The organism is Hufsiella ginkgonis, from assembly GCF_009834915.1.
Classification (GTDB): domain Bacteria; phylum Bacteroidota; class Bacteroidia; order Sphingobacteriales; family Sphingobacteriaceae; genus Hufsiella; species Hufsiella ginkgonis.
The window spans coordinates 229309-690681 of the sequence record NZ_WVHS01000003.1; the positions used below are offsets into that span (position 1 = coordinate 229309).

At 50.8% G+C, this 461373-nt stretch carries 364 protein-coding genes, 7 tRNA genes, 6 pseudogenes and 1 riboswitch (2 of these 378 cut by a window edge); of the genes and pseudogenes, 202 read left to right on the plus strand and 175 right to left on the minus strand.

What is annotated here, in order from left to right:
* On the plus strand, positions 1–375 hold the 3' end of the coding sequence (locus GS398_RS13430) for a phosphotransferase enzyme family protein (protein ID WP_160907317.1). 666 nt of this gene lie to the left of the window's left edge; the window shows 375 of its 1041 coding nt (coding positions 667–1041); its start codon lies off the left edge, out of view; it ends in the stop codon at positions 373–375.
* Here GS398_RS13430 and GS398_RS13435 read toward each other — a convergent pair.
* Positions 370–1719, minus strand: a complete 1350-nt coding sequence (locus GS398_RS13435; protein WP_160907318.1) for a Gfo/Idh/MocA family protein — start codon at positions 1717–1719, stop codon at positions 370–372. The genes GS398_RS13430 and GS398_RS13435 overlap by 6 nt on opposite strands.
* A gap of 114 nt (positions 1720–1833) precedes the next feature.
* Between GS398_RS13435 and GS398_RS13440 the strand changes: the two genes are divergently transcribed.
* Positions 1834–2586, plus strand: a complete 753-nt coding sequence (locus tag GS398_RS13440) for a sulfite exporter TauE/SafE family protein (RefSeq protein WP_160907319.1) — start codon at positions 1834–1836, stop codon at positions 2584–2586.
* On the opposite strand, the gene GS398_RS13445 is transcribed toward GS398_RS13440, so the two are convergent.
* Both GS398_RS13445 and GS398_RS13450 read right to left on the minus strand, forming a co-directional pair.
* A complete protein-coding gene (locus tag GS398_RS13445; RefSeq protein ID WP_369410262.1) occupies positions 2579–3001 on the minus strand; it encodes a c-type cytochrome in 423 nt (140 codons plus the stop codon). The two genes, GS398_RS13440 and GS398_RS13445, sit on opposite strands and share 8 nt — an antisense overlap.
* Positions 2998–3642, minus strand: coding sequence for an SCO family protein (locus tag GS398_RS13450; protein ID WP_160907320.1), 645 nt, complete (start codon positions 3640–3642; stop codon positions 2998–3000). Before GS398_RS13450 ends, GS398_RS13445 begins: the two co-directional genes overlap by 4 nt.
* Positions 3643–3677: 35 nt before the next feature.
* Between GS398_RS13450 and GS398_RS13455 the strand changes: the two genes are divergently transcribed.
* Complete coding sequence (locus tag GS398_RS13455) at positions 3678–4331, plus strand: class I SAM-dependent methyltransferase (RefSeq protein ID WP_160907321.1); 654 nt, start codon at positions 3678–3680, stop codon at positions 4329–4331.
* Here GS398_RS13455 and GS398_RS13460 read toward each other — a convergent pair whose 3' ends face one another.
* On the minus strand, positions 4332–5450 hold the full coding sequence (locus GS398_RS13460; protein ID WP_160907322.1) for a trans-sulfuration enzyme family protein: 1119 nt from the start codon (positions 5448–5450) through the stop codon (positions 4332–4334).
* 44 nt (positions 5451–5494) lie between these two features.
* Between GS398_RS13460 and GS398_RS13465 the strand changes: the two genes are divergently transcribed.
* The 4 genes from GS398_RS13465 (at position 5495) to GS398_RS13480 (ending at position 8469) form a co-directional block, all read left to right on the plus strand.
* On the plus strand, positions 5495–5791 hold the full coding sequence (locus tag GS398_RS13465) for a hypothetical protein (protein ID WP_160907323.1): 297 nt from the start codon (positions 5495–5497) through the stop codon (positions 5789–5791).
* 119 nt (positions 5792–5910) lie between these two features.
* Positions 5911–7104 (plus strand): aminofutalosine synthase MqnE, encoded by a 1194-nt coding sequence (gene mqnE / locus GS398_RS13470; protein ID WP_160907324.1) that lies wholly within the window; start codon positions 5911–5913, stop codon positions 7102–7104.
* A 15-nt stretch (positions 7105–7119) separates the two neighbouring features.
* Complete coding sequence (locus GS398_RS13475) at positions 7120–7737, plus strand: histidine phosphatase family protein (RefSeq protein ID WP_160907325.1); 618 nt, start codon at positions 7120–7122, stop codon at positions 7735–7737.
* 6 nt (positions 7738–7743) lie between these two features.
* Entirely contained in the window at positions 7744–8469 is a 726-nt protein-coding gene (locus GS398_RS13480) for a menaquinone biosynthetic enzyme MqnA/MqnD family protein (protein WP_160907326.1), read from the plus strand.
* 3 nt (positions 8470–8472) lie between these two features.
* Here GS398_RS13480 and GS398_RS13485 read toward each other — a convergent pair whose 3' ends face one another.
* From GS398_RS13485 to GS398_RS13505, 5 genes are all read right to left on the minus strand, one after another.
* On the minus strand, positions 8473–10203 hold the full coding sequence (locus GS398_RS13485) for a hypothetical protein (protein ID WP_160907327.1): 1731 nt from the start codon (positions 10201–10203) through the stop codon (positions 8473–8475).
* A 5-nt stretch (positions 10204–10208) separates the two neighbouring features.
* Positions 10209–11153, minus strand: coding sequence for a FecR family protein (locus GS398_RS13490; RefSeq protein WP_160907328.1), 945 nt, complete (start codon positions 11151–11153; stop codon positions 10209–10211).
* A 10-nt stretch (positions 11154–11163) separates the two neighbouring features.
* Complete coding sequence (locus GS398_RS13495; protein WP_160907329.1) at positions 11164–11733, minus strand: RNA polymerase sigma-70 factor; 570 nt, start codon at positions 11731–11733, stop codon at positions 11164–11166.
* Between the two features lie 66 nt (positions 11734–11799).
* Entirely contained in the window at positions 11800–12450 is a 651-nt protein-coding gene (locus tag GS398_RS13500) for a GIN domain-containing protein (protein ID WP_160907330.1), read from the minus strand.
* A 63-nt stretch (positions 12451–12513) separates the two neighbouring features.
* Positions 12514–13674, minus strand: a complete 1161-nt coding sequence (locus GS398_RS13505; protein WP_160907331.1) for a hypothetical protein — start codon at positions 13672–13674, stop codon at positions 12514–12516.
* Between the two features lie 108 nt (positions 13675–13782).
* Here GS398_RS13505 and GS398_RS13510 point away from each other — a divergent pair, with 108 nt between their 5' ends.
* The 3 genes from GS398_RS13510 to GS398_RS13520 all read left to right on the plus strand — a co-directional run bounded on the left by GS398_RS13510 (position 13783) and on the right by GS398_RS13520 (position 17894).
* A complete protein-coding gene (locus tag GS398_RS13510) occupies positions 13783–15642 on the plus strand; it encodes a M1 family metallopeptidase (RefSeq protein WP_160907332.1) in 1860 nt (619 codons plus the stop codon).
* Positions 15643–15786: 144 nt separating this feature from the next.
* Complete coding sequence (locus GS398_RS13515; protein ID WP_160907333.1) at positions 15787–16152, plus strand: BlaI/MecI/CopY family transcriptional regulator; 366 nt, start codon at positions 15787–15789, stop codon at positions 16150–16152.
* A 2-nt stretch (positions 16153–16154) separates the two neighbouring features.
* Positions 16155–17894 carry a M56 family metallopeptidase gene (locus tag GS398_RS13520; RefSeq protein WP_160907334.1) on the plus strand — a complete coding sequence of 580 codons (1740 nt, stop codon included), beginning with the start codon at positions 16155–16157 and terminating at the stop codon, positions 17892–17894.
* 79 nt (positions 17895–17973) lie between these two features.
* Here GS398_RS13520 and queG read toward each other — a convergent pair whose 3' ends face one another.
* A complete protein-coding gene (gene queG / locus GS398_RS13525; protein ID WP_160907335.1) occupies positions 17974–18918 on the minus strand; it encodes a tRNA epoxyqueuosine(34) reductase QueG in 945 nt (314 codons plus the stop codon).
* Positions 18919–18985: 67 nt separating this feature from the next.
* Between queG and GS398_RS13530 the strand changes: the two genes are divergently transcribed.
* The 3 genes from GS398_RS13530 (at position 18986) to GS398_RS13540 (ending at position 22811) form a co-directional block, all read left to right on the plus strand.
* On the plus strand, positions 18986–20824 hold the full coding sequence (locus GS398_RS13530; protein WP_160907336.1) for an outer membrane protein assembly factor BamB family protein: 1839 nt from the start codon (positions 18986–18988) through the stop codon (positions 20822–20824).
* Between the two features lie 31 nt (positions 20825–20855).
* On the plus strand, positions 20856–21242 hold the full coding sequence (locus GS398_RS13535; protein ID WP_160907337.1) for a response regulator: 387 nt from the start codon (positions 20856–20858) through the stop codon (positions 21240–21242).
* A gap of 219 nt (positions 21243–21461) precedes the next feature.
* The gene (locus GS398_RS13540) at positions 21462–22811 is read left to right on the plus strand and encodes a DUF6089 family protein (RefSeq protein WP_160907338.1); all 1350 of its coding nucleotides are present in this window, start codon (positions 21462–21464) and stop codon (positions 22809–22811) included.
* A gap of 111 nt (positions 22812–22922) precedes the next feature.
* Here the strand turns inward: GS398_RS13540 and ruvB are convergent, their stop codons facing one another.
* The 6 genes from ruvB to GS398_RS13570 form a co-directional block, all read right to left on the minus strand.
* Positions 22923–23942, minus strand: coding sequence for a Holliday junction branch migration DNA helicase RuvB (gene ruvB / locus GS398_RS13545; RefSeq protein ID WP_160907339.1), 1020 nt, complete (start codon positions 23940–23942; stop codon positions 22923–22925).
* A 41-nt stretch (positions 23943–23983) separates the two neighbouring features.
* On the minus strand, positions 23984–24772 hold the full coding sequence (locus GS398_RS13550) for a polyprenol monophosphomannose synthase (protein ID WP_160907340.1): 789 nt from the start codon (positions 24770–24772) through the stop codon (positions 23984–23986).
* A complete protein-coding gene (locus GS398_RS13555; RefSeq protein ID WP_160907341.1) occupies positions 24751–26292 on the minus strand; it encodes a peptide MFS transporter in 1542 nt (513 codons plus the stop codon). Before GS398_RS13555 ends, GS398_RS13550 begins: the two co-directional genes overlap by 22 nt.
* 12 nt (positions 26293–26304) lie before the next feature.
* Positions 26305–27678, minus strand: a complete 1374-nt coding sequence (locus GS398_RS13560; protein ID WP_160907342.1) for a peptide MFS transporter — start codon at positions 27676–27678, stop codon at positions 26305–26307.
* 115 nt (positions 27679–27793) lie between these two features.
* Positions 27794–28219: a hypothetical protein gene (locus tag GS398_RS13565; RefSeq protein ID WP_160907343.1), complete on the minus strand. Its 426-nt coding sequence runs from the start codon at positions 28217–28219 to the stop codon at positions 27794–27796.
* Between the two features lie 17 nt (positions 28220–28236).
* Positions 28237–28923 carry an ABC transporter ATP-binding protein gene (locus GS398_RS13570; RefSeq protein WP_160907344.1) on the minus strand — a complete coding sequence of 229 codons (687 nt, stop codon included), beginning with the start codon at positions 28921–28923 and terminating at the stop codon, positions 28237–28239.
* 160 nt (positions 28924–29083) lie between these two features.
* Between GS398_RS13570 and sucC the strand changes: the two genes are divergently transcribed.
* Positions 29084–30274 (plus strand): ADP-forming succinate--CoA ligase subunit beta, encoded by a 1191-nt coding sequence (gene sucC / locus GS398_RS13575; protein ID WP_160907345.1) that lies wholly within the window; start codon positions 29084–29086, stop codon positions 30272–30274.
* 110 nt (positions 30275–30384) lie between these two features.
* On the opposite strand, the gene smc is transcribed toward sucC, so the two are convergent.
* On the minus strand, positions 30385–33924 hold the full coding sequence (gene smc / locus GS398_RS13580) for a chromosome segregation protein SMC (RefSeq protein ID WP_160907346.1): 3540 nt from the start codon (positions 33922–33924) through the stop codon (positions 30385–30387).
* Between the two features lie 152 nt (positions 33925–34076).
* Here smc and GS398_RS13585 point away from each other — a divergent pair, with 152 nt between their 5' ends.
* From GS398_RS13585 to GS398_RS13595, 3 genes are all read left to right on the plus strand, one after another.
* Positions 34077–34778, plus strand: coding sequence for a CoA transferase subunit A (locus GS398_RS13585; protein ID WP_160907347.1), 702 nt, complete (start codon positions 34077–34079; stop codon positions 34776–34778).
* 94 nt (positions 34779–34872) lie between these two features.
* A complete protein-coding gene (locus GS398_RS13590) occupies positions 34873–35526 on the plus strand; it encodes a 3-oxoacid CoA-transferase subunit B (RefSeq protein ID WP_160907348.1) in 654 nt (217 codons plus the stop codon).
* Between the two features lie 183 nt (positions 35527–35709).
* A complete protein-coding gene (locus GS398_RS13595; RefSeq protein WP_160907349.1) occupies positions 35710–36504 on the plus strand; it encodes an FkbM family methyltransferase in 795 nt (264 codons plus the stop codon).
* An 81-nt stretch (positions 36505–36585) separates the two neighbouring features.
* Here the strand turns inward: GS398_RS13595 and GS398_RS13600 are convergent, their stop codons facing one another.
* Positions 36586–37035, minus strand: a complete 450-nt coding sequence (locus GS398_RS13600) for a c-type cytochrome (RefSeq protein WP_160907350.1) — start codon at positions 37033–37035, stop codon at positions 36586–36588.
* A 145-nt stretch (positions 37036–37180) separates the two neighbouring features.
* On the opposite strand from GS398_RS13600, the gene GS398_RS13605 reads away from it, so the two are divergent.
* From GS398_RS13605 to GS398_RS13615, 3 genes are read left to right on the plus strand one after another with little or no spacing between them, the layout of a single operon-like run.
* Positions 37181–42718 carry a choice-of-anchor I family protein gene (locus GS398_RS13605; protein WP_160907351.1) on the plus strand — a complete coding sequence of 1846 codons (5538 nt, stop codon included), beginning with the start codon at positions 37181–37183 and terminating at the stop codon, positions 42716–42718.
* A 19-nt stretch (positions 42719–42737) separates the two neighbouring features.
* On the plus strand, positions 42738–43634 hold the full coding sequence (locus tag GS398_RS13610; protein WP_160907352.1) for a PorP/SprF family type IX secretion system membrane protein: 897 nt from the start codon (positions 42738–42740) through the stop codon (positions 43632–43634).
* Between the two features lie 2 nt (positions 43635–43636).
* Entirely contained in the window at positions 43637–44488 is an 852-nt protein-coding gene (locus GS398_RS13615; RefSeq protein ID WP_160907353.1) for a metallophosphoesterase family protein, read from the plus strand.
* A gap of 59 nt (positions 44489–44547) precedes the next feature.
* On the opposite strand, the gene GS398_RS22280 is transcribed toward GS398_RS13615, so the two are convergent.
* From GS398_RS22280 to GS398_RS13630, 4 genes are read right to left on the minus strand one after another with little or no spacing between them, the layout of a single operon-like run.
* Entirely contained in the window at positions 44548–44703 is a 156-nt protein-coding gene (locus GS398_RS22280; RefSeq protein WP_202406063.1) for a FeoB-associated Cys-rich membrane protein, read from the minus strand.
* A 22-nt stretch (positions 44704–44725) separates the two neighbouring features.
* Positions 44726–45874 (minus strand): glycosyltransferase family 4 protein, encoded by a 1149-nt coding sequence (locus GS398_RS13620; RefSeq protein ID WP_160907354.1) that lies wholly within the window; start codon positions 45872–45874, stop codon positions 44726–44728.
* Positions 45874–46791, minus strand: a complete 918-nt coding sequence (locus GS398_RS13625) for a lysylphosphatidylglycerol synthase transmembrane domain-containing protein (protein ID WP_160907355.1) — start codon at positions 46789–46791, stop codon at positions 45874–45876. The genes GS398_RS13620 and GS398_RS13625 overlap by 1 nt, the downstream gene beginning before the upstream one ends.
* Before the next feature lie 4 nt (positions 46792–46795).
* The gene (locus GS398_RS13630; protein WP_160907356.1) at positions 46796–47962 is read right to left on the minus strand and encodes a glycosyltransferase; all 1167 of its coding nucleotides are present in this window, start codon (positions 47960–47962) and stop codon (positions 46796–46798) included.
* 397 nt (positions 47963–48359) lie between these two features.
* On the opposite strand from GS398_RS13630, the gene GS398_RS13635 reads away from it, so the two are divergent.
* Both GS398_RS13635 and GS398_RS13640 read left to right on the plus strand, forming a co-directional pair.
* Positions 48360–51386, plus strand: coding sequence for a SusC/RagA family TonB-linked outer membrane protein (locus GS398_RS13635; RefSeq protein ID WP_160907357.1), 3027 nt, complete (start codon positions 48360–48362; stop codon positions 51384–51386).
* An 18-nt stretch (positions 51387–51404) separates the two neighbouring features.
* Positions 51405–53066, plus strand: a complete 1662-nt coding sequence (locus GS398_RS13640) for a RagB/SusD family nutrient uptake outer membrane protein (RefSeq protein ID WP_160907358.1) — start codon at positions 51405–51407, stop codon at positions 53064–53066.
* A 246-nt stretch (positions 53067–53312) separates the two neighbouring features.
* Here the strand turns inward: GS398_RS13640 and GS398_RS13645 are convergent, their stop codons facing one another.
* Complete coding sequence (locus tag GS398_RS13645) at positions 53313–56063, minus strand: PQQ-dependent sugar dehydrogenase (RefSeq protein WP_160907359.1); 2751 nt, start codon at positions 56061–56063, stop codon at positions 53313–53315.
* A gap of 177 nt (positions 56064–56240) precedes the next feature.
* On the opposite strand from GS398_RS13645, the gene GS398_RS13650 reads away from it, so the two are divergent.
* The 13 genes from GS398_RS13650 (at position 56241) to GS398_RS13710 (ending at position 79464) form a co-directional block, all read left to right on the plus strand.
* The gene (locus GS398_RS13650) at positions 56241–57761 is read left to right on the plus strand and encodes a Gfo/Idh/MocA family protein (RefSeq protein WP_160907360.1); all 1521 of its coding nucleotides are present in this window, start codon (positions 56241–56243) and stop codon (positions 57759–57761) included.
* A 78-nt stretch (positions 57762–57839) separates the two neighbouring features.
* A complete protein-coding gene (locus GS398_RS13655; RefSeq protein WP_160907361.1) occupies positions 57840–60464 on the plus strand; it encodes a beta-galactosidase in 2625 nt (874 codons plus the stop codon).
* Between the two features lie 122 nt (positions 60465–60586).
* Positions 60587–60994: a DUF2147 domain-containing protein gene (locus GS398_RS13660; protein ID WP_160907362.1), complete on the plus strand. Its 408-nt coding sequence runs from the start codon at positions 60587–60589 to the stop codon at positions 60992–60994.
* 70 nt (positions 60995–61064) lie between these two features.
* Entirely contained in the window at positions 61065–61412 is a 348-nt protein-coding gene (locus tag GS398_RS13665) for a hypothetical protein (RefSeq protein ID WP_160907363.1), read from the plus strand.
* A gap of 540 nt (positions 61413–61952) precedes the next feature.
* Positions 61953–65246: a SusC/RagA family TonB-linked outer membrane protein gene (locus GS398_RS13670; protein ID WP_237488190.1), complete on the plus strand. Its 3294-nt coding sequence runs from the start codon at positions 61953–61955 to the stop codon at positions 65244–65246.
* Positions 65247–65456: 210 nt separating this feature from the next.
* Positions 65457–67232 (plus strand): RagB/SusD family nutrient uptake outer membrane protein, encoded by a 1776-nt coding sequence (locus tag GS398_RS13675; RefSeq protein WP_160907364.1) that lies wholly within the window; start codon positions 65457–65459, stop codon positions 67230–67232.
* 113 nt (positions 67233–67345) lie between these two features.
* On the plus strand, positions 67346–68185 hold the full coding sequence (locus GS398_RS13680; protein ID WP_160907365.1) for an endonuclease/exonuclease/phosphatase family protein: 840 nt from the start codon (positions 67346–67348) through the stop codon (positions 68183–68185).
* Between the two features lie 134 nt (positions 68186–68319).
* Positions 68320–69717, plus strand: a complete 1398-nt coding sequence (locus GS398_RS13685; protein ID WP_160907366.1) for an alpha-L-fucosidase — start codon at positions 68320–68322, stop codon at positions 69715–69717.
* Between the two features lie 101 nt (positions 69718–69818).
* The gene (locus tag GS398_RS13690) at positions 69819–71159 is read left to right on the plus strand and encodes a TolB family protein (protein WP_202406064.1); all 1341 of its coding nucleotides are present in this window, start codon (positions 69819–69821) and stop codon (positions 71157–71159) included.
* A 303-nt stretch (positions 71160–71462) separates the two neighbouring features.
* Positions 71463–74645: a SusC/RagA family TonB-linked outer membrane protein gene (locus GS398_RS13695; RefSeq protein WP_237488191.1), complete on the plus strand. Its 3183-nt coding sequence runs from the start codon at positions 71463–71465 to the stop codon at positions 74643–74645.
* Positions 74646–74665: 20 nt separating this feature from the next.
* The gene (locus tag GS398_RS13700; protein ID WP_160907367.1) at positions 74666–76570 is read left to right on the plus strand and encodes a RagB/SusD family nutrient uptake outer membrane protein; all 1905 of its coding nucleotides are present in this window, start codon (positions 74666–74668) and stop codon (positions 76568–76570) included.
* A gap of 21 nt (positions 76571–76591) precedes the next feature.
* Complete coding sequence (locus GS398_RS13705) at positions 76592–77308, plus strand: DUF3823 domain-containing protein (RefSeq protein ID WP_160907368.1); 717 nt, start codon at positions 76592–76594, stop codon at positions 77306–77308.
* 77 nt (positions 77309–77385) lie between these two features.
* On the plus strand, positions 77386–79464 hold the full coding sequence (locus GS398_RS13710; protein ID WP_160907369.1) for a CehA/McbA family metallohydrolase domain-containing protein: 2079 nt from the start codon (positions 77386–77388) through the stop codon (positions 79462–79464).
* Positions 79465–79490: 26 nt separating this feature from the next.
* On the opposite strand, the gene GS398_RS13715 is transcribed toward GS398_RS13710, so the two are convergent.
* Complete coding sequence (locus GS398_RS13715; RefSeq protein WP_160907370.1) at positions 79491–80375, minus strand: AraC family transcriptional regulator; 885 nt, start codon at positions 80373–80375, stop codon at positions 79491–79493.
* Between the two features lie 312 nt (positions 80376–80687).
* Here GS398_RS13715 and GS398_RS13720 point away from each other — a divergent pair, with 312 nt between their 5' ends.
* The 10 genes and pseudogenes from GS398_RS13720 to GS398_RS13760 all read left to right on the plus strand — a co-directional run bounded on the left by GS398_RS13720 (position 80688) and on the right by GS398_RS13760 (position 91472).
* Complete coding sequence (locus tag GS398_RS13720) at positions 80688–84314, plus strand: PVC-type heme-binding CxxCH protein (protein ID WP_160907371.1); 3627 nt, start codon at positions 80688–80690, stop codon at positions 84312–84314.
* Between the two features lie 29 nt (positions 84315–84343).
* A complete protein-coding gene (locus tag GS398_RS13725; RefSeq protein ID WP_160907372.1) occupies positions 84344–85099 on the plus strand; it encodes a ThuA domain-containing protein in 756 nt (251 codons plus the stop codon).
* The gene (locus tag GS398_RS13730; RefSeq protein WP_202406065.1) at positions 85081–86079 is read left to right on the plus strand and encodes a glycoside hydrolase family 43 protein; all 999 of its coding nucleotides are present in this window, start codon (positions 85081–85083) and stop codon (positions 86077–86079) included. Before GS398_RS13725 ends, GS398_RS13730 begins: the two co-directional genes overlap by 19 nt.
* A 23-nt stretch (positions 86080–86102) precedes the next feature.
* Positions 86103–87215: a Gfo/Idh/MocA family protein gene (locus GS398_RS13735; protein ID WP_160907373.1), complete on the plus strand. Its 1113-nt coding sequence runs from the start codon at positions 86103–86105 to the stop codon at positions 87213–87215.
* Complete coding sequence (locus GS398_RS13740) at positions 87216–88070, plus strand: sugar phosphate isomerase/epimerase family protein (RefSeq protein ID WP_202406066.1); 855 nt, start codon at positions 87216–87218, stop codon at positions 88068–88070.
* Positions 88071–88093: 23 nt separating this feature from the next.
* On the plus strand, positions 88094–89656 hold the full coding sequence (locus GS398_RS13745; RefSeq protein WP_202406067.1) for an MFS transporter: 1563 nt from the start codon (positions 88094–88096) through the stop codon (positions 89654–89656).
* Positions 89657–89690: 34 nt separating this feature from the next.
* On the plus strand, positions 89691–90047 hold the full coding sequence (locus tag GS398_RS13750; RefSeq protein WP_160907374.1) for a PQQ-dependent sugar dehydrogenase: 357 nt from the start codon (positions 89691–89693) through the stop codon (positions 90045–90047).
* 20 nt (positions 90048–90067) lie between these two features.
* Positions 90068–90295 (plus strand): annotated as a pseudogene (locus tag GS398_RS22835) (PQQ-dependent sugar dehydrogenase); the annotation flags it as partial.
* The gene (locus GS398_RS22475) at positions 90271–90516 is read left to right on the plus strand and encodes a c-type cytochrome (protein WP_237488192.1); all 246 of its coding nucleotides are present in this window, start codon (positions 90271–90273) and stop codon (positions 90514–90516) included. The pseudogene GS398_RS22835 and the gene GS398_RS22475, both read left to right, overlap by 25 nt.
* Positions 90517–90782: 266 nt before the next feature.
* Positions 90783–91472, plus strand: coding sequence for an SDR family NAD(P)-dependent oxidoreductase (locus tag GS398_RS13760; protein WP_160907375.1), 690 nt, complete (start codon positions 90783–90785; stop codon positions 91470–91472).
* A 1-nt stretch (position 91473) separates the two neighbouring features.
* Here GS398_RS13760 and GS398_RS13765 read toward each other — a convergent pair whose 3' ends face one another.
* The 4 genes from GS398_RS13765 to GS398_RS13780 all read right to left on the minus strand — a co-directional run bounded on the left by GS398_RS13765 (position 91474) and on the right by GS398_RS13780 (position 95852).
* Positions 91474–92085, minus strand: coding sequence for a TetR/AcrR family transcriptional regulator (locus GS398_RS13765; protein WP_160907376.1), 612 nt, complete (start codon positions 92083–92085; stop codon positions 91474–91476).
* A 186-nt stretch (positions 92086–92271) separates the two neighbouring features.
* Entirely contained in the window at positions 92272–93498 is a 1227-nt protein-coding gene (fucP, locus tag GS398_RS13770; RefSeq protein WP_160907377.1) for an L-fucose:H+ symporter permease, read from the minus strand.
* A gap of 24 nt (positions 93499–93522) precedes the next feature.
* Entirely contained in the window at positions 93523–94728 is a 1206-nt protein-coding gene (locus tag GS398_RS13775) for a glycoside hydrolase family 88 protein (protein WP_369410263.1), read from the minus strand.
* Between the two features lie 125 nt (positions 94729–94853).
* A complete protein-coding gene (locus GS398_RS13780; RefSeq protein WP_160907378.1) occupies positions 94854–95852 on the minus strand; it encodes a glycoside hydrolase family 43 protein in 999 nt (332 codons plus the stop codon).
* A 155-nt stretch (positions 95853–96007) separates the two neighbouring features.
* Here GS398_RS13780 and GS398_RS13785 point away from each other — a divergent pair, with 155 nt between their 5' ends.
* The 4 genes from GS398_RS13785 (at position 96008) to GS398_RS13800 (ending at position 102800) form a co-directional block, all read left to right on the plus strand.
* Complete coding sequence (locus GS398_RS13785) at positions 96008–96892, plus strand: ROK family protein (RefSeq protein WP_160907379.1); 885 nt, start codon at positions 96008–96010, stop codon at positions 96890–96892.
* A 32-nt stretch (positions 96893–96924) separates the two neighbouring features.
* Positions 96925–100992 (plus strand): two-component regulator propeller domain-containing protein, encoded by a 4068-nt coding sequence (locus GS398_RS13790; RefSeq protein ID WP_160907380.1) that lies wholly within the window; start codon positions 96925–96927, stop codon positions 100990–100992.
* A 179-nt stretch (positions 100993–101171) separates the two neighbouring features.
* Positions 101172–101762 (plus strand): RNA polymerase sigma factor, encoded by a 591-nt coding sequence (locus GS398_RS13795; protein WP_160907381.1) that lies wholly within the window; start codon positions 101172–101174, stop codon positions 101760–101762.
* A 21-nt stretch (positions 101763–101783) separates the two neighbouring features.
* Positions 101784–102800, plus strand: a complete 1017-nt coding sequence (locus GS398_RS13800) for a LacI family DNA-binding transcriptional regulator (RefSeq protein ID WP_160907382.1) — start codon at positions 101784–101786, stop codon at positions 102798–102800.
* Between the two features lie 8 nt (positions 102801–102808).
* Here GS398_RS13800 and GS398_RS13805 read toward each other — a convergent pair whose 3' ends face one another.
* A complete protein-coding gene (locus GS398_RS13805) occupies positions 102809–104329 on the minus strand; it encodes a glycosyl hydrolase family 28 protein (protein WP_160907383.1) in 1521 nt (506 codons plus the stop codon).
* 197 nt (positions 104330–104526) lie between these two features.
* Between GS398_RS13805 and GS398_RS13810 the strand changes: the two genes are divergently transcribed.
* From GS398_RS13810 to GS398_RS13855, 10 genes are all read left to right on the plus strand, one after another.
* Positions 104527–106422: a glycoside hydrolase family 97 protein gene (locus tag GS398_RS13810; protein WP_160907384.1), complete on the plus strand. Its 1896-nt coding sequence runs from the start codon at positions 104527–104529 to the stop codon at positions 106420–106422.
* 177 nt (positions 106423–106599) lie between these two features.
* Positions 106600–108255, plus strand: a complete 1656-nt coding sequence (locus tag GS398_RS13815) for an RICIN domain-containing protein (RefSeq protein WP_160907385.1) — start codon at positions 106600–106602, stop codon at positions 108253–108255.
* Between the two features lie 78 nt (positions 108256–108333).
* A complete protein-coding gene (locus tag GS398_RS13820) occupies positions 108334–109350 on the plus strand; it encodes a family 43 glycosylhydrolase (protein ID WP_160907386.1) in 1017 nt (338 codons plus the stop codon).
* Between the two features lie 11 nt (positions 109351–109361).
* Positions 109362–111374, plus strand: coding sequence for an alginate lyase family protein (locus GS398_RS13825; protein WP_160907387.1), 2013 nt, complete (start codon positions 109362–109364; stop codon positions 111372–111374).
* A 330-nt stretch (positions 111375–111704) separates the two neighbouring features.
* Positions 111705–114836: a SusC/RagA family TonB-linked outer membrane protein gene (locus GS398_RS13830; RefSeq protein ID WP_160907388.1), complete on the plus strand. Its 3132-nt coding sequence runs from the start codon at positions 111705–111707 to the stop codon at positions 114834–114836.
* Positions 114837–114847: 11 nt separating this feature from the next.
* Positions 114848–116608 (plus strand): RagB/SusD family nutrient uptake outer membrane protein, encoded by a 1761-nt coding sequence (locus GS398_RS13835; RefSeq protein WP_160907389.1) that lies wholly within the window; start codon positions 114848–114850, stop codon positions 116606–116608.
* A 30-nt stretch (positions 116609–116638) separates the two neighbouring features.
* Positions 116639–119728 (plus strand): SusC/RagA family TonB-linked outer membrane protein, encoded by a 3090-nt coding sequence (locus tag GS398_RS13840; protein WP_160907390.1) that lies wholly within the window; start codon positions 116639–116641, stop codon positions 119726–119728.
* A 17-nt stretch (positions 119729–119745) separates the two neighbouring features.
* On the plus strand, positions 119746–121548 hold the full coding sequence (locus tag GS398_RS13845) for a RagB/SusD family nutrient uptake outer membrane protein (RefSeq protein WP_160907391.1): 1803 nt from the start codon (positions 119746–119748) through the stop codon (positions 121546–121548).
* Between the two features lie 19 nt (positions 121549–121567).
* Entirely contained in the window at positions 121568–122062 is a 495-nt protein-coding gene (locus GS398_RS13850) for a CHRD domain-containing protein (RefSeq protein ID WP_160907392.1), read from the plus strand.
* Positions 122063–122356: 294 nt separating this feature from the next.
* Positions 122357–124498: a GH92 family glycosyl hydrolase gene (locus tag GS398_RS13855; RefSeq protein WP_237488193.1), complete on the plus strand. Its 2142-nt coding sequence runs from the start codon at positions 122357–122359 to the stop codon at positions 124496–124498.
* A gap of 59 nt (positions 124499–124557) precedes the next feature.
* Here the strand turns inward: GS398_RS13855 and GS398_RS13860 are convergent, their stop codons facing one another.
* Entirely contained in the window at positions 124558–125568 is a 1011-nt protein-coding gene (locus GS398_RS13860) for a LacI family DNA-binding transcriptional regulator (RefSeq protein ID WP_202406068.1), read from the minus strand.
* A gap of 179 nt (positions 125569–125747) precedes the next feature.
* On the opposite strand from GS398_RS13860, the gene GS398_RS13865 reads away from it, so the two are divergent.
* The 4 genes from GS398_RS13865 to GS398_RS13880 all read left to right on the plus strand — a co-directional run bounded on the left by GS398_RS13865 (position 125748) and on the right by GS398_RS13880 (position 132776).
* Entirely contained in the window at positions 125748–126626 is an 879-nt protein-coding gene (locus GS398_RS13865; protein ID WP_160907395.1) for an inositol oxygenase family protein, read from the plus strand.
* A gap of 171 nt (positions 126627–126797) precedes the next feature.
* Entirely contained in the window at positions 126798–129797 is a 3000-nt protein-coding gene (locus GS398_RS13870) for a SusC/RagA family TonB-linked outer membrane protein (protein ID WP_237488194.1), read from the plus strand.
* A 20-nt stretch (positions 129798–129817) separates the two neighbouring features.
* Positions 129818–131416 (plus strand): RagB/SusD family nutrient uptake outer membrane protein, encoded by a 1599-nt coding sequence (locus tag GS398_RS13875; protein ID WP_202406069.1) that lies wholly within the window; start codon positions 129818–129820, stop codon positions 131414–131416.
* A 169-nt stretch (positions 131417–131585) separates the two neighbouring features.
* Positions 131586–132776: a winged helix-turn-helix domain-containing protein gene (locus GS398_RS13880; RefSeq protein ID WP_160907396.1), complete on the plus strand. Its 1191-nt coding sequence runs from the start codon at positions 131586–131588 to the stop codon at positions 132774–132776.
* A 68-nt stretch (positions 132777–132844) separates the two neighbouring features.
* Here GS398_RS13880 and GS398_RS13885 read toward each other — a convergent pair whose 3' ends face one another.
* A complete protein-coding gene (locus tag GS398_RS13885) occupies positions 132845–133312 on the minus strand; it encodes a DUF5362 family protein (protein WP_160907397.1) in 468 nt (155 codons plus the stop codon).
* 232 nt (positions 133313–133544) lie between these two features.
* Between GS398_RS13885 and ychF the strand changes: the two genes are divergently transcribed.
* From ychF to GS398_RS13905, 4 genes are all read left to right on the plus strand, one after another.
* Entirely contained in the window at positions 133545–134645 is a 1101-nt protein-coding gene (gene ychF / locus GS398_RS13890; RefSeq protein ID WP_160907398.1) for a redox-regulated ATPase YchF, read from the plus strand.
* A 76-nt stretch (positions 134646–134721) separates the two neighbouring features.
* Positions 134722–134793: transfer RNA gene (locus GS398_RS13895), tRNA-Arg, on the plus strand.
* 600 nt (positions 134794–135393) lie between these two features.
* The gene (locus GS398_RS13900; protein ID WP_160907399.1) at positions 135394–136224 is read left to right on the plus strand and encodes a hypothetical protein; all 831 of its coding nucleotides are present in this window, start codon (positions 135394–135396) and stop codon (positions 136222–136224) included.
* 14 nt (positions 136225–136238) lie between these two features.
* Complete coding sequence (locus GS398_RS13905) at positions 136239–138692, plus strand: bifunctional YncE family protein/alkaline phosphatase family protein (protein WP_160907400.1); 2454 nt, start codon at positions 136239–136241, stop codon at positions 138690–138692.
* Between the two features lie 172 nt (positions 138693–138864).
* On the opposite strand, the gene GS398_RS13910 is transcribed toward GS398_RS13905, so the two are convergent.
* The 3 genes from GS398_RS13910 to GS398_RS13920 are packed head-to-tail and all read right to left on the minus strand — an operon-like array spanning position 138865 to position 141326.
* Positions 138865–139536, minus strand: coding sequence for a fibrobacter succinogenes major paralogous domain-containing protein (locus GS398_RS13910; protein WP_160907401.1), 672 nt, complete (start codon positions 139534–139536; stop codon positions 138865–138867).
* A gap of 16 nt (positions 139537–139552) precedes the next feature.
* Positions 139553–140200, minus strand: a complete 648-nt coding sequence (locus tag GS398_RS13915; RefSeq protein WP_160907402.1) for a hypothetical protein — start codon at positions 140198–140200, stop codon at positions 139553–139555.
* Between the two features lie 22 nt (positions 140201–140222).
* Positions 140223–141326 (minus strand): hypothetical protein, encoded by a 1104-nt coding sequence (locus GS398_RS13920; RefSeq protein ID WP_160907403.1) that lies wholly within the window; start codon positions 141324–141326, stop codon positions 140223–140225.
* Positions 141327–141715: 389 nt separating this feature from the next.
* Between GS398_RS13920 and GS398_RS13925 the strand changes: the two genes are divergently transcribed.
* The gene (locus tag GS398_RS13925; RefSeq protein ID WP_202406070.1) at positions 141716–141982 is read left to right on the plus strand and encodes a DUF3072 domain-containing protein; all 267 of its coding nucleotides are present in this window, start codon (positions 141716–141718) and stop codon (positions 141980–141982) included.
* Positions 141983–142000: 18 nt separating this feature from the next.
* Here the strand turns inward: GS398_RS13925 and GS398_RS13930 are convergent, their stop codons facing one another.
* The 3 genes from GS398_RS13930 to GS398_RS13940 form a co-directional block, all read right to left on the minus strand.
* Entirely contained in the window at positions 142001–144424 is a 2424-nt protein-coding gene (locus tag GS398_RS13930) for a TonB-dependent receptor (RefSeq protein ID WP_160907404.1), read from the minus strand.
* Positions 144425–144580: 156 nt separating this feature from the next.
* Positions 144581–144916: a DUF3276 family protein gene (locus GS398_RS13935; protein ID WP_160907405.1), complete on the minus strand. Its 336-nt coding sequence runs from the start codon at positions 144914–144916 to the stop codon at positions 144581–144583.
* 110 nt (positions 144917–145026) lie between these two features.
* A complete protein-coding gene (locus GS398_RS13940; RefSeq protein ID WP_160907406.1) occupies positions 145027–146826 on the minus strand; it encodes an ABC transporter ATP-binding protein in 1800 nt (599 codons plus the stop codon).
* A gap of 44 nt (positions 146827–146870) precedes the next feature.
* On the opposite strand from GS398_RS13940, the gene GS398_RS13945 reads away from it, so the two are divergent.
* The 5 genes from GS398_RS13945 (at position 146871) to GS398_RS13965 (ending at position 152201) form a co-directional block, all read left to right on the plus strand.
* Positions 146871–147971 (plus strand): Glu/Leu/Phe/Val family dehydrogenase, encoded by a 1101-nt coding sequence (locus GS398_RS13945; RefSeq protein WP_160907407.1) that lies wholly within the window; start codon positions 146871–146873, stop codon positions 147969–147971.
* Between the two features lie 24 nt (positions 147972–147995).
* Entirely contained in the window at positions 147996–148943 is a 948-nt protein-coding gene (nusB, locus tag GS398_RS13950) for a transcription antitermination factor NusB (protein WP_160907408.1), read from the plus strand.
* An 8-nt stretch (positions 148944–148951) separates the two neighbouring features.
* A complete protein-coding gene (locus GS398_RS13955; protein WP_160907409.1) occupies positions 148952–149416 on the plus strand; it encodes a DUF1573 domain-containing protein in 465 nt (154 codons plus the stop codon).
* 18 nt (positions 149417–149434) lie between these two features.
* Positions 149435–149722, plus strand: coding sequence for a preprotein translocase subunit YajC (yajC, locus tag GS398_RS13960; protein ID WP_160907410.1), 288 nt, complete (start codon positions 149435–149437; stop codon positions 149720–149722).
* A 112-nt stretch (positions 149723–149834) separates the two neighbouring features.
* Positions 149835–152201, plus strand: a complete 2367-nt coding sequence (locus tag GS398_RS13965; protein WP_160907411.1) for an endonuclease MutS2 — start codon at positions 149835–149837, stop codon at positions 152199–152201.
* 17 nt (positions 152202–152218) lie between these two features.
* On the opposite strand, the gene GS398_RS13970 is transcribed toward GS398_RS13965, so the two are convergent.
* The 9 genes from GS398_RS13970 to GS398_RS14010 all read right to left on the minus strand — a co-directional run bounded on the left by GS398_RS13970 (position 152219) and on the right by GS398_RS14010 (position 162943).
* Complete coding sequence (locus GS398_RS13970; RefSeq protein ID WP_160907412.1) at positions 152219–153007, minus strand: PhzF family phenazine biosynthesis protein; 789 nt, start codon at positions 153005–153007, stop codon at positions 152219–152221.
* 49 nt (positions 153008–153056) lie between these two features.
* A complete protein-coding gene (locus GS398_RS13975) occupies positions 153057–153707 on the minus strand; it encodes an ATP-binding cassette domain-containing protein (protein WP_160907413.1) in 651 nt (216 codons plus the stop codon).
* Entirely contained in the window at positions 153700–154002 is a 303-nt protein-coding gene (locus GS398_RS13980) for a hypothetical protein (RefSeq protein WP_160907414.1), read from the minus strand. The genes GS398_RS13975 and GS398_RS13980 overlap by 8 nt, the downstream gene beginning before the upstream one ends.
* Entirely contained in the window at positions 153989–155464 is a 1476-nt protein-coding gene (locus GS398_RS13985) for a hypothetical protein (RefSeq protein ID WP_160907415.1), read from the minus strand. Before GS398_RS13985 ends, GS398_RS13980 begins: the two co-directional genes overlap by 14 nt.
* A 90-nt stretch (positions 155465–155554) precedes the next feature.
* Entirely contained in the window at positions 155555–156415 is an 861-nt protein-coding gene (locus GS398_RS13990) for a sigma-70 family RNA polymerase sigma factor (protein ID WP_160907416.1), read from the minus strand.
* A 282-nt stretch (positions 156416–156697) separates the two neighbouring features.
* Positions 156698–159889, minus strand: coding sequence for an efflux RND transporter permease subunit (locus GS398_RS13995; protein ID WP_160907417.1), 3192 nt, complete (start codon positions 159887–159889; stop codon positions 156698–156700).
* Between the two features lie 10 nt (positions 159890–159899).
* Positions 159900–161000 (minus strand): efflux RND transporter periplasmic adaptor subunit, encoded by a 1101-nt coding sequence (locus GS398_RS14000; RefSeq protein WP_160907418.1) that lies wholly within the window; start codon positions 160998–161000, stop codon positions 159900–159902.
* 10 nt (positions 161001–161010) lie between these two features.
* Positions 161011–162333 (minus strand): TolC family protein, encoded by a 1323-nt coding sequence (locus GS398_RS14005; protein WP_160907419.1) that lies wholly within the window; start codon positions 162331–162333, stop codon positions 161011–161013.
* Position 162334: 1 nt separating this feature from the next.
* On the minus strand, positions 162335–162943 hold the full coding sequence (locus tag GS398_RS14010; RefSeq protein ID WP_160907420.1) for a TetR/AcrR family transcriptional regulator: 609 nt from the start codon (positions 162941–162943) through the stop codon (positions 162335–162337).
* Between the two features lie 87 nt (positions 162944–163030).
* Between GS398_RS14010 and GS398_RS14015 the strand changes: the two genes are divergently transcribed.
* The 3 genes from GS398_RS14015 (at position 163031) to GS398_RS14025 (ending at position 165859) form a co-directional block, all read left to right on the plus strand.
* Positions 163031–163660, plus strand: coding sequence for a DUF2975 domain-containing protein (locus GS398_RS14015; RefSeq protein ID WP_160907421.1), 630 nt, complete (start codon positions 163031–163033; stop codon positions 163658–163660).
* Positions 163661–163773: 113 nt separating this feature from the next.
* A complete protein-coding gene (accC, locus tag GS398_RS14020) occupies positions 163774–165267 on the plus strand; it encodes an acetyl-CoA carboxylase biotin carboxylase subunit (protein ID WP_160907422.1) in 1494 nt (497 codons plus the stop codon).
* A 4-nt stretch (positions 165268–165271) separates the two neighbouring features.
* Complete coding sequence (locus GS398_RS14025) at positions 165272–165859, plus strand: riboflavin synthase (RefSeq protein WP_160907423.1); 588 nt, start codon at positions 165272–165274, stop codon at positions 165857–165859.
* Here GS398_RS14025 and GS398_RS14030 read toward each other — a convergent pair.
* The gene (locus GS398_RS14030; protein WP_160907424.1) at positions 165842–167020 is read right to left on the minus strand and encodes a tetratricopeptide repeat protein; all 1179 of its coding nucleotides are present in this window, start codon (positions 167018–167020) and stop codon (positions 165842–165844) included. The two genes, GS398_RS14025 and GS398_RS14030, sit on opposite strands and share 18 nt — an antisense overlap.
* 99 nt (positions 167021–167119) lie before the next feature.
* Here GS398_RS14030 and lspA point away from each other — a divergent pair, with 99 nt between their 5' ends.
* Both lspA and GS398_RS14040 read left to right on the plus strand, forming a co-directional pair.
* Positions 167120–167644 (plus strand): signal peptidase II, encoded by a 525-nt coding sequence (lspA, locus tag GS398_RS14035; RefSeq protein WP_160907425.1) that lies wholly within the window; start codon positions 167120–167122, stop codon positions 167642–167644.
* Positions 167645–167884: 240 nt separating this feature from the next.
* Complete coding sequence (locus tag GS398_RS14040) at positions 167885–169165, plus strand: YeiH family protein (RefSeq protein ID WP_160907426.1); 1281 nt, start codon at positions 167885–167887, stop codon at positions 169163–169165.
* Between the two features lie 42 nt (positions 169166–169207).
* Here GS398_RS14040 and GS398_RS14045 read toward each other — a convergent pair whose 3' ends face one another.
* The 3 genes from GS398_RS14045 to GS398_RS14055 all read right to left on the minus strand — a co-directional run bounded on the left by GS398_RS14045 (position 169208) and on the right by GS398_RS14055 (position 172156).
* On the minus strand, positions 169208–169897 hold the full coding sequence (locus GS398_RS14045; protein ID WP_160907427.1) for a helix-turn-helix transcriptional regulator: 690 nt from the start codon (positions 169895–169897) through the stop codon (positions 169208–169210).
* 21 nt (positions 169898–169918) lie between these two features.
* A complete protein-coding gene (locus tag GS398_RS14050) occupies positions 169919–171595 on the minus strand; it encodes a T9SS type B sorting domain-containing protein (protein ID WP_160907428.1) in 1677 nt (558 codons plus the stop codon).
* A gap of 96 nt (positions 171596–171691) precedes the next feature.
* Positions 171692–172156 carry a sensor histidine kinase gene (locus GS398_RS14055; protein ID WP_160907429.1) on the minus strand — a complete coding sequence of 155 codons (465 nt, stop codon included), beginning with the start codon at positions 172154–172156 and terminating at the stop codon, positions 171692–171694.
* A gap of 141 nt (positions 172157–172297) precedes the next feature.
* Here GS398_RS14055 and GS398_RS14060 point away from each other — a divergent pair, with 141 nt between their 5' ends.
* The 3 genes from GS398_RS14060 to GS398_RS14070 all read left to right on the plus strand — a co-directional run bounded on the left by GS398_RS14060 (position 172298) and on the right by GS398_RS14070 (position 175643).
* Positions 172298–173368, plus strand: coding sequence for a fatty acid desaturase family protein (locus GS398_RS14060; RefSeq protein WP_160907430.1), 1071 nt, complete (start codon positions 172298–172300; stop codon positions 173366–173368).
* 89 nt (positions 173369–173457) lie between these two features.
* Complete coding sequence (locus tag GS398_RS14065) at positions 173458–174567, plus strand: carbohydrate-binding family 9-like protein (RefSeq protein ID WP_160907431.1); 1110 nt, start codon at positions 173458–173460, stop codon at positions 174565–174567.
* Positions 174564–175643: a family 10 glycosylhydrolase gene (locus GS398_RS14070; RefSeq protein WP_160907432.1), complete on the plus strand. Its 1080-nt coding sequence runs from the start codon at positions 174564–174566 to the stop codon at positions 175641–175643. The genes GS398_RS14065 and GS398_RS14070 overlap by 4 nt, the downstream gene beginning before the upstream one ends.
* On the opposite strand, the gene GS398_RS14075 is transcribed toward GS398_RS14070, so the two are convergent.
* Genes GS398_RS14075 through GS398_RS14085 form a run of 3 tightly spaced genes read right to left on the minus strand, consistent with a single transcriptional unit; the run spans position 175644 to position 177890 of the window.
* Positions 175644–176486, minus strand: a complete 843-nt coding sequence (locus GS398_RS14075; protein ID WP_160907433.1) for a ThuA domain-containing protein — start codon at positions 176484–176486, stop codon at positions 175644–175646.
* The gene (locus tag GS398_RS14080) at positions 176470–176919 is read right to left on the minus strand and encodes a hypothetical protein (protein ID WP_160907434.1); all 450 of its coding nucleotides are present in this window, start codon (positions 176917–176919) and stop codon (positions 176470–176472) included. Before GS398_RS14080 ends, GS398_RS14075 begins: the two co-directional genes overlap by 17 nt.
* The gene (locus GS398_RS14085) at positions 176916–177890 is read right to left on the minus strand and encodes a glycosyl hydrolase family 18 protein (protein WP_160907435.1); all 975 of its coding nucleotides are present in this window, start codon (positions 177888–177890) and stop codon (positions 176916–176918) included. The genes GS398_RS14080 and GS398_RS14085 overlap by 4 nt, the downstream gene beginning before the upstream one ends.
* 213 nt (positions 177891–178103) lie before the next feature.
* Here GS398_RS14085 and GS398_RS14090 point away from each other — a divergent pair, with 213 nt between their 5' ends.
* Positions 178104–181016 (plus strand): triple tyrosine motif-containing protein, encoded by a 2913-nt coding sequence (locus GS398_RS14090; RefSeq protein ID WP_160907436.1) that lies wholly within the window; start codon positions 178104–178106, stop codon positions 181014–181016.
* On the opposite strand, the gene GS398_RS14095 is transcribed toward GS398_RS14090, so the two are convergent.
* From GS398_RS14095 to GS398_RS14205, 23 genes are all read right to left on the minus strand, one after another.
* Positions 180984–181502 (minus strand): hypothetical protein, encoded by a 519-nt coding sequence (locus tag GS398_RS14095; RefSeq protein ID WP_160907437.1) that lies wholly within the window; start codon positions 181500–181502, stop codon positions 180984–180986. The two genes, GS398_RS14090 and GS398_RS14095, sit on opposite strands and share 33 nt — an antisense overlap.
* A gap of 22 nt (positions 181503–181524) precedes the next feature.
* Complete coding sequence (locus tag GS398_RS14100) at positions 181525–182262, minus strand: 6-phosphogluconolactonase (protein ID WP_160907438.1); 738 nt, start codon at positions 182260–182262, stop codon at positions 181525–181527.
* A gap of 100 nt (positions 182263–182362) precedes the next feature.
* On the minus strand, positions 182363–182629 hold the full coding sequence (locus tag GS398_RS14105) for an HPr family phosphocarrier protein (RefSeq protein ID WP_160907439.1): 267 nt from the start codon (positions 182627–182629) through the stop codon (positions 182363–182365).
* Entirely contained in the window at positions 182626–184344 is a 1719-nt protein-coding gene (ptsP, locus tag GS398_RS14110) for a phosphoenolpyruvate--protein phosphotransferase (RefSeq protein WP_160907440.1), read from the minus strand. Before ptsP ends, GS398_RS14105 begins: the two co-directional genes overlap by 4 nt.
* Entirely contained in the window at positions 184344–185924 is a 1581-nt protein-coding gene (locus GS398_RS14115) for a PTS system mannose/fructose/sorbose family transporter subunit IID (RefSeq protein ID WP_160907441.1), read from the minus strand. The genes ptsP and GS398_RS14115 overlap by 1 nt, the downstream gene beginning before the upstream one ends.
* 13 nt (positions 185925–185937) lie before the next feature.
* A complete protein-coding gene (locus GS398_RS14120; protein WP_160907442.1) occupies positions 185938–186408 on the minus strand; it encodes a PTS sugar transporter subunit IIB in 471 nt (156 codons plus the stop codon).
* Entirely contained in the window at positions 186401–186823 is a 423-nt protein-coding gene (locus GS398_RS14125; protein ID WP_160907443.1) for a PTS sugar transporter subunit IIA, read from the minus strand. The genes GS398_RS14120 and GS398_RS14125 overlap by 8 nt, the downstream gene beginning before the upstream one ends.
* Positions 186820–188865, minus strand: a complete 2046-nt coding sequence (locus tag GS398_RS14130) for a copper amine oxidase (RefSeq protein WP_160907444.1) — start codon at positions 188863–188865, stop codon at positions 186820–186822. The genes GS398_RS14125 and GS398_RS14130 overlap by 4 nt, the downstream gene beginning before the upstream one ends.
* Before the next feature lie 12 nt (positions 188866–188877).
* Complete coding sequence (locus GS398_RS14135) at positions 188878–189090, minus strand: hypothetical protein (protein WP_160907445.1); 213 nt, start codon at positions 189088–189090, stop codon at positions 188878–188880.
* Between the two features lie 11 nt (positions 189091–189101).
* Positions 189102–190925 carry a glycoside hydrolase family 9 protein gene (locus GS398_RS14140; protein ID WP_160907446.1) on the minus strand — a complete coding sequence of 608 codons (1824 nt, stop codon included), beginning with the start codon at positions 190923–190925 and terminating at the stop codon, positions 189102–189104.
* The gene (locus tag GS398_RS14145) at positions 190922–192043 is read right to left on the minus strand and encodes an acyltransferase family protein (protein ID WP_160907447.1); all 1122 of its coding nucleotides are present in this window, start codon (positions 192041–192043) and stop codon (positions 190922–190924) included. The genes GS398_RS14140 and GS398_RS14145 overlap by 4 nt, the downstream gene beginning before the upstream one ends.
* A gap of 1 nt (position 192044) precedes the next feature.
* Positions 192045–192845 carry a ThuA domain-containing protein gene (locus tag GS398_RS14150; RefSeq protein ID WP_160907448.1) on the minus strand — a complete coding sequence of 267 codons (801 nt, stop codon included), beginning with the start codon at positions 192843–192845 and terminating at the stop codon, positions 192045–192047.
* On the minus strand, positions 192827–195445 hold the full coding sequence (locus GS398_RS14155; RefSeq protein ID WP_160907449.1) for a family 20 glycosylhydrolase: 2619 nt from the start codon (positions 195443–195445) through the stop codon (positions 192827–192829). The genes GS398_RS14150 and GS398_RS14155 overlap by 19 nt, the downstream gene beginning before the upstream one ends.
* A gap of 46 nt (positions 195446–195491) precedes the next feature.
* Positions 195492–196607 (minus strand): glycoside hydrolase family 18 protein, encoded by a 1116-nt coding sequence (locus GS398_RS14160; RefSeq protein WP_160907450.1) that lies wholly within the window; start codon positions 196605–196607, stop codon positions 195492–195494.
* A complete protein-coding gene (locus GS398_RS14165; protein WP_160907451.1) occupies positions 196604–197776 on the minus strand; it encodes a DUF5009 domain-containing protein in 1173 nt (390 codons plus the stop codon). Before GS398_RS14165 ends, GS398_RS14160 begins: the two co-directional genes overlap by 4 nt.
* Positions 197777–197922: 146 nt before the next feature.
* A complete protein-coding gene (locus GS398_RS14170) occupies positions 197923–199695 on the minus strand; it encodes a glycoside hydrolase family 9 protein (protein ID WP_160907452.1) in 1773 nt (590 codons plus the stop codon).
* Between the two features lie 174 nt (positions 199696–199869).
* Entirely contained in the window at positions 199870–201177 is a 1308-nt protein-coding gene (locus GS398_RS14175; RefSeq protein WP_160907453.1) for a DUF4998 domain-containing protein, read from the minus strand.
* Between the two features lie 21 nt (positions 201178–201198).
* Positions 201199–202425 (minus strand): DUF5000 domain-containing lipoprotein, encoded by a 1227-nt coding sequence (locus tag GS398_RS14180; protein ID WP_160907454.1) that lies wholly within the window; start codon positions 202423–202425, stop codon positions 201199–201201.
* 17 nt (positions 202426–202442) lie between these two features.
* The gene (locus GS398_RS14185) at positions 202443–204359 is read right to left on the minus strand and encodes a RagB/SusD family nutrient uptake outer membrane protein (protein WP_160907455.1); all 1917 of its coding nucleotides are present in this window, start codon (positions 204357–204359) and stop codon (positions 202443–202445) included.
* Between the two features lie 19 nt (positions 204360–204378).
* A complete protein-coding gene (locus GS398_RS14190; protein WP_202406071.1) occupies positions 204379–207618 on the minus strand; it encodes a SusC/RagA family TonB-linked outer membrane protein in 3240 nt (1079 codons plus the stop codon).
* Positions 207619–207908: 290 nt separating this feature from the next.
* Positions 207909–208769: a sigma-70 family RNA polymerase sigma factor gene (locus tag GS398_RS14195; RefSeq protein ID WP_160907456.1), complete on the minus strand. Its 861-nt coding sequence runs from the start codon at positions 208767–208769 to the stop codon at positions 207909–207911.
* A gap of 239 nt (positions 208770–209008) precedes the next feature.
* Entirely contained in the window at positions 209009–209968 is a 960-nt protein-coding gene (locus GS398_RS14200; protein ID WP_160907457.1) for a D-2-hydroxyacid dehydrogenase, read from the minus strand.
* 55 nt (positions 209969–210023) lie between these two features.
* Complete coding sequence (locus tag GS398_RS14205; protein ID WP_160907458.1) at positions 210024–210167, minus strand: hypothetical protein; 144 nt, start codon at positions 210165–210167, stop codon at positions 210024–210026.
* 206 nt (positions 210168–210373) lie between these two features.
* On the opposite strand from GS398_RS14205, the gene GS398_RS14210 reads away from it, so the two are divergent.
* A tRNA-Pro gene (locus GS398_RS14210) sits at positions 210374–210447 on the plus strand.
* Positions 210448–210781: 334 nt separating this feature from the next.
* Positions 210782–211207 carry a nuclear transport factor 2 family protein gene (locus GS398_RS14215; protein WP_160907459.1) on the plus strand — a complete coding sequence of 142 codons (426 nt, stop codon included), beginning with the start codon at positions 210782–210784 and terminating at the stop codon, positions 211205–211207.
* A gap of 193 nt (positions 211208–211400) precedes the next feature.
* Here GS398_RS14215 and GS398_RS14220 read toward each other — a convergent pair whose 3' ends face one another.
* Positions 211401–212249, minus strand: coding sequence for an alpha/beta hydrolase family protein (locus tag GS398_RS14220; RefSeq protein WP_160907460.1), 849 nt, complete (start codon positions 212247–212249; stop codon positions 211401–211403).
* 55 nt (positions 212250–212304) lie between these two features.
* Between GS398_RS14220 and GS398_RS14225 the strand changes: the two genes are divergently transcribed.
* From GS398_RS14225 to GS398_RS22845, 4 genes are all read left to right on the plus strand, one after another.
* On the plus strand, positions 212305–212550 hold the full coding sequence (locus tag GS398_RS14225) for a hypothetical protein (RefSeq protein ID WP_160907461.1): 246 nt from the start codon (positions 212305–212307) through the stop codon (positions 212548–212550).
* A gap of 183 nt (positions 212551–212733) precedes the next feature.
* A complete protein-coding gene (locus tag GS398_RS14230; RefSeq protein WP_160907462.1) occupies positions 212734–213363 on the plus strand; it encodes a bacteriocin fulvocin C-related protein in 630 nt (209 codons plus the stop codon).
* Between the two features lie 68 nt (positions 213364–213431).
* Positions 213432–213755: a DUF1573 domain-containing protein gene (locus GS398_RS22840; protein ID WP_160907463.1), complete on the plus strand. Its 324-nt coding sequence runs from the start codon at positions 213432–213434 to the stop codon at positions 213753–213755.
* Between the two features lie 69 nt (positions 213756–213824).
* On the plus strand, positions 213825–214616 hold the full coding sequence (locus GS398_RS22845) for a TlpA family protein disulfide reductase (protein WP_369410269.1): 792 nt from the start codon (positions 213825–213827) through the stop codon (positions 214614–214616).
* 281 nt (positions 214617–214897) lie between these two features.
* On the opposite strand, the gene GS398_RS14245 is transcribed toward GS398_RS22845, so the two are convergent.
* The 3 genes from GS398_RS14245 to GS398_RS14255 are packed head-to-tail and all read right to left on the minus strand — an operon-like array spanning position 214898 to position 221399.
* Complete coding sequence (locus tag GS398_RS14245) at positions 214898–216439, minus strand: DUF5689 domain-containing protein (RefSeq protein ID WP_160907465.1); 1542 nt, start codon at positions 216437–216439, stop codon at positions 214898–214900.
* A 20-nt stretch (positions 216440–216459) separates the two neighbouring features.
* Positions 216460–218013 (minus strand): SusD/RagB family nutrient-binding outer membrane lipoprotein, encoded by a 1554-nt coding sequence (locus GS398_RS14250; protein ID WP_160907466.1) that lies wholly within the window; start codon positions 218011–218013, stop codon positions 216460–216462.
* A 56-nt stretch (positions 218014–218069) separates the two neighbouring features.
* On the minus strand, positions 218070–221399 hold the full coding sequence (locus GS398_RS14255; RefSeq protein WP_160907467.1) for a SusC/RagA family TonB-linked outer membrane protein: 3330 nt from the start codon (positions 221397–221399) through the stop codon (positions 218070–218072).
* Positions 221400–221838: 439 nt separating this feature from the next.
* Here GS398_RS14255 and GS398_RS14260 point away from each other — a divergent pair, with 439 nt between their 5' ends.
* The 7 genes from GS398_RS14260 to pstB all read left to right on the plus strand — a co-directional run bounded on the left by GS398_RS14260 (position 221839) and on the right by pstB (position 226313).
* Complete coding sequence (locus GS398_RS14260; RefSeq protein ID WP_160907468.1) at positions 221839–222225, plus strand: hypothetical protein; 387 nt, start codon at positions 221839–221841, stop codon at positions 222223–222225.
* Positions 222226–222512: 287 nt separating this feature from the next.
* Positions 222513–222707, plus strand: coding sequence for a DUF1016 N-terminal domain-containing protein (locus GS398_RS22850; protein WP_369410270.1), 195 nt, complete (start codon positions 222513–222515; stop codon positions 222705–222707).
* 87 nt (positions 222708–222794) lie between these two features.
* Positions 222795–222968 carry a hypothetical protein gene (locus GS398_RS14270; RefSeq protein ID WP_160907470.1) on the plus strand — a complete coding sequence of 58 codons (174 nt, stop codon included), beginning with the start codon at positions 222795–222797 and terminating at the stop codon, positions 222966–222968.
* Positions 222969–222984: 16 nt separating this feature from the next.
* Entirely contained in the window at positions 222985–223836 is an 852-nt protein-coding gene (locus GS398_RS14275; RefSeq protein ID WP_160907471.1) for a substrate-binding domain-containing protein, read from the plus strand.
* Positions 223833–224717 (plus strand): phosphate ABC transporter permease subunit PstC, encoded by an 885-nt coding sequence (gene pstC / locus GS398_RS14280; protein ID WP_160907472.1) that lies wholly within the window; start codon positions 223833–223835, stop codon positions 224715–224717. Before GS398_RS14275 ends, pstC begins: the two co-directional genes overlap by 4 nt.
* Positions 224714–225559 (plus strand): phosphate ABC transporter permease PstA, encoded by an 846-nt coding sequence (gene pstA, locus GS398_RS14285; protein ID WP_160907473.1) that lies wholly within the window; start codon positions 224714–224716, stop codon positions 225557–225559. The genes pstC and pstA overlap by 4 nt, the downstream gene beginning before the upstream one ends.
* A complete protein-coding gene (gene pstB, locus GS398_RS14290; RefSeq protein WP_160907474.1) occupies positions 225552–226313 on the plus strand; it encodes a phosphate ABC transporter ATP-binding protein PstB in 762 nt (253 codons plus the stop codon). The genes pstA and pstB overlap by 8 nt, the downstream gene beginning before the upstream one ends.
* Here pstB and GS398_RS22285 read toward each other — a convergent pair whose 3' ends face one another.
* The 3 genes from GS398_RS22285 to GS398_RS14300 form a co-directional block, all read right to left on the minus strand.
* Entirely contained in the window at positions 226314–226472 is a 159-nt protein-coding gene (locus GS398_RS22285; protein ID WP_202406072.1) for a hypothetical protein, read from the minus strand.
* 639 nt (positions 226473–227111) lie between these two features.
* The gene (locus tag GS398_RS14295) at positions 227112–228098 is read right to left on the minus strand and encodes an aldo/keto reductase (protein WP_160907475.1); all 987 of its coding nucleotides are present in this window, start codon (positions 228096–228098) and stop codon (positions 227112–227114) included.
* A gap of 88 nt (positions 228099–228186) precedes the next feature.
* Positions 228187–228780 (minus strand): hypothetical protein, encoded by a 594-nt coding sequence (locus tag GS398_RS14300; RefSeq protein WP_202406073.1) that lies wholly within the window; start codon positions 228778–228780, stop codon positions 228187–228189.
* Between the two features lie 148 nt (positions 228781–228928).
* Here GS398_RS14300 and GS398_RS14305 point away from each other — a divergent pair, with 148 nt between their 5' ends.
* Entirely contained in the window at positions 228929–230221 is a 1293-nt protein-coding gene (locus GS398_RS14305; RefSeq protein WP_160907476.1) for a hypothetical protein, read from the plus strand.
* Between the two features lie 140 nt (positions 230222–230361).
* Here the strand turns inward: GS398_RS14305 and GS398_RS14310 are convergent, their stop codons facing one another.
* Positions 230362–230772: a VOC family protein gene (locus GS398_RS14310; protein WP_237488198.1), complete on the minus strand. Its 411-nt coding sequence runs from the start codon at positions 230770–230772 to the stop codon at positions 230362–230364.
* Positions 230773–230964: 192 nt separating this feature from the next.
* On the opposite strand from GS398_RS14310, the gene GS398_RS14315 reads away from it, so the two are divergent.
* The 4 genes from GS398_RS14315 to GS398_RS14330 all read left to right on the plus strand — a co-directional run bounded on the left by GS398_RS14315 (position 230965) and on the right by GS398_RS14330 (position 234750).
* Complete coding sequence (locus GS398_RS14315; RefSeq protein ID WP_160907477.1) at positions 230965–231360, plus strand: BlaI/MecI/CopY family transcriptional regulator; 396 nt, start codon at positions 230965–230967, stop codon at positions 231358–231360.
* A 38-nt stretch (positions 231361–231398) separates the two neighbouring features.
* Positions 231399–232835: a M56 family metallopeptidase gene (locus GS398_RS14320; protein WP_237488222.1), complete on the plus strand. Its 1437-nt coding sequence runs from the start codon at positions 231399–231401 to the stop codon at positions 232833–232835.
* A gap of 124 nt (positions 232836–232959) precedes the next feature.
* On the plus strand, positions 232960–234159 hold the full coding sequence (locus GS398_RS14325; RefSeq protein WP_160907479.1) for a thioredoxin family protein: 1200 nt from the start codon (positions 232960–232962) through the stop codon (positions 234157–234159).
* Between the two features lie 132 nt (positions 234160–234291).
* Complete coding sequence (locus GS398_RS14330; RefSeq protein ID WP_160907480.1) at positions 234292–234750, plus strand: hypothetical protein; 459 nt, start codon at positions 234292–234294, stop codon at positions 234748–234750.
* Positions 234751–234841: 91 nt separating this feature from the next.
* On the opposite strand, the gene GS398_RS14335 is transcribed toward GS398_RS14330, so the two are convergent.
* From GS398_RS14335 to GS398_RS14350, 4 genes are all read right to left on the minus strand, one after another.
* The gene (locus GS398_RS14335) at positions 234842–235345 is read right to left on the minus strand and encodes an SRPBCC family protein (protein ID WP_160907481.1); all 504 of its coding nucleotides are present in this window, start codon (positions 235343–235345) and stop codon (positions 234842–234844) included.
* The gene (locus tag GS398_RS14340; RefSeq protein ID WP_160907482.1) at positions 235342–235662 is read right to left on the minus strand and encodes an ArsR/SmtB family transcription factor; all 321 of its coding nucleotides are present in this window, start codon (positions 235660–235662) and stop codon (positions 235342–235344) included. The genes GS398_RS14335 and GS398_RS14340 overlap by 4 nt, the downstream gene beginning before the upstream one ends.
* A 365-nt stretch (positions 235663–236027) precedes the next feature.
* Positions 236028–236585: a YciE/YciF ferroxidase family protein gene (locus GS398_RS14345; RefSeq protein WP_160907483.1), complete on the minus strand. Its 558-nt coding sequence runs from the start codon at positions 236583–236585 to the stop codon at positions 236028–236030.
* A gap of 174 nt (positions 236586–236759) precedes the next feature.
* Positions 236760–239288 (minus strand): PAS domain S-box protein, encoded by a 2529-nt coding sequence (locus GS398_RS14350; RefSeq protein ID WP_160907484.1) that lies wholly within the window; start codon positions 239286–239288, stop codon positions 236760–236762.
* Positions 239289–239387: 99 nt separating this feature from the next.
* Here GS398_RS14350 and GS398_RS14355 point away from each other — a divergent pair, with 99 nt between their 5' ends.
* The 3 genes from GS398_RS14355 to GS398_RS14365 all read left to right on the plus strand — a co-directional run bounded on the left by GS398_RS14355 (position 239388) and on the right by GS398_RS14365 (position 241255).
* Positions 239388–239999 carry an alpha-ketoglutarate-dependent dioxygenase AlkB family protein gene (locus GS398_RS14355; RefSeq protein ID WP_160907485.1) on the plus strand — a complete coding sequence of 204 codons (612 nt, stop codon included), beginning with the start codon at positions 239388–239390 and terminating at the stop codon, positions 239997–239999.
* 168 nt (positions 240000–240167) lie between these two features.
* A complete protein-coding gene (locus GS398_RS14360) occupies positions 240168–240659 on the plus strand; it encodes an RNA polymerase sigma factor (protein ID WP_160907486.1) in 492 nt (163 codons plus the stop codon).
* 2 nt (positions 240660–240661) lie between these two features.
* Entirely contained in the window at positions 240662–241255 is a 594-nt protein-coding gene (locus GS398_RS14365; RefSeq protein ID WP_160907487.1) for a hypothetical protein, read from the plus strand.
* 97 nt (positions 241256–241352) lie between these two features.
* On the opposite strand, the gene GS398_RS14370 is transcribed toward GS398_RS14365, so the two are convergent.
* Both GS398_RS14370 and GS398_RS14375 read right to left on the minus strand, forming a co-directional pair.
* Entirely contained in the window at positions 241353–241652 is a 300-nt protein-coding gene (locus tag GS398_RS14370; RefSeq protein ID WP_160907488.1) for a chaperone modulator CbpM, read from the minus strand.
* 10 nt (positions 241653–241662) lie between these two features.
* Positions 241663–242565: a DnaJ C-terminal domain-containing protein gene (locus tag GS398_RS14375; protein ID WP_160907879.1), complete on the minus strand. Its 903-nt coding sequence runs from the start codon at positions 242563–242565 to the stop codon at positions 241663–241665.
* A 146-nt stretch (positions 242566–242711) separates the two neighbouring features.
* Between GS398_RS14375 and GS398_RS14380 the strand changes: the two genes are divergently transcribed.
* The 4 genes from GS398_RS14380 (at position 242712) to GS398_RS14395 (ending at position 247502) form a co-directional block, all read left to right on the plus strand.
* Positions 242712–242785: transfer RNA gene (locus GS398_RS14380), tRNA-Pro, on the plus strand.
* A 777-nt stretch (positions 242786–243562) separates the two neighbouring features.
* Complete coding sequence (locus tag GS398_RS14385; protein WP_160907489.1) at positions 243563–245788, plus strand: hypothetical protein; 2226 nt, start codon at positions 243563–243565, stop codon at positions 245786–245788.
* A 45-nt stretch (positions 245789–245833) separates the two neighbouring features.
* Positions 245834–246574 carry a hypothetical protein gene (locus tag GS398_RS14390; RefSeq protein WP_160907490.1) on the plus strand — a complete coding sequence of 247 codons (741 nt, stop codon included), beginning with the start codon at positions 245834–245836 and terminating at the stop codon, positions 246572–246574.
* Entirely contained in the window at positions 246564–247502 is a 939-nt protein-coding gene (locus GS398_RS14395) for an SIR2 family protein (RefSeq protein WP_160907491.1), read from the plus strand. Before GS398_RS14390 ends, GS398_RS14395 begins: the two co-directional genes overlap by 11 nt.
* Positions 247503–248324: 822 nt before the next feature.
* Here the strand turns inward: GS398_RS14395 and GS398_RS14400 are convergent.
* Genes GS398_RS14400 through GS398_RS14410 form a run of 3 tightly spaced genes read right to left on the minus strand, consistent with a single transcriptional unit; the run spans position 248325 to position 251343 of the window.
* The gene (locus GS398_RS14400) at positions 248325–249773 is read right to left on the minus strand and encodes a hypothetical protein (protein WP_160907492.1); all 1449 of its coding nucleotides are present in this window, start codon (positions 249771–249773) and stop codon (positions 248325–248327) included.
* A 21-nt stretch (positions 249774–249794) separates the two neighbouring features.
* Entirely contained in the window at positions 249795–250499 is a 705-nt protein-coding gene (locus GS398_RS14405) for a caspase family protein (RefSeq protein ID WP_160907493.1), read from the minus strand.
* 13 nt (positions 250500–250512) lie between these two features.
* Complete coding sequence (locus GS398_RS14410; RefSeq protein ID WP_160907494.1) at positions 250513–251343, minus strand: hypothetical protein; 831 nt, start codon at positions 251341–251343, stop codon at positions 250513–250515.
* 959 nt (positions 251344–252302) lie between these two features.
* Between GS398_RS14410 and GS398_RS14415 the strand changes: the two genes are divergently transcribed.
* The 5 genes from GS398_RS14415 to GS398_RS14435 all read left to right on the plus strand — a co-directional run bounded on the left by GS398_RS14415 (position 252303) and on the right by GS398_RS14435 (position 257431).
* Entirely contained in the window at positions 252303–253577 is a 1275-nt protein-coding gene (locus GS398_RS14415; RefSeq protein WP_160907495.1) for a PAS domain-containing HWE histidine kinase family protein, read from the plus strand.
* 251 nt (positions 253578–253828) lie between these two features.
* Positions 253829–254158 (plus strand): ArsR/SmtB family transcription factor, encoded by a 330-nt coding sequence (locus tag GS398_RS14420; RefSeq protein ID WP_160907496.1) that lies wholly within the window; start codon positions 253829–253831, stop codon positions 254156–254158.
* Between the two features lie 34 nt (positions 254159–254192).
* The gene (locus GS398_RS14425) at positions 254193–254753 is read left to right on the plus strand and encodes a DUF6428 family protein (RefSeq protein ID WP_160907497.1); all 561 of its coding nucleotides are present in this window, start codon (positions 254193–254195) and stop codon (positions 254751–254753) included.
* A 375-nt stretch (positions 254754–255128) separates the two neighbouring features.
* Positions 255129–255929 carry an AraC family transcriptional regulator gene (locus GS398_RS14430; protein ID WP_160907498.1) on the plus strand — a complete coding sequence of 267 codons (801 nt, stop codon included), beginning with the start codon at positions 255129–255131 and terminating at the stop codon, positions 255927–255929.
* Between the two features lie 65 nt (positions 255930–255994).
* Positions 255995–257431, plus strand: a complete 1437-nt coding sequence (locus GS398_RS14435; RefSeq protein ID WP_160907499.1) for an alpha/beta fold hydrolase — start codon at positions 255995–255997, stop codon at positions 257429–257431.
* Between the two features lie 60 nt (positions 257432–257491).
* Here GS398_RS14435 and GS398_RS14440 read toward each other — a convergent pair whose 3' ends face one another.
* The gene (locus tag GS398_RS14440; protein WP_160907500.1) at positions 257492–258913 is read right to left on the minus strand and encodes an MAC/perforin domain-containing protein; all 1422 of its coding nucleotides are present in this window, start codon (positions 258911–258913) and stop codon (positions 257492–257494) included.
* Positions 258914–259348: 435 nt separating this feature from the next.
* Between GS398_RS14440 and GS398_RS14445 the strand changes: the two genes are divergently transcribed.
* From GS398_RS14445 to GS398_RS14460, 4 genes are all read left to right on the plus strand, one after another.
* Positions 259349–265000 (plus strand): HAMP domain-containing protein, encoded by a 5652-nt coding sequence (locus GS398_RS14445; protein ID WP_160907501.1) that lies wholly within the window; start codon positions 259349–259351, stop codon positions 264998–265000.
* Positions 265001–265003: 3 nt separating this feature from the next.
* The gene (locus GS398_RS14450) at positions 265004–266230 is read left to right on the plus strand and encodes a hybrid sensor histidine kinase/response regulator (protein ID WP_160907502.1); all 1227 of its coding nucleotides are present in this window, start codon (positions 265004–265006) and stop codon (positions 266228–266230) included.
* 148 nt (positions 266231–266378) lie between these two features.
* Entirely contained in the window at positions 266379–267674 is a 1296-nt protein-coding gene (locus tag GS398_RS14455; protein WP_160907503.1) for a glycoside hydrolase family 28 protein, read from the plus strand.
* Positions 267671–269443 carry a hypothetical protein gene (locus tag GS398_RS14460; protein ID WP_160907504.1) on the plus strand — a complete coding sequence of 591 codons (1773 nt, stop codon included), beginning with the start codon at positions 267671–267673 and terminating at the stop codon, positions 269441–269443. The genes GS398_RS14455 and GS398_RS14460 overlap by 4 nt, the downstream gene beginning before the upstream one ends.
* A gap of 49 nt (positions 269444–269492) precedes the next feature.
* Here the strand turns inward: GS398_RS14460 and GS398_RS14465 are convergent, their stop codons facing one another.
* Positions 269493–270146, minus strand: a complete 654-nt coding sequence (locus tag GS398_RS14465) for a phosphoribosylanthranilate isomerase (RefSeq protein WP_160907505.1) — start codon at positions 270144–270146, stop codon at positions 269493–269495.
* Positions 270147–270286: 140 nt separating this feature from the next.
* Positions 270287–270387, plus strand: a riboswitch (SAM riboswitch).
* A gap of 78 nt (positions 270388–270465) precedes the next feature.
* On the opposite strand from GS398_RS14465, the gene GS398_RS14470 reads away from it, so the two are divergent.
* Complete coding sequence (locus GS398_RS14470; RefSeq protein ID WP_160907506.1) at positions 270466–271611, plus strand: cysteine desulfurase family protein; 1146 nt, start codon at positions 270466–270468, stop codon at positions 271609–271611.
* Between the two features lie 42 nt (positions 271612–271653).
* On the opposite strand, the gene GS398_RS14475 is transcribed toward GS398_RS14470, so the two are convergent.
* A complete protein-coding gene (locus GS398_RS14475) occupies positions 271654–272217 on the minus strand; it encodes an RNA polymerase sigma factor (RefSeq protein ID WP_237488199.1) in 564 nt (187 codons plus the stop codon).
* 119 nt (positions 272218–272336) lie between these two features.
* Between GS398_RS14475 and GS398_RS14480 the strand changes: the two genes are divergently transcribed.
* The 4 genes from GS398_RS14480 to GS398_RS14495 all read left to right on the plus strand — a co-directional run bounded on the left by GS398_RS14480 (position 272337) and on the right by GS398_RS14495 (position 277249).
* Positions 272337–272753, plus strand: a complete 417-nt coding sequence (locus GS398_RS14480; protein ID WP_160907507.1) for a DUF1700 domain-containing protein — start codon at positions 272337–272339, stop codon at positions 272751–272753.
* Between the two features lie 80 nt (positions 272754–272833).
* The gene (locus tag GS398_RS14485; protein ID WP_160907508.1) at positions 272834–274255 is read left to right on the plus strand and encodes a glycoside hydrolase family 125 protein; all 1422 of its coding nucleotides are present in this window, start codon (positions 272834–272836) and stop codon (positions 274253–274255) included.
* Positions 274256–274401: 146 nt separating this feature from the next.
* Positions 274402–275316 carry a sugar phosphate isomerase/epimerase family protein gene (locus tag GS398_RS14490; protein WP_160907509.1) on the plus strand — a complete coding sequence of 305 codons (915 nt, stop codon included), beginning with the start codon at positions 274402–274404 and terminating at the stop codon, positions 275314–275316.
* Between the two features lie 13 nt (positions 275317–275329).
* Positions 275330–277249, plus strand: coding sequence for a rhamnogalacturonan lyase (locus tag GS398_RS14495; protein ID WP_160907510.1), 1920 nt, complete (start codon positions 275330–275332; stop codon positions 277247–277249).
* A 93-nt stretch (positions 277250–277342) separates the two neighbouring features.
* Here the strand turns inward: GS398_RS14495 and GS398_RS22680 are convergent, their stop codons facing one another.
* From GS398_RS22680 to GS398_RS14525, 6 genes are all read right to left on the minus strand, one after another.
* The gene (locus GS398_RS22680; protein ID WP_202406074.1) at positions 277343–277474 is read right to left on the minus strand and encodes a hypothetical protein; all 132 of its coding nucleotides are present in this window, start codon (positions 277472–277474) and stop codon (positions 277343–277345) included.
* 151 nt (positions 277475–277625) lie between these two features.
* Positions 277626–278003, minus strand: coding sequence for a VOC family protein (locus GS398_RS14505; protein ID WP_160907511.1), 378 nt, complete (start codon positions 278001–278003; stop codon positions 277626–277628).
* Between the two features lie 16 nt (positions 278004–278019).
* Complete coding sequence (locus GS398_RS14510; protein ID WP_160907512.1) at positions 278020–278586, minus strand: DUF4256 domain-containing protein; 567 nt, start codon at positions 278584–278586, stop codon at positions 278020–278022.
* Between the two features lie 32 nt (positions 278587–278618).
* Entirely contained in the window at positions 278619–279197 is a 579-nt protein-coding gene (locus GS398_RS14515) for a YdeI/OmpD-associated family protein (RefSeq protein ID WP_160907513.1), read from the minus strand.
* Positions 279198–279295: 98 nt separating this feature from the next.
* Complete coding sequence (locus GS398_RS14520) at positions 279296–279766, minus strand: SRPBCC domain-containing protein (RefSeq protein ID WP_237488200.1); 471 nt, start codon at positions 279764–279766, stop codon at positions 279296–279298.
* 8 nt (positions 279767–279774) lie between these two features.
* Positions 279775–280095: an ArsR/SmtB family transcription factor gene (locus tag GS398_RS14525; protein ID WP_160907514.1), complete on the minus strand. Its 321-nt coding sequence runs from the start codon at positions 280093–280095 to the stop codon at positions 279775–279777.
* A gap of 205 nt (positions 280096–280300) precedes the next feature.
* Between GS398_RS14525 and katG the strand changes: the two genes are divergently transcribed.
* The 13 genes from katG to GS398_RS14585 all read left to right on the plus strand — a co-directional run bounded on the left by katG (position 280301) and on the right by GS398_RS14585 (position 292808).
* A complete protein-coding gene (katG, locus tag GS398_RS14530; RefSeq protein WP_160907515.1) occupies positions 280301–282571 on the plus strand; it encodes a catalase/peroxidase HPI in 2271 nt (756 codons plus the stop codon).
* 597 nt (positions 282572–283168) lie between these two features.
* A complete protein-coding gene (locus GS398_RS14535; RefSeq protein ID WP_160907516.1) occupies positions 283169–283558 on the plus strand; it encodes a TraR/DksA family transcriptional regulator in 390 nt (129 codons plus the stop codon).
* Between the two features lie 56 nt (positions 283559–283614).
* Positions 283615–283755 (plus strand): hypothetical protein, encoded by a 141-nt coding sequence (locus GS398_RS14540; protein ID WP_160907517.1) that lies wholly within the window; start codon positions 283615–283617, stop codon positions 283753–283755.
* Positions 283756–283803: 48 nt separating this feature from the next.
* Positions 283804–284310 (plus strand): DinB family protein, encoded by a 507-nt coding sequence (locus GS398_RS14545; protein ID WP_160907518.1) that lies wholly within the window; start codon positions 283804–283806, stop codon positions 284308–284310.
* A 493-nt stretch (positions 284311–284803) separates the two neighbouring features.
* Positions 284804–286561 carry an FAD-binding protein gene (locus tag GS398_RS14550; RefSeq protein ID WP_202406075.1) on the plus strand — a complete coding sequence of 586 codons (1758 nt, stop codon included), beginning with the start codon at positions 284804–284806 and terminating at the stop codon, positions 286559–286561.
* Entirely contained in the window at positions 286554–287414 is an 861-nt protein-coding gene (locus GS398_RS22290; protein WP_202406076.1) for a methyltransferase domain-containing protein, read from the plus strand. The genes GS398_RS14550 and GS398_RS22290 overlap by 8 nt, the downstream gene beginning before the upstream one ends.
* A gap of 2 nt (positions 287415–287416) precedes the next feature.
* A complete protein-coding gene (locus GS398_RS14555; protein WP_160907519.1) occupies positions 287417–288511 on the plus strand; it encodes a hypothetical protein in 1095 nt (364 codons plus the stop codon).
* A gap of 800 nt (positions 288512–289311) precedes the next feature.
* Positions 289312–289488: a hypothetical protein gene (locus GS398_RS14560; protein WP_160907520.1), complete on the plus strand. Its 177-nt coding sequence runs from the start codon at positions 289312–289314 to the stop codon at positions 289486–289488.
* A 2-nt stretch (positions 289489–289490) separates the two neighbouring features.
* On the plus strand, positions 289491–289709 hold the full coding sequence (locus GS398_RS14565) for a hypothetical protein (RefSeq protein ID WP_160907521.1): 219 nt from the start codon (positions 289491–289493) through the stop codon (positions 289707–289709).
* Between the two features lie 220 nt (positions 289710–289929).
* Positions 289930–290109, plus strand: coding sequence for a putative toxin-antitoxin system toxin component, PIN family (locus GS398_RS22855; RefSeq protein ID WP_369410271.1), 180 nt, complete (start codon positions 289930–289932; stop codon positions 290107–290109).
* A 1032-nt stretch (positions 290110–291141) separates the two neighbouring features.
* On the plus strand, positions 291142–291405 hold the full coding sequence (locus tag GS398_RS22685) for a transposase (protein ID WP_255494212.1): 264 nt from the start codon (positions 291142–291144) through the stop codon (positions 291403–291405).
* Positions 291386–291526 (plus strand): transposase, encoded by a 141-nt coding sequence (locus GS398_RS22690; protein ID WP_369410272.1) that lies wholly within the window; start codon positions 291386–291388, stop codon positions 291524–291526. Before GS398_RS22685 ends, GS398_RS22690 begins: the two co-directional genes overlap by 20 nt.
* A 535-nt stretch (positions 291527–292061) precedes the next feature.
* Complete coding sequence (locus tag GS398_RS14585; RefSeq protein WP_160907522.1) at positions 292062–292808, plus strand: hypothetical protein; 747 nt, start codon at positions 292062–292064, stop codon at positions 292806–292808.
* Here GS398_RS14585 and GS398_RS22860 read toward each other — a convergent pair.
* On the minus strand, positions 292803–294182 hold the full coding sequence (locus GS398_RS22860; protein ID WP_160907523.1) for an SIR2 family protein: 1380 nt from the start codon (positions 294180–294182) through the stop codon (positions 292803–292805). The two genes, GS398_RS14585 and GS398_RS22860, sit on opposite strands and share 6 nt — an antisense overlap.
* 179 nt (positions 294183–294361) lie before the next feature.
* Between GS398_RS22860 and GS398_RS14595 the strand changes: the two genes are divergently transcribed.
* The 7 genes from GS398_RS14595 to GS398_RS14625 all read left to right on the plus strand — a co-directional run bounded on the left by GS398_RS14595 (position 294362) and on the right by GS398_RS14625 (position 298109).
* Positions 294362–294628, plus strand: a complete 267-nt coding sequence (locus tag GS398_RS14595; protein WP_160907524.1) for a helix-turn-helix domain-containing protein — start codon at positions 294362–294364, stop codon at positions 294626–294628.
* Entirely contained in the window at positions 294615–294905 is a 291-nt protein-coding gene (locus GS398_RS14600) for a hypothetical protein (protein WP_160907525.1), read from the plus strand. The genes GS398_RS14595 and GS398_RS14600 overlap by 14 nt, the downstream gene beginning before the upstream one ends.
* A gap of 184 nt (positions 294906–295089) precedes the next feature.
* Complete coding sequence (locus GS398_RS14605) at positions 295090–295482, plus strand: MobC family plasmid mobilization relaxosome protein (protein ID WP_160907526.1); 393 nt, start codon at positions 295090–295092, stop codon at positions 295480–295482.
* Positions 295457–296407 carry a relaxase/mobilization nuclease domain-containing protein gene (locus GS398_RS14610; RefSeq protein WP_160907527.1) on the plus strand — a complete coding sequence of 317 codons (951 nt, stop codon included), beginning with the start codon at positions 295457–295459 and terminating at the stop codon, positions 296405–296407. Before GS398_RS14605 ends, GS398_RS14610 begins: the two co-directional genes overlap by 26 nt.
* Complete coding sequence (locus GS398_RS14615; protein ID WP_160907528.1) at positions 296404–296958, plus strand: hypothetical protein; 555 nt, start codon at positions 296404–296406, stop codon at positions 296956–296958. Before GS398_RS14610 ends, GS398_RS14615 begins: the two co-directional genes overlap by 4 nt.
* A 105-nt stretch (positions 296959–297063) precedes the next feature.
* Positions 297064–297354, plus strand: coding sequence for a DUF6922 domain-containing protein (locus GS398_RS14620; protein WP_160907529.1), 291 nt, complete (start codon positions 297064–297066; stop codon positions 297352–297354).
* Entirely contained in the window at positions 297351–298109 is a 759-nt protein-coding gene (locus GS398_RS14625; protein WP_160907530.1) for a nucleotidyl transferase AbiEii/AbiGii toxin family protein, read from the plus strand. Before GS398_RS14620 ends, GS398_RS14625 begins: the two co-directional genes overlap by 4 nt.
* Before the next feature lie 27 nt (positions 298110–298136).
* Here GS398_RS14625 and GS398_RS14630 read toward each other — a convergent pair whose 3' ends face one another.
* The 3 genes from GS398_RS14630 to GS398_RS14640 form a co-directional block, all read right to left on the minus strand.
* Positions 298137–300290 carry a KAP family P-loop NTPase fold protein gene (locus GS398_RS14630; protein WP_160907531.1) on the minus strand — a complete coding sequence of 718 codons (2154 nt, stop codon included), beginning with the start codon at positions 300288–300290 and terminating at the stop codon, positions 298137–298139.
* Positions 300291–300462: 172 nt separating this feature from the next.
* A complete protein-coding gene (locus tag GS398_RS14635) occupies positions 300463–300756 on the minus strand; it encodes a nucleotidyltransferase family protein (RefSeq protein ID WP_160907532.1) in 294 nt (97 codons plus the stop codon).
* A 2-nt stretch (positions 300757–300758) separates the two neighbouring features.
* Positions 300759–301154, minus strand: coding sequence for a helix-turn-helix transcriptional regulator (locus tag GS398_RS14640; RefSeq protein ID WP_160907533.1), 396 nt, complete (start codon positions 301152–301154; stop codon positions 300759–300761).
* A gap of 120 nt (positions 301155–301274) precedes the next feature.
* On the opposite strand from GS398_RS14640, the gene GS398_RS22300 reads away from it, so the two are divergent.
* Together GS398_RS22300 and GS398_RS14650 are read left to right on the plus strand one after the other, a co-directional pair.
* Complete coding sequence (locus GS398_RS22300; RefSeq protein WP_202406077.1) at positions 301275–302705, plus strand: HEPN domain-containing protein; 1431 nt, start codon at positions 301275–301277, stop codon at positions 302703–302705.
* 91 nt (positions 302706–302796) lie between these two features.
* Entirely contained in the window at positions 302797–303009 is a 213-nt protein-coding gene (locus GS398_RS14650) for a DUF2281 domain-containing protein (protein WP_160907534.1), read from the plus strand.
* 395 nt (positions 303010–303404) lie between these two features.
* Here GS398_RS14650 and GS398_RS14655 read toward each other — a convergent pair whose 3' ends face one another.
* From GS398_RS14655 to GS398_RS14670, 4 genes and pseudogenes are all read right to left on the minus strand, one after another.
* Entirely contained in the window at positions 303405–303848 is a 444-nt protein-coding gene (locus tag GS398_RS14655; RefSeq protein ID WP_160907535.1) for a helix-turn-helix domain-containing protein, read from the minus strand.
* Positions 303849–303856: 8 nt separating this feature from the next.
* Positions 303857–304186, minus strand: coding sequence for a type II toxin-antitoxin system HigB family toxin (locus GS398_RS14660; protein WP_160907536.1), 330 nt, complete (start codon positions 304184–304186; stop codon positions 303857–303859).
* A 65-nt stretch (positions 304187–304251) separates the two neighbouring features.
* Positions 304252–304526, minus strand: a pseudogene (locus GS398_RS14665) (tyrosine-type recombinase/integrase); the annotation flags it as partial.
* Between the two features lie 220 nt (positions 304527–304746).
* A complete protein-coding gene (locus GS398_RS14670) occupies positions 304747–305220 on the minus strand; it encodes a transposase (protein ID WP_255494213.1) in 474 nt (157 codons plus the stop codon).
* A 213-nt stretch (positions 305221–305433) separates the two neighbouring features.
* On the opposite strand from GS398_RS14670, the pseudogene GS398_RS14675 reads away from it, so the two are divergent.
* A pseudogene (locus GS398_RS14675) lies at positions 305434–305634 on the plus strand (transposase); the annotation flags it as partial.
* 63 nt (positions 305635–305697) lie between these two features.
* Here the strand turns inward: GS398_RS14675 and GS398_RS14680 are convergent.
* Both GS398_RS14680 and GS398_RS22695 read right to left on the minus strand, forming a co-directional pair.
* Positions 305698–308745, minus strand: coding sequence for an nSTAND1 domain-containing NTPase (locus GS398_RS14680; protein ID WP_160907538.1), 3048 nt, complete (start codon positions 308743–308745; stop codon positions 305698–305700).
* Between the two features lie 79 nt (positions 308746–308824).
* Positions 308825–308965: pseudogene (locus GS398_RS22695) on the minus strand (recombinase family protein); the annotation flags it as partial.
* A 109-nt stretch (positions 308966–309074) separates the two neighbouring features.
* Here GS398_RS22695 and GS398_RS22865 point away from each other — a divergent pair.
* Positions 309075–309248 (plus strand): PIN domain-containing protein, encoded by a 174-nt coding sequence (locus GS398_RS22865; protein WP_202406078.1) that lies wholly within the window; start codon positions 309075–309077, stop codon positions 309246–309248.
* A 270-nt stretch (positions 309249–309518) separates the two neighbouring features.
* Here the strand turns inward: GS398_RS22865 and GS398_RS14695 are convergent, their stop codons facing one another.
* The 5 genes and pseudogenes from GS398_RS14695 to GS398_RS22515 form a co-directional block, all read right to left on the minus strand.
* Positions 309519–310760: a site-specific integrase gene (locus tag GS398_RS14695; RefSeq protein ID WP_160907540.1), complete on the minus strand. Its 1242-nt coding sequence runs from the start codon at positions 310758–310760 to the stop codon at positions 309519–309521.
* A 249-nt stretch (positions 310761–311009) separates the two neighbouring features.
* A tRNA-Lys gene (locus GS398_RS14700) sits at positions 311010–311082 on the minus strand.
* Positions 311083–311381: 299 nt separating this feature from the next.
* Positions 311382–311465: pseudogene (locus tag GS398_RS22940) on the minus strand (peptide chain release factor family protein); the annotation flags it as partial.
* Between the two features lie 206 nt (positions 311466–311671).
* Positions 311672–312255, minus strand: a pseudogene (locus tag GS398_RS22870) (RtcB family protein).
* Entirely contained in the window at positions 312252–312635 is a 384-nt protein-coding gene (locus GS398_RS22515; RefSeq protein WP_237488204.1) for a hypothetical protein, read from the minus strand. Before GS398_RS22515 ends, GS398_RS22870 begins: the two are co-directional and overlap by 4 nt.
* Positions 312636–312881: 246 nt before the next feature.
* Here GS398_RS22515 and GS398_RS14715 point away from each other — a divergent pair.
* Positions 312882–312971 (plus strand) — tRNA-Ser (locus tag GS398_RS14715).
* An 82-nt stretch (positions 312972–313053) separates the two neighbouring features.
* On the plus strand, positions 313054–314076 hold the full coding sequence (locus GS398_RS14720) for an LLM class flavin-dependent oxidoreductase (protein ID WP_160907542.1): 1023 nt from the start codon (positions 313054–313056) through the stop codon (positions 314074–314076).
* Positions 314077–314468: 392 nt separating this feature from the next.
* On the opposite strand, the gene GS398_RS14725 is transcribed toward GS398_RS14720, so the two are convergent.
* The 5 genes from GS398_RS14725 to GS398_RS14745 all read right to left on the minus strand — a co-directional run bounded on the left by GS398_RS14725 (position 314469) and on the right by GS398_RS14745 (position 323766).
* A complete protein-coding gene (locus tag GS398_RS14725; protein ID WP_202406080.1) occupies positions 314469–315854 on the minus strand; it encodes a glycosyl hydrolase family 18 protein in 1386 nt (461 codons plus the stop codon).
* A 226-nt stretch (positions 315855–316080) separates the two neighbouring features.
* Positions 316081–317163: a phytase gene (locus GS398_RS14730; protein WP_237488205.1), complete on the minus strand. Its 1083-nt coding sequence runs from the start codon at positions 317161–317163 to the stop codon at positions 316081–316083.
* Between the two features lie 294 nt (positions 317164–317457).
* Positions 317458–319047: an Ig-like domain-containing protein gene (locus tag GS398_RS14735; RefSeq protein WP_160907543.1), complete on the minus strand. Its 1590-nt coding sequence runs from the start codon at positions 319045–319047 to the stop codon at positions 317458–317460.
* Positions 319048–319087: 40 nt separating this feature from the next.
* Positions 319088–321883 (minus strand): TonB-dependent receptor, encoded by a 2796-nt coding sequence (locus GS398_RS14740; protein ID WP_160907544.1) that lies wholly within the window; start codon positions 321881–321883, stop codon positions 319088–319090.
* Positions 321884–322113: 230 nt separating this feature from the next.
* Complete coding sequence (locus tag GS398_RS14745; RefSeq protein WP_160907545.1) at positions 322114–323766, minus strand: tetratricopeptide repeat protein; 1653 nt, start codon at positions 323764–323766, stop codon at positions 322114–322116.
* Positions 323767–324086: 320 nt separating this feature from the next.
* Between GS398_RS14745 and GS398_RS14750 the strand changes: the two genes are divergently transcribed.
* Positions 324087–324173, plus strand: a tRNA-Ser gene (locus GS398_RS14750).
* Positions 324174–324379: 206 nt separating this feature from the next.
* Here GS398_RS14750 and GS398_RS14755 read toward each other — a convergent pair.
* Entirely contained in the window at positions 324380–325195 is an 816-nt protein-coding gene (locus GS398_RS14755) for a peptidoglycan-binding domain-containing protein (RefSeq protein WP_160907546.1), read from the minus strand.
* 698 nt (positions 325196–325893) lie between these two features.
* On the opposite strand from GS398_RS14755, the gene GS398_RS14760 reads away from it, so the two are divergent.
* Complete coding sequence (locus GS398_RS14760) at positions 325894–328098, plus strand: alpha-galactosidase (RefSeq protein WP_160907547.1); 2205 nt, start codon at positions 325894–325896, stop codon at positions 328096–328098.
* Between the two features lie 88 nt (positions 328099–328186).
* On the plus strand, positions 328187–329047 hold the full coding sequence (gene bla, locus GS398_RS14765) for a subclass B3 metallo-beta-lactamase (RefSeq protein WP_439649225.1): 861 nt from the start codon (positions 328187–328189) through the stop codon (positions 329045–329047).
* 160 nt (positions 329048–329207) lie between these two features.
* Here the strand turns inward: bla and GS398_RS14770 are convergent, their stop codons facing one another.
* The 5 genes from GS398_RS14770 to GS398_RS14790 are packed head-to-tail and all read right to left on the minus strand — an operon-like array spanning position 329208 to position 332739.
* Positions 329208–329441, minus strand: coding sequence for a vWA domain-containing protein (locus tag GS398_RS14770; RefSeq protein WP_160907549.1), 234 nt, complete (start codon positions 329439–329441; stop codon positions 329208–329210).
* A gap of 14 nt (positions 329442–329455) precedes the next feature.
* Positions 329456–330463, minus strand: coding sequence for a YihY/virulence factor BrkB family protein (locus GS398_RS14775; RefSeq protein ID WP_160907550.1), 1008 nt, complete (start codon positions 330461–330463; stop codon positions 329456–329458).
* A gap of 6 nt (positions 330464–330469) precedes the next feature.
* Complete coding sequence (locus GS398_RS14780) at positions 330470–330877, minus strand: acyl-CoA thioesterase (protein WP_160907551.1); 408 nt, start codon at positions 330875–330877, stop codon at positions 330470–330472.
* A complete protein-coding gene (mltG, locus tag GS398_RS14785; protein WP_160907552.1) occupies positions 330877–331932 on the minus strand; it encodes an endolytic transglycosylase MltG in 1056 nt (351 codons plus the stop codon). Before mltG ends, GS398_RS14780 begins: the two co-directional genes overlap by 1 nt.
* Positions 331933–331974: 42 nt before the next feature.
* A complete protein-coding gene (locus GS398_RS14790) occupies positions 331975–332739 on the minus strand; it encodes a PASTA domain-containing protein (protein ID WP_160907553.1) in 765 nt (254 codons plus the stop codon).
* Between the two features lie 89 nt (positions 332740–332828).
* Here GS398_RS14790 and GS398_RS14795 point away from each other — a divergent pair, with 89 nt between their 5' ends.
* The 7 genes from GS398_RS14795 (at position 332829) to GS398_RS14825 (ending at position 338708) form a co-directional block, all read left to right on the plus strand.
* Positions 332829–333833, plus strand: a complete 1005-nt coding sequence (locus tag GS398_RS14795; protein WP_160907554.1) for a D-alanine--D-alanine ligase — start codon at positions 332829–332831, stop codon at positions 333831–333833.
* Positions 333834–333892: 59 nt separating this feature from the next.
* A complete protein-coding gene (locus tag GS398_RS14800; RefSeq protein WP_160907555.1) occupies positions 333893–334378 on the plus strand; it encodes a hypothetical protein in 486 nt (161 codons plus the stop codon).
* A gap of 52 nt (positions 334379–334430) precedes the next feature.
* Entirely contained in the window at positions 334431–334916 is a 486-nt protein-coding gene (locus GS398_RS14805; protein ID WP_160907556.1) for a hypothetical protein, read from the plus strand.
* A 53-nt stretch (positions 334917–334969) separates the two neighbouring features.
* A tRNA-Lys gene (locus tag GS398_RS14810) sits at positions 334970–335045 on the plus strand.
* Between the two features lie 452 nt (positions 335046–335497).
* Positions 335498–336043: an alpha/beta hydrolase gene (locus GS398_RS14815; RefSeq protein ID WP_160907557.1), complete on the plus strand. Its 546-nt coding sequence runs from the start codon at positions 335498–335500 to the stop codon at positions 336041–336043.
* Positions 336044–336155: 112 nt separating this feature from the next.
* Positions 336156–336545: a Dabb family protein gene (locus GS398_RS14820; protein WP_160907558.1), complete on the plus strand. Its 390-nt coding sequence runs from the start codon at positions 336156–336158 to the stop codon at positions 336543–336545.
* An 81-nt stretch (positions 336546–336626) separates the two neighbouring features.
* Positions 336627–338708 carry a S9 family peptidase gene (locus tag GS398_RS14825; protein ID WP_160907559.1) on the plus strand — a complete coding sequence of 694 codons (2082 nt, stop codon included), beginning with the start codon at positions 336627–336629 and terminating at the stop codon, positions 338706–338708.
* A gap of 92 nt (positions 338709–338800) precedes the next feature.
* Here GS398_RS14825 and GS398_RS14830 read toward each other — a convergent pair whose 3' ends face one another.
* The 3 genes from GS398_RS14830 to GS398_RS14840 form a co-directional block, all read right to left on the minus strand.
* Entirely contained in the window at positions 338801–340048 is a 1248-nt protein-coding gene (locus GS398_RS14830) for a serine hydrolase domain-containing protein (protein WP_160907560.1), read from the minus strand.
* A gap of 4 nt (positions 340049–340052) precedes the next feature.
* Positions 340053–341669: a peptidase dimerization domain-containing protein gene (locus tag GS398_RS14835; RefSeq protein ID WP_160907561.1), complete on the minus strand. Its 1617-nt coding sequence runs from the start codon at positions 341667–341669 to the stop codon at positions 340053–340055.
* Between the two features lie 206 nt (positions 341670–341875).
* The gene (locus tag GS398_RS14840; protein ID WP_160907562.1) at positions 341876–342253 is read right to left on the minus strand and encodes a hypothetical protein; all 378 of its coding nucleotides are present in this window, start codon (positions 342251–342253) and stop codon (positions 341876–341878) included.
* Positions 342254–342325: 72 nt separating this feature from the next.
* Here GS398_RS14840 and GS398_RS14845 point away from each other — a divergent pair, with 72 nt between their 5' ends.
* The 6 genes from GS398_RS14845 (at position 342326) to GS398_RS14870 (ending at position 354963) form a co-directional block, all read left to right on the plus strand.
* On the plus strand, positions 342326–342565 hold the full coding sequence (locus tag GS398_RS14845) for a hypothetical protein (protein ID WP_160907563.1): 240 nt from the start codon (positions 342326–342328) through the stop codon (positions 342563–342565).
* A gap of 192 nt (positions 342566–342757) precedes the next feature.
* Positions 342758–343498 carry an ImuA family protein gene (locus tag GS398_RS14850; protein WP_160907564.1) on the plus strand — a complete coding sequence of 247 codons (741 nt, stop codon included), beginning with the start codon at positions 342758–342760 and terminating at the stop codon, positions 343496–343498.
* 1 nt (position 343499) lies between these two features.
* Positions 343500–345005 (plus strand): Y-family DNA polymerase, encoded by a 1506-nt coding sequence (locus GS398_RS14855; protein WP_160907565.1) that lies wholly within the window; start codon positions 343500–343502, stop codon positions 345003–345005.
* The gene (locus GS398_RS14860; RefSeq protein ID WP_369410264.1) at positions 344989–348195 is read left to right on the plus strand and encodes an error-prone DNA polymerase; all 3207 of its coding nucleotides are present in this window, start codon (positions 344989–344991) and stop codon (positions 348193–348195) included. The genes GS398_RS14855 and GS398_RS14860 overlap by 17 nt, the downstream gene beginning before the upstream one ends.
* 91 nt (positions 348196–348286) lie before the next feature.
* Positions 348287–349489 (plus strand): M48 family metalloprotease, encoded by a 1203-nt coding sequence (locus GS398_RS14865; protein ID WP_160907566.1) that lies wholly within the window; start codon positions 348287–348289, stop codon positions 349487–349489.
* 2 nt (positions 349490–349491) lie between these two features.
* Positions 349492–354963, plus strand: coding sequence for an AAA domain-containing protein (locus GS398_RS14870; RefSeq protein WP_160907567.1), 5472 nt, complete (start codon positions 349492–349494; stop codon positions 354961–354963).
* 19 nt (positions 354964–354982) lie between these two features.
* Here GS398_RS14870 and xth read toward each other — a convergent pair whose 3' ends face one another.
* From xth to GS398_RS14890, 4 genes are all read right to left on the minus strand, one after another.
* Positions 354983–355756: an exodeoxyribonuclease III gene (gene xth, locus GS398_RS14875; protein WP_160907568.1), complete on the minus strand. Its 774-nt coding sequence runs from the start codon at positions 355754–355756 to the stop codon at positions 354983–354985.
* Between the two features lie 100 nt (positions 355757–355856).
* Complete coding sequence (locus GS398_RS14880) at positions 355857–356546, minus strand: basic secretory protein-like protein (RefSeq protein ID WP_160907569.1); 690 nt, start codon at positions 356544–356546, stop codon at positions 355857–355859.
* A 157-nt stretch (positions 356547–356703) separates the two neighbouring features.
* The gene (locus tag GS398_RS14885; RefSeq protein ID WP_160907570.1) at positions 356704–358968 is read right to left on the minus strand and encodes a GH92 family glycosyl hydrolase; all 2265 of its coding nucleotides are present in this window, start codon (positions 358966–358968) and stop codon (positions 356704–356706) included.
* A gap of 15 nt (positions 358969–358983) precedes the next feature.
* Positions 358984–360960: a beta-L-arabinofuranosidase domain-containing protein gene (locus GS398_RS14890; protein ID WP_160907571.1), complete on the minus strand. Its 1977-nt coding sequence runs from the start codon at positions 360958–360960 to the stop codon at positions 358984–358986.
* 519 nt (positions 360961–361479) lie between these two features.
* Between GS398_RS14890 and GS398_RS14895 the strand changes: the two genes are divergently transcribed.
* Together GS398_RS14895 and GS398_RS14900 are read left to right on the plus strand one after the other, a co-directional pair.
* Positions 361480–364203 carry a carboxypeptidase-like regulatory domain-containing protein gene (locus GS398_RS14895; RefSeq protein WP_160907572.1) on the plus strand — a complete coding sequence of 908 codons (2724 nt, stop codon included), beginning with the start codon at positions 361480–361482 and terminating at the stop codon, positions 364201–364203.
* A complete protein-coding gene (locus tag GS398_RS14900; RefSeq protein ID WP_160907573.1) occupies positions 364203–364706 on the plus strand; it encodes a cupin domain-containing protein in 504 nt (167 codons plus the stop codon). The genes GS398_RS14895 and GS398_RS14900 overlap by 1 nt, the downstream gene beginning before the upstream one ends.
* On the opposite strand, the gene GS398_RS14905 is transcribed toward GS398_RS14900, so the two are convergent.
* Together GS398_RS14905 and GS398_RS14910 are read right to left on the minus strand one after the other, a co-directional pair.
* Complete coding sequence (locus GS398_RS14905; RefSeq protein WP_160907574.1) at positions 364703–365662, minus strand: EamA family transporter; 960 nt, start codon at positions 365660–365662, stop codon at positions 364703–364705. The two genes, GS398_RS14900 and GS398_RS14905, sit on opposite strands and share 4 nt — an antisense overlap.
* Before the next feature lie 10 nt (positions 365663–365672).
* Entirely contained in the window at positions 365673–367298 is a 1626-nt protein-coding gene (locus GS398_RS14910) for an ABC-F family ATP-binding cassette domain-containing protein (protein ID WP_160907889.1), read from the minus strand.
* A gap of 74 nt (positions 367299–367372) precedes the next feature.
* On the opposite strand from GS398_RS14910, the gene GS398_RS14915 reads away from it, so the two are divergent.
* Genes GS398_RS14915 through GS398_RS14930 form a run of 4 tightly spaced genes read left to right on the plus strand, consistent with a single transcriptional unit; the run spans position 367373 to position 370336 of the window.
* Positions 367373–367921: a HEAT-like fold family protein gene (locus tag GS398_RS14915; RefSeq protein ID WP_160907575.1), complete on the plus strand. Its 549-nt coding sequence runs from the start codon at positions 367373–367375 to the stop codon at positions 367919–367921.
* Between the two features lie 3 nt (positions 367922–367924).
* The gene (locus GS398_RS14920) at positions 367925–368374 is read left to right on the plus strand and encodes a 3-oxoacyl-ACP synthase (protein ID WP_160907576.1); all 450 of its coding nucleotides are present in this window, start codon (positions 367925–367927) and stop codon (positions 368372–368374) included.
* A gap of 38 nt (positions 368375–368412) precedes the next feature.
* The gene (locus GS398_RS14925; protein WP_160907577.1) at positions 368413–369357 is read left to right on the plus strand and encodes an SPFH domain-containing protein; all 945 of its coding nucleotides are present in this window, start codon (positions 368413–368415) and stop codon (positions 369355–369357) included.
* A 19-nt stretch (positions 369358–369376) separates the two neighbouring features.
* Positions 369377–370336, plus strand: coding sequence for a YncE family protein (locus GS398_RS14930; RefSeq protein WP_237488225.1), 960 nt, complete (start codon positions 369377–369379; stop codon positions 370334–370336).
* A gap of 218 nt (positions 370337–370554) precedes the next feature.
* Here GS398_RS14930 and GS398_RS14935 read toward each other — a convergent pair whose 3' ends face one another.
* Together GS398_RS14935 and GS398_RS14940 are read right to left on the minus strand one after the other, a co-directional pair.
* Positions 370555–371424, minus strand: a complete 870-nt coding sequence (locus GS398_RS14935) for a polysaccharide deacetylase family protein (RefSeq protein ID WP_160907579.1) — start codon at positions 371422–371424, stop codon at positions 370555–370557.
* A 32-nt stretch (positions 371425–371456) separates the two neighbouring features.
* Entirely contained in the window at positions 371457–373715 is a 2259-nt protein-coding gene (locus GS398_RS14940; RefSeq protein ID WP_160907580.1) for a Tex family protein, read from the minus strand.
* 132 nt (positions 373716–373847) lie between these two features.
* On the opposite strand from GS398_RS14940, the gene GS398_RS14945 reads away from it, so the two are divergent.
* On the plus strand, positions 373848–374219 hold the full coding sequence (locus tag GS398_RS14945; RefSeq protein ID WP_160907581.1) for a hypothetical protein: 372 nt from the start codon (positions 373848–373850) through the stop codon (positions 374217–374219).
* Between the two features lie 72 nt (positions 374220–374291).
* Positions 374292–375206, plus strand: a complete 915-nt coding sequence (locus tag GS398_RS14950) for an alpha/beta hydrolase (protein ID WP_160907582.1) — start codon at positions 374292–374294, stop codon at positions 375204–375206.
* Here the strand turns inward: GS398_RS14950 and GS398_RS14955 are convergent, their stop codons facing one another.
* From GS398_RS14955 to GS398_RS14970, 4 genes are read right to left on the minus strand one after another with little or no spacing between them, the layout of a single operon-like run.
* Positions 375207–376031 carry an EamA/RhaT family transporter gene (locus GS398_RS14955; protein ID WP_237488206.1) on the minus strand — a complete coding sequence of 275 codons (825 nt, stop codon included), beginning with the start codon at positions 376029–376031 and terminating at the stop codon, positions 375207–375209. It abuts the gene before it with no gap.
* Between the two features lie 44 nt (positions 376032–376075).
* On the minus strand, positions 376076–377131 hold the full coding sequence (ribD, locus tag GS398_RS14960) for a bifunctional diaminohydroxyphosphoribosylaminopyrimidine deaminase/5-amino-6-(5-phosphoribosylamino)uracil reductase RibD (protein ID WP_202406081.1): 1056 nt from the start codon (positions 377129–377131) through the stop codon (positions 376076–376078).
* 27 nt (positions 377132–377158) lie between these two features.
* Positions 377159–378073 (minus strand): citrulline utilization hydrolase CtlX, encoded by a 915-nt coding sequence (ctlX, locus tag GS398_RS14965; protein ID WP_237488207.1) that lies wholly within the window; start codon positions 378071–378073, stop codon positions 377159–377161.
* Positions 378070–379506: an arginine deiminase family protein gene (locus GS398_RS14970; protein ID WP_160907584.1), complete on the minus strand. Its 1437-nt coding sequence runs from the start codon at positions 379504–379506 to the stop codon at positions 378070–378072. The genes ctlX and GS398_RS14970 overlap by 4 nt, the downstream gene beginning before the upstream one ends.
* Before the next feature lie 49 nt (positions 379507–379555).
* Between GS398_RS14970 and argS the strand changes: the two genes are divergently transcribed.
* A complete protein-coding gene (gene argS, locus GS398_RS14975) occupies positions 379556–381610 on the plus strand; it encodes an arginine--tRNA ligase (protein WP_160907585.1) in 2055 nt (684 codons plus the stop codon).
* A gap of 23 nt (positions 381611–381633) precedes the next feature.
* Here argS and GS398_RS14980 read toward each other — a convergent pair whose 3' ends face one another.
* The 4 genes from GS398_RS14980 to GS398_RS14995 form a co-directional block, all read right to left on the minus strand.
* Positions 381634–382332 carry an AcvB/VirJ family lysyl-phosphatidylglycerol hydrolase gene (locus GS398_RS14980; RefSeq protein ID WP_160907586.1) on the minus strand — a complete coding sequence of 233 codons (699 nt, stop codon included), beginning with the start codon at positions 382330–382332 and terminating at the stop codon, positions 381634–381636.
* Between the two features lie 11 nt (positions 382333–382343).
* Positions 382344–384935, minus strand: a complete 2592-nt coding sequence (locus GS398_RS14985; RefSeq protein WP_160907587.1) for a phosphatidylglycerol lysyltransferase domain-containing protein — start codon at positions 384933–384935, stop codon at positions 382344–382346.
* Between the two features lie 132 nt (positions 384936–385067).
* Entirely contained in the window at positions 385068–385847 is a 780-nt protein-coding gene (locus GS398_RS14990) for a nitrilase family protein (RefSeq protein ID WP_160907588.1), read from the minus strand.
* A gap of 110 nt (positions 385848–385957) precedes the next feature.
* Entirely contained in the window at positions 385958–387103 is a 1146-nt protein-coding gene (locus GS398_RS14995) for a methionine aminotransferase (protein WP_160907589.1), read from the minus strand.
* A gap of 51 nt (positions 387104–387154) precedes the next feature.
* Between GS398_RS14995 and GS398_RS15000 the strand changes: the two genes are divergently transcribed.
* The 4 genes from GS398_RS15000 to GS398_RS15015 are packed head-to-tail and all read left to right on the plus strand — an operon-like array spanning position 387155 to position 391143.
* On the plus strand, positions 387155–388129 hold the full coding sequence (locus GS398_RS15000) for an ABC transporter substrate-binding protein (RefSeq protein WP_160907590.1): 975 nt from the start codon (positions 387155–387157) through the stop codon (positions 388127–388129).
* Positions 388130–388139: 10 nt separating this feature from the next.
* Positions 388140–389009 (plus strand): ABC transporter permease, encoded by an 870-nt coding sequence (locus tag GS398_RS15005; protein WP_160907591.1) that lies wholly within the window; start codon positions 388140–388142, stop codon positions 389007–389009.
* Positions 389006–389755 (plus strand): ABC transporter ATP-binding protein, encoded by a 750-nt coding sequence (locus GS398_RS15010; RefSeq protein ID WP_160907592.1) that lies wholly within the window; start codon positions 389006–389008, stop codon positions 389753–389755. Before GS398_RS15005 ends, GS398_RS15010 begins: the two co-directional genes overlap by 4 nt.
* 38 nt (positions 389756–389793) lie before the next feature.
* Positions 389794–391143 (plus strand): sensor histidine kinase, encoded by a 1350-nt coding sequence (locus GS398_RS15015; protein WP_160907593.1) that lies wholly within the window; start codon positions 389794–389796, stop codon positions 391141–391143.
* Here GS398_RS15015 and GS398_RS15020 read toward each other — a convergent pair.
* Together GS398_RS15020 and GS398_RS15025 are read right to left on the minus strand one after the other, a co-directional pair.
* Positions 391099–391695 (minus strand): hypothetical protein, encoded by a 597-nt coding sequence (locus GS398_RS15020; protein WP_160907594.1) that lies wholly within the window; start codon positions 391693–391695, stop codon positions 391099–391101. The two genes, GS398_RS15015 and GS398_RS15020, sit on opposite strands and share 45 nt — an antisense overlap.
* A gap of 5 nt (positions 391696–391700) precedes the next feature.
* Positions 391701–393659, minus strand: coding sequence for an SPFH domain-containing protein (locus GS398_RS15025; protein ID WP_160907595.1), 1959 nt, complete (start codon positions 393657–393659; stop codon positions 391701–391703).
* A gap of 140 nt (positions 393660–393799) precedes the next feature.
* On the opposite strand from GS398_RS15025, the gene GS398_RS15030 reads away from it, so the two are divergent.
* The 4 genes from GS398_RS15030 to mnmE are packed head-to-tail and all read left to right on the plus strand — an operon-like array spanning position 393800 to position 398237.
* A complete protein-coding gene (locus tag GS398_RS15030) occupies positions 393800–394939 on the plus strand; it encodes a cystathionine gamma-synthase (protein ID WP_160907596.1) in 1140 nt (379 codons plus the stop codon).
* 51 nt (positions 394940–394990) lie between these two features.
* Complete coding sequence (locus GS398_RS15035; RefSeq protein ID WP_160907597.1) at positions 394991–395950, plus strand: TIGR02757 family protein; 960 nt, start codon at positions 394991–394993, stop codon at positions 395948–395950.
* Complete coding sequence (locus GS398_RS15040) at positions 395947–396846, plus strand: hypothetical protein (protein WP_160907598.1); 900 nt, start codon at positions 395947–395949, stop codon at positions 396844–396846. Before GS398_RS15035 ends, GS398_RS15040 begins: the two co-directional genes overlap by 4 nt.
* Before the next feature lie 17 nt (positions 396847–396863).
* Positions 396864–398237, plus strand: coding sequence for a tRNA uridine-5-carboxymethylaminomethyl(34) synthesis GTPase MnmE (gene mnmE / locus GS398_RS15045; RefSeq protein ID WP_160907599.1), 1374 nt, complete (start codon positions 396864–396866; stop codon positions 398235–398237).
* Between the two features lie 216 nt (positions 398238–398453).
* On the opposite strand, the gene GS398_RS15050 is transcribed toward mnmE, so the two are convergent.
* Both GS398_RS15050 and GS398_RS15055 read right to left on the minus strand, forming a co-directional pair.
* On the minus strand, positions 398454–398597 hold the full coding sequence (locus GS398_RS15050; RefSeq protein WP_160907600.1) for a hypothetical protein: 144 nt from the start codon (positions 398595–398597) through the stop codon (positions 398454–398456).
* Positions 398598–398805: 208 nt separating this feature from the next.
* Positions 398806–399156 (minus strand): winged helix-turn-helix transcriptional regulator, encoded by a 351-nt coding sequence (locus GS398_RS15055; RefSeq protein ID WP_160907601.1) that lies wholly within the window; start codon positions 399154–399156, stop codon positions 398806–398808.
* A gap of 94 nt (positions 399157–399250) precedes the next feature.
* Here GS398_RS15055 and GS398_RS15060 point away from each other — a divergent pair, with 94 nt between their 5' ends.
* Together GS398_RS15060 and GS398_RS15065 are read left to right on the plus strand one after the other, a co-directional pair.
* Positions 399251–399994 carry an SDR family oxidoreductase gene (locus GS398_RS15060; RefSeq protein ID WP_160907602.1) on the plus strand — a complete coding sequence of 248 codons (744 nt, stop codon included), beginning with the start codon at positions 399251–399253 and terminating at the stop codon, positions 399992–399994.
* Between the two features lie 17 nt (positions 399995–400011).
* The gene (locus tag GS398_RS15065) at positions 400012–400401 is read left to right on the plus strand and encodes a DoxX family protein (RefSeq protein ID WP_160907603.1); all 390 of its coding nucleotides are present in this window, start codon (positions 400012–400014) and stop codon (positions 400399–400401) included.
* A 330-nt stretch (positions 400402–400731) separates the two neighbouring features.
* Here GS398_RS15065 and GS398_RS15070 read toward each other — a convergent pair whose 3' ends face one another.
* The 7 genes from GS398_RS15070 to GS398_RS15100 form a co-directional block, all read right to left on the minus strand.
* Positions 400732–401682, minus strand: coding sequence for a manganese catalase family protein (locus GS398_RS15070; protein ID WP_160907604.1), 951 nt, complete (start codon positions 401680–401682; stop codon positions 400732–400734).
* A 266-nt stretch (positions 401683–401948) separates the two neighbouring features.
* Positions 401949–402596, minus strand: a complete 648-nt coding sequence (locus tag GS398_RS15075; protein WP_160907605.1) for a response regulator transcription factor — start codon at positions 402594–402596, stop codon at positions 401949–401951.
* A 70-nt stretch (positions 402597–402666) separates the two neighbouring features.
* Positions 402667–403677 carry a chemotaxis protein CheB gene (locus tag GS398_RS15080; protein ID WP_160907606.1) on the minus strand — a complete coding sequence of 337 codons (1011 nt, stop codon included), beginning with the start codon at positions 403675–403677 and terminating at the stop codon, positions 402667–402669.
* 108 nt (positions 403678–403785) lie between these two features.
* Complete coding sequence (locus GS398_RS15085; protein ID WP_160907607.1) at positions 403786–404835, minus strand: sensor histidine kinase; 1050 nt, start codon at positions 404833–404835, stop codon at positions 403786–403788.
* A gap of 627 nt (positions 404836–405462) precedes the next feature.
* Positions 405463–405675: a hypothetical protein gene (locus tag GS398_RS15090; protein WP_160907608.1), complete on the minus strand. Its 213-nt coding sequence runs from the start codon at positions 405673–405675 to the stop codon at positions 405463–405465.
* A gap of 62 nt (positions 405676–405737) precedes the next feature.
* Entirely contained in the window at positions 405738–406223 is a 486-nt protein-coding gene (locus GS398_RS15095; RefSeq protein WP_160907609.1) for a hypothetical protein, read from the minus strand.
* A 10-nt stretch (positions 406224–406233) separates the two neighbouring features.
* Entirely contained in the window at positions 406234–407379 is a 1146-nt protein-coding gene (locus tag GS398_RS15100) for a zinc-dependent alcohol dehydrogenase (protein ID WP_237488208.1), read from the minus strand.
* A gap of 314 nt (positions 407380–407693) precedes the next feature.
* Here GS398_RS15100 and GS398_RS15105 point away from each other — a divergent pair, with 314 nt between their 5' ends.
* Together GS398_RS15105 and GS398_RS15110 are read left to right on the plus strand one after the other, a co-directional pair.
* Positions 407694–408695: an alpha/beta fold hydrolase gene (locus GS398_RS15105; protein ID WP_160907611.1), complete on the plus strand. Its 1002-nt coding sequence runs from the start codon at positions 407694–407696 to the stop codon at positions 408693–408695.
* Positions 408696–409039: 344 nt separating this feature from the next.
* On the plus strand, positions 409040–412225 hold the full coding sequence (locus GS398_RS15110) for a chemotaxis protein CheB (protein WP_160907612.1): 3186 nt from the start codon (positions 409040–409042) through the stop codon (positions 412223–412225).
* A 131-nt stretch (positions 412226–412356) separates the two neighbouring features.
* Here GS398_RS15110 and GS398_RS15115 read toward each other — a convergent pair whose 3' ends face one another.
* Positions 412357–412590 carry a hypothetical protein gene (locus tag GS398_RS15115; protein ID WP_160907613.1) on the minus strand — a complete coding sequence of 78 codons (234 nt, stop codon included), beginning with the start codon at positions 412588–412590 and terminating at the stop codon, positions 412357–412359.
* Positions 412591–412889: 299 nt separating this feature from the next.
* Here GS398_RS15115 and GS398_RS22875 point away from each other — a divergent pair, with 299 nt between their 5' ends.
* The 3 genes from GS398_RS22875 to GS398_RS15130 all read left to right on the plus strand — a co-directional run bounded on the left by GS398_RS22875 (position 412890) and on the right by GS398_RS15130 (position 415856).
* Positions 412890–413033, plus strand: coding sequence for a 30S ribosomal protein THX (locus tag GS398_RS22875; RefSeq protein WP_160907614.1), 144 nt, complete (start codon positions 412890–412892; stop codon positions 413031–413033).
* A 480-nt stretch (positions 413034–413513) separates the two neighbouring features.
* Positions 413514–414038, plus strand: coding sequence for a helix-turn-helix domain-containing protein (locus GS398_RS15125; protein WP_160907615.1), 525 nt, complete (start codon positions 413514–413516; stop codon positions 414036–414038).
* 78 nt (positions 414039–414116) lie between these two features.
* Positions 414117–415856 carry a serine hydrolase domain-containing protein gene (locus GS398_RS15130; protein ID WP_160907616.1) on the plus strand — a complete coding sequence of 580 codons (1740 nt, stop codon included), beginning with the start codon at positions 414117–414119 and terminating at the stop codon, positions 415854–415856.
* 24 nt (positions 415857–415880) lie between these two features.
* On the opposite strand, the gene GS398_RS15135 is transcribed toward GS398_RS15130, so the two are convergent.
* Together GS398_RS15135 and GS398_RS15140 are read right to left on the minus strand one after the other, a co-directional pair.
* Positions 415881–416504 carry a response regulator transcription factor gene (locus GS398_RS15135; RefSeq protein WP_160907617.1) on the minus strand — a complete coding sequence of 208 codons (624 nt, stop codon included), beginning with the start codon at positions 416502–416504 and terminating at the stop codon, positions 415881–415883.
* Positions 416505–416506: 2 nt separating this feature from the next.
* Positions 416507–417790, minus strand: coding sequence for a sensor histidine kinase (locus GS398_RS15140; RefSeq protein ID WP_160907618.1), 1284 nt, complete (start codon positions 417788–417790; stop codon positions 416507–416509).
* 181 nt (positions 417791–417971) lie between these two features.
* Here GS398_RS15140 and GS398_RS15145 point away from each other — a divergent pair, with 181 nt between their 5' ends.
* A complete protein-coding gene (locus tag GS398_RS15145; protein WP_160907619.1) occupies positions 417972–419267 on the plus strand; it encodes a carboxypeptidase-like regulatory domain-containing protein in 1296 nt (431 codons plus the stop codon).
* Positions 419268–419293: 26 nt separating this feature from the next.
* Here the strand turns inward: GS398_RS15145 and GS398_RS15150 are convergent, their stop codons facing one another.
* Entirely contained in the window at positions 419294–420913 is a 1620-nt protein-coding gene (locus GS398_RS15150; RefSeq protein ID WP_160907620.1) for a sensor histidine kinase, read from the minus strand.
* Between the two features lie 346 nt (positions 420914–421259).
* Positions 421260–421769, minus strand: coding sequence for a hypothetical protein (locus GS398_RS15155; protein ID WP_160907621.1), 510 nt, complete (start codon positions 421767–421769; stop codon positions 421260–421262).
* Between the two features lie 670 nt (positions 421770–422439).
* Here GS398_RS15155 and GS398_RS15160 point away from each other — a divergent pair.
* Positions 422440–423801 carry a L,D-transpeptidase gene (locus tag GS398_RS15160; RefSeq protein ID WP_160907622.1) on the plus strand — a complete coding sequence of 454 codons (1362 nt, stop codon included), beginning with the start codon at positions 422440–422442 and terminating at the stop codon, positions 423799–423801.
* Positions 423802–423879: 78 nt separating this feature from the next.
* On the opposite strand, the gene GS398_RS22880 is transcribed toward GS398_RS15160, so the two are convergent.
* From GS398_RS22880 to GS398_RS15180, 4 genes are all read right to left on the minus strand, one after another.
* Positions 423880–427566 carry a two-component regulator propeller domain-containing protein gene (locus GS398_RS22880; protein WP_160907623.1) on the minus strand — a complete coding sequence of 1229 codons (3687 nt, stop codon included), beginning with the start codon at positions 427564–427566 and terminating at the stop codon, positions 423880–423882.
* A 92-nt stretch (positions 427567–427658) separates the two neighbouring features.
* On the minus strand, positions 427659–431303 hold the full coding sequence (locus GS398_RS15170; RefSeq protein WP_160907624.1) for an ABC transporter permease/M1 family aminopeptidase: 3645 nt from the start codon (positions 431301–431303) through the stop codon (positions 427659–427661).
* A gap of 21 nt (positions 431304–431324) precedes the next feature.
* Complete coding sequence (locus GS398_RS15175; RefSeq protein ID WP_160907625.1) at positions 431325–432212, minus strand: ABC transporter ATP-binding protein; 888 nt, start codon at positions 432210–432212, stop codon at positions 431325–431327.
* Positions 432213–432698: 486 nt separating this feature from the next.
* On the minus strand, positions 432699–433448 hold the full coding sequence (locus GS398_RS15180) for a LytR/AlgR family response regulator transcription factor (protein WP_160907626.1): 750 nt from the start codon (positions 433446–433448) through the stop codon (positions 432699–432701).
* Positions 433449–434225: 777 nt separating this feature from the next.
* Between GS398_RS15180 and GS398_RS15185 the strand changes: the two genes are divergently transcribed.
* Positions 434226–437303 carry a sensor histidine kinase gene (locus tag GS398_RS15185; protein ID WP_160907627.1) on the plus strand — a complete coding sequence of 1026 codons (3078 nt, stop codon included), beginning with the start codon at positions 434226–434228 and terminating at the stop codon, positions 437301–437303.
* A gap of 37 nt (positions 437304–437340) precedes the next feature.
* Positions 437341–441327: a T9SS type B sorting domain-containing protein gene (locus GS398_RS15190; protein ID WP_160907628.1), complete on the plus strand. Its 3987-nt coding sequence runs from the start codon at positions 437341–437343 to the stop codon at positions 441325–441327.
* A gap of 97 nt (positions 441328–441424) precedes the next feature.
* Here the strand turns inward: GS398_RS15190 and GS398_RS15195 are convergent, their stop codons facing one another.
* The 4 genes from GS398_RS15195 to GS398_RS15210 all read right to left on the minus strand — a co-directional run bounded on the left by GS398_RS15195 (position 441425) and on the right by GS398_RS15210 (position 445887).
* A complete protein-coding gene (locus GS398_RS15195) occupies positions 441425–442027 on the minus strand; it encodes a DUF4142 domain-containing protein (protein WP_160907629.1) in 603 nt (200 codons plus the stop codon).
* A gap of 226 nt (positions 442028–442253) precedes the next feature.
* Positions 442254–443702: a sensor histidine kinase gene (locus tag GS398_RS15200; protein ID WP_160907630.1), complete on the minus strand. Its 1449-nt coding sequence runs from the start codon at positions 443700–443702 to the stop codon at positions 442254–442256.
* 195 nt (positions 443703–443897) lie between these two features.
* Entirely contained in the window at positions 443898–444299 is a 402-nt protein-coding gene (locus GS398_RS15205; RefSeq protein WP_160907631.1) for a response regulator, read from the minus strand.
* Between the two features lie 37 nt (positions 444300–444336).
* Positions 444337–445887, minus strand: a complete 1551-nt coding sequence (locus GS398_RS15210) for a sensor histidine kinase (protein ID WP_160907632.1) — start codon at positions 445885–445887, stop codon at positions 444337–444339.
* 703 nt (positions 445888–446590) lie between these two features.
* Here GS398_RS15210 and GS398_RS22525 point away from each other — a divergent pair.
* The gene (locus GS398_RS22525; protein WP_160907633.1) at positions 446591–448489 is read left to right on the plus strand and encodes an ATP-binding protein; all 1899 of its coding nucleotides are present in this window, start codon (positions 446591–446593) and stop codon (positions 448487–448489) included.
* A gap of 96 nt (positions 448490–448585) precedes the next feature.
* Here GS398_RS22525 and GS398_RS15220 read toward each other — a convergent pair whose 3' ends face one another.
* Positions 448586–449026, minus strand: coding sequence for an Hsp20/alpha crystallin family protein (locus tag GS398_RS15220; RefSeq protein WP_160907634.1), 441 nt, complete (start codon positions 449024–449026; stop codon positions 448586–448588).
* Between the two features lie 350 nt (positions 449027–449376).
* On the opposite strand from GS398_RS15220, the gene GS398_RS22530 reads away from it, so the two are divergent.
* From GS398_RS22530 to GS398_RS15235, 3 genes are all read left to right on the plus strand, one after another.
* Positions 449377–451512 (plus strand): ATP-binding protein, encoded by a 2136-nt coding sequence (locus GS398_RS22530; RefSeq protein WP_237488209.1) that lies wholly within the window; start codon positions 449377–449379, stop codon positions 451510–451512.
* Positions 451513–451810: 298 nt separating this feature from the next.
* The gene (locus tag GS398_RS15230) at positions 451811–452365 is read left to right on the plus strand and encodes a YciE/YciF ferroxidase family protein (protein ID WP_160907635.1); all 555 of its coding nucleotides are present in this window, start codon (positions 451811–451813) and stop codon (positions 452363–452365) included.
* Between the two features lie 68 nt (positions 452366–452433).
* Positions 452434–453105 carry a DUF6766 family protein gene (locus tag GS398_RS15235; protein WP_160907636.1) on the plus strand — a complete coding sequence of 224 codons (672 nt, stop codon included), beginning with the start codon at positions 452434–452436 and terminating at the stop codon, positions 453103–453105.
* A 22-nt stretch (positions 453106–453127) separates the two neighbouring features.
* Here GS398_RS15235 and GS398_RS15240 read toward each other — a convergent pair whose 3' ends face one another.
* On the minus strand, positions 453128–454126 hold the full coding sequence (locus tag GS398_RS15240; protein ID WP_160907637.1) for an SDR family oxidoreductase: 999 nt from the start codon (positions 454124–454126) through the stop codon (positions 453128–453130).
* Between the two features lie 275 nt (positions 454127–454401).
* On the opposite strand from GS398_RS15240, the gene GS398_RS15245 reads away from it, so the two are divergent.
* Positions 454402–456363 carry a sensor histidine kinase gene (locus GS398_RS15245; protein ID WP_160907638.1) on the plus strand — a complete coding sequence of 654 codons (1962 nt, stop codon included), beginning with the start codon at positions 454402–454404 and terminating at the stop codon, positions 456361–456363.
* 33 nt (positions 456364–456396) lie between these two features.
* Positions 456397–456756 carry a response regulator gene (locus GS398_RS15250; RefSeq protein ID WP_160907639.1) on the plus strand — a complete coding sequence of 120 codons (360 nt, stop codon included), beginning with the start codon at positions 456397–456399 and terminating at the stop codon, positions 456754–456756.
* 22 nt (positions 456757–456778) lie between these two features.
* On the opposite strand, the gene GS398_RS15255 is transcribed toward GS398_RS15250, so the two are convergent.
* Complete coding sequence (locus tag GS398_RS15255; RefSeq protein ID WP_160907640.1) at positions 456779–457177, minus strand: hypothetical protein; 399 nt, start codon at positions 457175–457177, stop codon at positions 456779–456781.
* A 156-nt stretch (positions 457178–457333) separates the two neighbouring features.
* On the minus strand, positions 457334–458863 hold the full coding sequence (locus GS398_RS15260; protein WP_160907641.1) for a DEAD/DEAH box helicase: 1530 nt from the start codon (positions 458861–458863) through the stop codon (positions 457334–457336).
* Positions 458864–459051: 188 nt separating this feature from the next.
* Between GS398_RS15260 and GS398_RS15265 the strand changes: the two genes are divergently transcribed.
* The 5 genes from GS398_RS15265 to GS398_RS15285 all read left to right on the plus strand — a co-directional run.
* Positions 459052–459684: an OmpA family protein gene (locus GS398_RS15265; RefSeq protein WP_160907642.1), complete on the plus strand. Its 633-nt coding sequence runs from the start codon at positions 459052–459054 to the stop codon at positions 459682–459684.
* Between the two features lie 6 nt (positions 459685–459690).
* The gene (locus tag GS398_RS15270; protein WP_160907643.1) at positions 459691–460323 is read left to right on the plus strand and encodes a PRC-barrel domain-containing protein; all 633 of its coding nucleotides are present in this window, start codon (positions 459691–459693) and stop codon (positions 460321–460323) included.
* 16 nt (positions 460324–460339) lie between these two features.
* Positions 460340–460720: a lipocalin family protein gene (locus tag GS398_RS15275; protein ID WP_160907644.1), complete on the plus strand. Its 381-nt coding sequence runs from the start codon at positions 460340–460342 to the stop codon at positions 460718–460720.
* 4 nt (positions 460721–460724) lie between these two features.
* Positions 460725–461174, plus strand: a complete 450-nt coding sequence (locus tag GS398_RS15280) for an SH3 domain-containing protein (RefSeq protein ID WP_160907645.1) — start codon at positions 460725–460727, stop codon at positions 461172–461174.
* 186 nt (positions 461175–461360) lie between these two features.
* A protein-coding gene (locus GS398_RS15285) for a YihY/virulence factor BrkB family protein (protein ID WP_160907646.1) crosses the window boundary here: on the plus strand, positions 461361–461373 show its beginning. 965 nt of this gene lie beyond the right edge of the window; 13 of the gene's 978 nt are visible here — the first part of the coding sequence; it begins with the start codon at positions 461361–461363; its stop codon lies beyond the right edge, outside the window.

Sequence of the window (461373 nt, forward strand, 5' to 3'; positions counted from 1 at the left end):
GTGATAGACCTGGACACCGTAATGCCGGGCTATTTTATCAGTGATGTGGGCGACATGATGCGCACTTATCTTTCCCCCGCAAACGAGGAGGAGCAAGACCTCGATAAGATCGAAGTGCGGACAGACTTCCTCCGGGCCATTGCCGATGGCTATCTTTCGGAAATGGGCGGAGCGCTTACCGAAGCGGAACAAAAACTGTTCTTTTACTCGGGCGAGTTTATGATTTACATGCAGGCATTGCGGTTTTTAACCGACCACCTGAACGGCGATACCTACTACGGCGCACGATATCCCGGGCATAACTTTATGCGTGCGAAGAACCAGTTCGTTTTGTTGGCCAGGTACCTTGAAGCTGCAAAAAGCCTTGCGTTATAACCCGTTATCGTCCAGGGCAAATACATTCTTCCTGGTTTTCCAGCTTCCCCTGGTGAAGTCGGGGAATTTCATCGTCTTGTTGCCTTTCTTCAGCGATTCCGTGGATAACGGCATAATCACGCTCATGGTTACCGAATCGTAAACGTCGATCGGGGTTTGCTTTTTCTGCTTAACCGCTTCGATAAACCCGTTGAAAACAAACCAGTCCATGCCGCCATGGCCTGCCCCGAGCGCTTCTTTTTCGTATTTTTTCCACAGGGGATGATCATATTTGTCGAACCATTCCTGTGCAGGATCCCAAACGTCGTTTTTCTTCGACTTCTTTTCAATGTAAACGGATTTATTCACATCCATCCAGATCCCCTGCGTGCCCTGCACACGGAAGCCGAGCGAGTAGGGACGCGGGAGATGCGTATCATGACTAAGCATGACTGTTTCCCCGTTTGCGCAATTGATCAGCGTGTTCGTTACATCTCCGTTCCTGTATTTTATTTTTGCGTTGGGATGGCCGGGTGATTGTTCTTCTACATATTGCGCCAGTCCCCGTGCTTTTGAGCTGAATGAGACCAGGTTGGTGAAGCTGTTCCCTTTGTTAATATCGAGGTATTGGATCAAAGGTCCCGCGCCATGGGTGGGGTAAATATCGCCATCCACATCGATGTTGAACTGTGTGCGCCATTGGGCCTCGCTTAAGGCATTTGGGCCGTATTCTACGCCGCCGCCATAATATTGTTTGCCATTGTTAAAAAGCACCTGCCTGAGGTTATGCTGGTAGCCGCCCTCTGCGTGCACGAGTTCGCCAAACAGGCCCTGGCGGACCATGTTCAGTGCCGCCATCACATCACGGCGGTAGCAAACATTTTCGAGGGTCATATAAGGCACGCCTGTTTTTTCATAGGTTTTCACCAGGTTCCAGTGCTCATCAACGGTTAAACCGGCAATTACTTCACATCCCACGTATTTGCCGGCGTGCATGGCGTCGACGGACTGCTGGTAATGAAACTGCCAGGGGGTGGCAATAATCACGGCGTCGATATCCGGCCGGTCGAGCAGCTTTTTGTAAGCGTCGGTACTCCCGGTATATTCTGCGGGAGCCGGTTTACCTTTCTTTTTGAATATTTCACGGCAAAGCTTAAGCGAGCTCTCCTGGGTATCGCACACGGCTACGATCTCTGTATCATCGCGAAGTATACCTTCATTTACGTGATCGAGACCGCGGGCGCCGACCCCGATATAGCCGAGTCGTACCTTGTTAGCGGCGCCTGCGAGCAGGCTTCCGGTTGGGAGGATCGAAAACGCCGCAGAAGCAAGCGCCGTGTTTTTTACGAATTCTCTTCTTTCCATATTGTAATGATCGTTGTGCTTATGCCGGCCGGTTTTAGGCTTGTTATTCGCGCTAAATCTAATAAATATTTGACCAGGGACGACTTGTTCGGGCTATTTCATAGATTTGGACCAGTGATTACGCTCTTCTCCTTTACGCTTACTTATACTGACATAGCCGTTATCCTGCTGGTCGCCCTGCTTACCGGGATGTCTAAAACCGGCGTACATGGTGCGGGAATGATCACGGCGCCCTTAATGGCCTCCGTTTTTGGCGGGCAACAATCCAGCGGGATCGTGTTGCCGCTGCTCATCTTCGCAGATATTTTCGGTATTGCATACTATCACCGGCATGCGGCATGGCAATACCTGCGCATACTTTTTCCATGGGCGGCACTTGGCGTGGCGCTCGGTACGTTTGTGGGCGCCCGGATAGACGACCAGTTGTTTAAGATGATCATGGCGGTGACCATCATTTCGAGTATCTCCATTATGACCTGGCTTGAACGGGTGAAACGTGAGAAAATACCCGATAACCGGTTGTTTGCCGGTGGAATGGGGCTCGCCGGCGGATTTACCTCCATGGTAGGCAACCTGGCCGGATCGGTGATGGCCGTTTATTTGCTGTCGATGCGTTTACCAAAGAACGTTTACATTGGTACCACCGCCTGGTTTTTTGCTTTTATTAACCTGTTTAAGGTCCCTTTTCACGTTTTCGCCTGGCACACCATCCGTTGGAACACCGTAATGCTCGATTTGCTCACCATCCCCGTGATCCTGCTGGGCGCCTGGTTGGGGATCGTCATCGTAAAAAGCTTGTCGGAAAAGGTTTATCGCTGGTTTATTATCGGCATGACGGTAGTGGCTGCCGTGATGATGCTTACCTGACGCCGACACAGGCGCCCACACGCTTAGTTTCGTAGATGCCTTGCTTGTTGCCAAACGAATTAGTTACATAAGTAAGCACCGCCGCAATATCAATATCGGCTAATTTATTATTACCTGGCATCTCGCCATCGAACGGTTTGCCGCCTACAATCATTTTACCTTTCACGCCGTCCCTCACTAAGCATGGCAGTGAACCGCTCCGTTCTTTCATGAAAACGGTATCTGTTAAAGGGGGGATCAGCGCGCCCAGGCCGGAACCGTCGGCATTGTGACAGTTCTGGCAATGCTGCTCATACAACTGCTTGCCATTGGCATAATACCAGGCGTAATTCAGCTGTGAGCTATCCTGGCAGGAAGAGTACACCGCGGTCATTGAAACCGCTGCAAATAGTGTAATTACAAGGTTGCGCTTCACTTCCCGTCTTCCTCGTTAAGCAGCACGCCCATGTCTTCGATCAATTGTGCCACCTGTTTGGTATCAGTACCGTCGTATGCCCCGCGAAGACGTTTTTGCTTGTCTACGAGCACAAACCAGCCCTGGTGAATAAACCCGCCGGGTGCGGACGCTTCTTTGCCAACGGCGACGAGGTAGCTTTTTTCGGCGATGGTATATACGGAATCGTGGGAGCCATGCACAAATTCCCATTGGTCGCCCGTTATACCGAGCTTTGTAGCATAGGTTTTTAATACCGACGGCTGGTCGTGGATCGCATCAATGGTATGGGAAAGAAGCTTTACCGAGGCATTTCCTTTATATTTTTCGTACACCTTAAGCATGTTGCGGTGCATAACCGGGCAAATGCTGGGGCATCGTGTAAAAAAGAAATCGGCTACGTAAATCTTCCCGTTAAAGGCCTGTTCGGTAACCCTCACACTGTCCTGGTTAAGAAAGCTGAAAGCGGGAACGGCCTGGTAAATGGTATCGATCACTGTTTTCCCATCTACCACCTTTTCTACCGGCTCGCGGTTGCCCAGTATGGGAAGCTTCCTTTCTTGTTTCGTGCATGACACGGTAATTATTAACAGGAGCAAATATAAAACGGATCTTTGTGCCATATGGGAAGGATAATGGCAAAGATAAATCGAATCTGATGGGAACCAATGAACGGATTAATAATTATGATACGCCGGCCTGGTTTTACGACCCCTTATCCGCCCTTGTTTTTTGGGGAGCGCAAAGGCGGGCGCAAAATGCGTTTATTCACCTGGTCCCGCCAGGCTCGAAGGTGTTGATCGCCGGGGGAGGCACGGGGAAAATATTGGAGGAACTGGTCAGGATTCACCCCGGAACGCTGTCCGTCACCTATGTGGAAAAGTCGGGGAAAATGCTCAGCAAGGCCAGGAAACGGGACCATGGAGATCACCAGGTGCAGTTCGTACACGCCGGCATCGAAGATTTTGCCCCAACGGAACCATTCGACTGCCTCTTTACGGCGTTCCTGTTCGATAATTTTACAGGCGGCAATGCGCGGGCGATCTTCTCCCACCTCGATGGGATGCTTAACCAAGGCGGATGCTGGCTCTATACCGATTTCCGGATCAATCGGGCTTCACCTGTTTTCCACAAATTGTTACTGAAAATGATGTATGTGCTTTTCAGGTGGTTATGCCGGGTAGAAGCGACCTGGTTGCCGGATATGAACTTCCTTTTTAGCGAAGCAGGTTACCGGCAACAGGGAGAAAAGAAGTTCTATGGCGCGTTTATCGTCGCCCGCCTGCTGGTGAAGCCCGCAGGAAAAAATTAACTACGCGTCCAGCGCCTGTGCAAGATCAGCGATCAGGTCTTCGATGTTTTCCAGCCCTACAGAGACCCGTAATAAATTATGCGGCGTTTTGGTGGCCGGTCCTTCTACCGAGAAGCGATGTTCAATGAGGCTTTCAACACCTCCTAAACTGGTAGCCTGCAGGAAAACCTTTACCGAGTTTGCCACTTTATGAGCGGCTTCCGCATCTCCCTTCACCAGGAAAGAAAGCATGCCGCCAAATCCGCACATTTGCGATGCGGCTACCTCATGCAAGGCGTGGCCGGCAAGCCCGGGGTAATAAACCTGTTCAACTTTGGGATGCCTCAGCAGGTAAGCCGCCAGTTTCGAAGCGTTCTCATAGTGCCCGCGCATCCGGTAGGGAAGCGTTTTAATGCCTCTTACTGTCATATAACAATCAAACGGTGACGGTACGGCGCCCGATAGTTCCTGCACCGTGCGGATCTTCGCCCATTGGTCGTTCTTTTCTTTCGTAACCAGGATACCGCCGAGCACGTCGCTATGTCCGCCGAGGTACTTCGTGCCGGAGTGCATCACCAGGTCGGCGCCCAACGCCAACGGCCGCTGGAAAACAGGGGTGGCGAACGTGTTATCTACACCAACCAGGCAACTGTGTTCGCGGGCAATGTCTGCGATCGCCCGGATATCGGTGATCTTGAGCAATGGATTAGAAGGCGTTTCGATCCAGATGAGTTTTGTTTCGGGACGAATCGCTTTCCGCACGTTTGCCGGGTCGGAAAGGTCGAGAAAATCTACCGCCAGGATTCCCCGGTACACCTCCAGCAGCAATTTTTTTAATCCATGGTACATGTCGTCGGGTGCGATCACATGCGCCCCGCTGCCAAGCGACTGGAAAACTGCGCCGCCCGCTGCGTTGCCCGATGAAAATGCAAGGGCATCATCGCCGCCTTCCAGCTGTGTAAGCACCCGCTCGAGTGATGCCCGGTTCGGATTTGAGGCACGGGTATATACGTGGCCGCCGGGGTAACTGCCGTCTTCACCACGTTCAAAAGTCGTGGAAAGGGTGATGGGCTGGATGACGGCACGTGTGGCGGCGTCGACCTGGTTGCCGGAGTGGATAGCGATGGTTTCAAGTTTCATATCACGAAGTACTAAGTGTTCAAAAGTAAGATTTAACGAAATGCTTGGAAGAGGAAAATAAATTTATCCGGTTTGTAGCATTCATTTTACCCCGGCGTACTGGTAGTAGCTGGACCGAAACCGGCAGCGATATCGGCTCACACAAGGAGGGTCATGAAGCGCTTACGCCCGACCAGGTGTATCGCAAGGCGAAAAAGCGGTGGATGAAAATGAGCGTCGAAGAAAACGAGATCTGTTTCGAAGCAAAAAATGATGGAATGATCTCTGCTGCGGGTACTTTCCCGGGAATTGCACGGACGATCGCTTCACCGGCATCTCACCGGCTATATAAAAGCTGGTAAGCCTTAACCACCGGAACGATATCCGGTTTCCGGGTCCCAAAGCGGCGGATATCTTACAACCGGATGATCGTTGAGTCCCCATATTATCGTACTTTTGTGCAGCAATCAGGAAAATATAGATGGACGCTGTACCTAGCCTCACCGTTTTGCTTGATGACCCAACCCTTCCGGGCGAACTAAGATCGATAGCCGCAAAAGTTCAGGATCACCAGCGTATTACTTTCGACGAAGGAGTTTACCTCTACAAACACGCCAGCCCCGGGTACCTCGGCGTGCTGGCCAACCACATCCGCGAAGCCCGGCATGGGCACAATACCTATTTTAACCGCAACTTTCACATCGAGCCCACCAATCTTTGCGTGTATGATTGTAAGTTCTGTTCGTATTCCAGGCTGATCAAACAGCGGCAGGAGGGATGGGAATACACCATGGAAGAGATGCTGGACATCGTACGGAAATATGACGACCAGCCCGTTACCGAAGTGCATATTGTGGGTGGCGTACTGCCGCAGTACGACGTGCAGTTTTATTCGGAACTGTTTACCCGTATCCATGAGCACCGCCCCGGGCTGCACGTGAAGGCCCTTACGCCGGTGGAATACCATTACATCTTTAAAAAAGCGAAGATCGATTACGCCACCGGGATGAAGCTGATGAAGGAAGCCGGGCTCGATTCTATCCCAGGCGGAGGCGCAGAGATCTTCGATCCGGAGATACGCGACCAGATCGCTAAAGATAAATGTACGGCAGACCAGTGGCTGGCCATCCACGAGGAGTGGCATAAGCTGGGCATGCGCTCTAACGCGACGATGTTATATGGTCATATAGAAGCCTATCATCACCGCGTAGATCATATGGAGCGGCTGCGGCAGCTCCAGGACCGTACGCATGGCTTCCAGACGTTTATCCCCCTCAAGTTCAGGAACCAGGATAACCAGATGTCGCATATCCCGGAAGTTTCGGTGGTGGAAGATCTGCGTAACTACGCGATCGCTCGTATTTACCTCGATAATTTCGACCATATTAAGGCTTATTGGGCCATGATCAGCCGTTCTACCGCACAGCTTTCGCTGAACTTCGGTGTAGACGACATTGATGGTACGCTCGATGATACCACGAAGATCTATTCCATGGCCGGCGCCGAAGAGCAGCACCCCGGTATGAGCACGCGCGAATTGGTGGAGCTCATTAAACAAGTGGGACGCCGGCCGGTGGAACGGGATACGCTTTACAATGTGGTAACCGACTTTGCAGACTTTACCTTTCCAGACGCAGAACAACCAAAGTTTTATAAATTGCCCGTCTTAAACTAACAGGTGGCAGACAAAATGATATACCTTATCCGTCATGGTGAAACGGACCTGAATAAACGCGGCATTGTACAGGGCCGCGGAATGAATACCGACCTTAATGAAACCGGTCGTGAGCAGGCCGCCGCCTTTTACAGGGCCTACCGTTACGTTCCTTTTGATAAGATCTATACTTCGAGCCTCAAGCGTACCCACCAAACTGTACAGCGGTTTATCGACGATGGTATCCCCTGGGTACAGTATCCGGGCCTCGATGAGCTTGCCTGGGGCGTTTTCGAAGGGCAGGAAAGTACCGAAAGCACACGGGATGCCTTCCATGGCATCCTGCAAAGCTGGAGTAAAGGCGATCTTCACATTAAGTTCGACCAGGGCGAAAGCCCGCTGGAAGTAAAAGAGCGCCAGCTTGAAGTACTCGAAAAGATCATCGAAACCGATGACGATCAAACCATTCTCATTTGTATGCACGGCCGGGCCATGCGCCTGTTCCTTTGCCTCCTGCTCGACCTGCCCCTGTACAAAATGGATACCTTTCCGCACCAGAACACCACCCTTTACCGGCTCGAATACCAGGACGGAAGGTTCACCATCATTGATTTTAACAATACGGACCACCTCAAGTACGTGCTCCCCAGCTAACAACTAGTGAACAAGATCAGGATCTCAGCAGTTTCCTATACCAACACCCGGCCCTTTGTTTATGGCCTTATGCACTCAGAAATACCGCAAAAAACGGAGCTCACGCTCGATGTGCCTGCGGAATGCGCCCGCAAATTGATCCGGGATGAGGCGGATATCGGGCTCGTTCCCGTGGCGGCGCTGCTGCATATCCCGGGTTATCAGATCGTTGCGGACTATTGCATCGGGGCGGAAGGGCCGGTGAACTCCGTATTTCTCTTCAGTCATAAACCCGTTAGCGAGGTGCGTACGGTTTGTGCCGACAGCCAGTCGCGTACCTCTAACAACCTTGCCAAAGTGCTGCTAAAACACCATTGGAAAGTAACCCCGGAGTTTGTTACCGACCAGGACCAGGACGCGGACGCATTCGTGTTAATAGGTGACCGTACTTTCGGCAAAAAAGACCAATACCCCTTTGCATACGATCTCGCGGAAGAATGGATCAGCTTTACCGGTCTGCCCTTCGTATTCGCCGTTTGGGCTTCCAATAAGCCCATCCCGCAAGAGTTTTCCGATGAACTGAACGCTGCGCTCGCTTATGGCCTCGATCACCGCAGGGAAGTGCTGGCCGAACTGCAGCCCCGCAATGATTTCGACCTCACCGACTACCTGATGAACAGGATCAGTTTTGGGCTTGATGAAAGGAAAAGGGAAGCGTTGGAGTTGTTTTTAAAGTACGTAGCTAACGGCTGACGGCTATAAAAAAGTTATCCCCGCGTTCCAGCCGAACCACCCTGTCGTATAATTCGAAAACGAGCGATACTTTCCGGGTACGATATCACTTTTGTAACCGGGAGCCGATCGTACCACCGGATCCGAATAGTATACGGAATAAGCTGGTCCTGCGAAAATGCTGACCAGCTTATGTAATTTAAACTGGACATTGGTTTTAAAGCGGCTGAGGACGTTGGTGCTTTCCCAGTTACCGAGGTAGATGAACTGGGAGGATATCTCCGCGGCCACCGACAGCTTGTCGGAAAACAACACATCATGCCCCAGCCCGAAGCCGCCGGAGTAGATCAGCTCCTTATCAGAGAAGTTTTTCCCGCCGATGAGTATCGTGTACAGGTTGGCATTGCCGGTTTTAACCGCGATGTTAAAGTTCATGGTCTCGTTGGCAGAGATACTTACCTTATGATAACCCCTTCGGACCAGGTTGAGCAACCCGATGCTATAGCCAGAGGAACTATCGGCCACATTCAGCAAACCGACCTGCATTCCGTGCATCTCCCTGGCATAGTTAAAGAGACCGGCTATCTGCGCGCCCCGAAGCTTCTTGCCGGTAATATTTCCCAGGCCCGCTACCTGTATGCCATTGGTGCTGCGCGCTACCACGTTTACCAGCCCGGTGATGCCGGTGCCGTTAAGGTCCTTAAAAACCAGGTTCGCCACTCCCGAAACCTGTACGCCTTCGGCATTTCCGTGTACCTCGTTAAGCACACCGGCTACCTGCACCGCCCGGATGCTGTCGAAAACCGAATTAAGTACGCCGGCCACCTGCACGCCCTTTACTGAACCGCCCGTCATGTTAATCACGCCGGCTACCTGCACCTTTTCTACGTCATGCTTATTTACGTTAAAGATGCCCGCCACCTCTAAGCCGTTCACGCCTGCGGTATACCCGCCAAGCACGTTTAACGACGCCTTGTTTACGATCTGCGAGCTGAACAGGCCATGCGAGCTCAATCCCGGAAGGAACGACGCCTGGAAGGGGGTGGTAGCAAAAAAATCGGGGATGTTCAGGGCCTGGACCCGCTGCCGCGAAGAAACCAGCCAGCCGCCGAAAGTACGTCCCGTACGCCTGAACGCGGTGTTGATCCCCTGCCATACCGGGTTATCTGCGCCTTCGGGCAGGATATCGATGCTCGAAAGAAAGCGCATACTGGTGTCGCGATAGTTCTCTTTGCTGGCGGTAAGTACCACCGATGAGTAATCGCCTTTAAAACGCAGCCGGAAGTATCCGTTTTCATCACTAAGCGCGGCATGCAGGAGGTTGCGTTCGTAAACGCTGGCTTCCTTTACTTTTTCGCTGCTCTGCTCGTCGACTATGAACCCGCTGATCACGTATTCCCTGTTACCGGAAATGATCTCCTCCGGGCGGATGGAAAACCTGCGTACCATAACACGCAACACAATGTATTTCTCACTTTCGCGGTACTCTGCGCGCCCGTTTAGCAGGCGGTTAAGCGCTTCCCGGACGGTGATATTCTCCGCCTTAAGCGATACCAGGCTATCTGCAGGAATGCCGCTGCCGTACGAGAAATAGAAGTTATTCTTTTTGCTGATGATGTTGAGCACATCTTCCAGCCGCTGCTGGCTTACATTCAGGGTGACGTTCGACGCAAGGAGCGAGGCCCGGTTAACCGCTTGCCCGAATAATTGCAGCGACAGGAAAAGTGCCAGGAAAAGTGTAACGGATCTTCTCATGCGTGCTATTTAAGGATGATCTCATCGCCTTCTTTTACCACGGTGAGCTTAAGCGTTAAAGCCAGGATCTCGAGGATATGGTCCAGGTTTTCGTCGTTTAAGGTAGTAGTGATCTCTAACGCGGCCTTTTCCGGGTCCGCGACCCGGATCCGGGCATCGTAGTTTTCATTCAGCACTTCTACTATGCGGGATAGCGGGGTGTTATGCGCTATAAATACCCGGCTCCGGTAAAACTGGTAAAGCTGGTCGGGGTTCTTCTGCGCCGCCAGGTTTATGCCTTTACCGGCCAGCGCGCGTTCGCCGGCATGAAGCAGCACTTCATTATCGCCGTTGCGTACTTTTACGATCCCCGTTTCTACGATCACTTCGGTTTGATCGTTGCGGTACTTCACATTAAAAGAAGTACCCACCACGGTGACGGTGGTATTGCCCGACGCGATCACGAAAGGCTTTTTCCTGTCGGGTGCCACCTTGAAAAAAACTTCACCTTTATTCAGTTTGATGTTTCGCCTGTTGCCGCTGAAGCGTGTCTGGTAGGAAAGTGACGCATTTTTGTTAAGGGTGATCTCCGATCCATCCGGCAAGATCTCCGTCCGTACCGTGGCGGCGGATTCGATGGTGGTATAACCTGGCCGAAGCAGTATGTATGCCGACCAGGCTCCCAGCGCCAGCAGCAGCGCCGCCGCGGCTTTCAGGAACTTACCGGGGAACATCCGAACGCGCGGCCGCTGCACATCCAACTGACCGGCGTTTTCTTTAAACTTGTTCCAGGCGGCATCTTCGTCTACCGTACTCGTTACGGCCAATTGTTTGCTTACGTTCCAGATCAGTTCCATCTGTGAAAAATAGCGTTGGTTGGCGGCTCCGGCGGCCAGCCATTCGGTTACCTCGCTATCCTCCCGGGCGTTGGTCTCTTTTAGCAGGAATTTGATCAGCAGCTCGTCTTTCATCGTTCCTCCGTTATTTAAATAGCCTGTCAATAATCAATGCGATCAGCGGCAGAAAATCTGCCAGCTTAAGGCGCATCAGCCGGAGCGCTTTTCCCATCTGGTTTTCCACCGTTTTGACGGAGATGCCCAGGAAATCAGCAATTTCGCGGTATTTGAGCTCCTCGAAACGGCTCAACTGGAAAATGGTCCTGCACTGTTCCGGGAGCTCGTTCAGCGCTTCACTGATCTTTTGCTGCAGCTCGCTGGCTTCCAGCTTCCCGGACGCTTCTTCGGCCTCGTTTTTCATGCTGTATTGGGTATGGTCCTCAAATCTCGCCCGTACTTTTTCGTGCTTCAGGTGATTCAGGCTATCGTTATAAACGCATTTATAGAGATAGGCGCGGATCGGTCCCTGTACGTTCACATGGCGCCTCTTTTCCCAAAGCCTCAGGAACAACTGTTGTACGATTTCTTCGGCGATAATGGCGTCACGCACAATTACCTGCGCATAGGCATGCAAGGCTTTAAAGTTTGAACGGAAAAGTTGCTCAAATTGCACCTCGTCGGTTAAAGACGGCTCCGGGGGAAATGATAGTGTCACGGTTGTACAGGTTCAAATATAGTATTAGTAGTAATATCAGGGTGAGTAGAGAATGGAAAGCTCCATTTACATCTTCACCACTTTCCCCGATCCGCTGATCTCCGAATCGATCACCGGGCTGCCGGAGTAGTATACTTTGCCGCTTCCGCTGATGCGTACTTTCAGGTTGTTTTGTACGCTAAGCCTGGCGCTTCCGCTGCCGGAGATGTGTGCTTCAGACCTTTTTGCATTGATTTTCTGCAGGTTGGCGCTGCCTGACCCCGAGATGTCGGCATATACGGCATCACATTCAAAGGTATCGTCCACATAGATATCGCCCGAGCCGCTGATCCTTGTTTCCAGCTGTTGCTGTGCGGGGAAAGCGCCGTTCACCCAGATCTTCCCGCTTCCGCTGATGTCGACGTTTTTCAGCAGGGGCATGGTTACATAGACCTCGATATCATCGTGCACCACATTTACGCGCTCGTATGCCAGGTGAAGCGTGCTTCCGGTTATGGTAGATTTAAAGCGGGGAATAAGATTGCCTGAGCCGCGCAGCTCAACTTTGTAAAGCGTACCGTAGGTGATGTGGACCGGCGTCGACCCGCTGCTGCGGACACCGGTAAAAGTGCCCGGCGTGCGCATTTCCGTAACTATATTGCCGTCGGCTTCCAGCCGGTCCTTAGAGCAGGAGGCGATTAGTAATGCTAAAAATAAAAGGGGTGATATCGTTTTCATAATTGTTTTCCTTGTATGACTTGGTGATTAAATGACTGAATTGTAGAGTAATTAGTTACGTGTTTAGAAAATAATGTTGAGGCCTGCGGTATAACCGATGTAAAACCCCTGGAAATTATGGCTCCACCGGTTGGTCCAGCTATCGATGTAGTGGTCAGACAGTTTACGGCCTTCTTCGGTGTTGCTGTTCACATAGTGAAGCGCGGGGCCGCCGATCAGCTCGAGGTGGTCGCCGAATTTCAGCGCGGGCATCATGCGGAGCGAGGAGTTGAACGTTTCTCCGTGCCGGAAATCTTCGAGCAGCATGGATGAGGCCTCGATGTTAAGCCTGAAGAAGTTCGACTCAAAGAAATGAGCGCCGAAACCGGCTTCGAAAGCGTATTTTTCTTCTTCGTTATTAAAGTTGTAGCCGCCGCCCAGTATGCCGTACATCATTTTCCCGCCCGAGCGGAAGGTTACCAGCGCGGTTTGGTTTTCGTCGATAGTAAAGGCGATGCTTTTTTCGCCGTTCTTAATAAGGTTTAGGATGCCTACCGGGCAGTCACTGCTGTCGGCTACGTTGATAAAGCCGGAAAACTGTGCGCCTTTTACCTTTTTAGCCACGTTAATAAAGCCCGCGAACTGCGACCCTGCCACATTTCTGGCTGTATTTACAAACCCGGCGAATTGGGAACCTGTAATATCCTGCCGCGCCGCGTTAGCAAACCCGGCAAACTGCGACCCGGTTACTTTTACAGCGGTATTAATAAACCCGGCAAATTGCAGTCCTTCCGCGTTTCCGGCCACGTTGGCAAATCCCGCGAACTGCGCGCCTTTAATATCGGCACACTTGTTGAGAAATCCCGCGAACTGTCCTCCGTTTACATTACCTGAAGCGACGTTGGTGAACCCGGCGAACTGGAACCCCCGGCCTTCGGCATAAGTATTGGCGAAGCCTGCGAACGCCATCCCGTCGGCCTTGCCGCCAATGTGGTTGGAGAAGCCTGCGAACTGCAGCCCTTTGGCATCGTGATGTACCACGTTAGAAAGACCAGCGAAAACAAGGCCCTGTTCTCCGGCCGAAACGCCGCCGATGAGGTTAAGCGAAAAGTGGTTGGTGTCTAACGGTGCATGGCTGCCGTTTGAGCTAACCGGGTAGATAACTCCAACATTTACTTTGGTGGTGCTTGTCTGCGCGAAACTGTTAAGCGAAGCAAGTATCAATGCGTATTTAATGATCTTCATTTTTTTCTGTATTTAGAAATGAGACAACCTCGTGAGAACTTACCCCTATGCCTGCATTGATTTTTTTTTAAATAATTACATTTGATGTTTACACGTAATTTAAACCGCATGTTAACCAGGAAGATCGTACTGTCAGGATTGCTCGCTCTTTTTGCCGGAAGCTCGGTGGGGCAAAGCGCCTTGCCCATAGCGACGAACGTTGAAAAGGCTTTTAAAAAGAACACACGCTCGTGGTCGGGTAAACCCGGGGCATCGTACTGGCAGAATACGGCCGACTATTCCCTGAAGGTGAAATTCAACCCCGAAACACGCGAACTGTCAGGCACGGCGCTTATTAACTATGTGAACAACAGCCCCGACACGCTGCGGCAGCTCGTATTTAAGCTTTACCCGAACCTGTACCAGAAAGGGGCGCCGAGAGCTTCACGGATCGCACCAGAGGATATTAACGATGGCATGAAAATTGAAAAGCTGACGGTGAACGATAACGTCATCTCACGCCTGCGCCCGCAGAACACCAACATGACGGTGATCATCCCGCCGCTCGCCGGCAAAAAGAGCGCAAAGATCTCGGTTACTTATTCCTATATATTAAATAAAGGCTCGCATAACCGTACCGGGCAGGTAGATCCGGGTGCGTTCTTTATCGCGTATTTCTTCCCGCGCGTAGCGGTGTACGACGATATCGACGGCTGGAACATGAACCCCTATCGCGGGTCGGAAGAGTTTTATAACGATTTCTGCAATTTCGAGGCAGAGATCACCCTCCCGGAAAAATATGCGGCCTGGGCCACCGGCGACCTCACCAATGCCGCCGGGGTATTTACCCCGGCCATCGTCAAACGGATCGCCGCCGCCGAAAAGTCGGATGAGGTGATCGATGTGATCGATTCCGCAGATCTTAAAAGCAACCAGGTGACCACCGCCGGAGAACATACCTGGAAGTTCAGCGCCAAAAACGTAACTGATTTTGCCTTCGCCATCAGCAATCACTACCTGTGGAAATCGAAGAGCCTGGTAGTAGATCCCGCAACCGGCCGCCGCACCCGCGTAGACGCGGTATTTAACCCGGCACATAAGGATTATTATGAAGTGATCGGCTTCGCTGATAAAACAGTGCAGCTCATGAGTTATACCTTCCCCAAATGGCCCTTCCCGTATGCACACGAAACGGTATTTGACGGGCTCGACCAAATGGAGTACCCGATGATGGTGAATGACAATCCCGTACAGGACCGCACGGATGCCATCACCCTTACCGATCACGAGATATTTCACACCATGTTCCCCTTTTACATGGGCATAAACGAAACTAAATACGGGTGGATGGACGAAGGCTGGGCCACCATCGGCGAATGGCTCATATCACCCATGATCGATAAGTCGATCGTGGACGAATACGGGATGTCTGCCTATTCCGGGTCGGCAGGGACAGAAGCCGACCTCCCGATCATGACATTAACTACCCAGCAGGTTGGGGCCGGCTCATTCACCAATATCTACCCGAAACCCGCAATGGGCTATCTGTATGTGAAAGATCTGCTTGGCGACGAGCTGTTTACCAGGGCCCTGCATTACTACATCAGCCAGTGGAACGGGAAACACCCCATCCCGTACGATTTCTTTAACTGCATGAATGCCGGCTCCGGCAAAAACCTCGATTGGTTCTGGAAACGCTGGTTTTTTGACAGTGGTGTGCCCAACCTCGGCATCGCCAGCGTAAAACAAGCGGCAGGCCAATGCAACGTGGTAGTGGCGGCCATAGGCACAAAACCGGTACCGGTAGACCTGTCGGTTTTTTACGCAGACGGGTCGTCGGAAAAGTTCCATCGCAGCATCGCCGTGTGGGAGACTGGCAGCAAGGCCGTCACCGTTTCTTTTAAAGCCACTAAACAAGTAGAAAAGGTGGTGCTGGGAAGTACGTATGTGCCGGATACCGATAAGAAGAATAATATGTGGACGAGGTAAGTAGGCCTGATCCCGGTTATCAATCCTGTTTCGGCCGCCTGTCTGAAAACCCGCAACTGCAAAAAAGTGAAAATAAATTTGGATGTATCTACGATTGTTTCGTAGTTTTACGAAAATATCATAATCCTCGTCCGAAACGCAGCCATGGAAAAACTCACCCAGCAGGAAGAAGAAGCGATGCAAGCCATCTGGAAACTCAACGGCGGCTTCATCAAGGAGTTTCTCGACGCCATGCCAGATCCGCAGCCTCCGTACACTACATTGGCATCTACGGTGAAGAATCTCGCAAAGAAAGGCTTTCTCAGCAGCGAGAAAATGGCGAACTCCTTCCGCTATGCGCCTTCCATCAAGGCAGAGGAATACAAGAAGCGTTTTATGAACGGGTTTGTGGAAGATTATTTCAGGAGCTCATATAAAGACCTGGTCGCTTTCTTTGCAGAGGAGAAGAAGATCAGTGCAGGCGAGCTGAAAGATATTATCAGGCTGATCGAAAACCCGGAAAGGAGATAATTATGCCGGCACTGTTCATCTATTTACTGAAGGTAAACATCGTATTGGTACTGTTTTACCTGGCTTACCGGTTCATCCTCCGGCCGCTTACGTTCTATATGCTCAGCCGGATCTTCCTGGTAACGGGTATCCTGTTCTCTACTCTTTACCCGCTGGCGGACCTTTCCTGGTTTGTCCGCGAAAACAAAGCGCTTACGCCCCGCCTGATCGTATTTATTCCCGATTGGCAACGGCATTTGCCGGTGATCACATCGCCTGCGGCGGACGCTGCCCCGGTCATCAGCTATTGGTTTATACTCCAGGTGATCTTTTGGCTTGGGGTGGCGTTTATGACCGTCAGGCTGGTAATGCAGCTGGTATCGATGTACCGTGTTCACCTCGATTCGGAACCGGTGATGTGGAGACAGTTCCGCTTCCGCAAGGTAAACGACCCGGTAAGCCCGTTCTCCTTTCTCCGGACTATTTACCTGAATACGGACCAGCTGCAGGATTCGGAACTGGAGCAGGTGCTGGTGCACGAACGGGTACATGTGCGCGAATGGCATACGGCCGATGTGCTGCTGGCCGAGCTGAGCGTGATCTTCTACTGGTTTAACCCGGGCGTATGGCTCATGAAACGTGCCATCAGGGAAAACCTGGAATTTATTACAGATTACCGCGTGATCCGGAGCGGTACTGAACCGCGTACTTATCAGTATAGTTTGCTCCGGATCGGGACTATGCAGCAGGTATCGCCTTTAGCTAGTCATTTTAATCTACTAACCCTTAAAAAAAGAATCATCATGATGAACAAGAAAAGATCTTCGCCGGTACAGGCCGTAAAATACCTGGTGATGCTGCCGCTTGTGGTGGCGCTGGCACTTGTTTTTACCATCAGCAAAGCGCAGTTTGCCGGTAAGCTTACAAATCCCCATAAAGTGATGCGCAGCCTTGAACCAGTAAAGGCCGCAGAAAACCACGTAAGGAGCGTTACCAGTATACCTCGCGTAACAAAAACCGGTGCTGCCGTAGAAAAACCGGCAGGGCCGACCGATGCTGTCACCGTAATGAAATTGCCGGTTGAAGAAAATGCCGCTACACTGTCGGCAGATACCCTGATCCGTTACATGGTTGACGGCAAATGGGTAACCAGCGATGAGTTTAAGGTGATCGTCCCCGCTACGATAGCAACCGTACGGGTGATCGATACCAAAGACGCGCCGTTGGTGTTTGGTGATGACCCGGCACACGCGGGTCCAGTGTTTTTCGTGGTTACTAAAACAAATCCCAACCAGGAAGCAGTAGCGCGGTATCTCGAAAAGGCCCGGGCGAATGACCAGGAGGTAATATCAGTTAAAGGTTATGGTACCCGCTCACGAGGCCTTACCGAGCCAGTCCAGGGTGTGAATATTACCGGTCAGCAGGTCCGGGATCCCAACCACGAAGTAGTGGTAACAGGTTATGGGATCCGCAGCCGGGGTTCGGCCGGATCTCTCCGTACTAACACGGTGCCGGGGCAAGAGATATCTGCGGTATCCCGCAACCCGGGGGAGGGCGGTGCTGCACGCGTCCTTGAATCCAAGCGTGTTAGCGGCATGCGATATAACGGCCAGCTGGACGGCGCCAGTTTCGTGATCGATGGCGTGCCCGCTACGCAGGAGCAGGTACGCAATCTCGACGTTAATAAGATCCAAGCGGTAAACGTGCGGAAAGACACGGGAAAAGATGGTGGGAAGGTCTTTATCATCATCACCAGGAAATAGACTTTTTTTTGTTTCGTGCGCTAATCCCCGCAGGAGGTTCCTGCCTTAACCCCGGCTGTGCATCCGGGGTTTATGCGTTTCAGGATTCCGTTCCCGGGCCTAGGAACCGGATGTTGCGGGTAAGCCCGGCAAATTTGGTCCTTTTCACAGGGGAATGCCGGAAAACCCTGGCGAATACTTCCTCGGTGATCTCTTCCCATTCATGTTTTTTCATGTTCAGGAGGTCGGCAGGCGGTTCAAATGCCCGTTCTGTATGGAGTACCGAAAACCGGTTCCACGGGCATACGTCCTGGCACACATCGCAACCGAACATCCAGTTATCCATCTTGTCTTTAAACTCGCCAGGAATGGCATTTTTAAGCTCAATAGTAAGATAGGAAATACAACGGCTGCCGTCAACCACGTACGGTGCAACGATGGCCTCGGTAGGGCAGGCGTCGATACAGCGGGTACAGGTGCCGCAATGGTCTTTACCCGGGTCTATATCGGCATCGAGCGCCAGGTCGGTGATCAGCTCCGCGATAAAAAAGAAGGAGCCTGCTTTGGGGTTGATCAGGTTCGCATTTTTACCCACCCAGCCGATTCCCGACATTTTTGCCCACGCCTTGTCGAGCACCGGCGCAGAGTCTACGAAGGCGCGGCCATCTACCTCGCCGATGTGCCCGCGAATAAAATCCATCAACTGTGCCAGTTTTGACTTTATCACGTGGTGGTAATCATGCCCGTAAGCATATTTCGAGATCCTGGGAGCTTCCGGGTCCGCTTGCTTTTCGTCACTGTAATAATTCAGGGCCAGGGAGATCACCGATTTCGCGCCGTCCACCAGCAGGGTAGGGTCGAGGCGTTTATCGAAATGGTTTTCCATGTACTTCATTTCACCGTGCATGCCTTGTTTGAGCCAGTTTTCCAGTCGCGGCGCCTCTTTTTCAAGAAAACCGGCTTTAGATATGCCGCAAAACAGGAACCCGAGCCGGGCGGCTTCGGCCTTGATCATTTCGGTATGGCGGGACTGCAGGAGATTCATGCAGGTACAAATATAAGAAACTCTGTCTCCCTGTCGTTTCATGATAAAATCGCACCTTTAGGTTACCATGAGCTTACGCCTGCTATGTTTCGTTTTTGCGCTCGCCCTGTCCTGGCGGGTTTCTGCGCAGCCCTTCAAATTCGCGTTGGTGAGCGATACCCACATCGGCTCGGATAACGCCATCGAAGACCTGGAACGTACCGTCGCCGACCTGAATGCGCAGCCCGGCCTGGCGTTCGTGCTCTTTTCGGGCGACATTACTGAAATGGGCACTAACGAGGAGCTTAAAATAGCCCGCGGGCTGATCGGCAAACTGGCCATTCCCTGGTATATCGTTCCAGGGAACCACGATACCGGTTGGTCGGAGTCTGGCGGCGCAGGCTTTATCCGCGAGTTCGGGTATGACAAGTTCGTATTCGAGTACCAGGGATTCAAGTTCATCGGTTGCGCCTCGGGGCCCTATGTGCGGATGTCTGACGGGCATATCCCGCGCGATGCGGTGATCTGGATGGACAGTATCCTGGCCAAAACGCCGCGCAGCCAGCCACTCGTGTTTGTAAATCATTATCCGCTGGATAACGGCCTGGACAACTGGTACGAAATAACCGACCGGTTAAAGCGGTTTAACACACAGTTCGCTTTATGCGGGCATGGACACAGCAACAACGCACTTGATTTTGAGGGGATCCCAGGTGTCATGGGCCGCTCGAATCTCCGCGCTAAGGCGGCTTTCGGAGGCTATACCCTGGCTGAAGTACGTACAGATTCAGTGCTTTTTTTTGAACGTACGCCCGGGGTGAAAACCTCCGCGTCCTGGCGTACCGTAAAGGCCGGCGCCGCCGTTTTCGATACCACGAAGATCTATCCCAGGCCATCCTTCGCAATCAATACGAAAACGCCGGTCATCGCCCCGTTGTGGACCTGGCACTCAAACGCCAACGTGGTGTCTACACCGGCATACGGTAAGGGCAGGGTGATCTTCGGCAACGCCGGCGGACTGGTGGAAGCTATTTCGGCCGCGACGGGTAAACGCGTGTGGTCATTTAAAACCGGCGGCGGGATATTTTCTTCGCCGGCCATGGCGGGTAACAGGACCGTGGCAGGTTCCGCCGACGGCTATGTATATTGTTTTAATTCGTCGACGGGCGGGATGCTGTGGGCACAAAAAACAGGCTCGTCTGTGCTGGGATCGCCCCTGATCGACAAAAAGATAGTCTACATCGGCGGGAGCGATCATACCTTCCGGGCGCTCGACCTGGTTACCGGCAAGCCGCTTTGGGAATATAACCAGCTGGAAGGTCCCGTGGTAAGCACGCCGCTGTTATGGAAAAACGCCGTGATATTCGGCGCCTGGGATAAGTACCTGTATGCGCTCGATAAAAGAACGGGCGCCTTAATGTGGAAATGGTCTAACTGTTCGGCAAACCGGATGTACTCGCCCGCAATGTGTATTCCGCAGGCCGTGGGGAACGTGGTTTATATCGTGGCGCCCGATCGCTTTATCACTGCCATCGACTTCGTCACCGGCAAAACGCTGTGGCGAACCAAAGAAGGCGGGGTGAGAGAATCCATCGGCCTTTCGGCTGATAAGAAACTGGTATATGCCAAAACGATGAACGACGAGATCGTGGCTTACCAGGTAAGGGCAGACAGCGCCGTACTTGCCTGGAAACTGAACTGCGGGTTTGGTTACGAGCATGCACCTTCCATGCTTATCGAACGCAATGGCGCCGTTTATTTTGGCACCCGCAAAGGGGAGGTCTACAGCGCCGATCCTAAGAAGAGGAAGGTAAACTGGGTGTACAAGATCGACAATTCGATGGTGAACACCGTTAACGTTACGCCGAAAAATAGACTGCTGGCCGCCACCATGGATGGTCAGGTAATTTTCCTTCAAATCCGCTAAACAATCTGCTGCGGATGGAGTTAACCAAATAATGAAACGTGTATTGGTTTGTGATGATGATATCACCATTTCTGAGGTAGTTGCGCTGGTACTTGCGGATTCGGACTGGGAAGTATATACTTTGCACGATTGTAACAACATGATCGATAAGATCAGGGACACCAAGCCTTCCGTGATCTTTATGGACAACAAGATCCCCAATGATGGAGGCATCGTAGCTACACAAAGTATTAAGCGGCACCCCTCGTACCAGCAAATCCCGGTGATATATTTTACTTCGGATAATGACATCGATGAGCTGGCCAAAAAGGCCGGTGCAGACTATGTGCTTCAAAAGCCGTTTATGATCACCCAGCTGGAAGCAGTGGTGAACCTCGCCTTCAAGTCCTGGAAAGAAAACCGCCTTCCCGGGCAATAATGTTCACCCGAAAGTGTATGCAATTTGCTGCATAAGTTGTGTGAAATAACATCAATTTAAGTTTTCCTTTATTTGATTAACTGAGAAGAGCCGTATGTCACGGCTGCAATTCAAGCTGTTAACGTATTGCCGCACATATTGGCAGGATTTTTACATAGTTGCTGGCAGTTCTGGTATTCCGCCGCACGGCGATACCGGAGTTTATGAAAAAAGAACTATATGAAAACAAATTTTCTAAAGAAGACAGCAATGATCGGCGGATTGTTGCTATCCGTAAATCAATTATCAGCACAGGAAACATCATCCTCTTCTGACGGGCTTAAACCTTTTTCTCCTGTAAGCAGTTACCGGACATGGTCATTCGGGATCCATGGCGGCGCATTAAATCCCGAGCTCGTACTGGGCGGCTCGGATTTCCGGGGAATAAATACCAATATAGGCTACGGAGCGTATATTAAGAAGCAGGTACTTCACGGGTTCGGGTTCCGTGCCGACTTCCTGCGCGGCGCTTTCGAAGGCACCAACAGCAACAACGGTGCGTATTCAGGTTTCAAGACCGACCTCAACTGGTCGGGATCACTCAACGTAGACCTGACGCTCGCCAACGTGAACTTCCTGCATGGCAAAAGCGCCATCATGCCTTACGTAAGCGCGGGTGCAGGTTACATGTCGTACGATCCTACATTAACCACCAAAACCGGTACCACCATTAAATACGGCAACGTAAACAACTTTTTCATTCCCCTGGGCGCAGGCCTGAAATTTGGACTGGGTAAAGGCGTAAACCTCGACCTGGGTTACCAGGCTAATTTTATGGATGGCGACGACCTGGACGGCTTTAAGTCAGACGATATCGACAAATTCGGGTATGCCCACGCTGGTTTAGAGTTTGCTTTAGGTGCTAGTTCCAAACCCCAGCTTGCCAGGAGCAACCCGGTAAAGGTAATGTACGACGATTACGTAGCACAGAATCAATTGCTTAAAAACGACCTCGCCGCACAGAGAAGCGCTACGGAAGCTGCCCTTGCCGCTCAGAAAACAGCTATGCAGCAGCAGTTGGCCGAATTACAGGCACAGTTGAAAGCCGCTTTGGCCGATTCCGATGGCGACGGAGTGATCGACAAACTTGACAAATGTCCAAATACGCCTGCAGGTGTAAAAGTAGATGGTTCCGGATGCCCGCTGCCTGAAGCTAAAAACGTAACCACGATCATCACCGAAGAAGATCGCCGCGTAGTAAAAGAAGCCATCACCAACCTCGAGTTTGATTTCGGAAAAGCCACTATCCGCGCAAAATCATTCCCGAGCCTCGATCGTGTAGCTGCGCTGCTGGTTCAAAAGAACTTTAGCCTGAAGCTTGCAGGTCATACTGATAACGTAGGTAGCGATGCCGCCAACCTCAAACTGTCTAAAGACCGCGCAGAATCAGTAAAAGCATACCTGGTAAGCAAAGGCGCCAATTCATCACGCGTAGAAGCGGTAGGTTACGGCGAAAGTCAACCCATTGCTACCAACGCTACTGAAACCGGAAGACAGCAGAACAGGAGAGTAGAATTTACGCTGTATTAAAAGCTAAGCAAAAAAACAAAAAGGGAGAATCGTTGATAAAACGGTTCTCCCTTTTTGTTTCCTCCCCCCGCCATGCGGCCTCAGGCCGGAGGAGGACGAGACAGAATTCAGCTAAAACAGCGTTCCTCCCCCCGTCTTCAGCCTACCCAGATGCCTGTACGCGATCTCCGTACATTCCCTGCCTCTCGATGTCCGCATCAGGTAGCCCTCCTGGATCAGGAACGGTTCATACACTTCCTCGATAGTACCTTCATCTTCGCCTACCGCGGTAGCAATGGTTTTTAACCCCACCGGGCCGCCTTTAAATTTATCGATGATGGTGACCAGGATCTTATTGTCCATCTCGTCGAGGCCATGTTCATCGACATTCAGCGCATTGAGCGCGAATTTAGCAATACCGGTGTCGATGGTGCCGGTACCTTTAATCTGGGCGAAATCGCGGGTACGCCGTAACAGCGCATTGGCGATACGCGGAGTGCCACGGCTTCTGCGCGCTATTTCATAGGCGGCCTCATCGCTGATAGGCGTGCGAAGGATGGCCGATGAGCGGAGCACGATGGTGGTTAACAATTTGGCGTCATAGTACTCCAGGCGGGAATTGATCCCGAAACGTGCGCGTAGAGGAGCGGTTAGCAAGCCTGAACGTGTGGTGGCGCCGATCAGCGTAAAAGGGTTCAGCGATAATTGCACGGAACGGGCATTGGGACCTGTTTCGAGCATGATGTCGATCTTGAAATCTTCCATCGCCGAGTAAAGATATTCCTCCACCAGCGGGCTTAGCCGATGGATCTCGTCGATAAACAGTACGTCGCCCGCCTCCAGGTTAGTTAATAAGCCTGCAAGATCACCGGGTTTATCCAGCACAGGGCCGGAAGTGATCTTAATATTTACCCCCATTTCATTGGCGATGATATTAGACAGGGTCGTTTTCCCCAATCCCGGGGGGCCGTGAAGCAGTACATGGTCCAGCGCTTCTCCTCTAAGCTTTGCCGCCTGCACAAATATGCGAAGGTTCTCCAGGATCTTGAATTGCCCGGTAAAATCCTCGAAAACCTGGGGGCGCAGTACCTTTTCAATCTCACGCTCAGCGTTCGAAAGCCGCTCAGGCTGCGGATCGAGATGTTCGTTCATAGGGGGGCTAATATACGAAATGAGATGAAGGTTCTCCAGCTTCAAACCTGCTCGTACCTCCTGAACCAGCTCCATACTTTCATCTGGATCACGCCCAGGAAGGCTTCCCGGAAGATCCTTGTGCTCATCTTGGAGGTACCTTCGGTACGGTCGGTGAAGATGATGGGGACTTCTACTACCTTGAAGCCGTGCTTAATGGCGGTAAATTTCATTTCGATCTGGAAAGCGTAGCCTACAAATTTGATCTTGTCGAGGTTGATGGTTTCGAGCACGCGCCTGCGGTAGCATTTGAAGCCCGCCGTGGCATCGCGGATATCGATCCGCGTAACGATCCGCACATACATCGACGCGAAGTACGACATCAGCACCCGGTTCATCGGCCAGTTCACCACGTTCACACCTTTAATATAACGGGACCCGATCGCCACGTCAGCACCGTCTTTACAAGCATGGTACAACTTTAAAAGATCTTCCGGGTTATGCGAAAAATCGGCATCCATTTCGAAGACGTATTCATAAGGTCTCGCCAACGCCCACCGGAATCCGTGGATGTAAGCGGTCCCTAAGCCAGATTTTCCTTTGCGTTCTTCAATGTGCAGCCGGTCCGGGAACCCGGATTGAAGGCTTTTTACGATGAGGCCTGTGCCGTCCGGCGATCCGTCGTCTATCACCAATATATGAAAAGGATGGGGCAGGGAGAATACCTTACGAATGATGCGTTCGATATTTTCCTTTTCATTATAGGTCGGGATCAGAACAATACTGTCTGCTAGCACTTCAATGTTTTTTAAGAGAGCGAAGATAGGCTTTAATGGATTCCGTTCATCCATTTATTTAACTTCGGAACGAACAGCAACAGGATCAGCGCCGCAGCCCAAACCACGCCTACACCCCAAACCAGGTAGGTTGAAACCGATTGTGTGAGCATCTGCTGCGTAGTTAACGAAGCCGTACCGCCTTCCGAAGTAAGCGCCCCGATCACGCCCGCCATCTTATTGCCAAGGGCGATAGAAAGATACCAGGCGCCCATTACAAACGCTACGATCTTGCCGGGTGAAAGCTTGGTGATCATCGACAGCCCTACCGGGGACAAAGAAAGCTCCCCGGTGGTGTTAAACAGGTATAACAGCGCGACGAACGCGATGGGTATAAGCCCGCCCGGACTTGCGAAGAATTTCCCCCCGATCACGATCATTAAGAAACCCAGGCCAACCTGGAAAAGGCCGAGCACGAACTTCATGGGTGTGGAGGGTTCAGATTTTGCCTTGTTGAGTTTTAGCCAGATCCATGAAAATACCGGCGCGAACACCATAATATAGAACGGGTTGAAGCTTTGGAACAGCGAGGCCGGGATCTCGCTTCCGTTCACCACACGATCTACATTTCGTTCTGTAAATAGCGTAAGCGAGCCGCCCACTTGCTCGAAAAGCATCCAGAATACGGCGTGAAAGAAGAACAACACCACGATAACCGCAAGCCGCTGGCCTTGCACCTTATCTTCGGAAGTAAATGCCTCGTAAAGAAGATAACCGATGATAAGCGCGGCGGTTGCGACGAGCACGGTCGACATAACACTGCTCATGCTTAGCAGGAACATACTGAAGGGGATCATCAGCAACGTGGCGCCCGCGATAAAAAAGTTTGGATTTATGCCAAGGATCTTTTTTTCGGGCGCAGGCGGATTGCCCGTATCGCCAAAAACCTTAAAGCTTAAAATAAAAATAAGCACACCGATCGCCATACCTATGCCGGCCAGGCCGAAACCGTAATGCCAGTCGATCCGCTGTCCCACATAGCCGCAGGTGAGAGTGGAAAGAAACGCGCCGATATTTACCCCCATATAATAAATGGTGAATGCGCCGTCCTTTCGGGGATCGTTCTTTTCGTAAAAGGTGCCCAGGTAGCTGGCGAGATTAGGCTTAAAGTAGCCATTGCCTGCGATAATGAGCGAGAGCGACAAAAAGAAAAGGGACTCGCTTCCTTTTATGGCCAGGCAGAAATGTCCGAGCATCATAAGCACTCCACCAATGACTACCGATTTCTTATACCCAAAAAATTTATCAGCGATCATTCCGCCAAGCACCGGGAAAAGATAAGCCATAGCGGTATACGAACCATAGATGCCGAGCGCCCGTGTATCCGCCATCTTGTCGCCCAGGAAGAGGACGTTCACCATGTACAGCGTGAGCAGCGCACGCATTCCATAATAGCTGAACCGTTCCCACATCTCCGTAAAAAAAAGCAGGAACAACGCTTTCGGGTGCGTTTTACGGTTGGTGATAATTACAACAGGGATCCAGAGCGCCACGAAGGCCCAGCCCAGGATAAGGGTCCATTTTGCGACATCCATCAAACAGGGAGGCTAAACGGGTTTTATTTCGATCTGGTCAGTATTGGCCATGGGCGGCTGTTCTTTCAAGAGATCTTCGGCGCCATGAGAAAGTTTCTTTAATTGCTTCAGGAACAAGATCACCAGCCCGGCGAAAATGGTACAGAAGATAGTGATCCCGAAGAAGATCTCCTTTTCACCCTGCTTTTCGGACCAGATCCCCACCCAGCTGGCTAAGTAATTGCCTAAGCCGGTAGCGGCAAAATAGAGACCCATCATAATGGAAGCATATTTTGGCGGAGCCAGCTTGGTTACATATGAAAGTGCAACCGGGGAAGCGCAAAGCTCGCCGGTAGTGTGAAATAAGTAAGCCAACACCAGCCAATACATGGCAGAGGAGCCGTTCGCTGCATATTGCATAGAAGCTTGTCCCATGAAAATAAACCCGGCACCCATAATAAAGATCCCGAGCGCCATTTTTAAAATGGCCGACGATTCCCTGCCCTTCATTTTCCAGTTGTACCAGAAGGCGGCGATCGGAACTCCCAGCATCATAATGAAGAACGAGTTAACCGATTGAAACCAGGAAGCGGGTACCGTCCAGCCCAGCAACGAACGGTCTGTTTTTTCGGAAGCATACAGGTTCATCAGGCCGCCAGCCTGTTCAAACGCGCCCCAGAATACAATGATCATTAAAAATGCCAGCAGCATTACCATGATGCGGTCGCGGTCAATGGCAGTCAGCGGTTTATCCTGTTCCGCTTTTTCAGCGGCAGACAACGATTTGATAGATTCGCCGAATCCCGCCAGATATTGTTTGCTGAACCAGAAGGTGATCAGGCCGAGTACCATGCCGATGCCAGCCAATCCGAAGCCGTAATGCCAGCCATAGGTCTCGCCAAAATATCCCACTAACAAAGGCCCGAGGAACCCGCCTACGTTGATACCGATATAAAAAATACTGAATCCTTTATCGCGCCGTTCATCCCCCTTGGGATACAGGCTGCCTACCATCGAAGAGATGTTGGGTTTCAGGCAGCCTACACCGGCAATAATGAAAGCGATGCCCGTATAAAAAGCGGCCGGGGCTTGTATCGCCAACACCGAATGGCCGATCACTAACAGCACGCCTCCCAGAAAGACCGCTTTTTTCTGCCCTAACAATTTATCCGCAAGAATTCCCCCGGGAATGGATGATAAGTATACCAGGAATGTGTAGAGGCCATAGATCTGTTTGGCATCGCTATGCGATAAACCGAATCCCGGGTTCACTTCATCCGCTTTAGCCACCAGGAACAGGATCAGGATCGCCCTCATCCCATAATAGCTGAACCGTTCCCACATCTCTGTGAAGAAAAGCACATATAATGCAACGGGATGTCCGAATAACTCTTTTTGTTTGTTCATGTATTCTTAAGAAAATTTAATGCGATTATCAGCACAAAATAAGCGGAATAATTGAAAAACGGTTATCCCGGTAAATTTAATATGCTCTGGCGCGGTAAATGTAAGGGAGAATTTGTTAATCGGCGGTAAATACCGAATAATCGCCCGTTGAGGCATCTTGTACAAAAAGTCCGTTTTCCCTGATTTGAATATCGTTTCCGGGTACAGGTCCCGCTAAAAGCCGCATTTGTAAAATTTCTGTGGAGGGCACAAAAACATGTATGCCGAACTCCAGGAATAGCTGCTTCCCTTCCGCCAGCGGCGTCAGCTCATCGCGCCTTAGCGCATATACTTCCGTGATGCCGAGGTCCAGGCAAAGGTCCAGGAGATCGTGAATGAACGTATTGCTTTTCCCGCCGGGGATCCGGATGAATTTCCCGGCAGGAAAAGCCGGCAGGGGAAACCCCTCGTGGTCTCCGAAAATAACTTTTTCACGGGTTTGCAGCAACCGTTCAACCCTAAACGCTGCTGCACCAGTCCCCGAAGTCACCAGTATCGCCATTTATTCCTGATTACCCGTTATGCATTCTTTATTCCCCCCGTTGTTCCTCCCATCCCCGAAATAAGCCCGTCCTTCATCACGATCTTCCTGTCGGCCAGGTCTGCCAGGTCCTCGTTGTGTGTTACGATAATAAAGGTCTGGTTAAACTCGTTCCGCAGGTCTACAAATAAATTATGCAGGGATTGTGCGTTGTTTGAGTCGAGGTTCCCTGAAGGCTCATCGGCAAGCACCACCAGCGGATTGTTCACCAGGGCGCGCGCCACGGCGATGCGTTGTTGTTCCCCGCCGGATAATTCTGCCGGCTTATGATGGGCGCGGTGGTCCATGCCCAGCATTTTAAGCAGTTCCGTGGCCCGGATGGCGGCTTCTTTCTGACTTTTCCTGGCGATATACGCCGGGATGCAGACGTTTTCCAGGGCGGTAAACTCAGGCAGCAGGTGGTGAAACTGGAAAATAAACCCGATATGCTGGTTACGGAAAGCGCTTAATTGCCGCGCAGAGAGCTTCCCGGTATTTATCCCGTTAATGCTCACTGCGCCGGAGCCGGGCCGGTCAAGTGTGCCGATAATATGCAGCAGGGTGCTTTTACCGGCCCCGGAGGCACCCACGATGGTTACGATCTCGCCCTTCGCCACTTCGAGATCAACGCCTTTGAGGATTTCGAGCTTGCCGTAGGATTTGTGGATACCGGTTGCGGATAACATGGGGCGAAGATATTAACTTTTAACATAGTTAGCGGGGGAAGGTTTGAGGGTAGAGGTGCGGGATTGAAAGCATAACCAGTGCGCCAAACCTCAAACTTCCAACCTGCAACCTTTCGTATTTCAATCCAAAGTGGTAGTTTTACACACAAAATTCTAAGCGATGAACATTCACGAATACCAGGGTAAAGCTATTTTAAAGAGTTTCGGGGTCCGGATCCAGGAAGGGATCGTTGCGGATACACCGGAGCAGGCGGTTGAAGCGGCAAAAAAATTAAAGGAAGATTACGACTCGTCATGGGTGGTGATCAAGGCGCAGATCCATGCAGGCGGACGCGGAAAAGGCGGAGGCGTAAAACTGGCAAAGAACCTGGATGAAGTGAAGGAACGCGCTGAGCAGATCATCGGGATGCAGCTGATCACGCCGCAAACCGGTGCCGAAGGTAAAAAAGTAAATAAAGTGCTCGTGGCACAGGATGTTTACTACCCCGGTGAAAGCGAAACCAAAGAATTTTATATGAGCGTGCTGATGGACCGCGCGGCGGGGCGCAACATCGTGATGTATTCTACCGAAGGCGGTATGGACATTGAGGAAGTGGCTGAACATACACCACATCTCATCTTTAAAGAAGAAATTGATCCTAAAGTAGGGTTACAGGGATTCCAGGCACGCAAGATCGCGTTTAACCTCGGCCTTTCCGGCGATGCGTTCAAAGATATGACCAGGTTCGTAGCTGCGCTGTACAAAGCCTACGAAGCCACCGATTCTTCGATGTTCGAGATCAACCCGGTTCTTAAAACCTCCGATAACAAGATCCTGGCGGTAGACGCCAAGGTAAACCTGGACGATAACGGTTTGTTCCGTCACCCGGATTATGCCGCCTTACGCGATACTTCCGAGGAAGATCCGACCGAAGTAGAAGCCAGCTTGTCAAACCTGAACTACGTGAAGCTCGACGGTAACGTAGGCTGTATGGTGAACGGCGCCGGCCTGGCGATGGCTACCATGGACATCATCAAGATCGCCGGTGGCGAGCCTGCCAACTTCCTCGACGTAGGTGGTACAGCAAACGCGCAAACCGTTAAAGCGGCATTCAACATCATCCTCAAAGATCCGAACGTGAAAGCGATCCTGATCAATATATTCGGCGGTATCGTTCGTTGCGACCGTGTTGCCCAGGGGGTGATCGACGCTTACAATGAAATCGGAAATATTCCCGTTCCCATCATCGTTCGCCTGCAGGGCACCAATGCCGAAGAAGCGAAGAAACTGATCGACGAATCCGGCTTACAGGTGTATTCTGCAATCTTGCTGAAAGATGCGGCCGAACTGGTTAAGAAGGTATTGGCGTAATACGTTTTACGTCCGGCGTTCCTGCAAGGCGCCCTGATAAAAAAAGCGATTTGATCACCCGAATCGCTTTTTTTATGCAGTTACATTAGCAAGTTTCGCAGGAACGTAACTTATGCTACCTCCCTCATATCCACCGCCACTACCCTCGAAATTCCCTGTTCTACCATCGTTACCCCATAAATGATGTCCGTGCTCGCAATCGTGCGCTTATTATGTGATACGATAATAAATTGGGAACGGTCGGAGAACTTGCGGATAATGTTGTTGAACTTGTCGATGTTGGTATCGTCGAGCGGGGCATCCACCTCGTCAAAGATACAGAAGGGGGCAGGTTTGAGCAGGTAAAGCGAGAAGAGGAGTGCCGTAGCCGTTAACGTTTTTTCACCGCCCGAAAGCTGGTTGATAGATAAAGGGCGTTTGCCTTTTGGACGGGCCAAGATCTCGATGTCAGATTCCAGCGGGTTCCCGGCGTCGGAGAGCACGAGGTCGCAGCTGTCTTCTTCGTTAAACAGTGAACGGAATACGATGATGAAGTTATCGCGCACCTCGGTAAATGCCTGCATAAACTTTCCGCGGGCGGTATCGTCTATTTCTTTGATGGTTTGCAGCAGCGACGCCCTGGCATCGAGCAGGTCATTTTTCTGGGCGGTGATAAACGTGTACCGGTCGTTCATTTCGCGGTAAGCTTCCATGGCCATCGGGTTTACGGCGCCGAACTCGTTCAGCTGCCGCTTCATACGGTCTGTTTTCCCGACCAGGTCGTCCTCGTTCTCGTTTTCCGGAACGGGGCTGTCGATCAGGTCGTTTATGTCGATCCCGAACTCTACCGAAAGGCGTTCGCGAAGCGCATGTAATTCCAGCTTTAGCTGTAATTTCTTGTCCTTCAGCTCCGTGGCCAGCACGTCGGCCTGTTCTTTTTTGCGGCGTAACGCCGTAACCTTTTCCTCCGTTTCCGTGATGATGGCTCGTGAGGCATAATACGTTCGCTCTGCTTCGGTCACACCGTTTTCCAGTTCTTCCTTTTGCACGTACATGGCCAGTAAGTCTTCGTCAGAATCATCGGCGTCTTTCAAGATATCGATTATGCTTACCTGTGTTTTTTCGAGCTCCGCGGTATTCGTGGCTATGCGCGCGCCGTAAGTTTGCTGCTGTACTTCACGGTATTCCAGGTCCTTGCCGATCCCTGATACTTTATTCTGCTGCTGGTGGAACCGGATATTGTCCTGGTTGTAGTCGGTCGCTTTGGCCGATACCAGGTCGGCCAACTCCGCATAGTTCTCCTGCAGCACCTGTACGCCGGCAGCTTTTTCGCGGATCTTTTCCTTCAGTTCCGTTAGCTTCGGTTCAGAAACCGTGATCTCTTCCGTTACCGATGTGATCTTTCTTTCAATATCCTGCTGCCGGTTCTGGCTGTTCTGTATAAACGCGGCGTATTGTTCCTGCTTGGTTTGGACGGTAAGCAGCTCGTTGTTCAGCCGGTTCAGGTCTTGTTGTTCCTGCTGGATCTGCTGTTTCCTGGTGGAGCCCCGGAGCATTAGCACCCGTTCGGCGGCAATTTCGAGCGAGTTTTTCAGGTCGGTCACCGTGCGTTCATGCGTCCGGATCTCTTTAGCCAGGTTCTCCAGGTTTTTGGCACGGCCGATCCGCTTTCCTTCAAACAGCCCTACCGATCCGCCCGACATGGTTTGCCTGCTTTTGGAGAATTTCCCGGATTTACCGAGGACCGCCACCTGGTCCTGCGGGAGGGCGGTGAACAGGTCCTCCTCCCGGTCGTTTTCAAGCAGGAAGACGTGTTTTAGCAGCAGCTCGCAGAGCGGACGGTATTTCTGTTCTACATCGATCACCGACATCGCCGGGACAGTCCCTTGCGGCTCCGGGAACCCGTTTTGCGTGGGATTTACCTTTACAGCCTCAAGTATAAAGAAATTAGCACGGCCTCGTGCCGAGTCGCTTAACAGCCGGATAGCTTGAACGGCTTCCGTTTGTGTCTCTACCACGTAGTGGTTCATCACGGGCTCGAGAAAGTTCTCGATCGCAATGCGGTATTCTTCCCGGCAAAAAAGTACGTCCGAAAACAACGGCGCCTGTTTTGCCCAGCCGGTATGTTTTTTCAGGAAGCGGATCGATTCGGGGAACCCCTCCAGGTTATCCACCATCGACTTCGTGAGGTTATATTCGTTCTGCCTGGCGTCAAGCTTGCGGCTTTCTTTGCTGTGTTCTTCCTTCTGTTCGGCGATGAGGTCCTGGGTTTCGGTGATCTGCCGCTGCAGCTCTTCTTCGGCCTGTTTGCCGGCTTCCAGTTTTTCCACGCGGTCGCCGATGATCTCCTGCAGGCCGCTGATCGCTTTATTAAAATCGTTCAGCTCTGTTTCTTTCGATTCGGTATCCACCGTCGTTCTCCTGCTTTCCTGGTAGAGCGCGTCCTTCTGGATGTTCAGGACCGCGAGTTCTTTCTCAAGCTTATAGATGGCGTTTTGCAGCTCGTTATGCTCCCGCGTGCCCTGGTCGGTTTTGGCGCGTGCGGATTGTTGCTGCACGCGAAGCTCATCCAGCTCTGTTTTCGCCACCGCGAGTTTCGTTCCCATAGATTCGAGCAGCGCGCCCTCGCTGGCCGATTCTTCATTCAGCCGCTTTACCGAGTACAGCACGTGGTTCAGCTGGTTGCGGTCGGTAGTAAGCTCTTCTGTGAGGCGGTTCTCTTTTTCGCGCAGGAAGCGCAGCTGCTCGTTCTTGATCTTTTTCTCGCTTTCATAAGCCCTGATCTTCGAAACGAACTCGTTGGTGGCTTTCTGCTGTGCCGACAGGTTTTTTTCCAGCGTTAGGCTCTCCAGTTTCTGTTTTTGAAGAAGCGCATCCAGTTGATCGGTTGCTGTAAGCAGGGCGGTTTTATCGTCAGACTGCTGCTGTTCCTGCAGCTCCAGTGTTTCCAGCAGCGTGCGGAAACCCGTAATGCGGAAAGAGGCGAGCATGACGCTCAATTCCTTATATTGTTCCTTCACCCTGAGATAGCGTTCTGCGCGTTTAGCCTGGGCTTCCAGTGTCTTCAGGTTCTTCCCGATCTCGAATAGCAGGTCGTCTACGCGGCTCAGGTCAGCCTCGGTATCTTTCAGCTTGGTAAAGGTCTGTTTCTTCCGGAGCTTGTATTTCGAGATCCCGGAAGCTTCCTCGAACAGCATGCGCCGGGAATTTTCCTTGTTGGCGATGATCTCGTCGATCATCTTCAGCTCGATGATCGAGTAAGAGTCTGACCCGATCCCGGTATCCAGGAAAAGGTCGGTAATGTCTTTTAACCGGCATTGTACATCGTTGAGGCGGTACTCGCTTTCGCCGCTGCGGTAAAGCTTGCGGGTGATGGTTACCTGCGAAAACTCGGTAGGGAGTACATTTTTCGTGTTGTCGAACGAGAGCGAAACTTCGGCAAGGTTGGCCGGCTTACGATTTTTGGTGCCGTTGAAAATGATGTTCTCCATTTTCTCGGAACGCAGCATCCGGGTGCTCTGTTCCCCCAAAACCCAGCGGATGGAGTCGACCACGTTGGACTTGCCGCATCCATTTGGCCCGACAATGGCCGTTACGCCTTCGTTGAAGTTAATGGTGATCTTGTCCCCAAAGCTTTTAAAGCCCTTAATTTCCAGTTTTGTTAACTGCATACCCGCGTGTTGGTCCGATAGGTGTTTAGAGGGTTCAATGTCCGATTTTAAAGGTAAATCTGCAAACTAAATATCAATGGGCCCGTTAATTGTACGCGGAATATGGTTCGCCGGGAGAAACCTTTAATTTTGTCCCACCAATTATTTTAACTATGATTAACAAAGTAGTGGCCGGAGCCGAAGCAGCCATCCACGACATTCCCCACGGAGCCACGCTGATGTTGGGCGGCTTCGGTTTATGCGGGATCCCCGAGAACTGCATCACCGCCCTGGTAAATAAAGGCGTTAGCCAGCTGACCTGTATTTCTAATAACGCGGGTGTCGACGATTTCGGCATCGGCCTGATGCTTCATAAACACCAGGTAAAAAAAATGATCTCCTCGTATGTGGGCGAAAACGCCGAATTCGAGCGTCAGCTGCTAAGCGGCGAGCTGGAGGTGGAACTGGTCCCCCAGGGCACCCTGGCTACCCGCTGTATGGCCGCCGGATATGGCATGCCCGCCATCTTTACCCCGGCCGGTGTAGGTACCGAAGTAGCTGAAGGAAAGGAGATACGCGTGTTTAATGGAAAAGAATACCTGGTGGAGCACGCTTTCGAGGCCGATTTTGCATTAGTAAAAGCCTGGAAAGGCGATACCGCAGGCAACCTCGTTTATCGCCTCACCGCGCGTAACTTTAACCCCGTAATGGCTATGGCCGGCAAGATCACCATCGCCGAAGTGGAAGAGCTGGTGCCAGAAGGGGCGCTGGACCCCGATCATATACACACACCGGGCATCTACGTGCACCGGATCTTCCAGGGAGAAGGATATGAGAAGAGAATAGAGCAGAGAACGGTTAGGAATAGCTGGTAGCTGACAGCTTGTTCTGAATAGTCATGACCGCCCGCCTTAACCAGCCATAGCTCATCAATTATCGGCCAACCTCACAAGTTAAACATTACTCCACATGTTAGATAAACACGGTATCGCCCAACGCATCGCGAAAGAAATAAAGAACGGTTACTATGTGAATCTCGGTATCGGCATCCCCACGCTAGTGGCTAATTACATCCCCGAAGGGTTGGATGTGGTGCTGCAATCGGAGAATGGCCTGCTGGGCATGGGGCCCTTCCCCCTGGCGGGGGAGGAGGACGCAGACCTCATCAATGCCGGTAAACAAACGATCACCACGCTTCCCGGCTCGGCGGTATTCGATTCGGCGATGAGCTTTGGGATGATCCGCTCCCAAAAAGTAGACCTCACCATCCTTGGCGCCATGGAGGTTTCAGAGAACGGCGATATCGCGAACTGGAAGATCCCCGGTAAAATGGTAAAGGGCATGGGCGGAGCGATGGACCTGGTGGCCTCAGCCAAGAATATTATCGTGGCCATGCAGCACGTAAATAAGGCGGGAGAAAGTAAGCTGCTCACTTCGTGCTCGTTGCCGCTTACCGGCGTTAACTGTGTCCGCAAGATCGTTACGGAGCTGGCCGTGCTGGATGTACTTCCCCAAGGCGGGTTCCTCCTACTGGAACGGGCTCCCGGGGTAACAGTCGACGAAATAAAACGGGCTACCGCCGGAAAACTGGTGATAGCGGGCGATGTGCCTGAAATGCGTTAACGCCACAAAACGGGCAATCTGTTGCCTGAAATTCCCTTTTCATCCCCCGTTTTCGCGAAAGATCTTTCCCCGGAACGGTAAATCTGAAGGAGGCATGGTTTTTGTCCCGGTTGGGGCAAAATGCTATATAGCTGATTAAGATTTATACTTATAATTGCGAATTAACCCTCTCACTTTTGTTTTATGCTACGATCCTGGAAGCTCCAATGGCTCATTAACGAGTTTATTACCTTTCCCAATTACAAGAAACACTTTATCGAGTTAAACTCCTCCTGGAGGTATTGGTGGCTCCTGCTAACAAAGTTGGTGAATAAGGTAAACCCTGCGCCGGCGCTGCTCAGTTTAAAAAAAGGTGGTAAGTTTTATGTACACGATTTCATGACGCTGTACATTTACACAGAGATATTTGTAGACAAGTGTTACGAACTGGGCATGAAGCTCGAAGAGGACGGTACGATCATAGACGTCGGCGGCAATATCGGCCTCTTCACCCTGTGGATGAAACAGCAGTATCCCGATATGACCGTTTATTCGTTCGAACCGTTTAAACAGAACTATGATCAGCTGGTAAGCAACCTGCTGCTGAGTAAGGTGAAACATGTAAACCCGATCATGCGTGGTGTGGGCGGACATACCCGCATCGAGAAATTATACCTTAACCCCAAGAACCTCGGCGGACACAGCATCTACAAGCAGGATGATAACAATGAGTCGGTGGATATCGACATCGTTTCGCTCGACGAAGTACTCGCGGCGCTCGGCCCAAAAACCTGCTCGTTGCTCAAACTGGATTGCGAAGGCGCTGAATACGAGATAATTAAAAGCATGACAGCCGAAACGGCCAAAAAAATAAAACGCATCATCTTCGAGCCAAGCGAAAAACTGTATAACCCCGCCGAGCTGATCAGTCACCTCGTAAAAATTGGCTATACCATGAAAAGAAGTACGGATAACTATATCGCTGCGTACGAAGATTAAGAGAATACTTTCCTTATTTTGATTTTGCAGGAGCTTTGCGTTATACGTACGGCTCCTGTTCTGTTTACCGGCAGTTGATCACTATTTCGCCGCGCGGATCGTCTTTACTTCCAGCGGTGATACCGCCGGCGCCTTGTTCCCGAAATTGTTGCGTACATAGGTAAGTACATCCGCTATTTCGGTATCGCTAAGGTGTGCTACAGCGGGCATAGGGTTCGAGTACTGCTGTTCCTCGATCTCGATGCGCTCATTAAACCCTTTCAGCAGGATATTTACGAGCCGTGTTTTATCCCCCAGCACATATTCTGTTTTTATAAGCGGCGGGTTGAGGTTCATCACCCCTCCGCCGTCGGCCATGTGGCAGGGCAGGCAAACGCTGGTATAAACCACTTTCCCGCGAACGATCGACGCGGCCATTCCCCCGGTTTTTGCCGGAAGCGGCTTCTTCCGGGCAACAGGCTTTTTTACCTGCGCCTGTAAGCTAAATGAGAAGGCTGCAATGACGGCAGAAAGGGCAAGGATTTTCTTCATGAACGGTTTTTGGATACCGCAAAGGTAGGTAAAACTTAACAATCATTTTATTTCATGGTAATACGATGCGGGTACTTTCGGCGTTGCCGGAACCCCTCGCTGTGTTGCGGTATGCCTTTACCAAAAACCTCAGTAACACTATTACATGAAGAAAACACTACTCTTTTTATGCTTGCAATGCTTATTGGCCTTCGCAGCCGGTGCACAAACGTTGCTGCACTACTGGAACTTTAACAATTCGGCCACCGAAGCTTCATTGTTAACGCCCAACGTATCGTTGGTTAGCGGCGGCAGTATTACCCATTTGGCTGGCACCAATGCCGGTTTTACCAGCGCCATTATGATCACCAGCAACACCACCGGGCAGGGGTTCGAAACTACCAATCCCAATGCCCGCAACGGTGATGCCGCAGGCGCCCACATCCGCTTCAATAACCCGATAGGCGGCAAACTGGTGTTTGCCGTGCCAACTACCGGTTACCGCGACGTCATCGTAAAATACGCCACCCGTCGTTCCGGTTCAGGACCTTACAACCAGGTGGTAGATTACTCGCTGGACGGTACCACCTATACCAATCTGACCACCATTATGCCTGTGGACGGTAACCCGACACTTCAAACGCTGGATTTCACCGCCATCGCGGGAGCGAATAACAATCCCAACTTTAAGATCAGGATCGGTTTTACGCAAGGCGGCGGCGGCTTGGAAGGAAACAACCGCTTCGATAACTTTTCGCTGGAAGGCTCACCCGTTCCGGTAAATACCCTGCTGCACTACTGGAACTTTAACAATTCGGCCACCGAAGCCTCATTGCTAACGCCCAACGTATCGTTGGTTAGCGGCGGTAGTATTACCCATTTGGCTGGCACCAACGCCGGTTTTACCAGCGCCATTATGATCACCAGCAACACCACCGGGCAGGGGTTCGAAACTACCAATCCCAATGCCCGCAACGGTGATGCCGCAGGCGCCCACATCCGCTTCAATAACCCAATAGGCGGCAAACTGGTGTTTGCCGTGCCAACTACCGGCTACCGCGACGTCATCGTAAAATACGCCACCCGTCGTTCCGGTTCAGGACCTTACAACCAGGTGGTAGATTACTCGCTGGACGGTACCACCTATACCAATCTGACCACCATTATGCCTGTGGACGGTAACCCGACACTTCAAACGCTGGATTTCACCGCCATCGCGGGAGCGAATAACAATCCCAACTTTAAGATCAGGATCGGTTTTACGCAAGGCGGCGGCGGCTTGGAAGGAAACAACCGCTTCGATAACTTTAGCGTAGAAGGTTCTGGAGCCGGCAGCGCCGACCTGGTGCCGCCTGCGATTACGTTCTCCCCGGAGAATAACGCGGTGAACGTGGCCACGAACGTTCAGCCGACCCTTACGTTTAACGAAGATGTCCGGGCGATTGATAACAGCGCCTTCACCAACACCTCCGTTGACCAGGCGATCGATTTCCGACTAAACGATGCGGCCGGCACGCCGGTACCTTTTGATGCCACCATTTCGGGCAAAGTGATTACCGTAGTGCCCGCGGCTGCCCTTGCCGGAAACCAAAAATATTACCTGGCACTGAAAGCCAACATGGTAGAGGACAACGCAAACAACGCGATCGCCGCTGTTCAGCCGACCGTTTTTACCACGCTCGCCGTACAAACCATATTCCAGCCCGGTGACATCGTGCCGGTAGCTTACCGCATGAATGCATCCGACATGGGCGATGAGATAGCCTTGCTCACGCTCGTGAATATCCTCCCGGGAACGCTCATCAACGTAACGGATGCCAAGTACACCGACCTCGTGCCGGCACAAGGCCCCGGCGGCCTGGTGTGGACGGCACCCGCAGCAGGTGTGGCGGCGGGTACCGTGATCAGGATCCAGAACGACGCCTCGACCACCAATATAGGTACGCTTAGCGGCGCTCCTTTCGGGTTAAGCTCGAGCGGCGACCAGGCGATCGTTTATACAGGTGCCGCAACCGCTCCTGCTTATGTTACGGCCTTAAGCTCCAACGCCTGGGTGACCGCCAACACAAGCTATAGCGGCAGCAACTCGAAATTGCCCGCTGCACTGGTCGACGGACAATCGTCGGTAAACCTGAGCGCTGCACTAGGTAATACCGGCGGTAATACGGTAAACGCATATTATAATGGTACACAAACCGGTACTATCGCACAGTTAAAAGCTGCTATCTTGAACCCGGCGAATTGGACGGGTACGGCGTCCGGCACCCCCGGACAAACCTGGCCTGCGTTCAACTTCCCGGGCCCGCCTGCAGTGGTGAGTGCCAAAGTGCTCTCCCAAATCACCATTCAGCTGGCATTTAATAAAGACCTCGATCCCATAAGCGCCGCCAACCTGGCTAACTTCACCGGTGTCGCCGGCCTGGCCAGCGTAGCCCGTACCAGCAATGGCGCCGTTGCCGATACGCTGATACTGACCTATACCACGCCGTTTACAGCTGGTACTAACTATTCGCTCGCGGTGAACGGGATAAAAGACACCGAAAACCGGGCGATGTTCAGCGCATTTAATTTCCCGTTCAGCTATATCACCCGGGTAGGTTTCCAGGATAAATTCTTATCAGTAAAAGAAGATGCCGGCAGCGTGCAGGTGAAATTATTGCTCGAAAACCCGGCAGCCGCTTCGGTTAAACTGGTGCTTAAACCGGCGCCTTTTAGCAATACCAGCGCAGGGGATGTCACATTTACCACGCAAACCCTCACTTTTACGGGCAGCAGCACAGGTGTTCAAACCATCAATATCCCGGTGGTGAACGATGCCCTGGCAGAAACCGATGAATACTTTGTGCTAAGTCTCGAAGATCTTTCGGGCTTGTCGCTCAGCGGGAAACAGTACCTCACCGTGTACATCCGCGATGACGACCGCCAGGCGCCCCAGGCTACCGGCGAGATCAAGCTTAATTATGTAAGCAGTTTTAAACCCAATACCACTGCCGGCAGCACCACCGAGATCGTGGTGCACGATGCGGCCAGCCAGCGTCTCTTTATGACCAGCGCTATCCAGGACCGCCTCGATATCGCAGATTTCTCAAACCCGGCCGCCATCACCCTGGTAAGATCTATCGATATGGCGCCTTATGGCGGAATTACCAGCGTGGCCGTAAAAAACGGCGTGGTGGCCGTGGCCAGTCCGGCACCCAACGAACAGGACAATGGCTCGGTCGTGTTCTTTAACATCAATGGTGATTTTCAGAAAAAAGTAACGGTGGGGGCGCTTCCTGACATGATCACTTTCTCCCCGGATGGCAAGAAGATCATGACCGCCAATGAAGGCCAGCCGAACGACGCTTATACGGTAGATCCCGAAGGCTCGATAAGCGTGATCGACATCTCCGGCGGATTGGGCTCCGTTGACCAGTCGAAAGTAACGACGCTTTCCTTTGCCCCGTTTAATGCGCAGGAAGCCGCATTGCGGGCCGCCGGCGTTCGCAAAACCAAATCGACCAGCACCCTGGCCCAGGACTTTGAGCCTGAATACATCACCATATCGCCCGACTCTAAAAAAGCTTGGGTCACCATACAGGAAAACAACGCTATTGGCGAGATCAACCTGGAAACAAATACCATCACCGCGGTATGGCCGCTTGGCCGGAAGGATTTTAATACCGGCACCTTCGGCTTCGATGCCTCGGATAACAGCGGTGTGATCCATATTTCCTCGTACCCGGTTAAATCGTTCTTTATGCCCGACGGGATCGCCAACTTCTCTGTGAATGGAAAAACCTACCTGGTGTCGGCTAACGAAGGCGACGAAAAAGAATATGGCGGTTTGAATGAGCGGACCACCGTAGGCGCTGCCGCACTGGATCCTACCGTTTTCCCCAACGCCGCGGTGCTGAAAGAAGAGCACAACCTCGGCCGCCTGCGCATCACTAACCTGAACGGTGACACGGACGGCGACGGCGACTTCGATGAACTGGTAATGAACGGCGCCCGTTCTTTCTCTATATGGGACGCCGATACCAAAACGTTGGTGTACGACAGTAAGGATGAGTTCGAACTGTTTATCTCCAGACATCCCGAGCTGGCTATTTTTAACGCGGATAATGAAGGGAACGCAATCAAATCGCGCAGCCGCGCAAAAGGCCCCGAAGCAGAAGGCGTAACCGTTGCCGCCATCAACGGCGCTACGTATGCCTTTGTAACGCTGGAAAGGGTAGGAGGCGTGATGGTGTATAATATTACCGATCCGGCCAATGCCAAACTGGTAGATTATAAGAACAACCGCTCGCTTACCACACTGGCCGGCGATTTAGGCCCTGAAGGCGTCATTTATATCCGCAAGGAAGACAGCCCGGATGGAAAAGCTTATATCGCCATTGCCAACGAGATCAGCGGTAACGTATCTGTATTCAGCATTATTGAACAGGACCAGGCGGTTACGTTTGCTGCGCTGCCTGCTAAAACGTTTGGCGATGCGGTATTCACACCGGTTGCCACATCTGCCGCCGGGACGATACCAACCTATACATCAGCCAATCCCGCGGTAGCGGTGATAGAGAACGGCGCCATCCGCATCACCGGTGCCGGAACTGCAGAGATCACGGCATCGTTTCCCGCCGGCGGGGGATACCGGGCTACTACGGCCACCCAGGCGCTTACCGTAGCAAAAAAACAATTAACCATAACTGCCGAAGACAAATCGCGCGTGTTTGGCGAAGCCAACCCGGCATTCACCGTAACATTTACCGGTTTTGTAAACGGCAACACCAGCGCGGTGTTAACCACTCAGCCTGCGGCTACTACAACCGCTGCGGCAGGTTCGGCAGTAGGAACCTATGCCATTACCCCTGCGGGCGCGGCCGCCGCTAACTACACGTTCACTTATACCAATGGCACGTTAACGGTAACTCCTGCTGTGCGTACGCTTACCTTCGGGGCGATTGCCGCCAAAACATTCGGCGATGCCGATTTTGCACCGGGTGCGGTGGCCAGCACGGCCGATGGAGTGAGCTATTCGAGCTCAAACACCAACGTAGCCACGATCGTAAACGGGCAGATCCATATTACAGGTGCTGGAACGTCGACCATTACCGCCGGCGTTACCGTTAATGCCAATTACACCACCGCGCCAACGGCCACGCAAGTGCTTACCGTAAATAAAGCCGCACAGACCATTTCGTTCAGCGCGGTGCCGGTACTTACACGGGGAGCGGCGGCCGCCACGCTTCAGGTAACCGCAAGCTCCGGCCTGGCAGTGGAACTGGCAACCAGCAATGCGCTTACGGGCGCCCTTACCGCTAAATTATTTACGCCGCTTCGCATCGGTACCACCGTGATCACCGCCACCCAGCCGGGTAACGCCAATTACCTTCCTGCCACTGCGGTTACACAAACCGTTACCGTGATTGGCGCGGGTGGCGAGCTGGTGCGTATCCACGGCGCTTTATCGCCCGATGGCGACAATATTAACGATTTCCTCATGATCGAGGGCGCCCAGAACTTCCCCGATAACCGGGTAATCATCCTCAACAAAGCGGGGATAAAGGTGTTCGATATCGCCAATTATGATAATACCTTGAAAGTGTTCACCGGGAGGGGCAATAATAATGACCTGCTTCCTGCCGGCACCTACTATTGCCTGTTGGTATACAAGGACAACGGGGAGCAAAAACGGGTAACCAATTATTTCGTGATCAGGTATTAACAGTTTAATTAAAATGTCCATGAAACTTAACATAAGATCTGCCTATTTCCTGGTTGTAAGCCTGTTTGCGGCTGCGCCCGTCCTCGCACAGCAGGGATACAACTATAACCAATACATGAACAACCTGACGCCGCTAAACCCCGCATATGCGGCCATTGGCGAGTCCGGTACCGCCAGCGCTCTCGCCCGTAAGCAATGGGTGGGCATCGAGGGGTCGCCGTCGACCGTGTTTTTTACCGGCAGCTTATGGCTGCCGTCGATTAAAAGCAGTGCCGGGCTGATCGTAGCAAACGAAGAAGCCGGGATCGAAAAACAGTTCGAGGCGCAGGCGTTCTTTGCTAAATCGGTAAGTCTCGCGGAAAATACCAGTCTGTCGGTTTCCGTAAACGCGGGACTGCGCAGGTTTAACGCCAATTACAATGAACTGGATTCCGGCGACCCCAAGTTCAGGGAAAATACCACCGAAACTTCCGGGTTAACCGGGATCGGCCTGCTGCTTCACGGGAGCAGGTTTTACGCGGGCCTGTCAGTACCCCGCATCAGCCTGAAAAAAGGAAACGACCTTCAGCTGCTTAAGCCCGGCTATTACGCAATGGGCGGATACCTGCTGGATGCCGGAACGACCCTGAAGCTAAAACCGGCCATATTGTTCTCGTATGTGGCTAACCTGCCGCTTCGCACGGATGTGTCTGTAACCGCCTATTTAAAGGAGCAGCTCGGCTTCGGGGTGAACTACGGCAGCAACCGCGAGATGGCAGGGATCCTGTCTTATATCTTCAGGAACAACATCGGGATAGGCTATAGCTACCAATTTAGCGCAGGGGCCGAAAACCTCGGGCAAGGTACCAATTCCACCCAGGAGGTATCGTTAAACTATCGTTTCGGCGGAACTAAGAAAGGTTTTTCTTTACTTTGAGTATGAATAGTCGTCGCAGGTTTCTTAAAACAGGACTTACCGGGCTGGCGGGAGTTACCCTCCTGCCACCCGTGGATTCGTTTGCCGGTCCCGCAGGGTCAGTGGCCCCATCGGCCGCAGGGAAGTTTAAGCTTCGCTTTGCGCTGGCGTCCGACGGGCATTACGGGCAACCGGGGATCGATTCGGACGGTTTTTACAATGACCTGGTCAAGTGGCTCACCAGGGAGCACCGCGACAATCACCTCGACCTGGTGATCATTAACGGCGACCTGGTGCATGATCGTCCAGACCTGCTGCCTAAAGTAAAGAGCACGTTCCTCGACAAGCTCCCGGTGCCTTACCACACCCTCCCAGGTAACCATGATTTTGCCGATGCGGCGCTCTGGAAGCGGGTGTTTGGATACGAGGATAACTATATGTTCGAGTTTGGCGACATAGGTTTCGTACTGGCCAATACCGCCAACACCAGGGGCGAATATGTTTGCCCCAACCCGGTATTCCTGAAGGAAGCTTTTGAGAAAATGAAAAGTAAGAAGATCGTGTTCACGGTGCTGCACATTGCGCCGCACCGCTGGACGCCGGAAGAGGAATCGATCTTCTTAGAATGCCCAGAAGTGCTGGAGATCTTGCATGCCTACCCGAACATCAAGGCCGTGTTTCACGGGCACGATCATTCCCTCGACGGTGTGCGCTATACCAATAAGCTGCCGCACCTGTTCGACTCGCACTTCGGCGGGAACTGGGGCACCGACTACAAAGGCTATCGCATTGTAGAAGTCACCGCAGAAAACCAGGTGGTTACCTACCAGGTAAATGCCAGTATGAACCCCAGGCTCAACAGCACCAGGCTGTAAACCCGCCGTCACGCCGGGCTTACGGTATCTTTCGTCAGGCTGAGCTTGCCGAAGCCCCCTTACAAATTCGGCCCGTCTTCATGCTTTTCCGGCTTCAGCTCCGACCGGGTAAGGCCGGTGGTAAATTCCTTTTCGTCTTTTTTATTCCTGCGAATGAGGAACGCGATGAGGACGATTATCGCTGCGAGTACGAGTCCGATGATGGTGTAGTTCATAATTTACTGGTTGCCGGGTGATTTATATGCGGGAAAAAGCTTCGAGATATTCCTTCGTCATTTTCTCCCAGCTGAATTGCCGGCGTGTAAAGGCGATACGTGACGCGGCGCCGGGCAGGGTATCAGAAGGGTTATTCAGCGCCCTGATCCACGAATCCGCATCCCCGGGAGGCAGTAGCAGGCCATTTTCACCATCGCTGATAGCGTCTGGAATGCCTCCGCTTGCCGAAGCAAGTACGCGGGCGCCGCAGATACTGGCTTCGAGGCAAACCAGGCCGAAACCTTCCATATCGCCGCTTACCTCGATATTGGGCATTACAAACGCATCAGCCACGCTTAAGAGGTTACCAATTACTTCCCTGGATAGTTTACCGGTGCGGAACACGCGGTGGCGGTAGGGGCGTTTGGCCAGCAATTGCTGCAGGGGTCGCTCGTCGCTGGGGAGTGCCAGCATAAGCTCGAAAGGTTTCCTGGCAAACGCGGGCAGCCGCCGGAAAATACGGCCTCCAATATGCTCCTGGTTGGGAATGGGACCGATAAGCAGCAGCATGAAGGCGGGATCCAGCTGTGGTAAAACGTTTTTGATGAACCAGGAGAAGCCTTTTCGCTTCACGGGTCGTCCCATAGCAACCAGGAGACGACGTCCGCCGGTATCAATGCCAAACCGGTTTTGCAAGAGGCGGTCTGCCTGTTCCCGGGTGATGCTCCGGGGCGCCTGTTCATCCACGCCATTGTTGATCACAAGCAGGTTCCCGGGCGGAATGCCAAGCCTGGTGCAGGCCCGGGCAGTGGCCTGGCTTACAGGGATCACGAGATCCAATCGTTTTAGCCCATGGAAAACGAACCGGCGGTACAGCAGGTTTGGGTACACCACGTCCAGGCCATGTACGGTGGCGGTACGCTTAAGATGAGCGTAGCCGGTGTGAAAAAGGCTGACGGAGGCCACCAGGGCATCGTTAAAATGGATCACCGTAATGCCCGGGTTCGCTTTGCAGAGCTGACGGATTCGCCGGTTGAGGGACAGAAAAAATTGTAAGCGGTTTTCGCCGGCGCCGAGCAGCAGCGTATGTACGCGCGCAAGCTTTTTCATGCCGTTGATCAGCTCGAAACTCTGGTTTTCCATTCCGCCGATGGCGGGAGGATATTTATGACTAACGAATAATATTTCCACTATACTTCCTGCTGCGGTATTTTGCGCCCGTTATACAATACAAAATAGAGTACGACCCCGAAAACGATCCATGTCAGCTGCCGGGCCCTGCGTAAAATGGATGCAGTGACCCATAGCCCGGCGCCGGGCAGGCCGATGGCGGAGAGCATCACCTTGTTGCCATACTCCTCGATACCGAGCTGCCCGGGTATAAACGTACCGGCTACCTTAAAAAATACGACGCCCATATCCGCGGCAAGCGCATCGGTCATGGTGACGGGGTGGCCGAGGAACCGGAGAATGAAGTAAAATTCTAATCCGCCCACCACCCAGTGCAGCGCAGCAAAAAAGCAGGCATACAATAGCTTTTTGCGGCTGTTTTTAAAGAGCTGCATAAACTCGGGGCTCTTGCCGGCGAGATAGCGAAGCCCGAACCAGCCAGCGGCCAGCACCAGCGGCACTACGGGACTGTAAAGCAGCAGCTTACCCGGCGGGATGGTGATGCCCGGTTCCTTCGCCAGGAAGAACGCGAGCGCAATTCCCGCTACGAGCAATTGGGTGATCACCATGATCACCCTTGCCATTACGATGGAGGCCGTGGCTGATTTTGCGGCGATGCCATGATCCTTAAGCAGCAACACCTTCACCGCTTCACCGCCCACCATACCGGCAGGATTGAGCAGCGCGGCGGTTTCGCCGATATGGCGTACAAAAAACAGGCGGGTAGCAGATATTTCGCCAGACTTGTCGCCAAGGCAATATTTCCAGCTGATGGTGCCCAGGAAATAGGCGGCAAACGTGGTAAGCAGCAGCGCGCTAAAACGATAACCTACGAGTGATAACGAGGCGCCAACGCTCTGAAAATCGGTATGGCGGAGAAAAACGGCGAGAAGCACGAGCATGCCTGCAAGAACGACCGGTTTAACGTATTTTGCCATGCAGTTAAACTACCGCCAGCCTGGTGCTTCGTACCAGCCCGGCCAGGTCGTCAAAATAGGTTTCAGCAAGTTTATCCCAGTCCAGCAACCGGCTGTCTGCCAGCCCCTCCCGCGAGAACTGGTCGTGCAGCAGCTGGTTTTCCAGTAACAGGCGGATCTTTTCCACGTAGTCATATTCGTCATACGGCCTGCACTTAAAGCCGTTGACGCCCTGGCGGATAAAGTCGGAAGAGCCACCGCCGTCCGCGATCACGCAGGGAAGACCGGAGGCCATTGCCTCGGCTATTACGTTCCCGTAGGTTTCGGACACGGAGGGGAAGAGAAACACCGATGCGCTGGCATAGAGTACCGAAAGTGTTTCGTGACCTGCCATGCCGACAAAAAAGGCTTTTTTCATGCGGAACTGGCATGCTTTGCGCGCGATGCCGTCGCCGGCGATCAGGATATTTACATCGGGCAGCACGGCCTGCAACAGGTCGTAGATGCGGAACAACGTTTCGAGATTTTTCTCCCACACCAGCCTGCTGGCGAAAAACACCACCGGGCGGTCGTTGCCCGTGATCCGTTCGATCACCCGCGGGTCTCTTTTAAGGGGGGAGAACAGGCCCGTATCGATGCCGCGTTGCCAGCGCTTCATCCGCCATGCGTCGATCCCCATTTCTTCCAGCTCTGTTTGAATGCTTCCCGACGGAACGTAAACCGTATCGCATTGATTATAGAACCACCGCTGGGTACCTGCGATCATCTTTCTCGCCTTGTGCACCAGGAAAGGGGTGTGGCTCAGGTAATAATCCATGTACGAAATAAAGTGGGTATGGTAGATGGTGAGCACCGGGAGCTGGTAGAGTTTCGCAAACTTAACAGCAAAACCGCCGAGCAGGGAAGGGGTGGCGATGTGTATAACGTCCGGGCGGAATTCGAGCAAGCGGTCTGTCATACTTTTTTTGGCCAGGGCGGGCAAAGCCATCGAATACGTAGTAGCGGGCAGCCTCACCACCGGCAGCCTGCAGCAGGTGAAACCTGCTAACTGGTCGGGGCCTTTGCCGCAAAAGAACAGGAATTCGAACCTGGCGGGATCTATCCGTCCGATCAACTGGAACATGGTGCGGGCTGCCCCATCAAGATCTTGGATTAGGATTTCGGCAAAAAACGCAACCCGTATTTTTTTCATCTGCTGCAAGTGTGGGCAGGGGACAATACCCCGATGGTGCAATATACAGGTCGTGTATTTCCGGAGTATTAGCGGGAAGTAAAGGAATTATGAGGGTATACGATTATGCTAAAACGGTAAAGCCTATAGATTGTATATACATATCGAAAAGTGATTTGTAACATAAATGATACAAGTGGGTTTCACCATTTTCACCATGTAAGAGCGCATTCTTTTTATTTATTTTAGGCCGCGAAAGCAACGGAATGATAAATTCTGCTTATTTTGCTAAAACGAATTAACCAACACACAATAAACAATTACACTTGCAGCTGCCTGGTATCGCCGGGCCCATGAATTCGGGTTTTATTTGCTAAAACTATATACAGAACAATTAACCACCTAACAAACTGTGCGTATGAAAATTAATTTATTTAAGATTTCAGGATTAGCAGTACTCTGTGCGATCCAGTCCCAGGCCTATGCTACGGGCCTTGGGGTGCTGGGGAGTGAATCCGGAACGAACCATTTTAAAATGGCGTTGAAAAGAAAGCCAATTACCGGTACTGTCCGGGATGAAGCGGGGGCTGCGTTACCCGGGGTGAACGTAAAGGTAAAGGGAACGACCAAAGTGGCCGTTACCGATGCTTCCGGTAAGTTCACCATCGATGCGAACGAGGGCGACGTGCTCGAGTTCAGTTTTATCGGGTATACACTTAAAACAGCGGCAGTACGGGGCGATGCGGCCATCAGCCTGTCTATGGAGCCTGCTGCCAGCGAGCTTAACGAGATCAAGGTAGTAGCGGTAGGTTACGGTAACCTCGCGCAAAGAGAAGTTACTTCTGCCGTAGCAGTGGTAGACAGTGCGCAATTCCGGCAAAGCGGCTCGAGAAACCCGCTTGACCTTTTGATCGGTAAGGTTGCCGGTCTGCAGATCTCCCGTACGGGCGGTACCAACCCGAACTCGGGCGTCAGCGTTCAGCTGCGTGGCGTAACCTCGCTGTCTGGTACGACTACCCCGCTGTTTATCGTTGACGGTATCCCCGGCGGTAACCTGGACCTTCTTCAGCAGGACGATATCGAATCGTTCTCCGTGCTGAAAGATGGTTCTGGCGCGGCGATCTACGGAACGCGTGCGAATGCGGGCGTGATCATCATCACCACCAAAAAAGGTAAAAGTGGTGACCCCCGTTTCGATTATAACTCGTATGTGAGGACCGAGAAGCTCTATCAGCGGCCGGATTTCATGACTGCCGAAGAATTCGTAGATAAGATCAAAAACTTCGGGTATGCAACTCCCGGAGCTGATTTTGGCGGTCGTTTTGACCACTACAAAGATTTCATCGGCGGCGGCAACGTAAGCCATAACCACAACTTCGCGGTTTCCGGCGGGGCTAGTAAAACCAGCTTCAGGGCGTCGTTAAACTACCGCGATCTCCAGGGTTACCTGCGCGAAAACGATCGTAAAGAATATGGCCTGCGCTTAAGCCTTACTACCCGCGGCTTCCAGGACCGTCTTTCCGGGCAGTTCAATATCGGTTCCAACTACAACAGGGCTAACCTGCTCGGCGGTTCGGGCGGTATCGAGAACGTACTGACTAAGAACCCGACGGAATCGCATTACAATCCCGACGGATCTTTCTTCGTGCCGGTGATCTCCAGCCCGACCAACGAGCTTGCCCGCCTGAAACAGGAAACCAACAATCGTAACCAGCTGACCAACTCTGCGGATGCGAAGTTCGACCTGAAGCTCATCGAGGGCATGACGCTGTCGGCATTTGGTGCAGTAGTTCGTAACGCTTACGTGAACAGCGAATACCGCTTGCGTGCCAGCCAGAACTCCGTACAGAACACAACCGTTCCAAACGGCGGTTATGCTGCGCGTGGCACAGTGCTCGATCAGAACTTTAACTTCGAGCCTACGCTGAACTATACGAAAGCCGTAGGTGCTAATCACAGGTTGACCGGTCTGGCTGGTTATTCGTTCCGCTACGAGGTTTCGGAAAACTTTAGCGCCAACAACCGTGGTTATATTAATGACCTGTTCCGCGACAACAACATGGGCAGTGTTCCGATCACTACCAACAACACAGGTATCTCCAGCGGTAAATCGGATAATACGCTGGTTGCTTACTTTGGCCGTGTGAATTACGCGTGGAACGATAAAGTGTTCCTAACCGCTTCAGTTCGTCGCGAGGGATCTTCACGTTTCGGTGCCAATAATAAATACGCCACCTTCCCTGCGGCATCGGCTGCCTGGAATATTTCCGACGAAAGCTTTATGAGCAACGTTAAATTCGTCAACAACCTGAAACTTCGCGTAGGTTATGGTGAAACGGGTAACTCGGGCTTTGAGAACTATGCTTCACTGGTATTGCTAGGAACAGGTAATATTTACCGGTACCCCGACGGATCGTTCAACCAGACTTATGGTCCGACCCGTAACCCGAACCCGAACCTGAAATGGGAGCGTAAACAGGAAACCAACATTGGTGCCGACTTTTCTCTCTTTAACAGCAGGCTGAGCGGCTCCCTGGATGTATACAAACGCTTAACGAAGGATCTGCTCGATACTTATACGTCTCCGCAGCCGCCGTTCATCGTGTCTTCTATTTATACCAACGTAGGAACGATCTCCGCAAAAGGTGTCGAGCTTGCGCTGAACTTTAAAGCGGTGAATAAAGGCAGTTTCAGGTATGATATCGATTTCACCGGGAACACCACGAAAAACGTCCTTGACTCGTATTCGAACGACGAGTACAAACGTGATATGAGGACCTTCGGCGGTATCGGTGGTTTCGGTGCTCTTGGCGATGCGATCCGTACCTACGAAGGCCGGAGAATAGGTGAATTCTGGGGCAAGAAATTTGCAGGATTCGACGCCGCAGGCAAATGGCTGTTCTACAACCGTGCCGGGGAAAAGGTTCCGAATGCCTCAATAAACAACTCGGTATTTCGTGATCAAACCGATCTCCAGGTTATCGGGAACGCCATTCCGAAGTACTACCTGTCAATGGGGCATAACTTCACTTATAAAGGATTCGACCTGCGTGCATTCTTCCGCAGCCAGCTGGATTACCAGATCCTTAATACCCTTGCCATCTCGTACGGCAACAGGAATGGTGTTTCATCAAATCTCCTCAGAAGTGCATTCACCAAGTATCTCGAAATTAAGGATACGTACATGTACTCCGATTATTACGTGGAAGAAGGCAGCTTCCTGAAACTGGACGAAGCAACCCTGGGATATACCTTTAAGCTGAAAACTAAGTATGTGCGTAACCTGCGTACTTATGTTACAGGTCAGAACTTATTCCTGATCACCGGGTATACCGGTAACGATCCTGACATCATTTCTACTACTGGCTTAGGCCCTGGTATCGATACACGCAGTCCTTACCCGATCACCCGCCAGTTCCTGTTTGGTGTAAATTTTGGATTCTAACATTATTAGTCAATAGACATGAAGCATATTAAAAAAATAATCGCCCTTTCCCTGACCGCAGTTTTTACTGCGATCGGCAGCGGCTGTTCAGACCTGAAAGAGAACATTTACAGTCAACTGGTCGCTGATAATTTTTATAACAACAAAACGGAAGTACTCTCCGCAGTTTTGAGACCCTATACGCATGCCAACGCCTGGGTAACTTCCTCCGGGCAGCATGGATGGTGGCGTACGAGTGAGCTGACGACCGACCAATTGGCGTGGCCTACCAAAGGACGTCACGGCGAAGACGGCGGCCAGTGGAAACGCCTGCACTACCACACCTGGACAGTAGACGACGGGATGCTTAACACCGCCTGGACGCTGATGTATTGGGGTATGTCGCTTTGTACCGATGCGATCGAGAACCTCGAAAAAAGGCCGGTCACTTCCATGGGTATAACCGAAACTGAAAAAGCCGCTTACGTGGCAGAGTTGAAGTTGCTCCGCGCATTCCACTACATCAAGCTGATGGATATGTTCGGGAACATTCCAATCGTTACCCAGATCGGTATCCCTGCTAAACCGGAAACCCGTCCGCGTGCGGAGGTCTTTGCATTCATCGAGAAAGAGATCAAGGATAACCTCGCTGCAGCGCCGAAACATTCGCAGCAGATGGTGGGCCGCATGTCGCAGGCTGGCGGTTATGCCATGCTGGTAGAGCTTTACCTGAACGCACAGGTATGGACTGGTACTGCCCGTTGGGATGATTGTATCGCTGCCGCGAATGCGCTGATAAACAACACCGCTGGCGGCCAGAATGGCGCGATGGCGCTCGACCCGGATATTTTTGCCCAGTTCAATACGACTAACAACAATTCCAAAGAAGGAATTTTTTCAATCGCGTACGAATTCCAGCTGGCAAACAGCCAGCCATCGTGGACCGGTGACTTCTTCCACTTCCAGCAGGGTATTATCGAAGGGCACGGCCGTAACGGTAACGACGGTATCGTGGTTGTTCCCGGTAACTGGACTAAATACGAGGACGCCGACCTTCGCAAACGCGGATGGTTCCATGAAGGACCGATGGTACGTTTCGATAACGGCCAGCCGGCTCTCGCTTCAGGTGGTAACGAGTACAGCGGTCAGCAGATTGTTTTTGTAGACAATATTCGTAAGAATAAGGTCGGTTCTACCCTTTCAAACATGAGCGAAGGTGAAGAAAACAGCGGTGTTCGTTTCTTTAAGTATAAGTTAGGTAACCAGCTTGCGGGTGTGCGCAATGGAAACCCGGTGGCGGCACTGGCTACATACAATAACACGGACTGGAACGTATACCGCCTTACTTGGGTATATTTTGCAAAGGCAGAAGCGCTGATGCGTAAAAATAACAATGTGGCTACCGCAGAAGCCGTACAGCTGATTAATGATTGCAAAAAACGCGCATTCAGCACGGCCGACTTCGCGACCCGTCAGTATACAGTAGCAAGTTTAACTATGGATGAGCTGCTTGAAGAGCGTGGCCGCGAATTCATCTTCGAAGGTTTTAGAAGAAGCGACCTGATCCGTTTCGGTAAGTTCCACACGGCTTCCTGGTGGGATCATACGCCAACTAATAAGGCAGATCTTCAGTTATTCCCGGTACCGCAAGTACAGCGTACACTGAACGAGAACCTGAAACAAAATCCTGGATACCTATAGGTTGATAGGTTGTTGATTTGGTAATGGAAAGGCCGTCCCCAAAAGGGCGGTCTTTTTTGTTTGTGACCCTCTCTTGCCGGTGCCCGGGATCAGCCCGAAAACCCTGGCTCACCATGTGAAGCACGAACAACCCCCGAGAGCACCTGTTTGAAGTTAAATCGGCCAGAACCGATCTGCCAAAATAAAAAGAGACCGTCCGCGAAAAGGACGGTCTCTTTTTATTTTGGCAGGTTTAACAGCTACGGTTTATTTTTTCTCATCATTAAACTTTACGCTGATCAGGGAGAACAACGGATCTGACGCTTTTGCCGCAGCATTTTTGAACACAAAATAAAGGTCATGTTTACCTGTAGTGTCTTTCACGTCAGCTTTTAGCGGCGGCGCGTTAATGGCGCGCGGCTCGTCTTCTACCGAAGGAACTTCCGCCTGCCCGATTAATGCACCATCGGGCGAATCGAGCCGGATCTCCACCTTGCCGCCGGGGTTCTTTTCGCGTACGCTGGTGCTGATGCGCAGCTCTACCTGCTTAATGCCGGTGAGGTCGAGCTTTTTGTAACCGATATAGCCGTTTGTATTCGGGATCACGTTCACGATACCGTCCTGGCCATTTACCTTCACGATGGCCCCTTTCATGATCTCGGCGGCGCCGCCGCTCACCAGCGGGTTACGCAGCACGATAGTAGATTCGGAAGTTTGTTTCGGGATGGTTTTATTGCCGTGATCAGTATATGCGGCGCGGATCACGAAAGTGCCGTTACCCGGGTCGCCTTCAGGCGTTTTGGTTACATAAGTACCTTTCACCGGGAGGGTATTGATCGTTTTATCGGTAATGCTAAGAATGTATTTTACGATGGTATGTGCATCTGCGTCGGAGATAGACGGATGTGCAGGCATACTGATCAGGTTCTGCCATACTCCCATGCCGCCTGCGCGTACCTTGCTTACCAGGTGGGCCGGCGCTTTATCGTCGCCTTTATATTTTTTGGCGATATCGGTAAACGAAGGCCCGATATTCTTGGCATCGTCAAGGTGGCAGTTCTTACAATCCGATTTCGCCATCAGGGCGCGTGCCACGGCAAAACGGGTGTTGGCGTCTACGCTGCGCTGGCCCTGGATGATCTCGGCATAGTCAAACCCTTCGGAGGCGTAATCCATGCTGATGGCCACCTGGTCGGCGCTTATCGTGCCGGCCGCCAGGCTTCCGTCTTCCTGGTCGTTAACCAAAACGGAGTACCCCAGGGGCTTGTTGTTAAAGAAAAAGGTAGCGTTACCGTTCAGCTCGATGTTTACCGACGGGGCGGCGTTACCGGCAATGATGGCCAGCGATTTCGTGTTCGAAGCACCTTTGGGATCGGTAACCGTCAGGCTGGCGGTGTACACCCCGGGTTTGGTAAGCGTAATAGCCGGGTTGGCCGTAGTAAACAGTAACGGAACACCGCCCGGGGTATTCACTTTCCAGCGATATTTAAGCAGGTCGCCGTCGGCATCTTTTGTGCCTGCAGAAGAGAGGGCAACTTTTAAAGGTACGGTACCGCCGCTTTTATCCGCCGAAACGGCGATGGCAGGTTTGCGGTTACCGGCGTTGTATTCGATGCGTACCAGTTTCGCGCTTGCGCTGGCGCCAAACCATACGCTGCCGTATTCCAGTACGTAAAGGTCGCCGCTGGGGCCGAACTTCATGTCGATCGGCTCTACGGGGCGGTAGGAAGGGAGGAAGCGCTCCATCGACAGGTAGTCGCCATTCGGTTTCATGGCAATGGACATGATCCAGCCGCGTGCAAGATCGGTAGCGATCCATTTGCCTTCGTAGTAGGCCGGCCACGGGCGTTTTGCCAGCGGGAAATCGGCGCGGTGATAGATAGGACCGCCGGTAGCGCTGCGGCTTCCGCTTCCTACCAGCGGAAATTCTTCTGAAGCGGCATACGGGTAATAAATAAACGGGGGAGCCACCGGGGGAAGCTCCTTTAGCCCGGTGTTGTTTACCGAGGTATTGGTTGGCTTTTTGGGATCTTTTTTATCGAGCAGCTCGCCGCCTACATAATCGAAGATCGGGAACGCCGCATTGGGCCCCACAAAATAAGGCCAGCCGAAGAAACCCGGTTTACGTGCCTGGTTCAGCTCGTCGTAGCCACGCGGACCTATCTCGGTATCTTCGTTGGCATCAGAACCGATATCGCCCCAATAGAGAAAACCGGTTTTACTGTCGATAGATGGCCGCCAGGGATTACGGTGCCCCATGGTGTAGATCTCCGGGCGGGTGTTCTTTGTACCCGGGGGGAACAGGTTTCCTGCGGGGATCAGGTACGTGCCGTCGGCCTTCGGTTTAATCCGGAGGATCTTTCCCAGCAGGCTGTTGGTGTTGGCGGTACCGCGCTGGTCGTCCCAGTTTACACGGTTGGGGCGTTCGTCTGTCGACGAAGACAGGGACGTCCCCGTATTGTTGCCTACCGTTAAATAGAGATTGCCTTTGGCGTCCCACGTCATGCCGCCTCCGGTATGGCAGCAGGTTTCGCGCTGCGTAGCAAATTGCAGCACGATTTTCTCCGAGCCGGGTACCAGCCGTTCGTCGGCAAACACCCAGCGCGTGAGCTGGAACCTGCTTTCGGTAGGGTGCGAGTAAAAGGTGTACACCCAATGGTTCACGGCGAAGTTAGGATCTACGGTGAGCCCGAGCAGGCCTTCTTCCGCTTCGCTTACTACGCCTTTGGCGCTGGTGTATTTCATATTCACGGGGATCTGCGCAATCGTCGAAGTCATCTTAGTGATTGGGTCATAGAGCTTTACGGCGCCTTTGCGTTCGCTGATGAGTACGCGCCCGTCCTTTAGTACTTCAAAGGTGTTGGGTTCGTCGAGGTCGCCGGGCTGGGTAAGCGCCACGGCGGTGAAACGGCTTTCGTCCGGTTTCTTCGGGACGTCGGCAACGAAGGAGTAGAAAATTCCCCCGGTCACCAGTAGGCTAAGGCCAGCAACCCGGGCAATTGATCGATTACTATGCATATGTTTATCAAATATTTATTACACAAAAATTTTACCTAGTCTCTTTTAATTATTGGAAAAAATCCATTTAAACTTTCTAATTTAGTCGTAGCTAAAACGATTGAGGCAAATATATAATAACCAAACGTAAATCAGCCCGGCACTAGCGGGCACCACACTTGATTAACTAAAATAATAATGAAGGGTAAAGACCAAACAGAAAAACTCGACATCTCCCGGAGAGATTTTGTAAAGAACGGAGCCGTAGCTGCGGCTGCGTTCACCATTGTGCCCCGCCATGTACTTGGCAAGGGCTTTAGAGCGCCAAGCGACACTTTATACATCGCATCTGTGGGTGTGGGCGGTAAAGGCGAAAGCGACATCAACGGTTTTATGGGCAGCGGAAAAGCAAAAATGGCTTTCCTTTGCGATGTTGACCAGTCAAGGGGAAAAAGAACGTTCGAGAAATATCCCGAAGCAAAACGCTATGTGGATTGGAGAGAAATGTTCGACAAGGAGCACAAAAATTTCGATGCGGTATCGGTGTCTACACCAGACCATACCCACGCGGTGGTAGGCTCTGCTTCCATCACCCTGGGTAAACATACCTGGATCCAGAAACCCCTGGCACACGACGTATTCGAAGCACGTTTGCTTGCCAAACTCGCTAAGAAGCACAAAGTTATTACCCAGATGGGTAACCAGGGCTCTTCGAACGACGGCGTGCGCCAGATGAGAGAGTGGTTCGATGCAGGCATTATCGGCGATGTACAGGAAGTATATTGCTGGACCAACCGCCCGGTATGGCCGCAAGGCAACAATATGAAATGGCCCTCTAAGCCTGGTACGGCTCCTGCCGACCTGAACTGGGACCTCTGGCAGGGTACCGCACCTGCAAAACCTTTCCCGGCAATGGCTGCAGAAGGCGGTATCGACCTCGTTCCGTTTAACTGGAGAGGCTGGTGGGATTATGGTACAGGCGTATTGGGCGACATGGGTGCGCACATTCTCGAGGCGCCTATGAGCGTACTTAACCTCGGTTATGTGAGCAGCGTGCAAACCAGCGTAAGCGGTGGCGGATCACTCGAAACCGGTCCTGCATCTAACTACACCATCATGACCTTCCCTAAAACAGATAAGACCAAAGGCCCGGTTCGTGTACACTGGATGGACGGTGGTATGATCCCTCCTCGTCCGGAGGAACTTGACCCGGCCGAAGCATTCGGCAGCGGCGATGGTGGCATGCTCTTTATCGGCAGCAAAGGCAAAATGACTGCCGGTTGCTATTCGGCGAGAGCGCGCCTGCTCCCGGTATCTAGAATGGACGAGGTGAACGTACCTGAAAAGTTCGCGCGTGTTACCAACGGTGCCGACGGCCACTACGCACAGTGGGTACAGGCCTGCCTGGACGGTTATGGAAAAGGTGTGGTGAGCTCTCCGTTCGAGAAAGCTGCCCTCTTAACCGAAGCTATGCTGATGTGTAACCTCGCCATCCGTGGTGTGAACGTACCAAAAGCAGCTGTTGCGGCACCTCCTGCAACTGCCGGAACCGGTGCGGCAACCCCGGGTGCAGGTATGCGCCAGCGCGGCCCGCAATTCCCTGCCCGTTACATTAACCTGAACTGGGATGCGGCGAACATGAAGGTAACCAACGTTGACGAAGTGAACCAGTTCGTTAAACGCGAGTACCGTGCGCCATGGAAACCAAGCGGCGTTTAATTCAGACTCAACAATCCCCCAATAACTACAGGAGGAGGCCCAAAAGCTTGCCTCCTGTTTTTGTTTAGATTTGTGCCCATGAAGCTGATCGTACCTGTAAAGAACAGTTTGGTTTTATTGCTGCTGGCGTTTTTTCTCAGAAGCTATGCGCAGCAAACGATGCCTGTTGCGCGTAACGACCATATTTTCCCCGCTTCCGCGGCAGCGAAACCGTTTATCGACTATGATAGCCGTGGTTTCCTGGTAAACGGGAAACGTATGTTCGTGGTATCGGCCGGGATGGAGTATGCCCGCGTGCCGCATGAGCTGTGGGAAGACCGGTTGGTGAAACTAAAGCGAGCCGGGTTTAACACCGTGGAAATGTATACGTTCTGGAATTTTCATGAACCGAAGGAAGGCTGGTTCGACTTTTCGGGCGACCAGGACCTCGATGCCTACCTGCGGCTGATCAAAAAGCTCGGCATGTATGCCATCGTGCGGGTAGGCCCGTACTATTGCGGCGAATGGAACTTTGGCGGGTACCCTGTCTGGCTTAAGTTTAAGCCCGGGTTGCGTGTGCGCGAAGACAACCCGCAATTCCTGGCCGCGGTCGGTAAGTTCTTTGACAAGCTGATCCCTATCGTCTCGGCTAACCAGGTGCACAAGGGCGGTGCGGTGATCATGGTGCAATTGGAAAACGAGCACCCCGAGAGCTGGGGCAACATCGTGCCAAACGGCTATTTCAAATACCTGGCCGATAAAACCGTATCGCTTGGCCTCGAGGTCCCTTATTTCTTTAGCGGCTTGCATCCGGGTAACGACCCGGCAGGCAACCTTAAAAGCCTCGACGATGCCAAACGTCCCAATCCATGGTTCTCCACGGAATACTGGGGGGTGTGGTTTTTTAACTATGGCGCACAGCCGCAGGATTCTACGATCTATGACCGGCGCACCTGGAAGATCATCGCCCATGGCGGAAATGGCTACAATGTGTATATGGCGCACGGGGGAAGTAATTTCGGGTACAATAACGACCGCGACATGGCTGCCTCGTATGACTACGGCGCGGCTATCGGCCAAACGGGCGATCTGCGGCCAATTTATTACGGCTTTAAACGTGCCGCCTGGTTTGCCCGCAGCTTCCAGGAGATCCTGGCGAATAGTAAAGATGGCGGGAACAGCTACCGGTGGATGGTGCGTGACACCTCGATCAAGATCAATGCGCGGATAAGCCCGGCGGGAAACATCGCTTTTGCAGATAACCCGAAAGCCCGCGCTGCGCTGGTGCGTATCGTTCCGCCAAAGACGCTGAAACCGGCGCTTCCGGTTACGGTGAGGCTTGCGCCGGGCGAGATCATGCCGGTGGTCAACCAGTTCCAGGCGGCGCCCGGGATCAGCCTGGAATGGAACGCTTCCCGAATATTTGGTATCGTTACCAGGGATAAAACCACCACGATGATTACTTATGGCGATCCGGGTTCAACGGCCTCGTTATACTTTAAAATTACGGGCGCCGCCGGCCCAATTACGGTAACGAAAAATTTTAAGCAGCTAGGGTCTGGCATCATTGCCTTCTCGGCACCGGTTGCGGCGCCGGCGCCGGCCTCGTATGTGTTGGCGGCCGGGGACCGGCAGCTGCAGGTGCTGGTACTTAGCAAGGCGCACGCACAACGATGCTGGATCGTGGAGGACGAAACCGGCCGCGGAAACAGCGATATCGTGGTGGGTTCTTCTGTGGTTACTTATGCGGGCTATCGGCCGGCAAAACGCGCGTATGGCCCCGGTGCCGCCGGTCCTGATCAACAGGTCATTGTTACTGAGGTTCCATTGGGCAAGAAGCTTAAATCGCCAGCCTGGATCTTTAAACCGGGCGCCTTAAAATTGAATCCTGTTGAAGCGGTAGGGGATACGCCCGTCGGTCTGCCCGTGTTGTCCTCCTGGGAAATGAAAAGCGCTTCGGTCCCTGCCCTGGTTACTTTTGATGATAAAAACTGGAAACAAAGTAAGCCGCCGTTGCAGATGGGTGCTGATGGCGATATTACCGCGAACGCCTGGTATCGTACACAGCTCAAGGTAGCCGAAACCGGCGATTATATTCTACGGTTTAAAAATATTCGTGAGCGGGCCTCGGTGTTTCTGAACGGAACGCGGATCGACTCCGGCGAGATGGAGAACAAGGCGGTGCAGATGCGCCTGGAGTCGGGCAAAACAAACACGTTGTCGGTTTTCGCGTCGCATAACGGGCGTAATAAGCTGCTCTTTTACCGGGGCGTGCTGGATACGATAGACGCGAAAGGCATCAGCGGCGAAGTCACGTTGACCAAAGCCGTTAAAGGTGCGTCGTCTGTGGCGGTTGAAAACTGGAAGATGAAAGGCGGCGCAGGAACGGATACCCTCGGCGGATGGTCGCCGTTTAAGCTGGTTGCAGACCGGGGGCCGGTTTTTTACCGGTCGGCATTCAATCTTGCAGCGTCTCCGGGTTACGGCACGACCTGGCGGGTGATCACCACCAGCCTTGGCCACGGCTCGGTTTGGGTGAACGGGCATCATTTGGGGCGATACCCCGAGAAGATCAAGATCAATGGATTGTATATCCCTGAGCCCTGGTTGAGGGAGGGACGAAATGAAATCGTGATATTTGATGAAGATGGAACGTCACCGCTAAAGGTTTCTATCCGGGCGGAAACGGCTGCCGGTCGCGAAACAGTTATTTTTACCATGTAATACTTTTGTTTTAAAGGTCGCCTTTTATACGAATCATGAAACATTTCCGTTAAAATTGAATAATTTCGTGATCGAACTGTACACAGAAAAACTAAATAGCTAAGAAAAAACAAATTATTAAAATGAAAAAAATCGCATTATCATTTGCCCTGGTCCTTTTTACTGCCGTAATGAGCTTTGCCGCCGGTATTGACGGCGCCTGGAAGGGTTTGGTGGAAGGACAGTACAAAATTACAGCCGATCTTAAAACAGAGGGCGGAAAAGTATCAGGCGTATTGGCCCTGACAGACCCCAACCCGAAGTCAGAGAATCCCGACGATGCGGGCTACACACCGTTTGTCGCCGCACAGATGGGCAAAAACACCATTACAGAAGGTAAGGCGGAAGGCGAAAAGGTCACCTTTACTACCTTGTTCAATGAAAAGCCGATCGTTTATACTGGTACCCTCACCGGCGATAAACTGGTGTTAACCACCACGTACAACAACTCGCCGATCAAGATCACTCTTACCCGGGTGGTGGCTAAGTAATTTTTAATAACGAACAGGAAAGGGTTAGCAGTAATGCGAGCCCTTTTTTTAGTAAATAACAAATATTTTTATGATGAAGAAGGTATTGCTGCTGGCTTGTGTGTGTTTGATCTTTAGTGTGTGTTATGCTGCTTCGACGGTAAACGGCCGCTGGGCGGGAACCGTTGGCGGACAGTTCGACGTATCAGTGAACATTAAAGAAGTGAAGGGGAAAGTGTCGGGCACGGTAACCTCCCAGATCGGCGACGCGCCGCTTACCGGCGGGGTGATCACCGGGAATAACATTACCTTTAAGGAAATGTCGTACAACGGTATTTCGCTCTCTTATGTAAAGGGAAAGATCGTTGGCGATAAGATGGATATCACCGTCGGGTTCCAGGGGCAGGACATGAAAGGGACGTTGAAGAGGGTGAAGTAGCTATCTCCCGGCCTGCCGGTCAGTAACGCAAAAGCGCAAACGTTTTTGTACAAAGGGCGCAAAGAGGTAACAGTCTTTGCGCCCTTTGTGCGAATTTCCGTTGCGCTCTTTGCGTTTCTTTTTTTATAAACATTACGTTAATATTCGCCGCTGTACATAACCTCTTTATAACATTCCCTTGTTGTAATCATAGCAACACATTAACATCCGCTTAAAGCCGTCCCGGTACTTTTGCCTGCAAATAAACAAGCAGGCTATGGAACTTCGATCAACCAAGATACAGGCGCTCTCCCGCCGTTTTCTGCTCCCTCCCGGGTTAACTGCCAATGCCGCAGCCATAGGTGATCTTGATAAAATTCGGAACAAATTAGATACGATTTGATACACTGAATGATTGACGATCAGATTGCCATTAAATTGTTACAACTAACCAAACCAATCTAACTGGATGAAAGAAAAAACCACCTTTTTCTTTCGTGGAATTCTACGGCCCAAAAATATCCGGAGGGCCGGTTTTAAACTCTTTAACCTAATAACATCATGAGAAAAAATCTACTGAAATGGCAAGACCATGGTTCGTATCACCCGGACATGGCAGCTCGCAAACTGTCCCAAAGAATGGCGCGCGTAATAGCATGCGTACTGTTTCTCGTATTCATTTCTGCGAGCGTATTTGCACAAACCAACGTAAGCGGGATAGTGACCGATGAGAAAAACCAGCCTCTTCCCGGCGTTACGGTTACATTAAAAAGCACGCCGCCCCGCAGCACCAGTACGGATGCGTCAGGTAAATATACCATGACCGCGGTGGGCGACAAAGACGTCCTGGTATTTTCCTTCGTGGGATATACGCCGCGGGAGATATCGCCAGGTAAACAAGCCACACTTAATGTTGCCCTCGAGCCTGATGCAAAGGCGTTAAGCGAAGTGGTGGTAGTAGGTTACGGCGTACAGAAGAAAGCCAACCTGACAGGTGCGGTTGACCAGGTAACGGCTGCATCGCTGCAAAACCGGCCCATTCCCAACCTTAGCCAGGGACTGCAGGGTGTAATGCCCAACCTGAACATCAAAATGATGGACGGCAGGCCCACCCAGGCGCCCGCTTACAATATCAGGGGAACTACTTCGATCGGCCAGGGCGGAAGCGCATTGGTGCTGATCGATGGCTTTGAAGGCGATCCCAGTCTGCTGAACCCTAATGACATCGAAAGCGTTTCCATGCTGAAGGACGCCGCGTCGGCTGCGATCTACGGGGCAAGGGGGGCGTTTGGCGTGGTACTTATCAGCACCAAGAAAGCAAAAAAAGGCGCAACCAGCATCGACTACTCTACCAACCTATCGCTGAAACAACCCATGCAGGTGCCTGATTTCGTAACCGATGGTTATCTCTGGTCGAAGATGTTCGCTGAAGCTTTCGTGAATGGCGACGGCGCGTTTCCGCAGAATGTGAATAAAACACAGAAATTCTCCCAGGCGTATCTCGACGAGTTCAGGAAAAGAGCAGAGTCGGGGCAGCCGTACAACGAGATCGACGTAAACCCGGCCACCGGCGAATACACTTATTACGGAAGCACCGACTGGTACGGTCATCTCTACAAAAAGAGCAATGGCGCGGCAGAGAACAACCTCTCTGTCAGCGGAAGCAATGAAAAAACGTCGTTCCTGGTATCCGGTCGCTTTCTTACCCAGGACGGGCTGTTCCGGTATAATTCTGACGATTACGATATGCAGAATATCCGTGCAAGAGGCTCCATCAATGTGTTTAAGTGGCTAAGCATCGAAAACAACGCGGATTATTCGGTGATGAACTACCATACCCCTCTCAACGTGGGTGAAGGCGGCGGGATCTGGAGAAACATCGCCGATGAAGGCCACCCTACCGTACCGCTGCTGAACCCGGACGGGTCGCTCACCTTTAGCTCGGTATATACTGTAGGCGATTATTACTACGGCAAGAACGGCATCGATAGCAAAAAGAAGGTGTTCAGGAACATCACCGGGCTGAGGTCTAATTTCTTTGGCAACAAGTTCCGGGTAAATGCCGATTTTACGTTCCGTAACACCAACAATGACGCGGAGCAAAAACGCGTTCAGGTGCCTTACAGCACCAACAAAGGTGTAACTGCTTTCGTGGGTACCACTACCAACGACCTATTATTCGATCAGCGGGAAACACAATACCTGGCCACCAATATTTACGGAGAATACGAAAATACCTTCGCTTCTGACCATTACGTAAAATTAATGGCCGGTTATAACTACGAAGAGTCTACTTATAACCGCATTGCCACCCAGCGGAACGGGATCATCTTTGAAGATGCTACCGACCTGAACCTGGTGCTCGGACAGGCCATCACCACCGGCGGAGGCTATGAGAAATGGGCTATTTTGGGCGGCTTCTCCCGGCTGAACTATTCTTTTAAAGACCGCTACCTGCTGGAGGTGAACGCACGCTACGACGGCTCTTCTAAATTCCCGGCAGACCAGCGTTACGGTTTCTTCCCGTCGGTTTCTGCCGGTTGGAGGATTAACCAGGAGCCTTTCTGGAAAGTGTCGCCGGAATTGGTTTCCGACCTGAAACTAAGGGCCTCTTACGGATCACTGGGTAACGGGAACATCAACTCGTACGTTTACCAGGAGATCTTTAACATCAGCCAGTCTGGCGTGATCCTGGGTGGTGTTCGTCCGCAAACCACCGGTCAGCCCGCGGTACTTCCTAACGGGATCACCTGGGAAACTTCTACCACTACCAACTTTGGCCTCGACCTGTCGATGCTGAACAGCCGCCTCACCTTTACGGGAGATGCGTACGTGCGCAATACCACCGACATGTTTACCGTGGGCTTATCTGCCCCTGCCGTGTTCGGCGCTTCGGTGCCAAAAGGAAACTATGCCGACTTGCGCACTAGGGGCTGGGAGCTTTCACTTTCGTGGAGAGACAGGATCGGCAAATCGGGCAAACCATTCAACTACAACGTTAGGGCGACCCTGGCCGACAACAAATCGAAGATCACCCGTTACAACAACCCGGATAAGCTGCTGAGCGACTATTATGTCGGGCAAACGATCGGTGAGATATGGGGTTATGAAACGGAAGGTTTCTTTATCGACCAGAAAGATATCGATAGCCATGCCAAACAAAGCCCGCAGATGAGGGCATCGCCGACCAACATCTGGTTCCCTGGCGATATCAAGCTGAAGGACCTGAACAACGACGGGTTTATCAACACAGGTACCAACACGGTAAGCAACCCCGGCGACCGCCGCATCATCGGCAGCTCCGCTCCGCGGTACATGTACGGCGTTAACCTGGGCGCCGACTGGAACAGCTTCTTTTTCTCGACCTTCTTTCAGGGGGTGGCCAAACAACAGTGGTACCCAAGTACCGAAACGGAAATGTTCTGGGGACAGTATAACAGACCTTATAACAATATCCCAACCTTCCACGTCGGGAATATGTGGACGCCTGACAATACCGATGCCTACTTTCCAAGGACCATGTCGCGTGCCGCTTCCAGCAATACCAACAGGGAGCTGGGCGTGGCACAAACCAAGTACCTGCAAAACGTGGCCTATTTGCGCCTGAAGAACGTCCAGGTAGGTTATACGCTGCCTAACCGCCTGATCTCGAAGATCAGAGCACGTTCTGCGAAAGTTTTCTTTTCAGGAGAGAACCTGTACACTTACTCACCGTTGTATAAGATCGTAAAAACCATCGACGTGGAGAATGCGGTACCAGCCGACCAGGTATTTAACGCGAACAGCACCAACGGCGACGGTTACAACTACCCGCTGCTTAAAAGCTTCTCGCTGGGTATAAACATCGGGTTCTAACCAATCCCGGAAGAAAGCGGGGAGGCTTTGTTACGGGATCCTCCTCCGCCTTGGGCACCTCCGCAAAAGGAGAACAAGCCAGGTTTACAATTTGAAAAGGAACAATTTTAAGGTTGCACAAACTTATCTCCCTTTGGAGGGAGTCCCGAAGGGGAGGGATGATAAAGGCATCCGGTACAGGATAGATTCATCAACACAAAAAAAATTCACATGAAAACATATTATTGGTTCATCGCCCTTTGCTGCATGGCCTTTACGGCCTGCGAAACGCTCGACCAGGAACCGCAGTCATCTGCCTCCAAATCGGCTGTGTTTGGCAGCGAAACGGGCCTCAAGCTATACACAAATACATTTTATAACATGGGTTTCCTGCCCAGGAACTCGACCGCGCAGGATGCGATGTCGGACTACCTCGCGGTTAAATCTGTAGAGACCTTCCTTCAGCCCAATGCATACGCCGCCAACTTAAGCTCGGGGTGGTCATGGGGAGACCTGCGCAACATCAACTATTTTATCGAAAACTGTAACGATCCGAAGGTGGCCGCTTCCGTGCGGAACAATTACCTGGGTATTGCACGGTATTTCAGGGCCTATTTTTACATGGATAAGATCAAGCGTTTCGGTGACGTGCCATGGATCGGTAAACCGCTCGATATCAATGATCCTGCCCTGTATGCCGGCCGCGATAAACGCGAGCTGGTGATGGACTCGGTGCTGGCCGATATCAATTTTGCCTGCGCGAACATTACTGCGACCAATGATGCCACACGCAGCACCGTCACCAGGTACGTGGCTTATGCCTACAAAGCACGCCTTTGCCTGTTCGAAGGTACGTTCCGGAAATATCATACCGAGCTGAACCTGGTTTCGACCGCCCCTAAATGGCTTAATGAAGCTGCTGATGCCGCCAGGTTCGTGATGGACAACGGCGGGTATTCTATCAACACCGCCGGCGGTGCCGGAAGCTCCTATCGCCAGGTGTTTACAAGCACTGCCCCCGTTGCCAGTGAAGTGCTGCAGGCAGCCATCAGCGACCTGACCTTAAACGTATTGAACGAAGCAAACTGGTGGTGGACCAGCGGTACGTATGGCGCTAAAGCGAGCTTTACCCGCACGTTCATTAACACGTACCTGAAACTGGACGGCACGCCGTTCACCAACGATCCTAATTATAAGACCATCTTATTTAAAGACGAAGTAAAGAACCGCGACCTCCGTTTAAAGCAAACCATTCGTTTGGGAGATTACAAGCGCATCAGCAGCGGTACGCCGGTCGCCGCGCCGCCGGTTTTCTCGTATACGTTTACCGGTTACCAGCCGATCAAATGGACGCTCGACGATATGTACTACGATGCCGGGGCGCTGAACATCAACTCCATTGCGCTGTTTCGCTATGCGGAAGTGCTCCTGAACTTTGCGGAAGCGAAAGCTGAATTGGGCACCCTCACCGATGCAGATTGGGCAAAAACCATTGGCGTGCTTCGTGCAAGAGGAGGCATTACCGGGGGATTGTCGGCGAAACCAACCGTGGCCGATCCATACCTGGTAACCAATTACTTCCCGGGTATTACCGATCCCACTATTCTCGAGGTCCGTCGCGAGCGCGGTATCGAACTGAGCCTCGAAGGCCTTCGTTATGCCGACCTGATGAGGTGGAAACGCGGCCCGCTGATGGAACAGGAATGGAACGGATTTTACGTGCCCGCGCTGGTTACCCCGATGGACCTGAACGAAGACGGCGTACTGGACGTAGCTTTTTACCAGGGTACGCGCCCAACGCCGGCTGTTGCCGGTGTTACCTATGTGGATGTTTCTGCGACCGTCGGCGGAAAAACAAACTCGCAGCTGCTTAAAAACGGCACTTCGGGCGAGCTTACCTGGATGAACGAGATCCCGCGTAAATGGGACGATAAAATGTATTATTACCCGATCCCGCAGCTTGACCTGCAAAGAAATCCTAAACTTGGACAAAATCCGGGATGGTAGTTAACGCTTAAGGTTGAAGCAGAAGGTTAAAGCTGGTTGCTTTTTTCAAATTATGCCGAAAATTCATAACGGGCTTTTATCTTCGGCTTTAACCTTTACCAAACGATCATATAATGAAAAGAAATCCGATAATACTCGCAATCCTGCTTTTAATAGCAGCAACGATAACCACCAAAGCGCAAACCTTTAACGTGGCGACCTTTAATATTCGTTACGACAACAAAAGCGACAGCGGCAACCTGTGGGTACAGCGTGCCCCGGTAGTGGCTAACCTCATCCGTTTTCACGATTTTGATGTATTCGGGATCCAGGAAGGGCTGAAGAACCAGATCGACGATATCAGCAAAGCCCTGCCGGAATACACACGCTACGGCAAGGGCCGCGACGACGGTAAAGATGCCGGCGAGCATTCGTCCGTTTATTTTAAAACCGGCAAATACAAAATGCTGAAAAGCGGCGATTTCTGGTTGTCGCAAACCCCGGATGTACCGGGCCTGGGTTGGGACGCCAGATGCTGTAACCGCATCTGCTCCTGGGTACAGCTGCAGGACGTGAAAAGCAAAAAGAAGTTCTACTTTTTCAATGTGCACTTTGATCACCAGGGCGTAGTAGCCCGTAAAGAAAGCGGCAAGCTGATGGTGCAGAAGATCAAAGAGATCGCAGGCAGCGAACCGGCGCTTTTTACCGGCGACCTGAATGGCGGACGGGATAGCGAGTGGTACTTAACCATCGCCCGCTCGGGCATATTAAAAGATACCCATGAGGGTGTAAACCATCCTTATGAGAACAACTCTTCGATGAACGGTTTCCGTACACCACGCGGAACGGGCGTGATAGATCATATATTTATGACGAAACAGTTCACGGTAAACAGGTGGGGGATCCTTACCGATAGTTATTTCGGAAAATTCCCGTCAGATCATTTCCCGGTGATGGCGGAAGTTACGTTGTAGGGGGATAGCCGAAAGCTTAAAGCGGAAAGTCATGTTTTTCGCCGCCAATTATGATGGGTGGCGATAGTCTTTCTGCTTTAAGCTTTCGGCTTTTAACCCTTTAACAATTATCTTTAGCTAAAAATCACCCCGCTATGCTGAAATATACCCGGTCCCTATTGTTATTCGCATGGGCTTTAAGCCCGGTGCTCCTGTTTGCGCAAGCCACTCCCGCCCGGAAACTCAAAAAGCTCCAGCAGCAATTTGTAGACGACCGTTTCGGCATGTTCATCCATTTTAACATTCCAACCTATATGGACGCCGATTGGGCCGACCCGGAAGCGCAGGCGAGCCTGTTTAACCCGGGTAAACTGGATTGCGACCAATGGGCGAAAGCGGCGAAATCAGCGAATATGACCTATGGATGTATCACCACCAAGCACCATAGCGGGTATTGTATCTGGAATACCAAAAGCACCCCGTACAACGTGATGAACAGCCCGTTAAAGAAAGACGTGGTGAAGGAATTCGCCGACGCCTTCAGGGCCAACGGGCTAAAAGTATGGCTCTATTATTCGATACTGGATACGCACCATAAGCTGCGCCCCAACCAGATCACGCCGAAGCATATCGATATGGTAAAGACCCAGATCACCGAGCTGCTAACCAGATACGGGAAAGTAGAGGCATTGGTGATCGATGGGTGGGACGCTCCCTGGTCGCGGATATCCTACGATGAGATCCCCTTTGATGAGATCTACCGCCTCGTGAAGTCGTTACAGCCGGATTGCCTCATCATGGACCTTAACGGCGCCAAGTACCCCGCGGAGGCGCTCTATTATACCGACATTAAGACCTACGAGATGGGTGCCGGGCAGCGGATGGGTAAAGAACGCAACCTGATGCCTTCGCTGGCATGCCTGCCGCTGCAAAGCTCCTGGTTCTGGAAAACGGATTTCCCGGCTGCCGCGGTTAAAGAGCCTGCCCGGCTGGTGAATGAAACGCTGATCCCGCTGAACAACGCCAAATGCAACTTTATCCTGAACGTAGCGCCTAACCGCGATGGTTTGTTCGACGACAATGCCCTGGCTGCCCTCAGGGAGATTGGCCGGATCTGGAAAAACGAAGGCCCGGTTGAAGCGCTGGGCGATATGGACGCACCCATTATCTCTTCCAACCTCGCCAAAGGCAAACCGGCAAACTCGAGCTGGAGCGACGATATGAATATTATGGACTTTGCCAACGATGATAACTTTCGCACGGCATGGCGTTCAAACCCTACCGTTAAAGAGCCGTGGCTGGAGATCGATTTTAAGTCTGCCAAAACATTTAACGCCGTCGTGATCGCCGAGCCAAAAGCAAATATCACCAAATACCTGCTCGAAGTGTTTTCTAACGGCGCCTGGAAACCCATCGAAGCCGGTACCAACCCGGGCCGCGTAAAAGTGCACCGGTTTAAACCGGTTACAGGCACAAAAGTGCGCGTAAAGATCGAAGCATATGCCAGCCAGCCTGCAATTGCGGAGTTCGAGGTGTATGATGAGGGGAAATAGGGATGCTTTTGATATCCCCCCATTTCCCCACATGACGGTACAGGACGGGACATAACGTTTTATTCGTGAATTTTACCCTTAAACTAACCCGTCCTTCTCTCATGAATCACCGCCTTGCCACCGCTATTTCAGCCATCACGTTGTTGTGCGGCCTCACCGCCGGCGCACAGATCGGTCGTCGCTTTCCCTCAGAGCGCAAAGTGGTAAAAGACCCGGTAACGGGGACCATGCTTACCTTCCTTACGAGCACACCAAACGGTGATTCGAAGATCTACCAGACCCACAACCAGTGGACTTCCGACGGGCAGTGGCTCATTTTTCGTTCCGGCCGTGTAAACGGCGAGGCCATGGCCGTGCACGAACAAACCGGCGAGCTGGTACAGGTTACCGAAGGGGGCTATACGGGAATGCTCAACATCGCCCGCAAAACCATGAAGCTCTATTTTATGCGCAATGCCGCCAGCTTGCCCAAAGGTTCGCTGCAGATCGTGGAGGTAGACCTCGCGAAACTTTTTGCAGACAGTAAGTCGGGCAATCTTAAACCGGCACCGGTTTATCAGCGTGTTTGCGGTGTAACGCCACCCGGGCTTGGCGCGGGAGGCGACATGGCGCTGGATGGCGACGAAACCCGCGCCTATTTCCGCATAGGAAAAGAAGAGGCTGCGCGTCACCTGGCTGCCGGGACCAGGATCGAAGCCGCTTTCGGGCCGCGTAAAATGGGCGCCGGTCCTTCGGGCATCGGCGTGATGGACATCCGCACCGGCGAGATCAAACACGTGGTTGCCGTACCGTTCCAGGTAGGTCATATCCAAACCAACCCCTGGATGGCCGGCGAGATCGTTTTTTGCTGGGAAACAGGAGGCAAATCGCCCCAGCGCACCTGGATCGTAAATGCCGATGGCAGCGGTTTACGACCTTTATACCCGGAGGCTGACTATGAATGGGTGACCCACGAGGCCGTGATCACCAGGGACGAAGTGGCCTTCGCCATTATGGGGCACCGCAAGATCCCCGGAACGGCGGGAGCCGCCCCCGACGGAACAGCGGTTAGCGGGGCAAATCCCGGCCAGGAAGCCGCCTGGGGGTCATCCGGTACCCGCGAGAAACCAACCGGCCTGGCCATTGTGAACATCCGCACCCGCGAGATGAAGATTGCCGGGCAAACACCTTCCGGCAGCGGACTATGGCACGTAAGCGGCTCGCCGGACGGCCGGTTCGCCACAGGCGATGATTTCGCCCGTAACCTGTACTTGATCGATCGCCGTTCCGGCGAGATGATGCTCCTCACTACCGGCCATAAACCTACCGCGGCCGATCATATCCATCCCACCTTTAGTCCTGATGGCACGAAAATCCAGATCCAATCGGCCATGCTTTCCGCGGACAACCGTTCCATGAACATTTGTGTGGTTCCGGTGCCCGCAGCGTGGCTCAAACGCTAGCTTCCGGTAAATTGTTTTAGCCGGCTTTCTTCACTTCAAAAAAAATCTGAAGATTTTACCGTAATATTTTCGTTGCTTTCTAATGTTGTCAATATTTCTGAAAATATGGGCAGATTGTGATACATTTTGACACAAATTGGATAAGATAAAGGATATTTTGCGCTGGAAATACCGCTACTATTGTTCTGCTAATCCAAATTAAACTAAGTCAAATGAAAGAAAAAAGCCACTTTTTCTTCGCGGGAATGCTATTGCCCAAACGTTTCCAGGGACAATTTCAAAACATTTTAAACTAACCAAATTATGAGAAAAAATTTACTGCAATGGCAGGGCCATGGTTCGCGCCATTCGAACCACATGTCTAACACACTGCTTCAAAAACAACCGTTTACGATGCTGTGTATCATGTTTCTCGTGTTACTTACTACCGCTGTATTTGCCCAAACAAATGTGAAAGGGGTAGTAACGGACGAGAAAGGGGAAGCATTAATTGGGGTGAGTGTAAAGATTAAGGGTGCTACCGGCGGCGTGAGCACCAACGTGAATGGCGAATTCGCCATCAGCGTACCGGAGAACGGTGTGCTGACTTTTTCGTACGTGGGCTTTACCACGCAGGAAGTTACCATATCCGGCAGGACAACGGTCAACGTGAAGTTAGCGGCGGTTACCTCCAACCTGGAAGAGGTGGTGGTAACCGGGTATGGTTCGCGTAAAAAAGAAACGATTACCGGTGCGGTAGCGAGCGTTACCGCCAAGGATATCGACCGTGCGCATGGCGGCGGTACCGCCAGTACCATGCTCGCGGGCAAGCTGCCCGGAGTCACTTTTCGCCAATCTGAAGGTCGTCCCGGATCAAGCGCCAGTATCCAGATCCGCAATATGGGCACACCACTTTTTATCATCGACGGTGTGCAGTCTGACCAGGGCCAGTTTAATAACATTTCACCTTCAGATATCGACCAGATCTCCGTACTGAAAGACGGCGCGGCGGCTATCTACGGCGTGCGTGCAGCCAACGGGGTGGTGTTGGTTACCACCAAAAAAGGCTCGGGCGCAACCCGTATCAATATCGATGGCTACCAGGGTTACCAGAACTTCTTCAGGTTCCCGGGTGCGTTAAGGAACGCTTATGACTGGCAACGCTATAAAGCGGAGGCAGAAGTGAACCTGAACGGCACCACCCCTATGACCCAGGCCGAACTGGACAAATGGAAGGCGGGCACTGACCCGAATTACCGCAGTTTCGACTGGCAGGAATTTATAGTAGATGATCATAAAAATGCGCCGCAGAACCAGGTCAACCTGAGTTTCACCGGGGGAGAAGACAAAGTAAACTACTATGTAGCTGCGAGTAATTTTCACCAGGGATTTAACCTCGGGAACGAATTCCGCTTTGACCGTGCTAACCTGCAGTCGAACATTAATGCCAAAGTGAGTAACCGTTTCTCCATCGGTATCGCATTGAACGGCCGTGTGGAAAAAAGAGGTAACCCGGGCGTACCGGGTGGTGACGACTATGACCTGCCACGCCGTGCAGTTCTGCGTAACACGCCGCTCGAACGCCCTTATGCGAATGACAACCCGGCCTACCTGAACAAGATCGGGAACACCCAGACCAACTACGCCTTCCTGAATGAAAAGATCTCGGGCGTGTATCGTGATCAATGGCGCGTGCTACAGACCACCCTGAACGCCGAGTATCAAATTCCCGGCCTTAAAGGGTTATCTGTCAAAGGATTGTATTCGTATTATGTTGCGGATAACCTTTATAATAACTTCGAATACACCTATAAGGCCTATACTTACAACGCGGTAACCAATAATTACGACGTTACGGGCGGCAGCTCCAATCCGTTCCGCGAGCGCACACAGCAAAAAGTATACAATACCACCCTGCAAGGCCAGCTAAACTACAACAACACCTTTGGCAAACATACGATAGGTGCTACATTCGTAACCGAACGCCTTACTGTACAGAACCTTCGTAACCGTATTCACTCGATCCCGGTATCAAACAACCTGCCGCTGATCTACTTTTCAAATTCCGATTTATACGAAGACAGCGATGTTGAACAGGCCCGTTTAGGTTATGTAGGGCGTGTAAACTATAGCTTCGGAAATAAGTATTACTTTGAAGCAGCCGGGCGCCGCGACGCATCTTACCTGTTCGAGCCAGGCAGCCGCGTGGGTTATTTCCCTACCTTCTCCGCAGGCTGGAGGATCACCCAGGAAAATTTCATGAAAAAACTGACTGAAAACTCAACCATCCTGAGCGATTTAAAAATACGCGGTTCTTACGGGATACTAGGCGACGACAGCGGCGTATCGGCTTACCTCTACCTTCCGGGATATAACTATGGGCCCGGACAGGGGATTTCGATCCTCGAGGGGCAGACGATCACTACCGCCCGGGATAAAGGAAAAACTGATAACCGGATCACCTGGTCGAAAAGTAAGATCACCGACGTAGGTTTCGACCTCAGTCTCTTTAACAGCAGTCTCGCCATTTCCGGGGATTATTTTTACCGGAAACGTACCGGCCTCCTGGCGGCCAAAAACGAGGTGATCCTGCCGGCCGAGGTAGGTTATTCGCTGCCTAACGCGAACATCAACCAGGATGCGCAATACGGTACGGAAGGCTCTATCAACTTTAATAGTAAGGCCGGTAAAGTTACTTACAACATCGGGCTCAACGCTTCCTATACGCGCTCTAAGTTCATCCAGTCATACAACCCGTTGTTTTTCAACTCATGGGACCGCTATCGTAACTCGAGCGAGGGACGTTACTCCCGCATCGACTGGGGTTACGAGGTACTGGGGCAATTCCAGTCGCAGGAACAGATCAACAACTACCCGGTAAATATAGACGGGCGTTCGAACAGGAGCCTTCTCCCGGGCGACCTGATCTACAAAGACCAGAACAGCGATGGAAAGATCGATGGATATGATCAGCGCCCGATCGGCTACGGTAACAGCCAGCCAAATATTAACATGGGCTTTACGCTCGGAGCGGCCTACAAAAATTTCGATTTCAACGCCGACTTTTCCGGTGGCGCAGGATACACCTGGTTCCAGAACGCGCAGGTACGCTGGGCGTTTGCCGATGGCGGCAACCTGAACACGATCTTCGAAGACCGCTGGCACCGCGAAAACCTGTTCGATGTGAACAGTCCCTGGGTTGCCGGCAAATATCCCCCGCTCCGGTTTAACCAAAGCACGCTGAGCAGCTACAACAGCAACTCGACCATGTGGGTTCATAACGCGAAGTTCTTTCGCGCGAGGTCTATAGAGCTGGGCTATTCGATGTCGCCTAGCCTGCTTTCGAAAGTGAAAGTGCGGAAAGCGCGCATTTTCGCAAACGTGTATAACCTGTTCTCGATCGATAACCTGGCGGAATATAGCGTAGACCCGGAAACATCGAATGATAACGGGTTGCAGGCGCCGCAAACGCGTGTATTGAACTTCGGCCTCAACCTATCGTTTTAACTGGCAATTTTAGAAAGAACATGAAGAAGATATATATATTAACACTGGCCGCGTTACTCTTTAGCGGTTCGTGTAAGAATGACGATAAATTCCTGACGATCGAGCCAACCACGATCCTTTCGAATGATGTCGTGTTCTCAGACCCCATTCTCGTTACCGCAGTATTGGGTAACTTATATAACAGGATCGTCGATTTTACCGGGCTGGACAACGACTGGCGGAGCTTTGTCGATTTCAGCGAAGCATTCCCCTCCGAAAACGCCCAATATGGCATCGTTCAGCGTACCGGCTGGGCATTTAGCGAGTGGCAAACCTGGGATTATACCTATATCCGCGAGTTGAACCTTTTTATCGAGCGTGTAAATGCGGCTGCTGCCCTTACCGCGGCCGATAAAAAACAGTTTGTTGCGGAAGCCCGTTTCCTTCGCGCCCATTATTACTTCGAGCTGGTAAAACGTATGGGAGGGGTTCCTATCGTGACTACTACACTGGAGTATGATTTTTCCGGGAGCGTTGCTAACCTGCAAAAACCACGTAACAAAGAATCGGAAGTGTATGATTTCGTGATCGCCGAATGCGAGGCGATCAAAGGTTCCCTGGCCGCAACTTCTAACCAAAAAACCCGGGCCTCCGCAGGCGCGGCGCTTGCCATGGAGTGCCGCGCCGCCCTCTATGCCGCATCGATCGCTAAATATGGAGTAAATACGCCTACCGTAACGCTCGCCGGCAACGAAGTGGGAATTCCTTCCAGTATGGCGAATGCCTACTACACCACATCTTTGAAAGCCGCCAGGGAGATCATCAGCGGAAGCGCAGGTACCTATAAACTATACCAGGCATTGCCGAACCTTTCAGACAACTTTGCGCAACTCTTTCTAGACAAGAGCAACGGCAACCAGGAAGTGATCTTTGTAGAAGATTTCAAGGTAGGATCGGGGAGAACGCACAACTTTACCGTGAACGATCAGCCGTTTTCGCAATCGGAAGAAGGACAGGACGCAGGGCGTTTAAATCCATCCCTGAACCTGGTACAGGCTTACGAAAAGCTCGATAACACATTTGCCCCGATAGCGACAAAGGACGGCAGCGGTGCCTTTGTTTATTATACCGATCCGCTGGATGCATTTGCCGGGCGCGACGCCCGTTTGGCAGGTACCGTGCTGCTTCCAAATACCTTCTTTAAAAGTAAAAAGCTGGATATCTGGGCAGGTTATCAGCTCGCTAACGGAACCGTGCTCACTTCAGGAAATGCCTCCGATCAGAAACCGCTGCCAGGTACCACCACCCCGGTGCAGGTCGTAGGCGACGACGGCCCTGTTAACGGGCTTGAGTTTCGTACACAAACCGGGTTCTATATCCGTAAGTACCTCGACCCGACAGAAGGTTCAGGTCGCCGCGGACGGCAAAGTGATGTATGGTTCGTCCGTTACCGTTTTGGGGAAGTATTGCTAAACGCTGCCGAAGCCTCCATGGAACTGGGCGATTACGTCGCTGCCTCTGCTTACATCAACCAGGTACGCTCACGTGCGGGTCTTACTACGCCGATCACCCTTACGGCTGCAAACGGGTTCGACCGCATCGTTCACGAACGACGCGTAGAGCTGGTGTTTGAAGGACATACCTTGTTCGATATGAAACGCTGGCGCCTGGCGCACCAGGTTTGGGACGGAACACGGATCGCTACCGTAGCCGACCTGACCAGCAACCTGGCCGCAGCAAACAAACGCAACACCAATCCGTGGGGACTATGGCCATACAAGTATTATGATCCGGGCAATCCGAATAACGGAAAGTGGATTTTTAAAGAAACGATCCCGTCGAACGCGACCGGGGCGAGCCGGTTCCAGTTGGGTAACTATTATTCCCAGATCACCGATGCCGTGCTCGGCGCTAATCCGAAGATCATCAGACAACCAAACCAGTAAGTAACCAGCTATTTTTTAGTCATGAAGATAAAATTCTTTCATATCGCACCGGCAGTCTTGCTAATACTGGCGGCTGCATGCAAAAAAGATAATTACGATGCGCCAACGTCGACACTTCGCGGAGCGCTGCTTTACAAAGGCGACTCTATTGGCGTCGAGTACAACCAGGTGCCGTTTAACGTGTTTCAGCCTGGTTACGGGAAATCGGGTGGGGCTATTACCGGAACCTTCGCACCCGACGGTACCTATTCTATCCTGGTGTTCGACGGGAATTACCAGTTTACGATGCCTAAAAACCAGGGCCCGTTCCTATGGAAAGAACTGACCGCAAGCGCCAGGGATACCCTGAAAGTCGGCTTGCAAGGCAGCCAGACGGTTAATATCGAAGTAACTCCTTATTACATGGTGCGTAACCAGCAATTGACGGTAAGCGGTGGCAAAGTGGTGGCCGCTTTCGATATCGAGAAGGTGATCACCGATGCGGCGCTCGCTAAAAATATCCAGACCGTCGTCTTGTACATCAACAAGACCAAATTCGTTTCGGGCGCCAGCAACGACAATATTGCGTCGGCTTCCGTTGCGGGCACTGCACTGCCTGCCGACCTCAAGAATATCAGCCTGAACGTAACTATCCCGGCCATTTCGCCCACCCAAAACTATGTGTTTGCACGCGTGGGCGTAAGGATCACCGGGGTAGAAGACATGATCTTCTCGCCGTTGAAAAAGCTCACTTTTTAAGGATCCTCCCGCTTCCGCTCTCCCGCCGGACCGGTCCGCAAGGACGGTTTGGCGGGAGATTTTTTACTTTAGACATTATGAAAAGACTACTTATCGTTGCCCTGCTTCTTACTGCCGCAAGCATCCGGGCCCAGGTCCCCGTCGACCTCAAAGGTTTTGGGAAGAATGGAGCAACTGTCGCCGTCAGCAAAAAAACGTTAACCATAAGCTGGCCCGCCGGGAAAAGCCGTTTGGCGAAGATGGTGCTCGACCTCGATAACGCCAATCCTTTGTTTAGCAGCATCCAGTTGGGAAACGCGGGTGCCTTAAAAGAAATTACCGCCGGGCTCGATCCTGCCTTTATCCTTACCGTGGGCAAAAGAACGCTGAGCCCTTCCAGCGGCGGCTGGGACGTTTTCTTCGATCGTGTGCCACGCAGCCCGTACCAGTCGTACAACGTGGACTTCGATAAACGTAACGCCAGCGTGGTAACGGAAGGCTCGCGTACCGTGGTCCGCGTGTCGGAAGTAAGTGCGGCCACCTTTAGCGGTGCGCTCGAGATCACCCTGTATAACGGAAGCCCCCTGTTTAACGTGGCGGCGGTGATGTCCACCGAAAGGGATTCGACGGCGATCCTGTATGATGCAGGCCTGGTAAGCAAGAAGAAGGTCTGGGATAATATCGCCTGGTCTGACGTAAATAAGAACATGCAGGGTGTAAAACCTTCGCGCACCGACGAAAGCGTAAACCTGGAAGTGAAATACCGTACCGTGATCGGTGAAAATGCCACCGGCAGCCTGGCGCTGTTCCCGGCTCCCCACCAGTATTTTTACCCGCTGGATGAGGCTTTTAACCTGAAGTTCACCTGGTACGGAAGCAATTATATGAAGATGATCCCAGGTTTCGGGATCGGGATCCGGCAGGATCCACTGGGCGATAAGCGCTATGTTCCATGGTTTAACGCACCGCCGAAAACACAGCAGCGTCTCAATTTCTTCTGCCTGCTGGGCCCCGGTAAAGCGGCCCCCGTACTGGAGGAAGTGAAACAGTTTACGCATGGCGATTCGTATGCGCCCCTGCCGGGATACAAAACTATGGCGACGCATTTTCATAACGAGTTCACCATGAACGTGGCACTGTCCGGAAAGCCGGTACCGGAAAAACCGGAGTTCGTAGACGTATTAAAAAAAACCGGGCTCAACATTGTGAAGCTTGCCGAGTTTCACGGGCCTGGCCATCCAAAAGGGCCCGACACATCGCGGTTAAAGGAGCTGAAAGCCTTATTCGACCAGACCAAGCGTCTTTCTGATAAAGATTTTCTCCTGCTTCCCGGCGAGGAGGCCAACAACTTTTATGGCGGCCACTGGCTGGCATTCTTTCCAAAGCCCGTATATTGGGTAATGTCGAGGAAGCCGGAGCAACCGTTCGTATCTAACGATCCCATCTACGGAAGGGTGTACCACGTAGGAGACAAAGCCGAAATGCTGAAGCTCCTTGAAACAGAAAACGGCCTGGCGTGGACGGCTCATGCGCGTACCAAAGCTTCTACCGGCTTCCCGGACACGTATAAAGAGGAAGCGTTCTTTAAATCCGGCACTTTTTTGGGCGCTGCCTGGAAAGCCATCCCGGCCGACCTTTCGATCCCGACGCTCAGCAAACGTGTGCTGAACCTGATGGACGACATGGCCAACTGGGGATTGAAAAAACACGTGATCTGCGAGGCGGATATTTTTACCATTACCAACCAGAACGAGATGTACGCGCATTTAAACGTGAATTATCTCCAGATGGATAAACTGCCAACCTACGCCGGCGGCTGGCAACCGGTGCTGGACGTGATCAGCAAAGGTAAATTCTTTGTGTCGACCGGGGAGGTGCTCATCCCGGCTTTCTCCGTCGACGGAAAAGGAGCAGGCGAAACCCTGAAACTCGGCGCCACCGGTAATGTGAACATTAACATGCAGCTCAGCTGGACATTCCCGATGAACTTTATCGAGATCGTATCCGGCGATGGCGCTAAAGTATACCGCAACCGCGTGAACCTGAATAAAACCCAGGCCTTCGGCAAACAAACCTATAACCTGCCGGTAAATCTCTCCGGTAAAAAATGGGTGCGGGTGGAAGCGTGGGACGCCGCGGCAAACGGGGCGTTTACGCAGATGGTTTGGGTAGAGTAGGTGGGGTTGGGCGTAAACGTCCGACCTCAATACGGTTCCAACTGTGCCTTCATGTATTCGTTCTTGTAATGCAGGGGCTGTTTTCCCATCACTTTTTTAAATTGTTTGTGAAAGTTCGATGGCGACTGGAAGCCGCATTCGCAGCCGATAAGGTTAATGTTCATCTTATCTTCTTTAAGCAGCTTGCAGGCGTACTCCACGCGGATCTCCTTCAAAAAGTCGGAATATGATTTGTTTACCCGCGATTTAAAATACCGGCAAAAAGAAGTACGCGTCATGTTCGCCACCGCGGCCACGTCTTCGAGCACGATCTTTTGCCGGAAATTTTTCATGATATAGCCGTAAACCTTGTTCATACGGTCGGTTTCGGCCTCTGTGTTAAGCGAATCGGAGTGGTTGTGCGTAACGGCATGGCAATCGTTAGAATTGGCAAGCACGTCGAGAAGCTTTAGCAACTGCACGATGCTGTCGACCCCGCTCATGGTAAGCAGTTCTTTCATCATCTTGCTAATGATAGCGTGCGTTTCGCCCGTGATCTCCAGGCCGCGCTCAGATTTATGGAACAGGCGGGTGATGGTTTCCAGCTCTTCCTTCTGGTGGGTAAGCTCGCCGAGAAAGTCGTGGTGAAAATACATCACGATCACCGTGGTGCTGAGGTTGTTCTTTTTTTCGAAATAAGCGTGATCGTTCCGCCAGACATGCGGCAGGTTAGGCCCCGTAAGCACCATATCGCCCGGGCCGAACGACTTCACACTGTCACCGATAAAACGCGTCCCTTCGCCTTTGGTAACATAGGATAGCTGGTACTCGGGGTGCAGGTGGAAGGTGGGATCGAAATGCGGTTCGTTCAGCTCCCTTATCACAAACGTCTTGGAGTCGGGGATGACGGATTTCTGGATGATATTTTTCATCGTTATGGTTGGTTAGTAGTAACAGGATTGAGGATTGAGAATGGAAAATAGGGAATAGAGAATAGAGAATAGGGAATAGGGGAGCGGCCTATTTTCTATTCCCTATTCTCTATTTTCCATTCTCTCTTTCTCCCCCCCATATCCCAATATTCGTTTCCACTATAAAAACTCATTACTTTCTAATGTTGTCACAAATTAAGGAAATATTTCATAATTGTGGTACAATTTGACACAAATTGGATAATATGTAGCATTTTTTAGTGTAGAATAACCGCTACTATTGTTGTGCTGACCCAGTATAAACTTAACAAAATGAAAAGGATTATTTACGTCTTCTTTATAGGAATCTTATTGCTCGACAGCTGCGCCAATAAGACGCGGACGACCAGCAGCAGCCCGGCAAAAGCCGACGCCGCCAACCTCCCGGCACCCCGGAGGGCCGAGATCCTGTTCCTTGGAAATACTTCGAAACACCACGATTCCGGTAAATATGCTCCCTGGCTGGCCATCGAGCTGTTTAAATCGGGCATTAACGTAACTTATACCACCGAGCTGAACGACCTGAACCCTGCTAACCTGGCTAAATACGACGGCCTGGTGATTTACGCCAACCACGATGTGATCTCGCCCTCGCAGGAAAGCGCTTTAAAAGATTTCGTGGAAGGTGGTAAGGGGCTCATCCCGTTACATTCGGCATCGGGGTGTTTCAAAAACTCGGAATGGTACATAAAAGCCGTCGGCGGGCAGTTCCTCTCGCACAAAATGGGGCCGTTTACTGCGACCATTACGAATAAAAACCACCCGGTTACCCGTGATCTTACCGAGTTCCAGACCACCGACGAAACGTACGTTCACCAGAAACTTAACCCTGACATGACCGTGCTGATGGAGCGCATGGAAGACGGCAAACGCGAGCCCTATACCTGGGTACGCAACCAGGGGAAAGGGCGCGTGTTTTATACCGCTTACGGTCATGACGACGTGACCTGGAAAAAACTCGGCTTCTTAAAACTCGTAAGCAATGGGGTGCTGTGGGCCATCGGCGACCAGGTGCGCGACCAGGTAGAACGCCTCAAGGTCCCCAACGTAAGCATTTACGCGGATACCATCGCAGACTTCACTGCCCGTCACCTCGTACCCAAAGTACAGCCGGCGTTAACACCCGAAGAATCGATCAAGCTGATCCAGGTACCACCCGATTTCGAGATCAGGCTTTTCGCGGCAGAGCCGGACATTACCAACCCGATCGCGATGTCGTGGGATGAGCGCGGCCGTTTATGGATCGTTGAATCGGTGGATTACCCGAACACTTTCCTGGAAACAGACGGCGCGGCCAACGACCGCATTAAGATCTGCGAAGACACCAACGGGGATGGCAAGGCCGACAAGTTTACCATCTTTGCCGATAAACTGAACATTCCTACGAGTATGGTTTTCGCCAATGGTGGCGTGATTGTGTCTATGGCTCCCTACTTCGTTTTCCTGAAGGATACCAATGGTGATGACAAAGCCGATATCCGTGAAAATATCCTTACCGGATGGGAAAAAGCCGACACCCATTTTGGTCCCTCGAACCTCCAGTACGGTTTTAACAATAAGATATGGGGAGTAGTGGGCTCTTCTTTTACCGGCACTGCCAAGGAAGACGGCAAACCGATCAATTTCCGCGGAGGCGTATATAACGTGAACGTGGATGGTACCGGCCTCGATTTCCTGGGTAACACCTCCAATAATACCTGGGGACTCGGTTTCTCGGAAGATAATAACGTATTTATTTCTACCGCCAATAATACTCATGCCGCTTATTACAGCATGCACCGCAAATTTATGCAGCGTGGTTTTTCGGGTACTACGGTGTTACCCGTTCAAAAGATCGACGGGCACTATGACGCACATGCCATGACGCCAAACCTCCGGCAGGTGGATGTGGTGGGCGGGTTTACGGCCGCCGCCGGAAGCCACCTTTACACGGCACGTAATTTTCCGCGCGAGTATTGGAACCGCATCTCGCTGGTGTGCGAGCCAACCATGAGGTTGCTTCACCGCGCCGTTATCGAACCTGATGGCGCCGGTTTTACCGAAAAGGACGGCTGGAACCTGCTCGCCAGTAACGACGAGTGGGTGGGGCCCGTACAGGCTGAAGTAGGTCCTGACGGTGCGGTATGGGTTTCAGACTGGTACAACTTTATCATCCAGCACAACGTATTCGTGGAGCGGCAGGCGCCTTCGCTGATGGTACTTCCGTTCACGGAGCAGCCAAGGGGACAGGGAAATGCTTTCAGCAGCCCGCTGAGGGACATCGATTACGGCCGTATTTACCGCATCGTGTACAAAAAAGGCAAGTCATACACCGCGCCAAAATTGTCAAAGAACGATATCCCCGGCCTGGTAAGTGCGCTTAACAACGATAACATGTTCTGGCGCATGACGGCCCAGCGGTTACTGGTAGAAGCTAAAGACCTTTCGGCGGTTACGGGGTTGATAAACATCATAGGCAATCAAAGCGTAGATTCCATCGGTCTCAACAGCCCGGCGGTACACGCGTTGTGGACCTTGCACGGCCTGGGAGCGCTTAACGGCGCCAACGCCGCGGCACTGCAGGCTGCCACTGCCGCGCTGGCGCATCCCGCCGCCGGCGTGCGTAAAGCTGCTGCCGAAGTATTGCCCAAAACACAAACCACGGAAGACATTTTCCTCAGGAATGGCTTGTTAAACGATCCCAACCTGAATACCCGTCTTTCCGTATTCCTCGCCGTCGCAGAAATGCCGGCTTCCGAAGCGATGGGCAGAAAACTGTACGAGGCCAGCTTAAAACCCGAAAACGGGAAAGACGAATGGCTTTCGCGGGCCCTGTTTGCCGCCTCTATAGCGCATAGCGAAGGCTTTATGGCCGCGGCGCCAAAACCGCAGGGCGACAATGTAGTGTCATCGGATGTGATGTCGTTAAGCGAGCGTATCGCTAAAGCGCTCACCAACGAAGTGTACGACCTGGGGGGAAGAAACCTGGTAATGTCGCCCAACGTGGCCAGAAAGGAGTTTACCATCAAAGCCAATATTAACAGAAGAGGTCCGGACCCCGTCCAGGGCGTGATCGCAGCACAGGGCGGTATCCTGGGCGGGTACGGCATCTACATCCAGGACGGGAAACTGTTCATGACCGTAAAACAGGATGGACGTAGCTATACCGCCGCCACCTCTGCCCCGTTGCCTGATCGGTTTGCGCTGGCCGCCAGCTTTGCCGGCAACGGGCAAATGACCGTGTTGATCGACGGTAAAGAAGCCGCTTCCGCGAAAGCGCCGTCACTGTTCACGCAACCGCTGGTGCAACCGCTGCGTACCACGGCAGACCTCGACGACGACAACCGGATGGGCCCTTACACCGGGCAGTTCCGCCTGAGGGGCGACATGCAGCGCGCAACCATCGAGCTTAAAAAGCCTGTGGCCGCCGTGGTAACGCCGCCGCAAACAGCGCCGAAGAAAACGTCGCCGGCAAAAACCAAAACCCCAGCAAAACCGGCGGCCGGGACAGCGGTAACCAAGCCTGCCGCTGCGGCCACCGGGCCCGCCACCGTCACCATCCGCGTAGTGAAGGAGATGATGCAGTACGATAAAAAACTGTTTACCGTAAAGGCGGGGCAAAAAGTAACCATCAACTTCGAAAACCCAGACGGCATGCAGCATAACATGGTGATCATTAAACCCGGTACCTTACCTAAACTGGGAGCGGCGGCGGATGCCATGCTCACCGACCCCAAAGCCTCGGCCAAGAGCTATATCCCGTCTATCCCTGAGGTGTTGTTCTCCATTAAACTGCTCGATCCGGGCGACGATTTCCAGCTAACTTTTACCGTTCCGGCTACACCTGGCGATTACCCGTTTGTGTGTACTTTTCCCGGTCACTGGCGGGGCATGAACGGAATTATGCGGGTAGTTAAATAAATAACCAGATCATACCAAATCATCATAAAATGAAACGAAATCATTCATCTTATCCCTCATTACGGATCGGCAGGCTGCTTATCCTGGGGCTGCTCGCCATGTTCGCTTCTTCATGCGCGGTTAAATCGCCGGGCGCAAAGGGAAGTAAAGCTACGCGGGTGCTGCTGGTAGGCGGCGGCTCCTCGCATAACTTCGATCTCTGGTATAAAGGCGCCGATGCAACCACGCTGCGGCAGGCCGGCTACCTGGTTACTTATACCGCCAATACAGATTCTATCGCCGAGTACCTGAAAAGTACCGATGTGCTATACCTAAGCAACAACCAGGCGATTAAGAGCCAGGCTTCGCGCCAGGCGATTCTCGATCACATAGCGGCTGGCAAGGGATTGTTGCTTGCGCACGCCGCACTCTGGTATAACTGGAAAGATTGGCCCGAGTACAACAAGCAGATCGCCGCCGGCGGTTCTAACGGCCATGACCGGTACGGTAGTTTCGACGTGAATTTTACCAACACCACGCACCCGGTTACCCAGGGGCAGGCGGCAAAGCTTACCTTAAAAGACGAACGCTACTATTATATCCCCGATCCGGCAGGCCCGGGCATTGAAGTGCTGGCGAGTAACAGCGTGGCCGGTTCCGAAAAAACGTTCCCGTCCATCTTCGTGGTTAAAAACGATAAGGCAAGGATCGTGGGAATCGCGCTGGGGCACGATGCCGAGTCGCACAACATTCCTCAATACCAGGCTATCCTTCGTAATGCGGTGAAATGGGTTTCGAAAAAATGAGAGGCGTCCTGTTTTTCCTGTTCCTGGCCGGCGGGGTAAGCATGGCCGCATTTGCACAATCCGCCAGTCCGGCGATAGAAAAGCAGGACACGCTTTTCCTGGCAGATCCAACCATTTTCGCCGACAAAGGCACGTACTACCTGTACGGTACCGGCAGTAATAACGGGTTCCAGGTGTATACATCTGCCGATCTTAAAACATGGAGCGCTCCCGCAGGCAAGCGGAACGGGTTTGCATTGCTGAAAGGCGAGAGTTATGGCACCCGTGGTTTTTGGGCTCCCCAGATCTTTAAATACCGCAACCTGTATTATATGGCCTATACGGCCGACGAGCATATCGCCATAGCGCAAAGCGACAGCCCGTTAGGCCCGTTCACCCAGAAAGAGATCAGGCCGCTTTCGGGCCCGGTAAAACAGATCGATCCGTTCATATTTATCGAAAACGGGAAGGCTTACCTCTACCATGTACGGCTCACCAACGGTAACCGCATTTTTGTGGCGCCGATGAAGAGCGACCTGTCTGACGTGGAGGCGGGTGAAGCAGTGGAATGCATTTCAGGCACCCAGCCATGGGAGAACACCGCTAACGCCGGTTGGCCGGTAACCGAAGGGCCTACCGTGATAAAGCATAATAAACTTTACTATTTGTTCTACAGTGCAAACGATTTCAGGAACATTGATTACGCCATGGGATATGCTACCTCCGCATCGCCCTTGGGGCCGTGGAAAAAATACCGGGGGAACCCGGTGATCAGCAGGAATGTATTGAATGTGAACGGCACCGGGCATGGAGATTTCTTTACCGCGAATGACGGAACGCTCAGTTACGTGTTTCATGTTCACCGCTCGCAAACGAAAGTTTCGCCGCGCGCCACCGTGCTCATAAAAGCAAAATTTACCAAAGAAAAAGGGCAACCTGATAAATTAACGATCGACCCGTCGAGCTTCAGCTACCTGCGCACGGGTCTTCTATCTAACTAACACCTTAATGCAAATTTAAAAACATGAAAAAAATTACTGTAGTGATCGTCGGAATGGGTTTTGGAAAGGAGTTTATTCCCATTTACCAGGCTCATCCAAATATTAAAGCGGTGGGGATCTGCACCAGGAACCAGCAAACATTGGATGAACTTGCGGCAAAATTTAACCTCGATAAAGACCTTTGCTTCCAGAACTTTGAAGATGTGCCCCTGCGGGAGGATGTAGATGCCATCCATATCGTTACCCCGGTGCCCGATCATGCCAGGATGGCGCTGGCTTCGCTGAATGCCGGCAAGCACACCGCCTGTACCATTCCCATGGCCATGACCGTTGAAGATTGCACTGCCATTGTAGAAGCAAAGCGCAAAGCGAACAAGGTATACATGATGATGGAGACCGCGCTTTATACCCGCGAGTTCTTGTACGGGCTGAACCTTGCCGAAAGCGGTGAACTGGGTAAGATCCAGTTTGTAAGAGGCTCGCATATCCAGGACATGAGCATGGAAGGCTGGGGCGAGTATTGGAAAGGTTTCCCGCCGATGCTGAACGGCACCCATGCCATTTCGCCGCTGCTGCGCATAAACAATACGAAAGCAGAAAGCGTGGTATGCCATGGCTCCGGCCGCTTGAGCGACGATCTCGCCAGCCGCTACAATGCGCCTTACGCGGTAGAAACGGCTACGTTTACGCTGAAAAATTCGGATGTAATTGCGGAAGCTACCCGTTCATTGTTCGACGTGGTGCGCCAGTACCGCGAAAGTTACGACGTGTACGGCACTAAAATGTCGTTCGAGTGGGAGCAGCTGCAGGATGAAAGCCACGTTATATTCGATGGTGGCGAGAATGCTGCCCGCATCGATGTGCCCGATACCGATGGCATGCTGATCGAGCCGATCAAACATTTTACCCGCCGCGAGAAGATCGATGACCCTAACCACGTATCCTTTTTACAGGGTGCCGGCCATGGCGGTTCGCATCCGCACCTGGTGCAGGAGTTCGTAGCGGCCATTGTGGAAGGCAGGAACTCGGCCGTAGACGCCGATGTCGCGGCCAACTATACCTGTGCAGGTATTTGTGCGCACGAATCGGCCATGAATGGCGGCAAAAGGATCCAAATCCCTGACTTTGAGCTTTAAATGATGAAATTCGGAGTAAGTACGTTCCTGTGGACTTCGCCTTTTACCACAGCCTCTTTCGACCTGCTGTACAAAGTGAAGGAGATGGGTTTCGACATTATCGAGCTCGCTATAGAGCGCAAAGATGAAATGGATTGGCCGCTGTTGAAGAAGATGGTAAAAGAAACCGGCCTGGAGGTAACCGTCAGCGGCGCCATCGGGCCCGGCCGCGATATATCGAGCACCGATCCCGGTATTCGTGAACAAGGTGTTCAATATATCATAGATTGCATTAATATTGCAAGAGAGATGGACAGCCCGGTATTTGGCGGTCCGTTGTATTCGGCGGTTGGCAAATGCAGGGTGGTTTCGCCGGAACAGAAGAAACAAGAACGGGAATGGTGCGTAGAAAACCTGAAAAGGGTAGGGAAGGTAGCGGAATTTCACGGGGTGACATTGGGCGTAGAGCCGCTTAACCGCTTCGAAACCGACATGATCAATACCGCCGACCAGGCAATAGCGCTGATCAGGGAGGTGGGAATGGCAAGCGTGAAGCTGCAGCTCGACACTTTCCATGGTAACATCGAAGAGAAAAACATCCCGGATACCATCCGTAAAGCGGGCGACCTGATCTGCCACATCCAGGGCAATGAAAGCGACCGGGGAACCCCAGGCACGGGCAACCTCGATTGGACCGGCATCAGGGATGCACTATACGAAATAAAATACGACGGCGCCATTGTCATCGAAACCTTCGGAGATGTGTCTGAAGAGATCGCAAAGGCTGCCAGCATATGGCGGCCGCTCGCAAACAGTTCGGATGAGCTGGCACGCGAAGGCCTCAGGTTTTATAAGGAATTATTCAAACAACCATAAACCTTTACTAACCGGTTAATTAAATGAATGTATCTAACAGTAATGCAGTAATGCAGGAAGACGCCCGTGCCAAAAAATTACTTTTCTGGGGATGCTTTATGGCCATTGTGGCTTCGGCATTCGGCTTCGTGTTCCGCGCTTTTATCATGGCCCAGTGGGGAACCCAGTTCGGCCTTAGTAAAACGCAGCAGGGCGAGATCTTTGGCGTGGGCTTTTGGCCGTTCGGCATCAGTATCGTGCTTTTCAGCCTCGTGATCGATAAGATCGGCTACAAAAAATCGATGATCTTCGGGTTTGTTTGCCATGTAGCCTCGGTGATCATTACCGTGATGGCCAATGGGTACTGGGCGTTATACGTTGGTACGTTCCTGTTTGCCCTGGGCAACGGCGCGGTAGAAGCGGTGGTGAACCCCGTTGTGGCCACCATGTACCCGAAGGAAAAAACGAAATGGCTTAATATCCTCCACGCCGCCTGGCCTGCCGGGATGGTGGCCGGCGGTTTGCTGGGCATCTTTATGATCAACCAGCAGTTTCCCTGGAGCATCATTATCGGCTTTATTATGCTCCCGGTGGTGGTATACGGCTGGCTGATCGTAAAACGCGAGTTCCCGGTGAACGAGCGTGTGAAAGCCGGCGTTACCTACCTCGAAATGCTGAAGGAAGTAGGCATATTGGGTGCATTGGTTATCATCGCGCTAAGCATGTTCCAGCTCGGGAGCCTGTTTGGCTGGTCGACTACGGTAAGCGTGATCGGCACCTTGCTGGTTACGGGTCTTTTTGGATTTTATGTGCGTTCGCTCGGGCAGCCGGTGTTTATCCTGCTCATCCTGATCATGCTTCCCCTGGCTACCACCGAGCTGGGCACGGACAGCTGGATCACCGACCTGATGACGCCCGCTATGGCTGAAAAAGGCCTGCAGGGCGGATGGGTGCTCATCTACACATCGATCATCATGGCCTTCCTTCGGTTTTATTCCGGGCCGATCGTGCACCGGCTTTCCCCGCTTGGACTGCTGGCAACAAGCTCGTTTATCGCCGTAATTGGCCTGTTCTTTCTCTCGCAGGCTACCGGTATGATGATCATCGTGGCCGCTACCGTGTATGCGCTTGGCAAGACCTATTTCTGGCCAACCATGCTTGGACTGGTGTCTGAACAGTTCCCCAAAGGAGGCGCCCTGGCCCTGAATTTTACCGGCGCGGTAGGTATGATGGGCGTAGGTGTAGTGGGCGCAGTGGTACTCGGCTTCGTGCAGGATAAAGAGCTGGACCAGAACCTGGCGCTGTATGACAAGAATAACAACACCGCCCTGCATTCCACTTACGTAACGCAGGAAAAAACAGGGATCTTCGGCGCCTATAAAACCATCGACGCCGAAAAGCTTGCGACCGCGCCGCTGGAAACGACCGCTATTGTGCAGGTAGTGCAAAACCAGGCGAAAAAAGACGCACTTAAAACGGTAGCAATTTTCCCCATCGTGATGTTTGCCTGTTATGTGGGCCTTATTTTATGGTTCAGGTCGCGGAAGGGCGGTTATAAACAGGTAGAGCTGGAAACGAGCGAAGCGCTGCCGCTGGCGGAATATTAAGCTGGTAATTAATATTGCATTCAAAAAAAGGTTAATGATTTCCATCTTCGGCCTTTTAACCAGTGCCACTTTGTACGATAAAACCCTGGTCGGCGGTTCTCCTGCAGACCAGGGTTTTATCATTGATACCCTCGCCCGCGACCTGGTAGTGCCGTGGCAGATCGTTTTTTTACCCGATAACAGCATGCTTTTTACCGAGCGTCCCGGTCGCGTACGCATCTACCGCGACGGGAAACTGCTGCCCAAACCCGCATACCTTGTTCCTGATATACCGCTTCGCAATAAATCCGGCCTGCTGGGTATGTGTATTCACCCGGATTTTACCGCCAACCAGTTCGTTTATGTGGCAAATAACTATATACAGATCAGCCTGCGCTGGCCCAGGACCTGAAAGCGTATAACGGTAAAATCCTGCGGGTCAATGATGACGGTACCGTCCCGGCAGATAACCCCTTTTTCAAGAGCGACACCGCCCGTAAAGAGATCTGGACATACGGTCACCGCAACCCCCAGGGACTGGCTTTTGAACCGGGAAGCGGCAACTTGTTCGCCTCGGAACACGGTCCCACAGGCGGCGACGAGATTAACAGCATTAAAAAAGGCAGGAACTACGGATGGCCCGTCATTCACCACCAGGATACCTTTTTGCCGGTTGTCATGGGCATAACCTCCAGGGAACGGGCAAAACCGCCAACCTCCTCGCCGGGAAGTTCAGGTATGGCGCCGGCAAACGCGCTATCGCAACAAACATTACCAACGGAATTATCGACCAGGGAATGCCGGCGTGGGCTGGCGCCATCACGAAAGCCGATATCGATAAACTGGTAAATTACATTTACACGAAAACCCGGAAAAAGTGAATTTGAACCATGAAGAGGATCATTCCTGGTTTTTAGTACTGGCCTGTACAACACAATATGTACTTGCACAAACCATTAAAGGTAATTTGCCATTAAAAATGTGAAACCGGTATGCTTTTGCGGATAAAAGATGCCAACCATCAACGTCGGGGAGGCACCTATCGCCTGCCGGACTACTCAAATGTACCCGATAACGGATTTCTTCGAACAGGGGAATCGTTAAGCCCCGGTTTTAGCTAAATTTATCGCGATAACCGCCAACCATCATGAAAACTATCCTTATTACCGGCGCCGACGGAAACCTGGGCACCACCGTTACCCAAACGTTCCTAGAAGTAGGCTATCAAGTACTTGCCACGGTGGTGAACGAAGCTGCAAAGAATAACCTCGCCCCGCATCCCAGCCTCGAAGTACAGGCGGTTAACCTTACGGACGAAACCGAAACCGGCCGGTTTATCGCATCCGCCCTTGCGAAATACCAGCACATAGACGCGGCGCTGCTGTTAGTCGGCGGGTTTGCCATGGGCGATATTGCGGCTACCACCGGCGCGGAGCTGAAAAAAATGTACTCCCTGAATTTCGAAACGGCTTATTATACGGCCCGCCCGCTTTTTGCGCACATGAAGGACTCGGGCAGCGGACGATTGGTATTCGTAGGCGCACGTCCGGCGCTTCAGCCCGCCGACGGCAAAGCGATGATCGCCTATGCGCTGAGTAAATCGCTCCTGTTCAACCTGGCCGCCTGCCTGAACGAAGAGGCCAAAGGCATCGATGTGGTAGCTACGGTAGTGGTGCCCAGTACGCTTGATACACCAGTGAACCGGAAGGCGATGCCCGACGTGGATCCCGCCAAATGGGTTAAACCCCAGCAGCTTGCAGATATCATGAAGTTTATTTGCAGCGATACGGCCGCTGCGCTCAGAGAGCCGGTTATTAAGGTTTACAACAACGCATAGGCTACTGCGTTGCGACTTTTACCTGCGCGATCAGCAGATTTACGGTGTTTAGCACCTGGTCCATATAACCGGGCGCTCCCTGCACGCGCGCGATCATCATGGCGCCCTCGATCAGCGCAATGATCGACAGGGATAACTGCTCCACCGGCGTGTCGGCAATAAACTCACCGGCACTAATCCCTTGGCGGAGCAGCCTGGAAAGGTGCCGGTGCCAGCTGGTGACGGCGGCTGATGCGCGCGCTTTGAGGGCCGCGTTCGTGTCGTCGGCCTCGATGGCGGTGTTTAGTATGGGACATCCCCCGCGGTCGTTCACCTCACCGGCTATCCGGCGGTAAACTTCGGCGTAAGCTTTTAACTTATCGTGATAGGTAACGGCCTTATCCACTTCCGCTTTTATAATGCGTGCAATGGTGGCGTAGTTGTAGTCGAACGCCGCAAGCGCCACCTCTTCTTTGTTTTCGAAGTTGCCGTAAATGCTCCCCTTGGTCAGGCCGGTTGCCCCGGTGAGGTCTGACAATGAAGTGCCCGCATATCCTTTCCTGTTAAAGATCTCTGCCGTACGCCCGATTATAAAAGCGCGTGTACGTTCTGGTTTGCTGCGTGGTTTATCCATAACGCCGCTAATATACCGGTTGGTATTTAAATTACAGTTGTTAAAGGATATTATGATAGGTTGGTGTTACGGTTTAGGCTGTGTACGGCAGCAGGTAGCTTGCTGATTCCTGGTCATGCCAGGCTGGATAATGCCGTTCCGGGCCAAATATACCCGGGTTAATAACGGGTTGCCGTATCCCGGAGGTTATTTCACACGGGAAAACTTTGCTGCGAAGAAAAAGATGATCGCGTAGCAAATGATGGGCAGGTAATACGCTTTTGCAACATCGTGATTGGCGACCTGCCCCATGATCAGCGGAAAGAACGCGCCGCCAACCACGCCCATGGAAATGAACGAAGATGCCTGCTGCGTACGCGGACCGAGGTTTTTAATTCCCAGGCTGAAAATGGTGGGAAACATGATGCTGAAAAAGAAATTGATCATCAGCAAGGCGATGTATGAGGGCCAGCCCAGGCATTGTGTAACGATGAGGCACATCAGGATATTACCCGCAGCAAATGCAGCCAGTAACTTGTTGGGCGCTATATAACGCATGAGCAGCGTGCCTAAAAAACGGCCGGTAAGCATCATTCCCATAAATACGCTCATGTAATTGGTGGCCACGGTATCACTGAATTTCATCACTTCATGTCCATAATTAATAAAGAAGGCCCAGGTGCCGGCCTGCGCGGCGACATTAAAGAATTGCGCGATAACCGCCCATACGAAGTGCCGGTGCGCTGCCAGCGATTTGCCGGGGGCGGTGTCTTTATTTATAGCTTCGTTCTTGCTTACCGCATGCGGATCTGTGATGGGAGGAACCTGTACAAATGAAAAGGCGATAGCTACGGCAGTGATGACCACCGCAATACCGAGGTACAATAATTTTACCGAAGTGAGGTCGGTGCTGCCCGAAATATGACGGCTGAACAGGAAATAGGAGCCAAGCAACGGTCCTGCAATGGCGCCAACTGCATTAAATGCCTGGGCAAAATTAATGCGCTGGTCGCTGGTACGCTGATCGCCAAGTGAGGCCACAAACGGGTGCGCCACTGTTTCGAGGGTAGACAAACCGCAGCCCACAATAAACAATGCGACCCCGAAGAAGCCGAAAGAAGCCGTATTGGCGGCAGGCACAAACAGGAAAGCGCCTGCTGCAAACAGCGATAACCCCAGCAACACGCCGCGCTTGTACCCGAAACGTTTCATAAAAAGCCCGGCGGGTACCCCCATTACAAAGTACGCCCCGAAAACCGCAAACTGCACAAATCCCGATTGCGATTTCGAGAGACTAAGCACACTTTGGAAGTGTTTATTTAACACGTCGGCCATGGTGATGGCGATGCCCCAGAACATAAACAGGGAGGTAACGAACACCAGGGTAAGGATAAAACGTTTCTCGGTGAAGGCAGGTTTGGTTGCGTGGTTCATAGCGGGGGCTAATGGATTTACGGTCTATAACGGGGCCGGTAGCGGTTTGCCGGCATCCAGCTTTTTAAGACGCAGCAGTGCCTCGATAAAGTAATAGTCGGCATAGTTGATCGAGGCATCTATTTCCGTTCCGTTTGGTTTGTGGCCGGTGGAATGCAGGAGAAATGCCGAATTCTCCCCGTTGCTCAGGTACCGGCTAGACGATAGCTCAGCAAGCATCCGTGTGGCTTTCTTCCGGTAATTTTTCGCTTTTGCCGGATCGGTCACATACGTTGAAAGCTCGAGCAGGGCGGAGGCTGTGATGGCCGCCGCGGAAGCATCCCTGGGTTCATTGGGGATACCGGGTGCATTGAAATCCCAGTAAGGGACCAGGTCTGCGGGGAGGCGGTCGAGATAAACATCGGCGACCTTTTGTACGAAGTCGAGGAATTCCGGTTTGCGTGTTTCGCGATAGCACATCGTAAAACCATAGATGGCCCACGATTGCCCGCGCGCCCACATCGAGTCGTCGGCATACCCCTGGTGGGTTACGGCTTTGATCTTTTTGCCGCTGTTCCGGTCGTACACCACCACGTGGTACGAGGTGTAATCGGGCCGGAAATGGTTCTTCATGGTGGTTTCCGCATGACTTACCGCGATATCGTATAACCGTTTGCTGCCGCCGTTTTTCGATGCCCAAAACAACAGCTCCAGGTTGATCATGTTGTCCATTATGGTATTGTGCTGCGGCCATTCCATGTTGGGTACGGGCCGCGGCCAGGAGAGGATGGTCCCTACCGCCGGGTTAAACAGCGTGGCCAGGGTATCCGCTGTGCGGAGGATGGTGGCTTTATATTCCGGGTCGCCGGTTAGCCGGTAACCGTTGCCGTAGCTGTTAAACACCTGGAAGCCCAGGTCGTGGTCGATGGCTTTCATACGTGAAAGAGGCGCCAGTTGCGACGTGAACCGCTCCGCCGCTGCTTTCCATTGCGGGTTGCCGGTGGCCTCGAAAAGGTACCAGAGCGTGCCTGGCCAGAAACCGCTGGTCCAGTCCCTAAAATCGACGAAGCGCCATTTATCGGTGCCTTTGTTTACATTCCTCGGCAGATCCGCCACGCCGGCGGGAATTACCTGCATCGTTTTGAGCGCCTGTTTTTCGAGGTAGGTTGTTGATGCCGTTTTGCCGGCGCTGCATCCTTCCAGGATAATTACTGCCCAGGCAAGAAAATTGAAGTATCGGTTATTAGACACGGGAGATGATGATAAATTGCGTAAAAACGGATGGCAGCATTTTTAGTTACGAAGAGACAAGCCGGTTATGTTTTTATACTCTATGTATTTAAAATGTTTGTGTTTTAAGGTCGTCGTCCCGCTGATTACGGGATATAAGGGGCGCCCAGTACCAGTTTATCGCCAGACACGTCGGCGTTAAACAGGTGAGGAACGCGGTGGTACCTGCCATTAATCTCTTCGTGGCTATGCAGGACCATTAGCAACCGTCCGTCTAACGTGTTAAACAACATGCCGTGCCCGAAATTAGGCGGCGTGATAGGTTCTTTTTCGTGGATCCACGGACCGTCAAGCTTCCCGCCGGCTGAATATGCCACGCCCTGGGTGTACACGTTATACACCCAGCTTGTCCAGATCATGCCCAGGCGGCCTGTTTTTGTACGGAACAGGAAAGGCCCATCCGTTACTTTATTGAAAATAATGTTCCCGTTTTTGTCTTTCTCTTTGCTCCAGGGCGAGTCGCTGGCCCGAAAGAGCACTTTACCTTCGCCGATGGTGCCGCTCAGGTCGGGCTTTAATTCGATCTTTTCGACGGTGCCGTTCCAGTTCTGCAGCCATTCATGGCAGTAAACCAGGTAGGGTTTTTTGTCGGTATCTATCCAGAAAGTGCCGTCGAGCGTTGGCTTTCCTGGCGGGAGGTAAGTGCTGTCTTTCATGGGCACATACGGCCCCCCCGGCGCATCGCTTACCAGGACATGGCTTGCGCGGCGATCGATCACGTTTCCCTGCACCGTGTCAATTTTAATGCTGGTGTTGGTAAACGTGCCGAAATAATAGTATTTTCCCTGGTATTGGTGCAATTCTGCAGCCCAGATCCTTGGTCGCGGGCCCATCCAGGAACCCGGATCAGTTTTCGTAACGGCATAAGGACCCTCCCATGTTTTTAAATTGCGGCTTTTCCAAAGCATGCCGCCGGTGCCGGTCATGTAGTACGTCGCGGTGTTCTTGTCGGCCAGGATAAAAGGGTCGCTCAGTACGATCGAGTCGAGTGGCACATCTTTCCTCACCGTCGTCCTGGGGCTTTGTGCAAGGAGCGTTACGGGCAGCAATATGCATATCCATAAAGTAATAGTCACTTTTTTCATGTTGGTTTAACAGGTTTAACTGCGTTAACAGTTCCCGGGGCCGTTTATACTCCGGCGCCGGGTTGATGAACGATGAAGATACCACAAACAATTTCAATTTGCGAGTATAAAACGGGGCGGTAACTGTCACTGTATAAAAACCGCATTTCGTGCTTATGACCAGTTCACCTGATACTTACCTGTTAACAGCCGATATTGGCGGTTCTCATATTACCACGGGCATTTGCAGCCTGCATGGTTCCACGGTGCTCAAACAAAGCATAAGTCGTGTAGAAGTGCTGAGCAACGGTTCCGCCAGCCATATTCTGCGGTCATGGGCGCGGTGTATGGAGCAATCCATGGTGGCCGCCGACGGGCCGGTCATAGCGCTCGGCGTTGCCATGCCCGGACCGTTTGACTATGAAAATGGCGTTTCCCTAATTAAAGGACTTAATAAATACGAGGCTCTTTACGGTATGAACATCAAGTCTTATTTCGCCGGGATCACCGGGCTGCCGCCCGAACGCATCCGGTTCCGGAACGATGCCGAAGCAACCATCGCGGGTGAAGTGTTCGCCGGCGCCGGCCGCGGGTTTAAAAACGTGTTGGGCATCACCCTGGGTACCGGCTTCGGCTCCGCGCACCTGGTAAATGGACAGGCGCTGGACCTAAACCTGGGTAGTGAGCGTTTCAGGACCGGCATCGCCGACGACCACTTGTCCACCCGCTGGTTTATGAAGCGTTACGCGGACCTCACCGGCTTTTCACTGCAAGGGGTTAAGGAGCTGGCCGAACTTGCCGCAACCAATAGAATAGCCAAAAAGCTATTCTATGAATTTGCTGCCAATATGAGCGAATTTCTTACCCCGGTCATTCAAAAGCTCGATCCCGAGGTCCTGCTCATTTGCGGCAATATCGCCAAAGCAAACCGGCACTTCCTTTTACCGCTTACCCATTCGCTAAGCCCGCTGGAAATCCGCATAGCGGAAATGGGGGAAATCGCCGCTATGATCGGGGCGACCGGGCTGTTTAAAGCGCAAGAAATTGCGGATCGCGTTTAAGTGGTATTTTATAGCATATTTGCAGGTAACCAATGATCCTTTTGATGCGTGCCGGGAAGCATAACGTACTGCTGATTGTCGTCCTGTTCTGTTCCCTTGCTGCGGGGGCGCAAAAGAACCATGTGATCGGTTACCTCGGCACTGAAACCGGGCTTTCCAGCAGTTCCGTACGATGCATTTACCAGGACCACAGCGGTTTTTTATGGTTCGGCACCTATGACGGGCTGAACCGTTATGACGGCTCTGATTTTAAGATCTTTCGAAACCGGTATGGCGATACCACCTCGTTGCCGCATAACTGGATCAACGCCATCGCAGAAGACAGCGCCCACCTCTTATGGATCGGTACCCGGCAGGGTGCCGGTATTTTAAACAGCGTAACCGGGAAATTCACGGCCGCCTGGTATACCGGCAACGGGAGCGGAGCCCGTAAAAAGCTTACCGGGTTTATCAAAAGCATCCTGGCCGACAAAGCAGGAAATGTATACGTTGCAGCCGAAGACCTGGGCCTGGTGGTATTTCGCAAAGGAAGCGCAACCGGCATGCTCATCTCCGCCGGAAGCCAGCCCTACAACGTATCCGGCTTCACCCTGGATGGCAATGGCGGGTTATGGCTCGCCGTAAGCGGGAAAGGATTGCTGCAATACCATGTCTCCAATAACAGGTTTACATTGGTGAACAACCATGTACAGTTCGTCTCTTGCATTCAATATGACCACGACGCCTTGTGGATCGGTACGCTGAGCGGCGTTTACAGGTACGTTATCCGTTCAAACCAATACCTGTTTATGGGCGGTAAAACCACCGGGATGCTCGCTTCATCCCGTATCACCAGCTTCCTGCGCGCGGGGGCGGACGAGCTTTGGATAGGTACCGACGGGGGAGGAATAACCATTTATACCATTTCGGCCGGCAGGTCCAGGATGCTGAACAGCCAGGACCGCGATTCCCCTATTTCCAGCGATGCCGTGCATGCGCTTTACCTCGACCACGAATCGCGGACGTGGATCGGGACCCTGCGCGGCGGTATCAACGTGATCGATCCGCGGCGGGCACGGTTTCAAACCATCAGCCACGATCCTTCCATGCCCAATAGCCTGGCTTCCAATTTCATATTATCGCTTTTTGAAGAAACGCCCCACAAGCTGTGGATCGGTACTGATGGCGGTGGATTGAGCATATGGAACCGGAAGAACGCAACGTTTAAGAACCTTCGGGCCGGTTCAGGTAATTCCTCCGCCCCCGGCGGAAATTTTATTACCAGCATAAAGAGAGATTACCTGGGCAATACCTGGCTGGCCACGTACGAGGCCGGGATCAGCCGCTATATCCCGTCGGGCGATAAGTTTAAGCAATACTACGGCTATAGCGCCCAGGATAATTCCGTGAACTCCACGTTCTGGCTGATCTATGAGGACCGCGACCACCGTCTTTGGGCGGGCGGGCTCCAGAACGGCATCTACCTGTACAACCGGGCAGCCGATCGTTTCGAGTTGTTCGACCGGACGCTCCGCGACCTGCTGGTGCTCACCGAAGACCGTTCGGCAAAACTATGGGGCGGTGCGTTTTCCAAGCTGGTGCAGGTCGACCCCGAAACAAAGCGCCACCAGTGGTATGAAATAGATAAGCCCGTGCGGGCGATCGTGGAAGACCGGTACGGCAATTTCTGGCTGGGCACCGAAGGCGGGCTCATGCTGTTCGACAGGAAGCTGAAACGGGTGGTAAAAAGATACACCACCGCCGACGGGCTGGGGAGCAACTACATCCTTACCATGCAGGAAGACCAGGCAGGTTTTTTATGGATGAGCACCTATAACGGCTTGTCGCGATTTGATCCGCGCACGCGGAAGTTCAACGTTTTTTCCAGGAGCGATGGGGTGCAGAAAGAGTTCAATTACAATGCCTCTCTTAAATTAACCTCCGGCGAGCTTGCCTTCGGCGGAATAAGAGGGCTAACCTTGTTCTCTCCCACAAGCATCTCGGGATCGGTTACCGATCCCAGCATCGTTTTTACGGGCCTTAAGATCAATAACCTGCCCACCGAACAGGTTTCAGGCTACCTGGCAGTCCTGGATAACGACAGGATCAGCGAGATCCGGGTGCCCTATAATGAAGCCATCTTTTCGTTCGACTTTACCGCCATCCAATACCCATCTGCCGAACAGATCAGCTATCGCTATAAAATGGAAGGGTGGGACCGTGGCTGGATCAATGCAGGCAACCTGCGAAGCGCCATTTATACGCACCTCGACCCGGGCAGTTATACCTTCCGGGTGAACAGCACCAACCCGGAAGGCGTTTGGACCAACCGCGAGATCTCAATGACCGTGATCGTGCTGCCGCCCTGGTACCGTACCTGGTGGGCGTACACGCTATATGTGTTATTCGCCGCGGGGTGTATCTACGGCTACTTCCGCTACCGGTTCAGGCAAAAACTGCTGGAGTTCGAAGTGGCGCTCGCCCGGGTGAATGCCGAAAAGCAATCTGCCGTGCACGAGAAGCGGCTGGAGTTCTTTACCAGCATCTCGCATGAATTCCGCACGCCGCTTTCGCTGATCATTAACCCCATTAACGATCTGCTGAGCCGTTCGGCGCCACAGGATGCCGGCGACCTGCACATCATTTACCGGAACGCACGGCGGTTGCTGAGCCTGGTCGACCAGCTGTTGCTGTTCAGGAAAGCAGACTCAGGCATTTCCGGGCTCAAAGTGGTAGCGATTAACCTCAACCAGCTTTGCCGCGAAGTGTTTTTATGCTTCTCGCAGCAGGCGAAATCGGCTGCGATACACTACGAACTCGAGACTACCGCCCATGATTTCCAGGTATTTGCCGACCGGGAAAAGCTGGAGATCATCCTGTTTAACCTGCTGTCGAACGCCATTAAGTTCACGCCGCCGCATGGCCGGGTAACGATCCGGGTCGTAGAGGAGCAGGAGCATATCAGGGTGTACGTGAGCGATTCAGGTATCGGTATCCCCGCAGAGGTCGGAAACAGGCTGTTCGAAAAATTCTACCAGTCGAAATCATCGGTGCGGCAGCTAAAGGCGGGCTTCGGTATCGGGCTTTACCTGGCCAGCCAGTTTGCCGCCGATCACTACGGTGGGTTAACCTACACCAGCGAACAAGGGCGTGGCACAACCTTCGTGCTAAGCCTGCTGAAGGGGCATGCGCATTTCCCCGCGGACTTGGTGAGCATGGACGACTCCCCCGGCCCGGTTTTCCTCGAAGAGCTCTCGGAGGAGGTGCTGCCAGCCGGCCCCGAAAGCCAAACCGTGGAAGATGGTTTTAAGATCGACGACATCTTTTCAGAAAATAAAGTGATCCTGGTGGTCGATGATGACTCGGAGATGCGAAACTACATCAAAGCGGTTTTTAGCGCCGGCTACCTCGTTTACGAAGCCCCGGAAGCCGAAACAGCCATGTTGCTGGTAAAGGAAAAGATGCCCGACCTGGTGATCTGCGACGTGGTGATGCCCGGGATGAACGGCATAGAATGGTGCGCGTGGCTAAAACAGGACCCGGCGCTGAGCTATATCCCCGTAATACTGCTTACGGCAAGCGCCTCCTCAGAAAGCAAGCTGAAAGGACTGGGATGCGGCGCCGACGATTACATCAGCAAGCCTTTTGAACGCGACCTGCTGGTGGCCCGCGTAGCCAATCTCGTAAAAACAAGGAACAACCTCCGTAACTACTTTTATAACGAGATCACGCTGCAGTCGAACAACATCGCGATCTCGGAGGAATACAAGGACTTTTTGAAGAAATGTATCCTGGTGGTAGAAAAACACCTCACAGACCAGCACTTTAATGTGAATAGCCTGATCTCTGAACTAGGCATGAGCCGGTCGACCCTCTACCGTAAGGTAAAGTCCATGTCAGGTTTTAATATCAATAACTTCATCCGGTTTATCCGTTTACGTAAGGCCGCCGAGCTGCTTATTAACACCCAATATAATGTAAACGAGGTGGCCACCGCTACCGGGTTCAGCAACATGAAGTATTTCCGCACACAGTTCTCAAAGCTGTTCGGCGTAAACCCCTCCGATTTTATGAAGCGCAACCGCCCGGTATTTATCAAGCGCTTTAACGTAAAGAACTAATCAACCCGACTAAACCGCTTTAAAAGCTCAATTTCAGCGTTTTTGAACAAAAATTGACCTTAAAATGGTCGATTTGTATCCCTTTCGTTAACTGTTTACCGGCCATTTTAGCATTCGTTAATCAACGTTAACGCATCGGCCGCAAGCCGGAAATATTTACCGACTAATCTTATAAACCATTGAAAAAAGCTTTACCATTAGCGGGCTTATGGGCGGCCTCGCGCCAGGGCGATATCGAATCGTTCTCCATGATCTACAAAAGGCTTCGCGCCGAGCTCTACGGATACCTCCTGAGTATAGTGAAAGATGACATGGCGGCCAAAGACCTGCTGCAGGACCTTTTTATTCGCCTGTGGGAGAAGAAAGAGGGCATCGGGTACATCGAAAACGTGGAAGGCTATTTCTTCCGGTCGGCGCGCTCGCTCGCTATCAACTACCTTAAAAAGTTCAGGAACACCCGCTTCGTGATCTTAGAGCAGCCGGCGCAATTCGCGGCAACTGACCATTCGCCGGAAGACCTGCTGGTAGAGAAAGAGAACAACCTGCAGATGACGAGAAATTTTAACAAAGCATTTAGCAGCCTGCCCAAACGCCAGCGCGAAATGCTGCAGATGAAATTCAGCGAAGGCCGCAATTACTCGGAGATCGCCGGGCTCACGGGCATCCGCTACCAATCGGTAGTTAATCATTTTCACCGGGCAATGCTGCACCTGCGTACCGAGCTTGCCGGTGGCCAGCAGCCCGAACGGTCGTTTAACGTAGCGATATGAGGTCTTTTTTGTGCTTATGTAATGGGTAAAATTACCGCGCGGGATGTTGCCAGGGCCTTTGGCATCTCTAAAACTACGATCTCGTTTATCGTAAACGGCAAGTCGGCCGAAAAAGGTATCAGCCCGGTGCTTACCGAAAAAGTGCTGGGCTACATGAAAGAGCATGGTTATCGCCCTAACCACTTTGCCAAAAGCCTGAGTACCGGTAAATCCATGACGATCGGGCTCATGGTGGAAAAAATTTCCGACTACTTTTTTTCGCAGCTCGTATATCACCTCGAAGAACTGGCGAACCGGCATGGCTACCAGATCATTTTCTGCAGCACGGAGAACAACGGTGCGCGTACGCGCGAGCTCATCCGGCTTTTCCGAAACCAGGGGGTCGACGGTTTTATTATTACCCCTCCGGAGGGCATACAGGCAGAGATCAGGTCGTTGCAGGACGACCAGTTGCCCTTTGTGCTTTTCGACCGGTACCTGCCTGGTATCGATGCGGACCATGTGGTGCTCGATAACCTGGAAAGCACGCGTCACGCAGTGCAGTACCTGGTTGAGCGCGGGGCACGGCACATCGGTTACGTGGAGCTTGATTCTGAACAAAGCCAGATGCGCGACCGCAAAGCGGGTTACCTGCAGGCGCTCGGTGCGATTGCCGGAAATCCCCGCATCATGCGGGTGCCTTTTAACAACGGGCACGACGATACCGTAACCAAGATCGCCGCCTTTATTAAGCATAACCCGGAGCTGGATGCGCTGTTTTTTGCAACAAACTACCTCGCCATGAGCGGGATGAAAGCGATGTTCGGGCTGGGGATCCGCATCCCGCAGGATATGGCCGTGGTCTCGTTCGACGATCATATCGTGTTCGACACCTACCTGCCTACCATTACCGCCGTTGCGCAGCCTATTGCCGTGATGGCCGAAAACCTGTTCGGGATCCTGATCAGTAAAATTAAGCAAGGACCGGGACAGCCGCCCACCAGGTGCGTGATCCCGGCCAGGCTGGTTATCAGGGATTCTACCGGGCCGCCGGTTTAGTGCCGGTGCTAATTCCCGGTGCCGCTTTTGGCTTCCGCAGCGCCGTCAACCCTAAGGAACTTAATGCCTTTTACGTGCTCGCCGATAAAGAAATTAGCCATATCGCCCGTTTTGTACCAGGCCGGTTTTCCCGTCATGTTATCATAGATCACGCGGCCGTTGATCACCAGGTTTTCGAACGTTACGTTCCTGATCTCCCTGCCCTGGTCATAACCCGCAATGATCGAGAGGTTCGCCCGGCTGCCATTGTAAGAAATGTTCTTAAAATGCACATTTTCAATTCCCCGCCCGGCGGAAGTGTTGTACTTGGAATTAAACATGATGCGCAGGTTAACCAGCTGGCCTTTCCGGATATCGTCGATGCGGATGTCTTCGAAGGAAACGTCCCTGATAAAGTTGCTGTCGCCGGCATTCAGCGAAAGGCATCCCTGGTAATCGACCTGGTTTTCGAACTGGTCGAGAATATCGATGTTATGGAACCGGATGTTGCTCAGGGTATCCGGGTTCCGCGAATCGCCATGCGTGCCGATCAGCACCGGGTGCGCCACGTCCGCCCAAAGGATAGAGTTCGTTACCGTAAGGTTCGTTAGGTTTCCGTAGTAGCCCCACCGGTGGCCGTAGATGGCGATGCAGTCGTCCGCATTGCGCATAAAAACCCGGTCTATGACCACATCCGTGCTGCTAAAAATGTCGAGCCCATCGGCGTTCCCGCCCGCACTAAACGATTTGAAATTCCGGATGGTAACGCCCGCCGACTGGCCCACCAGCACACTGTACTTGTCGGGTACCACTATCAGCCCTTCGATCTCCACGTTTTTTGAGTATTGAACGGTGATCTCATCACTCCGGTCGTTTCCCGGTAAGCCCGGGTCGCGGGGAAGCGGCTTACCGGATGATTCCTGGACGATAGCAACCTGCGTAAGGATGCCACGCCCCCGGATCTTTACGTTTTGGGCCCGGTTAACTACGAAACTGCCCTGCACGATGGCGCCTCCCGCCAGGTAAACCGTTTTATTGGAGGGAACCAGCTTTTTCCCCGCGTAGTGAATGCCCGGGCCGTAATAGATCACGCTGGTGTCTTGCGCCGAAGGCGGGGAAACGTCGGGTGGGCTGGCAAATAAGTTCAGGTTGTGGAAAAGGTCGCCATTTACCTCGATGGAAAGATTTTTCGGTTCCGTGAGGAAAAAGGAGATCGTATTACCCTTCACGCCCGGGTTTATCCCTTCACGAAGCGGCCGTACCCTCGCTGCATGCACCGCGCCTTTGTTATACGTAACAGAAATCTCTACCTTCCCCGAAAAATCGAAGTAAGCAAAGGAGGTTTGCTGTATCACGCTTTTACTGTTGATCACTTCCGCTACATGCGCCGGGTAAACAGGAAGCGGCTGCCAGCTCTTGCCGGCTTCCCGCACTTTTACGGTAAAGTAAGTACTCAAAATACTTCCCTTTGGTGCGGGATAAGCAGCCAGCTGCGCGGTTGCCGGTTGACCGACGCAAATGGCGAATGCCAGGAGTACGATTCGTTTCATACCCGAAAGGATCTGTGGATGTGTCATGCTATTGCAGGAGAGACAGTACAACGCCTGGTTTATACTCTGCTGATCGCCAGTTTAGGGCGATAAACCGGCTTTGTAACAAAGTAATTGCCGTAGCCGGATCCCTGCACGACCGGTGAGTATAAAACGGCCGGGATCCTGTCTCTTTGTTATATTATAGCGCATAATTTATGGAAGTAAGTTTTTTAAGAACCGGCAGGGTGCTGTTACTGACCTTGTTCATTGCCGCCAGCATTGCGGACAGGGGATTTGCCCAGGACAAAAAGGTCGCCAGCCAGGTATCGCCCGACCATCATACGGTGGTCGATTTCAGCCTCGGCAAACAGGGTCAGCTGTTTTACCGGATGCAGTATAAAAAGAGGCAGGTAACCGGCTGGTCGAGACTGGGCCTTAAAACCGACGGTCCCGAACTTGCGAATGGCATTACTATCCGGAAAGTGACCAGGCGCAACCGCGACGAAAGTTTTGACTGGGCGCTCGGCGAAGATGCGCGGATAGACAACCGCTACGGCGAGCTGGTGCTAACCTGCGAAACCGCTAATACAGCGTTTAGCCTCATCACACGCGTATATAACGGCAGCTTTGCGTTCAGGTACGTGTGCAGGCAAACAGGCGCCGCGCCCGTAAAGCTGCAGCGGGAGCTTACCTCATTTAACCTGGCCGACACTTACAAGATCTACCAGTACCACGAAGAATCGGTGTTCCGGCCTATGCCGCTCGATTCGATGGCGGGCAGCGCCGATCTGCCGGCAACTCTTGTTTCGCGCAACGGCCTGTATCTTAGCATCGGCGAAGCAGAAAACCGCAACTATACCAAATGCGTAGCAATTAAAGGAGACGAAGCCAACAGCGTCGCTTTAGACTTTTACAGGGATACCCTCTACCGCGACGGGAAGATCGCCTCCGTAAAGAGAGATACCAGCGTTTACTTTCGCGATAGCCTGGTCACGCCCTGGCGCACCATCAGCTGCGCGGAAAATGCGGTCGGGCTGCATGCCTTCAGCCAGCTGAACCTGAAACTTACCACGCCGCTCACACGCGAAAACCCGGTGCACATCCTGCCAGGTAAGGTTTTTCGTGTCCCCATCAGCACCGAAGGGGGGATCCAGGGGGCCGATTTTGCCGCTAAGATGAAGTTCCAGTACATCATGCTCGATGCCGGGTGGTACGGCGCTGAGTTTCGCACCAACTCCGACCCAACCAAATGGATCCCGGAGATCGACCTGCCGAAGATCATCAGTCACGCAAAAGAGCAAGGTATCGGCGTGATCCTTTACGTTAACTATGTGGGACTTAGGCAATACCTGGATACCATCCTGCCGCTTTATAAGAAGTGGGGCGTGAGCGGCATGAAGTTCGGCTTTGTAGACGGCGGCACGCAGCAGGGGCTTACCTGGCTGGATAACGCCATGAAGAAGGTAAATGACTACGGGTTCGTGCTCAATGTGCACGATCATTACAAGCCCACCGGGTTGAGCAGGCGCTATCCTTACAACCTCAGCCAGGAAGGCATCCGCGGAGACGAAAACAGTCCCGATGCTTTTCATAATATGGTGCTGCCTTTTACCCGTTACCTGGCCGGGCCGGCCGATTTTACCTTCTGTTACCCCAATAAGAATAACTCGTTCAGCAAAAATCTGAAGGTAAGCAAAGGCCAGCAACTGGCGCTCACGGTGGTTTATTTCGACCCCCTGCAAGCCATTTTCTGGTACGGGAAATCCCAGGATTATGATCCCGGCGATGCCGACCTCGGCTTTTTCAGGCAGGTTCCTACGGTTTGGGACGAAAGCCGTTACCTGCAGGGAGCCATCGGCGAATCGGTGAGCGTGGCCCGCAGGAAAGGCGATACCTGGTTTATGGGAAGCGCCGCCGGGTTAAACCCGTGGAAAACAACTATTTCTCTCAGCTTTCTTAAAAAAGGAAAAACCTACGTGGCATCGGTTTATGATGATGATGGCTCGGGAGGGATCGCTGTTCGTACGCTGCGCGTGAAATGCGGAGAGCAGTTCCCGGTAAACCTCGCGGAAAAAGGCGGCCAGGCGGTTGTTTTCCGCATAGCGGAATAATTTTAATGATAAATAATAATTAGAAGAGTATAAACTATTTCCCTCCCTGTCTTACCGGCGCGGAACCGCCTGAACCCTGGAAACTAAGCCGAACCATCTGCCGCACAATGTATTATGGCGCGATCCGCTTCGGATCGCGGGTGCTAACTAACTATTATAAACTAATCCATTTACAAAATGAAAACACAAAAAAAGGCAATGGTAGTATGTCTCTTCTTACTCTCATTGGGATGCAAAAAAGAGATCCGGACAGTTGACCCGGGAGAAAACAAAAACGTGTTAAACGCAAAAAACGGCAACGCTAAAATCGCGGCGATCAGCCACATCGGTGGTCTGCTGCATACGGAAGCCGATTTTGAGCGTATGCGGGTAAAGGTGAATGCCAACGCGCAGCCGTGGAAAGGCAGTTACGACCTCCTGGCAGCATCGGAGTATTCGGCGTCTACGTGGACATCACACGCTACCTCCATCATTATCCGCGGGGGCACCGGCGACAACGTGGCAACTTTATACCGCGACGTTGCCGCCGCCTACCAGAATGCCCTGCTCTGGAAGATCACCGGCAATACGGCGCATGGAGATGCCGCGCGCGACATCCTGAACGGCTGGGGGAGCACGCTGACACAGATCAACGGCAATGCCGACCGATTTTTAGCGGCAGGCATTTTCGGCTACCAGCTGGCCAATACCGCTGAAATGATGCGGGGCTACAGCGGCTTTAACGTTGCGGCATTTCAAACGATGCTGCTCAACGTTTTTTACGTGAGAAATAATGATTTCCTGGTGAACCACAACACTGCCTGCATCACCAATTACTGGGCAAACTGGGATCTTTGCAACATGGCATCGATCCTGGCGATCGGCGTTTTTTGCGACGACCAGGCAAAAGTCGATCAGGCCATCAACTATTTCAAAACGGGCGCAGGAAATGGCGCGATCATGAACGCCGTTCCTTTCCTGCACGCGGGCGGGTTGGGGCAGTGGCAGGAGAGCGGCCGCGACCAGGGACATTGCCTGCTGGGCGTAGGCCTGATGGGATCGTTCTGCGAAATGGCCTGGAACCAGGGCCTGGATATGTACGGCTATAGTAGCAGCCGTTTTATGCAGGGCGCAGAATATGTGGCCAGCTATAACAATGGCAATACCGTGCCTTTTACCACCTATAACTGGGGCAGTGGCACTAACTGCGCGCCGATGTCGCAAACCGTAATTTCTGCCGCCGGGCGGGGAGAGCTCAGGCCGATCTACGAGATGATCTATAACCATTACGCCAACCGGATGGGGCAGCCTGTTCCCAACAGCTCGGCGCGTGCCGCACTGCACCGGCCAGAAGGCGGTCCGGGCGGGCATGCTACTACGTTTGACCAGCCAGGCTATGGCTCGCTCACTTTTTACCGGGACGCAAGCACGCGTCCCATTGCCAATGGCACTTACAGCCTTAAAAGTCGTGCAACCGGCAAAATGCTCGATAACCTGGGCGCCACCACCAATGGTGCTGTAATGGGACAGTGGGCAGACGGTACCAGCAACAACCAGAAATGGGTAGTTACCTACGCTAACGGTTACTATAAGCTAAGCTGTGTTACCGGCGGGAGATACCTCGATAGCGGGGGCAACACGACCAACGGCTCTACCGTGGTGCAATGGGCAAGCGGCAGCAGCATCAACCAGCAATGGAGCATCGTAGACGTGGGCGGTGGTTATTACAAGATATTTAACCGGGCCAATGGCAAATGCCTCGACACCGGCGGCGGCACTACAGACGGGTCGCAAATGAAATTTTACCCCACCAGTACCAGCAACAACCTGCAATGGAGCTTTGTGGCACCTTAAATACCTAGCGGGAGCGAGTTTGCCACATAAAATCAGCAATTTAGGGTGTCCGATTATAAATACAGACCAATGATTAACATGACCACTACTTTTCACCGGCTGCTCCTGGTTGTTTCCTGGCTTTTTATAGGGCAAACCGCTTTCGCGCAAAAGCCCGCTGCCATTTACCCTGGCGAACTTTGGCCCGATAGCGAAGGCAACCACATACAGGCACATGGCGGCGGCATCCTCAAGATCAAAAAAACCTATTACTGGTATGGTGAAGAACGCCGGAAAGGCCTCGACCCCGATTTCAGGTACGTTAGCTGTTATGCATCTGACGACCTGGTGCACTGGAAATTTAAAGGCGATGCGCTCAAGCTCTCCGAACCCGACAGTGCCGGCAAAACCTGGGTGCTCGAACGTCCCAAAGTATTTTACAACGGCAAAACGAAGAAGTTCGTGATGTACTTCCACCTCGACGGACCCGGCCCGGAAGGAGGGCGGTCATCATACAAGCTTGCACGGGTAGGTACCGCCATCAGCGATAAGCCGGAAGGTCCGTTCACATATGTGAGGAGCTTCCGGCCTCTCGGCCTCGAAAGCCGGGATATCGGGCAGTTTGTAGACGATGACGGCTCGGCCTACCTGGTGTTCGAGAGCAGGCCCTCGAAAGGCTTCTACATTGCCAGTCTGTCTGCAGATTACCTGAACGTGGAAAAAGAAGTGAGCTTTATCAGATCGCCGTTGGAGGGAGGCGCCATCGTGCATTATGAAGGGCTGTATTATGCCATCGGCTCTGCATTAACGGGCTGGCGCGCCAATCCCAATAAATACGCTACCGCCACCTCGCTGGCAGGGCCCTGGTCTGAATTTACAGACATTGCGCCGCCGGAAGCCAATACCTACGGATCCCAATCGACCATGATGGTGAAGGTGACGGGTACCAAAACCACTACTGTGATCTTCCTGGCGGATATCTGGAAACCCGCTACCCAATGGGATTCCCGCTACCTGTGGATGCCGTTGGAGATCGGCGGCGGCAAACTGCGGCTGCCCGCACCCCGCCCATGGACGCTGAATATTAAAACCGGCGAAGCAGCCATTATTCCCTGAGAATACCACGTATGAAATTAAAGAATCCCCTGCTCGCCCTTTTTATATTGTTGTACGGCTATTTTTCTGCCGCGGCACAGGAGCAGGTTTTTGTTCATCCTGGCTTGCTTCACGCGAAGGAGGACCTCGAACGTATGAGAAACGCCGTAGCGGAGAAGGAGGAACCCGTTTTTTCAGGGTTCATGGTCTTTAAGCAGAATGCGGTTTCGCAGTTTACCTACCAGCTGAAAGGCCCCCTGCCGGTGGTCGGCCGCAATCCGACAGTGGGTCAGGGCGATTATGATGCGGACGCCAACGCCGCTCATCAGAATGCGCTGATGTGGGCGATCACCGGTGATAAGCGATACGCCGCCAAGGCCATCGAGATCCTGGATGCGTGGTCGTCTGTACTCAAGTCTGTCACCGGGCGCGATGCGGTATTGATGGCAGGGTTAGGCCCCTTTAAAATGGTGAATGCAGCCGAGCTCATCCGGTACACCAATGCAGGGTGGTCGCAGGCGGGGATATTGCAGGCAGAGAAACATTTTAAAGAGGTGATTTACCCGGTCGTTAAAGATTTTGCGCCTTTTGCCAATGGGAACTGGGACGCTGCCGCCATCAAAACGGTGATGTCGATCGGCGTTTTCTGTAACGATAGGGCTCTCTTCGAGCGGGCGCTGCGGTATTATGTAAACGGATGGGGCAACGGTATGCTCACCAATTACGTGATAAACGAAGCCGGCCAGGTGCAGGAAAGCGGCCGCGACCAGGCGCATACCCAACTCGGCATCGCCCTGCTGGGCGATTGCTCAGAAATTGCATGGCACCAGGGCCTGGACCTGTACGCTTACGCGGGCAACCGGCTGTTGAAAGGATTCGAGTACACTGCCCGTTATAACCTGGGTAACGAGGTGCCTTTTGAGCATACACTGGACAGGACCGGAAAATACGAGCATTTTAAGCCCTCAACCCAGGCCCGGGGCAACCTGCGCGCCGTTTATGAACAGATCTATAATCACTACGTAAGGCGGAAAGGAATGGCGGCGCCCTTTACCGGGCAGGCGGCAGCGAAGCTTCGCCCCGAAGGCCCGGGCAATCCCGGTGCGGACCATCCCGGCTACGGAACCCTGTTCTATAGCCGTCCCGCTGAACATTCAGCGGATAAACCCGTTTTAACGCCGGCGGCTCCGGGGGCATTATTTGCCGAAGGATCGGCGGAGCACGTTAAGTTATCCTGGGTCGCTTCCATCGGCGCAACAAGCTATACCATAAAAAGAGCAGTAAAGGCTGCGGGCCCTTTTACGGTTATCGCAAAAAACATTGCCGGTGAGGGCTATACGGACAAACAGGTGAAGTCTTCAACCACCTATTATTACCGGGTATCGGCGTCGGCCGACGGCCGGAACAGTGCGGATTCTTATCCGGCAGGTGCTTCGGCAGGGTTGCCGTCGCCCTGGAAAACCGCGCCGGTAGGCGCCGGCCTTTTTGCGGGTACCGCGCAGTATGATGGCGCTGTCTTCAGCCTTTCGGGATGGGGAGCGGGTGCCGACAGCTTGAAAGATGCTTTTCAGTTCACCTGGTTCGACCTCGCCGGCGACGGCAGTCTGACCGTAAGATACGTTCCCCAGCTTAGCTCTCAATTTACCCGCTTTGGCATCATGATGCGGGAATCGCTGCATGACAATGCCCCGCAAGCGTCGTTGTGGGTATACCCCGGGAAAACAGACCAGTTAGAAGCGCCCGCCTGGCATACACGCCTGCTAAGCAGGGAAGCAACGGGTGGCGTGGCGAAAATAATTGGGCAAACCGGGCCATTGTCTGCGCCTGCCGTAACCTATGGACGTTTAACGGGATACTACTGGCTCCGGCTGGTAAGAAAAGGTGCCCTGATCACCGCATTTATCTCTTATAATGGCACGAAATGGCGCGAAGCCGGCCGGTTCACAACCCATTTGAGCGGCAGCCTGCTGGCCGGACCAGCCATCGCTTCGGGCATGAAAAACAGCACCACGGTGAGGTTCGACCAGGTAACGATCGAAAAGTAATGCCATAGCTTTCGCGCTGCTATCCTGTATGATCTTCTTAAATTCTACTAAACCGCTTTAAATTAAAAATAAGGCGGTTTTTGGCTGAAATGAGCCCTTTAATTGGATGATTTGTATCCCACGCTACCGCTAAATATCCTTCAAATTAGCCCTCGTTAACCCACGTTAACAACAGCGTTTTGCCGCATAAACCAGCAACTAACCGGGCGGACCGCTGCATGAAGGAGACATGTTCCACCAGCTGTTTTTTTCGTGCACGGTGAGTATAAAATGCGGCACAACCTGTCTTTACCATCATAAATCACTAACCAAAATTAACCGTGTAAACAAATGAGTCAATTTTACAAAAAATGTATCCTGGCTGTTTTCCTGGTCGCGCTGATCACCGGCAATACAACCCGGTCGTCGGCCCAAACACCCGGCCGGGCGGTAGCAGATTCGGTGAGGGGAACGGTTGTGGACGACAACGGCAAACCACTGAGGGATGTTAAGATCACCAACCCCGCCACCGGCTCTTCTGCGCAAACAAACGAAGCCGGCATTTACGCCATCAGGGCAAATGCGGGGCAAACGCTTATTGCTGAGCTCCCGGGATTTTACCTGCAGGAGATCCGCATAAAGCAGGGAGGCAGTACCGTGGCGCAGCTCACCAAACGTTATTTAACCTCCTCGCTGGTCCCGGCAAATGCCGGAGGCAAGGCTAGTGTGGATGAGCGCGACGGTTATGTAGAAGTACTGCACGGCCGCCAGCTGAAGAAAAACCTGCTCCAATCTGTAAGCACGGTAAGTACCAACCAGCTGGTTACTTCACCTTCGGCGCAGTTCCTGGCTGCGTTGCCGGGCCGGCTTATGGGGCTGAATATTGGGTTTACCAACGGTTCGCCGGGGCTCGACGGCAGCGGCCTGAGCTACAACGTGAGAACGGCCCGTGGCGCCAATATTATCCTGATTGACGGGGTACAACGCGGATACCTTTCCATAGACCCCGACCAGATCGAGTCTGTTTCAGTATTGAAAGATGCGCTATCGACCGTGATGTTCGGGCAACGGTCGTCAAACGGTATCATTTCTATCGTTACTAAAAAGGGCGACCGGGGCACGCCCAGGCTTTCCTTTAACGTACAATCGGCGTTTCAGCGCCCGTTGGCGCTGCCGAAACCGCTTAGCGCCGACCAATACGCCACCCTTTACAACGAGGCCCAGCAAAATGATGCGGGTGCGGCCGCCGTAACCCCCCGGTACTCGCAGGCAGATATCGACGCCTACCGCAATGGAACGGATCCTTACAACCGCCCGAATGTAGATTGGTACAATACCGTACTTAACGAGCAGTCCATGCTTACGCGGTACAATTTTAACGTGCAGGGGAGTGGTAAAGGATTCAGGTATTTTGTCGACCTGGACAACCTGAAAGAAACCGGCCTGCTGAAAACCACTGACGCAAACGTATACAATACCAACGCGCAGGCAGACCGCTACATTGTAAGGACCAACCTCGGGGTCGACGTTACGCCAACTACCCAGGTACAGCTGAACCTGTTCGGCAGGATCGGCAAGAATAACCAGCCTGGCGGCGGGACCTCCGGCATCCTGGCGTCGCTGGTAAATACGCCCCGCAATGCGTACCCGGTGTTTAACGCCGACGGCTCCCTCGCAGGTACCAGTGCGTACGGGCAGAATGTGAATATCTATGGACAATCCGTAAGTCGCGGTTACCAGTTCCAAGACGTGCGTGACATGGCGGTCGACCTCCAGGTTACGCAAAAGCTTGATTTTGCTTTGCCCGGTTTATACCTGAGGGCCCAGGGAACGTATAACAACTCCACGGTTTATAATACCACCCGGGCTAAAGATTTCGCGGTATTCCAACTGCAAACCAACGGCACTTATAATAAAATAGGCAACACCTCCGAACAGGGTAACTCCGGTTCGGCAGGCGACCGCACCATGGTCTCGTACCTGGAAGCGGCGTTGGGGTATGAGCATGCCTTCGGGAAGCACAACCTTAACGCCTTGGTACTCGCCGACAGGCAAAGCACGCTGCCATATGCATCGGGTAACCTGCCGGAAAATTATACCGACCTGGCGGCGAGGATCACTTACAACTGGGACGATAAATACATGGCCGAAGCAGCCGGAAGCTATGCGGGGTATAACTACTTCGCGCCGGATAAACGATGGTTCCCTTTTGGCGCCGTGGGACTTGGCTGGAATGTTCACCGGGAAGCGTTTATGCAGGAGCATGCAGCGTTTATCAGTAACCTGAAGCTGCGCGCGACCTACGGGCTTACCGGGCAGGCGAACGCCGGTTACTTCACCTACATCCAGACGTATTGGACACCCAGCAGCAATACCAATAATAATGATGGCTATTATTTCGGCAGCACCGGCGTGGGCGTAGAACGATCCACCGGTCAGAACGCCCTCACTAACCCCGCGCTCGAGCCTGAAAAGGCTAAAAAAGCGAATGCAGGCATCGATCTCGGGCTGTTCGGTAATAAGTTCACGCTGACCGCGGAATATTTTAAGAACAAATTTTTCGACCTGGTGGGGTCTCCCGGCACCCAAACTACCCTGCTGGGAACAGGATTCCCTTCTAAGAACATCCAGAAATTCGATTATTGGGGGCACGAGCTTTCTGCTGCCTGGCAAAGCAAGGTGCGGAGCTTTAACTACTTTGTTACCGGCAATTTCTCCTATGTGCAGTCGAAGGTGGTGTTTAACGACGAAGTGCCCAAAGCCTACGAGTACCAGCGGGGCACGGGCAAACAGGTGAACCTCCTGTACGGATACGTGGCCACCGGGCTGTTCCAGAGCTACGCGGAGATCAATGACCCTAAAACGGCCGTGTTCTCCTCCACGCCGCGGTCCACACTTCGCCCCGGCGATATCCGTTACAAAGACCTTAATGGCGATGGCGTGATAGACAATAACGACAACGGCGCCATCGGCAGCGGGAAACCCACCGTCTATTTCGGCGGCACGGCGGGCTTTAGTTACAAAGGGTTTGATGTAAGCGTGCTGGTACAGGGTACAGCGAACAGGCAGCTGGCGCTCGGCGGGCCTGCCGGTCAGAACGGCGACTTCTTTAACGGGTTCGGGAACGGCGGCAATAATAACGCTTACGAGTACAACCTGGGCCGCTGGACCCCGCAAACCGCAGCTACCGCCACCGCTCCGCGTTTATGGTTGGGCAACAACGTGAACAACCAGCAGGTATCCACATACTGGTTGCGGAACGCGGATTTCGTGAGATTAAAAAACGCGGAAATAGGGTATACTTTCCCGGTATACTTTAGCCGGAAGATCGGCATTCCCTCCCTGCGTGTCTTTTCCAATGGCTTAAACCTGGTCACCTGGTCTGAGCTGTTCGATATCCGCAAAGACATCGACCCGGAAGCCATGGGCGCAGCCTATCCCACCATGCGTGTTTTCAATTTTGGTGTAAACGCTAAGTTTTAATCTCTTAAATCATGAACAAAATCATAAATCTTGCGCTGCTGGTTGTTGCCGTACTGGCCTTTACTTCCTGCAGGAAAACCTTCGAAGATCACCCGCTTACCTTTACCTCCGAGGATTATATCTGGGATAATACCGACGTTACCGGCACTTATGCCCGCGTATTCCTCACCAAGGTTTACTCGCAGCTGCCTACCGGGTACGTACGAATAAACGGCGTGATACTTGAATGCGCGTCAGACGATGCGGTGCCGAGCAATACCACCAACGCCACCTGGAACATCGTTAACGGCGGGTATTCACCAATGTCTACGTTCGACGATAACTGGAGCAATTCTTACTCCGCCATCCGAAAAGTGAACCTGTTCCTGGCCAACTATAAACGCGTGCCATGGGCCGACCCGCTCGTTCCCCAGTACCTCGGCGCAGAAGCGCGTGTGCTTCGGGCGTTCTTTTATTACGACATGATGAAACGGTATGGGGGCGTACCCTTACTGGGCAACACGGTGTTCGATTCGAACGACCCCGAACTCTTTAAAATGAAAAGAAGCAGCTTCGATGCTTGTGTAAAATATGTGCTCGGCGAGCTTGACGCAGTTAAAGACAGCCTCCGCCCGGACCAGACCCTGGCAAACCGGGGCAGCGGCAACGGCACTGCCGAAGGTACCGACAATGAGGCCGGGCGCATGCGGAAAAGTATCGCCCTGGCCATCAAAGCTAAAGTGTTGCTCCTGGCAGCCAGCCCGTTATTTAACCCTTCGGCTACGCCTGAAAAAGATTATACCGGTTATCCTGCTTTCGATAAAGAACGCTGGAAAGCTGCCGCTGACGCCGCGAAAGCGGTAATGGACCTCAACCTGTTTGCCCTCGAACCGAACCGGTATACGCTGAGCACCACGCATGTGAACAAAGAGTTTATCCTGATGCGGTTCGGCGCCAGTTACCAGACCACGTGGGGGAATATCATGTCGCCGGTAGGATATACTGTCGGTACTACGGTAAGTAACGGCCTGATCAGCCCCACGCAGGAACTGGTAGACGCATTCCCGATGAAGAACGGCAAGCCGATCTCGGATCCGACCTCGGGTTATGTGGCGGCCACGCCTTACGCTAACCGCGATCCGCGACTGGACCAGACGGTGTTTTACAACGGCGCAACCTGGCTCACCCGGGCAGGTGCGCCTACGGTAGAAACCTGGGAAGGCGGTAAAGACAAGCCTAATAACAGTTCCGTAAACGGCGGCGTGCAAACGCAAACCGGCTATTACCTCAAGAAATTCCTGGCGAACGACGCCAATAAAACGGCTTTTACACCGGTAATGTACCACTCTTCGGTAACGCCCACCTTTTGCCTTATCCGCTATGCCGATATCCTGCTGATGTACGCAGAAGCTCAAAATGAGTATTCCGGGCCTGATGCTTCGGTATATAGCGCGGTAGAAGCGGTCCGGCAGCGGGCAGGGCTGGTGCCGTACACGCTGCCCCAGGGGCTTTTGCAGCTGCCTATGCGTGAGGCCATCCGGAACGAACTGCGCGTGGAATTTGCCTTCGAGGAACACCGGTTTTACGATATCCGCAGGTGGAAGATCGCTAAAAGCGTGTACGGTGTACCGCTGCACGGCGTAACCATCGTGAAAAACACCAACGGCACGTTCACCTATACGCCAAAAACCGTGGCGACGCCTTATTTCAACGAAGCGAATATGTTCCTGCTGCCGATCGCCAACAACGAGGTGCTCGTGAACCCCTCCATGCAGCAGAACCCTAATTATTAATTGTCCGGATTAAAAAACAAGCGACTTAAGATGAAAATATTAAAATTGATCCTGGTGGTCTTCCTGTTACTTGGCGGCGGCGTATTATATGCCCAGGTCCGCGTAGTGAACGGCCATGTACTGGACGAAAATAACGAAGCGCTGCCCGGCGTCACTGTCGCCGAGGCGGGGAACGTAAAGAACGCGGTATCGACCGACGAAAAAGGGAATTTCAGGCTTACCCTCAAAGACAAGAATTCGGCCCTGAGATTTACCGCCATCGGTTACTTGCCTAAAACCGCCGATGCAAAGGACGGCGTGCTCCTCACCGTAACGATGGAGCCCGATGTGAAAGGGCTGGAAGATGTGGTGATCGTTGGTTACTCGCGGCAAAAGAAGATCACCAATACCGGCTCTGTCAGCTCTATCAAAGCCGAAGAGATTAAGAGCGTACCTACTTCCAGCCTGCAAAACGCGCTGGTGGGACGGCTGCCGGGCTTCTTTTCACAGCAGCGCAGCGGTCAGCCGGGTTCGGACGCTGCCGCATTTTATATCCGCGGCGTAAACTCCCTGAATGGCGATAGTCAGCCGCTTATCGTGGTAGATGACATTGAATATACCTATGAGCAGGTTGCGCAGATGAACGTGAACGAGATCGAAACCATTACTATACTGAAAGATGCGGCGACCACCGCGATCTACGGGTTGAAAGGCGCGAACGGCGTACTGGTGATCACCACCAAGCGGGGCAAGATCGGGAAGCCCCGGATCAACCTGGCTACGGAAACCGGGTTAAACAAAGTGATCCGCTTACCCTCGTATATGGATGCGTATACCACCGCGATGCTGCAGAATGAGGCCTATGTAAACGATAGCTATGGCCTTTCAACGCCCTTGGCACTTCCGTGGAGCGCGTCTGACCTGCAAAAGTTCAAGGATGGATCTGATCCATACGGACATCCGAATGTGAACTGGAACGAACTGATCCTCAATAAATCCTCCATGCAAAGCCGTACCAACCTCGACATCAGCGGCGGTAACGGTATCGTAAAATATTTCACCTCGCTGGGCTATTTTACCCAGGATGGCATCCTCAAAGATTTTGAACCGGCCAATCCCAGCGATAACGTGGTGGCCAACTATTTCTATAACCGGATCAATTTCAGGTCGAATATCGATATCACGCCCATTAAAAGCCTCAACATCCACTTTAACGGGAACGGCAGGTTCGAAACCATTAACAACCCGGGCGGTGTGCTCGATGGCGACGGCCTGTTCCAGGAGCTGCAAACCTTCCGGGGACTTTCGCCTTTCGCCATGCCGGCTATAAACCCCAACGGTACCTACGGTTATGCCAACCAGGCCTGGGGCAACGGGAACCCGAATCCGATTACCCGGCTCGCCAATGGTGGATACCGGCGGAACTTTAACAATAACTTCAACATCGACCTCGGGGCCGATCAGAAGCTTGATTTTATCACCACCGGCCTGGCTGCGCGGGTTACCGTTTCTTATGCTGCCAATACCAATGAGAACAGGGCCATTACCCGCCTTGCCGGCGAGCTGCCCGTTTATTACTATAACGCTGCGGCTAACACGTATACCATCCGCAATTCAGCCCAGTACCGGTTCCCGATCTTTAACTCGAATATTTCTAACGGCGCTTTCAACAACCGCACGATCCTCCAGGGATCGTTAAGCTATGACCGTGCTTTTGGCGTTCACCACATCTATAGCCTGGCGCTGGTTAACCAGAACAGCTATGTAAACGGCGGTAACGTTCCCCAGAATTACCGCGGGCTTACCGGCAAGCTGGGCTATGATTTCAAGCGGAAATACCTGCTGGAGTTCAACATCATCCGCAACGGGAACGACCTTTTCCGAAAAGAACAGCGTTATGGCGTTTTCCCGGTCGTTTCGGCGGGCTGGAACCTTTCGGAAGAAGGATTCTTTAAAAAGACCCTGCCCGTGTTCGACCTGTTTAAGATAAAAGGCTCTTACGGGCTGGTTGGCAGCGACAAAAGCTACCCGGGCACGATCTTAAACGCCATCCAGTACAACGTGTCGGGTGGTTCTACCTATTTCGGGAACGGCGTTTCGGAAGGCGCACTGGTTAACCCGGCGATCACCTGGGAGAAAGAGCGCAAGACCAATATCGCATTAGAGACTGTGCTGTTTAACGGGAAACTAACCTTTAATGCCGATTACTTCTATGCCTACCGTTACGACCAGCTGATCGCGCAGGGCGACGTGCCGACGCTCATCGGCCAGGCGCTGCCACAGAAGAATATCGGTATAACCGATAACCGGGGCTTTGAGCTGGAAACGTCATTTAAGCATAAGATAGGAAAGGTGAGTTATTCGGTCGGCGGAAACGTGTCGTACGCAAAAAATAAGATCGTTTACTTCAGCGAAGCGCCCGATTACCCCTACCTGGCCCGCACGGGTACGCAGATCGGGCTCACCCAGGGATACCGCAGCATAGGCTTTTACCAGCTTTCGGATTTCGAAGCCAACGGCGCCGTAAAAGCCGGGATCCCCAAGCCGTTATGGAGCACGATCCAACCGGGAGACCTTAAATATGCCGATTTAAACGGCGATGGTGTGATCACTACCGCAGACCAGACGCTGCTCTCCAAGCCTAACCTGCCCACCACCAATTTCGGCACCAATCTCTCCCTGAGCTACAAGGGCATTACCCTGAACACGCTGGTGCAGGGCGCCTTTGGCTATGCCGTACAAATTAATGCGCAGGGCAGCGATGCGTTTAACAGCAATATCCGGCCGTGGCACCTGGAAAGATGGACGCCCGAAACTGCCGCTACCGCCACTTACCCGCGGCTGGGCTTTAATGCCACTACTAACATCAATAACCTCTCGGATAAAACTACCTCCGATTTCTGGTTCGTTAACGCCAGTTACGTGCGCCTTAAATCGGTGGAGCTGGGCTACCAGGTCCCCGGTAAGTGGCTCAGCAAAGTGGGGTTCATAAACAGCTGCCGCGTATACACTGCCGGCTACGACCTCCTGACCATCAGGAACGTGGGAAAGTTTGACGTCGACCCCGAGATCGCTTCCGGCAGGGCCAACGCTTACCCGCTTACCGCCAATTTCACGCTGGGCCTGAACGTAGGATTTTAACGCTTAAAAACACATGTATGAAAATAGATAAGAACAACGCGGTCCGAGCCTCCAGGATGCTCCTGGCGTTCGTTGGAATGCTGATCATCTCAGGGTCGTGTAAAAAAGATTTTCTCGATCAAAAAACGCTGTCCGTTTTAGGAGAGTCGGCGATCTTTTCCGACAGCACCTATGCGCTTCAATTTGTAAACAACCGGTATGTGAATGCCACGTACTCCTGGGAACCGAACCGCTTCAGCGCAGTGGGCGGGCTGGAGTCGGCTTGTGATGAAGCCGAGCCCGCCCCCAGCGTAACAGATTATCACTCGCTGATCTCTTCGGGCGCAGCTAACCCGAGCAACACCCATAAGGTGCTGTATAATACCACCTATGCACAAGTACGTGCGGTGAACATTTTCCTCAAAAATTTAAATATCGTCCCGGTAACTGCCGCCACCAAAAAGGTATGGGAAGGGCAGGTGCGGTTTATGCGGGCCTGGTACCTGGCGGCCATGATAAAACATTACGGGGGCATTCAGCTGGTAGGCAACACCGTATTTGAAGAGCAGGATGAGATAAACCTGCCCCGGAGCACCTACGAGGAGAGCGTAAATTACGTGGTTTCGGAATGCGATGCGGTAGCAAGCCTGCTGCCCGTCAGTTATGTAAATGCCATCGATTACGGCCGTGCTACCAAAGGCGCTGCGCTTGCGCTTAAAGCGAGGGTGTTGCTGTATGCCGCCAGTCCGCTTACCAATGACAACCGGACGGATGATCCCGGCCACCTGGTTTCTTACGGCAATGCCGATCCCAACCGCTGGAAAAAAGCGGCTGATGCAGCCCAGGCGGTGATCGATATGAACTATTACAGCTTATACCGCGCGTCCGCGCCGGCTTTTTACCAGAATTTCCTCGTAGGACTTACGGCGCCCAACCTCGAGCATATATTCGCATTTATGCCGCCCACCACCACACCCAATAACATGTACCGCGAAACTATTATGAACCCGCCCAGCCGCGGGACCCGCTATACGGCTACGATCAGCTGTTTCCCGCTGCAGGAAATGGTTGATGCGTTCGGTATGGCCAACGGGCTTCCGATTTCGGATCCCGCTTCAGGCTACCCGGGAATTGGCGATAACATGTACCTCAACCGTGATCCGCGCCTTGCCCAGTCGGTTTCGTATAATGGTGCATTGCGCGCTTTTAGCGGCATTACCGGCGACCAGCCCGTACGTACCTATACCGGCGCCTTGCCTGCCGGGTCGCAGGGAAACCCGAACCTGAGCAGTGCACAGTTAGACGGGATCTACAAATCGAACGCCACCCGCACAGGCTATTACTGCTATAAGATGCTGAGCAACAACGTGATCAATGGCGGCGCGGAATTGAATCGCCCGCGGGTGCTTATCCGCTACGCGGAGGTGTTGCTAAATGCGGCAGAGGCTGTGAACGAAACGAGCGGCCCTACGGCGCAAGTATATACCTGGCTGCGCGATATCCGCAGCAGGGCAGGTATCACCGCCGGAACAGGTGCCACGTTCGGCATAAAAAACGGCCTTTTAAAAGACGAGATGCGCGAGGTGATCCGCAATGAACGGCGTGTGGAGCTTGCCTACGAGGAACATCGCTTCTGGGATGTCCGCCGTTGGAAAATCGCACCGCAAACGGAGAACAAAGAAATGCACGGCCTGGAGATCACCCGGGCCGAGAACGGCGTATTCTCCTACCGGCTTATCGTGGTGAGTAAGCATGTGTTCCGGGAAAATATGTATTTCTGGCCCATTCCGCAAAGCGAGATCACCAAATCGCCGGCATTAAAACAAAACCCCGGATACTAACCCTAACCTGATTCTTTGTATGAAACGAAACATGATCTTCACCTTGTTCCTGTTGACCGGGATGCTGTGCGCCTGCACCAAAGGCGGCGACATCGACTCGCTTGCAGGCGATAATTACACCATCCAGGGCGCCGCCGACACCAAGCAGCTGGTGCCCGCCGCAAACGGAACGGCGGCAGCCACCTTCTCCGGTATTTACAGCACCGATGCCAACGTGCTGACCTTTACCCTCGGCTGGACCGGCCTGTGGACGACCGCAGCTACCGACGTCATTACCGGTATCAGTTTTTATGGACCAGCTGCCGCCGGAACAAATGGCACCCTGGCCCGCACTATCAGCTACGTGAACAGCACCAGTTTCACCGGCACGGTAAGCCTCTCGCTCTCCGGTAACAATGGCCTTACGGCCGCACAGCGCGAAGACCTCCTGGCCGGGAAATGGTACTACCTGGTTTGCACGCAGAAATTCCCCGGCGGGATCGTAAGGGGGCAGTTAGGCGTGTTAAAGCAATAGAAGTAGTCACTTCGGAGGGCTCAGGAATGACACGCTAACCTGCGGGAAATCGAAGCTGGTTCGCCGGTCTCCGGCAAACCCATATTAATGCCCGGATCCTATCAGTTTGTCATCCTGGGCTTGCCGAAAGACATCTCACCCAGTCGAAGGGGAATCCGGCTTCCCGATGGAACCGGTTGATATTCTTTTTCGTCACTATGAAAATACATTTTTTCGTCACCCACTAAAACAATTTAGCATTCTTATTTCATAGATTTGGGTCAGCTAACAAACCTAACTTTAATCAAAATGAGAATGCTGAATAAAAGTCTCTTCGCTTTAATGGTGGTGGTGCTGCTTGCACCGGTAGCAGGCAGGGGGCAAACCACCGCTTACACAAAATATGTAAACACTTTTGTGGGCACGGCGCCGCTTACCGACCCGAAGATCCTGGGTTACGAGCTTCCAAAAGGCTGGCGGTCGTGGGCGGGGTTAACTTTCCCGGGCAGTTCCTTGCCAAATGCCATGGTACAGTTAAGCCCGATGACGGAATACCGCTCAGGTGCCGGGTATGAATACGAAGATTCGGTGATCCTCGCATTTACCCATACCAATAAGGGGCACTGGAACCTGTGTAATATCCCGGTGCTGCCGTTGTCAAATCCCGGGGCAGCATTCGGCTCGCGTTTCTCACATAAAAAAGAAAGCGCTTCGCCTGGCTTTTACCAGGTGTACCTGGATGATTACCAGGTGAATGTAAGCCTCACGTCGACGTTAAGGGCCGGTTATCATAAATACGAGTATAAAAACAACAGTGACCGGCAGATCCTGTTCGACCTCGCCAAAGCGAACAGCCGTGTTTCTACCTGGAAGATCGAGCAGGCAGGCACGCATGCGGTGCAGGGTTTCCAGGGCGGGGAGAACGTATATTTCTACGCCACGCTGAATACCCCGATAAAAAACCTCGACAAGAAGGACGAAGGCACCAGCAGCGGTTTTGCCGTTGTTCACCTTGCCGACGGGGGGAATAGCCCGGTTGAACTTAAGATCGGGTTGTCATTCGTGAGCATGGAGAACGCCAGGGAAAACCTCGCCAGGGAGATCGGCAGTAAAACCTTCGATGTAGTGCGTAAAGAAGCGAACCAGGCCTGGGAATCGCTGCTGTCGTCCATCCAGGTAAAAGGAGGAACAGGCAAGCAGCGGGAAATGTTCTACTCGTGTCTCTATCGGTCGTTTCTTTGGCCGGCGCTGCGCAGCGATGTGAACGGCCAGTTTACGGATGCCAAAAAAGGCGTGGTAAAAGCTGATTTTAACTATTACACAGAGCCGTCCCTTTGGGATACCTATCGCAACAAAGATGTGTTGCTGGGATTGGTGACACCTAAAACTACGCTCGACGTGATCAAATCCATGAAAGACGTGGGCGACAAAACAGGCTTTATCCCGACATTTTTTCACGGGGACCATGGCGCTTCTTCCATCGCCGGCGCTTACCTGCGGGGCATCGACGATTTCGACGTCAAAGGAACCTACCAGATCCTGTTAAGGAACGCTAACGTACCCGGTCGCGCCCGTCCTTTTATCGCGGAATACATCGAAAAAGGCTATATCTCCGATCCAGATATCGCCGACCCGAAAGTGGAGACCAAAGCGAAAGCCGGCGTTTCCAAAACGCTGGAGTATTCGTACGACGACTATTCCGTTGCCCAGATCGCCAAAAAATTAGGCGATACGGCCAACTACCGGATCCTGATGGCTAGATCGAAAAACTATAAAAACATGTTCGATCCCGCCACCCGGTTTATGCGGGGCAGGCTGGACGACGGCAGCTGGATCAAAAACTTTAACCCTGAATTCCCATACTACGAATACATGTACCGTGAAGCCAACGCCTGGCAGGTGTCGTTTTTTGCGCCGCATGATATGCCGGGACTGATCGCCCTGTATGGAGGGCCGAAAGGATTTGAATCCAAGCTCGATTCGTTCTTTACCAAGCCTTGGAACCCCCGATACATCGCCCGAAACGTAGAGACCATGGTGGGGCAGTATTGCCAGGGTAACCAGCCCGACCACGAGGCGCCGTTTGCCTATACCTTTATCGGGAAGCCGGAGAAGACACAAAAAATTCTTGACCATATCATGAACAACTTGTACGGCATTGGCGACGGGATCACCCTTTCGGGGATGGATGATGCCGGCGAAATGTCGGCCTGGTACGTGTTCAGTGCGCTAGGGCTTTACACGTTTTCGGCAACTGACCCGCAATATCTCGTAACCGTTCCGCTTTTCGACGAAGTAAAATGGAAAACGAGTACCGGCAAGCTGCTTACCATTACCAAGCCGGGGGCAGGAAGGGCGCTCACCTCCATTAAGGTGAATGGCAAAGAAAACAAGGGTTATTTTGTGCCGCATGACCTTTTCCTGAACGGTGGCAAGATCGAGATCAGTACCAGGTAACTGGCGATGTAACGTGGGGCGGGAAAATTCACAGGGAAAAATACCAGGTCAGCCATGGCTTAGCCTGGAGAAACAGGGGAGCTACCCGTAGATTCCCGTTTAACAAGCGCTGATTTTATCACGATCACTTCCTCATCGATGGTTTTCGACGCCCGTTTTAATGCCCGGAACAGCGCAGCAGCGGCTGTTTTACCGATCTCGAACGCCGGCTGGCTGACCGTGGTGAGCGGCGGACTCATAAACTGCGCGGTTTTCAGGTTGGTAAAGGCGATAACTTTCAGCGCGTCCGGTATACAGATCCGCAGTTCTGCGCAAAGCTGGTATACGTATGTTACATGTTTTTCAACACATACCAGCATACCATCAGGTGGCCGGGGCTGCGAGAGCGCCGCCCGCAGCAGGTCCATGTTTTCCGCTTCGTTTTTACCGAAGATCAACACCTCGTCTTTGTGTCGCGGCAGGCCAAGGTCGGCAAGTGCTTTTTCAAAGCCCTTCAGCCGGTTCATACTGATGGAAAGGTTGGTTGGCGTAGCCAGGAACGTGGGCTGCCGGCAGCCCGATGCCGCCAGGTGTACCACGGCCCGGTAGCTGCTTTCAAAATCGTCGGTGATCACGCAGGCGGTGCCCGGCCCGTCGCATACCCGGTCGAAAAATACCACCGGCGTACCCGAATCCAGCACGCGCCTGATGTGCTCGCCTGAACCTGTTTCTTCCGAAACGGACACCAGGACGCCATCTACGCGTCCGCTTTTAAACTCTTCCATAATGGCTTGTTCCCGGGCCAGGTGTTCGTGCGTAAGGTAAATAAGCACATGGTAGCCTTCCTGCAGGGCCACTGACTCGATGCCGTTGATCGCCTCCGAAAAAAAACTATCGGCCACTTCGGGCAGCACCACCGCGATGGTTTTGCTGGCACGCTTGCGCAGGCTGCTGGCATACGGGTTGCCTACATACCCCAGCTCGCGGGCGCCTTCAATCACCAGGGTTTTGGTCGATTGCCTGATCTCGTGACTGTCGGCTAACGCTTTAGATACCGTTGCCACCGAAAGCGACAAATGTTTAGCAAGCATTTTAAGGGTAACGGCGCTCATCGTACGGTGGAGGAATTGCCAATTTAACTAATTTGAAGCGAGAACGGCGTTTCGAAAACGGTTTCGTAAATAAATACGAACAAATCCGTTACAATGAGCATTAAAGATTTCCATTTTTGAGCTGCATCATACGATCATTTAACTAACCAATAAAGCATATGAGCAATTTTGATAAGCCTCAATTAAACCCGCTGGGCAGCCTCGACGAGTGGGAAGACGACGTATTACTGCGCTACCCGGAGCCCGGCGCCATCGCCGCTGCAAAAACCACCGAAGAGTACCGCAACTACGATGATCCCGCGCGCGACACCGTAAGGGAGTTCTATCGCCTGAATCATACCTTCCAAACCTACGACTTCGTGCAGCAAAAACGGGCCGAGTACCTGGCTTTTACCCGTGGCGAAAAAACGGTGTGGGAGGCCTTCGGGTTCCTGAACCAGTTGGTGGATGACTCGGACCCGGATACCGATCTCGACCAGTTTCAGCACCTGCTGCAAACAGCGGAAGCGATCCGGGCAGACGGTCACCCGGATTGGATGGTGCTCACGGGGCTTATGCACGACATGGGCAAGGTGCTTTGCCTGTTCGGCGAACCGCAATGGGCCGTGGTGGGCGACACCTTCCCGGTAGGATGCGCTTATTCCGATAAGATCGTTTATCCCGAATTTTTCTCCGCCAACCCTGATTTCGATGATCCCCGGTTCAATACCAGGCTCGGGATATACCAGGAGGGCTGTGGTTTACGGAACGTAACCATGTCATGGGGACATGATGAGTACGTATACCAGATGCTTAAAGACCACCTTCCCGAAGAAGGCCTGTATATGCTGCGCTACCACTCGTTTTACGCCTGGCACCGCGAAGGGGAATACGGGTACCTGCTGGACGACCATGACCGCAAAATGCTCAGGTGGGTGAACCTGTTCAATCCTTACGACCTGTATTCTAAAAACCCGGTGGCGCCGAACTGGAACGAGCTACGTCCTTATTATGAAGCCCTTGTGGAAAAATACCTGCCAGCGAGGTTAAAGTTTTAGCGTATTTTCGACCTTTTATTAACGCAGCCCGGCCGGTGAATTAACAATTAAATAATTCGCCGGTCATAATCTCGTTGCATTTCCTGTCCTATCTTCGCGCCGTTATTTAACAGCATGGTTGCGTAACGGCATCGCGTTGATATTTGCGCAACCACCTATAAATTTAATCATATGAGTAAACAAATTACCCATTATTTAAAACGAATGACGGCGACCGGTTACCTGCTGGCGCTGATCATCTTTTCAGGCGGGGCCGCAAGTGCCCGGCAAACTCCACTGGTAAGTGGCACGGTTAAAGACTCCAGGGGAGTAACATTACCCGGCGTTACCGTACAGGCAAACAATGCGGATGGCAAAATGAGCGGCAGAACGTCTACCAATGCCGATGGTGTTTTTTCATTCGCCGCTTTGCCAACAGGTACTTACAGCTTTACCTTCAGCTTCGTAGGTTTCGAAAATACGGTACTTACCGGGTTCGCCGTCGATGGTTCGGCACGGGTTACCGTAGACGCCGTGCTGAAAGAAAGCACCACCACGCTTAACCAGGTAGTGGTAACCGGTTACGGCAGCTCTTCCAAAAGCAGGATCACGGGTGCGGTAACTTCGGTTTCGGCCGAAGAGCTGAACCGTGGCGTGCTTACCTCACCCGCGCAATTGCTGCAGGGTAAGGTGCCGGGTCTCAACATCACGCGCAGCGGTGATCCGAACTCGAAAGGCGCGACCATTCTCCGCGGCCCTTCAACGTTGCGTGAAGGCGCACAGGAACCGTTTTACGTGATTGACGGCGTGCCGGGCGCATCCATCGACCTGCTGGCGCCGGATGATATCGCGAGCATCGACGTGCTGAAAGACGCATCTTCTACCGCCATCTACGGATCGCGCGCTGCCAACGGGGTGATAATGGTAACCACCAAGAAGGCAAAACCCGGCCAGTCGCGCATATCTTACAGTGCATACGCCGCCACGGAAGAAGTTTCTAACCGGATCGAGATGCTTACCGGCAACGAGCTGAGGGCGTACCTTACCGCTAACGGCAAAAACCTCAATCTTTCTGATAACAATCCAGGCGCCAATACCGATTGGCAGAAGCAAGTGAGCCGCACCGGTTTTTCGCAAAATCATAACCTCTCGTTTAACGGGAATACCAACAATACCTCCTATGCGGCCAGTATCAACTATATGGATAACGAAGGGATCATTAAAACCTCCTCGCTTGACAGGCTGATCCTTCGCGCCAGCATCGAACAGAAAGCGCTGAACGACCGCCTCAAGATCACACTGACGGGCACTAACAGCTTATCGAACCTGCAAACTGTGGCAAGCGACGTATTTCCAAACATGCTGAAATACCTGCCTACGGTAAATGTTCGCCAGGCGGATGGCAGCTACACCGAAAACTTCTCCCGCGGAAGCTACCTTAATCCCGTTTCGCTGATCGAAAGCAACACCTTCAAGGGAAAAGTAAAAACGTTTTTAGGTCATGGCATGGCCGAAGCAAGCCTGTTCACCGGGTTGAAATATACGCTGAGCCTCTCGCTGCAGGACGAACAGTTATCTAACGACCAATACCTGAACCGTTACTCGGGCCTCGCGGTAGGCGCCGGCGGACGCGGGATCCGAAATACTTACAACAACCGCAAAAAAGTGCTCGAAACTTACTTCAATTATGATAAATCCTTTGGTGATCTGCACGACATTAAACTGCTTGCAGGATATTCATGGCAGGAAGACCGCAACGGCGACGGCTTCCAGTCAAGCAACCAGGGTTTCGTATCTGATGAGCTGAGCTATAGCAACCTCGGTTTGGGTAACTTCGGCATGATACCTAACGGCTACGGCTCGATCGGCATCTCCACACAACGCGTGATCTCGTTTTACGGGAGAGCGGATTACCAGTTCGACAACAAATATACCTTACAGGCTTCCCTTCGCCGTGATGGCTCTTCGAACTTCGGTATTAACAACCAGTGGGGATTATTTCCCGCCGTTTCCGCCGGATGGCGTATCGGCCAGGAAAGCTTTATGAAAGACCTTACCTACCTTAACGAGCTGAAGCTGCGTGCAGGCTACGGGGTCTCCGGTAACTCCCAGGGCTTCGACGCGTTTACGAGGCTGCTCATCTACGGTTCAGGCCCAACCGCCAAATTCTACTATAACGGGCAGTATATCAATGCCATCGGCCCATCGCAGAACGAAAATCCCGACCTGAAATGGGAACGTACCGCTATGACGAACGTAGGCTTAGACATCGCCGTGTTTAACAACCGGTTAAGCGCCTCTATCGACGTATACGACAAAAAAACGTCTGACCTGATCTGGGTTTACCCGGTGTCTACCACCCAGTATTTCGTAAATACGCTCACCGCAAATGCAGGCGAGATCAGCAACAAAGGAGTGGAGATAGGGATTAACGCTACGCCTTTCCGGACGGATAAGTTCCGCTGGTCTACCTCCGTTAACTTTGCACATAATAAGAACAATGTAGAATCGCTTTCTAACGACAAATTTACGCTGACCAGTATTCCTACCGCTTACCTTGGCGGGAAAGGTCAGTCGGGCAATACTTCGCAGGTGGTGACAGAAGGCATGCCGATCGGCTCTTTTAACACCTGGAGATATGCCGGTAAGGACTCGAAAGGCGTGACCCAGATCTATAAGAAGGACGGATCGTTAACTACTGCGCCAACCTCTGCCGATTTTGTGGCTACCGGAAGCGCGCAGCCTAAACTCATCTATGGATGGAATAACTCTTTCAGCTATCGTAACCTGGACCTTAACTTCTTTGTACGCGGTGTGTACGGTAATAAAGTATTGAACGCTACGCTCGCTGCGCTGAACGCCCCGCTTGATGCCACTACCCTGAATATTCCCAGGTTTACGCTGGGCGAATCGGTTGCCGACAATAACGCCTACCTGATTTCCGACCGTTTTATCGAAAGCGGTTCATACCTGCGTTTAGATAACGCGACATTGGGTTATACCATCAATACGAAGCTGAAATCCATTAGCAGGCTGCGGGTGTACACCTCGGCCAACAACCTGTTTACCATCACCGATTATCGCGGGATCGATCCGGAGATCAATATCGGAGGCCTTACGCCAGGTATAGACAACAATAACTACTACCCAAAAACACGTTCTTATATCTTCGGGTTAAACGTGATCTTTTAACAGTATATAAACGAAAAGATATGAAGAAGTTCATCCACCTATTTATCCTCACGGGACTGATGACCGCTGCGGGATGTACTAAGCTCGATGTTGACGTAGAATCTCAATATACACCGGATAATTTTCCCACCACCCCAGAGGCGTTTATCGCGGCAAGCGGACCGATTTACACCAATTTGCGTTCCATTTATGCCGTAGAATACTGGCGCATGCAGGAGCTCTCGACGGATGAAGCCATCATCCCGGCGAGGGACGGCAACTACGACGACGGCGGGCAATACCGTTTCCTGCACCTGCATACCTGGAGCCCCGACCATCCCAATGTGAAGTCGAACTGGGAATGGGGTTTCGGCGGTATTAATACCTGTAACCGCATCCTGAAGCTGTTTGAAGCTGCGCCTGAAAGTGCCACCAAAGCATCGTACCTGGCCGAGATCCGCACCATGCGCGCGCTGTATTATTTCTTTATGATGGACCTTTACGGGAACGTGCCGATCACCACCACCTTTGGAACCACCGAACCGCCAAAAACCGCTAAACGCGCCGAGGTGTTCGCCTTCATAGAAAGCGAGCTGAAGGCGGTATATCCTAAGCTTACCACTACCGTAAATATGACCACCTACGGAAGAGCGACCAAGTGGCTGGCCTTCGCACTGTTAGAAAAATTGTACCTGAACGCCGAGTATTATACCGGCACACCAAAGTATAGCGAAACCGTTGCCTTTGCAGACAGTATCCTGAACGGTGCCAAAAGCATCTATTCGCTGGATGCAGATTACCTGACCGTTTTTGCCCCCGAAAATGGCCCGCAGATTAAGGAAACCATCTTCGCTATTCCTTACGACCCGAACCTGGCGGAAGGAAACCAGTTTAGCCGCTTCGGCCTTCATACCTCCATTCAAACCAAGTACAGCCTGCCGTTCCGTCCAAGTATCGCGCTAAGCACCATCGCTTCGTTCTACCAGAAATTTAACCTGGCAAACGACGTTCGTAATACCACCTGGCTGGCCGGCAAACAATTCGAATTTAACGGCACGCCGATCACGATCGCTACCACCAAGAAAGGGCTGGATGCTTCTTATACCGGCACCGATGGCGGAGCGGCGATTGTATGGCAACTGGACTTTACGCCTGAAATGCCGTTGGTAAAGGTTGCAACAATGGACGTTGGTAACGATGAGCTTGGGAAAGCACGCGGCGTACGTTCCATTAAATACTATCCCGATAAAAATTCCAACCCAAGCACCCGTCACCAGGGTAATGACGTGCCTGTTTTCCGGCTTGCCGACGTGATGATGATGAAAGCCGAGGCCATTCTGCGCGGCGCCGCTGCCACAACGGTAAACGGCGAACTGCAAACACCGGTGGTGCTGGTAAACAAGATCCGTACCCGTGCGAAAGCCCCCGTAGTAGCCGCTATTACCCTTCCGGAGCTCCTGGAAGAACGGGCCCGTGAATTTGCCTGGGAAGCCTGGAGAAGGAACGACCTGATCCGTTTCGGGCAGTTCGAGGCAGCCTGGGGTTTCAAAACAAATACAGAAACGTTCAGGAGGATCTACCCGGTACCTACCAGCGAACGCGCACTAAACCCGAACCTGGAACAGAATACGGGGTATTAGGTATTAGCCTTCAGCTATCAGCTATCAGCTGTCAGCCTTCAGCTATCAGCTGTCAGCCGTCAGGTATCAGCTATCAGCCACCAGCTCTTTATCCTGCGATAAATGTGCTGGTGGCTGGGCTGTTTATGGGATTGGGAATTGGATCGCGTTTTTTCTTATTTTGCCTTCCATGCAGCCACTCATCTTTTCGCGATCGCAGGCCAGGAGGATTATTTTGCAGGCGTCCGGGCTCGCCCGTTACGGGCAATTTGGAACGGGTATAGATGCGGTATACCAGGTGATCGATCACCTCGGATTCGTTCAGATCGACACCAATTATGTGGTCGAACGCGCCCATCACCACACCATCGCCGCGCGGGTGCCTGGATATCGACCGGAATGGCTGGGGGAATTAGAAGCTGATGGCCGCGTATTTGAGTTCTTTACTTCCGACGCCGGCTACCTGCCGATGAACGATTTTCGATTCTCCCTCCCTGTTAAAGAGGGTTTTGCCACCAATAGAAAACCCCTCACTTCCGCCGAAAGCCGGTTGATGAGCCAGGTGCTCGACCGCGTAGAACGCGAAGGCCCGCTGATGGTAAGCGACTTTGAGAACGACCGGGTAGAAGCCGGTTCGGGTTGGTGGGACTGGCGGCCTTCGAAGGTGGCGCTCGAGCGCTTGTATGTCGACGGCAGGCTGATGATCACCCGCAGGAAAGATTTCCGCAAGGTTTACGACCTGCCGGCAAACCTGGTCCCCGACGACATCGACCTTACCATGCCTGCGCCGGCAGAATTTGCGCGGTTCATCATCCGGCGTACCTTAAGGGCCCTCGGCATGGCCTGTGTAAAGGAAATGGCCTGGCGGGCTCGTCGCGTAAAAGGCAACCTGGTAAAAACGGAACTGGAGAAAATGGTGGCCGAAGGCGAAGTACGCACCGTTACCGTAGAGGGCTTAAAAAGTGCACCGCTCTACATGCTCGCCAGCCAAAATACAGAAGCTGAGCTCTCCGGCGACGCTTTTATTCTTTCCCCGTTTGATGTGCTGAATGTTTTTCGTCACCGCTTGCGCGACTTTTTTAATTTCGACTATCAAATTGAATGCTTCGTGCCCCAGCCGAAGCGGAAATATGGCTATTTCTCACTGCCCATATTGGTGGGCGATACTTTTGTTGCGCGGATGGACGCCAAAGCCGACCGTAAAGCAAAGGTATTGATCGTACATAACCTGCACTTCGAGGCGGTAATGCTTAACGACGATGCGACCGAAAAGATTATTGCAGCCCTCAAATCATTCATCCTGTTTAACCAATGCCGCGACCTGGTTATTAAAAGATCGAACCGGGAAGATTACGTTAAAAAGGTGATGGCTGGTTTCTGACGAAGCGATCGTCGGCCCGCACGGCGCCAGGCCATACGGGAAGATAGTCTTCCTGCGGTTACAGGTAGTTATTTCGGCATTCCGCCGAAAGCGGATAAAAACGCCGACAGGATATTCAATGCGACGATAACGATCACCAGGATGCCGCAGAATTTAAAATATGACTTGAGTTTGGAAAAGGCCGTGTTGAGCTGCTCTTCTGTGCTGAAGTTGATGCCTTCCTTCGCATTTTTGGCGAATAAAAACAGGTGTACAGACGGGATAAGGCACATAAAAGCCATCAGCAGGTAAAAGAACCCGAGCACCTGCGGACCAGATATCACCTGCGACAGGGCAGGATTGGACTTGCTCATGACCTCGAAAGCCTGGCCGGATGCCAGCGACGACAAGATCATGATCACCGACACCAGGAACCCGAAAATAGCCAGCACCCTGGCCCATTTCGCAGCTTCGTATACATAATACTGCATTTCTTCGGTAAACTTTACCGGCGGATATTCCGTTTCCGCCTCTTCCTGCCCGTTATTTTCGTCCATATTGGCTTCAAATTTATTTTTTAAAGTTATAAAAACTACTGCATATTGAATTTTATCTTTGCCGGCGACATGACTGGCGGCTATTGGCCGATAGCAGAGGGACGTGCATATTCCGCTGAATTGTGACGGAATATGTGTATTAGACCACCGCTAAGGTCCATAGGTAACAGCATTACAAACTACTAACAAGCTATTAGCCAGCAGCTACCGGCCAAGAGCTATAAAAAGAATCATGGGATTACAATGCGGAATAGTTGGTTTGCCCAACGTGGGAAAATCGACACTTTTTAACTGTTTATCGAATGCAAAGGCGCAGGCGGCTAATTTTCCGTTTTGCACCATCGAGCCGAACGTAGGCGTGATCACCGTGCCGGACGACCGGCTGAATAAACTGACCGAACTGGTAAAGCCCAGGAACGTAGTACCGAATACCATCGAGATCGTTGATATTGCCGGGTTGGTTAAAGGCGCCAGTAAGGGCGAGGGTCTTGGCAACCAGTTCCTGGGGAATATTCGTGCCACTAACGCCATTATCCACGTGCTGCGTTGTTTTGATGATGGAAATGTGATCCACGTTGACGGCTCTGTGGACCCGATCCGCGACAAAGAGATCATCGATACCGAGCTCCAGCTAAAAGACCTGGATACCGTAGATAAACGGATCCAGAAGGTGGAGAAAATGGCCAAGACCGGCGGCGACAAAGCGGCTAAACGTACATTTGATATTTTAACCGTAGTAAAAGCGCACCTGGAAGCGGGTAAATCGGTGCGAAGCGCTCCCATTTCTCCCGGGGATTTTGAATTTATCGCCGAGCTGAGCCTGCTCACCGCCAAGCCAGTATTATATGTTTGTAACGTAGACGAAGCTTCGGTAAATACCGGCAACGCTTACGTAGAACAGGTAAGAGCCCTGGCGAAGGAAGAAAACGCCGAGGTATTGGTGATCTCTGCCAGGATCGAGTCTGAAATTGCGGAGCTGGAAAGTTATGAAGAGCGCCAGATGTTCCTTGATGACCTCGGCCTGGAAGAATCGGGCGTAAATAAGCTCATCATAGCGGCTTACAAGATCCTCGATCTGTATACTTACTTTACCGCCGGCGTGCAGGAAGTGCGTGCATGGACGATCACCAGGGGATTTACCGCACCACAGGCGGCTGGTGTGATCCACACGGATTTCGAAAAAGGATTTATCCGCGCGGAGGTGATCAAGTATGAGGATTTCGTCAGGCTTGGCTCAGAAGCAGCATGCAAAGAAGCCGGGAAGCTGAGTGTAGAAGGAAAAACCTATGTAGTAGAAGACGGCGATATTATGCATTTCAGGTTTAACGTGTAGCTATCAGTGTAGTTGAAAAAAAGCTGAAGCGATAGCTGATAGCTGACAGCTTTTTATTAAGTTTGCCACATCCAATGCACCCGTAGTTCAACGGATAGAATTATGGTTTCCGGTACCATCGATAGGGGTTCGAATCCCTTCGGGTGCACCCCAAAGGGACATCACCTTTTTTGGAAGGTTTTTGTCCCTTATTTTTTGCAAAAAACGATCCCCGTAATATTAAACAGGATAAGTCCGATCGAGCTGAATTGCTGGGGAGCTATTAGCTTTCAGCTATCAGCAATCAGCTTTGATTACACTGTCAAACCTGGAATACTACTCAGGAAGAGCTCAACATCAATTATTTATCTTATCAGGTATACTTTACAGGCTGAATGCTGATAGTGACAGCCAAATCTACTCCCCAGAATTCAGCTTGATCCGAGACGATAATTATCCTTTCTTCCCTGCGGGAGGAGACAGGATTTCATTACAAATAAGTAACTTGTTTTTATTAAGTTACTTCAGTAAGACAGGGATTTTATCCTCCTTGGGAGGAGGTGCCGAAGGCGGAGGAGGACAACATATCCCGATCCCCAATTATTTTGCCTGGTTTATTGCGGCCGGAACATCTTCAGTGGCATTGTATGTCGGCGGCAAATTCTATTGGGATGGCTTAACGAGTACCAAGTATTATCTTAACATTAACATAATATTTACCTAAGCTGCAAGCGGTAACTTAGCTCTCTGAACTTAGAACTGGTCTTAAATGAGAATAAGCATTTTATGCATTTTAATCACCCTGTGCAGCGGGCATGCTATTGCGCAAATGCCGTCTTCCTCAAGGTTATCAGAAACAGCCGCCGGTTCGCCGCAGCCGTTTTTATTTTCAGTAACTACTCTTTCAGAAAGCGGGAGAGTATGGAGCTTAGCTTACTCCGGCAGCTATGGCGAACGCACGTTCGGACCGTTTGGATATGATGGATTGGGGCAGCAGCTTGCAATTAAAGGATATCTCGGTAAACGGTTCACTCTTTGGGCCAGCGTGGCAGCAGGATTTCCACATTCCGGAAAAATAACGAGTGCACAACAGGCAGAAATCATACGCGATTTGGTTGGAGGTAAAAAACAGTCGGGCCCAAGATTGGGATTGAGTTTTGGAGTGAGCCGTGACTGGGAGAACGTTAAATCCGTGTCAAGCAGGATAACGGCCTCTTTTGATGCGGCCAAATGGCGGTTCGGCGGAAATATGCGTTTTGAAAAGTCATTTAATGCCTCGCGCGACAAAATTGATTTTACTACCAGCGCCGGTTTCCATCACAGTATCGGGAAAACGGTATACGGTGGAATTGAGGCAGTTGGCCAGGACCTCGAAGGCTTTTGGGAGGAAGATGAAGCGGAAGGAGGGGCCAGGCTTTTTATCGGCCCATCTGTCAATATCGTCCCCGGAAGTTCGCGATTCGGATTCTCAGCGTGCGGCGGCCCGGTCTTTTATGCAACACGCAGCAACGCGGTCCCTTCACAGGCATTGAGGGACTTAAGTTTAAAGAACGGCTACACTGTAAGAGCGATGGTCTCTTTCAACCTGCAGGGAAATTAATAAAGTTATACGATATGAAAAACAGTTGGAAGCTTTACATAGTTGCCGTACTAGCCGGGTTAACCGGCGGGGCAGTGGCACAAACTCCGGGAAAAATAAAGGAAACCGGGCAGGTTATTCTTCCAAACGGTTGGAAAATAAGTCCCGCCGGCCGTTCGCTACCACTTGGCGACCTTCCTTTAAATATGCAATTGAGCGCATCGGGCACGTTGCTTGCCGTAACCAACAACGGGCAGAGCACACAATCGCTGCAACTGATAGATCCGCGAAGTGAAAAACTGTTAGATGAGAGAGAACTGGGTAAGTCATGGTACGGCCTGGCCTTCAGCAGGGATGAAAAAGACCTGTACGTTTCCGGAGGCAACGACAACTGGATACTCGATTTTTCTATACAATCCGGCAAGATCGGAAAGGCTGATACCATAAAACTGGGAGCCCCGTGGCCGAAAAGCAAGATCTGCCCGACCGGCATTGCAGTAAACAGGGCTAACACCCGGTTATTTGCAGTGACTAAGGAAGATAGTGCCCTGTATATTATAAACCCTTCTACTAAACAGGTGCTGAATAAAGTCGCGCTGCCGTCAATAGCTTACTCATGTTTACTCTCTCCTGATGAAAAGATCCTTTACATATCCCTCTGGGATGGCCGTAAAGTAGCGCTTGTAAATACAGCGACAGCAACAATTGTGAAAACAATAGCTACGGGCGACCATCCGAACGAACTCTTGCTGAACAAAAAAGGCACGTGGCTTTTTATCGCCAACGCCAATGACAACACCGTTTCCGTGGTGAACACCACAACCCATAAAGTGATAGAAACGGTTACTACAACCCTTTACCCAACTACATTAACCGGGTCGACTACAAATGGCCTGGCACTTTCTGCCGACGAAAAGACCTTGTATATCGCTAATGCCGACAATAACTGCCTGGCGGTTTTTGACGTTTCGAAGCCCGGCAGCAGCCAGAGCCGCGGGTTTATCCCGGTTGGATGGTATCCTACCAATGTAAAAACCCTGTTGGGAAAGATACTGGTCACTAACGGCAAGGGCCTCACCTCACTTGCCAATCCGCTCGGCCCGCAACCCGTACTCAAAAGCGATGATACCGGCATCCATGTCGGCGCCACGGTGAACAGCAGGCTCCAGTATATTGGCGGGCTGTTTAAAGGATCGATGTCTTTTATCGATACTCCCAGGCCGGAGGAAATGAAGGTTTACACAAATCAGGTGTATGCGAATACCCCGTTCACCACGAAAAGGACCCTGCAGGCCGATGGCGAACCCGGGAACCCGGTACCCAGAAAACCGGGAGAGAAATCACCTATAAAGCACGTATTTTATATAATCAAGGAGAACCGCACGTATGACCAGGTGCTGGGCGACATCCCGGAAGGGAACGGTGATACTTCACTCTGTATTTTCGGTGAAAAAGTAACGCCAAACCAACATGCGCTGGCTAAAAGCTTTATTTTATTAGACAATTTTTACGTAGATGCCGAAGTAAGCGCCGACGGCCACAACTGGAGCATGGCAGCCTATGCCACGGACGTGATCGAAAAAACATGGCCCTCTACCTATAGCAGCCGCGGCGGGTCCACCAGTTATGAAGGAGGGAGGCCGGCCACTTATCCCAAGGGAGGCTTCATATGGGATTATTGCAAGCGTGCAGGGATCACCTACCGCAGTTATGGCGAGTTCGGACAGATGGGCAAAGCCAATATAAAATCGCTCGAAGGGCATATGGCGCCGCATTCGCCCGGGTTTAATATGGATATTTTGGACCAGGTACGCGCCGATGCCTGGATCCATGATTTCGATTCCCTGCTGGCTATTAACCAGGTGCCCCAATTCAGCACTATCCGCATTTCAAACGATCATACCAGCGGTCAGGCGAAGGGAAAGTATTCACCCATCGCTTCAGTTGCCGATAACGACCTTGCCGTGGGCCGTATGATAGAGCATCTTTCCAAAAGCTCCCTGTGGGGCACTTCCGTTGTATTTATCCTCGAAGACGATGCCCAAAACGGCCCTGATCATGTGGATGCGCATCGGTCACCCGCTTACGTGGTTGGCCCGTATGTGAAGCGAAACGCCGTGATCCATGAAATGTATTCCACTTCTGGTTTCCTGCGTACCATGGAGCTTATCCTGGGCCTCCCGCCCATGAGCCAGTATGATGCAGGCGCATTGCCCTTATTTGAATGCTTTACCTCTAAACCCGATCTCGCGCCTTTTATCGCCACGCCGGCACTTGTAGACATTAACCAGCGTAACGTGGCCGTTAATAAAAGCAGTATGCGCTCAGATCTGTTCAACTTTGCCAAGGAAGACGATGTTCCCGACCTGGAGCTGAATGAAGTGGTTTGGAAATCGGTAAAAGGTGAAAACTCGGCTATGCCGGCGCCCCGACGGGCCGCATTCGTGATCCTGGAGAAAAAAAAGAAAAAGGATGCGGACGACGATTAAAAGAGTAACTCATCAAAGTGAAGACCTTCCGGCGAACATTCATTTCGGAACAAAAGATGATAAATTACCGGATCGGCAACATTACCGGGCCGGGTGGTCATTGTGAGCATGGGATATCCGCGGGCGACCTTTCTGCGAACGGGCGACATTTGAAACCGAATTTTTTGCCGGTTTATTCCTTGATACACCTGACTGAAAAACCATAGGTATAGTAGCTTTTATCGCGGTCCACATCCGCAAATGACCCGAAGATCCTTGGGCTCCACGCAAAAAGCTCGAAGCTTCGTGTAGCCGCCCACCAGTAACCATTGCTTTTCAACGTATGGAAAGACCCGTCGATGCCTGAGCGGTAGCCGCCCGGCAGCGCGTCGAAACCACTGTCGCCACTGGCGTTAGAGCCCGCATCAATCCAATGTGCCGCGCCTGCTTCCTTCAGTCCCGACGCGGCTATGGTATCGCCTTTTAGGTAAGTAATGAGTTCTGCAATATCTTCCTGGGAAGGAACTCGCCAGCCTGCCGGCGCAATGCCGCGTACGTCGTTCACAGCGAGCCAATTATAAAGATGCCCGTAAGTTTTACCGTTTTCCCGTTCATTAAAATAATCGCACCATGCACCGTCTTCCGCCTTGCGCCATGCCTCATTAGCCGGAAGCTGGAGTATCGCGCTGCCGTCCCGGTAATGGGTCACCCGTAGGTTTTCAGCCATCCAAAGCTGGTTTCCGATCCGAACCGTGCGATAGGTATTCCCGTCGACATCCGATACCGTATTTGCGGGCCTGCAGGAGAAAAAGAACATCGTTGCAATGCCAGTGACGATTAGCAGTATGCGCGTTATTAAGAACATATTAATGGTTTGCAGATCAATGTGTATCAAATACTTCAAATGAACCGTTTTTAGAATAGTAAATGCGCACGCGGTTCTCGAAATCGTAGAGGTTCACGGCGTTAGACCGGAGTATCAGCGACCGGATAGCCGGCCTTACAATATCGATCCTGCCTGGCGGCTCAACAGATAAACCCACATGAAGATTAGCCGTCCCGTTGGCGACCGGTCCCGGAGCCACCCAATGGCTTAACTTGTTGCCCTGCATGGAGATGATCACCAGGTTAATTTTATCGCCGTTCTTTAACAAAAGGGCGTAATCGGCCAAACCGTCGTCGTTAAAATCGGCAATCGCCTGATAGGGAATCTCGTCCCGGTCATAGAACGACCACCAGCTGACCGCATATTCCGCAGTGTCAACTAATGCCGATCCAGGCAATTGCCCGTGGATGTAAAACAATATATCATTGGGTAAAGTATGGCGTCGCCGATGAATGATCGAATCTCCGGCGCCGTTTTGATTCAACTGGTCCGCTCTTTGGCAGGATGCCATAAATATTAACAGTAGCCATACCGCAAGTTCTGGTCCGCGCACGGTTAACCGATTAAAATAAAGCCGCCGGTAGCCGGTCGCCTGCTGGTGACCGGCTACCGGCGGTTTATGCCAACTGTCAATTATCCACATGTTTTTAATTAATCAGTTAATATTACCATGAGCCGTTGGCAGCGGTATAGGTCTGCCCGTTTACTTTAGTAGTGCACGACGCCGTGCGTACATGCTGTACGTTGGGATGTGAACCGGATACGGTTCCCCCGTTGACTTTCGTGTTGGTGGCATCCTCCAGGAAGATCCCGTGGCTGGTGTTGTTGGCTATATCGACCGTTGTGACCGTGGTACCGTTGCTTCCTGATACGCTAAAAAAGCCCCGGCCACTGTTGCGGGAATAAACCTTCGCACAAGTAACATTCGGACCATTGTTGTTTGCCACCCTGAAAGTAGCGTAACCCCCGCCGTTGCAATTATAGTTGCCTGTCACTGTTCCCACCGAACCATTTTTAGACTGGTTAAGCAACACGCCGCAACCGAAATTATTACTTGAGGTAACGTTACCGATACTGAATCCGTCGAGTCCGTAGGTCTCTATTGACATATCGCCGCCGGTAATATTGATCGTTCCGCTGATCGTGAGATTACTGGTTGCAGCGGTGCTGTGGTCTACCCGAATCCCCAAACCATATTGGCCTGACCCGTTGGTAAGGTTCATAGTGATGTTACTGATGGCCATATTGGTACATCCTTTGAACCAGATTCCATACCTTGGATTGCCTGACACCTGGAGGTTCTTTACCTCGATCTGGGTTTTCCTGTCAGCCTGCACCGGTACAATCAGCAGGTCGTTACTATTACAGGTAAATGTAGTATTGCTGAAATCGATGCCGGTATAGCTCGGCAGGTTTACAGCTTTAACCGAGCCCCCGGAATTGCCGGAGCTTCCCGAGTTTTTCACCACCACCCACTCTTTGGCGGTCCTGCCGGAAGTGAGGTTATTACAGGCGGCCTGGATAGCTGCAATATAATCGGTACCGGTATACTTTGTTACGCCGTTCACTTTGGCGATGTAATTGCTGCCGGATTTAGTTACCTCCGCAGACGAGGCAGAAATAGTCCCGGTCCCTTTCCGGGAAGACACTGTTTCTCCGGATGATCCGGGTGGCGGAAGGTTTTCCTTTTTGCAGCTTTGCACAATTACCAGGGAGATAAGCATCGCGATTGCAGTCGCTATGCCTTTAAAGAATGTTAGTTTTTTCATCCTTCTTAAGTTTAAGGGTTAATAATTGACGTTAGTTAGTAATTGTACGATTGACACGTATTAAAGTTTCCACAATATTAAGAACGGCCTGTCTGCGCTGCAAAATATCCCTGGCTGATGCTCGTACACGGTATTCACCCGTTTTACGGCAGCTGAAAAGGGTGTGCTCTAATAATATGGTGGCTTTATCGTGCGGTCACCCGGTTCACCCTGGTCACGCATTATGTGACCTGCCAGGTATGCTCAGCGCGGCCCGGACACCAAAGCGAGGCAGAATTCCCCGTGCACACAGGGCAGGTTGCACAGGCTGGACCAGGCTTCAACTATTCTTCATTTTTTTAAACATAATGAACCGGCTGTTGTTACTAAATATATTAGCATAAACTATTATGAAAAGTAACGACCAGGAAGAAAAACTTTTTCAGCGAGATGAAACCGGTATGGGTTCGACCGAAATTAAAGGCTCAAATACGATTAAAGATCCCGACGACTGGACGACCGGCGACGAACGGATGACGGGGGCCCAGCATTCATATCTCACCACATTATGTGCCGAGGCCGGGGAAGAGTTCGATGAGAATCTTACAAAAGCGGAGGCATCAAAAAGGATCGATGAATTACAGCATAAAACCGGGCGAGGATTGGAAAACGGATAACATTTGCCATGCCAAAAGCTAATTTCCCGTCCGCTCGTTCTCCTTATCGAGCGCCGACTCACGTTTTTTCTGGCCGTCCACTTTACCGCTGGCAAACTTATAGGTAAAATTTAAACGGAGCTGCCGGCTTTCGTAATAACCGTAGTTGCTGTATTTGAAACCTGAGAAGTTTTGCGTCGACAATGTCCGGGTTCCTTTATAAAGATCGCTGATCGCCAATCGTAACAATGCGTTTTTACTGAGCGGCCGCTGAAGTCCTAAATCCAGGCGGCCATTGGCGCGGCTGATGGTATTTGCTCCGCCAAGACGACGGGTATTGTACGCGCCGGAAATTTCGCCGGTTAGTTTCCAGGGAAACCTGAGTGTTGCCGAGCCGTTAAGACGTGCCGCCCAGCGGCTAAGGTTCAAATTGGCGAAATCTGCGGGGGAAATGTCGTTATGCAGGTAGTAACCAAGTCCGTTTAAGGAAACATCGAGCCAGGAAACAGGATGGATGTTCTGCGCGATATTGAGCGACAGGTTATCCTGTATCCCCAGGTTTTTAGTGACCATTACAATTTTATTCAGGCCGAGCGTGTCCGTCACGTTTGCGCTGAACCTGTTTGTACGGCTCACCGCGAAGGTGACGAACGTTGCGCTCCGGAACCCGTATTGCAGTGATAAGCGATGCGTAGATTGCGGTTTCAGGAACGGGTTTCCTTGCCAGAATGACAATTCATCCAACAAGTATACGAAGGGATTAAGTTCCTGGTAAGCAGGCCGGCTTATGCGTTTGTTATAGCTGATCGACCAGCTATGGCCTTTTGCCGGGGCGAACGAGAAACTTAAAAATGGAAAGAAATTGCTATAGTCCTGTTTAATAGCCTGCCGGGACCCGGAGCCGTTGTTTATGAAACTGAGAACGCCGTCAGAATTGGTATTTTCAAATCGTACGCCCGCATCGACCGACAATTTACCGAGTTTTTTTCCATAGTTGAGGTAGGCGGCGGCGATCCGTTCCTTAAACGTAAAATAATTGGAGCGCTGTTCATCTAAACTATCCGCTGCCGCCATTAAGATGTGGTAGAAACGGCCATCATTACCGGAATTAACCTGCGAATATTTACCGCCAAGCTCCAGTTTGCCTTTCCACAAATTGTCTCCGTAGTCGGCCTTTACGCCAAATAAACGGATATCGATCGCATTTAGCGTGCGATACCGGTTTTGAGCGGTGATCGTATTTTGGTTGTCGAGGTACCTGTTATCCTGCAGGTTGCCATTTGATTTTTTAAAGCATCCGTGGTCGGCGTCGATGCTAAAGGATCGGCCGGATTTGCCCTCGAAACGGTAGTTCACGTTGTTGTTATAGCGCCGGGTCTTTTGGGAATAATAATCGTTAAGCGCTAAAAGGGTCTGTCTTAAATTGGCGGAAACGGGATCCGTGACCTGCGTTCGCGTATCCGTGATACCGCCACCGAGAATAAAATTTGCTGTAGTTAAAAAGCCGATCGTGTTTTTAGCGTTAAGCTGAACGTCGGCGCCAAGGCGTCCATTCATTCTTTGCCTCTTATCAATATCTTCTGTATAGCTATTGAAGCGCGTGCCGGATTGGAGCCTGTCTGACCCATATTCATAATTATAATTGCCGAGATTTTGATTGTAGCCCCCGTAAACGGTCACTTTCTCTTTACGGTAGGTAATGTTCCCGTCCGCCTGGTGTTTAACGGATATTCCGTAAGAGAGCCCGGTGGATAGGGTTGCGGTTAAGCCTTTCTGCAGATTTTTATTCGTGCGCAGGTTAATGATGCCGGCCGAGCCTTCGGCATCGTACCGGGCGCCGGGTGTGGTGATCAGCTCAACCGTTTTTAACTGCGATGACGGCATAGATCGCAGCAGGTCGATCACTTCCTTGGCAGACAGGTAGGTAGGCTTACCGTCGAGGTAAATTAACGCACCCTGTTTTCCGTTAAGGCTGATGCTGGTTTCATTATCCACGTCAACACCTGGCATTTTTTTTAGCAGTTCAAGCGCTGTCATGCCCTGGGAAGTGATGTTCTTATCGACATTAAAGATCAGGTTGCCGCCTTTTATTTCAAGCGCGTCCTGTTTGGCGCGAACCGAAATTTCTTTGAGGTTCTTTGTGGCCGGTTTTAACTGGATAATACCGGGGTCGTAATCGGATGCCTTAAAAAATCCGGATCGGTATGAATGATAATTGAGGAACTCGATTAGTACGCTTAACTGTCCTGAACCACCTGCATCGAGCGAAAAAAGGCCGGTGCTGTCGGTCACCGTTTTTTGTAAAATCTTTTTCTCTAAATTGATGAGGGATACGGTGGCAAGATATAATGGCTGGCCGTGCTCGTCGACGACCTTACCTGCTATTTTACTCTTCGTGGGTTGTGCGGATGCAAATCGGAAAAGAAAAACCGGCAAAATAATGAGCAGCAGGTATTTAGTCATCCGCATAAACGTAAGGTATAAAGCTAGTAAAATTAAATGACTGCGAAATTTTACGGGGTGCGTGGACATGCCCGGTGCAAGGCAGTTTTACACATGGGCTCATAAAAAAACCATCCTTTATGGGGATGGTTCCTTACTACCAGTAACAGGTTTTTATTAAATATCGAAAGAGAAGTCGTCGGCAATGGATTTTGCGGTAACTTCAGCGTGGTTATCCGTGTATTCGTACCGCTTTTCTACAACTTCCTGGTGTGCCTTAATGTAATCAACCGTGTCTTTTAACCCTTCTGCGAATTTTTCGAAGTCCTCTTTATACAAAAAGATCTTATGTTTTACAAATACGCCATCTTCCAGTCTTTTCTTGCTTTCGGTGACGGTGATGTAGTAGTCATTTGATCTTGTTGATTTAACATCGAAAAAATAAGTACGCTTCCCAGCTCTTACCTTTTTTGAAAAAACCTCTTCTCTCTCTTTGTTTTCAAAATCGCCCATTTTCAGTTATCAGTTTTGGTTGCGGTAAATATAATAGAAACTTTTTTAAAGATGCAAGGAATGGAATACAATAAAAAGACCGTGATGCCACAGCGAGCCGGTATAAGGGGCTATTCTTTACCGGTTTCCCCGCTGCCCTCGAGCAGCTGCTTTTCGTAAAGGTCGGCATAAACGCCCTGCGCATTCATCAATACGTGGTGGGTGCCTTCTTCCACTACCCGGCCGGCTTCGAGCACGATGATGTGGTCGGCATTTTTGATGGTGGAAACGCGGTGAGCGATGATGATACTGGTTTTACCGGCCATATTGCGGCCGAGGTGGCTAAGGATCTCCTCTTCCGTGCTGGTATCTACGGCCGAGAGGCAATCGTCGAAAATGAGCAATTTCGGTTCTTTCACCAATGCACGGGCAATAGAAACGCGTTGTTTCTGGCCTCCTGAAAGTGTTACGCCACGTTCGCCGGTAACGGTTTCAAAACCATGCTCAAAACCCATGATGTTCTGGTAAACAGCGGCATCTTTTGCGGCCCGCTCTATTTGCTCCCGCGAAGCGTCGGGTGACCCGAAAGAGATATTATTAGAGATGGTGTCGGAAAAGAGGAAAACATCCTGCGGCACAAATCCCACCTGGCTGCGGTAGTGGTTCAGGTCGAGCTGCCCGATGGGATGACCGTCTACCAGGATCGCCCCGGAACTGGCATCGTACATCCTCAGCGCCAGATCGGCAATGGTCGATTTCCCGGAGCCCGTTCTGCCGATGATGGCAAGCAACTCGCCCGGTTTTACCTTGAATGATACATTTTTGAGGGCAGTAATGCCGGTTCCCCCATAGGTGAAGCTCACATCCCGGAACTCGATCCCGCCTCGCAGCGGTACGGTTAAGGCGTTTGCCGGCGACTGGATCTCGGGCACAGTTTGAAGAAACTCATTGATGCGTTTCTGCGATGCCGCCGCCCGCTGGATCAGCGACGTTACCCAACCCAGCATCGTAACCGGGAAGGTAAGCATGGTTACGTATACTATAAATTCGGCGATATTGCCGGCCGTGATCGTGCCGTTCATCACCTCGATACCACCTACGTATACGGTGATGATGGTGCTTAGCCCCACCAGCAGCAGCATCAGTGGAAAAAACAGCGCCTGTACTTTGGCCAGCGCCAAGGAATGTTCCTTGTAGTGATTGCTTTCTTCCGCAAACTTGCTGCGGATATACTCCTCGCGCACGTACGATTTCACTACGCGGATGCCGGAGAATGTTTCCTGCACGAAGCTCGAAAGCCCCGACAATTGCTGCTGGATGCGCTCGCTCCGGTGGTTAATCATGTTGTTTACGTAATAAATGGTAACCGCCAGCAGGGGAAGCGGCAGCACACAGTAAAAAGCCAGTTTAGCGTTTACGCTGATCATGAAATAGATCGTCATCAGGAACAGCACCGCCGTATTGCTGGTGTACATAATGCCCGGCCCCAGGTACATGCGTACGCGGCTTACGTCTTCGCTCACGCGGTTCATCATGTCGCCGGTATTGTTGCGGCGGTAGAACGACATCGACAGGTGCTGGTAATGCGCATACAATTCGTTCTTAAGGTCGTATTCTATATGGCGCGACATAAGGATAATGGTCTGCCGCATCAAAAAGAGAAAGATGCCGCGCAGGATCGCCATAAAGATCACCGTGGCGCCAAATAGCAGCAGGCTTTGCCCGAAGATCTTGTAAACCAGCTGCTGCCTGGCAAATCCTTCGAAAAGATGGTACATGGCAATATTTTCCTGCACCAGCTCAAAGGCCATGCGAATGATCTGCGCAGGAAGCACGGCAAATAAATTGGAAATTACAACAAAAATAATCCCCGGAATTAACCGCCACCGGTATTTGTAGAGGAACTTATTCAGGTAGGAGAGGTGTTTCATTGGAATGCGGTAAAAGTACGTGATTATTATTATTTTTGACCCACATGTCCGATTTCAGTCAAGATAATGCCGCGATCTTTTCCCAGCTGACCCGTTTTGGTCACCAGGAAGTGGTTTTTTGTAACGATGAAGACACGGGGCTGCGGGCCATCATCGCCATTCACGATACCACCCTCGGCCCTGCGCTGGGCGGTACCCGCATGTGGCAGTATAAGTCGGAAGCGGAAGCCCTGCAGGATGTGTTGAGGCTATCCCGTACCATGACCCTTAAAGCGGCTATCAGCGGCTTAAACCTGGGCGGCGGGCAAGCGGTGATCATCGGCGATAGCCGCGGACATAAAACCGAAGCGATGATGCGTCGTTTCGGCCGGTTCATTCAAAACCTTAACGGATCTTTTATCACCGCCGAAGACCTCGGCACCAACCTGCGCGATATGGAATTTATCCGCATGGAAACCAGTTTCGTTACGGGCGTACCGGAATCGATAGGCGGTAGCGGAGACCCCGCACCGGTTACCGCGCGCGGCGTGTTTATGGGAATTAAAGCCTGTGTGCGCGAAATGTTCGGGTCAGACGACCTCGCAGGACGCTCCGTTGCCGTACAGGGAGTGGGCCACGTGGGCGAGAACCTGGTGCGAATGCTGCGCGAAGAGAACGCCAGGGTGTATGTGAGCGACATCAACGACGAAAGACCGGGCCGTGTGGCGAAGCGATATGGCGCCGAAGCGATCTCTAATAATGCACTTTTCGATATCGAGTTCGATGTTTACGCGCCTTGCGCGTTCGGCGCGACCGTAAATACCGATACCATCCGGAAAATGAAATGCGCCATCATCGCCGGGTCGGCCAATAACCAGCTCGCCGACGAGAAGAAACATGGTAAGATGCTGCTGGACAAAGGGATCATTTACGCGCCCGATTACCTCATTAACGCCGGCGGAATGATCAATTGCTATTCAGAAATTGCCGGCTACAACAAAAAGCGCACCATGCAGCTCACCGAAAATATCTATGAAGCAACCCGTTCTGTGCTTAGAAAATCCAGGGAGGAGCATATTCCTGCCAACGAAGCCGCAGATATTATTGCATTAAAAAGAATATCCGATATAAAAAAGATAAAGGGTTCTTATATTTGCGGCAAATAAAAAAAATCGTTCTTATCAATTTCTATGTTAAACAGAAGGCACCTCAGGGTTAAAGTGTTGCAGGTACTATACGCATACCACCAGTCGGAAAATAAACAAGTAAAAACATTTGAGAAAAGCCTGTTACAAAGCGTAGACGAAGTTTACCAGATGTACATTTGGGTGCTCTCGCTGCTGATCGAAACTGCAGACTACGTAGTTACCGATGCCGATGAGCGCGCAAATAAGTACCTTCCTTCCGAAGGCGACCTCAACGCAAACCTGGCGCTCCATAACAACAAGTTCATTAACGCCTTACGTACAAATCCTGAATATTTAGCGGGTTTTAAGAAGTACAAGGTTTCCTGGTCGTTCGACCCGGAGATCGTACGCACCGTTTTCAGCACCCTCAGGGCCATGCCCGAATACGGCGAATACCTGGTACAGGAAGACCGCTCCATCCGCGCGGAAAAGGATATCATCAAGGTGATCTTTAAGAAGATCATTCTCAAAAACCCGGTGATCGAGCAGGTATTCGAAGAGAAGTTCATCAACTGGCCGGTAGATAAGGAAGTGCTCCAGGCGCTGATCGCCAAAACGTTCAAGAACTTCAGCAGCGAAAATCCCAAAGAGAACAAGCTGGCTGAACTTTGCCCTAACTGGGAAGAAGACCGGCAGTTTATTGTCGACCTGTTTAACCGGTGCGTGGCTTTCGATTCGGAATACCAGGCCCTCATCGCGCAGAAAACAAAGAACTGGGAGTCTGATCGCATCGCGATGATCGATACTTTACTCATGAAAATGGCCGTTACGGAACTGGTGCATTTCTCGTCGATCCCGGTTAAAGTAACCATTAACGAGTACATAGAGATCTCGAAAGAGTTCAGCACGCCCAAGAGCAATACGTTTATAAATGGTATTTTAGACAAAATTTACGCGGAACTGAAAGCGGAAGGCAAGGTCCGTAAATTTGGAAGAGGATTATTAGAATAATTAATCATATGAACAAGTTCATTTATATTTTGACTGCAGCGGCACTTGCTGCAGGATGCAGCGGAAACAAATCGGCAACCAGCCAGGATTCTACGGCGGCAACGGTCGTAGCGAGCACGGATACTTCGCAGGTAGCGCCAAACCCGGATGCAGCGATCATGGAGTTCGAGAACGTGAAATACGACTTCGGAAAGATCAAAGAAGGTGAGAAAATATCGTACACCTTTAAGTTTAAGAACTCCGGGAAATCTCCGCTGATCATTACCAACGCTACCGCCACCTGCGGCTGCACCACGCCGACTTACCCGCACGAGCCGATCGTTCCGGGCGCTACCGGCAATATCGACGTGACGTTTAACAGCACCGGCAAAAGCGGTATGCAGGACAAAGTGATCACCGTTACTTCGAACGCCAGCCCTGCAGTTAACGAGGTCCATTTAACCGGCGAGGTTACCGCAAAAAGTACAAATTAATAGTGTAAGCAAACAAATATGAACCCAAACATGACCTCGATGCTCACCTTAGGGATGATCATCTTAGTGTTTTACTTTTTTATGATACGCCCCCAGATGAAAAAGGCAAAGGATCACAAGAAGTATATTGACGAATTAACAAAAGGCTCGCGCGTGATCACCACCGCAGGCATCCATGGCAAAATTGTTGATATGAACGACACCACCTTCCTGATTGAAACCGAAGGCGGGGGTAAGATCCGTTTCGATAAATCTGCCGTATCCCTGGATGCTTCCAAAGCGTTGAATACGCCGGCAAAAGTTTAATACGTTCGACGTTAGACGTTGTACTTTCTGCGTCCCTGCATTGACGCCAGGCTGCGCCATACTAAAAGAGGGATAGAAACGTACAACGTCAACGAATAACGTTCAACCCTGCATGACATACCCCGAAAACGCCCTCGATAAACTCGGTTTTACCGAGGTCAAAGCCCTTATCAGGTCCCAGTGCCTCAGTGAAATGGGCCGGGAAATGGCCGACAGGATCAGGCCGATGTCTAACTTCGAGCAGATCAACAAGTTCCTGCGGCAGGCAGACGAGTGTAAGAATATCCTGGAGAATGATTCTCCGCTTCCCATCCAGAACTTTTATAACATCGAACAGCTGGCGCGAAAAGCCAGGGTAGAAGGCTCTTTTTTAACCGAAGACGAGTTCTTCCGCTTGCTGGTTTCGCTCACTACCGTATTCGCGGTGATCGCTTATTTTAACGACCGGGAAGGATTGTACCCAAACCTCGAAGCTTTATTTGAGCATCTTCCCGTAGAAAAGAAGATCATCCGGCAGATCGAACAGGTGATAGACCCCAGGGGAAAGATCCGGCCGAACGCATCGAAAGAGCTGCAGGAGATCATCTCGGCCATTGCCAAAGCAGAGCAGGAGGCAAGGAAGAAGATCAGCCAGGTGTTTAACCAGGCACGTGAAAACGGCTGGGTGGCCGATGGCGGCTTAACCGTGCGCGATGGCCGCTTGTGTATCCCGGTGCTCGCCGAAAATAAACGCAAGCTTAAGGGATTTATCCATGATGAATCAGCTTCCGGGCAAACCGTGTACCTTGAGCCCGAAGAAGTTTTCAGGCTGAACAACCAGGTACGCGACCTGGAGTTCGATCTTCGCCGCGAAACTATCAGGATCCTTACCGCGCTAACTACCGAGCTCCGCCCGTATGTGCCCCTGCTGGAATCATACCACGGCTTATTGGCGAAACTGGATTTTGTGCGTGCAAAAGCCCTTTTTGCGCTGGAAGTGGAAGGCGCAATGCCTGAGCTGCTCACAGACCAAACGCTTAACCTAGTAAACGCGCGTCACCCGTTGCTGCTGCTGGCCATGAAGAAACACCAGCAGGCTGTTGTGCCGCTTAACGTACGGATCGACCAGGGGCAGCGCATTGTGGTTGTTTCGGGGCCTAATGCCGGCGGAAAATCCGTATGCATGAAAACGGTCGGCCTGCTGCAGGTAATGGTGCAGGCAGGCTTGTTGATCCCTGCAGACAGTGCTTCGAAAGTCGGCGTTTTCAGGCAGATCTTTGCGGATATCGGCGATGACCAGTCTATTGAAAGCGATTTGAGTACTTATAGCGCTCACTTGTCAAAAATGAAGTATTTCGTACAGCATGCAGATGCGCGGACGATGGTGCTTATCGACGAGTTCGGTACCGGCACCGACCCTCAATTTGGCGGCCCGATGGCCGAAGCGGTACTGGAAGCGCTCAATAAAAAGAAGATCCGCGGGGTGATCACTACGCATTATTCTAACCTCAAGATCTTCGCCAATGCGGCAGAAGGCATCGAAAATGCCTCGATGCTGTTCGATTCGGTAGGCTTGCGCCCGATGTATATCCTTGAAACCGGTAAGCCGGGGAGCTCTTACGCATTCGAGATCGCCCAAAAGATCGGGTTGCCCAACGAAGTGCTCGAATCTGCGAAAAGCAAGATCGGGGAACACCAGAAACGGGTCGACTCGATGCTGATCGATCTTGAGCGCGACAAAAAGCTCCTGGTAGAATCCCGCGCGGAAATGCAGAAACAGGAACGCCGCGTAAAAGCGCTGATCGACGAAAACGAGAAGCTTAAAGCTTACCTGGAAGAGAATAAGAAGGGCATTTTAAAAGCAGCGAAACAGGAAGCGCAGCAGATCATCCAGGGAGCGAACAAGCTGATCGAAAACACTATTTCCGGGATCCGCGAAAGCAAAGCCGATCAGCAAATAACCCGGGACCTCCGCGAAAATCTCCGCCAGGAGATGAAAAAGAACGAAGTGAAGGAAGCGCCGAAGCTCGCGATAGCCGCGCAGCCGGCGGAAGAGCTCGCGCAGGGCGACTGGGTAAAACTAACGGATTCTGACACCATAGGCCAGGTAATAGACCTCCATAAAGACAACGTGGTACTGGCCATCGGCGACCTGCGTTCGGTGGTAAAGCGCAAACGCGTGCAAAAGATCACCATGAAAGAGGTGCCGAAGGAAGTGCGCAAATCGTCGTCTACGCTGAGCGCCGATTCCATCGCACAGTTTAAGCCCGAGCTTGATGTGAGGGGTATGCGCGGGGAAGAAGCGCTTTACGAGATCGAGAAGCTGCTAGATCGCGCTTTAATGATGGGTTTCCCAAGCCTCAGGATCATTCATGGAAAAGGCGATGGCATTCTCCGCAAGCTGATCCGCGACTACCTGAGAAAGTATTCGCATGTAAAACGCATAGAAGACGAGCACGCAGACCGCGGAGGCGACGGAATTACTTATGTTTATATGTAATTAGGGTTAAAACGTCCTCATACATAGATTTCCCCCTTCAAATACGTTACCGCATTCCCGGCCATAGTTACCCGGTCACCTTTAAGCGCACACCACAATTCGCCTCTGCGTGCCGAAACCTGGAAAGCGTGTAATTCGGTCTTTCCCAGCTTCTCCGCCCAGTAGGGAATGAGGTTGCAATGTGCCGAGCCTGTAACCGGGTCTTCGTTAATCCCGGCACCGGGTGCAAAGAAGCGAGAAACGAAGTCGCTCGATCTGCCCGGCGCCGTCGCGATAACGCCCACGGTATTTACCTTGCTTAGCAGGTTAAAATCGGGCTTCAGGTTAACGATGTCGTCCTCCGACTCGTACACCAGCATATAATCACGTGATTTTAGTATTTCAAGGGGCCGTTTGGCGCCCATCGCTTCCAGGAGGAATTCGGGCGCTTCGGCTTTTTCCGCCACGCGCGACGGGAAATTGAGGCTGTACTTGTCGCCTTCCCGCGTAACGGTAAGCGTGCCCGCTTTAAGGGTATGAAAGTGGATGGTATCGCGGTTATAGCCGAGCGCCGTAAAAAGAATGTGTGCACTCGCCAGCGTGGCGTGTCCGCACAGGTCGATCTCGTATTCAGGGGTGAACCAGCGCAGTTCGAAGTCGTTTCCCTGGTGAATAAAAAATGCGGTTTCCGCCAGGTTGTTTTCGGCGGCGATCTTTTGCATTTGAGGAGCTGGCAGCCATTCGTCGAGCGGACAGATAGCCGCCGGGTTACCACCAAATAAATGACTGGTAAATGCATCAGCCTGGTAAATTGCGATCGTTTTCATGACGCAAAATACGATGGCGAAGGTCATCTTCCGTTATTCAATTGTAAATTTAACGGAAGTCGGGGATGTACTGGTAGCGCACCAGTTCGGCTTCTTCCCTGATGGGGTACACCGCCTGGTTGTGAAGCAGCAAGATGCGGGTGCTTACTTCCATCAGCGGGCGGTAATTATGATCGGTGAGCACAACCGCTTTAGTTACCGCCGCCCGGCGGATCAGCTCCTGCAGCATTTCTACATGGATCGGGGAAACGCCCATAAACGGCTCGTCGAGCAGGATGTATGTAGCAGGCCGTGATACGATCCAGCTGGTTTCCAGCATTTTTAGCTCCCCGCCCGAAAGGTCGCCCACTGTTTTGTCCTTGCAACTGTCAAGTATACGCTCAATACCGGTGCCCGCGATCAATGACCGGCGGATCTTTGGAAGAACATCCGGTACCTTTAAAAACGACGGGAAGAAGCTATCCTGCGGCAAATAAGCGACTTCCTGGCTCTTGAAAGCCCGGTTTACGATCTTGTCATCAATCCGCAGGTGTTTGAAATCGGCTTTCAGCGATCCGAAGATGATCTTTAGCAGGCTCGACTTCCCGGACCCGTTTCTGCCCAGGAGGCCGACAATCTCGCCGGGACGGCAGGACAGGTAACAACCTGAAAGGACGCTTTTGCCCGAAAAACTCAGGGTTACGCTGTCGATGTTAAGCATGGGTGAACAGTTGGAGGAGCCAGGCGATTAGCAGGAATAGCAGGAAGTCGGCCGGGACCAGCTTGATAAAAAGAGCACCCGTACTGCTTCCCAGGTTAAGAAAGTAATACTTATTCCGGCTGCTGAAAATAAGCGAGACGGAGTAGACGGCCGGGTAGATTACCAGTTTCGTAACGGTAGCCAGCAGGAGGCCGGCGCCCATGAACACCACCCATCCCGCAATATTACCCACCAGTAACCAGGCCCAGTAAAGCTTGATAAAGTCGCGGTAAACTGGGTTTTTAATTCCTTTCATAGATCGCTATTTGATAGCCCGGGTAGGTGTTGCTTATTTTTAGGCCAGCCAGCCGTACGTTTTGCCTGATAAACCCGTCTTTGATGATGTGGAAGCCGGGATATACTTCCGGCTCGAGCCTGCCGGAGTAACTTTGCTGCACCATTAAAAAGCGAACGGCGGTATCGGAAGGTATTTGCTCACCTGAGTAAGCGATAATAACACGGTCCGACCGGTCCAGGCAATACGGCCAGAGACCGCTGGTAATACTGATCTTTTCTCCCTGCCTGATCTTTCTTTGCAGGCTTTCGAACTCATCCCGGAAATAGGATGCGGTAACAAACCGGTCGCGCGCAGCGGCAAAAACAGCCACCCGGCGGATAAAACCTGTGGCGTTAACGGCGAGCAGGACGATAAGCAGCCATTGCGCAATACCATGCCTCCCGGTTAACCGAACCCCTTCGCCTGTATTAACGTACCAAACAAAAATGATAAAGAACACCGGTGGCGTAAGCACGTACAGGTTGTAAGACATGGGCATGCTCCTGAAGGAGAAGTAGCACACCACCGCAACCAGCAGGGTGAGAGGAAAGATAACCCGGTATTTCTTTTTCCTGAGCAGTGCGCTCAGCGCGATCACAAGCGCCGCAAAAAAAGACACCACGCTTAAAGGGTTGAGCGTAAAAAGGTGGTTGGTTTTAAACCCGCCTAACAAGCTTTCTTCATAACGGTGGAAGATCACGTTCCGTGAATGTGCGACCATGGCGGTAACCAGCTCGCTGATCTTGTAGGGGTAAAAAACCGCGAAAAGCAGGAAGACGAAGGCTGCGCCCGCCATCGTTTCGAAGACGGTCCGTAACGTGAGCTCTTCCCGGTACAGGAGGACGCACCACATCATGGGCAAAAGGTAAAACGTCGATATCGGTGAGGTGATGGCGGTAAGCCCGGTAAGGACGCCGTTAAACAGGTTTCTCTTTCGCGAACCAGGATATAAGTTATTGAGAATGAACAGCGAGATGAACAGCTTACATAAGATCTCGGGCCTGCCCGGCGAGATTCCCTGGAAACTAAACAAAGCGGTTAGCCAAACGGCTGAAAATAACGCTGTTATCCAGGTGCCCCGGTGCCTGCTTTTAGGGATGTACCGGTACAGGCTGAGCAGCAGCACGGCAACGGTAAGCGTGTCCAATAGGGTTAACGTGGCGGCAAGGCTATTTAAATGGGAGGGAAGCATGCCCGACACCAGGGCTATTACACAGGGAAAAAGCGGTGGATAGAATAAGAAATTACCAGGCGTTGTACTCACGCCGCCATCATAGAAAGGGTTGACCAGCGCATGCGTATGGCGAATGAAATAACCTGCCGGCACAAAACACGAAGAATCGATGGAAAATAAGGGATAACCGTTATAAGCAAATACGAACGTGATCGCGGTAGCTGCTATGAACAGGGAGAAGAGCAGCCGGGGAATGCTTAGGGTCATATGACGCAAAATACAGCAATGGCTGGAAATTGCATAAAAAAGGCCTCCTTTTTACAGGAAGCCTTTTAATTTTGGTTATCCGGGAAATTATTACCCCAGGTAAGATTTCAGGATCTTGCTTCTTGAGGTATGTCTCAACCGCTGAAGCGCCTTATCTTTGATCTGGCGTACACGCTCGCGCGTGAGGTTGAATTTTTCGCCGATCTCTTCCAGCGAAAGCGGGTGATTGGTGCTTAACCCGAAGAAAAGCACGATGATCTCGCGCTCGCGTTCGGTCAAGGTAGCCAATGAACGTTTTATTTCTTCCGAAAGCGATTCGTTGATCAGGTTACTATCCGTGTTCGGATCGTTGTTTTCGAGTACATCTAACAGGGTATTTTCTTCGCCCTGTACAAAAGGCGCATCCATAGACACGTGACGGCCGGAATTACTCAGCGTATCGGAGATCTTGTCTACCGTAGTTTCCAGGATATCTGCCAATTCTTCGGGCGATGGCTCGCGCTCATATTCCTGTTCGAGCTTTGAAAAAGCCTTGCTGATCTTGCTGAGCGATCCCACCTGGTTTAACGGTAGGCGCACAATACGCGATTGCTCGGCAATGGCCTGCAGGATGGACTGACGGATCCACCATACCGCGTAAGAGATGAATTTAAAGCCTTTGGTTTCGTCAAAGCGTTTGGCGGCTTTGATCAAACCGAGGTTACCTTCGTTGATCAGGTCGCCGAGCGTTAAACCCTGGTTCTGGTACTGTTTCGCTACCGAAACTACGAAACGTAAATTTGTTTTGGTCAGTCGCTCTAATGCCGCCTGGTCCCCTTCACGAATCTTCTGTGCTAGAATAACCTCTTCTTCGGCTGTAATCAGGTCCACCTTACCAATTTCGTGTAAATACTTGTCGAGTGACTGCGATTCACGGTTGGTAATGGACTGCGTTATCTTGAGTTGTCTCATTGATTGTGTGGATTCCCCTTTCTGAAAGTTTGCAAAGTTAACAACTTTTAAGTGATTAACGAGTTTTGACTAAAAAAGTTGACGCAAACGTATTGACTTTTTGAAAATAATTATGTACATATCCACCCGCAAAAATCATTCCAGTCAGCGGTCAATTTCCGGTTACCTGTTGCTGACAAACGCAGAACTCTCACTTAATGACGTGGGAGTGATCGTTACCAATTAACGGTTGCGTAATTGCAGAACAGGAACTGACAATTGCTCACGGAAACTGACAAACCACTACTCCTCCGCATGCAGCGTATCTTTATGCGCTTCCGGGTTATACGCGGCCTGTAACGCTTCCAGTTTCTTTTTCCCGTAAGCGATCTTAACGATGAGCACGAATATAACAGGTACGATAAAGATGGCCAGTAAGGTCGCCGCCAGCATACCGCCGATCACGGTCCAGCCGATGGTTTGACGGGCTACGGCGCCCGCGCCTGACGAAAACGCCAGTGGCAGTACCCCTAGGATAAACGCGAACGAAGTCATGATGATCGGTCGTAAGCGCAGTTGTACCGCTTCGACGGTAGCGCTCAGCAGCGACATTCCCCAATCCACTCTTTCTTTCGCGAATTCGACGATCAGGATAGCGTTTTTGGCGGAGAGCCCGATCAGCGTGATCAAGCCGATCTGTGCATACACGTTATTGGTAAGCTGTGGCAGGAAGGTAAGGGCAATGATCGCCCCGAAAGCGCCCAGCGGTACCGCCAGCAGGATCGAGAACGGTACCGACCAGCTTTCGTACAATGCCGCCAGCAGCAGGAACACGAATACGATGGAGAGGCCGAAGATCACGGTGGTGCTGTTCCCCGAGCTGATCTCTTCGCGGCTAAGGCCGGAGAAATCGTATCCATAACCGGCGGGGAGCACCTGCGCGGCCACTTCCCGCAGCGCCTGTATGGCTTGCCCGGAGCTATAACCGGGTCTTGCTTCTACCGTGAACTCCGCCGAGCGGAACAGGTTATAATGCGAGATCAGCGGGGCGCTCTCTACCACTTTATAGCTGATGAGCGTGCTCAGCGGGATCGACTCGCCGGCCTGGTTCAGCACGAAGTAGTTACCGATATCGCTGATGTCTTTGCGGTACATCGTATCGGCTTGTGCCACCACCCTGAAATTCCGGCCATATTTGGTAAAGTCGTTTACATAGGAACTCCCCATGAGCGTGGAAATCGTTGAAAATATGTTCGACAAAGGCACGCCCAGCTTCTTGGCCCGTTCCCGGTCGACGGTGACCTGGTAGCCCGGTGTTTTAGCGGTGAAGAAAGTATAGGCCAGGCCGATCTCCTTCCGCTGGTTAGCGGCCATCATGAACTTCATCACCTGGGTTTCAAATGCCTTGATGTCGCCGGCGCCTTCACGCTGTTCCAGCATAAAGCTCACGCCGCCGGAGTTACCCAGCCCGGGAATCGCCGGTGGGGCGACCACGCGGATGGTGGCGCCTTTAATCACCGAGAACTCCTGCTGCAGCTTGGCGATCACACCGTAAAGGCGTAAGGAATCTGCCTGCCGTTCATCCCAAGGCTTCATCTGTATAAAGATGGTACCGCTGCTCGGTTTGAAGGAGAAGTTGAGCGCATTTAACCCGGCGATAGCGGTGGCGTTGCTGATGGCGGGAACTTTTTTGCCGATAATGTCAGAAAGCTGGTTGAGGATCTCCTTGGTGCGTATGCTCGACGCACTTTGGGGAAGCTCTACCGAAACGAACAGCCGGCCTTCATCCTCCGTAGGAATAAAACCTGTTGGCTTCATTTTAAACAACCCGAGCGTGCCCGCATAAATACATACCCCGATGATGAGTACCAGCGGCGTCGCTTTGATGCTCCTTTTTACCCCGTTGGAGTAGGAGTGTGTTACTTTTCCAAACCATTGGTTGAACCGGAAGAAAAGCTTGTTGATGCCCCTGGAATCCTTATCCAGGTTGGCAGGCTTTAACATCATCGAGCACAGGGCCGGGGTAAGCGACAGCGCGATGAACGCCGAAAGCATTACCGAGATCGCGATCGTAATGGCGAACTGCTGGTACAGGCGTCCCACGATCCCGGGGATAAACCCTACGGGGATAAATACCGCGGCCAGGATGAGCGCAATAGCGATCACCGGTGCGGTGATATCTTTCATCGCCCTGCGGGTGGCTTCCTTTGCCGATAATTTGTCGTGGTCTATATAATGCTGCACGGCTTCCACCACCACGATGGCATCGTCTACCACGATACCGATAGCGAGCACGAATCCAAATAAGGTTAACGTGTTGATGGTGAACCCCAGCGGGATAAAGAGGATGAACGTACCGATGATCGAAACCGGGATAGCCAGGATCGGGATCAGCGTGGCGCGCCAGTTCTGGAGGAACAGGAATACCACCAGCGTAACCAGCAGCAAAGCCTCCACCAGGGTATGGATCACTTCTTCGATAGACACTTTTACCACGTTTACGGTTTCAAAAGCTACTTTATAGTCCATATCGGCCGGGAACTTGCTTTTAAGCTCCTCCATGGTTTTGGTTACCCCTTCGGCGGTTTCGATGGCGTTGCTGCCCGGCGCCTGGTTCACCAACAGGATGGTAGTGGGGTTGCCGTTGATGGTCGAGGACCGCCCGTAGCTGAACTGTCCCAGCTCGATCCTGGCTACGTCTTTCAGGTAAACCGGGCTCCCGTCGCGCGGGTTGGTGCGTACCACGACGTTGTTGAACTGCTCTTCGCTGTCAAGCCTTCCGTTTACGTAAATGGAATATTCGAAGGCCTGGGAGTTGTATTGCGGGGTTGCGCCCACGGTGCCGGCCGCTACCTGGATGTTCTGCTCGCGGAGGGCGTTGAGCACCTCGTTGGGCGACATGCCCAGCTGGGAGAGCTTATCCGGTTTTAACCACACGCGCATACTGAAATCCTGCCCGATAGCGGTCACATCACCCACACCCTTTACGCGCAACAGGGCGTCCTTGATATAGATATTGGTGTAGTTATCGAGGAACTTGATGTCGTGCGATTTCTTGGGAGAATACACGGTAAGCACCATCATGATCGTGGGATTGCGTTTCTTAACGGTAAGGCCGAGGCGTCTCACCTCGTCGGGCAGGGTAGGGAGGGCTACACTCACACGGTTTTGCACATCGAGCGTGGCGATGTTCACGTCGGTGCCGATTTCGAAAGTAACGTTGGTCGAGATCCTGCCGTCGCTGGTGGCATTCGACTGGAGGTAGGCCATTCCCGGCGTTCCGTTGATCTGTGTTTCCACGGGCGTAACCACGGTTTGCTCTACGGTTTGTGCATCGGCTCCCGTATAGCCGCCCGATACCTGTACTACTGGCGGCGTGATGTCGGGGTATTGGCTTACGGGCAGCGTCAGGATAGAGATCACCCCCACCAACACGATAACGATAGAGACCACAATGGCAGTAACCGGTCTTTTTATAAATACATCTGAGATCATCTGGACGGGTTTAAGGTTTGTTCGCGTTTACAACGGCTCCTTCGCGCAGGTTTTGCACGCCGTCGCTTACAATGGTGTCGCCGGCTTTGAGGCCGTTGCGGATCACCGCTTTATCGCCAAAACGGGCGCCTACATCTACTTTCCGTTGTGATACCTTGCTGCTGTCGCCCACGATGAACACAAAGAACTCGCTCATTTGCTCGGTGAGCGCTTTAGTCGGGATGGTTAATTTCTTACCGTCATCTGAGTTGCGCACCAGCAGCGTGCAGGTCATGCCTGCACGAAGCCGTCCGCCGGCATTGGGAAAGCTCACCCTTACGGTGATGGTCCCTGTCTGTTCATTTACGGCGCGGTCTATGGCAACGATCTTCCCGGGAAGCCGGAGGGTGTCCTGCCCGGCTACGGCGACAGAAAATACCGACTCTGCGGCAACGCTTCGCTGCAAAGCGTTAAAACGCCCGATATCGGCGGCATTGATGGAAAAATCTACCGCGATGGGATCTTCCGAAGAAAGGGTATTGATGAGGGTGGACCCGGCCGCTACCAGCGAGCCGCGTTTTACCGCCGCGATGCCGATGGTCCCGGAGAACGGTGCGGTGATTACCGCATGGCCGAGGTCGTTCCGGGTGTTGTTTAAGGTCGATTTGGCGGCTTCGAGCTGCGCCTGCGCGTTATTTACGTCGGTTTGTGCGTAATCTACCCGCTGCCTGGCAATGGCGTCCTGCTGCGCCAGGCGGGTATAGCGCTCCAGGTCCTTGTTTACCTTGTCGAGGTTGGCCTGAGCGATCCGTACCGCCGAGGAAGCCGACTGTACCGCGGCAAGATACCGGGTGCGGTCTACCTCGTATAATTTCTGTCCCTTCGAAACCTTCTGTCCGTCTGTTACATACACACCGGTAAGGTAACCTCCAACTTCCGCCCGGAGCTCCACTTCGTTAAGCGGTACCACCGAGGCCGGGTAGCTGTCGGTGCCCACTACGGTTTCTTCGCTTACAATATAAGTGGCCACATTGGCAGGCGGCGGAACAGGCGCCGCCGGAGGGGTGGAGTTTGAACAGGAAACGGCCGCGACAGAAGCGACCAGGAAAAGTATTGCAATGTTTTTGTTCATGGTAAGGTAATTAAGGATTGACAGGTAAGGTCCCGGAGGCTTTTTGTACGTCGAGTTTGCTGGATAAAACGCTGTATAATGCGTTCAGGTAGCTGATTTCCGCTGTGCGGAGGTCTGATTCGGCTATGGTAACTTCCAAAAAGGTTTTGATGCCTTCGTTATACTGGAGTTTAATGGTATTGTAAACGTCTCTTGCCAGGGCCACGTTCGCCTGGTAGGTTTTCCACTCGTTGAGGTTGCTGCGGTAGGAGGCGATGGCCGTCTGGTACTCGGTGTTTACGGCGTTGCGTGTATCTACCAGGTCGAGCTCCATCCTGCGTTCCTGCAATTCCGCACGGCGGAGGTTTTGCAGTCGCCGGGTACCGGTAAATATGGGGATCGAGAGCGTGAGGCCCGCCTGCGAATTGGGGTATTTAGTGCTGTAGAGGTCCTGGAAACGGTTGTTTTGGTACGAGAGGTTATAGTTAACAAACGCAGATACTTCGGGCAGGAAGCCGTAGCGGTAATACGACGTGTTAAGCGCCAGTAATTGCTGACGGGTGCGCAGCTGCCTGATCTCTACACGGTTATCATAGTTAAGTGCCTGCAGGGTGTCCAGCAGCATCTCCTGCTCCATACCGGTGCTCCGTACCGCCAGTTGAATGGGGGTCTGCGGCGACAGTCCGATAAGTTGTTTCAGGTAGGCATATTTGTAGTTGAGGGATTCGGCCGTGGTCTTTTTTTGCGCACGTGCGCCGTTCAGCGTAATGGTAGCACGCTGGTAATCCGTTTTGTCTGCAATCCCGGCCTGGTACTGTGCATAAGAATCTTTCAGCTGCTTTTCCAGGCGGAGGATATCCTCGTCGAGGATCCGCAGCTGCTCCTGGCTGGTGAGGATGTTATAGTAAGCTTTGCTTACGTCCGTCACCGTAGCGATCCGCGTAAGCTCTGTATTTTGCCGGCTCTGCTCGCGGGTGAACCTGGAGGCTTTCGAGGCCAGTACCAGGCCGGTGCTAAAGATAGACTGGTTGGCTTCTACACCGAACAGCGAGCTATACGACGGCTGTATCTGCACCGGCTGCCCGTTAAAAAGGGTGGTAGGCCTTTTCAGGTAATGCGACAGGTTGGCGTCGCCGCTGACCTGTGGCAGCCACCCTGCCAGGCTGGCGCGGATATCGCGCTCGGTGATCTCCTCGTCGAGCAGCGATTGCTGTACGCCGGGCTGATTTTTCAGCGCATAGCGAATACATTGCTCGAGGGTGACCGGCCCCGCGAGGGTATCCGTTTTCGTTTGGGCAGCTGCGCCGCAAAACGCCAGCGGGAGTAAAAAGAGCAGGTATCGGATCTGGTTCATGCTATTGATCATGGTCTTGGTTCGTGTGTTGATGTTTTTTAATACCATCCCAGGAAATGCAGGCAATATCATACAAGTCTTTCTCCGTGAAAAGGTATCGCCCGGCGAGGTGGTATTTGGCGGTGGCCACGATGGCTCCGCGGATCACCGGCCCGAGCAGTTCGGAATCAATGGGCTTAAGAGTTCCGTTCTCGATACCCGAACGGAAAAACGGCACGATCTGCCCGCGGAACAAATCGCTTTCCTGGTCGGGATAAAGCCTCGGGTACGGGGAGTTCACATATTGTTCCATAAAAACAAGGGAGCCTTCGTTGCTGATGTAGTACTTGCATTGGTTCACCCAAAAGGCCAGGAAACGGTCTTTATAGCTCACGTTTTCGTTATAACCAGCCAGCATGGCACGGGCCAGCTCTTCCTTAACATATACATATAAGGCGGTGATCAGCGTATCTTTACTGTCGAAATAATGGTAGATGGTACCGGCCGCCACGCGCGCGTTCCGGGCGATCTCGCTCATGGGAGTGCCATGAAAGCCATGCTCTTTAATCAGTTCAAGCGTACTTTTAAGAATGGCAGTACGCTTATCCGGCTTTTCTAATTGAACGTTCATTCGGTTTGTAAAGTAAACCATTATGATCGGTGTTTGTTGACCCGTGGCAGATAATGACATTGGGGTGGCTTTTACCGGGAATTTTTTATGAGAACTTTTGACACGATGAAATACCGGAAACATCCCGGGGGGCTTTCCGCCGTGCTGGCCGTTTTCCGCATGCGGTTCCCTGTTGTGCTCGCGTTAACTGCGCTCTTCCTGGTCTTTTCAGGCTATATGATGGTAGCCGGCGATCCGGCGGTAAAGATGATCGCAGTGAATGCGCACGCGGTCCCGCCGAAAGGTACTGCAGGCAGCTCCGGCGACGCCATGCATTACGATTATCATTTTAAGGCCCGTAACCTGGCCGACTGGCTGGCATTTGACCGTGGCATGTTCGCCGGTTTCGGATTTTTTAACGCACTTTTTACCATGGCGGTACTGACTTACGGCTACCGGGTTACCCGGATCCTTACGTTGCGGCAGCCGTTTCTCTTCCCGGTAGCCAATTATTTGCAGGTTATTGGCTGGATAATCATTGCGGGCGGGGTGCTCAACACGGTGCGGTACTTTTATATCGCGGCAGCTGTCCGGAGTATTACCGGGGGCAGCTACCGGGCCGACCTTAGCTCCGCGTCGGGATATACCCTGGCGGCCGGGATCATTATTTTAATTGCCGCGAAAGTATACCGCAGGGGATGTGAGCTTCAGGCAGAAAGAACAAAACATTCCATCTAACCAATGCCCATATTATCAACCTTGACGTGATGATGGCCATTAGCAGTCAGCTATCAGTCATTAGCTGTCAGCCGTCAGCTTTTTTGCCTAATATTGTAACCTGCATATCAAGTATGACGACAATAGACAAGCTACTGGTGGCCAATCGCGGCGAGATCGCACTGCGTGTGATGAGATCGGCGCGGGAAATGGGGCTGCAGACCGTAGCGGTATACTCGGAAGCCGACCGGGACGCGCTGCATGTGCGTTACGCAGATGAGGCGGTATTTATCGGACCGGCGCCTTCCTCGCAGTCGTACCTGGTGGGGGAGAAGATCATCGATGCCTGCCGGCAAACCGGCGCGAAATATATTCATCCCGGTTATGGCTTTCTTTCTGAGAACGCCGCCTTTGCACGGCTGGTGCGCGATGCAGGCCTGGTATTAGTGGGGCCGTCGCCCGAAGCCATGGAGATCATGGGCAATAAGCTATCCGCTAAGGCGGCCGCATTAACCTACCACATCCCGATGGTTCCAGGCACGGTTTCGGCGGTAACGGATGTGAACGAGGCTATGGAAGAAGCCGTAAAGATCGGTTTCCCCATCCTCATTAAAGCGGCGGCAGGCGGCGGCGGAAAAGGAATGCGGATCGTGGAGAAAGCGGCGGATTTTGAAGAGCAGATGAAGCTGGCGGTGTCCGAGGCAAAATCGGCATTTAACGATGGTTCGGTATTTATGGAACGGTATGTGTCGTCGCCCCGCCACATCGAGATCCAGGTGATCGGTGATACCTATGGCAATATCGTGCACTTATTTGAACGCGAATGTTCGGTGCAGCGCCGTCACCAGAAAGTAGTGGAGGAAGCGCCGTCATCGGTGCTCAGCCCGGAGATCCGTCAGCGAATGGGCGAAAGCGCGGTCAATGTGGCACGCTCCTGCGGTTACTCAAGTACCGGCACCGTGGAGTTCATCCTCGATGAAAACCTGGACTTCTTCTTCCTGGAGATGAATACACGCCTGCAGGTGGAGCACCCGGTAACCGAAATGATCACGGGTGTCGACCTGGTTAAAGAGCAGATCCGCATCGCCATGGGCGAAAAGCTGGGCTTTACCCAAAACGAGCTGGAGATCAGGGGCCATGCCATCGAGCTGCGCGTGTACGCGGAAGATCCCGCCAATAATTTCCTTCCGGATATCGGCACATTGCTCAGTTACTCGGTACCGGCCGGTCCGGGTGTGCGGGTGGACGACGCTTTCGAGGCAGGTATGGAGATCCCGATCTATTACGACCCGATGATCGCCAAGCTGATCACCTACGGGAAAGACCGCCCGGAAGCCATCGCGCGCATGCGAAGGGCCATTGACGAGTACCGCATCACGGGGATCACTACCACGCTCGGCTTCGGGCGTTTTGTGATGGAGCACGAGGCCTTTATTTCCGGGAACTTCGACACACACTTCGTAAAAAAATATTTTGATTCTTCGGCGCCGCCCGCAGCGCAGAACAGGGATGAGGCCATGATTGCGGCGATACTGGCCGCATCCCTGCTGGCAGACCAGGCGCAATCATCGATAGCACCGCAGGTAAGCGGGGTTTCTAACTGGAAAAGAAACCGAAAAATAAGTTAACGGCATGTTTACAGGAATTATTGAAACTACAGGCATCGTTACCCGCCTCGAGCAAACCCAGGGAAATCTACACATTACCGTAACGGCATCTATTGCCAGCGAGCTGAAGATCGATCAGTCGGTGGCACATAACGGCGTATGCCTAACGGTGGTTTCGTCCGGTGATACCAGCTACCGCGTAACCGCGATCGATGAAACGCTTCAGAAAACCAACCTCGGCGCCCTTCGCGAAGGCGACCTGGTAAACCTCGAGCGCTGCATGGCGATGAACGGCCGGCTGGATGGCCACATCGTACAGGGGCATGTAGACCAGACCGCCACCTGCACCGCTTTCCGGCAACTGGAGGGCAGCTGGGAATATACTTTTGAATATGACCCCGCAGCGGGAAATATTACGGTTGAAAAAGGATCTGTCTGTGTAAACGGTATAAGCCTCACCGTGGTAAATTCGCAGGCGAACAGTTTCTCGGTCGCCATAATCCCGTACACGTACGAGCATACCAACCTGCAGCAGGTGCGCGAAGGATCGACGGTGAACCTCGAATTTGATATTATCGGCAAATATGTGGCCCGTTTACTTGGCAGAAGCTGAAGTGCCTGCCGGGCTGAGGTCTTTTATTCTTGCCAATGAATAATGGTAGCACGCTTTGTTGTTGTCCCGCTCCTCGTTATATAAGTCAACGTACTTTTTATAGTATTTCAGCGCATTTTTCCGGTCTTCCAGTTTCTGATCGTAAATACGGGCACGGGCATAGTTAAAAACGTTTCGGCTGTCGAAGGTTTCCGCTTTGTCGAGATGATTGATCCCGGCGCGGTACTTTTTTTGCTGCTCATCGTTCACACTCATTTCCTGGTAGTATACCGGGATGTTGTTAGAGATGCCTTCGCGTACGCTCCTGGCGAGGTACTCGTTGCTCTTTAATATATTCCCCAGTTGCCGGTAAGCCAATGCGGTGTAGTAGTAAGTCGTTTCATTCGAATTGCTGGTCAATTCTAAAATGGAGAAGGCGGCCACACAATCCTTGTATTGCCGCAGGTAATAGCAGCCGATCCCAAGGAGATTAAAGGTCTGGCCCGCGTTATCTCCCAGGTCGATCGCTTTCCTGGCCATTTTTACCGATAACTTATAATCTTCCTGTTTATGGGCCAGGTTCATACGGGTATTAATGAGCAGGATATTCAGGGAATCTGTTGCCATGGCAATGCTCAGCACCGAATCAACCAACCCGTATCTTTTCCTTTTGATCAGCAGCCGCGCATAATCGTAGGCGATATCAGGTTCCCGGGGATTTAATCCGTTGGCTTTTTTAAGGTTCCGGAGCCAGCCGGTGGTATCGCGCAGGTTATCACATACATCGGCCAGTTTTTTATAGGTGAGGAAGTTGATACTGTCCAGCAATAGCATTTTCTCGTAATAACGCCTGGTTTGGAGATAATTTCCTCTTTTCTCGTTAATGCCGGCCAGGTAGTTGAGCGCGGTGCGGTTGGTGGTGTCCTTTGCCAGCAATATCCCGAAATTTCGTTCCGCATCGGGGAGATTTCCTGCCATGTAATTGCAATAGGCGAGGCGCGAAAGGATCTTATCATCGGAGATCTCAGCCGGGTAAACCGATTTGATGTAGGCGGCTGCTTCTTTATACCGCTGGTTCTGGATCATGTCCAGGAGCTGCTCGCTGTCGAACTGCTGGGAAAAGGATTTAAAACCCGTAAAAAGAAGAGTAGTTAAAAGAATTGTATGAAGTATCGCACGCATGAACAAATATAACTAAAAACTTAGTTATAAAAATAGTCGTCAGTTGACGTGTAATATTTTGATGTGAGTGAAGTTCTCCTTCTTCTTTATCTTTATAAAATGAAATTAACAAGAACCATCCGCAACCTCGCTATACTTGCGGTGATCCTTTGCAACATTGGTTGCGACCAGGTCACCAAAACCGTTATCCGCCGGAACATGGGGGAGTATGAGCAGCTCAGCTATCTCAACAATCATTTCACCATCACTAAAACGGAAAATACCGGCGCCTTTCTGAGCCTGGGCGATACGCTTCCCCTGCCGGTTAAGCTGGTGGTGCTTTCGTTACTGCCCTTGCTGGTGCTTGGCGGAGCTACGTATTTCGTGATCACCAAAACCAATATTTCTAACGTGCTGGCGCTTGGGATCTGTTTTGTGATCGGTGGCGGAGTGGGTAATTTATACGACCGGATCGTACATGGATCTGTTACCGATTTCCTGCACCTCGACTTTGTCGTTTTTCGCACGGGTATTTTTAATATGGCCGATGTATCCATCATGACCGGTATGGCGCTGATCCTCTGTTATACCTATCTTACCAAAGTAAAACCGGCGGATACTTACCAAACGCCGCCGCTGGAATGAACTGGTCATCCGAAATTGCCGGAAGAGCAAAGCAGGGATCGCTGAAAACGGTTTCACGGTGGTTCCCCCGGTATATGGAATCGCATAGATCCAGGAAATTACCAACCGCGAAACTTGCGCCCGCTGCGCGAATTTCTCTCGCGTTCCCTGCATAAATTTCGCCTGTCAATTTTCTTCTCATTTCGCCGAAAAAACCGACATTGGCGCGAAATTAAAGTGATAAACCGATTCAGCTCACCAATGTCCACTAAACAACCCCTGCAACTTACCGAAGACTGGACCGTCGTCCTGCTTGGCGGCGCGATCATCTTCTTAGCTCTTTCCGGCGTGATCGTTCCCGCCCCTTCTTTCGGGTGGAAAGATAGCGAAACGCTGTTTGCCAACGTGCTTTCGGCGGCCAATTTGGGGAAGATGGGGCAGCAGTTACTCCTGGTGCTGGCTACGGCGGTGCTGGGTTCGCTGTTAACCGGTAAGCCGCTCAGGAAGTTCATATGGGTATTCCCGGTGGTATTTGTAGTCACCATCCTGGCGCTGCTGCTTGCCGGGAACGCCAGGGTAAAAGCGCTGAACCTGGAAGCCGTGATCTTTAGCCTGGGTTTGGGCCTGCTGATCAGCAACCTGTTTAAGCTGCCACAGTGGTTCAGGGATGCGCTTTCCACGGAATTGTTTGTAAAGATCGGGCTGGTATTGCTTGGCACGGGCATTATCTTTTCGGATATCCTGAAGGCGGGTTCCCTCGGCTTGCTGCAGGCATTGGTAGTGGTGCTCTCGGTATGGTATTTTGCGTTCTGGCTGTGCAAGAAGCTGAAAGTGGACGATGAGCTGGCGATGATGATCTCCAGCGCGGTATCCATTTGCGGCGTTTCGGCGGCCATAGCCACCTCGGGTGCCATTAAGGGGGATGCCAAGAAGCTGTCGTACGTGATCTCGATGGTGCTTATCACGGCTATTCCCATGATGATCTTTATGCCTATGATCGCCAATTATTTTCACTTTAAGGAGGAAGTAACCGGTGCCTGGCTCGGGGGCAGTATAGATACCACCGGGGCCGTGGTAGCTTCGGGTACGCTGGTGGGCGACATAGCGTTGAAGTACAGTACCATCATTAAGTTTTCGCAAAATGTGTTGCTCGGACTGGCAGCGTTTGCCATATCCGTTTACTGGACGTATACCCATAAATCATCCGCCGAAGTGATACAGGCAAAGCCTACCGCGGGAGTGATCTGGGAGCGGTTCCCCAAGTTCGTGCTGGGTTTTGTGGGTGCGTCGTTATTGTTTTCGTTCGTGGTTTCTGCCGAAGCGGCTGCGGCGGTGAAAGACAGCCTGAAAAACCTCCAGGGTTTATGGTTCGCGCTGGCTTTTACCAGCATTGGCCTCGAAACCAATTTTGCTGACCTGTTTAACAAAGAAAGCCGGAAACCGCTGTACGCGTTCCTGCTGGCCCAAACGTTTAACGTGCTGATCACGCTGGTGATCGCGTACCTGTTATTTGGCCGGGAAAGCGCCGCCTTGACTGTGTAAGCGCTTTCCTTCCGCCCGTTCGGCGATACTAATTTTGACTCATCAGAACGAAACGGGTAACTGTTTCATGTAATCGCTCATGGCCATGTGGTCTTCCTTTTGGAAACCACGTTCCTGGATGCGCACCGCCTCCAGGCGGGAGATCTTAAAGTCGCGGTAGCTGCTGCGTAAATGGCACCAGCCGATGAGGTGCCAGCTGAACGCATAAAATACCAGTCCTATCGGTTCTACACAGCGTTTACTAAATTCGCCATTGTTATTTTTATAATCGATCTCGATAATCTTCCTGGCGGAGATGGCCTGCTGCAGGGTAGAGAGGTACCCGAAATCCTGGTCGGGACGGGAAGGCAGCTGCATCAGGATGTTGTTATCAAGGTTTTCCAGGCTTTCCTTCTGCGAGGTTTTAAGCACCGACCTTACTTTGCTGAGCGCGGTAGCATAATGTTTGCGTATCGAGTTGTCTGCAAACCCATTTACGATCTGTTCCACCAGCAGCAGGGCATTGGCTTCGTCGGAACTAAAAGAAACAGGCGGCAGGAAATAGCCTTGTACTACAAAATATCCCTTGTTTTGCTCGAAACTGAGGGGTACGCCTTGTTCGTTCAGTGCTTTAATATCCCGGTAGACGGTACGCACGCTGATGCCAAACTTTTCGGCGATCTGCCCGGCCTGGATGTATTTTTTCGATTGCAGGAATAGCAGGATCCCGAAGAGGCGGTCAACACGGTTCATGTCAGGTTGCTGGTTGTGTAGTTATCTTACCAGGGTAACGGCGCCGGAGCGTTTGTAGGGCATCAGGTTCTCTTTACCGTCGATCACCCAATAATAGGTGCCGCCGGGGGCGTTGCTGCCGTTCTGATTACGGCCCGTCCAAAAGTTGGTGATATCGCGGGTCTGGAAGACCAGCGCTCCCCACCGGTTATAGATCTTGAGGTAGTTCAGGTCCACGGGCCGGTTCAGGTCGACGGTGAGTACATCGTTTATCCCGTCGCCATTCGGCGTGAACACATTGGGGATATCGATGTCGAGCACCAGGATGTCGGCAAAAAGTTTAGCGGTAACGGTACAACCCTCGGAGCTAACTCCTTTCAGGTAATAATCACCGCCAAAGCGCACCCTGTGCGGATCTTCCCGGATAGGAATTTTCATGGCTGTATCCAGCCAGTAGGAGTATGTGAGCCTGGGATCTGGCAGGAAGGAGGCGCCAAGGTCGAGTGTAGCCGGGTATTGGATCTGTGGCTGTTGAATCACTTCGATAGGCAGTACCGGGTTATAAATTACATCTACCTCCCGCACCAGTTTGCATCCCGATGGCGCTTGTGCCTGCAGGTAGTAAGTACCGCTGGCCGTAATATTTCGTGGGTCAGGCACCTGCTCACGAAGCGCGGCATCTTTCCAGTACGTGTAAGTAAGCCCGGCCGTGCTTCCGGCGATGATAGCAGTGGCAGTAAGGTCGACCGGGTAGCAGCTTGCCTGCGGCGGATTGACGTTAAGTGCCACACCGGTAATGGTGGTAACCAGTGTTTGATCGCATCCAAGGCCCGGGAAGGCAAACATATCTACCGCGATACGGGTACCGGGCGGCGGAACCGGTGATAACGTAATACTTTCCGTTGTTCCCAGCTCTTCTTGTGTGTCGGGTTTATACCAGCGGTACCTTTCGAATCCGGGTACTGCGCTGAGTACGGTCGACCGGTCGCCGGTGCAAACGGCCGCACCACTTATCGGCGCAGAACAGTTCTCTGCGAAATCCAGGTAGGCATAACCGAAATGCCGGGTATGAGTGCAATCATTGGTAGTGAACTCGAGCCTTACGGTATGCCCCTGGTAGGCAGACAGGTCTATGGCGGCTGCCGACCAGGGTTTGTAGGTTACGGAAGCATCCTTTGCTGAAATACTAAAACCAGGCTGATTGCTGGCGGCAATAAACGTGAAAGATCCGCATGGCGTGGTAGTGTTGGTTGTTTCATTAATTACGGTAGCAATAAACCTCGGTTGCTCCAGGAGGGTAGGGTGACCGGGATTCTGGAGTACCAGCGCGTAATTAAAGATCACCGAATAGGTTGGCGCGTTAGCGGGTACTTTCAGGGTGTAACTGATCCCCTCCGCCCCCCTGCCGCCCTCATTGTTGCCGAGCTTAATCACATATTTACTTCCGTTAGGCGATTTCAGCGAAAAATCGCCGTATTCGTCGACGCCATCACTGATGACGGTATGCCTGCCGTTAATTGAGCCGCTGGGCGAAAGCGTAATTACCCCGCCCGGATCCGTTTGTGTGGTTTCGCTGATCTCGCCGGTCAAACATTGCCAGTTGGCGAACGTGCCTTTTTCGAACCCGATGTTTTGCGGGCATTCTACCACTGTTTGCCCCAGGGCTGCGAGTGCAGCGAGGCAGAACAAGGCAGTGAACAACCAATGTTTAAATTCCATCCGGTACCCGGGAAAAGTTGACAGCCTTAAAAGTACTAAATTACCGGGTAGTATTTTCGGCGTAACAAATTCTCCGCCGAAAAAACCAGGATAGCTTCAGAAATCTTCGGCAGGCGTGGTAAACCAGATCCTGGAGCCTCTCCCTGCAATGCTTTCCGCACCCATCGTCCCCTGGTGGTTCCTGATCATTTCCGCGGCCGCCGCAAGGCTATGTCCCGTACCGTGGTCCCGGTCTTGATCGAAGATAAAAGGGATTTCTTCCACGGGAATAGCGCTACCGAAATCGGTCACGGTTATTTTAACGGCGCCTTTTAGTTTGCTTGCGGTGATGATGATCATTTTGCCATCGGCAGACCGTTTTGCCGCAAACGAAACCAGTGTATTGATCACCTGTCCGAGATGTTCGCGGTCGGCAAAAACCCTGGCATCGGTATGGCATTCGCCAAAGAGCTCGTGACAAGGCGCGTAATCCAGTGAATGGCTGCATTCGTCAATCAGTTCCCTAATGGGAAAGGAGGTTTTCGAGAGGTGCTCAGCGCCGGATCCCTGGGTAGTTGTCATGTAATAAAGATAACAGTAAAAAACTAAGCATGTTTTTACTGTCGTTTTAAGATAATATATTTCTTCTTTAAATAATTTTGTTTTATAAAATAAAGATGGTTTAAATTTCGTTAATTTAGTAAAATCAAAGCGCCCTATTGCATGTCAAAAGTTACCTTCAATAATACCAACAGTCCTTTTTTTAAGTCGTTAAAAGAGAAGGTAAACAATTACTTCGAAGAGACGCAGCTCCCCCGAACAGGCGGCAGGAAGCTCTTTATTAAGGGGATGTATATTATACTTTCCGCTATTGCGATCTATGTGGCGCTTGTTTTTTTCACGCCTCCGGCGCCGGTCGCCATCCTGCTCTGTTGCTTATTTGGCTGTAATATGGCGGCTATCGGTTTTAATATCATGCACGAAGGCGGGCACGGCAGCTTTTCCAGCCATAAGTGGATCAATGAATTTTCAGGTTATTCGCTGAACGTGCTGGGCGGCACCATCCATTTCTGGAAGCAGAAACACAACATCGATCACCATACCTATACCAATATCAAGGGGATGGACCACGATATCGACGTTCAGTTTATGCGTTTACACGCTGAACAGCCAAAACACTGGTACCACCGTTTCCAGCACCTGTATTTCGTATTGTTGTACGGCATCTCTTACATGGCGTGGATATTATACGAAGATTTTGTCAAGTATTTCTCCGGTAAGATGGGAAAGGTCGGTCCGAAAAGAAAGCTGGAGGTAAAAGAGCACCTGATCTTTTGGCTCACCAAAGCCACTTATGTTTTTATCTACCTGGTATTGCCGTTGATAATGGTGGGATGGTTAGAAACGTTGATCGGTTACACCATTGCTTGTGTGGTTTGCGGGTTAGTGATCAGCACGGTGTTCCAATTGGCACATGTGGTAGAAGGCACCCAATTTCCTGAGCCCGACGAGCAAACCAATAAGATCCAGAAAGAATGGGCGATACACCAGGTGAGTACCACGGCTAATTTTGCCACCCGGAGCAAGATAGTATCCTGGTTCCTGGGCGGGTTGAATTTCCAGGTGGAGCATCACCTTTTCCCGGGCATCAGCCATGTTCATTACCCCCAGATCAATAAACTGGTGAAAGAAACCTGTCATGAATTCAGCGTGGCTTACCTGGAGCACCGTACCATGGCCGGCGCCATATTGTCGCATTTGCTGCATATCAAAAAACTGGGAAGCGTAGCGTAGCCGGTCACCTTATCCCGCGCAGGCTGCAATTGTAATGTTTGCGTGAACCTAAGCTAAATAGCGGGTTATTTCGCTATTTTACAGCGGATATGAACCACGCAAAATCAACGGTTGCGGTATGCTTGTTATGCTCATTTTTAGCGGTAGATGCCGCTGCACAATCGCCATTCCAGGGCCTGGAACACCTGTTTACACAGCCTAAATCTTATCCCGCTTCATTTACTGCCCGACCCCCTGTGATAGACGGGGAGGTTAGCGATGCCGCCTGGGCAACCGTTGCCTGGTCATCGTCATTCGTGGATATAGAGGGCGACAAGAAACCATCCCCGCGCTTTGATACCCGGATTAAGATGCTTTGGAACGACACCTGCCTGTTTATTGCGGCAGAGCTAAAAGAGCCGCATGTTTGGGCGAACCTTAGGAAACACGATGAAGTGGTGTTTTACGATAATGATTTCGAGGTATTTATCGATCCCGACAACAATACCCACCAGTATTACGAGATCGAAGTAAACGCCCTTAATACCATCTTCGATCTTTTTATGCCAAAGCCTTACCGGAACGGAAGCGGGGCGCTTATCCCATACGATACCCCGGGAATGAAGACCGCGGTAAAAGTGCACGGTACATTGAACGATCCCTCAGACACCGACCAGGGCTGGACGGTAGAGATGCGCATTCCTTTCCGCGCGATCAGTATGGGTAACGGGGCGCAGGTTCCTCAGCCAGGAGCGGTGTGGCGCATTAATTTTTCGCGCGTGGAGTGGGATACCGGGATCATCGGCGGGAAATACGTGAAGAAAAAAGACGGCAAAGGACGTACTTTGCCTGAGAATAACTGGGTATGGTCTCCCCAGGGAGTGGTTAATATGCATTATCCCGAACGCTGGGGTTATCTTCAGTTCGTAAAACCCGGCACGGAGCCGCAGCCTTTTAAATTTCCCCATGCCGAACTGCGAAAACAGTACTTATGGTTGGTTTATTACAAACAAAAAGCGTATTTTGAAAGGGCCGGGAAGTACGCGCCTACGCTGACAGAATTGGGAATAAGCGGTGAGCCGCAGGTTGAAAACCAACTGAATAGGATCATGATGGAGACCGCAGGCCGGCAGTTCAACGCCACCATAACCGAAGACGGCGGCGAGACGTGGAGTATTAATGATGAAGGATTAATTCAAACGGGAAGGACATCAAAATGACCAGCAGAAGAGACTTTGTAAAAAAGAGCGTGCTGGCCGGGCTGGCATCCGCGGTTCCGGCAGGCGCCGTAAGCGCTACCGATAACGACCCGGTGAAGACATCGTCGCGTAAGCATTGGGTATGGATCAATCCCAATGCAGCGGATAAAGACGCCGACCTGGTTGCCCGGTATAGGCAATACTATGAAGCCGGCATCCGGGCTATTTTCTTTGAAGCCGACAGCGAAAAGCATTACCGCATCGCTAAGTCGCAAAAACTCGAGGCTCACCGGTGGATGTGGACCATGAACAGGGGTGAAAAATCGTTGCTGTCTGCACATCCCGAATGGTATAGCCGCAACCGCAAAGGCGAGTCCTGTGCAGATAAACCTCCATATGTGAACTATTACCGCTGGCTTTGTCCTTCCCGGGAGGAGGTGAAGCAATACCTGGAAGCCGATGTGAAGAGTATTCTCGCGAAAGATTACGTGGATGGCATTCACCTGGATTACGTGCGGTTTTGCGACGTGATCCTGCCGGTAAACCTTTGGGCTAACTACAAGCTTGACCAAACAAAGGAGCTGCCGGAATACGATTATTGCTACTGCGAGGTATGCCGTGCGGGGTTCAAGGAGTGGCGGGGCGAAGACATTAGCGCTATCCAGTACCCGGAGGCAAGCTTATCCTGGCGTTTGTTTCGCTACCAGGCAATCACCAACGTGGTGAACCGGTTGGCGAAAGTGGCAAATTCATATAAAAAGCCCATTACCGCTGCTGTTTTTCCTACACCGGAAGTCGCCCGCCGCAATGTGCGCCAGGATTGGGTGAACTGGAACCTCGACGGCGTTTGCCCGATGATATACCACGGGTTTTACAAAGAGCCGGTAGCCTGGATCGGCGATGCGGTACATGAAGGCGTGAATGCCCTGCACGGCAAATACCCGCTTTACGCAGGTATTTACCTTCCGGATTTTAAGAACCCGCAGGAAGTAAAGCAAGGTATCGAGTATGCGTTAAAAAACGGCGCTGCGGGCGTATCGATCTTCGGCAACGTAACCCCCGAAGTGCTCTATGCGTTAAAAACCGCGACTGTATAGTTATTTCCTGCGGGATCCCAGCCACAAAAGGGAGTTGATGAGGAGCTTGTTTTGCGTCTCGTTATCAAACGTGAACGAGAGTGCTTGGTTGGTTTTTCCGTAATCCATGTCGTTGTGGCCCATGTTTACGTATACCATGCGAAATTTTTTGTTGGTCCACACTACCGGGTAATACCCGCTGTGCCAGATCTCGTATTCTTTAGGGCCTGTGCCCAGGGGGAAGCTGGTGGAATCGATAGCGAGCAGGATATCGATATCAGGGTTGGCTTTAAGATCGTTGCTCCAGCGGTACCACTCGTTTGGCGAAGATTTAAATGTTCCCGGTAATCCTTTCATGGTAGGATGTTTGGCGTTTTCAACACGCAGCACAGCGGATGTTGGCCGCCAGGTATTGCTTTTATATTGTCCCGAGCCGAGGAACACGTTGTGGAACCAGTCCCAGTTTTGCGGGTAAGCGGATGGACTGAGTGCGAAGGCCGAGAAGTGGAAGCCCATCCAGGCGCCGCCATTTTCCATGTAATGCTGGAATGCCTCACGCTGCGCCGGTTTCTCGGGCCGGGTATCCAGGAACAATATCACCTGGTACTTGGCGAGGAACTCCGCATTCATGTTATCCCAGTTCGAAGTAGAATCGTAGGTGAAGTGGTACTTTTCGGCCATTTTAGGGAACCATTGGTTGGCTTCGTGAACGTAACTGATATGTGCCAGGTCGCTTTTGCCGGTGTAAAAGGCGATCACGTTAAATTTTGATTTGCCGCTTTGCGCGCGAACCGGGGAGAAGGCAGCCAGGATAACCAGCAAACCGGCGATGGTCTTGCCGGCGGTGTTAAAAACTGAAGGCATATGGTTGTAATAAGGGATTAATATTTCTTTTTTGTTTGCCGTAGGAAGTAAAACGTTGGCCTTCTTTCTGACTTTCGTAATCGAGCCTGGCCCAATGTTCATCTTTTGCTTGGTTCATTACGCGGGCCTCGTGGCGTCTTTGAATCCTGCGAGGGTCCGTTTCATTAAGGTGCCATACACAGGTAACGCCCATGCCGGTATCGAGCACCGCCTGTGAATCGTTTGCTGAGGCTGCACCCGCGTTTCCCCGGTAAAGGTAAATGGCCTGTGAACTGCCGTTCCCTTTCACGGATGAGAGCAGCACCCGGATCAATGCGGTCTTTTTTACGAAGCGCCATTTGCCGAGGTCTCCAGCCGCCAACTCCGGCGAAAGCAGGAGCACCGTTATAAAGAGGGTGGCGCCCCGGGTAAGCCATGTGCGGTTTATCTTCATTGTTTCTTATAAGCTTTTACGGTATCGTCAATCGCTTTTAACAGGGAATACTGGTCGTAGGTATCGTATGACAGTGCCCAGATCATGATCCCGGCGGCCTGGTCCATGGCGAGCTTTGTTTTCTTCTGGATGGTTGGGATGCCATTATGGTAGAAAATGTCGCCCAACTCGTCTTTCGAATAGGCATCCGGGTACACTTTAATGATCTCGTTATAATTTTTGTAATCCATTTTGATCAGGTCGCGGAAGGCATGGCCGTAGAAAGGGACGCCTACGATGAGCTGGTCGCGCCGAGCCCCGCGTTTCGCCCATTTGTCGAGGCCACGCTGCGCGTATTCGTAGGAGGCATGCTGCCCCGGGTTATTGGGCGTCCACGCGCCGGTAGCGTCGTACGACATGATATTGATCCAGTCGAACAGCGGTATGGTCGAATCGCTGAAACGATCGCTGGCATCGCCGTTTAAGGCCGCGGTAACGAGCATTTTTTGCGGACGAAGCGTATCACACAACTGCCGGATAAAAGCATCGTAGTCCTTGTTGATGGCTGGTCCCTCCAGGTCTACATCGATGCCCTGCAGCTTATTCCGTTTCAGAAAATCCGAGATGTTGTGTATAAACGAGGCGCGGGCCCCGGGTGTGGCGATCAATTTAAAGTAATTGAAACGCATGTTCCCGCTGGCAGACCCGCCGCCGAGCGAAACCAGCACTTTCACATTTTCTGCATGGGCGCGCGTAACCAGCTTTTCCATCCCGCGGTTGTTGCCACGGAAGTTCCCGGTGGTATCGGGGTTAATAAATGCCCAGTTGATGTGCGTCAGCTTCTTAAAATCGAGGCTGTCGATGTCTTTGTTCATATCGGCCCAGCCGGGGAAATAGCCGATCACTTTAAAAGCGGGTTCCTGCGCCAGTGCGCGTGAACCGGTAAACAGCAAACCGCAAAACAGGAATGAAAGGTAATTTTTTATAGACATAAGTATAATTGGCCGGATCTTTCTGACCCACTACAAACGTGCGGATTAGTTCTGTAGAGTTGTAGTTTTTACACACTACAATAACTCTACAACTACCCGAAATACAGGTTATATTACCATTTCCCGATTTTTTGATGCCCCTACAGTTAAGCTGATCCAAATTAATTATCCTTAATTTCGGGTTCAACATAACCATACCACCGTTCCAATTGCATGAAGATCTTTTTTTCCCTGGTTATCTTTTTATTCCTGGTTCCTGGCTGTAGTTCCCTTTTTTCCGCACGCGCTCAGAATACCATTGGCTGGCCATCCGTTACCAATTACAGCAGCATGGATTACAAGGGAGGAGCCCAGACCTCCGATATTGCGCAGGACCAGAACGGCATTCTTTACTTTGCCAATGACGATGGCCTCCTTACCTTTAACGGTCGCTACTGGAAGATTTATGCCCTGCCGAATAAGGCGCAGGTAAAAGCGATAGCGGTAGATAACGAAGGGCGCATTTATGTGGGCGGACACGATGAGCTTGGCTACTTCGCTCCCGGAAAACAGGGAACACTTGTATTTCATTCACTCAGGAGCCTGGTGCCTGCCGGCGAGCGGCAATTCGCGGATATATGGAACATCGTATTTCATGGCAAAGAAGTTTTCTTTCGCACCAACGAGTCTATCTTCAGGTTAAAGGATAACAAGATCACCACCTTCGACGCCCCGGGCGGATGGCGGCTGCTCGCCAATGTGGGAACCCGCCTTTTTGCGGAGGATAAGCGCGACGGTTTTGTAACGTTTTCCGGCAATAAATGGGTTCCCGTCATCCCCGGGGTCACCAATCACCTGAAGATAAAGGCAATTACCCTTTACAGGGGCGATACGCTGCTGGTTTATACCATGAAGGACGGCTTGTTCCTGCTTTCCGGAACCACCTTATTCCGGATGCCTTCGGAGGCGGACCCCTACCTTACCAGCGCGGTTGTAAACTGTGCACGGCAGATCAGCGCAGACCGATTTATGGTGGGCACGATCTCCGGAGGTTGTTACATTATCGATCTGCATGGCAGGCTGGTACAGAAGTTCTCGCGGCGGGAGGGGATACAAAACAACAATATCAAGAGCATTTTCCTGGACCGTGATCATAATCTATGGCTGGCGCTTGAAAATGGCGTCGATTTTATTGCCTATAGTAGCGCAGTCACCCGCATCCATCCCGATAGGGAAGACCAGGTGAACTGCGGCGTCGTCCGTATTTTCGACGGAAAGCTGTTTGTAGGTACTTCCAACGGTCTTTATTTCGTTCCGCTAGACTTTTCGAAAAGCGACCTGAGCTTTAGCAAGGGAACTTTTACACCTGTTCCTAATACCAAAGGGATGGTTTGGGGCCTGTCTGAGGTGAATCGTCAATTATTGCTGGGACACAACGACGGCGGTTTCGCCATCCGCAATAATCAACCGGTACCGTTAACCACGCAGCATGGCGTATTTAATTTTTTTGCGCTCCCGGGCGGCGAAGCGCTCGCATCCACCTATACCGGGTTGGAGCTGCTGAGCTTCAAAGGCGGATCTTTTGCCGATGCGGGGAAGGTGAACGGAATTTACGAAGCATTGCGGTATGTGGCTATCGACAGGCAAACGGTTTGGGCATCCCATTCGTTCCGCGGCGTTTTCCGGCTCCGGTTGTCGGCCGATCACCGGTCGGTAGTGCCTGACACGTTGTATGGTAAAACGTCGGGCTTGCCTTCCAATGTAAATAATTTCGTTTTCCCGGTAAGGGGCAGGGTAGTGATCGCTACCGGGAAAGGTATCTACGAGTTTGATGAAACACACAAGCGATTTCGGCCATCGCCCTTGTTTAAGCCGGTATTTCAGGAAGAAAGCATCAGGTACCTGGTGGAAGACGACCGGAGTAATATCTGGTTTGTGAGTAACCAGCGGGTAGGCGTGGTAGATTTCCACAAACCGAATGGAAAGCAGCCATTTACTATCATTTATTTCCCCGAGATCACGGCACAAAACCAGGCTGGTTACGGATATATCTACCCGTATAACCAGGAGAATGTTTTTATCGGGTCTGGTAAAGGTGTATATCACCTTAATTACAGTAAATATTCAGGCGACAAAGTGGCCCCGACTGTGAGCTTAAGTGCTGTAAAAGCGGTTTCCGGTAAGGATAGCCTGATCTTTGACGGTTATTTCTTTAACGGGAAAGGCGCATCGAAACAACAGGAGGCCGACCAGATCGTGAGCCTTCCCAGTCGCTGGAATTCCTTTCACTTCGAATATTCGCCGGGCCTGTATGGTCAGAACGATCATGCTGAGTTTAGCTACCAGCTTTCGGGGTTTGACAAAGGATGGTCTGACTGGTCATCCAAAACGGAGAAAGATTATACCAATCTTCCTTATGGGATGTATACCTTTTCCGTAAAGGTACGCAACAACCTGGGAGCGATTTCGAAACCGGTGCAATATACGTTCATCGTTCAGCCCGCATGGTACGAAACCGCCTGGGCCTATTTATGTTACGCCTTGCTGGCGGGATGGGTGATATACCTGTTAACGGGGCAGCAAAAAAAGCGGCTGGCGTTGCAGCAAAAGAAACACGAGGAAGAGCAGCAACGCCGCGCCTACCTGCACCAGCTGGAGCTCGACCGCACGGAGAAGGAGATCATTGCCCTGAAGAACGATAAGCTGGAATCGGATGTGATGTTCAAAAATAAGGAGCTGGCGACCATTACCATGCACCTGGTAGAAAGAGGAAAGCTGCTTTCGAAGATCCGCGATGAGCTGGCTGCGCTTCCCAGGAAAACGGACGGCTCCAATGAGTTCAGGTCCATTCTCCGGCTGTTAGCCGAAGCAGAGAAGGGCGATAAAGACTGGGAGCACTTCTCCACCTATTTTGACGAGGTGCACCGCAACTTCCTCTCTAAGCTGAAGGCGTTGTATCCCGTTCTCAGCTCTACCGATCTGAAGTTATGCGCCTACCTGCGGATTAATCTCAGCTCGAAAGAGATTGCCCAGTTGATGAACATTTCGCTTAAAGGCGTGGAGATCAGTCGTTACCGGCTGAGAAAAAAACTAGGGCTCTCGCAGGAAGTGAACTTATTTGATTTCCTGATGCAGGCCGCTAATTAACTGGTTCATGTAGTCGTCGATACCTTTAAACAATAGCTGGTCATCGCGTTTCCAGGGTTTTCCGTTCTTATAGTCCCACCAACGGTATTCGATCTCCGAGTATTCGTGGGTAACCCCGGGCATGATGGGGTTCACATAAAAATTATAGGCCTGGAAAATGCAGCTGTCATTGCGAACCAGTATAGCGATTTCAGGTTTTACCCAAAAGTAATTGCCCGATTCGCTGGTGGTGAGCTTAAAGATAGTGCTGCCGGAGATCCTTCCCGATAGTTTACCGGCATGCTGCAGTCCTTGGTCTTTTCCTTTGAAACTCGCTTTAAACCACGACAATGCTTTTTTATAAGCATCATCCCTCGTCCCGTTTACCGGGAACGATCTTTCGTAAAAGACGATCCCCTTTTTAATGGGCATGCGGATGATAGAGTCCTTTTGTGCGAAGGAATGTATAGCCATAAATAAGGGCAGAAAGAAAATGAGCTTTTTCATTGTGATTGGTGGTTTGTTGGTCCTAAATCCTTCCCGCAATTCTTGATGCCGCTGCGGCATCAAGCAGGATCTCGCAATTGGGGTGCAGCTGCACCACCGAAGCGGGAATGTCTGTGGTAACAGGCCCCAGGATGGCCTGTTCGATAATTTCAGCCTTATGTACGCCCTTCGCGATCAGGATGAGTTTACGGGTGTGCATAATATTTTTTATTCCCCGTGTTAAGCCACCGAGCTCGATATGGGGCGGTACTTGCGTTTCCCTGCGCACACGCGCCTCAAAATCCGGGTCCATGGGCGAAACCCAGGTTTCGCTTTCAAACGGTGTTCCCGGCTGGTTGATGCCGATATGACCGTTGCTGCCAATACCAAGCATTTGGAGGTCTGCGCCGCCGCGCGAAGCGAGGCGTTCTTCAAAGAGACGTGCTTCCGCTTCAAAATCATCCGAAAGCGTGGGCGGCATGATAAAGTTTTCTTCAGGGATGCCCAGCGGTCCTGCCAGTTGGTTGAGGATCATAGTGTAACAGCTCCCTGCGTAGTCCCGCGAAAGGTTGGTGAGCTCGTCGACATTAAACAAGGTGATCTTCGACACGTCGAACGGGTATTTCGCGTAGATATCCGACACGATAGCGTGCATATCAATCGTTGTCTGGCCGGTGGATAGCCCGATCACCGCATTGGGTTTTTCCAGCATTTGGGCGATGATGCGCCAGGCAGCGGCGATATTAAATTCCTGTTCGGTAGAGGTTATAGTTATTTTCATGTTTTGGGGAATCAGTTGTCAGTTGTCAGCTATCAGCTATCAGCTGTCAGCCGTCAGCTGTTAACTATCAGCCGGCAGCTATCAGCTGGCAGCAACAGTATTACAAATTCTGCAGGTCTTCGTTGAAAAATTTGTCGAGTTGGGTAGCGGCGAACAGTTTGTCCTCGCCGTCGATATGTACCAGGAGGATATCGCCGTGCTTGATGGCCAGCGACAGCAGCCCGATCATGCTTTGCAGCGGGATGCGTTTTTCGTTCTTGGTAACATGTATGGCCGATTTAAACTGTCGGGCAAGCCGGATCAGCGAGGTTGCGGGACGTGCATGGAGGCCGTTGGCGGCCAGGATCCTGTATTCTTTCGTGATCATTGGCCTTCCTCCTTCAGATATCGGATGATGGTTGCGGAATTATCCATTTTCATTACGTTTTCTGTGATCTCCCGGGCCTTCGCCATGGAGTTATTTATTAGGATGTGTTTAATACCTGGAATGGCAGAGGCGCTCATGGAGAATTCCCGGAGACCCATGCCGAGCAGCAGCAGCGTGGCCATCGGGTCTGAGGCCATCTCTCCGCACATGCCCACGTGAATTTCGTGGAGATTGGCTTGTTCGATGGTGTTCCGGAGGAGGCGCAGCACCCCGGGGTTGTAAGGATCGTATACCTTTTCTACCTGCTGGTTCATACGGTCGGCGGCAACGGTGTATTGACAAAGATCGTTCGTGCCGATGCTGAAGAAATCGACCTCGCGGGCAAAAAGGTCGGCCATCACGGCTGCCGCCGGAATTTCGATCATCATCCCGATCTCGATGCCTGCGTTATAGGTGAGGTTGCTGGCTGCCAGTTCGTGTTTCGCTTTTTCGACCATCGCCTTTGCCTGGCGCAGCTCCTGCAGCGAAGAGATCATCGGGAACATGATCTTCAGGTTGCCATAGACCGAGGCCCTAAGGATCGCCTTCAGCTGGGTAATAAACAGGTCTTCGCGGTCGAGGCAGATGCGGATGGCCCGATATCCCAGGAAAGGGTTTTCTTCGGCGGGCAGCGGCAGGTAGGGAAGTTGTTTGTCTCCGCCGATATCCAGCGTGCGGATGATCAGGGTTCGGCTGGCCAGCTTTAACGCGGTTTTTTTGTAGAACTCAAACTGCATTTCTTCCGTGGGGAATGAATCATGTCCAAGGAACAACATTTCCGTACGCAGCAGGCCGATGCCCTCGCCGCCGTTGGCCGTTACTATTTCGAGCTCATCCGGGCCGGAGATATTCGCAAGGAGCTTCACCAGTTTTCCATCGCGGGTAACCGCCGGGATGTCTTTTAATGATTTTAACTTAAACTGGTCATTCTCGCGGGCTTTCTTCCTGTTGTACATGGCGATGGTAGCTTCATCCGGACGAATTATCACGAGCCCTTCCGAACCATCGGCTATCACCAGGTCATCGTCGGCTACCTGCCCGGGCTCCATTACACAGCCTACAATGGCCGGGATGCCTTTAGACCGGGCGAGGATGGCGGTATGCGAGGTCTTTCCACCCATGCGTGTCACGATGGCCGATATGGTATCTGCCGTAAAGGTAAGTGCATCCGAGGGGGCGATATCCTCGGCGAACAGCACCGTATCCAGTTCAATGTGCGCCATTGATTCCGCGGTTCCCGGGCTTAATTGCCTCATCAGCCGGTTGCCGATGTCTTCGATGTCGGCCGACCGGGCACGCATATATTCGTCGTCCATTTGCCGGAATACCTGTACCAGTGCGGCAATGGCTTCCAGCACCGCATCGTGCGCGGTCATTCGCCCCGTGCCGATCCGTTCGGTTACATCCCCCCGCAACTGGGGGTCGTTCAGCAATTCCACTTGTGTCTCCAGGATGTCGGACGCTTCGGCCGAAAGGTTGGTATTTTCGTTTCGAATGGCATTAATTTCGCGCAGGGAGCCAGTCACCGCCTGTTCATAATTGGCCAGCTCCTGTTCAATTTCGGCATCGGTAGACAGCACTTTCCCGCGGAGCGCTGTTTTCGTTTTCCTGAGCACCCTGGCTTTGCCGATCGCAACGCCGGGTGAAACGCCTAAGCCGGTAATTTTGAGGTTCATCAGCCGAAAATATTTAAGATGCTGCCAAGGAAACCAACGGCCAGTAAGCCCGGCAGCAGCCACGTGGTTTTTACGTTCTTTTTTACCAGGAAGTATACCAGGAAGGTAAGGCCCAGCGGGAGCACGCCGGGAATGACCTGGTCCAGCACCCCCTGTACGGCGATCGGCGAACCATGTGTACCGATCGTAAGCGGCGTGGTAATAGGCATCAGCGTGGCGGGCATGGCGCCCACCACCATCATCCCCAGGATAGAGGCGCCATAAGTAAGCTTATCCAATACCTGGTTCCTGGCCATTTTCTGGAGGAACCTGGTGCCGGCGGTATACCCGATGAAAGTAAGCCGGTACCGCAGTAAAAAATGGGGAATGTTAAAGATGAGCAGGAAGAGAATAGGGCCTAGCAGGCTGCCTTTTAATGCCAGGGAGGTGCCTACGCCGGCGGAGATCACCTTAAGCGTGCCCCAGAAAAAGGAGTCGAAAACACCGGCGAGCGGTCCCATTAAGCCCAGTTTAACGGAGTTGATGGATTCTTCGTCAAAGCTTTTATCGCGGCTGTTCTGCTCTTCCATGGCGGCAGTAATACCCAGGATGAGCGTGGAGCCATGCGGTGCGGTATTAAAGAACTGCAGGTGCCGTTTCAGCGCTGCGGCCATGTCTTCCCGGGCGGGATATAGTTTCCGGAGCACCGGGATGATCGAAAAGGCGAAACCGGTATTTTGCCAGGTCTCAAAGTTAAAGTTCGCTTCCAGCGCCATCGACCGCAAGAAAACGCTCCTGAGCTCCCTTTTACCGATGCCTGATGGTCCGGCGGGCTCTTTTTCGGCCGTGAGGGGGTCCATGTCTTCTTCCCCGGGTTCGTCTTTGTGGGTAAGGCTGGTGATGATCAGCGCCGTAATAACGCCAAGTCCGCCGACAGCGATGAGCGGAAGTTTCAGGTAGCTTGTCATGATAAAACCGAGGAAGAAATAAGGCGCTACATTTTTATTGAACATCAGGTTCATCAGCAAAGCGAAACCGAGCGCCGGCAGCATGTTCCCGGCTACCTGCAGTCCTGAATGTACCCAGGAGGGGACCTGGTCGAGCGCCATTTTAATCGCCTCCGAGCCCAACTGAAGGGCAAGCAGGGAGATGAAACCCATCAGCAGCGGTTTCAGTAGTCCCGAAAAAATATGCAGCCACTGGATCTTGCGGTAGTTCCCTTCTTCGGCATACCGGTTAAACCGCTTATTAAAAACGGGTCTGAACACGAACAGGCCGCTGATCAGTAATTCGGCCAGTATAGAGATTGGAACGGCCAGCGCGAGGGCTATCGCCGGTCCCTTTCCTGAAAGGATGGCAAAGGCGGTCCCGAGCACGCCGCCGGTGATCACGTCCGGCGGAATGGCCGCGCCAACCTTAATGTTTCCCATAAAAATGAGCTCGAGGGTAGCGCCGATCAGGATCCCCTGGTGAAGGTCGCCAAGAACAAGGCCTACGAGCGGCCCAAGCACCAGCGGGCGGCTGAGCAATGAAGTGCCGAGAAAATCTTCGGAGTGCCCGAACAGCACAATGAGCGTAATAAGCAGGTAAGTGATGAACATCTTCCGGTGATTATCAGATCAGGCTTTGTACGAATCGTTTTGTGTCAGACGGCACCTGCCTGATCTCCAGCTCAATCCCGTCATCTGCCAGTTGCCTGATAAGGGTAATGTCATCGTCGTTTACCGCGATGGCCTTCGAAATAAGCTTCGAGCCTTCTTTTCCGCGGATGCCGCCAAAATTAACGGACCTGATCTCGGGCACCTGTGCCGATAGCAGTGCGGCGTCTTTAATCGAGCTTACCAGCAGCAGGATCTTTAAGGCCTTGCTTTTCTCGGAGTTAAGGAAGGTGATGCTTTCTTTTAATGATTTGATCATCAGTTGTGTGCGTGCCGGTTTGGCCAGGCCGAGCGTGAGCTTTAAAAATTCATCGCTGGCCACTTTGTCGTTGGCTACCACCAGGCAATCGATCCCCAGGGAAGGTACCCAGGTAAATGCTACCTGGCCGTGTACCAATCGGTCGTCTATTCGTGTAAGTTTAATCATAAGTGTTTGTTGCTTGTTCCGTATTCATGAGTTTATTTACATAAACCAGTTGTTCTTTAGCGTTTGCAATGGCGTTTTCGATCACTTCGTCCACCGGTTCTGCCGGGTCAGAAAGGATGATTTCCATTACAAGGGCGAGGTTAAAGCCCGACACCACGTGCGCCCTGCCCTGCAAAGCGTGGGTTAACACCTGGTTGGTGATGCTGCCGCCGAGCAGGTCGGTAAAAACGACCAGTTCGGCATCGGGGCTTACCTGCCCGAGCACGGCATCGAGCTCTTGTTCTATCGTCCTGTTTTCGTCGACATAGGCTTGTATGATAAATACCTGCTCTGTGGCACCGGTGATGATATCGAGTGCCGATTTAACACCGGAAGAGAAGGTGCCGTGGGAAGCTATCAGGAATTGTCTCATCATTTTTTGGGTTGAATTTTTGCGGCTGGCATACCAGCTACCGGGTTGGACGACATAAATCCGTTTGGCATCAGGTTAATGGCTACGGTATGCTGGTTCATGATCGGCCACTCTTCGGTGCGCACTACATGGGTAACGCCTGTAACATACCACACCACCACGTCGGTATTATCGATGCTGCGGTTTTTGGCGGTCCACGCCGGCAGCCCTTGTCCTTTTTGATTACTGGCCGGGTAGTCTCCCGCGGGATAGAATTCGTCGGGGTTATAAGGGGTGGCCCAGAAATGGTGCCATAGTACTTCGGTGCGGTTAAACAGCGAGGATGTTTTATCGGCCAGCGGAGTAGCTCCCGATGCCGGCATTAACATGTAGGAGGCATTATTGCCGAATTTATTTTTTACCGTGGGATTGCTCACCATCCAACTCCGGTTAGTGGCCGTATTTACGTCGCGCTGGGCATCTTTCTCTTTCACGAACAGGGTCATTTTCGACACCAGGCTGTTGCCGAGCGGGTTGTTCGGGCCTTTCGGTACCTGGATGGTGTTCATCTCGCCTACGTTATTGGTCTGCCCGTCTACGTCCAGGTCGAAACGGTATACAAACCAGTGCTGGTGATTGGTCGCCTCGATATGCGGTCCCACGATGGTGCCGTACTGACTTCCCTGGTAAGGGATGGTTTCGTCGGCCGTGGCAGGGTCCATGGCATTCATCGGCATGTTTTTCATATCGCCCATGTCGTTAGAAACGCGGGCCACGGTGCGGATATGGGGGATGCCGTTCAGTTCGGTTTCCACGGTAATGTTGCCATCTTCCTTAAAGATCCATTTAAAGCCGTAGTCGTAGTTACCGGCCGTTACATAATATTTGATGGCCAGGTTGGTCGCCCTGCGCGAATAGTTTTCGTGCCGCCAGAGAATACCGCCATACTCCTCGAATACGGCGACGGAATTGTCGGATTTTATCGGGGAGCCGAATTCATCGTGCAGGGTTGCGGGCAGGTACGATGAATTCTCAGGGGCATCGGCGCCGATGGTGAGCGGACGTGCCTGGTCCTGGAAGAGGCGGTAAACCCCCACATCGAAATAATTGTTCACGGCATTTAAAAGATCCGGCGACCCGTAATTGACGATCATTTCGGCGAGCGAGCCGCGGTACATGATATAGCGCCATTTTTTCTGGGTATTGTCAAAGTACTGTACCTCCGAGATCACCAGTCCTTCGCGATTGTGAATACCAAACCGGAATTTCCAGAACGGGGAGATCACCTGGTTACCCTCGATGCGGTAATTGGTTCCTTCGGGCTGGGTGATCACTACCGGTTTAGGCGCCGTGAGATCGGGTTTTAAGGTCTTTCCGTCGAAGTAGCTGATGGCCAGCCGTTCTGAATAGCCCTTACCCATGTCGATTACTTTCAGCACTTTTTTATCGGTAAGGTCGAGATAAGCGTAAATACCGGGGATAGGATTTTCGCTGTATTTCTTGTTCTTGTACTCCGGTGAAACGATCCGTTCACGATGACCGATGGGAGATAAGCCCACATCGGCCGCAAAATTCCCGCGGTGCGAACGAACGGAATCGGGATCGATACCTCTTTTGCGGAGCGCCGCGTTCCATTCCTTGTTGCCGTAAATGACCTGGGAAACCAGGATAGAATCCTGCCTGAACTTCCCGACAGGTTGTTTGCCGGGCACGATCTCGTACGACAGCATTTTGGCCTCCCGCAGGTCGACCACCGTTTTGGCCATCGTGTTACTGGCATAGTCGTAAAGCAAAGCATATCCTTCGCGCCGGTAGGTTTGCCCTGGTTTCCAGGCGAGCACCTCTTGTTTAGGCGGTTCTTTCAGGTTGATGATGCTAAACAGGCTCAGGCTATCATTACGAACTTTGCCGGCTTTGAGGAGCACCTGCCTCATCAGCCTGATCTCGGTAGAATCCAGCGGATCGAGCGGATGTTTGTATTGCATGGTGGTGCGCTGCTGGGCATCGGCGCGGTTGAAGAGGGAAAGGACCAGCGTGAAACAGAAAAGAGGTAAGGTTTTCTTCATGGTGCTATCTGATTAATTACGGATCGGCTCATACAACCGCCTGACCAGGCGATTATTAAAAATTGTCCTTCTCATTTCCGCCGGATCGGTCGTGCCTTGCCGAGCATAAACGATCTTGCCTCCGGGTTCTCCGGTCGAAAGCGTTTTAACGTCCTGTGAAAACGGTAAGGTGCTCCGGCATAGCAGCAACGCGGTAATGATAAATGTCCTGGTAAGATCTTTCATATACTGCCTGTTTATTGCAGCGAAACCGCCAGTAAGTACCAGGCTGCATGCGGCAGCCATTGCTCTCCCCATCGCCAGTCGTAATCTTTACCGGTTACTGCATAGGATAGGTTAAAATCTATATCATGTTCATCGTTTAACCCGGAAGTAATGCCGTTCACGATCCCGCCGGGCGCATTCGAGTATTCGAACGTGCCGAAGAAGCCGTACGACGGGTTGTTGCGGCCGGTACCCTGGAGCATCGACGCATCGAAAGGGTTTAGCCCCAGCACCCAATTCAGCTGGTCGAGGGCAAAGCGCTGCAGCGCATCGTGGAAAGGCCGGTCATCTTTAAACAGGGCTGCCGCGAGTTTCGCGGCGGCGGCCAGAGAACCCAGCCTCGCGTTTTCACCCTGCCACCAGGGCGCGGCCTCGCTGCCATGTGGAAAGAAAAAGGCGCTATTCCGCTTACCCAGTGTGTCCTGTACCAGCTGCCGGCTGTAACCAAAAGGGTTGGTCACTTCGCGGGTGATTGCCAGTTCGTATTGCATCGATCTTCTCACCGCCTGGCGGATCTTGTTTTGCGTTTCCGCGGAGGCGTGGGGGTAATAAAAAGCCAGGCTCGTTACGGGCAGACCGGCATCCGAGGGGTGAAAGAAGGGACGGTCGGCGTTGTCTGCCCGCCAATAATCGTGGTAGGCTCCCCACGAGGCAAGCCTGCCGATGAGTTGAAGTGCGCGTTTTTCTGCAGCATCTTTATAGCCGGCCTTTTTTGTAGCAGCGTAAAGCTCAGTGGCGGCACAAAGGGCGGTGTAATCATCAATGATATTTTCCTGTCCATCGTTGGTCATTTGCACGTTTTCCTTTCCGAGAAAGGCGAAGGCCTTTTCTGCGGCACGGAGGTAGTCAGCCTGTTTAAAATCGCCCGAAACCGGGAACGTAGATGCCATGGCAAGCGCCGCGATCGCCAATCCCCCGCCCGAGCGGAAGCTTACCTGGTAGCTGCGCCAGTTATCGCTGACGGCGCTGTTGTTAAATGGCTGGTCCTTAGTTTGTTTTATGCGATAGCTTTGGTCTTCCGCCCTGATCACCCGGTCCTGCGGCAGTTTTCCCGGGCCAGGGGCAGAAACCGAGCGGTAGAAAGATCCGTTGGCAGTTTGCATCCTGACAAGAAAATCGGCCCCATACAGCGCTTCGTCCAGCAGCCTCCGGTTGTATTGGCGATAGCTGGTACCCGCTCTTTGGGTGAGCAGCATATAGGTTTTAAACAGGGTCCACGCGGTTAGCGATGTTTGCTGCGGATTAAAAAACGACGAAAAAGTTAGGTGCGACAGGTGTTTGCCATAGTCGCCGGATGCGTCATACCAGCCACCGTGTGCATCAACCGTGTCTGTTTTACCCGCAAGGCGGATGTTGCGGTCGGCTTTGTCGGGCAGGCCCGAACTTCGCTGCCCTTTAAAGTAGTAGATCACGTCTGATAACGTGGCTTGCTCCAGTACTTCCTTACCGATCTTAAAGGGGCAGGACACTACCACCGTGGTTCCTGTGTTAATTTTGAGGAAATAGGTGCCCGGCGTTTTAAAGGCGGAGAAGTCCAGCGCCCAGAACACCCGGTTCTTCCACTTATCTACCGGGCCGGCGTATGTTAATTTCCCAGTGTATACCGGTTTCGCGGTAATGGCCTCCACCAGCTGAAAATTCCCGATGGCCAGCTTCCTCGCTGCTACCACTACTGCGCGTTTGGCATAGGCGTCCTCGTACCCGACGTGGTTGACCAGGATCTTTGCCTGCTGCGCGCGCATCGCCAGCGGCAGCAGCAGCAATGCCAGAAGGTATTTCGTTATTCCTGGCATCATATCTTTATATAGATTTTGCGTTTGTCAAGTATCCATCCAATAGACCAGCAGAGCAGCATGTACAGGACCGCGTAAAGCAGCGACCCCGGCTTTCCATGGGAAATGTACCGTCCGATCCATTGGTTCGCTTTCCAGCCGATGGCGGGGCCCGCATAAAGTAACTGTACCAACAGGTCGGAAAGGACATAGATGAACAAGGTATTCCGGCCAAAGACCAGGAAGAAATAGGTCCAGTTACCGTTGTTCCAGTTTTTTAGTTCGAGGCAGAAGATGAGGAAAGCGAGAATGATGAGATCGGTCCCGCTGGTAACCAGTACGAAAGAACTCGTCCATAATTTCTTATTAATGGGCAGTACCATATTCCAGCAAAGTGCTGCGAAAATTGCCAAACATCCTGAAAGCAGTAGCATGGTAAGCGTATCATAGCCTTTGCCTTTTAGCTGTACCAGGCGTCCGGCGTAGTAGCCGATAATAACGTTCACGATGGCAGGCAGCGTGCTCAGGATCCCTTCAGGATCAAATGGAACGCCTTCGCCATGGTAAAGATGGTCGTTCCCCAGCAGGAACGTATCTAGGCGTGCGCCCGCATTACCTGTCATGCTCAGCGGGCCGGAAGCATCGGCAAACAGCAAAAGCACGGCCCAGTAGCCAACCAGCAGGATCGCCGAGGTAATAATCACCCATCTTGTGAAGAGGAAATGGACCATCAGCGAAGCGAAGCAATAACACAAGGCGATGCGCTGCAGCACGCCAAAAATGCGCACATGACTAAACGGCCGGAAGGTTGCCGGGTCTTTGTCGAAGTTATAGAACGGGAACCAGAACAAGAGCACGCCGATCGCGAAAATGAGGAGGGTGCGGACCAGTATTTTCCTGATCAATGCGGCGTTGCCAAGTTCGCTGTATTTTTTCAGCGAAAAGCTCATCGCGTTTCCCACGGCGAACAGGAAGGAGGGGAAAACGAGGTCGGTAGGGGTAAGTCCGTGCCAGGAAGCGTGTTCGAGCGGCGCATAGATGTTCCCCCAATCGCCCGGATTGTTCACGATGATCATGAAACAGACCGTCATGCCGCGAAACACGTCCAGTGATAAAGATCTCGGTCCCGGGTTAACTTTCATCTTATTTATTTTTCCTGCCGAGCCAAAGGATGGCGTCGCCGAACATTTTATTTTGTAAGTCGCTGGTGAATATGTGGCTGCCATGGCCCATGTTCATATATAGCATATTGTATTTGTTGTTAGTCCACACCACGGGCGTGTCGCCACCCCTGATCTGGTCCTTAATACCAAGCGGGTAGTTCACCGGGTCGAGCGTTACCAATACCGTTACGTCCTTATTCAGGCGGGGGCTGGGCTCCCACGTATACCATTCATTCGCCGGGGCACGGTACACGGCCGGCATGCGGTGTGTAACAGGGTGTTTCCGGTTATCCACAATTAATTGCACCGGCAGCGGCGGCCAGTTATTCATGTGGAAAACTCCGCCGCCCAAAAAGGCGAGGTACCAGGGCCATTTGGTATAACGGTCGTTATACGCGGCTACATGGAACCCGAGCCATCCGCCGCCGCTCTCCATATATTTCTCGAAAACAGCACGCTGGGCCGGGTTTTGCGGAAAATCATTTATCCACATCACTACCTGGTAGTCGCGGAGTTTTTCCTCGTTCATATCGGACCAATGTGTGGTCGAATCGAACGTGAAGTGTTTCTTTTCAGCCAGCCTGGCGAAGTATTTAAGTGCATCCCGTTTAAATACCACGTGATCGCGTTCTACGGTATTTGAGTAAAAGGCGAGTACCTTAAAAGTTGATTGTGCGAAAACCGGGCTGCAGAAGAGCAGGAAAATAGTGGAGAACAGTAATCTTTTGCGTGCTCCTGCACGCTCAGCATAACAGGCGGACGTTATTTTTTTGATGCCCATGAGATCGCGTTTTTAAAGAGGGTTAAATAGTCAGGGTTGTCAAAAAGATCGGGAGAGTGGCCCATAAAGATGTACACGTTGCGGGCCGCAACATTCGGGTTGGTCCATATCACCGGGTGGTCGCCCATTTTGATTTTAGAATCGGGGACGTAGGTAGCCTCATTTACGCTGGCCAGCACGGTTACGTTTGGCCTTGGACTTTTATTATAGGTATACCATTCTTCCTTCCTGACGGGGAAACTGGGAGGTATGCCCTTCATCACCGGGTGATCTTTTGCTTCGTTCTTTACAGTGGCGGCGGCAAAAGTGGCTATGTAATTTTTATAGGTGATATCGCCCATAAAACCAGAGAACCATTTCCACATCGGGTAACCGTCAAACTCGCCCAGCAGTGTGGCGTGGTGGAAGCCGATCCAGCCGCCGCGACCTTCGGTAACGTATTTTTGAAAAGCGGTTGCCGCCGAATCCGTCCAGGCATATGGCGGATAATCCAACTGGATAAAAAGCTGGAACTGTTTAAGGTAGTCTTCAGTGACCGGTTTCGTGTTGCGGATAAAAACGAACGAAAAGCTGCTGTCGGCCCCAAGCTTATTGAGGTATTCTTTTGCCCTGGCTGAGTAGGCTTCGTGGTGACCGCCATTTTCGGCTAGCACGAGCACCCTGAACCTGGGTTCGCGGTTAGCTGCGCGCGTACGCAGGTCCTTCACAGGAATGGTCATCATCCGGCCTATCGGTTTTTTTCCCCGGTAGGTGATCATTCTCATTTGTGTGGCGTCCTTCGGCGGGACCACCGGGGAGGTATATTTTGGATAGAACCGGTCGGGATAGGTATTGTCAAAGCTGTAATAGATGTCAAGGCCGTCGATCTCTGTACGCAGTACGATGTTCAAATCGCCCGAGGGGTTAACTTCGCTGCGGATTACCGGGTCGTACATCGCGGGAGAATATTTCACCTCGGCGGCATCGAAGCGTGCAAACTGCTGCTCCACCCGGGGGATAAAACTTTTCCAGCTCTTTTTTTCTTTTGGCGACCAAACAGATTCAGACAAGGCGAAGGCACGGGGCCAGGTCATATACTGCGCATGGCGAAGGTTATACACCTGCTCGGTCCATAAGTTGGCCTGCCCGCCTTTAATGTATTTTGCGTCGGCCCCTGCCGGGACCGGCTCGAATTTATAGGCTTTTTCCAATCGTAAGCTGGCGTAGATCAACGGCTCGGTGGCCGGATCGCCCTGCATGTAATCGAGGTAGCCAAAGCTGGTAGGGCTCATTACCACATCGTGTTTCAGGATACTGGCTTCTACACCGCCTTTTTCGCCGCGCCAGCTCATAACGGCTGCACCGGGCGCCAGTCCGCCTTCCAGGATCTCGTCCCAGCCGATCAGCTTCTTCCCTTTAGAATTAACGATGGCGCTTACCCGTTTCTCGAAATAGCTTTGTACTTCGTGCATGCTTTTTAGCCCTTCGCGCTGCATCAGGGCTTTTACGGCGTCGCTTTTCTCCCAGAAGTTCTTCGCACACTCGTCGCCGCCCACGTGAATATACCCAAACGGGAAGAGCGGGGCCATTTCTGAAAACACCTTGTCCAGAAACTCGTAGGCTTTTTCATTGGCAGGGCAGATCGTATTGTCAATGCTGGCGATAATGCCGTCAGGTTTCCAATCCATAAAATTGGCATCACCCGAACTTACCTGGTAATTTACCGCATCAGGGGTACAGGAAATTTCGGGATACGAGGCCACGGCGGCAAGGCTATGCCCGGGCACATCTACTTCCGGAAGCACGTTAATAAAGCGGTCCTGGGCATATTTTACCACCTCGCGGATCTCTTCCTGGGTGTAAAACCCGCCCTGGGTGCGGGGAGTGCCTGGCTCTGAAGGTGCAAAATTGCCGAATTTGCCCACTTTCGGGATATTCCAGGCCCCTTTCTTTGTTAGATTGGGCAGGCTTTTGATCTCGATCCGCCAGCCCTCATCGTCTGTTAAATGCCAGTGAAACAGGTTCAGCTTGTAACGCGACATCTGGTCGATATACGCCTTAACGTCCTGTACGGAGAAGAAATGCCGCGCTACGTCGAACATCAGCCCCCGCCATTCGAACCGCGGGTAATCGGTAATGCTTACGTGGGGAACGGTCCAACGCACAGTGTTAACCGGGTCATGGCTTTCTATTTCGGCAGGAAGCAACTGCACAAGCGTTTGAGCGCCATAGAACAGGCCGGCGGGCTGATTGGCGCGGATGATGATCCCCGCCGCGCTGCTGGTGAGGTGGTAGCCTTCTTTACCGATTTCAGGGTCGTTCTTCGTGGTCAGTATTAACCGGATAGTGGCAGCACTGGGTTTGCCGGTGGTTTTTACCGTGTACCCGGTCGCTACTGCCAGCTTCTGCCCGAGGAACGAGGTAACGGGAGCAATACCGGTACCTGCCGCCTGGATCGTGATCTGCCTTGGTAAGGTAAACCTTCCCGGGTGTTCCGTAACCTTTACCGGCTCGGGGATGAGCTTTACCTGGCTTTTACCGGCCGATCCCAGCAACATCAGTAAAACTGGAGCGAGAAAAAACTTTTTTAAGGACTTCCTGGAGCTAAAATTCCGGTTCATAGTTTCGTTATTAAGCCGATCGGCCGTGATTTATTCTTGTGCCGGGCTATCTTAATTTATCGTTCATTACGTCGAGTAAATACTCCTTAGGGTCCGAGTCATATTCCCAGAACATTACACCGCCCATGCGATGCTTCAGCACGTATTTACATTTGTTTTTTACCGACCATTCATCATCGTACGTCATAAACTGCAGGGTAGAGGCATTAAACAGGTAAGGGGCTTTTGCCGCTTTGTCGCGGTAAGCGGTAAATCCTTTTTTATTAACCAGGCTGTCTTTTATGAACGTGTATCCTTTCCCGAAAGAATGAGACAGCATCGCATCGCCGATCCCTTTTTGAGCGCCTTCTTTCAGCTTGGAAGTTTTGCCGTAGAACGCCACGCCCATCACCAGTTTGCCGGCCGGTACGCCCGCTGCGATATAAGACCGGATGGCCTTATCCGCATCATTGCTTGATTTATAAAGCTTTGAAGCATACAGGTTTGTGTGGTGTCCGGCAATCGAGCTGTAGTAATAGTCGTAGGTCATCAGGTTGATATAATCCAGGTATTGTTGTGCTTTTCCCATCTCCGAGTGATCGAGGAACGATTCAAAGCCTCCCACCGCGGTGGTAAGCAGTTTATGTTTACCGGTTTCTTTCTCCAGTACATCCAGTTCTTTGCGCAAGGCTTCGAACATCAGGGTGAAATTTTGTTTATCCTCCGGCCGGTGAATGTTTCCTTGCTCGCCCTGCATATCGGGATATTCCCAATCGATATCTACCCCGTCTAGCTGGTATTTGCGGATAATACCGGCTGCGCTCGCCGCGAAGGCCTGCCGGGAAGTATCGGTGAGTACGGCGTCTGAGAAGTTCTCGCTCCACGACCAGCCGCCGATGGAGATCAGGATCTTAAGGTCCGGGTTCTTTTTCTTCAACAGTACCAGGTTGCGGAAATTGGTACTGTCGGTACGGAGATTGGTAAGCACCGCCCGGTTGTTCTGCACGTTTACGAACGCGTAGTTGATGTGCGTTAATTTTTCGGCATTAATGCGGTCGGCTTTTACCAGGCCTTTGTAGCCGCCGATGTACCCGATGATCACCGGTTTCGGCTTGTCGGCCACCTTCATAGAAAGCACCGAAATGATCAGCGCTACGAAACAAGTAGTAAGTATAGTTCTCATATTTTTAACCGGATCCTTCCTTTTTCCATAAATCTTACCAGGAGAATAACGAAGAGTGAAACCCCGACAGAACGGATCGCCCCGCCAAATCCTGTATTGAGGGCATCGGGATAATTAAAATGGGTCAATTCAAAAATAAAGTACAGGAGATATGGAACGAGGTAACAGGTGAGGGTGCTCGTTCCTGCGGGGCGAATGATCTTAAACCAGTCCTGTTTTCCTTTCCTGTCGACCAGGAAAATGAGGAGCTCGAAAACGAGTATGGTAATGCCGGCACAGATCAATACCCAGGCCGGTGTAGATTGAATTTTGGAGAGCCCGCCTGCAAACGGGCGGACCAGGAAGCCGCAAATGATGGCTAACGTTCCGGCTATGCCGAAAATGATCCACAATAAATGATCTTTTCCCTTCCCGGATAGCCTTGAGTACGTGCCGGTGATCACGATTCCCCCCATCACAAGCGCTACCGAGGATCCGTCGTCTATCAGCGGAATATTGAACCAATAGAACCCGGCATGGTTAGAAATATTAATGCCAAGGAATGCGAACAAAAGCACCAGCAGCACCCAGAAATTCTCTTTTACCAGGAAGAACAGGGAGGCGCAAACGAGGTATGCCCAGCCGATGATACCGAGAATGCCCCACCAGGAAGGCTCCATGCCATGCGGGTTCGCATCGTCGCCGCCTTTATATAGGCAGGCCATCAGGACCAGGATAGCCACGCCAATGCCTATCGGTACGTACCGTTTTAGTTTCGGCCAGGATTCAGGATAATCCAGCCAGATCAGGAAGAAGGCGATGGTGATCAGCAATCCCCAAACAGGGTAAGGCAGTACGGCCGCCGAACTGTAGCTCTCCAGGTTCACATGGAAAAAACCCATCACGATGAGCGCCAGCGAACGGGTAAAAATGTAGATGGCTACCTGCAGGAACGAGTCGCCCTTGTTTACCCGTGCGCGGATCGCCAGCGGAATGGAAAGTCCCACGATAAAAAGAAAGGCCGGGAAGATAAGATCCGCAAACCCCATGCGGTCCTCATTGCCTTCGGCATGTTCCATCCAGGCGGGGATATTGGCCACCCCGCTCAGATCGTTCACAAAGATCATCAGGAACATAGTGATCGCGCGGAGCACGTCGAGGGAAAGAAGTCGTTTGGGGAGTTGGCGCATTTTTAGCTGATGTCTTGATTGTACCTGATATGCTGTATTATCTATTATCTATTATCTATTGTCTATTATCTGATTGCTAATAACTAATAACCATTAACCTATTTGTACCCCCAATCAAGCTGTTACTCGTTAGCTATCAGCCACAGCTATCTCTCTTCCGCCATTGCGGCTACTGCCTGTAAAAACCATGCAGCATGCGGGATCCATTGTTCCGTCCAGCGCCATTCGTTGCCGTTCGCGCTGATTTTAAAATCGATACCGCTGCCGTCGGCGTTGCCGTCTTTGCCTGTTATGCCGTTGGATATGCCTCCTTTTCCCGACCCATGTCCGTAATTGGACGACATATACGGCACGTTATTTTTCCCGAACTGGTAAAGGAAACACATCGAGTAGGGGTTACGGCCGAGGATCCACGATAACTGGTTTGCCGCGAATTCCGCCAGTTCGGGTTTTACCCCCCATCCGCCTTTGGCGGGATACACCAGCCGGCCGCCTATGATAGCCGCCGCCGCGAGGGAGCCAAGTCGTGCATTTTCACCCTGCCACCACCAGCCGGTCTCGTTTTCGTGGGGGATAAAAAAGCCGTTTTGGATATTACCCTTGTAGCGGAACGTTTGCCGGGCGTAGCCGAAGGGATTGTTGGTTTCGGAGGTCACGCGGAGGTTATAATCGAGCGCTGCTTTAATGGTCGCCAGTGCCGGGGCGGTATATGCCGGGTCGGTCTCTTTGGTTAAATAGCGCGAAAGTGCGACCACCGGCAGCCCGGCGTCAGAAGCATGCCAAAATGGGCGGTTGCCATCATCGGCGATAAAGTATCCCTGGGGACTTAATCTTTTTTCGAGGTTCGCCGCACGTTTACGGGCCTCCGTCCGGTAACGCGGATCATTGGTAGCGATCCATAGTTCGGTAGCGCCAAGGAGCGCGCAATAATCATCGATAATATTTTCTTTCCCGTCATCCGTGTAGCGGGTGTTATTAATCAGCAGGTGATCGAACGCCTTTTTTGCGGCTTCGAGATACGCTGCGGAGGTAAAATCTCCGTCTTTTCCAAGCATTGAGATCCGGGCAAGGGCGGCAATCGCCAGTCCCCCGCCTTCGCGGAAAGCGCTCTGGTATTCGTTGGTAGTTATGCTGTTGGCCTTTAAGCCGACCACGCGGCGTGCAGAAGGATCTTTTTTAAAGTAACTGAAAATGATCATGCGGAAGTATCCGCTGTCTGACAGGGCGCGCATCATATAGTCGGCTCCCCAGATCGCCTCTTGCCGGAGCGAGTCCTTTACGGCGCCCGGAAGCAATCGCGGCAGGGCATCGTTGGCGCTCAGCATCGACCAAACAACGAGGGGTGTTTGTTGCGGCGACATAAAATTAGCGTACGCCAGGTGAGAAAAGTACTTACTCACATCGCCCGATGCGTCGCACCAGCCGCCGCGCATGTCGGCTGTTTCATTGCTGCCGTATAGCAATACTTTCGCATCCGCGGAAAGTTCTGCCGGCGTATCGGCACGCTGATGGGTGTAATAGGAAATAATGGCCGGGACGGTACGCACCGCGAGTGCATGAGCGGATATTTCAAAAGGTTCGGAACGGTATTCCTTGCCGCCTGAAGTGGTGCTGACCACGTATTTGCCGGTTTTCGTAAATGCGGAAAAGTTAGCGCGGTAATAATACTTGCCAGGCGCCCAATCGCCGATGGTGGTTGCCTGCTCGCAGGGCGCGGTAAGTACGGTTTTATTTCCGGTAAGGCTTATTAACGAGAACGTAGGTTTGGACGGCGCCGGCGAATCCAGGCGGATCACCGCCATTTTTGGTCCTGCGGCATCCAGTGCCACCTGGTTAACATAAATGGCGGGTTGCGCAGCACTAACCGCCGGCAGCAAAAGAAATAGGCCGGGAAGAATAACGGATCTAAACTTTTTCATTCGTGATCGCTGGATCTAATAGTTCAAAAATGAGACTAATCTTATGTTTTCTACCATTTGTGCGCCCTACAACAACCCTACTAAAACCATTTATATGCGTAAAAAATGGGGTTAGGAACTTAAAGGTCAAAAAAAACCGCCTCATGGATTCCATGAGGCGGTTCATTCTATCGATTAAGGTTTAAGATATTTCATTTTAACCGAATTGATCTTCAGGTACTGGTTGGTAGTGCTGGTACCGATCAGCGTAGCTACAAAACCAAAAGTTACGGTTTGTTGGGAGGTGAGCGTAAAGTTGATCGTTTGCGTGGCGATCGTAGTGAAGCTCAGGTAAGCGGCATCGCCAGTGGCGGTCAGCGTCGACTTAGGGGTGGTCAAACTGGCCGAGCCGATATTCGGCAGATCTGTACCTATCACTGCTACAAAGTAACAGGCGCCCGGCGAAGCGACGGCCATATTTCCAACCACTGTTTCCATGGTATAGGATCCGGCAGGTAAGGTAGCTGTCTGGTAGATCTTACCATTGGTAATGGTTAAACCGGTGGTGGTGTTTTTACCGGCCTCCATCGACATCGTACCTGCAAGCGGCGTGCCTCTTTCTACCCAGGTACCATAGCCTGCGTTGGTTGGCGCTACACCCCAGTTATTCGCGGCTGCGTTGGATGTCCAGTCAGCGAGCTTACGCCATCTTACGGCTGTTCCCGCAGTGGTTACACTTACGCCGGCGTCGCTGGTAGGCGCCATTGGGATGGACGCATTTTTGATGTACGTAGCGGTAACGTTGGTTTTTGCGCTCACTTCCCTGAAATCGGTATAAAAAGTATCGATCGAAGCCGTATCAGGCAGGTAAGCAGTGCGGTAGCGGAAGGTGCTGCCATATTTGTAGTTAGGCAGCAAAGTCTGCTCGGCGGCAGGAAGCACCTTCACGGTACCGGTTGCGTTCGAGGTAAGCGTGTAAGTTAACCGGGTGAATTGTGCGCCACCGGTTTTATCAAGACCGCCCCAGTTGATGGTGGTGGTCCCGTTGTCGGCCAGCTCTACGTCGGCGGTCGGTTTGTTAATCAGCGATGCTGCGTAACGGTCGCCGTATACATTCGCGGTAGCGCGAACTACGATCGAAGCATTCTTTAACTTGTCGTAAGTGATCACTTCGAAGTTATACGTTCCTTCCTGCAGGTTTGGGATCAGCTGTTTAAGTGTATCGGTTTTAGTGGTTCTTACCACGGGTACTACCAGCGAATCTTTACGGCTGTTCCAATAGATCTTGCAGGTAGTAACTTTAGGATCTGAAATGAACAGGCCTTTTACCAATACCCGGTTACGACCCGGCAGGATTTTAAGGGAGTCGACCCTCCCGGTATAAGATATTTCGCCGTCCTTAACATATTTTTTAAAATCATCCATTTTGGTACAGGATGTGATTCCCGCCATCAGGATTACAAGCAGGAATACGAGGACTTTATTGTTAGCAATTAATTTCATGATTTCGGATTTAATGATTGACTACTTAGGGTTACCGTATACCTGTACTTCTGTGATCATCAGGAATTGGGTGCCCATCCAGTTGTTGATGCATTTGATCCTCAGGTACCTGAGTTTCGGCACGTCTATGCGGAACTTCCAGCTGAAGCCGGCAGCGGCGATGTCGCGGTCTTCCTGTGTAAGCTCGCCATAAGTGGCAATGCCAGAAGGCTTTACCGACGTATAAGTGCCCAGTTTGTACCAGCTGTCATAAGAGCCGTCGGGATTCGGGTTGGCAGATCCCCAGATCTCGAAGTTCTTCATGTTGCCACGATAGAACCAGGTTTTTAAGCCGTTGATCGTTTCGGGGTAATCCCAGATCACGATGCGGCTCAGCTGCGCTAGCTGACCCACGTCGAAGGTGATAGAATGCGGGCCCGCGTCGGTAATGGTTGGCGGCGTGTATGCGCAGCTTGGAAAAACCACGGTTTCACCATCCCACATAGTGGAGATCCCGGTAGGAGAGGTGCCTGCGTTCGAATACGTTGCACGCTGGTCGCCTGGCCAGATCACCGGGTTCATGGTTTTGTAAAGCGTTTTGGAGAGCTTCATTTCGAATAACGGCTTCACGGTTGTGAAAACGGTATCGGTGGTGTTCAGGAAACGGTCGCGCACCACCACTGCAATGGTGATTGGAACAGTATCCAGTCCGCGGATATCGCGGCTGATCGTTTCCGCAGAGGTATAAATGCCGTCAAACTGCACATAACCTTTGTAGCCATCCTTTTTCATAGGGATGATGGCGATGTTTGATTTGGTCGGGTTTACCGCAGAAATGTTGATGCCGGCGAAATCGGCGATTACTTTAATAGAGCGTTTTACCCCCTGGATAGCATTCTCGAGCGGTTTAACCTTCACGATCACAGGTACGGAGGCTACCTCGCTCTTATTTACGGCGTAGATCTTTACTTCGTGCTCGTTGGTATCTCCGAACCCGTCGACCACCAGCGTATTGGTGTAGAAGGAGGCTTTCACTTCCCTTTCGGCGCCGGTTACCAGGGTGTATACCGCTTTTACGTAAGAGACGTCCTGGTCGGCAGGCAATTTATAGGTTAATGTCGCCTGGCCCGATTGATTAAGCACGGTTACCGAGGTCACCGGTGCCGGCGGCGTATCGTTTGACGACAGCGGACCCAATATTTCCTTATTGCATCCCATGAATACGATGACAGGCACCGCTAATGTTAATATGAATTTTAATGCTTTCATGTTCTTTGGTTTATAAACTACCATCCGGGGTTTTGAACTAAGTTCGTGTTAACGGTGAAGTTGCTTGTCGCGATCGGCCACAGGTAATCTCTCGGCGCCACAAATGTTTGTGCGAAAATGAGCCTTGGCTGGTAATAACCGGCTGCGGTCGACTGGCTGATAGACCATCCCGTGATGGGCGCATTCATCGCCGTTACCGCGTCTTTCCACCTGCGAAGGTCCCAGAAACGGCTGCCTTCAAAGGCAAGTTCGATGCTTCTCTCCTGTTTAATGATAGCCCTTAATCCGTCTTTGGTAGTGTACTTGGCCGGATTATTCGAGAAATTGGCCCACGATTCTTTTACGCCCAGAAGACTTGCACGTGTCCTGATCTTGTCGAGGTAAACGAAGATATCGGCTTCGTCCGGACCTTTGGCCTCATTAAGCGCCTCCGCGTATAACAGGTAAAGGTCTGCCAGCCTGATCTCGGGCCATTCGTAAGTTCTCACGGTATTGGCGCTGGCCGAGTTGGTGAGGTTCCATTCAACCAGCTTTTTAATAAAGTAACCGGTTTCATTGTAGTACCCTTCGGCGCCTGAATTGCCTGGCTGTGTGTATTTAGCCTGCATGTAGAAAGTACTTTCGTCTGTACCGCTGATGCCAGGGTTATTGGCGATCATGTACCATACGCCGCCGTCGAAACCAAGATCGGCGTAAAAACGCGGCTCACGGTCGTAGTTGATGCGCGCGGTCTGGTAACCGTTGGAGACGTAAAAGCGTTCCTCCCTGACTGCGGTACGCAGCTGGTTCTTGTTCGAAAAATCGAGCGTTTTGTCTTCGTTGATCGGCACGCCGTTCTTCGAGTAGAACATGTCTGTGATCTTTAACGGAACGGATAGCTGTGAGTTAGAGTTGTTTACGTTAAACGCAGTAGTTAAGCAACCCATCGCTACGCGCTGCAGGTTGTTGGCGTTGCTGCCTGAAAGCCCCCAAACTTTTTCCGCATTCCACCTTTCGGTGATGGCGTTACGAATGCTCATCTGGCGATCGGTCGTGTCTGATAAGTTTGAAGCAGGTACAAACGTGTAGAGCTTATGACCAGACAGCTCGCTTGCATCGATGGCCGCTTTGGCCGCATCGGCCGCTTTTTGCCACTTCGATACCTGGAAGGTGGTGTTGATAAGCTGCGTGCCGTCTTTATCTTTAAAGTTGGCGTAATCCGGGTTACCGTTAAATAAAGGGCTTGCGGCAAGCACCAGCAGTTTGGCTTTTATAGCCATTGCGATCGGCCTGGTGATCCGGCCCATCTCGGTCGCTCTTTCGCCGATCAACGGCGGAAGATCCGGTGTGGCTTCATCCAGCAGCTTTGCGATATAGTCTACGCAAGTGTCGAAAGGCATTCTTTTTACCTTCATGTCCTCGGTATCGGCAAAGATATCCAGGTTGGTATCAATGATCGGGATTGGGCCATAAGCTCTCAGCAGCTGGAAGTTGTAAAAGGCTTTCAGGAACTTCACCTCTGCGATCCAACGGGTGCGCAGGTCTGCGGGCAGGTCGAGCACCTTGTTCTTGTCACTGATGTTTTCCAGGAAAATGTTGCACTGCCTGATCGCCTGGAAGCGGCCGTTCCAGATATTTACGATCGGGCTGCCGGCATTCTGGCTTCCGCGGGCAATATCCCACGACATGTTGAAGTTCTCCAGTATACCACGTCTTGAAGGCGGGATCCAGATCTCGTCGGCGCCCAGGAAAGCTACGTTACTTACCGGGTCGGCATCGTTAGGAAGGTATGAGTAGCAGGTGAACAGGTATTTTTCCGCTTCGGTCCGGCTGGTAAAAGCATTGTCGATGGTCGGAATATTGTCTGGCACGATGTCCAGGTAATTCTTACACGAAGTAGTTACCGAAAGTAAGGCGACGGTAAGGGCTACTAACGTTTTTGTTATCTTTTTCATTGTCTTAATCATCAATTAGTTAGAGTCCTACGTTTACGCCAAAGTTGTACACCCGCTGCAGCGGGTAGTCGAGCCCGTTGCCACGGACTTCGGGGTCCCATAGCTTGAATTTGGTAACCACGAACAGGTTCCTTGCACTTACGTACAGGCGAATGTTTTTCATATGCAGCTTGTCTCTCCACTGCTGTTTGGGAGTGAAACCGACCTCCACCTGCTGAAGTCTCAGGAATGAGCCTTCGCGCATCCACCAGCTAGACCGTACCGCGTTATTTGGGGTATTGATGCTATTCAGGCGCGGCCAGAAAGCGTAGGCGTTGCGGTTGTCTTCAGACCAGTGGTCTTCCGCGATTGCTTGCAGCAGGCCGTTCTGGTAGCCACCGATCTGTACGAACGGCGCGATACCGCTTTCGCTGAGGCTGCTGCCGTTAAATGCGCCCGAGTTTACGAAGAACGCAAAACGTGCGTTTCCATTCACCTGTGCGCTCAAATCGAAGCTTTTGTGGCTGGCGGAGAATCCGAAGCCGTAGGTGATCTCCGGGGTGCTGGGCAGACCCATGAAAACACGGTCGTTTGTGTTGATCACGCCGTCGTTGTTTACGTCGCGGTATTTGATATCGCCGCCTCTTACACGTACGCCGCCGGCAATGGCCGCCTGGCTGGGGGAGTTGTCTACCTCTATGTCATCGGTAAAGAGGCGTTCCGCGATGTAACCCATCGATTCGCCGGCCGAGTGGCCTACCCGGTAAAGGTGTGCAAGACTGGCGGGGTACGACGGCTCATCGTAAGTAACGATCTTATTGGTGGCGTAAGTAAATGTTCCGCGGATCTGTACCCAGGATTTATTGCCGAGGGATTTGCTGTAATCCGCCTGCATATCAATCCCTTTATTATCCTGTACGCCTACGTTCGCTACTGCGGCTGCCAGGAGACCCATGGTGCTTGGCACCGCGCTGCGGTCCTGCAGGATGTTGGAAGTTCTCTTTTTATAAGCATCGATCGTTACGTTAAGTGCATTGTATAGAGAAAAGTCGACACCCAGGTTCAATTGTTTCGATTCTTCCCAGGTAATGCGGTCATTGGCGTAACGTAATACCTGGATCCCGGGACGGCTATAAAGCAGCGAAGGATCTTCACCAAAAGAGTAGCTTGGGCCACCGGTCAGGTTTACGTTAGAGAGGTAGAAGAAGCGGTCGGTATCAGCGCCTATCGCGTCATTACCGTTCAGCCCGTAAGTCGCTCTCAGTTTCATTTTGCTGACAACGTTTGACATTGGCTCCCAGAAGTTTTCATTGGAGACTACGTAAGCCACGCCGATCGACGGGAAGAACCCGAAGCGGTGATTTTTAGCAAAACGCTCCGTACCGTTGTAACCGAAGTTGAACTCCGTCATGTAACGCTCGTCGTACCCGTAAGTGAAACGGCCGGAGATCCCCTGGTTCCTTTTCGGTAATGAAGCTTGTAAGCTTCCGGCGTTCCCATTCAGCGAGTTACGGAGGGTTGCGATGAGCATTCCCGAAATGGCGTGTTTCCCGGCGAATGTGCGGCCGTAGTTCATGGCGGTTTCGGTGTAAAGCGCAGAAGAAAGCTCTTTATCGCCTTCGGCGTAGTTCAGGTACTCGCTTCCGGTAGTACCGATAGAGCCCGCACCACCGGGGTTGAGTGCATTCAGCACAATGTCTGTTCCATCGGTGGAACCTGCGCTGTAATAGAAAGGAAAATAAGAACGGTTAATGTCGAACTCCGAATTCCTGCGTACATAGCCCATGAAACGGAATTTCAGGCCTTTGGTCAGCCCGTCTAAATCCTGGGTCAGCTCGATCTGTGGCTGTAAGTTCGATTTGTTCTGTTGGCGGTAACCCTGTACGAGGAACGCATATGGGTTGTTATATAAACCGCCGCCTACAGACGAGCCGGGTACGGTTTCTTTAACGGCATTGCCAAACAGCGGGTGTTTGATGTTTGGCGCGTAAGATGCCGGGTACCTCATCGGGAACATTACCGGGTTAGCGAAGATCGCTGCCTGGAAGATCTCTTTTCCGCCTCCGAGCGGTCCGTTGTAGTCGTCGAACTGGCCATATACCCTGATGTCTGCGCGGGTCGATTTGGTTAGCTGGAGTGTTACGTTCGAACGGATCGAGTAGTTAAGCAGCTTTACGTTGTTGTTAAAGTTGTTCAGCTGATCCACTTTATAGATCCCGTTATCTACGTTGAAGGTACCGCCGACATAGTATTTTGCTTTGTCGGCACCACCGGTTACGCTCATATTGTACCGTTGGTTAAGAGTTTTGTCCTTAATGATCTGGTCGATCCAATTATTGCTTGGGTACAGGTAAGGATTTGCCGTACCGGATGCGGTGCGGTTGATCTTTGTCTGTGAGTAGGGGATCGGGTTCAGCGGGTTACGGGTAAGCGCAGCCTCGTTTGCCAGGTTCATATAGGTAATATTATCGGCAAATTTGAAGTTCTGCGTATTTTCCGACAGGGTGTTTTCAAAACGGAAAGTGAATTTCGTTTTACCGGCTTCACCTTCCTTGGTTTTGATCAGCACGATGCCGTTCGCTCCGCGTGCGCCATATACAGCCGCGGCGGTAGCGTCTTTCAGGAGGGAGAAACTGGCGATGTCATCCGCCTGGAGCCTGGCGAGATCGGTCTGTGTCGATTCGATACCGTCAATCAGGATGAGCGGACTTACCTGGCCTGTACCGAACGAGCCGATGCCACGCACAAAGAAGGATGCATTGTCCGATCCCGGTTCTCCGCTCGACTGGAAGCCGATCACGCCGGATAACCGGCCTGCGAGCATTTGAGTCAGGTTACTTGTGGGGCCCTTCAATTCCTTTGGGCTGATGGTGGTCACAGACCCTACCATGGTGGTTTTTTTCTGTGTACCGAACCCTACAACGGCCACTTCTTCGAGGGCGTTCTGGTCAGGGCTCATAGTTACGTTCAGCGTGTATTCGCCGGCTGAATTGGCCCTTACATTGTTGAGCGGGAATTCCTGGGTTTTCATCCCCACGAAGGTGAAGGTTAACACGGCGGTCCGCGGGGCGGTAATGGTATAAGTACCGTTCACGGAGGTTGATCCGCCGGTGGCCGCACCTTTTACTTTTACGCTCACCCCAGGCAACACGCCGGTACTGTCGCGTACAGTTCCGCTTACCTTAAGATTCTGTGCCATAGCAGTGTATGACATGAACAGCAAAACGAAGAACGAGGCTCTCGCGGCGCTCTTCAGCAAAAAGCTCAGGTGCTTTCTCATGACATTCCGGTTAAAAGTTCCCGGTTCCCGGTGCTGGCCGGATGCCGTAAGTTGAAGACGAAACATGCAGGTAATGTTACTCTCATAATTACATTCATTTTGTGGTTAAGTATTGATTAGAAAAATAGAAATTGGTTAATGGTGTGCTGTTAACGACCGCAGAAGTCGTTAACAGGAACCAAATGTATAGAGGTACTTCAGAAAATGTTTTTTTGGTAGCCCTACAAAAACCCTACGCAACATAGGAATTTGTCCCTACGGGGACGTGTAGGAGCGGGAGGCGGCGAAACTTATCCCAGGTAACTTTGCAGCTGGCCGTTCATCCGGTGGTGGCGGAGGCGCACCAGCGCTTTGTCTTTTAGTTGCCTTACGCGTTCGCGGGTAAGCCCGAACCGTTGTGCGATCTCTTCCAGCGACAAAGGATGAATTTCGTCGATGCCGAAGAACAACATCAGGATTTCCTTTTCACGGAGGGTAAGGATGGTAAGCGACCGACGGATCACTTCGGTTAACGATTCATTCATGAGGTTGTTGTCGGTACCCGGATCCTGGTTTTGCATAACATCCAGGAGGGAGTTCTCTTCCCCCGGGGAAAAAGGTGCATCTACGGAGACATGTCTCCCCGATTTACTGAGTAGGTCGGCAACTTTGCCCGCGGTACTTTCAGTTGCATCGGCGAGTTCCTCAATGGAAGGTTCGCGGTTATGCGTTTGTTCTAGCTTGGAAAAAGCCTTACTGAGCCTTCCAAGGGCGCCTACCTGGTTTAGCGGCAGGCGCACCATCCGCGATTGCTCGGCTACGGCCTGGAGGATCGATTGGCGGATCCACCATACCGCGTAAGAGATGAACTTAAACCCCTTGGTTTCATCGAACCGTTGTGCTGCTTTGATCAGCCCGAGATTACCCTCGCTGATTAAGTCGCCGAGCGTTATACCCTGGTTCTGGTATTGTTTGGAAACGGAAACAACGAAGCGCAGGTTGGCCTTGGTGAGTTTTTCGAGCGCTGCGTGGTCGCCGTTACGGATCTTTCTTGCAAGTTCCGCTTCCTCTTCCGCGGTGATCAGGTCGACCTTACCTATGTCCTGCAGGTATTTATCCAGCGACTGGCTGTCGCGGTTGGTGATGGATTGGGAAATTTTAAGTTGTCTCATCGGTAATCTGTTAATGATGATCAACTTCAGGGATCATACCTGTAAAAGAGTGTGCGGCAAATTGTTCTTCCGGGGAATAGGGTAGACTCGGTAAATGTGCATCCGGCAGATCGCTAAAGATACGTGTTAATTAATTAAGCCAAAGGAGTTTATTTGAGGTTTGAGCAAAGCGCAGGATCCGTAGGATTTACCCGGGTATTTCAAGGCATTGGAAGCGACGAGGATCCGCATGCCGGGAGTTACGGGTTAACTACATTCACCGGTTTACCATTAAGAAAGGCGGCCAGGTTCTTTACGGATTGGTCCATCAGCCTCGCCCGCGCTTCCTTGGTAGCCCAGGCGATGTGTGGTGTGATGATACAATTTTTTGCATTAAATAACGGGTTGTCTGCTGAAGGCGGTTCCGTCGAGAGCACGTCGATACCCGCACCGGCGATTTGGTGGCTGTTTAACGCTTCGGCAAGGTCTTCATCCACCACGATGGGGCCGCGGGAAGTGTTCAGCAGGAAAGCGGCCGGTTTCATCAGCCCGAGATTTGCGCGGTTGATCAATCCCTTCGTTTCCGGTGAAAGCGGACAATGGATGCTTACCACATCGGCCGAAGCCAGCAGTTCCGGGATCTCCGCCCAGCGGAAATCAGGATGCGAGGAACCGTTTTTCCTGCTCCGGCTGTTGCCGATCACTTTCATCCCGAACGCCAGCGCTACGTCGCCAACTTTCCGCCCGATATCGCCATACCCGATAATACCCATCGTTTTACCCGCCAGTTCCGTGAGCGGGAAATCCCAAAAGGAAAAATCGGGCGAAGCCGTCCATTTGCCAGACATCACACTGTCGCTATGCCGCTGCACATGGTGACAAAGCTCGAGCAGCAGCGCAAACGTAAGCTGCACCACGGAATAGCTGCTATAACCCGGAACGTTAGATACGACGATGTTTTTCTTTTTGGCCGCTTCCGTATCCACGACATTATAGCCCGTAGCAAGCACCCCGATGAACCGCAAACCCGGTAGCTGGTCGATCACTTCGCCGCTGATGGGAGTTTTATTCGTAAAAACCACTGCCGCACCGGCACAGCGCGCGGCAACCTCCGCTGCCGGCGTGCGGTCGTAATGCGTTACATTACCAAGTGCATGCAGGCCTTGCCAACTGAGGTCGCCGGGATTGAGGGCGTAACCGTCGAGAATAACGATGTTCATGTGCGGATTTTCTTTCGAAGTTAGGCAGTATTTACCATACCTCCCGTACACAGGGTTACTTTTGATCGTAGGGCATGCAATTCTCCCGATACCAGGGCGTGTATTTGCAGCCGGTAGCATATTCGGGCAGCTTTTTGAAAATGTTGTCGCTGTTGGCCATGATCAGGACGCCGCTTTGGCTATCGGGGAACAGGATCATGTAATGCCGGAAACCATCTCCGTGGTCTCTTTAAGGCGCCCCACCCGTAGGGGGTAAGCAGCCCCCCGATCATGGTATGTTCCAGGAGGCCTTTCTACGGATAATTTTCCCCGGGAAATCTATTTACCTAGTTACCAGCGTTATTAAACATTTTCTTGACTTTTTTTTGGCAATGTACATATAACTGCTACCTTTGCAACCCAATTCGGGGTGTAGCGTAGCCCGGTATCGCGCCACATTTGGGATGTGGAGGTCGTAGGTTCGAATCCTGCCACCCCGACTTGAAGAGGTTCACCGGAACCCAAAAAAGGGTTGTTCTGAAAAGAGCGACCCTTTTTCTTTTAGTGTCAATTAGTTATGGCCCAGGGGTTGATTGATGCCGGTGCTGATAGCTGACAGCCAAATCTACTCTCCAGAAATTCAGCTTGATCCGCAGCACCATTATTCTCGGAGTTAGCACCATTAGGTGTTCCTGGTCGAACGAGCCACCACCCTCAATGCCGAGCCGCTTGTCTTTCGAGTCGGGCCGAATAACATGATAAATGGATAAAAACTGAGACGCTTTAAAAAAACACAACTGCCCCTTATCTTTGGAAAACACGAACGGCAGATCAATGACATCATTTAAACATCCCGGGTCTGAAGCAGATATTGAAATCATTAAGCAGGTTTATTCCGGCATAAACCGGAACGATATCGATACTGTGATTAATTTAATGGATGCCGATATCACCCGCATTGAACCTGAAGGATTTCCGACGGCAGGCACCTACCGGGGGCATACCGATATGCGTCAGCACCTGATCACCGGAAGAAGCACCTGGGCAGAAGGAGGGTGTGAACCTGTGGATTTTATTGCCGCCGGGAATAAGATTGTTGTTACAGTTCATATTAAAGTCCGGCTTAAAAATAACCCGGAATGGATCAACGCGCGGATAGCAGACGGGTTTATAATAAAAGACGGCTCGGTGGCAGAATTTCATTCCTTTGCCAGCAACCAAAAGGCCTTTGAATGGGCCGGGATCGCGGCTAAACATTGATTGAGCCAATTGTTCAGTTACAATCCCGAATGTGGTCGTACGGCCGTGATTTGAACCTGGTGAATTTGGTAACCCGATACCTATCGATTCATTATGACGATAACACCTACCAGTCGGCCCCTGCTTACTTATGCAACGCGTCAGGATTACCTGAGATCCGCAGGAGGTACCAGGGTACCGCGGACTCAGCGTCTTAGTTCCCGAGCAGGCCTTTAACTTCCGCGAACACCCGCTTATTAAAAAACGCCTCGTGCCCTTCGCCATTTAGGATCACCAGTGCCGACTGTTTGTTGAAGGCCTTCAGGCGCTTGTGGTAGTTCGAGCTGTACATGATGGGCACCACCTCGTCCTGGTCGCCGGAGATCAGTACTAACCGGGTTTTGCCGCTCACTTTTCCGGCTATTTCAATGGGTGAAATGCTGCTCACCGGCGCACTCCATTCTTTGTTGCCAGGTTGCTGCGACTGCATATATTTGCGCCATTCCGTTACATCACATGGGCAAGCTACCAATACGGCGCCATCGGCCAGTTCAGGGTATAACGCTACCAGGGCGCCGGTAATCGCGGCCCCGCCGGAATGCGCAGCGATCACCGTCCTGGCCGCGTGATAAGTTTCCCTGAGGTTTTTTATAGCCGCGGCAACAGACGCGACAACTTCAGGTGTATAATTATCACCTGTTGTGTTTCCTTTCCTCCCGTGTGAACGCTGATCTTCGGGGTCGGTATAACCGGGGCGCAACAGCCCGATAGCGATGGTGTTGCGATTTTGTGCGGCGATGATTTTGGCTGCCGCATACTGGTAACCGGGCTTATTGAAGGGAGCGTCGCCATGAATAACGATTACCAGGTTCGGATTAGCCGACAATGCAGGATTCTTAAACGTGTTGATGCGTAAACAACCCGTATCTGCGGCTACCCAGTTCAGGTTATCTTGTGTTGCGCAATTGCTGCTTGCCTGGTTGTTGCACCGGGTGCCAACCAGGAACACGAAACAAAGAACCGGAGTCATTAAAACGCGCCTGCTGCCCCATAGTGTGATCATAACGTATTGTTTTCGCTCCAAATATAGGGTTAAGGAGGCAAACTGTTAAGGCAACTTGGGAACAGAGGTGAGCCAGGAGCTTATTGTAGAGTTAAACGACTACCTGGTCAGCGGAGACACCGAAGAAGTTACGGCAATTGCCGGTGATCTCAAGCAAAATCTCGAAAAGATATCTCATCACGGCAAGCGCGCCGATAGTTTATCAATAAACTACGATGTCGTTGTTAAAGTATCCTGCCGGATCCGTAAAAGTTGGGACAGCCATATTTTGGCTAAGCGATACCCGTTGTTTGCCGGTTAAAAGAGCAGGTGATGCAGCCAATTCCATTTTTGGATTATGGTCCCGTCATATGCGTAAATCACCTGTTTTTCTCGGGAGTAGATTTTTAGATGTATCCGTTGATTTTACCGGTTTGTTGAAAAAAATATTTCATAATTCGTTGGGAAAAAAATTGTTATTACTATAATTGTTTCAAAAAAAATCATGAAAAAATTTCTGTTGTCTTGTTTTTTGACTGCCGGATTATTGGCCGGTTTGTCCGGCTGCCAGAAGATGGCGGCTGATGTTGAACCGGAGGCACCTTCAAAGGTTCAGGCTTTTTTTAATCTGACTTCCTGGCTGGATCTGAAACTTGCTTACAGGACGCTGACTGCCGGTGAACGCGCTGAAGTTTGGAGTCAGCATCTCGGTAATATCATCAGCAGCGGAAAATTCAGCACGGAACAAAATAACCGGATCAGGGAGTTACGTAAGGTCATCACAGCCAGCCTGTTTTCGACAGATAAGCGCAACAAACCGCAGGACGCCGTAATTACCAACTGGATAAACAAGGCTTATGAGGTCTTCACACGGAACGAAATTGCCCAGATCGTCGCAGACCTGTCATTCTCTTTTCCCGAAAGCAAGCAACTTTCTGTCGGCTTCACCACGAAGGCTGACTGCCATTGCTCCACCCAGAGCGACTGGTGCGGATCTACCGTTTATTGCAGCAAATGTACCGGCTGTACAGCCCAGACCCTCGACGAGGAAGGCTGCGGGACTCTATGGAACTATACCTGCCAGGGAGGATGCATTTCGATAACCATTCCAGCGAGCCCCGGATGCGTAAACTGATCTGTCCGGCGGCGGCGCTTCTATTTTGCTTTATCGCCGTCGCGGGATGCGGCGTGAATCATTCCGGTATGACCTCCGTAAAAACTTCTGAGCCGGTTTTTTTTGCCGGTACCTTCGCCACGGGCGATACGGTCAGCCACCGGTTTTCGATCATCAACGAAGGAAAAGAGGATCTGGCCATTGATACGGTTACTACTTCCTGTGACTGTATAAAATCCAGCTGGAAAAGGAAAGGGACGATACCTGGTGATACGGCATTTTTAACGGTATCTTTTATAGTTTCGCCCAGCGATATCGGTGAACAGGTAAAAACGGCGTTGGTGTCAGCCAATGTTGCCAACGCTTTTATCCCGTTCCGGATCAGGTACTTCGTCAGGAACAACATAAAATAGCCTATGGTAAACAGGTCGGTCACGGGTAATGTCCTGTTTTTTTTGCTGTCGGTCATAGTGGCTGCCGCTGTGTCTGCGATTGCTTATTTTGGACACAGTACGCTGTTCAGTGTGGCCTCAACGGTCTATTTTTTATTCACGCTGCTTTCGCTCCGCGCGCGTACCCCGGCGATAAGGGCGTGGGTGACCAACCTGTTAATCGCCCTTCCTGTCCTGGTCATCCACTCGCCTGCTCACCTGTTCCATTTCGGAGAGACGCTGGTATCGCTGCTGAGTTTCCTGTCATTTTTTTTAGGAATACTGGCAGGCTATTTTTTCTTTATTCTCGGGCCGTCCCTAAGGCTGCTGCCTGCTATGCTGCTCATTTTTATAAACCTATTCTTCTGGACGGTGGGGGCACATTTATGGTTCAATTTTGTGAATTACGGGTTCTTTAGGGCGAATATGGACCCTATACCCGTGCCTGCGTTCATGTTTACGGACGCCTCGGGCAAGCCGTTCAATGACCCGGGACTGAAAACCAGGGTGCTAGTACTGGATTTCTGGAACACCTCGTGCCCGGCCTGTTTTCATGCGTTCCCGAACCTGGAAAAAGAGTACCGTAAATATAAGGGCGATGAACGCATCCGGTTTTTAAGCGTTAACGTTCCCTTAAAGAGCGATACAACCGGCCAATGGAGCCGGATGCTTGCCCCGTTTCATTATTCATTTCCCCAGGTTACTTCAACACTTACCACCGGAAATGATTTCGGGGTGAGGTATTATCCCACGGTGATCATTATAGCACAAAACAAGATGGTGTTTCATGGCTCTCTTGACGATGCTTGCAAGGTTCTGCCTGAGTACCTTCATCGGCAATAAGCGGCCTTCACAGCTTTGCCAGGCCGCTTATCATGAATAACGATCAGCGCGGGTTCCGCACGATCCCCGATGGCGCCATCACGTCCCCAGGTACGGGGACCGGACCGCAGGTCATTTGCCGTTTCAAAATGAGAATGTTAAGGCCGGAATAAGCATTTAATATTAATTAGGATTACGCGGTCGTTTAGGCCAGAGACCGGTTAAATAAATACAAAAAACGGAAGCCCGTTACGGACTTCCGTTCCTGTAAAATTACTTGCCCCGGCAACCAGGAGCGATTTCTACTTAATTTCTGTAGATCCGGCGCCTTCGATATCGGACACGGGGCTACTCGTAGTAAGCAAGAGCCCTACCTGTGTTCTTATCTTGGTCCATTTCCCGAGCACGGTATCATAAGTTCCACCGAGCTGGTTAAAATAACCCAGGTCCGCTGTTAAATAAATAAACGCAGCTGTGTTGGTACCCTGTCGGTAGAATGGCTGATCGACGCCGGTAACGGGCTCAACAGCATCATAAACGTCCGTACTGGTTACACGGTATCCTGCCGCAGGCGGCCCGGCACTGAAAAGGCCGCCCCCGGTACCAATAAAAACAACATCTACCGGAACGGAGCTGACGTTAACGGCGGTTCCTTTAAATACCGCTATACCCGATGCATTGCCGCTATTGGCCAGCAAACCGGAGGTCTTCGTCCCAAATCCGTCACCATCGATCGTAGAATAATCAAACGAGCGGATCCATTTGGACGAGGCCATACTGGTGGTCGAGGTAGCGCCATTAATCAATTTCCTGGAACCGCCCACATAGAAGAACTCCCCTTTTACCACCGATCCGGAAGTCAGGTCCAGTTTATAGCTTCTCACTCCCCCGATGGCCCATCCTGTTGCGGGAGCCGGATTGGTGCCTGCATTGTTGGTGGTCACTACCGAGAAAGGCTCTGCAGCAAAGTTAATTGCCCGGGTCGCCCTGAATTGTATGTATTCATAATTGCCGTCTCCTCCTTTAACGTCGCTCATAAAGCCGGTGATAATAATTGCCGGTTGTTCAGTATTTGAGCTGAGCGTTTTAAGGTCAGTGGTATTGTTTCTAATCCTTATTTGCGGGACAAGAGCGCCATTAGCACCTTCGGTGGTTACGACCAGGCCAGTATAATTGGCAGAAAACGGCGGTTTTGCGCCCGCAAACGCGGCTCCTGCCTCGGTATGCAGGGTAATGTTGCCAAACCCGTCGTTGAGCAATTTATCGCCCGAAAATACGTCGGTTGCCAATAAGCTTGGATTATACGTAGCTTTGATAATGGTAACCTGCGTGCTTTCATAACGTCTTGGATCGGCCAGGAGGGCTGCGGTTGTAACCCTGTTACCGAGTATGGTATTTCCGGATGATACTTTAACGATGTCTGTTGCCGGAATGTCAATTACCTGGAGTATCCCGTTGCGGCGGGTCAGCGTTCTTCCCTCCACTTTTACCCGTACCAGGTCGCCGACCATGTAATTGGCGGCAGCCGCACCCACGTTAAGGGCTATCCCCCTCAGCGAATCGCCGGAAGACGCGTTACGTGAATTTTGAACCATCATCAGTCCGTTAAGCATATTTTTTGCAGCATGATCAGATACTACAATTCCCTGTATGGAAGTCGCACCCGACATGTTGGTGGTCGTAAGCACCACATCAGCTTGTTTGTAAACTTTACGCAAGTCAAAAGTGAAGACATACGGGCTGACGATGCCGCCATCGTACGGGTTTTTATCGTCCTGCTCACATCCCGACCAGGCGATAGCCACCGTGAGGAGAAGAACGAAATTCAATAATATAGTTTTCATAACTTTCATCTTATCAGTTTCTATGGTTTTTTATACGACCAGATTTGGGTGTTGATGGCATCGGCGCCCTGGATAGCTACCGCAGCGTTATAACTGTCGCGGTTAGCCGTTTGAACGATAACCGGGTAGTAATTCCGCGCCGGCATAACACCACCGTTAGCGAAAGTCGTACCGGGCAGGTTGACCGGAAGAACGGGATGCCCCGTACGGCGATACTCGGCCCATTGTTCTGAATCTACCAGGAACAAGGCATAATACTTTTGCAGGTGAAGCATTTCCATTTTATCAGCAAGCGGCTGTGCGTCTGACCAGTTAATATCTGCTGCCGTCATATAAGCGGCTAAACTGGTAACCGGGTAGGAAGGTATCCAATACTGGATCATGTCTAAAACACCTTTATTGTAATATGTTGCAACTGGTCCGGAGATCCAGCCGTTTATAGCGGCCTCAGCCAGGATAAAGTCCACCTCAGCTACGTTCATGATAATCCCGGTATACGCGTCGTTTTGCAGCGTATTGCCGACATTAGCTGTGTTAGCGCCCGGAACGTTATCAACAGCATAGAGCGACGACTGCCCGGTGCTTAAACTGCCCGGGGTGTATCCTGCAGGGACACCCACATATGATCCGCTTACGGTGCTTATGCCCCACCGGTTCGTTCCGTTCTTGCCGTATGTCATATTCACCACCGGGTGGTTCCAGTCGCGCAGGTGATCAATAAAAAACTTTGAAACAGCGCTTCTGAAATCCAGGGCACGAATGGAAGTATATGGCGACGAATACAGCGCGGTACTGGTCAGGCTCTCCGTCCAGGGGAGGCGTGCGGTATCGTCATTAGAAGTCATGACCGGGTATTTCGCCGGATCTCCAATGATCTCTTTAAGTTTACTGATGGCTGTGGCCGATACTTCGGCTTTGCCCGAAAGGCGAAGCAGCAGACGCAGGTACAGGGAGTTTCCCAACTTGCGCCACTTGGTAATATTACCATTAAAAAGCCGGTCGGTGGTGGCGTTAATGGCCGTACCTGTGGTAAGCAATGTATTGGCTTCTTCAAGGTTTTTATACAGGTCGAGGTAAATATCCTTTTGCCTGTCAAATTTAGGCTCTACGATTCCGTCGCGGCCTTTATTAGCCTCGGTGTAGGGGATATCGCCATAAGTATCTGTTAAAACTGAGACGGCATAGGCTTCGAGTATTCGTGAAATGCCCTTGTAGGAACCGTTTGCATACTCCGGCTTGCTGGCCAGCGTATAAATGTCCCTGACGTTGGTAAGTTCCGTAAACAACGCGTTCCAGGTATAATCAGCCTGGGGACGGCGGATATCGTACCGGTTGATCTGCCCGTCGGCATCGCTGATGTTGACGGTAACCTGCATGAGCTCATTGTTGAATGTGCGGCCCCGCAGCATATTTGCCGAAACCAAATTGACCAGCGAAGGCGCCAAAAGCTGGGCCGGAGTAGTCGTGGGTGTACCGATCGGATCTGTATTTACCTCTACAAAATCTTTACATGCCGGCATCGTGCTGCCAACAAGTAAAGCGATACAGGTTAATTTTATCTTGATATTTCTCATTTGAATAAATTGTTTTTTAACGGCAATGAAGCTATCATTTGCCACCAGATTAATTTTTAAAGGCCCACAGTGATCCTGAAACCGAACGTCCGCGTAGACGGAAGCTGCCCTACCTCGAAACCTGTTACAATATCAGTACCTGCCAGGGAACCGAATTCCGGATCGAAAACCGGCCATGGCGACCAGATGTAAAGGTTACGTCCGAACCCGCCTACAGTTACCTTGTTCAGACCCATCTTTTTAACGAATGGAGCCGGCAGCATATACGTAAGGTTTGCCTCCCTGAACTTTACGAAATCGGTACTGAACATAGCTCCCTCGGAGTTATCGTAGTAAACCGCTTTATAATAAGCGTTCAGGTTTGTAGCAATGATATCATTGGTGCGGTACGTCCCGGTACCCTTGCCCGACGCATCCAGATTCTCTGTAACGCCAACCCCGATGATGCCATTATAGCGCCCGGGGAGGGTGAGCGCTGATTTGCCGTTTTCGGCGATACGCGCTAACGAAAATGCGTTGCCTACAGCTCCAAACTGTGCGTCAAACAATGCTGTTAAGCTGAAGCCTTTGTAGTTGAACGTATTTCCCCAGCTCGTTTTAAATTTCGGTATGGAGTTACCGAGGTAAACCGGGTTTGCGGCGGTTAATGGCGTACCATCCGCTTTATATATGATCTGTCCTTCTTTAGTACGTGCGAAGCCGACGCCATACATGTCGCCCATGCTGCCGCCAACGTTTGCTATTACCTGGGCATTGCCGATGGGGCTGTTGCGGAGCACCACGGAGCTGTCTAATAATTCCTTGATCTCGTTCCTGTTAGCGGTGAATGTCGCAAACGAGGTCCACTTAAAGCCGCCTTTATTAGACTGAAGTACCGTTCCGTTCATGCCGATTTCAAGGCCTTCATTGTCGATACGCCCGGCGTTGATAATAGAGCTGGCGTAACCCGATGAGCGGTCTACTACCCGGGTTAAGATCTGGTTTCTCGTTTTCCCGTGATATAAAGCAACATCCACCGACAAACGGCTTTTGAACATACGTATATCGGTACCTATTTCAAGGGTGGTAGTTATCAGCGGTTTGAGGTTCAGCGCCGGAAGAACGGCCGGATTGGTGGTTGAATTGATAGGGTACAACCCGTTGTTGGCAGGTACGTAGTTATAAGACGTAAGATAGGAGGTCGTACTACCACTCCCCACTTGTGAATAGGATGCCCTTAATTTAACCAGGTCAAAACTTGCGGGAAGGTCCCAAAGATCGGAAGGAATAAAGGCCATATTAACGGATGGGTAAAAGAAACCCACGGCTGCGGTCCGGTATGGCGAGGCTAACACACTGCTCCAATCCTGCCGGCCGGTTACATCAACAAACAGGTAATCTTTATATGATGCCGAAATCAAACCATACACGCTGTTAAAGCGGTACCTGGAAGTATCGGGGATCGATATGACGGGATTCAGGTTATTAGAGAGATCCCAGATTCTTGGAACACGCAGACCGTCCGCCCGGCTCTCCGCCTTATTATATTCGTTTCGCAGGATGCTCCCGCCTGCTGTTACGTTCACCCCGATATCCCTGCTTACCTTCTTCTCGTACCTGATCAGCGCATCGGCATTTTTCTCATACTTCCTGGCATTTTGAATACGGTACGATCCCTGCGCAAATTTCGATCCGGCGGCATCGTATGGCCGTATTTGCTCGGTTATATCTCTATTCAGATCGAGCGTGGCGCGTACCTGGGCCGTAAGCCCTTTGGCAAGCTGGTAACTGAGTTGAAGATTGCCGACAAAGCCATTGCGGCGTTGCGGGTTTAAATACTCATACGAAATTGCCCATGGCGATTCCAAGGTAGTGGTCGTAATATTTATAAACGCACGGTTTTCTGACCCGTGTACCCAATAATCCTTGTAATAGTTCGGGTCGATATTGGGCTGTGAAAAATACACCCAATACATGTATCCCTGGTTGCCAAACCCGGTGGCAGGCAGGTTATCGCTATTTTTATTATTGTACGTGCCTTTAGCCGTAAGGGTCAGCTTTTTGGTGATCTTCGAATTAACTGATAATGCCACCGAAGTGCGGTCGTACCCGGTATTAGGAGCGATCCATTCATTGTCCGTGTGGTTTAGCGCCAGGCGAAGACTTGTTGTTTTAATGGTGCCGTCGAGACTCACCGAGTTATTGGATTCTTTTCCTGTCCCGAAGAAGGTATCTATCGGGTTCCCCTTGTATTCCCAGGGTGTACGTACGGTTGCCGTACCTTGAGTCACCGGGTCGTATTGGAAATAATACTGCCCATCGAACCTGGGCCCCCATGCAGAACTCGTTCCGTTGGTACCAGGGCCATCTGCGGATGCCGACCTTGAATAATAGGCGGCGCCTAATAGCCCTTGTCCATACTCCGATTGAAGATCCGGTTTACGGTTAACCTCCTCGAAGGTGGTGTTTGAAGTGAAGTTGATGTTCAGTTTCTTTCTTTTCAGGTTCCCTGATTTGGTGGTGATCAGGATAGCGCCGTTTGCGCCACGCTGTCCGTAAAGCGCGGCGGCGCCGGGACCTTTCAATACGGTTACACTTTCGATGTCTTCCGGGTTGATGTCATTGATGGCGCTTCCATAGTCAACCGGCAGGTTATCGCCCGACGTGCCGTACACGCCGCCCGAAGGCGATGCGCTGCGGGAATTGCTCGCACTGGCTACCACGCCGTCAATTACGATAAGCGCCTCATTATCGCCCGTAAGGTTATTTTCCCCGCGGAGGATTATCTTGTTCGACCCGTCGGGACCACTGTTGCGTACCAGGTTCAAACCCGCAACTTTTCCGGATAACGCATCCGTCCAGTTAGCGGCTACTGCGTTAGTAAGCGCTGTACTATCAACGATAGAGGTAGCATAACCGAGCGATTTCTGCTCGCGTTTAATGCCGAGCGCCGTTACGACCACCTCGTTCATCATGCTGGTGCCGGGTTGCAACCTTATAACTAATTTATCCTGGCTCCCGGTATATGTTGCTGTATACACATTATAGCCAAGAAAAAGGAACTGTACCAACGTACCTTTTGGCACCTGGATAGTAAATACGCCATTTGCATCCGTAACACCAAAGCCTTTCCGCTGCGCGTCAACAATTGATACGCCGGGCAGAGGCGAAGAATCTGCAGCATCTATCACAGTGCCCCTTACGGTAATGAGCGCCGCTTGTTGTGCCTGTAACTGCGACACCATCGGGGGAGCCAGCACCAGGGCGGCTACTACCGGTAAAAATTTCGCGAAGGAGTGCCGGGAGGGCCGCCTGTTTAATAAGGATGCCTTCCATACCTCAAAATGCCCGAAATTAAAGGCAATTTGAAAAAGCACCTTACAAAAATGAGTAAAGGATCTTCTCATAATAATACAGTTATAATCGGGCCATCGGTTCGTTTAGTGTTTATGAATAGCCCGCTGCAAAAATGTGAACGTTGTATTAACTTATGGTTCGGGTAATGTTAATTGACCAAAAAAGAAAGTGTTCAAAATTGAAGGGTGTGGCCAACTAGTTTCAGAAAAGCAATCCACCGCATCGCAGTACTTTACCAGTTTCCGGCTCATGGTAATTGCCTGAAACGGCAGTTCGATATGAGAACGGGCTCGCCTGTATCTGTCATTGGATATGCGTATCCCATTTAGGTTATCTGCCTGCTGCGCCTTTTTTTTCTGAATTAAGTAACATGTGCTTTATTAATAGATTAATCATGTTCGTCAGCATCTGGATATCTTAACATAATGATAATATAGACTTGACGTATTATTAATCTACTTTTGCTATCGGTATTAATGACCTCATAACATGACCAAACAAAGTAAAAAAACGATGGCCAAAGCTGCCCGCCAGGCAATCCGGAAAGAATTGACGACGGACCTGGCAAGCCAGTTGAAGGACACGGTAGCGAAATTCGACCAGGGTTCAAAAAAAATAAGCAAGGAAATTGACAAAGCAGCTAAGAAGCTGGCTAAAAAACTCTCCGCACACTTTAAGAAAAGTGAGCCTGTGATCGTGGTTTCGCCGGCTGCTGAAGGCAAACAAGCCGATAAAGCTGATGCCGGACTAAGCGGCGCGGAAAACAATAAACCACGCCGGGCGGCATCCAACCACCAGGGAAAAGCAGTGGTAAAGAAGGAAGCCGACACCGATGCTGTTTCCCCTGTTCAAGGCGGAGAAATAACAGTTGATTAGCTACTGGCTAATCAACTGTTGCTACTTTTTTACCGGGGCCAATATTCCCGGGTAAGCAACCCGTCAGTTTTTAAAGTAAGGCCAAGCAGGGTCGCGGTAACGGCGCGATATCCTCTTGTCCCATCACCGTCAATACTACCCCTGGCTTGATCTCGCGGCCGAAAGCGACGAAACCGGTTTGAATTTCTTTAAAATCTGTTGGCACGTAACCATGCGTCCCGCCTTTTGCCGCGGTTAAAAGCTCGCCGGTGGCAGTCGCCCGAAAGAAACGCCCTGCCCGGCCGCCAGTGCAAACGCAGCATTGGGATCTCCATGTACCGGATTACGGCAGTGCTTTATTAACCAACCTCTCTAAAGATCTGAAGTTGCAGTTTGGTAAAGGATTCAGTAAGAGCAATATCTACCTTTGCCGCCAGTTTTACCTCAAATACCAAATACCAGTTGTATTTGCCAGACCAAAAGGTGCTAGAGGACAGGGTTAAAGCGATCTTAGATGATGACTGAATATAGGTAGAAAGACTTAACGCTGACATAAACCTGAGTTTATCTTTCAGCCTTAATTTTGGTCTATGAATATTGTCTGCCCTGAGCACAAGGGTGCGATCGAAGTGCCCGATAAGGACATAGCAGAGGCCTTTACTACCCCGATGAAAGCTTTGCTGGTAACCTGTCCCGTTTGTAGGGAAGTGGTAACGATCCGGAATATCTCCCTTGAGAGCCTGTTATATGCCGGCAGCCGGTAAATCACGACCTGCTCCTATGAAGTATCGATTCATGGTCGCACTGGTGGTTGTCTTTGCCTCATGCAGCAATAGGGACAAGGCCATAAAAGTGAAGGGCTCTGATACCGAAGTAAACCTGGCCGTGAACCTGGCCGAAAACTTTTACAAAGTGAATGACGGCTTCAGCGTAGCGATCTCCGGCGGCGGTTCGGGACTGGGTATTGCGTCGCTCCTGAACGGGCAAGCCGACATCGCCAATTCTTCGCGCCCGCTTAATGCGGAAGAAGACAGTCTCTTTAAGGTAAAGAATATCGCTATCCGCACCGTGGTCTTCGCGGAAGACGCCACCGCATTTATCGTAAGAAAGAGTTTCCCGCTGGATTCTATAGACGTTGTCTCTTTAAAAAAGGTACTAAGCGGTGAATTAAAATCGTGGAAAGCGATCACAGGTAAAGACATGGCCATCAATATCTATGGACGGCAAAGCAATTCGGGAACGCACTCGTTCGTAAAGAAAAAGCTAAAGATCCGGTTTAGCCGCGACGCCAAAGAGATGAACGGGAACGCCCAGATCATGGAGGGAGTGAAAATGGACGAATCGGGAATCGGGTATGTGGGCGCCGGGTACATCCTGCACGACGGAACGGACCAACCTGTTAAGGTGTTGAAAATTAGCCCGGTGAAAGGCCTTACAGCCATATCCCCCCTGGATAAAAAAGCCATTATGGCCAGGCGCTATTATTTCCAGCGCCCGCTTTACCAGTTCATCCCTGAGACGTCATGGAATAAGGTAAAAGCCTTTATAGATTTTGAAAAGAGCAAAACGGGCCAGGACCTCATCCGGGCATCCGGTTATTACATCATTACACCCGGTAAGTCCACCCAATGAAATTAGCAGCGAGAGAAAGGATAGACGGCGTGGCAAGAACGCTGTTCAGAACGACAGGTTTAATAGTGATCGCCATATTGGGCGGGATCTTTTTTATGCTGGTATGGAACAGCATCGCCTTTTTCCTGAAAATAAAACCGATGGATTTCATTACCGGGACCCAGTGGGACCCGTCAGGTGAGCATTACGGAATTTTGCCTTTGCTGGTAAGCACCTGTCTTGTCACCCTCGGTGCCATGGCCATTGCCATTCCACTTGGGATAGGTACAGCAGCATTCTTGTCAGAGTATGCGGGGAAACGATGGAAAAATATTTTGAAACCCATGATAGAAATGCTGGCTGCAGTTCCGTCGGTCGCGATCGGTTTTTTGGGGATCGTAGTCCTGGGGCCGGGAATCGCCGCCGTAACCGGTCAGCCAAACGGGTTAAATGCACTAAATGGAGCGATACTGCTTTCGGTCATGGCGCTCCCAACCATTATTACGGTAGCCGAAGATGCTTTACAAGGTATCCCGCACACGTATAAGGAAGCAAGTTATGGCGTAGGCGCCAGCAAATGGCAAACGCTTACCCGGGTAACCATCCCTGCAGCGGCCCCGGGCATTCTTGCAGCGGTGATGCTGGGCGTTGGCCGTGCCATCGGCGAAACGATGACCGTATTAATGGCCACAGGCAACGCCTCCGCTTTCCCGAAAGGCTTCTTCCACTCTGTCCGGACCATTACCGCAACGATAGCGATCGAGATGGGGGAAGTTCCTTATCAAACCACTCATTATTACGCGTTATTTGCCATCGCCGCAGTGCTGTTCCTCATCACGTTGCTGGTAAACCTTGTGGGTGAGCATTTTGTGAACAAGTTTCGTAAATATCATAGCGCATGAGGAAGAAACTGACGCCATTGCTGGAATGGGGCACCTTGCTTATCACTACCGGCCTGGTTTGCTTTTTCCTGGTGGTGATCCTGTGGGACCTGGTAAGCAAAGGTGCTTCCTCACTATCGTGGAATTTCGTAAGCTCTCTGCCCACCCAAGGGATGACAAGCGGCGGAATCCTCCCGGCCATTACAGGCACGGTACTCCTCACTATGATCACCGCACTTGTCGCCGCGCCCTTTGGTGTGAGCTGCGCGATTTACCTGAATGAATATGCTGCCGATAACTGGCTCACGCGATTGATCCGCGCCAGCATTCGTAACCTTGCCGGGGTGCCGTCTATCATCTACGGGTTGTTCGGCCTGGCGCTTTTCGTACAGGGACTGCAGATGGGAACTTCATTGTTGTCGGCCGGACTCACACTTGGATTACTGTCGCTTCCTTACATCATTATTACTACCGAAGAAGCCCTTCGCCGGATCCCGGCCAGTACCAGGGAAGCCGCGCTGGCAGTTGGAGCAACGCAGTTTGAATCCATCAGGGATGTAGTGGTCCCTTCGGCTATGCCGGGAATGCTCACCGGGCTGGTGCTTACGCTTTCGCGTGCAGCAGGAGAAACAGCGCCGATCCTGTTTACAGGCGTAGCTTTTTACATTAATAACCCGTCCGGCTACCTCAACCAGGAGTTTATGGCGCTGCCTTATCACCTGTATATGCTTTCTACGCAGCACCAGGCCATCGAGGCGGTTCGCCCGCTGGCTTACGGAACGGCGCTGGTATTGCTTATCGTGGTGTTTTTGTTAAACCTTACCGCATTTTATATCCGGTATAAATACAGTAAGAATGAGTAACGATCTGGTAAAGCTTTCGGCAAAAGGTGTAAACCTATGGTTCGGTAATAAGCAGGTATTAAAGAATATCAGCGTGGATTTCGAGCCCAATAAGGTCACGGCGCTCATCGGCCCGTCGGGCTGCGGTAAAAGTACGCTGCTGCGGGCATTCAACCGGATGCACGACCTCTCGCCGGACGCCCGCATCGAAGGTAAATTTATGCTGGAAAACCAGGACTTGTACGAGAAAGGGCTTTCGGTCACTCAATTGCGCCGCCGCATCGGGATGGTTTTTCAAAAAGCCAACCCGTTTCCCAAAAGTATTTACGAGAATATCAATTACGGGTTAAAGATCAACGATATTCCCAAAGCGGAGCGCCCGGGGATTATCGAAAACGCCCTCAGGGAAAGCTACATATGGGAGGAAGTGAAGGATGAGCTGGAAAAGCCGGCAACCAGGCTTTCCGGGGGACAGCAGCAGCGCTTATGTATTGCCCGCACGGTGGCCCTTCGCCCGGAAGTGATCCTGATGGACGAACCTTGTTCGGCACTCGACCCGTTAAGTACTTTAAAGATCGAGGAACTGATCGTTAAGCTGAAAAAGGATTTTACCATTGTGATCGTTACGCACAACATGCAGCAGGCGCAGCGCGTAGCGGATAAAACCGTGTTCATGTATCTTGGAGAGATCATCGAGGAAGGACAAACCAAAGACATGTTCGCTAATCCCAAAAATGAGTTAACCGCGAATTATGTCAAGGGGCACTTCGGGTAATTAAATCTGTTCCCCGGTATGTTTTTCGGGCTTGAGCTCAGCTTTATTGTTCTCCATTTCGAATCTTTTCTTGTCCTTATTATTCCGAGTGATCAGGAAAATAAGAAGGGCGATAACGGCAATAGCTACTGCGCCGACAAATAAATAATTTACATTCATAGAGTTAGCGGTTAGATTGTGTGCCAATGTACGGGTTTGAATGTTACCCCTATATTAATCTTCCCATGATAGCATGCCGTACCGTAACGTCTATCCAGCCGTTTTACGCAAACCGGAGATTATTACCGGGTTTTCCTTCCTGCCCGATCCGTAAATGATTTTATCCGTTAACGATTTGTAGATCGCTATTCCATGTCCACAGTTTGATGTCGAACCCGTTCGAATGTGCTTTCCTGCTGCCTTCAGGACTGAGAGTCCGGGAAGCTGAACAACGGGAGTGATTTGCGCAGGCCTGCATTCCTGTAATTTCAACAGCCGCCATGCACCAGGCACTCAGGGCTAAATCCGGATGTTAAGTACCCGGCAAAAAACGATGAGTTTGTTTTTACCTGTAAGCGGCCGATCCTGCTCGTCGCCCGGTATTTAATTAACGGATACGATGGCTTGGAACAAAAGGCTCACCCTGGACATCGGCCGATTCGCGGGGTTACAGGTGCGGAAGCGGCCCTGGCGGCTGACCTTTCCGTCATAGAAGAAACGAAAGAACCGGCTGAAAAAGTAAACGTCTATCACCTTTCGACGCTATCATTTAAATCAGCAGTTTGCGGAACCTCGTTTATCAAAGATACCTGCGGTTGATCAATTCTTGTCTACGAATTTATTATTGGCTTCATTGTAGCGCGCACCTGTATCGGGATATTTTTGCAGGATGGCTTCGATGCCCTGCAGGTCGGCTGACGACAATTCCACTTCCACCGCGCCGGCATTATCGTTAAGGTATTTTCTTCGTTTAGTCCCCGGAATGGGGATGATGTGATCGCCCTGTGCAAGTACCCAGGCGATGGCCAGTTGGGCCGGAGTACAGTGTTTTTCAGCTGCGAATTCTGCAAAAGCCCTGGCAAGGTTATTATTGTTCTCGGCATATTCCGCCTGGTAACGGGGAAGAGACTTGCGGAAATCGTTATCGGCAAGGGTGCTGACATCCAGCGTGCTGGTCATCAGGCCGCGTGCGAGCGGGCTGAAGGGCACGAAGGCGATTCCCAGTTCCCGGCAAAGCGGGATGATCTCTTTTTCCGGCTCGCGGGTAAGCAGGGAATACTCACTTTGCAATGCGGCTATAGGATGAACGGCATGGGCACGGCGGACCGAGTTGACCGAAGCCTCCGACAGGCCCAGGAAACGGACCTTGCCTTCTTTTACCAGGCCGGCCATGGCCCCGACCATTTCCTCAACGGGTACGTTCGGATCGATCCGGTGTGCATAGTAAAGATCGATCACATCGGTTTGCAGGCGGGTCAAACTGTCTTCGACCGCCTTTTTAAGATAAGCCGGCGACCCGTTGAACGCGGTGTTTTTGCCGAAGGTATGCAGCTCGAAACCAAACTTGGTGGCTATAAAGATCTTCTGCCGGTTAGGTTTGAGCACCCGGGCCACCAGTTGTTCGTTGGCGCCGTTTGCGTATACGTCTGCCGTATCCCAGAAGTTGATCCCGAGCTCAATCGCTTTTTCCAACGTGGCGACCGATTCCTCGTCATTCGCCTCGCCGTAGGCATGGTTCATCCCCATGCAGCCAAGGCCAATGGCGGACAGCTCGACACCGGTATTTCCTAATTTCCTGTATTTCATAATATTATAGTAATAAAAAGAAAGTCAAATGTTTTAAGTTGGTGACACCTGGTCGTGGCCCGGGCATAAACTGCAAGATGGCCGGGAATCACGCATCGTCAATTTTCGTTCCGGTATTCTCCGGCGACTTCCGGCCGCCCATAGTATTTATACCGTTCAGCCACTGTTCGGGTGCCTGTAAAATAGTAAGACGTGCATTATAAATTTCATGCCCTTTGCGTACGCGGTAATGTTCATGTACCTGCTCCCCCTGGCCGTAGTAAGCCGCCGCGGCTATAAATCCGGCCATGGAGATGCCGCCGAGAAACCACATTTTTTCTGCCGGGTATTCGTAGCTCATAAAGAAAAGCTGGTCTATGGGATGATCCTTGTGCCGGGCGGTGATCTGAGCCGTATAATCAAGGCGGGGCGGGCCCTTGCGCTTAACGGTTTTGACATCTGTTCTCACGCCGTTTATCGTAAAGTCTGCTTGCCCGGCGGCGTTTTCCAGGTGCCATTGCGCGTCCCGTACGCCGCTGCGCTTAAGCCAGTGATTGAAACAGATCTCCCCAAGGTCGCCCGTCCAGCGAAGGTCGGTATCTTCCTCCTCATAGATATTCCCGTAAAGCAAGTCACGCCGGGCGCGGATCATCTGCGCCTTTTCTACCCACTGCCCGGGAATATTCATCGTAATCAAGTTCATCAGCCTGAAAATAGGAATTATCCCGGAATTACGTGAAGTAAGGAATACAAGAATTTATGAACGGTGACCTTGTCCGGACCAGGATCACCCAATTTGCGGGATTGCGCGGTATGAATACAACTGGTATCTTTGCCGGCTACGACCATATATGAAAAAAATATTACTGGTGATCTGCCTTGCGGCTCTCTTCGCCTCCTGTAAAAAGACCGGCGCTCCTGTAGCCAGTGCGGGCGCTATTACCGGGAGTATAACGCCTCCCGGCGTATTCGCTGTTATTTATGCGACAGACGCTTCGGGAAATAGTTTTTCGGCCGGGGTGTCGCCCGCTACGGGTGCTTTTAAGTTAGATAACCTCCCTGCCGGAAAATACAGGTTGTTTGTACCTGCAAACCCGGCTTTCAATTCAACCATAAATTTAGAGCTGGAAGTTAAGAGCGGGCAGACCGCCGATGCCGGGAATATCAGCTTCGAGCAGGCCATCGCTCCAAGCGGAAGCGTATATGGAACAGTATTGCCGGCAGGTTTTGGAAAGAGCGTTACCGCCACGGTGCTTAACGACGGGAGGGTGTATACCGCTATCCCGAATGCTTCCACAGGATCTTTTACCATCATCCTTCCCAACGGCGAATATGCTATAAACTTCGCTGCCAATGCTCCCGCGGAAGCACCCCAGGATATGAGAGCTACCGTCGAAGGAAAACCGTTAAACCTGGGCAGCGTCATTTGCAAACAGGGATCGTCCGGAAGTATTACCGGGAAAATGAATCCGGTGTCTGTACTGGGATCGGTAAAAGCGACCAGTATCCAAACCGGCGATGTGATATTAGGGACCATAGACCGGGCAAAAGGCAGTTTTGGATTCCCAGTACTGTTCCCGGGCGCTTATAAGATCAGCTTTACCACCTATATCCCTTACCTGCCGCATGCGGATATCGAGGTGGCGGTGACCGCCGGGAAGGAGACCGATATGGGGACCGTTTCGTTCCAGTATGATAACGAAGTGCGCGTCCTTTCGTATAAAATAGATGGGAAAAGTTCATTGCGCTACAACCTGACAGCCAGCTTCGCGGATGGCTTGCTGAAATTTTCTTTGCAGCAGACTTCATTCAGCGGCCCGACCCCGGAAAATATGCTCACTACCACTACGGCATTAACCGTCGCCCTGGAAAACGTCACCGGGCCGGGAAAATATACTTTCAGGGGAACTGCGAATTCGAATCTCACCTTCAGCGAAACTAAACGTCCCTCTTATGGTCTGCAGGGCACTACGAACACCTGGAGCGTGAACGGGGCTACGGCAGGCGGGCAACTGGAAGTGATCTCCATCGATCCTGCGGCGCGCACCATACGGGGGACTTTCTCCGCTACCCTGGCCAGTGATAAACCGGCCACGCTTGCCGACAAGTCGGTTACCGAGGGCGTGTTCTATCTCAGTTATTGATGGGTGATGAATTAGCGGGGGATAGCACCTGGCCGGGAGTGCAAATGTATTGGCTGCTTACAGGTTATCCAGGCGCGTATTCTCCTGGAAGCGAAAGACTGCTTTACTATACTAAACTATACCAAAAAATCCGTGGCCTTTTATAATTCGTTCTGCATATGAAACACGTTCCATTTATGCCCGTCGGGGTCTGCAAAAACAAATCCATAATAGCCTTCGCCAAACTCGGCAGGTCGGCTGAATAACGTTCCACCGGCCAGGCGAACTTCTTCAGCCCAGGCGTTCACTTCGGCCTTGCTGTCTGACCAAAGCGTAAATATTATTTCATTTCCTTTTGATAGGTCTGCTAATTCGCCTTCTATCGCTTTTTTAAGAAGATCGTTCCGGAAAAAGTGTACTACGAAATCGTTATCGCCAACCAGGAAACTGGCGAGTTCTTTTCCATTGTTATGCCCGCCATTGAGTTTGAATCCAAGTGTCGTATAAAATTCCATGGTCCTTTTTACGTCTTTCACTGCCAGGTTGGCCCAGATTTTTTTCGGTCTCATCATGTTGTTTTTGATCTGTTCAAAGGTCGGTTAATCAACGCTGTTAACCGGGGGTTGAATACGACAATTACGGTGCCGTTTGCGACAAGGTGATCTTCGCTTTACATTTTCAATAGCGGTTAACCGGCTCCCAGGCTTTTTTTATAATATTTAACTAATATTTGGAACGTACGTTTTAATACGTACCTTTGGGTTATGCAACAGCCCGATCAATCAGCACAGTATACGCCCACCAAAACAGAATTCGACGTTTTGCAGGTACTTTGGCAATACGGTCCCTCAACTGTCAGGTTTGTTCACGACAAGTTGAATGAGCATAAAGAGGAGGTGGTGTATACTTCTACGCTTAAACTTATGCAGGTAATGAAAGAGAAGGGCATCCTTAATCGCGACGAAAGCAATATGAGGCACTTGTACAGCGCTGTTCCGCAGGAGGAACAGGTAAAACGGACGATGCTGAGCCGGTTTGTAGACAGTATGTATAAAGGCTCGCCCAGCAGCCTGGTGCTGGCATTGCTTGGCGACGATCAAACGTCGGCAGAAGAGCTCCGGAAAATCAAGGGGTTAATCAATACTATGCAGAAACCATGAATGACATGATATTCGGGTTATCCGGGGCATGCTTCGCCATGCTTGTACACTCCGTTTGGATAGGGGGACTGTTGAGCATTGTTTCTGCCGTGTTCCTGGTAGCCGGCAGGCGGTTTAGCCCCACAGCAAGGTATAATGTATTACTTGCTGTGTTTTCCTGTTTTGTTGCCGCTTGCGGATTTATATTTTTCAGGGAATTGGCCGGTTTAACTAAAGGTGAACATTACACGCCGTACATGTCCAATCTTGCAGACCTCTCTTTTGCCGGAGCGCTTTCCGGGTTCCGGGTTTATTCGCCGGCGATCGTAGCCGCCTGGTTCGTTATTTTTATGATCCATGTTGCCCGGTTCGCGGTAGGTATCGCCCATCATCAGTCGCGGGTCCGCTCGGGCACGTTGCAAGCACCTGATTATTGGAAACACAAACTGCAGGCACTGGCCAACACGCTTAAAATAAGTAAAACGGTGGCACTCATGGAATCGACGCTGGTCAGTGCCCCGGTACTTCTCGGCCACCTGAAACCTGTTATCCTGGTGCCGGCCGGGTTGCTCGCCTCGTTGCCGCCTGATCAATTGGAAGCGGTGCTGCTGCATGAGCTGGCTCATATTCGCCGAAACGACTACCTGGTAAACCTGGCTCAGGGCCTTGCCGAGGCCGTGTTTTTCTTTAATCCCGGCTTATTATGGATATCCGGATCAATGCGTGTTGAGCGGGAACATTGCAGTGATGACCTGGCGCTTAAGCATATACCAGACCGAATGACATTCGTAAATGCGCTGGTCAGTTTTAAGGAATATGCCCTTTATCGAAACCGGTTTCCCCTGGCTTTCGCCGGTTCGAAAGATCAGTTATTTCTACGCATTAACCGGATCGTGGGGAATCCCCTTCCGGTAAACGATGCCGGAAGCGTGAAAGCATTGGTATATTCCGGCATGCTGTCCATCCTGGTATTAACAGCGATGATGGGCATGCGTACGCCGGCTCCCGAAAAAGCGCAGGCGGATATTTCGCGTAGCTTAACGCCAATGATAACTGCCGCTTTACCGGTTAACGTGGTAATGAGCCCAGCTGTGGGAAACACTGTTCCGGCCGCGGTAACTGCCGGAATATCACCCGGCCGCAAACCTGTTCTCCCTCATAGCAGTGAGACGACCGATGCCAGCCAGGATCCTTATCCCGGAGATGAACCGGCCGCCAGCGACGATGGAACGGGCGAGGTGGTAGAAAGCGGTACTTCGCCTGGCCCGCAAGCGGAGCAAATGAAGCGATATGCCCGGCGACAACGGGAGCACGAAGCCCTCATGGCGGCGTACCCTGAAAAGATAGCGGAATACCATCGAAAAATAGAAGAATATCACCAGGCGCTTGAACGATACGAGCTCAAGATGAAAGAATACCGTCAAACGATAGAGCAGTATAACAAACGCTTCGCCAGTAAATTACCGGATATAATCGGCGGTACGCCTGATGGGTAATTAACATCCGCAATCAATGCCGCGAAAAGCGGCTCTTCATCATATACAGCTTTTATTTTTTTCCCGGACCCTGCGGGCATGGGAGTGCTATATACGCAAAAATTCACCCTTAATAACTTACCAAATGAACACCACTCATCGTAAAAGCGGTGCGATCTCGCTGGCGATCGTGCTCCTTAACCTGCTAAGCTATGCCCAGCAACTAACAGTGATAAATCAGGACTATACACTGGCGAAAACGGAATCAGTTAAGCAGAATAAGCTGTTGATCATCGATTTTTATACTACCTGGTGCGTTCCGTGTAAAGAGCTCGATGAAGCGGTGTTCAAAGACACCACCGTAAGCAAACAGTTTGCCGGGCAGTTCGTAGTACTGAGATACGATGCGGAAAAGGATAACGTGCACAGGCTCACGCTCAAGCACCATGTATCGTTTTACCCCACTACGGTAGTCCTCAATCCTGCGCAGCGCGTAGTGAACCGGTTAATTGGCTCCAGTGGTACCGGGGAAAAGATGGTCCCGGCCTACCTGGATTTTCTTAGGAAAGCCAGCGCCAATGCCGCCGAAAACAAATTTATTAAAGGCGTGTCGGCGTCAACCGACCTCACATACCCTAGGTTTTATGAAGATTACGTGTTCCGCGTTAATACCAAAGGGGTAGCGGCTAAGGTAACGGATTACTGGAAGAGCAACTCCGACTATCTTTCGGAAGTTCCGTTCGCCATATTGTGCTATTTCCAGGGGGCGACCGACGAAGTGAACAAATTCTTCCTGGAGAATAAAAAGAAATATGCAGACCTCTACGGCGAACTGGATGTGAAGTTCATTCTTACAATGATGATCACTGCGAAGCTATCCGACGCCATTGACGCAAAAGACCGGTCGGCTTTTAATGCCGCGGTGCGGCTTGCTAAGGAGCACCTGGATACCGGGGAAACTAAGCAGTACCTGCTCGGCATGGAAGAACAGATGCTTCAGCAGGAGGGCAGGTGGACGGAAGCATTAAAAAGCTTCAGTTCACGTAAAAACGCGCAGCAGGTAAGCGATTACGAGACTGCCCGGCTTTGTCGCGCCGCATCAGAAAAATGCAGCGAGATAAGTGTGTTGAAACCCTGTGCTGAATGGATGAAAGCCATTGCAGGCAAAACCCCGGAATATGATCACCTTGATACTTATGCCCGCTTGCTTTTTAAAACCGGTGAAAAGAACAAGAGCTACCTCATTATGAAACAAGCGATCGCTGCCGGCAAGCTGGCTAAAGAAGATGTAACGGGGAGCGAAAAGTGGCTGAACCAATTTAATTCAGACCAACGGAACAAATAGTTACACTGGCTTATTTTCCGCATGTTATCTACTATTTTGGTTATTGCTCTACTATTTTTCGCCGAACTATATCGTACGCTTAATCTTGTGCTGAAACGTCAACAATTATTCATTTAATTAAATTAAAAGCACATGAAAAATTTCAGATCTGATCGGGCATTCATGTTACTGTTTGCGCTCATCACCCTAAGTTTTACCACGTCCAGTTTTACCAGCAGGTTCGGGCTGGACAGTTATGAGATCTATCTGGACAACAAGCTGGTATCGAAGCATTACGTGAACCAGCCTTTAAATCTCCGGGTACTGCAGTTAGACAAGGCCAAAGAAAACGGCCAGCTAAAGATCGGCTACACTCATTGTATGAGTAAAGGGAACGGTACCGGCCGGAGCCTCACATTAAAAGATGAGGATGGCCATCTCGTACATACATGGCCGTTTGCCGATACCACCGTTCCCGAGGCGAAGATGGCGATAGCCGTAAAAGACCTGCTGGCGGAAGCAAAGAAAAATACGGGTCATGAGCTTAGCCTTTATTATACCGCCCGGGAAACACCCAAAGGCGAGATGCTTTCCATGATCCGTTTCAAATAACCGGTAATAAGCGATCCCGCTGCCTGTTGTTTGATCAGCAAAAAGACCGTCCCAGCTAATAGGACGGTCTTTTTCAGGTTTAATACCGGGTTTATTTCTTCAGCGTCGGCAGTAACTCGTCCAGCCCTTCCATCGCCATGGTAAGTCCTTCTTTGAAGCCCATTTGAATAGTAGCTTCCAGTTGCGCCAGGTCATCATAAGTAATGTACGACGTTACCAGCGTAACATCTCCCTTATCTTTGAACGTTACTTCCCACGTTGATTTTGGCATAGCCTCGTTCACGTTGCCGTCTGCGTCGGAGAAGGCGTCTGTAACGGTGAATTTTTTTTCCGGCTCGATCGCCTGGTAGGTAGCCATAGCCCAGTGTTCTTCGCCTTCAGGCCCTACCATGGCGTAGATCCAGCTTCCGCCTACGCGAAAATCCATGCCTTTGGTACGGGCTCTCCACGGTTTTGGCGCCCACCACTGGTCGAGGATGGCCGGATTGGTGTAGGATTCCCATACGAGCGGAAGTGCTGCTGCGAATTCACGGGTTACCGTAATGGATTTGTTCTCTTTGTCGACAGAAAAGTCGAATGCTAAGTTGCTGCTCATTTTTGGTTATTTTTAATGGTTAACAGGATTTCATCAAGCTGGTTGAACCGGCTTTGCCAGATCTTCCGGAACTGGTCGAGCCATTTGTCGATATCAGTCATCTTCTCCGCGTTTATTTCGTAATAAATTTCCCGTCCGGATTGTTCTTGCTTTACCAGCCCGCACTCGGTTAACACCCGAAGGTGCTTCGATACCGCCTGGCGGGTAGTGTCAAAATGCTCGGCCAGCGAGTTGGGAGTCATCGCCTGCGATGCGATCAATAAAATAATGGCCCGCCGGGTAGGGTCTGCGATGGCCTGGAAAACATCTCTTCTCATATCCAGTATTATTTTTCGAAACCGATTGGTTGCAAATATATACGCAACTAGTTGGTTTCGCAAATGTTTTTTAAACTATTTGGATTAGGCGGATCAAGCTGGATTTCCGGGGAGTAGATTTGGCTGTCAGCTATCAGCATTTCGCCCGTAAGTATACCTTATAAGATAAGTAATTGACGTTGAGATACTTCTGATTAGTATTCCAGGTTTGACAGTAATCCAAGATGATTGCTGATAGCTAAAAGCTAATAGCTCCCAAACTTTAAGCCTGATCCGATTAACTTCCTGCCGGTGTATGTCTCCCTTTAATAAAAAAAAGCCGCTTAACTTTCGCTAAACGGCTTATGCAAGATATCGCAGGGTGCTTACTCAGCGGCCGCCTGCTCGTTAATGAAGCTTACTGCGGCTTCTGTAAGGGCGACGTCTGTCGCTTTTTCATTGTCCAGGGTTTGCTGCAGGAGTTCTGCAACATCGGTATGACCCATGGTTTGAGCCAGGGTACGTAACGTGCCATACGTGGCGATCTCGTAATGTTCCACTTTCTGTGCGGCCAGGATCAATCCTGCATCGCGTACCATGGTGCCTTTTTCGGTATCTTCCATAATGCCTTTTGCTTCTTCAAGCAAGCCTTCCATGGCATCGCATTTTTTAGCTACGGCCTTTTCGTCCAGGAGGGAAAAAACCTGTTCGAGTGTTTCGATATGCGTTTGTGTTTCCTGGGTATGTTTCTGGAAAGCCGCTGCGAGATCAGGACTGGTAGCCGCTTTCTGCATTTTAGGGAGCGCTTTTACAAGGTGTTTTTCCGCCCAGTAGATGTCCTTTAACTCGTCGACAAAGAACTGGTGAAATTCTGAATCTTCCATTTTTCCTGTTAAGCTTGCCGGTGCCTTGACCGTACTTTTGCTTGTTGTTTTTGTAGCCATGAGATTGATAAGTGTTTGCAAGCAACAATAAGCGATAATGGTGCCATGAACATATTACACAGCAAAACAGGCATATAACGATGCCGACTGTATCCCTGCGCGGGCAATCGGCCATAATGATGTAGGATATAAGATACGCGTAAAAATACCTTGCAGAAGCGGGTTTTACTTGTACTACGCTTCGTCGAGGTAAAAAAAGAAGGTAGAGCCTACGTCTTCTTTGCTTATGACACTGATGGAGCTGTTGTGGTAGTTAAGTATCTCCGAAACCAGGTACAAACCGATGCCGAAACCCGAAACGGTCCTCATTTTCTCATTCTTTACACGATAAAACCGGTCGAACAGGCGCTGTTGATCTGCTTCGCTAACGCCCACGCCCTCATCTATTACGGAAATCTTTACTTTTCCGTCAAGCCGTTCGCAGCGTATGTTAATGTCTCCGCCTTTTGGTGAATATTTTATCGCATTGCTTAGCAGGTTTATCAGTACCTGACCGATCTTATCCCGGTCGGCGTTCACTAACAGGTCGGGGTGATCGTCGTAATGGATCCGGTGCTTGGTAGTGAGGTACCGGGCATCGGTTACGATCTCGTCCAGCAGCTCGCACAAGGCGAAGGATTGTTTGCTCAGATGGATCTTTCCTTCCTCCAACCTGGCGAGGCTCAGGAAATCGGCGATCATCGTCGTCATTTTCTTCGCCTGTACGCCCGCCCGGGTAAGTGCGTTCACCGCGAAGCTGTCGTCTTGTTTCCTGGCCTTGGAAAGCAGTATCTGTACGTAGGAGTTCATCGAGGTGAGGGGTGTTTTCAGCTCGTGGCTTACCATGGCGATGAAATCGTTCTTGCGCACTTCTTCGAGTTTCTTTTCCGAAATATCACGGGCGATTTTGGAAACCCCAATGATGTTGCCCTGCGGGTCGGTCACCGGCGAAATGGTCAGCGAGATATCGATCTCACGACCGTCCCGGGTGATGCGTTTAGTTTCAAAATGTTCTACGCGTTCTCCCCGCTTCAGGCGGCCAATGATACGGGGTTCTTCTTCGTGCCGGTCTGTCGGGATCAGTTTCAGGATCGACTGGCCGATCATCTCCTGTTCGGTATACCCGAATATGCGTTCAGCCGAATGGTTCCAACTGGTAATAATGCCTTCGAGTGTTTTGCTGATGATGGCATCATCGGAGGTATGTATGATAGCGGCAAGTTTGGCGCTCTTCTCTTCAGCTGCTTTAATTTCGCTGATATCCAGGGCGATGATCAGGCCTGCATACACTTCATTCACCTCGTTTTTAAGAGGTACCATATGCACCATAAAAATTTCGCCGGTGGCTGATTTTCGTTCTACCGAAAATTGCTCGCCCGACAGCACCCGGTCATATAAATATTTCGATGCTTCGTAACGTTCCGGAGGACTTACCTCGCTGGGATGTTTACCTACGTAATCGTTGCCGTCATACCCCAGCTTTTTCATCAGGTCGCCTTCAATGGCCACGAACCGGTGGTTTTTGTCGATCACGATCACCATCGATCCCGGGATGTTTACCGCGATCGATTTAAAAAGCTTCTCGCTTCGGGAGAGGTCTTCCTGCGTTTCTATCAGTTCCTCGTTAATAGCGGTGAGCTCTTCGTTCACCGCCGCCAGTTCCTCGTTGCTGGCGGCCAGCTCTTCGTTCACTTCCTGCTGGTCCCGGTGGCTTTTCTCGAGTGTTTTGCGGGCCATCACCTGTTCCGTTACATCAATGGTGGCTGCTATTATGCCGAGGGTATTGCCTGCGGCATCTTTATAAGGCTCGTAAACCAAGTTCTGGTATACCATTTCATATTTCCCGTTCCTCAGAAGGGATACGGGCTGCTCGCTCGCTTTAAAAGCGACGGCCGTTTGGTATACATTGCCCAGCAGTTGCTCCAGGCCCTGACCTCTCGCATCGGGCAGTCCCTCAAAAATGGGCTTCTTCATTACCTGGTGCGCCGGTTTGCCCCAAAGAGCGATCATCAGGTCATTGGCTACCTCCACCACATGGTCCGGTCCGAGCATGATGCACATGGCTACGGGCGCCTGGAGGATCATGTTTTGGAGGTTCTTTTCGCTTTGCTCTACCTGTTGTTTGGCCAGCACGACGTCGGTCACGTCGGCGGCGGTGTTCATCACCGCGTAAATAATCCCTTCGTTATCCCGCAGCGCGGTAAAGCTGTAATTAAAATAAAAGGTCTTCAGCGTTCCCCCTATTACCAGGTCCACACGCTGGTTACGGGCGTGAAAGGGGATCCCGGTAGTAAAAACACCATCCAATTGTTCGAAAATGCCGGAGCCTTTTAGTTCAGGCAGTATCTCGGTGTACCGTTTACCTATCACCTCGTTTCCCTTGCCCCATACATCCATGATCGCCTGGTTGGCCAGCTCGATCCGCAGTTCCCTGCCGGTATATACACCAATGGGGAAGGGCGCATTTTCTACAATGCCGCGTGTTTTATGTTCACTGGCCGTTAAGGCAGCCGTGCGCATGGCCACCAGGTTTTCCAGCTGGCCGTTTAATACCGCGAGGCTCTCCCGGGCGCGGTTCAATTCTTCGTTCGTGACCGTAAGCTCTTCATTTGCTGCCGCCAGTTCCTCATTTGTGGTGGCGAGCTCTTCATTTAGCGCTTGTTCTTTTTCCAGCGCCTGTTTAAATTGCTCTTCTACGGAGTTTACTGGTTTGTATTGATCCATTTTACAATAATAAATAAAGAATTGATTGATGGTAAAGGGCGGCTTTACAAAACACCTCACGATATTTGATATTGCTAATAATGTTAGTAATATTGCATTATGGAACAACTGGCCATATTTGGCGAATCCGGTCAAAGTACCGGTTTACCGACCGATGTGCTTGATTACCGCGCACAGCTGTTCGATGAACGACAAAGCGAAACGTACCTGCAAACATTCATCCGCACCATTCCATGGGAGCAGCGGGTAGTGAGCATGTACGGCAAACCGGTGATCACTCCCCGGTTAACGGCGTGGTTTGGCGATACAGGCAGGGATTACGCATTTTCGGGAAACCGGTTCAGGCCATTGCCGTGGACCAAGGAGCTGCTGGAAATTAAGCAGCGCATCGAGCCGCTTGCAGGGGCGTTATTTAATTCCGTATTGCTCAATTACTACCGTGATGGAAACGATTCCGTAGCCTGGCACAGTGATAACGAGACCGAGCTGGGTAAACAGCCGTTAATCGCTTCCGTAAGCTTCGGGCAGGTACGCCGGTTCGACATTCGCCATAAACGGGATCATGCAAGGAAATATGCGGTCAGGCTGGAGAACGGCTCCCTGCTGTTGATGAAAGGCGATCTGCAGCATCATTGGGAGCACCGCATCGCCAAGTCGGTCGTCCCGATGAAGGCGCGGGTGAATCTCACGTTCCGCATCATTAACCGTTAATCCCGGTTGCTTTTTACTTTTAAGTGCCTCCCGGGTTGGCTATTCCATCCGTTTAGCGCGTGTTTCCGTTGCCCTCTGCGGCACCGGCACCCGTTTAATACCTCCGCAAAATATTCCCGCGTTGTGATTTTTTAGCAATTTCAGTTACTAATAGGAGGTAGTAACAAAATGGATCAGAAAAGCAGGTTTGTAAGCATCATTAAAGCGCACGAAGGAATTATCCTGAAAGTGGTAAGCTTTTATACCAACGACCGCGACGATCGCGCAGACCTGTACCAGGAAACCGTGTACCAGTTATGGAAGTCTATGGACTCTTTTAAAGGAGCGTCGAAACCGGGCACATGGATCTACCGCGTCGCGCTTAATACGGCGATCTGTCACTTGAAAAAGAGTAAGCGCGGTATCCGGACCATACCGCTTGACCCGGAGGTGCTGGAACTGCCGGATAGCGACGACACCGCCGCCCAGGAACGCATCAAAACGCTGTATGCGCAGATCCAGCAGCTTAACTTACTCGAAAAAGGCATCGTACTGCTTTACCTCGAGGGCAGGAGCTACGAGGAGATCGCTGCTATTGTGGGACTTACCGTTACCAACGTGGCTACAAAGCTTTCCCGCGTAAGGGAAAAACTAAAATCGCAAATTAACAAAACCGCCTGATCATGGAATTAGAAGAAATGAAAGCTGCCTGGGAGGACCTCGGCAGGAAAGTAGAAAAACAAGATAAACTCACCCATCAAATGATTGAAAAAATGACTGAACAACGATACCGCTCACGCCTCGATGGCATCGCCTTACCTGAAAAGATCGCTACTGTGTTTTGTTTTGTATTCGCGGCGGCGCTAATCTTGAATTTTTACCGCATTCACCAGCCGCTCATGCAAGTATTTGGCGCACTGTCTGTCGCTTACCTCGTGGTATTGCCGCTCATTTCGCTTTCGATGCTGCGCGATTTGAAAAAGATCAGCCTTTCAGACATCAGTTATGCGGAAGCGATCCGCCGGCAGGCGCAAAAGCGGATCCGTTTCCAGAAGTTCCAGGTGATAAACCTGGTCGCGAGTTTCGCGTTTATGCTGGTGTTTTTCCCGGTATTAATAGACATGATGGGCAAGAGCGTCGCCCATGAGCCCTATTTCTGGATGCTGGTCGTTCCCTTTGGTATCGCCATTTTCCTGGGCGCTTCCTTTTGGGTGTTAAGGTGTTACAACCGCACCCTGTCGGCCGCAGAAAGCCTGCTGGCTGAAATTGATCAATAGACAGGTAGTATTTCTATCGCCTTCCGGCGGAGTTGAATCCCGCCCGGAACCGCTATACCCTTAAAGTACGGTAAGCAACCGTTTAGCAAGCCTTGAACTACAATAGGGTGTCATAAAAGCTCAGCCTGTTTTTTAGTACGCGCATTTCCTCCCGCATTTGCTCCATTCGTTCAAGCAGTTGTTCGAGTGCCCCGATGCCGGCCGCGTTAATGCCCAGGTCGCGGTGCAGGCGGGTCATCCGTTCGAGGGATGGCAGCTGGTGGTGGGGGATAACAGCGGGGCCGTTCTCCGCGACCAGCTCGAGTAAGCCAAGTTCCTGCAGGGAGCTGATAAATTCGGGATCTATTTCGTGCGCGGTACAAAAAACGCGGACCTGTATGAAATTTCCTGTTTTCATGAGATAGCTATTAAGATTCGGCGAGTTGTTTAAAGAGTTCCTTTTGACGGTCGGTCAGGTTTACGGGGATCTGTACCTGGTAGGTGATGTACAGGTCGCCATGCTGCCCTTCTTTTTTGTAGACCGGGAAGCCCTTGCCCTTAAGTTTAATACGGGTGCCGTTTTGGGTTTCGGGGGCTACTTTTACCTTCACTTTCCCGGTGAGTGTTTCGGCAGTCGCCTCACCGCCAAGCACCGCGGTAAAGAGGCTGAGGTTCATGGTGGCGTGCAGGTCGTTGCCGTGGCGTTTAAAGCGCGGATCGTCTTTGATCACGAAAGTGATCAGGAGGTCGCCGGCCGGGCCTCCGTTCACCCCTTGTGCCCCATGCCCGGCAATCTTGATGATTTGCCCGTTTTCTACGCCGGCGGGGATGGTGATGCGGATGTTTTTCCCATTTACGGTGATTGTTTGTTTATGGGTTTCCGCAGCGTCCCTAAGTTCCAGGCGGAGTTCCGCATGGTAATCCTGTCCGCGGAACTTCGCGCTGCGGCTGCCGCCGCCACCGCCAAACATCGAGCTGAAGAAGTCGGAGAAATCGTTGTCACCGCCCAGGTCGTCGAAGTTGTATCCGCCTGTAGCCCCGTTTCCGCGCCCGCCGCCATAGCCACGCCCGCCCTGTTGTTTGCCCGCCTGCCCGTAGGCGTCGGCGTGCTGCCAGTTTTCGCCATACTGGTCGTATTTCTTTCGCTTTTCGGGATCGCTGAGCACCTCGTTGGCTTCGTTGATCTCCTGGAAGCGTTTGTTGGCCTCTTTGTCGTCGGGGTTCAGATCCGGGTGGTACTTGCGGGCAAGCTTGCGGTATGCGCTCTTAATGTCTTTTTCGGTGGCGCTCTTTTCGAGGCCGAGCGCTTTATAATAGTCTATATAGGCCATGTTAATCCGTTTGGAAGCCGGGAAGGAGCATCGTTCCCAGGTATAAAACCCGGCGGATGTTTCTTTTGTTTCGTTAGGATACCAGGCTACATTTTCAAAAAGTTTTTTTGTTATCCTCTCCATTATTATTTTAGCATCCTGTTTTTCGGGGTGTAGCGCAGCCCGGTAGCGCGCTTCGTTCGGGACGAAGAGGTCGTAGGTTCGAATCCTGCTACCCCGACTTAAAGAGGTTCACCGGAACCCGGAAAGGGTTGCTCTGAAAAGAGCAACCCTTTTTCTTTTGGTATCAATGAGTTATAGCAGAAGGGTTGATCGATGAAGGTGTTCTAAGTGCACTTTTATTAAAGATGGGATTCGTTTGAACACCTCCTAATAATTGTTTGTACCTGGTGTTCGATCATATCCTAGCAATATTTATTAAGCCCCGATAAGCACGTCCCGGCTGAGTTTTACGCAAAAAAATAGCGTGGGACATCAGCTACACCCGTTTTCGAAGCTCATCCGGTTTCGAAAATAAATCAAATAGCTGTCGCTATTAATATTTTACGGGGATAAAGATAGGGAATCAGGAGAAGAGGGAGAAAGTGAAGGGGGAAATGAAAGGATGGTTGTCACCTCATGGTGTCGCGATCAGATCAGTACCTTATTTTACTATTAATGCAACTAATTCAGGTCAAGGTATTTAATCGAAAAAATAACATCCGTGCTATTGTGTATTTGAATATCGTCTTTTATCTTTGCAGTCCCTTTCGGGGGGTTAAAATTATATGCCAACAAAAAAGCAGTTACACTTTGTTTGGTCTTCCCAGTATAAGCTGTTTGGAGGATCAGGCCAGCCGAAGCAGCATTATGAGGATGCCTTGGTTGAGCACGGGCTTACAACGCAAATGCACGTAGATAGTCCTGTGGTACCTGCTCCACTTGCACGGAAGTTTGCTGGGAAAAAAATCGGCGAAATCGTGTGGGATGGTGAGGATTTGCATATAGTTCCCAAAAAGTGAGCGTTTTTCAGCGGTTGTTCTTAACGGTTGAGGGTGAGTATGATGCTTACCCCAACTATCGCAGCGCGAAAATCCATCTTACCACCGGCGATCCTGCTACTGAAAGCTATAAGAATCTTTTTATTACTAGCCCACTTTTCTGTCCTCACAAGGATGGGGTAAGTGAGAAGCCTCTAATGGAAGAAGGGACGAAGGTCATTTTTATGATGGTTCCTTCTGTCTTTCCGACATTAAATGAGCTAATTACGAGGTTTACGCTTTCCAACGAATTATGGTTTAGTATCGGGTTAGCTAATCTTGTTCTATTTGACAACAGTAAGGATGGGAGCGTAACCCAAGCAATAGTAAGCGTCCTTTTGGATAAGGAGAATATTACTGCATATGAAGTTTGGGAGATTGATAAAGGGAGAATAAGTTTAGTTAACCCGCCAATCGTTAAGAACTTTAGTGCGGACAAAGATGTTTATCACTGTGGTTTAGCAATTTCGGAGAAAGTTCCGCTACACATAAAATTCGCTTGTTCGGAATATATTATATCTGTCGACAAATTCCTGACAGCTTCAAAGAAGTTTACCCCACACTATTTTTCTTTGCATGAAAAAACCGTACTTGCTGCAAACGACCTAGTCACAGATCTTGCATTTCTCTATCAGGACGAATTGCAATCACCCAGTGATGCGCTGCTTTCGAGTTTGGACGCGGAAACCAAAGAGTTGGCAGTGCAGAAACTTCATGATCCATCCTTGCGCATCGGCGTTGATGAATTAATTAATGATTGGCATGGTAAGCTGATACAATTCAATTCTTCCATGTCTTACATTTATAGTCAGACATATTCTGGCACATTTCCGATTTTCGACCATATAGGATTAGTAAGACGGCATTCACTATTGGGCATAGGGTCGGGTGTCGGAGCGTTATATGAGCTTTTATCTCAGCTTGAAAACGTGTTCTTCAGGCTACCGTTTGATGAACTTACGACAACTTTGTACTTTAAAACAAATTGTCCGCCGGAGTACAGTAATTTAATTATTGACCCTTCTCTTTTTGAAGCACGTGTTTGGTATGACGATGTTGTGAAAAACACTGTGGTAGGCACCGAGGTCAGCCATCTGAGTGTGAGCTTCCCTGAAGATTTTTTTCATAGGTTATCTTTTTTTAGCGGTCGTTTAGGTTTTAGAGAGTATGAACTCAGCGCTACAGCTGCTATTCAGGTGTTGGTAGAGTCTCATAGATTACCGTGGCATATCATAAATTATACACACGAGGTCATTCACAACCATGTGAGAATGATTCTCAACCAGATGTTTGTGGATTTGAAATCCTGGCGTCCTGAGGAAGAAAGTAAATACCTAAAGCACTTTACTGATATAATAGAAGAAATCCTCGACGCAGACGCTCAGAAGCGGCCTATTACTTATTTCGAATTTTTTATAGCAACTATTATTAAGTTTGTGATAAATGCAGAGGTATTTGGGTCGCTTATAGCGCCCTCTGATTCGCTTAAAATAGTTGAATGCCAAGGAAGTGCAGAACGGAAGACGGATTATATGATGCCAGATTCGCTTCATTTACAAAACAAGCTTCTTTGGTATTACAAAGATGTAACAGAGATTTTCGTTCATGTCATCGACTTTTGCTATATCTATAAAAAGCAAGAAGAAGTATATATGATGTCAATATGGGCTTCCTGGTCGACTATCCCAGCCGTCGTAAACGATATCAAGCAATATATTTTGAGATCGTTGGTGATAATCGGCTTGCAGATAGAAGGCAGTCTTCAGAAGCGTTATACATTGGTGGTCGAGCAATTCCGTAGTATCTTAATGAAGCTTAAATCCAGGGACAATAACTTCATGTACAATCGGATATTTTCGTTGTTAAATCAAAAGGAACACTATAAAGATTTACAATATCGTTTTTATAACTGCATGATCGTTGGTGATTTGGCTTATCACTTTTTTGTAGGTAAATTAGAGACGTTATTGGATAATAATGATAAGAACACTTTGCCAGTGGGAAATGAGGATGAATTCGGGGTCCCGGCGTTATACTATATTCAGCGAAATTCATTCGAGGGGGAAAGTATAAAAAGTAAGGTAAGATTTCTGCTGGACCAGCTTATCAAGGAAGCGTACTATGAGCACAATGTTGCCCGAAGTGATGATTTAATAGAAAAGACGTCAGCGTGGTTGCTGTTGTCCTTAAGTTCATTTAAATAAATGGTTCAATCGCAAATTGCCTCGTCGCACTTTTATTATGTAGCATTGATCGATTCTGCACAGATTTCGACTTCCGTGGCTTTTACACGCCTTATTCAAGAAAAGAATGAGGTGGAGACTGTCGATGGGAATGGAAATCTTTTGCATGTTCAAGTTAAACTTTCTCGACTACTTGGAAGTGAAAGTCTATTATCGAAATTTAACAAAGTAAGCCAAAACGATGAACCTGATAGTTTTTGGTATGACATGTATATTGGTCATATAAAAGCGCGTAGGGGGCCTCTAGTTTTCGTTTGTTACCCATACATTACGTTAAGCACATATATCGATAGGGATATTATTGGCGCAAATGCAGTACGTCGATATATAAAACCTGAAGTTGAATCGGTACTGAATCACTTAAAATACAATCCCAATGATCGTTATAACGGACTTAAAGTGGAGATCAGCAAGTATTCTGCTGCAGTAAAGGATGACACAGCGAATAAAATAAATATTCTCGGAAATAGTCCGTTGAAATCGCGCGTATACAATTTGTTAAGTAGCGACAATCAGATAAGTATTGAACCTCTGTCGCTTAAACTGAATTGTGAGCTTCCGGAAGAAAACAGGGTGCTAGAATTATCTTTTGATAAATTGGGAAATCTCCGATTCTGGCTTAAACGAAACAGGACTGCGGACATTGGTGATATATTAGCGCGAGCTGTCACCTTTTTCGAAGAGAGTAATTCGCTGTATGAAAGTTCTTTTATAAATAAGAAAAGCCTTCTCGAAGATGAATCCTAATTTTGGTTTCGATTTAGAACTGTATACACCGGAGGGTTCTGATGTCTCAGGCTTGCTTGCGCAGTTTCTTAATGATGGCCACTTAGCTTTATTGCTTGGCGGGGGAGTATCGGTCGATCTTAAGTTCCCAGGTTGGTCGAAGTTATTATTTTTGATTTGTGATAAGCATCTCAAAGGGCGTATGGAGATCGGAAAAACTTATTCCGGGCATGAGCTAAAAGATATTGCGCAAGACGTTAAAAACGAGATAACAAAGCAAGGATTGGATTATCTGGCGGAGGTAAAAGAAGCGCTTTATGATGGAGTGACCTTCGATTTCGAGTTCGCTAAAAAAGATCTTTTGATAGCGTTGTCAGCATTAATTACGGGTCGACATCGTGGAAATGTGAGAAATATAATTACTTATAACTTCGACAGTGCGCTCGAATGGTATCTGGAATTGATGGGACTTAAAGTGGATACCTTCGTAAAAAGGCAATTCATGACCAAGAACGCGGATGTCGTTATTGCGCATATTCATGGTTACCTCCCTCACGATTCGAAGTTTGGTAAAAACTCAAAGGAAATTACTTTTTCCAACGAAGAATTCCAAGATCGCATGCTAGGAAAGGATTATTGGAAGGAATATTTTTTCGAGTATTTTAGAAGGCATACTTTTCTCGCAGTGGGCCTGTCTGCCGACTCTCTATATAATGATGTTTGCCCTTATTTGAGAGTCATGAATAAGTGGTACAAGGATGAAGGGGTCACTAGAAGTTTGCCATATGGAATTGCCTTTTTGACGCCTGGTCCGGAGACCGATAGGAGAATTCCGGCTCTTTTAGAAGCTGGTATTATTCCCAGAATTTACAAGCCTAGCGAAATTCCTCAGGCTATTTTTTCGATATTACAAAGTGCTCTAACTTTGGCAAAGAAGCCTACTATCTGAAGTGATAACTGTAATTTCATAGGGATAAATCATACGAGGAGTAAAGAGCTGCCCTTTTTGATCTCCTTCGCCACCCTGGCGGCGCCCCGTCTCTTTCTCCTGCCTACCCCAACTATTACCCTTCTACTTTGACTTCTTCTATAGAAGATACCATCATTGAATTTACTTCCATGAACTGCTTAAAATCTGTCTTATTCCAAGATCAAGGGCGCAAATTCGAAAATTGAGGGGAGTCATGATCTTCAACAAATATACCGTACCATAACCGCTCGGGTAAAAGAGGATGGCGGACAGCTAAGTCTTGCTGATTTCAAAGAGGCAACGGCAAACCTGCAAGCTTATATTGAGGAAATCACCCAGCGTGCCGGGTACGGCAATATGGATTTTACAAGATACCTGATCAACAATAAGTATATAAATCATTTTACGTCGAGGTAAAAGGAAATGTTGAGGTTGATCTGGAAAACCTGGTAGTTCGGCTTGAAGATATCCATTGGCGGCTTGATCAGCTAATCGAATACCTGTACTATAACGAATTATTCCCCGAGGAAGATGTTGATAATGGTTGATTTTAGGAGACGATTTATGAGTCATTTTTCGTCGCTATAAGAGATATAGTGTTCAAAATTCCCCTCAAGTGTTCTAATACACTTCCATCACCCCGACTGAAACTCAGTCAAATGGGAGCAAAAACCCGCAAATTGATAAGATTTGCGGGTTTTTTGTTTTTAATCGTACCAGAATATCCCGATTCTTTGGGATTATATCCCGACTCACACTTCAATACACTACACCTCAACTCTCTATAGCCTTCGACCTTCTTTACTTTTTCTCTTTCTCTAATCCCAGCGCTTTAGTAATAATCTTCGGCGAGAACGAAAGCCCGATAAACCACTTCGCGTTTTGGTATTCCTGGTCGGCCAATTTACGGGCGTCCTCGAGATCTGTAATTTCTCCGACATCGACCGTTTGCTGACCTTCCTTTAACGCGAAACTAAGTCCCCCATTTACCGACACTGTATTCGATAATGCAAAGCTTCCGCCCATCGTTAAAAGTTCCCAGGGTTTCTTCGATAATTTACAGCCGGCGAAAAGCCCGAACCGGTTCAATCGGGGTGTTTTATCGTCTTTGCTAAAAAAGGAACCGAACCGGTCATAATCCCGCGGTGCAAACGAGTATTCGACCATGGCTACCAGGTTTTCTTTCCATACTTTCTGCTGATCCGGATCGGGAGCGATAACAAGCTCCTGATTCTCGATTTTATAAGTGTTCTTGTCCAGGTACGTTGCCGACACGCCCACTTTGAAAAGGAAATTACCGGTTTCGTGGATTTTGTACTGCGGAGCTTCTTTGAAGGCGGCATGTTTGATGGTGAGGGTAGAAGGAGGGATGATGCCGTCCGGGCTCAAAGCGATTACTTTGCACTTGATACCCGTTTTGGCGGACATCGCCAAGGCCTGCGCCAGACTTTTCAAATCGGCTAAACTGGCATCCATGGCCGAGACCGTATTCTCGATTTCGATAGAAGCCTTGGCGATATCTTCCTCTCCCCCAAGTAAAATGACCAGTATTTTTTTCGTTTTCAGGAGATAGTCGCTCCACTCGCCTTTTTCTTTGTGCAGCAGCGTAGTCACGATCGCAGGCTCCTCGATGATCGTAGGCTCATCCTTCTGTATCTTGGCGATCGCGTTGGGGAGGGTGACCTCTTTTAGCCTTTTGAGATTATTGGTAAAAATCTCGATGAAATGCTGTTGGTTGGCAGGCACCGCGGCGGTGAAGTGAAAAGGACTGAGCGCAGCTTTCTCATCATCTGTGAAGTAGTTGCTATTCTTAACCAGGTTATCTGCGTCGCCTGTTGTTATGGTGCCCAACTTCAGTTGAATTAACCATTTGTCTCCATCTTTCAACGCCTGCTCGTAAGCCGGTACAAGGTTAATTAGCTTATCTAAAGCTTCTTTTGCGGGTGCAGACAAATCCTGAAGCCTGGATTTGGTGTAATCATGCCGGATAAACAGGATGGCCGACTGGTTTAAATTCATACCATCTACCGCCGACCATCTTCGCAACGCGGCGACATCCTCCATTTTGGACGGTTTCAGGATCGTGTTAATAATGAAGTTATAGGTAGATTCTTTCGAAGAAAAATCGGCGACCTTTAATTCGTCTCGGCTGATACTGACTTCTTTGCTGCCCTCGATTTTTATAGTATTTTGAGCGCTTAATGACAGGAAACTAAAGAACAGGGGAAATAGAAGCGTAAAAAGTTTCATAATATGGATTGGTTTAGGTGTTTATATGATAAATGTACCTGCAGGAAGCGCCCCCCTGATAAAAACAGGAGAGGGGAAGCCTTGGTCCGTTAGCGCTTTTGCTGTCCTTTGAAATAGTTCATCAATGCTCGTCGATTGCCCTGCTTCAAAACACAGCGCTTTCGTAAAATAGGAGCCATCATTTGCCGAGGTCCAGGAACTGACGCTCTCAGAAGACGAATTAAGGACCATATGATTCGGAAGCGACCGCAGTTCGGCGTCGACCATACCTGCTGAATAGCAGCAATCGAATATCGATATCAAGAACCGGTCCCGGTGTACATTAAAGAAATTGAACAAGAGATCGTAATACTCATTATCCAAAAAGCAGACGCTCGAAGGCATCGGAATATCCGCCCGGCTGATATAGTCGCTGTACGTTACCAGGAATTCGTCCCCGCTATCGTCAGTCCCGGTTTCGCCGGCACCCGCATAGTTCTTTTCTGCGTGACCGTTATAATAAAAGAGCAAACAATCTCCCGACCTGGTGAGCGATAACAATTGAGTTAACGATGCCTTTACGTTACTCTTTGTCGCGTCCCATTCCATAACCGGATCAATGGTGTCCCATCCTTTGCTGCTCAATAGTTGAACGATCCGCGTTTTGTTGGGTAGGGAAGAGAAAGTATCGTAATTGGGAGAGCTGGTATAAACTTCGCCCAGGCAGACCACAAGTGCTCTTTTCATGTTTACTACGTGTTTAGTTTTTAATTCTTCTGACCTCGGCTTCTAATGCCACTTTTTTGCTCTGAAGATGAACTATTTCTTCCTTTAAAGCGGCAACGTGCACGATCCCGGCCTCTGTTACCGGTTTCGCTAACTGCACAATCTCCTGTTTTGCAGCGATCTGGATCCCAAGCAAATCCACCTGCCTATTCAATTCAATACACCTGTCTTCTTTAAATTCCGCCGCCTTGAACTCCGGGATCAGCTTCTTGCCGATGTACGTGCCCTGGCTAAGTCCCATCAAAACAATGAACGACCAGGATACCGATGGCATATCCGGGTTAGCCTCGCTTAACAGAGTCCCTAGCTTACCGCTGTTTTCAGGGTTAAATAAGCTTTCGATATAGAAATTGCAATGACTCAGGTAGAGAAATATTCCAACGAGCGTCCAGATCAGGAATTGGAATCTTGTAAAATCCAATCCACTATCACCCACAATCAGGTCGCTTAATTTCCTGACCTTTATCTGCACTTTCTGCTGCTTAATTATCATGTCCACAGTCGCACCTTTCACCACAAGATAACTGGCCGATGATAAGCCCAACAGCCACATGATCTCTTCAGGGAAAAGAACGTCAAACTTGTTTATAGCGCCCAGTGTCGCCGTTGCGACCAATAAGCTGATCTGGAAGGAAATAATAATGTACACCCAGCTTACGATCTGCACTCTCGACAGACTGTACGCACCGGATTCACCGATAAAGAAATCGGAAAAACTGCGCTGACGGGCAAGCAGGAATCGTATGAGAAAGAAAAATACGAAGGTTATGGCAAACCCGGATAATTTGATCAGTATAACGTTCATTTTGAGTAGTTAGAATAGTAAATGGAAAATCAATAGTAAATGGAAGAGTTACGCTGGCGGATGGGTAACAATCAAAGTGCCATATTTGAAGATAAATATAATTTTATCAAGTTTAAATAACAAAGGATCATCTCTTTTTTTGACATTTATCTCCAAAATCGTATTTCAGGATCGTTACTGTTACTCCAATAGGGTGGGGTAGCGTTTGTCGACTTGCGAAGTAAGGAGTTAAAGCTGTATAGATATGAGAGCAAATGATAAATGGGGTGCTGTGAGGTTTCTCGCCGGTTGCGGGTTGATGATTGCAGGCTACATTTATTTCAATGACCCAGCACGGCTGAGCGAACTGAGGCAACGACTGCGGAACGATTGGTTAGAAGAATCGTTCGCTGGCCGTGTGGATTCGCTTTACAGGGAGAAACAGAATCACAATGTTCTGATTACCCAATTGTCCGGTAAAACAGTTTCCTTCAAAACTGCCGCTGTTCCCTTCGAAAGTTAAACGCGATTTCCCTGAATCCCGAGGCTGTCATTGCATATTTACATATTATTGCATAATTCTTCTTAAAACGTCAAGAATCTGCAATAAGTGTTCTAATACACTCCCATCACCCCGACTGAAAACCAGTCAAATGGGAGCAAAAACCCGCAAATTGATAAGATTTGCGGGTTTTTTGTTTTTAATCGCACCAGAATATCCTCGATCCTGGGCGGCGTTCAAATTCGAGCTGAGTGTAAAAGATCCGTAGACAAGCGTTTACCTGAAGATTACTGAAGGCGAAGGCGCCAAAGACGATGAGCTTCTGATCCATCTGTTACTTACCCGCCAAGTAGACAAAATGAACAAAACAATACATAATTACAACGGTTTCCTTTTTGACAAACTGACCGTATTTACAACCTTCTGGACACCCTAGTCCATACAGTGCTATTACACCGCCCGGTCTAAATAAGATCTTATGGACTTAAAGAACTTTAAAACCCCTTTATATTTCCTGATTTTCGGGGTCTGCTGGGCCCTGATGAGCGATCCGCTTATCATCCTGCTGGCCAGAGGAGATACTCTTGGTATCACGGAGTCCTTCAGGGGCGTTAATGACCTGGTGTTTGTCGGCCTTGCAGCGGTTCTGCTTTACCTCCAGGTGAGGAAAGAACGCTTTAAGCTGATGAGGTCGGAAAGGCAGTATAAACAGCTCTTTCTTACTAACCCGAACCCGATGTGGGTTTACCACACCGAAAGCCTCAGGTTTATAGAAGTAAACGATGCAACGATACAGAAATACGGATACAGCCGGAAGGAATTCCTCGCCATGACTATTCTGGACATACGGCCCGCTGCGGATTTGGCAAGGGTAAAAGAGTCGGTAAGATCCGGTGAGAATATGATAGAGGACGGCTCGCTCTGGGAACATATTCTCAGGTCGGGTGTGCGTATCCGGGTCCGGGTAACCGCGCACCGCCTGAAATTCAATAACCTGCCCTGCAGCATGGTAATGGTGACCGATGTAACGGATATCGAAAAAAGTAACATGATGCTGCGGGATGCTGTGGTAAAAGAGCATGAACTGAATGAAACCCTTGAGGAAAAGCTGGAACTCCTCCGGAAGGCCCATAAGGAAAGCCGGAGAATGGCGGAAGTGATAGACAAGATCAGCAACCTGGTGCTCATAGTAGGGGAGTCCGGGCGGATCACCTGGATCAACCGCGCCTTCACCGAATTTACAGGTTATGAGCCCGCAGACGCGATCGGCGAAAATCCGGCAAAACTCCTGTTCGGCGCCGGAACGGACCCGGATTGCATACGGCAGATCATTGGGGCCCTGGGGCGTAAATCTTTTTTCAGCGGCGAGATCATCAATTATAAGAAGAGCGGCGAAGCCTACTGGACACAACTTAACATCTCGCCGATCTTCGATGACCGGGGGGAGTTCGAATTCTTCATTTCGGTAGAGAATATCATCACGGAAAGAAAGGAAAAAGAGGCCCGGCTGCTGGATCTCTATAAAGCCTTCAGGGAGATTGCCTGGGCAAACTCCCATGAGGTAAGAAAACCGCTGGCATCGATGCTGAGCCTGGTGGAAATTCTCCTGCAGAGCAGCGCGGAAGAAGAAAGAAACGAATGCCTCAAAATGGTGGAAGCCTGCGCGAAGGACCTTGACGGGGTAATACGGGAGAGCGCGCGGAAAATTAATGCGCTGGAGCAAAGAGAAGATAACCTGCCGGTGCAAGAATGACAAGTAGCCAATAGTGACCCAGCGGGCTATAGTTTTAAATTTCTCCTGGTCGGTCGCTTTTCGCTTCGCTTGGGCCGGGTCGATAAAAAAGTCCATAGCCCAGTTTCGCAGCTTTTCCTTCGAGTAGTTCGTGGTTAACCAAGGTGCGGCAGCATAAGCAAAGGTTTGGCTGCGCTAACATGCCTGGGGCTGGCTTTCGTAAAAAAACTAAATTTTGCTGCTATTTCTTTTTATCGTAATATTACAATATAATGGGACTCACCAAAACAGAAATATTCACCGAAGGGCAAAATCGGCTTGCCGTTATGCTAAAAGCAATGGCACATCCCGCCCGTATTGCTATTCTCGAACAGATCATCAACGCAAACACATGTATCTGCGGAGATTTGGTGGAAGAATTGGGCCTCGCCCAAGCTACCATTTCCCAGCACCTGAAAGAACTGAAGAACGCCGGCCTGATCCAAGGCACCATTGAAGGGGTGAGTGTGTGCTACTGCATCGAGCCAAAGACATGGGAGCTCTTACATAAAAACCTGGACGGCTTCTTCCGATCGTATAAAGAGCCCGCTAACTGCTGCTAAAAAATTTACCCGTATACATCGTAATATTACAATAATGGAAACTTCATCTCTCATCAACTGGAAGACGTTTAAGTCGCGGCTACTGGCAAAGCCGGAGCTAACGTTGCAATTTCAATACGCGGACGGCAAGTGGGTGGATGCATCGTATCACATTACAGAGATCAAACAGGCTCCCATCGTTTCCGTGGATTGCGGTGGGGTGGTGAACAGCTGGACCGAGATCGTTGTGCAACTGTGGGAACCCGAAGCACTGGATCAGGAAAGGGCGATGACCGTTGGAAAAGCCCTTTCGATCATCGATATCGTTGAGAAGAGGCTGCCATTGAACCCGAACGCTGTAGTAAAAATCGAGTTCGGAAACAGCCAGTTCGATACGCGGCAAATGTACCCGCGCGATTTCCTCAAAAGGGATGATAACCTAATCGTCGATCTTCAACCTGACTTCACTCAATGTAAGGCCATTAGCCGGGGAGGAAGTTGCGGAACCAATAATAAAGGGGAGGAATGTTGCACCCCGACTGAAAAGCCGGTGGTTCAACTAAAAATGCTGGCCGTTGCAGAGGCTTCCTGTAAACCGGGATCGGGCTGTTGCTAGTTATGCTGAATATACAGCATACATCAGGTTATATTATGACACATATATTAGTTCTTTGTACAGGCAACAGCTGCCGTAGCCAGATCGCACACGGCTACCTTCAGGCTTTCGCCCGGCCTGATGAGATTCTATCAAAATCAGATAAGGGTTGTTCTGTAAGAGCAATCCTTTTTCTTTTAGTATCAGCAGGTTATGTTCGAACGCCGGATTGGCGGAAGGTGTTCTAACGCACTTTAAAGGAGTTCCATAGTGGTCGGGCACAATGCGGTATAGCGCACTTGCCAAACGGAAGCGGTGCTGATAAAATACCTTATCTTTATTATTTTTGATATCCGTGCAGCATTCAGCACAGGAATGGTGCGGACATGAATTTTTATGGTAGAGATCTTTCAAAATATCCGTTATATCTATGACTTCATTACTCCTTGCGAAGCGCTAAGACCGTTCGTGGAGTTCTACTCGCAGTCGTCGCCTGAGCGCACGAGCGCCCTGTTCGACTGTGATTTTTCCGTGAAAATGTTTGCCAGCTGGACACCGACTTTCTATTTCAACCTTGGCGGCGTATACCAGATGCAGGTTGGCCATCAACGTTACCGGGTACCTGCCGGCCACGACGTACTGATCTTGCGGGACGGCATCGTAGAGCGGCAAAATCTCCCTTCAGACAATATCTTTACCGTGAAGTTCCACCCGGGAGGATTAGAAGCTGTGTTGGGAATTAGCCAGGTGCCGTTCATCGATCGCATCGTACCGTTAAACCAGGTACTGCCGCCGGCTTTGATATCGTGCATAAAGCAGCCTGTTACGTTCGAGAACCGGGCCGTCCTGATGGAAGAGTTCCTGCTTTCATCTCTGCGTATACGAGAGCCGGATCACTATCGAAGCCTTGTGGAACGGGCGATCGGTGAATATGCGAACGGCGACATGCAACTGAACACTTCGGCAGTCGCAGAGCGGCTGTTTGTAACATCCAAAACGATCAACCGGTATTTTCACCGCGTAGTGGGACTTTCGCCAAAACGTTATTTCAGCATTCTCCGGGCCCGTGCCTCATTGAACGCATGGCTGGGTAACAGCGCTGAATTTCAGCCCTATGATTATGGTTATTATGACCATAGCCATTTTTACCGCGACGTGTCGAACTTTACCGGGCAGCCGTTTCGTGCCATGCGATAACGATTGTCCGTTTTTTACTTTTTTTGATCATCGTGTCTTACGTGCTTTGCTGGTAAAATATCCGGATGAAAAGAACCAGCTTGTTTTACTTCGCAATTTTACTCCTGAGCGGGCCGCACGTGTTTGCACAACGATACGAGCCACGTATCGAAGAAGCCAAATTGATAAAGACGGATCCGCGCCTCATCGTTCGTTCAGGATATCTTGTGGTGCCTGAAAACCGTTCCGACCCGCGTGGCCGGCAAACCAAAGTTCCATTCGTGTTCGTGCGCAAGCCGGAGCAGGATCCCCGCAAAGGGGTTGCGCTATACAGCACTGGTGGCCCGGGATACAGCACCGTGGCTGGGATCGACAGTATCGGCTTTCAATCGGGTTACCTTAAGTACGGGGGATTCATCGCTTTTGACTTACGTGGAACACGACTCTCTCAACCTTGCCTTACCTGTCCGGCCATCGACCCGGCCATACGTGAAAGCTACGTTACGGGGAATAGTCGCGATAGCCTGGTGCGGATCGCGGTAAATCGCTGCCGGAACAGCCTTGAAGCGGCAAACGTGGACCTATCCGCCTATAATACCATTGAAAGCGCCGCGGACATCAACGACCTCAGGAGCGTGTTAGGCCTTGACTCTTTGTACCTTGTGGGCATTTCTTACAGCGGCGGCCTGATGCTCACCGTGGCCCGCAATCATCCCGGGGCAGTACGGGCGCTGATCCTTAATTCTCCGTTACCCGGGTTCGCGCGTTATGAGGAAGATGCGCTGTTTAATATCAACCAGGCACTTGACCAGGTTTTTGCTAACTGCAGCCGCGATTCCTCAACCCGGTATAGTGATTTGAAAACGCGATTCCGGAGATATTTCTCGGCAATCACCGAAAAAACGTTTAAGATCCGGTATCGGCCCGGGAATGCGGGCGATTCCCTCCTGGTGAGCTACACCAAACATGAATTGCTGGAGGCCGTGGTCAACAGGATGAACACGGCGCAGGTTAAAACCGTTCCGTTGGTGATACTCGACATCTTGAATGGCCGGCACGACCGTTACGTGCGGGAGGTGCTCGATGACTATTTTCGCCCGCACCAGGATTTATCCTATGGCTTGCGGTATTCAGTTTATTGTACGGAGCAGATCGCCTATGCGCGTAGATCAGTGATGCGCCGGCAACAAAGGTTGTTTCCCTGGCTGGCGGGTTATCGCTTCAACAACGTTGATCACCAGATCTGCGACTGCTGGAAAGCCGGTGCTGAACCACCTGTCGCTAAAACACGGGTGACTTCGCCCATCCCCGCCCTGATTGTTACGGGCGACATTGATCCGTGGTGTCCGCCGTATTATGCGCGATCGATCAAGAAGGGTATGCCGAAGGCGCAAGTACTTATCCGTCGCAATAATGGTCATGGGCCAGGTTTTATGGCAGACGGCATCGACTACCTTGATGCGTTTTTGAAAGATCCTAACCGGAAGCTGGTAGCTGGATCGGCGAATGTAAAGATTGAATAATCCTCATCAGATGACTTCATCTGATGAGGGTCATATTTAGAAGAGACGTGTATTCCAGCCTTAGTTCGGCATCACATAAAATGGTAATCCATTATATGCCCAACCGGCGTATGGCGCGCTGGCATTGATGTTGGTTGAGTAGAAATGATTATGGCCGCCGGCGTGGTAAAACTCATACGCAGGCACCGAGCCGGCAACCTGGGTTGCGTATGCGTAAAAGGCAACTCCATCGTTTATATAATTCGACCAACCCGGATATGGGTTTCTTGTATACACGTGACTTCCGTCCCACGTGTGCAAAAATTGGTAAACGGGAACGGAACCTGCTACCTGCGAAGTAAACGCTTTGAACGGTTGCGCGTTATAGTTCCAGCCTGGATGGGCTGCGGGTAGATTGATGTCGAGGTCGAGCGCATGATTATTCAGGCTGGGACTGTAAAATTCATAAACCGGGTCGGGCGTAAGCGTTACGTTATTTGTCGCGAGATACTGGGTGATGTAGTTCTGTACATCGGCCTTTTTCGTAGGGTCGTCGATCAGATCATAAATGGGTATCAGCGAGCCGGGAGCGATATCAATCATTTCCGCGTTAGCGTCAGTTACGCCAGCCGACCAGGCAGCTGTATTATAAGTGGCGCTTGGCGTGCCGCTGCCGTTGAAGGTAACGGTGCCGATAATTGCAGCTCCCGCATTGCCGCCAACGGTACGTACGAAAGCGGTTTCATTAAAGTTGCTGGAACCTTGTGAGCTGGTATAAGAGGTACCGGTAGTGTTTAAATTGAATATGCCGAGGAATTTCATTTGAACACCCGCGTTGGCAGCCGATGTACGGTCTGAACTGGAGGTTTCTGCCTTGTAGATCAGCTCAAGCTTGCCGCCGAGCGCTACGTTTGTCAGGAGATGCGTTCCGTAAATGGCTACTATTGTTGCCGCGCTTTCATTCTGTACGATATTCAGGAAGTCTGCCGTACGATAACTTTTTATTAGGCTCAGGAGAGGTGCGGGCATGTACACCCGGCGTTTGATCGCTACCTTTCCATAGCTGCCATAGATATACTTCGACGAAAATTTCTGCGTGTCGGTGAAGTGTGCGTCTATCGTTCCTTTTAATAGCAAGTCGGTGCCGCCCGTTGCATTGATTTTTACAGACAATTCATGTAAATAATTTGCTGCGTTATAACCATAAACCAATTGATCGGTTCCGGTTTCCGCACCGCTGTTTTCAACCAGGGTTGGATGGTCTAGGTCCATCTGGGCCACGTCTATGATCTGGTACGTAGCCGAATTGGAATGTGCGTATTCCCCGGTAAGATCGTAACCGTAACCCAGCACATCCCAAACACCGTCTCCGGCGCTTCTTACTCCAGCCGGCATTTTAACTTTAGAAGAGATCTTGTTTACCGGTACATGTGGAACTTCGGCAGTCTTTTTGCACGAAGCAACCACCATCATCAAGGCGATGGCAAATAACTGTTTTTTCATATTATTATATTTGTTTAGACAAAAATATTATTTGATTTGATTTTCGCGGTAACCGGATCCTGTCAAGATTTAAACAAACGTTAGTTAAAATGTGCCGGCAAATTTGAAAGCCCGGAACATTGTTGTTGAAGATGAGGCTGACATTAAACTCAGCTTCCATCAGCCGAAACCGGTGATGCCATGGACTGGACTGAAACCCGCTGCAGCCATTTATGGTACGGCGTGATGTTTCGCGGCTGATGCCCATTATCGCTCCCCGCGGAAAAAAATAACGCTCTCCTGAAAACTTTCTTTACACATTACTGTTATCCGCTAAAATCAAGTTCCTGCAGTCATTTTGCGCATCGCAGACCGGGTAGTTAAGGGGGAAAAGGACGGTCCCGGAAGGTGTGATGGCAGGTGCAGTCTCTTGCTTGTTACAAACCAAACCTTACTATGAATGATGCATTGTTAGAAACGATCCTGGACGATACAGGCGTCGTTAACGATAACCTGACCGGATCACTCGACCTTAAGGAACTGTTAAAAGTACTTTCGCTGGTAAAAAGCGGCAGGCTTAACGTCCGCATGCCGGTTACGCAGGCCGGGATAAACGGGCGCATCTGCGAGGTGCTGAACGATATTATCGACATGAACGAGCGTTTGGTAGCGGAGATCTCCTCCGCCGAGAAAACGATCGGGAAAAAAGGAAACCTCTCCAAACGGATAGAGCTGGCCGATGCCCGCGGCGAATGGGCCGCCGGCGTAAACTCCCTGAATAACCTGATCGAAGACCTCACTTCTCCTACGCTGGAGATCGCTGGAATGATCAACTCGGTGGCCAACGGCGATCTTTCCAAACAGATTCCCCTGGAAATCAAAGGACACCCGTTAAAAGGAGAGTTCCTGCGCATCGCCAAAGAATCGAACCAGATGCTGTCCAAGCTGCGCCTGTTTTCTATGGAGGTAACACGCGTGGCGCGCCAGGTAGGTTCCGAGGGTAAATTGGGCGAACAGGCCAAGATCAAAGGCGTAGCGGGCGTATGGGCGGAGTTAACCGACTCCGTTAACCAGATGGCCGGTAACCTTACCGCCCAGGTGCGTAACGTAGCGGCCGTAACCACGGCGGTGGCCAAAGGCGATCTTTCCAGGAAAATAACCGTAGAGGCGAAGGGCGAGATCCTCGAGCTCAAGAATACCATCAACACCATGGTGGACCAGCTGAACTCCTTTTCCTCGGAAGTTACCCGCGTGGCGCTCGAAGTGGGCACCGAAGGAAAGCTCGGCGGCCAGGCAAAGGTGCCGGGTGTGGCCGGAACGTGGAAAGACTTAACAGACTCTGTAAACCGCATGGCGGGAAACCTGACCTCGCAGGTACGAAATATTGCCGGGGTAACCACGGCGGTGGCCAACGGCGACCTTTCTAAAAAGATCACGGTCGATGTAAAAGGAGAGATGCTGGAGTTGAAAAAGACCATCAACACCATGGTGGACCAGCTTAACTCCTTTGCCTCCGAAGTAACCCGCGTGGCGCTGGAAGTAGGTACCGAAGGGAAGCTTGGCGGCCAGGCCCGCGTAAAGGGCGTAGGCGGAGTGTGGAAAGATCTCACGGATTCGGTAAACCAGATGGGCAGCAACCTGACAGACCAGGTGCGGAACATAGCCGGGGTGACCACGGCGGTGGCCAAAGGCGACCTTTCACGAAAGATCACGGTCGATGCCAAGGGCGAGCTCCTCGAGCTGAAGAACACCATCAATACCATGGTGGACCAGCTCAACTCGTTTTCCTCGGAGGTAACCCGTGTAGCGAGGGAAGTGGGTTCCGAAGGACAACTAGGCGGCCAGGCGAACGTGCCGGGCGTAGGGGGAACCTGGAAAGATTTGACTGACTCCGTAAACCAGATGGCGGGTAACCTTACCGGCCAGGTACGTAATATAGCGGAGGTGACCACCGCGGTAGCCAAGGGCGACCTCTCCAAAAAGATCACGGTCGACGTGCAGGGCGAAATGCTCGAGCTGAAGATCACCATCAATACCATGGTAGACCAGCTGAACTCCTTCGGCTCGGAAGTGACACGCGTGGCGCGCGAAGTGGGCTCTGAAGGGCAGCTTGGCGGCCAGGCGAACGTACCCGGAGTAGGGGGTACGTGGAAAGACTTAACAGACTCGGTAAATAAAATGGCGGATAACCTGACCTCGCAGGTACGTAACATCGCCGAGGTGACTACCGCGGTAGCTAAGGGCGACCTTTCCCGTAAGATCACCGTAAACGCCAAGGGCGAGCTGCTGGAGCTGAAAGATACGATTAACACGATGGTGGACCAGCTTCGCGGGTTTGCGTCGGAAGTGACCCGCGTAGCGCGCGAAGTAGGTTCGGAAGGCCAGTTGGGTGGCCAGGCGAACGTACCCGGTGTAGATGGTACCTGGAAGGATTTAACCGACTCCGTAAATAAAATGGCAGGTAACCTTACCGCCCAGCTCCGTAATATCGCCGACGTATCGATCGCCATCGCCAATGGCGACTTATCCAAAAAGATCACGGTCGACGTGCGCGGCGAGATCCTCCAGCTTAAAGAGACCATCAATACCATGGTTGACCAGCTTCGCGGGTTTGCCTCGGAAGTAACCCGCGTGGCGCGCGAAGTGGGAACGGACGGTAACCTCGGCGGCCAGGCGTTTGTACCGGGCGTGGCAGGTACCTGGAAGGATTTAACGGACTCTGTGAACCAGATGTCGAGTAACCTGACCTCACAGGTGCGTAACATAGCCGAGGTGACTAAGGCGGTAGCCAGCGGCGACCTTTCAAAAACGGTAATTATCGACGTGAAGGGCGAGATCATGGACCTTAAAAATACCATCAACACGATGGTAGACCAGCTGAACTCCTTCGCTTCGGAAGTAACCCGTGTGGCGCGCGAAGTGGGTACCGAAGGTAAGCTGGGCGGACAGGCGCACGTAAAAGGGGTAGCTGGTACCTGGAAGGACTTAACCGACTCGGTGAACCAGATGGCATCGAACCTCACCGGCCAGATCCGCGGTATCGCCAAAGTAGCCACCGGTATCGCCAAGGGGAACCTCAAACAACGCTTGTCTATTAACGCCCTCGGCGAAGTGGCGCAGCTAACGGATACCATCAACGAAATGATCGATACCCTCGCCGTATTTGCGGATGAGGTAACCACGGTGGCCCGCGAGGTAGGGGTGCAGGGACGTTTGGGCGGACAAGCGAGCGTACCCGGGGCATCCGGTACCTGGAAGGACCTTACCGAGAACGTGAACCAGCTGGCACAGAACCTCACCACCCAGGTACGTTCCATTTCTGAGGTGGCATCGGCCGTAACCAAAGGGGATTTGACACGTACCATCCGCGTAGAAGCGAAAGGTGAGCTCGAAGCATTAAAAGATACCATTAACCAGATGATCGCCAACCTGAAAGGCACCACGCTGCGTAACCACGAACAGGACTGGCTTAAATCAAACCTGGCCAAGTTTGCGCAGATGCTGCAGGGGCAGCGCGACCGGAATGCGGTGGCCAACAAGGTGCTCTCGGAGCTGGCCGAGCTGGTAAACGCGCGGTATGGCGCCTTTTACATCCTGGAACAGCCGGAAGGCGAAGATGAGCCTAAACTGAAGCTGTTTGCCGGTTACGCCCACAAGAGCCGCAAGCATGTGAACCAGGAATTCTCGCTCAGCGAAGGCTTGGTAGGCCAGTGCGCTACCGACAAGGAGAAGATCCGGCTGGCCAACGTTCCTAATGAATACCTGCAGATCAGCTCCGGTATCGGCCAGGCAGCACCGATCGACCTGGTGATCCTGCCGGTTTTATTTGAAAATAACATCAAAGCGGTAATTGAGCTGGCCTCCTTCGAGAACTTTAGCGATACCCACATCGACTTCCTGGACCAGCTGACGGAAAGTATCGGGATCGTGCTGAACAACATCGAAACGAATACCCGTACCGAAGAGCTGTTATCGCAATCGCAATCGCTCGCCAGCGAGCTTTCTGCGCAGCAGGAGGAGCTGAGGCGCGCCAATGACGAACTGCACGATAAGGGCCGCTCGCTCGAGGAAAAGGCCGAGCAGCTTACACTTACCTCTAAGTATAAATCAGAATTCCTCGCTAACATGTCGCACGAGCTGCGGACCCCGCTCAATAGCCTCCTGATCCTTGCCCAGCAGCTTTTTGAAAACCCGGAAGGTAACCTCACCGAAAAGCAGCGGAAATATGCCAAGACCATCCACTCCTGCGGGGATGACCTGATCCAGCTTATCAATGACATCCTCGACCTCTCGAAGATCGAGTCGGGTGTACTTGCTGCGGATGTAATGCCGGTGAGTTTCAACGAGATCGCTGCGTTCGCCGAATCTACGTTCAAACCGATCTCCGAAGCCAAGAACCTCAAGTTTGATATCGAGCTCCAGGAAGGGCTGCCCGACGTGATGGAAACGGATATGCAGCGACTGAACCAAATCCTCAAAAACCTGCTTTCAAACGCGTTTAAATTCACCGAAAAGGGACGCGTAAAACTCCAGATCTTTAAGCCCGGGCCCGACGAGGCGAACCCGCTCACAGACGTTGGCTCGGTGATCGCATTCTCTATAGAGGACTCCGGCATCGGGATCTCCAAAAATACCCAGGGAATTATCTTTGAAGCGTTCCAGCAGGCGGAAGGGTCCACCAGCCGCAAATACGGCGGTACGGGACTCGGATTGTCTATCAGCAAAGGCTTCGCCGAGTTGCTGGGAGGCACCATCACCGTTGGAAGCGAACTGGGTAAGGGCAGCGTGTTCACCTTGTACCTGCCTTTAAAGTATAAGGAAGAAAAGATCGCACCGGTTAAGCATAAAGAAACTTACCAGGCCGCACACCAGCGGTCGAGCATGATCGATACCGCCGAGCTGGTGATCGACGACGACCGCCATAATATCTCTGCCGAGGACCGCGTGCTGCTGGTGGTAGAAGACGACCTGCGGTTCACCAAGATCCTGATCGATAAAGCACACGACCTTAACCTGAAAGCGGTGGTGGCCATCAATTACCTGGAGATATTCGACAGCATCATTAAGTACAACCCGATCGCCATCACACTCGATGTGAACATGCCGGAATCGAACGGGTGGAAACTGCTCAAGCTGATGAAGTCTGACGGCAATCTCCGCCACATTCCCGTCCACGTGATCTCGGGGGAAGACAATAAAGCAATGGCACTAAAGTTCGGCGCGCGGTCTTTCAGCCTCAAACCGCTGTCGAACAACACGCTCGACGAGCTCATCAGCGGCATCGTGGCCTTTCATGCGCACAATAAAAAACGGGTGCTCATTTTCGAGGATAACGAAGAAGAACTGGAGCGCCTCACCAACCTGGTAGGCAACGATCATATCGAGGTATTCGGCTCTACCACCGCCCAAAAAGGCCTTTCCGTACTTAAGAAGGAAGTTTTCGACTGCATCATCCTGGATTATATGATGCCCGATGCCAGCGGCCTGGAGCTGCTGAACAAGATCAACCTGCTTAAGCACGAGCAAACTACCATTATCCTTCATTCGGCACGCGATTTTACGCAAGACGAACTGATCCAGCTGAAACGCCTCAACCATAAGATCATCACCAAAACACCGGATTCACATCTTTACCTGCTGGAAGAGATCCTGGTTAGGCTGCACATCGATAAGAAGCTCATCAGCGGGGAAAAACTGAAGCTGGTGGACAGTATCGGCAACAAAGGCGATATCCTGGAATCGAAAAAAGTGCTGGTGGTAGACGACGACGTACGTAACCTGTTTGCATTAACGGCGGTGTTCGAACGCTCGCGCATCGCGGTAGTTACCGCAGAAAGCGGTCGTGAGGCGCTGGAGATCCTCAATAAGGACAAAAGCATAGATATTGTGCTTATGGACATTATGATGCCTGAAATGGACGGCTACGAAACCATCCGGATGATCCGCAAGGAGCCGAGGAATAAATTGCTCCCGATTATTGCCGTTACCGCCAAGGCGATGATCGGCGACCGGCAGAAATGTATTTCCTCCGGCGCCTCGGATTACATTACCAAGCCTGTAAAAACCGACCAGCTGTTGTCATTAATGCGTGTCTGGCTCATCAAGTAAGGAATGGATACCGCCATAAAGATCTTGCTGGTAGACGACAATGAGAATAACCTGATGTCGATGGAAGTGGTGCTCGAAAAAGAAGGGTACCAGTTCTTCCGGGCGACATCCGGCAGGGAAGCGCTCCGGGTATTGCTTAAGCAGGAGGATTTTTCGCTCATCCTGCTGGATGTTAAAATGCCCACGATGGACGGCTATGAAACCGCCGAACTGATCTACCAACGCGACAAGCTGCGGCAGATCCCGATCATTTTTATCACCGCGCACGATTACGAGGAGGCGGCTATTTTTAAAGGGTACCAGGCGGGCGCTGTGGACTTTATCCGCAAGCCATTTAACCCACAGCTGTTGAGGTCGAAAGTCGCGGTGTTTTCTGAGCTTTATCAAAAAAACCAGTTGCTGCGACAGCAGGAAGAGCGGCTGCAATCTATCAACAACGAACTGATGCAGTTTAACCAGGTGCTGGAGCAGCGGGTGCTCGACCGCACCAACGAGCTCGAAAAGCTTAACGGCGAGCTCAAGGCGCTCAATTTATCAAAAGATAAGTTCTTGTCGGTGATCTCCCACGACCTGCGTAACCCCCTCACGTCATTGCTGGCATCGTCAGAAAACTTACTTCGGGATGCCGCGAAGATGCCCCCGGACCGCATCAAGATGCTGGCAGGGATCATTAACCGCACTTCTAACAGGATCCTCACCCAGCTTAACGAGCTGGTGGAGTGGGCCAAAAGCCAGCGCGAGAAAACGGAGTTTAACAAACAGCGGCTTCACCTGGTGCACGGCATCAACGAGTCGCTGGAGCTTCTCCGCGGAAATGCCCGCCAGAAGGAACTTAAGCTGGAAAACAATATTCCCCACGATATTTATGTACATGCGGATTCGCTGATGCTGCGTTCTATCCTGCAAAACCTGGTAACCAATGCCATTAAGTTTACTCCCAACGGCGGCGGCGCCATTAAAGTTACCGCACAGCCGTTAAACGGGATGGTGGAGATCTGCGTCAGGGATTTTGGCACCGGCATGTCAGAAGAAACCAAAAAAATCCTGCTGGGCGACGAACACTACTCCTCCCTGATGGGTACCAGCCAGGAGAAAGGTACCGGTTTAGGACTGCTGCTCGTGAAGGATTTCGTGATGCAGCATGGCGGTACCATCCGCGTTGACAGCGAGCTGGGAAAAGGTACCTGTTTCCGGTTTACCGTACCGCGATTCGACGAAGGTCAGGATTAACGTTAAGGGGAAACAGTAATTACCCGGGTAGTCCGCTAACGGTAATAACCACCGGCGTGAAACCGATTGCAACGATAATGATAGACAAAGGCCGGTCACCCTTTACCGGTGCTGACGTGTCCTATACACGGACTGACCCATCTCTGACATGATATATCTTACAAACAACTTCCCGTTTCCCCGGATATTAAAAGCGGCGGTTATGCTGGTTACGGTACTGGCTTTTATCTTTGCATCTGCTTTTAAAGCGGGCAAAAAGTACGTGATCACCGATTTTGGCGCCACGGGCGACAGCGTGTTCCTGAATACGAAGGCCATCCAGTCGGCAATTGACAAGTGCAGCACCGAGGGCGGCGGCACGGTGGTGGTCCCCGCCGGTATCTTTATCAGCGGATCCGTTTTTCTTAAGCAAGGAGTCAGCCTGCAGGTAGCCGAAGGCGGCGTATTAAAAGGCTCGCTTAATCCCGGCGACTATCCCCAGATCGATACCCGCTGGGAAGGCGAGGAGCGCAAGTGGACGGCTTGCCTGGTGAACGCCATCGGGTTGAGAGGAATAAAAATTACCGGTCCCGGCAGGATAGATGGCTCAGGAGAACTGTGGAATGAACGGGCGAGGAGGGTCGCCCCGCAACCCTCTTCGTCTGCCGCTCCACGATATGGCAGACCGAGGCTCATCGGTTTCCAGAACTGTACCGGTATAGAGATCTCCGGGCTGTATATTAATAACCAGGCCTCGTGGGGCGTATTTGTGTTGTACAGCCGAAATGTGAAGATCTCGAAACTGAAGATCACCGCCGCACACACCATCCCGAGCTCTGACGGGATTGATATCGACTCGAGCCAAGATGTGCTGATAACAGGCTGCGACATAGATGTGAACGATGACTGCATCTCCATAAAAGCGGGTAAAGACGAAGATGGCCTGCGCGTAAATCGCCCTTCGGAAGATATCCTGGTAGAGAAATGCCGGTTCGGATACGGGCACGGCGGCGTGGCTATGGGCAGCGAAACTTCCGGCGGTATTCGCAACGTACTGGTGCGGAATTGTGTGGCGGAGGCAGAAAACTGGGCGCCCATCCGGTTTAAGTCGCAACCAAGCAGGGGCGGGGTGGTGGAGAATATCACCTACAAGGACATCACCTTAAAAAATACAAAGAAGGCCTTTGAGTTTAACATGGCCTGGCGGATGGTAAACCCCAAACCTCCCGCTAAGATACTGCCGGTGGTACGCAACGTAAAGATCATCAACGTGTCGGGCACGGTAGCCACGGTAGGCGATATGAACGGGTTGCCGGAGAGCCCGGTACTCGGTGTAACCTTTAAAAAATGTACCATTACGGCCAGCAAAGGGTTCGTGATAGGTCATGCCCGTAATGTAGACCTGGCCGGTTTAAAGATCGTGGGCGTTACAGGCGAACCAATTATCAGGAACAACATACAATGAATTTGACAATCAAACCTGTAACGAAGCTCGCGCTGGTGCTGCTGGCTGTATCGTTTTCACTGGTAACTCGCCCTGTGTCCGGCCAGGCTTACAGCCCGCATCCCGGTGCGGTGGCAAAGGGGTTCCTGGTAATTCCGGCGACGGATTTTATCGATGAGTTTCCGAAAGGCAATAAATTAACGGAAGCGGCCACGCTCAAAACGGAATGGCAGTTTAACAACACAGCCATCGTTTTACAGTCGGAAACCAACCTGATAGCCCGCGTAACGGTGCCCGAAGAAGGCAGCTATTACTTATATGTGAGGAGCAAGGGCGCAGGTGCCGGTGCATTTAAGATAGCCGTGAACGACCGGGTAACAGATTCTGTTTTTGGCAAACAACCGCAACTGTGGAAAAAAGGCGGCTCCTTTAAACTGAGCAAGGGCGTGGCATACGTAAAGATCACGCGCATTACTCCGGGAGCTTCGTTCGATGTGGTGGTGCTTTCCAAAAAACCAGATGTAACGGAGGAGGAGATCCGTCCTTTCCAATTGAATGAAGAAGTAAGGCTGCTAAAGCAATATAACGTCCCGCTTTCTAATGCCGTAAAGTTCGGCGATGTGAACGGCGACGGACTGACGGACTTCATGGTGCTGACACCCGACTTTTCGGCCTATGTATTTGATAACGCTGGCAAGGAGCTCTGGAACTGGAAATCGCCGGAAACCAACGCCAAAGCCCGTTCGGAATTTGAAGCGCCGGGCGTGGTCTGGGACTTTGACCGCGACGGAAAAGCGGAGGTGGTCCACTGGCGTTTCCTCGACGGGAAAGAATGGCTGGTAATAGCCAGCGGCGAAACCGGCCAGGTAAAAAAACAGGTGGAATGGCCCACTCGTCCGCTGCCCCACGAGTACAATAATTTCAGGCTCGCCATTGCGAAACTAACCTCCGGCAGCCCCAACGAGCTGGTGGTATACACAGACATGGGCGGAACCGTGAATGTAAATGCCTATACCAGCAACCTGGAGCTGTTATGGGAACATACCGAAACCCGGAAAAAAGACAACCTCGGGCATTACGTTTACCCGGCAGACCTTAACGGCGATGGTATAGACGAGGTGTTGGTGGGATCGCTGCTGCTCGATGCAAAAGGCAAAGAGATCTGGAACCGCTTCGGCCTGCTGCCGGATAACCACGATCATGCCGACAGCTACAAATTCGCCGACATAAACCTGGACGGTAAACCCGACATCGTTACCGCCAACAGCGAAACAGGTATTTTTATCTACGAGGCAATGACCGGCAGGATCATATGGCAGGCGGTTGCCGAACACGCCCAGCAGATCCAGGCAGGTTACTTTCTAAAAGGAGTGAAAGGCCCGCAGGTGGTGGCCGGTGGCAGGACTTACGGTAACAGGCAGCTAAATGAACCTTATCTATGGAGCCAGCTTTACTGGTTCGATAACCAGGGCAATACGCTGCTAAAATGGCCGGGGCAGCCCATTAACGGCAATCCCGATTTCATAAAGGGCAACTGGCGCGGCGATGGGGCGGAACACCTCTTCTGGTATAAGTTTAAGCTGGGCGATAACGGGAAAGGTACCTGCTATTTTCCGGCCCCGGTCTTTCATATGTTCGATTTTATGGGCAAGGGCGCAGAAGAGGTGATCACCCTGGCAAACGGGATATTAAGCGTTTATGGAAGTAAGTATGCCACCTATCATAACAAAGACACTAAAAAAGACCTTAATTACCTGAAAAGCTCAGTAGTTAACCATACCCATTATTAAGCAGGCCCCGAATACTGTAATCGCGTAATCGCCTAATTAACAGGAAGTTTTATGCCCGGTAGATCTCGTTAAAGAACTCTCCGAGCTTTTTCTCATCCAGCTTACCGCCGGTGCGCACACTGCTGCAAAGATCCAGCCCGTACGGGCCAACCTCATCCATCGCCCTGCGTACATTCCCGGCATTCAGGCCTCCGGCCAGGAAAACGGGTAGCTTTACGCTTTCGCGGATCATGCGGCTGATCTTCCAGTTATGAACGTTGCCCGTACCGCCCAGGATCTTTATTTCGAGGTTGGGATTGCCCGAGTCGAGCAAAAGCGCATCCACGTAAGTTGCGGCACGCTGGGCAAGTTCTATATCTTTTTCATCGAGTACGTGTACCACCTGCACGAGTTTAATAGCAGGCAGCTGTGCACGCAGCTCCCGGTATACCTGTTCATCCGGGTAATCCACCAGCTGCAGGGTATTGGTACGGGTAAGATCGTGGTGAGCAATGATCCCGCCGGCGCCCGTTTCGCTGGTAAGCAGGAAAGTGGCTACCGCAGGAGGGGCGCCGGCGGCAATCTCGCGGATAAGGGTGTCGCTGATCACGCCTGGTCCCGAAGGCATCTTGCCAACAAGTCCAAGCGCCGATGCGCCATATTTTACCGCGATGGCGGCTTCATTTACAGAGCTGATGCAGCAGATCTTTACACGCGGGTACATTATTACAGGCCGAATTGTTATTGCAAAGGAGACAATAAAATGCCTGATACCGTCACGTCTTATGAAAAAAATATTTTTATAGTCTATAGGAATTATAGACTATGTGATTATATTTGCATCGCAATAGTTCTTTTATTTCATGCTTATCCAGAAAGACGGAGGGAAAGGCCCTGTGAAGTCTTAGCAACCTGTAATGTACAAGGTGCTAATTCCTGTTCGCCATTGGCGAAAGAGATAAGTTGGTGTTCGTTTTCCTTCCGGGAAACTACCAGCCTGCCACACCTGGCGCTTTTAAGATAAGCTTTAATTTTTCTACAACATGAAAGTTTATTTTGACAATGCCGCCACCACACCACTTGATCGCGAAGTATTTGAAGCGATGGAACCGTACTTGTTCGGGAATTTCGGAAATCCCTCGTCCGCACATGCGCATGGACGCGAAGCGCGCATAGCCATCGAAAGGTCGCGCGCCACCATTGCCGGGCTGCTGGGCACTGCTTCCGCGAATATCATTTTTACGTCGGGAGGTACAGAAGGCGATAATACCGCCATTCTTTCAGGCATTCGCCGGCATAGGATCCGGTTGGCGATCACCACGCCGTTCGAGCACCATGCCGTGCTTAATACCTTACGCTCGCTGGAACAGAAAGGGGAGATAAGGCTGGTCTTGCTTCAGCATGATGATGCGGGGAACCTTTCGCTCACGCACCTGGAGACGCTGCTTGCCGGGAACGAGCGCGCTTTTGTTTCCGTTATGCACGGGAACAACGAAACGGGTAACCTGCACAACCTCGAAGCGATCGGCGCCCTGTGCCGGCAATACGACGCGGTGTTCCATTCGGATACCGTGCAAACCATGGGGCACTGTTGGCTAGACCCGCAAAAGCTTCACCTCGATTACCTGGTAGGTTCGGCACATAAATTTCATGGCCCGAAAGGAGTGGGGTTTCTCTATAATTCCGGCAAAGCCGATGTGCTGCCGTTGTTATTAGGCGGGTCGCAGGAAAAGGCGCAACGGGGAGGTACCGAAAATGTATCAGGGATCGTTGGATTGGCCAGGGCGCTCGAGATCGCTTATCGCGATATTGAGGCAGACAGGCAGCATATCCAGTCGCTGAAAAATAGGATGACGGCCCGGCTGACTTCGCGGATAGCAGACGTTCAGTTTAATGGGAATGCCTTGTTAGAAGATAAAAGCCTGTATACCATCTTAAGTGTATCATTGCCAAAAACAAGCGTCCCTGTATTAACGCACCTGGATCAGCATTTTATTTCGGCATCTGGCGGAAGTGCGTGTACCAGCCATTCCGCATCGCGCTCGCACGTGCTGCAGGCGCTGAACTTTGATTTTGAACGCACCGCCGTGAGGTTTTCTTTCAGCAAACACAATACTACGGCTGAAGTAGATCATGTGGCAGATACGCTGGCGGAGGCGTTTAACTGGAAGTATGCTAAAGCAGGCTAGCGTGGTATTCCACCAGGGCGCAAAATTCCGGGGAATAATATCCTACGCCGTATTCTTTAAACAAACCCTCAGGTATTTCAGCGCGACCGTGATCTGGTTCTCCACCGACCTTTTCGAGATGCTGAGCCGCTCCGCGATCTCCTTGTTAGAGAGATGTTCTTTACGGCTCAGGAAAAAGATCTCCTGGCAGCGTTTGGGCAGCAATTTCAACTTATCGTCGATCGCGCTCTCGAGGTCGTGGTAAAGCATCTTTTCCTGGCCGGTATTGATGGCGCTCAACGTTATGCTTTGCTTTAGCAGGCTTACGTCTTCCCGGTATTCGAGCGCGGACCTCTTGCAGCGTTTAAGATAAGTATATACCTGGTACCTCGTGGCGGCCACCAAATATCGTTCGAAATCCAGGACGACGAGGTGTTTTCGCTTTTCCCAGATGTTTACAAACAGGTCGTGCACCACTTCGTCGCAGGCAGCGTGATCTTTTGTGTATCGTAATGCGGTTTTATAGAGCCTTAACCAATGCCGTTCAAATAAAACGGTAAAGGCCCGGTAGTCGTCCGAGATAATTAAGGTCCATAATTCGGCATCGTTCAGTGAACTTATAGCCATATGTGTGTGGTCAGTAGCGTAAATTTACAGTTATAAAGCACATTTGCAACTATTTTTTTAGAAGTTGTGTGTGTGCGTTTAGAAAATATACTCGATAGCTTTAGAACCAATGTAAACTTATGACGAGCGACGAATTCCTGGCGCTGTTTGAGAAATACCTCGACGGCAGCGCCACCCCCGAAGAAATAAAAATAGTATTAGATTATAAAGACGATTTTGAGCTGCCGGCACGCGAAAAGCACGGGCTCACCCTGCATGAGCGGGATGTGCGAGACAGGATCCTGCAACAGGTGAGCTATACTGCCGGCGAACAGCGCACCAACGTTTATAGTAAGCTTTTCTGGCCTACGGTAGCTTCCGTCGCCCTCATCGCTGTCAGTTTTTTTGGGTTTCGCGAACAGCCGGAGACTATCCCGAAGTCAGCTATCCCGCCAAAACCGGTCGTTAATACCGTGCCGAAAGCAGGTAAAGCAAACACTGTCCGGGATGAGCCCGTGGAGACCGCTCCGGCTTCCCGCCGGGGATCGCCCCGATAGCTAGGGTATTCGCGATCTATTTCTTATCTTCACCTCCCTAACTTATAAACCGATTTACTAACCCCATTAAACAACAGGTTTTGAAAAGAAGAACGTTCCTCCAGCAATCCGGTCTGCTCACCGGGAGCCTTTTGCTCAATCAGTCGTACTCGTATGCTAAAACGATTTATCCTGAGTTTCCCGTTGTGCGTACAGCAGTGGCCGGGCGGAACTTCAGCAGCCGGTCTGTTGAAGCGGCCATCGTCGAATTCCAGTCGAAAGTAAAAGACCCCGAGCTTGGCTGGCTGTTTAACAATTGCTTTCCCAATACGCTCGATACCACGGTTACCCACACGCAAAAGAACGGCCGCCCGGATACGTACGTGATCACCGGCGATATCGATGCTATGTGGCTACGCGATTCAAGCGCGCAGGTATGGCCTTACCTGGCATTTATCAAAAAAGATCAGCCTTTACAGCAATTGATCGCCGGCGTGATTAATCACCAGACCGCTTGCGTACTCAAAGACCCGTACGCCAACGCATTTTATAACGACCCTGCCAAAGTGGGCGAGTGGGCGAAAGACCATACCAAAATGCAGCCAGGTATCCACGAACGCAAGTGGGAGATCGATTCGCTGTGCTACCCCATCCGCCTTGCGTATAAATACTGGAAGCTCACCGGCGATACCGCCCCGTTCGATGCGCAATGGAAACAGGCGGTTACGCTTACCCTCAAAACATTTAAAGAACAGCAGCGTAAAAATGGCGATGGCCCGTACTCGTTCCAGCGTACTACTTCCTGGGCTACGGATGGTGTGCCGATGAACGGTTATGGATACCCTGTTAAACCGGTCGGGCTTATCTGCTCTTCCTTCCGTCCGAGTGATGACGCCACGGTGTACTCTTACCTGGTGCCGTCGAATTTCTTCGCGGCGGTAAGTCTTAAACAGGCGGCAGAAATGGTGAAAACCATCAGTAACGACCTGCCTTTGTCTGCAGAGCTTACCGCATTGGCCGTAGAAGTAGCTGCGGCCCTGAAAAAGCATGCGGTGATCAACCATCCGCAGTATGGCGTGATCTACGCCTACGAAGTAAATGGTTTTGGCAGTTATAACCTGATGGACGACGCCAACGTGCCAAGCCTGCTTAGCCTGCCGTACCTGGGTGCGGTGCCCATGAACGATCCCATCTACCGCAATACCCGTAAAATGCTGCTTTCGCTGAATAATCCCTTCTTTTTTAAAGGAAAAGCGGGCGAGGGCATCGGCGGCCCGCATGCAGGGAAAGACATGATCTGGCCGCTGGGCATTATTATGCGCGGGTTAACCAGCACCAGCGACACCGAGATCAAGGCATGTATCGCCGCGCTGAAAGCAAGTCACGCGGACACCGGTTTTATGCACGAATCGTTTCATAAGGAAGACGCTAAACGCTTTACCCGCAAGTGGTTCGCGTGGGCAAATACGCTGTTCGGCGAATTCCTTTGGGAAACGTACCAGGCGAAACCGCATTTGCTTTAAAACGCGCTACGTATTGCTCGTAGCTGCCCGGCTGGAAAGTATCGCCGGCTTTTTCGAAAGTTAAAACGCGGCGATCAATAGGAAATCCGCCGTCATGTCGTATTTTGCAGCGCTCAACCAATAGTCACTGCATAAATTAAATCGATATGACACTTTTCGAACTTTCCCGTCGCGACTTCCTCGCCCAGTTAAGCATCCTAGCCGCGTCGGCTGCCATCAAGCCGTCCACAGAACTGTTGCTCCCGGCTGGCGGTCCCATTAAATTCGGTTATTCTGCCATTACCTGGGGCGGAAACGATGTGCAGGCCATAAAAGATATCGCCTCTTTGGGTTTTACCGGTATCCAGCTCAGGGCAAATGCTTACCAGGAATACGGCCAGAAAGTAGACGAACTGAAGAAAATGATAGCCGACGCGAAACTTGAACTTGTAATGTTTTCTTCGGGTAACGCAAATGTGAATACGCCTGATGACCAGGCACAGATCGCCCCGCACGTTACCCATGCGAAATTTGTGAAAGCGCTCGGCGGGAAACGCATCCAGGTGACTAATTCCGCGCGTCCCAAATCGGGTGAAGTGGCAGAAGCCGACCTGGTAAAATATGGCAACATGCTTACCGTGATCGGCAAACAGACAGCCGCCATCGGCATCGAAACTACCTACCATAATCACATGGGGCAACTTGGGCAGACACCGGCAGAGGTAGACACGATCCTGGCGAACACCGATCCCAAATATGTGGGTTTCCTGCTTGATGTGGCGCATTACCAGCAAGGGGGCGGCGATCCGGCGGCGGCCATCCTTAAATATAAAGACCGGATCCACTGCCTGCACATTAAAGATGTGAAAACCACCAACGACAAAGGCGGTTACCAGTTCGTTGAACTTGGCCAGGGCCGTGTGGACTTCCCGGCGATCTTTGACGCCCTTAAAAAGATCAAGTTTAAAGGTTATACCGTGGTAGAGCTTGACGGCGTACCGGTTAAAGGCCGTACTCCCCTGGAAAGCGGGCAAATGGCCAAGGACTACCTGAAAGATAAGCTTAAATTCAGCCTTAGCTAAACGCTCGCCGGGCATGCGCTTGCTAAGAATACTGTTGGTGCAGGGCCTCCTTTGCCCGTTGTTCCTCTCCGCCCAACGGCAGATGGAGTATCTCGACCGCGGGCTGGTAGCCGTTAACCAGGGGAATGGACGGGTGTTTCTAAGTTGGCGCCTGCTTGCCACCGACCCGGAAGGGATCGCGTTTAACCTGTACCGTGTGATAAATGGAAAAGCCGCCCGTTTAAATACACGACCGCTTGCCGGCGCTACCAATTACGCGGATTTAGGGGTGGCGAACAACGCCCCGGTTTCCTGGTTCGTAAAACCTGTACTGAAAGGTGCGGAGCAAGCCACTCAGGCAACGTTTACCCTGCCTGCCAACGCACCCGCGAGGCAGTACCTGCCCGTGCCCATCCAGCCTCCTCCTCCCGGGGAAATCGGGGGACAAAAGTTCACTTACACGGCCAACGATGTGAGTGTAGGCGACCTGGATGGCGACGGCCGGTACGAGATCGTCCTGAAATGGGAGCCTTCCAACAGCCGTAATCCCCCGCAACCCGGTGTTACCGGTCATGACCTCATCGATGCATATAAACTGGACGGTACGCGGCTTTGGCGCATCGATCTTGGAAAAAATATCCGTGCGGGCGCCGCTTACACTCAGTTCCTGGTGTATGATTTTGATGGCGATGGCAAGGCCGAAATGATCTGTAAAACAGCCGACGGGTCCATCGATGGCGCCGGGAAGCCTATCGGCGACGCTACTAAAGACTGGCGCTCGCTCGATGACCCTCAAAGTCCGTTTTACGGGAAAATAGTGACCGGTCCCGAATACCTTACCGTATTTAACGGTATGACCGGGGCTGCAATGGCTACCGCCGGTTACCTGCCCGACCGTTACCCGCTGGATGGCTGGGGCGGCATTGGCGGCAACGGCGGCAACGATGTGACCGGGGGGCGCCCCGACCGCTTTACCGCTTGCGTGGCTTACCTGGACGGGGTGCACCCCAGTGCGGTGTTTGTACGCGGCTGGTATGGACGTACCGCGCTTACCGCCTACGATTTTAAAGCAAATAAGCTTACTGCCCGATGGCTCTTCGATTCGAAAGACGGCAAAAACCCGTACTCAGGCATGGCCAACCACAACCTGTCGGTAGCCGATGTGGACGATGATGGCAAAGACGAGATCTGTGTAGGCGCCATGACCGTTGACGATGACGGCCGGGGCCTGTACACCACCGGTCTGCGGCACGGCGATGCGCTCCACCTCACTGCAATGGACCCTGATCACCCTGCCATGAAGCAGGTTTTCGGCATCCACGAAAATGAAGAAAAAACCATTGCTTTAAAAACACCCGGGGTAGCGATGTTTAACGCAAAAACAGGCGCGGTGTTATGGTCGCTCGGGGAAAGCGAAGACGTAGGGCGCGGCGTGGCGGCCGACATTGATCCCACGCACCCGGGCTTCGAAAACTGGGGCGGTCCGGGCGGCTTGAGAGACCTGCACGGCAAAACGATTACCCCGAAGGTGCCTTCGTCTGCCAATTTCCTGGTTTGGTGGGATGGCGATCTTACCCGCGAACTGCTGGATAAGAACCGCATAGATAAATGGGATTGGAAAACCGAAACTACCGTAAACCTGCTTACCGCGGAAGGATCCGTATCCAATAACGGCACAAAGGCTACGCCCTGCCTGAGCGCCGACCTATTCGGCGACTGGCGTGAAGAGGTGATCTGGCGCACGCCCGACAATACGGAGCTCCGGATATACACCACTACCATCCCTACGGATTTCAGGTGTTACACCTTAATGCACGATCCGCAATATCGCCTCGGCGTCGCCTGGCAAAACACGAGTTATAACCAGCCCCCGCATACCGGTTTTTATTTCGGGTATGGCATGGTACAGCCGCCAAAACCACGGATCGTGATAGTAAGAGCAGGTAAAAAGTAACAGCTGTACCTAAGTTATGTGCCAACTGATCGACGCCCGGCTGCCCGACTCGCACGCATAATGGATGGATATCCGCTTCGCCTGTTCCTACTCTTATGGTCTTGGGTCAACGGCCTCGTCCTTCCCGGCAGATAGACCGAAAGATTGTACGCGGCCGGGATGCTTGTGCAGAAGAAAGCTCAGGTCACTGGCAGGGTAATGCGTGGTGGTAACGGTAAGAAGCATGTTTTATCGTGTTGCGGTAATTACAATGTTAAACTGGTACAAAGTAATATGCAAACTGCGTACTCTTTTTGCGCAGATAAAAAAGATCGAATATTTTTCGCGGCGCCGACGGCGCCAGCCTATTCATTGCTTCACTTTCAGACTGATTCCCCTAGCCTAGCGTGAAATATGGGTTGTGGATCAACCCTACTACGTTTCCCCATGGATCTTTCACGGTTGCAGCGATGATCCCTTCACCTACATCGGTTGGCTTTTCATGTTCCGTTGCACCTGCTGCGATAAAGGCGTCGTAAGCCACCTGTACCTCTTCCACTCCCCAGTAGGCGGCAACGCTCTCCGCTTTCCGGGTTACCGGTTGCTCTTCCGGCTGAAGGCCAAGCTCGTACCCGGCGATGTTAAATCCAACGTAAAAGGGCTCATCAAAGTAAGGCTTTGTGTTAAACACGCCGGCGTACCACGCTTTTGCTTCGCCGATGTCGCTCACTTGGTAAATCGTTGTTCTTAATCCCAGTATTTTATAAGTTTCCATAGTCATCTAGTTTATATTACGCCCTTAATGAGCCGCGAAATCCGCGGGCCGCATAATAAGATTCCGCCCCGTTGTGATATACAAATATCGTGTCATAACGGAAATCGCCAAAGAGTGCACCGCCGAGTTTCCGGATATGGGCCGGTGTAACTATCCAGCTGGATGTTTTGGTGTCGAATTTGCCAAGTTGCTGGAGGTGCCGGTATTGTTCTTCTGTTAAGAGATCGATGCCCATAATGGCGGCCATGTTCACGGCGCTGTCGGCCGGTTTGTGTTCTTTCCGGGCTTCAAGTGCTGCATGATCATAACAAACGCTTCGGCGGCCTTTGGGGCTTTCAGCGGCGCAATCAAAGAAAATGTATTCGCCGGTGTTTTCATCGTACGCCACTACATCCGGTTCTCCGCCGGTGCGCTCCATATTGTCAAGCACCCATAGTTTTCCGGGATCGGCTTCTAGCTTTGCCTGTACGACCGCCCAATCAAGGCCAGGGTGACGGTCCGCGTGTTTCGTAAACCGGGCTTTTAACGTGGTAAGGAGCTCTTCCCGTTGTTGGGGGGATAATTGGTTTCGGTTGTTTTTCATTGTTTTAAGTTACCAACTTAAGTTGATCACCATTAATCATTCAATCCTTTTCCGTCGAGGATTTGCGGGATCCATTTCTCAATCCTGGTTTCCCTGGTTTTGGCTTGTTTGGGTGCGGAGAAGTGCAGCAGGTACCCGCGCTGACGTCCCGGGGTTAACGACCCGAACGCTGCTTTCAAAGCGGGGAGCGCATCCAGCTTATGCTGAAATTCTTCCGCCATGGCGAACCCGGCGGTCTTTTTTAGGTTTACTTTCAAGCCGGCCTTTTCTACTTCAATGGCTTCGAGAATATAGGCCTCCAGGATGTGTTTCATCTCCGTTATCTTTTCAATGCCGGTGAACCGGATCTGTCGTGCCGCCTGCACGTTCTTCGTTTGCTGCAGCAGGATCCCATCGGCATCGTTTAACAAAACGCCTTTAAAAAACAGGAACGCACAGTATTCTTTAAATTCGTGGATTAAAACGACGTTGCCTTCCTGGAAGGTATAGCAGGGGCAACCCCATTTCAGTTCTTCGGTGAGCCCGCAGCCGAGCGCGATGGTACGCAGGAGCTCCAGTTCTTTCTGCCATTTCCTGCTTTTCCGGAAAAAGAAATCGACTTTAGGATTCATGGGATTCATTCGTTAATTAACTGAACTGGTTTCTCGTTTGCCGGTCTTAAGTGCCATGATGCTACCGTGAGTGCGGGGTCATCCGTTTATCTCTTCCTTTATTTCAGGTCGTTTACAGCCTCCTGCAAGCGGTTATGCGCCATATTGATGCCTTGTGCAAAGGGTAACTTAAGCATCCCGTCCCGGTCTGCCACCGATTTATAAACGATCTGCATGGTAAGTTTGCTGGTATGGGCGGTAAGCTTTTCAAATTCCAGGAACTCCAGCTGTACCGGGAACGGCGTATTCTCCATTTCGAAGGTCCGGGTGATCTTTTGGCCGGGAACGAACTCGTGCACGACCCCATTGGCCCTGAACACCACGTTTCCTTGCGGGTCGCTCGTTTCGAACTGCCAGCTGCCGTGCTTCCTGCTTTCGAGCTTTAATACTTTGGTTCCCATCCATTGTTCTACGATCTCCGGTTCCACGTACGCCCTGAACAGCAGGTCAAGGGGCAGGTCAAATTCCCTGGTAATTACCAGGTCTTGTTTGCCCGCTTCGGCGGTGATTTTTGTTTTTAGTCCCATCATTCCAGGATTTATGTCGATTTGAATTTTTGCATCACACTTTCCAGCTTATTAAAGCGCTCGTCCCATAGGAGGCGGAACGGTTCCACGAAGTCGGCCACTTCCTTCATTTTCTGCGGGTTAAGCTGGTAGTAAACTTCCCGGCCTTTTTGCTCCTGCTTCAGCAGCTCGCATTCCGTGAGTACCAGCAGGTGTTTTGAAACGGTGGGACGCGCCGTATCAAAGTTCGCTGCGATGGCGCCGGCGGTCATCGCCTGCGTGGTGACCAGCAGCAGGATGGCTCTGCGGGTAGGATCGGCTATGGCCTGGAAAACGTCTCGTCTTAAATTCATCGCGTAGTTATTTGGCTACAAATATATGTGTAGCTATTTAACTACGCAAATGTTTTTATTACCGGTGTGGCGGCGGGTTGGAGCGGAAGGTTCAATAAATAGTTTTTACTTATAGAAATATAGAATTAATCGATTATAGTTATCCAGGTTAAAAGCATAATTTTATAGTTGTCAAGGAAAACAAGAGCAAATTAACCTTATAAACATGGAAAAAGAATCAAACGACATTAGTAAATGCCCGTTTCACAATGGCAGTATGAAGCATAACGTTGCCGGTGGCGGCACCAGGAACCGCGATTGGTGGCCTGACCAGTTAAAGTTAAATATCCTGCGCCAGCATTCGTCGTTGTCTGACCCGATGGGTGAGGGCTTTAACTATGCCGAAGCATTTAACAGCCTCGACCTGGCAGCGGTAAAGAGAGACCTGCATGCATTGATGACCGATTCGCAGGATTGGTGGCCTGCCGACTTCGGGCATTATGGCCCCTTATTTATCCGCATGGCCTGGCATAGTGCGGGTACTTACCGGGCAGGCGATGGCCGCGGCGGTGCAGGGGCCGGTCAGCAGCGCTTTGCGCCGCTAAACAGCTGGCCTGATAACGTAAGCCTTGATAAAGCACGCAGGCTGCTCTGGCCCATTAAGCAGAAGTATGGCCGTAATATTTCTTGGGCCGACCTGATGATCCTTACCGGGAATGTCGCACTGGAATCGATGGGCTTTAAGACATTCGGCTTTGCCGGCGGACGCGCAGACGTGTGGGAGCCGGAGGAAGATGTATACTGGGGCTCCGAGACCAAGTGGCTGGGCGGCGATGTGCGTTATGCGCATGGTTCTGAAGGTGTGGCCAGGCATGCGGTACTGGTGTCGGACGATGATGCCGATGGCGACATTCATTCCCGCGACCTGGAGAAGCCGCTTGCCGCCGTGCAGATGGGGCTGATCTACGTAAATCCCGAAGGCCCGGACGGCAATCCTGATCCGGTTGCTGCAGCGAGGGATATCCGCGATACTTTCGGCCGTATGGCCATGAACGATGAAGAAACCGTCGCCCTGATTGCCGGCGGACACAGCTTTGGCAAAACGCATGGCGCCGCTCCCTCTTCGCATGTAGGCAAAGAGCCGGAAGCGGTAGACCTGGAGATGCAGGGTTTTGGCTGGCACAATAGCTACGGCTCGGGCAAAGGCGCCGATACCATTACCAGTGGCCTGGAGGTTACCTGGACGACCACGCCTACCCGATGGAGCAATAATTTCTTCGAGAACCTGTTCGGCTTCGAATGGGAATTAACCAAAAGCCCTGGCGGCGCTCACCAGTGGGTGGCCGAGGCCGCAGGGGACATTATCCCGCATGCGTTTGACGGCTCTAAAAAGCAAGCGCCCACCATGCTTACTACGGATCTCGCCTTAAGGTTCGATCCTGCCTATGAAAAAATCTCCAGGAACTTTCTCTCGGATCCCGATGCATTCGCAGACGCTTTCGCCCGTGCCTGGTTTAAATTAACGCACCGCGACATGGGGCCGCGTACCCGTTACCTGGGCCCGGATGTGCCGGAAGAGGTATTGCTGTGGCAGGACCCTATTCCCGCCGTTGACCATGCGCTGATTGACGGGAATGATATTGCCGGGTTAAAGGGGAACATTCTCGCCTCCGGGCTGACCGTCGGTGAGCTGGTTTCTGCCGCCTGGGCTTCTGCTTCCACCTTCCGTGGTTCCGACAAGCGCGGCGGTGCTAATGGCGCCCGGATCGCGCTGGAGCCGCAAAGATCGTGGCAGGTGAATAACCCGGTGCAGCTGCAAAAAGTATTAGGTACGCTGCAAAACATCCGGCAGGAATTCCAAAGTACACAACCAGGTAAAAGGGTGTCTCTGGCCGACCTGATCGTGCTGGCAGGTTGTGCGGGCCTGGAAAAAGCGGCAGGCGATGCAGGACATCCAGTTACCGTTCCTTTTACGCCCGGCCGCATGGATGCTTCGCAGGAGCAAACAGACGTAGAGTCGATGGGCTACCTGGAACCCATTGCCGACGGTTTCCGCAATTACCGCAAATCGCGGTATACCGTATCAACCGAAGAACTGCTCGTAGATAAGGCACAGCTGCTCACCCTTACCGCACCCGAATTAACGGTGCTGGTAGGAGGGATGCGGGTGTTGAACGCCAACTTCGACGGTTCCCCGCATGGCGTGTTCACCCTGCGCCCGGGCCTGCTTACCAATGATTTCTTTACCAACCTGCTGGATATGAGCACCGCATGGAAGGCCATGGGCGATGACCGTGAGCTTTACCTGGGTACCGACCGCGCTACCGGGCAGCCCAAATGGACTGCTACCCGTGCAGATCTGGTATTTGGGTCTAATTCCGAACTCAGGGCCATTGCCGAAGTGTATGGCAGCTCGGATGGCCAGGATAAGTTTGTGAAAGATTTCGTGGCCGCCTGGAGTAAGGTGATGAACCTGGACAGGTTCGGGCTGAACTGATCCGCGCAGTAGTGAAGTGACTTTTACCAGGCACTGCTTGCAATAGGTTGCTATTGCGGGCGGTGCCTTTTTATTGAAATAACCATTGTGTTTTTCTATATTTGGATTACTGTGTCATAGCAGTATTTCTAATTATGGAATTTCCGTGGCGAGGCCGGAATTCAATACATAAACTTTATCGCGTTGGTAACATGGAGCCCTAAGATGTGCATTTTATGAGATAAGAAAAACGTCTCACTCAAAACAGGACTGTTGGAATAACACATGTTGTCGGTCTCCTACCTTTCCAGGGCGTTGTTGTCCCTTTGGCGGTTTTGTTACCCATCGCCGCAGCATGCATGTAAAAGTGTATCGTCGGAATGCTTTGCTGCCGGTGTTCGGGTATTTAATATTTGCCGGCCTGGTTAATATAGCTGCCGCGATCATGGCATTTAACGTAATAGAGAGGTGGCTTATCCGCTCATATGGCGATTCGGAAGACACTTGCTCGCCGCTGCAAGGCGATGGTCTCTGTTGAGATCACTATTACATCCCGATATCATAACCGTAACGCAAAATCGAAAAAACATTGCTGCACAACGACTGTTATGCCTTCCTATGGAAAACAAAAAGGAAAACTCAGCCCGGTATTCTGATACCGAACTCGAGGAGTTTAAAACCGTCATCCTCGAAAAAATATCCCTTGCCCGTGAGGACCTTAACGACCTGACTGCCTCGCTGCAAAGCAATAATCCGAACGGGACAGACGATACCAGCGGGGCAAACGCGGGGCTGGAAGACGGCGCAGCAACCCTCGAAAAAGAGTCGATCCTCCAGCTGGCCGCCCGCCAGAAGAAGTTTATCGAACAGCTGGATGCCGCCCTATCGAGGATCGATAACAAATCCTATGGCGTTTGCCGCGAAACCGGTAAACTGATCCCCAGGGAAAGGCTGATGGCGGTGCCGCATACGACGCTAAGTATGGAAGCCAAGCTGAAGCAGGCATAAGGTAGCGTCCCCGCCCCTGACGATAAATAAAGGGGTATAGCTACTTCTCCTGCGAAGTGGCTGAAGCGCTCCATTTTTATGGAAGGCGATTCATCACCCTGGCGGTATTGGAACCGCTCGACGGCCGCGTAAGTCGAAAGATCCCGGGCGACTATTTCCGGCAGGCTGCGCTCGCAGAAAAGACCTGCCAACGGTAAGGTGCCTGGCAGACATGCTGCTTTATAATTAATCAAAAACTATTGAATATGATGCTGCAATTCCTGACACAAGAATTCGAACATGAAGTAACCAGCACCCGTAAATTGCTGGAGGCGATTCCCGAAAAAGATCTTCGTTATAAACCTTCAGAAATTTCATGGACGATGGGGGAGCTGGCACAGCACATCGCCACTATTTACTACTGGTATGTAGGAACGTTCACGCAAGATGTGTACGATATGGCTACGGATCGCCTCGAGCGCGGCGATACGAATGATATCAAAGCCACCCTGGCGCTTTTTGAAAGCAACGTCGAAAAAGCAAGGGCGGCGTTAACCTCCCTTACCGAGGAGAAACTGCAGGACAACTGGACCATGAAAGTTGGCGACCGGGTGGTGCTTGGGCCTATGCCAAGGGGAGTTGTAGCACGTGGATTTCTCTTTAACCATATTTATCACCATCGCGGTGAAATGATCGTGTACCTGCGCGCTACAGGGAATAAGGTGCCCGGGATGTACGGGCCTACTTATGAGGATAGCAGAGGGGGGAGATGAGCCGGGTTCCTGGCGGGCCTGTGTCATGAACGAGGCTGTATCACGAGTCAGATTCACTCGCGCCACAAATATTTGACTGAGTAATTATTTTGCAGCTTGATACAACCTCGTTTTCTTTGGTGTTGGTTGATCATACCGGTTTACTATTTAATGAAGGCGATCAGGTAACACGAAGCTTTGTATTACATTAACTAAGTAACCATGGAACAATTAGAGCAGAATATCATATTGAGATTGCCTCTTCGTTTACTGATCTTTTAATTAAGCTTGATAATGGCCAGTAATGGTTTAATGACTGAGTGATCATATCTCGCAGCACTTGCACAGGTTGACAAAGAAAAGCTACGGATACGTTTCCCGAAAGGACCTGCCGTTGAGATGTATCGGAGCGCGGTATACTTTCGCGCAGAATCTTTTTCATCTGGACTTTTAGCTACCCAGTCTATCCAGCCTTTTAGCATTATATTAGCTGTGTCCCTCGACATTACCTCTAATGCGATTTAAACAAAAACTGCCCGTAAGTCATATCCTTTTTACCTTCGCAGATAGGATTTCACGAAGCGCCTATTGGACAGCATCCCTTTTTTACTGGTGTACTTTTTATGTATTGTACAACCTTCTGTTACTTTCCCAATGGTCAGCCATTACGCTGATCCTATACCCTTTACTGCTTTGGGCGATATTAGGAACGTCTGTTAAACGCCTTCATGATCTAAATAGATCCGGCTATTGGTTGTTTGCGGTTATAATACCCGTGGCTGGCCCCCTTTGGCTGCTCTATTGCCTCGGATTTAAAAAAGGAAACAAGCATATCAATAGGTTCGGACGTGTTCCGGGTACGGCCGCCGATTACCTGAGTAATGATAACGGGGTCGTTTTACCGGATTCTAAAACTGGTGAGCGAATAATCAATGATGTAACAAAACTAAATCCTATAGTGGTTTCCGGCACAGCAAGGCCGGAAACTGTCGAAGAGCTTTGCGACATTGTAAAAAAGACCGATGGCCCGATTTCCGTAGGCGGAGGCCGCTTTAGCATGGGAGGGCAAACTGCCAGCGCTCATAGCCTGCATATCGATATGAGAAGTTTAAATAAGGTGCTCCGGTTTTCAAAAGAGGACAAATTCATCAAAGTGCAATGTGGCATTCGCTGGTGCGATATTCAACAATATATAGATGAGTATGACCTGAGCGTTAAAATCATGCAAACCTACGCCAACTTCACTGTAGGAGGCGCATTAAGTGTCAACGCACACGGAAGATATATGGGGTTGGGACCAGTGGTATTATCGGTTAGATCCATAGATATAGTGCTGGCCGACGGCTCATTTCTCCATGCCGATCGGAGCGAAAATTCAGAGGTGTTTTACGGCGCGATAGGGGGTTATAACGCCATTGGCGTAATTGTACAGGCGGAACTGGAACTGGCTGATAACGTGGCGATAAAACGGGTTCATCAAAAGATGGATGTGAGCAATTACAAAGAATACTTCTTCAAGAATATTCGCGACAATAGCAAGGCAGTTTTCCATAACGGCGACATCTATCCACCAGGATACAAGCGGCTTCGGGCTGTTACCTGGATTGAGACCCATGAGAAACCGACCGTTAAGACAAGATTGATGCCGCTAAAAGAGTCCTATCCGTTGGAACGATATTTTTTATGGTCATTTACAGAAACACCTTTTGGAAAGTGGCGACGGGAGTTTCTGATTGACCCTTTATTACTTCGCAGCAAAAGAGTTCATTGGCGCAATTATGAGGCTGGCTATGATGTAGCAGAGTTGGAACCCCGTTCGAGAAATGATACCACCTATGTCTTACTGGAATATTTTGTGCCGGTACAGCAGTTCGATCAATTTGAAAAAGCGATGGCAGAAATATTTATACGCTACCGGGTAAACGTCTTAAATGTTTCCATCAGGCACGCCAAAGCAGATCCTGGCACCTACCTTGCCTGGGCACGCGAAGAGGTGTTCGCCTTCGTTATTTACTACAAACAACATACCGACCCTGCATCAAGAAATGAAGTGGCCGTTTGGACACGCGAGCTTGCCGATGCGGTAATTGCTGTGAATGGCAGCTATTACCTGCCTTACCAGGTGCATGTCACCCCAGAAAAGTTCCACAAGGCCTATCCAAGCGCAACAAAACTATTTGAACTAAAAAACAAGCTGGATCCGAACTATAGATTCAGAAATACCCTGTTGGAAGCCTATTATAATCCTTCAAAACCTGCCAATCATGCCTAATACAACGTCCGAATTTAAAGCAGTATTTAACGACACCCGTTGGAGTGATGCATTTTACCAATTCCTTCAGGTGATCTTCCACTTATACCCGGAAGCAAAATTCCACCAGCTGATAAAAGAAGAAACCGCCGCTAATACCACTGACGAAGCGATTTATAAGTCGATACAAGCCAAATTAAAAACAATCAAGCCTTTCCTGTCAGAATTAACTTATGCGTTACCGGCGCTAAAGAAGCAAAAGAAAGAGATCACCCGGCAAACAATGCTTTTGCTCGGCAGTAGAAAACAGATTAACGGTTATGTTGAGATTGGCTCGACAGGCCGCTATATCAGCCAGCTGAGAAAAGAGATTAAGGTTACCGATCCAATCATTTTATTGAACGACATTGCTCCCGGTAATTCTCCGGGCGATTTTATGGAGCGGGGACAGATCGGCAAGTTAGGGACGTTTGTTGATATTTCCGGCTACCAGCCAATTAATGAGCAGGTTGTCCCAGGTGCCAGTATTGATGTGGTTACCTGCTATATCGGGTTGCACCATTGCCCGGTAAATAAGCTAGACGGCTTTATCCGTTCGGTTCATCGTGTCCTTCGTCCCGGCGGTTCTTTTATAATGCGCGACCACGACGTGCGAGATGCAGAAACGGCTACGTTCGTTTCCCTGGTTCACACCGTGTTTAATGTCGGGTTAAATGAGACCTGGGAGTTCGAAAAGAATGATTTCAAGAACTTTAAGTCTGCTGAGGAATGGTCAGAACTGGTGATCAGTGCGGGCTTCTCTGATTCCGGGAAACGCATACTACAGGATAACGATCCGTCTGACAATACCTTAATGTTGTTCAATAAGTTATAATTATGGCACGGCTCAGGCTATTGACTCTTATCGCGGTGGTATTTGCCGCGATCATCTTTATGGCAAAAAACCAGCAGTCGACCACCACTGCTGGAGAAGGTTTACTTGTTGATAAGGACTGGCTGACCACGAATGCCCATCCGATAACTCCGGCCAAAGACATCCGCCCGGCAGACCAAACATTCTTAACATATCCTGAATGGTTCCTTGTTTTTAGCCCGGCAGAGCAAGCGGATTATTTTACTTCACATACATCCACTTCATTTCCATACATGACGCATGTAAGTCAGTTGTGGGAGGGTTATAGAGTTGTTTACGATCAGGTGAAGGATAATTATAAGTTTAACACCGGCTACCACGTGATGATCATGGTAATTGGTGTTAGTACCACCGTGGAATATTTTATAAAGTCGGTATATGAAACGGTGATCGGGCGGATTACAGACAAGTCGACTGGATCGGTAATAACCGCTGAAGATCGCTTTAACGCAAATTATATGCGCCGGTATGTGAATTTCATAGAGGATACTCCGTGGTATGAATATTCGTTTAGCACTGATTTGAAGAGATTGTGGAAGTTACCTCTATTTTCCGGATCTAGCCTGTTTCGAAAACTCGAGCGTCGATACTATCTCACCACCGAACTTCTCGTTAAAGGCGGATATGGATGGCTGATTAAGCAAGCAACGAAGTCGGCCTATGACGCGGCCTTACTTAACACCGCGGTAGTAGTTGATCATTTTCCACGAGATGCAGCGCGTAACAACGGTTTTGGCAAAGTTCGCTTGCTTCCTGATAGTTTAGTGCTTATCGATTTACCCAGGTATGCTGATTTCAGTGTATTTGCCGGAAAACTGGCAGAACTAGGTGCTGATTTTAAAGAGGTCGCAGGGAATAGGTCTGCCATTATGCTTACTGTACTATCTTCGGAACCGATGAAATCCGGTGCTGATTATAATGTACTTTTTAATCAGCCGATAGTGACGCAGCCGGGTGTACAGCGGGTTGCCATAGCTGTAAAGGTTAGTTCTTTAGCGACCGTGCTTAGGGAGCTGCATCGACGAAGGATAAGGGTTGAACATATTTATGATTATTAAATCGATAGAGTACGATATGCAGCTAACATACAAGGAGACAGAATTTATTTTCGGCCATTACTACTTCTTTAGATAGGAGAGTTTATACCATGCTATTACTCCATCAAAGGAGCGCTAAACCTTCGGAGTAAAATGGTTCACCGGTCTCAGTCAAAGGAACATACATAGGGCCATAAGTCGGCAAGGAAGCCAGTACTTTGAATAACTTTGCGGCCCTAAGTTCTTCATGCCAATAGCATAACCCGCTTTCAGAAAAAAGGCCCGAATCTATATATCGAATTACAAACTCAGTAAATGAGCTTGTCAGGGTTAACGTTTCAGCCGAGTTGTGATCGGAATTCACAATCTCATAACTGTCAGGATCAGAGGAAGTCAACCTTAAAATCCATGAATCCGAGTATATCATGTATTCGGCAAGAAATAGTTCGTTTGGGTTGAGTTCCTTTTTATATTTAATCATCTCTTCTACAGGCAGCATCCAAAACAGGCAGTCGAGTGTTTCGAAGATGAGTTCTGTCTCGAATTGTTGCAGGTTCTCGCGCCGCGAGCTGAAAGCCACAAAAGAGCGGATAAGTGATAAATTATATTACCCCCTCCGAACAGGAGAGCAAGTTAAAACAGTTGTTACTGCCGAGATGATTAAAACGGCATCGCTTAACCTCCCCATAGTTTATCGGAACGAACTATGTGTGACGCCTGGCTTATTCATTCACCAGTACTCCGCTGGTAAAAAACTGCTCATTGAGCAAGATCCATACACCTTTGCCCAACGAACCATCCGGGTGTTAGCTTAATTGACGATGGCGGTTCAAAGACTGTACATCGTTGCCGGGCCGAACGGATCGGGGAAAAGCCTGTTTTCCCGGATACTTGCGGTAACTGATTACGAGGTGTTGATGGCGATGAACACCATTGTCTCCAAGCAGTATAAAAATAAGCTCGGGCTAAACAAGAAACTAGAAATCTTATATATTTGAATATGATCTCCTACCAGATTGATATATTAAACCCAAAGGCAACCAAGCTTCTGCAAGATCTGGCAGATTTACAGCTTATTGCCATTAAAAAACCTTCTGATGATGGGTTCTTAAACGTTGTAAAGCGCCTGCGCACTAAAGCCGCTGCTAATCCCCCTTCGTTAGAAGATATTACCGCAGAAGTTGAATTGGTAAGGGCTAGACGTTATGCCGGCAAATGATCGGGTTATTATCGACACCAACCTGTGGATCAGCTTCTTATTAACGAAAGACTTTTCGAAGCTCGACGCGATACTTACCGACTGATCTGTTACCCTACTATTCAGTGAGGTTCTTTTAGAAGAGTTTGTAGAAGTCGCCAGGTGGCCAAAGTTTAAGAAATACTTTTCACTGCCACATCTCGAAGCCCTTCTTTAGCATATTAGCTTACGTGCGGAATTTATAGCTGTAACCAGCGAAATCACGCTTTGCCGGGATGCGAAGGATAATTTCCTGCTGTCTCTTGCAGAGGATGGCAAGGCAACTCATCTGATTACAGGGGACAAGGATTTATTGGATCTTAAAAAGGTCGGAAGCACATCGATACTTGTTATGAGCGATTACCTGCTAAAAAAGCATTAATTTATCTGATGTCAATACAATTTGGCGCTGATTTTAACGTCGTTGATAAAGCATCGAATTTTAATACTATCAAATCCGTTAAATTGAGCAGTTTTTATTTTCGAAGACTTATGGACAGAGTGCTTAGGTTAGTGCAGATCCGGTTTTCCTAGCAAGTTCAATAGGTCTAAAACTCGGAATTGAACAGGAAACACTTGTTGGGGGCGACAGCAACGGCAGGACATAATAAAGCCCCTTATCTCATCGACAGGGGCAGTATCTCTTTAAAGGAGACCGAACTTTTAGTTAGCCAGCCTGGTACAATGAGAGCACCTCGGCCGACTATCTGTGCCACTTCTTTTATTGGCCGGTTCGATGTTGTTTCCTTCCGTGCATTTATCATTGTCATGGTAAACATTCGGGGTGTTTGGTTTTACTGAATGGAACGGTGATACTTTTGCCATTTGTTTAATTGTTTAATGTTATCAACTTATCGAAGTTGCAGACATTTTTTAGGTCGAAAAAACGGGTTCCCGTAAAGAGGCGATTTGTATTAACTTTTGTTGGTCGTTGGATAGGTACAGAATCCGCCGCTTGGAAAAACCGGATTAACACCCAATGCCCATAGTTGTAGGGGGTTTTAACGTTATTGAACAACAAATTAAGATCGACATGGTCGACAGATAGGAATACCTGATTTCACGACAACTTTCTTGTTACTCTGCAAATATATCATAGGTTTAAACACCAGCCAATCCCCTAAAAAAGTAACTGATATATGTACTTTGATCTAATCAATAATAAGATTTTCTTCGGCAATACAAATAAGCTGGAAGAATGGACAACCGAAAACCTTTATCAAAATAAGATCATCGATAAGATCAGGTTTATGCTGAAAAATTATCTTGAATTGGATAACGTTAGCTTCCTATTCGGATCGGGGACCTCAGGAAAACCTGAAGATCGCACTGGCCAGAACTCGATAAAAACTATGTCCCAGACATCCTTGAAAACGGTGACACCAAAAAACAACTGCTGGCCAGAAGCCGGTACCTGCTCTTTAAGGATGAAACCAAATGGACGGCTTCCCAGCATCATCGGGCGGAGATATTGTTCCGATTATACCCTTCGCTGGAAACGGCCTACCGGATCAGCAGGAAGCTGTCGCATATCTTCTCCTCAACTAAAGACAAAGGGGTAGGCTGTACACGACTGGCCAGGTGGTATAACCAGGTCGAAGAGGCAGGTATTAATCCTTCCGCACTGTATCCCGCACAATCCAGATCATTACCTCACCATCCTCAACTACTTCGATAACAGGAGTACAAACGCTTCGGCAGAGTCTTTTAATGCAAAGGTCAAGGCCTTCAGGGCAACGTCCAGAGGCGTGAGAAATATCGACTTCTTCATGTATCGATTAGCCAAAATCTATGCTTAGTCCCCAACTTTTACGCTTGATCCTGTTTCACCTTTGCTAACGCTGGTTAATTCAAAATAATCGAGAAGGCCTTCCGGCAATAATAAGCGGACAAGAGTTTCGTACGTGTCTTGCAAAACTGAGATCAATTTGGTCGCACAAAACAACTCTTTTTTTCTATTCCCCCCAAGAATTCTGCTTGATCCTTGATCCCGTTTAATATGAATATTTTGGTGTTTTAACTGAAACATAAAACCCTTTAAATATTTGATTTAGAGGGTTTTAGAGATTTTTGGAGTCTTACTATGTGATCCCGCTGGGAGATCAAAATATGAAATAAGTAATTCTTATTCAGATATTTAGTAAAACTGCCTCACCAAAACACTCACGTATTTTTTGATGCGAAAGAACGGCGTTTATATTCTCAAAGTTATAAAATATTTTTAAAAAGGAAAAACGTGAAGTCCTTGCCGGATCACAACCCGGGATCCCTGCAAGTTGTTGGCAATTTCAAGCTAATTTTGAGCGTTTTAGTTATACATTAATTGATCGCCCTATGACTACTGCTTATTTTCAGCATCGGCGCCCCTTCGATTTTCACCCGCATCCTTTCCAAATTGGCAACCTGTTAGGCGTAAAGACAGGATATGAGGATAACCAGTTTTGCTTAAAGCTATATGGCCTGCCCAGCGAGCAATTCGCCGAATTTTATGAGTGTCATCTGAAGCCGTTCTTGGAGGCTAACCCCGGAATGGAGCGTGAGTTCTTTGCGCATGTGTGGAAGATCGTGAATAATAGGATTAGGCATTATGATAGTCGAGATCCGTTTTCAGGCAGCCATGCCCTACATGTGGCGAATGGTGAAAAGCTGACCGCCTTTAAAGATTATTTAGTGACGATGGATCATTGGAAGGTACATTTTCCGGTAGAGGCCATAATTGGGGATAAGGACCAAGAAATTCAGATATTAAATGAAAGGATAAACAAACTCGAGGCCGAGCTGGCTAAGTTACGACTGTATGAAGCTTCGGAGAAAATTAGCATTGCTGACGGGAAATTGGCGGCGGTAATTCATCTTTTCAGACAGTTGCAGGATTTGCTATTGCCCAATAGTAAAAAGCTGTTTAGGTATCAGACACAAAGCGGCTGGTATAAAATGTTAGCAAAATACTTCGATCATGGCGGGAACGAGATTCCCGTTAATACGGCGAGGAATTATTTCCCAGCTCAAAGAAATGTACCTTTAATAAAGGGGTCAGAAGTTAAGGATGAGGATAAGTTATTCAATATCAACCCCTCATAGACCTGGCTTCAGCCAGTTTGTGCGTATTGTGTTGCTAGCGGGAAATTTCATTATCGAAAGTCGTTCAGCTAATTGACTTTTGGAATCTGTTTGTAAAATCAGAAATTCCTCAAACGTTAGGGCATAAACTAAAAAGCTACCATTCATGAACGCATAAACATGATCGCTGACATTTGTTGGAGATAAATTTCCGGTCTGCCGAAAAGGATTAAATTTTAGTGCAATCTCCAATTCTCTATTGTTCTTTATAAAAAATGGGTCAATCAGAAAAATCTTCACCTCCGGATTATGCCTGATAGCAGTTTTAACACTTTCGTTAATGTGTTCGTCGGCCAATGAGTACCCGATTATAAAGATATGGTCTGCAAAGCAGCAGTCCCGATCAAAGGCGGCCTGCATTTGCTTAAAAGGGCTAATCATCGCCTTTTGCGCTTTTTGATAGCCCGTAACAATATTTGTTACCATTAAGGTTTTACCCTTTTCCACTTGAAAGGTGGCGGGGCTGTTATCAATAGGCAGATTCATACCAGCAGTAAGAACAATTTCCGCATTTGGTAGCTGCTCTTTATCTAAATCTAAAACCTTCCAGAAGGCAGATCCATGCAGGTTATAGTGAACATTAGCGTCTGAATCGGAATGAATGCGCTTAATATTAGCGCGAAGAAGATCCGTATAGCCAACACATTCATCACAGTCAAAACCCTCAAACACTTTAATATCAGACCGTGCTAAAAGCACTTTAAATATTCGCTCGTAATTCAATGTGTACAATCGGAGGATAGTTGATGGCTGCAATTGCTGCATCCATTTAACAAATAATCCGCTTATCTTACTTTCATGATCGATCACAGAATGCCCGGCCGCGTGGTAGGCATAAGAACTGATGCGTGCGCTTATGGAAGTTAGTAATTCGTTAAGTAGATGCTGAAAGAAAAATTGAGATGGCGGCTCACTGTGATACGCATAATGGCTGTGTTGATAATTAATCCCCGCAGGTGTCTGGATTTGATAACCGTGTTTTATTTCCCCACCCTTTACTGTGAAATTTAGTAACTCTTTTTCAAATGTAGGCGTGAAGAAGCAGTAAAGTAGGGAAGGTAGGAGATTCTTATCGAAATGTTCTGCATAATTGAACTTCCCATAGTATACTATAAGTTCTTCGACAACATTTATAATGGTTTCGAAGTTCACACTACCCGCAGTAAAGCCGTTTGCTAATAATTTGTCGTAAATAAATTGGGTAAGCGTTAGTTTGCCGTCCGTAGTGCTAAAACCGGATTTAAGTACGATTTCGGTTAGTTCGGCCGTGGAGGGCGAACCCCATTCAAGGGTAGCTCCCGCGCCAAAAAGGAAAACTGATTTTTTTTTCGACACTTGAGTGGCTTAGATTCTAAAATTACGGAATAAGGTTAGATGTGAATGTCATTACGCACCAATAATTTTGTAATGCTCTAAGCTCCCAGTGCTTCGCATGACCAAACACCCCCATTGGTCATATAAAATAGCCCCCACGTGCTCACCTTTGCGATATCATTTATCAAACAGAAGACACTATGAACGTAGAACTGATCACACTGGAAGACCTTCAGCAATTCAAGACTGAACTCATTCATGAGTTAATGCAAGTGCTTAACCAGCCAACCCAACAAGCCAAGCAATGGCTTAAAAGCGCGGAAGTCCGCAAGCTCTTAAACATTTCGCCTGGCACCTTGCAAAACCTGCGAATCAACGGGACATTGCGATTCACCAAGATTGGCGGCATCATGTTTTACAAAGCAGCCGACATTTACAAAATGCTTGAAGGCGATGACGCAGGCTAATTCCCTTGCCCGACTCGTAAGCCGGATCGCTTACGACGGCAGACTAACGGTCACCCACATTAGCCTTTACATGGGATTGCTCGTTTTATGGCAGGAAAGCGGGTGCTTAACGCCGTTTCGGATCAGTCGCCTGGATTTGATGGCGATCAGCAAGATCGGCTCCATCGCTACTTATCACAAGCGGCTTAAAGAGTTGATCAGTTTTGGATATGTCCGTTACCAGCCATCTTATCATCCCACGAAAGCCAGCAATGCCGAGCTTCTAACAGGCAATTAAATGTAAAGCCGAAAAGCCTTATTGAACCTTTCTACAGGCCATTGGTAAACGCGCCCCACTATCGGATTAGCAGGGAGCAAGTTTGTGTTTTTGTTCCACAAAAACCCTTCCGGCGGTAGCCGGAACCAACTTGCCCCCTTGCTCCCGATGGTCGCAAGGCGGAGCCACCTTAAACGATCTGACAATGGAAATAAACGATTTGAAACCGGAAGCCGATAAGCGAAACAAAGGAGGACGACCACCTAAACGGATCCGGCGAAGCAACGATATGCGCGTAAGGTTAACCGATATCGAACGCATCCTGATCGAAGGCAAAGCCAAAGAAGCCGGGATGCGCCCCAGCGAATGGTTCCGGCAGGCGGCGAAACGAGCCACGGTAGTATCCAGACTCACACCCGACGATCTCAGCATTTTACGTATGCTGGCAGGTATGGCCAACAACCTGAACCAGATCACCAAACTGGCGCACCAGGAAAGTTTGCTTACCGTGCAGAAGCGCTGCCGCGAGATTCTGGCAGAGATAGATACCACCCTTAAATACCTTAACAGCGATGATCGGAAAAGTAATGACCGGTAAAAGTTTCGGCGGCTGTATCCGCTACAACCTGGAAAGGGAACAGGCAACTATCCTTCATGCCGAGGGAATACGCACGGGCAGCGTTCAGGACATCATTCACGATTTTAATATGCAGCGCAAAATGAATTCTGATTTGGGAAAGGCAGTCGGCCACATCGTTTTAAGCTGGAGCAAGCACGACCGCGACAAGCTCACACCCCAAGCGATGACCGAACGAGCTAAAGAATACCTGCAAAAAATGAAGATCACCGGCACGCAGTTTCTAGTGATTCGGCACACCGACCGGGAGCATCCGCACCTTCATATCGTGTACAACCGGGTGAACAACGATGCCAAAACCATATCCGACCAGTACCAGCGCAAACGGAACGCTGAAGTATGCAATCAGCTTACCAAGAAGCACAGTTATTACCTGGCGACCGGGAAAACGGAGGTAAAACAGGAACGGCTTACCGGGGCCGACAAAGTAAAGTATGAATTATATGCTGCAATAAAGCAGGCGGCAGGGAAAGCGACCAGCTGGCAGGAACTTGAAGGCTGGCTGAAAGAAAAGGATATCGGCATCCAGTACAAATACAAAAGCGGGACGAATGAAATTCAGGGTGTTTCTTTCAGCAAGGACGGCAACCAGTTTAAAGGTTCCGAGGTCGACCGGGGCATGAGCTATTCGAAGTTGAACCAGCAGATCGAACAAAACGGCCAACAGGAGCAGCACATTCACCGCGACGTACACCACCACACAGAAGAGCACGAAGAAACGGAAACCCGTTGGCTTCAGCATTCCGGCGGTAGAAACACAAACGGTGCTGTTGATCTACTATCCGGGATGCTGGCACCGGCACCGGTGGACAATTCTCCCATTCCCGACTTCCTGAAAAAGAAGAAGAAAAAGACACATGAACAATCAAGAGGAATAACACGATGAACACATCAAACGACAATCGCCTGGAAGAACTCGAAGAAGTTGTCCAGCACACGGTAAACAAAGTAAAGGAACTCGAAAACCGTAAGGTTGAACTGCCTGAAATCCGGCTTCCCAATTATACGCGCCTGCTTGAGGCCATCGAAACAGAACTGAAACGGGTTCAGCATTCGTACCCGGTAGATCGGATCGATAAGCAGGTAAAGGATTTCAAAACACTGGTAGATAAAATTCCCGACCGGATACAGTACCAGCACCGGCATTATTTCCAGGACGGATCGAAGGGGTATATTGTAGGGATGATCGGGATGATCTTGCTTACGGTACTATCTGTTGGGCTGATGGTCACGTCATGGATTGATAATCGGAAAATGACCGATAATTCGGTGAAGTTTCGGATGATCCGGCAGTATTATCCGGTGGCGGCGAGGTGGGCGAATAAGGAATATCATCGGAATCCGGAGATGGCGACTAAGAATGTTGATCGGTTGGAGGCCAAACAAGAAGCGGATAATGAGGGAAAGTCTACGGCAGCGGAAAGGGAACTTAAATAAAGAGGTAGTCTTTCGCTTGTTTAGTACAGGCACAATTATTGACCTTAATTATCGTCCATTCGACGTAATATTGTTGATGACCATTAAAAAGCATAAATTTGCGTAATGTCAAGCCGCAACGTACATATCGATAAGGTTTTCCCAAAGCACCTGTTTTGGGACGTAGATATGTCTGCCCTCAACGTTGAAGCTGATCGTGATTTGATAATTCCCCGTGCATTGATGGCTACCACAGCGGAAACGTTTAGTAACGATATTTCCCGTCTGGAAGCTTTCTACGCTAAAGCAGTTATCGCCAGGGAATTGAAAGCAACAAAGGAGCGAATAAGCGATAAGGTATGCTTGCTGGTTGCCCGCCGTTATCATGTAAAGAAATTTACGCGCTACGCCAGATGAAGGCTATCGCTGAGCATCTATTACAAACCATACACGAACTTCAGGCTCTGCCATCGCTCAGCGCGAGTTGCCTGGGCGGCGGCACCAATTTCGCAATCCGTTATCAGCACCGCGTATCGGTGGATATTGATTTGTTCTTTCCCGATATTATTGGCAAACCTGGATATGAACGAATAAAGGAAGAGGCAATCGAATTTTTTGGTGATAACGTACTAAATTTTGATTACCCCTGTGATGTAGATGATCAATATATCTTTCAGCGATTTTACGTTCGGAAAGGTGACGAGCTAATCAAAGTCGAGATCCTCCAAAATATGAAATTCTATGAAAAGCCTGATTTAGTAGATGGGATAAGGTTAATGACCGAGAATGACATTTCTGTACTTAAGATCGTGACTGCTTGCAATAGGGCGAATGAGAAAGATATTTACGATCTTGATTACCTGACGGATCGAATTGCGCTCGACAAGGTTATCGAACTACTGAAAGAAAAAGAGGATCGTTGTTCTGATCCCGTTCACCGGAGCATTTTTGGCTTGGATGACGAAAGAAGCCCGATTGCCGAACCCGATCTTCTTTTAAAGTTCGAAGAACCTATTAAGGGAAAGCATGCCCGTCCGGGGCATTCAAATCCGAGAGTTGACGTGTTACCTGACCAGAAAAATTGGATGCAAGCGAGAAGTAGCTGGCGAAGAAAGGTTAGGAGATATTTTGACGGGATAGGGAGAGCTTTTCCGGCTGCGCAGGGTTTCTAAGCCATATACCAAGATCACATATCAAGTTCATTTCTGTGAGGATAATTCCGTGGTTTCTTTTTGATACCACTTATAAAATTGCCTGACCATATTTAATAAGGTGAAATTTTGGTCGGTCATATCGATCCAATATGGATCTTCTGCCTTGATTTCTTCGATCGAAAAATTTAGTAGCAAACGGCTGTATATATCATTTTTATCAAAATAAGACATTATATAATCATATTGTTGTTTACTAATGTCCGTTTTATGCTCTCCTTCACGGAAGCTAGTTCGTTGGACCGGAACGAATGATTTAAGCAAATTTAAGACAGCCTTATTATTTTTATTTAAGTATTCCTTAACGTAACGTTGAAAGGATTCATTATCTCGCTCTCTCCATGTAGAAGCCAAATAATGAATTTGGTCAGGAAATCTTTCAAATATACTTTCATCTCCAGCCTCCTCTTTTGCTCTATCTGTTAAAATTTTTGCTAATTCCTGATACTGAGGTAAATTGAACAACTTCTCCTCCGGACGATCCCCCGTCCTTAACCAATTATTCAGATTGTAAGCAAATGCAAAATCTTTTGCATTTGTCATTAATTCTTTCGCTAATTCGAAAGTATTCTCAGTCTTGTGTTTATTTAATAGTTGATAGATAAAGATTGCCGCCTGCCCAGCCTGAGTATCGAATCCGTATCCAAGCATGCCACCCGTGTTAGAGAATAAATCAGTGATCAAGCAAAGTGCTTGGGCTATATTCTTGCTGGCGCCCCATTCCAAATCGGTTTCGTGCGATCTTAGTTTTTGCAGTAGGGTACCTGTATCACTTCGGCTTATTATCTCACGTATCTGATCTGCAACTTGTTGGGATGTGTTGGTGCTTAGGTTTTTTAATAAGTTATCAAACTCTATATCAGATATATCACCTTCGATCACAGCATAAGAAAAGTATCTATCGAAGTATTGAGGAGATACGATTCGCTTAGCAACGTACCAATCATTTTTGTTGTCGTCAGAAAAATGAAAGTTCCCATAAACAGTATCTAGATTTGGAAAGAGGTTGCTTAATAAATCAATAATGTTGGCTTGGTTATTTTTACTTAAATTTTTACCAAGTTCTTCGAAATTAGCCTTTAGGTTATTTATCTTTTGCTGATCATTGCCAATTCCAAAATGCTCGTAAGACCCCACAAAATATTCAGCATTTGCTTTAACAAACTGATAATGTTCAGGGTAAAATATCTTAACAGCTTCAACAAGCATCAAATCGATCATATTGGCTTCACCTTTTAGCAAGGGGAGTGAAAATGATATGGCGTTTCCGTATCTTACGGCTAGACGAGGCGTGTTTAAGCGAGGTAAGATGTTTGTACTAAATTGAAAAACGAACCTTTGTACTTCTTTTTCCGTCAGCTGTATAGTTGCTGCATCAATGGCATTGTTGACCATATCGAAACAGAACTTTTTCAACGCCTCTGGTTGGGCTTTCGGAATAGTCAGCGGAACCTGAATGATTTTTTCTAAAAAGCTAACGCCTGAACTTTTATCGCCAGCACCAAATCTTTCCCCTATTGCTGCTGCTACCATTGCCTCATCGAAAGATAAAATATAGGTAGTATTTGAAAAATCAGCTGTTAATTTCACCAGACGGAAAAGCGTGTAAATTTCTTGCTTGTCTAACCGATCTATATCATCAACAAAGATGACTATCTTGCTAGTACTTTCTTCTAAGAAGTCATCCACTCGTTTTTTAAGCTCTTCAATCTTAACATCCGATATTGAATTTCCAATTCCTGAGATGTCAAAGCCAAACATGCGTCCAGAAGACCCATATTTCTTCACAAACCCTCCCAACTGTTCCATCTTCGTGTTTAGTTTTTTGTCAAGAGCTTCGGATATTTTTTTAAAGAAGTTAATTAGCAAGCTGTCTTCATCGCTATATCGCCAAGGATTTAAATTAATTCTGACGATATCCTCTTCTTTACTAAGTTCCTCATCAATGAAGTTTAATACGGAGGATTTCCCTTCTCCCCAGGCACCAAATAAGCCGAACACTAGGCTTTCCTTGCTTTTCCGGTTTATTATGGTTTCGGCAATTCGTTTAGAAAAATTATAGCGCTGGAACCTGTCTTCTTTTGCGTCTTTAATTGGTCGATCTGCTATATAGTTTTCTGGGGAAGGGTTTTGGTTTGTCATTAGATATTCGCAATTAGAAATTACACTGCATTCAAATTTTTGCGCAAATTACAGCAGCTGAATTAGTTAAAAATGCGGTTTCCCGTAAATCTATAGGAAATAATGTATGATATGCCAGCGGTAGCTCAGAATATTATGACGGATATAAAGAATAAAGCGACCGGCAGCGCACTCAGACATGGATCAGCGTCCGTTCTACGTAAGGTAAATATCCGGCTTTAATCCCCCGGCGGGAAACCATATCGATCTTATGCTGAAAGATATCTTCGAATTCATGCGCCAAGCGGATGTAATCAAATCCGTCGATACGGTCGTTGAAGTCGACTAGAATGTCGATATCGCTATCCTCGCGGTAGTCGCCACGGGCAAATGAGCCAAATAAACCCAGTTCGGAAATCGGATACTTCCTAATTAAGGCAGCTTTATGCTGCTGTAAGATGTCGATGATCCGCTCCCGAGTATACATGCCTACTGTTTATTCTTTAAAATATCAACTTTTTCCCGCTCACTGTCCAGTAAACGCTCATAGAGCTTTTTGTTTTCATCAAGTGCTTCCATCAGCTTATCCAGCGGATTAAACGTGCACTGGAAATTGAACTGACTATGGTCGTAAAAAGAATTGATATTGCTGATCACAGCTTCCTCGCTGAAGTTTTTAATGCCTTGAGGTGCCACGCCTAATACCTTGGCAATCTTTTCCAGCACCTCTTCCTTTACCGTTTCACTCCGCTCGATCTCCGAAATCGTCTGCTGGCTCACCCCGATTTCCAGGGCAAGGGCTTCCTGTTTCATGCCGCGAAGTTCGCGTACGCGACTGATCTTCCGTCCGATGTGATTGCTCATGGTTTTGGTAGCTGTTTCCATACTCAAAGATAAAAAATTTAATTCCAGTAGAAAACCGGAACGTGAAAGTTAGTTACCGGTCGAAGCGGTTCGGTACGGTAAACCGCTGTCCGTCATTTGCTTTCAAACAAGGATGAAGATATGGAAAAGATCGAAGCAATAGTCAATGGAGGCATCAGCTCCAACAACGAACGGCTGCTGGAGGCTCAACAATGGATCGGGGAAGTTTACGAAGCATCAGACATTGAATATATCCGAACGGAATTGTGGCAACTTTTCAAGGCGGTTACCTCCTGCGAACCCTGGTCGTTCAGAGGCGATCCGTCAACCGCCATCCACTTCGAAAAGATGATTAGGAAACTGATCACCGCATGCAGGCAAATCCTAGACGTGGCGGAGGCAGAAGACAACGAAATCCCGGTGATCGACTTCCAGCCTTTCTCCGATGAAAAAACCGAAGCCGACCGCGATTACATGCGCAACCTCTACGATGTCAGAGACCGGTATCAAGGTACCATCCGTAGGCTAAGCCTTGCTGAAACTGAACGCCCGATTATTGCAATTAAACGATTCTTCGGCTACGGCTCTATCGATGAATGGAAAGCCATACTCGAAAATTGGGTAGAATATGGTTTAAGCCGCATGAGTATTTGCGAGGCGACCTGCGAATGTGCCGAAGTTGAGCAATACGAACTCCTGGAAGGCTTGCTTGAGGCCGTTCACCTCACGCATTGCCGAACGCAGAATATCCCGGTCACCCGCGTAAATCCTTTCAACAGGGTTCAAGCGGCTACCGGGTTGAATCCTATTGTCGATCTAATCATCGCTGCCATGCAGCCGGAAATGATCTTCCGGGTAGCGCATCCGGCAAACGGAGACGAGAACAACTATACCGATCTGCTGATCGTTCTTCCCGATACTAACAATACACCGTTTGAACAGTTGGAGCCGCTCGTTGAGTTCGTTACAATCAGCGACGAGTGGGTTTCCTTCTCGCTGCATAAATCCGCATCGCTTATTCTGGCGCTTCAAAACGGACACATTTATTATTCATTGGTATGCACTAAAGAAAACCTGATCTATGAGAACGGTGAGAGTAAATTGCCGAAGCTACCTATCGAGCGTCTTGCTGATATCGTAATCAAAGCGAAAGAGGCATTTAGTACCGGGATCGCAAAAGCTGTCACGTTTTATACAGGGGCAAAATTTTATCAGGAAGCCAAAGAATCGGCAATGGCGATGTTTATGCTACAGCAAGCCGCCGAACTCACATTTAGAACGGTGGCGATCGCGCTGTATGGTATGGAGCGGAGAACTCATTCCATCAGATCCCTTAAAAAGCTAAATAGACGACTGGCACCACAATTAAACAGCATCTTTCCGGCTGATACCGAGATTGAGGAACATTTGTTAAAGGTGCTGGAAGATGCTTACCTCGACGCCCGGTATGCCGAGAATTATACCTTAAGCGACGAAGATATGCTAACTTTCCTATCGCGCGTGGAAAATCTGATCGAGACTGCTCAGATTGTATTTAACGCTCGAATGAGCTGCTTTGATATTGCTGAATAGATTATTACATGGAAATTATCATGCTCAAAATGCACCAAGCGTTGCACTCATATATTGCTCCGATCAGGTATTTTTGTTTAAAAGAATTGCCATGCCAATTGCTATTAAGGGATACTATGAGAAGGGGCAAATCATTATGGAGGAAGATGCACCTGTACATACGAGGACGGAAGTTATCATTACATTTTTAACCGCCGAAAAACACCAAAGCGAAGGCAAAAGAATTCCCGGTGCTTTAAAAGGTAAAGTATCAATACCGGACGATTTCAACGAACCTTTAGATGATCTGAAAGATCACATGTAATGGCAGTTAACCGTTACCTGCTGGATACTTTGCCTTATTAAGGCGATTTGGTAACCCGACTGCCATTTCACCGCCAACCGCAAAGTTACCGCCGCCGGTCAACGTGTCAAGGCTATACAAGCGGGAACTCGTCCCTCGTTCCCGGCCTTGACACATTGCCCGACTTTGCGCTCTTTGCTGCTTAGGCGGAGAAAATGGCCGGGTGTGATCAACTTACTGGTGGCGGTACTGGATGGCGCTCATTCTCGTATTCCTTTATCAGGATACTTAATGCTTCTGCTTCATTGGATTCCAAGCTGCCCTCTAAAATATCCGTCTGCATAAGCTCGTACAGACGAGCCAATGCCAAATTATACTGGTGTTCGTTATTAATTGACGTCTTCATTTGGCAAATTTCAAGAGACCAGTTCTTTCGTAGTGTTCATCACGCTGGTGTTCCTCAGATGCAAATTCTCCGGCACGTGCAACTTGTAAGGTCGGTTAAACGCTTCCTGGGCAACTTTAAAACGTTCGGCCAGTTTCCGGATCACATCTTTCGATAAACCCTTTTTATAGTTCAGGATATCGGATACATAGCCTTTGCTTACCCCAAGCAATTCGACCAGGTCCTTTGCTTTAAGATCGTGATCGGTCATGAAGGAGCGAAGCAATGCAACGGGGTCAACCTCGCGAAAAGTGTTGTTCGCCTCGTCGTATTTTTCGATCAGGAGCGTGACGAGATCAACTTCATCGATAGTAGACGGATCGTCGGATCCGGTTTCGAGCAGCTGTTCCAACACCTTGCAATAGGCATTGTACTGCGCGATCGATTTAATCACTGTGTATTTTAGTGCGCTCATATTTCAATTTAATATACGTTTACGGTGTACTGGTTGCCAGCATCACACAATTTATCGTATTCGGTATGGGTACCCATCCAGCAAACAAACAAATGGATCTGCTTTGCGCCGAACACGTATTTGCAGATCATCCGGTAATTGTTCCCTGCAATATTAAAAACCACACGTTTACTGTTACCTAACAAATCCGCAGCATTGAACGTCTGCCTAATATCATTAGGTGTTTGCCAATCAGCCTGCTTTATTTTCTCCAGCCAGTCTTCCAATGACGTCCTGCTTCTTCCATGTTCCCATATAAAGGCTTCCAGCGTCGCCCTTTTAATCAGGTGTATTTTCATAAATACATTTCAAATATAACTAAAGTTCTCAAAAAGTGAACAATTGCCTCGATTTGCGCGGATGGCTAACTTGCTTTAACAATATGCTTGGTCGCGTATTTCTCTTTAAGCAGTTGCATGTCGTTGCTCACCTTCGTATCCAGGATTTTCGCGTATAGCTGCGTAGACTGTTATGGCCGAGCATTTTGCCCACCGTTTCGATAGGGACGCCATTGCTTAGCGTAACGGTGGTTGCGAACGTATGCCGGGCGCAATGAAAAGTGAGTTCCTTCGATATGCCCAGGCAATCGGCAATTTCTTTCAGGTAGGAGTTCATGCGCTGGTTGCTGATCGACGGAAAAAGGAGATTGGCGTTCACAGGGTCGTCCCGGAACGTTTGGAAATTTTATTTAAAAATATAGCTGAGACATAATGCAACAATTAAACTGCGAAACGGAACGAGCACTTACTTTGACACGCAGAATCGCCAAGTTTCAGTTCGATTGGTTCAGATGATCGACAGCTAATTATTTAGAAGTGACATAATACATCAATACTGATAACGTACCCGTTGTGCGAAATTAAGCGCGGGCATGTTTGATTTGATTTTGTGGCCGATGGTTGATGATGACATTGATGTACTGCAGCAAAGAGAAAGCGGCGATTTTGCGAACGCTGCGAGCGGCGAGCCCCAGGAATGATTTGGCGTAATTTCGTTTGATGTTGAACTGATCACAGAGCTGAGAGAAGGTGGTTTCAATTCGTTTTCTGATGCGGACAGCGGATTTGGGGAAGTTCTGATAGCGGTTTTTATACGCTCTTGCGGGAGCAAGCAGTCGGATAGTATGCTGCTCAAAAAGCGAGAGCTGTGTGGGTATGGCATCGTAGGCTTTGTCTCCAATAATGTGACAGTTCGCCTTCTGATGGCGGACATCTTGCAGATAATGCAGGTCGTGGACATTTGCCGCGCTCAGATCATACTGGTCGATCATACCGTTCATACCGACCAGCGCATGCAGTTTGTATCCATGATAGAATAGTTTTTGGTAGCGCAGTAACGGGGTATGATGGACTGGCCCGAACTGGTGCTGATGGTGGAAGGTATCCTGGTGGAGAAGAGCCGCAGGAGCAAACGGTTCGTCGTGGAAAAAGTGGCCGTTTGAAGCGATAAAAGACGTTTTTCACTTGCCCGTACCGATGCTTTTTCGTATCTTGAAAGCATGCAGACGGCACTGGAAGAACTATCAAAAGAAGAAGTGATCGCCGCTTTCCGCCGTTTGGAACAGGAAAAATCGGAGAAGAAGGGAAAGAACTTCAGGTTGCTGCATCGCTGCATAATGATGTTCAAGGCCTGGCTGCGGGGAACCCATCATTCGGTAAGTCTTCTTCAGGCTTACATCAACGAGTACACCTGGCGATTCAACAGGCACTCGATGAAGGAGGGCATTTTCGAAAATCTTATCCGTTGAATGATCAAAAACAAACCCTATACCTATAAAATGATTATCAATTAAACGCCTACTTCAATAGGCTTATTTTAAAGCTAAATACGCCTTTAAAATAACTAATTGTGCCTTATGCCTATCTTTGGCATTGCTTAAGCTTTTAGATAAAGCATATGCTCGTTGAAATTGTTCGGCTTTCACATGTAAGTTAATTATTACAGGAATTAGTGCCAGATCTTGTTCGGTTGCCAACACAGAGAAATGCTGATTCTCTTTCCCTATATCTTTCATATTTGCAACTGCTTGGGCTAGCTTAGAACAAGCTTCCATTTTAAAGCTATCATAGTTTACCGTTCGAGCTATTTCAATGGCGAGATTTAGGTAAGCATTCGCCTTAGCAGGATCATTAAACTTAGTTGCTACTTCAATCATAACACTATACACTCCAATTTTATAATTTTTGTCTCGTATATATTGAGTTTCAGTCCACAATTTATCTAAGTAAATAGTAGCAATTTTTACATCATTGAATTTGACTATCGCTTTGGCTACATCAACGTATAGATCCTCTATTCCTAACTCTCCAAAACCATCATCAGTTGGTCGAATTCTGCTAATGGCAGAATCTAGATAAGCTATAGCCCTGGCAGAATCATTGAGATTAATTGCGGTTTCAGCTAAAGCAGGGAATAGTTGCGATTTGTTATTTGGGGATTCATCTCGCAGAGTTGCCTGCATAGCTAAGTCAAGGTAAGCATTGGCTCTAGCAGGATTGTCGAGCCCAGTTGCTGCATTTGCTAAAAGACTGTAAGCATATTGTTTGAAGCTGCTATCTTTGATATTATTGGCAAATATGTTTTGGCATAACTTTTCAGTATGATCAATACAATTAATAGCCTTTATTGAGTCGCCAAGCATGTTTGCCGCTTCAGCTAAGGTCGTATATATGTGCACTTTATACGGTTCATATTCTTGTTTCTCCACAGTCGTTAAAGCATAACTCAGATAAGTATTAGCTCTAGTAGAATCATTAATCCTAATTGCTGCTTCAATTAAAGATCTATATATATGCCCGGTAGAAGGATCATATTCTAGCCGTTTAGTAGCATTAAATATCCGGTCCAAACAAGTGGCGGCTATAGAAGAGTTACTTATTTTAGTAGTGGCTTCAGCAGCTTGAATATATATATCATCTTTATATAATACTTGCTGGGCTGATTTAAGTATATTATCTAAATTTTCAACTAAAATATTCTCCACTGGTATATACGTAGTATCACTGACTAAATACCAGTTATTATGCATTGCTAACTCACTTTTTAATTCAGATTGAAGTTTTACTTTAATTATCCACCAATTTGTCTGTGTAACGCCCAATAAAATTAGCATTATAAATAAAATGCTTGTTGCGACTGCGATTAGTCTAATAAACTTACGCCTCGAAACTCGTAATAAATCTTCGCGAGATACATTGGCTTCTAACTGCGGTTTTAATTGCTGAATTAACAATAGTTCCTTCAGAGATAGAGTATATTTCAGTTTACGGTTATTGGCTAGCCATTCGCTGGTACGTTGCTCCCACAGTTGACGTGCTTTTTCTATATCGTTTAATTCTATTTGGCTAAGGATACGAATTGGGTTTACTAGCCGCTCGTGAGCTAGCTCGTATTGCTCGTCTTGTACGGGATCGATGTACAGGACTATTAGGCGTAGCTTTTGCAACCATTCTAAGGCATAATGCACATGATCATCGCTAATTGAGGTTGAGAGTTTTTCTTTTATCTGCCCACAAGTCAATCGCCCCGCCCGCGTATCATTTTTTTGGTCGATCAGAAGTAATAATATACGTAAGCAAAGCCCATCCTTATTAAAGATATTTGGTTCTTGAAGTTTCTCTTGTAGATAACGTACAAAAAGGCCGCTACTCCCGCCCAGGCTTTGAATAGATTTTTCATTGAAACCTATTAGCTGACTAGAAGCAGAATTAGCAATTATAGAGGCTACGATCTGAATATCTACTGCTGAAACAAGACCATTTTCTTTAGAAGAAAGTTCTATTTCGGTTAAGCGTTGGACAAAATTATCATTGAAAGGCAACTTTATTTCCTCTGCCATAACTTTAAGGATAGCCGTTGCCTGTTTAGGTTTAAACTTCATCAATCGGAACGAGTTTTCATTAGCGGTCAAAGCAAATTTCATTACTTCCTGTAGCTCGTGACAATGTGCCATAAAATCTAACCTAATTGAGAATAAAATCTTCAAATTTGGAATATCACGAGAGCAAAGATCAAGTTGATCAATGAACTCTCGGCGTTGTTCGCTTTTCTTGAATTGAGTAAAAAACTGCTCAAACTGGTCAAAGACTACAACTAGCTTAATGCTTTGGTTCGGAGTGCAAGTCGACAATAAAGTGTATAGATCTGCGACATTTTCAAGTTTAGAGTGAGTGCCGATCTGAGCAAGATGCGCTTTACTTGCCGACACGAGAGGGGACTCATTAGATAAAGTGACAACTAGACACAAAGCTCCTTTTTCTTCCAAAGATGGCTTTACACCAGCTTGTAGAAAGGATGATTTTCCGCAACCTGATTCACCGAATAAAACACCTGCCTTGTAGTTATCTTGAAAAATGCAATCGGTTACTAAACGAATCTCTCGATTACGCTGCAGCGTCCGGAATATTTCTTTATCAGTATAATTAAATGCGTACAACCCTTTGATGGCTGAAACTGATCGGTAGAAATCGAGTTGATTATTTTGCGTGTGCTCCTTATTAATTTCAATGGCGCGCAAAACAACAGCCATAATAATTGCTCCTACCAAAACACTATAAAAAACGGGAGCATAAAAATCCCCAATTTTAGACCAAATGTTAATGGGAAAAGCATTCAGGTAGATTTTTACTAACAGGGGGTTAAAGAACACTAAGAGTAATGTTGCTAGAGCAATTACTCTGTTTTTAAGAGGTTTTTTAAATATATCTAGCAAGGTAATGGCTGCTAGATCTACTAAATCATTGACGTTTTTATGTGTGTCTTGATAATTCTTTGTTACCTTGCTAATCCTATCTTGTGTCTCTTTTGAGAAAACATCCTCGGAAGACTCGTTTTTTGAGGAATTATCAGGAGAATTCATTTTTAAAGGATTTAAAGATCTCCAAAATTGGAAATTTAGTTTATGCTATACGCCAATAATGATCGAGACAAGTTATTATCTAAATTAAATTATTCCTTTTCTCAACAGTGAATTCCTTTGCTCTAGCAGTATTTAAATCGGTTTTCGTCCGCTTTCGAATCAAATCTCGCTCGACTTCAGCTAGTGAAGCAAATATATTGAAAGTTAACAGATCTTGAACTGTGGCAGTATCTCAGTTTGAATTATTATGGGATAAGCCAGACGAAATCCTCTAGCTCCACCGGCCCTTGCAGCAAACTAGCCTCATCGCAGGCATAACTTGTAGGGTTTTGTGTATACAGAACCAACATATTTTCAGATACGGGGATATTCCACTTATCGAACAACATCGCGATCCCTTCGATAGACTGCTGATCGCTACAGCTATGGAAGAAAATGCCGATATATTATCCGCAGATGAAAAGGTGAGCTTATACCCCGAAATAGTTAGGGTAATTTGGTAACCCGGCTACCATTTCACCGCCAACCGCAAAGTTACCGCCGCCGGTCAACGTGTCAAGGCTATACAAGCGGGAACTCGTCCCTCGTTCCCGGCCTTGACACATTGCCCGGCTTTGCGCTCTTTGCTGCTTAGTCGGCGAAAATGGCTGGGTGTGATCAATGGCAACGGCTCCCTTACATACCAGCTCTTTCGTGTTGTCGCCAACTTTGCACCCAGTGAATACGCTTTCTTCGGCCCATGCAATTTGTAAGGTCTGTAACGCGCTGGGCAACTATATGGCCGACTTTGTACCTGCCTTAATCGCGAATCGATCTTTCAGCACCTGCATATCGTTACTTACCTTAACATCCAAAATCTTCGCGTATTGCTGTGTAGTTCGCAAGCTCCGATGTCCCAGCATTTTACTCACCGTTTCGATAGGCACGCCATTCGTGAGCGTTACCGTTGTAGCAAAGGTATGACGGGCACAATGGAACGTCAGCTCCTTTTGAAGACCAAGACAATCTGATATTTCCTTCAGGTAGGAGTTCATCCGCTGATTGCTGATGCAGGGAAACAGACGACCTTCCGCCTGAACCTTCGGATGATCCTTGTATTTCTCAATAATGGAAAGCGCAGTTGGTAACAAGGGAATTCGCGAGTTCGTATCCGTTTTGGTGCGCCGGGTATGAATCCACATTTCCCGGTCGATGCCGATTGCTATGTCTGTGGAACTCAATTCTGCAACATCTGAGTAGGAAAGCCCGGTGAAGCAGCTGAAAAGGAAAAGATCTTTAACCAAGTTTAACCTATCGGTTGGGAAATGCTTATTCGCTAGTAGTTCGAGATCTTTTTCCAGCAGAAATGCGCGATGCGTTTCACGCGTCTTTATTTTATATGAAAGGAACGGATCTTTAGCCAGCCAGTCATTCGCCACGCATTGTCGGATGATCTTTTTCAGCTTTTTGATCATGCCCATAGCCGTGTTGTGCTGGACGCCATGAATGCTTTTCAGGTAAAATTCATAATCCGTAATGAACTGGTGATTCACCTGGGTAATTGCTACATCCCGCACGCTGAACTTCCAGGTGATGAAATTCTGCAAGGCGGCAAGAGCAGTTTTAAACTTCTTTAGCGTCCCCGGCGCGAAGTCTTTACCCACCAGCTGGGCGAACTGCTCATTATGATACTCGAAGACTTCGATCAATGTGTGTACCTTTTCGTCACCCTTGCCCTGAATCTTATTGCGGATGGCAAGCGCTGTCGGTTCCTTACCCATGTGGGCGAGGTGCCGTTGGGTATCGAACACCTGCACGTGAAGTTGCTCCAGCCAGGCATTTACCGATTTTGCATCCTGTTTCGTTCCGATCATGCGGCCCGCCTGCGCGTTCCAGCGTTCGGGATCGCATTCGCGCTGGGTGTGCCATTCCACACGTTCCCCGTCAACAGTTAGTCGTAAGTAGATCGGCACGGTGCCGTCCGAGTAATTTTTTGGCTTCCTCACGAAGAAGAGCACCTTGAATGTTCTTTTCATAACATTAACATTAAGTGGTTAAAAATAGGTTCAATGTTCTTTAAGATCAAGATGTTCGATGTGCGAACAGGTTGTGAATCAGCGAATTGCGACCTAATTCGGGAGTAAGGTGTTCCGGGTGCCTGTTGACTCCCGAATTACTCCCGTTTTAGTTGTTTTCAGATGCATAATTTGGGGGTCCCCTGAAACAAAAAACCCCTCAAATGATGTCATTTGAAGGGTTTTTGCAATTTTTGGAGGTCATCTCTGTGATCCCGCTGGGACTCGAACCCAGGACCCCAACATTAAAAGTGTTATGCTCTACCGGCTGAGCTACGGAATCATCTTTTTAAGTTCTTTTGTTGGCGTTTCCCTTAAAAGTGGTGCAAATATAGGATTATAACCAACATTGCGCAAGCTTTGGTTTCGTATTTTTTAAAATTACCTGTAAGTAATTAACTCTCAGCGAAAAAATTGATCCGGATAGATGGCGCCGGGCTACAATGGCGCGTCGATCACTTTTATTGCATTTACCAGGCTTCAGCGAGCGATGCGCTGGCCATGGGCGTGCTGCCGTTCAACCAGCCGCTCCGTTTGCCAGGCGAGTACCTTTGCTTCGAGCCGTGCCGGATCCCGAAGGACGTGCACGCCTCGTACCGCAGTCTCTACTTTGTTCACGTTCTGCCCGATGGGCCCCGAGACTCTCATCGTGTCTGTTTTTACGTCGTTTACATCGCATTTAACGAGCTGGTGCACATCGACGCCAGAAATATCAATAATCAGTTCCTGCGCTTGTAAAGCTTGCGGCAGGGGCTTTAGGCGACCCGTTGAACTGTTCCCTGCCATTCGGCGAGGAATGCCGGGGCCCTTCGCCTGCTTAAGCAACATTCCCTGTGCCTGTAGTGATCTGTACAATTACCTTTTTCATACCGTTAATCCTTGTGTATCCTAACAGTTGCCGGTAAAAAGCGACCCTCTATCCTCACTAGCTCGTGCCGGGCACGGATCACTGTTTCGATATCTTTATACGCCTGCGGGTTTTCCTCTACGGTTCCACCGGTCAGGGTTACGCCGGCTCGGCTGAGCATCTTTTTCATGGCAGAAACGGTTATGCTTTCCCTTGCCCGTTGCCGGCTCATGGCGCGCCCCGCCCCGTGCGAGGCAGAATGCAGTGCGTTTGCCACGCCCTTCCCGGTTACTAGGTAAGCGGCGGTAGTCATGCTTCCCGGAATGATCCCGGGCTCTCCTGTATGCGCCGGTGTGGCGCCTTTCGATGTACGATCGCTTCGCGGCCATCCGCAAGGCACTCTTTCCAGGCGAAGTTATGGTGGTTTTCGATCACGGTGATCGCCTGCAGACCCAGTTCCTTCAGCAGGTTGGCATGGATACGCTGGTGACAGGCACGGGCATAATCCCCCGCGAAGGTCATTCCCCTACAGTATTCATGGCCGGCACTACTGTTTATATCGAGCCAGGCGAGTTGTTGTGCATGCCGCGGAAGCTTGCAGGTGTTCATCGCGATCTATGTGTAATGCTTTGCGATAGCGACCCCGAGGCCGCGGCTGCCGGAGTGCGACAGCAACGCCGTGTACTTTTTGGCAGGAAGGCCGAAATAGTTGCCTTCCACCAGTTCCAGCTCGCCAAATTCACGAAATGGGTCCCGTTGCCGGAGGTTCCCAGTTGGCGGACGGCTTTGCCGTGCAACCCTTTCAGGACGGGCAGTTCGCCGAACATGGGGCTGTCGGGGACCTCGTGCTCCTGGTGGATGCCTAAGCCGCCATCCATCCCAAAGTGCGTGAAGTTCCTGATCGCCAGTTCTGCCTGGTATTCGTTTCGCTTCAGGTAGCTATCGGTTTCGTCGCCAAGACACAGGAAAAAGGAAACCCCTGAGCTCAATGGAGCTCCCTATAAACAAAGGGGCGATATGGAGATAAATTCTGTATGATTCCCGGATATTAATAGCCGACAGGTCAGGAACGGCGCAAAAGTAAATTAAAAGAGACCGGCTATACGCGCTCGGAGACCTGCCTGATTTTTATGTTAAATGTCTCTTTTCTATTGAGTTATGTCCCGTAATAATGCTTTAACAAAAAAATAATATTCCTTGTTGCAGATTAAGCCAGCTTTTGTACTTTTGTCCCCGGAGAGTTGGCAGAGTGGTCGATTGCGGCAGTCTTGAAAACTGTTGAACTGTGAAAGGTTCCTGGGGTTCGAATCCCTAACTCTCCGCCAAATACAAATGCTGCCCGAAGGGTGGCATTTTCTGTTTATAGCTCAACCTTAACGTGTACATTTAATAAATATTAAACTGTCGATGAAGAAAATAGGGTTTTTATCATTTGGGCATTGGTCTGACCATCCTTCCTATCAAACCCGTACGGCAGGCGATACGTTGCTTCAGTCAATTGATCTGGCGGTTGCCGCAGAGGAAATTGGTTTGGACGGTGCTTATTTCCGGGTACATCATTTTGCCCGCCAATTAGCGTCACCATTTCCTTTGCTTTCGGCCATAGGCGCCAAAACCAGCAAAATAGAGATTGGAACCGGCGTGATCGATATGCGTTACGAGAATCCCCTGTATATGGTGGAAGATGCTGGTGCTGCCGACCTGATCTCGGGAGGGCGTTTACAATTAGGGATCAGCAGAGGTTCGCCGGAACAAGTGATCGACGGCTGGCGTTATTTCGGTTATAAAACTGCTGAGGGAGAAACTGATGCGGACATGGGGCGCCAGAAAGCCCTGGAATTTCTGGATAAATTAAAAGGGACTGGATTTGCCCAGCCCAACCCGTACCCGATGTTTCCGAATCCACCAGGGTTATTACGGCTGGAACCATATTCGGAAGGACTGCGGGAACGTATCTGGTGGGGAGCCGCATCCAATGCGACTGCTATTTGGGCGGCAGAGAACGGAATGAACCTGCAAAGCTCTACGTTAAAATACGATGAAAGCGGGAAACCGTTTCATGTACAGCAGGCGGAACAGATCAGGCTGTACAAAGAAGCCTGGAAAAAAGCGGGACATAAGCGGGAACCCAGGGTTTCCGTGAGCCGTTCCATTTTTGCAATTGTGAACGATCAGGACAGGTATTTATTCGGGCAGCAAACCAATGGGGCGGATAAGATAGGTTACATCGAGGCTGATAAACGGGCGATCTTCGGGAAAAGTTATGCTGCCGGGCCGGATCAGCTCATCAAAGAATTAGCGCAGGACGAGGCTATCCAGGAAGCAGATACCCTGCTTTTAACCATACCCAATACTTTAGGAGTTAATTATAATGTACACGTTTTGTCCTCGATCTTAGCGCATGTTGCACCTGCGTTGAAGTGGCGCTGATAAACGTAATGCAGCTGTGCTAACTTAGCGGCTTGCGCCCTGATCCTTAACACTTTTTTACTTTTCGCCTTTTTCGTAACGATCTTAATAAGGCGATTTCAACTCCGAAATCGGTTCTGCCGGAGCTTTTCGATAACAATATGGAGCAGCGTCTTCTCGTCCACCCGGTATCAGGCATAGTCGGCCGATGAGCTTACCGTCGATCAGAAATAAAGCAGGTTACCGCCGGGATCCGTGTGCTTGTCCTTTAGTGGCCCGGTGGGATTTTAGTTTATGGGCGAACGGAGCTTGTCACGGTGGGGCAACAGGCAAAGAATTTCATTGCAAATAAGCTATTGAAAAACCCCGGTTGACGCTTGAGCAACCGGGGTTTTTATTTTATTACTTCAATATTATTGGTTGATTCTAAAATATTCCCATGCGTCGGCGGCATCCCTGGTACAGGTCATGGCTTTTGTGCCATTTTCACTTGAAACAAATTTTCCATTGTTACCTCTTAACGCAACTTGACCATCGGCATTCACGATCCAGTCAAACTTCTCCCAATCCCCGATCGTTGTTCGCGTACAGGTGATCGCTTTGGTTCCGTTTTCTGATGAAACGTATTTGCCCTGGCTTCTTAAGGCTACTTTACCTCCTCCGGCATCTATTACAGTAAATCTTTCCGGATCCTCAACAGTCAAGTCAGTGCAGATCATTCCCGACGCCCCGTTTTTAGTAGTAACATACCTGTCATTCACCCCCTTAAGACTAATAATCGTACCGTAGGGTATCGAAGGTGCGTTAACTCTTTGGACCACCACCTGGTCAATTGCCGTCAATAATGAATTAGCGCCCGTAGCGTCGGCATTGAGATCCCAGATCATTATTCCTCCGGCCTCGTCATACGCCAGGTTGGTCTTGCTTTTAATAGTTGGTATCCCGTTATAACCAACATTTCCGAAGGTATCAGAATTCGGATTGCCGCCCTGGGCCAGTATGTCTTTATAATCCACATAAGAACTTGAAGATCGGCCGTAAAAAGGCACACCCAAAGTGGTTTTGGCTTTAGACAAGCCTCTGCCTTGCCAGTAAGTGATTGAATTTGAAGCGAAAGTATATGTTGAGTGATTCGCTCCCCCGCCATCATATGCCATTAGGTTCAGGTAGTCTACGACGTTAAACACCGCAGTTTGAATACTTGTTCCGTTGCTTGCTACAACTGCCGCCGATAATAGTTTTCCATTATTATGCATCGCAGTGGAAAGTTGCTGCATCAGCAGGGTGAAGTTACCGGCGGTACTATTCTCCGGGTATTCCCAGTCAATATCTACGCCGTCCAGGCCATATTGGTTTACCAGGTTAACGAGAGCGGTTACGAATGTATTTCGGGTTGATGCATTCTGCGCTAATGCTTCAAACGCAGAATCATTTCCATCATTCCAGCCTCCAACTGCGATCAGCACTTTCACACCGGCTGCGTGACCAGCGCTGACCAGGCTCGTTAATTTCGATGGTCCCGGTACTCCTTGTAAAGTACCGTTCGCATTTGGTAGTATAAATGCATAGTTTACATGAGTAAGTTTAGAAAATTGAATTTGATTTACCGCGCCTGCCCATGAGGGCATATATCCAACTACCCTGAAATTCGAGCCGGGCACCACGCTGGTGCTTGCCGTATTCTTAGGATTTAAAGCATGATTTTTATCCGATTCTTCAGGAATGGACTGGTTTTTTTTGCATGAAAGTAAAGCTGTCATCAACAGCCACATGCCGAGCAGAGTTTTAATAGTTTTCATTAGTAATTGATTTGGTTAGTCGGCAAAGATAAATGAGAAGGAATGACAAAACCAAGAAAAAATTACTGTAATTAATTGATAATTAGTAAGTTACTGTTATTTTTTGACGTTTAAAGCGCAACCGGATCTTTACATAAACTATTGATTGTCAATGCAAAATCATTATGTGAATTTTCTGTTACAATACGCTTTGCCCGCACGGAAAAAAACGAGGAGCTGTTAAGATTTACGGCAGGTATTTCGCTAGCATTCTCCAGTCATAATAATGGAACACTTTTCCGTTGCTCATGGCAACAAAAAGGCCTTTGGGAAATTTTTCGCCGAGGTTTACATTGGTTACCTCCGAGCCGTCGCTTTCAATAGTGGAAACGGGAATTTCGGCGATAAGCGTATGTTGGTGCGGGTTGTTCCGCGCGCCTTGCCGGGGGTATACCATAAACGTATTGGCCTGCTGGTTAGACACCAGGATATAGCCGGTACTGTCGCCTGTTTCATAAATAGAGATACCTTCGTTATCTCCTTTAAATTGCCCCTGGCCGAATAAAGCCAGCTCGGTATTCCCTTTGGACGGATCAGCATAATACTTGCGTACGCCTGCCGTTTCGTCGGAATAATAAACATAGCCTGATTTATCATCAACGGCGATGGATTCTATCTCCTTTTTTCCGCTGAATATGCCGAACTTCCTTACCAGTTTCGCGCTAACGTTTCCGGTTCCGTCATCGCCTAATTGGTATTGCCACAAATAGGAGCCGTTAACCGGGCCGGTTTTCCTGCCTACGATGGCATAGATCTTTCCCAGGGGATCTTTATAAAGAGAAATTCCCATCAGGTCGCGGTATTCGGGTTGGCTCTCGCCTTCAAAAACGGGAATCCCGCCGTTGTCAACCGGCTTCATATCCGGGAGGCGGTAGATCCGAAGTTTATGTGTCATCCGTTCTGTTGCTACCGCAATATCCGTGGGTGCCCCGTTCAGTAAAAGACCGTATTCGATATCTACGTTATTTGGTCGTTGCAGCCCCTTTACTGTTTTACTCTTTATTTCTTTTCCGTCCAGGTCGAAAACATACAAGCCGCCGTGCTCATTCTTATCGGTGCCAATAATCAGGCTCTTGCTTTTATCCACGGGATTGATCCAGATAGCCGGATCATCCGTATCAAATTCCACCATTTCTGTGAGGAGCGTTGGTTTAAGCGGGGCTTTCTCGCTCTGTTCTTCAACACCTTGTTTTGTAACGTCGCCTCCGCAGCCGGCGAGCATTATCAGCGCCAATGCTGCTGGCAGTTTGTGGAAAAATCTTCTTTCCATTATCCTTATCCTTTATAAAGAGGAGGTTGTATCAAAGCTGCATAGGAATTACTTTAACCAAATAATATTTGACGCCCATGCTCCTGCGACCTCTGTGAGTTTCCGCTGTGTGTTCCGTGTGTAAATGGCGCTTTGTTTTTAACACGGAGCACACAGCGGTTTTCACCAAGGGCTACAGATTGGTTGCGCAGCGTAACGACTGCGAAATAAATACGGCGAGTTCCAGGCAACCTGGCATTGATACAGCCTCCTGTTTTTACAAAAATCTCTTTTATTATTAGAAAATGGTACGACTTAATTGGTGCCAAATGCGCCGAAGAACGCCGAAGCGGCAGGCGATTTATAAGTGGTACCGTTAACGGTAACGCCAGTGGTGATAAAGTAAGGAACGACATCTGTTTTGGCGCCTGTAAGCGCCGGGGAACCTGCTTTTAGGTGAAAGTTCCAGGTACTGGTGTAAGCAAAATCGAGCAGCCCATTGGTTGCGAACGGGAAATTCACAAACAAAGGATCTTTGTCACCGGCGGCGGTACCAGAGATATCATGTGCGCCGTAAACAGCGTCCTTTACGCCTGTTTTAAAGCCGTCGTAACCGTTGGCGGTGCCATTGGCGATGTGTTGCGGAACCGCGCTCGTTTGTGCGCCCGCGGCATAATAGTTATAATCAATTTTGCTGTTCAGGTCGGGGCCATCGGTCGCGTCTTTTTGCCAGCTTGGGGCTTTAGTGCGGAACATGGCGTTAATAACCAGGTTGTTGTAAACGTTCACCAATGCACCTTTTTCGGCCCAGACAGAGCCTCCTTTAGGCCCGTTAGGATCTCTTCTCCAGCCGCTGGCTACGATGGTATTGTTATAGGCATTGATCTGCGCTTGCGCACGCGTGGCGGAAGAACCGGAGTTAGACAGTTTAAAGGCATTTGTGTTTACGCTGTACATTAAGTTGTAAGCGGCATCTACTTTGCAACCTGCTTTTACGTTTATGGCCTCGCCGCCAGCTTCGCCAATGGCATAGAATGTATTGTTGGTGAATATGCAGCTGCCGCCCTGTACGTAAATGGCATCCTCGCCGGTACTGCGGAAAGTGGTGTTCTGGACCACATATTTACCCTGCGGATTGTTGGTGTTAAATGCCACCATACCTTCGCCGCCCCCCGCTTTGAACAAACCGGCTGTTACTGAAGGGGAAGTAGCAGTGGTAATAGCGCCGGTATATTCAATAATGGCATTGTCGATCAGCATCTCCGGGCAGGCGGCAGAACCGATAATACCCCCCCACAGGCGTTTAAAAGTGTTGGCCGCAGTTCTTTCTGCCGCCGATACCGAAATGAGTACAGGGCTGGCGGAAGTACCTTTGATATAAAGGCTGCCCTCTACCACCCATTCGATTTTGGTGTTATTGGCGTCCTGGCCGCCGGTGCCGATATTTACTTCTACGCCTTCCTGGATAGTTAAGGTTTTACCTGCCGGGACCCTGATGTGGCCCGTTACGTTGATCACGGAGTACTTAGCCCAGGTTCCTTCCACGTTACCCGTTACGGTGATGGCATCGCTCTTAGTGACAACTACCGCACAGGTCGCTTTTTGCGCGCCTTCTTCAGTAGTGATGGTAATAGTGGCGCTGCCTGGTTTTACTGCGGTAACCACACCTTTATCAATAGTTGCCACTGTAGCGTCTGAGGTTGACCATGTTGTGTTTTTGTTCGCAGCGTTTTCCGGGAAGATAGTGTAGGTCAATGTTTGGGTTTCGCCTACTTTTAAGGTGGCGGTTGTTTTTGCCAGCGCGATCCCTTTTACAGAGGTATCGATCTTGTCTTTTTTACAGCCGGCGCCCAACAGGGTGATTACTCCGATAGCCAGCAATAACTTGAATGTTAATTGTTTCATGTTGTTTATTTGTTGCGTTTTTATTTATTGCATTTTTGATTTAATAGCTGAACCGCAGACCGACCAGGACAGTCTGACCATAGGTGTCGCTCCGGGTCATTGTGCCATGATGGAAGGTCTCATAACCGGGAGCTTTGTTATTGGCTGGATTAATGGCCTTCACATAATCTTTAACCGGTGTATTCAGCAGGTTGGTCGCTTTAGCGAACACTACATACCTGTTGCCGAATTTTTTCTCCGCCGAAGCATCCAGTTGTACAAATCCGCTCTGCCAGATATCGTTATCAACATACCGGGATACCGCAAATAGCCTGTCGCCCGTATATGCCAGCGACATTTGCGCGTTAATACCCTTCGCTATGCTTTTATATAATAAGGTGAAATTGGCCACGTGTGCAGCTTGCCCTGCCAGCCGGCGTTTTTCGTCCACGTTCTTCACCAATACATGTTCAGTAGCGCTGGGGTCGGGATTGTTAAAGTAGAGAAGCTTGGTGGTGGTGATGTTTGAATTGGTATAAGTATAATTAACCTTGATCCCAAAGTTGTAAGCATATTTTGTATAGTCCAGTTCCAGGCCGTAGTTGGCGGCATCCCCGAAATTTGCGGGCATATAGAAAGATCCTTGTCCCTGCAGTACCATTCCAAATTCAATAGGGTTCGATATTTTTTTATAGAATGCGCCCACCATAAGCTGCTCGGAGGCCTTGGGAAACAGCTCATAGCGCACGTCGGCGTTGTGTGCAACGGTGTGCTTTAAGTTCGGGTTACCGGCCTCTGTGAAGTCGTCATTCACCACCCTGTAGGGAACGATCTCGAAAAAGCTGGGACGATTAACGGCTTCATAATAAGAAGTCCTAAGGTTGGTTTTGTCGTTCAATTTAAATTTCAGGTTTATACTGGGCAGTAAGTCCGTGTATTCCTGTTCGCCTTCATTTTGCAGGCCCGCCACCACATGTTCCAGGTGATACCCCTGGCTGGTATTTTCCACGCGCGCGCCGGCCAGCACCTCAAATTGCTTACTGGTTAGTTTTCCCTGTAAGTAACCTGCACCAATTTTTTCAGACGCCCCATAGTTTAGCGGGTCTCCGGGCGAGCCGAAGGGATTGAATACGGTGAATTTTATACCGCTGTAGCTATTCCAGTCGGTCCCTTCTATCAGGTTGGTTTGCGTACCCGCCGGCTTCGAATCGTCCAGGGGCCGGAACTGGTATTCATTAAAGAAATTAGTTCTTTGTTTATCACGGTACATACCGCCCGCCGAAATAATGACGGGCATACTTTCGCTGCCAAAGCTGTACCTGAAATTCAGGTAGCCTGCCTTGTCTTCGTCTGAATTATGTTCCCATCTTCTTTCTGCACCACCCAGTACTACCACAGATTTGGGGTTTTCTACACCTTTTCTTACGGTAGATGCCATATGTACCTGGCTGTTGTCTGGCACCTCATTAGTAGCTTTTGAGTAAACTGCCGACCAATCTATCGCGAACCGCTTGCCAAAAAAGCTATGATCACCTTTCAGGGTGTTGTTGGATATTTGCTGATGCGTATATCGAAACCTCCTGTTATAGCTTAAATTGTAGTTGTTATTTTCAGGATCGTAGCCAACAGACAGGTCTGTTCTGCGGTCGTCTCTCACCTGGTAGGTCCCGAAGTCCAGGAAAGCGCCGTAGAACTGCAGCTTGTGGTTTTCTGAAAGGCGATAATCTAGTTTGCCGTGCAAACCGGCACGGGTTTGTTCTTCCGAAAACGTTCTGTAGGAGCGGTTCGTTAATACCGGCAGGTTGGAAGCATCGCTGGTGGCCGTGTTAAAAGAAAAGTAGGTGCCGTTGCTGCCTCTTAAACTATTCTGATAGGTGCCGGCCACCAATACGCCAAACTTCCCTTTGAAGAAGCGGTCGCCCAGCGAAATCCCTCCATAAAGATTGGGTTTAGTGCCCATCTTTTTCACATCCAGTAAGCCCGGGTTGAAATCCCTTGATTGTGAAGGATAGGCGGCGCCTAACAATTCGTAGGGAGACTGGGTTTGTATCTGTGATTTATCGTAGGTATAAAAAGGTCGGTCGAAGAAAAGCGTGTTAAACCCGGTAGCTATATTCGCGGAAATCAACAGCTTGGCGGGAGCGTCTTTCATTACAAGGTTTATGGCTCCGCCAATTCCGTCGCCTTCCATATCAGGTGTAAGCGATTTAGTTACTTCCAGCCGATCAAGTAATTCGGCCGGGAAAATGTCCAGCGGCACAAACCTGTTCTTGTTGTCGGGGCTGGGGATTTTTACACCGTTTACCAGCGTATAGTTGTAACGTTTATCCATCCCCCTCAACAGGGCGTATTGTCCATCGCCCGTATTGTTTCTTTCTATGGTGATACCGGAAACGCGCTGTATCACATTGGCTACCGTTAAATCGGGGGAAATTTCAATCGCCCTCGCCGATACAATGTTCATAACCTGGTTGGCTGTTCTTTCCAGGTTCCGCGCCTGTAAGTCGTTATTTTTCTGCTGGGTGGTGGTTATCGTAATGGTGGAAAGCTCCTTTTGGTCTGTCTTAAGCTTAATCACCGGCAGTACGACTATGCCGTTATCCAGTTTCAGGTTACGGGTTTCCGTTATAAAGCCCACCATCGAGACGGTGATTTTATAATCGCCTTTCGGCATATTCCTGATAACGAAACTGCCATCAAGCCCCGAGACGGTATGGTAAGTGGTCCCGTCCGCCTTTATAACCGCCCCGATAATTGTTTCTCCTGTTTGGTCGGAAATGATCAGGCCCCTTAATGTTTGCGACATTGCCGGCGCTGCCATGAACAGGAACGATAATAAAGTAACGATTCGACGCATAAATTGATGCCGTTTTTTTGCGTCACAAAGCTGGGTAAAGCCTTTTTAGAAAAGAAAAAAGTAGCGTAAACTAAAAGGCAACAACGTTAACAACAGCCGTTACAAGTCGTAACAAGTGTAAACGATATAGTATTAATCAATTGATTATCAAGCTATTTTATCGAAACAAAACCTCCCATTATCAAATTGTTACCGTAACATTAAGAGAATGGGTGAAGGCAGGGCGCGATTTAAAGCGATTGCAGGAAAGTGCTGAGGGTTTCTCCCTGGCCCAGTTTCAGTTTTTTACGAAGGCGGTACCTGATCACCCGCAGGCTGTCCGGAGAAATGCCCAGCAGCGTAGCGATATCAGTCGAGCTAAGATTCATTTTAAGTAAGGCAACAAGTCTGAGGTCGTTAGCCGTCAGGTCACCACATATCGCTTTAACTTTATCGAAGAAGCTTTCGTGCACCTGCTCAAAGATCACCCTGAACTCTCTCCAGTAAGTATCCTGGCTCACGCTAATGTTTATTTTGTGTATGAGTTGTTTTAGTTGCTTCTTATGGTCTCTTTTATCGTCGTTCAGCAGCGCATTCATATCCGTTTTTATCGTTTCCAGCACTTCGTTCTTTTGTATCAGGTGCAGGACATGCGAGGAAAGTTCCTTGCTTTTAAGCTCCAGTTGCTGTTTGAGCCTGGATTCTTCCAGCTGTTTATTTTTAAGTTCGGCTTCCAGTAACCCATTCTCGGTTTTGAAGATAAGCTGTTGTGTTTGCCTTATTTCCTGCTCCGTTTTGATCTTTAGCTTTTGCCGCAGGTAAATCAACACCGCAAGCAGCAGCAGCAGGAAAAAAATGATGACGGAAGCTGTGGTAACAATGATATTTACGCGCTTTTCGGCATTGAGCCTGGTGATCTCCGAGCTTTTTTTTTCGGTATCGAAGAGCACTTGTGTTAACGCGATCTGCCTGCTGTTCTCGGTATCGTAAACTTCCGTTGATGAAACACGGGCCAGCTCGGTATAATAATAAGCGCTGTCATATTGCTTCATTAACCCATAACTTCTGCCGATATCCCGGTAAGCGCTGCTCAGCTGGTATTTTTCATTCATTTGTTGCGCCATTACCAGGGCGCGTTTTGAATATTGCAGTCCCGTGGAATACCGGCCTGTTTTGCGGTAAATATCTCCCAGGTTATTAACTATTTCTATTTGGGCGACGGTGTTGTGAAAACGTTCATTTAGCCGGAGGGAAGCCCTGTAGTAATATAAAGACGAGTCGTATCTTTCCTGATCCTCCATAATGCTGGCAATATTCTCGTATATCTTGGCCAGTGAAGCGCTGTCGCCGATATGTACCAGGTGGGTCATGGCTAGTTGCTGGTAAAGGTAAGCCGAATCGTAGGTCATCTTTTTTTCATAGAGGTGACCGATCTCGCCGTAGCTTTCAGCGATGCCTTTATCGTCATTCAGCTTCCTGAACAGGCGAAGAGCTTCATTAAACTCCTTCCTGGCCTGCCGGGGCTGCTTATTATAATAATAAACATTGCCCAGGTAATTAAGCGTTTGCGCGAGGTAGCGGGTTTGATTTTCTTCCTGGAAAATTTTCCGTGCCTCCAGCAAGTGACTAATGGCGCCGGCATAATTGCCTTCATAATGGAGCACCTGTCCCATTTGTTGCAAACTGGTAGCTTCTGCGATGCGGTTTTTGTCTTGCCTGGCTTTGACTACCAGTATTTTGAGTTGCGTATAGGCAGAATCGGGATGCTCGGTAGCTAGTTTAGCCACGATATTCATCCGTTTTAGTTCGCTGTTAGATTGCGCTTTGAGGGTTGCCGGGCGCAATCCCGGAAGCATGTATAAAAAACTTAATAGCAGGTACCACTTTAGTTTGAAATCGCTCATTCAATTACAAGTTAGCCACAGGTCAAAATTGGGAATTATAGCCGGTTTGGCTAACATCGGCGCATTGTTTAACAAAAACATAACAGAGAAGGGTACCTGGTGAGCTTACAAACTATATAGGTCCTTTCTTCCCGATCACCTGCCCGGTGGAAAGCTTGTCTGGCGTAAGGCAGCAACTCCCGGGTATCGATTACCCGGGTAGGTTGAGCCCATTATGCGACATCGTTTATCCTGGTTACATTCCCTCGCAGAAATGACGAAATATGCGAAGGTGTTGTGAAATAATAAACATATTCCTACTTTCGCAGACTGAAAAATCCGGAGAGATGTCAGAGTGATCGAATGTGCCTGATTCGAAATCAGGTGTACTGTCAAAGGTACCGGGGGTTTGAATCCCTCTCTCTCCGCTAAGAAAAAGCACTGATCTCAGTGCTTTTTGTGTTATATTGAAAAAGGGATTGGCGTAAAATCTGAGAAAAGTATTATTTATTAGCTGAAAGCCGTAAGGTCGCCCCCAAAGGAGATAAGGCTCACGCAATCAAAACGTTATTAATAACAGTGGATTAACTGTTGCCCTGTCTTCCTCCGGGGGAGAAAGGCGGGGGAGAATTAATTAAACTAAAGGGGCAATTGAAAATACGTCGATCACCTGTTTTTTGAAGTTCCTGGTGCGTTTGTATACCCCGTTGCCGTTGTTGGATCCATCGTTATTGGTATTGCCCTCGATGGTGACCAGGCTGTCGCCGTTAACCTCCATGATCAGGCCGGTGTGGTACCAGTCGCTGACCGATTTCTTTAACAAAAATATATCCCCCGGTTTTGCCAGGCTTGGGTTGGCTACCAGGGCCTTGTTAGTGATGAGAAGCTGCTTTTCAATACCTTTTATCGCCACCACGTCGCAGCTGTAAGTTAGCGGCATCAGGGTCTTGAAACTTTTTTGAAACTGGGAGGCTGCCTGGTCGATAATGGCTTGTACAAACCCCATGCACCAGAACCAGTCCGTCCCTTCGTTGCCATCCATGTAGCTCCGCACCCAGGGTCCGGTATTGGCCTGCTGGTTAATGATCAGCTCGTACGCGTGCTGGCCCAGGTGCACATGCGCCAGTTCGACAATACGCCCGCGTAAGCCCGTTGCTGCGCCGGGAGCGGTAAACGCTTTTTGAAGCGGCATAGAAAGCTGGCTAAACACGCCGGCGTCTACCACACCGGTTTGCGGCAGGCCTTTTGCTTTTTGAAAGTTCTTAACCGCCAGTTCGGTTGAAGATCCGAAGTCGCCGTCGATGGCGGTGGCTGTTCCCGCTGCCGGCTGCACCTGTGCGAATAGATTTAACCAGGATTGGATTTTAAGTACGTCGGGTTTTTTGTTCGCCGATTTGCTGGCGCAAGTGCCTGTAATAGCAAGCTCTTTGAGGTACTGGTTTTTTATCATCGCTATAATTGTTTGTAATAAGTCAGGATTTAGGTGTTGTTGCTTATGGAAGCAACAGGCAACGGATTGGATTCTAAAAACAATGTGTTGAAGTTACACTAAAAAATTAGAATTAAAATAAGAAAATGTAATTATTATAAGACCGTTTTGTATTGTCATTTCGTAATATCAGGTTGCAGACTGATAGTTACTTGTTAATTTGTAGACCAGCATGCTTATGCAATATCACATTTTTTTTCTTTAATTAAACGGCCCGCTTTTTATGACCCGGCCCGGGCTGTATTTTATGATCTATAGAGCGCCAGAATCAACGTATGGGATATTTTAATAGCGGCAGGTGTCGTCCGCCCGGTAAGTTAAATTGTATTTTTCTGAATTGGATAGCCGCTTTTTACGATAGAATCCCCTTGTAGCTTAGCACATTTTCTCCATATTTTGCACTATATTAACCCGGCTGAGCGAGATCGGCGGACGCAATCACAAGTGTTGCGCGCGCCGCTTTCCCGGATCAGGCGACCCCTGCCGACCCTGGATTCGGCCGGGGCGCTGAACGAAATGATCAAACGGGTCATCGCCAAAACGCGCGTACAGGCATTAGCGTAAGCGGGTTATACTGTACTCAGGGAGGTTTTTTCACATTATTCCAAAATTCCAAAACTTCCTGCTAAACTTGTGTCCTGCCCATAAACCTCTATGTAATGAATGTACGTTGTTTGTTAAACCACGCAAAATTGCTTCTGCCGCCGTTGCTGATGATCATTTCCGTAACCGCGCATGCCCAATCTACCTATATCCCCATCGAGAGCCGCAATAACGCGCTGGTGCTCCAGGCCGAAAAAGGCAAAGCGCCCAGGATCATTTACTTTGGCAGGAAGCTGGTAAATGCCGCCGAGTACGGCAAGGTGGCCGGGTTATACCGCCAGGGCGACGATTATTCGGGGGTACTAAATGCCGCCTACACGTCCTCGGGAACGCATAACCTGGTTGAGCCCGCGGTGAGGGTAACGCATAGCGACGGCAATACGTCGCTCGATCTCCAGTTCGTGAGCTCGGCCACCCAAAAGTTGGATGACCAGGTGACGCTTACCAGCGTGTTGCTCAGGGACCCGGTGTACGCATTCGAAGCCACGTTGTTTTACAAGGTATATGCCAGCGAAGACGTGGTAGAGCAATGGACAGTGCTGAGCCACCAGGAGAAAAAAGCGGTTACGCTGCATAAGTTCGCCTCTGCCAACCTGTACTTAAAAGGGGAGGGCTTCTGGCTTAAACAGTTTCATGGCGATTGGGCAAAAGAGATGCAGCCGGAGGAGTCACAGATTACCCACGGCATCAAGGTGCTCGATACCAAGCTGGGCACGCGGTCGCACCTTTACCAGCCGCCGTTCTTTATAGTGTCGCTTGGCGGACCCGCCCAGGAAAACGAGGGCAAGGTACTGTATGGCAGCGTGGAATGGTCGGGTAATTTCAGGGTCGACCTGGAGCTCGATCCTCTCAATAACCTGCGGGTAATAGCCGGTATGAACGATTTTGCGTCGGAATATTCACTCAAAGCCGGTGAACGGTTTACCACCCCGGCATTCCTGTACACCTTTTCCGGGCACGGGACCGGCGAAGCCAGCCGCAACCTGCAGCGCTGGGCACGTAAGTACCGCGTAATAGATGGCAACGGCTCGCGTTTTACGCTTCTCAACAACTGGGAGTCTACATTCTTTGATTTTAATGAGCAGAAACTGGCACAATTGCTCAAAGATACGAAGCAGCTGGGCGTAGACCTTTTCCTGCTCGACGACGGATGGTTCGGCAACCAGTATCCCCGCAATAACGACCGCGCCGGCCTGGGCGACTGGCAGGAAAACAAACAGAAACTTCCCAACGGTATCAGCTCACTGGTAAAGGAGGCCGAAGCCAACGGTGTAAAGTTCGGCATCTGGCTGGAACCGGAAATGGTAAACCCTAAAAGCGACCTCTATCTTAAACATCCGGGTTGGGTGATCAAACAGCCGGGGCGCGCCGAACACTTATACCGAAACCAACTGGTGCTCGACCTGTCCCATCCGCAAGTGCAGGATTTTGTTTTTAATACCGTGGACGGGATGTTTACCAGGAATCCTGGCCTGGCTTATATTAAATGGGACTGTAACGCGGTGATCTACAACGCCTATTCCGCACATCTCGAAAAGCAATCGCATTTGTATATCGAGTATGTACGGGGACTTTATAAGGTGCTGGAACGGATCAGGGCCAAATATCCCGCCGTGCCTATGATGCTTTGCTCGGGTGGTGGCGGTCGTGTCGACTATGCCGCCTTAAAGTATTTTACAGAATTCTGGCCAAGCGACAATACGGATCCGCTGGAACGCATATTCATCCAGTGGGAATACTCGTATTTTTACCCGGCCATTACCAGCGTCAACCACGTTACCGACTGGGGGAAACAACCGTTGAAGTTTAAGATCGACGTAGCCATGATGGGGAAGCTGGGCTTTGATGTGGACGTAAGCAAGCTGAGCCCGGCCGACCTCGCGTTCGCCCGGCAAGCCGTACAAACGTACAGCACGATTAAAGATATCGTATGGCATGGCGACCAGTACCGGCTGACAAGCCCCTGGAAGAGCGACTTCGCCTCGGTGATGTATGGCACAGCCGATAAGTCTTCGGCCGTGTTGTTTGCCTACCTGGTGAGCAACCGCTACGGCGCGGCAAGCAAGGAACCTGTAGTGTTAAAAGGGCTGGATGCGGCGAAGAAATACCGGGTACAGGAAATAAACCTGTACGGCACGACTCGATCGGCCATTGGCCCTGATGCGGTCTATTCAGGCGATTTCCTGATGTCGGCAGGAATTAACCCCGTGGTGAATGCGGGGAGGGGGAGTGTGGTGCTGAAGATTGAGGAAGTGAGGTAATATTATCGCTCTGCTTTATAAGGTGCCTGTAATTGTCCCCGTTTGCACGGCGGCCCCGATTCATTTATCTTAGCCGCCGCATATGCTTCTGAAAACTCTCTTACTGGCATTTATACTGGCGTTTGCCGGTACACTCTCCTTTGCCCAGCACGTAACCGAACCCGCCAATACTCCCAAAGAATGGTCAAAACCGTACCCGCCGTTCAGGATCGCCGGAAATCTTTATTATGTAGGCACTTACGACCTTGCCTGTTACCTCCTCGTTACGCCGAAAGGAAATATCCTGATCAATACCGGGCTGGCGGCCTCGGTTGAAGAGATCGAGTCGAACATCGAAGCCCTGGGATTTAACCTGGCCGATACACGCATCCTCCTAACTACGCAGGCGCATTACGACCATATGGGCGCCATGGCTGTCATAAAAAGGCTGACAGGGGCTAAAATGATGGTCGACAAGAAAGACGCCGGTGTAATGGCCGACGGCGGAAAGTCTGATTATGCCCTCGGCGGCGATACCTCGTACGAACCCGTAAAAGCCGATAAGCTGCTGCAGGACCGCGATGTGATTTCGTTGGGCGGCACACGCCTCACATTGCTGCACCATCCCGGGCATACCAAGGGCTCGTGCAGCTTTATTTTTGAGGTGAAAGACGGTGCAAAAACTTATAAGGTGCTGATCGCCAATATGCCTACGATCGTAACGAATGAGAAGTTTAACGAAATAACGACCTATCCCGAAATTGTTAAGGATTATGCCTACACGCTGGCAGCCATGAAAAAGCTTTCTTTCGACCTCTGGCTTTCTTCACATGCCAGCCAGTTTTTGCTGCATGAGAAACACAAGCCGGGCGATCGCTATAACCCTTCGGCTTTTACCGATCAAAAAGGATATAACGCGATACTTGCCAGCCTGGAAGAACAGTACCGGAAAAAGATAGCTGAAAAATAAGGATCCTGAAGTGGCGAAGGTGCTTATCGCGCATGGCGCAAAAGTAAATGAGCCCGACACGACAGGCGATACACCGCTTATACCGGCGGTGCGCGCCTGCGTAAATTTATACCAGACTTACCGGAGGTCGCCGTAATCGGTAAGGACATTGCCGGAAAGATCACGTTATGGCCACCCTGTCCTGCGGCCGCAGTTGTTCCACCAGCATTTTCATAGACGACTGCACCAGCGGGAGCTTGTTTTGTTCGTCCATCGACCCGGAAACGTCTACCAGGAATACGAGGTCGCTTGCGGGGAGTTTCGCCGTGCTCATCGTCTTCGCCTTAAGGCTTACCCGTAGCAGGCGGTGCTGCGTGCCCTTAGGACCAGAGGCGTTACGGGAAATTGTCGACATCAGCCGCTGCGGCCTTACAGGTTTTTCAGGCGGTTGCCTTCAAATTTCTCGTCGACCGGCTCCTTAAACGAGTTGAACTTTGGTTTTACGATGCGGATGCTGCGTTTGGAAAGGTCGATACTGGCATTGAGCTCGAACCCTACCAGGATGATAAGGGAGTTGATATAGAGCCACACCATTACCACGATAAGCGTACCGATTGAGCCATAAAGCTTGTTATACGAAGTGAAATTACTGATGTAGATGGCAAAGCCCCAGAACGTAAGCAGCGCGAGGGTGGTGGCCATCCATGCGCCGGCGCTGAATAAACGCCACTTTTTCGCCGTCGCCGGTCCGTAACGATAAAGGATAGAGATGGTGATAAAGTACACGCAAACGAGGATGAACCATTTACCGAGGTCGATGAGGAAGGTCCAGAACGATTCTTTGAGGTGGAAATCGGGCGTGTTTGAACGGATCACGCTCAGGATGTATTCCCCGATGGTGATGATGCCGAGTCCCATGATCAGGGCGGTAACCGTTACCAGCGTAAGGGCGAGGGCTACCAGGCGCTGCTTGAGCCACGAACGGCTCTCGAGCGTGAGCGACGACTTGTTAAATGCCTTCATTAATCCATGCAGCCCATTGGTGGCAAAAAAGAGCGCCGTAACGAAACCGAAGGAAAGCAAGCCGCCGTTTTGTTTTTTGATGATCTCCTCGAGGGTAGATTTTACGGCCATAAAGGCATTCTCCGGCAGTACCAGCTTGATCAGCTCCAGCAGCCCGTCCTGGAAGTTTGTAATGGGAATGTACGGGATGAGCGTACACAAAAAAATGCTGCCCGGGAAAATGGCCAGCATAAAGTTATAGGCCAGCGAGGAGGCCTTGGTAGCCAGCGACTCGCGGGCGATCTCCCGGAAGAAAAACGTTGCAATGGTGTAAATAGGCAGCGGGCTGAACCCGCGCAGCACGGTCACCTTCGTCCATTCGATAAATGCATGTACCGGCTTTAATCTTATGAAGGCGCGCTGCAGTCTGTTCATGTAATGCTAAACGAAAAATTTCTCCAGTCGTTGCAGGAAATCGGCCGGGGGCAGGCAGGGCCGCTTGGTTTCGATATTTACAAACACGAGGGTCGTTTCGCCGATATTGATCAGGTCGCCGGTTTCGTTAAATAGCTCATAATCGAACTTAATGCGCACGGCTGGCATGTCTTTAAGTGTCACTTTCAGGGTGATCTCTTCGTCGTACAGCGCGGGTTTAATGTATTTGCATTTCAGCTCGAGCACAGGCATCATTACGCCCGATTCTTCCATAGAGCGGTACGTCATCCCGAGGCTGCGGAGCATTTCAACGCGCCCTACTTCATAAAACTCCGCGTAGTTGCCATAATACATGTAGCCCATCTGGTCGGTTTCGCCGTAGCGCACGCGGAGCTTCGTTTCATGTACCAGCATCAGCGTTTAATGTTGCGTGCGTCAAGCGCTTCCCTGAATTTTCGTGCGTTTACCTCGTGTTCCGCAAGCGTCGCCGCAAAGTTATGGCGTCCTGAGAAATCTTCTTTTGCGCACATATAGAGATAACTGTTCTTCTGGTAGTTCAGCACGGCATCGATGGCGCTGATGCTCGGCATGTTGATGGGCCCCGGGGGGAGACCGGTATACCTGTAGGTATTGTACGGCGACTCGATGCGCAGGTGCCTGTTGAGCACACGGTGGATGGTAAAATCGTTTGCCGCGAAAATAACCGTAGGGTCCGATTCCAGTTTCATGCCTTTTTGCAAGCGATTCATGTACAGTCCGGCGATAACCGGCATCTCGTCATTGTAAAGTGCTTCGGCGTCCACTATCGATGCCATGATGCTGACCTGCACAGGGGAGAGGCCGATCTTCCCGGCTTTACCGCGTCGTGTTTCGTTCCAGAACTTTTCATACTCCTGTGCCATCCGTTCGGCAAACTGGCCGGCTGTGGTATTCCAGTACATCTCGTACGAGTTGGGGATGAACATGGCATAAACATTATCGGTAGTGAAACCGTGTTTTTCTGCGAAGGCAGCAGAGTTGAGAAGCGACAGCAGGGCCGTCGAATCGAGCTCGAGACGGCTCGCGGCAAAGCGGGTAAAATCGCGCTTGAGCCGGATGTTCTGGAACCGGAACTTTACCGCCTCCTGGCTGCCGGATTTCAGCATGTTAATAAGCCTGCGGTTGTTCATGCCCGCAGACACGCGGTACCGGCCGGGCCTGATCCGCTCGCTATAGTCCATGCCTTCGGCGGCTTTCACGAAACTTTGCATGTCCTTTACGATCCCCGAATCCGTCATCATCTGCTGCACGTCTCTAAAAGTGGCGCCGGTATGGATGTAAAGGTATTGGCGCTGCCCGCTGATATTGGGCGCGAAGTAGGTTTTATAGTATCTGAATAAGGTAATTGCGAGGGCGATGGCAATGATCATTACCACGGCGATGATCACCTTGATAAACATTCCTTTCTTTTTTTGCCGGGTGGCGGACATAGCGTAGCTGGTTAAAATGAATAAATAAACATAATTACGGCACTATTGGTTCGACAGCACCACATCGATTTTAGTACCGATGGATACTTTTGTTAACGAATCGCTTACCGCAGGGTATTGTTTAATGATCTTCGCCTTGGCGGAATCGAGGACCGAGCCTTCGTATACGCGGTCGCCCAGGTCGAGCGAGGCGCCCTTCAGCATAAAGAGCGCTTCAGAAATGGTGAGGCCGGTAAGGTCCGGTAAGTCCACCTCGCTGGCGCCCTGCCCGTCGCCGAGCACCAGGTCTATCCTTGAGCCCTTAGGTATCTCCTGTCCGGGTTTGACGGTCACACCCCCGAACTTAGCTTCGAGCACGCGGTCGCGTTCAATGTCTGAAACATAAGACGTGTCGCCCACCTTCAGCCCGTAGTTGGTGATGATGGCCTGCACTTCCAGGAACGTTTTATTGAGGATATCGGGGAAACCCACATCTGGTGCCGTCCGCGTGATCACGGTAAGGTATATCACCCTGTTGCGCTTAACCCGGGTGCCCGCATCCGGGTCTTGTTCCACCACGGCGCCGGGTTTCTTATCAGCCTGGTAAACGGAATCTACCTGGTATTGGAACCCTTCCGACTCGAGGACCTGGATGGCTTCTTCGAGCATCAGTCCCTTCAATTCCGGAACGGGCAAAGCTTCGCCATGGTTAGTATAAAAACGAAGGCTGAAAAAGGCGATCAGTAACAGCGATACCAGCGAGACAATGGCAACCAGGAAATTTTTGCGGAATTCACGAGTTCTCAGGTATGCGAAAAATTTGCTCATTGGTTCAAACTTAGCCTAAAAATATAGTATTTCAAGCGATAATAACACAACTTATTGGGATTGAAATCATTTAAAAATATCTTTGGCGCATGGCCCCTAAAAACATTGCACTAATGGCCGGTGGTTTTACCGGTGAATTCGAAGTGTCGATCAACAGCGCCCGTAACATCGCTGCCAGCCTCGATCCCGCTAAGTATAACGTATATACTTTGGTGGTAACTACCGGTAACTGGTACTATGAAATACCTGGCGGAATTGCTGTAGAGGTGAACAAAAACGACTTCTCTTTAATGCTTGATGGCGAAAAAGTTACCTTCGATGCCGCCTTTATTACCATTCACGGTACCCCGGGAGAGGACGGAAAACTGCAGGCTTATTTCGATATTCTTGGCATACCGTATACAACCTGCGATACGTCTACGTCGGCCGTTACCATGAACAAGGCCTTTACCAAAGCGGTGGTAAGAGATGTGCCCGGGCTCTATACGGCACGCTCCGCCCGTTTTTATAAGAATGATGGCGACCCGGTTACCGGGATCATGGACCAGCACCTGCAATTTCCGCTGTTTATCAAACCCAATAATGGGGGAAGCAGCGTGGGCATGTCGAAGGTGAACGATGCCGGGGAACTCCCGGCGGCCCTCGGGAAAGCGTTCCGCGAAGACGACGATGTGCTGGTAGAGGAATTTATTTCGGGCCGGGAGTTCAGCATCGGTTTATACCGTTTCCATGGTGAGATTTTCGTGCTGCCGCCTACAGAGATCATCAGCTCGAAGGACTTTTTTGATTACGAAGCTAAATATACACCCGGAATGAGCCGGGAGATCACGCCTGCCGCCCTGGAGCCGGCACAGCTCGACCGGGTGCGTAAGATAGTCCGCCAGGCATACCACGTGTTAAATTGCAAGGGGATGTCGCGCGTGGATTTTATCCTGCAGGAACATACCGGCAACTTTTATTTTATCGAGATCAACACCACGCCGGGGCAGTCTGCCGCCAGTATTTACCCGCAGCAGGTGCGGGCAGCCGGGATGGACATCGGGGAGTTTTACGGCGAGCTGATCGAAGAAGCCTTACGCGGTGGCGATAAATAGCCTTTTTTTCCTGGTTTGTAGCACATCCGCCATTTCTTTCGTACCGGTAAGAAAAAGTTATGAAAAAACTCGTTGCTTTCGTAGTGGTGCTGCTGGTGGGGCTATGTTGCAAAAAAGAAGATGAGCTGGTATGCGGCTGCAGTATTTATGTGCCCCAGGTCTCTTTCATTATCAAGAACGCACAAAATGCCGACCTGCTCGATCAGTCGGTAACCGGCTCATTTAGCCGGAGCGCACTCAAGCTGCGTTACCTGGACAAGGGCGTGATGAAAGACATCGCTTACGACATCGCTCCTCCGTTTACCTATAATTCGGTAACATTTAAGTTCAACCAGGTGCGTTCCGCCCAGCTTGCCACCCTCAGGATCTCCGATTATGCCAGGGAGTTTTATATCGATTTCGGCAACGGCGATACAGATACCCTTACGTTCGACTTCGACAAATTTGCCGGCGCCGCTTCTAATGTGAAGCTGAACAACAAAACGGTGCTGCGCGAGCCTTCTATCCCCGAAACCTTCGGGTATATCTTCTATTTGCTTAAGTAGACCGGCCAGGCCCCGGCACCTCCCTGCATAATTACCCGTAATCTCCCTTATCATGAAAACACGCCTTATCTTCGCTGCCCTGTTCATTGGATTGAGCTGTAACAAAGAACCGCTATGCGGCTGCAGCCCGATCGACCGGCACCTGATCCTGATCATTAAGAGCAGTCAAAACGCCGACCTCCTGGATCCTTCCGTACCCGGGGCGATCGACCGCACGCGGATTAAGATGCAGTATAAGCAAAACGGCGTGTTGAAGGACATCGCTTTCGGGTTTGGCCCGCCCTATAACTACAATGCCGGCCAGGGCGCCGGTGTTACCTTTAACCAATTGATCTCGTCGCAGATAGCCATTTTGCGTGTTGCCAATACGGCCAGTGAGTTTTACCTCGACCTGGGCAAGGGAACGCCCGACACCCTAACGTTCGACTACCCGATGGATAAAAATTACGCCGAAAATGTTAAACTCAACGGTACGGCGATACAACCGGAGCCCTCGGTACCCAGTGGATACGACAGGATGTATGCGATCATAAAGTAATTCAGTAAAATTTTATTTCTTCAGAAATTTTCGTTCCTTTGCACTCCCAACACGACTCGGTAGCTCAGCCGGTAGAGCAAGTGACTCTTAATCACTGGGTCGAGAGTTCGAGCCTCTCCCGGGTCACCAAATGAAAGCGGTACTTTAAGGTATCGCTTTTTGTTTTTGAGAATTTGCTATATTTTCCCGTGCAGCTTTCGGATTTCCCCTAGCAATTCCATCTGCAGCCTTCTTCACAATTGGCTGCACTTTATATTACCGCGCAGCCATTTCAAAGCGCTCTTTATCGCTACGTTTTAAAGCATCCTTAGAAGCTAAAGCTCCGAATCGTCGAACGAGTGATCGACGGTAGCCATATGACCAAAGTTACAATAGTAGGGGCCGTAATGCCAAGAGCGGAGAACGCGAAATACATATCAGCCCTTTTCGATGGTAATCAAATCCCCTGATCAACGGAATGTCGACCGTTGGGTTATTTTGTCATCGCTTGGGGTTGAGGTGCTTAAAGTCGGACAGGCTGCACGGTGACTTTGTTCCGGCAGGCACGCGATTTGATGCAAATTAACTCATACCGGCGGGCCATGAAAAAACGAGTACTTTTTATACAAGGCGGCGGCGAAGGAGGCTACGAAGCCGGCATCCCGCTAGCAGAAGCGCTGCAGGAAGCTGTGGGAGAGGACTATAAGGTGAATTACCCCCGGATGGAGTCGGATGAAGAAGCGCCGGATTTTGGCTGGCTCAGGCAGATCGGGGAGGAGATCAGCAGCTCTGGCGAAAACGTTATAGTGGTCGCTCATTCGCTGGGTGCGTCCATGGTGCTTAAATATCTTTCAGAACAACTGGTGGCGAAAAGCATAGCCGGCATTTTCCTGCTGGCAGCACCTTTTTGGAGCGGTAACGAGCATTGGAAACAAGGGCTGAAGCTGAAAGAAGATTTCGCCGCAGCGCTTCCAAAGAACATCCGGATTTTCTTTTACCGCTGCCGGGACGACGACGAGGTGCCTGTTGACCACTTTGCCGCTTACCGTGACAGGCTTCCTGGCGCGTCCTTCCGGGAGCCTGAAAGCGGCGGGCACTTGTTCAAAGGGAGCCTTCACCTGCTGGTCAGGGATATTAAAGCGCTATAACTTTGCAGACCGGGTGACATAATTTGGCGGTTACCCCTTGTAAATTACCTCCGGAGCACGTACGTTTGAGACGCGTACGCCTCACCGTGCAGGCCTTTAATAACTAATCCACATGAAGTACTTTCTTATCTTATTACTCTTTATGACAGCAACATTAACGGGTGCACAGGCCCAGACAGCACCAGCATCCCCGGCGAACCGCCTTCGTCACGTGGTTTTATTTAAGTTCAAAGACGCCAGCTCCGCCGCCGATATTAAAAAGGTGGAAGATGCTTTTCGCGCGCTGCCCGCCAGGATCAGCACTATCCGCGATTTCGAGTGGGGGAAAAATAACAGCCCCGAGGGGCAAAACCAAGGGTTTACACATTGTTTTTTCGTAAGCTTCGACTCGGAGAAAGACCGTGATGTGTACCTGCCGCATCCCGCACACAGCGCGTTTGTTGAAGTGTTAAAACCACACCTGGATAAGGTGCTGGTGATTGATTACTGGGCGGGTAAATAATGGATCAGGCAATGACGCTTAACTTGACGCCTATGCCTTTGGAGTGAGAACCTTATCTTGTCTGCCCGATACACCTAAAAGATGAAGACCAGGCTTATTTTCTTTTTATGCATTTTCCCGCTGGCATACTGCGAGCTTACCCGGGCACAGGGTAAACCGGAGGACTATAAACGGGCGGAAGAACTGAACGGCCTCATTCAAAAGAAGATCTATTACGCCCCGGCGGATGTACGTTACCTGAAAGAGCGCGGGCAATATGCCTATTCGGTGATCACACCTACAGGAACGGTATATAAACGACTGGATGCGAAAACCTTCGCGGTAACGGAAGGACAGCCATCGCCCCCGGAAAATACGGGCGCCGGCAGCGGAAGAGGAAGCGGAGGGACAAATGGGCGCTCTCCCGATGGAAAATGGACTGCTTTCGTTAAAAATTACAACGTGTATGTCAGGGCAACCGATGGAGACGCTGAGTTCGCCTTGAGCACCGATGGTACGAAGGATGATTATTACACCGGTTACCTCGTTTGGTCTCCCAACTCGCGGAACCTGGCCACCTACAAGGTCCATCCCGGGCAGGAGCATAAGATCTATTTCGTGGAAAGCTCGCCCGGGACACAGCTTCAACCCATTCTCAGATCGCGGGATTACCAGAAACCGGGCGATTCCGTGGAGCAAAAAACGCCGGCCTTGTTCGATGTGGGCGCGCGCAAGCAGGTCCCGGTGGATGCCGGAAAGATCCGTAACCAGTATTTTCTCACCAACATTGCGTGGCGTAACGACAGCCGGGCATTTACATTCGAATACAACCAGCGCGGCCACCAGGTTTATAGCGTGGTGGAAGTAGATGTGAAGGGACAGCTGCGCGAGCTGGTCAAAGAACAGGCGAAGACCTTCTTCGTATATTATTACAAACGATTCCGGTTCGACGTCAACGACGGGAAGGAAACGATCTGGATGAGCGAGCGCGACGGCTGGAACCACCTTTACCTGTACGACGCCAACGGCAACGTGAAGAACCAGGTGACTAAAGGAAATTGGGTGGTAAGAAGCGTGGTAAAGGTGAACGAGCAGGACCGCACAGTGATCTTCGAAGGAAGCGGCATGGATGCGAAGCAGGATCCTTATTTTATCCAGTACTATAAGATCGGCTTCGACGGCACCGGCCTGGTGAAGCTAACGACGGAGAACGGCAACCACAAAGCGGTTTTTGCGGACGACTACAGCACGTTTGTAGACACCTACTCGCGTGTAGACCAGCCCCAGGTAACCGTTTTGCGCGACGGGAAAAGCGGTAAAGTGCTGAAGCAGCTGGAGCAGGCCGATATTACCGACCTGCTGAAAACCGGCTGGAAGCTGCCCGAGGTATTCTCGGCAAAAGGCCGCGACGGGAAAACCGACATCTGGGGAATCGTGGTGCGGCCCAGCAATTTCGATCCCGCAAAGAAATACCCCGTGATCGAATACATTTATGCCGGGCCTCATGATAGCTTTGTGCCGAAAAGTTTTGTGAACGATAGTCGAGGCTCTTTACATGAGCTCGCCGAACTGGGCTTTGTAGTGGTACAATGCGATGGTATGGGCACCTCGAACCGTTCGAAAGCTTTCCACGATGTGTGCTGGAAGAACCTGAAAGATGCCGGGTTTCCCGACCGCATGGCGTGGATCAGGGCGCTCGCCGGTCGCTACAGCTACCTGGACACCACGCGCGTGGGCATTTTCGGTAATTCGGCAGGCGGGCAAAGCTCGCTGGGGGGCCTGTTGTTCCACCCTGAATTCTACAAAGTGGCCGTGTCGTCGTCGGGCTGCCATGACAACCGCATGGACAAGATCTGGTGGAACGAGCAATGGATGGGGTATCCCATTGGTCCGCAGTATGCCGAAAGCAGCAACGTAGACAACGCCTGGCGTTTACAGGGTAAGCTCCTGCTGATATTGGGCGAGCTGGACGATAACGTGGACCCGGCTTCGACCATGCAGGTGATCAACCAATTGGTAAAACACAATAAGAACTTCGACTTCCTGTTCGTTCCCGGTATGAAACACTCATTAGGCGGCGATTATGGAGAACACAAGCGCCGTGATTTTTTTGTAAAGCATTTGCTCGGGGTGGAGCCGCCGGAGTGGACATGGACGCCGAAGATTACGGTGCCAAAGCCGTAGTGAGATGTTACACTGCCACTCCCCATCGCTAACAGATCGTTAATATGGTTACCCCTTCGGTTTAGGGTTGAACGGGTTGACATACGACGGCATTACTTTATCTCAGAAATAAGGCTCGCGATAACCCGTTTTACCAGCCCGTTCATGTCATTGGTGGTGCGGATCCACCGGGACACGATCACCAGGTTGTTCTCCGTGTCTACATATACCATGTTATTGCCCGCTCCCAGGTGGTAAAAGGCCGAGGCCGGCGCATCCGGCAGGAGCTGTTTATCTGTATTGAGGAAATAGTTCATAAACCCGTAAGTTTTTTGTGCAGGGCCTGGCGTAAGCGCCATGCTGATCCATTTTTCCGAAAGCAATTGCTTACCGTTCCATTTACCGCGATTTAGGGTAAGGTACCCGAAGCGGGCCTGGTCATATGCGCTGATGAAGAGGCCGCCACCCCAGTGCGAGCCGCCGCTTACCGACTGCATCGGCTGGCCGTCTATTACCACCCACGAGTTGTCGTAACCCAGCCACCGCCAGGTATTCGACGCCCCGATTGGGTCCATGATGTTTTCCTTTAACACTACCGGGAGGGGTTTTCGCCAGATGTTCAGCAGGGCGAGTGCGAGCACGTTTACGCGGGTATCGTTGTACTCGTATACGGCGCCGGGACCGGTACGCGCACGCGTAAGCCAGGTATTCGCATCGGCGGCCGGGCGATCGGCCCAATCGGGTTTGCCCCATAAGGTGCCTTCCCAGTCGCTGGTCTGGCGCAGCAGGTCGTCCCACCTGATCTTGCGGTTATGCTCCGTATCGAACAGGCTGATCATATCGCTTTGCGCCATCGCATCCGATTTGTTGCGGCTGAGGTTAAACGGATCATAGGGCACGATCGGGCCCATGTAGCCGGCCACTTTGTCGGCCAGGTCGGCAATCATGCCACGGTCGAAGGCTACGCCGGCGGTGGAGGAGAGGAAGCTTTTGGCCACACTGAAGGTTTGATCGGCACGCAGCGGGTCGCCCCATTCGGCGACAATGTACCCGTTGCGGATGATGAGCCCTGCAGCCGCGCCACGGTCGCTGAAAGGACCTGCCGCCGTTCCGAACGGTTCTTTACCGAAGGTCTGGTAATGATTTAATTTAAGGTCTTTGGGTGTGGTCGATTCTGCCGCTACGGCGAAAGCGACAGCCTCCTTCACCAGCGAGTCGCGCATGCCTACCTGTGCCGGAGAGCGATGCTCCCATTTGCCAGGCTCGGGGAAGTAAACGGCTTTGGATTTCTTTTGCGCGTAACCCTGGATCGCCAGGGTAAGCAGGTATGCGCAGAGCATGGTGTGGAAAACAGCTTTCATTGGGTTATTTCTTTTCCAGCTGGGGATATTTAATCCCGAGCTGTTCAAGGTAGGTGGCGTATTTTGAGGGATCATAGTAAAACTTTTCCAGCTGCGGCCTGAATTCGTCCATGATCTTTTTGTTAAGGTAAGTTGCGGGCGGTGTGGCAGGCTCGAGGAAGGGGATGTACTTTACATCCTTTGTTTGCACGTTGCGGTAATAGTCCCAGGCATCGGTAACTATCTTCGGGTTGGTAAGGATATCCAGCAGGGTGGCCGCCAGTACCTTGCTCCCGGATACTACGCCTTTGTGCGCGATGGGAGTGGCCATGGCAATGGCGTTCGCCCAGTTATGTCCAGGCATGCCCGGGATGTTGGAAGGGTAGTTGAGCACTACGGTAGGTACGTTCCAGGCGATGTCAGCAATGTCGTCGCTGCCGCCCCCCATCGAAAATTGTACCGGTCCGTTTAGGGTATCTATCCTGGTAGCGAGGCCGTCGATCGGCTCCCCGCGCAGCGTTTTTTTTGGCGCGTTCACCAATTTTTGCACCGCCCGGGCGAATTGCTGGTCGGCGGGGTCCCATACGGGCAGGCCAACTGTTTTAATGTTGCGGTATACCGCTTCGGCAATGGGCTTGTTAAAATGGCCGGGCCAGGCAGTGCCCAACAGCTGGTAGGTCATTTTGGTACCGGTCATGGCGGCTACGGATCTCGCGTAAAGCACGGCGTCGTCATACATGCCTTTAATGTCCTCGTACGTACGCTCCCTCAGGTAGTACCATACCGAGGCCTTTGACGGCACTACGTTTGGCTGATCGCCGCCATCCGTAATTACATAATGCGAGCGCTGCGTAGGCTTCATGTGTTCCCGTTTATAGTTCCAGGCAACATTCATCAGCTCCACGGCGTCGAGCGCGCTCTTGCCGCGCCATGGCTGCCCGGCGGCATGTGCCGAGCTCCCTTCGAACTTAAACTCTACCGATACCAGGCCGTTGTTTCCCGCATCTCCCCATGATACGGCCAGTTTGTCGCCTACATGGGTGAAGATACAGGCATCGGCATTTTTGAAATAGCCGTCACGAATGTACCAGGCTTTGGAGCCTACCAACTCTTCGGCCACACCGGGCCAGATCACCAGCGTACCCGGCAGTTTTTCGCGATCCATGATCTTTTTTACTTCAATGGCCGATAAAATAACCAGCGGCAATCCCGAATTATGGCCTTCACCATGCCCCGGCGCGTCTGCTACGATCGGCTCTTTATAGGCGATGCCGGGCTTCTGCGAGGCCTTGGGGATACAATCGATGTCACTCCCCAGGGCGATAAACGGTTTGCCGGCTCCCCATCGTGCCATCCACGCCGTAGGGATGCCGCCTATGCCGCGCTCGATAGAAAACCCGTTCTTCTCGAGTATGGCGGTGAGATACGCCGAGGTCTCTTTTTCCTGGAAGCCCAGCTCGGAGAAACTAAATACCATGTCTACCATTTCCTGGGCGCTTTTCTGCTGCCCGTCTATGGCTTTGATGGCTTCGGTTTTCCAGGCTCCCACGCGGGAGGAGATGGAAGGGGACCGCTTTTGTGCGACGCACGTTAGGACGAAGGAGCTAAACAATAAAAGCAGGAGGAATTTGAGATGGATCATAATGCCGGAATATAGGGATTTTCTGCGTGTTTTAGCCCGGGGGCACGAAGAACCGCGAAGGAATTATACGTTAACGCCCCTGTATACGTCTCTTCTGATGAGGCTTGAGCTGGGGGCTGCTCATGGTCATCATCCCCGGGAAAAGGAAAGAAAAGATAAGAACACTGCCTGTGGTTTCCAAATACTTCGCGTATCCGCCAAGAGCCTCACCTTTTGATCCTGATCAGCATCCCCTCATTAAGCTGGATATGTAAGTTGAAAGCATAAGTGGTCCTGAAAGGGATGGTATCCGTCCGGCTATAGTTAAGCTCGACCACCGTGCTGCCAAATGAATCCGCTAATAAGCTGTCCACTGATGTTTTGAAGGTAGGCTGTTCGTCGTCGTACAGGTAGATCTTAACCGATCCGTCATTGTATCGCTTGCCGAAAATCTGGCCGCTTACCTGTTTGCCTTTGTATCGTTTATAATAAATACTATCCAGGAGGGTGATGGTGTACCCCGGTCGTTGATCTTTAAGCACCATTTTGTAACGGCCTTCCGGATGAATATCGTTAATAATGTTACGCCATAATAAAAGCCTCATTTGGTTATCGTAACATGTCACACCACGATCAGCACTGCATCCCCCGCGGATTGTGGTTATGTGATAAAGATCGTGAATAAACTGGAACCGGCTTCTATCGGGGCTGTCTGTATCGCCCATTCCCCACCTTATAACCTGGTAGATGCCTTTATCGAAATCGTCCCTGGCCGCCGTTTTCGCCAACTCGCAGGTTTTACATCGGGCCAGCAAATGCAAAAAAGGAATATTACGCCGTACGGTAACCCAGAAAAAGAGCAAGCTGCTCCCGGTTATTGTAATAATGATACAGGCAAGGATCAGGGTGTTAAATGAATGTAGCTTTATCATAAGGGGTTGGATCTTTTGGAATGATGGCTTTCGGGGATCTATTCCATAATCGCGGCACCCCTGCTATTATGTTTTTAGTTGATTATCCTGGTTAGGTGGTTACTTCCAACCTTTCCCTTCTGCTTCCTTTGAATACTAAAAATATTAGCATATCTTTACGGCCGAAGTTAACGCTGCATGCTCCAGGCCAGGAAAGATCTTATTAACCAGCTGCAAAAGAACATTTTGCAATGGCAGGGTTTTGTCGTTCCGCCGGCAGGCGCAAGCAGGGGCATAGGTCTTGGCCCGGTAGAGCATGCGTTCCCGAATGGCGTGTTTCCAACGGGCGCTATCCACGAGATGCTTTGTCCCACTCCCGAACAGGCAGCGGCTACCGGCGGTTTAATGGCAGGTTTGCTGGCTTCGCTCATGCAGCAAGGGGGCGTGTGTTTGTGGATCAGCTTATCGCGAAAGCTGTTCCCACCCTCGCTGCATGCCTTCGGGGTGGTGCCGGACCGGGTGATCTTTGTGGATGTACAGTGCGAGAAAGACCTATTATGGGCCATGGAGGAAGGGTTGAAGTGCGAGGGACTGGCAGCGGTGATCGCCGAAGTGCGCGAGATCAGTTTTGCGCAATCGAGGCGGTTGCAGCTGGCGGTGGAGAGCAGCAGGGTAACAGGCTTCCTGCTGCGGAATGATCCGCGTAAACCGGGCGCCAATACTTGTGTGGCACGGTGGCGGGTAACATCGCTGCCCAGTGAGCCAGGGGAAGGAGTGCCCGGTATCGGCTTTCCCCGCTGGCAGGTGGACCTGCTGCGCGTTCGTAATGGAAACCCGGGCAGCTGGAAATTGGAATGGGCAGAGGGCCGTTTCATGCCTGTTGCGGAAGCGGCAGCAGGAACAGTTGAAATAACCTTACCCGGAAGGAGGGCAGGCTGAGATGGCAAAGCGGTTTGTTTCACTCTGGTTCCGTCATTTGGTGACGGATTGGCTTACCCTGAAGAAGCCGGAACTGAAGGATGTCGCCTTGGTATTGGTAGCGCCGGCACGTAACCGGGTAATAGTTACAGCGGCCAATCTCCTGGCAGAATCGCAAGGGGTCACGCGTGGTATGGCTGCGGCTGATGCGAAGGCGATCGTTCCGCAACTGCAGGTGCTTGACGAACTCCCGGGCCGGGAGACCTGGCTGATGAATGCGTTGGGAGAATGGTGCATCCGTTACACGCCGCTGGTGGCCATTGATCTGCCTGATGGCCTGATTATGGACGTTTCCGGCTGTGCACACTTATGGGGGACGGAACGGGATTACCTCAAGGAAATTATTACGCGTTTGCGAAGTAAAGGGTACGACGTTCGCGGGGCAATGGCGGATACTGCGGGCGCTGCCTGGGCGGTGGCACGTTTCGGGCGGGTTAAACCTATCATTCCCGCGAACGGGCAGATGGACGCGCTGCTGCCGCTGCCGCCTGCCGCCCTGCGTCTTGACCCGGTAGTACTGGACCGGTTACAGAAACTTGGCTTTTACAGCATCCGGCATTTTATCGGGATGGGAAGATCGGTGTTGCGCCGCCGTTTTGGAGAAACATTTCTGCTGCGCATCGACCAGGCCCTGGGCAACCAGGACGAGCCGCTGCATCTACTGCACCCTATAGCGCCTTACGAGGAAAGATTGCCCTGCCTGGAGCCTGTGCGCACGGCCACAGCTATTGAAATTGCCATCCGGACCTTGCTCGGGCGGCTTTGTCATCGCCTGGCAGGCGAAGCCATGGGCGTCCGGACTGCCGTACTGAAAGGATACCGGGTAGACGGGCAGGTGATACAGGCGGCCATTGGTACCAACAGCGCCTCGCACCAGGCAGAGCACTTATTCAAGCTGTTCGAGCTTAAGATTCCCACGCTGGAACCGGCACTGGGCATCGAGCTGTTTACGCTGGAAGGCACGAAAGTGGAACAAGTGGAGCCCGGCCAGGAGGCGTTGTGGTCGCCGGAAGGGTGCGGCCTCGGTAGCCAGGCATTGGCCGGACTGCTGGACCGGCTGGCCAATAAGCTGGGTGCAGGCGCCATCTGCCGTTACCTGCCGCAGGAACATTATTGGCCGGAGCGCTCCGTTAAAGTTGCAGACTCCTTAAAAGAAAAGCCCGCAACAGCCTGGCGTACCGACCGGCCCAGGCCCTCGCTGCTGTTGCCAAGGCCCGAGCGGGTAGAAGTAACGGCCCTGATACCCGATTACCCGCCCATGCTGTTCATTTACAGGAACAAGGTACACCAGGTGAAAAAAGCCGATGGGCCGGAGCGCATCGAACGCGAATGGTGGCTCGAACAGGGCGAGCACCGCGATTACTACCAGGTAGAGGACGAGCACGGACAGCGTTACTGGCTGTTCAGGTCAGGACATTATTCGGGCGACCACTCCGACCAGTGGTTTATTCATGGATTCTTTGCGTGAAAAGGGGATGGGATATTCGGAACTACAGGTAACGAGCAATTTTAGCTTTCTTAGGGGAGGTTCGCATGCGGAAGAGCTGGTAGCTCAAGCCGCACAATACGGGTATACTTCCATTGCAATAACAGACCGCAACACCGTGGCCGGCGTAGTGCGCGGTCATAAAGCAGCAAAAGATGCGGGGATCCGGTTTATACCAGCCTGCCGCCTCGACCTGCTGGATGGCCACAGCCTGCTGGCTTACCCGACCGACATTACCGCCTGGGGACGTTTATGCGCATTGCTTACCAGGGGCAATCTCCGAACGGAAAAAGGGAAATGCGACCTGTATAAACAGGATGTTTTTGAACATTCGGAGGGGATCAAATTTATTGTACTGCCGCCGGGCGAATTAAATGCGCGGTTCGATTTCGGGGAGTCATTTAAACGCGACCTGCAGCATTACAAAGAAGCCTTGGGAAGCAGCCTGTACATTGCCGCCAGCCGGTCGTACAGCGGCGATGATGCCAAGCGCCTTTACCGGGTCTCGCAAACCGGTATCCCGATGGTAGCTACCAATGATGTGCATTACCACGAAGCGGCACGCCGCGAATTGCAGGATGTAGTTACCTGTGTGCGCGAAAAATGTACTATTAACCATGCCGGTTTTAAACTGCATGCCAACGCTGAACGGCATCTTAAAACTATCAGCGAAATGCAGCGCCTCTTCCGGCAATACCCGGAGGCGATTGCGTTAACGGAAGAGATCGCAGATGCCTGCCGGTTTTCCCTGGACACTTTAAAGTACCTGGAACCCGAGTGGGTAAGTCCGGATGGCCGCTCTGCCGACGAGCACCTGGCCGGTTATACCTGGGCCGGCGCCGAAAAGATCTACGGGGGAAAGGTCCGGGACGATATCAGGGCGCAGATCGAGTTTGAGCTGGCGTTTTTTGCCCGCAGAAAGCTGGCCCCTTATTTTCTGCGGATCTATGAGTACACCAAAAAAGCCGAAGAACTGGGGATCCTGCACCAGGGACGCGGGTCTGCGGCAAACTGTACCGTGTGTTTTTGTCTCGGCATTACCCCGGTAGACCCTACTAAATCAAGGCTACTGTTCTCGCGGTTTATGTCGGATGCGCGGGATGAATGGCCCGACGTGGATGTCGACTTTGAACACGAACGGCGGGAAGAGATCATCCAGTGGATTTATGAAACGTATGGCCGTGAACATGCCGCCATTGTAGCCACGGTAACACAGGAGCGTCATAAAGGTGCCCTCAGGGATGTGGGTAAAGTAATGGGGCTTTCGGAAGATACGATCAAACGTTTAGCCGGCGCCATCTGGGATTTTTCTGAAGAAGCCTTCGACCGGCAGCGCATCATAGAGCAGGGACTGAACCCGGACGACCCGCACCTTTTAAAGGTGCTGGACCTCACCGTACAGCTGATGGGATTCCCGCGCCAGCTGGGTCAGCATACAGGCGGGTTCGTGATCACCCAGTGCAAGCTTTCTGACCTCTGCCCGGTAATGAATGCCCGTATGGAAGAGCGCACACAGCTGGAATGGAACAAGGACGACCTGGAAGACCTTGGGATCCTGAAAGTGGATGTGCTGGCTTTGGGTATGCTTACGTGTATTCGTAAGGGGTTCGACCTGGTAAGGCAGCATTATGGGCGCAACCTTACACTGGCCAATGTTCCGCAGGACGATACCAGGGTATATGACATGATTTGCCATGCAGATACGCTCGGCGTGTTCCAGATCGAGAGCCGGGCGCAGATGTCCATGCTGCCCAGGTTGAAGCCAAGGGATTTTTATGACCTGGTGATAGAGGTCGCTATTGTTCGCCCGGGCCCCATCCAGGGGGATATGGTGCATCCTTACCTGAGACGCCGGGATAAGATCGACGATGTCGGGTATCCTTCACCTGAGCTGGAAAAAATACTGAAACGTACATTGGGTGTTCCCTTATTCCAGGAACAAGCTATGGAGATCGCCATCGTAGCAGCAGGTTTCACCCCGGCGGAGGCAGATCAGCTGCGCCGGAGTATGGCCACCTTTAAAGCGAAGGGCATGGTAAGCCAGTTCAGGGAGAAGCTGGTGGCGGGAATGATGGCAAAAAATTATACCGAAGAGTTTGCCAACCGCATTTTTAAACAGCTGGAAGGTTTTGGGAGCTATGGTTTCCCCGAAAGCCATGCTACCAGCTTCGCACACCTGGTATATATTTCATCATGGATGAAATGTCATTACCCGGATGTGTTTGCAGCCGCCTTGCTCAACAGCCAGCCGATGGGCTTCTACCAGCCCGCACAGATCGTGATCGATGCAGAGAGACATGGAGTAGTGATGCGCCCGGTAGACGTAAACCATTCGCTTTGGGATAATACGCTCGAAGAAAAGGAAGGGGCGTATTGCGCCCTGCGGCTGGGGTTCAGGCAGGTGAAGGGATTGAACCAGGCGGATATACAGCGCCTGGTTGCAGCGCGCGGGACCGGGTTCCGCAGCATGCAGCAGTTGAGTGATGCCGGTGTGCCGCAGACCGCAATCGAGAAGCTCACCGATGCCGATGCATTCCGTTCTATGGACCTCGACCGCCGGAGAGCCCTATGGGAAGTACCTGCCCTGACCGGCAAACCGGTAGGGCTATTTGCCGGTCAGCCTTCCGAAAGCGCGTTCGAAGCCCAGGTGAGCCTGCCGTTTATGACCCCTGCCGAACATGTGGTACAGGATTATGCCGCGATCGGCTTATCCCTCAAGGCGCACCCGGTAAGTTTTGTACGCAGCCAGCTCCACATGCTGCAGGTTACGGAAACGGCCGCCCTTAGCACACTTAAAAATGGCGATCGTGTAAAAGTAGCCGGGCTGGTTACGGTGCGCCAGCGCCCCGGCACCGCTAAGGGAGTGCTGTTTATCACCATTGAAGATGAAACCGGCTTCTCCAACCTGGTGGTATGGGAGAAGATCTTTACGGAGTATCGTAAGGAAATCCTGCAATCGCGGCTGCTGATGGTGGAGGGCAAGCTTCAGGTAGAAGGGGAGGTGATCCATGTGGTGGTGAACCGCTGCTTTAACCTTACCCGCCTGCTGCACGGTTTAATCCCCGCGCTCGATGAGAACCTGCCGGTACTTACCTTATCAAGGAGTGACGAAACTACCTCGCCGGGCCCCGTGCAAAAAGAGGTGTTTTACAAAGGGAGGAACTTTAAGTAACGAATAGCCGCAAGTATGCCGGTGAACCAGGGGAGTTAAAGCTGCAATTGCGTAAAGGTTTTTGTAGATTTAGTATTACCTTTCGGCTGAGATGCTTAAACCTTTCGATTTTCAATGCCAGCTGCGCGACCACTTTAAACGACAGGAAAAAACCTGGAACTGGTTCTCGCAGGTAACGATCAGGAACGAGCAGGTCGAAGAGTTTAAAACCTCGCTTCTTAAGAACACGTACCGGCTGGAGGAAGCTTCGGAGCCGTTGATCCATCGCCTGGTGGCCGAAGCCAAAAGTAAGCTCGGCGTAATTGTCCCCGTAACCGTTTACCAGTCGCAATATTCGCAAAGTGCCAACGCCGGGATCATTTTTATCGGGAATGAAGCCCACCTGCTGCTTTCCGGGCCGCTGATCCGCTCCCTGGAAGAAAAAGAGCTGCTGGCGCTGATCGCCCACGAGCTTTCGCATATCCTGTTTTATACGCTGGATGGCGGCGATTTCGAGGTAACGAGCCGCATTATTACGGCCATTGGGAACGACTACCGTAGCGGGGATACGTATGCCGAAACCTCCCGCTTATTCAGCCTTTTTACCGAGCTTTTTTGCGATATCGGTTCATTCGAAGTATGCGGCGACTCCGCTGTAGTGATCTCTGCACTGGTAAAGATCGATACCGGGCTGGAGAAAGTGTCTGCAGCGAACTATGTGAAACAGGCCGATGAGATCTTCGCCCGGCATGACCAGGGCTCGGGCGGCGAGTCGCATCCGGAGTCGTTCATCAGGGCAAAAGCCATCGACCTGTACGCCAGGAACGGCGCTGCCGCGTTCGACGGGATCAGCCGCATGATCCTGGGCAACCCGGGGTTGTTTTCGCTCAATATCTTTATGCAGCAGGCCCTGCTGGAAACTACGAGGGAACTTATCCAACTGCTGCTAAAGCCAAAGTGGATGCAAAGCGAACTGAACAAAGCCCATTACCAGCAATATTTTAGAGAATTTAAAACGAATAGCGCAGGCATCGCCGATGGTGACTTTAAAGCCCGCATTGGCAGCAGCAGCGCCAGCCTGAAAGAGTATTACTGCTATGTAATGCTCGACTTTGCCTTGTGCGACACCGAGATCAGCACGCCTGCATCCGGGTTGATCCTCGACCTGGCGGAGCAGCTCGGCCTCAGCGAGCCATTAACCAGGATATTTAAAAAAGAACTGAACCTGAGCGACAAGAAATTTAATGAGTATGTCCAGGCTGCCGCCAGCGAGCTCAATGCGATTATGGAGTCTGACCAGGAGAAAATTTACTAGCCATGACTCCGCTTAACGAAACCGCGTTTCATAAATTCCTTACAGCAGCGCTCGCAAAAGGCGGATTTGCCAATGATGATGTAGTGGCGGTGATCATGCCGTTGCTGGAGGAGGTGTATTCATTTCACCTCAACGGCAAAGTAGCGCCCCTGCATCATCTGGGCGCGCTGCTGGTTACCAATGATAAGCTGGATATCGATGAGCGCCTGGCGCAAGCTCCCGTTAATAACCTGGCGGCCATCAAGGCGTTACTGCCCAACCCGGGCCATACCTTCGAGATTAGCGGCCGGTTAAAGCAATCGGTCATGATCGGCGAGGAGGACGTCGCCGGGACCCGCAACAGCCTGGTAGAAACCGATCCGTCAAGGCTGTTAACCATGCCGGTGTACCTGCTTAATTACCGGTGCTACGAGATGGCGCTCGGCCACCACGATGCTGCAGGCGATATTTTCGTGCTGGGAATGATCCTGGCGAGCCTTTCGCTCGGCCTGGATTTTAGCAGTGAACACGACCTGCACAGCTTTGCCGACAACCGCGAAAGTATGATCTTCCTCAACCCGCGCATACACCCGGCCATTGCCAACATTATTGCGGGGATGACGCACCTCGACCGCCGTAAACGTTGGAAGGACCTGGCGGAGATCATCGACGACCTGAAGAATTACCGCGATTATAACCCGGAAATGGAGCAGGATCTTTCTGAGATCGCCGGGGCGCGGAAGATCCTGAAGCAAAGCCGGCAGCAGTTTATCCAGGACAAACTGCGGAACCGGTTGTTCGACACCAGCAAACGGAACCGGTTGCTGTATTTTAAGTCGAACCTCAAGTTCCTGAACCTGTCGGTTTCCTCTGTCCCGCAGGTGCTGAATTACAATAACATCAACCCGGAATCCCTGTTTTTCTGGAACAGCGAGGTGTCTGAAAAGATCACCCTGGGTAAGGATATTTCGCTTTCCAAATACCTGCGGTTCGAAGATAATCCCTACATCGCACCTTCGCTGGACCGCATCAGGCTGGAAGCCAATAAAGACCTGAACGAATATGGCTTTAGCCAGCTGAAACTGGTGATAACGTTCCTTAACTGGTATAACACCCGCGAGCAGGTTACGGAGAAAATCTCTTCGCCGTTATTGCTGGTGCCGGTAAACCTGGTTAAGAAAAAGGGACTAAAGGACCAGTTCATCCTGGAGATCGTGGATACGGAGGTGGAGATCAACCCGGTATTGTCATTTATGCTGCGCGACCTCTACGATATCCGTCTTCCCAAAACCATTCACCTGGAAGATACCAGCCTGGAAGCCGTGTTCAAAGACCTGAAAAAGCAAATTGAACGGACACGCTCGGGCGTGATCCTGGAACACGCCGCCAGGCCGAAGATCAAGCTGATCCATGCCCTTGCCAGGCAAACGCTATCACAGTATAAACGCAAGGTAAACAAGAACAGGAATGTAAATTCGTTCCATAACCTCGACTATTCTTACGATGCGGGCAACTTCCAGCCGCTCGGCCTGCAGCTGTTCCGGAACTATATACAGCCGGAGCACTCTTCGCTCGAGTTCCTGGTGAACACCGATATTAAGCCAGGTGCCTTTCACTATGCGGATACCGGCCTCGGCGAAACCGCCCGTGAGCTTTACGAGCTGGATGAGGGCAGCGTAAACCCGTTCAAGTGGGAGTTCGATACCTGTAATATGGTGCTGGGTAACTTCAATTATAAGAAAATGTCGCTGGTACAGGATTACAATACCATTATCGACGGGGAGATCGGCAGCAAAGTGTTCGACGCGCTGTTTAACGAAATGCCTGTCAAAACAGGCGCCGGAGAGGAGCTGGCAGAGGGCGACCTGGCCGGGCGGTTTAACGTGGTGCAATCCGACCCCACGCAGAACAGGTCGATAGCCTTTTCGAGGAAAGGGGAAAGCTATATTATCCAGGGCCCTCCCGGGACAGGGAAATCGCAGACGATCTCGAACCTGGTTGCCGATTACGTGGCAAGAGGTAAAAAGGTACTGTTTGTATGCGAAAAACGAGCCGCCATCGATGTGGTGTTTTACCGCCTTAAACAACAGCAGCTCGACCAGCTTTGTTGTCTTATCCACGATTCGCAGGGCGACAAAAAGAGCTTTATCCAAAACCTGAAAGCGACCTTTGAATCGTTTACCAGGAAACCGCTACCGGCGAAACAGGCAGCAGCGGAGCGGGAGCAGATCCTGGCGCATATTGCCGCCGAGATGGATAGTATCCGGGTGTTTCATGAGGGTATGCGGCACCAGCCGGAAGGCGCCGGCGTAAAACTCCGGGAACTGCTGGAAGTATTGCTGAATGCCGGGCAGGAACAGGTCGCCGAACCCGCCGTGCATTCGTTGCCAGGTTACCGGCAGTGGGTGCTTTTTGGAGAGATCATCGGGAACCTTTCTGAAACGAGCAGGAAACTGGGCGGCGACCGCTTGTTTTCCCGTCACCCGTTCAGGTACCTGGCAGAGCATGTCTACTTGTCGGAAATGCCTGTGGGCGAGCTGCGAGGGATACTCGAAAAAGCCATCGCAGGGGTAAGTGAACTGGCTGAACGGCTGGAAATGGCCGATGTGCCGGCAGCGGTAATGGCCGACCTGCAAACGCTGGCTGGTTTCCTGGTCTCCGTCGAAAAGCTGGTCCCCTTTAAAGAAAATAACCGCATGGAGTTATTAACCAGCGGGAGCGCACAGCAGCAACAGCTTACAGGAACCGTTAAGCTGCTGGAACAACTGGATGAGGAATGGAAACGCGCTGCGGAAAAAAACGGGTACTGGTTAAACAAATTCCCGCTTGCGGATGCTGAAAACGCACTGGAAGTGGTTAAAAGCCAGGAATCGTCGTTTTTCTCCTTTCTTAACCCGGGCTATAGGAGGATCAGGAAAGCCATCCGGCAATCCTATGACTTTAGCCGGCACCAGGTGACTCCTTCCTGTACCCAGGTGCTGCAAAACCTGCTGGCGGAATACGAAGCCGAAGAACGGCTGAACGCCGAAAAGCTGGCAGCTACCCGTTTTTTCGCGTTGGGCGATCCGTATGCACTGCTGGAAACCGCCAGGCAACTAACGGATCGCGCGAATAAACAGGCACTTACCTATGTAATGCGCCCGGATATCGACCTGGCGACAATCAAAGACCTGGTGCATGCAGGCGGGATGGCGATCGAATTAGAGGTGTTGTTAACAGCCGCCCTCAACCATATACCCGGCAAGAGCCCTGGCGAAATAGAGGTAATCCTGCAGCAGATCCTTGACAAATCGAGAGACCTGCCGCTTTTTATCCCCTTGATGAAGGACCTCGCCGCCGCGCACGCCGCGTTGAAAAAACTGGTGATAAGCGAGGCGTATTACCCCGAACAGATCAAAATGATCCTTGCAAAGTCAAGCCTGGATGACTTTATGAACCTGAACCGCGAGTTTGAGCGGATCGGCGGCGACCGCATCAGGCACCACGCCCAAAAGATAAAAAAACTCTACAAAGACCTGATGCAGGCTAACGGCGCTTACCTCGTGGCCATACAGCAGGAACGGTTGAATAAGCTGGTCCAGCGTTCTGAGCTATCGGTGGCTGGCGCTACCGTCCAGGAGAAAGAGCTGAAACGCTCGCTGATAGAGGGACGCAAGATCCTGGAGAACGAGTTCGGGAAAAGCATGCGCTACCGCTCTATCCGCGACCTTGCTACCTCAGAATCGGGGCAGCTCATCCGCGAGCTGAAGCCCGTGTGGCTGATGAGCCCGCTGAGCGTGTCGGATACGCTGCCGCTGCAAACAGATTATTTTGACGTGGTGATCTTTGATGAGGCCAGCCAGATCACACTCGAAGAGGGGGTGCCGCCGGTTTACCGCGCCTCGCAAGTGATTATTGTGGGCGATGAAATGCAAATGCCGCCAAGCAACTTCTTTAGCAGTTCTGCTTCAGATCCCGACGATCTCTGGGAGAATGATAACGACGATCCGCGTTATTTTTCGCTGGATGCGGATAGCTTTCTTACCCAGGGCGCACGTAAATTTCCGTCGGTGATGCTGGGCTGGCATTACCGGAGTCACCACGAATCGCTGATAGGGTTTTCGAACGCATCATTTTATAAGAATGAGCTGTTAACCATCCCGGATGCGCTGGACCATCACCGCGACCTGCCGGAGATTGTATGCGAAAGTAAAGAAGACGCGTTGCGGTACGTCCCGGCAATACTTGAGCGCCCGATCAGCTACCATTTCCTGAAGAACGGCGTATATGAGAATCGCAGCAACATCGCCGAAGCGGAATATATCGCCGAACTTGTGAGAGGGCTTTTACTGCGGCAGAACGGGCTGAGTATCGGCGTAGTCGCCTTTTCGATGGAACAGCAGGGCGAGATCGAAACCGCCATCGGGCAGCTTTGCCAGGTTGATAAAACATTCGGGAAAATGATGGAGGATGAGTACAAACGGATGGAGAACAACCAGTTTGTGGGTATCTTTTTCAAGAATCTCGAAAACGTACAGGGAGATGAGCGCGACATTATTATCATGAGCACTTGTTACGGGCACGACCCGCATGGGAAGATGATCATGAACTTCGGTCCCATCAACCGCAGGGGAGGCGAAAAGCGATTGAACGTGATCTTTTCAAGAGCCAAGAAACGCATGTGCGTAGTAAGCTCTGTCAAGTATACCGACATCAGGAACGAGTACAACGAGGGCGCCAACTATTTCAGGAAGTACCTTTTGTATGCCGAGCTGGCCAGCACCGGGAACATGGAGCTGGCTAACGAGGTACTGCGGTCGGTATCGCAGCACGATCAGCAGGCTGCTGCCGGTCTTTATAAAACGGTAGTGACCGATCAGCTACAGCAATTGCTGAATGAGAGAGGATACACCACAAAAGCGCTGGTGGGCCAATCACACTTTAAGTGCCACCTGGGAGTTAAGAAATCCAGGGAGGACGATAGCTATACACTCGGGATCCTGGTAGATGATGCACTGCATTATACAAGCAACGACCTGCTGGAACAATACCTCTTTAAGCCGGAAGTGCTCCGCTCCGGGGGATGGCGCGTGGTTCAGGTATTTTCCAAAGACTGGTATGATGATAAAGAGAAAGTGCTCGAAAAGGTCATCGCTGCGCTGGAAGAACCGGGAGAACAACCAGGACCAGGTGAGCCGCTCGGCGACGAAACGATGGAAGACACTCCTGTTGAGGAACCTGTTTTGAAAGAAAAGCTTGTGGAAGTAGAATGGGTGATCGGCGCGGGGCCTGAAGAACAGGCGCAAACCGTTCCAAACCGGTTGATTAATACCGAAAACGGCAGCAACAAGTTTTGGGAAGCCTGGGTAGAAGGTAGCGACCTGGTGGTACAATACGGCAGGATAGGCACCCGGGGGCAGCGGATCATTAAAACGTTCGAATCGCCCGTGCTGGCGGAAGCGGAAAGGGAGAAACAGGAGAGGCAGAAGTTAGCGAGGGGATACCGTATGGGTTGAAAGTTGGAAGTCCGGCATATTAATCATTAAGCACGATCCAGACCGGCCCGTGGTCGCTTGATTTTTCCCACCCGCGTACATGGCGGTCGACACCCGCGGACGTCAGGCGGTTATCGAGCCCGGCGCTTAGCAGGAAATGGTCGATGCGTAACCCGGCGTTGCGGCTGTAGGCATCGCGGAAGTAATCCCAAAACGTGTAGATGGTTTCGTCGGGATACAGTTTTCGCAGCGCGTCCGTCCATCCTTGTTTCAGTAACGTGTTAAACGCGGCGCGTGTCTCGGGCCTGAAGAGGGCGTCTTCTACCCAGCGTTCCGGTTTGTATGCGTCGAATTCGGTGGGGATCACGTTATAGTCGCCCGCCAATACCACCGGCTTCCCGGAGGCGAACAACTCTTCGGCATGCGCGATAAAGCGGTCGAACCACTGTAATTTATAGTCGAACTTAGGGCCGGGAGCAGGGTTCCCGTTGGGGAGGTAAAGGCAGCCTACCGTGATGCCATCGGCTATTGCTTCGATGTAGCGGCTATGCTCGTCGTTCGGGTCGCCGGGCAGTACGCGCCTCACCTCCTGGATATCGCCGCTCCGAGATAAGATGGCCACGCCGTTCCAGCTTTTTTGCCCATGCCAGATGGGGGTATAACCTGTATCGCGAATGGCTTGTTCGGGAAATTTCTCCTGCGGCGCCTTCAATTCCTGCAGGCATGCCACATCAGGTTTAGTTTCTTCGAGCCAGCGAAGCAGCACCGGCAAACGGCCATTTACGCCGTTAACATTGTAGGTAGCAATTTTCATACGAGCGGGGAGTAGTGGCCTAAGATAAGATTATATTGCCCGCAATGCGGGCGTTCCCGGGGGGTGAGGGCTCGCGGAGCTGTTATCATGATCGGCGCGATCAGCCCTTAATCTTAAACTCCGGGTCCTTAATGTAGGTTTCCCATAGCTCATCGAGCGCGCTTCCGGTGAGCTGTGTCCAGCTTTCGGCCGTATAAGTATGTAATCGCAACTGTTTGTCGAGTTCCTTAACCAGCCCTTTTTTCTTCGTCGCTTCTATCCAGGCCAGGAAACGCGCGGTAATGCGGTAGCTGTTTTTGTAACTCTGACCGGCCTTGTACGGCGTAAGCGACCATTTGGCTGCAGGATTGGCCACGCCGAATTTATAGCGCACAAAATCAGCAATACCTTCGGTAAGCCAGCCCGGACCTACGCTGCGACCGTAATTCTGTACGATGTGCATCACCTCGTGGGTAACCACATCGATGTCGCCCGCGTGAGAACGCATATATTTAGAACTGAACACCACCCGGCCGTTGGAGGTGGCCGCCACGCCTTTGTAGGCGGTATCGATCACAAAGGTTACTTCTTTAAGCGTTTGCCTGTTGTATTCCTTTGCGAGCTTGGGATATACTTCGAAGAAAGTCTTGATCAGCTTGTCCTTTAATGTGTCGGGGAATGTGGCATCCTGGTTTGTGAAAGTGAGTTTATAGCCCTTTTTTTGGATCACTTCGGAAGATTGCGCATGCACAGCGGAGGTTAACAAAATGGCCGGGAGCAATGCCGGGAGAAGTCGCTTTAAGTGGATCATGGTATTAAAATTATATGCCGAAGATAATAAAATGCCTTTTGCGGATTCGTAAAATCTAAGCTACGCGCACCACCTTGGCAAGGGTTGAATCAACCGGTATTTTACAGGGTGAAATTGCCCCTGCAGCACCCGGGAAGCGAGCGGACGATAAAACAGGTTATTGCTTGCTTAAAGAGAACGGCTTGTCGGCGGTTGCCAGGCCGCGTGTTTTCTCCGGTTGCGGGCTCATTTCCAGCGTTAAATTGCCGCCTTTCAGGATGTCGCTGTGCAACAGGAAATTGCGGGTGTAAGCTGCGCCGTTTAAGGTGGCCGACCGGATATACACGTTTTCCTTGCTGTTGGCAGGCGCGCTGATCACGAACTTATTTCCGTTCTCCAGGTTAATGGTAATCTTTTTGAACATAGGGCTTCCCAACACGTACTCGCCGGTACCGGGTGTAACGCTGTAAAAGCCGAGCGCGCTCAGCACGTACCACGACGAAGTTTGTCCCTGGTCCTCATCGCCGGGGTAGCCGTTTTCTGACGCGTCGTAAAGTTTTGTCATCACTTCACGGGCGTGGTACTGCGATTTCCAGGGCTCGCCGGCATAATTATACAGGTACACCATGTGCTGGATCGGCTGGTTACCATGAGCGTATTGGCCGAGATTTGCCATCACCATTTCCGTCATTTCGTGGATCATACCGCCATAACTTCCCACTTTTACGGTGTTGGGAACGGTGAATACAGAATCGAGCTTGGCCGTGAAGTTCCGGTCGCCCTGCATCAGGCCGATCAGGCCGTTAATGTCGTGGAAAACCGACCATTGCCAATGCCAGGCATTTCCTTCCGTGAACGGGCCGCCCCATTCCACGGGATCGAAGTTGGGAAGCCAGTTCCCTTCGGCATCGCGGCCGCGCATAAACCGGGTGCCCGGATCGTACAGGTTTTTGTAGTTGTACATTTGGCGTTCGAACACACCCTGGTAGAACGTATTGCCGGTAACCTTCGCAAGCTGGTACCCGCAGAAATCATCGTAAGCGTATTCAAGGGTTTTGGCTGCGGCTTCGCGGTATTTCGGCGAAGGCACATATCCCAGTTGTGCGTATTCGCGCCAGCCGTCGCGGCCGTTTGCCGGTCCCCAAGGCCCCTTGTCCGTTGATTCATGAAGGTAGGCTTTCAATGCTTCGGCGGGATCGAACGTACGGATCCCTTTCACCCACGCATCGGCCAACAGCGAGATGGCGTGGTTGCCCACCATGCTCCCGGCTTCGCTGGGAAATGACCACGACGGCAGCCAGCCGCATTGGCGCCAGGCGTCGATCATGGCCTGCATGTAGCGGCCGTGCATGGTGGGGTGTAAAAGCGTGTTCAGCGGGAACTGCGCGCGGAAGGTGTCCCAGAAACCGGTGTCGGTAAACATGTATCCATCGTGTACTTTACCATCGTAAGGACTAAAATACACGGCTTTCCCGTTCTTATCGAGCTCATAGAACTTTCGCGAGAACAGGCTGGCCCTGAACAGGCACGAGTAAAAAGTTGCTTTATCCGCCTCGCTGTCGCCCTCTGCCTGGATCTTTCCCAGCTCCCTGTTCCATACCGCGGCGGCTTTTGCTTTGGTTTGTTCGAGCGTTTTATCATCACCCAGCTCATTGGCCAGGTTAAGCTCGGCTTGTTCTGCGCTGATGTAAGAGGAGGCCGTCTTGGCTTGTACTACGGCGCCTGGCGCAAATTCGAGGTATGCGCCGCGTCCGCGCCCTTCTGCCGTAAGCGAATCGGGATGGACTGCACCTGTCCGCGCTTCCCAGGTGCCATATTTCCTGATGGGCTTATCAAACTGGATGGTGAAGTAGCTTTTCCAGCCTGCCCGGAACCCGCGCCCGTTGTTTACGTAACCGGTGATCCTGTTTTTTCCCGGGACCACGCGGATGCCGCTCAGCCCCGTGTACCCGTCGAGCACCAGGAAGCTCTTTTTCCCTTTGGGGAAGGAAAAGCGCAGGTGTGCGCCGCGGTCGGTAGGCGCGATCTCGGTGGTAATGCCATTGTCGAACTTCACTCTGTAATAGTTCGGTTTTCCTGCTTCGTTGGCGTGGCTGAAGGCGGCCTCCCGCGCATTTTCGTTCACTACGAGCGAGTCGATCTCGGGCATCAGCGAAAAAACGGCGTAATCGTTGGTCCACGAACTGCATTGGTGCGCCTGCTGGAATCCCCGGATATGGGTCTTAAAGTACTGGTATTTCCAGCCATCGCCGTTTTTGCCCGTTTGCGGGGTCCAGGTATGCATGCCGAAGGGGAGCGCGGTAGTGGGGTAGGTATTGCCACGGGTAAGCTCGTGTTTGGAGTTGGTGCCCTGGAGCGTGTTTACGTATTTTACCAGGTCGGTTTCCTGGGCGAAAAGCGGGCTGCTGAGGAGGACGAGCCCCGCGAGTAAGGGTGATTTCATGTTAAATTATTTTATTTACCTGCGCCGGGTGACGGGAAATTGCGAAATGCGAAGTTGCGTGCAACCGTATGGGACCAGGATAATATCTTCCGCCGGTCCGGCCTCTACTCCATAAATGGTACTGTAAGGCAGCGGTCCGGCCATGCCGTTGTAAAGCTGCCATGAAGGAACCGGGCGCCCTTTGGCCCTGATCTGCACCGGCGCGTTTTCAAGATTCCAGGGGTAGAGGGCCACTTCTCCCTTTTTTTCGAACATGTAACTGGTTTCCAGTTGAGTAACGGGTGTTTCAATCAGCGCGTAATTCCATGGGGTGGCAGGGAACACTTCATCGTATGAGCCGTAATCGTCGGCATCCTTGTCATTGGCTACGTGCTTCACCTGTTCGCCGATCTTCAGGGCATACGTAATGGGGCCTCGTTCTACGGATATCGAATTTTCATACCATGTATTTTTAAAGATGTGCATGGGGAGCTGCAGTTCCACCACATCCCCCGACTTCCAGTTGCGGGAGATCTTAACCACCTGGTTGCCTGTTGCTTCCCGGAACAGGGCGCCGTTTATCCTTATCGCGGCGTTTTTGCACCATCCGGGGATGCGGAGGTGGAACGGGAATGTTACAGGCCGGGCTTTCGTATCCGTCGTGAGCGTAAACCGGATGGTTTCATCAAAAGGGTAATTTGTATCTTCTGTAAACGAGATCTTTATGCCGCCGGCCACGGTAGCCGTTACTTCGCTGGCTGAATAGACCAGTGCGGCGATTCCCTTATCCGGCGTGGTGTACCAGAGGTTTTGCGTGAATTTCGGCCAACCCTGGTGCATGTTCGAGGTGCAGCAAGGGTAGCCGGTGAGCAGGCCGTAGCAAACGTCGGTACCCCCATGGTTGTCGCCGAAGTTGCGCATCTGGCGCGTAAGCATCACCTGGTTGGCTTGCTGAAAGTATTGACGGGCCATAAAATCGTCTGAAGCCTGGGTGGGCAATGCGTTAAACGCGATCTTTTCAAGCTGGTCGGCATACGTTACGCTGCCGGTGATGCCGAGCGCGCTTTCCAGCGTGAACATCATTTCTACGGCCGTGCAAAACTCCGATCCCTGGGTGGGGTTGTTGCCGTGCAACGCCTCATCTCCGCCATAAAGCCCGTGCGCCAGGCCATTGTATTTTCGGATGTCACTAAGGCCTTTTTCCAGCGCATCTGCATATTGTTTTTCCGGGTGATGCTGGTAGTAAATGATCGGTTCTTTCATCCCCTGGGCAAGGTTTACAGTATGGATACTGCCGGGTTTGCTGAGCATATCCGTGTTTAAAAAGGCGTTGGTGAAATCGAAAGCCTGTTTATGCAGCAGGTCGCCAAGCCTGAGCAGGAATTTATCACCGGTAATATTATACAGCCAGTACACTACGGCGAGGTTATCGCCGGCACGGTATTTTGCCCAAAAGGTCCAATGGTCCAGCGGCTTTGCCGGAAGCTCTTTTAACTGGTATTTAAAGTAGCCGGTCATAAGGCTGATCACGCGCTGATCGCCGGTGGCGGAATAGTACTGCCTGAGGACCTTCAGCATCACCATCTTAGGCCACCAGTCGCGGCTGTTATTGCGCTGGATACCGCGCTCGCCGGGGTAGTCTGTGGTAGGACCGAAGTAGCCATCGGGTTGCTGGCTTCGGAGCGCCCATTCTACCCAGGGTTTCGTTTTAGCGATCAGCTCTTTGTCGTCAAGGATATAAGCGAGCGGCAGCAGTCCGTCTATCCAGTAAGGTCCGCGTTCCCATTGGTCGCCATCGCCGCCAAGCCAGCCGTTTCGCTGGTCCATCACCTTGGGATACAGCTTATCGAGATTCCCGGTGGCGCCGTTCTTCTGGCGTACCAGCATCTCCCTCAGCCAGCCTTTCGGTTTAATGGCGCCTAACGGCAGTTCCTGGTAGGGGTTTTGACGCAGCGGCTGACCCATAGCAGGAATCGCCAGGCTTAGGATCAAAAGCTGGAACAGGATTTTCATTTAATTCGGTTATGTTGCCACAAGATAATACATAAGACGCCGCTAACCAACGAGTCCTCTTTATTTTTATGAAAGGGTATGGGTTTTACTCGCGGGAATCGTGCTCCTGTCAGGCGAAAGAACGTTCGCGCAAGCTGCGGACAGCGTAAATACATCGCAGGTAAAAATGCTGTTATGTCGCCGTTTAATACTGCATGACAGCACAGGCGGAGATCTATTAAAAGCTTCTACGCGCCGGGCCAAACAGGCACGTTCCAGGTTTTCCTCCAGGGCATTACCGCCAACGGCGGACCGTAAGCAAAACGGTCACGTTCGGAGTGAAAATATAAATAACTGCTGAGACGACGATATCGCTGGGAGGGAGAAACGTAGCTTCCTGTAAGTGATAGTAATAAAACGGGAATATAACAGTTTATCTTCCAGGATCACCAATGTGAAAATTTGTTAAAAAACGCAGGCCTGACCATGCTTTGTGACAGGTTGCTTATATTTAGCACGTGTTCACTTATTTTGCCTTTGATGAAGATCAGACAAACTCTCGCCATACTAACCATTCTGCTGTGTTGTGTGCTGCCCGCTTTCTCGCAGCGCGACAGCGTTTCGCTCAGCACCGTTATTAATAAAACCAACACCCTCATGGAGTCGCGCCCGCTCGAAAAGGTGTACCTGCATTTCGACAAACCGTATTACGCTATTAATGATACGATCTGGTTTAAAGCGTACCTCACCTTCGGGTTGCACCAGCCGTCGGAATTGAGCAAGATCGTGTATGTAGACATCATCAGCAGCCGCGATTCACTGGTAAGGACCCTGATGCTTCCGGTCAAGGACGGCGCAGCCACGGGATCTGTACCGCTCACACCGCCCATGTTTAAGCAAGATAACTATCACATAAAGGCGTACACTAAATGGATGGCGAATTTCGACCAGGCTTACTTTTTTAATAAAACCATCAGCGTCGGAAATTCCATCAACAAACAGGTAACGTCGCGCGTGGCCTTTAAAAGAAGCGTGAGCAACAATATTCCCCAGGTAAGCGCTTCCATTACTTACAACGATCCGGACGGTAACCCCTATACGAATAAGAAAGTGAACTGGGTGATCACTTCGGGTTTTGACGAGATCGCCAAAGGCAGGGAAACCACGGACGACAAAGGGTTGCTTACCATCAATTTTGCAAACACCCGCTCGCTGGACCTCGCGGGAGCCGTTCTCACCACCACGCTGGATGCCGGCAATAAAAAGGAATACGACCAGGTTTATCCGCTCAAATCTGTAGCGGCCCCCAACGATGTGCAGTTTTTTCCCGAAGGTGGCAGCCTGATCGGCAGCATCCGGTCGAAAGTAGCCGTTAAAGCCATTCAATCGAACGGTTTGGGCACAGACTTTAGTGCCACGGTAACCGACAATTCGGGAGCATCTATCACTACATTCGATTCACAGCATGCGGGGCTCGGCGCCTTTGTGTTCACGCCCGATGCGGGGAAGAGTTATAAGGTAAACGTAGATTTTAAAGACGGCACCAGGGGGAGCTACGATCTTCCCCGCGTCCGCGCCAGCGGGATATTGCTCAGCGCCAGCGTTACCGATACCAGTAAGATCTTTATCAGGCTTACCGCCGACTCTACGTACTTTAAGAGCCGCATGGGGCAGACTTTTTATGTGCTCGGTAAAAGCGGCCAGGTCATTTGTTACGCCGCGCAGATCAGCCTTAATAGCCCTTCCTTCTCCGCCTATATCCCTACCGGGAAGTTTCCGTCGGGCGTCGTTCAGATCACGCTGATGAGCAATACCGGCATCCCGCTAAGCGAGCGCGTGGTGTTTGTATCGCACAAAGACCAGCTCGGGCTTACGGTAGCTTCCGATAAGCCTGTTTATGGCCGGAGGCAGAAGGTTAAGCTCAGCATCACCGCAAAGAACAGCGTTACCCCGGCATTTGCCGATCTCTCGCTCTCCGTGATTGATGAAACCAGGATACCTGTAAATGAAAGCACAGAAACGACCATTTTGTCGCATCTCCTGCTTTCATCCGACCTGAAAGGTTATATCGAGAACCCGAACTATTATTTCAGGCAGGTGACCGAAAAAACCATGGCCGATCTAGACCTGCTGATGCTTACCCAAGGCTACCGGCGATTCACTTACCAGGAAATATTATCAGGCAAGATCCCTCCGGTGGTGTATTTGCCGGAGCAGGGCATCGAACTTACCGGTACCCTGCGCGCGCTGGATGGCCGGCCATTCAAAGGCGGGGTATTAAACCTTTCCATCCCCGATAAATACTATTCCGCACGGGCGGTGAGCGATGCAGAGGGCAAGTTTAAATTCCCCAACCTGGCGTTTGCAGATTCGGCACAGGTGATTGTGAGCGCAAAAGGCAATTACAACGCCAAAAGCCTGATGGTGATGATGGATGGTACCGCTTACCCGGCCGTAGAGAAGAACCCGAATTACCCGGACGAGCGCCTCAATATCGACACCATGATGGTAAACTACCTGCAGAACGTTAAGAAGATCTATGAAAGCTCGCGCGTGCTGAAGGAGATCACGATCACCTCTAAAGCGCCTAAAAAAACCACCACGGTACATACCGACTACCCGGCGCTTACCGGCCTGAGTCCTAATGCGGACCATGTGATCAACGGCGACCGCCTGACGGGCTGCAACAACGTGCTCACCTGTTTGCAAACGATGGCATTTGGTGTGACGCTGGTAGACAACGTGTTTTATGTTGCGCGTGATTATAATGCCGGCCAACGCATACCGATGGCGGTTTTCGTGAAAGGTATGCCGGTGGACGTTTCCTACCTGATGTCGCTTAACCCAGCAGAAATAGAATCGGTGGAGATCTTTTTGAAAGACGACCTCGGCCTGGTAAACCGTGCTTACCAAACCAACGGCGTACTGGTGATCAACACCAAAACAGCCCCCAAAGGCACCAAGATCAGCCTGCAGGAGTTACAGGATATCATAGGCCAGCCAAGCGTCGCGAAAATGTCGCCCAAAGGCTATGACTTTGCCAAGGTATTTTATGTGCCTAAATACGTGGTTGGCACCAATACTTTTGGTCCCGACCTCCGGACCACCATTTTCTGGAACCCCAAAGTGCTAACGGATGCCGCCGGCAAGGCTTCGGCCGAGTTCTTTAGTGCCGATAACAAGGGCACCTACCGCGCGGTAGTAGAAGGTATAGATAAAGAAGGCCGCATCGGCCGTACCGTTTATCGTTTTAAAGTAGAATAATGGCTGCTCAAAATGCGGGGTACTGGATAGAAGCACTCCAGCTGCTGCCTCATCCCGAAGGTGGATTCTATAAAGAGGTCTTCCGTTCACCGGGCGAGGTGCTCAGGACCGGCGAGTCGATTCCCCGGCAGGCGTTTACCTCGATCTATTACCTGCTTGAAGGAGCGGATTATTCCGGGTTCCACCGGATCGCGTCAGACGAAATATGGTATTTCCACAAAGGTGATCCGCTGGTGATCCATATCATTGGCGCGGCAGGTGAGCTTATCAGCAGGGAACTTTCTGACCAGCCGGGCGGTAATTTGTCCGTCACCGTTCCCGCGGGTTTGTGGTTCGCCGCGGAACTGCCCGGTAAACAGGGCTTCACACTGGCCAGCTGTGCCGTTGCGCCAGGTTTCGATTTCCGCGAATTTGAAATGGCTAGCCGGTTGCAGCTTGCAGCCGACCATCCTGTGCATGCGGCGCTCATAAACCGCCTTTGCCGGGAACAGGGCACGGATTAGCCGTTGCTGAGCTGGGTTTTGGCGGCTTTTTTAGTACCCCTGTACTTTGAAAGGTTGATGAGCAACACGCTTCCCAGGATAATGGCCAATCCCAGTACCTGGATGACGGTAATGCTTTCCCCGGCAAACACTACACCCAATATCACCGCAACTACCGGGTTAACATACCCGTAAGTGCTTACCTGCGTAGCCGAACGTACTTTTAACAGCCACACATAAGCGCTAAACCCCGCGATAGATCCAAATACCACCAGGTATGCCGTAGCCAGCCAGGCATCTGCCGGTACGGCGGCCGCATTAAAAGACCCCAGCTCTTTCCCGATGACCGAACCGGGCATAAAAGCGATGCCTGCCGCCAGCATCTGCCAGGCAGAAGTAACGGTAGTGGAACTGTCGCCCTGGTGATATTTTGAGTAAAGGGAGCCCCCGGCCCACGTTGCGGAGCCGAGCATGAGCAGGGCAAGCGCACCCGCACCCGCCTGGACGGCATCGCCGTGAATGGCTGCGGTGATCTTCTCGTAAAAAAGCAGGATAACGCCTGCAAAACCGATCAGCAAGCCGAAGATGGTATTGCGGCTGCTGAAGTTCTCCCGCCATTTCGGTTTATCGAGCAATACGAACCACAGCGGAGCGGCCGAAACGAGGATCGCTACCAGGGCGCTCGGCAGGTGTTGCTCCACCCAGATCACGATGCCATTGCCAATAAAAAGCATCAGGAAACCAGAAACCGATGCATGCAGGACAGTTTTCCTGTTGAAAACATCCTCTTTGCGCACCAGGCACCAGGCAAGCATCATAAGGCCTGAAGCCATAAACCTGATCGCACCCAGCAGGAACGGGGGAATCTCGTGAACCGCTATGCGGATGAAAAAATAAGTGGACCCCCATACGATATACACGGTTGCAAAAGCGACGATAACGGCGACGGATGAAACAGGTTTAGCGGCAGGTGTCATGATTAACGGGCTACCCGTACAACTCCTCCCGTTGTTTCTGTACCTGCTCGCTGTTGATGTATTCGTCATAAGTCATCAGCTTATCGATCAGTCCTTTGGGGGTAAGCTCGATAATGCGGTTGGCCACGGTTTCAGTAAGCTCATGGTCGCGGGAGGTGAAAAGCATCGTTCCGCGAAAATCTTTCATGCCGTTGTTAAGCGCGGTGATCGACTCCAGGTCGAGGTGGTTGGTCGGTTCATCGAAGATCAGCACGTTAGCCTGCTGCAGCATCATGCGCGAGAACATGCAGCGCATTTTCTCGCCCCCTGAAAGCACCGAGCTCTTTTTCAGCACTTCTTCACCGGAGAAAAGCATCCGGCCTAAAAAGCCGCGGATAAACTGCTCATCCTTATCGCCCAGCGAATATTCCCGCAGCCAGTCTACCAGGTTGTCGTCTTTACCCTCGAAGAATTTACTGTTGTCATTCGGGATATCGGCCAGGTTAATGGTTACTCCCCACTTAAAGGTACCGGTATAATCCGTGTCCCTTCCCGTAAGAACGTTATAGAATGCCGTGGTGGCCAGGCTATTCTTAGACAGTACGGCGATCTTGTCGCCCTTGTTCACCATCAGGTTGATACCTGAGAAGAACACCTCGCCGCCGGACACCTTGCGCAGGTTATCGATCTGGAGGATCTGGTCGCCTGCGTCACGTCCTTGGTGGTTGTTGAACAGGATGGCGGGGTATTTCCTGTTTGAGGGCTTGATCTCGTCGAGGTTGATCTTTTCCAGCGCCTTTTTACGGCTGGTAGCTTGTTTGGATTTGGAGGCGTTGGCGCTGAACCTGCGGATAAATTCCTGGAGCTCTTTCACTTTGTCTTCCATTTTCTTGTTCTGGTCTGAACGCTGCCTGAGCGCTAACTGGCTCGACTCGTACCAGAAAGTATAGTTCCCCGAGAAGATGGACACTTTTCCGAAGTCTATATCCGCCACGTGCGTACAAACGGTATCGAGAAAGTGCCTGTCATGCGATACGACCAGGATAATGCCCTGGTATCCCGCAAGGAAGTCTTCCAGCCAGGCGATGGTGTTAATGTCGAGGTCGTTGGTAGGCTCATCAAGCAGCAGGATGTCGGGATCGCCAAACAAAGCTTGTGCCAGTAACACACGCACTTTCTGGTTGCCATCCAGCTCTTTCAGCAGCTTGTAATGAAGTTCTTCTTTAATGCCCAGGTTACTGAGCAGGGTGGCGGCGTTATTTTCGGCGTTCCAACCATCCATTTCGGCAAACAGGTTTTCGAGCTCACCGGCACGTTCCCCGTCCTTATCTGTAAAGTCTTCTTTGGCGTACAGGGCATCCTTCTCCTTCATGATGTCGTACAGCGTTTTATGGCCGTGCAGCACCGCCTCGATCACCGGAAATTCGTCGAACGCATAGTGGTTTTGCGTCAGCACGGCCATCCGCTCACCGGGAGTGAAACTCACCGAACCGGTGCTGGGATCGATCTCCCCCGAAAGAATCTTTAAAAAGGTGGACTTGCCCGCTCCATTGGCGCCGATGATGCCATAACAGTTGCCCTGGGTGAATTTAAGGTTGACGTCTTCAAATAGTGTGCGCTTGCCATAACGCAGCGAGAGATTGGATACCGTGATCATGCGTAAAAATGAGCCGCAAAGGTACGGAATTTCCATTAAATTTAGTCTCTTTACGCATCGCCGCCGCGATCATAATGGATACTAACTGGCTAACCGATACGATTAAGACCGCGATAGGAAAAAAGCGGGTACTGCAGGCCGCTGCGCGCTTTGCCGGCGAGGAACTGCCCGTAACACGGCTGCTGGAACTGACTTTCGCTCCCGAAAAGGAGCAGGCGTTCCGTGCAGCCTGGATCCTGGAGCACCTGGCCACAGATATGCCGGACGCATTTCAGCCGGGAGCGGAGGCTTTTCTCGATCGTTATCCCGAGCAGCGGAACTTAATCTGCCAGCGTCATTATTGCCGCATCATGATGGAAATAGCGGGTAAAAAAAACGGCCTGCGATATAAAACGGTGCTGGAAAAGCGTAACCTTGACCCGGTGATCGATGCCACGTTCGAATGGCTCATCCAACCCGGAAGCCCCGTAGCGGTACAGGTGAACTGCCTGGATATCCTGTACCTGCTGAGACACCGGGCCGATTGGGTAACCGGTGAGCTGAGGCTGCATATCCCATTCCTGCTGCAGGGCGGCTCTGCCGCGATGCAAAGCAGGGGTAAAAAAGTATTGGCTAAACTATAAGAAATGACCATTAAAGAGCAACTATACCAGTATTGCCTGGAATATACGGAGGTACGCATCGCGGAAGCAAAACGCGCCATCGCCGAAGTACAGGAAGCCTCCCGTTCGGAGACCAAAAGCAGTGCGGGCGACAAATATGAGACCGGCCGCGCGATGATCCAGCAGGAGATCGACAGGAACCAGGCCCAGCTTTACGAGGCCGGGAAACTAAAAGCCGTGCTCGATCAGCTTAGCAGCACCGGTCAAACCAATGTAGTGCATGCCGGCAGCCTCGTTATAACCGACCGGGGAAATTTCTACATCGCCATCAGTGCCGGTAAAACAGTCATTGATGGCCAGGATTATTACACCATTTCGCTCGCTTCACCACTGGGTGCAAAACTGGCTGGTTTAGTGATTGGTAAGCAGGCGCTACTAAACGGTAAATGTTTTCGTGTAAAAGAGGTTTTATGAGGAGCGATGTTCTATATTCGCTTAAAATTGACTAACTAATGGACAATTATACTTATCTGATTGTGATCGGCATACTCGTGCTTATCGCATTTTTATCTTTCGTTACGGTGCGGCAGGGAACAGTGGCCGTGATTACGATCTTTGGCAAGTATCATCGTATCCTGCAGCCCGGGTTGAATTTTAAGATCCCGCTGATAGAGGTGATCTACAGCCGGATCTCTATTCAGAACCGATCTGTGGAGCTTGAATTCCAGGCGGTTACAGTGGACCAGGCGAACGTATACTTCAAAGCGATGCTTTTATATTCGGTATTTAATCAAAGCGAGGAAGCGATCAAGAACGTAGCTTTTAAGTTCGTTGACGAGCGCAACCTGATGCAGGCGCTGATCCGTACCGTGGAAGGCTCGATCCGCGCTTTCGTGGCAACAAAAAAGCAAGCCGACGTATTAATTCTACGCAAGGATATTGTGGAGCATGTGAAAGACCAGATAGACCAGACACTGGAAGACTGGGGTTATCACCTGCAGGATCTTCAGCTGAACGACATTACCTTCGACGAGGTGATCATGAAGTCCATGAGCCAGGTTGTGGCTTCCAATAACCTGAAAGCTGCCGCCGAAAATGAAGGCCAGGCACTGCTGATCACCAAAACGAAAGGGGCGGAGGCAGAAGGCAATGCCATTAAGATCGCTGCGGAAGCCGAACGGCAGGCGGCACAGCTAAGGGGGCAGGGGATCGCGCTGTTCCGCGAAGAAGTGGCCAAGGGGATGTCGGTGGCAGCTAAAGAAATGCAGCAGGCAAATATGGATACTTCGGTGATCCTCTTTACGATGTGGACAGAAGCGATCAAGCATTTTTCGGAGAATTCGAAAGGTAACGTGATATTCCTCGACGGTTCCACCGATGGCATGAAACGGAACGTACAGGAGCTGATGAGCGTTAACATGATGAGCAAAGATCTCGAAGCTAAGAAAGAGAAATAAACATATACAGGAGGGCGTGATGAAAAAGGCCGTGTTGCTAGTACTATTGGTTTTAGTGGTATCGTTGCTGCGGGCACAACCTAAAGAAACCCTGATCGTGTTAAACAAATCCGGCAATACCCTGGTATTTGTCGACCCGGCCGGGATGAAGGTACTTAAAACGTTGTCAACCGGCGACGGGCCTCATGAGGTTGCCATTTCCGGCGACAATAAGCTGGCCTATGTCTCTAACTACGGGAGCCAGCAAGGCGGAAACTCGATCGATGTTTTTGATATCCCAGGCCAGGTGTTTGTTAAAAGGATCGACGTGGGGGCGCTGCAGCGTCCGCATGGCCTTTTTGAAAAAGCGGGTAAGTTGTACTTCACCTGTGAAGGAAGCAAGCTGGTGGCCCGCTACGATCACCAGTCGGGTAAGATCGACTGGAAAGCGGAAACCGGGCAGCAGGCAACGCATATGATAGTGGTTACGCCAGACGGAGAACGTTTATATACCGCCAATATTCAGTCCAATAGCGTGTCTGTGATCGAGGTGGCCAACCCGGCGAAGAACAGCATCGTTCCTGTAGAACCAAAACCGGAAGGTATCGATATTTCACCGGACGGTAAATTGGTTTGGGTAGGACACAACGACGATGGCAGCATTTCTGAAATAGAAACCGCGGGCAATAAAGTGACCGGCACTTTTAAGATAGGCAAAATGCCTATCCGGGTGAAGTTTGCCCCTAACCAGCAATTTGCGCTTGCCGTAGACAACGCCGGGGAGGAACTGATCATGATCGATATACGTACGCACGCGGTGCTGAGGCGTCTTAAGCTCGATGGCTCGCCTGTCGGGATGGTGATCTCCAAAGACAGCAAATATGTGTATGTGTCGCGTACCCGGCAAAATCGCGTGAGCAAGATCGATCTCGGGAAATTTGAGGTAGCGGCTTCTGTAGAAACGGGCTCCAATCCCGATGGGATCAACCTGGCCTACTAAGGTTGAGTTATTCTCAATAAAATGAGGAGAAATAGGACAATTGGTAAGGGTCGGGTTTCGGAGATATCAAAGCAGAATAATTTCTCAGAGAAAAGATGCACACTTTATAACCGGCGTTATGGATGGCATTGATAAGAAACAACAAGAGCGGTTCTTTGCCATCATCGCCGCGTTACCGGCCATCATTAATTTCGGATTGCCGCGTAAATAGCTTCTCTCTAGAAGCTATTTACGATACTGTTCCTCAATGTTTTCGAAGTCCAGTAGCCGCTGGCGATGATCCGCCGGATGGTGAATAACGGATCATCCAGGTCGCGTTTTTCTGCTAACGCGAACGCGGCGATAAAACCTCTCTTTTTGAGCTCGGGAATGCCTTTCGCGTTCCATAAACCAAATGGGTAAGCGAAGTAAGTGATCTTTTTCCCGGTGATCTCCTCCAGTTTTTTGGTCGGTTTTTCGATCTGGGTTACCCAATCTTCGCCCTCGTACTTTTTAAAGTTGTGGTGGTCCCATGTGTGGCTGCCGATCACGTGACCGGCATCAGACAGGATCTTGATCTGTTCCTTTGTCATGTAGTTTGGCCGCCCGATGGACACGGTCATGATAAAGAACACCCCTTTGAAGCCATATTTTTTCATTTCGGGAGCGGCTATGGTGAACTGGTCGAGGTCTGTATCGTCAAACGTCAGCATGATCGGTTTAGAAGGCAGCGCGGCGCCGGTGGTGAGGTAGTTGTATAGCTGATCGGGCAGGATGGTGTGGTACCCGCTATCGGCCAGCATTTTCAGGTGCCCGCGGAACGTATCGGTGGGTACGATATAATCTTTAGCGGCTTTGGAGTCTTTTGCCCGCCAGTCGCGAATCTGGTGATAACACAGGATAGGCACCTGTTTGCGCGCATAAATGGTGGCCGCGTTGGCAGCCTTTCCCGGAACTTGCGCCTGCGCAGGAGCCGCACCACCTGGGGCAGCGGTTTCAGTGGTCGTTGAATCTTTCGTGTCTTTCGGTTCTTTCGACGCCGAAGAAGAGGTGCAGGCACCAAAAAGTAAGGGAAGGGCGAACAGGATCGCCGGGATGATTTTTTTCATAGGGTGGTAAGATAGTAATAGGTACCGTACAGTTAACTAAATTTATTTTTTAACGCGGCCAGTTTGGACAGCATGTCATCGCCGCCGCTTTCTTTTGCCGGCTGTGGTTTCCCCTGCGTGCGCGGAAAAGGCTGCTGCTTCTTTTCCGCCGGTTTGCGCGGCTCCCGGGCTTGTTTCATCGACAGCGAGATCCGTTTCCGGTTTACATCGACCTCGGTTACCGTAACCTCTACATGCTGGGCCACTTTAACCACTTCGTTCGGATCTTTAATGTACCTGTCGGCAAGCTGGCTCAAATGTACCAGGCCGTCCTGGTGTACGCCGATATCCACAAACGCGCCAAATGCTGTAATGTTTGTGATTATTCCAGGCAGTTTCATGCCCACTTTAAGGTCGCCGATGGCATTTACTCCTTCCGTGAAGCTAAATGCTTCGAACTGCTCGCGGGGATCGAGCCCTGGTTTGGCCAGTTCTTTTACGATGTCGCTGAGTGTAGGCAGACCGATATTTTCGCTCACATAGTCTTTCAGTTTTATCTTTTTGCGCAGTTCGGCGTCTTTTAACAGGTCGGCGATGCCGCAGCCGAGGTCAGCGGCCATTTTTTCTACCAGCGGATATCGCTCAGGGTGCACGGCGCTGGCGTCTAACGGGTGTACGGCATTCCTGATCCGGAGAAATCCTGCGGCCTGTTCGAAAGCTTTATCGCCTAACCGGGCCACTTTTCGCAATTCGTCGCGACGTTTAAACGCACCGTTCTTGTTGCGGTATTCTACGATGTTTTGCGCCAGTTGCGGCCCCAGACCGGAAATATAGGAGAGAATCTGTTTCGACGCGGTGTTCAGCTCAACGCCCACCGCGTTTACGCAGCTAACCACGGTATCGTCCAGGGAGGCTTGTAAACGGGCCTGGTCCACATCATGCTGGTATTGCCCTACACCGATGGATTTTGGATCGATCTTTACCAGTTCCGCCAACGGGTCCATCAATCGCCTGCCGATGGAAACCGCGCCGCGTACCGTTACATCCTGTGCAGGAAACTCCTGGCGTGCTACCTCCGATGCCGAATAAACAGACGCCCCGCTTTCGTTCACCATGATCACCGGGATCTGCGACAGTCCCAGGTTCCTGATAAACGTTTCGGTTTCCCTTCCCGCCGTGCCATTGCCAATAGCGATCGCTTCGGTAGCATGTTTCTCCGATAAATGACGCAGGGTTTTCTCCGCCTCCCTGGCGCCGCCCGCTCCCGTATGCGGGAAAATGGCGGTGTATTCGAGCAGTTGTCCCTGCTCATCCAGGCAAACCACTTTACAGCCCGTGCGGAAGCCCGGATCGATCGCCATTACTTTCTTTTGGCCCATCGGCGCCGCCAGCAATAACTGGCGGGCATTTTCCGCAAATACACGGATGGCTTCCTCGTCTGCTTTCTGCCGGGTAAGCAGCCTCACCTCCGTTTCCATGGAAGGTTTAAGCAGCCGTTTATAGCTGTCGGCAACCGCCAGCCTTACCTGGTCGGAGGCGGTATGGTAACCGTTTACAAACTGGTGGTCGAGCAGGGCGATGGCTTCATCCTCCGGCGGCTGCACGTCAAGCCACAGGATCTCTTCCTTTTCGCCGCGCCGCATGGCCAGCACCCGGTGTGATGGAGCACTTTTAACCGGCTCCGTCCAATCGAAATAATCCTTATACTTCTGGCCGGCTTCTTCTTTCCCATCGGCCACTTTCGACCGGAAGGTGCCTTTTTCTATGAATAGCTTCCTTACTGCGGCCCGGGCTTCCGCATGTTCCGCAATGTGTTCTGCCACGATATCGCGTGCGCCTGCCAGCGCCTCTTCGGCTGTTGCCACTCCCTTTTCGGTATCTACGAAGGTCGCCGCGGCCACCCGGATGTCTGCACTGGTTTGTGCAAGTAACAGGTCGGCCAGCGGCTGCAGTCCTTTTTCGCGGGCGGCACTAGCCCTCGTCTTTCTTTTCGGACGATAAGGAAGGTAAATATCTTCCAGCAGCGTCATTGTATCGGCATGGTCGAGTTGGGTTTTGAGCCCGTCCGTTAGTTTTCCAAGATCGGTTAACGAACGGATGATCGCTTCCCGGCGCTTATCCAGCTCTTTAAGCTGCTGCGACCTGTCGCGGATAGCCGCCACCTGCACTTCATCCAGGCTACCTGTCAGCTCTTTCCGGTAACGGGCAATGAACGGGATGGTGCCGCCTTCTTCCAGTAACGCCAATACGGCTGTTACTTGTTTCCCCGCAATGGAAAGCTCTTCCGCAATTTTTTTTGTATGATCGATCATGTCCTCAGTTTCAAGGCTGCGAAATTCTCCTTTAGTTGGGAGAAATCAAAGCGTTTGCCGATGAATAATCAGCCAACGGACAATGCTTCGTTATTTTTATTTTTTTACGATATTAGTTACAAATCCATTGTCATGAAAAAGTTCTTAAAAATCACTTTCGCCGCTTTTGCATTCTTTGTCGTGTTCATGATCACCTGTATGGGGTTCCGCCCGGTCGACACCACGGGGGAAAACGCGGTAACTGTGAACGCCAGGATCTTATCGGTGTATGAGGCCGGGACGAAAGACGCAGTTTTCGAAGTAGCCGGCAACCCCCGCGTAATGTATATTAACCGGGGATTGGAGCATGGGCTGCGGTTAAACGAGCTCCGTTCGACGCTGGTGGGAAAAACCGTTGAGATCTCTTATGCCAGGCACTGGACGCTGTTCCCTTCCTCGTTAAACAGCAAGCATATCGTGGCGCTAAAAATGGGTGAAAAAGTTATTTATTCGGAGCTGGATTAATTAAGGGGTTGCCTCCGGTGTATTGTTTGTACATCAACGGAATGTTAATTATCTTGACCGCAAAAAGCGTAAATGAGATCCGTTAACATTAAGGTTATATTACTTCTATTTTCAACCGCTCTTTTATTTTGTTGCAAAGGCGGTAAGTCAAAAAATCCCAGGAAAATTACCGCAGATGATAAGTACCTGTACCAGGATATCGCCAGGGACACCTTATTCCCTGCCACGATCGAAGAGATCACCTATACTTCCGGCGGTGCCAGGATCTACGGGTTCGGTTACCTTGCCAATGGCGAAGGGCCGCATGCCACCATCATCCTGGTACACGCCAACCCCGGGAATGAACGAAACCTGGACCTTGCACAAAACCTTCGCCGCGCCGGCGTTAACGTATTTTATTTCGACTATCGCGGAAGCTGGGGCAGCGAAGGCACTTATACTTACGCTAATTGTATCGAAGACACCCGCTCGGTGGTCGGTTTTGTAACGAACCCCGATAATGCGTTGCGCCTAAGGGTCGATATAGGCAACATCTTCCTGGTGGGCCATAACCTCGGGGCAGGGATCGGGATGATCGAAGGGCTGAACGACCCGCGGGTGCGGGGTGTAGCCGCCGTTTCTCTTGTAAACCCGTATACCACTTTCAGGGGGGAGAATGCCGAGCTGAACTTCTCTGATATGAACGAGTATTTCGAAACACTTGGCATGTTGAAGATGGACTCCAAAACGTTCCTGCTGGATATCGTTGCAAAATTGCCCGAATATAATATCGAAAAGATGGTTTCCGACGCTACAAAACCGGTACTGGTGATCGATGAACAGCACAACAACGAATTCCTGAAAAAGTACACCTCAAAGAAAAATGTGGAGTACGAATTTTGGGATACCGACCTCGAGTTCAGCGACAAGCGCATTGCCCTTACCCGGAGGTTAAAAGAGTGGCTGGATAAGAATAAAGGTATGGGTAAACGGGTAAAGAAACCCTGATCAGGTGCTGTGGATCATCCAGATGGCGATAACAGCCAAGACCAGGCCTGTTTTGTTTAGCAGGCTGAGCTTTTCGCGGAAGATCAGCAGCCCCACCAATGATCCGGCAACGATCACCCCGATATTCATTCCCGTAAAAATGAGGGACGGACGTGCAGCCTCCGCCTGGTGCGCTTTTACGTAAAAGAGGATGTTCCCGAAATTAAAGAGGCCCAGGATCCCCCCGCAAACCATGTTGATCCATTCGAATCTGGCTCTTTTGGTAAGCACGAGCCAGGCGAACCAGCAACTTCCCACCAGGAACGACAATACATATACCAGGAAAAGAGAAGTGAAATAAGGAACGCTCTTGAGAGCGGCTATTTCTTTAAACAGGATATCGATAGCGCCCATCCCGGCGAAAACAAGCACGAGGCAGATCCACGACGTATACACCGCTTTACCGCTCCCGGAGACGGCCTGGTCGGGTTGACGACGAAACGGGATAGACAATACCACTGCTGCCAGGCCCAGGACGATCCCGGCCATTTTGCCGCCCGGCAGCGATTCGCCGAACAGGCTGAACGAGGCAGCCAGCGGCACCAGCACAGACAGACGTTGTGCAACGTCGGTCCGCACGATCCCGTTACGCAGGACGGACAACCCGATAATGATAAAAAGTGCAGGGAGCAGGATGCCGAGCGAGCCATAGATCAGCCACGGCGCCTGTTGCAGGCCCGTAAATACCGGGCGGTAAATAATCAAGGTGAGCAATGCCGCCACCGGGTAGTTCCATGCAATGGCCTGGTTAATATCGATGCGGTACCTGCCAGAAAGTTTCAGCATTACGGACACTATTACACTGCAGCAAATACTTAAAAGTAAATAGATCATAAATTGGTTCTATTGCGTATGACCTGTAAATGATCAGGACCATAATCAGCTGAATAAATGCTTGTTCCGCGTACCGATGGCGCCCTGGTCCCTTCGCCCCACGATTGCGGGCCGGTAAAGATCCGCGCTTCGTCCCATAAACCGGCGTTGATGAACAATTCCAGTGTTTTTACGCCGCCTTCCACGATCACAGATTGTACATCGAGTAAATATAGCTGGAAAGCCGTCAGTTGCGGCAGGTAGTGGTCAAAATCTTCGAGCTGCAGCCAGCTGATCTTTCCTTGTTTATCGGTTTTTAACCCGTTAAGCACGATGGTGTCCTGCGACTGGTCGAACAATCGGAGCGTTTCCGGCAGATCCAGCCTCCGGTCTATGACGATCCGGGTGGGGTTGCGGCCCTGCCAATGGCGTACATTTAGCTGCGGGTCGTCGGCCAAAGCGGTATTTTTTCCTACCAGTATGGCATCTTCCTCGCTTCGCCAGCGATGTGTCAATCTTTTCGCGGCGGCAGAGGTGATCCACCGCTGCGAACCGTCCGCAGGTGCGAAAAAACTATCGGCCGTTTGCGCCCACTTAAGGATAATGTACGGCCGCTGTTTGCGTACGCGGGTAAAAAAACGTTTGTTGAGGTCTTCGCATGCCTCCTGCAGTACGCCTACGGTGACCTTTACGCCCGCTGCGGTTAACTTTTCGATGCCTTTGCCATCTACCTGGTCGAACGGATCGCGGCACCCGACCACTACGCGCGGGATGCCATGGCGGATGAGGAGGTCGGCGCAGGGCGGCGTTTTGCCGAAATGGGCACAAGGCTCGAGACTTACGTAGATGGTGGCATTGCTCAGCAGGTCCGCGGCATTGGGATAACGTTCGAGCACGGTATTTACCGCGTTTACTTCGGCGTGCGGGCCACCATATCGCTGGTGATAGCCTTCCCCGATCACCCGGTCATTATGTACGATCACCGACCCCACCATCGGGTTTGGGCTCACTTTACCGGCGCCAAGCCTCGCCAGCCCGATACAGCGGCGCATGTAAATTTCGTGGTGAGGCATATCCAAATATAGCTACTTTACTGCCCGTCAGAAAATTTCGGCGATCATACAACGTGCGCTGCCGCCGCCGTTTCGCTCGATGGTTGACAGGCTGCACCAACATAGCCTGGCATATTTTTCCAGCACGGCTACCTGTGCAGTTGTAAGCGACCGGTAAGCGCTTTCTGACATAAACAGGATGTGTTCGCCATTCATGTTCTTCAGCTCCAGCATGTTGCCGGCAAACCGGTTCACCTGGTCGTACGAGATCGCTACCAGTTCTTTGCCCGTACGCCCGAGCGAATTACTTACCATTTCGCGTTCCGTAACGTCGGCGATGCTCTCCAGGCAGACCACGGCAAATTGTTCGCCGATACACATCATCACATTGGTATGGTAAATAGGCGTTCCTGTATCGCCCATGGCGCGGAAAACAATGGGCGTATACCCAGCGATTTCACAAAAGGCGGTGAGTACGTCGCGGTGGGTACGCGGCGAAAGGCAGGCGTAAGCCAGTTTATTTACCCGGTCGAGCACCATGCTGCCGGTACCTTCCAGGAATTTTGATTGTTGTTCAAAATAACTCAGGTCCTCGATCCTGGAAACCGCGGCTATGTGCGACAGGGTACCGATCACTTCTTTTCTCCGCTCACCGCGCCTGTTTTCGGCTTCCATCGGGTACAGGAAAACCAGGCCGTTGTGAAACGAGATCCAGTTGTTAGGGAAGATCGAGTCGGGCGTGTTGCTCGCTTCCAGGTCGTTTATCACAGTGATTTCCAGCTGGTTGCTTCGCAGGATTTCTACCATTCGGTCAAATTCGGAAAGAGCCCGCTGCTGCACGTTTCCGGGATCGTCGCCAGCGGATTGGAAGGCGTTACTGGTCGCAGTTAACGGGTTATACCTGAAATCCGCAGGACGGACCATAAAGATCCGCGAGGTACATTGACCGGTCATGGTATTCATAATTCGCTACGGTTAAGCGGCATGCTCATGCAGTGAAACCCGCCGCGGGCCCGTGAAAGCTCGGCAGAAGGTACCGTGATCAACGTATTGGTGAGCGATTGCGGGTCGGTGCCGCCATTTTCAAACTGCTGAACCAGGTCGGCGGCTTTTATTACGCTGAACCCTTTTTCCCTGAACGCTTCGGCGGTTTTGTCGTTCCGGTCGTAACCGATCACCACTCCCTCCTTTAGTGCGAGCAGGTTGCAGGAGTCTGTCCATTGCTCACGTGCGTCGAAGGGAAAGCTGTTGTTGCCGGAATAAATAAAGGTGGTTGGTATGGTGCTGCCGAGGTCATTGCTGCTGATATCGTCGAGCAGGTCCTCGATACAGGCGAATTCCCTGGGCTGTCCTACACGGCCTTTCTCGAACTGCATGATCTGTGTTTTGTCTTTGGATTTTTTATCCGTGAACCGGTCTGCCGGTTCCGGTTCGGGTTTTACCTGCCGGGATGCCACAGAGCCCAGCACCACCCATGTGTCGCGTTTTACCTGGGTAAACAAGGTGTCGATGTGCATAAAATCGCGTTTATGCGGGATCCTGATCAGGGTAGCCTTGGTGATCACGCCTTTTTCAAAGAGCAGTTTCACCGCTTCGCTGGCGCCGCTTACCGAGGTCCGTTCGCTGCAGCCGATGAGGATATGGGAGGGGCTTACCACCATTACGTCGCCGCCTTCCAGCGTAGTTTTTTCGTCGGTATCGTCGCCCGGGCGCAGGAAATTGTTGAAGCTGTTGGGGATCTCCAGCACATTTTCGCGGTAGCTGGCAAATAGCGGGTGATTAAAAAACAGGTATTTAGCGATCAGCGTTTCCCTGAGCCGCGCTTTTTTTGCGGGCTTGTTTAGCAGGATATGATCGTTGATCACAATGCCGATGTCGCGTGTAAAGATCAGGTTAGGGATGGGCGCGAAGTGCATTTTGCCGTTCACCGAGCCGGAGATCAGCATCGATGCCAGGTCGCCGGCCGGCATTGCGTTAAACTCGTCCTGCAGGCGGTAGCTGCAATCTTCCAGTGCACATACCGATGCCACCAGTTTCTGCCGGGTAGGAGGCTCGGCCAGGATATCTGCCAGCAACCCTTCCAGCTCAACCACTTTTCGGGAGCCATGGAACGCCGGGTTGCGCGGTTTAAAGAATGACCGGCGTTGCGAGGACTGATCGATCTCTTCCAGCTTTCCTTTGATCAGGTCCGGATCGAGGAAATACAGCAGGATCTTTAAATAGTAGTCGTACTCATGCTTCCGAAGGATGTCGAGGTGTACGATATCCTCGAACAGCCAATCCTGCGCTTTAGAGGGGACCACTTTGCCCAAACCGCTGTCTGGACTATGGATCAACAGGGCGCGCAGTGTTCCGATCTCGGAGCTTACAGACAGTTTCAGGCCGGTTAAGTTCATGCTACAGGATAGTGTGCAAGTTTACTCACTAAAATCTTACTTTTGCCGCATGAATTTCATTATTGAACAAACGGTTAGTGCAATTAAGACGCTATATGGTGTCGAAATAGGAGAAAGTGAGATCAGCCTGCAGCAAACCCGCAGGGAGTTTGAGGGGCAGGTAACTATTGTGACTTTTCCGTTCACCCGTTTTTCAAGGAAGTCGCCGGAGCAAACCGGGCAGGAGATAGGTGCTTACCTGCTTGCCAGCACGCCGGAAATATCAGGTTTTAACACCATTAAAGGTTTCTTAAATCTTGTCATTTCTGACCGCTATTGGATAGGTTTGTTTAACGACAAGCTTTCGCGCGCAGATTATGGCCAGCTTGCACCTAACGGGAAGAAGGTAATGGTTGAATATTCGTCGCCTAATACCAACAAGCCCCTGCACCTGGGACACGTACGGAATAACCTGCTTGGATTTTCTGTCGCCGAGATCCTTAAAGCGGCCGGCTACGAGGTGATCCGTACCAACCTGGTAAACGACAGGGGGATCCACATCTGCAAATCTATGCTTGCCTGGCAGCAATTCGGCAATGGCGAAACACCTGCAAATGCGCACATAAAAGGAGATCACCTGGTTGGAAAATATTATGTGCGCTTTGAAGCAGAAATTAAGGAACAGATAGCCGAGATAAAAAACAATCTTACCAGTACAAGTTTAATCAGTAACGAAACCAGGAACGCCGTTTTATCCAAAGAAAGCGTCATTAAAAAGAATAAAGCTATCATAAACTACACGGTCACCTCAATCGCACCTGCCATCCGTGAACTAGGGCCGGATGCAGAAATTCGGTTGGAAACCGCACTTGACAACGCCAATTTTAAACCATTGCTGGATGTAGTAAGGAAGAAATCCCCGGATAAGAAGTTAATAGAGGCTGTTAGCCAGTGCAACGAGTCGCAGAAAGTGATCAGCGAGGCGGAAGAAATAAAAAATGAACTGGTAAGGAACGGTACGCCCCTGATGCGGGAAGCGCAGCAAATGCTGCGGAAATGGGAGGCAGGCGACGAGGAGGTGATTAACCTCTGGAAAATGATGAATGACTGGGTGTATGCTGGTTTCGAGGAAACATACAGGAACCTGGGCGTAGCATTTGAAAAATTCTATTACGAATCTGATACTTATCTTCTCGGAAAAGACCTGATCCAGGAAGGACTTGAAAAAGATGTTTTCTTTAAAAAAGACGACGGTTCGGTTTGGATCGACCTCACCGCCGAAGGACTTGACCAGAAACTCGTATTGCGTGCCGACGGTACTTCTGTGTACATTACGCAGGACCTGGGCACAGCCCAGCTGAAATACGATGATTTCGGTATGGACGAGTCTATTTACGTGGTGGGCAATGAGCAGGATTATCATTTCAAGGTTTTATTCCTGATTCTCTCCAAACTTGGTAAAACCTGGGCAAAAGGGTTGTACCACCTGTCTTATGGAATGGTCGATCTTCCTTCCGGCAAAATGAAATCGAGAGAAGGTACCGTAGTAGACGCCGATGACCTGATCCGCGAAATGACGGAGACCGCCACACAGTACACGGAGGAATCGGGCAGGCTTGACGGGTTTTCGCCGGAAGAAAAGCAGGAGCTTCACCAGATGATCGGTCTTGCTGCGCTGAAATATTTCTTATTGAAGGTCGAGCCACAAAAGCGCCTGCTATTCGATCCCAAAGAGTCGGTGGAGTTCCAGGGGCATACCGGTCCGTTTATCCAATACAGCCATGCGCGTATCCGTTCCCTGGTCGCTAAAGCCAATTATGATGAAAACTCCGGCTGGAACGGCTACGAAACCCTGCTGCCCGAAGAACGTGAGCTGATCCTGGCGTTAAATGGTTACCCGGCGATGCTCGAGGCTGCTGCCAAAGATCATAGCCCTGCCATGGTGGCCAATTACGTGTACGAACTAGCCAGGCTCTACAATAAATTTTACCATGATGCTCCGCCCATTCTCAAAACCGAAGACGCTGCTTCCCGCAATTTCCGGTTGCGGCTTTCGCTGGTGGTGGGCGCGATCATTAAGCGGTGTATGGGGCTGATGGGTATCGGGGTACCGGAGAGGATGTAATGTGCTGGATGCGGCGCCGGGCATTAATCGTTCGGAGCAACCGATCTTACTATCGTACCGGTCGCATCTTCGTAATGGTGCCCTCCTTCCAGGTATACCAGTTTGCAAACGTATTTGTTGTTGAAAAGCGCCGGTACGGTGTCTTCACCGCGCCCGAAAAAGCAAACGGGTTTTAGCGGTTCCATTTTCCTGATCTCTTCGTGGACGTTATATTTCCGCATGGCGGATTTGTTCCCGAAATGCAGCATTTCGCTCACGTGGATCTCGAAGTCGGTGTCTTTTGAAGGGGAGAGGAGCGCCATACCGCTTATCAGGGATTTCTGATTGACCGCCAGTCGGTTGTACACGAAAGGCATCACGTCGGCGCCAAAAGAATAGCCCACCAGGATCACTTTGTCTTTCTTCCACAAAGCACTGTATTTCTCGATCACCCGGGCCACATCGCCGGTTATCTGATCCGCGGATTTTGCCTTCCAGAAGTATTTGAGGGAATTAATGCCGGCTACCGGGATCCCGTTTTTTGCAAATTCATCGGCGAGCTGCTGATCGAAGGTGTTCCAGCCGCCATCGCCACAAAACATCACCGCCATTTCACCGCCCTTAGTAACTTTAGCCGGCGTAACCACCATGGGTAACTCCGCAGCCGCGGCCCCTAAACTCACCAGCCAGGTCACCGCCAGCAGGATATACTTTCCAACCAGCCTCATTTCGTTATTTCCCATTTCCTATCCCCTCATTTCTCCCTTTCTACCTTCATCACTCCCGCTAACGCCCCGGGCAGCCTGATCAGGTCGAAATGATGCTCGTACACCAGGTATTTATTCTGCCAGCAGGGGTCGAATTTCTCTTTAAAAGAGCGCAGACCACGGAAATGCCTGAATTGTTTTACTTTCTCATAGGCGAATTTGATGGTATGTTCGGGGAAATCGCGTGCGGCGCCGATACCGGAAAGCGGGGCCAGCCCCATATTTAACCGGTGATAGCCTTTTTCTTTGCAGTAGCGGATCAGTTCCAGGATCAGTACGTCCATATTCCCGCCGGGGGCGTCGACGGTTTTCCGGATCATGTCATATGTGGCTTCCCCTTCTGCATAATCCGGGATGATGTTAAGAAACGCGAAAATCTGCTCATCCGCATTTTCCAGGGTAATAATAGACTGGTTCTTTAGCTCGGCCCAATTGAACATGCCCTGCGAGAACACCATTTCTTCGCGGTCCATGCTTTTCAGCCATTCATCAGACACCAGCTTCAGTTTCCGGATCAACCCGTCTTTGATCGGCGCCTCATAGGTCCGGGTAAGGAAACCTTTCTTGGTGATACTATTAACCGCGTTTCGCAGTGATTTCCGCTCCTTTCCTTCCAGCGTGAACGTGCGCAGATCGATCAGGGCTTCCTGCCCGATGAGGATCGATTTTTTCCCCAACCTCCGGAAAAGGTCAATGCCGGTTTCATCTATGCGGTAATAGGAGGGACGGATGCCATTCGTTTTACAAAAGATTTCGAATTCGTGCAGCAGCGCCGTGCGCACCCCCGGATCATTTTCACATACCGGTTCCTCCAGTACAATGGCAAAGCCACGGGCGCGCTTATACGACACGAACCCTTCGCGCGCTGCGCCAAAAAAGAGCAGCTTATCCGGGTATAGCTTAAAATAATCAACCGGCGACCTTCCAAACCTGTTCAGCAGCGCGGCGGCAAGCGCATGCTGGTCGTCTTCCCCGGCATGTCTGAAAACCAGGGGCTTAATAAAGCTATAGAACAGGAACCCGAAGGACGCCGCACCCGATACGTTGATGAGCAGCAGGAATACGTTCGCGAAAGCGGTTTTCGGAGAAAGCCCGGCGGAGTTGAGCAGCATAAAATTGTCGAGCGTGTTGAATAGGGCCTGCCTGAAGCTGAAATCGATCCCGAAATGGCGCTGGTCCAGGAAATAGAAGCCGGTAACGCCAAATACCAGCACGGCAAAGAAAGCCCATACCGCCAGCCCCGCCCCGATCTGTTGCGAGGCCCGGTCGCCCCTGATAAAATAATTGTGACGCGTAACCCAAAGCACCGCGGCGACACCCGACGCCATGAAGGCTTCTTCATAATCGATCGCTTTGGTTAGGTGCCCGATGAGCGAAAGCAGGCTCAGCGTAATAGCCAGGTACCAGGCATTTTTTATTCCCCTTAACAGGAAGGCGGCCAGTACGAGCATTGCCGCCCCGATGCCAAGAACCAGGTAATTGGAGGCGTTAATGGAGCCAACAGGCACGAACTCTTTGAGCAGTTTAAGTCTCGACGAAATAGCGGGGGTGAGCACCGAAATGATATTCACCAGTCCCAGGCCGAACAACAGCGCTGCAGGAAATACCCGGAGCAGGATGTTTTCTTTGGTGAACACGAAACTAAGTACCCCGGCCATTAACGGCGCCCAGAATTCGAATACCCGGTACAGCAGCGTAATGGCCATCGCCTCGGGCACGGTAAACCCGAAACGACCCAGGATAAGGGTAAGTGAGAGCTCTACCGCACCCAATCCCCGCAGGAAAGGCGAGACACAAAGGAACAACGTGGCTACGGTGTACCCCGTAACGGCCGCTTCGATGGAAACGTTCAGCCCCAGCACCATCATGGCGAGCAGCAAATGCACCATACCCGCCAGTTCGATTAATAAAGAGAAACCTAACATTTGCGCAATAGGTTTCCACGATAGGTGCTTGCCCGAGATTTCTTCTACCGTTTTTTCCACCGTTGGGCTGATCCTGGTTAGCAGCCGGTAGATAATCGTTTTGTTCACTGCCGACCAGGTGGTCCAGGAAATCACGCAAACGAACACGGCCAGGATGCTCAGCACCACCCAGTTGGTCCCGGGTTCGCTGCCACGTAAAGTTTCGTAAACCAGTACAGGAAATGAAACGATCACCAGCGACGCGATCCCGATCACGCCATATAAATAAGAGGCGAAATTGATCTTCGACCGGCTGACGCCTTGTTTATGCAAAGTCCTTGTAAAAAGCGCCAGCGAAGTAATCCCGCCTCCCGGGAGGAAGACGCTAACCAGGTTGCGCTGTAAAAACAACCTGGTGGTAGCCGTCAGCACCGTTCTTTCGCCGGTGGCGCGAAAAGCGGATTGATACATCCAGCCATGCAGCAGCAAATAGAACGCGGTAAGCAGGAGACCGCCGCCCATCAGCAAGCGGTTGCCGGACGAAGCCACGCCGATGGCCTGCTGCATCTCCTGCCGGTCGGTCCACGCGAACCAGGCGGCAAAGCCGATACCGATAGCGGCAACAGCCATGCCGGGTAAGCTTTTGCCGGAAAGAAGTTTCTTTAATTGGTACATTTCGCTTGGGATTGATGTAACAAAATTGTTCTTCTTCCATGAAGTTTTAGTGAAGGGGACAGGCGGACATACCTTGCAGGTATTATATAATGTGGAAAATATGGTGGCCGCCTTTTTGCCGGATGGGAATGATCAGCCTGCCATGCCGAAATCGTCCCCATCTTTCAGAAAGGGGAGCGCCCGGCGCCACTTGGTCACCTCGTCTTTGGATATAGAGAAGGTGTAAAGGTCTTCGTCGTTGGGTTTGTAATATACAGTGCCTCCGTTTGGATCGATGCACATCGAATCTCCGGAGTGGTACACCTCGTTCCCGTCATGCCCGATGCGGTTTACCGCAACTACGTACGCCTGGTTTTCGATGGCGCGGGCAGGCACCAGGGCTTTCCAGTGACCCGAACGCCGCTCGGGCCAGTTGGCTACCACCAGCAGCATGTCATATTCCGGTGCGGTGTTGCGCAGCCATACCGGGAAGCGAAGGTCATAGCAGATCACGGGGCAGATCCTCCAGCCATTTAATTCCACAAAAAGCTTGTCCTTGCCCGGTGTGTAAACATCGTCCTCTTTGCCCAGGCCGAACAGATGCCGCTTGTCATATTTTTCATAAGTACCGTCAGGGCGCATCCAGATCAGCCGGTTGTAATACTTTCCGTTTTCGCGGATCATCAGGCTCCCGGTTACTACGCAGCTGTATTTTTCGGCTTGTTCCTGCATCCAGGTCATGGTTTTTCCTCCCATTTCCTCGGCCAGCGCTTCGGCGTTCATACTGAAACCTGTGCTGAACATCTCAGGCAGTACAATGAGATCTGTTTTCTCCCTGATCCACGAGAGCCGTAATCCCAGGTTCTGGAGGTTTTTATCGATGTTTTCCCAGAAGAGATAGGCCTGGAAGGTAGTTATTTTTAGGGTACTCATGTAGGTTTAACGTTTTACGTTGGACGCGACGTAACGCCCCAATCGGTTAATATTAATTATCATGCCCGTTAGTCGGCACTACGTCCTGCGGCAAACGTATAGCGTCCGGCCTAAACGTTCATCAATCTCTCAACGGCTTTTTCCAATGTTTCTTGCTTCTTGGCGAAACAAAAGCGAACGATCCCGTAGTCGTTTCCCTTTGCGTAAAAGGCCGAGACAGGGATCGCAGCCACGCCGAAATCCTTCGTGAGCCGCTGCGTAAATGCCGTGTCGGGCTCACCGGAGATCCGGGAGTAAGAGGCTGACAGGAAGTACGAACCTTTGCATGGCAACAGGTCGAAACGGGTTTCTTTCATCAGGCGGGTAAACTCATCACGTTTACGCTGGAAGAACGCGCTAAGTTGCAGGTATGTTTGCGGGTCCGACAAAAAATCTGCCGCCGCGTATTGCATGGGGGTATTTACGCTGAACACATTAAACTGGTGAACTTTCCTGAACTCGGACATTAATTGCGCCGGTGCGACGCAGTACCCCAGTTTCCAGCCTGTGGTGTGAAATAATTTGCCAAAGGAAGCAACGATAAAGCTCCTTTCCCGGAGCTCCGGGAAACGCGCCATGCTTTGGTGCTGCAGGCCGTCGTACACCAGGTGCTCGTATACCTCGTCGCTTAGCATAACAATGTTTGTATCGCGGGTGATGTCGGTCAGCTGGCGCATGTCCTCCTCCGTAAGGATGGTCCCGGAAGGGTTTTGCGGAGAGTTAAGCAGGATCATGCGGGTACGCGGGGTAACCAGCGACCTCACGTGCTGCCAATCGATGCGATAATCGGGCGGGGTGAGGGCCACGGAACGGATCACGCCCCCGAAAAGCCGTATAGACGGGATGTACGAATCATAGGCGGGCTCGAAAATGATCACCTCATCGCCGGGATGGATGGTGGCCGCTATGGCGGTGAAAAGCGCCTGTGTTCCGCCGGCGGTTACCGTAACCTCGCTTTCGGCCCGGTAATTTGAACCGTGTAAGCCGTTCACCTTTTCGGCGATGCGCTCGTTTAGCACGGGAACGCCGGTCATCGGGGCATATTGGTTTTTACCTGAATGCAGGTGCTTTTCTACCAGTGCGATCAGCTCCGGCGCACAATCGAAATCCGGGAATCCCTGGGAGAGGTTGATCGCGCCCGAGTCTATCGCGAGCTTTGACATTACGGAGAAAATACTGGTACCCACATCGGGTAAGCGCGATTGGATCTTGAGCATCACGCAAAAATAGATTAATCTCCTTATTTTCACCTCAAATTCTATCCTGTTATGTCGATACGTAAAAATGCGGTGCTCCTGTTAACCATCCTGTTCCTGTTTGCCTGCGGTTCGGCTAAGAAGGACGGCGTGCCCTCCATCGGGTTTATGGACGCTTTTGAAGATGCAACGATCGCCCAGGCAAGGGCCGGCTTTACCGATGCGCTTAAAAAGAACGGCTTCAGCGAAGACGCCGGGACCGTGAAGATCATTTACCGCAACGCACAGGGCGATATACCCACGCTTACACAGATCGCCAGCTATTTTGTGTCGGAGAAGGTCGACCTGATCGCTACCTGCCCCACATTATCTACCATTACCGCGGTGCAGAAGACTAGGGGGATCCCGGTTTGCATGATCGTTTCGCCTACGCCGCAGCTGATGAAGCTTACCGACGCTTCCGGCTCTGCGCCGGATAATCTTTTCGGCACCGCCGAGGAGCTGGCATACATCGACACTTCTTTCTCACTGATCCCCAAACTGGTGAAGCCCAAAGGCGCCGGAATGGTGGTCGGCATGGTGTATAACCAGTCCGAGCCTCAATCAGTAGATGCCCTTAACCGTATAAAAGCCGTAGCCGCAGGGCTGAACGTTACCGTGGAAGCGTTGCCGTTAAACAATTCCGCGGAAGCACAGCTGATCACCAAAAGGCTGCTCTCGGGCAAGATCGATGCGTTTTTTGCCAACCCGGACAATACCGTATTTTCGGCATTCGATACCATCTTTAAAAATTGCGACGAGGCAGGTGTCCCGGTATTCACCAGCGAAGCCGGCCTGGTACAGCGAGGTGCGGTAGCCGCGTTTGGCGCCGATCTCTACCAGTGGGGGTACCAATCGGGCGAACAGGCTGCCAAGTACTTGAAAACCCGCAAAATAGACGGCCTCGCTATAGAAATGGTGAAAGTGCGCAAACGTGTTTTTAACGCTGTTTCTGCGAAAAAATTCGGGATCACCGTTCCCGACGGGTTCGAAGAAGTAAAGCGATAACCGGCCTTTCATGGATTTTTACCTCGCCGCCGTACTCCAGGGATTGTGTTTTTCGGGCCTGGCCCTGGGAATCTACCTGTCTATGAAGATCTTTAATATCCCCGACATCACCACCGACGGCAGCTATACCTTAGGCGGAACCGTGACCGGCATTATGCTCGCCGCACACATCCCGCAGGGATTTATCCTGCCTGCGGTATTATTAAGCGGCGGTGTGGCGGGCGGTATTACCGGGTTTATCCATACCAAACTGCGCATTAATGCCTTGCTTGCGGGAATCCTGGTAATGACGGCGCTTTACTCCGTAAACCTTACGCTGATGGGCCGGTCGAACCTGCCGCTGCTGGCATTTGCAAACCTGTTTGGTAACTGGGCGTTAACCGGCAGCCAGGGACCTGATTCGTTGATCGTGCTGCTGGTTATTACCGCAGCGCTCGTTTTTTTACTGGGTTACGTGTTGCGTACCGATTTCGGCATCGCCATGCGTGCCACAGGCAACAGCGAGAGCATGGTGCGCGCGCTCGGCGTAAATACCGACCGGATGAAGATCACCGGCCTGGCCATGGCCAACGCACTTACGGCTACCAGCGGCTACCTGGTAGTGCAGCTGCAGGGGTTTGCCGATATAAACATGGGGATCGGGATCGTGATCACCGGGCTGGGCTCCGTGGTGATCGGCGAAACCATCATCCGGCGATTCCGGGTCGTGCAGCCCGTTAGTGTACTTGCCATCCTGCTGGCCGGTGCGGTGTTGTTCCAGCTGGCACTCGCGGTAACGCTCACGCTGGGTATCGACCCCACGCTGCTGAAGCTGGTAACCGCCTTGTTTGTGTTGTTGATTGTTAGTTTGCCGCGTATTTTTCAAAGCCGTACCGCATGATCAGCCTGTCTGCCATCCATAAAACGTTTAATAAAGGCGAGCCGAACGAAGTGGTCGCGCTGCGTGACGTAAGCCTGGCGCTAAAGCCGTCGGAATACCTGGTGGTGATCGGTCCGAACGGTTCGGGTAAAAGCACGCTGCTGAATGTGCTGGCGGGGAGTGTGTTGCCTTCCTCGGGCGAAATTAAGATCGGTGCGCAGAACGTAACCGCTTTGCCAGAATATAACAGGAGCAAGTGGGTGGCGCGGATCTTCCAGGACCCGCTGAAAGGTACCGCGCCTGAGCTGAGTATCCTGGATAATTTCCGCCTTGCGGCATTGCGCACCTCCGCCAAGACGCTAAAGGTGGGCACCACCAATACGTTTAAAGATGCCGTAAAGACGCAGATCAGCCAGCTGGGAATGGGGCTTGAAAATAAGGTGAACCAGCAGATGGGCACATTGTCTGGCGGCCAGCGGCAGGCGCTCACGCTGCTGATGTGTGTAATGGACGAGGCAAAGATCCTGCTGCTTGACGAGCCCACGGCTGCGCTCGACCCGCGCTCTGCGGAGCTGGTGCTGCAAACGGCCGATAAACTGATCAGGGAGCACCAACTGACCGCATTGCTGATCACCCATCAACTGAAGGATGCCTTCAGGTTTGGAAACCGGCTGATCTTTATGCGGGAGGGAGAGATCAGCAAGGACCTGGATGCGGGAGAGAAAGGGCGGCTTTCTGAAGAAGAACTTTACAAGTGGTTTATGTAATTATAAACTTTTGTATATTAGCCCGTTAATACACACCATTGAATTCTCAAACTATCCAATCCAGCTGGAGCAAGATTATCGGTGAACCCGGTAATACATCGCTCGAGGGCCGCATTTTTCACGCAGTCTGTTTTTGCTCCTTTATATTGCTTGGGTTCACTGCGGTATTTAATTATTTTTTAGGGATCGTTTCGCTCGCCATGCTTATGGCCGTGGTTTTCGTGCTTGCGGGCTTTTTCTATTACTTGTCGCGGTTTAAGAAAAAACTGGACCTTTCTATCGCCCTGTTTAACCTGGTATGCAATGGTTTGTTCGTGGTGAATTTCTACTATAATTCAGGCATAAACGGGCCGACATTGCTCATCTTTCTCCTGTCGTTTGTGCTTGTTATCGCAGTGGCGCCAAAAAAGCAATATCTTTTATGGATCTCTCTGAATATCCTGGTGGTGCTTTCCTTGCTGGTTTCTGCCTATGTATCTCCGGGCTCGATCGTGAATTCTTATCCCGACCGGTTATCGCATTACATCGATCTCAGTTATACCTATGTGATCACGGTACTGCTGACGTTCCTGGTTACCAATGCCATCCGGAAGAATTACATTCTCGAGAAAAAACTGGCGGAGCGGCGGGCTGCCGAGCTTGAAAAGTCTAACGATACCAAAGACAAGCTGTTCTCTATCCTGGCCCACGACCTGCGCTCGCCGCTCAGCTCGATCCAGAACTTCCTGGAGATCCTGTCTGAATATAAACTGGAGGACGAAGAGCGCCTCACCATGCAAAAAGCGCTGCTTGCGGAAACACAGAATACGCAGCAAATGCTTTCCAATTTATTGCTTTGGAGCAAGGAGCAGATGGACGGCCTTACGGTAAATCTTGCGAGGCTTAACCTGCACGAAACGTTAAAAAATACGCTTCAGATCCAGTATACCGCTGCGGTGGAAAAATGTGTAAGGCTGGTAAATAACATGGACCAGGAAACGTGCCTAATGGCCGATCCCGACATGCTTCAGTTGGTGGTGCGCAACCTGGTGAATAACGCCATCAAATTTACCCAGCCGGGCGGGGAGATCGTGCTTTCTGCCCAAAACGAGGGTGAAATGTGCCGCATTATGGTAATGGATAACGGTACGGGTATACCTTACGACCAGCAGGAAGGAATTTTCTCGATGAAAGCCAAGTCGACCTTCGGTACAAAAAATGAAAAGGGCGTAGGCCTGGGATTAATGCTTTGCAAAGAATTTACCGAGCTGCAGCATGGAAAGATCGGTTTTCAAAGTATTCCGGGAAAAGGGACCACGTTTTTTATCACCATGAAAAGCTGCGAGCCCCTGGAACCCTCTTCCTCAAAGGCTAACCCGCTGGAGGACAGCCACCACGTAAGGGGATAAGATCTTTACGCTATGGTGTGCGTATAGCGGGATCCGGGTAAAACCGCCGGCCTGAAGCTTAAAAACATCGTCGTTTACCGTACATTCACATTCCCCTTCCAGGATCAGGAAGCTTTCGGCGAGCTCATCGTGCACCTCGTCTTCAAAATCGGTGGATGACACCAGCAGCATTTGCATTACTCCTTTGTTGTTCCGGAGCAGGTTAACGATCCGGCCTTCCTGCTTAAGCACAGGGATCCGTCCCTCCAGGTATTTAAGCCAGTCGAGGTAGTTGGAGCGCGCATGTATCAGGGGGAGGTCGTCTAGCGATTGGTGTTTCTGCCGTTCGGCGTCGGCAATGGCCTCCATGATCCGGAATTTTAGCTGCGGATCGGGTAAAATGGCGTTTTGCTGCGCATAATTTTCGAGGGTGACCTGTATACGGTTTAGTTCCCGTTTGATAGCAGGATAGCGGGCACAGGCCAGCTCCACTTCGGCGCACTCCTTTTCTGTGAGCATGCCGAGGCAGTAACTTTCGAGTATCCCGCTATCGATATATTCCTGGATGGTCACCGCGTTTAGTTATCCTTTTCCTTGTCGTTGGTCTTGTCGCTGCCCGGATTTAGTTTCAAAGGTAACTCCTTTTTACCTGTGTCGAGCATTTCCATTAATTTAAGTCCGAGTAAACCGCTGATCGGGCCGTCGCTGCCGTTCCTGCCGGCGATGAGCACATCAGGAATGATCTTCACCTGGCCTTTACCGAGCTCTTCGGTGATCTTAAATTTCGTGAAGTTATCGCCGCCCATGGCTTTTACCTGCAGTTCATACGACTCTGCCGTCGATTTACCGATTGCCATGATCTTTTCCGCTTCCGCGAGACCGGTTCTCGAGATCCTTTCGGCATCCGCCGAGGCGTTGAATTTGGTAGCTTCGGCCTGTGCGGCAGCCCTTAAGCGTACCGACTCAGACTCGGCGCTTGCCCGCAGCTTGGTGGCCTCCGCTTCGGCGGTTACCTGCAGCTTTAAGCTGGTAGCTTCGCCTTCCGATTTCTTCACTGCGGCATCCGCTGCACGCTGGGCGATCTCTACGCTTTGCTGCGCCTTTACGATCTCTTTCTGCATATCGGCGATGGCGGTTTCCTTTTCCACGCCCTGGCGTTTCTCCTGCGCCATGCGCTGGTTATCATAGGTTTTTTCCTCCTCCTGGGCGATCTTACGATCGGTGAGCGTTTTCATCAGCGCTTCCGGCGGAACGATATCGCCGATCAGCGTGTCTACTGCGATCACGTTGTATTCGTCGAGCACCAGCTTGATGTGTTCTTTGGCCGAGTGCTGGCGCTCTTTACGCGTGGTGAGGAAAGAGATCACGTCACTGTCTTGCGCCGAGTTGCGGAAATAGTTACCGATGGTGGGTTCGAGCACCTGCGAAACCAGGTTGTTCATGCTGCCAAAACGGGCGATCACTTTCGGGGCCTCCTTAGCGGGAATGTGGATGATCTGTGCCACGTCGAGATTAAAAGGGAAGCCATCGCGGGAGCGTACGGTAATGGTCGAAAGGTTCTTGTCGAGCGCATGCGACTCGCTGCGGGCGTTGGCCCAGTTAAGCACCAGGTTGGTGGTGGGTACCGACTCCACGTTCATCGTGTACGTATTGATCGGGTATTTGCCCGGGCCGAGCGGCTCCATCCATACCCCGCGGAAGCCTTTGGAAACGATGTTGCCATGTTTAAAGCTTTCGCCGGTAACATCGAGGCCGTCTTCGCCGATGTAAGAGATCACTACGCCGACATGCCCGATGGGTACGTGGGTCATGGGGATCTCTTCGATCTGTACCGCCCATTTATTGATATTGTAGGAACCTGCCAGCACGATCTGCGGCTGTAAGCCGCGATTACCCCCGCTGGCCAGGAAGCCATCGATATCCTGGAAGTTATTGTGACCTTCTATGTTCTTGCCGGCGATCTGCCCGGGAGTGACGGGCATCCCGTCGAGGGTGGTAACGATGCCCACCATGTTTTCGCGGATGGTGGTCATATCGATCACCGAAATATCAAAAGCAAAAGTATTGATGCGGTAAGTTCCCGCGGTGATAATGGATGTCTGCCGGCCCTTTTGCCCATTATTGAGCAGGAATTTCTCGGTATCCTGGAAGTTGTCGCAATCTACTTTGCGGCCGAGGATGCGGCCGGTAGGGATCTCCGCACCGTCTTTAGCGAGGACCAGGCCGACCTGGCCCTGCGGGATCACCGTAAAAGGCTGCAGCTCCACACCGAATTGCCAGGGCCACATCATCCAGTAAAGCCCGGGAGCCAGCGTTTTGGCCTGGAAACCGGCTTCGCCTTTAGAGGCGATGATCCGCCCGTCGGGAAGCTCCCTGTTTTCGCCGAAGAGCACGAATTTTTTGGTGACGAGCCCGATCCGGTCTTCGGGCACGATGACCATTCCGAAGAACAGCCTGAGGATTGTTTTGTAAAAGACTACGCATAAGATGGGTATAACCACCCACCAGTAAGCAGCGATTGATTGTCCGAGTTCCATAACAAATTTTAAGTTTTAGGTGGAATAAAGGTATATTATTCCATGGATAATCATTCGAGCGTTAAAAGCCCTAAATGTTACTGCGCATGTCGGCGAGAATTCTAATTTTGCTTCGCGGGGTCACCGCATAACAGAAATTTATGAAATTCGCAACGAAAGCAATCCACGCCGGACAAGAACCGGACCCCACCACCGGCGCCGTGATGACGCCGATCTACCAGACCTCTACCTACTGGCAGAAATCGCCGGGCGAGCACAAGGGGTACGAGTACTCCCGTGGCACCAATCCCACGCGTACGGCGCTGGAGGGATGCCTCGCGGCTTTGGAGAACGCCAGGTATGGCCTTGCATTTTCGAGCGGAATGGGCGCCACCGATGCGGTAATGAAGCTGCTCCGGCCCGGCGACGAGGTGATCACGGGCGACGACCTGTATGGCGGCTCGTACCGGATGTTTACGAAGATTTTTGCCAATTATGGCATTAAGTTCCATTTCATTAACCTCAGCGACCCGGAAACGATCCGCCAATATATCAACGGGAACACCAAACAGGTATGGATAGAAACACCTACCAATCCTACCATGCAGATCGTGGATATCGAACACATCGCCCGGATCGCCAAAGAACACGGCCTGTTGTTAACGGTCGATAATACGTTTGCTTCACCTTACCTGCAGAACCCCATCGACCTTGGCGCCGACATCGTGATGCACTCTGTGACGAAGTACCTGGGCGGGCACTCTGATGTAGTGATGGGCGCGCTGATGCTGAACGACGAGGAGCTGTATGCGAAATTGCGGTTCATTTATAATGCCTGCGGCGCCACCCCGGGCCCTATGGACAGCTTCCTGGTGCTGCGCGGTATAAAAACCCTGCACCTCCGCATGAAGGCCCATTGCGATAACGGCCGCAAGATCGCCGGCTTCCTCAAAGGACACCCAAAGGTAGGCAAGTTGTACTGGCCGGGATTTGAAGATCATCCCAATCACGCCGTCGCGAAAAGGCAGATGCGCGATTTCGGCGGCATGATCTCCTTTACGCTGAAAGATGCTGCGCTGGAAGATACTTTTGCCGTAGCCTCTAAATTCCGCGTGTTTTCGCTGGCAGAATCGCTGGGCGGCGTGGAATCATTGGTAAACCACCCGGTGACCATGACGCATGCCTCGATCCCGAAAGAGGTCCGGGAAAAAGCAGGAGTAGCAGATAACCTGCTGCGGCTGAGCGTAGGAGTGGAGGATATCGAGGACCTTTTAGCGGACCTGGAAGCGGCTTTGGGATAGACGTATAACGTTATGCGTTTGGCGTTATACGTGTAGAAGGTAAACACAAGAATGAAGTTAAATCAAGTTAATATCCCCGAACCCGCGTCAAACGCCGAACGTCAAACGTCCAACCAAGAAAGTCTCAGGCTTTTACTCGACTCCAAGGTCGCCCGGTACAATCAGCCCGGCTTTATCGAAAACGACCCGATCGTAATCCCGCATAGTTTTACGCAAAAGCAGGATATCGAAATTATGGGTTTCTTTACGGCGATCCTGGCCTGGGGGCAGCGGAAAACCATCATTAATAAATGCCGGGAACTGGTGGCGAGAATGGACGGGCAGCCGTACTTATTTATAACCGGGCACCAGGAAAGCGACCTGAAGGCCCTGCCCGGGTTTAAACACCGCACGTTTAACGATACCGACCTGCTTTATTTCATCCACTTTTTCAGGAATCATTACCAGGAGTTCGATTCCCTGGAAGATGCTTTTTTGCCGGGGACGGGCCCCCTGCGCTCGTTCCGGGATGTGTTTATGGACCAGGGTCTACCTGAAAGCACCATGCTGACGGCTTCCGGGACCTGTGATACAGGCGAAATAGCCGTTGCCGCTAAGCTGACCGTTGAAGCGGCGCTAAACCATTTTCGCAGCTACTTTTTTAGCCTTCCTGATTTTCCGCGGCGAACGATGAAACATATCAGCTCTCCATTGCAGGGATCGACCTGTAAACGCCTGAACATGTTCCTGAGGTGGATGGTGAGAAAGGACGGTAATGGGGTTGATTTCGGCATCTGGGACCGCATCAGCCCGGCGGCACTGATCTGCCCGTGCGATCTGCATGTAGACCGTGTGGCCCGGGAACTGGGCCTGATTAGCCGCAAGCAGACTGACTGGCAAACAGCAGTCGAATTAACGGAACGTTTGCGCGCGTTTGATCCCGATGACCCGGTTAAATATGATTTTGCGCTTTTTGGAATGGGTATTGAAGAAGGATATGGCAAAACCACGATATTGCGCCCGCTTACATGAGACATTTCTTTTACCTGACACTATTTTTGCTGGCGCTTTCTGCCTGCAGCGAGAAAAAGCCAAGACCCGACTTCGACGTCGTTACGGGCATAAAATTCACAGAAGTGAGACGGGCGTACGATACCGGTTCCTCCTTCGGGGTACAGGGATTCCAACAGAAACCCGAGTGGGTGCTGTACTTCTTGCCCCACGATTCGGTGAAGATCTATAGCCCTAAACGCCGCCGCTACATCTATTACCCGATGTACTATGACCACGATTCGGTATTTAATTTCGCCAGGGAATGGTTTAGGATCAAGCTGCTGGCAAAAGACAGCATGATATTACAGTTGCTCCAGGTAAATGGCGCGCGGGAGATCGTGGCCGAACAGTCTAACGTCTACATGAAGTTTTACTCCGATAATTACCTTAAAAATGTGATCCATGCCGACCCGGAACAATTGAAATTGCCCAATCATTTCGATACGCTTTACATCCGGGAGAAGTCCGGCCGGGCGAACAGGAACCCCACGAACGCCGACAGCGCTTTTTCGGCAAGAAGCCCGGTATCATTCGTAAGCCGCTCGGCCTCGGTTAAGGTAACCAAGGTCCCGGCCACGCTGGACGTTTTCCAGAATCCCACAGAGTCGGACGAGTACATGTACCCGGCCTTTGATGTCAGGATCGCGGAAGCGTATAAAGATTTTTACTACTCCTTTACTGCACTGATCAGTGAAAAAGGAAAGATCCATGTGCTTACTTCCTTACAATTAGCTGAAGACATGGAAGCGAGGAAGAAAACCATCCAGGCGGTGGCGGACCTGTATCTGGCCAGGTACCTGCAGGTGGTCCCGGGAAGTACGCTCGGGATCAGGCATACGAGTAAGGTAACGATCAACGTAGAAGGGAAGCGGTAAAATCCTACCTTTGCGTGATGACCGACTCCTCCGAAACTATCGTGGCCCTTGCTACTGCCCCAGGCGTTGGCGCCATCGCTGTGATCCGCCTTTCCGGGCCGGATGCGCTGAAGATCGCCAACCGCGTATTTAAGGGCAAGGACCTGGAGCTGATGCCTACGCATACCATCCATTTCGGTACGGTCCGCGATGGTGAGACGATCCTGGATGAGGTATTGGCGTCGCTTTTTATTGCCCCGCATTCGTATACCAAAGAGCATGTGGTGGAGCTCTCTACCCATGGTTCCCCTTATATCGTCGAGCAGATCATTCATTTACTGATCAGGAACGGCGCACGTGCAGCCAGACCCGGTGAGTTTACCCTGCGTGCTTTCCTCAATGGCGGGCTGGACCTCTCGCAAGCCGAGGCGGTGGCCGATCTGATCTCCTCCGATTCCCGGGCCTCGCACCAGGTGGCCATGCAGCAGATGCGCGGCCGATTCTCCAGTCAGCTGCAGGAGCTTCGTACGCAGCTGATCCACTTTGCCTCGCTGATAGAGCTCGAGCTCGACTTTTCGGAAGAGGACGTAGAATTTGCTAACCGCGACGCGCTGAATAGCCTGATCGTCCGGATCACCACCGTGCTGGCTGAACTGATCCACTCGTTTGAACTTGGCAACGTGATCAAACAAGGGATCAATACCGTAATCGCCGGTCGGCCGAATGCCGGGAAGTCGACCTTGCTGAATACGCTGCTGAACGAGGACCGTGCCATTATTAGCGAAATTGCCGGTACTACCCGCGATACCATTGAGGAGGTGCTGAACATCAACGGCGTAAATTTCCGCCTCATCGATACCGCAGGCATCCGCGAGGCGACTGATACCATCGAGGCGATCGGGGTGGAAAAAACGATGCAGAAGATCAGCCAGACGTCGGTACTTATTTACTTGTTCGATGTGCTGGGCCTCTCCGCATCAGAGATTATGGAAGATGTAACCCGTTTGTACCGGCCCGGGATCCCATTTATCGCGGTGGCCAACAAGATCGATCTCTCGGTAAACAACCGCTTCCGGGAGATTAAGCTGCCCGCCGATGTGAAGGTCATCGCAGTTTCGGCACGCGAAAAACAACATACCGACGAGCTAAAGCAACTGCTGTACGATGCCGTAACGGAAGGTAAGCTGAACACCGGCCAAACGATGGTCACCAATATCCGCCATGTAGAAGCACTGCGCCGCGCCCACCATTCCCTGCAATCCGTTTCGGCGGGCCTGCACCACCCCGTCACTTCCGATTTTTTGGCGATGGACATCCGGCAGGCGCTGTATTACCTGGGGGAGATCACCGGGCAGGTGACTACGGATGATCTGCTGGAAAATATATTTTCGAAGTTTTGTATCGGGAAATAATCTGCCAAAATGCCATCGGCGCCTTATCCCGGCTATGTCAACGCTACCGAGGGTTTGATTGGGGATCATTCGCTGTGCGAAGAAGATAGTTTAACCGCAGTCGCATCGTCTATGATACGGTTCCGTCATCACGGCGAGCGGACGACGTGGTCGTTCACTAGGGAGAGACCGGTACGTTTATTATTGACACTGGCTCCTTGTAACTCCTGGTTCAGGTCAATTATAGTAAGCGCAGTAGTGGTCACAGGTAGTTAGTTTATCTACAAAGCGATTATTGGCCTCGTTGTACCGTTCGCCGGTATCGGGGTATTTCTGCAGGATCTCTTCGATCGCCTGGAGGTCGTATGCAGATAATTCCACGTCAACGCACCCTACGTTGTCAATAGATATTTCCTTCTTTTGGACGGACTCTTTATCGTTCGCCTGCCATAAGCGTGGTTCACGCTATACAACCCAAACCGATGGCGGATAATTCCACGCCTGTGTTCCCTAATTTCCTGTAGATCAATCACATGGCGCTCTTCTTTTATCGCAGTCCACTATTTCCTGCACTTCCGGTTTTAATGCACTACTCCTGTCCTGTGATCTTTTTCCGGTGATGTTGTCCCCAGCGGACCATCGCATCGATCACTTCCTTAAGCGTGCCGGCATATTCCGTTGCCGCGTACTCTACGGTAACCGGTTTGGTGTCGCAGACCTTGCGGCTGACTAGCTGGTTTATTTCAAGCTCATGCAGTTCCTTTGAAAGGATCCTCGGCGAGATTCCCGACTCCCTGGAAAGCTCGCCAAAACGTCTGATCCCGCCGTTCACCAGGATCGAAAGGATAACCAGCTTCCATTTCCCGTTAACTACGTATAATGTATCCTGTATGGCGGAATGAACGTTATCGCACGCTACATCCGATGATTCTCTCGTCATACTATCCTCTTTGTAACTAGTTACCTTTTGGTAATTGGTTACAAATATACCGTACTTATAAGCAACATTTGTATCCTATTAATCACATTTCAATATGGAAAAGTTCATCGATAAAGTAGTGGTCATCACCGGCGGCAACAGCGGGATCGGTTATGCTACCGCGAAAGAATTTAAAAGGCAAGGCGCTACGGTGTTTATTACCGGTAAAAGAGCGGATGCCCTGGCAAAAGCGTCCATGGAGCTTGGTGTAAGGGGCATACTGGCCGATCAGTCAGACTTACAGCAAATTGCGGGTTTGGTAAAGGAAGTGGAAGAGGCTGCAGAGAAAGTCGACGTTTTGTTCATCAATGCGGGCGTTGCTTTCTTCGCGCCGATCGGGGACACTTCAGAGAAGCAGTTCGATGCTATGACCGACGTGAATTTCAAGGGAAGCTTTTTTACCCTGCAAAAGTTTCTTCCCCGGCTTAATGACGGGGCTTCGGTCATCTTTCTCACGTCGGGCAATACCGCGCTGGCAATGGAGAACAGCGCTGTCTATTCCGCGGGCAAATCGGCCGTCGCTCACTTGGCTAGAATCGCCGCAAAAGAGCTTGCCCGGCGCAAAATCAGGGTGAATGCGGTGAGTCCCGGTCCGACAGAAACGGAGATGCAGGGAAAGTTCGGGATGGACGAGGCTACTTTGGCAGGGATGAAGGCACACATTATCAGCCATGTGCCCTTGGCTAAAATGGGGACTCCTGACGATGTGGCAAAAATGGTCGTTTATCTGTCTGATCAGACCGTGTCCTCTTTCATTACCGGTGCGGAATTTTTTGTAGACGGTGGTATGGCTTTATAAACGCTAAGATTCTCAATATGACATCAAAAACAAAGAATATCCTTGGATGGGTATTAAGCGGGCTGGCAGCACTGCTGCTGGCCGCATCGGCAACCGATAAAATTTCCGGGAGCAGCCACGCGCTGCAAATCGCGTCCCTGATCAGCTTGACCGGCGGTACGTACAGGGTGCTGGGAATTATCGAATTGTTGTCCGTTATTTTATTCCTGTATCCCCGGACCGGGATCCTAGGTACATTGCTGCTCTCATCGTACTTAGGCGGCGCGATCGCCACGCATCTACAGCACCAGCAGGACGTTTTGTTCCCCGCGGCTTTTGAAGCGGTGATATGGATCGCCGCCGTGATCCGTTTTCCCGAGCTGACGCGACGAATAAAGTCGATCGGTACCCCAGGGACGTTTCTTTAGGCACCTGATGTTCGCGCATACCGTTTTTAGCACAACGTTTAACTTGTGTCTCAGCCAATTAGAAAAGAGATAGGTTCGGTGAAGTATATCAACCAGGTCAGGAATGTCAGCTTTAAAAGAAGCGATATTTAATACGATTTATGTGATATAATGAGCAATACCCAACGCTCTTAACAATAAAACGAGAGAGATAGAACAGTATCATTTCCATGATGCTTTAAATCCGACAAAACAGGAATAATCCTGCTTTTGTCGGCTTAAACGCCGCCGTTGCCGTCTTCAGTCTTCACCTGAATCGCACGCAACGGCCGGACCAGTTGTTAGAGAGCGTTAGTCAGCTATGTTTGAATCCTGGTAAGTGCTCCATTGGGCAGTACCCTTCGGTTCCGCTGCAATAACTTCCTGGCTTTTTATTTCGCTCATTGCTGCGTCGAGTTCGGCTACTTCTTCCAGTTCCGCTTCTTTGGCATCGTCTAATACGGTGAGGCCTTCTGTGGCCTGTACATAGGCGATGGGATCCTGGACATAGTCCCAGTCTTTTCCTAAGTCGGGCATTTCGCCTTTATTCCACGGACCGCGAACGCTTGCCTGCGGCGACATATTGAAATATTGCCGGGTAAAACGCGGATCTGCCTGGAGTACTCCCGGCGGGAAGTTTGGCTGGATGGTTTCCAGTGCAGCTTCAAACATCTTGTAATGGGCCACTTCGCGGGTCATCAGGAAAGAAAGCGTTTCCTTTACATACGGATCGTCCGTAAATTTCATCAGGTGTTCGTACACCAGTTTCGCACGTGATTCTGAAGCCAGGTTACTTCTCAGGTCGACGGTAAGATCGCCGTTCGAGTGAATGTACGAGGCGCACCATGGAATACCCTGGCTGTTGGTTAATCTTGGACCTCCCGAGCTAAGAGTTACGAAATGCGGGTTAGCGGTGAGTGCCTGGTGGATGATATTCTCGCGGGCTTCTGCGCCGTCCATCACCTGCATGATCTCCGATTCGTCGGCGGCATTTTTCAGCTCGCCGTTCACGCCTTTAAGCAGCATCTGGATGGTGGCGCCTACGATCTCAAGGTGGCTGAATTCCTCTACGGCGATATCCATCAGCATATCGTATTTGTCGGGATGCGACATTTTGGCGCCGTAAGCCTGGGTGAAATACTGCATGGCGGCAGCAAGCTCGCCGTTCTCGCCGCCGAATTGTTCGAGCAGGAGGTTTGCGAAACGCGGATCAGGGCGCGACACCCTGGCGTTAAATTGTAGATCTTTTACGTGATAGAACATGTTTTTTGGGGGTTATAGATGACATTAATTAGCTGGAAATCCAAGGTAATAGGCATTGTTTAATACGGCTGGTATCTGTCTGGACTGGTGATCTTACAGAACGACTGTGCCCGGGTTAATACCGGTAATGCCATACAGCTTTTTAAAAGAACAGCGTTGTGCCTGATAGGTTGGGGCTATAAATACCCAATCTGATATGGATTAGTACGCAGTTTTGGTGCGGGAAGATCCATTCGCCCGGGATAAGTAAGTTTATACTTCCCCTGCTATCGTATGATATTGTACTGGATGGCAAAACGGATCAGGTCGGCGGTATTTATGGTGCCCGTTTTATTTAACAACTTCTGCCTGTGGCCTTCGATGGTTCGGCGGCTCGAGAATAGCTTATCAGCAATCTGGTTATTTGTCATGCCCCTGGCAACATACTTCAACACTTCGCTCTCGCGTTCGGTTAGGTGCTCGCACTTGAATTCCTTTTCGTTGGGGATATAAAATGCTGAAGGTTGCTTAATCAGAAGCCGGGACAACGATGAGGCGAGATAAGTATATCCTGCCGCCACATGCCTGAGTGCGAATACGAATTCAGTAGTTGGAATGGTTTTTAACAGGTATCCCAGCACACCGGCCGCAAACGCTTTGTATACGTAATCCTGGTGATCCAGCATCGAAAGGATTACCATTTTAACTTCCGGAAATTCTTGCTTTAAATCGCGAACCAGTTCAATACCGTCCTTGTCGGGCATATTAATGTCTGTAACTACCATGTTTATCTCAGGCTGGCTTTGTATAACCGCTTGTGCTTCCGCCGCACAGGAGGCCGTCGCTTTTATACAAAGATCCGGCTCATCTGCAAGTAATAAGCATATGCCATCCCTAACCAGTATATGGTCCTCTACGAGAAGAATATTTATCATAAGCTGTTAATAAGTCATTATCAATCGTATCGTTACCGCATATTGAATAATTAAATCCTTCTATACTTCATTACACTGGCATATCACTTTTCGTTCCCTTATCGTCCGTAAGGAGAATGGATTTAATCCGGTCTATATGTACCTGGGAATTTTCGATACGTTCCTCCGAGGTTCTTAAAGTTGCTCCGTGCTGATCTGCGGCCATTGTGGTAAGGAGATTTTTCCGTTCTTCAAACATGCGCAAGGCTACCCACATGGTTTCTTCTATCTTCATGGTTTGTTCTGCAAGCAGCACCTTAGCGGTATAAGCATGGCCGGTATGGCAACGGTAACGGGTTGCTTTTCCGCTTCCTATCTTCCAAAGTATGCCTCCGCAACCAGGGCAGTTAAAGGGTACTTGTTTGCCCAGTGCTTTTACGGCAGGCAGATCACTTAATACGCGTTTAGCAATCTTTGATTCGATAAGCAGGTCTACTGGAATGGGTATCTTTTCCCGGTTATCGTTTACAAGCGTTTTCAGTATGTCTCCCATTTCTGCAATCGGGACGCAATAATCCGCTTTAACCTGGTTTAAGGCATTTTTCGGCATGTCGGGGTAGTCCGCATCATCGGGATCTTGCACTATACTGCTACCGCCACATCTGCTAATGGCAACTAAACCAGCAGTGCCATCGTCGAGATACCCGGTGAGAATGATCCCGATGGCTCTGTTCCCGAACGTAACGGCTGCCGAGCGAAACAGCGGATCGATAGCGGGCCGCCACCGGTTTTCCTGCGCGCCTTTTGTCACCAGCAGGGTGTCCGTATCGCCGACCATCAAGTGGTGATCTGAAGGAGCCAGGTATAAATGACCAGCTAACATAGGAGCCCCATTCAGCGCACGGCTGCATTTCAGGCCGCTGGTCTTCCTCAGCGCATCAAGCAAAACGTCGCCGCTGGCATCGGCAGAAATATGCTGAACCACTAATACAGGCGCTGGAAAGTCATCGCCGAGTTGCTTAGTTAATTCCATTAACGCTTTGAGCCCACCAGCCGAAGTGCCGATAACAACAACACGTGCAAGCTGATTCTGTATTTTCATTTGAATATTGTTTTTTAATGTAATGAAGCTATTGTGTGCCACAAAGTTTTTTCATCACGGTTTCTGTGGTGCGGACACATGATGGTTTAAGCACACCTGGGTTGATGTTCAAAGACGGGGCAGTTTAAAGTAAAATGCCGATCCCTTGCCTACTTCACTTTCTACCCATATTTCGCCCTGATGACGTTTAATGATCTCCGCGCTCAGGTACAGGCCGAGTCCGAAGCCAGAAATGCTTTCGCCGGTGACATTATCAACCCGGTAATACCTGTCGAACAGTTTTTCCCGGTCTTTTGGACTGATACCCCGTCCGCAATCGGTTACGACTACTTGTATTGCGAGCGGGTCGACCTGGCACCCGATATTAACCCGGCTGCCGTGTGCGGAATATTTTATGGCGTTCCCCAACAGGTTACCTATAACCTGCGCGATCTTTTCCTTATCGGCTAACAATGTGGTGGGGAAACAAGGGGATGATTCGATATTCCGGGCCGGGTCGGCCAGCATTGTCTCCTCTACAATCTCAGCTATTAAGGTATTGATCTCGAACGGCGATTTGTCCAGGTGGATCTTGCCGGCGTCCAGCTGTGCTACATTAAGAAAGCCATTGATCAGCGCGTTCATTTTTTTTAGCTGGATGTTGGCTTTGTCTAAAGCGCCGGCGGCGAAAGCATCTTTGGCGCTCCTGGCCCTTGCCATCACTATCTGCACATAGCCTTGTACGGATGTTAGCGGAGTTTTCAGCTCGTGGCTAACCATAGCGATAAAATCGCTCATACGAATCACGTCCAGCTTTTTTTCGGTGATATCGCTGAATACGATAATAGCTCCTTCTATTTCGCCGTCAGTTTGCCGGACGGCCGGGAGTGTGATCACTTGGTACCACTTCCCGGCGACGGTTTCGACCTCACGGTTAATGACATCGCCCGAGGTGATAACGTTCAGGGCATCGCCCGCAAGCGTCTCCTTTTTTAAATTGGTCATGAGGCTGCTGACCGGCCTGCCGACGTCGGTTTCTCTTATGCCAACCAGATCGCCGAGGTCTGGAGATAACCTTTTCAATACCAGTGATTTATCTATATACAGTTGTGCGTTAATGCTGGTCCGTCCCCGGGGCTTTAAGCGGATTACGTTGTTTAACCAATTAGGTTTAGTCATAGGCTTTTCCATGTTAATCCAGGAGCAACTGCTGTGTGAAACTGTCATTACCGCAGCCTGCATAACCTTATTGATCCGGAAGTGCGATTTGCAACCCGTGATCTCCTCCAGTTAATTTTCGAAAGCGTAGATTGCTGTAAATCTACCGAAAGTAGCTATTAGAACCTTGTGAATAACTACGGTAACGGACTGATGATCAGTGAATAAATTGGTACCTGCCAGGGTATTTATCGCTATTTGTTACGTATTAATCTGGAACTCCAGCTAAAATGGCGCTGCCAGGTGCATGTACATCACACTGCGTGGCTACATTTGGCTCACAGGCATGTGTGTATGCCTTACTTAGCATGAGCCGTCTGGCAAATATCAGGTAGAGGAGGCCGGCGTTTTTCAAAATGCGCCTGGCGCCCCGGCATTAATTGTATCGGTATGGTACTTATGATGGTCCATCATGGATAAAATGACGGCCTTAATCCGCTTTCAGTCGGCGGTCGGGCAGCAACGACCAGATTCCGTTCCCGGCAATAGATGATCTTCTTGCGAGTAATCATAAATGCGATTAAACGACAAACGCTTTGAGCATAAATACGTTTAATCCATTAGACGATAACCCGCTGGCGGGAGCAATTAAGCCAGTCCTGGTCCCGCCGGACTAACAATAATCAGGTCCTCAGCCGGAAACCAATCCTGTCGCACGGCCGGATCGTAGCCAACCAGGTGATCACAATTGGCCATGCCATTTTCTATGGCGTTTACAGCCATTTCCAGTCCGCCGTTAACCTTCGGATCGCGGTGTTTTACATAATCACCCACCGAGATGGTATTGTTTTTTTTCTCCATATGATATTATAAGGGCCGGATACTAACCCGGCCTAATTATTACCGCAAAATATTGGAATTGTTTAACGCTTTTTTCTTCGGAAGAAGGATATGATTGCCGCGGTTACCAGCACTGCCACTACCGTTTTTTTAATCACACCTTTTTTGTTGTACTTCCATGAAGACTTTAAGCCGCGTTCCGCAAAGATGTTCGGAATATGACCATGTGCCAAGTCCCCGAGCACACCCTCATAAACGTTGATTCGGTCGGCGAGGATAAGCGGTATCCAATGCCGATAGCGGTCCTCGCTGTGTTTAAAGGCGTATCGCCGGATCATCCCGCTTAAGCCCGACGGAGGTGTAGAAGTTCCGAAAACAGCGGTAAGCGCCGGCCGTTCGGTTGACATCAGCAGTTCCACATCGGCAGGCTGCTGTTCAGAACGTTCATAGTTAATCCGGTTATGGTCGTCACCCGTGTAATTTTTCATGGGATAGGTTGGCTCGTTTTCCGGATCTGCATCCATTCCGTAACCGGGAATGTCTTGGATATTTACTGGTATATTTTTCATAGTAGTTTCTTTAGCTCCTTGCGGAAGGTGGAATAAGCACTGTTTTAATACAATTATCGAGCTTGGAGGAGAAGATGTTATAGGCGTCTGAGATCTCTTCCAGCGGTATTCGGTGCGTGATGAGTCCCTTAGGATTCAACCTGCCCGACTGGACATGGTCGATCAGCCTCGGTAACAGCCGTTTTACCGAAGCCTGGTTAGCCCGAATTGTTATACCTTTATTGACGACGTTCCCAATCGGGAGCAAGTTAAACGGGGGACCATATACACCGACAATAGATACGATACCCCCTTTTTTTACGGAGTTTATAGCCCATTGCAAGGCGGTAGCGGCGCCGGCCTGCATTAACGTTACCCGGCCGCTGAAGGTTTGGAGCGTATTTCCTTCAGCTTCGCATCCCACGCAGTCGATACAAACGTCGGCTCCGTACCAATCGGTAGCCTTTTTTAGAAATTCGACCGGGTCCTTCATAAATTTAAAGTTGTAAGCTTCGCATTTGGCATAGTTCTGGGCAAACTCCAGCCGGTAATCTAAATGGTCAATAATGATCACCCTTGATGGTCCAAAAAACCAGGCGCACCGCGCGGCCATGATACCTATTGGACCTGCACCGAATACTACTACCGTATCGCCCGGCTTGATCCCACCCATTTCGGCGGCCTGGTAACCGGTTGGCACCACGTCAGTGAGCATTACTGCATCGTCGGGATCCATATCGGCGGGTATCACGGTTGGGCCTACATCTGCGTAAGGTACGCGTACATATTCCGCCTGCCCGCCGTCATAGCCACCGGCGGTATGTGAATACCCGAAGATACCACCGACAGCTGTAGCCATCGGGTTCGATTCGTGACAGTTGCCATAAAGGCCTTGTTTGCAGAAATTGCATTTACCGCAGGCGATGTTAAACGGGACGAGCACGTGGTCTCCGACTTTTAACTTTTGCACCAGGGGACCGACTTCTTCTACTATCCCCGTGAATTCGTGTCCGAAGGTCATGCCCACCCTGGTATCTGGTACCATTCCATGGTAGAGGTGAAGGTCGGATCCGCAGATACATGACCGGGTTACCCGTACGATGGCATCTTCAGGATGTTTGATCTCCGGCATGGGTCGTTGCTCGGCGCGGACGCGGTAAGGCCCTCGATAGTTCATAGCTAGCATAGTACGTTGTTTAAGTTTAGTTAGTGATTCTGTTAGATGTGGCACGGTCGCTTCATCGCGGTCTATGCGTTATTAGCTGATTACGTCAAAGCATATGCCTTAACGAAACAGCTGGTTTTTCAAGCAGGGAGCGAAATAAAATCCGAATTCAACTAAAAATTGGTGGAATGACTGTACCATATCATGCACACGTAATAATCGCGGTAGTCGACGACAGAACTACGCAATCTGCCGTTCATCCGTTTTTGTTCCTGTAACATTTGGACGGTACCTGTGTTGCACCCAATAGCCTCACATGGCGAGTTATGGGAAATATAAAAAAGGTGCTGATACTCTCGGCTGGTCTTGCACTCATGTTTGGAAGGTACCCGGTGTCGTGGTTTTTGTCGTCTCGGCGCGGCCGGAGAACGCCGTTAAGACGTCCGCCAGTTGAACGTCACTTCATCAACTGCCCTGACGGTAATGTATTTTATGCCGAAATTGACGGGCCTGAACACGCACAACCCATTGTATTTTTACACGGTCTCGGCGCCAGTATCGAACAATGGCCATTTCAAATTGCGTATTTTAAAGATCAGTACCGGGTCGTACTGGTAGACCTGCCGGGACACGGCCGTGCGCCCAAGCCGGTGGATCTGTCTATTGACCGCCTGGCGTCAGGGCTGGCGGAGGTGATCGGCCACCTGGGTTTGAAAAATCCTGTTCTGTATGGTCATAGCATGGGTTCCATGGTCATTATGTCCTATTGCATTAGAAATGATCATGATGTGAAGGCGGTAGTTTTACAGCATGGGAGTTTTACCGACCCGTTAAAAACCTGCCAGTATCCAATGGTTATGCAATTGGCGAAACTGCCGCTAATTGTGCCTTTCCTTCATTTTGTGAAAAGGAATTCGCTGGTGTTCCGGGTAAATGGCTGGTTATGCTACCTCTCAGGGTTAAGCTTGTTTTTGTACAGGTATCTTTTTTTTACCGGGGAACAGTCGGCGTATCAACTTCGCCTGGTATCGAAGATCCTGGCCCGCACGGCACCGGAAGTGCTTGCCGAAGGACTACTGCAATGTTTTAAGTTTAACGTACGGAAAGACCTTCCTAAGATCGCAATACCTGCGCTGGTGTTAGGTGCAGGTCACGACCGGGTCATCAGGTCATGGGCGAACCGGATCATCGCCTCAAACATCCCTGCGGGTCGGTTTAAACAAGTGGGTGCGGGGCATCAAAGTTTACTTGAGGTGCCCGACCAGGTGAACGGGGCTATCGGCGATTTTCTTAATCACCTATCACCAACTTTGCCGCTGAGCAAATAACGACTCAGGTTCACAAAAAAGACCGCATTTTCTGACGGCACATCTTTGATTATCTAACGTGTCAATGTATATTTCAAACGTGGCGTTCCGGGCTGCCTTTTAGACATGTTTAGGAATTAATACCTGTTTTGGGCCCGATAATTACGCAATAGCGGGGGGGCAATTTACTTCAATGAAATGTTCGGTCATTAGCCCGGGTAAGAGCGTTTGTTAAAACTTCCTTACATTTATTTAGTTATTCAATTGCACTCTCTTCACCTGCCTGTAGTACATAAGGCTCTTGTTCAAAGCAGTTACTAACTGGCTTTGTTATACCGGTCTGTATTTAACTAATATTGGAACCTATGCCTTCAGTAGAACCGCATCATATTATTGCCATTGGGTCCTCTGCCGGCGGATTGGACGAGATCAACGCTTTTTTTGACCATACCCCGGTGGACAATGTTTCTTATGTCATTATCCAGCATTTTTCCCCGGACTTTAAAAGTAAGATGGTCGGACTGCTTTCCAGGCACAGTAAGCTCATCGTTGAGGAAGCCAGTGATGGTGCAGACATTAAAAGTAACCAGGTATACCTGATCCCTAACGATCAGTTTATGACCATCAGGGACGGAAGGCTATACTTAAGCAGCAAAACAAACGTCCGGGGCCCCCATCTCACGATCAATACTTTCTTTACCTCGCTAGCCGAAGATTGCGGGAGTAAAGCGATCGGCATCGTGCTGTCGGGGCTGGGTACGGATGGCAGCGAGGGAGTGAAAGCAATCAAAAAAGCGGGCGGTATGGTGATCGCAAGGACTCCAGATACGACCGAATTCGGCAGTATGCCGTCCAGTGCCATCGCAACAGGAATGGTTGACTTTGTCCTGGAGCCCGAATTAATGCCTGACGCTATCGGCGACTTCGTGAAGTATGAGGTAAAGATCGTGGCTGACACCCCGGAAGATGAGGCAATTATGAGCGCTATTATTGATCTCATTAAGGAAAGGTCTCCACTTGACTTCTCGGATTATAAGCTGACCACGCTGCTGCGGCGTACCAGGAAAAGGGCCGCTTATTGTAACCATACCACGCTGGGAAACTATCTTGATTTTTTAAGGTCTTCGCCCGAAGAAGCCACGGTGCTTGCCAAAGACTTCCTCATCGGCGTCACCTCTTTTTTCCGTGACCCGGACGTGTTTGATTTTGTGCAAAGCGATGTGCTTCCCCGTCTGCTCCAAAGCCTGTCGCCCGGCGAGGAATTAAAGCTCTGGGTAGCCGGTTGTGCGACGGGGGAAGAAGCCTACTCCCTGGCCATAGCGATCTGTGAGTTATTGACAGGCGATTTGAAAGATACCGTCGTAAAGATTTTTGCCACCGACATCGACAGTGTGGCGCTTGTTTCCGCCGGCAGGGGAGTGTATAATTCCGGTATCACCAAATACGTTTCTTCCGGGCGGCTCGACCGGCATTTTATAAAGGAGGGTGACAAGTACCGGGTTAAACCCGCGATACGAAAGATGGTGATCTTCGCCAGGCATGATATGGTGAAGAACCCGCCCTACTGTAATATGCATTTTATCAGCTGCCGCAACCTGCTGATCTATATGACACCCGTTTTGCAAAAGAAGCTTTTTACCATGATGCTCTTTGGCTTGCGAAAGAACGGTTACCTGCTGTTAGGCTCCAGCGAGACTCCGGCGCCCATTATCGGGAGCCTGGAAGTGATCCATAAGAGATTCAAGGTGTACAGGAACCTGGAGGTTAAGCGGGTATTGAGCCTCGATAATTTTTCCCTGCCGGATCTGCCTGGAGCGATCCATGCTGCGCCGGTCTTTTCAAAAGGAAGTACCAACCAGCAAGCTAACCATGTGCTGGCGGAAGCCATGACCCAGGGCTTGGTTACCGAAATGGATTGCCTGGTGATGTGCGTCGATGAGCGAAACCACGTGTTAAAATCATACGGAGATACGACAAGATACCTGCTCCAAAAGAACTTTACTCACAATCTGCCTGACCTCCTGCCAGCACCGCTCGCCGTGGCGTTTAACGCATTAACGAGCAATGTGTTAAGAACAGGCAAGCGTGAGGCTGTTAAAGGAATCAGGTTACGGCGGGGGGAGGCAGACCTGGAGTTAACCTTAACGGCGAGCCCCCTTGCACTACCACAGCCTGACCGTCGTTGTTTAATGGTAACCATAAGTGAGGATACTGCCGCCCCTTTTATGGGGAATGCAGTGTTGTTTGATGACCAGCTCTATCACGGGCAGTATACAATTAACCTGGAAGAAGCGGTAAGGGAATTGAAAGAGCAGCTGATTTCGGCCCACGAGCAACTGGATGCCTCCAATGAGAACCTGCAGTCGTTTAACGAAGAGCTGATCTCCGCTAATGAAGAGATGCAAAGCACCAACGAGGAAATGCAGTCTGTTAACGAGGAATTGCAGACCATTAACGCGGATTACCAGCTTAAAAACCGGGAGCTCACTGAAATTAACGACGACCTGAATAACTATTTCAGGAGCAATGTCAACGGTCAGTTATTCATCAGCGACGACCTCCTGCTGATGAAGTTTTCACCCGGAACAGTCGGCCAGATCAACCTGGTGGAATCGGATATCGGGCGGCCACTCCACCATATTTCTACAAATATCAAATTTGATACGATCATTGAGGATATCAAGCAAGTGTTGTCGGAAGGGTCTGTGCTAGCTAAGGAGGTTGAGACCCATGACGGCAAGTGGTACCAGGTCATGACGATGCCTTATGTACGGCAGGCCGATAATCATAATACGGGGGCAATTATCACTTTCAGTGATATCACTGAGTTAAAGAAGACACAAATAGCGCTTGATGGACGAAATAAAAGTTTGCAAAGGATCAACGCTGATCTCGATCATTTTATCCATGCGGCGTCACATGACCTGCTGGCACCGTTAGGCAATATAGAAACGAGTATCAATATTATGAATAAGATGTCGCTATCGGATACCAAGCTGGTCGATTTTCATGGTATTATCAACACCTCTATAAAGACGTTCCGCTCGCTAATCACTGATATTGCATCCATCGCAAGGGTGGAGGGTAATATGCTGGCCATGGAAATGGTGAATGTAGAGGACCTGGTAAATAACGTGCGGTGGAGCCTGGAAGATAAAATTGAATTGTCCGGCGCTACCATTACCCTCGAGCTTGAGGCTACTCATATTTTCTTTTCCAAAAAAAATCTCCGGAGCATTTTGTTCAACCTGGTTTCGAACGCGATCAAATTTAGGGGCGATGCCCTGCCAATGATCGTTATTCGTACCGTGGAAGAAGGCGGTTTCAAGGTCCTTTCGGTCAAAGACAACGGGATAGGAATGTCGCCCTACAGCCTGACCAAAATTTTTGATATGTACGGCAGGCTGAACCAGGATGCCGAGGGCCAGGGTATCGGTCTGTACCTGGCAAAAAAAATCATCAATGCAGCAAACGGGGAAATACTTGTTGAAAGTGAGCCGGGAAAAGGCAGTTTGTTTACGATACGTTTCAGCGAAAGAGCAGCGAGTTAACAATTGATATGATCGTAGCGCAGTACAGGCGCCGGCCAGCGTTCGAAAGACATGGAAAGTATAGTACTGCTTGAATTACAGAACTTTATTTCGTTTATGTTACAATAAGGCTTCAGATCAGCGCTTGTATCCTAACTTGTTTGATCATGTCCCTGGGTTTTCACAATCTTATTATAGATCCCGAAAAGCAAAAAGGGAGCCGCCCATTGCCCGACGAATAAGGCGTTATGTTTCGAACCGAGGCATTTCAGTGCGAGCGATGTGCCCATAGCCGCCAACGATGCCCATAGGAATACGTCTGACGGGATTTTTGCTGTTTGCTGTTCAATTGTTTCGGCGACTTTGCCTTCTGTGAAGTTTTCCATAGTGTGTTTGTTTGTTTGTTAGTTGTAATTATTAGATGATCGTTTCTCGTGTACACTACAGCGATGTAATGCTATTTTTTAACAGGGAGGACAGCCCGCTGTTCGATAGGGAAGTACGCGATCTGATGGCGACGATTACGCCTTTTTTGGCGAAAAAGTAGCGTTGTGCGCCAGGTATTACGGAATTAATTCGGCTAGCATCGGTAAGTACGCATTCTTTTGGTGTTTCCCCGCAATTCGGAGATCTTCCGAAACAACCCTTGAACCGGCATGGTTGCTTAGTAAAATCAAAACGTGTAATGGGAAAAGGAGATAAAAAATCGAAAAAGGGAAAAATCGTATCCAAAACATTCGGTAAAAGGCGCCTTCGGGTAAAAAAAATGGATTCATCTGCTAAAAGTACGGGTGGGGAAGAAGTGACTAAGCCTGTTAGTGCTTCGTAAGTTGGTGAAACGCCCGTTTCGGAGCGCACATTAAAAAAACAAGCCGGGCTTATTTCGTTTTCGATGTTTAGGTAAGGGCTAAAGATGCGCGTGCGTGCTTATGATCTGGCTATTGTAGATATTGATAGTTTTTGTTCCGGCGGTCCGCTGAATCCAATCATGAATAGCAGATTTTGATTCGTGCAGTGAATTGTGCAATTTATGGCCATGTTGGCACTAACAAAAGGGAGGTATTTAGGCGCTGTAAGCAGTACAATTTCGGCAAATGGCGTGCTGATCGGAATTACCGATTACCACGCTGACCAGGGTATAAGCCCGATGCACTACCACGAAAACCCTCATTTAAGTTTTGTGCTTAAAGGGAGGATGTCAGTAAAAAGAAGAGATTTTGCAGGTTCTGGTCAGGCACTGGAATCTTTTTCGTTTATGCGCGCTGGGGAAGTACACCAGAACTCGATTCATAGCATTCACTGTAAAAACATGAATCTGGAGCTGGAACCGGAATTTTTTGACAGGTATGGCGTCAGGGAAAATGACGTCGCTCCCAAACTATTGAAAGACCGGCCAGGCGCCGTACTGCTGATGGTCCGGCTTTACAAAGAATTATCGTTAGCGGATGAGCATACGGCCGATTCGGTACATCTATTACTGCTGGATGCTGCCTCCGGCTGGAAAACGGATATACTATATTTTCCTCCCTGGGTGAACACGGTTCGGGAACTGCTGAACGACCGCTGGAATGACCAGGTTACTTTGAATGAGATCGCTATAGCGGCAGGAGTACACCCGGTTACAGTATCTAAATATTTCACACGTTATTTCGGCGTAGGATTCGGTGAATACCGGCGAAAGCTAAAAGTGGAAAGAGCAATTCAAATGATCAGTACAGGACATATACCGCTCACCGAAGTGAGTTATGCCTGTGGCTTTTTTGATCAAAGCCATTTTATCAGGGCGTTCAAAGATTTCACCGCAATGCGGCCTACAGATTTCAGAAAAGTCTGAGCGGCGCTAAGTTCATCCTATTTCGGTGTTACCCGGCCGTCTATCTTTACCTTCAAGATATCATATACATCGGCACGCATGAAAACAATCACGCTAAGCTTTCTTATTTCCCTGTTGGGCGTAACACAACTGTTCGCGCAGGAGCAAAAGGGATTTATAACAAAAGGTATAACCTTAAGCGCAAAGATCGCATCGGGACAAAAGCACCTTTATAAAGTTAAGCTTGATGGAGAGCAGTTCGCCTTTCTCCAAGTGATGCAGAAAGGCGCTGACGTCAAGATCACTACATTTGACCTGGAGGGAAATAAAACAGAAGAGACAGACAGTCCCAATGGGATCAGGGGCCCTGAATATGTAATGCTGCGTTCTTCGGCAAAAGGCGATTACCGGGTAGAGATCGAGGGGCTCGGCACTAACGGGCCCGCCGCAACATACGAGCTTACACTTAAAATAGTCAGGCCGAAAGCGGTCACCACGGGTCAGAAAATAGATGAGATTTTCCTGCCCTGGGACAACCAGCAATCGCCGGCAGCTGCTGTTGCTGTCTTTAAAGGGGGCAAAATCCTTTATCAGAAAGGATATGGGATGGCCAATCTGGAAAATCATATTCGCAATGCTCCATCCACCATGTTCCATATCGCTTCTATCACTAAAACATTTACCGGTTATGGGGTGCTGCTACTGGAAAAGCAGGGAAAGCTGAGCCTGGATGAAGACATCCGTAAATACCTGCCTGAAGTTCCCGATTTTGGCCATAAGATCAGTCTGCGCCAATTGTTGCAGCATACCAGCGGGATCAGGACGTTTGAAAGCCTGGCGGCCATGTCGGGATATGAAATCCATAGCAAGCTGCCTTTTTTTAAACTCATCAGCCGTCAGCGCGATCTCAATTTTTTGCCCGGCGCTGAGTATGATTATTCCAACACCGGTTTCGTACTGCTTGCCGCGGTGATAGAGCGGGTATCCGGTATGTCGTATGTAGCGTTTGTACAAGAACACATTTTTAAGCCGCTAAAGATGGCGGTAACCGTGTTTCAGGATGACGATGGCAAACTGGTACCTGGTGTTGCAGATTCCTACGAGCCTGGGGAGGACGGACCTAAAAAATTATATGTGGTAAACGATTTGGTAGGATCGACCGGTATAATTACTAACGTCAGTGATCTTGGCCGCTGGGCGTTACACCTGCTAAAACCGGGAGCGGATGCCGATATCGTCCGAAAAATGAGTACACCCGGAAAATTAAACGATGGAAGACTGACGGAGTACGGCCTCGGCCTTGCTATCGCAAACTACAAAGGGCATAAAGAAATCGGGCATTCGGGAGCGGAGGGAGGATTCAAGGCCCATATGAGTGTTTTTCCTGATGATGATCTGGTCGTGATCGTACTTGCTAATGCGTCAGATATATATTCCAGGCCTGTCGCCAGGCAGATCGCAGATATTTATTTAAAGCCGAAAAAGGAGGTTGCCGCACCTGCCTCACCAGCACAGCCATCGTCTCCGGCGCAGGCTAAACCTGCCGATATCGTAGCCGTTGACAGCGCAAAGGCAGACCTGACGGAATATGCAGGCACTTACTACAGTGACGAGCTGGAAACCGCTTATCAAATCAGCATTATAAATGGCAAACTGACCGCTCAGCATGTCTTTTTAAAAAATATTGAGTTTAGCCCCGACAGCCGGGACGTATTTATTATGGATGGATGGAATGGGAAAGTAGATTTCGTAAGGGACGATCAGCAAGGGATCAAGGGTTGTAAATTTTCTTATAATCGAATGCGGAACTTGTATTTCAGAAAGGTTGATAGATGGTAACAAATCTTACGGATACTTAGCTATTTAGCCGATCCATTTATTGCTGCCGGCGATCTTTAAGGCTTCCGCTTTGCTGTTGACGGCCAGTTTCTGGTAAATGTTCTTGATATGGCTGCGCACGGTTTCTTTACTGATAAAGAGATCAACGGCGATCTTCGTATAGCTTTTACCCTCGGCAATTCCCCGGAGTACAGCGGTTTCCCGTTCGGAGAGCGGAGAACCCTGCAGACGGGTAAACGACTGTACCACCATTTTGGCGATGCTGAGGCTCATAGGCGCGCCGCCCGCAAAAGCCTCGGCCATGTTTTGAACGATTTGGTCGGCATCAGAGTTCTTGACGATATAACCGCCGGCGCCTGCGCATAGCGAGCGAAACACTTTATCGCTATCCTCCAGCACGGTAATAATCAGCACGATACACTCAGGAAGCAGTTTTTTGAGGCGCTGCGTCCCTTCGATGCCATCGATCCCGGGTAATTCGATGTCCATTAGGACGAGGTCGGGCGCATCACCGGCGACCCGCTTTAAGGCTTCCTCGCAGCTGCCATATTGCCCGGCCAGCCGGTAGCCCGGGGTATGCTCGATCACGGCGGCAAAGCCTTCGCGAATCTTACTGTTGTCTTCAATGATCGTAATGCTTTTTTCCATTCTTACAGTTCAATAACGGGGTTCACCCATACGGTGATCCCGATGCAGGTACCCCGCGGTTGTTTAGATAACGAAAAGCCGAAGCCGTTCCTGAGGCAGCGCCGTTCCATATTGGCCAGGCCGTAATGTTTCGTGCCGGCATCCGCTTCCTTCCAGGTGCCATTGTCCTTTAATGCATAAACGACACTGCCAGGAGGGCAGTTCATGGTTAATTCCACTTCAGTAGCGCCTGAATGCTTGATGACGTTGGTCATCGCCTCTTTAAAAATAAACAGCACATTAAGTGCCGCGGTAGGGTCCAATTGCTGCAAATGGCAACTTTCGGTTTTAGAAGAAAAAGCGATATCGAATTGATTATAATAACGTTGCCCGTAACCGGTCAGGTAGCCGAATAATTCCTGCGGGTCGTCGCTGTCATGGTTCAGGTGCCATAAGAAATCCTTACTGCTGGCATAAAGCGCGTTGCTGTTCTGGATGATGCTATGAACGATTGGCTGTACTTCATGTTCCTGACTCAATTTTAGTTTTAAAAGCGAAGCTTGCCGGGTGATCGCCGCGAGCACGTTACCGGTCTCATCATGAAAATCGGTAGCGATATTCTCGCGCATGCTATTCAGTTGCTCGGTACGCCGTTTTACGGCTTCATCCAGCAGGCCGATCTTCTGTTCCTGCAGGGCTCGGAACCTGGCCCGGTCTTTTTCCTGGTCAATCTGCAGGTAGGCCAGGAAGCCGCCGAAGAAGAGGGTAATGAGACCATTCATGCCTAAGGCATAGAAGGGGCCGCCCAATATCGACCCGACGGGCGGCGGCAGCCCGGCATGCAGCGTCCGGTAGTATAGAAATCCGAGTAGCCCCAGGTTACCGAAGATGGCCCACCAGCCCCATCTTTTGTCTACCCAGATCGAAACCAGCAGGTACATATGAATAATGGCCACATTCGGGGAATAGATCAGTCCGGAATCGGCGACGAAATCGTACATGATCCAGTAGCAGGCCAGCGCTGATATCGTCATCGGGATGCGGTAATGGCCCCAGGCACGGATAGATATCAATACAAAGACGTTGAGCAAATCATTGACCAGGTAACCTGTGATGGGTTTACCCATGTAATAGACAAAGATGGGGAACAGGAGCATCAGGGGTAAAGCGATCAGCGCGGAACTGACGATCACACGGAACTCCTGGTAACGCGGGTGGGTGTTGTTGTCCCGCAGTTCCGCGGGCATACAGTAATTAACGGCATCGTCGAACGTCATCAGGCTAAGATAGTCATTCAGGTATTTCAAGCGTGTTTGGTGATCAAAATACCGCAAATTGGGGGATTGCCGGAGCCGTGAATGGCCATTAATTTTGTAAACAGGCGGGAGCTCACCGGAAAGAGCCGACCATGAGCTTGCCAAGTATCAAATCGTTATACGACAAATTGATTCCTGGTATCGCGTTGTGCCAGTCAAGCCATGTTTACCTATGAAAAAACTATTACTCATTTTACTGATCTTAAGTGTAGGGTTATCCAGCTGTAAAAAAAGCCGGGATAAGATACAGCCGTTAGCCGCAAAGGGTAGCATCTCCGGGGTCGTCAGGCCGTCCGTTTCGGTTACCGGTGTAACGGCGAGCGCTACGATTAACGGCCAACCCGTAACGTATAACACCACAATTGAAGCTTCCGGTGCATTTAAGTTCCCCGAAGTGACCGAAGGGGTATATATGATCAACTTTCTTCCTACGCCAGGCTATGCAGTAAGCAGCCGGAGCGTTACCGTAACAGCCGGGCAAAATACCGATATGGGGAATATTAACTTTTCCCTGGCAGCGGGCGGTATCAGCGGTACGTTCAGCCCGGCAGGATTGGCCACCTCCATGATCATCACCTACACCTCAGGCAGCACCTATACCTCTACGTTTTGGAACAGCGTCAACAGTTCAGGCGTCATCAAAGCAGAATATCTGCAGGTGGGCACTTATATCGTCAGCTTTTCGGATGTACCGGGTTATGTGACCCCGACAAGCCAAACGATTACGGTGACGAACGGGCAGACGACCGACCTGGGCACGATAATTTTTCAAAAGGCGAGCGCCGCCAGTATCAGCGGCACGGTAACTCCCGCAAGTGCGGCGGCCAGTATTACGGTATCCCGCATGAGATTTTTATTCAACGGCGCGCTTCCAGCCCAGACCTACACGGCAACACCGGATGGCAGCGGGCATTTCACCGTGGCCGGCCTGGATGCCGCCTATTATTATGATATTGCGGTTACCCCGGTCGCAGGCAATGGTTTAAATGCGCCTAACAAGATCCGCATATTTCTGCCGAGCGGACAGGATGTGGATCTGGGCAGCCTGGAGCAAACCACTATTCCGCCGCCATACCCGCTTTCGTATAACCAGGATGGCGCCCTGATCAACACAACCCTTATTACCGGCAGCTACGCAGCTGGTAAGCTGACCTTGACGCAGGCCGCGACCATAAGTGGCAATAGCAATAACATTACCCTTGTATTGAATAAGGTGACCGGGGCAGGCGATTATCCCTGTAACGGAACCACAGGATCAAGAATAACCCTGCAGACCACCTATTCTTCTTCTGATCCCCTGGATTGGGAAAGCAATGCCCCTGGCGGAGACGGCCTTATCAAGATCACCGCATTCGATCAGATTCATCAAACGGTTTCGGGCACTTTCACGGCTAATTTAGCGCGTGGCGCCATCGTTAAAAAGATCACTAACGGAACTTTTGTTAATCTGCATTATAGTAAACCCTGATTTAGCGGCACTTGGATGATCGATTTTTATACTGCCGGACCCGGCAGCGCTACGGTAAAGGTCGATCCCATTCCCGGTTGGCTGGTCAGCGTAATGCTGCCATTTAGTATTTCCAATTGTGTTTTCACCATAAAAAGCCCCATGCCTCGCCCGTCTACCGACGGGTCGAAACGTTTATAAAGCCCAAAAAGCTCGCCACGGGTCTTCTCTACGTCAATGCCCTTGCCGTTATCGGTAAAAGAAAGGTATACCTGCCCGTTCGTCAGGCTGCTCCTGATGAAAAGATCCGGGATCGCTTCAGGTCGCCTAAAGCGGATGGCGTTTTGGATGAGGTTATGAAATACGCTGTACAGGGATTTTTGTATAGAAATCACACTTCCGGCCGCCGAAAAGTCGTAACGGATACTGGCGTTTTCCCGGTCGATCAGCGGACCCAGGCTAAGCTTGCATTCTTCGACTAACTGCTTAAAGGAAATGTTCGTTACCTCATCACAATCCGGCTGGCTTACATGCAGGATATTGTTCAGATCGATCACGATACTGTCAAGGTCGCGGGTGACGCCTGTAAGGGCACTCATCATTTCGGCGCTTTCCTCTTCGTCGAGGTCGAGATCCCTGAAAAGATAACAGATTCCAAGTATACTGGATACCGGAGGTCTCAGGCTGTGGGAAACGATATAAGTAAATTGTTCCAGCGTACTGTTACGCCTGATAAGATCAGCGATAACGCGGTCCCGCTCAAGCGCGGCCTGTTTCCGTTCATTAATATCGGTTACCGAAAAGAGCAGGCCGTGGTTGGTACCCTCTGCGTCGGAGATCCCGGAAAAGCTGACACAAAACCAGCGGAACGAGCCGTCGCGCTGCGGGTAACTCGTCTCATATTCAACCGGCACGCCGTGCATGGCTGTATTCATCAGTTCTTCTATCTTATCCTGCCTTGAACGGGGAAAATAGCCTGGCCCGTAAGTGTTTTCTGCCAGCTGCTTCTGGAACTGTTCACCGGAATGGTCCGCCGCCTGCCTGTTGAATGCCGTTACCTTCAATTGCTGGTCCATAAGGACGTAACCTGTAACAGTATTGTCGAAAATGGTCTGGAGATTGGCTTCCGATTTCCGGAGCAGTAGTTCCGCTTCTTTCTGCCCGGTTAACCGGCGGATGACCTCCGCGGTTTTTTCCTCCACGCGACGTTCCAGCTCACTGTTCAGTTCATTGACCCGGGCCTCTGCGAGTTTGCGCAGCTCGATCTCCGCCTGCAGCTCACCGGAAGATTTCATGGAAAAGGCCAGCGGAAGGACGCCGACCAAATGGTATATAGTTGCCCAGCTCACCACCGCGGTTATGAACCTGATCAGCGCGCTCAACCGGTATGCCGGGTACCAGAAGGAGAGGGCATCCAGCAGGTGAGTAGTGCCGCAAGCCATAATAAAGATGGCGAAGAGAATGTAAAGCCGGAGAAAGCGGGCTTGGCTCTTCTTGGTAATGAACCTGACGATAACCAGCGATATGGTGAAATAAGCCGACCAGGTCAGCAGGTCGCTGGCGATATAAAGCCATCCATGGAACGCCGACCACCTGCCGCAGTGCCAGCGTGAGGGCCAGTCAGAAGCATCTAAAAGATGTTTAAAGAAATCGGTTACCTGTTCCATAGTTTTGAATGATACGTAAATTGAGCGCAACGCCCCGAAAGCCAGTTTATGAACGCCGTTCCATAGTCTAACGGTGACCGAAGGAAATTAAATAGATTACCGGTAAGTTCCCACAGGGAAGGAAGCAGCAGGCAGGACGCCTTTACTTGTATTATTGCCGGGCAGTTCCCAAAGGTAAGATTAAATAACTAATCCACTATAATCTAATTGAATAACCCACCCGCCTGAGCAAGCTCTTTTTAAAGGCGGAAAATCATGGTTTCTTCTATCTTAATAGCGGGTTCGGCAAGCAGTACTTTACGGTATGAACATGAGCTTTATGACAGCGGTAATGTCATTTGAATGATTATTTACCCCTAAGCCTGTTTTCAGTTACGATGTTCGCTGAAATCTGGTGATAATCATCCCAGAATTCTCCCGTAGCTGCCGGTGTTCTTTCCTTCCGGCTTACGGGCAATTCATATTCCTTTTCAAAACCGCCGATAAGAACACGAAGTTTTGTGTTCATTGGCAATACGTGGTCGTCTCTTTTTGGAGTAAAATGTGTTACCGTAAGGGATGGCCGCCCGGGTAACGAATGATCCGGGTGACCGGGATTTTTGTAGCTCCGGTAAATAATGATTCGGACAAGCTCCCCGTTTTCAACGTCTTCCCGGAACTCAAAATCATCGAACTGGTCTGACAGCTGGTCCTGGATCTCCCAGTATTCCTCAAGACTGTCAAACCCCACCTGGAAGAACTGGTCCGTCTCGAGAATATATATTGGAACGTCGATACAAAGATTTTTGAAAATGGTGATAAGAGGCCGGAGGTCCGGTTTATAGTTCAACTTGATCCGGATGGCGATTTTGTTCATAATATCTGAATAAGAAGTTAACAAATTGGCCTGATGCCTCTTTCCCGCTGTCACAGCCTCAGATAGCTTAGCACATTGAAAGAGCGAAGTGTAAAATGCGCGATCTTCTCTGCACGTCGATTTTCGAAAGCGCCGATAGCTGTAAACTTAGCAAGAATTACTATGGGAAACCCGGGAAAATCTACGGTAACGATCTGCCTGTCAATGAATAAATTCAGAACGCCTTCCGTATTTTTCGCGATTTGTTTCGGTATTATGCCTATCCTTATTTCCATATCGGGCACAGGTGCTGTCGTTAGTATGGCGAAGTCCTTTTACCGTTCTTTTTGCTGTGTTTAGTTTGGGTCCGGCGGTAAAATACTGTTTTGTGTGATTTAAATTACGTAGCTATTCAACCCCCCTTTCCGTAGTTAAACAGGAACCGGGCACCTTGTCATGGGCTCCGCCTGGCCGTTAAAGCGCTGCAGACATACTTCGAATGATCCGATTGCTGCAGACTGTCATGACAATGGTATAACGTGTTTTGCCCGTTAAAAGACAGCGTTACCTGCCCGGAGCGCTCAAGAACTTATTTGACCAATAGCTGTTGTAACCAAAACATGTGCGATACAGGCCATAACATACATAGGCCGCTGGTAATAGAATATCCATCACAAAAAGAAATCATTAAATGAATAAATCAAAAAAATACAGTACCAGCGTTAGAGCTATCGGTCTGGCGTTATGCATCGTTCTTGGATTGCTGGCGGGATGCGACAATCAGAACAGGACACAAAATGGCTCCGCGGATAAACAGGCGGATACCGTTAAACAAAAAGCCAGTACCGATAATATCCGTAATATCGGGCTTACGCTCCCCGTGTTAGATGCCCTGTTCTTTGAAGATGGCTTCAAAGCTGATCTGAAATCCAGGCTTCAGCTGACCGATCAGCAGATCCTGCAATTGAAAACAGCTGCCAGCGCTTCCGTCGCTGACCTTAGCGAAGATGGGATTGACTATCTTGGTTCCGCACGTGAGGCGACCAGGCGTTCCGATGAGCAGATCCGAACCATTTTAGGACAGGAGAAGGCCGATCAATTGTACCAGCTGGTTGCTGAACGTTATGCCGGCGGCGACGTGGAAGGCTTATTCCCTACGCAACCTAACGCTGTTCCGAGTGATACACGCGTGGTGGTGAATGCGCCTGCCTTCCGGATGGATGTGTTTCAAAACGGCAAATTGCTAAAGACCTACCGGGTAGGCATCGGTTATCCCGAGTTCCCGTTACCTACCGGCATGCGCCGGGCTGAAAACATTATTTTCAACCCGACCTGGACGCCGCCCGATGAGCCTTGGGTAAAGGGGAAAGTACAGGCGGGCAAAAAAGTAGCTGCAGGCAGTGAGCTCAATCCGCTGGGCCCGATCAAGATCCCGATCGGGATGCCTTCTCTTATTCATGGCGGCAAAGAAGTGTCTAAATTGGGGAACTTCGCCTCGCACGGATGCGTAGGCCTGACTGATGGGCAGGTCCAGGATTTTACAGGCATGCTGACGCAATTGGCAGGCAAGCCCATGTCTATGGACAGCATACTGGGCTTTGAAAAAAGTAAAAGGAAAACCCAGTCCGTTAAACTGGAGAAGCCGGTGTTGATTGAGCTTCGCTATGAAACTATCGTAGCCGGGGGCGGGAGCCTGCATATTTACCGGGATGTGTATGAACGCGGTACCAACACGCTTGAAAATGCCACTCAGGTGCTGAAGGTCTATGGGGTCGGCTATCAAAGCCTGAGCCCTCAGGAAAAAGAAGCGCTCACAAACGCTTTAAATGAAATGAACCTGGATTCACAAGGCAATCCGATCGTCGGCAATATCGAGGCAGCCGGGGACACCACTATTAAAACAAAGGATGGCGTCGCTCCAGGCAAGGTGGAACGGGCAAAGAAAGGAAAAGTTACCCGGGCAGTAGCAGGCCGGAAAGAGATTGCTGTTCCGGTTGCCGGCCTGCAAGGTAAGGGTTATCCTGGCCCGGTGAACCTGGATGAGGGCAAATAGGCGCCTCAATTGGCGGGGGAGAGATCCCGGCAAGATGCCGGTGTATGGATGGGGGCATGATTTTACGGAGCTTTAAAGCTAGTGAGAAATCGGCAACCGAATAAGGAAGACGGTGGACGCGCCTTCCTGGCTGTCGGCTTCGATACTGCCACCGTGCAGTTTGACGATCACATCATAGCTAAGCGACAATCCCAGGCCGGTCCCTTCGCCGGATGGTTTGGTCGTGAAGAACGGCTGGAAGATCTTCTCCCGTATGGATGCCGGGATCCCGTTCCCGTTATCCTTCACCGATATAAAAATTCCGTCTTCACGCTGCCAGGTTTTCACCTCTACCAAAGGCTTATAACCGGTACCATTGTTTTTCGCCCGCTCTTGTGTAGCCTGGAATGCGTTATTAAAAAGGTTGAGCAATACCCTGCCGACATCCTGGGAGATAATGTTAGTTTTTGGCAGCGAAGGATCGAGATCGGTCAGCATTTCCGCATTGAACGTTTTGTCCTTCGCCCGTAATCCGTGATAGCTCAGCCTGAGATATTCATCGGCCAGCGCATTTATATCCGTTGGCTCCTTGTTACCGGTGCTGCTGCGCGAGTGCTGCAACATGCTCTTGACGATGCGGTCGGCCCGTTTCCCGTGGTGATGGATCTTGCCGAGGTTCTGGTCAAGGTTACCGGCGATGGCCTTTACGTCGTCCATGTTACCCGCGTCGATCTCCTCCTGCAGCTCGGTGAGCAGCTCGCGGCTTACTTCCGAGAAGTTATTAACGAAATTTAACGGGTTCTGTATTTCGTGGGCGATACCGGCTGTTAATTCACCCAATGAAGCCATTTTTGCTGATTGGATGAGCTGTGACTGAGTGCTGTTGAGCTCGTCGAGCGATTCCTTTAGCTGGCGGGTACGGTTGGCGATTTTCTCTTCAAGGAGCCTGTTCTCCCGTTTCAGGGCACGGGAGCGATAGACGATCAGCGCGAAGATCAACGCTGCGAGCGCAAGCGCATAGAAAACATATGCCCACCACGTTTCCCACCAGGGTGGCGTGATCGTGAAATTAAAGATCGCCGGCGCGCTCCAGGTATTATTGAAACCTTTGGCAGAAACCTTGAAAGTATAATGGCCGGGTGGCAGGTCACGGTAGCTATCCGAAACCTCCTGGGCGGCCGGCTGGCTCCATACCTGGTCTATCCCTTCGAGAATATACCGGTAGCGAACATTGTCGGAATTGCTGAGCTGCATCCCCGTAAAGTGAAAGGCAAGGTAATTCTGATCGTATGGCAATACCAGTTCTCCCGGCATATTAAACGGCCCGCCGACGTTCTTCCAGGAAATACCCTGCTCCCGGAACGGTTTCAGGCGGGCGTCGAAAAGTTCTTTGGCCATTATTACCGAATCTGAGCCCGCTTTGCGGACGGTATCCCGCAGTCTTTCATCCCCGGCCGGTGCCGGCGGGAGAAAGAACACCGGTTTGCCAAGGATATCGAGCTGGCTGATCTGCGGTGCCGGCACGGTCGTGTCAGCGGGCGGCTCTTCCATTACCAGCAGGCTTTGTTCCACGCCGGCGTACAACTGCCCTCCACGGGTGAACATCAATGCGCCCTGGTTGAAATCCAGGTGCGAAAGGCCTTGCGATTTTTTGTATACGCGTATCGGCCAGGGCGATTTCGTCTCCTCCGGCGGAACCGGGCCGACCACGGCCAAGCCATCCACGGTACCCACATAGATCAGCTTTCCCCGCCGGGCGATCGAATACGATTCCTTTTTCGGCAAGCCGTTCGCCGTTCCGAGCACGACCGACAATTTCCGCGCCGCATCGATCCGCTGCAGGCCGTCCTCGCTCGTGAGCCAGACGTTCCGTTCATCGTCTTCCATCCATCCGGAGGCATTGTCGCCTACAAGCCCGCCCGTCGTGTCGATATGACGCATCCGCTGAAGGCCAGGCTCCATCAGGTAAACCCCTTTATCGCGGCTGCTGATCCAAAAGAAACCGGCGGCGTCTTCCTGTATGAAAGCCAGGGAGCCCGGCAGATCGGCGGACAGGTGCCGTACGGTACCGGAGGCGCGGTCGATCACCCGTACCTTCCCGTCGTAGGTGCCTATCCAGATCCTGCCTTTTGAATCGAGAAGAAGACAGGCCACAGAGGTGATGTTCAATTCGTTCGGCTTCCCTAACGTGCGGAGCGTTCCCTTTTTCATGTCCATGATATCGAGCGTACTGCCGCTACCGCCCACCCATATCTCGTCGCCGATCTGCACGATCTTCGTCGAGCGTAACTGGCTCAAGCCCTGTTCCATGCCCAGGTGGCGAATTTTCTTCGCATGAGGGTCGTAGATGTCGATCCCGCTGTAAGTGCCCATCCAGATCATTCCGCGCGTATCTTCCAGCAGTTCCCATACGTTATTGTCAGTCAATCCTTCGGCGCGGCTGAAATTGCCGGCCTTTCCTTCCTGTCGCTTCACCACGTATCCTCCGCCCTGGCCGGCAAGCGATACCCAAACCTGCCCCTGCCGGTCTTCGGTGAGGCCAAGGATCGAGACTGCCGTGCCAACCGAGATCTGCTCTACTGTGCGGCGCGAGGGGGAATAAACGAAGATATTGCCGTTCGTGTCTCCTGTCCAGAGTTCGCCGTTCCGTGTTTTGGTAAACGTCGTTATGAAATCGCCGAAACGCTGCGGCAACGGCAGCGCATGGATCCGTGCACGGTCGGTATGATATACTTTTCCCGCGGACGTCCCAAGCCAAAGGGCTCCGTCGTCGTTCCGGACGGCATAGATGTACTCCTCACCGGGAAGATCGATGTTCATGAGCATACGCCTGCGCAGGTCGATCACATTCGTACCGTCTTCTGAGCAAATCCATACACGATCGGACGGGTCGACCGATACCTGGCCTACTACGTCGTGCTTCAGCCCGTTCTTTTTGCTGAGCCGTCGTACCACCCGGTTCTTCGGGTCGACGATCACGACCTCCTTTCCTGCTCTTACAAACCATATCCTGCCTTGCGCATCTTCGCTGGCGGATAATATGACACTCGCCGCCGGTACGTCACCTGCTATTTTCTTCAACAGGCGGGCTGTCCTGTCGAATACATAAATGCCGCCGTTATAGTCTCCGATCCAGATCGTTCCGGCTTTATCTTCGTAGATACAGGTCACGGTATTGTCGCGGCTCGTGCCCAATAAGAACGACTCGATATTTTCGCCATCGTATATCGATACGCCTTTTTCGGTGCCGATCCATAACAGGCCATAGCGGTCCTGGCAGGTGGAAATGATCGTCGACCCGGCAAGCCCTTCGTCGGTGCCAAACTGTATCATCCCGCGAAACGAGCCCGTTCTGCCTTTGGGAGACATGGCCTTCACCTTCGCGGGAGGAGGCAGCGCTACCGACTTAAACCTGAGGGCGCTTGCCGGGACCTTCTCCAGGTCAAATGCCGATTCCGGAAACGCACGGAGGTCGAGCGGTTTGGCCGCTGCCGTAGAATCCAGGGGCCGTTCACCACCCACATCGAAGGGTTTCGACGGGAGCTTTTCCAACGAGAACGGCCGGACCGGGAGGTTGCCTGGGTCGCCCAGGTGTTTGACAGTCCATGATACCGGCTGATTTTTACCGAAGTGAATAGCCCGTACGGCGGGAACGCTTTGCTGGTCTGTTAAAAGTACTTCACTTCCGGTCCGGCCTTGCCGGCAGGAAGCACTTAAAATAAGAATGGCAGCAACCAATACCGCCGGAATGCGCATGCGTTTCATGGTAAGGAATTGAGGCGACACAACGTAACGTCTTTGCCGGTTATCAGTAAAAATACGAGATCCGAAGTTTGGAAAAGGGCGTAATTATACTCTTTTCACCGGGATCGGCCCATTCAAATGTCGCTCACATTGTCATCAGGGATCCTGTCAATCAGTTTCACATACGGATCTATCCCTGCTTTCACCGGCTTTCCTTTGACGATCACTTCTATGGTATGCGTTCCGGCGGTCAGTTTGTATTTTTTCAGTGCCAGCGGCACCGTTAGCGTTCTTCCTGTTTTGTCCTTGCTTTCTGCTGCAAATATACCGATGTCGATGTAATCGTTCATCCTGGCGGCGGGCTTTTCATTCCCGGCGCTGTCTGCATAGAACTTCCTGGTGCTTACTTTCAGCGTTACCTTGTACTCGTCCTTTTTACCTGTTGGCTTCGAGGTCACGCTCAATACCTTATTTTCGTATAAGGTGATCTTGTTCCAGGTGTCGTCCAGGAAATACCTGACACTATCTGGTACGTGCTTTTCAATGTGCCGGTACAGGTCTTTGCTTCCCGCGAAAGGCGGTTCCGTTCGTCCGGCATATTCGTCCCTGAATTCCCTGAGCGCTTTATTCAGCGTATCGGCCCCGATAAGGTCTTGCAGGCCATATAAAATAAGCGAACCTTTGTTATACCATTGATAGGGACGGTTACAATTAACGAATACGTTTTCCTTTTTGGACTCATTGGCGCGGCCGCTTAAATAGCGGTCCAATTCATCCTTTAAGAAGCGTTTCATGTTGTCTTTTCCATATTTACGCTGGGTAAGCATCAGGGCGGTATATTCAGCCAGGGATTCGGATACCAGGTTCGAACCGCGCGTACGGTTCGGCTGCACCTGGTGACCCCACCATTGGTGTGCAAGCTCGTGTGCGGTAACGAAATAACCATAGTCGAACTTATTTACATCGCTGAAATCGGCCGTCCAGCCAAACCCCTCCGCATACGATACCGTGTTGGGGAAGGATTGTGCGAACGCGCGGTATTTGGGAAACTCGAGCAGGCGCATTTGCTTAAACTGGAACGGCCCGTAAGTTTTAGAGAAATATCCGATCCCGTCTTTGTAGGCGCCCAGGAAACGATCGGTATTCTTAGAATGATTAGCCTGGTAGTACAGCTCAAGATCTATAGGAGTCCTCCCATAATTAGTCGCCTGCGCCCTTTTCACGGAATAGCGGGCAGATACCACGTCAAAAAACAAGTCTACCGGGATATCCTCAACGTAATGATAATAGTTACGGCCGTCCTTTTGCCATTTTTTCTCCAGGGAGCCCGGCGCTACGGCGGTTTGGTCGCCTGAAGTGCTTACCGTAATGTCGTAGGTTAGCAGGTTGGCATCGTCGTTAAAAAGCAGGGTGCGTATTCCCTTCGGATCATTCTGCGGCGGGTACTCGTCTTTTTTCTCCGGCAGCTTATGTTTTTTCCGTTTTTCATCACTTATCAGTTCACCATCTGGATTATAACCCATCGAGGGTAACCCCACGGCAAAGAACGTTCCGTTATAAACGATATCCGTTCCGCTCATTTCGTTGGTAAATCCCCTGTATGCCGACACCGAATTGATCTCAACCAAAGCGCTGTCACCGGGTTTAAGCGGCGCCGGAAGCTGGTATATGCGATACTTAGCGGTATCATTAGCGGGTCTGAAAAGATTGAATTTGCCCCGTTTATAAATGAGCGGATAGTTTGCCCTGATGGCTTTCCCGTTATAAATTACCTCGTAACTTTCGATGCCCGTACCGTCTAGATGAAGGGCAGGAATGATTACCGGCGATTTGTTCACCACCTTCAGCCACGCTTTAAGCAGCACCTTGCGTTCTTCGGGGAAGATGTCGGTGTTCATTTTCAGGGAAGTGATCTTAGGCTGTTCCAGGTTCTCATATTTCTTAAGCGTTTTCTCGTATGTAGCCTGCCGCTCTTCAGATTCCCGGGAGGTGAGGTAATTGTTGAGATAACTTACATTATAATAAATGTAGGCGCCTGCGCTCAGGAAGCCGACCAGCAACGTTAACGCAACTATGCGTATCGCACCATGAAAACGCGCACGGGCCACAGCTAAACGTTCTTTGGCTGAAGTGACGATGCCACGGGTATAGAACGCTGCCGCGATCACCAGTAATAATCCGCCGAACAGCAGCCAGTAAAAATTAAACCAGAACACCGGTTTGGCCATATGGCCGATGCCGTCCATGTCAGACCAGGTGTAACCGGGCGCATACGAGAAGAAAAACAGGTTATAATTCATTTCCCCGTAATTCCTGAGCATGAACATGAGTACCCAGATGAGGATCCCGACGGCATGCCCTGCAAACTTGTTGTTCACCAGTACATGCACCGCAAAGGAGAGCACGATCATCTGGATCATCTGGGGAAAGGTGATGAGGTAGAGCTCGGTAAAATATACCGGGAAATTGAAGTCTGTAAAGCCTTTGAACAGCTGCACCAGTAAACCGAATACCAATGGTACGGTCGATAACAACAGCGCCAGCGCCGATAACCCGAGCAGTTTGGAGCCGTATAGCACCCAATCAGGCATCGGCAATGCGTCATTGATGGTAGCGAACCGCGTGGTTTTATCACGGTGGATGGTTTCGCCGGTATAAAAGATCAGGATAATAAAGATGAACAGCATGTAATTATAGCTTTTGTAAGCCATGAGGTTTACCGTGAGCGGGTAAGTTCCCACGCTGTAGGTCAGGTCGCCGATCCAGTAGTCGATCACCAGGAAAACCACCCCGCCAAGCAGGATAGCCCGGAAATAAACATCTTTCGTAATGTTCAGGTATTCGATTTTGGCCATGTTCAGCATCACTTTCCGGTAATAACCGCCTGCGAAACTGATGCTTACAGGGGGAAGCCGGGCGATATAGGTTTTACCGACCGCGACCTCCTCCACGATCTTTTTACGCAGCTTCCCGCCAAAGAAGTTCCGGAAGCTGAACGTGAACCGGGTAACGAGGAGCAGCAGCAGGCCGATGCCTGACCAGATCAGCCTGTTATATAAAAATAGCCCTTTGACCGGCACCAGCAGGGTATTGCGTTCTGCGGGGGTAAAAAATCGGATTTCCAGATCGAGCGTATTTACCGCGAACGGATCGAGCAATCGTACCAGGTCTTTATTCTCCAGGTCGGAAACGAGGAAATTAGACAGTAAATAAGCGATAAATAAAAGAACGCTGCCTGCGTAGATCACCTTTACGGTACGTGTTATGGCCACCAGCCCGAAGAAAACGGACGATGCCAGGAACAGGTTCGGGACTGCAATGCAAAGATACGGCTGCAGGTAATTAACCAGGTGGTTGGGGCCGATGCGCTTGGCAGGCACCCAGCCGAAAGCGGGTCCGAGGAGCGATCCGAAATAAGCGCCGAACATCAGCGAAGTGCCGATGAGAACGACAAAGATGAAAGAACCTAAATAACGTCCCCAAAAATAGCCGTTTTCCGAAACAGGATAGGAGAGGTAATACCCGCTGGTATTGTGTTCAATGTCGCGGTAGAGCGGTACGCCCATTATCGCGGAGCAGACCAGCATCATTACCATGCTGAAAATGGCCATAAACTGTGCCAGTACTACCGGCGAATTATGATATACTTTTTCGGTGGCGGGTGTGGAGCCTGAGCTGAAACACAGTAAGCCGATGGCGAAAAAAGCGATGAAGTAGAGGTAGGTAGCCGGCCGTTTCAGACGGTAACTGATCTCGAAAGTGAAAATCTGCCAAAACATGATGGAGGAATTAAATGAGGACTACAGGGTAACTACGTCTGCTTTTTCGGCAATACGGCTGAAATAGAAATCTTCGAGCCCTGCCGGTACTTGCACGAACCCGTAACCGGGATCCGTATCGCTGATGGTACGGAGATTCAATTGTCCGCCCTTCAATTGTGTGGAGATAATTTTATGGTCTTCCCTGTACAGGTATATTTCGTCTTTATGGATGGTTTTGCTGTAGATCTTACCATCAAGTTCGCTCAATGCCGCATCGGGGCCGCCCGTATACAGCAGCTCGCCCTGGCAAATGATGGCCATGTCGGAGCAAAGCGTACGTACGTCTTCCACGATATGCGTGGAAAGTATAACGATCGTGTTTTCGCCGATCTGGCTCAGCAGGTTGTAAAAGCGATTTCGTTCGGTGGGATCGAGGCCGGCGGTAGGTTCATCAACGATGATCAATTTCGGGTTGCCTATCAGCGCCTGCGCGATGCCGAACCGTTGTTTCATCCCGCCGGAATAAGTGCCCAGGTTCTTTCTTTTATCTTTGGCCAGGTTCACTTTTTCGAGTAATGCACTTACTAGCTCTTTTCGTTCCGATTTCTTACCGATACCTTTTAACCGGGCGATATGGCCCAGCATTTGCTCCGCGGAGATCCGGGGATAAATACCGAAGTCTTGCGGCAGGTAACCTAGCAATTGTCTCACTTCTTGTTTTTGATGAAGTACATCGATGCCGTCGAGCGTTACCGTTCCGGAATCTGCCTCCTGCAGCGTGGCGATGGTACGCATCAGCGACGATTTGCCGGCGCCATTCGGTCCAAGCAAACCAAACATGCCCTGGTTAACGGTTAGGGAAACGTTGTTCAGGGCTTTAACGCCGTTCGGATACGTTTTGGAAAGAGATGAGATGATCAGTTGCATGGTCAGCTATTCAAAATGATTAAATTACAGTAATGGGCTAATGCCCGGTGCGCATCCCGGATCCTTATCCCCGGCTTAAGGGCTACACGTTATTTAATGGGGGGCTTAAGCCTCTCCGGTCATCATAGTTAAACGGATAGTCATATTAATAAACCAGCTTAATAAACCAGCGTGAATATATTTCGCCGTGTGGCCTTTTGTTCTAAAAATAGTAATTGCCGGGTAGCATACCAGCGTCTTTGTATAACCTGGACTTTTGAGTGCATAACTGTCCGGTACGGGTTAACAGTCGGTCGGAATATTAAATCAAGGGTTGCCGTTTGCTCCTATCGATCCTGCGTTATCAGCGGCTTGTTATCAACCTGGAATGTATAACGATATACCGGCCGCCGCCTTTGGTTAATTGCTGTACCGGGCGAAATTACCACGACTCTATTCAAAAAGCGTTTCGCAGCAAGTTGATAATGAAGTAGCGAACAGCTTTGATCACCACCTTTCCAGGCCAAGCAGGGAAAGTATACGGTCTTTTTTTGACCTGGAGACGGCCAGTTTAACGCCGTCTCCCATAACCACATACCCCCCGTCTCTTTTTATAAACTGAGTGATGAACTGGATATTTACAAGCGTAGAATGATGGATACGCTCAAACAGCTTTACCGGGAGCATCTCCGTTACCTCTCCCAACGATTTAGACAAGAGCGTGCTTTTCCCATCGGCCATGGTAACCGTGGTATACGCACCATCCGCCCGGCAATAGGCAATATCCTTTACATTTACGAAATCATAGCCGTCCCGGTGCGGAAAAGCCACCCGTTGCTCGGCAAATGGACGACCGAAATTATATTTAAGGTTATCGAACTGCCGGGAGACATCGCGATTAAGGCGCAGCTTTACCCTTGAAACGGCATCCATCAAATCGTGGGTGTCGATGGGCTTTAACAGGTAATCCACGGCACTCAGCCGGAACGCCTGGGCCGCAAATTTATCGTAAGCCGTAGTAAACACCAATTGAAACGGGATGTTCCCGCCCAGTTGATCGAGCATCTGCAAACCGTTCATCGCGGGCATTTCGATGTCGAGAAAAACCAGGTCAGGATCGTTCTTTTTGATAGATGATATTCCTTCGTGGCCGTTGTGGCAGGCATCGATCACTTCCACCTCCGGGCAAAACAGGTTGATATCATATTTCAGCGAGGAAATACAATGCGGTTCGTCGTCGATGATGATGGCTCTCATTCCGTATCGGGCTAATTTACGAATAAGTCGGCGATTTGGCGCAGGAAGGGTGTAAAGCGCATGGCCTCACCGATGGTAACCTGCAGCCGCTCCGCCCCCCCGCTAATTTAGTTAAAAAGAAGAAAGTCGCACCTCGCAAACAGGACACACTTCAGCTTATCGCGCCAGCTTTACGAAACCGGCAGGATCGGCAGGACGAAGCTATGCGGCGTTTCGTACATGGAATTTATGAGCTATTGGGGTAAGTACGAAATTTCTGGCCAAACGAAATTCCGGCGATGAGCCGGAGATACACAGGCAGCTCCTTAAGCGGAGTAGAAAGCCTGCACGGGCTTGTAATTGCCGGTTTAGTGAAACCGGATAACGGCTACTGAAAAACCACGACCAACAATCGGGCGGTATGGGTTTACGGATGGCATATCCCGATTAATCAATAAAAAGGCGTTCTTGCTGTTTCCGGCTATTTTAGGTAAGCCAAAGACGATGTTTCCGAGTGCCTTCCCGGAACTGGCAGCGACGGCAAAAAGAGCATGCCTGAAATAAAAAAATAATCGGAACGACCATTTTTTTTGCCGGTTCGGGAAATTTGAATTGCCCAAAAGAGAAACAGGAATTGGAAAGATGAGCCTTCATCAGTAGTGATCACCGGCGACGTCAAGCTGTTAGACTATTTTATACTTGCGCAGAGCCGTACCAGGCGAATGAAAACCCGTCAAAAAACATAAATAAATATTTATCGCTATACTTATTCGTCCGTTAGTATGCAGGTATCTTATAATGAAAAAGCCCGTTCATAACTGTTCCAGTATCATCGTATGGATCGCATGTTTGAGCGGTACGGTATTGCTCTTTCTTTCCGCCGTCTGCCCGGCCCAGCCGGCAATTGCCTTCGAAAAGCCCAGGCTTACCGTTGCCGGCGGGCTTCCCCAGTCGTATGTAAGCGGTTTGGCACAGGACAGGCATGGATTCATCTGGATCGGTACACGGGACGGCCTGGCAAGATATGACGGACGACGTTTTAAAGTATTCCGGAACATTCCCGGTAACCCTGCGAGCCTCTCCGCCAACGTGATCGTGAGCTTTTTCCTTGACCAGGCAGATCAGTTGTGGATACATTACCAGAATGGAGACATCGATATCTTAAACACCACAACCGAGCACCTGGTACATTTCACAAAAGATCCCGTTTACAAGCAGGCGTTCCGGTCGGTAAAAACAACCAACGGTATCATCCAGACCGGGCCGTATGTCTATTGGCTGCTGGGCGACCAGGGTGGAATATTCGTAGCGGACCTTCAGCAACACCGTATGCGTTTTTACCCGGACATCGTACCGGGCATGCGTAGCAACCCGATCACCGGGATGGCCGCCTCAGCAGGAGAAGTGTTCCTGGTTACCGATACCGCGCTGATCAGGATAACCACGGAAAGAAAAGTTAAACAGGTTATACCCTATACATTTGATGAACCGCATTTGTATAATAACCGCCGGAGCTGGAAAGATAATGCGCCCGTCCTGCGAAAAAACGGGGATTGGATCATTATCGACGAAAGCAGGCTGATCATTTACCAGGCGGCAGGGCGGAATTTTATCGTAAAACCGATGCCGTTCATGAAGTTGTACCTGCCGTCTTTCCATTCATTTGACGAAAAGGGCAACTTGATTTTCGATTTCGACGGTGTGATTTATATTCTTACGCCGGATAACAGGCTGGTGCTATGGAAGGAGAGAGGCCCGTTCCCCCGGGAAGGGATCGTTTCCATGCTGTACGATCGCTCCGGCGTTCTCTGGATCGGTACCAATGGTTATGACCTGCGGCAGCTCGACCTCCGCTTACCCCGGATGACCCTGGAACAGTATAAGACAAGCTTCCCGGAAGACCTGTTAAGAATTTACCTGGACGTAAACACCACCGCGTTGCGAAATTCCCCGCTTTCAGAGGTCAATCCCTACTTGTTCCGCTGGGTCAGCGACGATCATCATGGCCGGATCTGGATGACCAGGGCAGGGCCTGACCCTACAGCTGTTCCCAACTTGTGCTACTACAGTAACGGGCAATTGGTAAGCGATAACTGGCGCTACACGGATACGCCCGGCAAGCATACGCGGATAAATAGCCTGGCATTAAGCGCTTCCGGTAAACTATGGGGCGTCGATTTCTTTTTAAGGCTCCTGGAATTAGACACCCTGACCCGTACAGCCACCATCCGGCACCGGGTAAAAGCGCAGGCGATGGACAAATTACGCATGGTAAACAGCATGGTAATGGACGGTGAGCAGGTATTCTGGATCACCACCTCGCTGGGGCTGCTCAGGTACGATGCGGCGAAACAGGCTACCCGTGAATTTAATACCATTCTGCCGGCAAGCGACCTGACCACCCTGGCGAACGATCCGGCAGATCCCGGTATATTATGGATCGGCTCCCTGGGCGGCGGGCTGATCCGGCTAAACAAGCATACCCTGAAGTACCATATTTATACGACGAACGATGGATTGCCGAATAATACCGTTTACGCGATCATCCCTGTTGACGGCAACTTATGGTGCAGCAGCAATAAGGGAGTTTTCGCCTTCAACCCCCGGAACAGGCAGGTCCAAAGCTATACCTCGCTCGACGGATTGATCATCGACGAGTTTAACCAGTTCCACTATTTAAAGCTGCCTCACGGAAGGCTTTCTTTCGGAGGGACCAAGGGCTACACCGTCTTTGATCCGCGAACGTTAGTGTACGACACGTTCAACCCGGAAGTGGCGCTCACCGGTTTTAAACTAAACAATAAGGACGCCGATTACGGCTTGCCCGGTTCCCCGCTTTCGGAGAGCATAAACGGTGCAGGAACACTTATTTTATCTTACCAGCAAAACTTCCTGACTTTTGATTTTGCGGCACTCGAATACAATATGCCCGAAAAATTAAGATACCGTTACCGGATGACCGGTGTTGACAAACAATGGGTAGAGACGGCCAGCGGCATCGCCAGTTATACCGACCTGGCGCCCGGACGCTACGTTTTCGAGATCAATGCGACCAATACAACCGGGAGCTGGAGCCCATACGTGAAAAAGCTCCGGGTAGAGATCACGCCGCCGTTCTGGCTCACCTGGTGGTTCCTGTCTATCGTGGCGGCTATGGCGATCGTCGTCGCCTACCTGGCGATCCGTTGGCGTATTGAGCAGATCAGGAGACAGGAAAAGCAAAAACACCAATTTGAACGGGAAGTAATCGAACTGGAAACACAGGCGTTGCGTGCGCAGATGAATCCGCACTTTATTTTCAATTGCCTGAATTCGATCAAAGCGCTTATCCAGGAGAACCAAAACCCGCAAGCGATCCATTACCTTACCGTTTTTTCCAAACTGGTGCGAAATAAGATCAGCAACGTACAGCAGGAAATTTCCCTCGAAGAGGAGATCCAGACCTGTAAATTATATGCTCAGCTCGAATCCATCCGTTTTGGCGATAAGATTAGTTTCCACTTTTTTATCGATAGTACGATCGATGCCAATACCATTATGGTCCCGCCATTGCTGCTGCAGCCGCTTATCGAAAATGCGATCTGGCATGGCGTACTTCCGCTGCAGAAACCCGGAGAAGTGACCGTCAGGATCGAAAAAAGATCAGGGTTCCTGTACTGTGCGGTAGAGGACAATGGAATTGGCCGGAAACGATCGGAATCGAATAAGTCGGCCCTGACATTACCGCATCAGTCACAGGGCCTTAACCTGATTACGAACAGGCTAAAACTGTATAATAATACCAATGAAAAAGATGGCATTATCGAAGTTATTGACAAGAAAGACGACAGCGGGATGGCCGCAGGGACATTAATTATTATCAGGCTTAAGTTATAAGATCGTGTCTATCGTTCATAGTTAATCAAATTTTTATATGATGAATTTATCTTTACCCGTTACCACCGCACGTCCGAAGTGCCTTAAGATGCTGTATTTCCTGTTGCTTAGCCTTGTGTGTCATTTTCCAAACGCCTTGTACGCGGTTTCGCCGCCGCCTGGCGGCGATAGTACGTTTTTAGCAAATGTGCCGGTCTCATTGAGCCCGTTCGCCACGCCTGCAGGAAAGCCATCGGTTTGGCAGGAGTTAGAAATTATTGTGCCAGACTGGGACATTGAAAAAAGAGTGACATTTATCGCATCCGCGGGCTTTGAGTTAGCGGTAGTGCCACACGACCCGGCGGTAGCGCCTCAATATTTTACCGATTCAGTCACTACAAATATCCGGCACCTGTCTGTATATATTCGTATGGCGGCTTCGGCGCCGGGAATGAAATCAGGTCACGTTAGCATATCTGCTCCCGGGGAAATGACGAAGCATATTACCATAACGGGGACAGCTACCGCATCCCCGGTAATTGCGCAGGTCGATACCCTGGTAACGACCATTAAAGAAGACAATTATTTCACCGCCGGCATCTTTTTCACCGGCGGTTTTGCCGATCGGTTCACGCTCACCGCAGGTACGCGCGTCATGCCAGGTTTTGTAACCGTAACCGGCGGTACGGTCAGCGAGCGTTTCTCCGGCAGGAAACCGACGCCTACAGGCGGTTACTATATCACCGTCCCGAAACCGGAAAACGGAGCTCCGGGGACTTATGATTTTAACCTGGTGCTGCGAAACAGTTTCACAGACAGCACTTCGGCAGTTTATAAAATAGTAGTGGTTATTAAAGGCATCGAGCTCATCACCCCGCTTCAGCCTATGACCACTATAGCAGGAACCCCATCGGCCGCCACTTCCATAAGCTTTACAGCGAGGGGTTTAAAATCCAATTATCTGATGCTCATGCCCACGGACGGTTACTTTGAATATGCCCTAGCGGCAAATGGTCCGTGGCGCTTTCCGCCTACGCCGATCATGCTGGATGTGGTAGACGGGCAGACAGGGCCACAAACAATTTATGTACGCCTTGCGGCCGATGCTGCGGTTGGACAACAGTCCGGGACCGTACAAATTTTTGACGGCACCCTGCCAGAGCCCGCCAATTTATTCGGACGCATCTCCATCCCGGTGAGCACAGTTATGCCGGTTCCTGCAACCATTACTGCGGTAGTAGATTCTCTGGTGAAGACTACTAAATCGGATACCGTATTTTCAGCTAATGTTCATTTCATAGAGGGTTTTGCCGATCGCTTTATGCTAACCGCCGGTGCACGGGTAATGCCAGGATTCGAGCCAATAAGCGACGGCACACTTGGCAAGCGTTATGGCGGGAGAAAGGGAGAACTGATAGGGTATGCGGTAAACGTGCCTAAAACGGTAAATGTTGCAATCGGAACTTACGACTTCAACCTGGTATTAAAGAATGACTCGACGGGTAATTTTTCAGCTAACTATAAAATAGTATTAGTGGTGAGAGGCCTGGAGAATGTGACCCCTCCCCAGCCTATGACCACGTTTGCCGGCACGCCTTCGGCAGCTACCGCTATGACCTTCACCGCGAAGGGTTTAACATCCGATTTCCTCCTGATCCGGCCCCTGGCCGACGGCTTTGAGTATGCTTTGGCACCAGACGGTCCATGGCGTTTTCAGGCAACGCCGATAGAGGTCGTAAACGGGCAGGCAGGACCACAGACAATTTATGTACGCCTAGCGGCCAACGCTGCCGTTGGAGAACATTCAGGCTCTTTTGGGTTTTATGACGGGCCGCCTGAACTGCTCAACCTGGTTGATCGCATTGCCGTGCCGTTAAGCAGGGTGATAGCTGCGCCGGTTACACCTACAACAGCTTCCTATGGCCTGAAATTCACGAACACCACGTCCGCGTCAACCACGCTGAGCTGGACGAATAACGGGAATGGTACCGCCCGTGCGGTATTTATCGCCAAAACCGGCGGAGGTGCAGCGATGCCGGTGAGCAACATGACTTATACGGCCAACGGCGTCTTCGGAGCCGGTACGCAGATCGGCTCTACGGGCTGGTATTGTGTATACAACGGCACCGGCTCGTCGGTCAACATTACCGGTCTCAGCGACGGCACTTACCGCGCCACGGTGATCGATTACAACGGCACCGCGGGAACAGCGCGTTACCTTACTACAGGCACCGCCCCGGCCAATGTAGTCATCGGTACCCTTCCACCCACGAGTGTCTCCTACGGCCTGGCATTTTCTAACACTACGGCTACTTCTACCAAAGTGAGCTGGTCGACCAGCGGTAACGGGAGCGCCCGTGCGGTATTTATAGCGAAAACCGGCGCAGGTGCAGCAATGCCGGTGAGCAACATTACCTATACTGCCAACGGCACTTTCGGGGCAGGCAGCCAGATCGGCTCTACGGGCTGGTATTGTGTATATAACGGAAAGGCTTCCTCCGCAGACATCAGCGGGCTAAGCGATGGTACGTACCGCGTAACAGTCATTGATTACAACGGTATCCAGGGGAACGAGCGTTACCTGACCACGGGTACCGCGCCTGCAAACGTATTAATCGGTATATCGGCGCCGACAGCGGTATCCTATGGCCTGGCATTTTCAAACACTACGCCTGCTTCTACCAAAGTTAGCTGGTCCGTTAATGGAAACGGAAGCTCCCGTGCGGTATTTATAGCCAAAACCGGCGGAGGTGCCGCTATGCCGGTCAGCAATATTACCTATACCGCCAACGGTACCTTCGGGGCAGGCAGCCAGATCGGCTCTACGGGCTGGTATTGCGTATACAACGGAACCGCTTCCTCGGCCGACGTTACCGGATTAAGCGAGGGCGTTTACCGGGTAACGGTAATCGACTATAACGGTACCCCGGGCAACGAGCGTTACCTGACCGCGGGTACGGCGCCTGCAAACGTGTTGATTGGCATATCGGCGCCCACGGCAGCATCCTATGGCCTGAGCTTTATAAACACGACCGCCACAACCACCACCGTGAATTGGTCTACCAACGGCAACGGCAGCGCGCGGGCAGTTTTTGTCGCTAAAACCACCGGCGGCGCAGCCATGCCTTTAAACGGTGTCACGTATACGGCAAGCAACACATTCGGTACAGGAACTCAAATCGGGTCTAGCGGCTGGTATTGTGTTTATAAAGGGACCGCATCGTCGGCAAACATCAGCGGGTTAAGCGCAGGAACCTATCGGGTTACAGTGATCGATTATAACGGTACGCCCGGAAGCGAGCGTTATCTTACCACAGGGACCGCTCCGGCCAATATAGACTTGGGTGTTTTTACACCAACCATGATCTCTTACGGTCTGAAATTTACCGATATGGCTGCATCATCGGTCACTTTAAGCTGGACGCATAACGGGAACGGAGAATCCCGCGCCGTATTTATTGCCAAAACCGCCGGGGGAGCCGCTTTTCCGGCCAACAATACTACCTATACGGCCGTTGCGGCGTTCGGGGCGGGCACGCAGATCGGTTCTTCGGGTTGGTACTGTGTATACAATGGTACGGGATCGTCAGTGAATATCAATGGATTATCGGCCAATACCAATTATCGGGTAACCGTAGTGGATTATGACGGGTCGCCAGGTGATCAAAAGTATCTGACAACCGGAACCAGCCCTGCCAGCTTTACTACGGGCGGTTTAGACGTTTTATCCGCAGGCAGGGTCGCATACAGCTTTGACATGATAAGCTACCAACCGGCGTCGGGAACGATTGAAGCAGCTAATATCCTGACTCCCAATAACGATGGAAAGAACGACACCTGGTATATCAAGCATATAGAGCAGTACCCGAATAACATCGTGACGGTTTTGGATGCTGCGGGTAAAATGGTGTTCACTAAAAAAGGATATACCAATGATTGGAGCGGCTATGCACAGGGCAGCCTGCTGAATGCCGGTACTTATTACTATTTAATCGATCTCGGCGATGGAGAAAAAATAAAAGGGTTTATTACGCTGGTAAGATAAGGGGAGGAGGGACCGATCCTTATCTTTACTAAAATGAAGTGGAACAATAAAGGCTACCGAAAAGTAGCCTTTATTGTAGTTGCCGGACTTAAATCTGCTATTTCATCCCCGCCTGTATTTTCTCGATCGTTGACAAATGCGTTCTTAGCGTGGGAAGTGTCTTGGTAGCGAACGCTTTCAAATCCGGATCTGACGCGTCTTTTGAAGCTTTCTCAAAGAGATCCACGGTCTTTTTGTGGTCCTTAACCTGAACATCAACGTAGGCTTTATCAAAGGCTGCGCCTGATTTAGCCGACAGATCTTCTTTTACCTTCATCTGCTCTTCGGCTACGGCCGCCGGCAGCGAGATATTTTTGGATTTTGCGAGCGCCATCAGTTCTTCATTCGCCTTGGTATGGTCGGAGGCCATCATTTTAGCAAATTCCTTCACTTTCGGGTTGGCGGTTTTTCCGCTTGCGAGTTTTCCCAGCTCTACTTCGGCCATGCCGCCATTTGCTGCGTTAACGGCAAAATCAGCGTCATCGGAATTTACAGTCATTGCCGCAGCGCCATTTTGGGTTGAGTCGTTAGCTGTTATGCCTGAAGTATCCTTTGCATCGTTGAGGCTGTCAGCAGTTTCTTTGCCGTCTTTGTTACCCGAACAGGCGGCAAACAGGGCCATAGCCAGGCCCGTTACTAATAATCTTTTTGTCGTTTTCATAGTGTTTGATAGTTGGGAGAGCAACACGCGTCCGGCCGGAAAGTTTAATAAATTATTTTAAACGTCATTCTGTCGGCAAAGACCATTTTATAAAAAACTGTCGCCCCATATTTTAATTTCTTTTGACAGATCCTGAATTCTTGTTAACGGAGGGGTTCCTGGAAGATAATGGCCGGGAATTGTAACTTACTTCGGCAAAGCGGGAGGGAGGCGCTTACAGACGTAGTTAATGAATGGTAATTGTAAATGTCGAGCCTGCACCCGGGGTGCTATCGGCGGTTATTTTTCCCCCGCTGGCTTCGATATGATTTCTTGTAAGAAATAGTCCTATTCCCCGTGCATCTTCATTACCGTGAAAAGTTTTATACATCCCAAAAAGTTTATGGCCATGCATAGTCATATCGATACCGATGCCATTGTCTTGTACACGAAGGATAAGAACTCCCTTTTCCCGCGCGGCCGTTATTGTAATTTCAGGCCGCCTGTCAGGATGACGATACTTAATGCTGTTGCTTACCAGGTTGAACAAGATGCTGTCAAGATAAGCAGGATTGTAATTAACCTGGATGTGACTGTCTATATCAACACGAATGAAGGCTTTAGTCCTGCGGATATAGGCTGTCAGGCCCACCAACGCGCGTTCAGTTGCTTCCAGTAAATTTAACGGTCTTTTATCATCTTTACTATGGCTCTGTACCTGGATCACATCGTTAAGATGCATAAGAGTTTGCTGGAGGTTGTCGGTATTGATGACTAACAGTTCCCTTAAATGTTCTTTTTCCGCCTGATCTTCTTCCAAAAGCCACATATCTAAAAGCATTTTCATATTCCCGGTGTGCGACCGAAGGTTATGAGACACGATATGAGCAAAATTGAGCAGGCGATTATTTTGCTCGGCAACGATTTCCAATGTTCTTTCGCGCTCTTCCGCGGTCTTTTTACTTTCACTAATATCTTTCACCTGGGAGATGAAGTATAATGGCGAGCCCGCCTGGTCGCTTACTAACGAAACACTTAAAAGCGCCCAGATCACATGACCTTCTTTATGGAAGTACCGCTTTTCCATAGTATAGGATGAGATTTCGGAATTCAGCAAGCGGTGCATCTGTGTTAGATCTTTGTGAAGATCTTCCGGATGAGTTAAGTCCTGGAAAGTCAGCGAAAGCAATTCATCTTCATGATACCCGAGCATACGAGATAAACCCTTATTCACCTTCAGCCATTTTCCGTCGATCGATACGAGCGCCATCCCTATAGGCGCATAATCAAATGCCTGGTGAAATTTTTCCTGGTTCTCGGCAAGAATTTTGGTCACCTCGATTTGCTGCGTAATATCTTCCAGGGTGCCATAGAGTGCAACACATTTACCGCTTGCAGATGTGGCGTGTACCCGTATGCGCACCCATTTACGATTGCCTTTGGCGGAGATCAGCTCAAATTCCCCGGTTTCCGCCGCTTTGGTGTTTATTACCCTGTCAACCAGTTCCTTAACTTCCCCTGGTTGCGCATAGAACGCTAAAGATTCCTGTAGTTCCGGGTAGAAATCATCCGCTACTTCAAAAATACCCCGTACTACGGCATTCCAGTAGATTTCGCCCGTCTCAAAATTTCTTTCCCAAACACCCAGCCGGGCGAGTGGGGTTGCCTTTTGATATAGTTCAAGCTTTGTTTGCATAACAGACTTCGTTTAACTATACACGAACATACCATGTAATATACAAATTGTTTGAACCGCATGCCTACGCAACAATTTCAATATCCCGTGTTACCAATAGCCTGGTAAACTTTTCGTCATGAAAAGAAAAATGAACGTAAGGAACAAAAAAATACGGGAACGGGGCGGCGTGGGAACCCCAGCCTTAAACAGAAATCAGTCGGGCTTTATGAGCGTCTTTAACACTTCCATGGTAATGGGTTTAACTACGTAGCCGGAAACCAGCTCTATACTTTCCGCGCGTTTGTGATCATCCTCATCTACCGACGAGCTTACGATATAAATAGTTATCCGTTTTTTTATAAGCGGCGAAAATTTCACGAACTCATGCATAAATTGCCATCCGTCCATCACAGGCATATTTATATCAAGCAGGATAAGGTCCGGCAATTGCTCTCCCTGGTGTATATACTCCTGAAAAAAATCGAGCGCCATTTTCCCGTTAGTGAAATAAAGTGTTTTGGTGGCGATGCCGGAAACGGCTATCATTTTCTTGACTACATATGTGTAAATTTCATCGTCGTCAATTACGCAGGCAATATCAATCCTTTTGTTCATAATATATGTAGGTTATGTTTCTTTTGCGAATAAGGTGTTATAGGATATTAAATTGAATTTTAAAGGTGGTTCCTTTTCCGGGAGTGCTATCGATCATGATCTGCCCATTTTGCGATTCCACCTGCGTTTTTACGAGAAACAGCCCGACTCCGTGCGCATCTTTGTGACCGTGGAAAGTTTTATATAAGCCAAAAATTTTATTGCCGTGGAGGCTGAGGTCGATGCCTAACCCGTTGTCTGAAAATTCCAGGACACAATTTTTATCTTCGGTATAGTAAGTGGCGATCCGGATTAAAGGAGGCCTGTCAGGATGCTTGTATTTCAGTGAATTACTAAGCAGGTTCATCACGATACTTTCCATATACAATTTCGGGAACAGGACGGTGGGTACGTCGAACGATAAAGAAACAACGGCTTGGTTCCTCCTGATTTCAGAATCGAGCGTAGACAACACCTGGCGGGTGATCTGCTCAAAATCAATAAGTTCCGGTGTCACCGGGCTTTCTTTTATCTTTATGGCTTCGGAAAGATCGTTTAATGTGCCGTTTAAGCCGTCAGAAACTTTTTTTATGTTTTCAAAGATCCTTACATTCTCGCCGGCAAGACTATCTTCATCCACGAAGCTGGTCAGAAGAGATATGTTGCTTGCATGATTCCGAATGTTATGGGATAGGATATGGGTAAAACCTTTTAATTGCTGGTTGCTTTTAGTCAGCAGGTCCAGTGACCGGTGCAGGGCCAGTTCATTCGTTTTATATTTGTCGATGTCCATAAAAACGCCCCTCATTTTACAAGGCGTACCAGCAGCATCGTAAACCACTTCCCCCAGCGACCGTGCCCATATGACCGATTGGTCGCTGGTAATTATTTGGAGTTCAATGTCCCATTTAGTTCCGTCTTTTAATGCTTTTGCTATCACGTCCTTTACACGTTTCTTTGACTGTTCGGGAAAGAAATCAAACGGATCGGTAGCATTAATATCATGATCATAGGGCAGGCCATAGATATCATAAACGGCCTTAGACCATGCTCTTTTCCGGGTTATAAGGTCTAACTCCCAACCGCCAAGACGACCGATCCGCCCGGCTTCGCTTAGCAGGAATTCGCTGGCCGCCAGTTTCTCTTCGGCTACCTTTCGCTCGTTTATTTCATACGCTAACTGGTCGACCGTGCGAAGCGAATAAACGACAGGCAATATTTTGTATAGCGCATAAACAGTGACCAATGACACTATGCCGGTGAACAATCTTATGAGGGCACTTAACCGGTATGCCGGCCACCAGAAGATGATAGCATCGATCAAATGAGTGGTGCCGCATAAAACAATAAAAGCGATAAACAACCACACGATCTTCGGAAACGGCATATCCGGCCTGCGCCTGATCATCCGGAATAATAGCAGGGGGATCGCAAAATAAGATGCCCAGATCAATAGGTCCGATACGATATATAACCAGCCATGGAAATCGGTCCAGCTACCGCAATGCCAGCGTGGCGGCCAGTTATCTGTATTAAGCAGGCCGGAGATGAATTCAACCGCTTGTGCCGGTATTCCGGCTGTTTCCTTATGTACTGACTTGTTTTGCAAATGGCACAAAGAATCGCAAAGCGCTTTTTCAGCAGGTTCCCGGGAGGCATTAACCGCCATAAATGGTGAAAATTCTTAAATGGTGTGACGGTGTGTCTTCCCCTGCGACAAACCGTTCTCTTAGTTCGAATTGGGGTGGCTAAAGATAGTAATTACAGTGAGTAAATAAAGAGTAGCGGGATCTCGTTTCTCAGGAGAATCGGTTGCCGGTCTTTCCGGATCCCCGGATCAGCAGCCATAGGCCAGCCCTGCTTCATACAGGCACATCGGCAGGTAGCCGAAAGGAAAAATTACCGGTTTAACGGGACTCGTTATTTAAATAGAAGGCCAGCTTCGGGTGCAAATCGTCAGGTTTGAATGGCTTAGGCGTGAATTATTCAAAGGCTTCTATCCATTTCCCGGCGTCCTGTAAATCAGTGAAATATTGTGTAGTAATAAAAAGGCTAGCCCGGCACTTTGTGTGAAGCGCCGAAATCAGCATTCCACGCTGCCTAATAACAGCTATGTTTTTAAATATTTAATAATCAGCATGTTTAACTTATTTAACCTATCTTTGCCGGAATCACGCATACGCTTATTTCGTTGCTCTCACTTTCTGATATTATGCTCTACGGGGATATGATGTACCTTGATCTTTTTTCTCCCGCGATAGCGTCAGCCTTTGGACCTTCCTATGTTTACATAATTTATCCTGCACGTGCACGTGAATAACTCATTTTCGCGGTCAGCAAGGATCGAAGCCGCATTCAAGACGCCCCTGCTGCGCTATGGGCTTATAGTCATCCTTATCGTCTTCTTATTTACCGGGTGCTTCTACCTTTCCCTTTATTTTACCCGGGCGCAAGCGCTCCAAAATGACGTAGACCGGCTGGTGGCCGTTCGCGAGGGTTCAGAGCTCGTTGACAGCGGCATCGTCGCCCTGGGAGGCGCCGACAAAAGTATAGCCCTTTACATGGCAACCGGCGATTCGGTTTACCTGCGGCAGTATCGTTCCAAAATCGGGATCGTTTATTCAGTTCTCAGGCCGTTGAATCCCGGCAAGGGGTCTACCTTTTTTGGCGGCCCGGGAGAAAGGCATTCCAAACCTGCGACGGTTTACTCCCATATGGTAAGCTTAATAAGCCGCCTCGAAACAGCCAGTCCTGTCTTTCAACAGAAAGCGCACCCGACTCCGGCTTCTTATTACCAGGATGCAGCCGTAGCGGCCGGCATTAGCGATACCATTCACCTGCTAATATCAAGCCTCCAGGCTTATAAGAAACAGCAGCAGGGATACTTGTATAAACGCAAAGATGAGCTTCGCGGAACGCTCACTATGGCGTTTTCGGAATTTTCCCGCTTATCGCTGTTTACGGTGCTGGTGCTAACCATCCTGATCGTTACCCTGCTGTATAATATCTGGAAGATTTTCCATAACGAAAAAGCACTGGTGACTTACAGCCAGCAAGCCAGCCGGTATGCCGATGCTAAAAGCAGCTTCCTGGCGGGAATGAGTCACGAGATCCGTACGCCGCTAAATTCCATCATTGGCTTTGCCGAACAGCTGGAACAGGAATCCCTACCGCCCGGTTCAGCTGAGCAGGTAAGGGCGATCCGGAGCTCGTCGGACATGTTGCTGGAAGTGGTGAACCAGATCCTGGATTTTTCCAAGTATGAAACGGGTAAAATGAATATCGGCCATTCCCCGTTCCGTCCCTCGGAAGTGCTTAAAGAGGTAATTGACACCATGCGCATCCTGGCAGACAAAAAGGGTATCGTGCTGGGCCACGAGCTCTCGTTTGATCGCCGTCTTTGCCTGGAGGGTGATGCATTCCGGCTGAAACAAGTACTGATAAACCTGCTGAGCAATGCCATAAAATTTACGAACAAGGGTGAGGTCAGGCTCAAAGCGTGGGCCGGCGTGGCTGACGACCACACGGTAGTATACGCTGAAGTGAAAGATTCGGGGATCGGTATCGATAAACAGCATATGGCCCTGATATTTAATGAGTTTTCACAGGTTGGTGCAGCCCAGAGCGAGAAACAGAGAGGGACCGGGCTTGGGCTGGCCATCTGTAAAAAGATCGTAGAGCTACAACATGGAGCTATACAGGTGAAGAGTGCGCCCGGCAAGGGTTCCGTATTTAGTTTCCACATTCCGTATAACAGGGTGGAAGACAGCCCATGCATACCCGGAAGCGGTTCGGAATCTCCCGACCTGGGACAGCAGCTACGGGATAAACATATCCTTCTTGCAGAGGACAATAAAATGAGCGCCTTACTGGCCATAACCATCCTGAAAAAATGGAAAATGACCTGTGATGTAGCCGCCAATGGGGTGGAGGCGCTCGCTTTATTTGGAAAGAATGTATACGACCTGGTTTTAACGGATATAGAAATGCCTGAGATGGGGGGCGTGGAGCTGGTGAAGGAGATAAGGGTGTCGAATGACCTGGATAAAGCGACGACCCCGGTACTGGCCCTTACGGCACATGTAATGAAGGATGATCACGATCAATACCTGGATTCAGGTATCAATGACATCGCGGTAAAGCCGCTGCTGGAGCGCGACCTGGTAGAAAAGATCGCACACTGCCTTGAAAAACATGGGAGTCGTAAGTGATCGGGGAGAAGACAGGTATCCATAATAAGGGTACCTAAAACAACGGGAGCCGTCCCTGGCAGGACAGCTCCCGTATTGTAGTGAATAAGCTATTACTTATTTGATCTCGATCTGGCGGCTCACAGATTTGGCCTCTTCTTTCTTGGCCACGTCAATTTTCAATACCCCGTCTTCGTAGGCGGCCGTGATCCGTTCATGATCAGCCTGCTCAGGCAGGGTAAAGGAGCGCACGAACGAGCTGTAGCTGTATTCCCGTTTGCTGAATTTACGGTCGCCGGAGGTATTCTCATGAGCCCGTTCCACGGAGATGGTGAGCACATTCCGGTCCATATTGAGTTTAAAATCCTGTTTTTTGAGGCCTGGTGCGGCAAGCTCGATGTGGTAGTTGTCGGCCGACTCGCTAATGTTTACCGCAGGTACGCGGGTAACCAGGCGGTCAGAAAAAAAGGTGTCGTTAAAAACCGATTCGAAAACGTCATTAAAGCCTGGCAGTAATGCGTTATTCCGTTTGTCGCTGTTAAATTTAACCAATGTCATGGCTGATTCTCCTTAAACTATTTCTTTAAAAATCATTAACACATTAATTCATTAAATTTTCGGATGGCCATCCGAGGGAAATAAACAACACCTATGCCAAACCGGCTCCTGGCAGAACGGGTGCGAAAAACTGCAAAAACTGCAGTGAACCTGCAAAAAATTCAGCCGCGGGAGGTCAAATTTTCAGCTTGGATCCCGGCTGCAGGTGAACCTGCCGCAATACCGCAAACGGGGATGAACATGTCAAGGGTGACCCTGGATTAGCTTTTACCTTAGGGGATTCAAGAAGCACATCTTTTTACAGCTGATTTCAGCCCTTTTTCTTATTTTCCCTTCCCAACCCGGTCACAATGGTCCTTTGCCTCACAAGAATCTCCGCTTTCCTGCTGCTGTCCTTACTGGTACAGCCCGCATTCGCTCAAAAAAAACCGCTTGTCGTTTCGGTCGATAATCTCCCGGCATACGGGCTCGTCCTCGACCGCGGCTGGCGCTTCAATGCCGCCGACAGGCGCGAATTTGCCCGGCCGGATCTCGACGACAGTCGCTGGGACACCATAAATCCCGTTTCCATGGTTCATAAGCTGCCGCAGCTCAAGGGTTTGAAGGTAGGTTGGCTGCGGCTGCACTTCCGGGTGAACGATTCGCTGACCGGGCGATCGCTGGTGCTTCAAGCCTACCAAACCTGCGCATCAGAGGTCTATCTTGACGGGAAGCTGATCAGGCGGTTTGGGAAGGTGAGCGCGGAACCTGACCGCCAAATGGTCGGCGGCGCGAATGCGCTTCCTGACGAGTTTATCCTTACGCCCGGCGACCACGTAATGGCGGTACGGTTCGCCGTATGGCCGGGTGCCTTTGCCCTGAAGTGGGGGAACACGTTAATGGCTATTACCGTCACCTCCCTGCATGGCTTCGCCATCACTTTGAAACAAAACGTGCTAGGCGGCTACCTGTATATGTTCGTGGCATCGGTTTGCTTTTTACTTTGCCTGCTTCACCTTTCGTTCTACCGGTATGACCCGACGAAACGGGCCAATCTTTATTTTTCGGCATATACCCTGGCGAGTACCTTCGGCTTTGCGATATGGGGCTTGTTCTGGCAATTGGAAAGTGCGCCTGAAGAATTGTTGATGATGACGCTATCATCCCAGGCAATAATATTATCGACCGTATTCCTGGTAGAAGCGCTGATCAGTCTCTACGCGTTCCGGCTGCGCCGGGCCCGCCAGGTATTCTGGACCCTGTTCGCCGTTAGCGCAGTGTTGGTGGTTTTCAACGCGAATGCCCTCTGCCTGGGTATCCCGGTACTGTTCTTCGAGGGTGTGCTTACCTGGCTTACCATTAAAGCGATGCGCGAAAAACGGCGCGGTGCAGGCATTATCGCCGTTGCATTCGCGGCATCTATCCTGTTCCTGGTTGCGGGTATCGCCATCGTGGTCTTCGACATTAACACATCTAACCTGCTCTGGACCGCAGTTTGGGCAGGTATCTTCCTCTGTCCCGCGATAGGCATTTCACTGTATTTGTCGCGTGAATTCGCGCTCGACAGTAAATCGCTCCGCGAGAAACTCCTCGAGGTAGAGAAGCTTTCCGCCCGTACGCTCGTACAGGAACAGGAAAAGCAGCAGCTGCTGGCCTCGCAGAACGAGCGGCTGGAGTTACTGGTGAGCAAACGTACGGACGAATTGAGCAAGTCGCTCGACAACCTGAGGGCCACACAAAACCAGCTTATTCAATCGGAAAAAATGGCCTCGCTGGGCGAACTGACGGCGGGTATCGCCCACGAGATCCAGAACCCGCTGAACTTTGTGAACAACTTCGCGGAAGTGAGCGTCGAGTTACTTGGGGAACTGAAAGAGGAAGCCGGAGCGGGAAATACGGCGGATGTGATCGCTATCGCCGATGACCTGCAGCAAAATCTCGGTAAGATCAGCCACCATGGCAGGCGTGCGGATAACATCGTAAAAGGGATGCTGCAGCACTCGCGGACGAGTTCAGGGGCTAAAGAACAGACCGACCTGAACGCCCTGGCCGACGAATACCTGCGTTTGAGCTATCATGGCCTGCGGGCGAAAGACAAGTCGTTCAATGCACAACTGGTGACGGGTTTTGATCCTGAACTGCCGGTAGTGAACGTAATTGCGCAGGATATCGGGCGGGTACTGCTCAATCTTTTTAACAATGCGTTCCAGGCGGTGGGGGAACGGTTGGCGAAGGAGCACGATGGTTATCAACCGAAAGTGGAAGTTCATACGAAGCGTACGGAAAACGGCATAGAGATCTTGGTAAGAGACAATGGACCGGGTATCCCGGAAGGCATCCGTGACAAGATATTTCAACCCTTTTTCACTACGAAGCCGGCCGGTGAAGGCACCGGGTTAGGATTGTCGTTAAGTTATGATATCGTAACCAAGATGCACGGCGGCGCGTTAACGGTAGTTTCGGAGGAAGGGAAGTTTACGGAGTTTGCGGTGATGCTGCCGGGATAAGCTCCGTCATGCTGATGTTTATTATTAATGCGCCCTTACCCGAGCCGGTCCCGTCGGCGCCGGAATCATGTAGCTTGCAGGCCGGTTAAGTAGATCACACCGCTAGATGTTATATATACGTGTAAGCAAAGCGATACGCAATTAATACAAGATGTATGAATAAAAAGACATGAGTCCCCGGCATGCTATCATTCCTATACGGAATATTTTAGAAATCGCGAATGGCATGTAATTGGCAGGTATAGTTATAATTTTAACCCCACGTATCTATTAACCCCAATACATCTATTATAATACCATGGCAACTAAGAAAACCACAAAAGCATCTGCCGGAGTTACAAGAACCCCCGAGGCGGAAAGCGCGCTTAAAGAACTATTCGTCGACGAGCTTAAAGATATCCTTTGGGCAGAAAAGCACCTGGTGAGTGCGTTAAAGAAGATGGCTAAAGAAGCTACTTTATCCGAGCTGAAAGATGCGTTCACCACGCACGTAGCACAAACCGAAGGACAGATCGCCCGGCTTGAACGGGTTTTCGAATCAGTAGGCGAGAAAGCCGCCGCCAAGAAGTGCGAAGCGATGGCCGGCCTGATCAAGGAAGCTGAAGGCATTATCGAAGATACCGAAAAAGGTACCGAAGTACGTGACGCCGGTCTTATTTCCGCCGCCCAGAAGGTAGAGCATTACGAGATCGCTTCCTACGGAACCTTAAGAACATTAGCCCGAACACTTGGTTTCTCCGATGCACAGGCGCTTCTGGAAGAAACGCTGGCTGAAGAGAAAGATACAGACTCACTGCTTACCGGCATAGCCGAAGGGTCCGTAAATGAGGCCGCACTGTCAGAAACGGAGTAAACCGTTTTTAACTAAGTTCAGAAAAGGACCATTGTAACAGGTGGTCCTTTTTCGTAAACGAGAACGTCATGAAAGCAAAACCTAAACCTCATTCATATTTCTACCGTAACGGCCTTACGATCATATTCGGCAGTATTTTCCTGATCACGCTTATCGCCCAGGCATTTACGGGGTGGAAAGAACATAACCAGGAGCTTACCGAAGAACACGGAAACAGCATTGCGTTTAGCACCTACCTGGCCAGCGGTCATTTTATTTCTGCCACATTCGAGAACTTCCAGAGCGAGTTCCTGCAGATGGCCCTATACGTGGTATTAACGGTCGGTTTGCGCCAGAAAGGTTCCGCGGAATCTAAAAAGCTCGACGAGGAGGAGGAAGTGGACCGGGAACCCAAACCCTCGCCCGATGCGCCCTGGCCGGTGAGAAAGGGAGGCTGGATCCTTAAGTTATATAGCCAGTCATTATCGATCTGTTTTTTTGTCCTGTTCTTTGTAAGCTGGGCACTACACTTGTATGGCAGCTGGCAGGATCATAATGTGAACCAGTTATTAAAACATTTACCACATGAGAGTATACTAACTTTCCTTTCAGAACCGACATTCTGGTTTGAAACCTTTCAAAACTGGCAAAGCGAGTTCTTATCGGTAGCATCAATTGTTTGGCTTACCATTTATCTCAGGCAGAAAGGCTCGCCGGAATCAAAACCGGTAGACGCCCCACATATGGAAACCGGTAAATAAAGATCGTTATGCCTTTGCCAGTCTAAACTTTTCCGCCGCCTTGCGCTTCGTAAATCTGCCCGGTAGAATAGCTTGCATCGCTGGCCGCCAGCTGTACATAGATGGATGCGAGTTCTGCGGGTTGGCCCGGCCTTCCTAACGCGGTGTTCCCCCCGAATTCTTTGAGCTTCTCCATCGTTGCTCCGCCGCTTACCTGCAGGGGCGTCCAGATAGGTCCCGGAGCCACGCCATTTACGCGGATGCCTTTGGGCGCCAGTTGCTTACCCAACGATTTGGCGTAGTTGGCGTTTGCGGCTTTCGTTTGGGCGTAGTCGAACAAATCGGCGGTCGGTTGTTCAGCCTGTTCCGAGGTGGTAATAATAATAGCAGCCCCAGGCTTAAGATGCGGCAATGCCGCTTTCGTGATCCAGAAGGGGGCGTAAATATTCGTCTTCATGGTCCAGTCGAATTGTTCGGTGGAAATGTCGAGAATAGAAGCGTGGGTTTGCTGTCTTGCTGCGTTATTCACCAGGATATCCAGCCCCCCAAGCTCGCGCACCGCGGTTTCGACCAATTTTTGGCAAAAGGCCTCGTTACGGATGTCGCCGGGTATAGCTATCGCTTTACGGCCGGCCTTTTTGATCAGTTGAATTACTTCCTGCGCATCGGGCTCCTCCTCCGGAAGGTAATTAATGGCTACATCCGCACCTTCCCGTGCATAAGCGATGGCGGCGGCACGGCCCATACCAGAATCGCCGCCCGTAATAAGCGCTTTGCGCCCGGCCAGGCGACCGCTTCCTTTATAGCTGGTCTCCCCGTGATCGGGTCTCGGGTCCATTTTTCCCGCCAGTGCCGGCCAGGGCTGGGTCTGAGCTTTGAAAGGAGGACGCGGGTATTTCATTGAGGGATCCTCCAAAGCACGGGCCGCACTTAAAGAGTTTGTAGTATCGTTTGCAACAGCAAGCGAGGGCAGGCTGACCGCAGCCAGGCTGAGACTTAACCCGCCGATAGCCTGTCGGCGGCTGATTTTTTGATCTTCCATATAGTTCTCCATTCGGTAATTGTATCAATAGTTCGTGCCCGGTACCGGTTCCAGATTCCAGCCATCGTTTTTAATACAAAAAATTCATCGGGGAAGTTTTAGGGAGTTGAAAAAATGTAGCCGTTAATGCTGTTCAATCCTCGCAGGCAGCAGCCCTCTACATGTTGGTTGGCACACCTGGTAATAAACTTTTAAGGGTTTGTGTTGTTATGTACGTGATCCACCATTCCCCGAAAACATCTGTTTGGCTTAATAGCGACTAAGAGACCATCATTATGGATACTGATTCTTTGCACGAATTATTCACGTTCAAATCAATTTTTGAAGGCTTGGAGGATGCGGTCATATGCCACGATCTGGATCAGAACATAAGCAATTGGAACCCTGCTGCAGAGCGTCTCTTCGGATATACAAAAAAAGAAATGATGGGCAAAACCATTTTTTCGTTAATGTCGCCGGAGTACCACACGGAGCAGGAACAAATGATTAAAGATCTGCTCCAGGGCGGTGCCGTAAATCACTTTTATACCGTTCGGAGGGCACGAACAGGTAAGCAGATACCGGTATTCCTGACACTTTCGCCTATTCGCGATAAAAATGAAAACATCATCGGTGTGTCGCAGATCGTCCGTAATGTTACCAAAGAAAAAGAGACGGAACAGCAGCAGGCCGTATGGTCGGCAATAATAGAGGGATCTGAGGATGCCGTTATAAGTAAGACGCTGGACGGAATTATTATCACCTGGAACAAGGGCGCAGAAAATATTTTCGGTTATACGGAGAAGGAGGCTATAGGTAAGCACATTTCGTTATTGATAGCACCCGACCGGCTTGCAGAAGAGGACCGCATCATTGCGAGTATTAAAAGAGGGGAGAAAGTAGACCATTATCAGACAGTAAGGATTCGCAAGGACGGTGCCGAGCTGCAGGTATCGTTAACCGTGTCTCCGATTCGCGACGGCGACGGCGAGATCATTGGCGCTTCCAAGATAGCCCGCGATATTACGGCCTACATCCAGGCAGAACAAGCGCTTGAAAAAAAAGCGAAGCAGCTATTGATCCTTAATTCGATAGGTAAAAATATCAGCGAGAAGTTAGATGTAAATGCCATTTTGCAAAAAGTCACTGATGCTACCACTAACCTTACAGGTGCCGCTTTCGGGGCGTTCTTCTATAATAAGGTCAACAGTGAAGGAGAATCTTACATGCTGTATACCTTGTCAGGTGTGCCACGCGAAGCATTCGCCGAATTCCCGATGCCCCGCAACACTGCGGTGTTCCATGCTACTTTTAGCGGAGAGGGCGTGGTAAGGGCAGATGATATTACAAAAGACCCAAGGTATGGGAAAAACGACCCGCACTTCGGCATGCCCAAAGGTCACTTGCCGGTGGTTAGCTACCTGGCGGTGCCTGTCTTATCCTCTTCCGGCACTGTTATCGGCGGGTTGTTTTTCGGACATCCTCAACCAGGCGTATTTTTGGAAGAGCACGAGGATATGGTAGTGAACGTTGCTTCCCAGGCAGCCATAGCCCTGGACAACTCCAAGCTGTTTGAAGAAGTTTCGGAACTTAGCAGAAAGAAGGACGAATTTATCGCTCTTGCTGCCCACGAATTAAAAACGCCGCTAACCTCGATGAGCGGTTTTCTCCAGATTCTTCAAAAAAACGACCTGGAGGGCATAAATAAGATGTTCGTCGAAAAGTCGGTCCGCCAACTGGAAAAGCTTACCGTACTTGTTAATGATCTTTTTGATATCTCGAAGGTACAGGCAGGGAAGCTGCAATTCAATTTCGAGCTATTTGATCTTTCCTTACTTATCGAAGAGATCTGTGAGACTTTCAAACATTCCGTACCCGGGCGTGAATTTATAACCGTTTTAGAGCCGCGGCTCATCGTAAAAGGCGACAAAATGAGGATGGAACAGGTAATTACCAACCTGGTTGCCAATGCGGTTAAATATGCACCCGGTTCGCCGAAAATCGATATAACTGCGGCTGGCAAACAAAATGAAATAATTGTTTGTGTTAAAGATTACGGTCCGGGAATCAGCAGGGAAAACCAGGCTTATATATTTACCCAGTTCTACAGGGTGACGAACGACGAGCACCATGTTTCAGGTTTAGGCCTCGGTCTTTATATCACCAGGGAGATCATCAAGCGCCATGGCGGCAGAATTTGGGTAGAAAGTGAGCCGGGAAATGGTGCATCATTCATATTTGCCGTTCCCCAGGCATAATAATTGTTACGGTTGAATAACCCAATTTATTTTATGCGCGGTAAAGTAGTGTATGTTTTAGAAGATGATGCTGACATCAGCGACCTTATAGCCTATATATTATGCGAAGCGGGCTATAACGTGGAGCAGTGTGGAACTGTACGTAAATTTAATGAAGTGGTCACCAGGAGCTTGCCGGACATTTTTATCCTCGACGTCCTCTTGCCTGACGGAAACGGCCTGGAAATATGTAAGCAGCTGAGAACAGACCCGGTAACTCGCAACATCCCTGTATTAATGATGTCGGCCAATAAAACCAGGCGGGATATAGAGTCGTTCGGGTGCGCCGTGGATTTTATAAGCAAACCGTTTAATATTGATCATTTCCGGCAGAGGGTGGATCAATACGTATAATACGCTCCGGATTATATAAGGGCTACCTGGACGGCAGGTTCGGCCCTGCCGGGGAAGCTCTCATGGCATAAATTGAGTCGACGATAAATTCCGTAAACCCCCTCCATGGTAAAGTATGATGGTATTCTTTGTAATGAAGGTCGAAATCTTTGCCTGAATTTTTCATCAGGATATCTGCTATCCGGGCATCGCTTACGGAGAATTTAAATTCATAGGATTGCACGGATCCGGGAGCCCCGGAACGCAACCCGTTCTGTATTAATTTACCTTCATTAGTTTTAAATATATTGCCTTTACGCACCAGGTAGTTTAGCTGGCCGGATTTGACGCCTTCACCAAAGACATAGTAATAACGGTAATATATGATCGCGCTCAATATCACGACCAATACCAACCCTGCAATCCAGGCAACTTTTTTCATGTGCAGTAATTTATAGTGCAACTCACGGAATTCCCTGTAAGAATAGTATGATGCGCTCTTTTGTTTGAGTGATAATATAAACAGAGACCTATCGCGTTTATTTCATTACTATTATACCCGGGGCGGTCGCTATTCCTGCATTCGCCGATAACGGCGTTAACCCGCTTGTTTCAGGAATTGCCTGCGTTGCATGATCTTCTGAACCAGCATCCTGAGCTTGGATCTATAATCCTGGTGAAGCCATTCGGTGTAATTCTTGGTAACCCGGCCCAGGCATTTGGCGTACTGTTTCACCCGCCAGCCGATCTCCTTATCCAGTTCATCCGTAAGCAAAAACGCTTCACTGACCGTATCGCTGTTATCCGCGCACATCAGCGCATGCTGACGGATAGAATCCCTGATCACGATCCTGGGTTTTATTCCGTTATCTACAGCATCCTGGTAAGCCTGCTGGATGTCGAAACTTAGCTGCAGGCTATTCGGAAATTTGGTCCGCATATCTGAAGGGAGGTTATGCGACTCAAATCCCGTTTTGCTGTGCAGGGCCTCATAGAATGCTTCAGGATGACGAAATACCTGGTGCCAGTCGATAGGATCGCTCCACGCGCCGAAACGATCGTGGTTGTTGCCCAGGTCGATAATGTTAAACGTTTTCTTTTGCGGCAGCCGCCTGGAGCCTCTCCCGATCATCTGGTGGTAAAGCGTAAGCGAGGTAGTGGCCCGGTTAAGGATCACTGTTTGTACCGTAGGCTCATCAAAGCCGGTGGTAAGTATAGATACGGATGTTAAAATAGCGCCCTTCGTCTTTTTGAACCATTTAAGGATTTCCGCACGCGCTGCTGCCGGCGTATGGTTATCCAGGTGTCTTACCGGGTAACCGGCGTCTTCAAACAATTTACATACGTTCCGGGAAGTGAAGATACCGTTGTTAAAGATCAGCGTTTTCCTTTTTTTGGAATGCGACTCATAGGCGTGTAAGAGCAGCTCGAGCATGGCAGGCGAAGAATATAATTCATCGGAAGTACTTACCGTGAAGTCGCCATTCAGTCCTGTTTTGAGTGTATTCAACTCTACGTCGTAGCGCCAGGTTTTCGGTTTAGCAAGGAAACCCTGTTCGATCAGCGAACCGATATTTTCGCCAACGATCAGCTCGTCGTAATTTTTATACATCGGCCGGTTAATATCAGAACTGAACGGCGTTGCGGTAACCCCGATCACCGCTGCGCCTGTAAACCTGCCAAGCAGTTTGTGGAACGAGTTATGATGCGCCTCGTCGATGATCACCAGGCCCACATCGTTTGTAGTAAATAATCCTTCCCTGATCCTGTTTTTCAGGGTTTCGACCATGGCGACATAGCACTGGTGTTTTTCGCGCCCGCTTATCACTTTTACCTGGCTGTTGATCACTTTATTGGTGATACCCAGGTTTTTTAGCGTAGCCGATGTTTGATTGCACAACTCCACCCGGTGGGTAAGAACGACCACTTTCCGTTGATACTGTCTGATAAACCGGTCGGCTATTGCCGAAAAGATCCGGGTTTTCCCGCCGCCGGTAGGTAACTGGTATAACAAGCGGCGGTTTCCTGCACAGCGCTCCAGTGTATCAAATAACGTGTTAATGTCTGTTTCCTGGTAACCATACAGGCTGGAGTCTTTTACTACATTGAGGTTGTTGTGCTGTTCCATTTACCGCTTAAAGCTTATTCGGGCGATAACTAGCAAAAAGACTGCCAATGAGCCGGCACGACATCGTTAAATAGATGTTTAACCATTGATAAAAATATTATTATTCTTAAAACATTTACCCGCAATAATCTTTCTTAGTCAGCAGGCATCTGTAAAATACTTATCTATCACTTAACCTAAAACTCAACATGGCCGAACTGGAAGTTCAACCCAAGCGCTCAGGATCCTGGTGGATCTGGCTCTTACTCGCATTGATTGCGCTGGCGATCTTATTTTTTCTTTTTAAAGGCTGCAACACCGGTACTACCGCTACCGGGTCAGGCGATTCTATACAGGCAGACAGCAGCGGAGTGGTAGCCGCAACCGGTCCCAATTGGGATAACGTCGATTTCAATTCTCCCGCAACCTCGTATGAGGAGGTGACCGATGCCGATATCGTGGTAACCGGTAACGACCGGTATACGATCTATTCCCTGGGCGAAAACATCCTGTTCGGACCTGATCAGTCTACGCTGCAGCCTGGTGCTGAAGCTAAGCTGAAGATGGTCGCTACCTCCCTTGAAAGACGATTTAAAGGCGCTTCGATCGGGGTTTACGGAAGTGCTGATTCCACAGGGACTAAAGGCCACAACCTGGCGATCGGCGCGGAACGTGCTGAGGCGGTGAAGAACTGGCTTACCCGAAACGGGGTAACGGCCGACAAAATCTCCGTGCACTCGCTGGGCGAATCTGAACCGGTAAGCAGCAACGCTACCGCATCGGGAAGAAAACAAAACAGGAACGTACAGATCGTAGCCTTTTCGGAAGGCACAAACCAATAAACAAATATGGAAGAGCATGTAACAAATAATCCCCGCCTGGAAGAACTGGGCGGGAGCGATTTCGAGATCAAAGACGGACAGCCCGACGTACGCGGCTGGGAAGTAAAAGATGAAACAGGAATGAAAATCGGCGATGTCGAAGACCTGCTGTTTGATCCTTCATCACGCAAGGTCCGTTACCTGGTGGTAGATACGGATGAAAGCGACCTCGAGCGGCCTGACGACAATAACCTCGTGCTCATCCCTATCGGGCTGGCCGAACTGCATGAAAGCGAAGACGAGGTTATCCTTCCGGGAATATTGCCGGAACAACTAGTGGCATTGCCGCCCTATGAGGCGGGAAACGTAACACCTGTTTTTGAGGCGCAAACCCGCAGCATCCTGATCGGAGCGGCAGTAGGGGATACGCTGGCGCACATCGACGATGACTTTTATAGTCACACGCACTTTGATGAAGAAAAGTTCTATGGTTCACGAATGGCCAACGTGCCGGTAGAGGAGAACTTTGAAAACGATGCCGCCATGGCAAATGAAGAAACGATCATCATCCCCGAACCGGAAGAAGGGGAGCCCTCACCACAGGAAAGGTATCCAAACTCCGCCCAGGAGCGTGACGAAGATAAAAAAGACCTATTTTAATCAATCTGTTTTCGATATGAAAAACGTAAAATTACACTTAAGTGCAGCCTGCATGGCGCTTTTCATGCTGGTTTCATGCAGCGGCGGCGCGGCAAAGAAGCTGGCCAAAACCTGGACCGTAAGTAATATTCAAACGGCAACCGCCTTACCCGATTCAGTCACCAGCAAAATGCTCGCCGGTTCGGAAATGGCCTTCACGGGTGACGGAAACTATAACGTAACCGGCGGTATCGGAGCCGACCAGGGAACGTATACCGTAGACAAAGATGCAAAAAATCTCTCGACTACTTCGACTGCGGGAAAAGAGAACGCGGTGTATACGATTGAAAAGCTTACCGATGATGAGCTGGTATTAAAAAACCAGGGCAATACCATTACTTGTACCGCTAAAAAATAACGCCATGGGATTGTTTGACGAAGTAAACAAAGCAGTTGTAAACCAGCAACAGGTTAACGACTATGCCGCACTGCTGCAGAAAAGCGGTATTACCGTTACGAACCTCAAAGCAGTGAACGCGGGAGGAAAACTGACGGTTTCTGGTGTCGTAGCGGATATGCAGAGCGCGGAGAAGGCCGTAGAATTGTTAAAGACACAGGCAGGCGTGACCGAAGTAGTCAACCTGCTGGAAATGGAAGATCTGACGGCTAAAAATATCAAAATGCGTGTAGCCACTAATGAGTCTAACCTGAACATCCGGAAAGGCCCGGGAACGGAGTTCGAAATAGTGGGAAAAGCGGCACATAACTCAACCGTGCAGTTGATCAAGCGGATGTATAACGACTGGTACTATATTAAAACGGAACAGGGCGTGGAGGGATTTTCCGCTAAGAATTATCTCCAGCAGGTATAGGAACGGAGTTGCATGAATTGACAGGTTAAATCTATCTGCAGAGCCTTACAATGGACAACAAAACAAAAGATGGTTTCCCTCATAGGACCTGATCATCGTTCAGGCCCGCTGCGCACGCAGCGGGCTTTTTCATGATTGCCGGCACTTCTATCCGCAACTATATCCGTAATTCACAAAAAACCAACAATGAAGATCATCA

Excerpts from the sequence above, each read along its gene's own strand:
- GS398_RS13435 (WP_160907318.1), bottom strand. The coding sequence starts at position 1,719 with ATGGAAAGAAGAGAATTCGTAAAAAACACGGCGCTTGCTTCTGCGGCG.
- GS398_RS13450 (WP_160907320.1), bottom strand. The coding sequence starts at position 3,642 with ATGGCACAAAGATCCGTTTTATATTTGCTCCTGTTAATAATTACCGTG.
- GS398_RS13455 (WP_160907321.1), top strand. The coding sequence starts at position 3,678 with ATGGGAACCAATGAACGGATTAATAATTATGATACGCCGGCCTGGTTT.
- GS398_RS13460 (WP_160907322.1), bottom strand. The coding sequence starts at position 5,450 with ATGAAACTTGAAACCATCGCTATCCACTCCGGCAACCAGGTCGACGCC.
- mqnE (WP_160907324.1), top strand. The coding sequence starts at position 5,911 with ATGGACGCTGTACCTAGCCTCACCGTTTTGCTTGATGACCCAACCCTT.
- GS398_RS13475 (WP_160907325.1), top strand. The coding sequence starts at position 7,120 with ATGATATACCTTATCCGTCATGGTGAAACGGACCTGAATAAACGCGGC.
- GS398_RS13485 (WP_160907327.1), bottom strand. The coding sequence starts at position 10,203 with ATGAGAAGATCCGTTACACTTTTCCTGGCACTTTTCCTGTCGCTGCAA.
- GS398_RS13490 (WP_160907328.1), bottom strand. The coding sequence starts at position 11,153 with ATGAAAGACGAGCTGCTGATCAAATTCCTGCTAAAAGAGACCAACGCC.
- GS398_RS13500 (WP_160907330.1), bottom strand. The coding sequence starts at position 12,450 with ATGAAAACGATATCACCCCTTTTATTTTTAGCATTACTAATCGCCTCC.
- GS398_RS13505 (WP_160907331.1), bottom strand. The coding sequence starts at position 13,674 with ATGAAGATCATTAAATACGCATTGATACTTGCTTCGCTTAACAGTTTC.
- GS398_RS13510 (WP_160907332.1), top strand. The coding sequence starts at position 13,783 with ATGTTAACCAGGAAGATCGTACTGTCAGGATTGCTCGCTCTTTTTGCC.
- GS398_RS13515 (WP_160907333.1), top strand. The coding sequence starts at position 15,787 with ATGGAAAAACTCACCCAGCAGGAAGAAGAAGCGATGCAAGCCATCTGG.
- GS398_RS13520 (WP_160907334.1), top strand. The coding sequence starts at position 16,155 with ATGCCGGCACTGTTCATCTATTTACTGAAGGTAAACATCGTATTGGTA.
- queG (WP_160907335.1), bottom strand. The coding sequence starts at position 18,918 with ATGAATCTCCTGCAGTCCCGCCATACCGAAATGATCAAGGCCGAAGCC.
- GS398_RS13530 (WP_160907336.1), top strand. The coding sequence starts at position 18,986 with ATGAGCTTACGCCTGCTATGTTTCGTTTTTGCGCTCGCCCTGTCCTGG.
- GS398_RS13535 (WP_160907337.1), top strand. The coding sequence starts at position 20,856 with ATGAAACGTGTATTGGTTTGTGATGATGATATCACCATTTCTGAGGTA.
- GS398_RS13540 (WP_160907338.1), top strand. The coding sequence starts at position 21,462 with ATGAAAACAAATTTTCTAAAGAAGACAGCAATGATCGGCGGATTGTTG.
- ruvB (WP_160907339.1), bottom strand. The coding sequence starts at position 23,942 with ATGAACGAACATCTCGATCCGCAGCCTGAGCGGCTTTCGAACGCTGAG.
- GS398_RS13550 (WP_160907340.1), bottom strand. The coding sequence starts at position 24,772 with ATGGATGAACGGAATCCATTAAAGCCTATCTTCGCTCTCTTAAAAAAC.
- GS398_RS13555 (WP_160907341.1), bottom strand. The coding sequence starts at position 26,292 with ATGGATGTCGCAAAATGGACCCTTATCCTGGGCTGGGCCTTCGTGGCG.
- GS398_RS13560 (WP_160907342.1), bottom strand. The coding sequence starts at position 27,678 with ATGAACAAACAAAAAGAGTTATTCGGACATCCCGTTGCATTATATGTG.
- GS398_RS13565 (WP_160907343.1), bottom strand. The coding sequence starts at position 28,219 with ATGGCGATACTGGTGACTTCGGGGACTGGTGCAGCAGCGTTTAGGGTT.
- GS398_RS13570 (WP_160907344.1), bottom strand. The coding sequence starts at position 28,923 with ATGTTATCCGCAACCGGTATCCACAAATCCTACGGCAAGCTCGAAATC.
- sucC (WP_160907345.1), top strand. The coding sequence starts at position 29,084 with ATGAACATTCACGAATACCAGGGTAAAGCTATTTTAAAGAGTTTCGGG.
- smc (WP_160907346.1), bottom strand. The coding sequence starts at position 33,924 with ATGCAGTTAACAAAACTGGAAATTAAGGGCTTTAAAAGCTTTGGGGAC.
- GS398_RS13585 (WP_160907347.1), top strand. The coding sequence starts at position 34,077 with ATGATTAACAAAGTAGTGGCCGGAGCCGAAGCAGCCATCCACGACATT.
- GS398_RS13590 (WP_160907348.1), top strand. The coding sequence starts at position 34,873 with ATGTTAGATAAACACGGTATCGCCCAACGCATCGCGAAAGAAATAAAG.
- GS398_RS13595 (WP_160907349.1), top strand. The coding sequence starts at position 35,710 with ATGCTACGATCCTGGAAGCTCCAATGGCTCATTAACGAGTTTATTACC.
- GS398_RS13600 (WP_160907350.1), bottom strand. The coding sequence starts at position 37,035 with ATGAAGAAAATCCTTGCCCTTTCTGCCGTCATTGCAGCCTTCTCATTT.
- GS398_RS13605 (WP_160907351.1), top strand. The coding sequence starts at position 37,181 with ATGAAGAAAACACTACTCTTTTTATGCTTGCAATGCTTATTGGCCTTC.
- GS398_RS13610 (WP_160907352.1), top strand. The coding sequence starts at position 42,738 with ATGAAACTTAACATAAGATCTGCCTATTTCCTGGTTGTAAGCCTGTTT.
- GS398_RS13615 (WP_160907353.1), top strand. The coding sequence starts at position 43,637 with ATGAATAGTCGTCGCAGGTTTCTTAAAACAGGACTTACCGGGCTGGCG.
- GS398_RS22280 (WP_202406063.1), bottom strand. The coding sequence starts at position 44,703 with ATGAACTACACCATCATCGGACTCGTACTCGCAGCGATAATCGTCCTC.
- GS398_RS13625 (WP_160907355.1), bottom strand. The coding sequence starts at position 46,791 with ATGGCAAAATACGTTAAACCGGTCGTTCTTGCAGGCATGCTCGTGCTT.
- GS398_RS13630 (WP_160907356.1), bottom strand. The coding sequence starts at position 47,962 with ATGAAAAAAATACGGGTTGCGTTTTTTGCCGAAATCCTAATCCAAGAT.
- GS398_RS13635 (WP_160907357.1), top strand. The coding sequence starts at position 48,360 with ATGAAAATTAATTTATTTAAGATTTCAGGATTAGCAGTACTCTGTGCG.
- GS398_RS13640 (WP_160907358.1), top strand. The coding sequence starts at position 51,405 with ATGAAGCATATTAAAAAAATAATCGCCCTTTCCCTGACCGCAGTTTTT.
- GS398_RS13645 (WP_160907359.1), bottom strand. The coding sequence starts at position 56,063 with ATGCATAGTAATCGATCAATTGCCCGGGTTGCTGGCCTTAGCCTACTG.
- GS398_RS13650 (WP_160907360.1), top strand. The coding sequence starts at position 56,241 with ATGAAGGGTAAAGACCAAACAGAAAAACTCGACATCTCCCGGAGAGAT.
- GS398_RS13655 (WP_160907361.1), top strand. The coding sequence starts at position 57,840 with ATGAAGCTGATCGTACCTGTAAAGAACAGTTTGGTTTTATTGCTGCTG.
- GS398_RS13660 (WP_160907362.1), top strand. The coding sequence starts at position 60,587 with ATGAAAAAAATCGCATTATCATTTGCCCTGGTCCTTTTTACTGCCGTA.
- GS398_RS13665 (WP_160907363.1), top strand. The coding sequence starts at position 61,065 with ATGATGAAGAAGGTATTGCTGCTGGCTTGTGTGTGTTTGATCTTTAGT.
- GS398_RS13670 (WP_237488190.1), top strand. The coding sequence starts at position 61,953 with ATGAGAAAAAATCTACTGAAATGGCAAGACCATGGTTCGTATCACCCG.
- GS398_RS13675 (WP_160907364.1), top strand. The coding sequence starts at position 65,457 with ATGAAAACATATTATTGGTTCATCGCCCTTTGCTGCATGGCCTTTACG.
- GS398_RS13680 (WP_160907365.1), top strand. The coding sequence starts at position 67,346 with ATGAAAAGAAATCCGATAATACTCGCAATCCTGCTTTTAATAGCAGCA.
- GS398_RS13685 (WP_160907366.1), top strand. The coding sequence starts at position 68,320 with ATGCTGAAATATACCCGGTCCCTATTGTTATTCGCATGGGCTTTAAGC.
- GS398_RS13690 (WP_202406064.1), top strand. The coding sequence starts at position 69,819 with ATGAATCACCGCCTTGCCACCGCTATTTCAGCCATCACGTTGTTGTGC.
- GS398_RS13695 (WP_237488191.1), top strand. The coding sequence starts at position 71,463 with ATGAGAAAAAATTTACTGCAATGGCAGGGCCATGGTTCGCGCCATTCG.
- GS398_RS13700 (WP_160907367.1), top strand. The coding sequence starts at position 74,666 with ATGAAGAAGATATATATATTAACACTGGCCGCGTTACTCTTTAGCGGT.
- GS398_RS13705 (WP_160907368.1), top strand. The coding sequence starts at position 76,592 with ATGAAGATAAAATTCTTTCATATCGCACCGGCAGTCTTGCTAATACTG.
- GS398_RS13710 (WP_160907369.1), top strand. The coding sequence starts at position 77,386 with ATGAAAAGACTACTTATCGTTGCCCTGCTTCTTACTGCCGCAAGCATC.
- GS398_RS13715 (WP_160907370.1), bottom strand. The coding sequence starts at position 80,375 with ATGAAAAATATCATCCAGAAATCCGTCATCCCCGACTCCAAGACGTTT.
- GS398_RS13720 (WP_160907371.1), top strand. The coding sequence starts at position 80,688 with ATGAAAAGGATTATTTACGTCTTCTTTATAGGAATCTTATTGCTCGAC.
- GS398_RS13725 (WP_160907372.1), top strand. The coding sequence starts at position 84,344 with ATGAAACGAAATCATTCATCTTATCCCTCATTACGGATCGGCAGGCTG.
- GS398_RS13730 (WP_202406065.1), top strand. The coding sequence starts at position 85,081 with ATGGGTTTCGAAAAAATGAGAGGCGTCCTGTTTTTCCTGTTCCTGGCC.
- GS398_RS13735 (WP_160907373.1), top strand. The coding sequence starts at position 86,103 with ATGAAAAAAATTACTGTAGTGATCGTCGGAATGGGTTTTGGAAAGGAG.
- GS398_RS13740 (WP_202406066.1), top strand. The coding sequence starts at position 87,216 with ATGATGAAATTCGGAGTAAGTACGTTCCTGTGGACTTCGCCTTTTACC.
- GS398_RS13745 (WP_202406067.1), top strand. The coding sequence starts at position 88,094 with ATGAATGTATCTAACAGTAATGCAGTAATGCAGGAAGACGCCCGTGCC.
- GS398_RS13750 (WP_160907374.1), top strand. The coding sequence starts at position 89,691 with ATGATTTCCATCTTCGGCCTTTTAACCAGTGCCACTTTGTACGATAAA.
- GS398_RS22475 (WP_237488192.1), top strand. The coding sequence starts at position 90,271 with ATGGCCCGTCATTCACCACCAGGATACCTTTTTGCCGGTTGTCATGGG.
- GS398_RS13760 (WP_160907375.1), top strand. The coding sequence starts at position 90,783 with ATGAAAACTATCCTTATTACCGGCGCCGACGGAAACCTGGGCACCACC.
- GS398_RS13765 (WP_160907376.1), bottom strand. The coding sequence starts at position 92,085 with ATGGATAAACCACGCAGCAAACCAGAACGTACACGCGCTTTTATAATC.
- fucP (WP_160907377.1), bottom strand. The coding sequence starts at position 93,498 with ATGAACCACGCAACCAAACCTGCCTTCACCGAGAAACGTTTTATCCTT.
- GS398_RS13780 (WP_160907378.1), bottom strand. The coding sequence starts at position 95,852 with ATGAAAAAAGTGACTATTACTTTATGGATATGCATATTGCTGCCCGTA.
- GS398_RS13785 (WP_160907379.1), top strand. The coding sequence starts at position 96,008 with ATGACCAGTTCACCTGATACTTACCTGTTAACAGCCGATATTGGCGGT.
- GS398_RS13790 (WP_160907380.1), top strand. The coding sequence starts at position 96,925 with ATGATCCTTTTGATGCGTGCCGGGAAGCATAACGTACTGCTGATTGTC.
- GS398_RS13800 (WP_160907382.1), top strand. The coding sequence starts at position 101,784 with ATGGGTAAAATTACCGCGCGGGATGTTGCCAGGGCCTTTGGCATCTCT.
- GS398_RS13805 (WP_160907383.1), bottom strand. The coding sequence starts at position 104,329 with ATGAAACGAATCGTACTCCTGGCATTCGCCATTTGCGTCGGTCAACCG.
- GS398_RS13810 (WP_160907384.1), top strand. The coding sequence starts at position 104,527 with ATGGAAGTAAGTTTTTTAAGAACCGGCAGGGTGCTGTTACTGACCTTG.
- GS398_RS13815 (WP_160907385.1), top strand. The coding sequence starts at position 106,600 with ATGAAAACACAAAAAAAGGCAATGGTAGTATGTCTCTTCTTACTCTCA.
- GS398_RS13820 (WP_160907386.1), top strand. The coding sequence starts at position 108,334 with ATGACCACTACTTTTCACCGGCTGCTCCTGGTTGTTTCCTGGCTTTTT.
- GS398_RS13825 (WP_160907387.1), top strand. The coding sequence starts at position 109,362 with ATGAAATTAAAGAATCCCCTGCTCGCCCTTTTTATATTGTTGTACGGC.
- GS398_RS13830 (WP_160907388.1), top strand. The coding sequence starts at position 111,705 with ATGAGTCAATTTTACAAAAAATGTATCCTGGCTGTTTTCCTGGTCGCG.
- GS398_RS13835 (WP_160907389.1), top strand. The coding sequence starts at position 114,848 with ATGAACAAAATCATAAATCTTGCGCTGCTGGTTGTTGCCGTACTGGCC.
- GS398_RS13840 (WP_160907390.1), top strand. The coding sequence starts at position 116,639 with ATGAAAATATTAAAATTGATCCTGGTGGTCTTCCTGTTACTTGGCGGC.
- GS398_RS13845 (WP_160907391.1), top strand. The coding sequence starts at position 119,746 with ATGAAAATAGATAAGAACAACGCGGTCCGAGCCTCCAGGATGCTCCTG.
- GS398_RS13850 (WP_160907392.1), top strand. The coding sequence starts at position 121,568 with ATGAAACGAAACATGATCTTCACCTTGTTCCTGTTGACCGGGATGCTG.
- GS398_RS13855 (WP_237488193.1), top strand. The coding sequence starts at position 122,357 with ATGCTGAATAAAAGTCTCTTCGCTTTAATGGTGGTGGTGCTGCTTGCA.
- GS398_RS13860 (WP_202406068.1), bottom strand. The coding sequence starts at position 125,568 with ATGCTTGCTAAACATTTGTCGCTTTCGGTGGCAACGGTATCTAAAGCG.
- GS398_RS13865 (WP_160907395.1), top strand. The coding sequence starts at position 125,748 with ATGAGCAATTTTGATAAGCCTCAATTAAACCCGCTGGGCAGCCTCGAC.
- GS398_RS13870 (WP_237488194.1), top strand. The coding sequence starts at position 126,798 with ATGAGTAAACAAATTACCCATTATTTAAAACGAATGACGGCGACCGGT.
- GS398_RS13875 (WP_202406069.1), top strand. The coding sequence starts at position 129,818 with ATGAAGAAGTTCATCCACCTATTTATCCTCACGGGACTGATGACCGCT.
- GS398_RS13880 (WP_160907396.1), top strand. The coding sequence starts at position 131,586 with ATGCAGCCACTCATCTTTTCGCGATCGCAGGCCAGGAGGATTATTTTG.
- GS398_RS13885 (WP_160907397.1), bottom strand. The coding sequence starts at position 133,312 with ATGGACGAAAATAACGGGCAGGAAGAGGCGGAAACGGAATATCCGCCG.
- ychF (WP_160907398.1), top strand. The coding sequence starts at position 133,545 with ATGGGATTACAATGCGGAATAGTTGGTTTGCCCAACGTGGGAAAATCG.
- GS398_RS13900 (WP_160907399.1), top strand. The coding sequence starts at position 135,394 with ATGAGAATAAGCATTTTATGCATTTTAATCACCCTGTGCAGCGGGCAT.
- GS398_RS13905 (WP_160907400.1), top strand. The coding sequence starts at position 136,239 with ATGAAAAACAGTTGGAAGCTTTACATAGTTGCCGTACTAGCCGGGTTA.
- GS398_RS13910 (WP_160907401.1), bottom strand. The coding sequence starts at position 139,536 with ATGTTCTTAATAACGCGCATACTGCTAATCGTCACTGGCATTGCAACG.
- GS398_RS13915 (WP_160907402.1), bottom strand. The coding sequence starts at position 140,200 with ATGTGGATAATTGACAGTTGGCATAAACCGCCGGTAGCCGGTCACCAG.
- GS398_RS13920 (WP_160907403.1), bottom strand. The coding sequence starts at position 141,326 with ATGAAAAAACTAACATTCTTTAAAGGCATAGCGACTGCAATCGCGATG.
- GS398_RS13925 (WP_202406070.1), top strand. The coding sequence starts at position 141,716 with ATGAAAAGTAACGACCAGGAAGAAAAACTTTTTCAGCGAGATGAAACC.
- GS398_RS13930 (WP_160907404.1), bottom strand. The coding sequence starts at position 144,424 with ATGACTAAATACCTGCTGCTCATTATTTTGCCGGTTTTTCTTTTCCGA.
- GS398_RS13935 (WP_160907405.1), bottom strand. The coding sequence starts at position 144,916 with ATGGGCGATTTTGAAAACAAAGAGAGAGAAGAGGTTTTTTCAAAAAAG.
- GS398_RS13940 (WP_160907406.1), bottom strand. The coding sequence starts at position 146,826 with ATGAAACACCTCTCCTACCTGAATAAGTTCCTCTACAAATACCGGTGG.
- GS398_RS13945 (WP_160907407.1), top strand. The coding sequence starts at position 146,871 with ATGTCCGATTTCAGTCAAGATAATGCCGCGATCTTTTCCCAGCTGACC.
- nusB (WP_160907408.1), top strand. The coding sequence starts at position 147,996 with ATGTTAAACAGAAGGCACCTCAGGGTTAAAGTGTTGCAGGTACTATAC.
- GS398_RS13955 (WP_160907409.1), top strand. The coding sequence starts at position 148,952 with ATGAACAAGTTCATTTATATTTTGACTGCAGCGGCACTTGCTGCAGGA.
- yajC (WP_160907410.1), top strand. The coding sequence starts at position 149,435 with ATGAACCCAAACATGACCTCGATGCTCACCTTAGGGATGATCATCTTA.
- GS398_RS13965 (WP_160907411.1), top strand. The coding sequence starts at position 149,835 with ATGACATACCCCGAAAACGCCCTCGATAAACTCGGTTTTACCGAGGTC.
- GS398_RS13970 (WP_160907412.1), bottom strand. The coding sequence starts at position 153,007 with ATGAAAACGATCGCAATTTACCAGGCTGATGCATTTACCAGTCATTTA.
- GS398_RS13975 (WP_160907413.1), bottom strand. The coding sequence starts at position 153,707 with ATGCTTAACATCGACAGCGTAACCCTGAGTTTTTCGGGCAAAAGCGTC.
- GS398_RS13980 (WP_160907414.1), bottom strand. The coding sequence starts at position 154,002 with ATGAAAGGAATTAAAAACCCAGTTTACCGCGACTTTATCAAGCTTTAC.
- GS398_RS13985 (WP_160907415.1), bottom strand. The coding sequence starts at position 155,464 with ATGACCCTAAGCATTCCCCGGCTGCTCTTCTCCCTGTTCATAGCAGCT.
- GS398_RS13990 (WP_160907416.1), bottom strand. The coding sequence starts at position 156,415 with ATGAGACAACTCAAGATAACGCAGTCCATTACCAACCGTGAATCGCAG.
- GS398_RS13995 (WP_160907417.1), bottom strand. The coding sequence starts at position 159,889 with ATGATCTCAGATGTATTTATAAAAAGACCGGTTACTGCCATTGTGGTC.
- GS398_RS14000 (WP_160907418.1), bottom strand. The coding sequence starts at position 161,000 with ATGAACAAAAACATTGCAATACTTTTCCTGGTCGCTTCTGTCGCGGCC.
- GS398_RS14005 (WP_160907419.1), bottom strand. The coding sequence starts at position 162,333 with ATGAACCAGATCCGATACCTGCTCTTTTTACTCCCGCTGGCGTTTTGC.
- GS398_RS14010 (WP_160907420.1), bottom strand. The coding sequence starts at position 162,943 with ATGAACGTTCAATTAGAAAAGCCGGATAAGCGTACTGCCATTCTTAAA.
- GS398_RS14015 (WP_160907421.1), top strand. The coding sequence starts at position 163,031 with ATGAGAACTTTTGACACGATGAAATACCGGAAACATCCCGGGGGGCTT.
- accC (WP_160907422.1), top strand. The coding sequence starts at position 163,774 with ATGACGACAATAGACAAGCTACTGGTGGCCAATCGCGGCGAGATCGCA.
- GS398_RS14025 (WP_160907423.1), top strand. The coding sequence starts at position 165,272 with ATGTTTACAGGAATTATTGAAACTACAGGCATCGTTACCCGCCTCGAG.
- GS398_RS14030 (WP_160907424.1), bottom strand. The coding sequence starts at position 167,020 with ATGCGTGCGATACTTCATACAATTCTTTTAACTACTCTTCTTTTTACG.
- lspA (WP_160907425.1), top strand. The coding sequence starts at position 167,120 with ATGAAATTAACAAGAACCATCCGCAACCTCGCTATACTTGCGGTGATC.
- GS398_RS14040 (WP_160907426.1), top strand. The coding sequence starts at position 167,885 with ATGTCCACTAAACAACCCCTGCAACTTACCGAAGACTGGACCGTCGTC.
- GS398_RS14045 (WP_160907427.1), bottom strand. The coding sequence starts at position 169,897 with ATGAACCGTGTTGACCGCCTCTTCGGGATCCTGCTATTCCTGCAATCG.
- GS398_RS14050 (WP_160907428.1), bottom strand. The coding sequence starts at position 171,595 with ATGGAATTTAAACATTGGTTGTTCACTGCCTTGTTCTGCCTCGCTGCA.
- GS398_RS14055 (WP_160907429.1), bottom strand. The coding sequence starts at position 172,156 with ATGACAACTACCCAGGGATCCGGCGCTGAGCACCTCTCGAAAACCTCC.
- GS398_RS14060 (WP_160907430.1), top strand. The coding sequence starts at position 172,298 with ATGTCAAAAGTTACCTTCAATAATACCAACAGTCCTTTTTTTAAGTCG.
- GS398_RS14065 (WP_160907431.1), top strand. The coding sequence starts at position 173,458 with ATGAACCACGCAAAATCAACGGTTGCGGTATGCTTGTTATGCTCATTT.
- GS398_RS14070 (WP_160907432.1), top strand. The coding sequence starts at position 174,564 with ATGACCAGCAGAAGAGACTTTGTAAAAAAGAGCGTGCTGGCCGGGCTG.
- GS398_RS14075 (WP_160907433.1), bottom strand. The coding sequence starts at position 176,486 with ATGCCTTCAGTTTTTAACACCGCCGGCAAGACCATCGCCGGTTTGCTG.
- GS398_RS14080 (WP_160907434.1), bottom strand. The coding sequence starts at position 176,919 with ATGAAGATAAACCGCACATGGCTTACCCGGGGCGCCACCCTCTTTATA.
- GS398_RS14085 (WP_160907435.1), bottom strand. The coding sequence starts at position 177,890 with ATGTCTATAAAAAATTACCTTTCATTCCTGTTTTGCGGTTTGCTGTTT.
- GS398_RS14090 (WP_160907436.1), top strand. The coding sequence starts at position 178,104 with ATGAAGATCTTTTTTTCCCTGGTTATCTTTTTATTCCTGGTTCCTGGC.
- GS398_RS14095 (WP_160907437.1), bottom strand. The coding sequence starts at position 181,502 with ATGAAAAAGCTCATTTTCTTTCTGCCCTTATTTATGGCTATACATTCC.
- GS398_RS14100 (WP_160907438.1), bottom strand. The coding sequence starts at position 182,262 with ATGAAAATAACTATAACCTCTACCGAACAGGAATTTAATATCGCCGCT.
- GS398_RS14105 (WP_160907439.1), bottom strand. The coding sequence starts at position 182,629 with ATGATCACGAAAGAATACAGGATCCTGGCCGCCAACGGCCTCCATGCA.
- ptsP (WP_160907440.1), bottom strand. The coding sequence starts at position 184,344 with ATGAACCTCAAAATTACCGGCTTAGGCGTTTCACCCGGCGTTGCGATC.
- GS398_RS14115 (WP_160907441.1), bottom strand. The coding sequence starts at position 185,924 with ATGTTCATCACTTACCTGCTTATTACGCTCATTGTGCTGTTCGGGCAC.
- GS398_RS14120 (WP_160907442.1), bottom strand. The coding sequence starts at position 186,408 with ATGATTAAACTTACACGAATAGACGACCGATTGGTACACGGCCAGGTA.
- GS398_RS14125 (WP_160907443.1), bottom strand. The coding sequence starts at position 186,823 with ATGATGAGACAATTCCTGATAGCTTCCCACGGCACCTTCTCTTCCGGT.
- GS398_RS14130 (WP_160907444.1), bottom strand. The coding sequence starts at position 188,865 with ATGAAGAAAACCTTACCTCTTTTCTGTTTCACGCTGGTCCTTTCCCTC.
- GS398_RS14135 (WP_160907445.1), bottom strand. The coding sequence starts at position 189,090 with ATGAAAGATCTTACCAGGACATTTATCATTACCGCGTTGCTGCTATGC.
- GS398_RS14140 (WP_160907446.1), bottom strand. The coding sequence starts at position 190,925 with ATGATGCCAGGAATAACGAAATACCTTCTGGCATTGCTGCTGCTGCCG.
- GS398_RS14145 (WP_160907447.1), bottom strand. The coding sequence starts at position 192,043 with ATGAAAGTTAACCCGGGACCGAGATCTTTATCACTGGACGTGTTTCGC.
- GS398_RS14150 (WP_160907448.1), bottom strand. The coding sequence starts at position 192,845 with ATGGGCATCAAAAAAATAACGTCCGCCTGTTATGCTGAGCGTGCAGGA.
- GS398_RS14155 (WP_160907449.1), bottom strand. The coding sequence starts at position 195,445 with ATGAACCGGAATTTTAGCTCCAGGAAGTCCTTAAAAAAGTTTTTTCTC.
- GS398_RS14160 (WP_160907450.1), bottom strand. The coding sequence starts at position 196,607 with ATGAGAACTATACTTACTACTTGTTTCGTAGCGCTGATCATTTCGGTG.
- GS398_RS14165 (WP_160907451.1), bottom strand. The coding sequence starts at position 197,776 with ATGCGCCAACTCCCCAAACGACTTCTTTCCCTCGACGTGCTCCGCGCG.
- GS398_RS14170 (WP_160907452.1), bottom strand. The coding sequence starts at position 199,695 with ATGAAAAAGTTTAGATCCGTTATTCTTCCCGGCCTATTTCTTTTGCTG.
- GS398_RS14175 (WP_160907453.1), bottom strand. The coding sequence starts at position 201,177 with ATGAAATTAATTGCTAACAATAAAGTCCTCGTATTCCTGCTTGTAATC.
- GS398_RS14180 (WP_160907454.1), bottom strand. The coding sequence starts at position 202,425 with ATGAAAGCATTAAAATTCATATTAACATTAGCGGTGCCTGTCATCGTA.
- GS398_RS14185 (WP_160907455.1), bottom strand. The coding sequence starts at position 204,359 with ATGAAAAAGATAACAAAAACGTTAGTAGCCCTTACCGTCGCCTTACTT.
- GS398_RS14190 (WP_202406071.1), bottom strand. The coding sequence starts at position 207,618 with ATGAGAAAGCACCTGAGCTTTTTGCTGAAGAGCGCCGCGAGAGCCTCG.
- GS398_RS14195 (WP_160907456.1), bottom strand. The coding sequence starts at position 208,769 with ATGAGACAACTTAAAATTTCCCAATCCATCACCAACCGCGACAGCCAG.
- GS398_RS14200 (WP_160907457.1), bottom strand. The coding sequence starts at position 209,968 with ATGAACATCGTTATTCTCGACGGTTACGCCCTCAATCCCGGCGACCTC.
- GS398_RS14205 (WP_160907458.1), bottom strand. The coding sequence starts at position 210,167 with ATGATCCTGTTCCCCGATAGCCAAAGCGGCGTCCTGATCATGGCCAAC.
- GS398_RS14215 (WP_160907459.1), top strand. The coding sequence starts at position 210,782 with ATGACATCATTTAAACATCCCGGGTCTGAAGCAGATATTGAAATCATT.
- GS398_RS14220 (WP_160907460.1), bottom strand. The coding sequence starts at position 212,249 with ATGATCACACTATGGGGCAGCAGGCGCGTTTTAATGACTCCGGTTCTT.
- GS398_RS14230 (WP_160907462.1), top strand. The coding sequence starts at position 212,734 with ATGAAAAAATTTCTGTTGTCTTGTTTTTTGACTGCCGGATTATTGGCC.
- GS398_RS22840 (WP_160907463.1), top strand. The coding sequence starts at position 213,432 with ATGACCTCCGTAAAAACTTCTGAGCCGGTTTTTTTTGCCGGTACCTTC.
- GS398_RS14245 (WP_160907465.1), bottom strand. The coding sequence starts at position 216,439 with ATGAAAACTATATTATTGAATTTCGTTCTTCTCCTCACGGTGGCTATC.
- GS398_RS14250 (WP_160907466.1), bottom strand. The coding sequence starts at position 218,013 with ATGAGAAATATCAAGATAAAATTAACCTGTATCGCTTTACTTGTTGGC.
- GS398_RS14255 (WP_160907467.1), bottom strand. The coding sequence starts at position 221,399 with ATGAGAAGATCCTTTACTCATTTTTGTAAGGTGCTTTTTCAAATTGCC.
- GS398_RS14260 (WP_160907468.1), top strand. The coding sequence starts at position 221,839 with ATGACCAAACAAAGTAAAAAAACGATGGCCAAAGCTGCCCGCCAGGCA.
- GS398_RS14270 (WP_160907470.1), top strand. The coding sequence starts at position 222,795 with ATGAATATTGTCTGCCCTGAGCACAAGGGTGCGATCGAAGTGCCCGAT.
- GS398_RS14275 (WP_160907471.1), top strand. The coding sequence starts at position 222,985 with ATGAAGTATCGATTCATGGTCGCACTGGTGGTTGTCTTTGCCTCATGC.
- pstC (WP_160907472.1), top strand. The coding sequence starts at position 223,833 with ATGAAATTAGCAGCGAGAGAAAGGATAGACGGCGTGGCAAGAACGCTG.
- pstA (WP_160907473.1), top strand. The coding sequence starts at position 224,714 with ATGAGGAAGAAACTGACGCCATTGCTGGAATGGGGCACCTTGCTTATC.
- pstB (WP_160907474.1), top strand. The coding sequence starts at position 225,552 with ATGAGTAACGATCTGGTAAAGCTTTCGGCAAAAGGTGTAAACCTATGG.
- GS398_RS22285 (WP_202406072.1), bottom strand. The coding sequence starts at position 226,472 with ATGAATGTAAATTATTTATTTGTCGGCGCAGTAGCTATTGCCGTTATC.
- GS398_RS14295 (WP_160907475.1), bottom strand. The coding sequence starts at position 228,098 with ATGAAATACAGGAAATTAGGAAATACCGGTGTCGAGCTGTCCGCCATT.
- GS398_RS14300 (WP_202406073.1), bottom strand. The coding sequence starts at position 228,780 with ATGAACTTGATTACGATGAATATTCCCGGGCAGTGGGTAGAAAAGGCG.
- GS398_RS14305 (WP_160907476.1), top strand. The coding sequence starts at position 228,929 with ATGAAAAAAATATTACTGGTGATCTGCCTTGCGGCTCTCTTCGCCTCC.
- GS398_RS14310 (WP_237488198.1), bottom strand. The coding sequence starts at position 230,772 with ATGATGAGACCGAAAAAAATCTGGGCCAACCTGGCAGTGAAAGACGTA.
- GS398_RS14315 (WP_160907477.1), top strand. The coding sequence starts at position 230,965 with ATGCAACAGCCCGATCAATCAGCACAGTATACGCCCACCAAAACAGAA.
- GS398_RS14320 (WP_237488222.1), top strand. The coding sequence starts at position 231,399 with ATGCTTGTACACTCCGTTTGGATAGGGGGACTGTTGAGCATTGTTTCT.
- GS398_RS14325 (WP_160907479.1), top strand. The coding sequence starts at position 232,960 with ATGAACACCACTCATCGTAAAAGCGGTGCGATCTCGCTGGCGATCGTG.
- GS398_RS14330 (WP_160907480.1), top strand. The coding sequence starts at position 234,292 with ATGAAAAATTTCAGATCTGATCGGGCATTCATGTTACTGTTTGCGCTC.
- GS398_RS14335 (WP_160907481.1), bottom strand. The coding sequence starts at position 235,345 with ATGAGCAGCAACTTAGCATTCGACTTTTCTGTCGACAAAGAGAACAAA.
- GS398_RS14340 (WP_160907482.1), bottom strand. The coding sequence starts at position 235,662 with ATGAGAAGAGATGTTTTCCAGGCCATCGCAGACCCTACCCGGCGGGCC.
- GS398_RS14345 (WP_160907483.1), bottom strand. The coding sequence starts at position 236,585 with ATGGCTACAAAAACAACAAGCAAAAGTACGGTCAAGGCACCGGCAAGC.
- GS398_RS14350 (WP_160907484.1), bottom strand. The coding sequence starts at position 239,288 with ATGGATCAATACAAACCAGTAAACTCCGTAGAAGAGCAATTTAAACAG.
- GS398_RS14355 (WP_160907485.1), top strand. The coding sequence starts at position 239,388 with ATGGAACAACTGGCCATATTTGGCGAATCCGGTCAAAGTACCGGTTTA.
- GS398_RS14360 (WP_160907486.1), top strand. The coding sequence starts at position 240,168 with ATGGATCAGAAAAGCAGGTTTGTAAGCATCATTAAAGCGCACGAAGGA.
- GS398_RS14365 (WP_160907487.1), top strand. The coding sequence starts at position 240,662 with ATGGAATTAGAAGAAATGAAAGCTGCCTGGGAGGACCTCGGCAGGAAA.
- GS398_RS14370 (WP_160907488.1), bottom strand. The coding sequence starts at position 241,652 with ATGAAAACAGGAAATTTCATACAGGTCCGCGTTTTTTGTACCGCGCAC.
- GS398_RS14375 (WP_160907879.1), bottom strand. The coding sequence starts at position 242,565 with ATGGCCTATATAGACTATTATAAAGCGCTCGGCCTCGAAAAGAGCGCC.
- GS398_RS14395 (WP_160907491.1), top strand. The coding sequence starts at position 246,564 with ATGAATCCTAATTTTGGTTTCGATTTAGAACTGTATACACCGGAGGGT.
- GS398_RS14400 (WP_160907492.1), bottom strand. The coding sequence starts at position 249,773 with ATGAAACTTTTTACGCTTCTATTTCCCCTGTTCTTTAGTTTCCTGTCA.
- GS398_RS14405 (WP_160907493.1), bottom strand. The coding sequence starts at position 250,499 with ATGAAAAGAGCACTTGTGGTCTGCCTGGGCGAAGTTTATACCAGCTCT.
- GS398_RS14410 (WP_160907494.1), bottom strand. The coding sequence starts at position 251,343 with ATGAACGTTATACTGATCAAATTATCCGGGTTTGCCATAACCTTCGTA.
- GS398_RS14415 (WP_160907495.1), top strand. The coding sequence starts at position 252,303 with ATGGACTTAAAGAACTTTAAAACCCCTTTATATTTCCTGATTTTCGGG.
- GS398_RS14420 (WP_160907496.1), top strand. The coding sequence starts at position 253,829 with ATGGGACTCACCAAAACAGAAATATTCACCGAAGGGCAAAATCGGCTT.
- GS398_RS14425 (WP_160907497.1), top strand. The coding sequence starts at position 254,193 with ATGGAAACTTCATCTCTCATCAACTGGAAGACGTTTAAGTCGCGGCTA.
- GS398_RS14430 (WP_160907498.1), top strand. The coding sequence starts at position 255,129 with ATGGTAGAGATCTTTCAAAATATCCGTTATATCTATGACTTCATTACT.
- GS398_RS14435 (WP_160907499.1), top strand. The coding sequence starts at position 255,995 with ATGAAAAGAACCAGCTTGTTTTACTTCGCAATTTTACTCCTGAGCGGG.
- GS398_RS14440 (WP_160907500.1), bottom strand. The coding sequence starts at position 258,913 with ATGAAAAAACAGTTATTTGCCATCGCCTTGATGATGGTGGTTGCTTCG.
- GS398_RS14445 (WP_160907501.1), top strand. The coding sequence starts at position 259,349 with ATGAATGATGCATTGTTAGAAACGATCCTGGACGATACAGGCGTCGTT.
- GS398_RS14450 (WP_160907502.1), top strand. The coding sequence starts at position 265,004 with ATGGATACCGCCATAAAGATCTTGCTGGTAGACGACAATGAGAATAAC.
- GS398_RS14455 (WP_160907503.1), top strand. The coding sequence starts at position 266,379 with ATGATATATCTTACAAACAACTTCCCGTTTCCCCGGATATTAAAAGCG.
- GS398_RS14460 (WP_160907504.1), top strand. The coding sequence starts at position 267,671 with ATGAATTTGACAATCAAACCTGTAACGAAGCTCGCGCTGGTGCTGCTG.
- GS398_RS14465 (WP_160907505.1), bottom strand. The coding sequence starts at position 270,146 with ATGTACCCGCGTGTAAAGATCTGCTGCATCAGCTCTGTAAATGAAGCC.
- GS398_RS14470 (WP_160907506.1), top strand. The coding sequence starts at position 270,466 with ATGAAAGTTTATTTTGACAATGCCGCCACCACACCACTTGATCGCGAA.
- GS398_RS14475 (WP_237488199.1), bottom strand. The coding sequence starts at position 272,217 with ATGGCTATAAGTTCACTGAACGATGCCGAATTATGGACCTTAATTATC.
- GS398_RS14480 (WP_160907507.1), top strand. The coding sequence starts at position 272,337 with ATGACGAGCGACGAATTCCTGGCGCTGTTTGAGAAATACCTCGACGGC.
- GS398_RS14490 (WP_160907509.1), top strand. The coding sequence starts at position 274,402 with ATGACACTTTTCGAACTTTCCCGTCGCGACTTCCTCGCCCAGTTAAGC.
- GS398_RS14495 (WP_160907510.1), top strand. The coding sequence starts at position 275,330 with ATGCGCTTGCTAAGAATACTGTTGGTGCAGGGCCTCCTTTGCCCGTTG.
- GS398_RS22680 (WP_202406074.1), bottom strand. The coding sequence starts at position 277,474 with ATGCTTCTTACCGTTACCACCACGCATTACCCTGCCAGTGACCTGAGC.
- GS398_RS14505 (WP_160907511.1), bottom strand. The coding sequence starts at position 278,003 with ATGGAAACTTATAAAATACTGGGATTAAGAACAACGATTTACCAAGTG.
- GS398_RS14510 (WP_160907512.1), bottom strand. The coding sequence starts at position 278,586 with ATGAAAAACAACCGAAACCAATTATCCCCCCAACAACGGGAAGAGCTC.
- GS398_RS14515 (WP_160907513.1), bottom strand. The coding sequence starts at position 279,197 with ATGAATCCTAAAGTCGATTTCTTTTTCCGGAAAAGCAGGAAATGGCAG.
- GS398_RS14520 (WP_237488200.1), bottom strand. The coding sequence starts at position 279,766 with ATGATGGGACTAAAAACAAAAATCACCGCCGAAGCGGGCAAACAAGAC.
- GS398_RS14525 (WP_160907514.1), bottom strand. The coding sequence starts at position 280,095 with ATGAATTTAAGACGAGACGTTTTCCAGGCCATAGCCGATCCTACCCGC.
- katG (WP_160907515.1), top strand. The coding sequence starts at position 280,301 with ATGGAAAAAGAATCAAACGACATTAGTAAATGCCCGTTTCACAATGGC.
- GS398_RS14535 (WP_160907516.1), top strand. The coding sequence starts at position 283,169 with ATGGAAAACAAAAAGGAAAACTCAGCCCGGTATTCTGATACCGAACTC.
- GS398_RS14545 (WP_160907518.1), top strand. The coding sequence starts at position 283,804 with ATGATGCTGCAATTCCTGACACAAGAATTCGAACATGAAGTAACCAGC.
- GS398_RS14550 (WP_202406075.1), top strand. The coding sequence starts at position 284,804 with ATGCGATTTAAACAAAAACTGCCCGTAAGTCATATCCTTTTTACCTTC.
- GS398_RS22290 (WP_202406076.1), top strand. The coding sequence starts at position 286,554 with ATGCCTAATACAACGTCCGAATTTAAAGCAGTATTTAACGACACCCGT.
- GS398_RS14555 (WP_160907519.1), top strand. The coding sequence starts at position 287,417 with ATGGCACGGCTCAGGCTATTGACTCTTATCGCGGTGGTATTTGCCGCG.
- GS398_RS14560 (WP_160907520.1), top strand. The coding sequence starts at position 289,312 with ATGGCGGTTCAAAGACTGTACATCGTTGCCGGGCCGAACGGATCGGGG.
- GS398_RS14565 (WP_160907521.1), top strand. The coding sequence starts at position 289,491 with ATGATCTCCTACCAGATTGATATATTAAACCCAAAGGCAACCAAGCTT.
- GS398_RS14585 (WP_160907522.1), top strand. The coding sequence starts at position 292,062 with ATGACTACTGCTTATTTTCAGCATCGGCGCCCCTTCGATTTTCACCCG.
- GS398_RS14595 (WP_160907524.1), top strand. The coding sequence starts at position 294,362 with ATGAACGTAGAACTGATCACACTGGAAGACCTTCAGCAATTCAAGACT.
- GS398_RS14600 (WP_160907525.1), top strand. The coding sequence starts at position 294,615 with ATGACGCAGGCTAATTCCCTTGCCCGACTCGTAAGCCGGATCGCTTAC.
- GS398_RS14605 (WP_160907526.1), top strand. The coding sequence starts at position 295,090 with ATGGAAATAAACGATTTGAAACCGGAAGCCGATAAGCGAAACAAAGGA.
- GS398_RS14610 (WP_160907527.1), top strand. The coding sequence starts at position 295,457 with ATGATCGGAAAAGTAATGACCGGTAAAAGTTTCGGCGGCTGTATCCGC.
- GS398_RS14615 (WP_160907528.1), top strand. The coding sequence starts at position 296,404 with ATGAACACATCAAACGACAATCGCCTGGAAGAACTCGAAGAAGTTGTC.
- GS398_RS14620 (WP_160907529.1), top strand. The coding sequence starts at position 297,064 with ATGTCAAGCCGCAACGTACATATCGATAAGGTTTTCCCAAAGCACCTG.
- GS398_RS14625 (WP_160907530.1), top strand. The coding sequence starts at position 297,351 with ATGAAGGCTATCGCTGAGCATCTATTACAAACCATACACGAACTTCAG.
- GS398_RS14630 (WP_160907531.1), bottom strand. The coding sequence starts at position 300,290 with ATGACAAACCAAAACCCTTCCCCAGAAAACTATATAGCAGATCGACCA.
- GS398_RS14635 (WP_160907532.1), bottom strand. The coding sequence starts at position 300,756 with ATGTATACTCGGGAGCGGATCATCGACATCTTACAGCAGCATAAAGCT.
- GS398_RS14640 (WP_160907533.1), bottom strand. The coding sequence starts at position 301,154 with ATGGAAACAGCTACCAAAACCATGAGCAATCACATCGGACGGAAGATC.
- GS398_RS22300 (WP_202406077.1), top strand. The coding sequence starts at position 301,275 with ATGGAAAAGATCGAAGCAATAGTCAATGGAGGCATCAGCTCCAACAAC.
- GS398_RS14650 (WP_160907534.1), top strand. The coding sequence starts at position 302,797 with ATGCCAATTGCTATTAAGGGATACTATGAGAAGGGGCAAATCATTATG.
- GS398_RS14655 (WP_160907535.1), bottom strand. The coding sequence starts at position 303,848 with ATGAGCGCACTAAAATACACAGTGATTAAATCGATCGCGCAGTACAAT.
- GS398_RS14660 (WP_160907536.1), bottom strand. The coding sequence starts at position 304,186 with ATGAAAATACACCTGATTAAAAGGGCGACGCTGGAAGCCTTTATATGG.
- GS398_RS14680 (WP_160907538.1), bottom strand. The coding sequence starts at position 308,745 with ATGAATTCTCCTGATAATTCCTCAAAAAACGAGTCTTCCGAGGATGTT.
- GS398_RS14695 (WP_160907540.1), bottom strand. The coding sequence starts at position 310,760 with ATGAAAAGAACATTCAAGGTGCTCTTCTTCGTGAGGAAGCCAAAAAAT.
- GS398_RS14720 (WP_160907542.1), top strand. The coding sequence starts at position 313,054 with ATGAAGAAAATAGGGTTTTTATCATTTGGGCATTGGTCTGACCATCCT.
- GS398_RS14725 (WP_202406080.1), bottom strand. The coding sequence starts at position 315,854 with ATGAAAACTATTAAAACTCTGCTCGGCATGTGGCTGTTGATGACAGCT.
- GS398_RS14730 (WP_237488205.1), bottom strand. The coding sequence starts at position 317,163 with ATGGAAAGAAGATTTTTCCACAAACTGCCAGCAGCATTGGCGCTGATA.
- GS398_RS14735 (WP_160907543.1), bottom strand. The coding sequence starts at position 319,047 with ATGAAACAATTAACATTCAAGTTATTGCTGGCTATCGGAGTAATCACC.
- GS398_RS14740 (WP_160907544.1), bottom strand. The coding sequence starts at position 321,883 with ATGCGTCGAATCGTTACTTTATTATCGTTCCTGTTCATGGCAGCGCCG.
- GS398_RS14745 (WP_160907545.1), bottom strand. The coding sequence starts at position 323,766 with ATGAGCGATTTCAAACTAAAGTGGTACCTGCTATTAAGTTTTTTATAC.
- GS398_RS14755 (WP_160907546.1), bottom strand. The coding sequence starts at position 325,195 with ATGATAAAAAACCAGTACCTCAAAGAGCTTGCTATTACAGGCACTTGC.
- GS398_RS14760 (WP_160907547.1), top strand. The coding sequence starts at position 325,894 with ATGAATGTACGTTGTTTGTTAAACCACGCAAAATTGCTTCTGCCGCCG.
- GS398_RS14770 (WP_160907549.1), bottom strand. The coding sequence starts at position 329,441 with ATGTCGACAATTTCCCGTAACGCCTCTGGTCCTAAGGGCACGCAGCAC.
- GS398_RS14775 (WP_160907550.1), bottom strand. The coding sequence starts at position 330,463 with ATGAACAGACTGCAGCGCGCCTTCATAAGATTAAAGCCGGTACATGCA.
- GS398_RS14780 (WP_160907551.1), bottom strand. The coding sequence starts at position 330,877 with ATGCTGGTACATGAAACGAAGCTCCGCGTGCGCTACGGCGAAACCGAC.
- mltG (WP_160907552.1), bottom strand. The coding sequence starts at position 331,932 with ATGTCCGCCACCCGGCAAAAAAAGAAAGGAATGTTTATCAAGGTGATC.
- GS398_RS14790 (WP_160907553.1), bottom strand. The coding sequence starts at position 332,739 with ATGAGCAAATTTTTCGCATACCTGAGAACTCGTGAATTCCGCAAAAAT.
- GS398_RS14795 (WP_160907554.1), top strand. The coding sequence starts at position 332,829 with ATGGCCCCTAAAAACATTGCACTAATGGCCGGTGGTTTTACCGGTGAA.
- GS398_RS14800 (WP_160907555.1), top strand. The coding sequence starts at position 333,893 with ATGAAAAAACTCGTTGCTTTCGTAGTGGTGCTGCTGGTGGGGCTATGT.
- GS398_RS14805 (WP_160907556.1), top strand. The coding sequence starts at position 334,431 with ATGAAAACACGCCTTATCTTCGCTGCCCTGTTCATTGGATTGAGCTGT.
- GS398_RS14815 (WP_160907557.1), top strand. The coding sequence starts at position 335,498 with ATGAAAAAACGAGTACTTTTTATACAAGGCGGCGGCGAAGGAGGCTAC.
- GS398_RS14820 (WP_160907558.1), top strand. The coding sequence starts at position 336,156 with ATGAAGTACTTTCTTATCTTATTACTCTTTATGACAGCAACATTAACG.
- GS398_RS14825 (WP_160907559.1), top strand. The coding sequence starts at position 336,627 with ATGAAGACCAGGCTTATTTTCTTTTTATGCATTTTCCCGCTGGCATAC.
- GS398_RS14830 (WP_160907560.1), bottom strand. The coding sequence starts at position 340,048 with ATGAAAGCTGTTTTCCACACCATGCTCTGCGCATACCTGCTTACCCTG.
- GS398_RS14835 (WP_160907561.1), bottom strand. The coding sequence starts at position 341,669 with ATGATCCATCTCAAATTCCTCCTGCTTTTATTGTTTAGCTCCTTCGTC.
- GS398_RS14840 (WP_160907562.1), bottom strand. The coding sequence starts at position 342,253 with ATGAGGCTTTTATTATGGCGTAACATTATTAACGATATTCATCCGGAA.
- GS398_RS14850 (WP_160907564.1), top strand. The coding sequence starts at position 342,758 with ATGCTCCAGGCCAGGAAAGATCTTATTAACCAGCTGCAAAAGAACATT.
- GS398_RS14855 (WP_160907565.1), top strand. The coding sequence starts at position 343,500 with ATGGCAAAGCGGTTTGTTTCACTCTGGTTCCGTCATTTGGTGACGGAT.
- GS398_RS14860 (WP_369410264.1), top strand. The coding sequence starts at position 344,989 with ATGGATTCTTTGCGTGAAAAGGGGATGGGATATTCGGAACTACAGGTA.
- GS398_RS14865 (WP_160907566.1), top strand. The coding sequence starts at position 348,287 with ATGCTTAAACCTTTCGATTTTCAATGCCAGCTGCGCGACCACTTTAAA.
- GS398_RS14870 (WP_160907567.1), top strand. The coding sequence starts at position 349,492 with ATGACTCCGCTTAACGAAACCGCGTTTCATAAATTCCTTACAGCAGCG.
- xth (WP_160907568.1), bottom strand. The coding sequence starts at position 355,756 with ATGAAAATTGCTACCTACAATGTTAACGGCGTAAATGGCCGTTTGCCG.
- GS398_RS14880 (WP_160907569.1), bottom strand. The coding sequence starts at position 356,546 with ATGATCCACTTAAAGCGACTTCTCCCGGCATTGCTCCCGGCCATTTTG.
- GS398_RS14885 (WP_160907570.1), bottom strand. The coding sequence starts at position 358,968 with ATGAAATCACCCTTACTCGCGGGGCTCGTCCTCCTCAGCAGCCCGCTT.
- GS398_RS14890 (WP_160907571.1), bottom strand. The coding sequence starts at position 360,960 with ATGAAAATCCTGTTCCAGCTTTTGATCCTAAGCCTGGCGATTCCTGCT.
- GS398_RS14895 (WP_160907572.1), top strand. The coding sequence starts at position 361,480 with ATGAAGATCAGACAAACTCTCGCCATACTAACCATTCTGCTGTGTTGT.
- GS398_RS14900 (WP_160907573.1), top strand. The coding sequence starts at position 364,203 with ATGGCTGCTCAAAATGCGGGGTACTGGATAGAAGCACTCCAGCTGCTG.
- GS398_RS14905 (WP_160907574.1), bottom strand. The coding sequence starts at position 365,662 with ATGACACCTGCCGCTAAACCTGTTTCATCCGTCGCCGTTATCGTCGCT.
- GS398_RS14910 (WP_160907889.1), bottom strand. The coding sequence starts at position 367,298 with ATGATCACGGTATCCAATCTCTCGCTGCGTTATGGCAAGCGCACACTA.
- GS398_RS14915 (WP_160907575.1), top strand. The coding sequence starts at position 367,373 with ATGGATACTAACTGGCTAACCGATACGATTAAGACCGCGATAGGAAAA.
- GS398_RS14920 (WP_160907576.1), top strand. The coding sequence starts at position 367,925 with ATGACCATTAAAGAGCAACTATACCAGTATTGCCTGGAATATACGGAG.
- GS398_RS14925 (WP_160907577.1), top strand. The coding sequence starts at position 368,413 with ATGGACAATTATACTTATCTGATTGTGATCGGCATACTCGTGCTTATC.
- GS398_RS14930 (WP_237488225.1), top strand. The coding sequence starts at position 369,377 with ATGAAAAAGGCCGTGTTGCTAGTACTATTGGTTTTAGTGGTATCGTTG.
- GS398_RS14935 (WP_160907579.1), bottom strand. The coding sequence starts at position 371,424 with ATGAAAAAAATCATCCCGGCGATCCTGTTCGCCCTTCCCTTACTTTTT.
- GS398_RS14940 (WP_160907580.1), bottom strand. The coding sequence starts at position 373,715 with ATGATCGATCATACAAAAAAAATTGCGGAAGAGCTTTCCATTGCGGGG.
- GS398_RS14945 (WP_160907581.1), top strand. The coding sequence starts at position 373,848 with ATGAAAAAGTTCTTAAAAATCACTTTCGCCGCTTTTGCATTCTTTGTC.
- GS398_RS14950 (WP_160907582.1), top strand. The coding sequence starts at position 374,292 with ATGAGATCCGTTAACATTAAGGTTATATTACTTCTATTTTCAACCGCT.
- GS398_RS14955 (WP_237488206.1), bottom strand. The coding sequence starts at position 376,031 with ATGCTGAAACTTTCTGGCAGGTACCGCATCGATATTAACCAGGCCATT.
- ribD (WP_202406081.1), bottom strand. The coding sequence starts at position 377,131 with ATGCCTCACCACGAAATTTACATGCGCCGCTGTATCGGGCTGGCGAGG.
- ctlX (WP_237488207.1), bottom strand. The coding sequence starts at position 378,073 with ATGAATACCATGACCGGTCAATGTACCTCGCGGATCTTTATGGTCCGT.
- GS398_RS14970 (WP_160907584.1), bottom strand. The coding sequence starts at position 379,506 with ATGAACTTAACCGGCCTGAAACTGTCTGTAAGCTCCGAGATCGGAACA.
- argS (WP_160907585.1), top strand. The coding sequence starts at position 379,556 with ATGAATTTCATTATTGAACAAACGGTTAGTGCAATTAAGACGCTATAT.
- GS398_RS14980 (WP_160907586.1), bottom strand. The coding sequence starts at position 382,332 with ATGGGAAATAACGAAATGAGGCTGGTTGGAAAGTATATCCTGCTGGCG.
- GS398_RS14985 (WP_160907587.1), bottom strand. The coding sequence starts at position 384,935 with ATGTACCAATTAAAGAAACTTCTTTCCGGCAAAAGCTTACCCGGCATG.
- GS398_RS14990 (WP_160907588.1), bottom strand. The coding sequence starts at position 385,847 with ATGAGTACCCTAAAAATAACTACCTTCCAGGCCTATCTCTTCTGGGAA.
- GS398_RS14995 (WP_160907589.1), bottom strand. The coding sequence starts at position 387,103 with ATGCTCAAGATCCAATCGCGCTTACCCGATGTGGGTACCAGTATTTTC.
- GS398_RS15000 (WP_160907590.1), top strand. The coding sequence starts at position 387,155 with ATGTCGATACGTAAAAATGCGGTGCTCCTGTTAACCATCCTGTTCCTG.
- GS398_RS15005 (WP_160907591.1), top strand. The coding sequence starts at position 388,140 with ATGGATTTTTACCTCGCCGCCGTACTCCAGGGATTGTGTTTTTCGGGC.
- GS398_RS15010 (WP_160907592.1), top strand. The coding sequence starts at position 389,006 with ATGATCAGCCTGTCTGCCATCCATAAAACGTTTAATAAAGGCGAGCCG.
- GS398_RS15025 (WP_160907595.1), bottom strand. The coding sequence starts at position 393,659 with ATGGAACTCGGACAATCAATCGCTGCTTACTGGTGGGTGGTTATACCC.
- GS398_RS15030 (WP_160907596.1), top strand. The coding sequence starts at position 393,800 with ATGAAATTCGCAACGAAAGCAATCCACGCCGGACAAGAACCGGACCCC.
- GS398_RS15035 (WP_160907597.1), top strand. The coding sequence starts at position 394,991 with ATGAAGTTAAATCAAGTTAATATCCCCGAACCCGCGTCAAACGCCGAA.
- GS398_RS15040 (WP_160907598.1), top strand. The coding sequence starts at position 395,947 with ATGAGACATTTCTTTTACCTGACACTATTTTTGCTGGCGCTTTCTGCC.
- mnmE (WP_160907599.1), top strand. The coding sequence starts at position 396,864 with ATGACCGACTCCTCCGAAACTATCGTGGCCCTTGCTACTGCCCCAGGC.
- GS398_RS15055 (WP_160907601.1), bottom strand. The coding sequence starts at position 399,156 with ATGACGAGAGAATCATCGGATGTAGCGTGCGATAACGTTCATTCCGCC.
- GS398_RS15060 (WP_160907602.1), top strand. The coding sequence starts at position 399,251 with ATGGAAAAGTTCATCGATAAAGTAGTGGTCATCACCGGCGGCAACAGC.
- GS398_RS15065 (WP_160907603.1), top strand. The coding sequence starts at position 400,012 with ATGACATCAAAAACAAAGAATATCCTTGGATGGGTATTAAGCGGGCTG.
- GS398_RS15070 (WP_160907604.1), bottom strand. The coding sequence starts at position 401,682 with ATGTTCTATCACGTAAAAGATCTACAATTTAACGCCAGGGTGTCGCGC.
- GS398_RS15075 (WP_160907605.1), bottom strand. The coding sequence starts at position 402,596 with ATGATAAATATTCTTCTCGTAGAGGACCATATACTGGTTAGGGATGGC.
- GS398_RS15080 (WP_160907606.1), bottom strand. The coding sequence starts at position 403,677 with ATGAAAATACAGAATCAGCTTGCACGTGTTGTTGTTATCGGCACTTCG.
- GS398_RS15085 (WP_160907607.1), bottom strand. The coding sequence starts at position 404,835 with ATGACTAAACCTAATTGGTTAAACAACGTAATCCGCTTAAAGCCCCGG.
- GS398_RS15090 (WP_160907608.1), bottom strand. The coding sequence starts at position 405,675 with ATGGAGAAAAAAAACAATACCATCTCGGTGGGTGATTATGTAAAACAC.
- GS398_RS15095 (WP_160907609.1), bottom strand. The coding sequence starts at position 406,223 with ATGAAAAATATACCAGTAAATATCCAAGACATTCCCGGTTACGGAATG.
- GS398_RS15100 (WP_237488208.1), bottom strand. The coding sequence starts at position 407,379 with ATGAACTATCGAGGGCCTTACCGCGTCCGCGCCGAGCAACGACCCATG.
- GS398_RS15105 (WP_160907611.1), top strand. The coding sequence starts at position 407,694 with ATGGGAAATATAAAAAAGGTGCTGATACTCTCGGCTGGTCTTGCACTC.
- GS398_RS15110 (WP_160907612.1), top strand. The coding sequence starts at position 409,040 with ATGCCTTCAGTAGAACCGCATCATATTATTGCCATTGGGTCCTCTGCC.
- GS398_RS15115 (WP_160907613.1), bottom strand. The coding sequence starts at position 412,590 with ATGGAAAACTTCACAGAAGGCAAAGTCGCCGAAACAATTGAACAGCAA.
- GS398_RS22875 (WP_160907614.1), top strand. The coding sequence starts at position 412,890 with ATGGGAAAAGGAGATAAAAAATCGAAAAAGGGAAAAATCGTATCCAAA.
- GS398_RS15125 (WP_160907615.1), top strand. The coding sequence starts at position 413,514 with ATGAATCTGGAGCTGGAACCGGAATTTTTTGACAGGTATGGCGTCAGG.
- GS398_RS15130 (WP_160907616.1), top strand. The coding sequence starts at position 414,117 with ATGAAAACAATCACGCTAAGCTTTCTTATTTCCCTGTTGGGCGTAACA.
- GS398_RS15135 (WP_160907617.1), bottom strand. The coding sequence starts at position 416,504 with ATGGAAAAAAGCATTACGATCATTGAAGACAACAGTAAGATTCGCGAA.
- GS398_RS15145 (WP_160907619.1), top strand. The coding sequence starts at position 417,972 with ATGAAAAAACTATTACTCATTTTACTGATCTTAAGTGTAGGGTTATCC.
- GS398_RS15150 (WP_160907620.1), bottom strand. The coding sequence starts at position 420,913 with ATGGAACAGGTAACCGATTTCTTTAAACATCTTTTAGATGCTTCTGAC.
- GS398_RS15155 (WP_160907621.1), bottom strand. The coding sequence starts at position 421,769 with ATGAACAAAATCGCCATCCGGATCAAGTTGAACTATAAACCGGACCTC.
- GS398_RS15160 (WP_160907622.1), top strand. The coding sequence starts at position 422,440 with ATGAATAAATCAAAAAAATACAGTACCAGCGTTAGAGCTATCGGTCTG.
- GS398_RS15170 (WP_160907624.1), bottom strand. The coding sequence starts at position 431,303 with ATGTTTTGGCAGATTTTCACTTTCGAGATCAGTTACCGTCTGAAACGG.
- GS398_RS15175 (WP_160907625.1), bottom strand. The coding sequence starts at position 432,212 with ATGCAACTGATCATCTCATCTCTTTCCAAAACGTATCCGAACGGCGTT.
- GS398_RS15180 (WP_160907626.1), bottom strand. The coding sequence starts at position 433,448 with ATGAGAGCCATCATCATCGACGACGAACCGCATTGTATTTCCTCGCTG.
- GS398_RS15185 (WP_160907627.1), top strand. The coding sequence starts at position 434,226 with ATGAAAAAGCCCGTTCATAACTGTTCCAGTATCATCGTATGGATCGCA.
- GS398_RS15190 (WP_160907628.1), top strand. The coding sequence starts at position 437,341 with ATGATGAATTTATCTTTACCCGTTACCACCGCACGTCCGAAGTGCCTT.
- GS398_RS15195 (WP_160907629.1), bottom strand. The coding sequence starts at position 442,027 with ATGAAAACGACAAAAAGATTATTAGTAACGGGCCTGGCTATGGCCCTG.
- GS398_RS15200 (WP_160907630.1), bottom strand. The coding sequence starts at position 443,702 with ATGCAAACAAAGCTTGAACTATATCAAAAGGCAACCCCACTCGCCCGG.
- GS398_RS15205 (WP_160907631.1), bottom strand. The coding sequence starts at position 444,299 with ATGAACAAAAGGATTGATATTGCCTGCGTAATTGACGACGATGAAATT.
- GS398_RS15220 (WP_160907634.1), bottom strand. The coding sequence starts at position 449,026 with ATGACATTGGTTAAATTTAACAGCGACAAACGGAATAACGCATTACTG.
- GS398_RS22530 (WP_237488209.1), top strand. The coding sequence starts at position 449,377 with ATGGTCCTTTGCCTCACAAGAATCTCCGCTTTCCTGCTGCTGTCCTTA.
- GS398_RS15230 (WP_160907635.1), top strand. The coding sequence starts at position 451,811 with ATGGCAACTAAGAAAACCACAAAAGCATCTGCCGGAGTTACAAGAACC.
- GS398_RS15235 (WP_160907636.1), top strand. The coding sequence starts at position 452,434 with ATGAAAGCAAAACCTAAACCTCATTCATATTTCTACCGTAACGGCCTT.
- GS398_RS15240 (WP_160907637.1), bottom strand. The coding sequence starts at position 454,126 with ATGGAAGATCAAAAAATCAGCCGCCGACAGGCTATCGGCGGGTTAAGT.
- GS398_RS15245 (WP_160907638.1), top strand. The coding sequence starts at position 454,402 with ATGGATACTGATTCTTTGCACGAATTATTCACGTTCAAATCAATTTTT.
- GS398_RS15250 (WP_160907639.1), top strand. The coding sequence starts at position 456,397 with ATGCGCGGTAAAGTAGTGTATGTTTTAGAAGATGATGCTGACATCAGC.
- GS398_RS15255 (WP_160907640.1), bottom strand. The coding sequence starts at position 457,177 with ATGAAAAAAGTTGCCTGGATTGCAGGGTTGGTATTGGTCGTGATATTG.
- GS398_RS15260 (WP_160907641.1), bottom strand. The coding sequence starts at position 458,863 with ATGGAACAGCACAACAACCTCAATGTAGTAAAAGACTCCAGCCTGTAT.
- GS398_RS15265 (WP_160907642.1), top strand. The coding sequence starts at position 459,052 with ATGGCCGAACTGGAAGTTCAACCCAAGCGCTCAGGATCCTGGTGGATC.
- GS398_RS15270 (WP_160907643.1), top strand. The coding sequence starts at position 459,691 with ATGGAAGAGCATGTAACAAATAATCCCCGCCTGGAAGAACTGGGCGGG.
- GS398_RS15275 (WP_160907644.1), top strand. The coding sequence starts at position 460,340 with ATGAAAAACGTAAAATTACACTTAAGTGCAGCCTGCATGGCGCTTTTC.
- GS398_RS15280 (WP_160907645.1), top strand. The coding sequence starts at position 460,725 with ATGGGATTGTTTGACGAAGTAAACAAAGCAGTTGTAAACCAGCAACAG.